This is a genomic window from Elusimicrobiota bacterium (genome assembly GCA_028718185.1).
In the GTDB taxonomy this organism is placed as follows: domain Bacteria; phylum Elusimicrobiota; class UBA8919; order UBA8919; family UBA8919; genus JAQUMH01.
In genome coordinates, this window is the sequence record JAQUMH010000001.1 from 173,014 (window position 1) to 634,386 (window position 461,373).

Consider the following 461,373-nt stretch of genomic DNA (forward strand, 5'->3'; position numbering starts at 1 on the left):
ACAAGCACCCTGCCGTCGTCTTTAAGCTTTTCTTCAACTGCTTTTATAGCGTCACTTAATTTTTTATTTTCTGCAATCGGGATTCTCTTTGTTACTTTTACATTTAAAAGGATTTGCGGATATTTTTTAACAATTTTTGATAGTTCCGAGAGCGTTTTTCCGCTTTTCTTAACTATAGATGCAATCTGGAGAGAAGTCAAAAGCCCGTCGCCCGAATTCATATAATTTTTGAAAATGACATGACCCGACTGCTCGCCCCCTAAAATAACATCATTCTTAACCATCTCGTCATAAACATATTTATCACCTACGGCGCTGCTATAAACTTTTACTCCGTCTCTTTCCATTGCTTTGTAAAAACCGAAGTTTGACATAACAGTTGCAACTACGGAATTATTTTTTAGTTTTGAATTTTTTCGCAGGTGGTCGGCGACAATAGCTACCTGATAATCGCCGTCCCTAACTTCACCTTTTTCATCGACAAATATGCACCTGTCACCGTCACCGTCATACGCAATTCCGAAATCCGCTTTATTATCAAGCACTGCTTTCTGAAGATTTCTTAAATGAAGGGAACCGCAATCCTTATTGATATTTTTGCCGTCAGGATTAGCAGAGATAGTGACTACACTTGCTTTCAAATCAGAAAACAATTCATCTGCAATCTTATAATTTGAACCATTGGCACAATCAATGATAATTCTCATTCCTTCAAAATCCGAAACATCATCTAACGTCGAACATAAGAATTTTAAATACGATTTTTCGGCAAGAGTGTCCCGGTGCAATATTTTACCTGTTTTATTCTCAGATACAACTATATCTTTATTCAAAAGCTTTTCTTCAATCTGCATCTCTATTTCATCGGCAATTTTGATACCTGAATTGGAGAAAAACTTTATTCCGTTAAACTCCGCGGAATTATGTGAAGCGGATATAACACAACCGGCAGATGAACCTCTTTTTGAGGTGAGATATGATATTGCAGGAGTTGAAATAACACCGCAATCAAAAACATTTACGCCGGCAGAATTTATGCCTTTTGAAATAATTTCCGATATCCACAAAGAAGACTCGCGGGTGTCCCTGCCTAGAACAAACTCATGTTTCTTAGAACCATTAAGGCTTAGCGCAGCGACATATCCTATTTTCTCAATAAAATCCGGTACAAGAGGATACTTACCTGCAATACCTCTTATCCCATCAGTGCCAAAAAGTTTTTTCATAAAAGACCACAGAACTGACACAGAACTAATACACGGAACTGACACAGAACTAAAACTTCTGAGTCACTTACTTGCTGAGCCTTTGCTTGACTATCCATAAAAGTATGGCTAGGATTATGGAGAGGATTTTTGCATCAAGATTTTTTTTAAACCACTTTATTTGCATTATCGGTTATCCTTCTTCTTAAAAAGTATTTTTCGGATTTTTTCCACCTGTCAATTAAAAGTTTGCCAAGGTCGTCAATACCTATACCGCTATCAAGTTTTCCGTTTTGCGAAATTGATATTATTCCTGTCTCTTCTGACACGATAATAACAAAAGCGTCGGAGACCTCAGTAATACCGATACCGGCACGGTGCCTCGTTCCCCAGAATTTTGAAATTGTAGGATTTTCAGATGAAGGTAAAATACACGCAGCGGCAATTATTTTTGAACCCGCAAGAACAACTGCCCCGTCATGTAAAGGTGTTCGGGGATTAAATATTGTAAGTAAAAGTTCTGACGTAATATCACCGTTGATTTTAACACCTTTTTCAATAATATCCCTTAATCCCGTCTCCTGTTCAACAACTACAAGCATTCCCATTTTTTTATTAGAACATTCCCTGACTGCAGCTATTAGTTCTTTTATTGCTGTTATTTCTTCCCTCATGAATAAACGTGTAATTTTTCCGCTCCCAAGCTGAGCCAGCGCAGAACGGATATCAGGCTGGAAAACTACAACAATTATTACAACTCCTGCAGCCCAGAAATTTTTCAAAAGCCATGCAGTTGTTTCAAGTTTCAGATAAATCGCTATTATAGTTATAACTCCAAGTACAACTATCCCCAATATAACCTGAACGGCACGTGTGCCCTTAACTAAAACTATCAGTCTGTAAAATATATAAGCAAGGACTACAATATCAACAATATTAGTTAAAATTTCTTTATACATTTTTTATCGCCTCAAAAACAGTGATTGCTCTTTTAATTTGTAAAACGTCGTGAACCCTTATATAATCCGCATCATTTATTAACGAAAAAATTGATGCGGCTATTGTGCCTTCTAAACGGTTAGAAGTATCCACGTTCAATAACCCGCTGATAAATGATTTCCTGGACGGACCTACCATAACCGGCAATTTTAATTTTTTGAATTCTGAAAGATTTTTTAATATCAAAAGATTGTGTTCAAGTGTCTTTCCAAATCCTATGCCAGGGTCCAATATCATTTTTTCTTTTTTAATTCCCTTCTTTTCTGCAAACTCTACCTGATTTTTAAAAAAATCATTAATATCCGCAATAACATCTTTATATTCCGGGTTCTTCTGCATAGTTTGCGGGGTTCCCTGCATGTGCATAATTATGACAGATACCTTTTTCTTAGATACTATATCCGCCATTTTCCCATTCTTCCACCTGAGACCGTAAATATCATTTACTATTTCTGCGCCTTCATCAATAGCATTTGATGCAACTACACTTTTATAGGTATCAATTGAAACAGGTATTTTACTGAATTTCTTTTTTATTTCCCTGATGACCGGTATGACTCTTTTTGTTTCTTCTTCTTCTGATACTAAAACACTTCCCGGCCTGGAAGACTCGCCGCCAACATCAATTATATCCGCACCGTCTGATATTAGTTTTTCCGCTTGTTTTAAAGCATCACTTATTGAAAAGAACTTTCCGCCGTCCGAAAATGAATCAGGTGTTACATTCAAAATACCGACTATTTTAACCATATTCAAGTTAATGCTACATAAAACATTGTAGTGGCAGAGCTTGCTCTGCCTGCATTTAATAATCTCCCATCAGGAGAGTTACTGCGGATTGCCAAGGGCAATCCACTACAACTAACTACAAGCCGAGCAAGCTCGGCAACTACAAATATAGCACAAAAAAAATCTTTAATCTTTGGGTGAGAATATTCACACCTTACTTATTTCAATATTTTGTCATTGCGAGGGTAAAACCCGAAGCAATCTATATTTTAATTACTGACGAGATTGCTTCACTTTGTTCGCAATGACTACACAAAAATATCTTTTGTTACTTCGTTATATTATTGTTTAATCTTTTATTAATGACATTGCTTCGGCTCTGGCTTTGGCGTCTTTTGAGAAAACCCCTCTTATTGCAGATGTCACTATTTTTGAACCGGGTTTCTTGACTCCGCGCATTGTCATGCAAAGATGTTCTGCCTCAATAACAACTATGACACCGTGAGGCGAGACTTTCTTCATAATAGTATCAGCAAGTTGTTTTGTTATACGTTCCTGTAACTGTAGCCGTTTGGAAAAAACATCTATAATCCGGGCAATTTTTGATATTCCCAATAGTTTATCTTTCTTTGGAATATACGCAATACTGACATTTCCAAAAAAAGGAAGAAGATGATGCTCGCATGTTGAATAAAAACTGACATTTTTAACAAGAACTATTTCCTCGTGCTTTTCCTCGGCATAATAAACCTCAAGTTCCTGTTCAGGATTTTTTTTCATTCCCGAAAGAATCTCTTCATACATTTTCGCAACACGATAAGGCGTCTTCAAAAGACCCTCGCGGTCGGGATTTTCACCCACAGCTATCAGGATATCACGAACTGCTTTTTCGATTTTTCCCTTATTCATGGTTATTTCCGTTCCATAGATATTAAATTCGTTCTAATGTTCTAATGTTCTTGTGTTCTTAAGTTTTTAAAAGATGATTTTTAAACCTTAGAACTTGAGAACTCAAGAACTTAAGAACGCCATTATGCTTTTGGTATATTTTCCACTTCGCCGTTCAGCAGCTTTGCGAGTTCGTCGCCTTCTAAAATTTCTTTTTCTACAAGTTTTTCTGCAAGATGATTTAATTTGTCAATGTTGTTTTTTATAAGTTCGGTTGCCCTGTTAAACGCATCATCTATTGTTTTCTTTGTTTCTTCATCTATTTGCTGGGCTGTCTTCTCCGAATAAAGTTTTTCCTGGGCAAAAATATCCCTTCCCATAAATATTTCTTCTTCTCTTTTTCTTAAAGAAACATTCCCTAATTTTTCAGACATACCATATATACAAATCATATTCTGCACCATGCTTGTAGCAACTTTCAAATCATTTTCTGCACCGGTTGTAATATCGTTAAAAATAATTGTTTCAGCAGCACGCCCTCCGAGCAGAACAGTAACCTTGCTCATTATTTCAGATTTTGATGTTAAATATTTATCTTCGGTAGGCAACTGAATTGTATACCCAAGCGCCATTCCTCTCGGAATTATAGATATTTTATGGACCGGCTCGGTATTAGGCAAAAGTTTCGCAACAAGAGCATGTCCGGATTCGTGGAATGCAATAATCTTTTTCTCTTTATCCGATATTTTCCTGGATTTACGTTCGGGTCCAGACATAACCCTGTCAATCGCTTCTTCAAGTTCAGGCATTTCAACAGATTCTTTATTGCGTCTGGCAGCAAGAAGAGCAGCTTCATTTATAAGATTTGCAAGGTCTGCACCGACAAAACCAGGCGTTCTCTTCGCTATTATCGACAAATCTGCCGTCTCTGACATCTTTATGCCTTTTGCATGTACCCGTAAAATTTCTTCCCGCCCTTTTATATCAGGAACAGGAACTACTATGTGTCTGTCAAACCTGCCGGAACGTAAAAGCGCCGAATCAAGAACATCCGGTCTATTAGTAGCAGCAAGAAGTATAACACCTTCTTTGGTGTCAAAACCATCCATCTCAACAAGGAGCTGGTTAAGTGTCTGTTCTCTTTCATCATGACCGCCGCCATAGCCGGCACCTCTATGCCTGCCGACAGCATCTATTTCATCTATAAATAAAACACAGGGCGCATTTTTTCTGCCCATATCAAATAAATCGCGAACACGGGAGGCACCAACTCCGACAAACATTTCAACGAACTCAGAACCACTGGATGAAAAAAACGGTACTCCTGCTTCGCCCGCCACTGCTTTTGCAAGAAGTGTTTTTCCGGTACCCGCGGGACCAACTAACAAGACACCTTTAGGAATTTTACCGCCTAATTTTTGGAACCTTGCAGGGTCTTTAAGAAATTGTATTATTTCCTTAAGTTCTTCTTTTGACTCTTCAACACCTGCGACGTCGGCAAATGTTATTTTATTTTTCTTGTCGGTCTGCTGAAGACGGGCTTTACTGCGTCCGAACGAAAAAATCTGCTTGCCGCCCATTGAGGCACCCCTGAAGAATAAAAAGTACCATAACCCTAAAAATAAAAGCCATGGTATTGCGGATAAAAGAAGTTCAACAAACCAGCCGCGATTCTTTTGTCCCTTATACTTTATCTGGGAATTTTCAAGGTCTTCGACAAGTTTAGTATCCGGAACGGGGACAGCTCTAAATTTATATGTTTTACCGTCTTTCTGAAGTGAACCAAATATTAAATCAGGTGAAATCACGACATCTGTAACTTTCTTTTCTTTGACCGCCTGTTTAAATTCGGAATAACCGATATCAATCTCTTTTGCTTTGTCATTTGCCATTAGCCAGAGATAAACAAATCCGACTATTATAAGCATCCAAAGCGCTAAACTTTTTGCCTGTTTATTCATTTTCAATTCACTCCTCTCTGCCTGCCGGCAGGCAAGTCTCTTTTTGCTGTTTATAAATCTTTTGCTTTAATACAGCTATATAAGGTAAATTTCTATAGGATTCATTAAAATCCATTCCATACCCGACAACAAATTTATCAGGGACATTAAAACCGGTATAATCGATATTAATGTTAACATCTTTTAGCCGTCTTGAGGGTTTATTAAGAAGGGTACAGATTTTAACCGATTTCGGATTTACGGTTTTTAATTTTTTTAAAACAAAATTTACTGTACGACCTGTATCAACTATATCTTCAACAATTAAAAAGTCCCTGCCTTCAGGTAAATCTTTTAAATCCATTGTAAGTTTAATAACTCCCTTTGACTCCGTATTTTTATAAGACGAAACCGTCATAAAACTAACATTCAAATGAATTGTAATATTTTTTATCAAATCGGCAAGGAAAACAGTCGCTCCTTTTAATATTGGCACGAGTGTTAGTTTTTTACCCTTGTAATCATTTGATATTTTTTTGGCAAGTTCTTTTACTCTTTTCTGTATCTGCTTTTCTGAAAAAACTATTTCCTCGATATCATTAAGCATCAACTGTCTCTTTCAATGGTCCTTTAATTCCATTTTTAGCACATTTTCCGTACTATCTGTTACTTTTGCGTCGTTTGACCTTTTTATACCGGCAACCCACAATATTTTATTATTACAAGAAACAACAGGTATTTCTTTTCTCATTTCCCTGGGAACCTTACTATCGGTGAAAATATCCTGAAGTTTTTTAGAACCCGTCATCCCGAAAGGCACCATCTTATCGCCTTCTTTCCACTTTCTTATTTTTATCTTTTTAATGCTTATTTTATCAGCATCAAAAAAAACCCGTTTTTCGGGGCTGGAATAAGCAACTTTTCTATTATAGTATTTTTCACCCGAAGTGTCAACATTGCTTTTCTTACTTAGTATGCCTGAAAGATTAAAAATGTGCGCTTTTATTTTGGGATTTAATTCTTCAAGAAGCGGAAGTATTTTTAAGCGGATTTTATTCCTGACAAATTTCGAAGTAAAATTTGTCCTGTCAGTGCAATATTTAATTCCGTTTTTTTTAAGATAACTCAATATCTCCTTTTTTGAAATACACAAAATCGGTCTTATAATTTTCCCCCTTCTTGGAGGAATTCCTTTAAGCCCTTTTAGACCGCATCCCCGTACCATCCACATAATAACTGTTTCGGCATTATCATCAAGAGTATGCCCTGTAGCTATTTTTGTGCATTTGTATTTTTTTGCGATTTCCTCAAATATTTTATACCTTAAATCTCTCGCTTTCTCCTCGGAAAATCTTTTTAATTTAATTTTTCTTACTACAACAGGGATATCTAATTTCTTGCAGAAATTTATCACAAAATCCGCATCTTTATAAGAATTTTTACGATATTGATGGTCAATATGGCAAGCACAAAGATTTGTTTTATAGATGCCTTTTAACTGTAAAAGAGCATGAATTAAAAAAACAGAGTCCGGACCTCCTGAAAGACCTACAAGGACTCTATCGTTTTTTCCTAATAACTCGTATTTATCAATAAATCGTTTAATTTTCTGAATCATTATGTATATGGTCGTAATCGTGAAGACGTTAAAAGATTTATAGCTATCACTTACTCCTGCCTGCCGACCGGGTTTTTAGTTGTTAACTGCGGATTGCCGAGGGCAATCCACTACAAATGACAACAAGCCGAGCAAGCCTGCCTAACGGTAGTCAGGCTCGGCAACTACAAAAACAGCACAAAGCAAATCTTTTTTTTTGGGTGAGCAGGCTCACACCTACGCAAACTTTAAACAAATTCACCGCTACTCGGTTATCCTCTCTGCCGTAGAGAGGATAAGCATTCTGTATCTTATTATATAAAAATACCTTAAAAACACAATAAAAAAATGAGCCCGGTGCGACTTGAACGCACGACCACTTGATTAAAAGTCAAGTGCTCTACCAACTGAGCTACGGGCCCACATTACTTTATTTTTTCTAACTCAACGAACACAAGCCGGCGAGAGGGATCGAACCTCCGGCCAGCGGTTTACAAAACCGCTGCTCTACCGCTGAGCTACGCCGGCACACAATAGGGTTCATAGGGTTCGTAGAGTTTGTAGAGTTCATAGAGTTAAAAGTCCAACCCTATAACCCTATAACTCTATAACTCTATAACCATCCAACCCTCTATAACTATTTTAATTCTGCCTCTATATCGTATGCGCCAACTTTATTAATTTTTATTGAAAAATTCTGGTTCTCTTCAAGACGTTTTGCAACTTCTGCTGCAGTCCCTTTTTTCATATCTAAATCAACAGATGCGATATTATTGGAATAATTCCTGACAAAACAATCACGGACTTCTATTAAAGCACGAACGGAACGGACAAAATCATTCAGCTTGTTTATATTATCCACATTGGATATAGTTAGACGGACAGTTGACCTTTCTCTTAAAAACTTGAGGACTACTGAAGGCAGATTCTGTCCAATTTTTCTCGCGCTGTTTAATGTGGCTGCTTTAGATGCTGCCGGCTTAGTAACATCAATACCACCGACTGTTTCTTCAGCTGTAGTCACGACATCACTTGAACCGGTCTTTATAACCTTAACGGAAACTGTTGCACGATAGGAAATCATTCCGCCTAAACCCTGGTCAGTATTGAAGTTTGAATCTGCTTTACCGTCTATGAGAATATCAGAAGTAACTGTTGATTCAGAAACAACAAACCCTGCTTCAATAAACTTGTTTTTCAATTCCGATTCTGCATATTTCAAATCTGACGATTGTCCATCCATGGTTTCTTTAAAAGAAAATACTACAACAGGATTCCCGAGTTTCTTCGGTTCAAGTTCAAGTGCTTTTAACTTTGCCGAAAGATCTTCTTTTCTTACAAGAGCCTTTATCCTTGTCTTGTAAAAATTACCTTCCTGCCATTCTTTTAGAACATCATACTTCTCAATATAACCTTCTGTCTGGGATGTGATATTATCTTCAATCAATATTGCTTTTGAAACAAGCGCTTCCTGCGAAACATATACGCCTATTACAAGTCCAAGAGCGTTTTTCATTGCTTCGTGAAGCGATGTTTTTTTCGCACCGTTTATATCATTATTAACAATAGGACCTATACCTTCCGCTTCAACAACTTCGGTATTAGGTGCTGTCGCTTTTATCTTATTACCTGTTGAAGCACAACCGATAAAGGCAGCACTCAGCACACAGCAAACAGAAAACAGCGACACAAGTGAAAAATTAAATCTTTTCATATATAAAAATCCCTCCTGCAATTATTGTATCTATCATTGCAGTTTTTAAATTAATTTATAACTATACTTGCCCGCCAAAGTTTCAGTGGCGGGAACTATGAACTACTCAGCAGCTAACTTCAAGCCCATGTCTTTAAGTGCTTTTTTGGAAAGCCGGAGAATAATAACGCAACCGTCATCAGCTGTCCATTCACTTCTCACAACTTGTGCACCTTTAATTGTAGCATTAATGCTTGTCGCTAATACTGAATCTGTTTCAATTGCTTTCTCTACAGTAATTCCGCCTTCTAAATTTACGCCTTTAATAACTGAAAGCATATTATACTGAGCGTTCACAATTGCAGAATTCCTCGATGTAGCCATTTTTTGTGTTTTGTTCTCAAGTTTCTGGTCAGCAGCACCCATACCGCGGGCAAAAATGAAATTCTTTGTAATTCCCTGCTCAACCCATTCCCTGTCAATTTCACCGTCTTTACCAACTGTCCCCTTATCAGGACTTGATGCACAACCATAAAGCAAAACTGCAGTTACTAAAACAACCAACAACTTTTTCATAAAACCTCCCCCACGATTTTCTAAACGGCGTTCATATGTTCATGTGTTCATTTGTTAATGCGTTATTATGTTTTTCAAACATTTCAACATTTGAACACGTGAACACGTGAACGCCTTTCTGATTCTATTTGAACGCCTTTCTGCATCTATTAAACTTGCCAGCGGAAGGAATCGAACCTTCGACCAATGCCTTATGAGAGCACTGCTCTGCCGCTGAGCTACGCTGGCGACGCGTAAACTAGATTAAAGATTTATTATAATAAAAAATTACAAAAAAGCAAGTTTTATTTTTTTAAAGCAGTAATGTCCTGGAAAATCATTCCGGTACCTTTTATAACACCGGCAACGCTTTTTATAACCAATGTTGAATAACCTATAATTTTATGTTTGTTCCCGATAGTTAATTGCATCTCTCTTCTGACGTGTGATTCTGTTTTGGATAGCGCTGTTTTAAAAAGCTCGACTATTTCCGGAAATCTCATAAAACCTGTCGTGAAATTTTCGCCGACAAGCTCTTTTGGAATATTTAATATTTCTGAAGCACGCGGATTAACTGTTGTTATTCTGCCATGGTTATCAACTGCCACAAATCCGCCCGGCATTGATTCAAAAATATCACTCATATATTCTTTTAAAGTATAAATCTCTTCATAAAGACGTGCATTCTCAATTGCAACTGCAGATTGTGCAGCAATAGCAGAAATAATTTCCGTGTCCGTTTCGGTAAAATTGCCTGATTTCTTGTTTATAAGTTCAATTGCACCAAGCACTCTTCCTTTAATAGTTATAGGAACAGCAAGCAGCGATTTAGTTGTAAAACCTGTCAGCCAATCTATGTCCTTTTTAAATCTTACATCATCAAGAACATTATTAACAACTACAATTCTACCGGTATGAACAGCCACACCGACAATACCTTCATCAAGTTTAAAATTCACGCTTAGTTCTTTTAGTATATTTGATTTTTCACCTTTTGCTACTTTGAATTCCAACTTTTGGGTTTCACTGCTTATCAATATAATAGAACCCGCTTCAACTCCTACTAACTTTATTGACTCATCCAATATGCTCTCCAAAACTTTGTCCAGGTGTAATGTTGAAGATATGCTTTGTGCAATTTCAATAAGAACTTTTTCCATAGTCGCTTTGCTCCTTATTCCCGTACCTGTTCCGCGTTCCTCATTTCCTTATTTTTGTTAAATCCTGGAAGGTAACCCCGCTTCCGAGAATATTATTCTCCCTGTCTTTTATTACTATAGTAGAATACCCGAAAAGCAGCGGTTCGCCGTCACGCTTCAGCAGTTTTATTTCCTGTCGTGACACCGTTTTCCTTTTCTGATTAGTATCCCATAAAATATCTGCCACCTCTTTATGATGCGGAAGCGCTTCATATAGGAATTTTCCCGTAACTACCGCTCTTTCAACTTCTAAAATTCTTGCAGCATTAGGATTAACTGTCGTAATTGTTCCAAATGCATCAATAGCTATAAATCCGCCCGGCATATTTTCCATAATGGAATCGGTGAAATTTTTTAATTTTAATATTTCGCTATAAAGCCGTGATGTTTCAACCACAAGCGAAATCTGACTTGTAGTTAATATAACCAATTCCAAATCATCTTCTGTAAATTTCCCTTTTTTATTCAAAAGCTCAACCGCACCAATTACCCTGCCTGTTGAAATCATAGGTACGCATAGAATATTTGTTGTTTTGAACCCTGTAATGGTATCAACTGTTGAATTGAAAGAATCGTCCTCGCTTGTATTATTAACAATTTTTGATTCCTGCGTCTGGACAACTTTCCCGCAAATTCCTATTCCAATTTTAAATGGAATGGAATGTATAACAGTATCGGCAGCACCTCTTGCAGCAACAAGCTTAAGTTCGTCTCTTTGATTGTCTGTCAAAAATATTGAACCCGCTTCACATTTAACCGTCTGGCAGATTTTCTCGAGAAAAACATTCAAAAGACGGTTTTTGTCATAAATATACCTGATGTCATTCACAACTTCGTAAATTACTTTTAACTGTTCAGCCTGTAACATTTTTTACCTCTCCAATTATCTTTTCTATCGAAACCTCTTTCTGTTCTTTTGTTTTCATATCACGCAGGACAACTATATTTTTTTTAATCTCATCATCACCAATAATTACAACAAATCGTGAATTCAAAGCGTCTGCGAGCCGCATTTGTGATTTTAAAGATTTTGTAAAATAGCCTCCATCTGAGAACAAACCGGTATTCCTTATTTTAGTCAAAATATCAAAACCACACTTAAGCGATTCTTCGCTGCCAATTGCTATAACAAAAATATCCGGATTAACGACTTCGATTTTGAGGCTTTCTGATTTGTTAATAATTTCGACTAAACGGTCAACACCAATTGCGAAACCTACCGCAGGCATAGAAGGACCTCCGAGTTCTTTTGTAAGATTATCGTATCTGCCTCCGGCACATACGGCGTTCTGGCTTCCTAAAACGTCAGAAGTTATTTCAAATACGGTTTTTGTATAATAGTCTAAACCTCTGACAAGTTTATTAGATATCGTAAAATCAACATTTGAATTTTTTAAACCGGTTTTTATTTTTTCTAATTCTATTTTGCAATTTTCACACAACGCCGGTTCAATATTGGAAAATTTTTCCCGGTCAATTTTACAATCAAGCGCACGAAGCGGGTTTTTCTCTGAACGTTTCTTACAATCATCGCATAACCCGTTGAATTCTTTCTTTAAAATATCTTTTACTGAATTTGCAAACGCCGGACGGCACTTTTCACATCCAAGCAAATTAATTTCTATTTTAATATTTTTAATCCCTATTTTTTCCAAAATTTCTTTTGCTATTAAAATTACTTCCATGTCGGCATAAACAGAGTCGTTCCCGAAATACTCACAACCTATTTGATAAAACTCCCTCAACCTGCCTGCCTGCGGTCTTTCCTGGCGAAACATCTGGCCTATATAAAAAAACTTTTGGGACGGACACTTTTGAGAAAGGTTGTTTTCTACATAAGCACGGACAACGCCTGCCGTTCCTTCCGGCCTAAGTGCGATTTTTCTGTCACCTTTGTCATTAAAAACATACATTTCTTTTTCAACTATATCCGTTGTCTCGCCTATCGAACGTAAAAAGAGTTCCGCCGATTCAACAGTAGGAACTCTTATTTCACGGTAATTATATTTTCCCAGAACGCTTTTTGCAGCATTTTCTATAAAAGTAAATGTTTTAGCATCTTCGCCAAAAATGTCCCTGAAACCTTTTAGTGATTGATATTTCATAATAAATAATTATCCAAAAATTTCTTTGTTTCCTGGTGTACTCCCGATAAAACTGCATTTGTATCGCAATATCCCGGCTTTTTCAGGACTTCAAGCATAAAAACACCTGAATAATTTGTACTTTTTAAGGTTTTCAAAAAAACTTCCCAGTCTATATTTCCTTTACCCATGGAAAAATGGTCATCCCAGGAACTATTGTTGTCAGATATATGAAGTGCTATAATTTTTTTCCTGAACATCGTAAGAAAATCTATACACGAGAACTCAGGATTAAAGTTGGCATGCGAAGTATCAAAACATATGCCGACAGGCAACTGGTCTGTTAATTGTTTTAATACTTCCTTTTGACCGCCTAATATATGCGGAAGAAGATTTTCAACAGCAACTCTCAAACCAAGTTTTGTTGTAGTTTTTAAAATTTCAGATAAACTTTTTTTTATCCGGGAAATCCTCTTTACTTTCTCTTCTTCGCTAATGCTATATATTTCTTTTACAGAAGGATGAATTATAAGTATGCTGCCATTTAACGTTTTTAACGACCTGGCTGCTTTTTTTATTTCTTTAACAGCAGTTCTGCGGTTCAGCTCATTTAAATCCGAAATATCAATAGTATCCGAAAAAGGCGCATGTAGTGATGAAACAGTTAAATTAAGTTCTCTTAAGGTTTTCTTTAAATTTTTAGTGTACGTGGAATTATTCCACTGTATCTGTGAAACTGCCCCAATTTCTATAAAATTAAATCCACAATTTTTCAGTATTGTTAAATTTTTGAGTAATTCTTGCAGCTTTTCAACAGGAGAACGCAAATCATCATTATAAAAAAAACCCGTTGAAATTCCGATATCTAGCATATCTGTAACTTCAATATATCCAACCTTTTATTTTTTTAAGATTGGTTATAATTATCTGTTTACCTTCAAATTTAATGCATTTCGTCTTTTTAAAAGTTGTTATTATTTTTGTAATAACTTCTCTTGCAGTTCCTGTCATTTCCGCTAAATCCTGATGTGTTAAATCCATATTAATCAAAATACCACCCCGTATTTTTGTACCGTGGTCTTCCGCTAAATCACATAGAACCATAGCGAAACGGCCGAGAGCATTCTGGAATGTTAATGAAGATATTTCTCTGTTTGCTTTCCTTAAACGCGAGGCAAGCAGTGAAATTATAACAAGGGATGACTGGGGATATTCTGAAAGCAGTTTTAAAAAATTGTTTCTTTCGCAGGCAAAAACTTCGACATTTGTTATTGCTCTTGCCGAAGCAGAACGGCCAGCATGGTCAAACAAAGCCATTTCACCAAAAAACTCATTTTTTTTCAGAATGGCTAACGTTTTTTTTGCAGAGCTGCTTTCAGATGACCTGAAAATTTTTACCAAGCCAGATAGAATTATATAAATGCTATCACCTTTCGTATTTTCCGAAAAAATGATTGAATCTGCGGAATATTTTTTAATTTTAAATATTTTACTGACTTTTTTTAATGCAGCAGCCGGAAAGTGAGAAAACAACGTAATTTCTTTAAAATGGTCTTTCATAAAATGGATTAAAATTTTTCCCAATGTATAACATCTTTTAAGTTTCTTTTTTGAATTTTCGGCTCTTCTTTGGAATAACCGACGGGTATTATAGAAATGAGTTTATATCCTGAAGGTACATTTAAATATTTTGCCACATTTTCAGCATAATCCTTTTTGTCACCTGCTACCCAACAGGCGGAAAGTCCATAAGAATTTATTGCCAGTAAAATATTTTCAGTTGCTGCACAGCCATCTTCTAAATAATATTTTACATCTTTTGAAAAAACAATTATGCAAAAAGAAGCATCTTTTATAAAAGGACCGTTAACAGCAATCTCGGAAAACTCCTTCAGCTTTTCTTTATTAGTAACAACTATGAATTCACATGGCTGAACATTAACTGCTGTCGGTGCAAGCCTACCACAGTCTACTATTTGTTCGATAATATTTTTTTTCACTTCCCCTGAAGAGAATTTCCTTTTACTTCTTCTTGTCTTTATACATTCAATAGTATCCATATCGACACCTTAAACTATTTTTTAAGCTATTTTATTATATAAAAATAATTAAAGAAATACAAGGCACTTGACAAAAATCAATATTTTTCATATCATTTAGTTATGGATGATATCTTGGATTTTCTAAAAAATCATATTTATTTTTCTTTTTTAACTGAAATAGAACAAAAAGAATTTGCAAATATACTTAGTATTGAAAACTTTAAAAAGGATGATATTATATTCAAACAAGGTGAATTAGGTGACCGTCTTTACCTTATTAAGGAAGGTCTGGTCAGAATATACATTACCGAAACAGACACAGAAGAAACAATTGCACTTATGAAACAAGGAGATATTTTTGGTGAACTTTCGTTATATGATACTCAACCGCGTTCTGCTTACGCATCAGCACTTGACTCCACAGTGCTTTTAGCAATTACCAAAGAAAAATTCGATGAGTTAAAAAAGAAAAATTCTGAAATGGCTTCCAAGATATTCCAAATAATGTTAAAAATCATTTCTAAACGGCTCCGACGAACAACAACAAGGCTTTACGGACAATTCTAAGGCAGTACCCCTAAGTAAATTTCCTTAAAAATAGCAGATGACCCAACACGGTTTTGCCTTCGGCAAAATTAGCCGTGTGGGTTATTCTTTTCTTTATTCCCGCCAAGTTTCACTTGACGGGATATTTGGTGAAGAACAACAAAACACTTGACATAATTTTAACTTTCTGTTATACTACATGCGCGGGGTAGAGCAGCCCGGTAGCTCGTCAGGCCCATAACCTGGAGGTCGTAGGTTCAAATCCTACCCCCGCAAATTAAAAGCTATGAATTATAATATTTCTATGCAATCGTCCGAAGGTAACAGTAAGGACTTGAAAGCACCGGCACCTATAAGAAGGATGGGTTCCGATTGTGCCTATTGTTTACTTGAAGAAGGCGTCAGTTGTATGTTGTATTTCTGTAAAAAAAAATCTTCCCTTAACAAAAAAAGGGAGATTTGTAATGACGGCTTCAGAGGTAGATGTCCTTACTACAAACCTTAATCTGTATCTTTTAACAACAGGAAATTGATTTGTTTTTTTGCTTGAAAAAAGCCGGCGGGATGTTACACCCCTGTAATTACAGGGGTTTTTTTATGCCGCTAATGGGATTTGAACCCATGATCTCCGCCTTGAGAGGGCGATGTCCTGAGCCAGTCTAGACGATAGCGGCTTTAAAAACAGAAGAAAGAAATAAGAAGTAAGAATCAAGATTCAAAAATTATGAACTAAGAATTCAGAACTCAGTTTTACAAAAGAACCACACCTATCGCGAACATTACTTCACTAAATTTTACAAAATTAATTAAAAATAATCAAATAGCAGGGACATCAAAAACTATGTGGGTTTTGTAGCCTGTTCTTGTTTTGCTTATTTTTATATCTTCATATCTAGCCGATTTTATGTCGTTAATAATAGAATGATGCCTGCCGATATTCTCACCGGTAAGTTTTGCATGGACTTTATTCTCCGTAAGCGACATAACCCTGAAACTGCATAATAATATTTTCCTTACGGAATAATAATGAAGCAACTCTTTTAAGAAGTTCATCAGCAGGTCTTCTGTATTGTTAGCAGTTGCTGTTATTTTCATCGGTTTCCTTATACTGTCAGCATCAGGTTTGGCAATAAGAGAACACAAGGTAAAGGCAGCATTTTCAAACAATTCTTTCATGTTCTTCCCGTAAACAACTACTTTCAAACATGATGCGTCATTTATAATTTTATGTTTATTTCCCATATTTATTAACTCTATCCCTGTTTTTCTAAACCTTGTTGCCTATTCTCTTCCTTTGCTTCAACATCAATTACATCATGATATTTATTTTTACGAAAATCAGCAGGTCTGTGAAAACCAAATTTTACTTTGCCATGGGAGGGGCTGATAAATATATTCAGAATTGCGCCAGTAATACTGAAAATCAGGGCGCCGATTACAGCATTCCAAAAATTTACGACATAAAATCCCTTAACAATTTTAGAAACTATATAGAACATAAAACCATTAATTACAAAAGTGAAAAGTCCTAAAGAAAGTATATTTAATGGGAGTGTGAATAAAAGAATGGACGGTTTCAGAAAAGCGTTTACAAAAGTAAGGACAATTCCGACAATAATGACTGTCTTCCAATTGTCTACCTGAATACCGGAAACTAATTTAACCACGAATGTAAAAGAAATTATATTAACAATTAACTTTATTAAAACATTTTTCATAATTATAAATTGAGGGTAAGAAATAAATCCCCATCAATGGTATTTTCAACCTGCCTGCTGACAGACATATTAGGCGGGTATCCGCCACTGAACCGTTGACGGATTACAAATTTTTACGGGAAAACGCCTCTCAATTTTGAGGCTGTTGCGACTCTGCTTACTGCAAGAATATATGATGCGAGACGCATATCACATTTTTCTCTTTCAGCGATTTTTATAACATCTTTAAAACTTTTTGTCATAATTCTTGCAAGTTCTTTGTTGATGCTTTCCAAATCCCAAAAATGCGATTGTAAACCCTGTACCCATTCAAAATATGAAATTGTTACTCCACCGGCATTAGCAAGAATATCAGGTAAAACAAATACACCTTTTTTCTGTAAAATCTCGTCTGCCTCAGGCGTAGTCGGACCATTTGCACCTTCTGCGATAATCTTTGCTTTTATATTCGGTGCATTTTCTTTTGTTATCTGATTTTCCAAGGCACATGGCGATAGGATATCAACATCCAGATTGAAAAGTTCCTCATTTGCTTTCTTACTATCTTTAATCATATCACCTTCACCAAATCCTTCTATTGTTTTTTTGGGATTATTTTTAACATATTCCAGTAATTTAGGAATATCTATTCCTTTTTTGTTAAATAATCCGCCGGAAACATCAGTAACACCGACAATTTTACAACCAATTTCATGCAAAAATTCTGCGGTAGCACTACCGACATTTCCAAAACCCTGAATCGCAACTGTACAATCTTTGGGTGACATTTTCAAATGTTTAAGCGTTTCTCTTACCACTATCATGACTCCCTGACCGGTTGCAGTAAGACGACCTTCGCTTCCGCCAATGTCAATTGGTTTGCCGGTAACAACACCCGGGGCAGAATAACCGACATTCATTGAATAGGTATCCATTATCCATGCCATGACTTGTGGATTCGTACCGACATCCGGAGCCGGAATATCCTTTTCCGGACCTATAATTATTGAAATTTCAGCCGTATATCTCCGAGTAAGTTTTTCGAGTTCATTAAGGGACATTTTAGTCGGGTCGCATATGATTCCACCTTTTGCACCGCCATACGGAATCCCGACAACAGCGCATTTCCAGGTCATCCACATGGCAAGCGCTTTCACTTCATCAAAAGTCACACCCGGATGATACCTAATACCGCCCTTGGCAGGACCTCTTACAAGATTATGCTGAACACGATAACCTTCAAAAACCTGTACTAAACCATTATCCATACGTATAGGAACGGAAACAATTAAAGAACGCTTGCATTGTCGAAGTTTTTCATGAACACTTTTATCAAGATTGATTCTTTTAGCTACAATGTCCAACTGCTGGCAAGCCATTTCCCACGGGTTATATTTAGCCATTTTAGTCCTCCAAACATCTCCTTTAAATACACCTTATAAACAAGCAAAGCTTCGCTTTGCAGCTACAAATTTATTATATTGTAACAACTAAGTTTATTCTATCAAAATAACATTAAAAATCAAGTAATACTTACTTTTTCTGATGACCCAGTAAATCCAATATTTCTTTTGAATTATTATTATTTACAAGAACCAGCAGGACATCTTCTGACTCAACTTTAGTTTGACCGCTTGGTACTATAAATTTCTCATTTCTTGCAATAAGAGTTATAAGACTGTCCTGCGGTAATCCTATTTCTGAAACAGGTTTATCTATCATCCATGAGTTATACGGAACTATAAAATCAATCATTCTCGTATCCAAGTCGTCAGTATATTCAAATTCCAACGGATATTTCTTTTTATTTTTAAAAGGAATATCTACTTTTAGTAATTTTGCCATAAAAGGAATAGAAGTTCCCTGTAAAAGTATTGAAGTCAGGACAATAAAGAAAACAATATTAAAAATCATATCTGCTTTTGCTATTCCTGCAATAAGTGAAAAAGTCGCCAGTATAATCGGTACTGAACCCCGCAAACCTACCCAGGAAATCAATATTTTTTCCCTGAAATTGAAGGATGTCGGCGCCATGGTAATAAACACGCTTATTGGTCGAGCGAGGAACATTAAAAACATTGAAACAATCAATCCTATGCCGGTTATTGATATTACTTTTGTCGGAAATACAAGAAGACCTAAGGTAAGAAACATAGTAATTTGCATAAGCCACGCTAAACCGTTATGAAAATGTATTAAGTTCCTTTTTTGTACTATATTACTGTTCCCCATAATTAAACCTACAATGTAAATGGCAAGGAATCCGCTTCCCTTCAATGCATTAACTACAGCATATGTCAGTAAAACCATTGCCATAGTTAAAACAGGATATAATCCGTCATATTCAAGTTTTATTTTATTAACAAAAAAAACAATCCCTTTTCCAAAAACATATCCCAAAAGCGTTCCCAACCCCATTTGTAAAACAAACATAAGGAACATATTGGTTATAGAATTATCTGTCTTTATAATAAAACCGATAAAACTTACAGTAAGAAAAACTGCCATGGGGTCGTTACTTCCTGATTCAAATTCTAATAACGGTCTTAATTTACCCGTAAGACTTATTTTTCTTGACCTTAATATGGAAAATATTGCAGCAGCATCTGTAGATGATACTATGGAACCAAGCAATAATCCTTCAAAAATAGAAAATTTGAGTACTAAAACCGTAAAACATGCCACCAATAAAGCTGTAATAAGAATTCCTATCGTAGAAAGTGCTAATCCTTCAAACAGTATTGTACGAACATTTTTCCATTCTGTTTCCAATCCGCCCAGGAATAGTATAAATATCAACGCCACTATTCCGATATATTGAGCAATCTGAGGATTACTGAAGTATCTACCGTCTATCCCCTCAGAACCCGCTAACATGCCAATAACTAAAAAAAACAGAAGCGAAGGTACACCAAGCCTGCTGGAAGCCTTGCTTGCTATAATACTGATAATGAGAAGACCTGAAATACCTATTAATATAATTTCTAATGATAACATAAAATCGTTCTTACGTTCACGTGTTCACATGTTCATTTGTTCATTAGGATTTAAGATTCAAGATTCAAGATTTAAGAATGAGGTCGGTAATTACATTTTTTAAATTACTATTCGCTAAATTATTTGGGACCTTCCCCAATAACTTTTTTTTCATGATGTTCGACAGAGAGAAGTTTATCTCCGAATTTTTCTAATTTTTTGGCTGTCTCATCAAACTTACCTGAAGTTTTCGCAATATGCCCGCCTAATACCTCAAAATCTTCCCTGAACTTCCCAAAATCGCCCGTCAATCGCGAGAGTGTTTCCATTATTTTTTTTGCTTTTTCTTCTATCTCCATCCCGCGAAGTCCTAAAACAATCGCCTGTAAATAAGCATAAAAAGAATTCGGCGATACCGGTATAACCTTTTTCTGAAGAGCATACGTGGAAATAGAATCTTGTTCACCGCTTTCATCTTTTATTATCATCTCGTAATAAACATTTTCAGCGGGTATATACATAAGTGCGAAATCAAAAGTACCCTCATCCGGCAAAATGTATTTTGACGAAATTGCATCAACATGTTTTTTCACATCACCGGCAAATTTTTTCCGTGCCTGGCTCTTTTCTTTTTCAGTAGATATTTCTATCATTTTTCTGAAATTTTCAAGAGGAAACTTAGAATCAACCGGTACAAGTTTTTGTCCGAGATGTATTATTGCATCCACTTTTTCGCCGGATTTAAACTGATGCTGCAGCGCATAATATTTTGGCGGAAGAATTTGTGACAGCAAATCACCAAGAAAAAATTCACCTATAATCCCCCTCAATTTGGGCGCCCTTAATATTTCCTGAAGCGAAGCTATATCCTGCCCGACTTCAAAAACCCGCTTTGTCGCTTCTGAAAGCTGCCCGATGCTTTTATTTACATCATTGACAACTTTTGTAGCGCTATCTATTCTCTCACCGACAGTTTTCTGTGAATTAAGCAGCTGGTTTGCAACAGATGAAAGCTGTTTGTTTACCTGCTCGGTTAGTGCTGCTATCTGCTGATTAATAAGTCCTGTATTACCGGTAAGGGTTTCTGATACTTGTTTTCTCAAAGCATCTATTTCCTGCTGAATAAGTAAGCTTGAATTAGTATCAGGTGAAGATGTTTTCTTTAAGTTAAAAAATATAAATACTGCAATTGCTGCAACAATAGCGATAACTACAATCATATTCATAATTGAATTATACCCAAATAAAATAATATTTCAATAATCCGGTAATATTATTTATTTCTCTTTCTTAATTCGTTCAGCAGTTCTTTTAGCAGTTTATTGGTTTCTTTCTCGGTTTCAACTGTCTCTTTTTTTATTTCAATATTTTTATTTAAAAGTTTTTCCGATTTAGAAAACATCCACAATACAAATATAAAAGCCGCTATGATAAATATTGCAACAAAGTACAATGAATATTTGGTTTCTTTATTTAACATCTAAGTTATCTCCGGTATGGTTTCTGCTAAGCTTTTTTACAAATTTATACACAAAACTGCGCAAAAATGTATTGCGCAAAAACAGCTGCATAAGATAAATGAAAACAAACATGAGAATTGCATATATTGACAACGTTGTAATTTCAAATCTTAATGTATTTAAACCCGATTGAAAAAGAATAGTTTTTTTCAGAATCACCTGCCCCATAACGAAGGGATTGAATTTTGCAATTTTAACAAAGTATTCAGGCATACTTTCAATAGGCAAAATAAGGTCAGAAACAAACAGGAATACACTGCCGATTGAAATAGCAGCAAGCGTACTGGTTTCCTCCGACGTAAACACATAACCGACAAGCATGCCGATCAATATAAATACGATGCTGACCAGAAGAATCACAGGTACAATATTAAATATATTTTCAATAATTTTTGCCTGGAAGAAATTAGACGAAATGACGAGAATGATAGATACTTGTATAATAATAACTATAAGCGATGAAAGGAAGGTCGCTAAAATAAATGTAAAATTATTGACCGGTACTATAAAATTCCTGAAATATGCAGGCGAGTGTTTCTCAAGCATTACAAGTATACAGGAAAGTAAAATACTAATGAACATAATAACAAGAACAATCAGGCTGGGTAAAAGATAGTTCAAATAAGTATCTTCCCGTGATACCGGTTTTATGACTGTAACTATCGGACTTGTAATATTTTCTGCGTCAGAAACATCGAACATTTTAAGTCCATTATTCACACTATCTAACGATATTTTAATATCACTTATTTGTTTTTTTGATTCATCCAATAAATCGATAATCCGGTCTGTTTTATTTCCTGCCGAAAATATTTTATCTCTTAACTCAGCAATTGATTTCCTCGCAGTTTTTATTAAATCAATTATATTCTTAGTCGCTTTCTTATTAATACCAGTCATTTTGGGTAAATTATTATTAAAACTTTTCATATCGGATTGTAACGTCTGGTCCAGGTTATTAAAATCTTGTACTAATTGATTTATGTTATCCTTTAACTCGACATATGTTTCGTCATCCTGCGTAGTTGTGCCAGGATTTTCCGATTCTTTATTTCTGATTCCTTCCTGCCGCTTGCTATCCAAATCCTTAAATTTATTTTCAAAATCCAGAATCTTTTGTTTAACATCAGATTGCGTTTTAATAATTTCATCAATTAATGGAAATGAATATTTAACAAAGCGGTTATTGGTATCCTGCACAAGAGTCGTATTCCATTCAATTTTCTTTGTTTTTAACGTATCTTCTGAAAACTTAGTATAAATGCGAGCTATTGATGTTTCCACATTATCTGCTGTCTCATGTTGAGCTGCATTAACCCTAAGAAGCCTGTCCAACGAAGAATCCTGCTTTAAAAGTTCTGTCCTTGATAACTCTATCTTTTTGAGAATTATACCTGTTATATCTTTACTAATAGCAACCGACGTAGTTTTTATCTGTGCTGAGATTACATCCAAAATCATATAAACGAGATTGATTTTCGAGTTGTCAACATAAAACGTTATTTCGCTTTTCTGTTTTATATCGGTAAAACTCATATTGGGCGGAAATATTATGCACGCATTTACCGCCCCATTTTTTATTTCATAGACACACATTTCCTCAGATTCTATTTTAATAATTTTAAATTTTTTATTGACTAATTCTTTTACAATTCCTTCTATATCGGTATTATACTGTTGTGCATATATTCCTATTTTAATGTTGGAAATATTTTTTGTGTTGAATGCAAGTCCTACAAATAAAATAATGAGCACAGGACCGGCAATAACAATTAACGCCGATGAACGGGAACGTATTAATAGTTTAAAATTCTTTATAATTAACCGGAATAAATTATTCATTTTCAGGCTCTTTTGTGTTCGGATATCTTTTTATTCAGGAATTTGAACAAGTCATTAAGATCTTGCCGTTTAATATCGATTTTTACCAGCTTTTCTTTAGTTATTTCAAGTGCGTGAAATAAAGTATGTAATACCTCTTCTGACTCTTCGGTAACTATGGTCAGGCAGTTACTGCGCTTGACAATTGATTCTATTGGAAGAACATGTTTTTTTAATTCATCTATAACGGCATCATAGTTTCCCGGATTTATTTCAATGATTATGGTCTCTTTATCTTTATAATGTTCTTTCAATTCTACAATTGCTCCGATTTCTTTAATCTGCTTATCATACAGGACATTGATTTTTGTACAATAATTTTCTATTTCCACTAAAAAATGTGAAGCAATCATGACCGTTGTTCCCTCTGATACTATCTTTTTAATCAAGTCCCATATCTGGTTCCTTAATATCGGGTCAAGGTCGGCTGTAGGCTCATCGAGAATAAGCAGCTTTGGGTTATGAACCAATGCACATGCTATTCCAAGGCGCTTCTGCATCCCCCCGGACATAAATTGCATCTGCCTGTTCGTTGCCTCTTCAAGATCGGTAAGTTCGAGAAGGTGCTTAATGTTATTTTTCCTTTTCTCCTTAGACAATCCGTATAATGCGCCATAGTGATTAAGATTTTCATATGCCGTTAACTTAGGATAGAAAGACGGAGTTTGTGGTGCAAAACCGGTAAACATTTTAATCTCTTTATGATGTTTGAAGATAGATTTAAACTGGTTTTTCCCATTATTACTTGTTTGAAATAATATATCACCCTCTTCAGGAAAATAGTATCCGATAATGGTATGCAGCAATGTCGTTTTCCCGGCACCTGACATTCCAATAATGCCAAAAATATCATTTTCATAAACTTCAAGACTCAAATTTTTCAATACATTTTTTTCCCCGAAGGATTTTGATATATTTTCAACTTTTAATATAGGTTCGTTTGACATGCTTTTTTCCTTTTTACTAATTCTTTCAAATAGAGATTCACAGAGTTTTAATCAGCCTGATTATACATTATTTTACATTTTTTACTATATTTTTAAATTATTTGTTTAAAATAAGTTTGTCCTTCTGGTCTTCTGTAAGTAGTCTGGCATAAAAAATATCCGAGTCCGGCTCATATCCCGAAGCTTTTACCGGATAATCATAAGTTTTATCCGGTCTATTAATGTTCAGATAAATCCATTTATTTTTTATGCCTTTACTTTTAATCAGATACTTACTCCATTTTTCAATTTGAATGACTTTTTCTATGTTCGCCAGTGAAAGGAAAATACTTTCATCTTTATATCCTGCCGCTTTTTTTTGCTGTATAGATACAAGAGCATCGATAAAATCATTTAATATTATATCTTCGCCTTTATTCCATTTTAACTTTATTCCATCTTTTTGTTTTTCAGCATAAAAATTACCATAATTTTTATTGTCAGATTTGTAATTTAATCCAGGTTTTGCCTGATTTAACGTTGTTTTATCAACTTTTAAGCCTGATTTTTCTACATGTTTTTTTATTTCCTTTTTTGGTGACAGCTTATCAATAATATCTTTTCTTGAAGCAAGAGAAACACCGCCATACAAAAAGAAATTTTGTCCCATAAGCATATAATTACGGGAACTTATCAACTCCAGACATTCGGTTTTCCGGTTATATTTATTCTTATCTATAAAAGGAATATTTGATTTGTTCTTTAAGTAATCGGTGTTTTTATACCAGGTTTCAAAATCTAAATTACGTGAAACCTGCACCTGGAACAAAAAATCCAATAAATGCGAATTCTTTACTTTTAATACCGTAAAAATACAACCCCATTTTTGTATTTGGTCAAGTTTATAGTATTGAGGTTCATAATCTGCTATAGCAGAATAGTGCAAATCCCACCAGCCCAAAAACTCACCGCTCTGAAAATTAGGTTTTGTCTCTTTTCCGGGAAAAAGCGGATTTGAGGAAGCGGCATAAACACGTGTTGCTGTCGGACTAAACAACAATTTATTACTGTATATTTCGAAATTTTCCTGTCTCAAACCAAACCATAATCGTGTCTGGGACATTTTCATAAAATCGCTCCAGTAAAGTTTCGGTACTTTTATGTCTATCATAGTTCTAAATCCTGTAACATTACTCTTTGAAACTGCATCATCATAATTAAGTGCCATTAATTTTGCCGTAAGGTCAGTGTAAAATAGTACCATTCCTGTTTGAGTACCCTGAAGCATACCGTCGTAACGGGCATGCTGGTACGAATTTCTCATTTCAATATGCTGGAGTAAGTCGTCAAAACGGCGTTCTACAGGATTACCAGACCCGTCTAATTTTCTACGCATAACCAAAAGCGGTTCTAACCCGGATTGCTCCTTTATTTTTTTGGCAATTGAAACAATATTATTTATATTAGAAGCAATATAAACATTAAATTCCGTATCTTGCGGATTAATTAGTTGCGAATTAATAAATTGACTGTCTTTTTGAGAAATTTTCAGCAAATCCTCTGACATGCCGATGTAATTAAACCCCGGATCAAGCGAAAAACCAATATTCGATTCTCCCTTTGACGGATCAGTGTATGGTATCCTTTTTCTAATTTCGCTCAATAACTGAGATTTCGTAAGTTTACCTGTTGTCAAATCTTTTCTTATTTTTTTATCGCTACTGATAATTTCATTATATTTTTGGTTTATAAAATATTCATATTCATTTTTATAATGTCTTTCTTTTTCGCTGCTTATCGGCATATTGTACGCCTGATACAAAGCTGCTATATGTTCAAGAAACAGGGCAGACATGTTGTTCTCGTTGCATTTCCTTCCGCCGAAGATAATGTATTTTTCTTCCCATTGTACTTTTGTAATATTATCTATTTTTTCAATAAAATCTTTAAAATCATCTATATTTTTCACTTCTTTCTCATAATAATTATAATCCTGAGAATATATCTGCCTACCCGGAACTGTTTGAATATAAAAAACGGTTAATACATTAGAAGAAAAATCAACAGAATATTCAAATATATGTACAAATTTAGGAATTGAATTTGTTTGAAAAGTATTTCTATCAATAATACTTCCTATTAGCGATTTGTCTTTTGCTTTGTCTTGCTGTACTATAACCACACAATCATTATCACTAACGAACTTTATTCTCCCGGGTGAAATATCATTTTTTGTTTTATTTTTAAGATATGAATACCGCATCGGTATACTATCCCGCAAAACATCTGCTGATTTATTCGATGAAATATAAAATTGTGAATCAAGCCCGTACATCGCCCAGTCCCGCAACTGTTCGGATTTTTCATCTACCGACAATGTTTCATAAAAAGGCATTAGTTCGGAAATATCTATATTTGTTTTTTTCTGATTTATTATTCGATTGAAAAGAGTATCAGGTTCGGCAGCACATTTATTTGCTGCGGGTAAAAATAACACAACAAATATTATTATTTTTTTCATAGCAATTTGTATAGATTTCGTATGGGGTTTTAAATGGTGATCTATATTTGAGCAGATGAACATATATTATTAAACGGGCAATAATTACATGATAAATACTGCGGATTAGCTTCAAAATTATTACTTCTTATACCATTTGCAGTTTTTTCAATAATTTCTTCTATCTTGCACATCATTTCTTCATCCGGGGTAACACTGCCCGTAACACCTGTATTTACAAAATGTAACTCTAATTTATAAGGCAATTCCTTCATTAACTCTTTCCATGCTAAAGCGTAAATAGCGAGCTGGGTGCTTTTCCCGGCACGATTATCTGCTTCTTCTTTATCGGATATTTCCGATGTTTTGAAATCAATAATAATTGTCCCTTTTTTTGTTAAATCCACCCTGTCAAACCTGCCGATAACAACATCTCTTTTAAAATTAAACCTGAATTTTTTTTCAATATATTTTGGAATTATCTTATGTTTTTGTTCTCTATAAAAAAACTTTCTTATTGCATCCCTGCCTTCTTCCAACCGCTGCATTTCGTGTTCTTGTGACAAAAAACCTGTTGATTCCCATTTTGATTCAAACTTATTTATAAGTTCATCCACTCTAACCAAATCATTTTCCATTTTCTTTTTATAATAGAACTGGATTGTTTCATGCATCGCATTGCCATAAACAATCGAATGGTTAGCCATTACAGGAATTTTCAATATATGAATATATTTGTATTTTAAAGGACAGGTAAGATAATCGTCAATCTGGTAATGACTTAATACAAGCTGCCTTTCTAAAGGCAACTGAAAATTATCGTCTGCTTTATCAGCAATATCATTTTTTTTAATTGCTTCAATCGGATGAAGTTTTTTAGCAGGAATTTTTGTTTGAGCCAAATTCAATGCTTCATATATAAATTGACTTATTTTTCTTTGACGGATACCGCCATAGTCACTTGCAGATGTAAGATGCAATTCATCTTTTGCCCTTGTCATACCGACATAAAAAAGCCGCCGTTCTTCCTGCTTATGAAAATCACCTAACGGTAAAATGTCTTTTATTAAAGCATCAGGGACTTCTATCAGTTCTTTCCTTTTATTGACCGGAAATTTTCCCTGGGCAAGTGAAACCATAAAAACAACAGAAAACTCAAGACCTTTTGCTTTGTGAATTGTCAATATATTCACCGCATCAGTATCGAAATCCGCTTCTGCTGTTGCAGGACTGCTCCCGGCTTCAATAAGAGCGGTAAGATGCGATACAAACAATTGAAGTTTATCATGTTTTGAAACTTCCGAAAAATTTTTTATAATATCGAAGAATATTGCGATATTTGAAACTTTCTCAACTGATTGAGCATCTTTGGCTTCAGTAAGTCTTTTAATCCACCCTGTTTCATTTATAAATTTATAAAGCACTTGTCCCGTAGAAAAATCGCGTGAAGCTTCCATGTATTTTTTAATATCATCTACTATATTTTTGATTATCTGTCTTCCTTCAGGACTTATATCATTTAAACCGGATGCACCAACAAACACCTTATATAACGAAATCTTCTTTTTTGAAGCTTCATTTATACAGATTGTTAAATCTGCCATAGGTATTTTATAAACTTCAGACGAAGCAAGATGAAAAAGTGAAATATTATCAGATAAATTTGAAACTGTTTTTAAAAAAGATATAAGTATTTTTACTTCTTCGCAGGCATAAAGCCCGCTCCCACCCGAAAAATGCCATGGGATGTTTTTCATATTCAATGATTTCATAAACATGTCGGCATCAGAATTTGCACGAACAAGAATTGCAAAATCACTATAACGTGTTCCTGACTTATTTTTAGCAGTCCCGGTCCTGACCATTTCAGCAATTTCCTCAGCAACAAAATCCGATTCCTGTGAAATAGTATCAAAATGATGATGAAAAACAGCAGACGTAATTTCTCCGGTAGTTTTGTCAGGATTATCTCGCACAGATATGAGTTTTTTACTTATTTTATTTTTTACTTCCAGGCGGTCGGGATTATTATATCTTATAAGAGCATATGCACAATCAAGGATATGTTGAATCGAACGATAATTTTTTGTAAGAACTACTTGTTTTGCAGCAGGATATGCTTTTTTAAAATTTAAAATATTTGAAATTGCAGCACCACGAAATTTATATATTGACTGGTCATCATCTCCGACAACTGTTATGTTTTTTTCGCTGTTCAACAAAATCTTTAATAACTGAAATTGCGAATAATTAGTATCCTGGAACTCATCTACAAGCATATATTTGAATTTTTTCCGGTATTTTTTCAATATAGAAGGGTATTTTCTGAAAAGCTTAAGAACTAACCATACCTGGTCACTGAAATCAATAAGACCATGTTGTATTTTTAAATCCTCGTACTTTTTGAAAATCTCAGATAATTCTTTTTGAATCAAAAATTCATCTTCTATTGATTTATCGTTCGGATTCTTTTTAACCACATTCTCTAAAAGTTGGACATAATTTGCATACTCTTCATGTGAAATATCCTCGTCTTTTAGACGAGAAAACAAAAAAAGAATCGCTTCTATGTGTTTTAAAGGATTGCCAAGCGGTCTGAGTATTTTCATCGGAAACTCAAAGAGATGTTCTCTGAAAAATACCAATTGATGGGGTTGTGCCATAACCTTAAAATCGCTTGTTAATCCTAAAAAAATCGCATTGTCTTCCAAAACCCTGTTCCCAAAAGAATGAAAAGTGGAAATCCATACATCTGCAAAATTATAAGGCACTAAAAGGTCTATTCTATCCTGCATTTCTGCAGCAGCTTTTTCTGTAAAAGTAAGTGCTAAAATTTCATTGGGTTTCGCTTTTTTCTGTGAAATAAGTTTTGCTATACGATGGGAAATAACAGTTGTTTTTCCTGTACCGGCGCCAGCTACAATCAAAAGCGGTCCTTTACCGTGAATAACCGCTTTTTGCTGCTCTATATTCAGAGTGGCAAATACATTATCAGAAAATAATCCTGTTTTAGACATTTTTAATCGTTATTAGCAGTAAATTCTTTGAGTTCTGTAATTCGTTTTTCACCAGAACCCGACGACTGAGTGGTAAGAATTTTCCCAACTTCCGGGGCATAATACTCAACTGACCAGGACGGTGTTCCAATAAGTTGTTTTTTTATTTTTATACAATCTGAAAATTTCCCGGCAGCAACTTCAACCTCTTCTTTTTTAGAAACTATCGTATTTTTTATATTCCCGACAACCCATTCTTTGTTGACCTCCAGAGGAAACAACAATATTGCTGTTAATATCTCACCATTTTTATCTGTTTCATATAAACCATTAGGCATTTTTTTAAAATATTTTCTAAAACTACTTACAAAATTATTACGCGTGTAAAGATTCCTTGTCATTTCATAAATATTATTCTGTTCTGCTACAATTTCATTTCTTGCCAGCATGTATTTACCTGATGTTTCGGAGTCAACTTCAACCCATTTTAAACCCTTCAAAAGCGGAAAATAATCAGCAATCTCCAGGAATAATTCTTTTGATTGCACTGCCCATTCTGTGGCAGAATATTCGTTAATTACTCTTTTATAATATATTTTTGCTTCGTCATTGTTTTCCAAATTCTGCTGGTAAATCTTCCCTATGTTATAAAATGCTTCAGGAACGCGGATGCTTTGAGGGTTTTTCTCAACTATTGACTCATATTTTTTGACTGCTTCCAAAAATTTACCATTGTCCTTTAACGTTTCCGCTCTTTTAAACTGATAGTCGACACTGCAACCAAGAAAAACAGTAAGTAGGCAGCTCACCACTAAACCTTTGGCGAGCAGGTAGGAAGTAGGCAGTAGGAAAAACTTTTTAATTCTTGATTTCATAATTTCCTTTTTTTATGTAAATATAAACAACTATAAGAATTCCTAAAGTATCAATTAATACGTCCCAGGGTGTACCACATCTGTTTTTGATAAATGTCTGGTGATATTCGTCGCTGCAAGCATATAGAAATGAAAATATCGAGGGCAATAAAACCATTAAAGGAAACGATATCCTAAATGACCTTCTGAAAGCCCTTATTAAAAGAAGTGTCAGAATAAAATACTCTGTAATGTGTGCACCTTTTCTCAAAAACAAATCCCACACCCCTAACCCTGTACCAAGTCCTGGAATATCCGAAAAAAAGTATATTATATAACACCAAACAATTATAGGTACCCATAATTTGAAATATTTCATATTATATTTTTTGATTTCATGCTGAGAAAATTATTTTTTGAAACAATTATGTGGTCCAGGATTTCTATTCCTAAAATTTCACCGGCAGAAATAAGCCGTTTTGTAAGTTTTATATCGTCTTCTGACGGGGTTATGTCGCCTGACGGGTGATTATGAACAAAAATCACACTTGCGGCAGAATGTTCAATTGCCGGCTTAAAAACTTCTCTCGGATGAACAAGCGAAGCGTTCAATGTACCTATAGAAACAAAATCCCGCTTCAATATTTCGTTCCTTGCATTCAGATAAAAAACAACAAAATGTTCCTTTTTCTTATCCCTTACATCCAGCGTATATGGAAGTATGTCTGTCGGCTTTTTTATGGAAATAGCGTTTTTTTCAAACCCTCTCTTAACAAGTTCAACAGCAGCAGCAATAAAAGACGCTTTTGCGGGTCCAATTCCCTTTATCTGCTTCAACTTTGAAAGTGAGATACGAATTAAGTCGTCAGCCGGATATTCTTTCAATATTTCTTTTGAGAGTTGTAAAACATTTTTCCCTTTATATCCTGTACCTAAGATTATCGCCAAGAGCTCCTCATCTTTCAGTGACGCAATTCCGGTTCTTGCCAATTTTTCCCTGGGTCTGTCCACTTTCTCTATATTAAATGACATTCAGCGAATCCTTTTTTTTTGCCATAAACTCATCTATCTCTTTCTTTTCTTTTTCAAATCCGCTTCTGCCCATAAGTCCGTATGTAAGTACTTTGCCTAATTCTACACCCGGCTGGTCAAATGCATTTATTTCAAAAAGTTCACCGATATACGCCGTTGCAAGTTCAAACATATAAAACAATTGCCCGATTGTATGCTCGTTAATTTCAGGTATAACTACAGTACAATTAGGTCTTGCTTGTTTGGTCAGCGCAACACGAGTTGCTTCTTCTTCGCATTTTATCAGCTCGTTAAGCGTATGTTTTTCAAGATAGTGTTTTTCTTTTGTCGGCGGGACAACAGCATTATTCCGGTATTTTTCAACTGATAAAAACGTAATAACCTTATCATACGGACCTTCTATATAAAGTTGAACTTGTGAATGCTGGTCGGTAACACCAAGCGCCTTTACCGGTGTCGGACCTACATTTACAACTTCGTTTCTGATATTCATCTTCTTACCCAGTGATTCAGCCCATAATTGCCTGAACCAGTCAGAAACATCTTTTAATGCTTGCGAGTATGGCATCATTACATTTATCTTTTTTCCTTTCTGGTATAAAAGATACTGTATTGCGGCATAAATAGCAGCAGGGTTTTTGGATATATCCTGCTGGCACCGTTCATCCATATCTCTTGCACCTGCCAAAAGTTCTTCTATTTTTATACCACAAAATGCTGCAGAAATAAGCCCTACCGGAGAAAGCACGGAAAATCTTCCGCCCACATTCGCAGGAATCACAAAAGAAGGAATATTTTCTTTATCGGCAAGTTCCCTGAGATAACCTTTTTTTTCATCGGTCGAAATAATAATATGCTTCTGCCAGTTTTTCATTCCTACTTTTTTTATTAAAGCATTTTTTAATATGAAAAAATTGGCGAGACATTCTGCGGTAGTTCCTGATTTTGATATTATATTAAATACAGTTCTTTTTAGATTTAAAACATCCAAAAGCGATTTCAAAAGTTCAGGGTCAACATTATCAGGAACAAAAAGCCGCGGATTATCTTTTCTCTGCTTTTTTGATAAGAGGTTCCAGTACGGATGTTTAAGCGCGGTCTGAAGCGCAATATTGCCCAGCGCGGAACCGCCAATACCAATCACAACAAAATCATCAAATTTAGACTTTTGCTTTTTTACGTAATCTTTTATTTTTATTGCTTCATCATTTTTATACGGCAGTTCCATAAATCCAAGACTGCCTTTTGACTTTTTCTGCTGTATTATATTATGTGCAGATGATAATCGCGGGTAAAGTGCCTGCAATTCGGACGAATTTATCCCTTGTTCTCCAACCAAATCCGACAAACAATTTGAAAAATCAAGCTTAATATTAACCATTGTTTTCCCCCTCAAATTCCTTTACGATTTCTTTCACTTCAACCTCTGTTTTTTTGAGCTTATTTCTTAATACTTTAATCAATTCAGTAGCTCTTTTCACCTTCTCAGCAAGTTTATCTATTTCAACATCTTCGCCCTCCAATTCCGCAAGAATCTTTTCCAACTCATCCAGAGACTTTGAATAAGATATTTTTTCTTCCATATCCTCCTCTCCCTGTAGTGTGCCTTTAAGGACGCACTACTTACTTCAATGCTTGTTTTGATATAATTTTGCTTTCTAAGTTACCATCACGCAATCTAATTTCAACATTGTTTCCGACAACAACATTTTCCACACTTTTCACTATCTTGCCCTCTGAATTATAGACAAGTCCGAAACCCATTTTCATTATATTAAGCGGATTTTTAGAATTATTGAATCGTTCATATTCTTCGAGCTGCTTAAAATTATTTTCAAAGATGTTCTTTAGAACCCATTTGATTTTTTCATTAATCTGAAAAATATTGTTTTCAACATTTTTGGTAAATATAAGCGTTGCAGATTTTAGACTTTTTGTAATATTTTTTAAGTTCTCTATGTGGTCAATAAGAATTTCTTTTTGTCTTTCTAAAATGCGATTTAAAACATCTTCGGTATCTGTTTCATAATTACGAACTTTTTCAACTATAAACTGCGCAGTCGCAGTTGGTGTCTTAAATGACTGGTTTGAAACTTCATCTGCAATGGTTTTGTCAATTTGATGCCCTATGCCTGTTAAAACCGGTTTTGAAGAATTTGCTATTGCAACAGCAACACCTTCTTTATCAAAACCCATGAGGTCCGAGGCACTACCGCCGCCCCTTACAATTGCTATTACATCAACAGCATGCCTGTTCAAAGTAAAAATCGCGCTGCGGACTTCTCTTTCCAAATCATTTCCCTGCATTTTTGCATCACATAAATAAACTGAAAAAGCATAACCTGATTTATTCAATTCATCTACAAAATCATTATAGGCGGCACTGCCGTTAGAAGTAATTAAACCTACATTTAACGGTACTTGCGGAATTTCTATTTTTTTATTTTTTTCTAAAAGTCCTACACGTTTAAGTTTTTCAAGGATAAGTTTTCTTTCCAGAGCCATTTTGCCGATAGTGTACTCCGGCTCAATATCTGTTACCCGAATTTGCACCTTACCTTGCGGCGGATAGAAATCTACTGAACATCTTGCTTTTATCTGAAGCCCGTCTTTAAGAGTTAATCCGGTAGCGAGTGCTGTCATTTTTTCATCAATTTTATTCCTGTCATCTCCCCACATTACAGCAGAAATTGTCGCTTTTCTTTCTTTTGTAACCGGGTCTTGTTCTACAAGTTCAAAATATACCTGCCGGTAAAAACGGGTATTTGCTTTTTGGACATCTAAATCATATCTGTAAATTTCCCCGCAAACCCAAACACCTGACCTAAAATAATCATTCAGTATTTGTTTTATCTGACCGTTCAGCTGGCTTACCGTGAGAACATTATCCGGCGGTTTTTCAATAGAGTCCCACCGGCTAAAATCAGCGGCACCTGCATCCCGAAACTGAGATGCCTGCGAAGTAACGTCTCCGGAGGACATCCGGCGGTTACTTTTTACGTGTTTATCCCCCGGTTTCGTCTGTGACAAGTGAGTAAAAAGTGTGTCTTCAGGCAAGAATTCTGAGGTTTTTTCCTGGTTCTTTTTTATCAAGCTAATAATTTCATCGCCATACTGAACCAGCTTTTTATTACCTACACCTTTAATTTTTGTTAAATCATTTATTGTTTTTGGATTAGAATCTGCAATATTTTTCAGGGTAGAATTTGGAAATATAAAATATTTCTTCCCGGCGGCAATATTTTCTTTTTTTGCCTTTTCATCACGCCAGGTTACTAAGTGGTTATATAAATCCTGGTTATTTTTGCCCATATTAAATTATGATTGGTTTTTTTGAGATGTATTTGGAATGACTATCTTTTGGCCGCGATATATTTTGTCAAAATCTGAAATTTTTTCTTTGTTGGTTTTCCAGATATTATACCAATTTGAACCCTTTTTATAGTATTTCTTAGAAATACCCCAAAGATTGTCTCCTTTCTTTACAACATAAACCGGTGGCAGAACGGTTAATGTTAGTGCATCTACAATATTAGATGATTCCCTGGCATATGCAATCGCATTTTCAAAATCAGAAAGGTCATATGCATTTTTAGCTTTTTTCAATACAACAACTGCCGGTGTTACATCAACACCTTGCTGCCTTTTTAGCCTGATTTTTTCTCCGCATACGGCAATCTGCTGTTTAGCGTTCTGTTCAATTTTTCTCAGCCGCTCTTTTTCAATGTCTTCTTTAGCTTCAACCGGCGACTGTTGTTCTACAATAACGTCTCTATTGCTGTTTGAGTCCTGCCATGAACGATAAAATTTCTTACAGATACCAAAAACAATAAAAAATACAATTATTAAATAGATTGCCTGCAATCGAGTAAGTCTATACGCCATATTTTCTCCGTAGCAAAATTATTACTCCACCTATAAATAAACGAATAACTCAAGGGTCTGCTTAAGTTTCCAATCTGGTCAAAAACCAAATGAACTATATATGCAACAAAGACACCGCACAGAACTTCACTTACAGGAGTGAACAAAATAACAAATGAAAATATCAGCAATAATTCCCAACTATGTAAAATTAAAAATGTCTTTTTGAAAGCGTAACCTTCAGCAACATAAAAAAATCTTTTCACATTTAAGTTAAATCCATATTCATTAAAATATTCAAAAAGATGGTCTATGTCAATAAATATTCCGAATAATAGTGACGACAATGCTACAATATATGAATGAAAAATCAGATATAAAATCGTGGAAACTGAAGTAGATATTATAATATGCGAAGCCAACTTCATCGAAAACACCTCCAACCTTAAACAATTTTATTTTACATATGTAAGCCAGTTGTATTTATCTTTGGTTTTTCCTTTTAAAACGTCAAAATATGCTTTTTGTAATTTCTTGGTGATTTCACCGCAAGCACCTTTCCCGATAGTTATATTATCTATCTTTGAAACAGGTGTAATTTCAGCAGCAGTACCTGACAAAAATACTTCATCAGCAATATATAACGATTCCCTGGGAATAGAATGCTGTTCTATCCTCATATTCATATCTCTTGCAAGTATAAAAATTGTATGTCTGGTAATACCGGCAAGTATTGAAGAACTCGTCGGCGGAGTATAAATTACTCCATTTTTTACCATAAAAATATTTTCGCCTGATGCTTCAGAAACATATCCATAGACATCTAAAGCAATCGCTTCATCATAGCCGCCCTGGATTGCTTCCATTTTTATAAGCTGTGAATTTATATAGTTTCCGCCGGCTTTGGCAAGAGACGGAAAAGTATCAGGAGCTGCACGCCGCCACGATGAAACATGCACAGACGCTCCTTTTTCCATCGCTTCTTTACCAAGATATGCCCCCCACTCCCATGCAGCGATTGCACAGTTAACAGGATTTTTCAACGGATTTACTCCCATCTCGCCATAACCGCGGAAAACAACGGGACGGACATAACATTCTTTAAATTTATTTATTTTTACTACATCAACAATGGCTTTAAAAAATTCTTTTTTTGTAAAAGGAATCTCCATCCTGTATATCTTCGCAGAATCATAAAGACGGTCAATGTGAGCGTCAATCCTGAAAAGAGCAGGTCCATTTTCTGTGTTATAACAACGCAGTGATTCAAAAATGCTTGAACCATAATGAACAACATGTGACAATACATGTATTTTGGCATCTTTCCAATCAACAAATTTTCCATCAAACCATATTTTCCCTTCTCCAAAACCCATAAAATCCTCCGAAACCCCGAAACAAACCTGCCTGATGACAGTCAGGTACGAGGTGACACTATCAATATTTTCAATAGTGTTATTTTATAATAATTTACATGGTTTGTCAATGAACTGCGATAATTAGTGATATAACGGATATTCCCACGGCTACGTATGGGAGATATTCTTTTAGCGATTTCTTTGGTGAGATGGTTGGTTTCCTTCCTGCTGTAATATCTTCTCTGAGACGATAAATATCATCTAAAATAACTTTTAGAGCATCTTCATTTGCTTTAATTTTATCTTTTATTTTTTCAGATTCTGTCACTTTTGTCGATTTTTCATTTTCTAAATTTAAAATCTGCTGGCGAACTACTGAAATCTCTTCCATTTTTGTATTCAGCTGTGCTATTTCCTGCTCAACTTTAATTAACTTTTCATTTAATTCATTTGAAACATTGCTTGATGTCTTAATGGTTTCTTTTATTTCTGCAATTGAATCTTTTATTTCAGAAACATTTTTTTTCAACTGCATTATGGAAATATCCATATCAGAAATACTTATTTCTTCAGAATAAACATGAAAACAACTAAAGATTAAAATAATAAAGCTAAGAATTATTATTTTCATTTTTTGAAACCGTTGAAAAATCATAAATGGTCTTGCTTATACAGATAACAGCACCACTGTCATTGCGGGCATAATACTCAAAAAATGTTGTTAAAAAACCTAAAAAATGACGATTTATAGACGAGCTTACAAGTAATATTAACTTCGTTTATTGAAACGGTTCAATAAACGAACAAATTTCATAAGTGTTAAAAATATAAGTCTCGTCGATAGTTTTCGATTTTCTAGAGTTTTAAGCTCTAAAAAACAACACAAAAAGACTATTATGCCCATTGCGAGAGCCAATTTATTGGCTCGTGGCAATCTCACGAGATTGCTTCGTCATTTCATTCCTCGCAATGACATTCCTGTGTAATCACAGATTTTTTGGTTTTTCAATCTCATTTTTTAAAACCTTTAATGCCGACTTAAAATCTTCCGGCAAAGGTGCCGAAAATTCGACTTTTTCCTTACTTTTCGGATGCGTAATTCTTATACTTGAAGCATGCAATAATTGCCTGGTTGCTAATCCTGATAGTTTACCATACTCAGCATCGTTTAGAACAGGATGCCCAATATAAGCAAGATGTACTCTTATTTGATGTGTTCTGCCTGTATAAGGTTTTACTTCAAGATAAGTTTTAAATTTAAACCGTTCTATTACTTTAAAAAATGTCTTTGACATTTTTTTTGAGTTAGGTCCTACAACAATTTTTTTTCTATCATCGCCCGACCTTCCCAGAGGAGCTTCAATAGTGCCTTCTGACTCTTTAATAATACCATCAACAATTGTGAGATACTTCTTCTCAACAAGCCGTCTTTGAAACTGGTTTGATAGAAATTCTTTTGATTTTTCGTTTTTAGCAACAACTATAATTCCCGAAGTATCTTTGTCAAGCCGGTGGACAAGAAACGGGAATAACTTTTGATGCCAATAAAACAGAAGTCCATTTACAAGTGTATCCATCTGGTGGTGTCCCGCTGGATGAACTACAAGATTAGGTTGTTTGTTAATTACTATTATATCATCGTCTTCATAAATAATTTCCAGCGGAATTTCAAACGGCAATATCTTTTGCTCTTTTTCGGCAAATTCTATTGTTACTGTATCTCCTGTGCGTATTCTATGGCCGGATTGCGAATGTAATCCGTTAATTTTTACAAATCCATTTTTTATAAGCCTCTGGAAGTATCCCCTCGAATAATCGGGATATTTTTCTTTCAGAAAATTATCTAAACGGATTCTTTCTTTGTCTGATATAATATTTTCCATAAAAATCGCTCGCAAGCAAATTTTCTTGAGTCGCTCGGCACCAACTCGCTCTGAGATTTGCTCTCGAAAGCATAGTCGCAAATCTAGGCTCTTTGAAAATTTCTTGCTTCACTCTCACTAATTAGGTTGTAAACAAATTTCTTCGACCTGCCTGCCGGCAGGCAGGGACGCTCTCTTGTGGTCGCTTTAACATTTGCTCCTGTGTGGTATAGGTCGCAAATTCAGGCTCTTCGGAAATTTCTCCCTCGCTTCGCAATAAAAAAAAGATAAATTTTCCGAATACACGCTCAAAAAAGCATAGTCGTATAAAGTTTTAGCTTAAATCCATACAACCCAATAACTCTATAACCCTATAACCCTACAACCCTATAACTCTATAACCCTATAACCCGATTGCTTTTCTTGATAGTTTATAGTAAAAAATTATACTTATAGTTAAAATTAAAATTGCGATAATCTGTGTCGGGGTAATTCCTAATATAATATTTCCCCGGAAGTCACCCCTTAAAAACTCTATAAAAAACCTTCCCATAGAAAAAAGAATTAAATATGTAAAAGATATCTGCCCGTCAAACTTTTTTCTTTTCCACAAAATTGTCAAGATTATAAAAAGAACAAAAAGCAATCCTGATGAGAAAAGCTGTGCGGGTACTAATTTTATGCCGGATGGTGCAAGGCAATTTTCCGGAAAAACAACCCCTATAAAAGAATCCGTAGGTTTCCCGTAGCAGCATCCCGCGAAAAAACAACCAATGCGACCGAAAGCATGTCCGATTGCTAACGCAGGTGCAAAAACATCTCCTGTTTTCCAGATGTATATTTTATTTTTTAACGAGATAATTATAACAGTAATTGTCCCACCTAAAAAACCACCCCAGAAAACAAGCCCGCCCTGCCATATTTTTAAAATATCCAGCGGATTAGCTTTAAATTCATCAAAAGAAATCAGAACATAAAAAAGTCGGGCACCTAAAAGTGAAAAAATAAAAACTAAAAAAGTAAGTTTTTCTATCAGCTCAGGTGAGAAAGATGATTTTTTTCCGTAAAACAAAAGTGTTTTGAACCCGACAAAAAATCCGATTGCAACAAAAACACCATAAGTGTGTATTTCAATAAAACCAATTTTTAATAAAGTTGGAAACATAAAAAAGAGTTATAGGGTTATAGGGTTCATAGAGTTATAGTGTTATGTACTGCAAATTAAGAGCTTTTTTTGGCAAATAGTGAATGGATAATTAAAATTGCTATTCCGATGCTAATTGAAGAATCGGCGACATTAAAAACAGGCCAAATACGAAAATCAAGGAAATCAACAATGGAACCACGGAATAAACGGTCTGTAAGGTTACCAAATGCACCACCCAAAATGACTGAGAACGCCATTAATCCGGTCTTAGGAATTCCCTTTTGTTTATAGATTGAAATTGTAATTATGATTATGGCGACAATTGCGAAAATAAGGAGTATATTCCCGTAATTTTGCAGTAAGCCAAAAGCAGTCCCTGTATTTGTAATATAGGTTATATGAAAAATATTATTAATGACTGGTAGCGATTCACCTAAATAGAAGTTCCTGACAATAAAATATTTAGTAAGTTGATCTACCAGCAAAATCGCTATAATAATTATTATAGATTTTTTATACATTTTGTACATATTTCCTGATGGGTTGAATCGGAACCGACTGTCTCAGACCACATCCAGCATCGGACACATTTTTTACCGTCAGCGTGTAATACTTTTATTTCTATGTTTTCGGTTTCATCTTTTGTGCCGCCGACAGGTTCATCTGATACTTCTAATTGAGAAACAAGAAATGTATGTAAAAGATTTTGCCGGTTCTCTTTCAAGAATTTTTTATTTTCTGCGTTTTCCGAATATAATATAACCTTTGCTCCCAATGAATTGCCTATTATCTCTTGTTGTCGTAAAGGTTCCAAAAGCTTTAAAACTAAATTCCTGATTCTAATAATTTTTTCAAACTTTTTCTCAATATCCTCATTTATAAACTTTTTATCAGCACTTGCCATATCCAACAAAAAAACACTTTCCATGTCGTTGGAACTTTGGACATCGGACATCGGACTCCGGACTAATACGTACTCTTTATATACCTCCTCAGCCGTAAAAGGAATGATGGGTGCTAAAATCGGAGTTAACTTTAAAAATATTTGTTCAATTACTGTTTGTGCAGAAAGTCGTTCTTTTGACTTTCTATTAAACGTATAAAGCCGGTCTTTTAAGATATCAAAATAAAACGAGGAAAGTTCTACAACACAGAAATTATATATTAACCGGAAAACTTTATGGAACTCATAATTATTATAACCATCTCTTACTTCAGCAATAAGCCGTTGAAGCTTTGAAAGCATCCATTTATCAATTTCCAAAAGTTCATTATATTCAATCCTATCAGTCGAGGTAAAATCACTGATGTTTCCAAGTATAAACCTTAAAGTATTCCTGATTTTCCGGTATGCATCTACCAAATGAGTCAAGATTTCATCCGATAATCTAATATCTTCCTGGTAATTTTCGGCAGCTACCCATAAACGCAGTATCTCTGCTCCATTTTTTTTCATTATATCCTGGGGAACAATTACATTACCAAGTGATTTAGACATCTTCTTACCTTCTCCATCAACAACAAAACCGTGAGTAAGGACTGTTTTATACGGTGCAACTTTTTCAAGTGCAACAGAAGGAATTAACGAGGTCTGGAACCACCCGCGATGCTGGTCACTTCCCTCCAGATATAAATCGGCAGGAAAACAAAGCGATTCATTTTTTTTCAAAACAGCGAAAGAAGAAACCCCTGAATCAAACCACACATCCAGAATATCATCAGATTTTTTAAAGTTATTAGCGTTGCATTTTTTACATTTAACATTTTTACCTAAAATTTCGCTAACCGGCATTTCAAGATACTTATTTGAACCATCTTTAGCTATTATTCCCTCTATTTTACTCAAAACGCTTTCTTCTAAAATCGGCTCATCACATTCGGCGCAATAAATAACCGGTAACGGCGTCCCCCAATATCTCTGTCTCGTCAGGCACCAGTCGGGACGAACTTCAACCATGCCATTTATCCGGTTTTCCCCATATGAAGGAACCCACTTGACTTTTTTTATAGCATCTAATAACTGCTGTCGAAGATTTTTATTTTCAACTGATAAAAACCACTGTTTTGTAGCACGGAAAATTACGGGTCTTTTACATCTCCAACAGTGCGGGTAAGAATGTGAAATATCCTGCCTGGCAAGTAAAAGATTTTTTTCTTCCAGGTATTTTATTATTTTTTCGTTGGCAGCAAAAACATTTTCCCCCTCGAACTCTTTTACATCACTCGTAAACTTACCCTTATCGTTAACAGGCGATATCACCGGCAAATTGTATTTAAGCCCTACAATATAATCTTCTTCACCGTGTCCGGGAGCAATATGTACGACACCTGTACCTTCTTCTGTAGATACAAAATCGGCGAGTATTCCGACAGATTCTGTACCCATAATGGGATTTTTACATTTTATACCTTCAAATTCTGAACCTTTATGTTTTGATAAAATCTTATAATCTGATATTTTTAAAATATTTTTAAGGTTTTCTAACCTTGCTTCTGCAAGAATATATCTATTACCGTCAGAAACCTCTATAATAACATAATCAATATTAGGCTGGAAGGCAACCGCCACATTTGCAGGAAGTGTCCATGGGGTTGTTGTCCAGATAAGAACATTTAAAGATTGAAGAATTGAAAGATTGAAAGATTGGGGAAGGCTGATAACAGGGAATTTTACAAAAACTGATGGGGAGGTGTGGTCGGCGTATTCTACTTCGGCATCTGCTAGTGCTGTTTCGCAAGAAGCACACCAATAAACCGGTCTTAATTTTCTGTAAATATAACCGTCTTTTAAAAGTTTTATAAAAACTGAAATAATTGTTCCTTCATATTCGTTCTTTAATGTCAGATAGGGATTTTCCCAGTCACCGAAACAACCCAGCCGGATAAATTCATCCCGCTGAATACCTACAAACTTCATTGCATAATCTGCTGCTTTTTTCCTAAACTCTATTTTATCGATAGTTGATTTATTCTTTCCTAAATCTTTCATCAGTTGATACTCGATTGGAAGACCGTGGCAGTCCCAGCCGGGAACATACGGCGAATCAAAGCCTGACATCAATTTGTATTTTATTATTATATCTTTCAGTATCTTATTGAGTGCAGTACCGAGATGAATATGACCGTTTGCATATGGCGGTCCATCATGCAAAATAAATTTCTCTTTACCTTTATTTTTCTCAACAAGTTTTTTGTAAATATCTATTTTCTTCCAAAAGTCTAAAAATTGCGGTTCTTTCTGTGCAAGATTCGCTTTCATAGAAAAATTAGTTTTTGGAAGATTTACCGTTTTACCGTAATCCATAAAATTTAATACTCCACTATTTTAAACATACGTTATTCTGTAATTCCGTACTTACAGGATTGTCATAACCTCATTTTATGCTTTTTTACCGAATATTGTAGTTGCAAAGCTTGCTTTGCATTCCCGAATATTACCATAATATAGCCGAGCAAGCTCGGCGAATGACACAATCTTTTGACATAGAATCTATTCTTTTATTTTAATAGATTCCCACTTCCGTGGGAATGACATAAGGGAATCCTACTAAGCCACAGTTAATTGCAAATTTAAATCCCTAATACATTTTTTATATTTTTATGCGAAGGTTTCTTTATTACACCCTTTTCAGTTATAATTGCTGTTATTAATTCATGTGGAGTAACATCAAAAGCAGGATGTAATGCTTTCATACCAACCGGAGTAATCCGTTTTTTATTTACAAAAATGACTTCATCTGAATTTCTTTGCTCTATTTTAATTTTCTTACCATTGCTTATGTTCATATCGAAAGTTGATACAGGTGCTGCGACATAAAACGGAATTTTATTATACTTACACAAAACTGCCAATGAATAAGTCCCTATTTTATTGGCAGTGTCACCATTAGATGCAATCCTGTCAGCGCCGACAATAACCGCATCAATGACACCTGTCGACATAAAATGTCCAGCCATATTGTCCGTAATCAGTACAGCGGATATTTTTTCCTGTAATAACTCCCATGCGGTAAGCCGTGCTCCCTGTAAATACGGTCTTGTTTCATCAACATAAACCATTTTCACTTTCCCTTGCTGATATGCGCTTCTTATAACCCCTAATGCAGTCCCCCAACCGGCAGTTGCAAGAGCACCGGCATTACAATGAGTTAGAATTGTTGAATTCCTCTTTAACAATTTTGCACCGTTACTACCGATTTTTTTATTAATTAAAATATCTTCTTCATAAATCTTTTTTGCTTCTTGTCCGATTCTAACCTTCAAATCATTGGTATTTGAACCTTTATAACTATTTACAATTTTATTTATTCTCTCTACCGCCCAAAAAAGATTAACGGCTGTAGGTCTTGATGAGACAAGATATTTGCCGATATTAGTTATACACTTTTTCATCTCCAAAATATTTTTGTAATTCTTTTCACAACAAGCGATATACATTCCATACCCGGCAGTAACACCGATTGCAGGCGCACCTCTTACAGCCATATCTTTAATACATTTATACACGTCTTCATGGTTTCTACAACTAATATAAAATACTTTGGACGGCAATAACCGCTGGTCAAGTACCTTCAATATATTATTTTCAAGATAAAGTGTTTTAACCATCATGATATTTTCTTTGATTTATTCATTGCAGAAAACATTGCTTTTTGAAATATATCGGCTAATTTTCTGCTTGTCAGTATTTTAAACGCTGCTTCTGTGGTACCACCTTTTGAAGTCACTCTTTGCCTTAAGATTTCCGGACCTTCATTAGAAGCAATCAACATTTTTGACGCTCCCAACAATGTCTGGTTAACCAGTTTTTTAGCAATATCTTTTGAAAGACCCATTTTAACAGCAGTTCTTTCCATAATTTCAGCAACATAAAAAACATACGCAGGACCGCTGCCTGAAACAGCAGTTACAGCATCCATATCTTTTTCCGTTATATTAACAACAATACCGGATGAACTCAGTAGTTTTTTTGCAATTTCCATATCACTTAATTTAGCACATTTGCCTTTAGCAATAGCAATTGCACCGGTCCCAAGCAACGCAGGAGTGTTTGGCATCACCCTTATAACCGGAATATTTTTCTTATATTTTTCTATTTTAGATATCTTTATTCCGGCAGCAATTGATATTAAAAGTTTTTTATTGTCTAAATTATTTTTGACTTCATTTAATACTTCTTCAACCTGATAAGGTTTAACTGCAAGAAATATTATATCTGAATTTTTTACAACGTCTGCATTACCGGATAATTTTTGAACCTCAAGCTTTTTAGAAATATAATCAAGCCGTTTTGAATTGATATCCGACACGTAAATGTTTTTTGGCGAAATCCCACCTCTTATAACACCGGATATTAACGCTTCCGCCATATTGCCTGCACCGATAAAACCAATTATTTTAGTTCTTTTGTATTTCATTATTAATTTGCATCTCATCCTGTCTTCTTATTATTTTTCTTCTTTCAGAGCCTCTTCTGTCAAGACTGAATGACAGATTAATCTCTTTTACATCATCTATTCTTCTAACATACAGTCTTCTTTCATCAACTCGCCTAACCCATAAACGCCTGTCATTCAGCATTCCTTCAATCATAATCGCTCTCCAAAAATTCCCGTTCCCACTCTAACCATATTAGAACCTTCCTCAATTGCTACTTCAAAATCATTTGTCATGCCCATTGATAAGAAGGGCAGGAAGTGGGAAGTAGAAAGTAGGGAGTAGTGTGAAAAGGCTTTTTTAAAATATGGTCTGGTTAATTCGGGATTATCAAAATACGGGGCAATTGCCATTAATCCTACAATATTCACACTTTTAAGTTCTTTTGCTTTCTCAAATATATCTTTTAGTTTGTCGGGCTGCAAACCATACTTTGTTTCTTCTTCCGAAATCTTTACTTCAACCATACATTCCTGAATCTTTTTAATCTCTACTGCTCGCTTATTTATTTCTTCCAACAAGTAAACCGTATCAACTGATTGAATAACATCAAAATTTTCGACTGCCTTTTTTACTTTATTAGTCTGCAAGTGACCGATAAGATGTCTTTTAATATTAACTTTTTCTGACGTTATATTTCCTTCTACAAAAAGTTCACTAAACTTTTTAACCGCTTCCTGAACCTTATTCTCACCAATATCAACTATTCCTGCACTAATCGCTTCCCTTACTTTATCCGCAGGAACCGTTTTAGTCACTGCCACAAGTTTTACTGTATCCTTTCGCCCAACCTTGTTCTTCGCTTTTTCAATCCGTTCTAAAATATTCTTAATATTATCGCTAATCATTAAGCAACAATTATATCAAAAAATCAAAAAATTACAACTAATTGCTTGATATTTTATATGTTATTCCTGTATTCTCCGATATATTTATACGATTATACTTGCAGTCGCTTTACATTTGAGAAGATAACATTCACTTTTTGTTTCCAATTCAATGTAAAAATTACTTGCGAAAGATGGAAAAGTCAACCATCCCAGTACTTTATTCTATCTTAACTGATAATATCTTAGATTTTCCTATAACCTTATTTTCTTTATTAACAAAGAGCAGAATATAATAGTAATTATCGGGTTGTAATGGAATAACTCCAGTCGGTGTCCTTGTCCCTATGTCTAAATAATTATGTAAAATGGTGCTTGTTTTAACAATATTTTGTTGATGTTGCCTAAACATGTGAAGGAATCGCATTAATTTAATATATACATTATTGCCCCTTAATAGTATAATACTACTAACATCGGGAAGATCATTCTTAGACCATTTTAAATTAACATTCTCTTTAATTATCTCATATTCAAAATTAACATCTATTTCTTCTACTTGAGACATATCCTGACTAAGCACATCACTAATCTTGAAACTAAAATCTCTCACACCTGTCGATGAAGTTCCCGGCTTTGCAATTGCTAGAATAAAATTATCTTCACTAAAGGCAAGAATAATATTTCCTGTTTGTACATCTATTATTTTGATATTAAGATTCGCAGATAATTTATTTTTTTCTAATGTCCGTGAAGAGATGGTTCCTGTAACAAAAGCATCAACTGATAATAAATTACCCATCTTTTTAGTATTTTCTTTATCAGTTAATCCTGACAAATTAAAAGATTGTTCTTTTAATATTTTTTCAACATAGATACTATCTACTACTTCCAATATCTCACAATCAATTATTTCTGTAGATAACTGCTTTGATAAGTTTGTGCCAAAGTTAGATTTGCTGACATCTAGATCTGTAAAATTTAGAACAGCAATTTTGTAAATATTTTTCTTTATAAGGTCTTTACTTATTTTTTTAGCTAATTTTTCAAGTTGTTGCAATATTAGTGGATTAATATAACTTTTTTTTGATTTATCATGAAATTCTTTCATTTTATAAGCCATTTTGCGGCTGTTGTAGGCTTCGGTATATTTTGGATATATTTGAATTGCTTTAGTATAATCTTCTATTGCCTTATTATATAATCTTTTCTTAATATATGCACTCGCACGGTTGTAATAAGCCTTTGCATGTTTTGGATTTATTTGTATTGCTTTTGTATAATCTTCTATTGCCTTATCATATTCACCCTTAGCATCATAAGCAAGCCCACGATTGCTGTAGGCTTCTGCATATTTTGAGTTTATCTGTAGTGCTTTTGTAAAGTCTTCTATTGCCTCATCATATAATCTTTTAATACCATAAACATTTCCGCGGTTGTTGTAGGCTTCTGCATGTTTTGGGTTTATCTGTACTACTTTTGTATAGTCTTCTATTGCCTTATCATATAATTCTTTCCTGATATATACACCTGCACGGTTGTTGTATGCAGCACCTTTTTCTTTAGTTACACACTGACCCGTGGGATCAAATTCTATTGCTTTATTGTAATCCTCGACTGCCGGGTCATATTCGCCTTTTTCATAATAAGCAATCCCACGGTTGTAATATGCACCTGCATATTCCGGGTCATATTCGATTGCTTTAGTATAATCTTCTATTGCCTTTTCATATAATCCCTTCTTGTCATAAACAAGCCCGCGGTTGTTGTAAACAGCACCTTTTTGTTTGAGCCCGCATTGACCCGTGGGATCAAGTTCTATTGCTTTATTGTAATCCTCTATCGCTCGGTCATATTCACCTTTATTGACATAAGTATATGCACGGCTGTTGTAGTTATCTGCATATTTTGGGTTTATCTGTATTGCTTTTGTATAATCTTTTATTGCCTCATCATACAATCCTTTCTTATCATAAGCAAGCCCACGGCTATAGTAGGCTCCTACAAATTTTGAATTTATTTTTATTGCTTTATTACAATCTTCTATTGCCTTATCATATTCACCCTTAGCACCATAAGCAATCCCACGGTTGTTGTAAGCAGCACCTTTTTCTTTGAGCCCGCATTGACCCGTGGAGTCAAGTTCTATTGCTTTATTATAGTCCTCTATTGCCCGGTCATATTCACATTTTTTATTATAAACATATCCACGCATATGATATACTTTTGCACTTTTTGGGTTTATTTCTAATATCTTTATGTAATCCTCTATTGCTTTATCATATAATCCTTTACTACAATAAACATCTCCACGTGCATTATATGCTTCTTCATATTTTGGGTTTAATTCTATCGCTTTTGTATAATCTTCTATCGCCTTTTCATCTTCTCCGTTATAACTATACGCAATCCCGCGAAAAAAATATGAACTTGCATCTTTTGAGTTTAGTTCGATTGCTTTACTATGGTCTTCTATTGCCTTATCAAATAATCCTTTATTAAAATAAGAAATTCCGCGGTTGTTGTAGGCTTCTGTAAATTTTGAGTTTATTTGTACTGCTTTTGTATAATCTTCTATTGCCTTATCATATAATCCTTTCATTCCATAAGCAGTTCCGCGAATATAATATGACTTCGCATCTTTCAAGTTTAGTTTTATATTTTTCGTATAATCTTTTATTACTTTGTCATATTCTTTCAAGGCAAGATTTGTTATGTATTTTTCGTGAAACTCTTCTATATCTTTTGGGTTTAATCCTATCGCTTTGTCAAAATCTCCTATTGTTCTAGCATTTTCGCTTTTTCCATCATAAGCAATTCCCCGGATGATAGATGGTAGTGTTATAAATATTAAAAACAAAACACATCTCGTTTTGTTTTTTCCCATATATATATAGTGTTGATTTCTGTTGGAATATGGCATAATCGGACAAATTTCAAAATGCAAGCTTTATTTTACTTTAAGTTTAATTATAGCAAATTGTAAATGTTTTAAACATCGTTTAATTAATTAGCAACTACAGCTGTACCCTTTATAAGTCATCAGACTTTTTTAAAATCTATGTATCCACGTTCTACGTCTGCTAATGTTAGCTGTACGCGAATCCTGTTGCCTACGTCTATGCCCTCAAAACCTTGGACCAGGCGGCCTTCTACGGGTATAGTCAACAGCCGGACCCACGTTCCTTTGTCTGAAGCGCCGGTGACTATGGCGTCGAACTGTTCACCGATTCTTGATTCAAGGAGAAGAGCAGCGGCGGATTTGCTGACCTGTCGTTCCACTTTATTAGCGGCATCTTCTTCTTCCGTGCAATGTTTTGCCAAAGCTACAATATCATCGTTGCTATATGGTAAGGAACTTTTTATTAATGCGGCTTTCAATAAGCGTTGTGTTATAAGATCAGTATACCTGCGATTAGGGGCTGTGGAATGGGTATAGTCTCTTACTGCAAGACCAAAGTGTCCCGGCGGAACAGTGTCTCCCGGAATTTCTGCGACGTATTCACCTGCCCCCATAAGTTTGATTACAGCAAGTGAGAGGTCAGGGAATCTTACCGGATCGGCTGCTTTCTCCTTAGTCAGAAACTCTTCCAACGCTTTTGAATCAGGTGTATCGGGAAGCTTAAACCCGTGTTCATTAGCAATCGCTACGATTCGTTCCCATCGTTTTGGAGTACGAACCACCCGTCGTATAGAAGGATATTTTTTTAATGAAAGATATCTGGCGGTTACACCGTTTGCCGCTATCATGAAATTTTCAATGATGTCTTTTGCCCGGTTCTTTTTTTCAACTTCAAGACCACGGATTTCATCACCGTCAAATACCGGCCTCGCTTCAACGGTTTCAAAACTAAGAGCACCCTGAACATGACGAAGATTCTTCATGCTTTGCGCCACTCTGTCCTGCAATCGCAGATTCTCTTCAAGTCCTTTTACCGAAGCTACGGCCTCAGGTATAATTCCATTTCCTTCAAGCCATGCGGCAACACTATTATAGGCAAGCTTTGCATGATTACGAACATACGCCCTGTAAATATCAGAGCTATTTAAAGATCCATCTACTGAAAGCACTATCTCAATGACGATTGCCAGTCGAACCTCATTAAAGTTCAGGGATGTCAAGTCAGTGGAGAGTTTTTCAGGAAGCATCGGAAACACTTCGGCAGCGGTATATACAGAGGTAGTATTGTGGCGAGCGTGCTCGTCAATTGCTGAACCATTCTTAACTGCCGAGTCCACATCAGCCACAGCAACAAGAATCTTTACTTTATCTGCCGGTATTGCCTCAGCAACAGTAAGCTGGTCCAGGTCACGGGAATCATCGTTATCGATAGAAACCCATAACAGATTCCTAAGGTCACGAACAGACTCATCATTTATCGTCGTAATTGCTTTGAACTTACCAAGTTCGGAAAGTACTTGAGCAGAAAAGTCAGGTAATAATCCTCTCGCAACCATAGCATTATGAGCGATTCTCTGTAAAATAGCCCGGTGCTGTTTATTATTAGTATTCATAAAGTATATCTTCTCCCATTTTCGAACATTAAGACGTTAATCCGGATGACTTGGCGTAATGCTTGCTATCTTTATTTTACCATCGGTAAAATATTTGTCTCCACCACCGTTGCGGCCGTCCATTTTCCAACCGACACCTTCAATTTCATAGACATTACCAAGTAAACCGGTTTTCCCAATATCACTAATAAGTTTATCACGTTCTGCATCAATATCCGGATCTATGTGATGCGTAAGCTGTCCTGTTAAGTGGCTAAATCCGATACTTGTATCAAATGTTGCGGCACCTAACCATAATATTCTACCGGAAATGTCAAGGTTAACCGAGCGCCAAAAACGGACATGATGACGGCGGCGAGGACTGTTATTTACAAGTTGCTCAAAAGTAATATCCTGTTTCCGGTCATAAAAATACAAATTACTGACCGGAGCATCCTTATAAGGTCTGTGTATCATTACACTTTCCACTTCATGGGTAAGTGATAATATATTTCTTTTATCGGCAGGATACCATCCTGCCATAAACAGAATATGCGCCACCTCAGCTGAAGTACCTATCAAACCTATGTTGATTGGATCGCCGGGTGTTCCTTGTTTAGTAACTGTCGTTTTAGAAACGTTTGAAAAAGATACCAAATGCTTATATCGATGATGCAACATACCAGGTAAGATTACATATGAAACAAACATATAGGCACCTAAAATAGAAGCTAATGGCATATGATATTATTATATTGGCGGGCTCAGCTTTCCTGTAAATATTTTTTGAGAACTTCTACTACAGATTCTGCCGCTCTTTCTCCGTTTTTAATAATTTCTTCAGCTCTATTAAACTCAAACCAGCCTACGGTCATATTATGATTGGGCTCAAGCAGAAAATCCGGTTTATTTGTCAGTAAATCCATCTGAATCAGATTATATTCAATAATATTCCTGGTTTGCATAGAGATATTAAGGATATTGGGAAGAATTTTGTTTTTACGATTATAATCTATATTAATAAAATGCTCTCCCCATTTTTCATTAGGTAGTGATTTCCAATTATTTATTTTGCCGAATATTTTTTTAAAGACCGGATTCTGGGGTTTTACTTTTTTGACATTTTTCCTATATTCCGGTGATGGAACAACATTAACCGATAAAACAACATCAGCACCCATATCACGTACTACGGACGTAGGCAAAGGAACGGACAAACCCCCGTCTATCAGAATTCTATCTCCTATAACTGCCGGTGTAAAAACAACCGGAACGGAACTGCTTGCTTTTATTGCATCCAGCAAACTACCTTTTTCAAAAATATATTTTGTGCCGGTGAGAAAATCCGTAGCAACAACCCTAAAAGGTATATTAAGTTCTGAAATATCAATGTCGGAAATTAAAGTTTTTAAATATTTAGTAATGTGCTCGCCGGAGATAAAACCTGAATGTGACAGCGAAGGTAAAAACAACTCCCAAGTACGTCCTTTTCTTAAATTAAGTGCTATTTCTTCCAGTTCAAAAGATGAAATGCCTGCAGCATAAAGTCCGCCTACTATCGCACCCATGCTTGTACCTGCAATGAAACTAACCGGAATCTGATTCATTTCCAGTACTTTTAAAATTCCTATATGCGCCAAACCGCGCACAGCACCGCCGCCAAGAGCTATCCCGATTTTTCTTTTATTCATATTTCATTAAGCAACTATAACGTTTATATATTTTCTTTAGTTAGGATTTAAAGAAATTATTATGAACTAATATTTTTCCTGTTTATTGCTTACAATACCATAAAGTTCTGAAACTGTAAGGAATTTTACGTTATATTTCTCTTTTATCGTAGTCAATACCAGTTTCATTGCATTCCAATATGCTTCATGGTTCCAGTTTGAAAAATGGTGACTTATGAAAAATGGGCGCCGTTCTCTAAAACATTTTTCTGCCTCTTCAAGATAAAGCATAACCATGTCACCTTCGGACTTCATCATGTTAATTTTGTGTATTTCATCAAAAATATAGAAATTATAATCCATCAGCATTATATTTTTATTATATTCATGGCCATAGGATATTGGAAATTGAATAATTGTATACAACTTTCCTTTATGTTTTATAGTAATTCGGTCAAATTCCTCATAACGATTCTCCACAACGGAAGTAATCGAATAAATATTGTTTTCTATCATTACAGGAAAAACCTTGTAGTTCATCGCCAATAACGGAAATCTTACATGATGAACCGGCTCCGGCAGAAATCTACATAGTTCATTAAATTCTTTAAACTCCCTCCCCCAATCATCTTCTACCCATTTACTACCGTTAAAATGGCCGTTAAGATGAGTCTCAACATCATGTTCTTCTTCTAATGCCTCTAATGTATATTCTGTTCTCTTTGCTACTTCCGTACTTACTCCACCAAAACCTATTTCAGAAATACCTGCTTTTAATGGATTAACAGGATCCACGTATTTTTTATTTTCGTTATCAGGAATAAAGTAAACTCCGCTAATAAAAAAAGTGAATTTGACTTTATTATCTTTTGCAAACTCAAGAATATTCTGCCATCGTTCAAGCGACTTGCCTCCATCAAAACTGGCAATAACTGTGAGTGTACCGCTATCAAGATATCTCGAATAAGAAACTTTTTGAACAGTATAGGAAAAATCCTCACCAACAACTCTACAATTTGACAGTATATTAAATTGAATGATTAAAACAAAAATAATCCTAAACGAAAATCTACCAAAACCTGATGAACTCACTGTTACCTCCAATCATATATTTCAAACGACAATTCTGGCAATTCCGAGAACGATACTTTAACTACCGAGGGATAGCTCCTCTACTAATGCTTTGGAGGACAATAATCCACTCACCACAAAACATCAGCCAACCACTGAACCGTTGTCGGGCAACTACAACACTACAACTCTATAACTCTATAACTCTATAACTCTATAACCCTATAACCCTACAACCCTACAACCCTATTTTTTAGCCTTAAACATCTTCACTACAATTGGAGGGACGAAACATTTTATGTCTCCGCCAAATAAAGCGATTTCTTTTACAAGAGTTGAAGAAAGATAAGTCCATTTTTCTGCAGGTGTCAAAAACATTGTTTCTATTTCCGGGTATAGTTTTCTATTGGTTAATGCCATTTGAAATTCGTACTCAAAATCACTTACTGCCCGAAGCCCTCTTATAATAACTCTTGCGTTCTTTTTTTTCATAAAATTAACCAGCAAACCGTCAAATGACTCAACAACAACATTCTTTTCCTTTACCGTATTTTTAAGAATTGACACCCGTTCCGGTGCCGTAAAAAATGACTTTTTGGAAGATGTGGAAACGACAGCTACAACAAGTTTGTCAAATATTTTTGCCGATCTGTTTATAATATCCAAATGTCCGTAAGTTGCAGGATCAAAAGTTCCCGGATAAACAGCAATTTTTTTCATAATATTCCCCTCCTCTAAACCTCTATAAAACTAAACTTTTCAAAATTAGGATTTGCTTTTTTTAAACTATCTAATAAAACCGGTTCATTCTGAATAATCTCAATTGCAAATTGTTTCGCTTCTTTTATTATAGCAAAATCACTTAATATATTTCCAATTTTAAAATCCGGTATGCCGGATTGCTCTGTCCCCATAAACTCACCCGGTCCGCGAATGCTTAAATCTTCTTCCGCAATTCTAAAACCATCGTTTGTCGTTGTCAAGATATCTAACCGTTTTTTAGCATCTCCGGTTTTGGCATCGCTCAAAAGAATACAAAATGACTCTTTACTGCTTCTCCCAACTCTGCCTCGTAATTGATGTAATGTTGAAAGTCCATATCTGTCTGCATGTTCTATCAGCATTACTGTTGCATTAGGTATATCAATTCCAACCTCAATTACTGTTGTTGAAATAAGTATATCATAAACCCTATTGGCGAAATCCGACATAACTTTGTCTTTTTCTTTAGATTTTAGCCTGCCGTGGATTAACCCAACAGAAAAACCCTTAAATTCTGTTTCCCTCAAATTCTCAGCTTCTTTAACTGCTGATTTAAGTTGTATTTTTTCGCTTTCATCCACAAGTGGATAAACAATAAATGCCTGTTCGCCTTGTTTTACTTTATCCTTTATAAAATTATATGCGTTTTTTTCCGGCATTTCAATAGTTTTAACAGGACAGCGGCCCGGAGGCAATTCATCAAGCACCGAAATATCTAAATCTCCATACGCAGTAAGTGCAAGTGTTCTTGGAATCGGAGTAGCAGTCATCATAAGCAGGTCTGCTTCTGAAAAAATTGATTTTCTTTTTATTTTCAACCGCTGTTCTACTCCGAATCTATGCTGCTCGTCAACTATGATTAATGTCAACTTTTTAAATTTTATATCTTCTTCCAATATCGCATGAGTTCCAATTATTATATTCGACGACCCGTCTGCAATATTTTTTTTTACATTTACCTTTTCTTTTTTCGGCATCCTACCTACAATAAGGTCAACTTTTACAGGCAACCCTTTAAGGAGTTTTTGAATAGTTGCAAAATGTTGCTCAGCAAGGATTTCCGTAGGAGCAAGCAGAATTGACTGAAAACCCGACTCGACTGCTAATAACATCGAAGAAAGCGCAACTACAGTTTTACCGCTTCCGACATCACCCTGCAAAAGCCTGTTCATCGGATGCTGAAAAAGCATATTTTGAAAAATCTCATTAATAACTTTTACCTGGGCATCCGTAAATTTAAACGGCAGGTTACTTTTAAACGATGTCAATAATCGTTTTGTAAGATTATATTTGTAATTTTTAATTATTCTTTTCCTTTTTTGCCTGAACAACTCAAGCATTAACTCTAAATTTAAAAATTCATCGAATGATAACCGTTTTCTTGCAATCTCTTTTGCTTTAAAGCTTTCCGGGAAATGAATATTTTTAATTGCATACTTAATTCCGCTTAAATCGTATTTTCTTAGATATTTTTCAGGAAATAACTCAGACACATCTTCTAAATATTTATCTAATGCCAATTTTATTATTGTTCTTAAAAATTTGCTGGTGAACTTTTCCGTGAGAGAATAGACGGGGACAATCCTGTTAGTATTAACCAGGTCATTAACTTCTTTACCGACAACTTCATAATCTGAAACATTTATACTATGACTCCAAAAATCACTTTCCACTAATCCTGTAACAAATATATCTGCGCCGATTACAATATCTTTTTTTAACGTTTTTAAGACATCATATTTCCTTGTGTAACGCCTGAACCATACTGCAACTATCGTAGCCGTTGAATCATTTATCTCTGCTTTAAATACTACTAAATACCTGCCGCGAAATTCCGTTGATGTTTTTACAACTTTGCCCCTGATTGTTATTTTTTCGGCAGGTTTAAGTTCTGATATCTTTCTTGGATTTGACCTATCCTCCCAATCCCTGGGAAAATAATATAATAAATCTTTTATATAACAGATTCCTAAGTACCGGTCCAGTTTCGCCGCAATTTTTTCTCCGACTCCTTTTAGGTACCTGACTGAAATATTCTCTATTGACATTTTTCTATTTTTTAATATAATTACACCAATACAAATCTCTTTTGGAGGAAATTATGGCATTTAAGTGTGTTATTTGTGGCAAAAAAACAACTTCCGGAAATTCTATTAGCCATTCTCATAAGGCAAGCAGAAGAAAATTCAAACCCAACCTTCAGAAAATAAGAATTCTTCTTGACGGAAGAAGAACTTCAGAATACGTTTGTACAAAATGTATAAAATCCGGCCGCATTGTAAAATAAGCGACTTCGTCCCAAGAAGACACAATACTATGAGATTGCTTCCCACCACTGAACCGTTGGCGGGCTAACGTCATTCCATTCCTCGCAATGACATTTCTATATAATCTACAGTTTAATCTGTGTAATCAGTGCCTGTTTGTGGTTTTTTAATCAGGCACTAAATAGGAATGTTTAGTGAAAAGATATAATCGGTTACTTTGTCTTTTGCGGCATTATCAAGTTTGTATATACCGGTAGCAAAATCCATAATCCAATCTTTTATTTCGTAGCCTACTCCATAGGTTTTCTTATAAGATTTTTCTGAAAACTTTTCGTTTATTATTCCCTCTCTTAAAAACAGGTGCTGTGTTACTGCCTGTTGCATTCCATAATGGCAATATTCTTTCTTTATTGAATCTATATTTTCATAATCCCCTGTTAATAAAAGCCATTTTACCGGATTTATGGAAATCCCGGTCCGTAGATGTATTTTTAATTTCTGATATTTATAATCACTCCACCAAATATAACCGGGGAAATTCTCAACATTTAAACCCAATTTCATATTATCAGATACTGTGTAAAGCAACCCGACATCAGCCGACGCGCCATTTCCATCTGAAATATTTGTAGATAACACTGCCCTGTCTATTACTCCCAATTGCGCGGAAATGTAGTTAAGATTTACTCCAACAACCAGATTTGGAGCATATTGTGAAGCTGATGAAAAGGAATACTTATTTGCACGTATTTCTATTTCCTTGCCATCAAAAACACCTTCGTAATCCGTGATTGGTTTAAAAGCAAATGCACCGTTCGGTCCTACAAATCCCATAAAAATCAAGTTCCTGTCCTTTAGAGAATCATTTGCAAAAAGTTCTTCATTACCTGCATCAGATTTGCGGGAAACATTTAAACATGTTGCAAAATATTTTTTTTCAATTTGTTTTAATCCTGCAGGATTCCAGTACATTGCCGACGGGTTATCACTTACAGCAACAAAAGCTTCTCCTAGACCTATTGCTTTTGCATCAATTGTTCTGCCATCATAAATAAATTTCGGCAAAGAAATTTCTTCTTTTGCTTCAGAAACTGTATAAATAAAATTAATAAAACAAGAAAGCAGCATAACTAACAAAGATATTTTTTTCACTCATGCCTCCAATCCACCATCCGCCAATGCTTTGTGGCGGAGCAGATTACCCTTCTTGCATTCACCTTGACTAAAGTCAGGGGGTGCGGGTAATAATTATTCAAGGTTTTGCAATTCGTAAAGAGATCTGTATAATGGTGATTTTTCAAATAGTTCAAAGTGATTACCTATAGCAGCAATTCTGCCTTTATCCACAACAACAATTTTATTAGCTGATTTAATGGTTGATAATCTATGCGCTATTACAATTGTTGTTTTATCTTTCATAAGTTTGTTTATAGCTTCCTGAACCAAATTCTCCGATTGAGAATCAAGCGCCGAAGTAGCTTCATCAAGTATGAGTATATGAGGATTTTTCAAGAAAACTCTTGCTATTACAAGCCGTTGTCTTTCACCGCCCGAAAGCGTAACTCCTCTTTCACCTATTATTGTATCATACTTATTGGGAAGTTTTATTATAAAATCGTGCGCATTTGCTAATTTTGCTGCATTTTCGACGTCATTGATATTCTTATCCGATATCCCATAACAAATATTATTTTTAACAGTATCATTGAATAAGATGGTCTCTTGTGTAACGATACCCATGTTCTGCCTGAGAGATTTTACAGTTAAATTTTTTATGTCTTCGTCATCAATTGTAATTTTGCCTGCTGTCGGGTCAAAAAATCTCGCCAAAAGGTTTATTATTGTTGTTTTACCGCTTCCCGATGGTCCGACAATCGCTAATATTTCACCTTTCTTTATTGTAAAATTCATATTCATTAATACTTTGGGCTTGTTTAAATCATATGAAAATGAAATATTTTCGTATATTATCTCTTTTCTGAAATCTGACATTTCCTTTGCATCTTTAATATCAAAAACAGTCGGTTTAGTATCGAGAATTTCAAAGATTCGCTCACTTGCGGCAAGTGCCGTTTGAATATCAGTATTAACTTCAGTTAGCGATTTTGCAGGCCTGTACATTGACATTGCAGTAGCTATAAACGCAATAAATGTCCCTTGTGTTATTGTTCCTCTTATCACTTCTAAACTTCCCCATAATATTACAATAGAAATACCAATCACACCAAGAAATTCAATTAGCGGTGCCTGCAAAATATCTGCTCTTGTCAAACGCATAAATATTTCAAAATATTTTTGATTTTGTCTTTTCATTTCATCCACTTCACCCTGCTCTGACGTTACAGACTTTATTAGTTTTATACCTGTAATCTTTTCCTGTAAAAGAGAATATATCCCTCCCGTAAATTCCTGAACTAGTTTTGACCTCTTTTTAATTTTCTTGCCTATTTTTAATATCACCAATGATATAATCGGAAATGCTATAAATATTGCTAATGTCCATTTAACATTTAGAGAAAACATAACCCCGATATAAAATATTATATATAGACCATCTCTTAATATATTTCTCGGAATCATAACAATAGCACGCTGAATTAAAGAAACGTCATATGTAAGACGGGAAATCAGCTGGCCGGTCGATGACTTTATATAATAATCAAGTGAAAGATTGAGAAGTTTCTCATACATTTTATTTCTTATATCTCTGACAACATTTTGTCCTATCCATGAAAGAAAGTAACTTTGAAAATACGAGAAAATGAATTTCAAAAATGAAGCGAGAATTATTGCCGCAATAAGCGGTACAACAAATTCCTTCTGTTTATTTGCAAATATCTTATCTATTGTCGGCTTAATCAGATACATAAGTGACGCCTGAAAAGCAGCAATAAATACCATACATATTACCGAGTAAATAAATCTGGTTTTGTAAGGTTTTAAATAATAAAATATCTGGCTAGATTTGTTCATTTAATAACCCCGTATAAAGTTTTTCGTGTTTTAAAATCATTGATTTAACTAAAAATTTTTCCATAACAAGTTCTCTTCCTTTCTCCCCCATTCTTTGTGCGTCACCAGGTTTCCCAATCAGGCTTACAATAGCGTTCGCAATTGCATTTGAATTTTTTGGTTCTATTAAAATGCCGGTTTCGTTATCTTTTACTATTTCCGGATTTCCACCAACCCTGGTTGCTATAACCGGAAGCCCGACAGCCATCGCTTCCCTGATTACACCGGCAAGACCTTCCTGGAGTGAAGGACAAACTAAAAAATCAGATGCTCTCATAATTTCAGGAATATCGGACCTAAAACCGAGAAAAATCACATTGTTTTCAATTTTTAAATTTTTTGATAGTTCTACGAGTTCTTTACTCACATTTCCAACAACTAAAAATTTAATATCCGGGAATTTTCTCAGCACTTCCGGAATTGCTTCCAAAAAAAAAGTATGTCCTTTATAATATGAATAATTTCCGATTAAACATCCTACAAAAGAAGTCAAGGGGATTTTAAACTCTTCGCGTATTTTAGATTCACCGTCAGGGCTAAATTTACCGATATCTGTCGCACTGTAAATCACCTCAACTCTTTTATCTTCTATTCCATAATCAACAAGATTCCTTTTAATAGCTTCCGAAACAGCTATATATTTATCAACTCTTTTAGTTTTATATTTAAACCGGCTAAAAATATTTTTTCTTAACTTGAATATTACTCTTCTTGTGGCAACAAATTTTATGTTTTTCAAACCGTAAGTTGCCAGAAGCCCTATTGAATGGGACTTTGAATGATGGCTGTGAAGAACTTCAATTTTTTCATCTTTCAAATATTTCCGAAGATTTAGCGCTGCAAAGATATCATAATCTTGCCGCATCTTCATAGTTTTTATATTAACTGAAGAACCTGTCAGTCGATTTTCTACATCACTTTTTGGAGGAATTATGAGTGTTATGTTATGACCGTTTTGCTTAAGTCCTTTAATAAGCAAAATCATCTGTTCGGTTCCGCCGGATGTACCGGTCGAGTTAGTTATATGTGCGATATTCATTAAATATATTTTTTACCTTTCTATCCAATCCAAACACCAGTCCGTATAAATTAACAATCATTTTGTTACTGCACAATGATACTCTATTTGAAAACCAATCAATATTTTCTTTTTCTATTTTGAACCTTTTTATTTCATACGGGTTTGTTTTTTCTGTGTTTGCCCCGACTCTTGTAGTTACACAACCTGTATACCCGTTATTCTTTGCGATATCCACCCAATTTTTCCTGTATTTACCCCAAGGCCAGCATATAAATCCACATTCTTTATTAAGATTTTTTTCTATAATATTTTTTGACACCTTAATCTCTTCTTCTATATTTTCATATTCATTGTATTTGTTGAAATTTTTGTGTGTATTTGTATGCGATTGTATATCTATCAAGCCGGATTTATACATAATTTTAAGTTCCTGCCAATTCAGAAAATATTTTTTATCTTTTTCGTTCTTCAAAGTATCAAGCTTTATTTCAGAATTGTCGTCGTAATTTTGCCTAACAAGACCATCATCAATGTAAGATGTAGTTACAAAAATGGTCGCTTTCATATTTAACTTCTTAAGTATCGGAAAAGCATAAATCCAATTATCGACAAAACCATCATCAAAAGTTATTACAACTGACTTTTTAACCTTTTTTGTAAAACAAGGCAGTTGATTAAGAAAAATCGTCTCATACCCTGTTTTCTTCAAAAATACAAGCTGCTGAAAAAACCCGTCCGGTGTAATTTCCCTGTCATATGAGATATGATGATAAAGTAAAATGGGAACTGAGTTCATATTTTAACTTCTCTTAAAAACTTTGCATCATTTTCCGGAAAAGACGAGTTAATAAACATACCGCTACCCAATTCAAATCCTGCTGTTTTTGTTAGACGCGGAACAATACTAATATACCAATGGAAAAAATCAAGATTATTTAAATCTGTCGGTGATGAACGTATGACGTAATTGAAATCAGGATTATCAAGTCCTTTGTAATATTTTTTTAGCGTTGTGTGCAGGTTAAAAGCTAAATCAAAAACTTCATCTTCAGTTATATCGCCAAAACTTGAATAATGCTTTTTTGGATAAATCCAGCAATGGAACGGAGACAGTGCCGCATATGGAATAAACGCAACAAAATGTTTGCTTTCAAGTACTATGCGTGAGCCGTCTTTCAATTCCTCCGCGAGAATTTTACAAAAAACACATTCAAAATTTTCATCAAAATATTTTTGCGCATCGTTAAATCTTTCCCTTACCTGTGCAGGAACAACCGGAGTTGCGACAATCTGCGAATGCGGATGAAGCAATGAAGTTCCGGCAGCTTCACCGTGATTTTTAAAAATTATTATCATCTCAACCCGCTTATCAGCAAGCATTTCATTGTACCGTATTTTGTATGACTTAATTATATCACAAACATCTTCATATTTTAAAAGTGCAGTGGTAGTATTATGTAACGGAGTTTCTATAACTACTTCATGAAGTCCTACACCAGTAAGTTTCCTTTTAATGCCATCCACAGTACGCACTCTATCACCTGTCTTGGACAATGCCGGAAATTTATTAGGAATTATCCTTACCTGCCATTTTCCGCCCCTGTTAATATGAAGTGTCTCATCGGGTGACATCTTTTCTTCATTACCAGGACAAAAAGGACAGTTTTGCTCATATTCCGGTAAAATTACTTTTAATTTTTCTTTCTTTTTAAAATCTTCAGGTCGTTTCGCCCTTTCTGTTGATATAATTACCCAATCTTTTGTAACAAGATTTTGCCTTATTTCCGGCATTTTGTCCTCCAACAAATATCACTAGATAGGATGTTTCAATGACACCACCCTAATTTTTCTCTACTTTTCAATTTTTTTTAATTGCTCAATGTTCTTTTGAGATTCTTCACCAGTACTGATAAGAATACGTGATGTAATATAAATGAGAACTTGATTGGTAATTTTAGTTTTTGTTTTCTTAGAGAATAGATACTTAATCAAAGGAATGCTTTTTAATACAGGAACACCTTTTATTGAATCCACTAAAGTTGTTTTTTCAATACCACCCATCACATAAGTTTGACCATTCTTTATGTCTATCGTACTTGCCGCTTGACGTGATGAAACCATTGGCTGTCCTTGCGGACTCCAACCTATCAAATCACTTATTTGTGCATTTATATTTAAATTAATTAAGTCATCAGATTTTACAAGTGGCGTTACATTTAAAGTTAGTCCGATTCTATTTGAATTTTCATATGAACTGTTCTGTTGCATATACATTATTGAATCACCAGTGTATATGGTTGCCGACTTATTGTTCAAAGTAATAATTTTCGGTGAGGAAAGTATCTTTGCGTTACCATCATTGACCAACATGTTAACAAAATCTCCTAAATTTGCATTCCTAAGATATACACTTGTATTAAAGTTATTGTTATTTTGTTTATTTTTAGAAACGTTATCCCAAGTATGGTTATTACTGGTATTTGGTGTATAATTACTAGTATCTGTTTGAGAAGTGCCATAGTTAATTTTGCTGTTAGAATAACTTAAATTACCTTCTAATATTCCTGTTAGAGCATTCCAATCAAGCCCAACTTTACTTATATAATCCTGGCTGATTTCAATTATCTTTGCCTCAATGACTATCTGTGGTACAGGAGTATCTAATTTGGCAATCAGGTTTCTGATGAAATCAATTTTACTTCCCACATCAGTGATTACCAGGGTATTATGATCACTATCTACCAGTATACTGCCATCTGGTGATAACTGTGACTGGACCAGAGGTTTAATCATGAATGCTTGTGTATATTTTAAAGAAATTGATTCTGTTTTTAAACGAAGAAATTCTTTTAATCCATTTATATCCAATTCTTGAACAAGTTTTGATAAGTCATTAACTTTTGGTTGTTTATCTGTAATTATAATCATATTTAAAGCATCGTTTACTTGAACCGTCCCATAACGGGAAAGACGACCCTTGATGAACATCTCAATTTCTGATGCTTTGATATTTTTCAAGGTTACAATTTTACTTACTGTATCTATACCCGCATCATCCTGAATATCTACATCAAACTTTATACGTCCTTGAGAAGTCGGCTCTGCACTATAAGAATTCACTCCCAGTAAAAAGATCACCCCAGCAAACAACATTACTTTTATACTAGTCTTGTAATTCATCTCGTCCCCCCCCCCTCACTTCACTTCTTATAATTTAAAATCAATTTTTTAACAACATCAATTTCTGTTAGAATTTGGAGTTATCAATCAAATTTTTCTTAATATTAAAATAGCTAAAATCATTCCTATACAGCCAAAAATTGCATTATACTCCCTATTCTTAAAAATAGCAAGTTTTACGTCGAATTCCCCATTTTCCAATCCATATGGTTTTATCCCGGGTAACCATCGCCTTACATTCTTTTTATAATCAAGATATTTTTCTCCGAAAATATTTTTAAGTTCCTTTTCTTCCGAATTTATTTGTAAAGTATAAATTACAATAAAAAGTACTACAATAAAAGCTAAAATGTAAAAATTCCAAATAAATAAACCAAAACCAATGCCTATTAAAAGTGAACCGACATAAAGCGGGTTCCGGACATATTTATACGGACCAACAATTGAAAGTATTTTATTTTTTCTAATATATCCGGCCGCCCAGACCCGTATAATTTCTCCAAAAAAAATAAAAATAATAGCCCAATAAAAAAGCATTTCGGTCTTCACTGCAAAATACAAAACTACGATAGCAAACAAAAAAGCAATAAACCTTCTTAAATTATTATACATTTTTCTTTTATCTATCCTTTAAAAATACAAGAGTTTTTAATTAATACATCCGTATTTGTCGTCATTGCGGACATATTTGTTACACTCAGTGCCTACGATGCCACGAAGCAATCTCGATTTTCCCTAAGAACGAGATTTAAGAAACAATATCATTCGTCGTAAAAAAAGCGAGATTGCCACGCCCGCCACTGAACCGTTGGCGGGCTCGCAATGACAGCCTGACTGCCAACAATTTTAACGAATACCTATGACATTTTTTTAAACTCATCAAGAACTATTTTTGCAACTCTTCTCGTGGTCCCGGAAACACCAAACTTCTGCTTGATTTCCCTAAACTCTATTTTGGTTTTTTCATAAATTGATTTATTTTTTAATATTTCAATACATTTCTCCGCAATCTTTTCAGATGTTGCTTCTTTTTGAATCAATTCAGGACTAACCATTTTACCGGCAAGTATATTCACCATTCCGATATGTTTAATATTAATTAAGGCTTTAGCAATAGTGTATGTCAAAAAAGACGTCTTATAAACAATCACCATCGGTACACCTAAAATCATATTTTCTACCGTAGAAGTACCCGAAGACGTAATACAAAAATCCATCTTTGCTCTTTTCTTATAATTATCATGCGGAATAAACTTTACTTTTTCAAAATTGAATTTAAAGTATTTCTTTATATATTCAGTAACCTTGTCTGAGAATACAGGAATAATACACTCTGCATTATTAAACTCTTCTGATATTTTTAAAAATGCTTTGTAAAACGGAGTAAAATGTTTATTAATTTCCTGTATTCTGGAACCCGGCATCAATCCTATATTTAAGCAGTTATTTGAGTGACCACCCGGAAAATCAGGGATAATATCTAAAAACGGATGTCCTACAAATTCACAATCGATACCTGCATTCCGATAAATTTCCTTTTCAAACGGAAAAATAACCAATGCTTTTTTAATATATTTTTTTAGAGTTTTTAGCCGCCCTATTCTTGTCGCCCATACTTGCGGACAAATGAAATAAATAACAGGAATTTTATGTTTACTTGCCGCTTTGGCTATATGAATGTTAAAACCGTAATAATCTATCAGAACAACCCCGGCAGGTTTTTCTTTAATAAAAAACTGTTCTGCAATTTTAAGATCCCTTTTGAGTCTAACCAGATTTTTTACCGGTTCCCAGAAACCGATAATCGAAGCGTCAGCTATCCTGTCAAAAATGTTTCCAACGGAAGCCATTTTACTTCCACCGAACCCGCATATTTCAACCTGAGGATTTTGAATTTTAAGTTCTTTTATTAAATTTGACCCGTGTAAATCTCCGGACGGATCCCCTGCAGATATAAAAATCTTCATATTTACAATTTCATCTTTTTCAGTATTTCAATAGCAACTTCCAATGCATTCCTTCCATGTTCCCCGGTTACTAAAGGCTTTTCACTGGTTTTTATACAATTAACAAAATGTTCGAGTTCTCTTTTTAACGGTTCTTCTTTTTTTAACCTGGGTTTTATAATCTTAATGTCCGACAACGAAGTTACAACATCTGACTTCTTCTTATAAATCTTCAAATTCTGGTCCATATAATCAAGTGAAATATAAGTATCATCCTGAAAAATCCGTATTTTTCTGAATTTATTAAGCGAAACACGTGATGCTGAGATATTAGCAACACATCCATTTTCGAATTTCAAACGAACATTAGCAATATCTTCATTTTGTGATAAAACTTTTGCCCCAATAACATCCATTTGAACTATTTTTGAATTAACAAGAGTTAAAATAATATCTATGTCATGAATCATTAAATCCATAACAACGCCTATATGCGCCATACGCGGATTATAGGGACCAAGCCGTTGTGCCTCGATAAATTTTGGCAATTTTATGTATTTTTGTGCTTCTATCACAGCGGTGTTAAATCTTTCTACATGCCCTATCTGAAGAATAACGTTCTTTTCATTAGCAATTTTAAGTAATTTCTCTGCATGTAAAATATTATCAGTAATGGGTTTTTCAACCAGGCAATGAATCCCTGCTTCCAGAAAATCTTTTGCTAATTGATAATGCAAGGGAGTCGGGACTACGATGCTTACAGCATCAATTTTCCCTAGAAAGTCTTTATAATCTGTAAAATATTGCGTATTATATTTTTTAGCAATTTTCTCGGATATTTTTTTATCCGTATCGCAAACACCGGCAAATTCTATATCACTAAGTTGCGAATATATTCTTGCATGATGCTGCCCTAATGAACCGACACCAACAACACCTATTCTCATAAAATTATCCTAAAGTAACACAAGATAAGCAAAGCTTCGCTTTGCAGTTACAAACCAATTGATAGTATAGCCGCACATTGAAATTCCTATACATTAAATTAGGGCGACCAAGGTCGCCCCTACGCGTAGGGGCAAGGTTTGCCTGCCCTATTTTTTATTATATTCCCAAACGATAAATTACCATTTTTTGAATATAAAAATAACTGCCAAAATTATAAAGCTGAAACCAACAAGGTAATTCCATTTAAAATCTTCTTTTAAGTAAATTATTGAAAATATTGAAAAAATCACAAGTGTTATTACTTCTTGAATCGTCTTTAACTGTGCAGCTGAAAACTGGGAATGTCCCCATCTGTTTGCCGGAACCTGAAAACAATATTCCACAAATGCAATAAGCCAACTTATCAAAATGACTTTTCCTAAAGGTGAACTTTTATATTTTAAATGTCCATACCATGCAATCGTCATAAATATATTTGATATGGTCAGTAAAACAACTGTTCTCATTTATTCATTTAATTGCTAATATGCAAATTTCATTTTCATTAGCGAATTTTATTACTTCATCCATTTCCAATATAAGAGTTTTGTCCGATTCAACAGCCATTACAGATGATTTGGCGTTTTTTAATGTTTCAATTGTTTTCAAACCTACAATAGGTATATCAAACCGCATATCCTGGTTAGGTCTGGCTGCTTTGATAACTACAAAATCCTTTGTAATTTCTCCCGCTCTTCTTATACATTCGTCGGTTCCTTCCATAGCTTCTACTGCCACAATAGATTTATCTTTTACACAGATGGTTTGACCTATATCAGAATGTGCAACTTCTCTTGCAATTTTATATCCAAATTCAATATCTTCTTTTTGTGTTTTGTCAGGTTTTCTTTTGGTAAGAAGTCCTGCTTTTGGGATAAAATCGGAAAGGTATGTGTTCGAAGGTATAAACTTAATACCTTCTCTTTCCAGTTCACTGCATACCGCAGAAAGAAGTGAGTCGGCTGTTTTTGATTTAAGTTTTGCAAGTAATGCGAGTGCTTTTAAATCAGGTTTTACAGAAAAGAGTTTGGTATGTTTTACCTGACCTGCCATTATACATTTTTCTATTTTTTCTTTTTTTAATATTTCAATAAGTTTTGAAAGCTGTCCTACATTTATCCAGTAAGTTTTATCTGCAATACTTTCAATTGTTTTATCTGTTTCATCAAAAAGAGCGATGGCAATAACTTTTTCTCCTCTCTTTTTTGCTTGTCTTGTGAAAATTAAAGGAAAGTTACCATTGCCTGCTATCAATCCAATCATAGTTTTTTTCTTTGTTTATTCAGAATCGTCTTCAGTAGGTCTTCCGGGTCTTGTAATCCCTCGTTTAGAATTCTTTATGAAATCTATAAATTCTTTAACTTCTTTGGAAGGATTTGAGGCATAGAGCTGGTCAATAGCTTCCGCAACAATAAGTCCTGATGTGAAAACAGTTTTGTATGTTGATTTTATATCACTTATGTGTTTTTCGGTAAAATTGTGCCTTTTTAAACCTACAATATTAAGTCCAACAAGTTTTGCTCTGTCACCCTGCGCCTGACAGAACGGAGGCACATCCAGAACCACCATTGCACCACCACCAAGCATAACATATCTTCCTATTTTTACAAACTGATGTACAGCAACCAACCCGCTTATCACAACATTGTCCCCTACTTCCACATGCCCGGCAAGTGTCGATGCATTTGACATTATCACATTATTACCTACTATGCAATCGTGCCCGACATGTGTATATGCCTGAAGCATACAATTGTTACCTATTTCAGTAACACCATGTGCAGATGTTCCGCGATTTAACGTAGCACATTCTCTTACTATACAATTATCGCCCAAAACGACTTTTGTTTTTTCATTTTTGTATTTTAAATCCTGCGGAGCAGTACCTATAAAAACCGAAGAAAATATCTTACAATCCTTACCTATTTCTGCATATTCAATTACCGAAAAAGCACCAACCGCAGTCCCGCTTTTTATTCTTACATCTTTTCCAATAATTGAATAAGGACCTATTTCAACGTCTTTATCAATTTCTGCCGATTTATCAATTATAGCAGTTGTGTGAATCATGTTACACCTCGCGAATTTTTTTAGGGTTTATCAACTAAAATGAATGTAAATTCAGCTTCTGTTACCGGCTTTCCTTCCACATATGCACAACCTCTTACTATACCTGTTGTTTGTTTTGCCCGCACCACTTCAATATCCAAATAAACTGTATCCCCGGGTAAAACCGGTTTTCTGAATTTAACATTATTTATTGACATAAAATATGCCAATTTCTTATTTTTTAAATCAGGTCTCGCCAGAAGTAATACGCATGAAGTTTGAGCAAGCGCTTCGACGATTAAAACACCGGGCATTATAGGTCTTTCGGGAAAATGCCCCTGAAAAAAAGGCTCACCTGCAGAAACATTTTTTATTCCGACAGCTCTTTTTAATTCTTCCACTAAAATCACTTTATCAACAAAAAGAAACGGAAATCTATGCGGTATAATTGATTTGACTTCATCTATATCAACCATTTTCCCTTCAGGTATCTGCCATGAGGATTTTTCTGATAAAGATGACTTACCTGTAATTTCTGAAGCAATTTTTTTGGCAAATTCTATATTATTTTTATGACCGCATTTTAAAGCCGAAATTTCCATTTTTAATGAATTAGCAAGCAATGAAATATCACCGATTAAATCAAGAATTTTATGACGTACGAACTCATCTTCAAATCTAAGTTTCGTATGGATTTTTTTAGCACCTATTACTATAGCGTTTTCTAAATTACCGCCTTTTGCAAGCCCTTTGCTTTTCAACGCCTCAATTTCATAATCAAAACAATATGTTCTTGCCGGTGCAATTTCCTTTTCAAATATTTCCGGTGTTATATCAATGCTAAAAAACTGGGTTTTCAATAAAGGATGATTATATACTACCGTGCATGAAATACTGAATTTATCAGAAGGGACCGCAGTTATTAAAACATCACCGTTTTTATAAACGACCGGTTTTGAAATGTTTAATATTTTCTTTTCACTTGTTAGTTCTGTTATACCTGCTTTCTTTATAAGTTCAACAAACGGCAATGCACTACCGTCTGCCACCGGAGGCTCATTGGAATTCATTTCAATAACTAAATTATCTACCCCAAAAACAAATAACGCCGCAAGTAGATGTTCTATGGTATGAATTGATGTTTTCTCATCTAAGCCGACAGTTGTACCCCGGACAGTTGTCAAGACATTAGAAATATCTGCTTTTATTTGCGGTTGCCCGGGCAAATCAGTCCGGACAAAGACTATCCCTGTATTTTCAGGAGCAGGTTTTAATTTAATTGAAACATTATTTCCGGTATGAAGCCCGATTCCTGAATATGAAACCTCTTTTGAAATTGTCTTTTGTTTTTCCATAAAACCTCGCTGATTTACGCAGATTTAATCGTCAATCTGCATAGTAATCGGTGATTATTAGCATTGTTTCTTAAGTTTTTTAAATTCTTCAAATAGCTCGGGTAATCTCTGGATTAAAGCATAAATCCTCATTGCTTGTTTATGTGGTCTTGCAGGATAACCAGATACTGTCTCTTTGGACTGAACATTACCAATAACACCGGCTTGAGCAGCAACTATAGCACCATCTCCAATTGTTATATGTCCGGCAAATCCTGCTTGCCCGCCTATAGTAACACCATTGCCTATTTTGGTGCTTCCTGAAATTCCCACTTGGGCAACTATTATAGAGTTTTCTCCGATTTGAACATTATGAGCAATCTGAACAAGGTTATCTATTTTTGTTCCTTTACCTATAAAAGTTTTTCCGGTTGTTGCCCTATCAACTGTCACATTAGCACCAATTTCAACATCATCTCCGATTTCAACGATTCCTATCTGAGGAATTTTCTTTAAAACACCGTTTTCCGGAACATAACCAAATCCATCAGAACCAATAACTGTCCCGGAATGAATAATAACATTATTGCCGATTATAATATTTTCCCTAATTGTCACGTTGGAATAAATAAGACAATTTTTACCAATTTTAACATTTCTTCCAATATAGCAATTCGGATAAACAATCGTACCTGTATTTATTTCCGCATTATCCCCGATTACCGTAAAATCAGATATAGCAACATTATCTTTGACTACTGCCGACTTAGATATCGAACATTTTTCGGATATTCCTGACGGATGTTTTTCTCTTTCTTTAGCAATATATATAAGTATTTTTGTATAAGATAAGTACGGATTTTTTGAAACTATCGCAGGAATTCTGACTTTAGATTTTTGGGCTTCTGATATTACTATTGCTGATGCTTTTGTCGTCTCTACAAATTGGATGTATTTGGGATTTGAAACAAATGTAATATCGCCTTCTTTTGCTTCTTCAATTCCCGCAATATTAGTAATAATCGTATTTTCGTTTCCAAAAACTTCATCACCTGTAATTCCAGCAATTTCTTTTAATGTTTTTTTCACGCTTATAGTCCCGCTGTGAATAGATTTTCAAATCCAAATGTCCAGTTGTCGTTATGATAGATCCCGAATCGAGTTCGGGATAGATTTCGTAATGACTTAATAGGACGAAATCTATTTTAATTTCTTTATTACTTTTTCTGTTATATCCTGTACTTCTTCTCCGTAAATAATAAGGCTGGAATCTATAACAACGGTTAAGCCTTCTTCATCAGATACTTCTCTTATAACATCGTATATTTTTCCAAAAAGATTTTTCTTAATTTTACTATTTATCGCTTTTTCTTCCTGTTTTGTTGATTCCAGATATTTCACGAGATCTTTTTTTTGTTTTTCAAGGTTACTTTTTTTTAATTTTATATCATCTGCTGTAAATGTCGGCGAAGATATTTCAGGTATCATATTTAGAACTCCAGTTGATGCAGTAATTGCCGTATTAGATGAACTACTGTTACCTACAGCAGCGCCTGACATTGCTACAGCCCCGCTAGATGAACTAATGTTGCCTACAGCACCGCCTAACAATGCAACAGCCCCACTAGATAAACTGATATTTCCTACAGCCCCACTTGACGTTTTAACCGGTTCACCGTATGAATATGCAGTTACCGGAGCCGCCACCGGTATCAGCATAGCTTCCTGTTTAGCTTTTTCATATTTTTTAAGCTGTTCTTCCATGTTTTCGATTTCATTTTCAACTGAATCAATCTGATTTTGAAAATTTTCTATATTAGTTTTACGGGTTTGTAAACTCGCGGAAAGGTCTTCTTTAATCTTTTTCGCTTCAGGATATACTTCTATTATACGATTTATATCGACAGAGCCAATCCGCTGACCGGAAATTGTAGCAGAATAAACACTGCCAAAAGTCATACAACCCACAGCAATAAATAAGATAAATATTTTATTTACGTTTTTTAGTCTAAGACTATATCCCATAATTTTCCTCACCCCGTTTGAGTACGGGCAGATAAAATATCTAAAATACTTGACCCATTGTGAAATAAAATTGTGATAATTGTTCTCCAGGTTTATGATTTAACCCATAACCCCAATCTATTCTTATTGGAAGAACAGGCATAGGTCTTAATCTTATACCAAACCCAACACCTGTTTTGAGTTGTCTTTCCTTAGAACCTATCTTAGTAGTTATTTCATCATTCTTTTCCCAGGAACCGCCCATATCAGCAAAAATTGCAGCAGACAATATAGAACGCCCCTTTTCCTGAATAATCGGGAACTTGTATTCAATATTTGATACTGAAATTATCTTCCCTTTTCCGGGAGGTCCCACTTCTCCGTAATCATAACCACGAATTGTATCCGCACCGCCTAAGAAAAATTTTTCATATATCGGAACATCATCGGAAGGAGGAAATTCTTTTACATATGAAATACGTGTATTTAACCCGATTACAAACTTCCAAAACGTAGGAATAAATTTAGATAATGTAAGGTTCGGTTTGTAAAAGTTAATATTTCCTCCAAAAGGACCACCTGCAACTTTTACAGCAAGAGAATATTTTGAACCTCTAACTGTATCGAAAACATTGTCTCTTGTATCACGAGTGATGGCAGAAGTAAGTGATGATGCAACATCCTCAGAAGTTGGAATGTCAGCCGCCAAATCACTATCTACATTAAAAACTTTTACTTCTTCGTAAGCATATGTAAAATTAAGTGAAAGTATGTCCGATATCGGTTTGCCTATCCGTATATCGCCGCCCCTTCTTCTTTCCTGATAGGCAGTTGAATCTGTTCCATAACTCCTGTAAACTGTTGTATTGAAAATATCAACACCAAATAGAAGTTTTTTTCTAAAAAGATACGGTTCCGTAAAACCAATTTCATAATTCTGCTTTCTTGAACCAATCTCATATGTTAAATTTATTTTCTGACCCCTTCCAAAAAGATTTATTTCTGAAACCTGAACCGTACCTACAACCTTATCAACCGTGGAATATCCTGCACCGAGCGAAACTAATCCTGTTTTATCTTCTTCTACTTCTATTGCCAAATTAGCTTTATCCGGTTCTTTTGTCTCTTCAATATCTATTTTTACATCCCTGAAGATACCAAGATTATAAAGCCGTTCCTGGCTTCTTCTTATTCTGCCTACAGCAAAAACATCGCCTTCCTGTACAAGAAGTTCCCGCTTTATTACATATTCTTTTGTCTTTGTGTTACCGTCTATAAAAATCCTGTCTATATATATAATGCCATTTTCAATTATATTAATCGAAACATCCACAACACCCGTATCATCGTTTTTGGTGGTAGTTGAATCTAATTTAGCCCGAATGTAACCTTTATCAGCGTATAAAGACTTGATATTTGATTCGCTTTCATCATATTTCGTCTGATTGAAAATTTCACCTGCTTTAAAATTAAAATTACTCAACAAATCTTTTTCTGTAAACACTGTATTACCGGTAAAACTAACTTTGCCATTTTTGTATCTTTTACCTTCGTCTATTATAACGCGTAAAAACATTTTTGTGCGGGTTTCATCGTATGTTATTCCCGGGTCAAGTACTTTTACATTAACAAATCCGTTATCTTTATAAAATGCTTCTACTTTCTTTACATCTTCCTCATAGGTCTCTTCTTTATAAACTTTTTTCTTCTTTGTATCAAATAGTTTTTTTATCTTCTTGGGCTTAAAACTCGTTACGCCTTCTATTTCAACCCCACCTATAAGAATTTTGTTGCCTTCGCTAATTGAAAAAGTGACAGTCGCAAAACCGGAGGTCTCATCAGTAGTTGAAAAATCATCTATCCTTACATCAGCATATCCCTTATCTTTGTAAAGTGTTGTTATCTTCCTTATATCATCCTGAATTTTCCTGGTGTCATACCCTTCTTTTTCTTTTGTTGATATCTCTTCTTTTAATTTCCTGTTTGAAAACTCCTTGTTTCCTTTGAAATCTATCTGTTTAACAATAAGCTTCTCCTGAACTATAAAGGTAACCTTAACCCCGTCTTTATAATCAGATACATCAACTGCTACATCAGAAAATAACCCCAGTTTATATATATTTGATATGTCCTCATCGGCAAGTTTCTTATCAAACTTATCGCCTTTGCTTATTTTTATTGCGTCCTTTATAACCCGTTCTTTTACATTTCTTAAACCGGAAAATTCTATCGCTCTTATTTTCTTTTGAACGACCTGCTCTTCGGCAAACAAGGAAATAGAAACACTAATTCCTAATAAAACTGCTAATAAAATATTTTTTTTCATTTGAATACAAACCCCCCTGAATTAATCCTTTAACTTAAATTCTTATGATATAAAATTATTGTCAATAAGTCAAGAAAAATTCCAAAAAATGCACCGGTTTTTATGAGTGAATCTACTTATAGCAAGAAAAGAACATAGAATATTGCTTTATTTTACAATTTCACCCGCACCGGCAGGATAATGGTTGCAACCTCCTCCCAGTGAAGATTACGTTGTATGGCAAAAGAAGTCTCATTATGTAACATTTTATGAAAAAACTTTTCCTGTTGAAATACCAATTGTCCGGTAAATACCGTGCATTTAGGAAATTCCTGCTTTATCTTTTTGCAAAGATTAGTTGCTGTCTCAATAACATCAGTAGATGTATCATAACGGAAATCAGCAACAACCCCCAATTTGCGGGCAAGTGTTACATATTTTTCAAGGGAACTTTTTATAGATTCCTCAAGAGTTTTCACTTCTTTTGAACCCCTGAAAGAACCCGAGTCAATTACAGCCACAGATGCAAAAATATAATTTTTATAAAGGTTCGGAAAATTTCTCACGACGGACAGAAAAATATGCACCCCGAACCCGTTATATCCGTTGACAAGCATAATTGCAGTCATCTCTTTAGGATTAACCGGTTCCATATTTGCCGCCTGATCAGTAGGAATATTTAGCAGATATTTATCCAATTTTCGAACCGATATTTTGACTTTTCTGTAATGTGTCCGTATAATATAACACAACACTATAAACGATGCAGTAATAAGCAGAGTCATCCAACCGCCTTCCCTGAATTTTTCAAAACTGGTTACAATAAGTATTGTTGAACAGAGTATAAAACCTGTTAGATGGACCGGAAGATGTTTTTTCCAATGTTTTTCCTTCCTGCGATTTTTTATAAAGTATTTTGACATTCCTATTTCAGAAATGGAAAACGTAAGAAATACATTAATTGAATACATAACAATCAGATTAGAAATAGAACCGCGGGTATATAATAATAGGAGAATGGAAGCGCCACCCATAAGAAGTACACCATTGTGCATTGTAAACCGTTCTGAAAGCGAAGAAAATCTGTGCGGGAACCAGGAATCAATAGCCATATTTGACATAACCCTCGGACCGTCAATAAATCCTGTTTGAGCAGCAACGAACAACAATGCACCTTCCGATAAAATGGTTATTAACGCCAGCCAGTAACCAAAAGACCAATTTCCAAAAAGATTATTCGCAAGAATAGCGTTAAGCGTTTTTCCCGGAGTTGGTACTACTTTCAGCAAAAGATAACATATAAAAAGCCCACCTGCAGTAACTGCCAGTGAAACTGACATATAAAGCATAGTCCGTTTTCCAGTCTGTACTTTAGGTTCTCTCATTATCTGAAGTCCGTTTGATACTGCCTCTATTCCTGTATATGTACCTCCCCCTAATGAATATGCACGTAAAAATATACCCAACATTCCCAACCACCCGAGAGTTGAAAGACCTGAACTAAAATTATTTTTTATTCCTGCCGTCACGGGACCAACTTCAGGCAAATGCGATATTATTCCGTAACTTATCAGAAAAATATGCGTCAAAACAAAAATTATAAATATCGGGGCAAGAATGATTACAGATTCTTTTACCCCCCGGATATTTAACACAATTAATGTAATTATCAAAAATAAATCAAAGAAAATTTTTAAACTTTGATACTCTATAGGCAGAAAACTAAAAATAGCAGCACCGCATGAAACAATGGAAACTGTTATGGTAAGCATATAATCTACCAGCAAGGCGCATCCCGAAAGAACTCCCGCCTTCTCGCCAAGCGTGTTAGTAGCTACAATGTAACCGCCGCCGCCATGAGGAAAATGTTCAATAATACGGGAATAAGCATACGATATAACAAATACTGTAATCGCAGTTGCTAATGCCAAAAAAACCGCCAGATAGGTGTGGCTTCCCAGTGCTTTAAATGCCTCCTCCGGACCATAAGAAGAAGAAGAAAGCCCGTCAGCACCTAATCCAATCCAGGCTAAAAGGGGAATTAACGATAATTTATGAAAAATAGAAGGGTCGTGAATGTCCCGGGGCGCACCTATTATCTTGTCTCGCACTTTTTCATAAAATGAATGATTTTCATCTGGATTATTTTTGTCCATATTTTTCTGCCTCCGAATTTGCCTGAATACACTAATAAAAAACCGCCGGAATGGCGGTTTAATTTGCCATTGCCCTTCCAAAGACCTACGAGGTTAGCTGACAGGCTCGAGCTCAGAAGTGCTCTATCCTTAATTAGGAATACGCCTCATTTTCCGGTTCCCCCGCATCCATAATTTAATGGATTTCGGCGACAATTCTATAGATTATTTTTCTAAATCATATTTTGATATTTTTTCTTTAGTAGGTACGGGATATTCTCCGGTAAAACATGCAGCACAGAAATTTGTCCCTTCTACAGGCATTGATTTAAGCATTCCTTCTAAACTCAAATAACACAAACTATCCACTCCAATAATTTTAGCTATTTTATTTACTGAGTTAGATGAAGCTATCAATTCTTCTTTGGTATGAAAATCAATGCCATAAAAACACGGATACCTTAGAGGAGGACAGCTTATCCGCATATGTATTTCTTTTACCCCGGCCTCCCGCAGCGTTTTCATTCTTATACGGCTGGTTGTTCCTCTGACAATAGAATCTTCAACTACGATTATTCTCTTGCCTTTTATAACTTCATTAATAGGGTTGAGTTTTAATTTCACTCCAAGATCTCTGCTGCGTTGAAACGGCTGGATGAAAGTCCTTCCTACATAATGATTCCTGATTATTCCCATTTCAAAAGGTATCTTTGATTCCTCTGAATAACCCAAAGCGGCATAATTACCCGAATCAGGAATGGATAAGACCATATCCGCTTCAACCGGCCATTCTTTCGCTAATTGTCTTCCAAGATTTTTTCGGGCTAAATATACATTCCCACCAAAAATATTACTGTCAGGTCTGGCAAAATATATATATTCAAAAATACAAAATGAGTGACTTGCTTTAGGAAAGGGTTTGATTGATTTAACACCGTCTTTCCCGATAACAACAATTTCTCCCGGTTCAATATCCCTGATATACTTCGCATTTGTAATGTCAAAAGCACAGGTTTCAGAAGCCACAACATATGAATCATTTATTTTCCCTAAACATAAAGGCTTAAATCCATGAGGGTCCCTTGCTGCTATTAATTTATTTTCTGATGTTAAAAATAACAATGAATATGAACCTTTTATCCGGCCTAATGCATCAATAACCCTGTCTTCAACCTTATTTTTTCTGGATCTTGCAATAAGATGGACAATTAATTCGCTATCCATTGTAGTCTGAAAAATCGCCCCGTCAGCCACTAATTTATTTTGTAACTTGCTCGTATTAACCAAGTTTCCATTATGCGCTATTGCGATACTACCCTGCTGATAATTTACTATAAACGGTTGTGCATTTTTTATCATTGAAGACCCGGTAGTAGAATAGCGGACATGTCCTATTGAAACACTACCCGGTAAAAAATTCAACTTTCCGGGACTAAAAACTTCGTTTACTAAACCCATGCCTTTTTGACATGTAATTTTTCCTTCATTTAATACGGCAATTCCCGCACTCTCCTGACCACGGTGCTGAAGCGAATATAACCCTAAATAGGTAAGTTCATACGCATTTTTATGCCCGAATATTCCAAAAATTCCACACGCTTCTTTAGGATAATGATTATTCATGATATTTTCAGGCTGGTTGAACTTTTTTTATCTCCAATATTGTTGAATCGGTTTAATATGAGGCTTTTTATGTCTGAGCGATTTAATTGCTTCTAATGAAACTGTCGCTGCAGCAATCGTTGTAATTATAGGTACATTATAAGAAATCGCAGTTGTTCTTATTATACGACCGTCAGACACTGCCATTTTCTTCCCGCTTGGTATATCTATAATAAGAGACATTTTTCCGCCTTTTATATAATTTACAATATTGGGACTCCCTTCACTTACTTTTTTTACATATTTCACTTTTATATTTTTAGATTCAAGATATTCTGCTGTTCCGGTTGTTGCTACAATATCAAAACCTAATTCCTCAAACCCTTTCGCAACATGTAAAATCTTTTCTTTTTCATTTCTCCTGACGCTTACAAAAACTGTACCTTCTTTCGGTAATGGTGTTCCTGCCGCTATCTGGGATTTTGCAAATGCTATTTCATATAAAAAATCTATCCCCATTACTTCTCCTGTTGAACGCATTTCAGGACCAAGAACAGTGTCAGTTCCGATAAACCTGTTAAAAGGTAAAACAGATTCTTTAATCGCAAAATAATCCATCTTCTTCAGTTTATTATGATAAATTGATAATTTCTTATTAATTATTGCTGAAACCGCCAATTTAACAAGTGAAACACCTGTTGCTTTGGATACAAATGGAACTGTCCTTGATGCTCTAGGGTTAACTTCAAGAATAAAAACTTTCCCATCTTTAATAGCAAACTGAATATTTAAAAGTCCTTTTACATTTAGTGCTTTTGCTGACTTTTTAGTATAATCTATAATTGTATTTATAATTTTTGGCTTTAATGTTCGCGGTGGGATTGCACAGGCGCTGTCACCGGAATGAATACCTGCCTGTTCAATATGTTCGAGGATTCCACCGATAAAAGTATCTTTTCCGTCACAAACTGCATCAACATCAACTTCAATGGCGTTCTGTAAAAATTTATCTATAAAAATAGGGTGCTCAGGTGAAACATCCGTCGCTATCTTAACATATTTCTCGAGAGATTGATTATCATATGCTACTTCCATCGCTCTTCCACCTAAAACATATGAGGGTCTTATAAGTACAGGATAACCGATTTTTTCTACAATTTTTATTGCTTCTTTAAGATTATTTGCACATCCCCATAACGGAACAGGTATATTTAACCTCTTCAATAACTTACCGAATTTTACCCTGTCTTCTGCTAAATCAATATTATCAGGAGAAGTACCAATAATATTCACACCGGCTTCTTTTAATCTAAGTGCTAAATTAAGAGGTGTCTGACCGCCAAACTGGATGATAACACCTTCTGGTTTTTCTCTTTCTACGATATTCATAACATCTTCGAAAGTTAACGGTTCAAAATAAAGTTTATCGGATATATCATAATCAGTTGAAACCGTCTCAGGATTACAATTAACCATTATAGTTTCAAACCCCAATTCTCTTAAAGCAAAAACAGAATGAACACAGCAGTAATCAAATTCTATCCCCTGCCCGATTCTATTCGGTCCCCCTCCTAAAATCATAATCTTCTTTTTTTTCTTGCTTCTTACTTCTTGCTTTTTTTCTCCTATATCATCATTTTCAGATTCATACGTTGAATAAAAATACGGCGTGGATGCCTCGAATTCACCGGCACAGGTATCTATCAGTTTATATTTCGGTGTAATCTTGAATTTTAATCTTAATTTTTTAATCTCATACTCGCTTCTATCTGTTAAATACCCGATTTGTCTATCGGAAAACCCATACTCCTTTGCTTTCCTTAAAAGAAAAGGGCTTAGATTTTCCTCCAAACCAATTTCCTCCCCTAAATCAACAATTTCTTTTATCTGGTAAATGAACCACTTGTCAATTTTTGAAAGTTTTGATATTTTATCAACGCTAAAACCCAGCTGCAGCGCATAACCTATGTTAAATATTCTATCACAATTCGGAACTTTCAGTTTGTCTGTAACCTGTTCAATATAATTTATTTTTTCTATAGATTTATCAGAATAATTACTCAGTTTATCTACTATCTGAACCTGACCTAAACCATCAGCATTCATTCCGTAACGGCCGATTTCAAGACCTCTAATTGCTTTCTGCAAAGCTTCTTTAAAGTTCCTCCCAATTGCCATTACTTCCCCGACCGATTTCATCGCCGTATTCAGGGTTTGGTCTGCTTCAAGAAACTTTTCAAATGTGAAACGAGGGATTTTAACAACAACATAATCAATCGCCGGTTCGAAAGAAGCAGGAGTTTTTTTAGTTATATCATTTTTTATTTCATCAAGAGTATACCCGACTGCAAGTTTTGCCGCAATCTTAGCAATCGGAAATCCCGTCGCTTTTGATGCAAGCGCAGACGACCGGGAAACCCGTGGATTCATTTCAATAACAACAAGTCTTCCGGTATCCGGATTAACAGCAAACTGAACATTACTCCCTCCGGTATCAACACCTATTGACCTCATAATCGTTATTGATGCATCACGAAGTTTTTGATATTCTTTATCCGTCAATGTCTGCGCCGGCGCTACGGTAATTGAATCGCCGGTATGTATGCCCATCGGGTCAAAATTTTCTATAGGACATACAATTACAACATTGTCGTTCTTGTCTCGCATCACTTCAAGCTCATATTCTTTCCATCCAATCAGCGATTCTTCAATTAAAATTTTATTTACGGGACTGGCAGCAAGCCCCCACTTAACTTTTTCTTTAAATTCACTTTCTTTATAACATATCGAACCACCGACACCGCCTAAAGTAAAAGACGGTCTTATAATGTTAGGATATCCCACTTTTTTCACAATTTTTAACGCTTCTTTTACACTCTTTGCATATCCTGATTTTGGGACTTCAAGACCTGCTTCTATCATTGTTTTTTTAAAAAGAAACCTGTCTTCTGCTTTTTTTATTGCTTCATATCTTGCACCTATTAGTTCCACACCATATTTTTTCAATATTCCTTTTTCGTAAAGTTCAACCGAAAGATTCAGAGCTGTTTGCCCGCCAAGTGTGGGAAGAAGCGCATCCGGTCTTTCTTTCCTAATTATCTCTTCCAAAAATTCTTTTGTCAGGGGTTCAATATAAGTTTTATCCGAAAATTCCGGGTCGGTCATAATTGTCGCGGGATTTGAGTTCACAAGGATAATTTTATATCCTTCTTCTTTTAACGCCCGGCAGCCCTGAGTCCCTGAATAATCAAATTCGCATGCCTGTCCTATTACAATCGGACCGGAACCTATAATAAGTATTTTTTTAATATCATTTCTTCTTGGCATATTTTTTTACCATACCGGCAAATTTTTCAAACAAATAACCGGTATCGTGCGGACCCGGTGACGCTTCAGGATGAAACTGAACAGAAAAAACAGGTAATTTTTTATGTTCCATACCTTCAAGTGTTCCGTCGTTTAAATTCATATACGTAGGAATAACATCATCAAGTGTTTTCAAATCCACGGCAAAATTGTGGTTTTCTGCAGATATTTCAATACGACTTGTCTTTAAATTTTTTATAGGCTGGTTTGAACCGTGATGCCCGAATTTTAATTTATATGTTTTTCCACCCATAGCAAGCCCAAGAATCTGGTGACCGAGGCAGATGCCGAATAAAGGAAGTCCGATGTCCGATGTCCGATGTCCGATGTCTGAAATTAACTTCTTTACTGTTTCTATTGCATATGTGACACCTTCGGGATCGCCGGGACCGTTTGAAAGAAGAATGCCTTTGGGTTTCAATGATAATATTTTTTCAAAAGATGTGTTTGCAGGGACGACTACCGGATTCAGATTAACATTACACAATGACCTCAAAATATTTGTTTTTACTCCGAAATCCATAACAACAACAGAAAGAAATTGAGAAACTGGGAAATTGGGAAATTGAGAAAACTTGTGAACCTTTTGACAGGTGACTTCTTTTACAAGGTCTCTGCCGACAATATCAGGAGCTGATTTTAACTTTCTTAACAACAGTTCTTTTTTATCATTAACTGTTGAAATAATACCTTTCATTGCCCCTTTTTCCCTTATGTGTTTTACGATACATCTCGTATCAACACCTTCTATTCCGATAATATGGTTTTCTTTAAAGTACTTATCTAATGATTTGTCTGCCCGCCAATTTGAGTATATTTTAGAATATTCTTTTACGATAAAACCTGATACATGAGGACTTTCACTCTCCATATCTTCACTATTTATACCATAATTACCGATATGAGGATAAGTCATAGTTACAATTTGACCTTTATAGGAAGGATCAGTTAAAATTTCCTGATAGCCGGTATGTGAAGTGTTAAATACTACTTCGCCAATAGTTTCGCCTTCATAACCAAACGAATTTCCGCTAAACATTAAACCATCTTCAAGTAAAACTATCGCTTTCATATTTTCTTCTAATTACCTATTCCTAAAAAAGCCTTCAATCCCACATCGTAATTGAAGACTTCGATTTCTAAAACTTATTAAAAACCAATTATTATTAGTTTATGGACTTCCTTGTCTTTTGTAGTTATTATACCCTATTTTATTACAGCTTGTCAAGAAAAAAGAACTCAAGATATGTCACTCATTAAATTTGGAAGAAGTAATCCTAACATTATTAGAATTAATTTTTATAGGTTGAGGTTTCACTGGACCAAACTGTCCCTGATTTATCTAAAAACCCTTTATAACTAGGATCGACTCTAATTGCCTTTACTATGTAGTGAGCAACTTTTTCTAACTCATTTATTCGCTTATAAACTACTATAAGATTATGATAAGGAACAATCCAATAGGGGTCAATACTCAATGCAGATTCATAGAAGACGATAGCTTTTGAAAATTCAGTTTTATAATAATAACAGTTACCAATTTCGTTATGAGCACCTTTGGCAAGAGAATTTAAAGATATACACTTGTTATAGTAAAATATTGCTTTATCCCATAATCCTTTACCTGCATAAGATTTACCAAAGTCATAGTAAAATACATCATAAGTTTGGGTTTGTTGGGGAAAATTTTTCAGTAAATCCGAGAAAACTTTTATTGCTTCGTCATATTGACCTATTTCGATGCGGAATTCCCCTAAAGAAAAATATGGATAGAAATTTGCCGGATACATTTCATGCGCTATTCTGATATGTTTTAAAGCTTCCGTATAATTCTTACGTTGTAAATATCTATAATTTGCAAAAAGATGCGCGTCCATTGATTGAGGGTATACCTTTAGATTTTTTTCAAATAGAACCAAATCATCTCTCCAGTCAATATTTCTTTTTAACGTTCTCACTAAATAAAAGCAGAAAATTAAACCAAGAAAAAGATATGCTATTTTTTTTATTTCTTTTTTAAACAAGAATCTATCAAATAAAATTGCGACTAACATACAATATCCTATCGAAGGAATATATAAGTAACGTTCAGCATAAATTATATTAAAAGGTATAATTTGAGATACAGGCAATAAAGTAATAAAAAAATAAAGGGTAGAGAAACTAATTTCCTTAAATTGATTTTTTATCATAAAGGCAAAAATAACAAAAGAAAATAAAAGAAAAAGACAAAGAACTTCTCCAGCTGTAGGAAAATTTCCCGGCAAATGACTGGGATACAATAAAACCAAATTGAGTGGAAAAAAGCATACCCATATATACCTCAAAATAGGTTTGCCCATAGAAGACAAAATTCTAAAATGTACCTTAGTACCAAGTTGACTTCCATAGTGTATACCGTAAAATACTTGACCTGAAGTTTCAAGCAATGAAGGTATCACTGTAACCCACAAAATAATTATGATGAAAAAAGGAATGCACAGTATAAGTCCTTTACGGACTTTTTCTCGTGATAAGAAAAAGTAATCATATAAAACTAGAACTATAGGTAAGGAAACAACCATCAATTTTGAGCACAACCCCAAAATGAACAAAACCAAAGAAACCGCATAGAATCCTTTTCTTATTTTCGTATTTTCCATAGCTTTCAAGTATGTATAAAAAGAAATTAGAAAGAACATACAAGCTAATAGTTCTGTTCTATAGACAATAACATTAACTGTTTCTGTATGTATGGGATGTACTGCAAATAGTATTGCTGTAATGAAAGATACAACATTATTCCTGAATATCCACCAGATAAGAAGATAGATTAAAATGCTGTTTATTATATGAAGTAAAATATTAAAAAGTCTCCAACCATAGACATCCAAATTAAACAATTTATAGTTCAGAAATAAGGTCAAAGTACCAAGTGGACGATAATTTGCTTCATTAAAATATAGCAAATATTTTGAACTGAAAATGTGCGGAATATTACTCAAATGTTTTATTTGTGAATTTTCCACAATACGTGACACGTCATCATAAACAAAAGGATTTCGCAAAGTATCTACAAAAGAAAAAAATGCAAGGATTCCTATTATGACTATAATTATTTTTTTATTATTTATGACTTTTAACATATTTTATTTTCCGCATTTGCCTGAAGTGTTTGCAAAATATATCGTGAAAATAATTCTACTTATTTACCAGTTGTCTGCAACTATAAGTGTAAAGATTTTTATCATTTTGTCAAGATTTTCTTTAGATTATCTATTAAGAATTAAAAGTGGATACTTTTTAAAGGATTTAGAATTCAACTAATACTGGTTTTTTATGTTTTATGTTTCTACTAAATGGTTTTGAATCTCAATATGTGTAGATTTTACCGTAGGGTCTGGTGTGGAGAGCTTTTAATTTTGTAAATTTCTGATTTGAGTATTTTCTGTAATCAAGCTTAAATTCACCGCAAAATTCGGCTAAATACTTCTTTATTATGGCTTCATCATTTTTATCATATTTTACAATATCAACTTCACGACCTAACTGGTTTTTTTTAATATTCCCTCTTACATAAATAGTACCGCCATGCATTCCTGTACCAACGAAATTTCCGGCTATTTCTTTACTTTTATCCAATCCAAGCAAAATTATAATACCACCCGCCATATACTCCGCAAAGAAATCGCAAACACAACCCCCAATAACAATCAAAGGAACCATTTCTTTATACGATTTCATATGTATACCCGCTCTATATCCTGCATTATCTCTTACAAAAACCTTACCGCCTCTCATTCCGTAACTTAAAATATCACCGACAGAACCATGAATTGCAATTTTTCCAGTATCCATCGTATTGGCAATACAATCCTGTGCATTACCATAAACGCTTATTTTAGGACCGCTCATAAAACTTCCCAAATCATTACCGGCAGTACCATAAATCTTAATCTCTACATCCGACTTAAGCCCGGATGCAATATATCTCTGACCATTGATATTTTTAAGCACAATTTTTTTTGTGCCCTTTTTAACATTTTCTCTTATTTTTTCATTTAATTGTCTATGAGTAAGATTTTTAGCATCAATAATCATTTTTTCACCCATCAATAAAACATAAAGGCGTTCACGTGTTCATATGTTCAAATGTTCATTAGGACCTTGTTTTTGCCAAACAACCTACCTCTAAAACACCAGAGAGCGAAGCAAGAAATTTTCGCAGAGCCTAGATTTGCGACTACGCTTTCAAGAGCAAATCTCAGAGCGAGTTGGTGCCGAGCGACTCAAGAAAATTTACTTGCGAGCGATTTTTATATTTCCGTAGGTACAACTTCTTTTGACCTGAACTCTTTTGGAACATATATATACCCGAAATTTTCTTTCAATAAATCATCTTTGAAATTCGAAACATCGACACTGTCCCTAATAAGCCCCGTAACTATACCGGCACGGCTGATTTCACCTACAAAAATTGCACCGACAATTTTATTATCGTTAATAATTATTTTTTTATACTTTTTTGTTTTTTCATCAACTGCCGTTATTTCCTCACCAATATTTTCATTACTCATACCAATTGTTATTATTGGAAGTCCGAATATATCCACAGAATTCATAACAAAACCACCTTCGTATTTGGTTTTAACTCCGGAAATATTATTACCCGCAACACTCCCTTGTCTATAGGCAATAGGCCAAATCGGCAACACCCTGTTTTCTCCTTTAAGGATATCAGCTGCTTCCACACAATCACCCACAGCATATATATTCTCTTTTGATGTCATCATAAATGAATCTACAACTATTCCCCTGTTTGTTTTAATACCGGATTTTTTGGCAATGTCAATATTAGGTACAACCCCAATTGCACAAATAACTAATTCAGCTGAAATCTTTTCACCGGATTTAAGAATACATTCATTATTCTTTATTTCCACAATACTGTTATTTAAGATAAGTTTCGCATTTTTCCTTATCTCATCGGCAACCATTTTACCCGACTTTTCATCCAATACCGAAGCAAACGGTCTATTCATAAGTTCAACTATTGTAATATTAAAACCTAACCCTTTTAAAAATTCAGCAGCTTTTATACCTATCATCCCACAACCTATTATCACAGCATTCTTCTTATTTTTTGCAAATTTTCTAATCTTATTTGCATCTTCAAAATTTGTTAGTGTAAAAACATTTTTTCCATTTATGCCTTTTATGTCGGGAATTATCGGTTTTCCTCCGATAGCTAGAATCAATTTTGAATATTTTACCGTCCTTTTACTTTTAAGAACAACTGAATTCTTCTTCAACAAAACTGCTTCATCGAAAATTAAGCTAACATTGTTCTTTTTATAAAAATTCTTATCTCTATAATAGAACTGGTTAGGAGTAATATTTAAATGTGAAATCAGAGGTTTTGAATATGAGATATTTTTTTCCTTAGTAATAACAGTTATTGACAATTCTTTATTATTGTCTCTTATTGATTCTATCGCAGAAATAGCAGCAACTGAACTGCCTATAATTACAATTTTTTCTTTCTTTTTCATATTCGCTTCACTCACCATCACTGCTTCGTTTCGTGAAAGGACAAAACAGCAGACCAAGGGTCTGCAACTACTTTCCACTCGCCTCTTTATATATCAGTGCTTCATTCGGACATGCTTCAACACAAGCGGGTGAACCAATATCTTTGCATAAATCACATTTTGTAGCGACTTTTTTTTCTTTAGCATCCATTAAAATAACACCAAATGGACAAGACATTATACACATCCAACAACCGACGCATTTCTCCGAATCGTGTGAAACCTCGTTTGTTTTTTTATTTTTTTTCATCGCACCGGTGATACAAGCAGATATACACGGCGCATCTTTACAGTGACGGCACTGGATAGCAAAAGATAGAGGACCTTTTTGTTCAATAACAAGCCGCGGTGTCAGTTTGGGAAATTCTTCTTTATATGCTTTGATTATTTTTTTGGACTTTGAATGGGCAACTAAACAAGCTATTTCACAAAGCCGGCATGCCATACAATGTTCTTCTTTAAAATATATTTTTTTCATCTTAACAACATAGAAGCGGATTTACGCAGATTACAACGCAGATAAACGCTGATGATTTCCGCGTGTATCAGCGTATTGTTCCGCGTTTATCTGCTTCTATTCCTTTTTATAGGGATTCTCCTGCTGGTTTTATATCTAATACTTTTAATTCATTTTCGTGTAAATCAAAACCTCTTAAGCGTAAACGATTGCCTCTCAGAGATTCAATTGCATTTATACCCATACCGCCCATAATTTCTTTTATTTCATGACTCCACGCTTTAATCATATTCACAAGACGGCGAGCTGCGATATCAGGATTCAATCTTTTAACTAAATACGGGTCTTGTGTCGCTATACCCCAGTTACATTTTCCGGTATAACATTTCTGACATAAATGACATCCCATAGCAACCAAAGCAGCAGTTCCTATATATACAGCATCAGCTCCAAGTGCAATTGCCTTAACAACATCTACGGAATTTCTAAATCCGCCGGCAGCAATAACTGACGCCCTATTTCGAATACCTTCTTCTCTTAAACGAGTATCAACAGACGCAATTGCAAGCTCAATCGGAATACCGACATTATCGCGAATCCTGGTAGGTGCAGCACCGGTACCGCCTCTTATGCCGTCAATAGCAACAATATCGGCGCCCGCTCTAACTATGCCTGATGCTATTGCGGCAATATTATGGACCGCGGCGACTTTAACGCTTATTGGTTTCTTATATTCTGTTGCTTCTTTTAACGCATAAATCAACTGGGAAAGGTCTTCTATTGAATAAATATCATGATGCGGCGCCGGTGAAAGCGCATCTGTACCGATTGGAATCATTCTCGTTTGAGAAACTTCCTCTGTTACTTTTTCACCGGGAAGATGACCGCCAATCCCCGGCTTGGCTCCTTGACCGACTTTTATTTCAACTGCCGATGCTATTTCTAAATAATCCGGATTTACGCCAAACCTTCCTGAAGCCACCTGAACTATTGTATTTTTGCCATATTTATATAGTTCTTTCAAAAGACCGCCTTCTCCTGTATTATAATAAATCCCGCATTCTTCTGCCGCATTTGCCAAGGCACGGCATACATTAGCAGATATAGCCCCGTAACTCATCGCAGAAAAAAGTATAGGAGTCTCTAATTTAAGCTGCGGTGGTAATACAGGTGCCTTATGCAACTTATCTTTATTTCTTACTTCTTGCCTCTTACTTCCTAACTCGATTCTATCAGGCTTACTGCCAAGATATGTCCGAAGCTCCATTGGTTCTCTCAACGGGTCAATAGAAGGATTTGTAACCTGTGCCGCATCGAGAAGAATATTGTCCCAGATAATTTTATAATTTTTATCTGTTCCCATACCGGTAAGTAAAATACCGCCGGTTTCAGATTGTTTATATAGTTCTTTTAATTGTTTTTCACTCCAGTTTTTATTTCTTCTAATATTTTGAGGATATTCAGAAACCCTGATTGCTCCGGTTGGACACATATTTGCACAACGCAAACATCCGACACATTTTGAAAAATCTGTTTCTACTTTATTAGAATCCTTATCAAATGAATGAGATTCAAAAGCACATTGCCGTACACATACCTCACATTGAATACATTTATCAAGGTCTCTATTAATTATAAAATCCGGAAATAAATAAGATTTTCTCATATCTCTCTTCTTTTATTTATTATTTGTTATCTCTTGCTTCTTGCCTCTTACTTCTTGCTTCTTTATTTTAATTTTCCTATAGCAGGTTCGCCTGATTTAAGAAAAAATACATTTTTCGGTACAGGACAAACTTCCCTGATTGCACATTCTTCTGATGCCAGATAAAATTTAGAACCTTTTCGTGCAGCCACTAATGGTCTCAACTTAACTCTATCAGTAAATCCAAACATCATTTTGCCGTCAGAAACGATTATTGCGGAAGGACCGTTTATAAGGGCACTACCGTAAATTATCCGTAAAGTTTCAAAAAGTTTTTTTTCCTTTTCAGGCATTAGTTCTATTTCAGACCACAATGGTGAACACAAAATTTTATGGGTAATTTCTATAGGTAAATTATGCCTTCTTAACAACAAATCAAAAAGATAGAGTATTGCTTCGGAATCAGTACGAAGCGTAAGGTTGTATCCAAATCCTTCAAGATACCTCTTATTTATTCCATATGAAGAAATCTCGCCATTATGAACTAACGAAAAATTAAGAAGCCCGAAAGGATGCGCCCCGCCCCACCAACCGGGAGTATTTGTAGGAAATCTATCGTGCGCAATCCAGCAATAACCGGAATATTCTTCAAGCCTGTAAAATTTCCCGATATCACTTGCAAACCCGACACCTTTAAAAATACCCATATTCTTACCGGAAGATACAATAAAAGCACCGGATAATCCACCATTAATTTTCATCACTGACCGCATTACAATATCTTCTTCTGTAAGTTCATAAAACTGTTTCTTAACTTCTTCTTTAACCTGAAGAAAATACCTCCATAAAAGCGGCCGGTTAATAATTTTTTTTATCGGTCTTATCGGCAGAGGTTCTGATTTAAGAATATTAAAATCGCTTTTCAAATAATCTTCTGTATCTTCTTTAATTTTTTCACTGTTATAAATTATATGAAAGCAAAAATCATCTTTATTCTCCGGATAAATCCCGTAGCCGGCAAACCCCCCGCCAAGACCGTTTGCTCTTAAATACATTTTTTGTATTGAACAAATTATCTCTTTGCCGTAAAATCTCTTCCCGCTTTCATCAATTATTCCTGCAATTGAGCATCCCATATTATCTCTCTAATGTTTTCTTATTATGTTTTACCAAATTTTCCAGATTGAAATATTCTACAAAAAACTTCTTCACATTGCAATACATTTGAAATTTAACCACAAAAAATAATGATAAAATTGTATATTTGAGAAGATAAGCTAGCAAAATCAGTTCAAAAACATAACAATCAAAATGTATTAAAGTTGTATTAACTTTCGTAGTCGCAACCTTTACGGTTGCGTGAATATATCATCAATAGAACGCAGGCATAAAGCCTGCGACTACCAAATTCATAATATTATAACTTTATCCAGACCTTGAATAATCAAACAATATTTCAAACTCAACAATGATTGCAATTAAGCAACATTGTGATTTTACTATTTTTTGATGGAAAATCAATACTTTAATCTGAAAATATTCTGCTATTTTCTTTTATTAAAATTTTTGTATAATGTAACCATATTGTTGGAAGTCAGGAGGTTTTTATATGGTGTTGAAAAGTTTTTATAAATTATCGGCATTTATGATTTTACTTTCACTGGTTGGGTGTATTAAAACCAAAGAAAAAAATGAGTTATATGGGTCCGGGACGCTTGAAACTAACGAAATAAATGTCAGTGCAAAAGTTATCGGAAAAATTTCATATTTAGCGATAAGTGAAGGCCAATCCGTTACAAAGGGACAAATAATCGCCAAACTTGACGACCTTGCAAAAGCGGAGAAAGATTATGTGCGGGCTCAGAAATTATTTTCAGAAAACATAATACCGGCAGAACAGATTGAGCAGGCACAGCAGCTTAAAGATAACTATGTCTTAACCTCACCTATAACCGGTATTGTTATATTACAAGAACTGTTCGAAGGTGAAACCGCTACCCCTGGAATGCCGATAGTTACTCTGGCTGACACAAAAACTCTCTGGGTTAAAATTTACATACCTGAAGATAAAATCGGCAAAGTAAAACTCGGCAGTAAAGCTAAAGTATATATTGATACTTTCCCGGATAAAAATTTTGGCGGAACGGTGATTAATATTTCAGATAAGGCTGAATTTATACCAAAAAACATTCAAACCAAGGAAGACAGAATTACACAGGTTTTCGCTGTGAAAGTTGCTGTGGAAAACCCTGAAAATCAATTGAAAATAGGTATGCCCGCTGACGTATATATTGAACAATAATTATGAACCAGGAAAATTATATAATTGAAACAAATAATCTGACTAAAGCATACGATACGCTTATTGCTGTAAATAATATTAATTTGAAAATAAAACGCGGGGAAATTTTTGGGTTTCTCGGACCAAACGGTGCCGGTAAAAGCACCACGATAAGAATGCTTTGCGGTATTCTCCCCCCTACAAGCGGCGATGCTTTTGTTAACGGTTTCAGTATTACGAAAGAACCTGAAAAAATCAAACGAAGCATAGGATATGTAACTCAAAAATTCGGACTTTATGAAGACCTCACCGTAGAAGAAAATCTTGAATTCTATGCATCACTTTTTAATATTCCGTCAAGCAGGGTCAATCTTAATATAGACAAGACACTTGAATTGCTTAAATTGAGTAACCGTAAAAATTCACTTGTAAGCGAGTTGTCCGGCGGACTAAAACAACGGTTAGCAATCGCCAGTTCAATGGTTCATGACCCGGAAATAATATTCCTTGACGAACCTACAGCAGGCGTGGACCCGGTACTACGCAAGGAGATTTGGGATGTTTTGAAAAACCTGTCTAAACAGGGAGTAACTCTTTTTTTAACTACACATTATTTAGAAGAAGCTGAAAGATGCAATACTATCGGTTATATTTTTAACGGTTTATTAACAGCAGTTAATACACCTGAGAATTTTAAATCAGGCGGAAAATCTCTGGAAGAAGTTTATATTTCCTTTATAAAACAATGAAATCACTAATTTATACTGTTTCAAGAAAAGAAATTCTGCATATTATACGGGATAAAAGGACTCTGTTTATGTTATTTTTTCTTCCGGTGTTTCAGTTAATAATTTTTGGTTATGCAGTATCGGTAGATTTAAAACATTTATCAACAGTGGTATTGAATCGTGATAATCATAATGCAAGCAGGGAATTAATAAGTGATTTTAAAAATTCTACTTATTTTGATATAAATTATTATGTTCTTGACCGTCACGAAGCAGAAAAAATCCTGGATTCAGGTAAAGCCAAAGTTATTCTTGAAATTCCGCCGGATTTTTCAAAAAATATTAAATTAAACAGGTCTGTACAGGTAAGCCTGACAGTTGACGGAACAGATCCCAATCCTGCAAACACTGCAATGAATACAGCATCCGCAATTACACAATCGTTCGGTGCAAAAATTTATTTTCAAAAAACAAATATGCAGCCAAGCGTTCCCGTTGATTTGAGAGCAAGAGTGTATTATAACCCGGATTTAAGGTCTGCAAATTTCATGATACCCGGAGTTATCGGATTTTTACTTCAGATTCTGATAATAATCCTGACTTCTAATACCATTGTGAAAGAAAAAGAAAAGGGAACTCTGGAAGTCCTCATAACGACGCCAATAAAACGATATGAACTTATAATAGGTAAATTAGTACCTTACATTTTTATAGCTTTTTTTGATGTTATTATGGTGTTAAGTTTAGGATTACTGCTTTTTAAAGTGGAAATTGCAGGAAGTTTAATTTTGCTTTTATCAATTTCTTTTTTATTTCTCTGCGGTTCGCTGGGGTTGGGATTATTTATTTCTTCAGTTGCCCAGAACCAATACCAGGCTTTTCAATTGCTGGTTCCTTTATTTCCGCTGTCAGTATTATTGTCGGGATTTATTTTTGCCAGAGATGGCATGCCAAAGATATTATATTACCTGGGATATATGGTACCTTTGACCTATTTTTTAAAAGTACTTAGAGGTATAATGCTTAAAGGAATCGGTATAGAATATTTACTTCCTGAAACATTAGCACTTACCGCTTATACGATTTTTTTTGTTGCTCTGAGTATTTTTAATTTCAAGAAGAAACTGGATTAGCTTTTACGCATTCAACACATAGCACGCCAAGGGCGTGCGACTACAAACACAACTAAAATACAACTGCAATTATAACTACGACTTAGTCTCTCTCTAAGCTGAAAACTCCATTAATCTCTAAGTATATGACTTATTTTTTCTCTCACTTTTTCCAGGTCAAATGGTTTGACAATATATCCAACAGCGCCAAGGCTAAGTCCTTTATCTATATCGCCAAGTGAACCTTCAGCAGTGCAAATAAGCTTTGGAATTTGGCTTGTTTTTTCATTTGACTGCAACATACTGCACAACTCAAAACCATTCATACGCGGCATTATCACATCAATAATGATTAAATCCGGTGTTTTACCGCGTAATGCTACTTCCAGTGCATCTACACCGTTAAGAGCATAAGAAACTTCGTAGCCGGCGTCTTCTAAGCTTGCTTTTAATAACTCGACAATAGCCATATCATCTTCTGCTATCAATATTCTTTTTTTCATATATTATATTTTACTATTTTTTAACAAACATTTCAATCATTCTTTTTTACAATCTTATAATTTTCCCCCTCAACTCTTTCTTCTCCCCATAGGGGAGAAGATGAAAGATGAGGGGTATAAACATCTGTGACTTAAAATAATAACTTTGCTATTCATTTTTCAGCCACCACAATGGATTAACAGGTATTGAATGTACATATATGCCCCAGTGTAAATTTGGTGCTGTTGAAAGACCGGAATCACCGACATTACCGATAATTTCACCTTTTTTAATATTATCCTCATTTTTCACTGTTATCTTATCCAAATGAATATATACGCTTGTTACTCCAAGCCCGTGGTCCAATATAACTGTTTTTCCATTAATATTAAAATCTTCAGAAGCAAGAATGACTTTTCCGTTCGCAGGCGCACTAATTGGAGTACCCTTAGCTGCGGAAATATCAATACCTTTATGCTGCCAAAGAAACCGTTTTTTGGTCCTTCTTTCAACTCCAAAAAAACCTTTTATCTTACCATTAACAGGTAATTTAAACTTACCGTCCCACATCTTTTGAGGAGTGTTCTCCTGAACTGCTTTTTTTATCAATTCTCTTTCCCGCTCATTTTCGGGAGCATCTATCTTTGAATATTTTTCCGGGGAAAATTTTAAGTATTGTACCGGAAATTTGGCTTTCTTTATTTTTATTTCAATTTTTCTTATTGTGTTATTTTCATTGTCCGTTCTATATTCACTAATATTAATCGTGTAACTTCCCGCTTTAATATCATAAGGTACACCTATATAGCATACTTGTTCCGGTAAAATTACTGCTCCTCCCGAAGAAATGCCAACAAAGGCATATTTTTCATCGTTAAAATACAAATCGTAAAAGTAATCTTTATTATAATCAGTTATTTCTGCTTTTATTGTATCTCCCTGAACAAAAACAAAAGATGATATTTTTATAGAATATGCACTAATTCTCCCATATAAGATAAATATTAAGACCAATAAAACAGATACAATATTATAACGTTTTTTCATTTAAGTTTTGATTGATTATGAATCTCCCTGTGGCAAGCCGCAGGGTATCAAGGTGTTACCCCGCACAGTTTTGTCTTCGACAAAACTAGACGTGGGGGTTCTCCTTTTCTTCATCCCCGTCATGTTTCACTTGACGGGGTATTGTGAAGGAGAACGCTAAAACGGAAAGAAACTACACCATAAGAAAGCAACCAGTAAAATAATAATACTGGGAGGCATAAGTATCTTATACACATCTTTCCAGTTAGCTTTGTAATATTCCTTAGTAAGTGACAAACAGTAATGCGTTGGTGAGATAAGCAAACCGAAATATCCCGAAGCAAACGTCCATACAAGGTAGCGTGGAAAATTCGTTAAATAGCCAAGAAGGATAGGAAAAGCGATCCCGACATAAGTTACGGTCGAGCCTGTAAGCATCCCGATTATAAAGGGCAACAAGAACAGAAGCAGCATTGGAGGAACACGCCACCTGATAAAATCTGCTGACAATTGCGTAATAACTCCTGTATTTCCCATAATACCTTTTAAGCACATTACGCCCAGCACTAAGCTAACATTTGCAAAATTAAATGTATCCATAAATATCTTCAACGCCCTCTTAATTTTAATTCTGTATAATACTAACATTAAAGTTATAATAAAAATTAAAGAAATTATCATATTTAATTTAAGAATTAGTACAAATATTATAATTGAAGCAAGCGGTAACACTGAAATGATAAGTGTTCTAACGTCGCCTTTCTCAGTCTTTAGTTCATTTTTAACAGGTTCATTTTTAACACCCTTCAACCCAAAATATAATCCGCATAATATTGCGGTAAGAGTCAGAGGAAAGTTTATAACAAATATTTTCCCGAACGATATTTTCATTAACGAAGATACAAGAATAATCGCCGGATATGTCGGCATAATATATTCCCATAAATGCCGGAACCAGTAATTAAGGAATGTTTTTTGGACAGGTGAAAGATTTTTTGCTGCTGACGAATCTTCAAGTAAAGGGGCGCTCATCATAGCCCCGCCTACTATAGGAATAAACCCAATAAGAGATGAAGGCAAAACAAGTGTCATTTTGGGATTTTTGAATGTTTTTTCTAAACTTTCTATTAGTTTTGTAATATACCCGGCATCTTTCCATATTCCCATGAAATAAAAAATCAATATAAGTGAAAATAAAAGATCGAGTGTTTCCCGCTCATAAAAATACTTGATTTCCAGAACAATAACACTGCCAATGTCCAGATAAAAAAGCCCGAGTATAGTACTGCTTATGAAAAGTCCTATACCTAAATCTTTTTTTTTATATACCCAGATTAACAAAAAAATACAGATTACAATTATTCTTAAAAGGGTCATTTATAAAAAAAATTATCAGAATCAACAGAATCTAATAAATCTCCCAACAAATTAAGCAAAGCTTTGCTTTGCAGCTACAAAACAGCTGATGTTGTAGCCGCAGAGCGTTAGCTCTGCTAAACATTGAAATTCCTATACATTAAGATAGATTGCTTCGTCGTCCCGATATATCGGGACTCCTCGCAATGACTAAAGAGAATGCGGTCATTGCGAACGAAAGGTGAAACAATCTCATGAATTTTAAAATTTCCGTATAATCAATTAATATGTCAATTTATTATTTTGAATTATTACCGTTATTGCTGATTTTTATTTCAAGATTACTTACAAAATCTGAAAGTTCACATATATATTTTTTCATATCTTCGTAATTATTGTTTTTAGCACCGGCTTCGAGTTCTCTCCCAATGTGTGATATTTCATCTAAGCTGTATAAACTTCCTGTTCCTTTAATTTTATGCGATATTTTCCTGATAGTTTCCAAATCATTTTTCAATAATGCATTTTCCATAACTATTATGTCTTTTTTTCTTCTTTCAATATAAACAGGAATTATTTCTGCAATTTCAGGACGTACATAAACAATGTTCTTTTCAGTTTTGTCTGTTTTATTCTGTTCCATATATTTATATCAATCAACCCTGCGAAAAGCAGCATTAACCTTGGCTATAAACAAATCCGGGTTAAACGGTTTAATAATATAATCATCCGCACCCAGATTTATCACATTTTCCTGGCTTTCTTCATCGGATAAAGCAGTAAGCACAATTATCGGAAGTTTAATCAAACCTAAACCCGAACGAATTCTCTGAATAACTCCAAAACCGTCCAAGCGCGGCATCATTAAATCCAAAAGCAACAAATCAGGTATTTTCTGGGCAATCATATCTATTACTTCCCTTCCATCGCTGGCTTCATCTACATCGTAACCATTTTTATTAAGATATATTTTAATAATATTTCTAACATCAGTATCATCATCAGCAATCAACACTCTCTTGTTTTTATTAGAAGGGACCGGCGCAGGTTCGTGAATTTTAGATACTGAGTATTCTTTTTTACTTGGTTTTATATCGGTCATTATGTTTAGATAAGGAAAAATTTCATCCAAAGAAGTATCGCCCTGTGATAAATGCCATAAAGCATCATAATTCATCGGCCATAGAAAACCCTTTTTCATAGCAGTTTCATGGATGTTATATTCTTTTTCTCCTGCACTTATAAGATTCTTTATTTCCCGGGTAACTTCAAGGAGCTCTAAAATAGCCAGACGACCTTTATAGCCGCTAAAATCACATTTTACACAACCTACAGGCTTAAAACATTTTGTTGATAAATTATTTTTTTTTAGCATCCCTTCAATAAAAACAGAATCGGTTTTTGTTAATGTAGCCGGTTCCTTACAATCAGGGCAAAGTCTGCGCACTAACCGCTGGGCTGTAATAGCAAGCATTGCAGGCGAAATCTTAAATCTTTCCACGCCCATATCTATTAACCTTGTAATACTTGATACAGTATCATTAGTGTGCAAGGTTGAAAATACCAGATGCCCGGTCATTGCTGTCTGGAAGGTAATATCCGCGGTTTCCCTGTCACGAATTTCTCCTACTAAAATCGTATCCGGATCCTGACGCAGAACAGACCTTAAAATAGTAGCAAAAGTTAATCCCTGTTTTTCATTTACCTGGACTTGATTGACCCCTTCCATACGATATTCAATAGGATCTTCTATGGTAATAATATTAGTATTTTCCTTCTTAATCATATTTAACATTGAATACAAAGATGTCGTCTTACCTGAACCGGTAGGTCCCGTTATAAGTATTATGCCTTGTTCTGCATTAAGTATATCTCTCAATCTATTTGCTATGTCTTGTTTAAAACCTAATTCTTCAAAAGGTACTCTTGCTGATTTTGGATTAAGCAAACGAAGCACTACTGTTTCTCCATACGAAGTAGGCAATGTGGAAACCCGCAATCCGATTTCAATATTATTGACTAATAATTTTGCCCGGCCATCCTGAGGTTTAAAATGTTCCGCCAAGTTTAAATCAGCCATAATCTTTATTCTGGAAACAAGCGGACCCGTAGCTAATTTTCTGGGTATTGTCATTATATTTTTAAGAAAACCATCTATGCGAAAACGCACAATGCTGCCGTAGTCTTCATGTTCAATATGGATATCAGATGCCCTCATTTTAACTGCTTTAGCGATAAGAGAGTTAACCAATTTTATTACAGGGGGCATAATTTTTTCAGGAGAAGTATAGTCTTTATCAACCTGGAAATCCTGTAATACTTCAACTTCATTTTTTTCATCCATCTTTCCCAGAAGGTCATATACCATTATTTCAGGATTAAACTGTTCTGCTATTAAAGCTTCAATCTTTGAAGGAATACAATAATAAGGTTTTGGGTTTCTGCCGGTAACAACCTGAACATCATTTCTTGCAATAAAATCTAAAGGGTTAATCATAAGCACGTCTATGATTTCATCTCTTAACCGGAATGGAATCAAACCGTGCCTTCGACAAATCTTTTCCGGGACAAAAGAAAGAGCTAATTTTTCAACAACTATTTTATCAGGATTGAAATATGGAATTTGATGAGTTTCAAATAATTCTCTCTCTAACATTTCAATGGTAATTTTCTGGGAATCAACCAAGGATTCGGATAAAAACGCACAGCGTTTATTCCTCAGGTCTTCAATCACATCCGCAGTTATGTTAGGTAGTTTTAAAACTACTTCCAATAACCATTCATCTTTAAAAATATGCTTGGTCCCCATATTTTTTTAACTCCTATTAAAAAACATTCTATTCTCTTTATTTCTGCATTTTACTTATTTTAAACAATTTTTCAAGAAGCAAATATTGCTCCATAACCACCAGTATGTATAAAAACGATATTATCCTTTTTCTTAAATTTTTCTGATTTAACATGTTTAAGCATTCCGGCAAATCCTTTAGCAGTATAAAACGGATCTAAATATATACCTTCTAATTTGGCTAACAACTTAGATGCTTCTCTTCCTGCCGACGATTCTATCCCATATCCGGGACCCATAATTTTATTATCGAGAATTATCCGTAATTTTTTTTGTTCTATATTCAACATTTTTTGTGTTTCTGTTATAAGCTTTCTTATATACCCTTCAAGCCCCGGCAACATCCCTTTTGCTACTGCCATTCCATATATAGATACAGGAATATCCACGATTTGTGACCCTATCAAAAATCCGGATTGTGTCCCTCCGGAAGAACTTGTGTGAAAAATGGCAGTCAGAGAAGGCAGTTGTTCCACTATTTCTTTAAAAGCTTCAATGTAACCAAGAACTGCAACAGGAACCGAACCTCCTACCGGGAACGAAAAAGGTTTCTTATTTTTATAAATGAGCTTTTTTTCAAAATCTTTCATAATTTTAATAATTTCATCCCAATCGTTCGTACCGCAAAAATACATATTCGCACCTACAATTTGATTAAGGATAAGATTGCCTTCATATTTTTTCGGTTTAGAACCTCCAAGAAAAAGATGTGAAGTCATTCCTAAACGGGAAGCCGCTAACGCTGTTTGATTAGCATGGTTAGACTGTATTCCGCCTGCCGTTAAAATATCAGTCGCACCTATTCTCACGGCTTCTGCCATAAGATATTGCAATTTTCTGCATTTATTTCCACCCAACCCTAAACCGTTTAAATCGTCTCTTTTAATATAAATAGACGGACCGCCAAGATATTTTGTTATTTTTTTAAGCTTATACAAAGGCGTCGGATAAATACCTAAACTCACTTTTTTAAATTTAGCAAGGATTTTTTCTATTTTTTGCATTTTGAATCTCTTTAAATAATTTGTTTCAAGTTAGGCTTGCCAAGGGTCTGGCGACAACTACAAAACTATAACTAAATTGTAGTTTCACGCCCTCGGCGTGATAACATTGAAATTCTTATACATCAAGTTAAGCCCGCCACTGAACCGTTGGCGGGCAGCTACAAAACTATTGATATTGTAACCACAGAACGTTAGCTCTGCTATACATTGAGTTAATTATAACTTAATTTTCAGAGTATTTCAATTGAAAATTTGGAAGATTTAACTTTACTTTATATAAATAAAATGCTATACTATATTTTCTATGCATGATAATCATGAAAGTTTTTACGGGCTCGGCATTGCGCCGGGTTTACTGGAAGTAATAACCAAATTGGGTTTCAAGGTACCAACCCCGATACAATATAAAGCAATACCTATTGTAATTGAAGGCAAGGATATTATCGGTATTGCCCAGACAGGCACCGGTAAAACTCTCGCATTCGGAATACCGATGATTCAGCGACTCGCCCAAAAGAAAGGCCGGGGACTGATACTTGTCCCTACACGCGAACTTGCTATCCAGGTAAATGATGCTCTCAAAAAACTTACGCAAGCATTCTCTATAGAAACGGTTGTAATTATAGGCGGCGAATCTATAGGAAAACAAATATCCTCGCTAAGAAGAAATCCGCGCATTATTATTGCAACACCGGGTCGCTTAAATGATCTTCTGGGTCAGAGACAGGTACGGCTCGATGATGTCAACATTCTTGTACTTGACGAAGCCGACCGTATGCTGGATATGGGTTTTGCACCGCAAATAGAGCGAATCATCAGACTTATACCTAAAGACCGGCAGACAATGCTTTTTTCTGCAACCATACCGTCAAAGATAGTCAGTATCGCATCACATCATATGAAACTTCCGGTTCAAACTGAGATAGCTCCTACAGGTACAGCAGCCGAAGGAATTTCCCAGGAAATATTCGTAGTTAACAGAGATTTAAAAGGCAAATTATTAGGACAGCTTCTTATACAATACACCGGTTCAGTTCTTTTATTCACAAGAACAAAACGCGGCGCTTCAAAAATAGCACGACTGTTACGCGGCATGGGACATAATGCGGCTGAAATTCACGCGGACAGGTCGCTAAGTCAAAGAAAGGAATCGCTAAGCGGATTTAAATCAGGAAAATACCGTGTTCTTGTTGCGACAGATATTGCCTCGCGGGGAATTGATGTAGTAGGAATAGAACTGGTTATCAATTACGACCTTCCCGATGACCCGGAAAATTATGTGCATAGAATAGGACGGACGGGCAGGGCAGGACAGGTCGGACATGCTATTTCACTTGCAACACCGGACCAGGGAAGCGATGTAATTAATATTGAAAAAATTATTAGAACAACAATACCGATATCAACTCATCCGGCAATTCCCACAGAAACATTTTACCGTTCTACTGTAGCCCCGAAAGTCAACCACAACATCCAGTATCACGGCCGGAGCAGCTTCCACAGCCGGAGAAGAAGAAGATAACATTAGTGTAATTGGATTTAAATTGGTGTGAAAGACGATTAGAGAGCGGCTTTTTTATACTCTTCGGATAAAATATTTATGAGTTCGTGTACGGGTATAATCTTATCAGCTCTGTAGGCATTTGCTCCTGCAAAAGCAAAACCATCCGCAAGATTTCCTTTTTTCGCATTACATAAAACAAGAGCGATACAATAAGGACTATTCACCACATCGCAGGTTATAATGCAGTGGTAGGGACACTTAAATGGTTTTTTATGTCCTTGTGATACATCTACGATAAACTGATTTTTTATAGCACGGCCCGGCATACCTACAGGACTTTTAATAATTACAATGTCTTCTTTCTTGGCGTTAATATACGCCTGTTTGAATTTCATGTCTGCATCGCACTCATCTGTCGTAACAAAACGAGTCGCCATCTGGACGGCTTTTGCACCCATTTTAATAAATTTATAAATATCTGCTCCGGTATAAATACCTCCGGCAGCAATTACCGGAATGGATTTATGATATTTGTCTTCGTAAGTTTTTACAATTTTTATAACCTCCGGAATTAACACTTCTAATCTATATTCAGGATCGTCTATATTCTCATACTTAAAACCCAGATGACCGCCGGCTAAAGGACCTTCCACGACAACAGCATCCGGCAAATAATTAAATTTTTCCTTCCACCTTTTACATATAATCCCTGCAGCGCGGGCTGAAGATATTATCGGGACAAGTTTAGTAGTATCCCCTTTCTTTAAATATTCCGGAAGGTTAAGCGGAAGCCCGGCACCAGAAAAAATAATATCCGCTTTTTCTTCTATTGATGTCCTTACCATATCGGCATAATTAGAAAGTGCAACCATTATATTGATTCCCAATATACCTTTGCTTAATTCTCTTGTCCGCCTGATTTCTTTTCTTAATGCTCTGATATTTGCTTCCAAAAAATCTTTTTCATAATTAGGCTCAAACAACCCTATACCCGGTGTGGCAATAACACCGACTCCGCCTTCATTGGCTACCGCAGCGGCTAAACTTGACAGAGAAACGCCTATTCCCATCCCGCCCTGTATAATCGGGATTTTTATCGATAAGTCGCCTATTTTAAAACTTGGCCAGATTTTATTTTCCATAAATTATTTTTTTAATCTTTTCGTTTCTTTCAATTAAATTACGGTAATTCCGGTCATTAATACTTTGAATATCTTTTTGAAGTTTTATTATACTTTTTCTTCAATTTTTGTCAACAATCAGATGTTAAAATTGTGTCTTTTCAAATTAAGTTTTAATTTCGTAAAGGACAAATCTGTTATCTTCTTTGTTAACCCGACAGTATTTTTTTATAAAATCATTCATTAAATTAAAGACGTAAGATTCATATTGCGAACAACCGATTCCTTTATTTTTCACAAGTATATGCGTTATTTTTAGTTTTGATAATTTAGCTCTTAATTCCTTTAAATCTCTTAATTCATAATAATTTATTATTCCCTGATTACCACAATCTCCCCAAAGATATTCCTTATCAATATAATATCCTCTGGTCTCATTAAAAAGCAATACTTTTGAGTTTTCAGGTAAATTTTCATTTATATATCTGGAAATAGGATAAATAGTTGAAGTAATATCTAAATATCGTTCTTTAGGACTTATTGCCGGATTAACTTGGGATTTTATGCCAAATGCATAAAATAACTCGATTGTTGATTTCATATTCACTGATGAGAATATACTGAAACATAAAAGTAAAACTGTTATTTTTTTACCTGATTTATAAAGTGCAATTATCATCCACGATAATATTAAACAAAGCAATGGATGAGCCGGAATTAACAATCTCCATATTTCAATCTGATTGAAAAACAAAACACAATTAATAAATATATATAGAATTAAACTTTTTATTATCAAGTCTACTTTTATTTTTTTAAAAATTATAAAAATTATAAAAACAAGCAGAAAGGAGATTACAAAGTATTGAGGTTCATATTTAAGATTATTATTTATTATGAAATATTTAAAAAAACTCTTGAAATCGTTAATTAAAAAACTTGTACCCGGTATAATACTCCTTAAAAAAAACTCTCTTCCTGCAACAGGGTTCCAGTCTTTCTCTCCGAAAATAAAAGGCCACACAGGATTACCCGTCATAATATAATTTCTTATATACCAGGGAGAGGCAACGACAATACTTATCAAACAAAACCTGAAAAGAATTTTCAATTTTTGAGATTTTATGAATATAACTATATATAAGCCAATAATCAAAATAATCAGCAAACCGTTATATTTACACCCTGCAGATAATGCTGCCATGACTGCACTTAATACAAGCCATGGTGTTTTATCTTCGTTTTTATAATTCCAAAAAGCATAAATTGCAGCCAAAGCAAACATACCAAGAGTAAAATCAGAACCCGCAACACCGCTGTTTATAACCACAATCCTCATTGTTAAAAATAAAAGAACACTTAGCCATGCAACTTGCTCGCAAAAATATTTTTTTGAAAATGAATATAATATGCCTGCCGTTATCAATACATTTGCAAAATTAAAAAGCTGAGGTAAAATATCAGAACCTAAACTCAAACCAAATAGAAACAACATTTCAGAATTATAAGGCCAGTTGGCTGTTAACCAAGGAACATAAAACATCCCTCCGTGCTTTATCCATAGTTTAGGTATTGCCAGATGATAGGCAAGAGAATCATGTTCCGTAGGAGGAGCAATGGCATTTAAAAAACCATACGATACTGCTAATAATACCAAAACACCCAATAATATAAAAACCGGTGAAATATTAATATTACCTATAGCAACTAATAAACTTTTAATTTTTTTTAAATATGGTAAGGATAAACTTATCAGTATTATTAAAATCAGAAACATTATGCTTTTATGAAGCACTCCGAACACTGATAGTAAGAATATAACATAAATTAAAACACCTACCCCGACAGCATAAGAAAAAACAAAACTTTCAAAATTATAAAATTTCAAAATCTTATTGCCGAGACTTACTAAACCTGAAATTATCGTTAAAAACAGTAAAGGAAAGAGAATAAAATTAGTTATTGTATGAAGAAGTGATTCTTTTGTAAAATTTGACGGGTGTAAAATAAGGAATTTGAAAAAATCAAAATTTATAAAAACAAAGGGGATTAGAAATACCGGTATTATCCAAAAAATTTTTACTTTTTTATCCATTTAAACTTTTAATTTTTTAGTACTGCGATTATTGCGTCCGGATTCAGAAAGTATCATCTTCCTAAGCCGTATGGATTTAGGAGTTACTTCTATCATTTCATCATCTTTTATGAATGTTATTGCCCGCTCAAGTGTCATTGGTTGAACCGGCGTAAGAAGAATATTGTCATCTCTTGTTGCTGCTCTCATATTTGAAAGTTTTTTTTCCTTGCAGGGATTAACATTCAAATCGCTGTCCCGGTTATTTACACCAACTATCATACCTTCATATACAGGTTCATTAGGAGAAACAAAAAGCGTTCCCCTCGGTTCCAGATGGAAAATAGCATAAGGGACAGCTTTCCCTGCTCTGTCAGAAACCAGTGAACCTGTTGTTCTCATAGAAAAATCGCCCCTGAATTCTTCATAACCCTGAATATACGAGCTCATTATTCCAGTACCCCTGGTATCCGTAAGAAATTCACTCCTGTAACCGATTAGTGCTCGTGACGGTACAGTAAACTCCAACCTTACTCTTCCTGTACCGTGATTTACCATATTAACCATTTTGCCTTTTCTGTTAGACAGTTTTTCAGTAATTATTCCGATATTGGATTCATCACAATCAATATAAAGATGCTCTATCGGTTCATAGGTTTTCCCTTCCTTTTTCTTGAATATAACCTGAGGCCTGCCGACATTGAGTTCAAAACCTTCCCGTCTCATCATTTCAATAAGTATTTCCATTTGAAACTCGCCTCTTCCTTTAACTATATAACTCTCTGAACCGGGAATTTCTTCCAATTGGATCGCGACATTCTGTAAAGTTTCTTTTCTTAGCCGTTCCAGAATCCTACGTGATTGAACAATATTCCCTTCCGTTCCTGAAAGCGGAGATGAGTTTATAGTGAACAACATTGATATTGTCGGTTCATCGACATGAATCCGTTCAAGTGCTTTCGGGTTGTCTTTATTGCAGATAGTATCACCGATAGAGACATCTTCAATACCTGCAAGAATAACAATATCTCCGGGCTCAGCTAATGATGTTTCCTTGATACTAATTCCGTCATAAAGCTGGAGTTTGGTTATTTTTAACGGGACCTGCTTGTCGCCTTCTTTAACACAGATAAGATTATCATTCTTGCTTACTTTGCCGTTAAACACCCTTCCAATTGCAAGCCGGCCTATATAATCCGAATAATCAAGGTCACATACAAGCATTTGAAACGGCTCATCAGGATTATACGAAGGAGCAGGTACTTCACTTATTATAGTATCAAACAATATTGTTAAATCCTTGCCTTTCTCTTCAAGTGTTTTTTGAGCTATTCCTTCCCTTCCGATAGAATAAATAACCGGAAAATCTATATGATGCGATTTTTCAGAAAGATCCATGAATAGTTCATAAACATCATCGAGTACCTCTTTAGGTCTGGCGTCCTTCCTGTCAATTTTGTTTATTAATACAATTATTTTCAGTTCAGATTCGAGCGCTTTCTGCAAAACAAATCTTGTCTGCGGTAAAGGTCCCTCGGCAGCATCAACAAGAAGTATTGCCCCGTCAACCATTTTAAGAGCACGCTCCACTTCTCCGCCAAAATCAGCGTGACCGGGAGTATCTAAAATATTTATCCGGACATCCTTCCACCAAATGGCGCAATTTTTCGCAGAGATTGTCACTCCACGTTCTTTTTCGAGGTCCATGCTATCCATCACCCGCTCGGTAACATCCTGATTTTCTCTGAAAGTACCGCTTTGGCGAAGCATATAATCTACAAGTGTAGTTTTGCCATGGTCAACGTGCGCTATTATGGCTATGTTCCGGACTTTATCATTTTTATTCATAGTTTTTTTATTTAACTAAATTGCTTGTGAATAAAATCACCCATATATTTGCTTGCAATTATAACTAATATCGCAATACCGATATGTTTAAATAATTCTAACGGTATGTTCTGCTTGTTTCTTTTGGCAATTATATAACTAATACAGGAAAGTATTGATAAACCCCAGATGGATGAAATGATCTGTGCAGAAGTAATTGGTAACAACAGAACTATAAATATAAAACTCAGGGAAATAAGAAACCGCGTAATGAAATTAAATATTGTCAAAACAAATGACTCCTTAACATCACAGAGTTCAGATTCTTTATAAATATGAATACCCAAAGAATCAGAAATATTATCGGCAATACCTATAATCAAAAGTCCGCCAATTATCCCGGATCTATGAACATTAGTTTCACCCAACCCGATAATTATGCTTATATTTGTAATAATTGCAGACGTGCCACCATAACTAAAATTAGCCAATTTATTTGCTTGTTCTTTTATAGACATTATTTCCTTCCCTAACTTTTTTTAATAAGCTTAACCCGCTAAATACCTTTATATAGTGTCCAATCTTTAAATATAATATTTTCAAATATTCTTATGATTATACTTTTTTTTGATAATTTATCAAGCAATAAATTATCTTTCGATATTTATCGTCGGTGAATTAAAAATAAGTAATAAATCCATTATAAAATAGTCAAGACTTATATAAAATATTGATTTATTATTAAATATCTGCTATATTATTCCGAATTGAAAAAGGATGATTATGAAAACATTTGATTTAGGAGAAAGATCAGGATTGAAAGTTCCTCGCGTTAACATTGGCGGAATGCGACTTCCGGCTGATTACGATGATGCTGTAGATTTAATAAGGCATGCCATAGACTCAGGTATGAGATATATAGACACTTCCCGGGGTTATGGAGAATCCGAATGGATTATCGGTCGTGCCCTTAAAAACGGGTACAGGAAAAAAGTCATCCTTTCAACTAAAAGCTCACCCTGGGTAAACAGAATCAGGAAGTCTGACAATACATCATCTGATTCGATACGGCGCAGGATTGATGAATCTTTAAAGCGGCTTGATACGGATTATCTTGATTATTACCAGGTCTGGAACATCAATAGCAGGGAATGTTATAATAATGCTGTCGCCAAAGGCGGTATGGTGGACGGCATAAAGAAAGCAATGAAAGAGGGATTGGTTAAGCGCACTGGCTTCACAACACATGATTCTGTAGAGAACCTCATGGATTACATAAAAGAAGTTGACTGGTGCGATATTATATTATTCTCTTATAACCTGCTCAACAGAAAATATGCACCGGTCATTGAAGCTGCACGCAAAGCCGGGATTGGTACGCTCGTCATGAACCCGGTCGGCGGAGGTAAGCTTGCAGAGTCAAGTTCCAAGCTTAAAAAACTGGCACGTGAAGTCGGCGCTACTTCTGAAACAGACCTCGCAATCAGATATGTGCTTTCTAATCCTAACGTGGACACCATACTCTGCGGTATGACAAAACTTTCAGATGTGGACAGCACCATCTCTTCAGCTGAAAAATCCCGGTTCGGCGAAAAAGAACTTAAAAAAATAGATGGATTCATAGATAACATAACAGAAGAAGGCCGTAAATTTTGTTCCCGTTGTAAATATTGTTTGCCATGCCCTAAAGGGATTGACATTCCTCAGATTATGAATATTATTTTTGATTACAGGTACTGGGGGTTCAAGAAACTCTCACAAAAACGTTACAAGGATATGAAAGGTTCCAAAGCAGGTGCATGTTCAAAGTGCGGAAAATGCGAAAAAGCCTGCACTCAAAAATTAAGTATTATGTCCGAGATGACGTTTGCAGCAAATAAATTTGGGGAATAAAAAACGCGGTCGGTTTGTAAATTTTTTAGTTTAACTTTTTATTTTTATTGTGTAATTTTATCCGAAGAATCTCGCCGGGTCGCCAAAGTCTCATTCTTGGACCCCATGTTCCGGTGCCCCTGCATACAATAACCGTCATACCATTTACCTCATACCTGCCGCCAAGCAATGGATATCTTGTCTTAACTAAATATCCGAACGGCCAAATCTGTCCGTCGTGTGTATGACCGCAGAGCATTAAACCTGCACCGGCACCTGCTGCTTTCTCTGTAAACCAAGGTGTATGTGAAAGCAATATTACGGCACCTTTAGGTTTTTTGTCAAGTGCTTTTGATATGTAATCTACTTTTTCATTCAAGCGACGCCCTGCTGTAAAATCATCTACACCAGCTAAAACAAGACCTGGCTTAATTTCCACCCATCTGTTATGGAGTACCTGTAATCCCGATTCTTTCATCCAGATATTTCCACTGTTTTCATTGCGGTGGGACTCATGATTACCTAAAACCGCCCATACACCGTAAGGAGCAGATAATTTATGCAATATCGGAGTAAATACATCTTGTGACCTGCCATGCCCTTCTGTAATATCACCAAGTAAAACAATCATATCAGGTTTTTCCGCTTCAACCTGTTTAATACGCTCATTTAACCAACTTTCGCCTAAAAGTGAGCCAAGGTGCAAATCGGACATTGCAACAATTACAGTACCATCCATTTTAGCGGGAAGCCCGGCCAAAGATACTTCATAATTTTGTACAATTGGAGGACGCATACCCTGAATAAATGCTATTAAAGAAAGTGCTATTCCTGCTAAGAGTGAAAAACCACGTATTGCAGGCGCTAAACCCGGTAAAATATAACCGAATACCGTAACAACATCAACTGCAAGAAGACACACGAATATAAGGAATATTGACGCCATCCAATCCATACCGGCGAATTCAAGAACGCGCGCAAAACTGCCACCGTTTCCGTGCCCGATTATATTGCCAACTACAAATATCACCCAAAGTGAAACCATTGTAAAAATAAATATTTTTCTTTGCACATGGCGTTTTAAAAACGGCACTGATAAAACCCGACAAAATACATAAATATGAATTATCGTGACTATAACAATAAGAATTGTTCCAAACATAGTTTTTATTATTAGTTAACTATTCTGTCTGATTTTATAGAAGTGTATAACTAAAAGGCAAAGAATTTTAAATTCTTCGCCTTTTATAATAAATCTAAAAATACAATAACCTACTTGCCTGGTGTTGCCGGTGCAGGTGTTGCTGCTGGTGCCGGTGTAACTGCAGGTGTTGCTGCCGGAGCCGGTACTGCTGGTGTCGTTACAGGTGCAGGCGCAACTGCTGATTTTGCTGGTGCTGCCGGAGTTACTATCGTTTTTGATGTTTTATTTGTCGCACAAGACACAAAAATAAACGATATCGCAAACATCACTAATATCATCTTTTTCATATTACTCATCACCCCCTAGTAATTTCATCAACCTTACTGAAATATTTTACATAATAATCTAAGAAAATCAATAAAATATCTTCTGTTGCAAAACACTACTTTCCGTAAAGTTCCTGTAATTGCTTGACAGTCGGCATCTCAGTATAAAATTCTCCTTGTGGTCCGAGGTAACCACCATCTTGCTTTTTCAATGTAACGGCATTATAGCCTTTAGTAGAGTTAGGAATGTTTATTGTAACTATTTCTCCGGGCGATGTCAGGGTCTGTGTACTGGCATACACTGATGAATCCGTATGTCTAATCGGGGGCGGCGTTACAACAGAATATCCGGAAGGGCAACTATTATAGTAGGTATCTTCACAATAATAATAAGGAACACCTTCATAAATTACAGTTCTATGTCCCGGAGGCAATACAGTGACCATTGCTCCAACAGGAGGATGAACAACAGTGAACCCAAACCCTAAAAAACCGGGTCTATAAAATCTACCTTCGTGATAATGATATCTTCTACCTTCCCTTTCAACAATTTCGTGGTGCGGTGGAAGAGATTTAACCCAGCCCAAAAGCGGAACAATATCAAAAATCATAATAATTATTAAACAACTAATCATAATCATTATAAATTTATCTGTGAAAGTTTTTTTCCTCATTTTTCCTCCTGACAATTCTGCATTCTGTTCTGAATTCAGAATTTGATTAACCCGGTATAAAACCGGAAATACCAAAAAACTTTATTGGGAACCATATCTTGCTTATATACCGGAACGAACATCGGAGATAGGCCATATCTTGACAAGAGCAATAAGAAGAGCAACCAGTACCGGTCCGATAAAAACACCCAATATACCGATTATCTTTATCCCGCCTAACACAGCAACAAGTCCAAGTAAAGGATGCATTGCTGTTCTCCCGTGAAGAATAAGAATTCGTACCATATGTTCAAGTGCACCTGTTATTAAACCTCCTATAATCATAAATATCATTTTAATCATTGAACCCTTTAGATAAAGATACACAATACCTATCAGCCAGACCGGCACCGCTCCCACGAAAGGAATCCAAGCGAGTATAAACGTAGTTCCCCCTGCTACAAAAACTCCGGGTACTTCCATAATAAAAAACATTAATGAAAGTAAAACAGCATCGCTGGTGGATGATGCAAGACTTGCCCATATAGATGAAACCGCAGTATCCTTAAATGACTTGACAAGATTATTCTGCACCTGCTTATCAAGAATACCCAGATTAAAAACAAACTTCAAAAACCGCTCACCATCAAGTAACGCGAAGAAGCAGGAAATCACAGACAGTACAATCTGCAGAAGAAATATCGGAATATTTTTAGCAAGCTTTAAAATACTTAATTCGACATACTCTAAAGCAGCCAGAATTCCACTATTAATCTTCGTGTTAGCAGATCCTGTTTCACAAATTGCAGTCTTGACCACCTGCCATCTATTAAGTGAATTAGTTATTATTGAAGGTGAAAAGTCTCTTAGACCGGATATATTGTGCATTATGGAAACCCCTTGCCTTATTGCCATAATTGAAAAACCGACAATTGGTCCGATAAACAGCACAAGTATAGAAATAGTTACTACTGCTGAGGCAAGATGAGGCTTCCATTTTTTTAAAATCAACCACTTATAAACCGGATAGAAAAGCATTGCCAGCATTCCGCCAAAAAATATACTAAGGAGAAAAGATCCTATCATCCATAAAACAAGTATAAGAAATATACAGAGTATCACCAAATAAGTTATGAAATGTACCCTATTAGTTTTCTCTTCCATATATAATAATTTCTTTAACCAGATTTAAACAAAAAGGCATAATAAAGAATCTATTGTTCTTTAAAATACATTTATTTTTTGCGGCGAAGTGAAGCCAGAAGAGCACCAGCAAGGACTCCGATACCGGTAGCTATCGCCAGAGCTCTTGCAGGATTTTCCTGAGCATAGCTGACAGCTTTTTTTTCTTCTTCTTTAACTTTTTTCTTCAGCTGGCCGATTTTCGCCATGATTTTTTTCTGATTTTTTTCGTCCTTTATCCAGCGTTCTGCTTGTACTATTTTCTTACGACCCTGTTCGATTTTCTTTTTAATCTCGCTCTTGAGTTTTGCCCCGCGTACTTTATCCTGAACCTTTTTTTTACTATTCATGTTTCCTCCCTTTATTTTTTCCAGATTGAATCACTAACATGGAAACCAACAAAACAAACAACCCCCCTGCAGTAAAAACAACTCCGCGGGGTATACCGGTAAAATCGACCATCATTAGAAAAATCCCAAGTATTATAAAAATTATACCGGCGAACATAGTGAAATAAATTACCATCAATACCAGCATCCGTCTCTGCATTTTTTCTACACGGTTTTCTAAAACATCAACTAAATATTCCAAGAGAGGACGGGTCCCGGTTAAGATTTTAATAATTTCTTTTAATAATGCTGCTAAAGTTGAAACAACAGTCCGTTGTTCCGCGTGCCCCGATTGAGTTTTATCCATTTTTCAGTTCCTCCATATGAAATATTTTCTGCTATTAGTATACACACCAATAATTAAAATAACGTTAATACGAGATTAAAATATTCTAATTTTCCACCTATATAATATTATCTAAAATAATACTATTTTCAGCTATTAAAAAATCAGGAATATTCTTTTTTCCTGTTTCGTTTTTGCTATATCTTACTTTTCTCAAGCATTTTTTTTAGCGGTTTCCAATAATAGTCAATCCATCCTTGCTTTATTTCGTTATATTCTTTAGACGGTATACCCTCATGAATAAAGTTAAGTTTTGTGCCTGTTTTTATTCTCGCTAATTTAAAAGTTATTTTGGAATAATACTCATCGTCATCCCAATCGCTTGCATGCCAGCTTTGTACAATCTTTTTATCCGGTACTAATTCAAGATTTACTCCGTTAATATAATCTCCGAAAGCAGTAAATCTTCCACCAACTTTCCGGCTAATCACGGCCGTATCACCAGTAAATGCCGAATGTTTCTTTGAATCCATAATTGCCTCGTAAATTTCATTAGGTGTTGCTTTGATTACTACAATCTGCTTAAGATTTTTTGTTTTCATATATAATCCTTACAACTTTACCTGCCTATCATCAAATACTGCCGCTGTTTTTAATTAAATGTTGTGTTCCTGTAATTTCGGACCGGTTTTGAACCGGTAAAATCACCTTTATAGTAGTACCCTTACCTATAATACTATTAACTTCTATTTCGGCTTTGTGTATATCAGCTATTCTTTTTGCTATCGCAAGCCCGAGCCCCGTACCGTTTTCATGTTTTTTTACGGCATTATTGGACCTGAAATATTCATTAAATATTTTTGGAATATTCTGTTCCGGTATCCCAATACCCATGTCGGTGATTGCAATCGAAATCCGGTCATCTTCTCTGTCTTCTATGGCAATATCAATCGTAGTATTTTCTGAAGAATAGATTATCGCATTGTCCAATATATTTGAAAGCATTATAACAATTTGTTCCTGGTTGCATACAATAATATCATCTTTTGCGGTATTCCGGCAATTGAGAGTTATTTTTTTCTTTTCGGCCATAGCGGAGAAAAATTCAATTACCCTTCGTGCAATTTTTCCAAGTGAAATCTTATGCATTTTTACATTCTCTTCCACGTAGGAATTCAGATTCGCAAGTTCGAGCATATTTTTTATCGCCTGCGAAAGCATCTGGCAGCGGGTTTTAATTTTGATTATTATCTCGGTTGTCTGTTCCGGAAGTTTTCCCGTAAATCCCTGAAGAATCACATCAACATAACTTTGTATAGCAGCAAAAGGCGCCTTCAGCTGGTGAGTGGCTTGCAAAAGATATTTTGTCTTCATGTCATTGATTTCCTGCAATTTTTCATTGAGTTCTTCTATTTCATTTACCCGATGCTGAAGTTCTTTGTTCGCCCATTCTATTTCTTCGGTCCTTTTGCGTATTTTTTCTTCGAGATTCATTTTATACTCTTCGAGCTCGTCTGTCACCTGTCGCTGAGTATCTATGAAATGGAATATGATTTTGCTTGATGCGGAGCTTATTATATTGACCGAAGTCAGCTTGTACATGTTAAGATACCTGAAGACTTTTTGCTGACCCGTTACTTCAAGAATCAAATCTAATTCAGGGTCGGAAAGGATAGTCATTACATCCGACCACAGACATGTTTTTATTCCATGTTCTTTAGAAAATATCATCCCTTCGGCATCAGGATTTGTGTCGCATACATATTTTACACTGATACCGGGTATCTTTATGAGGTCCTCTAGCAGGGCTTTGCCGCCTTTTCCCGCCCCGACAATTGCAATTCTTGCTATTGACACTAATCCTCCGTAATTATTTATTGCTTATTATTTTGGCTACTTTTTTCAGCAGTTCTTCCGGTTGAATCGGTTTTTCTACAAACTCATCCACAGGCAGGTATGATTCATCCTTGTCCCTGTTTGAAAAGGTGAAACCATACATTCCCTTCGCGTTTATTGCAGACAGCATTAGTATTGGAATATGTTTAGTCTGATTGTTATTTTTTAAAAGACGCGACATTTCGAAACCGGCATTATCATTTTCGGGAAATATCACATCAAGAATTATTAAATCCGGTTGAAATGATACTACATTTTCCACCAGATTTTCTTCGTCATTCTGAAATCCAACCTTATAACCTGCGCTCTTTAGAACTATAGACATGGAGTCAACAATATTCCGGTCGTCATCAACAATATAAATACTTTTCACAATTTAAACCCTCCCTGACCTGAGATTTAATGTTTAACAACATATTATAAAGTATTTTTACGGTTTTGTAAAGTATTTTTTTTAGATTGGCTTCAATAAAAAAACCAACACTATATAGTCGGTTGCTAATACAAATAAATTCCTTCACCTAAAGTTAGAATTTATTTCATTATTTCCTGCAATTTAATATCCGGGTGATGATATCTCGTCCTTTCAACTGTTCCTTCGCCGTACTGAATTGCTATTAAAGGGCACCATTGAATGCACGCCATACATTGCTCACATTTATGTTTCCAAAAAGGTTTTCCATTTTCGATTGAAATGTTTTCTACAGGACACACTTTCTGACAAATACCGCATGAATTGCACGAATCCTGTACCCAGAATTTTTTGTCCATTTCATGAATATGCGGCATTGATATGGAATACACTATACCCGATAACACCAGATTGGTAAATAAATTGTTTTTTTCTACTATCCCGCTTTCATTATTTTTTATTTTACTGATTATTTCAGCTATTTTTGTTTTTGCCTTCTCAAATAATTTAGCCTGTGCATCCAAAGGTTTAGCACCGTAAAGCGGCACATAATTTCCGGGCATCTTAACTGAAAATGCAGCACTTAAAATTCCGCCGGCTTGTTCCACTAACTTTTTTAGCTGTACATTTGTTGCTCCCGGACTTCCACCGCAAGTAACAACTGAAAAAATATATTTTCCTTTCAGATTTTGATTCTTTTTTACAAAGTCCACAACAATTGACGGTACACCCCACATATAAACCGGAAATACAAATCCAACCTTATCAGCATTAACGATTGTATTTTTCTTAATAGCGTCATGAATGGAAATTATTTCAGCGTCTCCAAGTCCTGAAGCAATTTCCTTTGCAACCTTAAGCGAATTTCCTGTCCCTGAAAAGTAATAAATCAATGTTTTCATAATAACTCCTGTGATTTTTTTATCTATAAAAAATCAAGCCGTTTGTTTTATTTTACCCGCTTACGCAGAATGCCCCCGACGAAGTCGGGGGATGAATGCGTAAAGGGTATCCGCCAACGCTTTGTGGCGGATGCTTCGGTGGATTTCGCCGAAGATGGAGCAGGTGCCACCGACTTTAGTCGGTGGGGCTCCACTATATTCAAATATATTTTTCAACCAATAGGAAGAATAAAAACAAATTTGCTCCCTTTTCCTTCTTCAGATTCTGCCCAAATTTTCCCCTTGTGGGCTTCTACTATACTTTTTACTATTGCCAAACCGAGACCACTACCTGTGCTTTTTTTTGACACTTCATCATCGCTGCGATAAAACTTTTCAAAAACTTTTTCAAGTTCTTCTTTTTTTATCCCGGGACCGGTATCCTGAATGCTAACAATAACGGAATCGTTTTCGCTCTCTCCTCTTATTGAAATATTCCCGCCCTTTGGAGTATATCTTATGGCATTTGCCAGAATATTTATAATCACCTGTTTAATTTTATTATCATCACCATAAATCATAGGAAAATCAGCGAAGAAATTTAACTCAATCTGTATTCCTTCCGGAACATTAGTGATATTTATTGCTTCTTTCACCAAATTGGGAATATTAACACGACTAATTTGCAATTTGAAATTGCCGACCTCGATTTTGGAAATATCAAGAAACTCGTCAACAAGAGTAGCAAGACGTTTGCCTTCCAAATTAATAATTTCCAAATATTGTCTTTGCTCGTCAACGTTTGACTTTAAACTCAACATCGTTTGAGCAAACCCGATAATATTGGTCAGGGGAGTTTTCAGTTCATGGGAAACCATAGAAACAAATTCAGATTTACGTTTATCCAGTTCGATTAAGTTTTTATTAGATTCTTCAAGTTTACTTTCTATTTCCAGATTAAAAATACTAATTATTCTAATTACTGACCACAATATTATTAAGGCTAATGTTGCACGGAATAGTTGAACAGGAATGTGTATTACCAAAATAAATGAATCCACATTAAGCCAATTTGAAGGGGAGAAATTACCTTTTGGAACTACCAATCCGCCTAAAATACTGTAGATTAATAAAGATATTGATGCAGTAAAAACATATTTTTTAACCCCAAACGGCTCTATTATTTCTTTTTCATGTTTGTAATAAGATAGGATTCCAAAACAGCTAAGCATACCGCTGGGAAGTCCCAAAAGATATCTTGTCCAAATATTTCCAATTTTCATAAAATCACCCGGAATAAAATTAAAAACATAAATTAAAAAGATAATAATCAGCAGCGTCCACCATCTTGCAAAATCGACAATTTTTTTTCGCCAGACAAAATGTGTAATATCTGATAAACAAAAAATTCTAATACCAAATTCAAGTAAACAAAAATATGACATGAAAAGAACAAATAATTTAATTACCTCCAAACTGCGGTTGTAGCCTTTTATTATTAACCACATATCTAAAAATTCGTTGGTTCCGTGTATTATGCCAAATAACGCTAAAAGCCATAGTATGTTTGCAAATTTAAACTGAGTTCCCTTTTTAGGTTGAATAAATATTGCAAAACCCATCATTACAAATGCAAATCCATAAATGAAATATATTATGTCTATATTATTTTTACAAAACTGATAAATTAAATCCATAAATACTCCATACGCACAACGATTATAAATTCCAGTGATACTTACAAATACCCATCCTGGGTGAAAATATACCACATTTATCATTAAAATGATGTTAAAATAAGATTAAAAAATACTAATTTTACAAACCGCAAGCATCATAAAATAAATAAAAAAACCGACATTTATTATCGGTGTTTAAGAAATTTGGTAGATGCTGTATCTATATTTACTTAATTCCTCTTTTTTTTATCTCATCCAACAATTGTTTCGTGATTGGTCTGCAAAAACAATTTTTAGAATGTTCAAGATGCCACTTTAGCCTCTGTTCAGTTTTTGGATTTTTTGGCATTTTGTTTTTCTGATGCCATTCTTTGTTAATTGTCATTTATATCACCCCGTTTAATCTCACAGTACCAGCAGGTTATAATATATAATTCAAAAGCAATGCAATTGAAAAAGCAGAGAAAAATGTTAAAGTAACAATTAAAATTGTAGTTCGAAAACCCATTTCTTTTTTGAGAGTAAAAAATGATGCCACACAAGGCAGATATAAAACCAAAAAAATGCTTGAAATTATAAATTGCTTTGAATCAAGATTGAATGGGGCAAGCATTGCAATAGAAACGTCTTTCCTTAAAAATCCAAGAATCATAACCGCAGCAATTTTTTCAGGAAGATTAAGGAATATCATAAGATGTTTACCTAATATTTTTGAGATAAAATCTATTATTCCGAGCAGATCAAAAATATTAATTATTATTATACCAAGTATAATCATCGGTATGGCTTCTTTTATAAAACCCTTAATCCTGATTTGTAATTTTTTTGACAGTGTAGCCAGCATTGGTATACGGTATGGGGGAATTTCTACAAACAATTCCGGCACTTCGCCTTTTAATATTCTATTTAATATAAAACTTGTTAATACAGCTACCATTAACAAAATAGAAAAAATCAGCAACACAGTTTTTATTCCATATTTTGTTCCAAGAGAGAATATCATAGCTGTCTGAGGCATGCACGGGGCACTCATCAGAATGAGTATAATAGTTATGATTTTTTCCCTTTTTGATTCAAGTATTCGTGTTGCAAGAAGTGCAGGAACCTTACATCCCAAACCAAGAAGAATAGGAACTGATGAATATCCATGCATCCCAAGTTTATGAAAGACTGTATCAAAAAGTACGGCAACACGCGGAAGATAACCAAAATCTTCCAGAATACTTAAAACAAAGTAAAATGAAAAAATATACGGGAGAACAACAACAAATGGAATATAAATACCTGTAGTAAGAAATCCAAACGATTCCATAACAACCGGTGTTTTCCCTATAAGCAGCATCCTTATAATGTCCAATGGTATATAACCCGCAATCTTTATTATAAGAGGATAATATATTCTGTTAAATAAAGGGTCTAATAAATAATTTATAAGCCCCTCACCGATAAACCTGACAACCATAAATGTAAGAAAAAGTATAATTAACGCAAATGGTATGCCAGTTAACGGTTTTATAGAAATATCACTTAATGTATCAAAAATTGTATGATGTTTATGTGTAAGTGTCTGGACAGCTTTAATTATTTCTCCAATTTTTTGCCATATTTCATTAGAATCATAAGAAAATTCGCTCACTTTCGCAGCATCCAATCTATCAACAGTGTTAGTTATACCTTCACCTGTTACCGCACATAAAGGTATAACAGGCACTCCGAGTATTTCCTCAAGTTTGTTATGGTCAATTGAAATGCCTTTGTGTTTTGTCTCATCCCAGAAATTCAATAGAATTATCATAGGGATTTTTTTCTTTAAAAGTTGGAGTGTCAGATTGAGATTTCTTTCAAGATTTGTTGAATCAATTATATTTACTATAATGTCACCACCGTCATCTAACATTTCAATAGCAACCTCTTCTGCTTTTGCTGTAGGTTCCAATGAATATGTTCCGGGAACATCAATAATTTCATAGTGTTCATCCTTATGCCTTAAATAACCTTTTATAAATTCAACAGTTGTCCCGGGATAATTTGAGGATATTACGTCTATTCCTGTCAATCTTGAAAATACGACGCTTTTACCTACATTAGGATTACCAATAAGCAGTATTTTTTTCATTTCACATTGTACTGATATTTTTTTTGCCATACTATAACCTATGGCAATATTCGTGCTTCCCGCTTGTACTAAAATAGGTCCTCTGAAAATCTGTGAACTTATTTTGGTAACTTCGATTCCTTTTCTTATTCCCAGTGCCTCTAATTTTCTGATTATATCCTGCCCACCTTCTACACCAACAATCCTACATTTTTCTTTTTCCTTTAATTGTGTTAAATTCATATAAAACCTCATTACTTTTTCCTTAGATAAATCTTGATTTTTGACATTAAATCACATTTCTTACTTTTTTGCCAGTTAGATTTTGTCTATAAATTCCGCTATCTTTTCAATGCAACCCAAGCATATCAGCCATAACATTTTATCATTTAACTATTTTAAATTATACTCCTTTTTCATTTTTTTTCAATCATTAAAAAAACCACCGAAACAAATCAGCGGTTTTTTTAAATATTTATTTCTACTTAACTATTGAGAAATTATTATTGTAAATAATTATCTACCGGAATCTATTATTTTTGGCAATTCAGTAACAAGAGAGTTTAATCGCTCTACGATTTTATTCATTTTTCCTATCAATGCTGAGCGTTTTGATTCATTGTTGATGTTTTCCGGCTTCAACAATTCCAATGCTATCTGAGATATAGATGTTAACGGATCGACAAGTTCGGTAGAAAAAGTGGTCAAAAGTAAATTTCTTATGCGCTCGTTTTCTATTTTATTTTCTGCAACAAAAGCAGCAGCAGCAAGTTGAGCACCTTCAACCGCTAGCGATGTCTGATGAACAAACATTTCAAGCATGTGAAATTGGTCGGGGTCGGCAAACTCTTTTTCTTCAACCGGAAAAATACCCATTACCCCTACTACTTTTTCCGAACCGATAAAAGGCAAATAAATCCCTTTTGAGCCGGGTAAAGTATCCGTACTATTACCTGCAGCTTTTTTGTTTTCATAAACCCATTGTGCAACTGCAAGTTCGTTTGAATTCAATTCTATTTTTTTATCATTACCGAAACGAAGAAAAAGCTTATTATTATTATCCGCAGTAAAAATGACCACTCTGCTTTTAAAAAACTCTTCAATGTGGTTTTGAGCAATTTTAAAAAGTTCATCAGGATAGGAACTCTTAGATAAGTCACGGCTCAAGGAATATAAAGTCTGAGTTCTATCTTCCCGCATTCGCATAGTAGAAGTTTGCCTTTTGAGCCGACCGGTCAAATGGGATATGGTCAAACCCACAATAAGCATAACTGCAAATGTAAAAATATACTCGGTATTTGCTACTGCAAACGTTAAATACGGTAAAATGAAAAAATAATCAAACAACAAAACACTGAGAAACGATGCAATAGCCGACAGGCGACGTCCATATTTGAAGGCAATCCATGTCACGCCGAGGAGATAAATCATTATCATATTTACAACTGCCAGTCGAGATGATAAAATCCAGTTAACAAAAGTGCAAAACATTACTATACAAACAGTCCAGCCGAGATTTTTCCATGAAAAAGGTGGCAATACTGTTTGTTTAAACTTAACCGGTTGTTCCTGAACATCTCCACTCAGCAAATACAGGTCTATCTCCCTGCATTTACGGGCCAGCCTGTCAATTACAGAACCAAAAATAATTTCACGGAATTTTGATTTACCGGGTTTTCCTACAATCATTTTTGTAATATTTTTTGAACGTGCATATGAAATTAAGGTTTCTGTGATATCCTGACCGCTGATTGTTGTAACTCGTGCTCCTAATTTTTCTGCAAAATTCAACATTTCAGTTATTCTGGTTTTGTCTTCAGAAGGTAATTCCGAAAGGGTCTCAACATATACCACAATCCATTCCACCCCCAAATCCGAGGCGATGCGTTTTCCTGCTCTGATTAAATGTATCGCTGAAGGACTCGGACTGATACATACTAAAATCCGATCCCTGACATTCCAAACTTTTGATATGGAATGTAATTTTTTATATGACATTAATTGGGAATCAACATTACGTTCTGTGTAACGCAGAGCTAACTGACGCAATGCCATAAGATTGCCGGGCTGAAAGAAATGCTGGGCAGCACGCTCGGCTTGTTCACCTAGATAAACTTTGCCTTCCTTGAGTCGCTTGAGAAGTTCTTCGGAAGGTAAATCCACAAGTTCTATTTCATCTGCTTTTTCAACAAACGTATCGGGTACTGTTTCCCGCACAATAATACCGGTAACCTGAGCAACTATGTCATTTACACTTTCGCAGTGCTGTACATTTAATGTTGTGTAGACGTCAATGCCTTTGCCGAGCAGTTCTTCAACATCCTGCCAGCGTTTCGGGTGACGGGAGCCAGGTGCATTTGTGTGTGCTAATTCGTCGACCAATATAATACGAGGTCTTCTTTTTAGTGCAGCGTCAACATCAAACTCAAGCAGTTCAACATTTTTATAAAGGAAATTTTTGGAAGGAATGCTTTCAAGACCTTCAAGAAGTGCTTCTGTTTCGCGACGCTTATGAGTCTCCACATAGCCTATAACAACATCGATACCTTCTTTTTTCCGTGCTCTTGCTGCTTCAAGCATTGAGTAGGTTTTACCGACACCCGCTACTGCCCCGAAAAAAATCTTGAGTTTGCCGCGATGGGATTCTTCGGCTTTAACTTTCGCTAGTAATTCATCCGGATTTGGTCGTTCCATAAATTTTATTATACCTCAAATTAAATTTATATGCCACTATTTTTTGTATTCGTCCAACGCTAAATTCAGTTCCAGTACGTTTACAGCCGGCTCTCCTATCAATCCTAAAAATCTGCCGGAAGTATATTCGCGAACAATAGTTTTGATTGTATCCTGCGGCAATCGCCTAACACGTGCTACTCTTGGAATCTGATAATTAACAGCAGCTATGCTGATGTGAGGATCTAAGCCGCTTGCAGATGAAGTAACAAGGTCAACCGGAATAGAATTTATATTGTTTGGGTCGGCTGATTTCAATGCTTTTATTCGTATTTTCACCATTTCTATCAACACAGGATTTGAAGGTCCCAAATTGGAGCCGGATGAAGATGCTGCATTGTCGGGAAAAGAAGAGGTAGCAGAAATGCGGTCCCAAAAATATTTTGGGTCATCAAATGTTTGTCCGATGAGCGATGAACCGACCGGTTTGCCATTTTTGTAAATCAAACTTCCGTTTGACTGCTTTAAAAAAAATACTTTTGCAATTCCGGTGATAAAAAGCGGATAAAGAATTCCAGTAATAATTGTCAAAATAATAAAAATCAAAATTGCCGGCTTTAACTGTTTTCGAAACATCTTATTCCTCCGCTATTTAACCAAACGCAGCGCAACCAAAATAATATCAATCAATTTAATCCCGATAAATGGCGATATTATTCCTCCAACACCGTAAATAAACAGGTTATCACGCAAAAGCCGGCTTGCCGGCTTCGGTTTATAAGGAATACCTCGCAAGGCAAGTGGAATCAGGGCTATAATAATGAGAGCGTTAAAAATAACAGCCGACAAAATGGCACTTGCCGGGGTGGCGAGATGCATAATGTTTAATGCGCCAAGTGCCGGATAAATTCCTACAAATGCAGCAGGAATAATCGCAAAATATTTTGAGACATCGTTAGCGATGCTGAACGTTGTCAGTGATCCCCGTGTCATAAGCAGCTGCTTTCCGATTTCGACTATTTCTATAAGTTTCGTAGGATTAGAGTCAAGGTCAATAAGATTCCCCGCTTCTTTTGCCGCCTGAGTTCCGGTATTCATAGCAACGGCAACATCCGCCTGTGCAAGTGCGGGAGCGTCATTTGTCCCGTCACCGGTCATTGCCACAAGCCGTCCACCAGCCTGCATCTCGCGGATATATTTTAATTTTGCTTCGGGAGTTGCCTGAGCCAAAAAATCATCCATACCCGCTTCTCCGGCAATTGCCGCTGCCGTTAATGGATTGTCACCCGTAATCATTACCGTCTTGATTCCCATCCGGCGCAACTCCGCAAACCGCTCTTTGATTCCACCTTTTACTATATCTTTCAACTGAACAACCCCGAGTACACGTTTATGTTCCGCTACGACAAGCGGGGTACCCCCGGTTTTGGATATGGACTGAATACTTGATTTCAAATCCTCGGGAAAAAAACCACCGAGCTGTTTTACGTATATTTCAATGGCATCAACAGCACCTTTTCTGATTTGTCTGCCGTCACCTAAGTCGACACCACTCATCCGTGTTTGTGCGGAAAAAGGAATAAATTTTGCGTTTAGTTCGTGGATCTGGCGTTCTCTTATTCCGTATTTTTGTTTAGCCAGCACGACAATACTCCTCCCTTCCGGTGTCTCATCGGATAAAGAAGCAAGTTGAGCCGCATCTGCTAACGATTCAACACTGATTCCGTCAGCCGGCACGAAACTAACCGCCTGCCTATTGCCAAGCGTTATTGTTCCCGTTTTATCCAGCAGTAAAACATCTACATCTCCTGCTGCTTCAACCGCACGACCTGAGGTAGCAATAACATTCGCCTGAATCATTCTGTCCATACCGGCGATACCGATAGCCGGTAATAAGCCACCAATTGTAGTAGGTATCAGGCACACAAGCAATGCGACTAAAACCGTAACCGGTATAGGTACTCCGTGACAAGATGTAGTTACGCTGTAAATCGAAAATGGCAAAAGCGTTACGCATGCCAAAAGAAAAATAATAGTAAATACCGCCAGCAAAATGCTAAGGGCTATTTCATTTGGAGTTTTTTGTCTTTTGGCCCCCTCAACCATTGAAATCATATGGTCTAAAAACGTTTCACCGGGATTTGAACATATTTTTACAACCAACCAATCAGAAAGTACGCGGGTACCACCTGTAACAGCGCTACGGTCTCCTCCGCTTTCTCTTATAACCGGCGCACTTTCTCCTGTAATTGTGCTTTCATCAACGGATGCTACACCTTCTATAACTTCACCATCCATCGGAATTGTATCTCCTGTTTCGACAAGCACGACATCCTCTTTTTTTAAAGTGGCAGCTGAAACCATTTCATATTTGGAACCATATTGAGAACTTGAAAGCTTTTTTGCGAAAGTATCTTTTCTGGCTTTCCTTAAACTTGCCGCCTGCGCCTTTCCCCGTCCTTCTGCCATCGCTTCGGAAAAATTGGCAAAAAGTAAAGTGACCCAGAGCCATAATGTTATTGCCAAAATAAAATTTGACGGAGCTTCACCTTTACCGAGCACTGCCTGTATCCATAATCCGGTTATCAATATGCTGACGACCAGCACCACAAACATTACAGGATTTTTTATTTGATGTCTCGGGTCTAATTTTTTAAATGAATTAATTATAGCCGGCCCCACAATTGACGGTTCAAACAATGATTTTGATTTATATGATTTTTCCATGAAATTTCTCTTATCTTAGTTTTTATGCTTTTTCCAACAAAAACTATTTTAGCATCAAATGTTCGACAATAGGACCCAAAGACATCGCCGGAAAAAACGTTAACGCCCCAACGATTAAAACAACCATTACTAAAAATAAAATAAAAAGTGGTGTGTGTGTCGGTAATGTCCCTTGGCTTACAGGCACAATTTTTTTATTGGAAAGTGAACCCGCTATAGCAAGCGTCGGTATTATGAGCAAGTAGCGTGCAAAAAACATTGCTAATCCCAAAGCGATATTGTAAAAAAAAGTGTTTGTGCCTATTCCGGCAAATGCGCTCCCATTATTATTACCCGCAGAAGTAAAAGCGTAAAGCACTTCACTGAAACCATGTACCCCCGGGTTAAATATAGCTGCTTTCGCCGAGGGCAGAACAACAGATATGGCTGTCCCGATTAAAACACACATATGCGGGATTAACAGTATAAGTGCAGCCATTTTCATTTCATAGGATTCTATTTTTTTACCAAGATATTCAGGAGTTCTGCCTATCATAAGACCGGATATAAAAACGGCAACAATTACAAATGCGAGCATGCCGTAAAGTCCGGAACCGACACCTCCGAAAATCACCTCTCCCAGTTGCATAAGCCACATCGGTATTAAGCCGCCGAGTGGCGTATAAGAATCATGCATTGAATTTACCGAACCGTTTGAAGCGGCAGTTGTGGCCGTTGCCCATATTGCAGAATTTACTATTCCGAAACGTGCTTCTTTTCCTTCCATATTGCCGCCAGACTGAAAAGCAGTTGCTTTTTGATCGATACCTAATCCATTAAATAATGGGTTGCCTTTTTGTTCGTAATGTATGCATGTAAAAAGACAGGGAATAAAAATAATCAGCATCGCAATTAATATCGCCCAACCCTGACGGGTGTCTTTGACCATATACCCGAAAGTGTAACAAAGCGCGGCTGATATTAAAAGTATAGACAAAACTTCTAAGAAATTTGATAGTGGTGTAGGATTTTCAAACGGATGAGAAGAATTGACATTAAAGAATCCGCCGCCATTTGTGCCCAATTGCTTTATGGCTATCTGCGACGCTGCGGGTCCGAAGGCGAGCACCTGCTCTGAGACAACTTTTCCGTTTGCATCTTTTGTTGTTTGGAGTAATGCGACTTTCTCGCTTGGTTTAAATGTTTGAACTACCCCTTGCGAAACTAAAACCACCGCTAAAATAATTGAGAGGGGCAGTAATATATAAAGAGTTGACCTGACTAAATCAACCCAGAAATTACCGATTGTTTTGATTTGCTTCTGGATAAATCCTCTTGTGAAAGCGACAAGTACTGCCATACCGGTTGCGGCTGAGACAAAGTTTTGCACGGTGAGCCCTAACATTTGGGTAAAATAACTTAAAGTGGTTTCGCCACCGTAACTCTGCCAGTTCGTATTTGTTGCAAAACTAATCGCAGTATTAAAAGATAAATCCGCAGGTACCGCCGGCAAAGCCATCGGATTCAAAAAAAGATGCGACTGAAGACGCTGAATTAAGTAAACAACAATTATACCCAGAATATTAAATAGCATCATTGCTACCGCATAGGTTTTCCATGTCATTCCAAATTCAGGATCAATTCCCGCAATCCTGTAAATCCATTTTTCGATTAATGCAAACCACACATTGATGCCGATTGGTTTACCTTCATAGATACGAGCCATGTAGATACCAAGCGGTTTAACTAACAGAATCAGTGCGACTAAAAATATTATAAACTGGATAAGATTATTCGGATTCACTAAAACGCCTCCGGTTTCAGAAGTGCAATAATCAGATAAATAAATAACAGAAACGCAACTATGCCGCCAATCCAGTAAATAGCTGTCATAACGCCCCCAAAAAATTAAATTTTATCACAAAGAACAATAAATCCAAAAGAAACAGCTGCTAGAAAAATAATTATTCCCACAAAAAGTATATCCATTTCTTGCCCCCAAAATAAACACCAGAGAACATATTCTCTGGTGTGTTCTCTCAATTAAGTTTACCAAATCAGATATTTTCATTTTTTATTATACTTCCACTCGACTAATCAAGTATTATAATAATTCCCAACACAATACATGCGCCGATGACTACCCAATAAGCTTTGTTTTTTATTGATATTAAAGGCAATATTTCCTCTCCCTGTTTTTGTATCAACTCATTTTTCAAATTAACCAGAAAAATAATTTCCTGTTTATTATTAGATTCAAGAACTTTGATATTTTCCGAATTCTGCTTATTCCGGGTTAATTCCTTTTTAAGATTATTTAGTAACATTATATTCTGTTTTTTGTTAGTTATAATTTTATCGATGACTTCCGTTGTATAATATTTTTCCGTATATATATTATCTTTTTCTTCTATATGCAGAGGATATGGCACAACAGCATAGATTCGGCTATGGTTTAAAAGTATATTCATTAACACCAGAAAACCAAACAATAAATATCCAAATCTCATATTATAAAATTGAGTATATATTTAATTACAAAAGCATACAAGTCAAAAAAGTGTCAAAAATGACAGGAAGTAAGAAAATTTAAATATTTTTTAGTCTATACCCTATGGCTGGTTCTGTAATAATAAATTCCGGTCTTGATGGGTCTATCTCAATTTTACTGCGTAAGTTACTTATTGTTACACGTAGGAGATGTTCCGTGCCTTCATATTCGTCCGGATTTTTATTCCAAACCTGTTTTATCAACTTTCGCTGTGTGATAACTTTTCCGGCATTCAGGATAAGTAGTTTAAGAATATCATATTCTGTAGGAGATAAATCAACTTCTTTACTGCCAACCTTTACGATTCTTTTAGCTAAGTCAACAACCAATTTTCCGGATTTAAAAACAGGTTCGTCTTCGATTCTTAAAGTCCTTCTAAGAACAGCTTTTAATCTGGAATATAACTCTTCAATTCCAAAAGGTTTTGTAAGATAATCATCTGCTCCTTTATCTAATGCTTTTATTTTATCTTCCTGACTGTCTCGCACGGATAAAATTATTATCGGCACCTGGTTCTGTTTTCGTACTTCTTCTATTACTTTGATACCATCAATATCAGGTAAACCAAGGTCAAGAACTACAACATCGGGTCTGAACAAAGATATCGCTTCGATGGCTTCTCTTCCGTTTATCGCTTCTGATATCAAGTATCCGCAGGATGCCAGCGATAAAGATAAAAATTTGCGGATTGATTTTTCATCATCCACAATCAACACTCTGATTCCGTTTTCTTTTTTATTTTCTATCATAATAAAGACAACGTTATAGTAATAACTGTACCTCCACCCTGAAAATTGTCTGCCCAGATTTTCCCTTTGTGTGCCTCAACTATACCCTTGCAGACAGACAAACCCAGTCCGGTTCCTTCATAATTCTTTGGTCTTTTTACCCTATAAAATTTATCAAAAACATGCTTTAAATCAGATGTTGGTATGCCTATTCCATAATCATAGATTTTTATTTCAATAAAACCTTCTTTTAATCTTACATCTATTTTAATTTCTTTGATAGATTGCGAATATTTAATCGCATTATCCAGAATATTTCTCAATACCTTAATTATGAGCGGAAAATCTACTGAAATTTCCGGCAAATTATCAGGTATTTCAACCGTTACCTTAAAATCTTTTAAAACTGCTTCCATCTGTTTTAATACCGTACCTATTAAATCCCTTATTTCCACAGGACTAACGCTTATTTTTAATGCACCGGCTTCAACCCTCGCCATATCCAATAAATCACCTACAAGCTGGTTCATTCTGCTGGATTCTTCATATGCTGTTTCAATTAAGGATTGTTTGCTTTTTGTGTCCATATCTATGCTATTTAAAATACTGCTTAATGAACCCAAAATTGATGACAAAGGGGTTTTTAAGTCGTGAGATACAGAATTCAAAAATGCAGTATGCAGTTTCTCTGCTTCTCGTAATGCATTTGCTTGTTGAGCTTCTTCAAAAAGTTTTTTAGCTACTTCGGCTTGTTCTTTTGACTTTAATACTAAATTACTTATTACCATACCGACAACAAATAATGTGATAAATACTATCAGATACTGCGTATCTGCAACCGTCATGGAAAAACGCGGAGACACAAAGAAAAAATCAAAAACAAGAACACACAGGATTGCAGAAAAAAAAGAAGGTCCTCGTCCCCATTTTAACGCTGTTATAACGACAACGAGAATATAAAGCATTACAAGGTTCGCTTGCACAATCGAATGTTGCAGCATACCGCCGAACAACGAAACAATAATTATCAGTAAAATACTCTTAAGGTAATTCATCAGTCCACTTGCTCCTTATTCTACCTTTCTACTATCGCTTTTAGTCATTTTTCGCCCCAACGTGTCAAAAAATTGCCCGGCAACCTTCATCAAAGGATTCAGGTTAACACCATAGTAATATGGTGATTTCAGCCAGCCTTTTTCCCTAAAATATTCAACATCTCTGGGAAATATATCCGAATAGCTTTTTGATGTAATCATCTACCGTCTGAACCTGAACATCATTAAATCCTTCAATGTCGGGACCGGAAATCCGGACTGCTTCCCAATCGATTCAAACCGGCTAACTGCATCGTTAATTTTCCTCCCGATTACATTCTTATCCTGTCCCATTGTTAAGCGTAATCCGGGAATTATGTTGAATCCCCAAAATCGCATTACGCTCGCCAGGTATTTCGCTACATCCTTGTCACCTCCGATGAATTGGGTCGAAAGCGACATGAACCACTTGCCGAAATAACTCGGCCGGTGCATGATATAAGAGGAACGTTCAATGAAATTTTTTACCAGTGCCGTGACCTGAAGTGAGTAGACAGGCGTAGTGACGATAGTGGCATCAGCGTCCCTAATCATAGAGTGAATCTCTTGCATCCTGTCCTTAGCAGGACACCTCTCCTCGCCATGCATGACACATATCCCGCATCCCTGACAGAGCGCCAATCGTTCCTGAAAAAGAATGACATCCTTTACGTCTATTTCCATCCGATTTCTGAGCCTGCTTAGGAATTCTGTGGTAACATCGTAAGTCTGTCCCTTATGCGGACTACCGTGTATTGTAAGAATTTTTAACATCACCAACTCCTGCCTTTCTTTGTGACTTCTTATCTTTATTTATTTTGGATTATTCCTAAAGGAATTTAAATAATACCTTCTTTTTATAGTCCTTGTATTGATTACCGAATTTTTCTTCCAGGTATTTTTCTTCTTTTTTTACAAATACTTTAAACGCAATAAATACGGAAATAATTGTAATCATTACAAACCATGAATTAAAAAACAAAAGAAGACCCGGTACTGTAACAAGAATCTGAAATGTGTACATCGGATTAAGAAAAATAGAATATAAACCACCTGTCGCTAATTGTTCTTTCCCATAAGCGTTTAACATACTAAACGCTGCAATAAGATTTAATATAAAACCAGTAATTATCATTGCAACTGCAACGGTAAATAGTTTGTTACTATTTTCAGTTATCCTAAACATAGGTTTAAATAAAAAACTTATCCCTGCAGTTACTGCCAGGGAAATGATAAGAACAACAGCGATTTTTCCTCCAACACCCATTACAGACATCTTCTTATTCATACATATGTAAATCCCCTTATTGCAATATTCCGGTTCAATTAAGTAGAACTACTAAGTTCCTCAAATTCATTCTTAATGAAAAGAAACAATGGTATTGCCACTAAAATACCCCAGATTCCAAACATTACTTCAGATATTAAAAGGGCAAGAAGTGTTACAGACATGGGTAATTTGGCAATCCTACCAACAATTCTACTATTGAGAAAATACTCAAGCTTATGAATACCAATAAGAAAAATTAAACATATAATACATGGTACTACACCTTGTGATATCAAAGCAGTTACTGATAAAATAGTATTAGAAATCAAGTTACCAATAATCGGAAATAAACCACAAACAAAAACCAGGCACACTAAAGTTATTTTATGGGGTAGATTTAGAATCATAACAATACCCAGAGTAATAATTGTATTTATGCAGGAAATAATAACCTGCCCTCCCATTATTTTTTTAAAAAACAAGTAAAAAATACCCACCTTCTCATTTAAAAAATTAAACAAATACGCCATTATGCTGCCTTTTTTTAAATTAAACATTTCGGATATTTTATTTTTCTCAATAAATAATAAAAAGTTCAGAACAATTGCAAAAATAAAATACGAAATCCCTACTGATATTCCTTTAAACAAAACAACAAATTGTTTTATAGACTGAACTTCATCGGAAAATAAGCTCTGCTTGAAATCATTATATTCAAATCCAATATCATAAGCATCAGAAATTAATTTAACTGACTTTGCAATCTCGTATTCTATAAGATTAAAATATTTTGGAAAATCACTTATAAATTTCGGTATAACCTTAAAAGATAAAATAAAAAATGCAGAAATCAACAGCAAATAGAAAAGATAAAAAAGAAATTTCACTGAAAGCGAAGGATATTTTTTATGTATATCATTTGTAAAAATATCTGTAAGTAAATAAAGAAACATAAGAAACACAAAAAAAATAATTAATCGACTTTTCATTATAATTACAGCAAAGGCAAAAAGAAAAATATATCCTAATAAATTATTTTTAAACTTTGAAAACATAAACATCCTCCTAACCCGCCCTCATTCCCTAGTTTGTTTCAAAAATCGTTAGTTCTATTTTACTATTTTAAAAGGTATTTTTCAACCAATAAAAAACCACCGATTATTTCAGTGGTTAATTTATGCTAGAATGTATTATCGGAGAGATAATATTCTACGTCAAAAACTTAAGGTGTCCCTAACCTTCGGTTCGGGATCATTTATTTTGGTCTCCGGTAGGGGACCAAAATAAATAGACTCTAGCGATGGGACGATTTCCTAACTTTGAACTGGTTTAAGGTATTTGCCTGCCCGGAAACTGCCAAATCTCAAATAAAAAATCTGTTAAATGGTTAGATAATTTCCCTATTTGAATTATGCTTATTATATATCCTGACTAATATAATGTATAAGCCCTTTAAGTCCGGTATGTATAACAGGAATACCATTAATATTTTTTGTTTTCGGCTGTGACAAATCATTGCTGACAAAAAAAGCTTTTGCATTTGGATATTGATGTAAAAATATTTTTAATCCTGCAAAATCAAAAGCATTACTTGACCACTTTGCTTCTATTGCAATAGGAGCTTCTCCCCTTCTTTCAATAATAAAATCAACCTCATGCCCCTGCTTATCTCTCCAATAACGGATATTTCTTGATTGCATCTGTGATTGAAGTTCATTAAGCACATAATGTTCCCACATTTGCCCAAACTCGGTTGATTTTAAATCGTGCAATCCTCGGTAATAGCAGACAAATCCTGTGTCAAACATATATACTTTTGGCGCAGCAACAATTTCAGTGCTCCTATAGGTACTAAATGGTCGCAAAACATGAACAACATACGTTTCTTCTAATACTCTTAAATAATTAGAAATAGTGGTATGACTTACTGCACACTGGTTTGAAAATCTACTGGCTTCAAAAATTCCTCCGCTTTGAATCATCAGTAATTCAAAAAACTTTTGAAATGAATTGCGACGCTCCAACCTGAAAAGTTCTTGAATATCCTTTGCCCAATAAGCATCAATCCATTCCTGAAAATACTTCTCAGGAAGTTTTTTACTAAGAAAAAATGGAGGTAACCCTCCGAAAAGAAACCTGTGTTTAATGTCGTACCTACCGAAATCTTTTAAATCATCAGAAATAAGTGGCGTTAGCCATAATTCCGCCTTTCTTCCGGCTAATGTATCTTTGAATTTTGTAGAAGCACTAAGTGATGAAGAACCGGTGGCAAGGATTTTTGTCTTGGGGTAGTGGTCTGCTGCAATTTTTAATAGTTCTGAAGGATTATCTAATCGATGAATCTCATCAAGAACAATACGTTTTCCTTTTCTTTCTTTTAAGAATTTTTCAGGATCAGCCATTAGACCGCGTATTCTCGGTAGTTCACAATCATAATAGTCAACATGCGGTAATGTTTGTGATAAAACTGTCTTGCCAGCCCTGCGAACTCCGGAAAGCCATAAAACAGATCGCTCCCGCCACAACAACTCAATCCTTCTAAGCCAGTGCTTTCTTTTTACCATAAGTGACATTATACTAAATGAAATTACTATATGCAAGTACTTTTGCATATAGTAATTTTTTATTTGTGAAGATTATTGCATCCAAAACAAAAGAACTGAACGGTTCGAAAATGCTTGAAAATGCCGATTTGGAGATTTTGAAATTCGAACCAGACAGTTCTCGACGGAAAATAGACCTTCATAACGACTTTTGTCTTATCGCACTCAGGCGGTAGGATTCGAACCTACAACCCTCCGGTTAACAGCCGGATGCTCCACCGTTGAGCTACGCCTGAATTAATGAGTCAGTAATTAGTAATTGGTAGTTAGTAATTAATTGAAATATTTTACTGCTGTTATTTGCAAAAATATTAAAAGTATTATACTAAATCTCTTTTCTGCCGTCAAGGGCATTTATTAGTGTTATTTCATCTGAATATTCTATGCTGCCGCCTGACGGGATACCTTTGGCTAGTCGGGTAATGTTTACATTATATGGTTTCAGAACCTGTGAAATGTACATTGCTGTTGCATCTCCCTCAACTGTCGGGTTTGTTGCAATCAGGACTTCTTTTATGCCATCAAGCCGTTTTGTTAAAAGTTTTATGCTTAAACTACTTTCGTAAACACCATCAAGCGGGGAAAGGACACCAAGAAGAACATGATAAAGTCCTTTGTACTTCCATGTTTTTTCTATTACCTGTAAATCCGTATAATTCTCAACCACACAAATTGTTTTCCTGTCCCTGGTATCATCTGAGCATATTTCACAAGGGCTTTTTTCACAAAGCGAACAACAAACTGAACAGGTCTTTATGCTTTTCTTTGCATTAATTAATGCTGTTGCAAGATTTTCAACCTCACTTTCCGGAGTTTTTAATATAAAAAAAGCAAACCGCTCAGCTTGCTTTTGTCCAACACTCGGTAGTTTCTTAAAAACATCAATTAACTGGTTAAGCGATTTTATCATTTTTTATAATTTTTTAGAAATGCCCCCTCATCTTTAATATTCTCCCCGTTGGGGAGAAGAAAGATTTAATGAACATATAATTTCTATTCTTCTACTATTTCTCCTCCGAATAAATCTACTATAGTTTTTGCTATTGGCTCTTTTTCGTAAATTTCTTTGGATGTTCCTTTTTTGGTAACTGCTGGTTTAGATGGTTGAGGTGCCGAATGGTTATTCTCCGGTTCAGTCTCTATGATTTCCGCAGTATCTTCATTAGATTCCACTTCTTCTAATTCTGTGTCTTTTTTAGATTTAACTTTGGTTTCAAAATTAAATTTTCCTCCAAGTTTTTTTTCTACGAACGGCAGCCAGATATTTCTATTTGACTCAATTGTTTCCAAATTAAATGAATTATCAGATTCTAAAGTAAATACTCCGTTGGATTCTTGTGATATATCACTACCCGAAATTGCCGCTGAAACCCTTGGTTTAATACTGCTATCCTTGGATAGTTCATTCCAGACCGATTTGACTTTTTCCAATGATACTTGGGAAGAAGCTGAACTTGCAACTACGTTTTTCTGTGGAATAGTTTTTTTATCAGAAATTGTTATTTCCCTATCCCCCGGTTCAGGTGTATTATAAGATGAAGATTCCATTGCTTCTAACCGGCTTACTATTTCGTCAAGTCCGACATATTTTTGCGTAAGTTTTACGCAATAAGACTCAAGAATTAGTATGGGCTGCTCGGCGTTTTTCATCCCATAAACGCATTCGGAAAGCATATCTATAAAACGTAATAATATATCAACCGAAAAGTTCTGTGAATATAATTTTAATTTTTCTTTATCCGAAACAGTAGAAACCAAATCCGGTGAAATTTTATAAAGCATAATATTTCTTATGTACTCCTGCAAATCAGTAACTATATTTAACGGGTCGTAACCGTTTAAGACGGTTTCACCAACAGTTTGCAAGAGTTTTTTAGTATCATTAGCTGAAATATCGGCAATCATTTCGGAAAGTATATCTTCTTTAACAATCCCGAGGATTGAAATAACATCCTGTGCAGTAATATCAGAACCGCAAAATGATATAACCTGGTCAAAAATACTTAATGCATCTCTTAGCGCTCCACCTGCTGAGCGGGATATAATAGCAATTGCTTTATCGTCAATTTTTATATTTTCCTTTCCGGCAACTTTCAATAATTGTTCGCTTATTTCCTTAATTGATAATGGTCTGAAATTGAATCTCTGGCATCTCGATAGAATTGTCGGCGGAATTTTCTGGGTGGAAGTTGTAGCAAATATAAAAATCGCATGTGCGGGAGGTTCTTCCAGCGTTTTCAGAAGTGCGTTAAAAGCCTCTGTGGTGAGCATGTGTACTTCATCAATAACATAAATTTTGTATTTTGAAGAAGAAGGAGCGTACTTAACATCCTCTCTTAGACTTCTTATCTCATCAATACCTCTATTTGAAGCACCGTCTATTTCTAAAACATCAAGTGAGTTGTCTTTTGTTATTTCCAGACAGGAAACACATTTATTGCATGGTTCTTCACTACTGTTATCTTTACAATTTAACGCTTTGGCAAAGATTCTCGCTGTTGACGTTTTACCAACCCCGCGTTGTCCCGAAAAAATATAACCGTGTGCAATCCTTTTTTCTTTTATTGCGTTTTTCAGAACACGTGCAATATGTTCCTGACCTACTATATCCTCAAACGTTTGAGGACGATATTTTCTTGCTAAAACTATATATGCCATAAAAGTTTTGATTTCTACAAAAACAATATCCTCTCCCTAACCACAAACTACGGAATACTTTCCTTTTTTGTGTGCGTGAGTACTTAGTAGTCAGGGAATTTTTTACTTTTAGTAAAACATTATGGAGGTGAAGGGATTTGAACCCACGACCTCCTCGTTGCGAACGAGGCGCTCTCCCAGCTGAGCTACACCCCCAAAAAATTTGTCACAGACAAATTTTTAGTGAATTAGTTATTAGTGATTAGAGATTAGTAAAATAAAGTTGAACAACAAAACTAACTGTTTTGTTCTACGAATTTTTTGATGTCTTCTATGTGTTCAAGCAAAAGTTTCGCTTTTGAAACACCAAAGGTAAATGGATATTTATCATCTTCAGTCCTCTTTAAAACAATAACCTTGTTCCCCTTAAATTCCGATATCTCAAACATTGCTCCTCCTTTACATCTTTTAGCAGCCCTTCACAAAATTTGTTAAGGGCTGCTGATTACACAGATTTTAAAACGATTACACAGATACTATCGTAAGGGTTCGAGGGGACTTGAACCCCTAACCTAATGGTTCGAAGCCATTCGCTCTATCCAATTGAGCTACGAACCCATAAAAATTTATTTAATAAAATAAATTTTTACCAACCGCTTATTACCCCACCTTTTACATCAGTATGGGTGCAATTAACAAACATTTTGCCGCTACTTGCAACATATCCCCAGTTTCCTAAATCAGTTAAAGCATCTCCATTGTTAAAATCGTTAATATCGTTTGTGTCTCCATGCGCCTGTACACCTAACTTTACAGATGACATCTTTGATAAATATTTTGTTTGTACGGGACCGCTTTCATTTGAAATAGCAGCAGCATTTTGTGGATATTGCATGCCTTCCATATCACCATAATAAAGTCCTATGGCACTTCTTAAATTACCCAAATCACCTTTAGTTTTTCCTTCTTTTGTTCTTCTCATCATTTCTGCAAATTTAGGTATAACTATTGAGGCAAGAATACCAATTAATGCCACAACAATCATCAATTCAATTAAAGTAAACCCTGCAGACTTCTTCTTAATAGTCAGAATTGTCCTGCCGGGTAAAATTTCATCAGGTGGATTAATTTTTTTCACAATACCCCCATTGTCATTTTTAATATCCATTTTATTGCCAACTTGTAATATTAGAATCCCGTTCTCATTTAAAAACGGAAGACATAATTTTTTTACTTTTTGTAATTTAGCTGTTGCTCTTGTCACTACTATATCATATTTTGCCGTTGATGATTTAATTGCATTTTCTGCCCTGTCACAAATAATTTTTGCTTCTATATCTAATTTCTTGCAAATATGCCTTAAAAATTCTGTCTTCTTTTTTGAAGAATCTAGTAGAGTCAATGATATTTCAGGTAACGCTATTTTAACCGGTATTCCTGGAAAACCTGCGCCACTACCAACATCTAACAAGCTATGCCGACCAAGGTCGGCAACTACATCATTCAAATTCCTATATGATAAATTAGGATTAGATAGTTTAATACCGGAACTTGTAAAAGCGGCAATAACACTTAGTGAATCCAAAAAATGTTTTTCAATTATTTCTTTATCTGTTGCCGGACCTATCAGGTTAATTTTTGAATTCCAATCTTTCAACTCCTGCAGATAAACTGAAAATTGCTCAATTTGCACGGGGTTAAGTTTTATATTTAATAATTCTAACCCGTGCAAAAATATTTTTGTAATTTCGGGATTCATTTTATTTTTTCTTCTGCTAAATTAAGATTCCTTCTGACGCCTTTATCTTCCGGTGCATATTTAAGCGACACCTTGAAATACTCGGCAGCTTTTTTGTAGTCGTTTTTAGCCCAGTATACTACCCCTAAATTATTATATGCCTGCGAAAGTGAAGGGTCGAAAACAATTGCCTTTTCAAAGAACAGTATACTTTTATTATATATTTTTTTTTCATTAAACACAAGCCCAAGATTATTATAACCCGCAGCATAATAACTTAATATTTGTTGAGTGAAAAATCTAACTTCTCCTGAAAACCGCGGTTCAACATAAAAATCAAACATCTGTTCTGAATTAGAAAAATCATTATTACCGTAAAGCAGCCCCTTGGGCAAAAACTTACCTTTTGCAGGAACTTTAATTATACTATCGGTGTAAAACGGAAATCTATCATAACTATATGACAGCAATACATTCTCAAGCTCAACACCGGATTTAATCTCATAATTTGGCAGAATTTCCGGGTACTTTTTCCGTAGTTGCTCATAACCCCATAAAGTTTTATAAAAAACTGCAAGCTTTATATCCTTTCTTTTAGCAAGGCATTCCTGCTGATATTTCAAAGTAAACGTAGTAGTGTCGTCAGGATTAAACAATATGGAATTATACGGCAAAGTTCTCATCAGATTCTTTGAATAATCATAAGCGATAAATTCATACCTTTTGTTTAACATTGAGATTTTAAAAGTTGTCAAAATGAAAATGCATGTAATAATCAGAAAAAAGACTATCTTCTCATTAACAAACTTAAATATATTAAAAAAAGCAATAAACCCGAAATTAATCCAAATAGTAAAAATAATTAAGGGTATTATCAAATATGGCTCAAATATAGGAAGTGATGTTTTATCTTTTAAAGATAAATTTGAAATTATAAAAAATACAGGACCTGAAAAAAACCAAAACAAAAATAATGCCAAAAAACTCTTTTTCTTTATTGAAAAATATATACCTAAAATTAAAACAGGAAGAATCCAGTAGCTAAACTGCCGGACTGAAACTACCAGAAATTGAATAAGGTTTTCAAGCATAGTTGTAAGATTCTGTTCAACCGGACTTCTTTCCGGGTGAAGACGAATACTGCCATAATCGGCCCGGGTTAAGACTCTGGTAAAATTCCTGATTGATTCTGAAGGTGTCCCCCAGTTAGTAACAGGGTTTTGAGCAGAACGAACTATTAAGAAAAGGTAAATTGATAAACCGGCAATTAAAACTATTAGTAAACTGATAAAAGGGAACCTGTTTGTCGGCTTTTTATCATTCCACTCTTTTAGTTTTAGAATAAGCAAATACACAATTCCGGGTATTAAAAGCACAAGTGTATGATGATTCCCAAGACCAAGACCAAAAAGGAATACAGCAAGTAACCAGTTTTGCTTGACAACCAGATAAATTATCAAAACAGCAAAAAAAGTATTTAATGAGTACATTTCAGAAACAATACTTAGCGACCACATAGACGAACAAAAACAAAAAAGGAATACGGCAAACAATGAAATACAAACCACCGGCAGATTCTTATCTTTAAAATATTCTTCGTTCAGCTTTTTAATCAATAAATATAATACTCCGCAACTTAATGCTCCAAAAAATGCGGACATTAAATTTATACGGTAGGCAATGTTCCCGAAAGGAATTATTGTGGTAAATATTTTCCCGAGAAGGACGTATAAAGGATATCCTGGCGGATGGGCAATGCCCAGCGAGGATGCTGAAACAATCATATCACCACTATCACGATACGGTGATATTGTCGGATACATTGAAAAAAGATAAATATAAAATATAAAATTAAAAATCAGAAAAAACATATAATTACTTTGATGCTACTTTTTCATATTTCTTTTTGTTAAGCCAAATCATTAATATACCTATATCAGCAGGTGTAATCCCTGAAATCCTGGACGCCTGACCGATAGAAAGAGGTTTAATCTGGTCCAATTTATATTTGCTTTCCGTAAGCAGCCCCGGTATCTTATGGTAATCAATTTTTTCCGGAATTTTTTTGTTTTCTATTTTTTTAAATTTTTCAACATCCGCAATCTGTCTTTTTATGTAACCGGAATATTTCTGTTCAATCTCACTTTCATATTTTACCATTTCTGTTGTCCAAGGTAAAATATTTTCATTAAATTCAATGTTTTTCTGCTTAACAAAAGTCTTATATTTTTGAAATCTTTTAAAAATCTCTTCATCAACCAGCCCATATTCATACCCGTAATCCATCAGCCGCAAATCTGCATTGTCGGAACGCAAAAGCAAACGGTATTCAGCTCGAGCTGTAAACATTCTATAGGGGTCCAAAATACCTTTCGTAACCAAATCATCTATCAAAACACCGATATACGCTTCTTCTCTACCGAGAATAAGAGGTTTATTTTTCTTAATTTTTGAAACAGCATTTATCCCTGCAATTAATCCTTGTCCTGCAGCTTCCTCATACCCCGAAGTTCCATTAATTTGCCCTGCAAAAAAAAGATTATCAACAAGCTTTGTTTCTAATGTCGGTTTTAATTGTGTCGGCTGGCAAAAATCATATTCAATCGCATACCCGGGTCTTATCATCTCACAATTTTCAAGTCCTGCAATCGTTCTCAACATTTTTACCTGAACATCGTAAGGCAAACTTGTGGAAAGCCCGTTACAGTAAACCTCTTCGGTGTCATATCCTTCCGGCTCGAGAAAAACCTGATGCCTGTTTTTATCCGTGAACCTTTTTACTTTATCTTCAATTGACGGGCAATACCGCGGACCGATACCTTTAATCTGTCCGGAAAAAAGCGGCGCCCGGTGGAAATTTTCCGCAATAATTTTATGTGTTTTTTCACTTGTATATGTAAGCCAACAGGGTAATTGCTTCTGTGTAATGTGCAATGTGTAATGTGAAAACGGAACAGGGGGCTCATCACCGGGCTGAGAAATACATTTTGAATAGTCAATTGTTCTCCCGTTTATCCTTGGCGGTGTCCCTGTTTTAAGCCGTCCGACCTCAAACCCAAGTTCTTTTAAAGAATCAGAAAGATGCATTGCTGCAAATTCACCGGAACGGCCGGAATTAAACGTCGTCTCACCGATATGAATCAGTCCCTTTAGAAAAGTACCTGTTGTAACAATTACAGTCTTTCCTAAAAACTTTATTGATGGTTTGGCGATAACACCGATTGCTTTATTATCATCTGTTAATATTTCCGTTACTTCAGCTTGTTTCAAAGAAAGATTTTCCTGTTTTTCAATTGTATGTTTCATTGTAAATTGATAAAGTTTTTTGTCACATTGCGCCCGTGGTGATTGGACGGCTGGACCTTTTGATTTATTTAAAATTCTATATTGTATTCCGGAAGCATCGGTGTTTTTTGCCATCTCACCGCCAAGAGCATCTATTTCACGGACAATCTGCCCTTTTGCTACACCGCCGATAGCAGTATTGCATGACATCTGGGCAATGGTGTCAGCATTAATAGTTAAAAGAAGTGTCTTTAACCCCATACGGGCTGAAGATAATGCCGCTTCACAACCTGCATGTCCCGCACCTACGACAATCACATCATATTTTTCCGGATATGTAAACATAATTTATTTATTATTCAGACTATAATATTTTTCTAAACCAGCACAAACTGCTTTTGAAACTTTTTGCAGATATTTTTTATTTTTTAATAATTTTTCATCTTCAACATTTGAAAGATAACCGTATTCAACTAAAATTGACGGTACTTTTGCAAATTCAAACCCTACAAGGTGCTGTTTTCTTATGCAATCAATAATAACTCCTGATTTTTTAATTTCTTCAAAAACAATTTCCGCCATTTTTTTTGAATCATCTTTATACCATAAAACAGAAACACCGCGCTTTTTTTTATTCGGCGCCCAATTGCAGTGGATACGCAAAAAAACATCCGCATTCCTGGAATTGGCAAATTGGGCACGGGACTGGTTATCGTCATCCTGACTTTTTGCAGTACGCCAGAAACTTTTTCTGTCGCGTGTAAAATAAACGGTTGCCTCTTCATTTAAAAACATATTCCCTATAACTTCCGAAATATCTATAACTACATCTATTTCTTTTGTATTATTAGAACTTTTACAGCCATAATTAACAATTTTACCTTCGGAATTCCTGGCTGCATGACCGGGGTCAACAACAATAATTTTGCCTGATAACTGGTCAGCATACAAGCAACAAGTGAACAGGCAAGTAAATAAAACAACTGTTGAAAAAATTGGGAAAAATAAATTCTTTATTCGTAACCAATTCGTGATTTTTGATTTCATTTGTGATAATTCGCGTTTAAAAAGGCAATGTATTTATGATTTTTAATACGCATCTGTATTCTGGTTCTTCTTTCATGATTTTCTCAATAACATATCTCCTGAAAAACCTTTCAAAACCATTTGTTACAATAGCAACTATAATATTTTGTTCTAATTCAGGGGTACTATTAGACCTTGTTTCCCTGCTATCTCCAATCCAAATAAATTTATTTTCTGAAGCGACAAAAACTCCTGCTTCAAGTTCAAATTTATAAGAATAACTCATACTCTTACGGGATTCGCCAAAATCACTTCTTTCAGTTGAACTGATATTTCTATAGACGACTTCCGTTTCCTGTTTTTTTATAACAGGTATTATCAAAGCTTCAACTTCTAATATTTGGGTAAGTTTGAGTAATTTATTCAGGCTATTTACCTTATTTAGCTCATCTATTTGTTTAAAATCACCAAGATTTATATTTTTGCTTTCCATAATATTTCTGACACTATCGGGATGAACAATACGATTTAATTTTTTTTTCTTTAGCAAAATATTGTAAAAATACTCAGCGGTAATCTGACTTATTTTTTCAGTTGTTGCTCTATCGCTAATTATTCTTTCTTCGCGGCGCCCCAGCCAGTCCCTTGACTTATCCTCTATGATAAATGGTGAATTAACAATCGGGATAAACTGTGTTGTCTGCTCTGTATCAAATCCGATAACAACCGGAAGTATAGCAACCGTTTTTACAGGTATATTCGACTTTTGTGAATAGATAACCTTGCACTTTTGCTGTTCACGATGAGATAAAGAGCAACCACCAAAAATAGAAATAAAAAGAAATATTGGTAAAACCAAGAAATTCATATGTTTTCTTGGGCGGGCAAGCCCGCCCCTACGCGTAAACCGATAAAGTTTATTTACCTACACAGAAATTAGAAAAAATATTATTCATTATTTCTTCTGTCGGGACTTCGCCTGTTATTTCACCTAAAAAATTAAGTGCAGCCCGTAAATCCAAAGCAATAAACTCCTCAGAAACACCGGATTTGCCGGCAAGCTTCGCTTCTTCAAGTGAATTAACAGCATTTTCTATCAGTGTTTTATGTCTTGTATTAGTCAAAAAAAACTCGCTTGTATTTATATTACCGGAAATAAACAAATCATAAATAGTTTTTTTAAGATTATCCATTCCTTCATTTTCTATAGCGGAAACGGGAACGACAGTCGCTGATATTTTAAGTTCCGGGAAGTTATCGATTTTTTCAGGTAAATCGGATTTATTCAGAACACAAATAACTTTCTTAGAAACAATCAGTTCGGCAATATGAAAATCTTCCGGAGACAATTCATTTGACGAATCCAGGACAAACAAAACCAAATCGGCATCTTTCAATATCCGGTGAGTTTTCTCAATCCCTATTTTTTCAATAATATCTTTACTATGCTTTCTAATCCCGGCCGTATCCATCAGAATCAGAGGAATTCCAAAAATATTTATTGTGTCTTCTACAACGTCTCTTGTGGTACCCGGTATTTCGGTAACTATCGCTTTATCGTGGCCGATTAAAACATTCAAAAGCGATGATTTCCCTACATTTGGTTTTCCGATAATTGCTGTTCTTACTCCTTCTTTAAAAATCTTTCCGGTTTGATATGTTAAAATAAGTTTCTCTAATGCTGCCTTTACTTTATTTATCTTGTTAATCAAATCTGTATTACTTAAACCGGGGATTTCATCTTCCGAATAATCAATAACAACTTCTATTACACTCAAAATGTCAATTATTTCTTCCTTTTGTTTATTTATTAAGCAAGTTAAAGAACCATTTAGCTGGCTTACTGCACAAGATAAAGCAACATCTGTTTTTGCTCTTATTATGTCGCATACCGCTTCCGCCTGAGATAAATCAATTCGTCCGTTTAAAAACGCCCGCTTTGTAAATTCTCCCGGGTCAGCGAGACGTGCGCCGTTCTTAAGGCAAAGTTCTAATGTTTTTTTAAGCGGAACTATACCGCCATGGCAGGAAATTTCAACAACATCTTCACGAGTATAAGATTTCGGCGCTTTCATTATTGTAAGAAGCACTTCATCTACAAATTTGCCGTTGCTTATTATTTTACCAAGATTGACGGAATGAGTCGGAAGTTTTTCTAAATTTTGTTTTGATTTCGGCTGGAAGATTTTTGAGGCAATATTTACTGCATCCGGACCACTGAGACGAACAATCCCTATGCCGGCTTCTCCAATAAGAGTTGAAATAGCAACAATTGTATCATCAGAACTTATTTTCACACTTTCTTTGGTCTTACAATGAGCCGACGGTTCTCTCCGTCACCTTCGGATATAGTTTCAACATACTGGCTATCACGAAGTGTCATGTGGATTATCTTTCGCTCGCTTGCAGGAAGTTTTAGTTCTACCGGTTCACCATTCATTTTTACTTCTTCTTCTAATTCTTTTGCCCTGCTGATTATTTTGCTATTTTTTTTATCAAGGTAACCGTCTATATTAAGAGAAACGCGAATACCGCGACTTTCTTGTTTACTTAAAATCAATTTTAAAATATACTCTAACGCCGCCATAGTTTGTCCCTGCCTGCCTATAAGAATGGCGCTATCTTCACAAGCTACATTCAAAATTAAATCAGATGCAGAAGGTGTTGCCGATACTGTGGCTGTAAAACCGGACAGTTCTAATATTTTCGAAAGATATTCCTCTGCTTTTTTAGAAACCTCCGGATAATTTATTACGGAAGTACCTTCACCGTCTTTTTCTGATGATTCTGCTGAACCGTCCTTTTGGGACATCTTTATTCTAGCAGGGGCAGAACCCATAAGACCAAATAGTCCTGATCTCCCTTCATCTAAAATTTTTATTTCTGCCTGAGTTTTTTCTATTTTAAGTTCTTCCAAACCTTTTGCTATTGCTTCATCCAGTGTTTTGCCGGTCACCTCAATTTCATTTTTCATTAATAAGCTCCTCTTAACTTTCACGTAAGCAAAGCTGTCGCTTTGCAGTTACAACTTTTCACACCTTTACTTTTCTGAATATAAACCATTGTTCAACAACTGTTATAATGCTGTTTGTAAACCAATAGATAACCAGCCCGGAAGGGAAATTCAAAAACATTATCGTAAAAATAACAGGCATCATTATCATCATTTGCTTTTGTGTCGGGTCAGAGGTTGAACCTGTCATCTTCTGCTGCAAATACATTCCGCCACCCATTAAAACCGGTAAAATATAATACGGGTCTTTTGCTGATAAATCAGTTATCCAAAATATAAAATGCGCTCCCCGAAGCTCATATGCATTTCTCAACATTGTAAAAAGTGCCCAAAAAATCGGTAATTGTACTAACATTGGCAAACATCCGCTGAAAGGATTTACACCTTTTGACTTATAAAGAGCCCACGTCTCAGTGTTCATTTTTTTGGGGTCATTTTTATATTTTGCCTGAAGAATTTTTATATCTCCCTGAATTGATTTCATTGCCTGTGCTGAAGTAAAAGATTTTTTGGAAAGTGGGAAAAATAAAATATTAAGGAAAACTGAAATTATTATAATCGCCAGACCGTAATTATTTGTAATTTTATAAAGATAATTAAGTGAGGAAAGCGCTATTTTACCTAAATCACCAAAAAATCCGAAATCAACTGCTTTTTCTAATTCTGAATTAAGATTATTAACTTTTATTCCTTTAAGATGAGTATAACCTTTAGGACCAAGGTAAGCAGTCATTGAAAAATTCTTTTTTTCATGAGGAAGAAAAGTAATTTTATCTGTAAATACTTTTATAACCGGTGTTTTCTGTACTTCTTCAACCGAAATATTCTTAAACTCATCATTTATCTTTAAAAATACTGAAAGAAAATATCTATTGTCTATACCCACCCATTTTAAAGGGAACTCATAATTTCCGGGTTTTAGTTTTTCAACTTTTTTCTGTGAATATGAAGATACTCTCGTTAATCGTTTATTTTCTTTTAGCTCTTTAGCGTCAGTACCAAGTCCCGGACCTATTGATAATGACAAACCGTTAAAATCTTTTGCTGATGAAGATTTACTTTTTACGGCATACTCTATATCAACAAGATATGAATTTTCATTAAAATAAAATGTCTTTTCAATATCAAATCCATCGTTTATCTTAATAAACCTTGCAACATACGGCTGATTTTTCTCTGCTAAATACTGCCAGGCGCCTGTATTTGAATCATTTAACAATTTACCATCTAAAACCAGGTCAACCGTTGTTTTACTCTTTAAAACGTCAGGCATTAGAAAACAATGTACTATAGATGCTTCATCTTCACTCAGAATATACTCTATATTTTTTGTTTTTATTTCTATTGTCTTCGCTAATCGTGAACGCGAACCTGAATTAAGTGTTGCAGTTTTTTCCGGAATAGAAGATATAGAAGATGTATCTGGATTTTTTGGAGATTCTTTAGTTGTTCCCGCTATACTGCCCGGTTGTTTAACCGGTGGTTTCGGAGCAAAAAACCACTGCCATACAACAAGTATTGCTATTGATAATATTATTGCCAAAAAAGATCTTTTTTCCATAATTTATTTTCCCTCTTTATGGTACCGGATCATAACCTCCGGGATGCCATGGACCGCATTTTAGAAGCCGCCTGACAGTGAAATAAAATCCTTTCCAGAAACCGAATTTTTCAATTACACCTATGGAATAATTCGAGCAACTCGGATAAAACCTGCAATTTGACGGAAAGAACCTAAACACTATCTGATATAATTTAATTAAAAATATCGCGCTTTTTTTTAACATTAAAACTATATAACTTTTAACTTTTTATAAACCTTCAGAAAAAGTTCTTCAACGTAAAAATAATCCAGTTGTTTTGTATCAAGTATCTTCTTTTGAGGTATTATAAGGATATCAAAAAAGCCGCTAAAATCTTTTATATGAATACGAAATACTTCCCTGATTAATCGTTTAACCCTGTTCCTCAAAACTGCATCTCCGAATTTACCTGAAATAATTACCGCTAAACGGGATACATTTTTATTGTTTTTATAAATATAAACAATTAATTCCGGGAAAAAATATTTTTTGCCATATTTCTTTATAGCAAAAAAATCATCATGACGGGTTAGACGATTCTCTGCAGGAAGTCCCATACTTTTAAGGAATTAGTGTCTTGCGGCCTTTCCTTCTGCGTCGACTCAAAACATTTCTTCCACCTGATGTTTTCATTCTTGCTCTGAAGCCGAGATGTTTCTTCCGTCTTCTTACGTTCGGTTTAAATGTTGGTTTCATAATCTTTAGATTTTACCTCATTTTTTGTCTTTTGTCAATAAATATTTACATTTTCACACAAATCACAAATATTTTCAACTCACCATTACTGTCATTAAGAAGCCCGTGTTTGCTGCCGGATTTAGTTAAAATTGCATCGCCTGATTTAACAGGGCACTTTTCGTTGTCTACCAGCATTGTGCCTTTACCTGAAACAACATAATATATTTCTTCATCACCCGAATGAGGGTGAAGTCCTATTGACGAACCTTCAGGCAACACCAGCTCCCTGATATATGATATTTTAGTGTCAAATATCCCTGTTTCCATAAGTGTTCTTACCGAATAAGGACCTTTACCGCCATGAGATTTTTCCGCAGAAGTTTCTTTTACATTATCGTGACCTTTAACTATCATAGCTTACTCCTCTTTCAAGTTAGGCACGCCAAGGCTTGCAACTACAAACATTGAAATTCCTATACATAATGTTAAGCAAAGCTTTGCTTTGCAGCTACGGACCAATTGATATTGTAGCCGCAGAGCAATAGCTCTGCTAAATATTAAAATTCCTAAACATTATGGTATAAATACTACTTTTATGGCGGCGCCTTCTCTGAATTTTTTAAATCCTGTTTCCCAGTCTTTCAGTGGAAGTATATCGGTAACCAGAGGTCGGACTTTTATTCTGTTTTGAGAAACAAACTCTATCGCTTTTTCCCATGCTAAATATTTCTGGCTGAATGAACCGGTAACTTTTAACTCTTTATAAACAATCTGGTCCAAATCAACAGTGACCTTAGAACCGAAAATACCAACCTGAGTATATTTACCTTGTTTTCGTAGAAGTTCAAGACCTAACTGTGCAGCAGCATTAGCCCCCGCACACTCTAAAAAAACGTCTACTCCTAAACCATTTGTCAACTTGGATACCAGAGATTTTATATCTTCTTCTTCTATACAAACAACATAATCAGCTCCTAATTCTTTGGCTAATTCAAGCCGTTTTTTATCTTTTTTAGTTCCGGATAATATAACAATACCGCCGCTCTGTTTTACATACTGCAAACAAAAAAGACCCATTGGACCCGGACCGGTAATTAATACAATATCCCCGCCGGTAATACCGGTTAAATCTTCAACAGCATGATATGCACACGCCGAAGGGTCTGAGAGCGCCCCTGAAATAAAATCCACATTATCAGGAAGAATATGTATTCTTTCCTCAGGTACAACACAAAATGAAGTAAAAGCACCGTCAAAAGCATAACCTGTAGCCAACCTCTCAGGACACAAATTATAATTTCCGGTAAGACAATAGCGGCAATGACCGCAAACATATCTTGAATTTTCAGCAGTTACCCTTGTTCCTACTTTGAACCGGCTATTTTTAGAACCAACCTCGGTAATTACACCTGTAAATTCATGTCCGAGTACAAAAGGCGGTCTTATGGGAATCTGTATATCTCCATTGTATATATGGAGGTCCGAACCGCATATTCCAGCTGCTTCTACTTTAATCTTTACCTCACCTTCTTTTGGAAAAGGTTCAGCTACATCCCTAATTTCCATGTTACCTTTGCCTAACGCATATTTAACTAATGCTTTCATTTGAATAACACCTCACCGAATAACCCTTTATTTTGTTTTCCATTATCTAACACGATACTGCCATTTACCAATACATATTTTATACCCACGGGAAAAGAACAGGGATTAGTGTATGTAGCTGTATCTGAAACTTTTTCAGCATCAAAAATTACCAAATCAGCATAATTATCTTTTTTTATTACACCACGGTCTTTTAACCCCATTCGTCTTGCCGGCAGAAAAGTCATTTTCCGGACTGCATCTTCCAAAGTCAGCAATTTTATTTCTCTTACATATCTCCCTAAAATACGGACAAAAGTCCCGTAACTCCTCGGATGTGTTTTGCCTTTAATACCTGCACTGTCCGAACCGATAATTGTTTCCGGGTAACGTAAAACTGTCTGTATATCCCCTTCAATCATACTGAACATTACCATTGTAACAACTGCTTCTTCTTTCACCAATATATCAAATAAAACATCAAAGCAGTCTTTATCTTCTTCTTTTGAAATAACATCTATCGTTTTACCTTCATATTTCTTATTTTTTTTACAATAACTAATCAAAATACTTTCCCATAAACCGTCAGCACTATGGAAAAGGTTTTCCGTATCAGATTGATTATCCGATAACATCAACAACATTTCTTTCTTAATCCGGCTCCTTATTTCTTTTCTCTTTAATTTCTTAATTAATTCTTTAACCCCTTTGCTATGAACCCAACCGGGCAGTAAAGCACTAAGAAAAGTATAACCTGCCGTGTAAGGATACTGGTCCAGCGTTATATCCAAACCATTTTTCCTTGCTCTTTCAATCATTTCTATCGTCTTTTCTACTTTACCCCAGTTTTCCCTTCCCGCGGCTTTATGGTGTGATATTTGTATCGGTATTTTAGTTTTTTTAGAAACATCTATCATTTCATTAACTGCTTCTATTAATTTATTACCCTCATTACGAAGATGTACAGTACATAGTCCTCCATATTTTACCACTTCTTTACAACTTTCCAATAATTCCTGTGTTTTAGTATATATACCGGGCGGGTAAACCAATCCAAAAGATATACCGAATACTCCCTGTTCCATAGATTCATTTATAAGTTTTTTTATTTTAGTTGATTCATTAACATTCGGCTTCCTGTCTTCAAAACCCATCACAGCAACACGAATTGTACCATGTCCTACTAAAGATACAACATTAACTGCGGTACCTTTCTTTTTTATTAGCGCTAAATATTCTTTTATGTTTTTCCAGTTCCACGGGAATTCGTAACCGCTTTGGAGAGGTGCAACATATCTTTTTAGCTGGTCTATTGTATTTAAATTGACCGGTGCCGGCGACATACCGCAATTACCTACAACAACGGTAGTTACCCCCTGTTGTATCAGATTATCTGCACTTGGATGCCCGGGCAGTGAAAAATCCGCATGGGAATGCATATCAATGAATCCCGGCGATACTGTTAACCCGATTGCATCTATAACCTTCTTGGCAGGTACATTTCCGAAATTACCTATATCAACAATTTTCCCATTTTCTATTGCAATATCTGCCTTAAATTGTTGTTTTCCTGTACCATCAACAATATTTCCGTTTTTAATCAATATATCAAACATAATTTATCCCAAAATGAAAAATTCAATAGAATTTTGTGAGGTAGCTTTAGTAGGAAGTTATATTAAATAAAAAGGATTTTGTCAAGAAAAAAAAGACGGTGAGTTAAAATAACTTGTGTTTTTCACATCTTATTTATTTTAAGTTTATTTTTCTATTGGTACGACAATTCCGCGCATGATTAGTTTTTGGGCGAAAACAAATATTGTAAAGGTTGGTATAGCGGCTATAATAAGAGCGGCAAATATTACCGATTGATGACTTTGCTGCTGTAGTTGATACAACCATACCATTAAAGTCCACATCTTCTCATCCTGACATACTATAAGTGCAAACATAAAAGCTCCGTATGCCGCATTAAATGCTCCCAGTGATATTACAGCCAATATCGGTTTTGATAAATACATTGTTATGTCCCAGAACATTACCCATTCACTTGCACCGTCTAACATCGCTGATTCATATAATTCTTTGGGTATACTATCGAAAAATCCTTTCAGTAAGAATATAGTATATCCATTTACCATACCGGGCAGGATTAACGCCCAAAATGTATTTAGTAATCCTAACTCTTTCAGCAGCAGGAAGTTAGGGATAGCTGTTACCATAGGCGGGAATGCCATTGTCGCTAATAAAAATAATAATATCTTGTATGTAGAAGCCAGATTAAATCTGCTCATTGAATATGCTGCTATGGGATTTACTATTAATGTTACCAGTATTGTCAGACCGCAGAATACAAATGTATTCCATATCCCTCGCCCGTGTAAAAGCAGATACTGGAATACATGAACGTAATTACGCGTTGCAAATTCCCACCGCAGCTGCCTGGAATGGGTTTTCATATCATTATAATCAATATCTTTTGTCGGCATTGATACTTTTTCAAATGATGTGTAATTTGATTCATGTGCCTGATTTAATGATTCCAGATTATTATATTTTGCTCTTAAAAAATCCTGCCACATGAATTCCGGTCCTGTTAAACTTATAAATTCCGGAGACACCTGTTTTACAAATAAATCCCAGTCAACCAGCCTGCTCCCGACATGCAGGACATCTTCCGGATATTGAATTTCTTCAAAACTTCTATAATCTGTTTTATAACTCTTATTCAGAAAAGTTATTTTTCCTTCATATTTTTTCTTTAAAAATTCTTCATATATGCCTTTTGCTTGCGGACTCACCTTTATAAATTGTAAGTTTAATTCCTCATGAACAAACTGCACCCAATCCTTTCTTTCACTTTCGTTTTTAGGAATCTTCCCGGTTAAAATAAATTCATCATAACTTATATATTTAGTTCCATGTAATTTATTATAATCCTCTATCTTCCTTCCATATTTATAATTTAAAAAATCCCTGGTATACTTGCCGTCCAGAGATATATAAAAATAATAACGTTTGGGTTGTTCTAACTTGAATTCAAATGCTGAATCAATGGCTTTTGAGTCTGTTAATTTGAATCCACGGTTGTAAAACGGTGTTAATCTTGGATAATTTACTGTCAGCCATGATGTATTAAAGGCATCGTATAAATTATTATATTTTTCCAGAGAATCATCGCTTTTCTTCTTTAGCCATCCCCTGTACTTTCTTCCCAACTCCGGCAACATCATATTGTTATATGACCAGACATGACCAAGTGCACTGTATGTATTAGGTAAGCTTACCTTTTCTATAAATTCTTGCCAGTCTTTTACTCTTCCCTTATGTACCTTTTCAGGTAAAGTTAGTGCCGCAAAACCGGAAATATCATCTCTGCTGTTTATATTATAATTTGTTAATAATTCGTTATATTTCGTCTCTATAAATTTACGATATAATGCCTCATCCGAGTAAAAATATTTCGGAATTGTGTCGTAGTCATATATATCCACTCCGCTCTTTAATGACCCTGATATCATGACAAGAAACGGGTATATCATTGTTATCCCGCCAATTATTAAAAAGGAATACATTATTATTAATATTATTTTAGTCTCTAAATCTTTTTTCCCTTTAGTTTGTAATAAACTCATGTGTTCCTTGTGATGTAAGGTTATAGGGTTTTAGGGTTTTAGGGTTTTAGGGTTTTAACTCTATGAACTCTATAACTCTATAAACTCCATGAACTCTATGAACTCTATAACTCTATAAACTCCATGAACTCTATGAACTCTATAACTCTACAAACTCTATAACTCTTTCTTCTATTCTGTTGTTCTAAATTGCATTTTGGTTAATCGTTTTAACTGGTATACGGTAAAGCCTAATAAAATAAATCCTAATAACCAGCCCATCGCTGTGGCTACTCCAAATTTCAGATATAAAAATGCATTGAAAAATATTTCTAATCCCAAAACCTGTGTTGCTCCTGCCGGTCCGCCTCCTGTCATAGCCAATATAAAATCTGCCGACTTAAAAGCTCCCACAAAAGCGCCTACAAAATTTATTATAATTAACGGTTTGATTGTCGGAATCGTCACATTCCAGAACTTATACCAGGTATTGGAACCATCTATAGATGCCGCTTCGTATAAGTCGTCGGGAATAGTTTTTAATGCAGCCAGATAAATAAGACATCCGGGACCCATTGACGCCCAGACAATAGGTATAACAACACATAACATTGCAAAGTTTGGATTTCCCAACCATTTTTGGGGAAGAATTTTGCCTGATGAAATCATTAATAAAAACTTGTTTAACAAACCGGAAGCAGACGGGTCATAGAAACTCCTCCATAAAAATATTATCACTAAACCACTTATTACATGAGGCAGATAAAACACTATTCTAAAAAATACCTTGCCTTTTGGAATTTCATGTAAAAATACTGCTAAAATTATAGGTGCGATGAATCCTAATCCAAGAATAAGAGTTGCAAAATACAAGCTGTGCCACAATGCATCCCAGAAAACCTTATCAAAAAGTACATTTGCAAAATTGTCTATACCAACAAACGTGCTTCCTCCCATTATCCTGTAATCCATAAAAGCAATAATAGCCCCGCGTATTGTCGGAACATACTGCCATAATGCCATATTAAACACAGCGGGAACCAGTATTAGATATGCAATCCAGTTTTTTTTGAATCCCCAGCCGGTTTTAGCTCCTTCCGGTGTAAATACTTTCATTATGTATCTGAACGCTAAAAAGAAAGTTAATACTATAACAGCAGCTAAAAATATAGCTACTTTCCTTCTTAACGCCATTTTCTTAGGTGGTATTTTCCCGACCATTTTCTCATTTACTTCAGATACAGCAGCATCCAGAATTTCTTTTATGCGTTTTTTTGCAACTTCCGGCGGTTTATTGCCAAGGTCTTCTACAATCGCGATGTCTAATGGCCTGCTCAAATATGAGTATATCAAATCACAATTTTTACCGTATGGTTCAGGTATGCCGTTAAGTACCGAATCAGTATATGTTTTTTCCCAACCTTTAGGAATATATTTTAAATATTCCGTATAACCGTATTTTCTAATTTTAACGGGATTAAGAACGTAAGCGAAACCATTTTCGATAAGTACACGGGTACGTATTCTATTTGCTTCATCACTACCCCAAAAATATATAAATTTCCATGCTGCATCACGAACCTCCGGGTCGGTTACTCCTGCAAATATACCCATAATAGGAGCATTGAGTACCGAAATCATCAAACCTGTGGGACCTTTTGGCATCGGAGCTATACCTACCAACTCGGGATTTATATTTAAATCAGTCATACTTAAATCGTCAAAATAAACCTGGTGCATAGCTAATTTTCCCTGTTCCCATTTCACAACTCCGGTATAAGTAAGTTCTGCGGTACCGGGAATAGTTTTTCCATTTTTTACGAACTTTTGTTGTGCTATCCTTGCATAAAAATACACCGCTTCTACTGCTTCCGGTGTATTAAATGCAGCCAGCCATTCCCCTTTTTTATTTTGCTCAACTGCCCTTGCTCCTGCAGATAAAAGGAAAGAGTAAAAAAATTGAGATGCGCCCGTCGCCGGCTGAAGATATACCCCACAAATACCTTTATCAGGGTTAGTAATTTTACGTGAGTAAGCAAGCATCTCTTCCCAGTTTTCAGGAGGTCTATCCGGATCAAGTCCTGCTTCACGGAATAAATCTTTGCGGTATTGTAAAACAATAAAACTGGTACCATACGGGAACCCCCACCAGCGTTTTTTTCCGTTTGGTCCTTCGCGGTAAACGACCGGTTTAACGGAAGTTGGAATTCGTTCTGCCAGTTCTTCTTTAGGCATTTGCTCGATAAATTCATCTAATGGATATAAAAAACCCTGCTGGATATAACTGTCTGATTTGCGGAAATTAGTATAAATAATATCAGGGGAAATTCCTCCGGCTATTGCCATAAGAGGACCTACATTCCATTGCCCCTCAACTGCTATACCTCCGGATTGTACAACTTCTATCCACGGATAATGTTTTTTAAATGCTTTTAAAACTTCCCTATCTCCTTGTGCCCGAGCACTTCCATCATCTTGCCTGGGAAGTTTGACTGAATTTGATATTGTTATTTTTACAGTTTTATGATTGGATTCTACGGCGTGGATTTTGACATAAAAAGCACTATATGTCCAAATAGAAATTAATAGAAAACAAAACTTTACCCGCAACCAAGAATTATTTCTTTTATTTTCCATTTTATTCTTCAGTAATTCTTTTAAAATCTTGTTTTAAGTATAATGAATCTCCCCGCAGCTGCGGGGTACCAAGGTGCCACCCCGCACAGTTTTGTCGTAGACAAAACTAGACGTGGGGGTTCTCCTTTTCTTTATCCCCGTCAAGTTTTACTTGTCGGGATATTTGGTGAAGGAGAATCAAACTAAGTTCCTATGTGCTAGGTTTATAACATTACATCTTATCTTGCTCATTTTTACTTATTCTCTTCTTTTTTTCCAGTTGTCCTGAATTCTAATTCCTGTTTGATAAATGCCATTGTATCCGGCGGTATATCACTATATACTACCATATTAGGTCCGGCAAAGCTATTTGGTCCGATTTTTTTCCCAGGCATAACCTTTACGCCGGGATTCAAAAAACAATTATCTCCTATAAACGGACTCAAACTAGTTAACCCGGAATCCACTAATTTACCGTCTATTTTAAGTTTCAAGGTAACATTATCATTTCTAAAACTGCACATACAACAATTAGCAGAAGCCCCGGAATTATCTCCCCAGACACCGACTATCGCACCCTGGTGCGAAAAACCGACTTTTCCTAAGGCAACACCGCCATACTGATTGTTATAACCTATTGTTGAACCGTCACCGACAATCGCTCCGACTTTACACTGAGGTCCGATTTTACAATCTTTACCTATAAGAGCACCTTTAACATAAGAACCGGCAAAAACTTTTGTCCTTTCACCTATCCAGGAATTTTCGATAAAACAACCGGGTTCTACTATTACATCATCTTCAATTATGTATTTACCTTCAAAAGTAACCCCGGAACCGATTTTGGCTTTATTGGAAATATAGGATTTTCTTTTTTCCATAAGATACTCAAGAGCTAAAAAGTTTGACCTGTGTATTTCCCACGGATAAGCCATATTTACAAACTCGTATTTACTGGTATGTACTTTTACATGGTCTTTAATAGAAAAAAATATTTCTTCCCACTCCAACTGTTTTTCTGTCTGGTTCGCACCGTGAGACTTAAATAAATCAAATATTTCCTTTTCTATAACAGCTATCCCTGCCACAATATTTTCAGTTTTAATTTGTTTTCCTTCAGTAATCTGAAATATTTCTTTTAACTGATTGTTTTCTCCGCTGCTTACTTTATAATGATAAAGCGGCCTTTCCATAATACCACCAGCAATAGTAGCCTTTGCTTTTAATTTTATATGCTGTTCTATCAGTTCCTTTATCATTACCGGCTGAAAAAATGAATTAGCACAAATTAATATTGTAGTTTCATTTATAAAATCTTTAGCACTCAAGATACCGTCAAGAGGTCCGTTTAAATTTTTTTGTTCAAAATATGTCAGATTTACTCCGGGATTTCCTCCGTTATTTAATACTTTCTTAACCTCTTCTCCCCGGTATCCTGTAACCACACCTATATCTTTTATACCTAATTCAGCTAAAAATTCTACTATATAAAGTATCAAAGGTCTATTCGCAAGAGGTAAAACAGATTTTGGTCGCAACATGGTAAATGGATGTAATCTTCTACCCTCACCCGCACTTAAAATAACTGCTTTCATAAAATTTAAACTCCTCTACCCGGTTTAATAATCCTTTTGTTCTTCTACAGTATTACTAATAATAACGCTCTACTCCTGTTTATACTTCTTTTAGATTAGAGTTAAGTTTTACTTTTGGGAATAAATACTATCCCGATATCGGTCGCTCTCTTTGGATGCCCGGTGAAGTTGAATTTGCCCTAAATATTGATTTATCTTTTTTTCTACCGATAGTTCGCCCAACATTTTTTCTACATCTGCGGATTTTATGGTTTTGTTAAGTGACTCCCTAACTTTTTGTTTTATTTTTTCTGTTTTTTGTTTTAGTATTCTTAGTTCAGAGATTGCTTTTTTTAATACATCTTCTTTTATTTTTTTATCTGATACTGTAAAACCGCGCCACAAACCTACATTTGCAAAATATGCTCTGTCCGTATTAATATATCGTATAATTTGTGTTTCTATTTTGTTAAGTATAACTGTAGCTTCGGTAAGAAATATTTTAAAATCTGCCGCCATTATAAAATACTCTATATTAAGTTTATTTTTTGTAAATTTTTCTTTTTTCAAAATGTCCGACAGTTTTTGGCATTTTTCTTTTATCTCTGATGCATTTTTTGATGTTATTTTTGTCCAGAGGTCGTAAATATAATCAACTAAAAAATATTTTGTAGACCCGTAGAACTGATAAATATATTTTCTGTCATATTCTTTTTTAGTGTTTTTGTCCGGTGACCAGCTATATTCAGCAGAACAAAGCATATTTATCCAGTGAAGTTCAAAGACATCGAAATTACCTATTCCGGAACCACTGGGCCAGTGAGTATTAAGTATTCCCAGTCCGTTGGTTTTAGCTATTTCTTTACAAAATGTGATAGTATTACGAACAGATCTTTTAGGTTCAAAATGGCAACAAGGACTGCCGAAAACCCGAAAACCTTTATCCTGAAAAAACTTTATATACGGATAACCGTTGTTTACTTCCGGAAAATTACCGCCATCCCAATATTTTTTATAAAGGCTTAATATTTCTTTCGGGACCCAGTCAACTATTTCTTCACCGAACAAAGCCCGTCCGCCCCAGCTTACAAAAGGTATTTTGTCACTCATCGTGCCATAGTTCCAGTAAACTATACAAATATCTTTATCCAAACTATCTATTGCTTCAGGGAAATCCCTGAGCATATCATGCCACATAACCGGTATTTTACCTTTACTTTTAATAAATTTGCTTACTTTGTTTATATAGTCAATATAAAGTTTTGATTTACCTTCTTTTTTAACGAATTCTTTACATTGTTCACATTCGCCTAAGAAATATGCCTCATCCGCACCGATATGAAAATATTTATAAGGATGCAGTTCAATAACTTCACCAGCCATGTCTTTGAATTGTTCTAAAGATCCCGGATGCAAGGGACAAAACTGGAAATCATTCCCGACCGGGCTCTTACTATGTACTATATTCTCTTTTCTTTCCCGTAAAAGAGCATATTCCTTATGTTTAAGAATGTATGAGACATGTGAAATTGACTGGACTAACGGTATAATCTGAATATAATATTTCCCGGCAAATGATATTATTTCTTTTATTTCCAATTCGGTTAAAGCTAAATTATGCTTTATAACCGGATGTTTTTTATACGGAAATTTATCCTCATACTCTAAAAGTATAGTATTTATCTTATAATGACCTGCTCTTTTGATAATATCTTTTAAGTAGTCAACTTTAGGCATCTGTGACCATAAATTCATATGAATTCCCCGGATTTTAAGTTCCGGATAATCTTCTATCTCCAAACATTTTATAAATAATTTATTGTTCTCTTCTTCTAAAAGTTGAATTATCGTCTGTATGCCGTAAAATAAACCGGAAGTATCAATCGCCACCAACAATATCTTGTCTTTATCAATATTGAGTGTATATCCTTCTTCTTTAATAAGTTTATTGAATTCTAACATGGACAAATCAGGTTTTTTATTTAAGTTATCATTTACTATAAGAATTGCAAATTTATTAGAAAAATTTATAGTGCCCGACCGGTACTTATCCGATAGATTAGCTTTTATTCCTTTATCTTTTAGGCTATCTGCTAAAAGCTGCAGAGAAAAAACTATTCCCGGATTAGATTTGTCAAAAACCATTTCTGTTTCTTTAGTAAATTCAAACTTAGCCGGTTTGATTCTTATCTTCCTCGGCTCCGGAATAAGTTTTGGTTTATATGTTTCTTTGTTCATTATCAAACCCTTTTGATTTTGTAGTACCTTGACTTTAGACTTTTTAGATGATAATACTATATATTTAGGCTTATTTCAACAACAATTTTTGACCATTAAACCCTAAATGACACTGTTGGTCAACCTTTTACGGTCTAAATCTCTAATTCTCTAATCAACTAATTAACTGGTACTCTACTTCTCTATTTCCTTCTTTACTTTCTTTACTTTCTTTCCTCCGGTCGGACTATTTGTTATCACCGCTGGCGAGGTTGAGCCGTTGTTAGATGAACTCCAGATATATTTCACTTTCTCACCTGCCGTGTCGCCCGGTGTGGTATCGTTCGGCCACATTGAGGCGGGACGAGCAAGCCTGGCATGCACAAATATTCGCACAGAATGACCGACAGAATTAGCCCATTTAATCTGGTCAAAAAATGCCTGATTCCAGCATGTAGGACTGTCCCAATCCGGATACTGGTCCTTGCAAGCTTTAACTAAAGACGACCAATTTAAATATGTACACGAAAACACTTCAAGATTTGGAAGCCTTTCCTTCCATGTCTTAATATTATCCTGATATTCCACAAGAGAAGTCCTGAGGTTTTGGATTTCAAATGCATTGAATAATTTATTGTCATTGATGTATTTAACATCCAATCCGATTCCCCAAACGTTGGATGCAGAATCACTGGCGGAATTAAACGACCACACAAATCTATCGGGCTGGTCGGTAGGTTTGTATTTGGAAACTATTTTTTTACACTTTGTGAAAAAACTATTGGTGAACGCACGCCATTCGGCACCACCGTCAGGCGGTATGCCTTTGTGGTAATGCGCCTCTTCCATTTCTATACCATCGAGAGTGGGATATTTTTGCAATACCCATTCCATGTCCGAAAGGAAATGCTCCTGTGCAGAAGCACTGTCTTTAAAGGCATCCCAATCACTATTGGTATACAAACCTATGCTCATAAAAAGATAAGTTTTTATACCTTTTTTACGCGCATAAATGATTCCGTCACCAATATAATCCGGCTCACCATTTTTAACACCGGCTATGTAGGACGGAATTATTCCGGGTGAAAATGAATCTACACCGTAGTATGCTGCCTTATCAATATCAGAGTTCAACTTAGACAAATCACCCCAATTATGTATTGCCCCCCTTTTAAAACTTAACGCTGCTGATAACGTCTTTGCTGTTATCATGCTTGTCAATGCCAATCCTGCTAACAATAAAAACCACTTAATGGCTTTATTCATTCTTTTACCTCCCGTATAATTTTCGTATTGTACCATAGATATGTGTAATGTGCTAATTATTTTAATGGATACTTATAACTTGCACGTTACTACATATATAACGTAAAACTCAAGGTAAGTCAAGTATCTACTTGTGAATAGATAAAACGAACTTGCGGTATAGCGAAGGGGTTGTATCGGTAAGACGCCTAAAATTACGATTAAAAGCAACTAGATTTGAAAAACCCACCTCGTATGCAATGGAAATTATCTTTTTACTATTGTCTGTCTCCAAAATACGTTTTGCCTCCAAAACTCTTCTATTAGCTATGGATTCCTTGAAGTTAAACCCGGTAAATTTCTTAAACAAATGACTTATATGATAGGGAGAATATCCCACATGCTTTGATAAACCAGAAAGAGTTACTCGTTCTTTATAGTGTTTGTCTATATAATCCAATACTTCATCGATTATATGATTATGTTCTTCAATAGAACTGATGTTTTTTTTCTTCTTAGACATAATTCTTATCAGTTGTATTAAAAATGTAGTAAGATTATTTATTATAACTTCCTGATAATGAACTTTCTTGTTTTTCCACTCTTTTTGAAGTGTATCTAAAGTTAACTCCAAACCAATTGCTTCTTTTTCGTTAAAAAATAGTTGATGCGGAAAGTTGTTATGACATGTAGTAATTTTTTTTACTATAGGTTGTATTAAAGAATATTTCTTGAATAAACTATTAGAGAAAAATAGGGTAACCTGATCTACATGTGTTTGGTTTTCCTTTCTTCTATAGGTGTGAATATCTTGCCCGTGGATAATTAATAATGATTTTTCTTTAATACTGTATCGCCGGTCTTTAATAAAATAGTAACCGTTGCCGGAACGAATATAATGAAACTCGACAGTAAAAGGATGAACATGATATGACCCTTTTAAATCAATAATATTATTTGTCGTTCTTATTCTAAAAGGAAAATCTTTTTCCGGAAAAGGATAGCGATATTTATCTATTTTCATTCTGATAATATTATATTTAAAACATAGATAAAATCAACATTATTTAGATTATATTAGTTCTATAGAGGTTTCTAGAATTCGATTTTTACACCGGCAGAAATGGTTCTTGGCGGCATTGGGACGAAGGGTATTTCAATATAATTTTTATCAAGCAGATTTTCTATTTTGATAAAATAATCTCCTGTGAGATTTTTCCCGGTTGTGCCCAAAGAAAACTCTCCTGAAAACTTTGCATCCAAGGAGGTTACTTTCCGATTACAGCTTACACTTGCTCCTCATAATGGCAACTTTTGGAATGTGAAATTATCAGATAAAATTTCAAATTCAACTTTTACCGTAATTAACTAGCTAATGTTTTTTTACTTTTTTTTACAGGATTTACAAGAAATAAAAAAAATCACATTCTACGGTGGTTTCGTAATATACACGAGAATTACATTGTTTCAAATCTTTATTAGTTTTAATAAATTTTATTATCTATAGTTATTAACGCAAATTGAACGCTATGTTTTGGATTATGTTAATGAATCGTTGCGGTAATATGCCTATTGTAATTGTAAAAAGGAGTGTGATTATCAGGACGGAAGTTACTATAGGCGAGGGCTTTACTATATTTTTTTGATTACTATTTTTGAAAAACATATAGTAAACAATCCTTAAATAGTAATACAATGAAATAACGCTGTTTAAAACACCGACTACTGCCAGCCATATATAATTTGTTTTTATTGCACTTGCGAATAAGTAAAATTTTCCTATAAAACCTGAAAAAGGTGGAATGCCTGTCAAAGACAACAGAAAAACCGCTAATACCAATGATAATCCTAATGAGTGCTGTGATATTCCTGAATAATCAGATATTTCATCCGACTTGATATTATCAGAAATGGTAATTACACAAGTCCATACACCTAAATTCATAAACAAATATGCCAGAGTATACATCATGACCGCTTCTATACCTAATTTATCTGCCACAGTAATACCGATAAACATATATCCTATCTGCGATATTGAAGAATATGCCAGAAGACGCTTGATATTCTTCTGCTGAATCGCAATCAGATTCCCTACTGTCATAGTTACTGCTGATAAAACAGCAAATATTAAACTCAGATTTATACTGCTATGCGGTATTGTGTAATTAAAAAAACGTATTATAGCAACCAGCCCGGCTATTTTAGGTGCTACAGATATAAACGCTGCAACAGGTGTTGGTGCACCCTCGAAAACATCCGGCGCCCAAGTATGAAACGGTACTAAAGAAACTTTGAAACCGAATCCTACAAGTATAAAAAATAATGCTAAAATAATAAACCTTGAATCAAAAACGGAATTCGGATATGTAATGAACCTCAGGATTTCATTGTAATTAAGTGTTCCTGTAATACCGAAAAGAAGCGAAATTCCATACACCATTATAGCGGATGAAAATGCTCCTATCAAAAAATATTTTATAGCACCTTCACTGGATTTTAAATCTTTGCGCAAATAGCCGGTCAGAATATAAAATGGAATACTTATTAGCTCCATTGATATGTATAACATCAGCAGATTATTTGATGAAACCAGAAACATCATACCGGAAACAGCAAATAACGAGAGAGCGATATATTCCCCGAAACCGACTGTAGATAATTTGTGCTCTTTTTCTTTCTTAAAATAATCATACGAAAGAAATATTATTAATATAGATGCAGCAAGAATTAGTATTTTAAAATATACTGAAAAAGTATCGCTTGTAAACATATCTATCTGCTGCAAACTGGGCAATGCAAATAAATATACAATAGTACCAACCACCGATATAGAAGATATAAACAGAATAATGTCATCTTTATTTCTTAAATTAAGCGTACTAAAGAACATTATTATCAATCCAGCTATACTTATTATCAATTCCGGTATAATTAGTTTTATAAGTTCCATATTATTTGTAGTATCGGATATAGGCAGAGCAAGCTCTGCCACTACAATGTTGATTTAGTTGCCGACCTTGATCGGCACTAACTTGTTATTTTGTTATTACATAAATTAAACTTGTTAGTGTTGTGTCCATAAGCTTCAATATCGGATTAGGATATACACCTATAACAATCATAAGTATTACTAAAGGTATAATAGCAATAAGTTCGCGAGCGGACATATCTTTCAGATTTTCCCATTTTGTATTCAACGGTCCAAGGAAAATCTTTCTTATCATTATAAGGAAAAAACCTGCAGTTATCACTACGCCTGTCACAGCTATTACAGCAATTATCTTATTGGACATAAACATACCCAAAAAACACATAAATTCACTTACAAATCCTGCCAAACCCGGTAGACCCAATGATGCCATGCTTGTAGTTATCATTATACCGGTATAAATCGGCAACTTTACTCCCAGTCCGCCAAACCCGTCTATGTCCCTTATATGTGTCCTATCGTACAGAACTCCTACAAGTAAAAATAAGCTACCGGTTATAATACCATGCGTTACCATCTGCAGCACAGCACCGTTAAAACCGATAATGTTAAGGGATGCCATACCAAGCATGCAATAACCCATATGACTAATTGAAGAATAAGCAATCATTTTTTTCAAATCTTTTTGCGCCATTGAAACCAGAGCGCCATAAACAACATTTATTACACCTATAACAGCAAACGGAATAATAAAATATTTTGCCGCATCAGGTAATATCGGGAAACTGGTACGCAATAAACCATAAATACCCATTTTAAGTAAAACACCGGCTAATATAACAGAAATAGCCGTCGGTGCTTCAACATGTGCATCAGGTAGCCATGTGTGGAAAGGAAAAGCTGGTATTTTTATGGCAAACCCTACATATAATGCAACAAAAATTATTGATTGACACTTAAAACTAAAATCCTTGTTCTGATTAATTAGTTCCATAATATTAAAAGTATGCGGAGTAGAATAAAAATATAGCCCAAGTATGGCAAGTAACATTATAACACTACCAAACAAAGTGTATAAGAAAAATTTTATGGCTGCGTATTCTTTTCTGGGTCCGCCCCATATTCCTATAAGAAAATACATAGGAACCAGCATTATTTCCCAGAAAATGTAAAACAAAAATAAATCCAATGATACAAAAACCCCTAACATTCCTGTCTCAAGAATAAGTAAAAAGAAAAAATATTCTTTTACACGGGTATTTATGTTGTAAGAATAAATGATGGAAAGCAAAGATAATAATCCCGTAAGCATAATCAACGGTAAAGACAGACCGTCTATACCCATAAAATACTTTATATTAAATGCCGGTATCCAGCTGAATTGCTCTACAAACTGCATCTGGTTAGTTTTCGTATTGAAATTTAATAACAACCAGATGCTTAGAAAAAGAACTATCGCAGAAAACAAAGTTGCAATAACGCGAATAAATATTTCTCTTTCTTTCGGTGTAAAGAGTATAATCATTGCGGCTAATAACGGTAAAAAAGTTATAAAACTAAGCATATTTGGAAATCCCCCATATCAATTTAGGCACGCCAAGGGCGTGCAACTACAAACATTGAAATTCCTATACATTAAAATAATTGTATTAATAATAAAATACCCAGTCCTAACGTTATAAAAAGCAGATAATTTTGTACTAATCCTGTCTGCAATTTACGTAATAATTTTCCGAATAAATTTACTGCGTTTGCGACAGAATTGACCAGAAAATCAATTACATATATATCAAACGTGTTTTTAATTTTACTTATTAAACGTGTCCCCGTGGCAAAACCGTTTACTGCGCCATCAATAACTTTTAAATCGAACGTTGATAGAATTTTAGTTAATGAAAACATAGGTTTAATTAACGCCAACTGATACATTTCATCAAAATAATATTTATTAATAAGTAATTTATGTATGCCTTTTAGCTCTTTTGCAAACTTCTCCACTTTGAGTATTTTTGAATAATACATTATATATGCAAGTCCTATTCCTAAAAATGCAACAATAGATGAAATAACCGGCACTAATAAAGATTTGTTTTGTTCATTATTATCACCTGCATAATTCAATAACCGTCCGAAAATATTATTTACAGTTAATATTTTGCCTAATATAACAGCAAATACGGATAAAACTATTAATGCAAATGACATATTAAAAGGCGATTCATGGCAATGCTTATATTTCTCCATATTCCGGGGTACGCCTGTAAAAGTAAGAAAGTATGCTCTGAACATATAAAATGCCGTTAAAAATGCCACTAACGTTGCAACTATATACAGACCCATATTACCGCTGTTATATATAGAAATTAGAATTTCATCTTTTGAAAAAAATCCTGCAAATGGCCATATACCTGATATGGATAAACTTCCAATAAGAAATGTAATTGAAGTAATTTTCATTTTACCGTGCAAACTGCCCATATCATTCATATCGTTTGTATGTACCGCGTGTATTACGCTACCGGCACATAAAAACAGAAGTGCCTTAAAAAATGCGTGTGTTATTAAATGAAACATTCCTGCAACAGGATTGCCGACACCGAGTGCCAACATCATATATCCTAACTGGGATATTGTTGAAAATGCTAAAACACGTTTTAAATCAATCGTTACTAAAGCCATTGTACCTGCTAAAAATGCTGTTATGATACCTATAACACAAACCACATTCAACGCTGTTGCTGATAACGAAAAAAGGAAATAACATCTGACAACCATATAAACACCTGCTGCAACCATAGTAGCTGCATGAATTAACGCTGAAACAGGTGTCGGTCCTTCCATGGCGTCAGGTAACCATACATGTAAAGGAAATTGGGCTGATTTACCTACAGCACCGCAAAAAAGAAATAGTGGTATAGCAGTCATTAAAAGGTTGGACATCGTATGGTGTTGAGACATCTGCTGAATTTGAAGAATGTTAAATGTGCCGAATGTAGCAAATAATAAAAATATTCCTATGTAGAACCCAAAATCCCCTATTTTAGTGGTTATGAATGCTTTATTGCCGGCTAATGCAGCTGATTTTTTCTCAAACCAGAACCCTATCAACAGATAAGAACATAACCCTACCAATTCCCAACAAATGAATAGTTGTATAAAGTTATTTGAGAGAACTAAACCTAACATTGAAGCAGTAAACAAAGAAAGATATGAAAAAAATCGCATGTATCTTAAATCATCTTCCATATATCCCATTGAATATATCTGGATAAGGAAACTTATAAATGTTACCATTGTTATCATAATTACTGATAGTCCATCAACAATAATACCTAACTCAAATTGATAATGTCCTACGGCAAACCATTTCAATGATAGTTCTTGAGTAACTGTTCCTGATGTTGTTACAATAAGAACTATAAGTGTTTTTAATGAAATTAAAAATGATATGAATATTCCTGTTATACCAATAAATACTCCTTTTTTAGGAAAATATTTCCCGAAGAAAAACATAATTATTGCACATACTAAAGGTATAACCGGCACAAGATATAAGTATTGTTGCATAAGAACACTAACCCTTCATAAGATTGATTTTTTCTATAAAAACTGTTTCAAAATTGCGATATACCGCCAACACCAATGTCAGTCCGACAGCAGCTTCTGCTACTGCCAAAGTAATAACAAATATTGCGAAAATATGACCTGTTAATTTATATGGTATAACATATTTGTTGAATGCAATTAAATTTATGTTTGCTGCATTGAACATAAGTTCTATAGACATAAGGATACCGATGATATTTCGGCGTGTAAGCACACCGAATATCCCTATAACAAAAAGTATCCCCGATAAAACTATATAATGTATTAATGTAATTTCCATATATTATTTTTTATTTTCCCTTGTGAAAACAACCGCACCTATTAATGCTGAAATTAAAACCAGTGATATTACTTCAAATGGTAAAACATATTCACCGAACAATAATTTTCCCAAAGATATTGTCGTCGCCGGCAAAGATTGTCCTGTATTTTGAATTAATGAATTTAACTTTAATATTTTAGCGAATGGAATTGCGAAAATTATAGTACACAAAATAAATCCACATATTACTATAGACTTGAACCATTGTTCATTAGTCTGCTTAAATTTTGTATTTGTAACTTTTTGCGTCAACATAATTGTAAATAACATCAGGACCATAATGCCGCCTACGTATACTAAAATCTGCGCTGCCGCAAAAAAATCCGCCCTTAATATAATGTAGATACCTGCAACACCAATCAAGCATAGAATGAGGAACAAAGCACTATGTAAAATATTACGCAATGTTACTACAAGTATTGCCGATATAATAATTATACCTGCCGTAAAATAAAAAATTATCCCTACCATTTTGTAGTCATCTCTTCCCGATTATAAAAAACAATTTCATAATTTTTAGTATGTTTTATAGCTTTAATTTTTAGCGGACAGATTTCCACACATAAACCGCAAAAATTACATCTGCCGTTGAATACCTCATAAGATTCCACAAATCTTTTTCCGGTTATTTCATCTTTTCTCGTTTGTAAAGTTATACATTGGGACGGACAAATGCGTGCACATAAACCACATCCGGTACATATAGATTTATCGTAACTCAGCACTCCGCGGAACCTATCCGGTAAAACCAATTTTTGTTCCGGATACCGGACAGTAACAGCATGTGTAAAAAGGTATTTTAATGTAATCCTAAATCCTTTTATTAAACTTATAAATCCGTTAAAAATAGTTAAAAGATAACTTTTCATAAGAACAGATTAACATACGTGATTCATTAGCGGAATATTCAACAAGTACCCCCCTAGTTTTGCTCTGCAAAACTGGCAGGGGGGTTCTCCTTTTCATATGAAAAGGAGAACAAAACCTGCTAAAAGTATATTCGCAAAACTTAACGGGATAAGAAATTTCCAGTTAAATTCCATCATTCTATCCACTCTTAAACGGGGAAGAGTCCATCTTACCCACATAAATATAAATACAATAAAATACGTCTTTAGCAAAAACCATATTGATGAAGGTAAAATGGGTCCGTTTCCACCACCTAAAAACAATGTAGTGGCAATGCAAGATGCTAAAAACATATATAAAAATTCTGCCAGGAAAAAAAACGCAAACTTCAATCCGGAATATTCCGTATTATACCCTGAAACAAGTTCTGATTCTGCTTCGGGTATATCAAACGGCACACGGTTTGTCTCTGCTATTGAAGAAGTTAAATAAATAAAAAAGGATATTATACCTACTACCGGATAAAAAATAAACCAGTGATAATTATGCTGGTGTTTTACAATCCTATTCATATTCAACGATTCAGCCGACATCAGTACTGGAACTATAGATAAAATACGCGGTATTTCATATGAAATCATCTGTGCTCCTGCCCTTAATCCTCCTATCAGACTATATTTGTTGCCGGAACTCCATCCTGCTATAATCACTCCTATTACTGTTATGCTTGAAATAGCAAATATATACAATATTCCTAAATCTATATCTGCTACAGAAAGATTTTCACCAAAAGGTATAACAGCATAACATAGAAATGCCGGTATAAAAACTATTACAGGTGCTAATAGATGTAACCATTTATCGGCGCACTCCGGAACGATATCTTCTTTTAAAAATAATTTTATAGCATCTGCAATCGTCTGTGCCCAACCATGCCAGCCACCGGTCCGCATAGGACCCAACCTAACTTGCATATGTGCGGATATTTTTCTTTCCCACCATACAAGAAAAAGAACCGTAACTATTAGAAATACAAGAACAATAATTACCTGAACAAATGTAATAAAAATATCATAAATAACCATAGAAATGTTATATTTAGTAGCTAAAACTTTTAATATTTCATCAATTCTGCTGAATAATTTATATATTTCCATTATACTTTTTTCAGAAAACTCTTATAAGTACAAAGTATTCCGCTTTGATTCCCCGGGTGTCATAACCCACGATTTTTGTCATTGCTAGAACCGATTTATTGGCTCATGGCAATCTCGCCTTTGACGAACTACGTTTTATGAGATTGCTTCGCTATCGCCTGCCTACCGCCAGGCAGGCTCGCAATAACAGTGCGACATAATCTCGTAACATATAGGGGAGCTATCGGTCTATCTCACCCAATACAATATCAATTGAGCCTAAAATAGCAACCATATCTGCTATTTTCCGTCCTACTAATAACTTCTTTAATATCTGCAAATTAGAAAATGAAGGTGTTCGCACTTTCAATCTATAAGGTCTTTCTGTTCCGTCACTGACTAAAAAAATCCCTAAATCGCCTTTTGGAGATTCTACGTGTACATATGTTTCTCCCGGACGTATGGTTTTAGGAGTTTTTGTAGTATAATCGCCGTACTGGGGTATGCTCTTTAATGCCTGTTCAATTATACGAACCGATTCCTCCATTTCCATCATACGCACATAATATCTGTCCCAGCAATCGCCATTCGTACCGGTCGGTATATCAAACTCAAATTTTTTATAAATAGAATAAGTATCATCTTTTCTTATATCGTACTTTACGCCTGATGCGCGCAGCATAGGACCACTCACACCAAAATCAATAAGATCTTCTTTTGAAACTGTACCTACGTTTTTTGTCCTGTCAAGAAATATAACATTATTAGTCAATAAATCATTGTATTCTTTGAATCTTGGTTTAATCCAATTTATGAATTTCCAGCAACTATCAATCCATCCTTCGGGTAAATCTTTTGCTACCCCGCCTATCCGTATATAATTATATGTAAGTCGGCTACCACATACAGATTCAAATAAATCAATTATCATTTCGCGTTCACGAAAGGCATAGAAAAACGGTGAAATTGCACCTATGTCTGCCCCATAGATACCAAAAAAAATCAAATGAGATGCCATTCTCTGTAATTCTAACATTATAACCCGCATATATTCTGCTTTTTCCGGAACCTGAATACTCATAAGTTTTTCAACTGCTAAACAGAATACCATATCATTAGTCATCGAAGATACATAGTCCAATCTATCCATCAAAACAATACATTGAAGATATGTCCTTGATTCAGCAAGTTTTTCTATACCGCGATGTAAATAACCAATATGTGCTTTAACATCAGTTAAAACTTCACCGTCAAGCGTAACAACAAGTCTCAACACGCCATGTGTGGATGGATGCTGAGGACCGACATTCAAAAACATTTCTTCTGTATGCAGCTTTTTAATCATATTTATCCTGAATGTGAATATAATCTTTACGCAACGGATATCCTTCCCAATCTTCCGGTAATAAAATCCTGGTTAAATCAGGGTGTCCATTAAATTTTATGCCAAATAAATCGTATATTTCACGTTCAAACCAATTTGCACCGGCAATAATAGGAATAATTGAATCAACTTCAGGCTTATCTCTTTCAACTTTAACCTTAATCACAATTTTATGCCCGTATGTGAATGAAAAAAGATAAAATACAAGTTCAAAATATTCTTTATAATCTACTGCCGTAATGAAAGACAGATAATCAAATAAAATAGATTTATCTTCTTTAAAATATTTACATATTTCTAATATTTTTTCTTTAGGAATATCAATGTGTAATATATCATCCTGATATACATTATCTTGTCTTTGAAATTCTTTTACATATTTAAACCTGACTTTTATTAAATTTAATAATTCTGATTTATTCATAATTTTTTGCAGAATGCGAAAAATGTATCCCCCTGTCAGTTTTGTCTACGACAAAACTAGGGGGATTGCTTTATAGATGCATTTTTTTAATTTTTTCCTGCAGTTTAATTACTGCATGCATTAATGCCTCAGGTCTTACCGGACAACCGGGTACATATATATCTACCGGAATTATTTTATCTACCCCTTTAACGACAGAATACGAATTGTAAAACGGTCCGCCGGTATTAGCACAACTTCCCATAGAAATAACAAATTTTGGTTCAGGCATCTGACGATATAACCTTATAATAGCAGGTGCCATTTTTTTCACAACAGTCCCGGCAACTATCATGCAATCAGCCTGCCTTGGAGTAGGACGCATAAATACACCAAATCTATCAAAATCAAATCTACTGGCATATGAAGACATCATTTCTATAGCACAGCATGCTAATCCAAAAGTAAGCGGCCAAACAGATGACATTCTTGACCAGTTAATAATAAATTCTGTTGAAGTAAGTAAAATTTTCCCGCCAAACGGTAACTTACGCGATATTACGGGAATTTTATCAAGAATTATACTATTTACCATTCTAATGCTCCTTTACGCCAGGCATATATTAATCCTAAAAAAAGTATCATTATAAATATCAACATCTCCAAAAAACTTGTTATTCCGAGTTGTTTGAACGTAACTGCCCAAGGATAAAGATATACCGCTTCTATATCAAATATTATAAATATCAATGCAAATACATAATAGCGAACATTAAACTGTATCCATGAAGAACCAAACGGTTCAATACCGCATTCATATGTGGTATTTTTAACTTCGTCATATTTAAATACACGAAGTAAATATGCAAGTGTCAATCCGATTACGACAAATCCTATTCCAATAATAATAAAAAATAAAACAGGTAAATATCCTTTGTTCATAGTTATTTTCTGAACTCTTTAATCAGAGAATTCCCCGCATCTTGATGCGGGTTTGCAACAACAGTATCATTCTGACCCGCCAACGGTTTAGTGACGGGGAAGAATCTCAAAAACGAGATGCTTCACTATCGTTCAGCATGACTACACTGTTTACTGAACTCTTACTAAGATGGTACCTTTTATGCTGTTACATCAGTGAATGGAGTATATCTCTCCGGCTGATAATACCTACAAGTTTGTCTCCATCAATAATCGGAACCCGTCTAAAATTGCTCTTTGTAAAACATGATGATATTTTATCAATATCAGTATCCGATGTGAAACTGACGACCTTTTTTGTCATTGCTTCTTCGACTTTCATGAAACGCAAATTGCTGCTAAATGTAAATGCAAAATTCAATATATCTTTTTCTGTTATTATTCCTATAACCTTTTCACCGGTATCAACCACAGGTATCCCTGTTATTCTCTTTGACTCCAATAATTCCATTACATCCATCAAAGTAGCATCTTTAGATATAGTAACTACTTTTTTTGTCATAACATCTTTTGCTTTTAACATAATCCCCCCGATATAATGTTCATTATATCTGATTAAACAGATTTTTGAGAACATCCTTCTCTTTATTGAATGTCTAAATATTAATCGATTTGTAAACGCATTTTCTCACGAAATGTATTCACTGTATTGAAAAATTCAGACATTATTCGTATCCAGAGATACATACCGTACTTTGTCAGACGAAACAATCGACCTTCGTTCCGTATTCCACCCATCATCCTTATAATAATGTATTCAGGAAACATCATAAACCAAAACTTCAACCCATATTTACGCATAATATATTCACGGTCAAGACTTAAACCAAAGAACTTGATTATGAAGTCATAACACATCCGCTGTTTTAATGTAAGAACTTTTTTCCTTGTAATACCGCTGAGACCACATTCTATGCGACTTATATACTGTTTAAGGGAAAAAGTCGTAGAATACATCACACCGTCAACATAACTGAATGCTCCACTACCTACGCCGATATAATCGTCACAATTGATAATATATTCATCAATCATTAAACTGTTCCGTGAAAAACACCAAGCTGAACTAGCCTTATATGCAGGCACCATATTATTAAGGATAATTTCATAATATTTTCTGAGCCGCACCTGATTCGTCACACCCATTGTACGCAATACTTTTGTCCTTACACTCTCCGGCACCATAAATGGATAAAACGATATCTGGTCAATCTTGAGATTCATGAGAATATCAATATCACGTTGCAAGGAATATTTTGTCTGATTCGGCTGATTTATTATCATATCTACATTAAGTGTCTGGAACTTACCCTGAACTGTCTTGAGACGAGCTATTGTTTTTTCACCACTACCATACTTTTCATAACGCCCCATTTGTTGTAACAAATCATCATCAAAACTTTGGACTCCTACCGACAATCTCACAACACCGGCATTCTTCAGTATATTAAGTATATCATCGTGCAAATCGTCCGGATTTGTTTCAACTGATATCTTACAGTCAGGAAATAATGAACGTAGAAGTATGAGCGTTTCGTGTAACTCTGATGGTGCAACCGTAGGTGTTCCACCACCAATATATACATCGGAAAACATATAACCATGTTTATGGTAATGTCTAATCTCTGCTCTCAACGCCTTGAAGTAGTGTTTTGCTTCATTTTCGTTAAAGCTTATGCGATGGAACGAACAGTATGGACATAGAACTTTACAAAATGGTATATGTACATAGAGATAACAAGGTTTATTCACAAATGGAATCTGTTGTGAAATAACATCACATCTATCAAAATTCATAATATTTTTTGTAATAATTTTATTAAATATTGTTTTCATCGGTAATTTTATACTTTTTTGTAGTTTAGTATTCAAGTACCAAACTCGTGACAATACCCCAATGTGTTTCCATCCGGGCACCTTTGTCTATTGGAAACACAAATCCGAGTCCTGGCCGTGGCAATACCTGTCCGATGTCTTTACAATTGAAGCGAAATCCCATATTTCCGATGAGATTGTTGTGTCCTGAGTCATCCTTGTTTAACTCGGTCTCTCCTTTCAATTCAAATATCGGTACGAATTGTTGTACTCCGGGCAAAGCCAGTTCATCTTTCGGAATCCGATATCCAAAAACAAAGCTGTATTCAAAGGTCTGTAAGCCGCCGTCATCACCGCCACCGAAAAGTTTTGAATAGCCAAATATGGACTGAAGAGTAAAATGATCACCAAGTTTTAAGTCGTTAAATATTTTGGGGACTAACTCGGTATTTTTGCTGATATCAGTGTTTATCGGAGTTCCTATTTCAATCGCTATGCCAAAAGTCGAATCTACAAATCCTTTATCAGAGATGAATTGATGAACGGGATATCTCGCACCTAAACTAGCATTACCGATGCCTTGCGAAGTTTGACCTTGTGATGTATCGCTCTCAAACGGAACTTCAAGTTCCACGGTCAGCAGACCGAAACCTTTCTCCACCTCCGCCTTAACAGTATCGCTTTGTTGATTATTTTTTTCAGTATGTAACCAATCAATGCGGTCTTCATTGACTTCCAAGTCTGAATCATCCACCAGAAAAGGCTCAGGAAATAGTCCCTGTCCATAGTCACTGCGATGGTCCAGCCAGTTGAATATACCGTATCGCTCACCCGACGATTGCGTTGCTATGGATAAAGCTGATGCAACCTGCTCATCTATTACTATTATTGTAAAAGTGCATATTCCTATAAACACGAACATATATGACAAGTCAAAAAACATTCTACTTTTATTCATTTACAACCTCTTTTTGCTGTTTTTTAAAGTTTGAGTTATTAAAAACTAATTTAGAAAGTAAGATACTTATCTCATAAAGAATCAATGTAGGAATAGCCATCATAAATTGTGAAAATATATCAGGTCCTGGAGTCAATATTCCGGACACAAGAAAAATTAACACAATTGCATACTTACGATTTTTGGATAACCACTTTGGAGTAATCACTCCTAATTTTACAAGGAATAGAATCACAAGCGGTAACTGAAAAATAACTCCAAAAGCCAGCAAAAAAATAGTTACAAAAGATAGGTATGAATCTACTGAAATCATAGGTTGAATATTTTCTGTACCCAAAGAAAGTAAATATTTCATTCCAGTAGGCAATACCGCATAAAAAGCAAAAAACATACCTGCAACAAACAGAAAATAAGAAGATAGGATAATCAAGTAACCATATCGCCGTTCTGTTTTTAAAAATCCAGGACTGACAAATTTCCATATCTGGTAAATAATAACTGGCAGAGATACAAAAACAGCACTATAAAATGCTAATTTTAATCTAACAAAAAACGCCTCAGTAAGTTTAAGGAAAACAAGATGTCCTATTTGCTTAGATAAGACCAATAAAATTTTATCACTGTAGTAAAAACAAAATACTCCACAGATAAAAATTGTCATTAAACAAACAATTATACGTTTCCTTAGTTCTGTCAGGTGTTCAACCAGAGTAAGATTTTGTTCCATAGGATATACTTCACTACGAGACCGTATCGCAATAACTGTTTTTTTGTTTTTGTCATTCCCAAATACATTAATCCCCGATAAAGACACTCGGGAACGAATCCAGTCTCTGAAGATAACACAACCTCATAGATTCCCGTTTTCGAGGCTGTGTCACAATGCCATTGCGAGCGTTAGTGAAGCAATCTCATAAAATATAGCTCGTAGAAGAAGGGATTGCCACGAGCCAATAAATTGGCTCTCGCAATGACAAATCATGGGTTGTGACACAGTAGCTACGCCCATGATGCTACAGCACTACGTGTCATTTATTTTCTTCTTTTTTTTCTTCACCAAGTTTCTTAATTTCTTCTTCTGATTCTTTAATCCCTCTCTTAAATGCACCTATACTCTTTCCAAGTGATTTGGCTATTTCTGGTATTTTTGCTGAACCAAAAATAAGCAACGCAATCACAAGAACTACTAAAAGTTCCGGCATGCCTAATCCAAACATAACTCACCCCCGTGCCGACCAAGGTCGGCAACTACATCTATTTATACTTATATTTTATAAATCTTTACACAACATTCTTTATGTAATGCCTGACCTGAAATAGGGCAGGAGGCAGTGGGTCTTAGTGAAGCATCACTTGTACCACGACCTTTCGCTATTTCGCCCAATGCCCAGTGACCGAATCCATACTGTAATCCGACAACTTCGGGATGCATTCCTTCAGTTGTTTTTGTTTTGGCTTTGACTTTACCGTAAAGAGATTCTATCCAAACAATATCTCCATCTCTTATTCCTAATTTTTTTGCTGTATCAATATTTATCCTAAGTGGATTTTCTGATTTTAATTCCGCAAGATAAGCATTATTTTGTGTCCTTGTATGTGTATGTGATGCTTCTCCCCAATTGATTAAATACAATGGATATTTTTCATCAGGTTGCCAAGCCCGGGGAATATATACAGATAATTGATAAAGTGATTTGCCGTTGGCATCTCTTTTATCTTTATGTTTCTCTGCATAAAAATGTATTTTTCCTGTTGGAGTTAAAAATCCTCTTGTTGGTATACCATCTTTTAAGAATCCAATCTGTCTGTCTTTTTTTCCATCCTTGACACTGTATATAATTAGTCCTTCAGTAATTGTATCCTTTAATTTATTTTCAGGAATGGGTTTTTTATATTTATCGTATTCGGTGCCTTTACTACTAACCCAAACTGCGCCGGGTAGTTTTTTTAATTCTTCTAAAGTAATTTTGGGCTCACCTTCTTTTAATTCCCTGGAAAGTGACTCTTCATACCATTTGGTTTTATTGGCAATTCGATTCCCTGACATTTTACCAACCCAGAAAAATTCCTTTCCGTCTTTTTCCTTAAGTCCTAACTGACGACCAAGTTCACAAACAAACTCATATTCTGTCGGCTGATTAAAAACCGGTTTTACTACGGGCTGTCTAAGTCCGACTGCGGGCCATGTTACCCAATGCGTATTTAAGTCGTATCTTTCAAAATATGTCGTTCCCGGAATAACAATATCGGCGAATTGAGCTGTTTCTGACAAAAGAATATCATTGACTACTACGAACTCAAGTTTAGATAATGCTTTAGAAACTGTCTCGGTTCCAGGAACTGACATCAATGGATTTTGAAAAATTATCATTGCTATTTTTGGTTGGTATGGACCTTTCCCTTCTGCAATATTTTTGAAGATTTCAGTGTATACACCTGATTTATGGAAATATGGATATTTATCTTTACCATAATCCATCCGCTTTTCCTTCAATGTTTTCTCTGAAGTATCATCAGGATAAGTTTCAATATGTTTATTCCCTTTCCTGTCGGGGATAATCAAAGTGCCCGGCTTTTCGATTTGTCCGACAAGTGCAGCCAATAATCCGATTGCCCATCCGCTATAAAACTGATTTGAGTGTTGTCCTATCCCGGACCATACATCAACTATTGCAGGTTTAGTAGTTGCAAACTCGATTGCAATCCGTTCAATTGTCTTTGCCGGAACGGAAGTTATTTTCTCAGCCCATTCAGGTGTTTTATTTTTAACATACTTAGCATATTCTTCGAAACCCGTTGTCCACTCTTTAACAAATTCTTCATCATAAAGTTTTTTACTGATTATCACATTGCCCATTGCCAAAGCCATAGCTCCGTCAGTAGATGGTCTTATCGGTATCCATTCCTGTGCTTTTGTTGCAGTCCCGCTTAAATTTGGATCAACAACAACAAGTTTCGCTCCTTTTTCTATTGCTCTTGGAATGATTCTACCTAAATGGGCCCAATTGAACGATGAAAGCGGATTCCAGCCAAAGAGCAGAATGTATTTTGAATTAATGAAATCACATAATGGTCTTTCATCTCCCATCATTACTTTGAAACTGGATTTTCTTGCAGTATCATACAGATTGGAATCCACTGAATAATTAGGTGTGCCATATAATTTACAAAAATCATCTTGAATATGTTTAAATGAATGGTTTTCAGAAAACCATAAAAGTTTATGTGCTTCACCATTATTCCGAAGTTTTTTTAGTCGTGATACTATCTCCTTATATGCTTCATCCCAGGAAATTTCTTTCCACTTTGGGTCAACTCCTATACCTTTATTGGGATTAGTTCTCTTCAACGGTGTTTTCACTCTGTCAGGGTCATACAAAGTAGCTATTCCGGCATTACCCTTAGGACAAATTAATCCGCCTTCTATTAGATGGTTCTTAAAAAAATCTTCGGAATTGTTAGAAAAATTAATTGGGTTATGCGGGTTTGGTTCAATTTTTACTACTTTGCCATCAATAGTTCTAACAAGAATACCGGATTGTCCGCCACACATATTGCAACAGGATGGTATCCATTCCTCTTTGCCAATTTGGTCCTGCTCAGCAGGTTCTTTTTCTTTTTTCAATGCGGAAACAAGTTTTTTACCAAAAACTAACGTTCCTGTTACTATTCCGGCAATACCTAAAAATTTTCTTCTTGTTAGTTTCACAGTTTTAACCTCCTAATTAGTGTCTGTTGAAAAAACCCTCAACAGCCACTGATTACATCCATCCCGACGTAACGTCGGGACAGGAATTTTGAAAACCTATTACACAGATACATCACTGACATTTAATTTGTGTAATCTCACTTTTAATCTATGTAATCATAGTTTTTGTGCTTTTTTTAACAAAAGCTATTTACTCCGCACTCTCAAAGGTATAATTTGAAAAGCGATGATAAATAAAAATATTCCTAAAGCATATGTACCGGCAATTAACGACCATTCTACCCATGTAGGAGAATAAGCAGCAAAATAAGGTAAAAAAGTATGGTAAAAACTCGGTAGAATTATGTTGGTTCTCTCAGCAAAAACACCCAAAAAGCACATTAAAGAAACTATTCCTACCCCAAATACCGCTTTACCTAAGGGAGATATTATCAAAATAAAAGGCAATACAATCCCGACTCCTATATCTAACCAGAAAATTTTGGCAAACTTTCCGGTAAGTAGTTCCTTAATAATAACTAAATGTTCCGGTACCTGAGCATATAAACCGGTTATAATCTCAGAAAAAAGAAAATAGAATAAAAGGGGTAAAAGAAATTTAAGATATTTTCCTAAACTGATAATTATATCATCCTCTATATTAAAACCTAAAATTGTACGGGAAAATATTAATGCCAGGACAATCAAACCCAAACCGGATACTAATGCCGAAATAATAAACAACGGAGCCAAAATAGTTGTATGCCAGCCCGGCTGCGATTTCATCAAACCAAAAATCCAGGCAGTAACAGAATGCACAAGTACAAATGTCGGAACGGAAATGTAAGCAAATATTTTGGTTAGTTTATGAAAACCAACAATGTCGGATATGAGAAGCGCCAAACAAAGTACAAGATAAATATTGATTACTGCTACATCCCAGGTCAACGGAGAAGTGATTTGAGGGTAAAGAATAACATTAAGTAACCGGTCAGCTCGCCCGAGATCAAGAACAATAGTAACAATAGCAAGGACTAAACTTATAATCGCTACTACTTCTGTAATTCGTCCGATAGGTTTGTATTTTTCCATACCGGCAAGATGACAAAGTGATGCTACGGCAATTCCTCCGGCACTAACACCAATAAAAAACACAAAATTAACTATGTATAATCCCCAGAAAACCGGTTTATTCATTCCGGTTACACCTAAACCATAAGTCAACTGGTGAATATAGGCAAATAACATCCACCCGATAGATATTAACATTAATACACTTACAATTTTTACTTTTGTTGATATTTTTTCCACAATATTTACCTCCCAAAAATAATTTTATGCTTCTTTAAGATAAAATACTTTTGGTTCATTACCCAGTTGTTCTTCCAAGCGATATGCACGACCGCTTCTCACCAATTTTGAAACTTTACTTTCAGGATCATTTAAATCACCAAAATATCTTGCTTTACTCATACAGGTCTGGGCACAAGCGGGAAGATGAACAAATTCTTCGTCCTTCGGATCGCGACGTTCTTTATCCGCCTGTTCAACAACCTTATTAATGCGATGAAGACAAAATGTACATTTTTCCACAATACCTGTATATCTCATTTCCACTTCCGGATTAAATGTACCTTCTCTTTCTTTAGGCCAGTGCGGTTTTGACCAATTAAAATATCTCGCCCCATAAGGACATGCAACGGCACAATAACGGCAACCTATACAAACCTCATGGTCAACGAGTACAATACCGTCTTCGTTCTTATAAGATGCCCCTGTAGGACAAACCTTTACACAAGTAGGGTGTTCACAGTGAAAACATGGTCTTGGCCAAAAATTTCTTTTAGTAAACGGATAATTCTTTTCTTCTTTAAATAATACTTCATTCCAGAAAATTTTTCTTCCTGTTTTACCTGAATAGTCGACCGGCGTATTGTTCTCTACCTTGCAAGCAACCGTGCAAGATTCACACCCTATACATCTTCGCAGGTCAATGACCATAGCATACTTTTTTGTCCCAAGTTCAGGCATAACATCTTCGGCATGAACTTTAACCAATAAACTTTCCAATGTTGCCAGAGCAATACCTGTACCTGCTATTTTAAGAAATTCCTTTTTAGAAAATTTCTTCTCAAATAGTTTTTCCATATATTTAAACCCCCTAATTCAGGGAAATATTTACTGTTATTTTTTTAGAATAACTTTCCCGTAAAGTAAAGTTACTTTCCTAACAGCAAAACATGTCGCTTCGGAAGATATTGTTGCTCCACTAATAGCCCGTATATCTTTTCCAATTATACAAGTGTCATTGCTATCCTTACCTACAAACTGATCTAAAAAACTATGACGGGCAATAGGACGACCTCTTTTTTCTGAATATGACATTACTGCCAAGTTTTTAACCTTTCCGTTAGACGGATCTAATGCTATAATATACTTCACAGGACCCCATTTTCCCGGTTGTTCTTCAATTATCGCCACTCCTGTTTTTTGTCCTTTCTTAATACAATAATAAAAATCATATTCTGTTTTCTCTTTTACGCTTCCTCCAATACTATGTCCTTTTGAAGAATGGACTAACTCACCGCCCAAACTTTTCTTGATACTGCTTATTTCATCAGAAGTTAATACATGGTTTTCGGTTTCTATTTTGTCCGCACCCGGAAACATTTCTTTTAACGCCTGCTCCTGATTAAGAAGTTCCAATGAAAAACAATTTTTAGAAATTGCAACAATGCTAAAAAACAATATTGTTATTACTATTATTTTAATCTTCATTTTAAATTTCCTCCTTATTTTTTTATAATCTTAAGATTTTCTTTCAGACCGGATGAATACAGAATTTTATTCTCCGTGGTCACCATTATTGCTTCTGCTATAGATGTTTTTTCCACAATATCCATTCCTTTTTCACCTATTACAAAAAGCGCTGTTGACCATGCATCCGCTAATGTCGGATTAGGAGAAATTACAGTAACACTCATTAATCCTCTTGCAGGATAACCGGTTTTAGGGTCAAGTATGTGGTGATATCTTACACCGTCTTTTTCAAAGAACCTTTCATAATCACCGGAGGTAGCCATAGATAACTCCGACACTTCAAGAATACCCATAACACCTTCGCCCCTAGGGTTCCTAACTCCTACTTTCCACGGCTTATCTTTCAATTTACCTATCGCATAAATATCACCTCCTGCATCTATTAACGCCGATTTTACCCCTGCATTTTTAAGCACTTTAAGTGCTTCCTCCACTGCATAACCTTTTGCAATTGCTCCAAGATCAATTTTAATATATTTTTTAATTTTTATTAACTTACCATCTTTTATTAAAAGATTTTTATACCCTATTTTCTTTAAACATTCGGCAATATCTTTTGCTGCAGGTACATGCATATCTTTATCGTAAAAACCCCATAACTTTACCAGAGGATATACCGTAATATCAAAACTACCATTGCTTTGTTCGCTAACCTGCTGGCATATCTTTATTAAACCAACTATTTCGGGGTCTGAAATAGGAACATCGTTATTATTAAATTCATAAATAGGACTTTTAGGATTTAACGCATTAAATTTCCTGTCAATTTCTTCTATCCTATCAAGTGCCTTATCAATAATTTTAAGTACCTCCGTATTTCCCGGAACCTGTATAGCACAGTAAGTATCCATCAGAAAACGTGTTTGTTTTTGTATCTTTTCTTTATTAAAAAAATTCTTCCAAAGAAAAACTAACGCAAAAAACACAATAAATGTACCTAAAATACCATATGTTAATCTTTTGATTTTCATTTAGATATCTCCGCACTACAAATCTGTGTAAGGCGGGAACTAAATCCCCGCCTTACACAATTTTATTTTCTAATATTAAATTAGAAAGTTGTCCTCCAACCAAGAACTACACGGCTATACTTAAGTTTCGCAGAATCATCATCTCTTTTGTTGTTAGTAAAGTTTGTCTGAAGAAATACAATTGACTCCGGAGAAGCGTAAAAATTAAGTATCGGCGATATGTTACTATATGTTTCACCTACCTTGGTCTGTTTAGAAGAAGTTGTTCCTGCTATTGTTTTGTCAGCACTGGTAAAATTATAATCATATTGTGCATAACTCAACAATATCCGCACCCATGGATAAATTCTATACGCAACTTTTGCATAGTAACCCCACGGCTTAAGGTCACCGTATCCTTTTGAAAGGTCGGTTTTAACAGTGTTATCATAAAGTTCTTTATTTTCCCAGATGCCTCCCATATATTCACTTCTAAACATAAACTTTCCTTTTTCAAAACCAAGTCCGCCTGACCATCTGTTCACATCATATTTATCAGCCGCATCCCATTTATAAGTAAAAAAAGAACCCATAATTTTGAAGTTACCTATTTCAGGAGCAACATGAACCATTATTCCTTTGTTATTGTTATTATCACCATATGTAGCGCCACCATTAACAATATAAAGATAAGCGGGAAGAGAAACCGCTCCTAACCCGAAATCTTTTAATTCAAAGTTCTTATAAAGTTCAATTCCACCTTCATCAGATGAACCTAAATAACCGTTAGCACTTGCATAGTTGGCATGGTATTCTTCTCCATAAAATAATTGCGCACCGTAATCCTCGGTAAATATGGGCCTTAAAATACCAGCTGTTAGTTCTACTTGATAAGGTAACTTCGCAGTTATCTGTGCTCTGACAAAACCAATACTTGGTGTAATACCGGCAGTCGGATCTTTCAATTGTGAACCTATCGCTGTTCCCAATTTAGGCGTAGCACTGGTAGATGCACTTATTTTCGGCTCTATATCAAGCGAGAGTTTATCCGTCAATTCCCGGCTGATAAAAATATATAAACTACTGAACCCGAATTGAGAAATCTGGTTTCTCTTAACATCATTGCTTTTCCCGGAAGATACATCATAAAGATAAAACTTTAGATCCCCGCCGATTTTTCCTTCGCCTGCTTGGAGCGAAGGAACTAAACCAACCATCAAACAGCAAATCGCTGTTAAAAACAAAAATTTTCTTGACATCTTTCCCCTCCTTTTATTTTTTTTCACTTGTATTATTTTGATACAAGCTTTTTTACTACACTAAACTTCTTTCACCTCCTTTGTTTTATTTTCTTATTCTCTTCATTTGTCTTAGAAACTCATTCCGGCACTCATCTGAATTCTTGAAAGATTCTCAATTTTATCACCATATGTGGCTACATTAGTAGAAGTAGCGTTATATCCTGAAAGCGGGGTGTATTGATACTCAATTTTATATTTTAATGACAGATCCGGCATAAAAGTTATAGCTGTTGCTATACGAGACATTTTATCGAAGGTATGCATATCATCAACTTTTGTCCTTGCGCCTTCAAGCACACTGTACATAGCTGCAAACTCAAATTTCTTTGCCGCCTCCGACTCTTTGAATATCAAATCAAACGGGAAGTCAAATTGGGTATACCAACCTTTTTTTGTATATTTCTTTTTGGTTCCGAGTGTATAAAAATCTTCCGGGCTTGTCATTCCAGGAACACTATCAATCCACTCAATAGGATTTTGAGCATACTCAAACCGCAGGTTAGCTTTACTCAATGGAACATAAAGGTCCGCTCCGGAGACTGTATTGGATAATTGGCTTTTTTCATCATATTTACCGGTAAAGTAAGAAGCCCCAACAGTAAAAATATCAGCCATAGAGTAGGTAATTCTTGTCCCAACCTGTTTATTCTTACTAAGATCGTCATGTGGAGGTACCTCGGTTTCCCACTCCACGTTTAGTCTACTCATCTCAGGGGCATCAAAATGATCCTCTTCGTAATGCATTCCATTTACCATATATACTCCGTACCATAGTTGATCTTTCTCTCTCAAAGATTTAATTCCAAAAAGCAATATTCCGGTATCAAAGTATGGTGTCATAAAAATCGGTTGCGGACCACCATTAAGTTGCATATCTTCCTGATCGTGGTCAACATACATCAAAGGACGGGAAATAGTCTTAAGGTCAACCGGATTGGCATAATTTTCATTGAAATACCCAAATGGCACAAAAAATCTTCCGATGCGAATAGTGACCGGATTATCATCTGATTTTTTCGACAGATATGGGGTATAATCAACAAAAGCGTTCCAAACCGTGGCTGGATGAGCTTCAACAATGCATATCATAGATTCTGCCTTTACTTTATCCGAAATATCCGCACTAATTATCGGATGAAAGTGTGTGAGCATAAAATCTCTATCATCAAGCTCATGTACCCAGATACTACTGAAACCCTCTTGAGGCTCACCACCAGATAGTGTCACTGGATAATTTATATCCAACGTTCCACCAATATTCGCAACAGCCCCGGCATGATTAATTCCTAAACCCACCATCAACCCAACTGACAATAACATTAAGTTCAATCTTTTCATTATTTTGATTCCTCCTTTCTAGTACAACCTAATTTCCAACGTTTCACCACCTCCTTTTTTTTCCATCAAATTAGTTCTTCATCACTTTGCTGATATAAAACAACAATTAAACCGACTATTGTCGGGAAAAAATCCTTAAACGTTTTCTTGTTAAATTTCTGTTCTTTTATAAAAGAGCGCGATTTTTCCATTAAAACAGGGATAGATACCAATGATAATGTTATTATTTCTGCCATTCTATCTCCTGAAATACCTATTATTCTTAACGGACTTAATATCTTTTTTAAATCATTAGTTAATTCGTTAGGTGAAGTTGTCTTAATCAATAAAAAAGCACTTGTCATCATAAGTATAAGTCTAAAAACAAACATGCTTCCCATAAATAACCCTTCTTTCGTAATATTAAACATACCTAAACTTAACAGTATTTCACCGTTTTTGTTAAATAAAACCGGAACTAATAAAGATATAATAATAAGTGAATATATTTTTTTAATATCAGATAATAAGTTGAAAAAAGATATTTTTGATATATGAAGCACACCTAATAATAAAATTAATATTGCAACATAAACCAGAAAATTATTTAAAATTAAAATAACTAAAGCTAAAACAAACACTGTTATAATCTTTATGTACGGTGCCACATGATGAACAGGTGAATCTATACTTACATAACGCCCTATACTAAAACTATTTTCTACTGATGGAACGTTCTTACTGATATTCTTACTTGAAGTGTTTTGCGGTAAATTAACTTTAATTGCTGATATTTCTAATTTTTTACATACACCGGATGCAATAAATCCTGTTACCCACCCTGTTATAACTGCACTGATTCCAAGCCAGGGTAAAAGTAAAAACACACCTTTATGTCTTATTAGCAATAAATAAACCATACTTATCTGAACCATATTATTTGTAATTGCACCAACTAAACTTATACCGATAAGACTCAGATATAGTTTAGAGTTGAGAGTCGAGAGTTTATAGAATAGTCCCATAACTAAAGTGCTTATTAATGCAGATGAGAAGCTTAAAAGAAATGTAGGGGAAAGAAAAGTCCCTAAAATGAAAGAACTGATAATAGTTCGTAATATAGCTATTTCTACTGCAACACCGAATCCAAGATTAACTAACGTTACTAATGTAATCATATTTGCCAGACCTAATTTTACTCCAGGTAAGGGTTGAGGAAAAAGATATTCAACCATCTGCAAAACAGAGGCGCAGGAAACTAAAAATGCTATTTTTCTAATTTTATTGTATTCTTCCATCACTCGCTCCGCTCACTTAATCACGAATAGAGACCCCAAATAAAGACACACATCGCGAACACGACACGAATAACGGCAATGATTTATCCGTGATAATTCGTGATAAAATTCGTGATGTGTTATTCGCGAATCTTAATAACTTACGGCATTACATTCCGTATCCGTATCTTTGTTACTGCCTGCTATCTCTATCAATATTTTATTTGGCACACAGACTATTGTCTGAGCAGGACTTGTTATCCAGCCGGAGTGTTTACATATTTGATGCGGACAATCCGACTCCAATATTCTGATACGCCCATCTCTAACTTCTATTTCCATTTTGCCAATATTTATTACTTTTTTTTGAGATAGATTAATTCTTTCAATCAATTTACCATTTTTATAGATAATAGCTTCTTTATCAGCAATGTTAATATTTTTTAACGACATAAGTGAGCCGGAAGAAAATACCAATATCGCTATTGCAACAATGAAATCATATTTAGACACTTGATAAAATTTTTGTTTGTTCATGTTTTCCTTGTATTGAGATTGTTGGAAAAACCAACAATCCCTGATTACACCTATTAAAAACAAGATTACACAGATTAAGGAACTACGGTAGTATCTGTGTAATCATTTTTCAAAATCTGCGTAATCAAGACCGTTGATGACCTTTTCGACGGGCTTATTACATATTCAGCTAAATTTTTAAGACCATCTTTATATTCGGAATTGTCCAATATTTCTAAATATTTTATAGCCCTTACGGCATATTCTCTTGCTGTCTCAAGCATATTTATTTTGGAAGTAATTGTAGCATCACCATCCATATAGTCATCCATCAACTGGTAACTAATCCCAAAATTTAGACCATATTCTTTAAGTGCTAATGTAACTTCTTCGTTATGTTCATCTATCATTGCTCCACACTGACAACAAACAGCCATAAAACATGCAGTTTTATTTTTTATTATCTCCAAGTATTCTTCTAAAGAAGATATTTTATTTCTCAATTCATTTATCTCACCATAACACATTTTTTCTACACAATGAGATAATATTGTCAGCATTTTTTTATCAAATTTATCAGACAAAAGTGAGAAAGCACGGATATATAACATATCACCTGCCAATACAGCTATTTGATTACCAAACTGTTTATTCATGCTTGGTTGCTCTCTTCGGAAAGAATCATCATCAACTATATCATCATGTATAAGAGACGCGCTATGGATAAGCTCAACAGCAGTAGCCAATGGAATTAGTTGATTAGTTGATTGGTTAATTAGTTGATTAGGAGAAACTGCTCTTGATGATAGTAAAACCAGTGCGGGTCGGAGACGTTTGCCTGGAACTTTAAAAAAATGGTTAACGATTTGTTGAGAATCTTCTGTCCCGGTAAGTCGGGACACTACACTTATTAATTCTTTCTCAACCTGAAATAATTCTTTAGATATTGGTTTATAGATTTCCTTTAAGGTCATAAAATATTTTTTCTCCCTCCAATATTTATCTTTTCTTTTGATAGTTTTAGAAGTTTTTCTACGCGATTCAACAAATCATACGGTTGAACAGGTTTTTCCACGAAATCGTCAACGGGAAGAAATTCTCCATCTGTCTCCGGGGAAAACGGAAATCCTGTTTTTTGAGTTATAGATGTAATCATCAAAATAGGAATGTACTTTGTCCGTTCGTTTCTTCGCAGATTTTGGGTTACGTCAAATCCTTCAGTTTCATGGCGCATTATCACATCCAAAATAATTAAATTCGGTTTTTCGGATTCTGCTTTCTCAAAACCTTCTTTTCCATCATTAGCATAAATAACCTGATATTTTTTTGATTCTAAAACTACTTTCATTGCCTCAATTATATCAAGGTCATCTTCAATAATAAGAACTTTTGCTCGTTCTATCATTTTACCTTCCCAATTTTAGGTAGTGTAAAGGAAAATTTACTACCTTTACCTACTTCACTTTCTACCCAAATATCTCCACTATGAGAATTTATAATTTGTTTTACAATTGATAATCCAAGTCCTGTGCCATCTTTTTCCATCTGCTCAGCATTTTTTGCTCTATAGAAATCTTCGAAAATATGTGATAAATCTTCTTGTGGAATACCAATACCTGTATCTTCAATAGAAACTTGTACAGAATTATTTAATGTTGAATGTGTAATGCGTAACGCAACTTTACCACCCCAGGGAGTATATTTAATGGCGTTTAGTGTCAAATTAATCAGCAGTTGTTCCATAGCATCAGGATTAGCAGAAATCAAAGTGTTCCCAGCAAAATTTCCTACTGATATGGTTAATCCTTTTTCTTCTGCTTTCAGTTTTAGTTGTTCAACTACTTTTATTACTATTTCGGATAAAGATACAGGTTTTTTCTCTATTTCTTTATCCACTCTCATTTTAGAAAGGTCTAAAAGATCTTTTACAAAATGTAATAAATGTTGACTGCGTTGTTCAGAACGAGCAATCATTTCTCTTGACTTTTCAGAAATTGCCCCTGTTAAATCACTTAAAACAACTTTGAGACAACTTTGAATTGCTGAAAGTGATGACTGTAAATCATGAGATACCGTTAGAACATATTGTGACTTTAATTTATCTTGTTCTTCAAGCTTCTTATTAACTACTGCAAGTTCTGTTTCTTCCGCTCTTAACCTGTTAACAATAGTTGTTGCAAAATAGATAGTTATATATAACGTGGAAATGAAAGTAGAAAATATACCTAACAAATAACGAGGATTTAAATATAATTCTGACCCAACAGACAAAACCGGAAAAAATCCTTCTAAGTGATAATGAGGTAAAACTCTTAAATATTCTCCTGCAATAATTACTCCTAAAAGAACAACAGCCAGCGTAGCTTGAAAATAAGCTGCCTTATTTGATAAAAGTATACTTGCAATAACCATATGAAAGATAAAATAAAATATAAAAGGATTTTCCACACCTCCGGAAAAATGAATCAAATAAGCAAGCGCAACTAAATCCATTAATATCTGAAGTTTAGCAAAGTAGTTAGCTTTCTTAAAATATTGGGTAACTGTACCTTTCTGAAATTCTAATTTGCGGTTATAAATGAAAAATAAAATATTATAAGAAAACAATACGATATTACCCGTGTAAAGAGGAATTAATGGTAATTTTATTTCTAATACATATCGTGTAAACGTAATGACAATAAAAACAACAACAACAGCAATCCATCTCAAATTAATAAGCCATCTCAAATCGATGGATTGGTTTATCTTTTCTTCGATTTTATTTTCTTTATTCATATAATTTCTTTCAATCTTAAAAAAGTTTCTTTTTGCCGTATTACAGCTTTATAGTTCCAAACTATGAAAACAGAAGCCAAAAATAAAATAGGTAATAAATATAAATTTCTTAATGACAACCAAAGATATGAAATTATGGAGATAACTGATACTATATTGAAACACAAAATTGTAAATCCATTTCCAATAGCCATATCGGATGAATTTGAATGAAATTTTTTAGCATATATTACCGATTGAATTGCAAATGGCAGGGAAATTAATCCAAATAATATAATCTTTGGCAAATATCCGGCAATAACTCCTGCTACAAGAACTACATAACTACTTATCATTATATATCCAAAAATATTAGCAGATTTTTCTTTACCCAAACGCACTACTTGTGTATTTTTACTTACTTTTTTGTCAGCGGTATAATCAGGAAATTCATTTATCAACAGAATTGCAGTTACCAGAATTCCAAGCGGTAAAGATGCCCAGAATACTTCCCATGAAAATGTTCCGGTCTGAACATAGTAACTTCCCAATGAAACTAAAACACCAAAATTTAATCCAACTAATAATTCTCCTATACCCTTACTCGCCCAATTGAATAAAGGTGCAGTATAGAAAAATCCTGAAATAACACCTATTAATCCCAAAAGAAGCACTGACAACCCACATTTATAAACAAGGTATAACCCTATGCCACTTCCAACAATAAAGAACATTAATGCTCCAGTTAAAACCTCAAGAGGAGTCAGTAAACCCATTTGTATCATTCTTGAACCTCCGGAAAAAGGTCGTACAAATTCGTTATTTATTTCATCATTACCCGATTTATGGTCAAAATAATCATTTATGATATTTGTTCCAAGGTGAAGAGAAACTGTACCAAGAAGGGCAAGAACGAAATATATAGGATTAAAAATACTTTTTTTCACGAATGCAATTGTCGTTCCAAGAAGTACCGGCAAAACGGTAACTGAAAGAAAAGGATATCTTGTTTCCGTTATCCATGCATTAATTTTTTTCTTAAACCTATCCCAATCAGAAATGGATGTTTGGTTTTGCTCAAATCCAATAACTGTTGGAGATATACCTTGTAAGATATCTTTTACATGGCGAAATTTTATCTGTAAAGGTATAATTTTAATAAAAGCAAGCATGTCAAGTTTGTTATATTGTGAAAGTTGTGAAACGACGGGCGAACGTTTAATTAAAAGTTGAACTGCACACTCTTTATTCTCTTCTCTCACCATTTGTGCATACCCAGTAAGTTCTATTTCTTTATCATCAGGGAATGTATTTCCGGGAATATAAATAAGCATTGAAACTTCAGACCGTAAGAGTATTTGTTTGGTTTTGGGATCCGTTTTCATAGAAGATAAATAAAAATTAAAGTCGGGTGAAACAGCAAAATGCATCATCCTATTTTTAATCTTGATTCCTGAATAGGTAGATACACAACAAATACTTGCCTTATTAATTTCATTCAAAATTTCTTCTTTAGAATTTGTCATAAAATATTTTTCCAATGTTCATACCTTTCTTTGTAAGCACTCGTATAGACGCATCTATCATGGGAGTAGGTCCGCACAAATAAGCTTCAGAATTACTTGCATCTTCGATACATTTCTCCATCACATATGTAATCATCCCGGTTTCACCATCCCATTTATCTGAAGCTTTTGGTTCTGAAAGTGCCGGAATATACTTAAAATTAGGATATTTATTTTCTATCTCACGCAGTTCCTCAGTGAAAAATAAATCTTTTTTAGACCTTGCACCAAAAAAGTAAACAGCTTTTCTAACCACACCTTTTTCAATTAATGCTGAAAGTATTGATTTTATGGGAGCCATTCCACATCCGCCCCCAACAAAAATAATATCTCTTTCCGAATCCTCCTGAAGATAAAATTCTCCAAAGGGACCATTTATGTCCAGATAATTTCCTGTATTAAGAACTTCATGCACATAACCGGAACATAGTCCACCAGGTACATGCCTTATTATTAACTCTATCTTATCCGTCTGCTTAGGAGAAGAACTTATTGAATATGCCCGGTATTCGTCAATTCCCGGCACTTTAATCTGAATATATTGACCGGGTTTAAATTCCACTTTTTGCTTGGGGTCAAGAGATAAAGTTATCTGCTTGATATCATGAGTTAACTGCTTTATTTCCTCAACTCTCGTATGATATTCTTTTGTACTAAGAAGATATTTTGGAAACCATATTTCGATATCATTCTTTACTTTTACCTGACATGCAAGTCTTATTCCTTCCGCTTTCTCATTTTTATTAATGAATACCTCTTCCGTAGGTAAAAGATTTCCCGCACCACTTAAAACCTTTACCTTGCAAAATCCGCACGTAGCCTTGCCACCGCATGCCGAAGGAATGAATATTCTACTGGAAATCAGATACGAAATCAGGGTATACCCGCCTTTTACATTGAAAACTTTTTCTTTGTTAATTACTATTTTACAGTCACCATAATTAACCAATAGCATCTGAGCTGATGCGAGAATAACAGATACTACTAACAATATTAACATGATTACAAGAAGCGGAACAAAATTCAAGTTAATCCTCACTTCGTTTGGAAACACGAATTATCACGAATTTTATAAAACCTCACGAATTTATTACAAATATTCGTACTTTCTTAACCTATTCCAAAGATACCTGAAAAACCCATAAAAGCGAGCGCCATTATACCGGCTATTATTAATGTAATACCCCCACCTTTTATACCGTCAGGTATGTCACCGATCAATAGTAATCTTGCTCTTATAGAAGCTATTGATACAATTGCAAGCATCCATCCGACTGCAGAACCAAAAGAAAAAACTATCGTTTTAATATATGAATAGTTCCTTAACACCATGAATATTGAAATCACCAGCACAATAGAGTTCGCCGCTATAAGCGGAAGAAATACTCCAAACAATGATTGCAGAGTAGGAAAATATTTTTCCATCACCATTTCAAGTAACTGAACAGTCGCTGCGATTATTATGATAAAAACAAGAAAAGAAAAATATTCACTGTGCGTAGGTACAAGTATTAATTTATAAATAGGCCAGTTTATCGCAGATGTAAGTGTCATTACTATCATCACACAGATACCCATACCGAAAGATGTCTTAAGACTCTGCGATAACGAAATAACCGGGCACATGCCCAAAAGGTACGTAAGGGCTATATTGTGCGTGAATATCGCCGCCAGCAATATTGTTAATAGTTCAGCCATGTAATACTCCTATTTTACCAGGGTCTACTTTTGCAAGAGTCCTGACAATCCATAAATATATGCTTAATACGAAAAATGCTCCCGGCGCCATCCCGATAACAAGACAATTTGTCCAGTTTTCCGGAGTTACCTTAATGTCCAATATTGTGCCAAATCCAAGAAATTCTCTGATGACGGCCAATATTATAAGTGTATATGCAAATCCTATACCGGATGCAAAAGCATCAAGCATTGAAAAGTACACCGGATTTTTTATAGAAAATTCTTCGAGCCGTCCGACAAGTATGCAACTGGTTATTATTAACCCTATATATGGACCCAATGTTTCACTTACTGAAGGATAAAATGCCATCAGGAAACGGTCCACAACAATTACAAATGATGATATTATTACCATATATATTATTACACGCGCATTTCTTGGAATATAATTCCTTAGCATGGATATTATGGCTGCTGTTACCACAAGCACAAAAGTAAATCCCAACCCTATTGCTAACGCATTTGAAACCTTATTGCTTACCCCAAGAGTAAGACACATTCCTAACAATTTGCACGAAACAGGATGGTCTCTCCATAAACCATTCAGCAGAATCCGGTAAGTCTTTGTATAATATAGCCTCTTTAATTTCATTGTAATTTTAGTTCCCTCTATAAACTGACAGCTTTTCACTTATCTGGGTGTTAAGTATCTTCTCAAACGCCTTGCACGTCATAGTAGCCCCCGTAATCCCATCCACTTCATTGTCTTTTTCTGCCTTAACTCTGTTCACAATATTTATCCGAGGTAAAACAGTTTTATTATGGAACTTTTGAAGATATTTTTCGTTGGCTAATTCCCCGCCTAATCCGGGCGTTTCTTCCTGATGAATTATCCGGATTTTCTTTATTGTCTTTAGATCGCTGAATAACGAAATTACAGCCTTTATAGGACCCCATAACCCGGAACCTGACAATTCAAAAGCTATATCCTTATTTTTTAGGACATAGAAATTTACAGATCCTTTTTTTATTACCTTTATATTATCCGAAAATATTTTTTCCACTTCGTTTTTTTGGAAAACCATATTCTGGGCTTCCAGCACGGTCTTTTGTATCATCAGATTATTGTTCTTGATTATAAGCGGTTCAGTAAAGTGATTAACGGTAACAATCACCGTGGAAAGAACTCCACCCAACACCAGAATGAATAGTATCATAAAAATAGTATTTTTCATCTTCTTAAATTTCTGTACTTGAACCCAATTATCGTACTGTCTATTAACGGAGTAAATGTATTCATTAATATAATGCTGAACATTACTCCTTCTACGTAGCCGGAAAAACTCCTTATTATTACTGTCAGTAATCCACATAATAGTCCGAAAATGTATTTACCTTCCTTAGTGAAAGGAGAAGTTACAGGGTCCGTCGCCATAAATAATGCTCCAAACAACAGTCCACCGGATAATAACTGAAACAGCGGCGGAGCAATCTTCTCCGGAATAAAATGACTGCCTATTAAAGACATTATCAAAACTGACGCCAGATATGAAAAAGGAATCCGCCAATTGCTTATTTTTGTTAAAATCAAAAATATACCGCCAAATATCAATCCGATACGGAAAGTCTCTCCTATACTTCCCGCTGTTTTACCCAACAGTAAATCTGAGTAATTCGCAATTATGTGGGAGGACTTATAGAGTATTAGAGGTGTTGCAGATGCAATCGCATTTATGCCCGGATCCTGAAAATGCAGGCTGGTCAGCGAAGGAAAGGATATCGTTATAAACAACCTGCCGACAAGTGCCGGATTGAATATGTTCCTTCCTGTACCACCAAATACTTCTTTTCCGAAAAATGTTCCAAAAAATATACCCACAGCAACCACCCAGAGTGGTACGGTGGACGGAAGCGTCAACGCAAAGATAAGACCGGTAACCAAAAACCCCTCTTCTATCTCTCTTTTCCTTATTATTGCAAATAGCACTTCAACTAAACCTCCGGCAAGATATGACACGGCTATTATCAGTACCGCTTTTAAACCGTAATAATATACACCCGCCAGTGCCGCCGGCATAAGAGCAATAACTACCACACTCATGAATCTCTTGATATCAATACCATCTGCAATATGCGGCGCACCTATCGTAACATCGCCAGTTCCATAAATGGATGCATCTAAAGCAACCAGAATAGGCTTCAATGCAGACGCAGCCTTGTTTTTCTCAGTAAATCTAAATCCTATATCCATAATCTTTCTAATCATGCTATTTTATCCCTTTATATTCTTTAAGACCTTTTAAATCGAAAAATGGCATTATACACTGCGAACTGTCGCATCCCATTAGAATAAGTTTCTCCTGACCATCTTTAATAGATTTTGCCAGTTGTATCTTTGATGGACATACAAAGCTGCAAAGATTGCATTCTATGCATTTAAATATTCCATAATTCATTAACCGCTCATCAATAAGATTGTTTACTATGTGATTGTATAGAAAATGCGGGACAATTTTTACCGGACAAACCTCTTCGCAAAAACTACAGGCTATGCAATGTCTTTTCTCACCACGAATATTAGTGTCCAGGGTCTTATTAAATATTGGAAATAGAGATGAAGCAAAAGTTCCTGAATACGAATGCTCTTTAAATCCGGGTCTTATAAAAGACAGCATCTTGCGGACTTTATTTTCCGGAACTGCGATTAGATGTGAAAATGTCCTGTTTATAGGTAACGAAAAATCATTTAACACTACCCCTGTTAACAGACTATTCAATATTATCCTGTATTCCCTGTCCTTTTTCAAATATTCCGCAATTATATATTTAAGCGGTGTTCCGACACGGACTTTTATATGAGTATTCTCTTTCCAGCCCGAACCACAGAGTGCAATCGTACGTTCTATTAGCGGGTATCCTTCCGCAACAGCATGATATGCTTGCAGGACCGCCTGAATGTTTAAAACCACAACACCTATACTCGCCGCTGAATAACCGTATGGGAATTTCTTTCTGAGAATAGTCGGGATAAGCACCTCATCATATCCCTGCGGGTATTTCGGTTCCAGAAGATGGATTTCTATCCAATCGTAACTTGCTGTAAGTTTCATTATCTCTTCTATAAGTTTCTTTTTATATCTGCTTAAAGCAACATGAACCTTTGCCTTTGGCATAATTGTTTTTAGTATCCTTAATCCTTCCACAAAATGCAGTATCTCCTTGCCTCCAAGCAATACTGTAAGTGAAAGGTTGTGCGGCTCTGAACCGACACCGTGAACAATTATGCTTTCTACTTCTTCCGAAGAAATTATCGAACTTTTGTACATTGTCGGCATACCTTCCCTGTCAAGAGATGATACACCGGAAAAATAAAGTAATTCCTCTATTTTGGATTTTTCGAGTTTTGACCAGTCAGAATTATATCCATCTAAACGTTCTATGCCGTCTGTCCTATCGGATATTATTCTTACAAATGTAACTTCCCGTTTAAAATAATTTTGTTTCTTTATTTCTTCTACTACCCCGTTAACAGATGAGTGGATGGGACTTGATACCGTGTTGTTATCTATCCCTATAATCTGTCCTGCTTTAACTAATTCTCCAATTTTTACTAATGGAATCACTTCATTGCCAAAACCCTGCTGTAGTGGAATAAGAACTTCGGGCGGAACTATAAATTTTTCCGCCATGCCTTCAGGCTGACCTTCGTATTTCACGAATTTATAACCACCTGGAAATGTTTTATTTTTTATCATTATCTTTTTATATTATTTCAGCAATAATAGATATACTTCTTACTTATTAAGTAATGCAAAATACCTGCCAAAAGCATAATTATTAGCAAAAAAAACATTACCGACGAAAGATAATGTTTTTTACTAAATAAATAACTTTTTTTCTTAATTAAGTTTTGTTGTTAAAAAGTAACTGCAAGAGGATTTAAATAAAGATAATCGCCTAGTCTATGACGACAAGATTCAAATGTTACTTAAAAGTAACGTTTTATGGAAAAGTAACGCTATTTAATACCGTATTCCTTAATTTTCTGCCAAAGAGTTTTCCGATTTATACCTAATATATCAGCTGCTTTTTCTTTCTGCCAGCCAGTGAACTCTAAAACCTTAACAATATGTTCTTTTTCTGTTTCTTGTAAGGCTTTCTGCAATGTAGTTGCTGTCCATTTTTTCTTTTCATTAAAAACAGGTGGTAAATCTGCAGGCAAAATTTCATCTTTTATGAAAATAGTGATTAATCGTTCTATTAAATGTTGCAACTCTCGAATATTTCCCGGCCACTCATAATGCAACATTAGTTGCAATGCATTAGGCGAAATCTTAATGTTTTTATCTGTTTCACGATTGTATCTATCAAGAAAATGTTTTACCAGGAGAGGAATATCTTCTTTTCGTTCTCTTAAAGGAGGAAGAAAAACAGGAATAACATTCAACCGATAATAGAGGTCTTCACGAAATGTTCCTTTTGATATCGTTTCCTGCAGATTGGGTCTACTGGCAGCAATAATACGCACATCAACTTTAATGGTTTTGGTTCCACCTACTCTTTCAAATTCCTTTTCCTGAAGAATACGAAGAAGTTTTATCTGAATTGCAGGATTCATATTATCAATATCATCCAGGAATAATGTTCCTTCGTGTGCTAATTCAAAACGACCTATTCTTTTATTTATAGCATCGGTGAAAGCTCCTTTTTCATGACCAAATAACTCACTCTCTAAAAGAGTTTCCGGTAAAGCAGCACAATTAACTTTTATTAACGGTTTATCCTTCCGTTGGCTTAGATGATGAATTGCTTCTGCCACCAATTCTTTACCTGTTCCGCTTTCACCTTGGATCAGAACTGTAGCATTACTGGGAGCAACCGTTTCAATTAAATCATAAATTTTCTGCATTGATTTACTTTTACCGATAATGCTACATAATTGGTAACGATGATTTAACTCTTTATGAAGAAGTACATTTTCCTGTTTAATACTTTGAAATTCGAGGGCTTTATTTATAAGTAAAACTAATTCTTCAGAAAGAAAAGGTTTTGTAATATAATCATATGCACCAACCTTCATTGCCTCTACTGCTGTCTCAACTGTTCCGTAACCGGTCATTATAATCGCCATTGTTTCAGATGAAAATTCTTTTATTTTTTTTAATAAGGTAATCCCATCCATTTTTGGTAGTTTTATATCTAATAATACCAAGTCAAAACTTGATTTCTGAAATTCTTCGTAACCACTAAATCCATCAGTAGCAACTGAAACTTCATAACCTTCTTTAACTAACAAATCTCTAATCATACCCAACATTAAATCATCATCTTCAATAATTAAAATCTTTTTCTTAATCATCGGTTTTTATAGGAAAAGCAATAGTAACTGTTGTTCCTTTTCCTTCCTCACTTTTTATTTTTATTGTTCCTCCGTGAATTTGAATGATATTGTAACTAACAAAAAGCCCCAGACCAGTACCTTTACCAACTTCCTTATCCGTATAAAATGGATCAAATATCTTATCCAATTTTTCCTCTTTAATCCCTTTCCCATTATCAATAAATTTTATTTCTGTTTCTTTTCCATTAGAATCTGTTTCTATTTTCAAAATTCCATCAATATGAAGAGCATCAATTGCATTGTTTATTATATTAATAAATACCTGTTGTAACTGATGTGAATCAGCTAAAATGTCCGGTAATGTGTTGTTTAAATTTAATACGAGCTCGATTTTTTGGTCTAATAATTTATGTTGCACAAAAGGTATCGTATCTTTAATCACTTGGTTAATATTAACAGACCCAAGTTCGCATTTTTGATGTCCCGAATAATTCAGAATCTGTTTAACAATGTTTTCAATTCTAAATAATCCTTTTAATGTTAATTCTATATATCCTTTATTTTGTCCTTTGATTTCCGGATTTGCTAATGTGGCACGAACATAATTTATAATAGCACCTAATGGATTATTAATTTCATGGGCGATACCAGCAGAGAACTGTCCTATACTCGCCATCTTAGCAGATTGAATCAGTTGTGTCTGCATACTGCGGATTTCATGGGTCCTCTCATCCACTTTCTTTTCTAAATCACTTTTTGCTTCCTCTATATAATTTTTAGACAACATCAATTCTTCACTTTTTTTATCTAATTCTTTTAACATATATACACTGGTAAGTTTAAACTCTGTCATTCGCTTATTTGTTTCCTCAAGTTGTTCTGTTCTTTCAAGTACTTTTTGTTTATATTCTTTAAATTGGATTCCTATCAGAGAAAGCGTTTCTATTGAATCTTTCTCTTGGAAATTTGTTATGAATACCTTGCATTTGATACAAGCTTCCATTTTTTCTAACCAAGTCTCTTGAATTTCGTTGTGACAATGCGTCCCACATTGTAACCAACAACGCAAGTCACTTGATTGGTAAGCTGAACATTCTTTCTTACTACATTTATAATATTCCCAGCATTTCAAAAGATTTTTTATTTGTTGCATTTTTTCCTTATATAATAAGTTTGTTGATGACTTTTTCAACGGTCTTATAATTCTAAAACCGTAGGAGATATTCCTTTCAAAGCTTCACCATAAAGTCTGAATCTGACAATTTTAGGAATAAGTTTTATTAAATCAAATTGTCCGGTAATACCTGACTCTGAAGCTACATCAGCGAATGGATTACGCTCTTTTAGCCGTTCTATAGCATGATTTATTTCTTCTGTTTGTCTCAGAAGTGCAGCCTCCCCATCAATTTCAACTTCCCATGAATTATCATATGGGTCTTCTAACCCAAATACAAGAAATGATACATTTGAAGAAGATAGAATCTGTTCTATCTTTGGGCTATCTTTCATGGACATAAGATAACAATTAAACTTGCTATCCACCCCATAATACATAACTCTTAATCTTACATATTTTGAATCTTTATCCAATGTCCCAAGAATACCCACAGTTTTTTTCTCCAAACGAAAAAGGATTTCCCCTACTCCATGTTTTTCATTCATATTAAACCTCCTTATGTATTTTGAATCATCAAAAAAGCAATAATTTACTTAATGTTTTTTATTACATCAAACATTTTATCTAGAATAATAGTCATTTCATATCTTTTTATAGATAATGGTAAATAAAGATATATAACGTTACCAAGAGGACGCAAAATAATTCCTTTTTTAATTCCTTCTTTATAAATTTTCATTCCTATTCTCTCTTCAAAAGCAAACGGTATTTTTGTCTTCTTATCTTTAACTAATTCTATCGCGCCAATCATACCGATATATCGCACATCTCCGACAAAAGCAAGCAGCCTGAATTCTTCCATTCTTCTATGGAAAATCGGAATTAGATTTTTAATTCTGAATAACGTATTTTCTTCTTCAAATATTTCAAGGGATGCCAAAGCTGTGGCACAAGATATTGGATTTGCTGTGTATGTATGTCCATGATAAAATGTTTTCTTTTTCTCATAATAATCATAAAATCCAGAATATATTTCATCGGTCGTAATTGTAACTCCAAGCGGTAAATATCCGGAAGTTATACCTTTTGAAATACACAGAAAATCAGGTTTTATCTCCGTATATTGGTAAGCAAACATCTTTCCTGTCCTACCAAATCCAGTTGCAACTTCATCAAGAATAAGATGAATTTTATATTTTTTACATAATTTATATGCCTTTATAATATATTCCTTCGGATAAATAATCATACCGCCGGCTGCCTGTACTAATGGCTCAATAATAAAAGCAGAAATCTCATTATGCTTATCTTTTAATAATTTCTCTAATTGCACTATGCAGTCGATTTTACATTCATTTATTCCCTTTTTCACATGACACCTGTAACAATATGGCGAAGGAACTTTATATGAATCAAACATAATATCCGAGAAATTTTCATTGAACAACGAAACATCACTTACACTCATAGCACCAACAGTATCTCCATGATAACTATTCCCAAGATGAACAAATTTCTTCTTTTGTTTTTGTCCGGTATTTTTCCAGTACTGTAGCGACATCTTCAATGCTACCTCAACTGAAGTAGAACCATTATCTGAGTAAAATACTTTCCTAAGGTCTGTATCGGAAACAAGAGAAATAAGTTTTTCCGACAGCAATATTGCCGGTTTATGTGTAAACCCTGCGAACAAAACATGGTCAAGTTTATCAATCTGTTTTTTAATAGCAGCTTTGATTTTTGGGTGATTGTGTCCATGGATATTGCACCACCATGAAGAAATAGTATCATAATACATTTTCCCGTTTGTCCCATATAATTTAATTCCTTTCGCTCTTTCAATAACAATAGGAGGATTTACATCATGGTCCTTCATCTGAGTATACGGATGCCATATATATTTTTTATCTTTTTCCAATAATTTATCCATGTAATATTTTCTTCCCTATTTTCCTAAAATTATTTATTAATTTATTTTTTGATCTTTCTTTCTTCATTATTCCGAGAACTTTAATTCCGGAGATTTTTTCTATAATATCAGGATTATCTTTTAAAATGGTTTTTTTCTGTTTTTGAAAAATATTATTAAAAATAAGTCCGATAATTCTTATGTTCCTTCTCTTTAATGAATCAATTGTTAAAAGTGTGTGATTTATGCAGCCCAGTTTATTCCCTACAACAATTATTACCGATAAATTAAGTTTCTTAACCAAATCAATACTTAAATACTTTCCATTAAACGGAACCATTATCCCACCGGTCCCCTCAACAATTAAAAAATCATATTTTCTGCATAATTTATTAAAACTTTCAATTATTTTTTTTATATTTATTCTTCTGCCTTCAAGTTTTGCCGCTAAATGTGGTGAACCTGGGAATCTAAAACAATATGGAAGTGAATATGAATGGAAATTAACATCAGTAGAGTGAAAATAGTGATGCGCAACATCGCTTTCAAGGAGAGTTTTTGTACCTGTCTGAACCCATTTTTGTGTTATTACACTATACCCTTTTTTTGTAATGTACTGATACAGTAAACCGGTAATCATTGTTTTACCTACACCAGTATCTGTTCCGGTAACAAAAATCACGCTCATTTTATTCCATTACAAAAATATATTTGATATGTAGCGATAATTTGCCCAAAGATTGATCTATATTTCTGTTCTATTTTCTTTAAAACTTCCTGTGTTAATCTGAACTCACCATTTATACCATTCCCTCGTGTTCCCGTATATCTTATTTTATTCAGAAAATCCATTAGTGAATGATATTTTTCTATTATTATAACTTCTTTAATACTAACTTTCATAAAATATCTTTTTAAAATTGCCTCTATTTTTTCTTTTTCCAAAAAGTTCTTAGAATTGATTTGAATATCATTACTTAATGTTTCTCTTATGGACATATTCAATTCCTTAAAAGTCAAAGGACCGAAAATAGAAAACGAAATGACACCTCGTTCCGCAAGCGAATTACTATATTTTACTATCGTATCTTCTATATTTTCAAACCATTGAAAAGCTGCATTTGAAGTAATAATATTGAATTTATGATTATTTAGGTCTATAGTTTCTGCATCATCAACAATAAAACCTATTTCGCTATCCTTCAATTTCTGTCTTGCGACTTCAATCATCTTCTCTGATATATCTATTGCTTTTATGTTCGCATTCTTATATTCTTGTTTTAAAATAGTTGTGTAATTGCCAGTACCACAACCCACTTCCAGAATATATTCTGCTCTTCCCTTCTCCGACAACAATTCTTTTATAAGTATACCTGCTGCCATCTGCTGAACATTAGCATATTCGTCGTAAACGGTTGCATATCTTGAGAAATTCTCTATTATTTTATTTTTGTTCATTTTAATAGATTACAGCTTTCGTTATAATGACATGCAGGGGTGGGAATGACATCTAATATCCATGGAAGATGCCCCGCACATTCTATAATTTCATATTCGGCATCAGGCAAACTATTTTTAATTTTCAATACTTCCTCCACAGGTACAATTCTGTCCTCGTTACCATGAATGAATTTTATTTTCAGATCCTTTAATGTTTCATAATCTATTCTTGCAACTAACAGGTAATCAAGTCCTTCAAGCAATAAATTCAGCTCCATGTTTTCATAATAACTTTTTAAAAGATTCTTCCTGAACCAATCAAACATCTTTTCTTCTTTCTTTGAAAAACATTCTATGTAAAATTTATAAAGATATCCGTTTTTGTTTTTTTTAATATAATTCTTTATTCTTGCTATGCTTTCTTTTTCATATCTTTCTTTTGCACTTACAAAGATAATTTCCTGAACTTTCTCAGGATACTTTGATGCAAAACCTGCTGCGATAAAAGCACCCATTGACCAACCGAAGATAGATACCCTACTCAATTTATTGCTAATTAAAAAATCTGAGATATCATCTATAAAACCATAAGGTGAAAACTTTACAGGAACGATATAATTGAAATCCAGGTTCAGGGAATTGAAAATCCTGTAATCGAAAGCCCAACCGGGTATCAAGACAATGCTTTCTTTATAACCCCTATCAATTAATCTGAATTCTGATTTCTGTAATATCATTTGTCAATTTTTGTAAAACTTCTTTGTTATGATAAAAAGTTAATGAAAATCTTAAACGGGATTCTCCGGTTGGAACAGTTGGCGGTCTTATCGGTAAAACCCAGTAACCTTTTTTCTGGAGACGTTTTGCAAATTCCACTGTTTTTGTATTGTCGCCAATAATTACAGGAACAATATGGGAATTTCCTCTTATTTCAAATTTTTTACTTTTCAATTCATTATAAAAATATTTTGCATTTTCCAAGAGTTCTTCTCTGCGAAAAGGTTCTCCTTTTATTAAGTCAATACTTGCTAAATTACAAGCAATAATTTGAGGAGGTAACGCCGTGGAATAAATAAAACTTCTGCAGGTGTTTATCAAATACTCAACTGTCTTCTTTGAAGTAGCTATGTATGCACCGAAACTCCCAAGTGCTTTGCTAAACGTTCCCATTACAATATCTATTTTATCAGATAACTCTTCTTCTTCCGCTATACCTGAACCGTTTTTGCCGTATATTCCCGTTGCATGAGCTTCATCCACCATAATCTGACAATTGTATCTATTTTTCAATTCAACAAGTCCTTTTAAATCAGGTTTATCCCCATCCATACTGAATATTGTTTCAGTTACAATTAAAGCTTTATTATATTTTTGTCTTTCTTTTGTTAAAAGATGCTCCAGATGATTTAAGTCATTGTGTTGAAAACGGAAGAACTTAGCCCCGGATAGAAGTATACCATCTACAATACTTGCATGATTTAATCTATCCGAAAAAATAACATCGCCTTTTACGAAAAGAGAGCTTATTATCCCGATATTTGCCTGATACCCGGAATTAAAAATTAGTGCGGCCTCTTTATTTTTAAATTTTGCCACTTTATCTTCCAATATATGATATATTTCCATATCCCCACTTAGAAGTCGTGAAGCGGAAGACCCTGTTCCATATTTATCTAAAGCTTCTTTAGATTTATTTATAAGATTCGGATGTCCTGCTAAACCAAGATAGTCATTTGAAGAAAAATCAATGTATTCTTCTGTGTTAAACCATATATGGCCATTTTTTTTACGGGTTATGGGATGAAGTTCTCTCAACAACCCTTGTTCTTTTCTCTTTTCTAAAAAGTCTTCTATTTCATTCATATTTTTAATTTCTAATTTTATTCACACCACACTTTTTTTATTTCCTCAACCAACTGCCGGTCGTCTTTAACATTTCTGCCCTTTATCGTTAAATATCCTCCGATAAGCATACCGTTTGCCCCAGCCATAAAAGCCATTGCCTGAAAATCTTTTAAAACCGACTCTCTGCCTGCAGCTATTTTTATTATTTTGTCTTGCAAAACAATCCTGAAAATTGCTATAGTTTTTATTGCATCTACACAAGAAAGCGACTTCTGCGATTCCATATTTGTTCCTTTTATCGGAACAAGTACATTTATCGGCACCGAATCCACATTTAACTCTTTTAATGTAAGGACCATATCAATTCTATCTGACCATGTTTCTCCTATCCCAATTATTCCTCCGCTACAGACCTGAAGCCCGACTTTTTTTGCTGTCTTAATAGTATCAATTCTATCCTGAAAACTATGCGTTGAAACAATATTTGGAAAATAGTTTCGCGAGGTTTCAATATTGTGGTGATATCTGGAAAGACCTGCATTTTTTAATAATAATAAATTTTCTTCGTTCAATTTTCCCAAAGAAGCACACATATCTATACCAATTTTTTTCCTTATTTCTACAATTGCTTCTGCAATAATACTTACTTCATCATTAGATAAAGTATTCCCGCTTGAAACAATATCAAATCTTCCCGCCCCAATATCTTTCGCCTGTTGCGCTGCTACAAGCATTTCTTTTTTATTTTTCAGGGGATAAACTGATATATCTGTTGAGTGATGAGCGGATTGAGCGCAGAATTTACAATCCTCACTGCAAAGTCCCGACTTAGCATTCATTATACTGCATAATTCCAGATTATTACCTACCCCTCTCTTCCGCACTTCATTAGCGCGAGAAATCAGTTCCGGTAACGGCAAGTCCAGCAGTAAATTTATTTCAGATTTGTTAATTTTTTTCATTGTATTATTACATTCTATAATATTAGCTGATTTTTTTCAACAGCAGCCACAAAGATTTTTTTTGATAGAGCGGATTAGATTTTTTAGTTGAACCAAGTGAGGTAGATTAAACTTTAATTATTATTGACATTTCACATTCAGGAATGATAAACCGGTAATAGTAAAAAATTAAAAAAACCTTCTACTGCTTTATCGTTTTAATTACTACAAAAAGACCATCTCCGCTACCTTTTCTGAATTTTTGGATTCTATTACAATCGGCTTCAAAAATTGTCTGAATTATTTTGGATATTTTTAATTCTGTTTCTTCTAACATTCTGAGTATTTGAGATACTGAATAAAATCTTGCATGCCTCTGAAATCTGTTGTTTTTCTTTTCTTGTAGGTATTTCTTGCCTAATGTCGAATTTTTGTCAATCATACCTATAATTATAGAACCATTTTTATGCAACACTCTATTTGCTTCTTTTATTGCTTTTCGTGGGTCATTAACAAAACATAGTGTTGTTACAAATAAAACGTAGTTGAATGTTTTATCCGGGAACGGCAATTCTTCGGCAACCCCTTTATAAACTCTTATCCCTCTTTTTTCTGCAAACTCTAACATTTTCTCTGACGGTTCAACCCCATATTTTATTCCAAGTGGTGCAGCGAACCTTCCCGTACCAACGCCAATCTCAATGCCTTTCCCTTTTTTAGGCAAAACTTTCCTTATCGCTTCAATCTCCGATAAATATTCAAATTTATGTTTGTCATACCAGTCATCATATTCTTTCCGGTATTTGTCAAAAATGTTGCTCATAAATCTAAATCCCCATACCAGCCATCATAGAATTTTTCCAGATGTTCACATAATTCCTTATCCACAGTATTTTTCTTTATATCTTTTTCTTTAAACGAATACCTGTAACTTGCGCAGTAACTAAAAATAACATCCTTTGCATGGCTTATCTTTTTAAACATTTCTTCACAACGTTTTTTATCTTTCTCTTTACATCTGTCGGGATGGTATTTTAAACTTAAACTACGGAATGCTCCTTTGATTTCTTCCATACTTGCTTCTTCATCCAGCCTTAATAATTTTCTTGCCCCATCAATTTGTTTAAAATCTTCCATTTTTATCTCTCAGTAATAACGGAATCCCATATACCAGCGACAGAATTAATAAGATGAATTGCCAATTCACTTCCGTTGTGTTCGCCTTTTTCAAAATCCTTTGTCTTTTTTCCCATCTGATTTGTAACATACGCAAAACAGATAAGAGGTTTCTTCTTGACTTTTGAGAAAGCATATAATGCAGCTGCTTCCATTTCCACTGCAAGAATTTTTTGTAATTTAAATTGTTTAATACATGACGCCGTTTCCCGAAAGGGAGCGTCAGTTGTCCATGTAACGCCTCTTTTCAAGGGAATAGTTTTGTCTTTAATAATGCCGGAGAATAATTTGAGTAATGTTTTATCCATATATGCAAATTTTGAAGGCGGAAGATAATGATAGCTCGTCCCTTCGTCTCTTATTGCCTTTTCTATGAGAACAAAATAAGGCGGCGGCATTACAGGATATATCTGACCAGCGGAAGTTATGCTGATAAGCAATTTACAACCCATGCTAAACAGTTCTTCGGCTACAAGTACTGCAAACGAAGATCCGACAGCCCCGGGTACAATTCCTATTTCTCTGTCTTTGTTTTTGAAAACATACATATCCGTATGATAACACGGCCAAAAGATATTTTTTTTTGCCTGACCTTTTCTTAATAAATACTCCGCTATATCCCCGTCCGGGTCAAGTACACAGACCGCCGGAACTTTTTTTGGAATTAACGACTTCTGCCGTATGGATTGTTTGAGAAGGTTATCGGGTAAAAAGACAGAAGGTTCTTTATAGTATTTATTTTCTATTATAGGTTTTTCTTGTTTCATAATATAACTGATAACTTTTGAGCTTTCAAATGCCAATCGGACTGACACTACCATCTGTTCTAATGTCTTAAATTTTAAAGTATATCCTTCTTTTTTTCCTCATATTCCGTTTTGCTAATTTCTCCTTTAGCATATCTTTTTTTGAGGATTTCTAATGCCGAATCGCCCTCTGATTTTCCTTTTCCCCGATCAATCGACCACTTCGAAATAAAAATTATCCCAACTATAACTAAAATCCAAAATACAATCATAACCAGTGAACCCCCTTGATACCAACATGTCCCCATCATGATTACACCTCCTGACCGCACTCAATTAATGTATCTCATCAGAACTTTTTACTCGATTAGAAAACAGTTTGTCGAACAATTTTATTCTTCCCGCTGTTCCTTATTTCCTTAATAACTTTGATTATCTTTTTTACCGTATAGTTTATTTCTTCTTCAGTTGTAAATAATCCGAGGCTGAACCGTACAGCGGAAAATGCATCTTTATCAGTCACACCCATTGCTGTAAGTATGTTTGAAGGGATTTTTGAATTTGAGTGGCATGCAGAACCGGTGGACACGGCTATCTCTGGCATTTTTTCAAGAAGTATTTGGTTTTCTATACCGGCGAAACTCAAATTCAAAATATTCGGCAGTCTTTTTTCCGGATGTCCGTTAAGTTTCATTTTGATGCCGTTCATTTTCAGGTCGTTATAAAGTTTATTTCTTAACACTTGTATTCTTTTTGAATTGACCGGCATTTTATGCGACGATAATTCACATGCTTTTCCCAGTCCTACAATTTCAATAACATTTTCAGTTCCCGCTCTTCTTCCACTTTCGTGGCCGGCACCGAGAATCAGGGGTTGAATCTGGATACCTCGTCTTATGTATATAGCCCCCACTCCTTTCGGAGCATATAGTTTATGTCCTGCAATAGTAAGAAAGTCAACCCCTAATTCATTTACTTTCGCAGGTATCTTTCCTACGCTTTGCGCGGCATCTGTGTGAACCAGAATTTTTTTGCTTCGTGCAATACGAGAAATCTCTTTTATCGGTTGAATCGTTCCAGTCTCGTTATTTGCGTGCATTATGGTAATAAGAATCGTTGAAGATCTGATTGCTTTTTTTAGATCATAAGGATTAACCATTCCATATCGGTCTACCGGTAGATATGTTATTTCATATCCTTTCTTTTCCAGATACTGACAGGGCTTTATTATCGCCGGATGTTCTATCGCACTTGTGATGATGTGATTTCCTTTATTTCTGAACGTCTCCGCAACGCCGCGGATTACATAATTATTTGATTCCGTTCCTCCGCTTGTAAAAACAATCTCTTCAGGCTTGCATCCAAGTAAAACAGAAACTCGGCGCCTTGCTTTTTCAACTCCCTCATGGGCTTTTCTGCCATACCAATGCCCGCTTGAAGGGTTGCCAAAATATTCATATATATATTTCTGCATTTCTCCGGCAACCGATGGATGCACTGGTGTTGTGGCATTATAATCCAGATATATTCTTTTCATACTTAGTTTTGTTAGGCAAACCATGTTGTCAATAGTTTTTCTAACTCCTCCTTTGCTTTATGTCCTTCCTTGGATGGTGATTCAATCAGAATTCTCGGTTCCGGATAAGCATAAAATTCCCCTGAACCGGTTGATGCCATGCCATCGCCAGTTTCTATATAACAAATTCCTTTCCCATCAAAAACCTTATTTGATTCTTCACCACGTATCAGTGCAGCAATATTACCTGCTATTGCAGAAGCCTGTTCCTCAGCAAAAACTCCGGCTTTTGGTAACAGCATAGAATTGAGAAGAGTTATGGCAGCTATGTCGCCAAGCACATATATACCGGGAAGTTTTGTTTCAAGGGTTTCAACATTGGAAAGCACACGCATAGTTTGAGGATGGGTCGGTATATAACCCGTAGAATCCGTGAGTCCTGCTTCCACAACAACCCGAGGAGCACGATGCGGCGGAACTCCTATCAGCAGGTCATATTTTGCATCAATCCCGTCCTGGAAAAACATCTTCCGCAATGTTCCGTCAATACGAATAACTTTATGTTCCGGATGATATATAATACCACGGTTTTCAATCATCTGTCTCAGCATTGCTCCGATTTTTGGTCCTCCCACCGGCATAGGTTGTTTTTCGGGTGTATAGATATGGACTTCAATTTTGTCTTTGAGACCGCGATTTCGAAACAATGATTCTATCAGCAGAGCGGCTTCATAAGGAGCAGGCGGGCAACGAAACGGAGTAGATGAACAAAAAACAATAATTTTGCCTCCGGTGAACTGCTGTATCGCTTCATGAAGTCGCACAACACTGGATAAATCATAGAGATTATATGCATTTTCGGAAAAACCAGGAACCTCTTCTGTATATAATTCAGAACCCAGCGATATCACAAGATAATCACCGCTTATTATCCCCTTTGAAGTATGCACTTTTTTATTCTCCGTTTCTATACCAGTCACTTCTGCATGCAACCATTCTATATCTTTACGCAATAATCTCGACATAGAGCGTTCTACATCCCCGGGATATTGCCGGTCCCCAGTCATAACCCAAAGGTTTGACGGACCCAGGGAAAATTTGTCATTTTTCTCAATTATAACAACACGATGTTCCTGGCCGAGATAACCACGCAAACGGTGAGCCACAGATAATCCGCCCCAGCCGCCGCCTAATATGAGTATTGTTTTTCCCATAAATGAATACCTCCATTCAAAATGAAACTATTTTATCCGAATCCCTAATAATATTATAAAGGTCTTTCATTGTTGATATTGGGCACAACTGGCTGCCATCTTTCTGTCTTTGTTTTAGACAAGTACCGCAGGCAAGTATTTTACCGTTATTATTTATAAAATCCTGCGCCAGTTTCAGGATATTATACTTCTCATTGGAAAGGGATTCGTATTCAACTCCCTTTGCCAAAAGAAATATACTGACTTTATCTTTTTGTTCAACAGCCAGATTAGCAAATCTGAAAGCATTCCAGACCAGTTCCGAATCATTTGAATACAATATAATTCCCATTTTCATAAATCCCTCCATTATTTTATTTTCTTAAGAATATTTTTATTTTGCTCAAGATACTTAATAAGTACATTTCTCATAATATCACAAGCTTTAATAATTTCCGTATCCCTTAGTTGATAGAATACCTTTTTACCGGCTCTCTCCGAAATCACAACTCCTTTCTGAACAAGTATCGTCATGTGTTGAGAAAGACTCACTTTGTTGATGTTGAGCTTTTTTATCAAATCGCCTGCTGATAGTTTTTTGTCTCTTAAAGTATTTATTATTTTTAGCCTTACAGGACTGGCTAATGTTTTACATATTTCCGCATGAAGATTATAAATATCGATCATTTTATTGAACCTCCCTTTAGTGTTATAGTATGCATGTTAATGAATATATTAACTATACAAAATATAAAATAATTGTCAAGAAGATTTTTATAATTTCTAATTTTTTGTTTTTATACAATCGGCTTTCCGAGTATGTGTTTCTTATCTAAGAATATTTTTTCATATTTAATATAAAATTATAGATGATTATTTATATTTTCTTATGCTGCAAAGAGTTTTCCGGAGAATTATTGGATTGTGCTTAATTGAAATAAAATTTGTTTCCCCCTGCGAAGGAGACAAATATATTCCTTCTTTAAGCAAATTATTATAGAATCCGGCAAATTTTATTGTATCACACTTTTTAAGGTCACTATAATTATTTATATTTCCTTTAGAAAAAAATACTGAAAACATAGAACCTATTGCATTGATATTAAGTCCCATCTTTCTCACTTCTTTTGTAAAATCATCTGCAATGCTATTTAATCTCTCATAAAATCCTTTTTTCGATATTTCTTTTAAAACAGCGATACCTGCACTCATAGCCAATGGATTCCCGGAAAGCGTCCCTGCCTGATATACTGGTCCATCCGGTGCTAAAAGATCCATAATATCGATTCTTCCGCCAAAAGCACCAACAGGCAGTCCTCCGCCAATGATTTTACCAAGACAAGTAATATCCGGAATTACACCAAAATATCCCTGAGCTCCATCTATTTTTAAACGAAAACCTGTAATAACTTCATCAAATATTAAAAGTGTATCATTTGCTTTGGTTATCTTTCTCAGAAATTGTAAAAAGTTATCGTTCGGTAATATGACTCCCATATTAGCAGGCACCGGCTCAACTATGACTGCCGCTATTTTACCTTTATATTTATTAAAAACACTTTCAACTAACGGTTGGTTATTAAAAGGTATGCTTATCGTCTGTTTAATAAAGTCTTGAGGAACGCCTGCGGAAGAACTTTTCTTTAACTCACTCAAACCGGACCCACCGGAAACAAGCAGATAATCAGCATGACCGTGATAACAACCGTCAAACTTGACAATAATATTTCTTTTGGTGAAAGCCCGTGCCAGACGTACGGCACTCATTACAGCTTCTGTCCCGGAATTTACAAAACGCATTTTTTTAATTGATGGAATTGCCCCAATAATTCTCTCTGCAAGTTCAGTTTCAAGCAAAGTAGGGGCTCCGTAAGAGGTCCCATTTTTTAAGACATTTCTTACTGCTTTATTAATCTGTTCACTTTTGTGACCCAAAATGTGAACACCCCAAGATAAGCAATAATCAATATATGTATTATCATCTATATCGGTTATTAGTGCTCCTGACGCCCGCTTTATAAATAATGGATTCCGTCCAATATTACGGAAAGCCCTGACAGGACTATTTACTCCACCGGGAATATATTTACTTGCTTTTTGATAAGCAATTTTTGATTTTAAATCTTTCATTTTTTCAATCTCTTTAAAATATACGGCGTAAAATATGAAATAATTCTATCAGCCCCTGCACGCTTCATAGAAACTAATGTTTCTTCTATAATATCAGAATTACAACATTTACTAGCTACTGCACACTTAATCATTTGATATTCTCCGGAAACATTATAAGCCACAATAGGTATTGCAAACAAATTGCTTGCTTTCGAAATAACATCAAGGTAACCTAAAGCCGGTTTAATTATTATTTGGTCTGCACCCTCTTCTATATCTGCCCTTATTTCATCCATTGCTTCATTGACATTCGCAGTATCCATTTGATAGCTTTTCCTGTCACCAATTTTAGGAGCACAATCTGCAGCTGAACGGAAAGGACCATAAAAATTTGATGCATATTTGGCGGAATATGACATTATTTTAACATCAGATAAATTATTTATTTTCAATGCTTTCTTAATAAAATAAACTCTTCCATCCATCATATCAGAAGGTGCAACAATATCTGCACCTGCTTTTGAATGGCTTAATGCGATTTTTGCAAGTATTTCACAGGTCTCATCATTATCACCGATATGACAATGACCATTAGCAGTATACGAACACAAACACACATCGGTGACTATTTCAAGTTTAGGAAATGCTCTTTTTATAATGGGAATTGCCGACTGAACTATTCCATCTTGCGCATATGACTGTTCAACACCTTTCTTTTCAGGAACCCCAAATAGTAAAACCGACTTTAAACCTTCATCAACAAGAATCTTCAAAACTTCAACCAGTTTATCAGTTGAATATCTGAATACTTCATTCATTGTCGGTATCTCTTGTATAATATTTTTTCCTCTAACAAGAAAAACCGGCCAGATAAAATCTGACGGATAAAGAAAAGTTTCACGATATTTAATGCGTGTCTTTTCATTTATTCTTCTATGACGAAATCGTTTGAACATTTTTATCAGTATACTTTTGATTTTGAGTTATGTTTGAATATATTCATTGCTTCTTTTATTCTACCTTGTATATCTTGAGCACCTATTATTTCAGTTACCATAGATACACATTTTGCGCCATGATGCAGAACATAAGGAAGGTTATGCAACTTAATACCTCCGATAGCAACAAAAGGTATATTTATATTATTCACAACAAAATCCAAATATTCTAAACCAACGGCATCGCATGCATCTTTTTTTGTCTTGGTGGAATAAATTGGGCCAACACCTATATAATCTGCTCCACGCATTACTGCATCGCGTGCTTGTACCGATGAGTGCGTAGAAACCCCTATAATAAAATTCCCTGGTGCCAATCGACGTGCAACTTCAATCGGAATATCATCTTGTCCAATATGAACTCCGTCCGCTTCTACGGCAAGAGCAATATCCACGTTATCATTAACGATAAAAGTCGTACCGCTTCTATTTGTCAAATCTCTAATCTTTTTACAATCAATATACTTATCTTTATTACATTTGTATTTTTCCCGGTACTGTATTATTTTAACCCCTGCTTCAATTAATTCTTCGGTGACCTGAATGACATTTCTTCCTAAAGAACATTCTTCAGTTATTATACAATATAATCCATGATTAAAATTTCCCAATGGTTTCATTTTAAATATCTTAAATCTCTAATATTCTTATCAAATATTATTCCAATCTTTCATAATGGGCTGGTAACCTTTTAAACAAATCATATCTTTTACTTCTTTAACACTGCTTCTATCCACAACATCGAACTGTCGTTCGCTTTCCCGATTCTGTGAGTAACCGCCGACAGCAGTGTTTGATCCGGCTGACATTTTAGTAATACCGAGTCCGATAAGATTATTTCTTAACATTTTAGATTCCCTTGTAGAAATATTTATACCAACTCGCGGTAAAAACAATCTTACAGCAATAATAAACTGGACAAGTTCTCTGTCAGAAATAGTATATGCAGGTACGAAATCACCTGTTTGGGGACGTATTCTTGGAAATGAAACACTTATTTCAGTGTCGGGATAATTATTTTGCAGATAAACAGCATGAAGTCCGGTAAAAAACATTTCTTTCCTGAACTCAGAAAGACCTAAAAGTGCACCAATATTTACCGTACGGAATCTTGCATCACATGCACGCTCTGGTGTAGACAATCTATAAAGATAATCTGTTTTTTTACCTCTTAAATGATAGCTTTTATATAGTGATTCATCGTAAGTCTCTTGATAAATGGTAATTCCGTCAACACCTGTAGAAACAAGTTCTTTGTACTCATTTGTTTCCAAAGGATATACTTCAACAGAAATTGAGCTAAAATATTTTGATAAAATCAATACACATTCTTTTAAATAAGAAACCGGTGTTTTTTTTCTCGATTCACCGGTAAGTATAAGTATATGGCGTATTCCTGTCCCAAAAATTATTTTTGCTTCTTTTTCTAATTCTTCAAATGAAAGCATTTTCCTGTTTATATTATTAGTATGTTTAAAACCACAATATACACATTCATTGTCACAAAAATTACTTAGATAAAGCGGCGTATAAAGCTGTATAACTTTCCCAAAATATTTTAAAGTAATTTCATTGGCTTTCTTAGCCATTGTTTCTATAAAATTGTATGCTATGGGCGACAATAACGAAATGAAATCAGTTATATCCAGTTTTTGTTTATCCAATATTTTAAATATTTCATTCTCGTTAATACGGGAAAATAAATTATCAAAATTATAATCTCTATATTCTGAATATATTTCGTAAAAATTCATCTTAAAAATCCTGTTAAAGGAGAAGATGCTGATGCTTCATCTTTGACTGCACCCTGCCCGGCAAGATATGCCTGTCTTCCTGCTTGCACGGCAAGAGAAAATGCTCTTGCCATCATTACTGGATTATCAGCAACAGCAACGGCAGTATTTACCAAAACCGCATCAGCCCCGAACTCCATAGCTTCTGCGACATGAGAAGGTTTTCCAAGACCTGCGTCAACGATAATAGGTAAATCAATTTCATCAATAAGTATTTTTATCATCTCCATTGTCCTTAAGCCCTTATTCGTTCCAATAGGTGCGCCGAGAGGCATAACAGATGCGGCACCGGCATTTACTAAACGCCTTGCATCCGATAGATTTGGGTTCATGTATGGCATAACTATGAAACCTTCCTTTACCAAAATTTCTGTTGCTTTTATTGTCTCTGCATTATCCGGCAAGAGATATTTATTATCCGAAATAACTTCAATCTTTATCCATTTGCCGCATCCTACTGTTTTAGCAAGACGAGCTATACGAATTGCCTCTTCCGCATTTCTGGCACCTGATGTATTTGTCATAATAATGCAATTTTTGGGTATATAATCTACTATGTTTTCATCTTTTGAATTCATATCGACTCTTCTTAAAGCAACAGTTATTATGTGTGCTTCTGAACTTTCCACAGCTTCTTTCATTATTGAATATGACGAGAACTTACCGGTGCCAAGCAAAAATCTGTTATTGATAGTATGTCCGGCTATTTTAAAAATATCATCCACAATTATCCTCCACCCATAAATGTCAAAATCTCAACACAATCGTTTTGATTTAAAGTTATTCTATCCCAATCTTCATACTTTAAGATATGCCGATTGACTTCAATTACGATAGTTTCCGGATCTACATTTATGCCAGCAATAAGACTCTTAAGCAAAATCGCATCTTTAACATCGGTTTCTTTTCCATTTAATTTTATTATCATCTCTTTTTCTTTTAAAAGTATATCTATTTAGAATATATTTTTTTACAATATTTTGTTAATTCAGTGGAGCCCACCGACTAAAGTCGGTGGCACCTGCTCCTCCTTCGGCGAAATCTGCCGAAGCATCCGCCACAAAACGTTGGCGGATACACTTTACGCATTCATCCCCCAACTTCGTGAGGGCATTCTGCGTAGGCGGGTAAAATCGTTTGGACATTTGCAATATATCCTTTCTCTTTTAATCTCTTTTTAGTATGTTTGCCAAATACTGAAACAACTATATGCGAAGGTATATTACCGTAAATATTAAAGAAACTATCTACTGTAGACGGACTAGTGAAAACTATACCCGAAAACATTTTAAGATTTACTTTAACCTGACTTACTGCTATTGTCTTATAAATAACTTTTTTTTCTACTGAAGGCAGTTTGTGAATTTTGTTATCGGACAAATTTGAACATGGATATAATATTTTTTTTAGATTCGTATTTTTTATCAATTCTGCCAAAACATCGGAATCCGGGAATCCGGCTTCACTATTAATCTTATATCCATATTTTTTCAATTCTTTGGATGTTTGCGGACCTATACTCAATATCTTCATGTTTTGTGGGATAATATATCTTTCACAGAAAAAATGAACACTCTGCCCGCTGGTAAAAACTATACCTTCATATTTAGTTATGTCTACATCAAATTTAATAGGATGGATTTTTATAAGCGGATAATAAATTAAATGTCCGGGAACTAAACAATTATAAGGATTAATTCCGGTAAACAATATTTTTTTACGTTGCCTAAACAAACCCGCTGTTTTTCCTACAATGACAATTAAAGGTGATTTTTGCAGTTTTACATTCATATTGCTTATATTAGTTAATAGTACCCTTTCATCCCAAAAACCTGCTTTGTTTATAAGAACAACCGGAGTTTCAATATCATGTTTTTGTTTTATTAAATAACTTTTTATCTCTTTTAATTTTGATGCACCCATATAATATACAAGGGTCTCGCCTTCTGTTTTAAAATTTTCTTCCGCGTTGTGTCCGCTTAGTAAACTCAATTTATTGCTTAAACCCCGCATTGTAAGAGGTAACTCTGCAGAAGCACTTGCTGTCTGTGCTGCCGTTATCCCTGGTACGATTTCTACATCAATATATCGCTCCCTGAGATAAACCAACTCTTCCCCTCCACGTCCGAATACGAACGGATCTCCGCCTTTAAGACGTACTACAACCTGTTTCTTTTTTGCGGCTTCATATAAATTATGGTTTATTTCATTCTGTGATAAACTGTATTTCCCTTTTCTTTTTCCTACATATACTTTATGGAATAGATAGTTATTTAGCAATGTTTTATCTATAAGGTCATCATAAAATATTATATCTGCATTCTGAAGTATAGTTTCTGCTTTAATTGTCAGCAAATCGCGTATTCCCGGACCGGCTCCGATTAGATATACTTTGCCATAAGACATACGCACATCTATTTTACTAAAAAGTACTTTCAAATCTGATCTTGATTGTTTTGCAACAATCGCAAGACTACCTTGTAAAGGGTGAGTTTCAAAAGGTAGTATTTCTGTTATTTTTGACGTAAGTCCCATCCGTTTAATCGCACAGGTTGCAACTACAAGAGCATCAATTTTTCCACTTTCAACAAGAGCCAATCTTTCATTGATAATTCCACGGACAGGAACAATTTCTAAATCCGGTCTTATATCGAGTAATTGTTTTTTTCTTGAGATTGAACTCGTCCCGATTTTTGAACCCCTGTTAAGTTTTTTCAATGGAAGGTTATCCCGGGAAACAAGACAATCAGTAGAATCCTCTGCTTTAGTAAGAGCTATAACTTCTAATCCTTCCATAAGCGGAACTGGCAGATCCTTCGCAGAATGCACTGCTATATCAGCCTTTCCGGAGATGACTGCATTATCCAACTCTCTTGTAAAAAAATCCGGCGGAACATCCGACATCAGAGAAAGATGTTTATTTTTATCCCCATAACTTTCAACTGTGATGATTTTAAAGTTAATATCTGAAATTGAGTTAATAATCTCTTCTGTTTGTATTACTGCAAGAGGACTCTTCCTTGTGACAATCTTTATTTTATTTTTTATCATGAAACACTCTTATTTCTTCTTCAATGATTTCTTCAACCCTCTTAATTTCATTTATTCGTTTATTTTTATTAATGTTAATTTTTTTTTCTACATCCTCAATATTATACAGTGTAACATTAGGTAATATTCCAATTTCAGGATCAATATCTCTCGGTACTGCAAGATCAAATATAAGCATCTGTTTATCTGTTATGAAATCAGATTTTTTTACTATAAGATGCGGCGATGAAGTAGCAGAAATGATAATGTCGGCAGAATTTATCTCTTCATTCAGCTTATTAAATCTTACTGTCTTACAACAATACTTAATGCTTAAGTCAAAAGCTTTTTTATAAGTACGGTTTGCAACAAATACAGTTTTGTTTCCTTTTTCTGTTATATATTTTACAACCGATTCATTAAAATTATTTACTCCGATTATAAGTATCTTTGAAACTGACATATCAACTCTGTCCCGTTTCAACACCTCTATCACAACTCTACCATGAGTCATAGCACCCTTTGATATATCCGTCTCACTTCTTGCTCTTTTACCTACACGCAAAGCATGCTGAAAAAGCTTATGCAATTGAGGTGATAAATAAGAATCATCACGTGCTTTTTCATATGCACTTTTTACCTGCCCTTGTATGGCTGTTTCACCCAGCAACGCTGATTCAATACCACACACGACACGGAATAGATGACGGACAATATATTCAGGCACATCGCCATTACCTTGATATGCTTCTGTACGATTACAGGTATGCAAAAGAATATAATTATTTTTCATCTTTTCAAGACTATAAAAATATTTTTCTCTTTCATTCAGAGCATATTTAAGATCCATGCTTTGCAAAGTAATCATTTTTCAAAAATATCCTTTATTTTATTTCTCCATATGATTGATTTTTTGACATCCCTGCCGTCAGAAGAAACTGCTATGGTCATATATCCTTTTTTATATATTGCAGGAGAAATGAAATCGCAGTTTTGTGGACTATCAACAACATTTATTAATACACACTTTTTTTGTGCATCAATTCTAATTTTGGTATTAAGATTTTTATTATTGGTACAAGCATAGACAATAAAAACACCGTTCAGGTCTTTTGATTCGTAGTTTTTTTCTTTACAATCACAGTCGCACTTTTTAATTTCATCATTAATATAAGGTGCAACAACTGTAATAGATTTTGAAAACTGCTTAAGCGTTTTTATCTTCTGATAAGCGATTTTTCCGCCACCAATTATTAATATTTTTTTATCGGCGATATTAAGGGATATGGGAAGGTATCTCATATCGAATAGTCGAGGATAATATCCCTGAACTTAAGTAATTCAAACACTTTTTTTACAGCTTGTTCAACACTTTCATTTGCCGGTATCTGGAGGTCGACTGAATAATGACTGAAATTATTTTCCCCTACATTTATAACAAGTATTTCATTCGGTTCATTTAGAAGTTTCAATGTCTCAATATCATAGTCGTCTGCATCATCAATGGTAGTTATGAATATAAGACCGGCATCTGTCATTATTCTGGCAAGTTCACCAAGTCTTCGCATGCGTTCTTCAGGATTGCCTGAAATATCAGAATCGAGACCTTTCTCAATATTAGCTATTCCAAGATAGTATGTATTATATTCATAACTGAATAATTCTTTTTCAAGGGCTTTGGCAATAGCCCTTTTCCCGGTACCTATTGTACCTGTGAATGCAATAAATTTTGCTTTGTGCTTATGGTGTTCAAACCGCTGGGCTGAAGTAATTAACCCTTTTTCCCAGATACTTTCACGTTCGCGTATATGCTGTTTCAAAGTAGAATCCTGCGTTGAATAATTTTCAACAATAATTCCGCCTCCTGCAATCTCATAATTATCAACAACCACAAATCTTCCGGTACCTTCATTATCATCAACAATATCAAAAGCAATCGGCTTCATAGTTTCAAGAATACATTCCGCGACATCATGGCGGTCGAGCTGCTGCTTATTGGAAACGGTGCTGAGATCCACTGCATCAATAGCCTGTTTTATTTCTATAAGCTTAACATATGCCTGTGAAGATGCATGCTTTAATTTATAAAATTTATCTTTTATCATTGGCGCCATACCCACCCAAAATATATTTGCTTTAAACCGGCTCCCTACTTTAGGTAGAATATCATTTGCTTTTGCCATGATTTCACCGGGACGTATATATATCTGCGTTGTAAGGGTGAATCCGGTTGCTTCTCCTGTCTGCACTGCTGATTTAACCGGTGTATTAAATGATTCTATAGACTTAATAGCGGATTTTTTATTTGAAGGAAGAAAGATAACTTCATCTCCGACATCTACCGAACCTGAATCTACTGTACCTGCAACAATTCTTCTATCATCATTATCCTGAGTAAATTTGTAAATATCTTGCACTGGAAAACGAAATGGTTTTTGGTCAAGATTTTTAGCTTGATTAAATTTATCGAGTTGTTCAAGCACTGTCTGTCCATTATACCACTCCATTTTATTTGAATGAACCGTTATATTTTCTCCTTCCAGAGCACTGATAGGAATAAAACTCAACGGGACAATATTGATTTGATTTAGAAAATCCGAATATGTTTTCTTTATGCCGTCAAAAACTTCCTGCCTGTATCCAACAATATCCATTTTGTTAACCAAAACTGTTATCTGTTTTACACCCAGCATCGAAACCATATGTCCGTGGCGTTTTGAGTTCTCTTTTATACCCTCATGGGCGTCAATTACAAGTAAAGCTGCTTCAGCTCTTGCGGCACCGGTTATCATATTTTTAAGAAATTCAATATGTCCCGGAGCATCTATTATAATGTAATCTCTTTTCTTTGTTTTAAAAAAACTTCTTGCCGTATCTATAGTAATACCCTGTGACTGTTCATCCTTGAGTGCATCTAACAAAAAAGCATATTCAAATGGTTTGGAATTACGAAGACACATTTCTTTAACCTGCTGTAGCTTCCCTTTAGGAAGAGAATCTGTATCTACAAGCAGTCTTCCGATAACAGTACTCTTACCATGGTCAACATGACCAACTATAACTATATTTATAGATTCTCTTATATTATGAACCATCTTATCCCCTACATATATCCGTCCCGTCTAAGTTTTTCAAGTCCGCCGCCGTCTTCTTTATCCTGCTCCCTGCCGGATCTTTCTGCTATATTGGCAAATTTTCCGCTGCGCAGTTCTTTTATAATTTCTTTTACCGTTTTGGCATCGGAATCAACCGGTTTGGTGCAAGGATAACATCCCAATGAACGGTAACGTTTTCCTTTTCCCTGATTAAAATACAGAGAAACCATCGGTATGTTTTCCCTGTCAATATACTCCCAAATATTTAATTCTGTCCAATCCAATAACGGATGTACACGCACATGTGTTCCCGGAGCAAAATCTGTCTTGAACTGGTTCCAAAATTCCGGCGGCTGATCACCCACATCCCACTCGTTGTTTTTATCTCTTGGTGAAAAATATCTTTCTTTTGAACGACTGCCTTCTTCATCAGCTCTCACACCGACAATAACACCTGTATACGGTTCTTTATTTGTATCAATCACATATTTCTTCTGATTGTGGTCCATTCTATAACGCGGCCACTCACCTGAAAGCGTACGTTTCAATGCTTCACTCTTCAAGTTTTTACAACATGCAATACGATCAACTTTTCCGTCAGGAAATGTCTGCTTGTTTTCCAGAGCTTCTTTATTCTCGCCATAAATCATATTTAGATTCCATTCCAGTGCCAGGCGGTTGCGATATTCAATCATTTCAGGAATTTTATAATGCGTATCTATATGAACCAACGGAACAGGTACATGCCCAAAAAATGCTTTGCGTGTTAACCATAATAATACTGTACTGTCTTTCCCAATAGACCAGAGCATGCAAAGATTTTTAAATTCACGATATGCTTCACGAATAATATAAACACTCTGCGCTTCAAGTTTTTCAAGATGTTCCATTATATCTTCCTTTTTGATGCAGTTTTAATATTTTTTACATGCAAACCGCATTCTTTCTGTTCCGAAGTTTCCCACCACCATCGCCCTGCCCGAACATCCTCGCCATGCCTGACGGCCCTTGTACAAGGAGCACAACCTATGCTTGGATATCCTTTATCATGCAGTTTATTATAAGGCACATTATTATCTTTTATATATTTCCACACCTTATCTTCCGTCCAGTCCGCCAGAGGATTAATCTTAAACAAACCAAACGCTTCATCCCATTCAATTTTTTGAACATCAGATCTAGTAATAGACTGTTCTTTACGAAGCCCGCATATCCATGCTTTTAGTGTCACAAGTTTTTTTTTAAGAGGTTCTATTTTACGCACACGGCAGCAAAGTTTTCTTTTTTCAATGCTTTCATAAAAAAGACTGGCACCATGCTCCTTAATCATATTCTCTACAGCCGCTGTTTCGGGCTTAAGAATTTCGACGGCAATATTGTAACGATGTTCGGTTTCTACAATCAAATCTCTTGTTTCCTTAGGTAATAAACCGGTATCCAATGTAAACATTGATACATTTGGATTAATTTTTATCAACATATCCGTAATAACCTGATCTTCCGCACCGAAACTTGAGGCAAAAGCAACATCTTTTACCCCATACTTGCCGATAGACCACTTGATAGTATCTAATGCCGATAAATTCTTTAATTCTTCTTGTAATCGGGTGATAATCAAATTATTCATTTTTTTTAAATATTGTAATCTATTTCTTTACTTTGAACACGTCCATAATTTATTTTATTCCAAAATCTTTCATGTAAATAATATAATGCTATCTTGGTAAAAACCTCAACCCCGCCTATTGAAAGTGCAAAGGAAAGTTTTCCTGTAATTATAAACGATATAATCATAGTATCTATTGTTCCTGTCACCCTCCAGGAAAAAGCTTTTAAAAAACTACGCTTTGATTTTTCAATCATATATCACTCTTCCTTATTATTATTTTAAAAAATGTATCAATATTTTCCACATTAACTATCTTATGCCCTTCTTCTTTTACGCTTCGAGGGACATTTAACATAGCATCTCCTTCATCAAGTACAACCTCAAGTAATTCGTTCGCTTTAATTTCTGTAAGAGCCGCTTTTGTCTTAACAAAATTCATCGGGCAGGAAACCCCGCGTAAATCTATACTTTTTTTTATATCAAACCCCATTAAGTATTTCCTCCTTGACTTTCTCAACACCAATGCGGTCAATCATATGACCGAAACGTTCACGTTTGCGTCCATTTTTTTGATAATACAACAATGCTTTTTTTACAATAGTATATAATTCACCGTCATCGGTAATAAGTTTTTTTAGTAATGTTCCAAACCGGGGTATTTTACCCATAGTACCGCCTATACTAATATTATATCCTTTTATAGCCGGAACCCAAGAATTTACCGGGCATGAAGATGTACAAATACTGCAGTAAATACACTTTTCTTCATCTAATTTATAAAACCGCTTAAGTTTACCTTCAACCATATGTTCTTCGCGTTCAATCGCTTTGGTGGGACATACATTAATACACAAATGACAGTCTGTACATATTTCATCACTCCACTTAGGCAATATTGCTCCCATAATACCAACATCATTTTCCGTTGCTTTTGCGCAGTTGTGCGGACATCCGGTAACCGACATTTTAAACTTATGCGGTGTATCCTGCCGGAAATATTTAGCATCGAGTTCATTAGCAATATTTTTAGTTTCTATAATTCCCCAGCGGCAGGTAACATTACCTGGGCAGGCAACTATAACACGCACCCTTGGACCGCAGGCTCCCATACGAACATCAACAGTTTCAAGTTCTTGGCGCGCTTTCTCAAGATTAGTATAATGAACATTGTGTATCTCTACTCCTTGGCGTGTAGAAAGATGTACCGCACCTTTTCCGTATCTCTCAGCAACCTCGGCAATCTTACCAAGTTGTTTTGCTGATAAATCGCCGCCAACAGCATGAAGACGCATAACAAAATATTCTTTCTGTATCTGCTGTATCATTCCTATTTTTTTTAAAGCCGCCAAATCAAATTCTTTCTCTGCCATAAAATTCACTCCTCAATAATCAGAAACTCTTCCGTTACCTGTCCTTTGATAATACGAAATGCCTTAATATCTTTACTTTCCGGAATCAGTGAACAGATAACATATATAATAGCAGGATCATAAGCAAGCCGAATATCTTCTGCTGACGGGCGTGCAGGAGTAGATGGATGAGTATGATATACAGCCAATATATCAAAACCTTCTTCTCTTGCCTGCCGAATACAGTTGAATTGTTCCTTGGGATCTAAAGAAAAATGCTCACTGCTCAAATCACTATTGCGCATAGGATAATGTTTGAAAATCTGAGCTTTCTTACCTGCAAGATAACCGCAAGATTCTATAGGCGATTCCTTTTCTCCTTGCGCAAAAATAAAACCGATTATTTTCTTTGGAATTTTCATATTCTATTTCTTTTTCAAATCGCATGTGGTTTGTTCATAATCTTCTAATTTTATTATTGAAGGATTTGTACCGCAAACCGGGCATTTGCTATTTCTATTAATCTTCACTGTACGGAAATCCATATTAAAAGCATTGAATATCAACAATCTATCTGTAAGCAATCGTCCTTTTCCTATAAGATATTTTAAAACTTCTGTTGCTTGAATCGTTCCCAATATACCCGCTACTGAACCAAGTATTCCTGCTTGCGAGCAAGTAGGTACAGCATTTTTTGGAGGTGGATTCTGAAACACACATCTATAACAAGTATGGCCCGGAACATATGTCATTGTCTGTCCGTCAAACCGCAGAATACCTCCATGTGAGAATGGTTTTTTTGCCATCACACAGGCATCATTGATAAGAAATTTTGCGGAAAAATTATCTGTACCGTCAACAATAAAATCATAATCGCGTATAATATCAAGAATATTATTTGCAAAGACCCTCTCTTGGTATGTCTTTACCTTAATATCAGGATTAATCTGCAATATTTTTTCTTTTGCAGAAATTACTTTAGGTTTATTTATGTCAGGTGTAAAATGAATTATTTGCCGCTGTAAATTTGTGCGGTCAACTAAATCACCGTCAGCTATACCCAATGTTCCTACTCCTGCTGCCGCAAGATATAAGGCAGCTGGTGCGCCCAACCCGCCGGCACCTATAATAAGGACTTTCCCTTGCAGTATTTTTTCCTGACCCTCTATACCCACATCTTTCAGGATTATATGCCTACTGAACCGCTCAAGTTGCTCATCTGTTAATGACACTTATTCCTCCAACGCCTGTTTAATATCATCTATTATGTCTTCGACATCTTCAATACCGACAGCAATTCTTATAAGCGTATCTGGAACACCCATTTCAAGTTTCAATTGAGGTGAATATTCACAAAATATAGTTGAAGCAGGATGCAATGCAAGCGTTTTATTATCTTGAATATTTGTCGCTCTCCTGACAAGTTTTAACTTATTAAGAAACGAAAAACATTTTTCTCTTGATTCGAGCTCAAATGTAAGCAATGCACCGAATTTACCGCTGAACTGTTTATCTGAAATTAAATGATATGGCGAACTTTCAAGTCCGGGATAGTTAACCTTTACAACTCGTTTACTTTTTCCAAGACTCTTTGCTATTGTCAGTGCATTTGAACATGACTTATCCGCTCTTAACGCAAGGGTTTCAAGCCCGATACTCTGCAAATATGCATTATGAGGGGACAGACATGATCCGAGATTTCTATATACTTCTCTTTTTAACTTAGTAATAAAAGCAAATGGTCCGAATTTTTTTGCATCATTTTCAAGTTTAGCAATCTTCGACCAGTCATATATTCCATTATCTATTATAATACCTCCGACAGAAGTTGCTCCTCCTGATATGTATTTTGTGCTTGAAATTACTTCAATATCTATTCCTAAATCTTTACTGTTAAAAAAGTATATTGGGGTAAGAGTCGTATCACTTATTAATAGTATTGAGTACTTTCGTGCTATAGATGATAATATTTTTATATCGACAACTTCAAGCTGAGGATTTGTAATGGTTTCAAAAAATATTGCCTTTGTATTTTTGTTTATTAGTTTTTCAATAGTTTCCGGTTTTGAGAAATCGGCATACCTTGTTTCAAGTCCCCAGGGAGCAAGTGTTTTTTCAAAAAGCGAATATGTATTTCCGAAAACATATTTTGTAGTTATTATGTTATCACCTTTTTGAGCAATATTCATCACTGTATTGGCTATTGCAGCCATGCCGGATGATACAGCAACAACTGCCAATGCTCCGGAAACATTTTTAATCTTTTGTTCAAGATGCTCTACGGTCGGATTTGTAATTCTTGAGTACGCATGACGCGGTTTTTGACCCATGAATGCTGCTTCTATTTCTTCAGCACTTTCAAATTCAAATGTCACAGAATCATAAACAGGCATCTGTAACGACCCATGAACATCTTTTTTAAGATACGGCGTATGTATTGCCTTTGTAGTAAATCCTGCCATTATCGCCCTCCTCCCATAAAATACAAGAAGTCAATCTCATCATTTTCTTTTATAATCACATCAGCAAAATTCTCACGTTTAACAAACTCTCCGTTTAACTGTACGCTTACCATATCCGGCATTTCTACTTTATTAAGTACAAGTAGTTCGGCAATCGTAAATTTTTTTTCAATTTCTTGTAATTTTCCGTTAACTTTTATCTGCATAATATCATATCCTCCTTCTATTCCTTTTACTTTATGATTTAGGGCTTAAGAGATACGAATGGGCATTTTAACTAATTCTATAAAATCTTCTGTTTCTTTTATTATCCTAATAACAGTGACTACTAAAAGTAAGTTCATAGTTAATAGTTCATAGTTCATAGTTTTTATTTATGAACTCCAAACCGCTAAATACGAACTCCTTATATTCCTAATCTTCAAGATTTACTTGACATCTATTTTGAAATAAGAAATATTCCGTTCAATGCAAACAAATTAGGAAGTATTTTTACCACTTTACTTTTTCCGATGAATACTGAATCTTCAATTTTAACGTCACCTTTCCGGCAATATTCAACAAAATCCGAAATACTTAAAAAATGCAGATTTGGCGTATCATACCAGTGAAAAGGCAGTGAGGGTGTAACCGGGACCTTTCCATTAAGAAAAATCTGTAACCGTGCTTTATAATATACAAAATTTGGAAATCCGACAATAACTTTTTTCCCTACCCTTAATGCTTCACTTAAGACAACTGACAGTTTTTTAACTTCCTGAAGACTTTGGTATAATATCACATAATCAAATGACTTATCAGCATAACCTTTTAAGCAGTTATCAATATCTTCATGAAAAACACTGATACCCCGCGCAACACATTTATATATTGCTTGTTCATCAAGTTCTATACCCTGAGCTTTTACATTTTTTTGCTCTATAAGAACAGACAAAAGATCTCCATCTCCACAACCTAGATCTAAAACAGAGGAATTTTTTTCAATCCAATTTTCAATCAAATTATGTTCTAATTTAATAGTATCATTTTTCATTTTAACCTATCTCCTGAAAATATTCGCTCCAAAAAATGTTTAATAAGATGGGTCTCCTGCTCAACTTCTAAAAGAAAAGCATCATGCCCATATGTTGAATTAATTTCACAGTAAGTAGCATCAATTCCTGCAAGTTTACATGCTTTTACAATTTCCTTTGACTGAGATGAAGGATAAAGCCAATCCGACTTAAATGCCAAAATAAGCAATTTCGCTTTTATACCCTTAAATGCTTCATACAATTCTTTGCCGCCTGTAAGGTCAAAATAATCCAGAGCTTTTGTTATATAAAGATACGAATTAGCATCAAATCTCTTAACAAATTTATCTCCCCTGTAACGAAGATATCCCTCAACTTCAAAATCCGGTTCAAATTTTAGAACCGGTTTTTTTTCTTTTGAACGCCTGCCAAACTTTTCAGCCATTGACATACCACTCATATAAGTTATATGCCCTATCATCCTGGCTACAGACAGCCCTCTTGCAGGAATAGAAACTCCATAATAGTTGCCATCTTTCCAGTCAGGGTCAGCCATAATTGCCTGCCTGCCTACTTCGCTAAAAGCAATCTGCTGCGGAGAATGTTTTACAGATGTTGCAAGTGGTATTGCTGAAAATATTCTATCGGGATAAGAAACCAGCCATTGTAAAACCTGCATTCCACCCATAGAACCACCGCTTACTGATAAAAGTTTATTTATACCCAGATAATCAACCAAGTGTTTCTGTGCATTTACCATATCTTTGATAGTTATAATGGGGAAGTCTAATCCATAGTGTTTCTGAGTTTTCGGATTTATAGACGACGGACCTGTTGAACCCTTGCAGCCTCCTATGACATTTGAGCAAATAACAAAGTATTTGTCTGTGTCAAATGCTTTACCCGGGCCAATCATACTATCCCACCAACCAAGCTCTTTATCATCCTCATGCAAACCTGCTGCATGTGCATCTCCCGACAAGGCATGTTCTACTAAAATAGCATTACTTTTATCCTCATTAAGTTTACCATACGTCTCATAAGCAAGCGTAATCGGACCCAGTTTTTCTCCTGAATCTAACACCAACTCATTTGGCGGTTCAGCAAAAGTAAAATATTCTGTACGGGTATAACAGACACTACCTTTTAAAACTGAATCTTTGTTCTGAAATTTAGTTGTTTTTTTATCCATATTATTTTAAATCCTAAATTCTAAACTCTAAATACTAAATGTGTTCACGTGTTCATGTGTTGATATGTTCATATATAAGACATAACACGAAACGGATATTTTATTTTCCTTTCATCGCGAAGCGAGGAAGAAATTTCTGAAGAGCCTGAATTTGCGACCTATACCCAACAGGAGCAAATGTTAGAGCGACCTCAAGGGAGCGTCTCAAAAAAATTTACTCCCGAGCGCATTTTATGACTGAAACAGCCAAGTTGAAAGATATCTCTCTCCAGTATCCGGTAAAACCGCTACAATTGTTTTACCTTCGTTTTCTTTTCTACTGGCAATTTGTAAAGCAGCCCACAATGCAGCACCGCTTGATATTCCAACCAATATGCCTTCCTGCTTTGCTATCTGTCTGGCAGTTGAACCGGCATCTTCATTGGAAACTAAAATAATTTCGTCAATGATATCCCTATTCAAAATGTTAGGAATGAATCCGGCACCTATTCCTTGAATTTTATGTGGACCAGCTTTCCCTGTAGAAAGAACCGGCGAGTCCTTCGGTTCAACCGCTATAATTTTTACTGACGGCTTCTTTTTCTTCAATACTTCTCCGACACCGGTTATCGTTCCACCCGTACCTATTCCTGCAACAAAAATATCAACTTTGCCTTCTGTATCGTTCCAAATCTCCTGAGCAGTTGTCTTACGATGGATTTCAGCATTTGCCGGATTGTTGAATTGTTGAGGAATAAAACTTTTTGGTGTATTTTTTGCTAATTCCTCAGCTTTTTCAACAGCACCTTTCATACCTTTTGCTCCTTCTGTAAGAACAAGTTCTGCACCAAATATTTTCAATAGTTGTCTTCGTTCTACGCTCATCGTATCAGGCATTGTTAAAATTAACCTATAGCCTCTTTCAGCACAGACAAATGCCAAAGCAACCCCAGTGTTACCACTGGTTGGTTCTATAATAACAGAGTCCTTTTTCAGAATTCCGCCTTTCTCTGCGGCTTCAATCATAGCAACTCCAATCCTATCTTTTACACTTGATAAAGGGTTAAATGATTCAAGTTTTACCAAAACTGTTGCCTTTATCCCTCCCGTTAACTTATTAATCTTTACCAAAGGAGTATTCCCAATTGTTTTGGTAATATCCTCAAATATCTTCGCCATAAAATTACCTCCAGAATAGAGTCATAGGGTCGTAGGGTCATAGGGTCTTAACTCCTGCCTTTTGACTCCGGACATCGGACATTGGACTTCGAACGCCCTTAATCTCTACTTGTTTATTAAACACATTCTATATCTTTTTTAACGCTTGTTCAATATCTGCGATGATATCATCAGTATGTTCTAACCCTACAGAAAGCCGTATGAAATCAGGTGTTACACCGGTTGCACGCTGTTCGTCTTCTGAAAGTTGCTGATGTGTTGTAGTTGCCGGATGTATTGCAAGCGTTTTGGCGTCACCTATATTGGCAAGATGTGATACTAAATTAAGTGAATCAATGAACTTTTTACCCGCGGCAAGTCCACCTTTTATGCCAAATCCGATAATCGCACCGGCACCTTTAGGAAGATATTTTTTAGCTCTCGGGTACTCCGGACTTGATTCCAAACCTGGGTAATTAACCCATACAACATTAGAATGTTTCTTTAAATATTTCGCTACTGTCAATGCATTTTCTGAATGCCTTGGAATCCGCAAATGTAACGTCTCCAAACCCTGAAGAAAAAGAAAAGAATTAAATGGTGACAATGCAGGACCTAAATCCCTAAGAAGATTTACCCTTGCTTTAATAATATATGCAATGTTACCAAGCGGCTTAAGTGCCTCTACGAAATTAAGACCATGATAACTCGGATCTGGGTCGGCAATAAGCGGAAATTTTCCGTTCGTCCAGTCAAACTTTCCAGAATCTACAATTACACCACCGATAGAAGTTCCATGACCGCCTATGAATTTAGTCGCCGAATAAACGATAATATCTACTCCAAAATCTATCGGTTTTAGTAAATATGGTGAGACCGTATTATCAAGAATAAATGGTATACCGTTTTTATGAGCTACTTTGGAAATTCCTTCCAAATCTGCTACATCCAATTTCGGATTGCCTATTGATTCTGCATAAACAGCTTTAGTTTTTGGCGTTATCGCTTTTGCGATTGCATCCAAATCATTTGATTTGACAAATTTAACTTTAATCCCTAATCGGGCTAGAGTATAATGAAAAAGATTATATGTTCCCCCGTAAAGATTATCAGCTGAAACTATTTCGTCACCTGCCTGTGCGATGTTTAGAATCGCCAATGTTTCAGCTGCCTGTCCGCTTGCTACCGCTAAAGCGCCGACTCCACCATCAAGCAATGCCATTCTTTTTTCAAAAACATCCGTTGTCGGGTTCATTAACCTCGTGTAAATGTTCCCGAATTCCTTCAGTGCAAAAAGATTTGCCGCATGATCACTATCTCTGAACTGATATGAACTCGTCTGATAAATCGGCACTGCCCTTGCCCCCGTCGTCTTATCTGCCTCTTGCCCGCCATGAAGTGTGAGCGTTTCCACGTGTAAAGATGCATCATTCTTGCTCATTTTCTTTACCTCCCTTTTGAAATTGTGTAATGTGAAATGTGTTATGTGTCATGTAAAAAATACAAAATTCTAAACACTAAATACTAAACAAATTCTAATCTCTAATTCACTAATTCTCTAATCAACTATTATTATTTTGTCTATCATTGTAATGGACAATTGTCTGAAAAAAAATTAAATTGAATAATCCGGCACTTTATCAGACAAATTTACAGATTCGTCAACTATATCAGCAAAAGATGTTTTATCTACAATATTATTTATAAAATCTCTTATTTCCAGAAATTTAGGTCTAAAAGGACACTTTGAAATATAATCACATTTTGACGTATCTGTCTTACTAACACAAGTTATCGGCGCTGTAGTTCCATCCATTAAACGAATAATCTCTCCTAACTTTATTTTTTCAGGTGACTTAGCAAGATGGACACCACCAACAGGACCCCTCTTACTCCTTATATAGCCGGCACCCTTCAATATCAAAATAATTTGTTCAAGATATTTAATAGGAATATCCTGCCTCTTTGATATCTCCTTTATTTGAATAAGCCCCTTATCGTAATTCAGAGACAAATCCAACAAAATCTTTAAAGCATAATCGCCCTTGTAAGTTATTTTCATATGTAAAAGTGTCGTTGGGTCGTAGGGTCATTGGGTCTTTAACCCTAAGACTCTATGACTCTACGAACTCTATGACCGTTTTATGACTTTGTCTATCATCTTACTATACTATAACACAATGTTGCAGTTTTGTCAAGTACTTTTTTTATTTTTAAAATATTTTTTATTTGAGGTGCAGGGTTAGGGTAGATTTTACCGTCAAAAAACTGAAAAAGATTAAAATAAAACAATATTATTTTTGCATCTGAGTTTGTTTTGCTTTAAGCATTTCAATTAAGGCTCTTTTTAATTCAGCAACTAATTCCACCTGCTCACCAACATAACTTCCTTTATTTACTATCTGTATTAATAGTGATAACTGCTCCGTAGTTAATTCTGCTTTTGGTTCATTCATAGTAAAATCTCCTTAAAAATATGTCTTCAATCCAAGCATTATGCTGTTTCCACCAATGTTGAGTGATTCCTGCGCCTGCACATAATCCTTATTTACAGGAATATTTGCATAGGTGTCCTGTAATACTACGCCAAATCTTTCTGATATTTTATATTCACCACCCAAAGAAAAAACTGGTGCAACATTAAAACCAGAGTTTCCAACACGAGAATATGATGTACCACCTAATTTTCTTACTTCATCGTATGAAAACCTATTATCAAACCAATAGGAACCATAACCTACCCCAACGAATGTTTTTATCTTATTATTAAGGTTGAAAATTATCTTTGGTATAACTTTTAAATATATTACCTTTACTTCTAAAATATTTTTTTTCAAAAATTCATCACCACTAATAATATATGGTTGTTCACTATTAGATAAATACCAATTATGCTCTATACTCCCCCTATAATTACCTAATCCCCAACTTAATTCAAAATCAAATTTATTGAATAATTGTTGTTTAACATTGCTGAATTCTATTTCATAACTTAAACCCGGTAAATTTTTAGTACCACTTAATGAACGAATCTTAAAATATTCATCGTAGTAATCAAAATAATCACTATCTGGAAATACATGATAACCAGCACTAATTATTATAGACTTTTTTTCGTTTTCTGCTTTAAGATAACCATGAAACATTAATAAAACAAACAATATAATAATTAAAATTTGCTTTTTCATAATTTATTTCCTCCCTTAGAAAAATAATTTTACTAAATTATACATAAAAAACTATAACGTATAATACAGCGCCTGACACAAAACTACTACCAAAATATAAGGTAATAATATCAGCATTGTCATTTAAGTCAGCAGAAATCCAATAACGAGCGGTACCATAATCCTGAGTATATGCTACAAAATGATATTGGCCATCAGAATTACCACCACATAGCATTCCTCTCACATTTTCATTTTCAATTGTAACATTAGAAATTTCACAATATTTATTTGTAACCTCGTTTGATGTTAACGTATGTGAATACACTTTCCATTTTAACCCTTCGTTTCCCGCGGCAACTGCACCACTTGCCTTTATATTCCCATTTACTTCTAATTTTTCTGCCGGACTTGTTGTTCCGATACCGACTTTTCCACCCCCTGACTGCAAAATAAGATCACTCCATGCAGACCAACCAGTATTCAATGCACCAAGCTCAGTATAGGTATTGCCCGTTGAAGCACCGAATAGCACATGAAACAAGGAGCCGGTGTTAGTACCACTATTAAAATCGCTGGTTGTTAGCTCAAGGGGCGTTGCAGTACTACTCCCTTGCACCCGCAATGTGCCATAAGGACTTGTTGTACCTATGCCTACACTACCTCCTCCTGATTGCAAAATAAGATTACTCCATTGAGACCAGCCATTATTAACTGCAGCAAGTTTGGTATAGGTATTACCGGTTGCAGCACCAAATTCAACATGAAACAAGGAACCGACATTGGTACCACTATTGAAATCACTCGTTGTTAATTCAAGGGGTGTCGCTTCGCTACCACTTTGTACTCGCAATCTACCATATGGACTTGCTGTCCCTATTCCTACTTTACCATCTTCCTGAATCCTCACCAACTCAGTACCGCTGTCATGTGTGAACTTTATTACATTGGAACTACTGCTTGCATCGTTATCACAATCAATCTGTACATCACCATTTGATAATACCGGATTATATTGGTCACTCATTTCCATTGCCTCCTGTTTTTAATTTTTCATCCTTTACTATAATTATACTACCAAAAAAAAAAACGTCAAGTACTTTTTTTATTTTGAAAATTTTTTTTCTTTGAGGTTAGGGTATGTAGCATAATTATTTATGCGGTTTTAGATAATAAACTATAATTATTTTACATATAACACGCCAAGGGCGTGTAACTACAATTATAATATAGCCCGTAACCCCCACAACGACAATACATTACAATGCCTACTAATTAGGTTTAATTCCGGAAACTTTTATGCTGGCTGCTGAATCTGAAAGTGTTTTTATTTCTTCTTTTGAAAGATTTAGATTTTTAATAATCGTTTGCACATTAGGGTCGTTAAGCATAAATTCTATAGGAAAAGTAGTTTCATCCATTATTTTAACTTTTTGAAAACCGACCGATTCTATTGTATTTATATAATCCGGCTTGAGCATCGCACCTGCCAGACAGCCGATATGTGCTTCAACGGATTCTTTTACAAGTTCAGGAAGCTCTTTTAATAAAACAATATCTGAAACCATAATTCTGCCGCCCGGCTTCAGAACTCTGAATGCCTCTTTGAAAACCTTATCTTTATCCGGAGAAAGATTAATAACACAGTTTGACATGATTATATCTACTGAAATATCATCAACAGGCAGATTTTCAATTTCACCTAACCTAAAATCTACATTTTGATAATTGCCTTTTTTAGCATTTTCTTTTGCTTTTTTAATCATTTCGGGCGTCATATCAATTCCAATGACTTTTCCTTTTTTACCTACTTTTTGAGCAGCTAAAAAACAGTCAAAGCCGGGACCGGAACCCAAATCAACAACAGTCTCCCCTTCTTTTAATGAAGCAAGTGACGTGGGATTACCGCAACCTAAACCCAAATTAGCTCCTTCAGGTACAGAAATCAGCTCTTCTTCAGTATAACCTATCCTTTTACTGATACTTTCTGCATTCACAGCACTTCCACAGCAAGAACATTCAGAAGAACAGCAGGAACTGCTTTGTTTTGCAACTTTTGCATAACCTTCTCTGACTGCTTTTTTTATTTCTTTACTTTTCATATTTTCCTCCAATGTTATTTCGACTTTAACTTAAGCAAAGCTATCGCTTTGCCGCTACATTAAAAATCTAATACGTAAATATTATATCAGGTAAATTTTCAACAAGCGACTTAAACAATAACTTACCTTTTACACTTGCATATCTTTTCATACTATTTTGACAATAACCTATTTTTGCGTAGCAACCATCTCTTTCATCATTGGACCTAGCAGGTCTTTTACCATTCCTGCGAAATCATCAGATTTAATTAGAGAAATACAGGATATCTTTTCCCCCTTCCCCCATGTTACGACAGCCATTTTGTCACCTGCTTTAATACCTGCCTTCTTTCTTAATTCTTTAGGAAGCACCATTTGCCCCCGTTCATCAATACTTATCAGTGATTCTACCTTACAGCAGCCCAAATTACCGCCAATAGTCTGACAGCATTCCATTATCTTTTTACCTTTTACCATAATTATCACCTCCTTGTTAAAATCGTTTAATGTGTGATGTGAAAAACTAATTCTTAATTTTAGTTTATAAAATTACTGATTTTGCTTATATTTCAGTATTTTCAGTATCTACTGATATTATAGTAAAAAAAATAATACTGTCAAGTATTTTCTTTGTTTTTAAAATATTTTTTGTTGATGATAAGAATTTCAATGCCCCCTCATCTTTCATCTTCTCCCTACGGAATATTGCTAAAAAACCCTCTTTATTAGTCATTGCGAGCGACCAATGGGAGCGTGGCAATCTCTTTTTCCTACGAGATTGCTTCGTCGTCCCGCTTACAGCGTGACTCCTCGCAATGACATCCGAGAACTTTTTCAGTAATTTCCCAGCGAGGAGAAGAAAAAGATTAAAGGGAGATAAAATTTATCAGGATAGTTTGTTACAGAATTTTGACATTACTTTATTTCCCATAAATGTACATATGATGATTCAGACCAACCATGACTTATTATCGCTTTACGGCCGGGTGCTATTTCAAAAACTTTTGTCCCGTCGTGATGTTCAAATCTATCATCAAGAACATAACGCTTCCAACTCAAACCTTCAGGGTCAGATTTTTTATAAACAAGTAATCTGCATCTTGTTCTGTATGACGGCTCAAACGGGTCATGTTCCCCGCATATTATTTCCGGTTCACCATCACCGTCCAAATCTGCTACCGCAATGGAATGAGCACACCGCACCTTATCTATTACATGCATTTTCCAATTTTCATAACCCTTATCAGGACGCTCAAACCAGACAAGACGGGAAAAAGGAGTTTCTTTATGTTTAAAATCAAGAACTTCTTCACCTGCGACTAAATCAGGTTTGTTTTTATTTCTTATATTGGCAATACAAATACGGCTAACCTTAAAGTTCTTTACAATTTCATGCGTTTTAAATTTACCTTTACCTTTATTTTCTAACAGAAATTGTCCGGCTATTATATCAAGCCTGCCGTTCCCACATACATCATATGCAACAAACTCTTCCCCATATTTTATTTTTGCTAAAACTCTTTTTTTCCAATTTTCTTTTTTAGGATTATCAGGAATCATAAATATTTCAGGATAATTTCCTGTTCCTTCTTCCGTATTGTGATAACCAACAACTAAAGCCAGTTTTCCCTTTTCGAACAGAGGGGCAATAACACTCCCGTGCGGCCAGTCGCCCTTTCCAATACCGATATTGTGTTCTTCCCACTTTCCATTTTCAGGATCAACCGGTTTCAACCAGCATAAATTGCTGGATAATTTTCCATACCATCCCCTATTTTTTTTATCAGTACCGGGTTTTATCCCTATAAATTCATCCTTACCATCTCCATCAATATCATAAACATTTATAATCTGATAAACATTTGGTATATCAAATCTTTCCCATGTCGGGTTTTTATACCACCATGCCCCGCATACAATATCTTTTAATCCATCACCATTGACATCTGAAGCAAATATATCTGTACCAGTGTAGGGCTTATCTCTATCTATAAAACTATGGCTATATTCAAGTATCGGCGATTTTTTTTCAGTCTTTTTCCAAATTTGAACTTTTGCAAGCCCGTATCTCAACCCCCACTCCTTCCCGATAACTTCATCTATTTTATCATTATCAATATCATGCATTATTGCCTGATGGGTACCTGCACCTGTATAAAGTATATCTTTTTCCCATTTTCCGCCACAAGCGTGTGAGTCACAAGCGTGTGAACCGCTTTGTGACCCGCTGCCAACTTCCGAAGAATACTCAATAAGTCTGGCATCCCAGTTAACAGGTTGTCCCCATCCTCCGGCTGCCATCTCAGCAACAAAAATATTTATTTTGTTGGTATCTTTGTTCTTTTTTATATTCAAAGAATGCGCAAAAACCAATCCCTTGTCTAATTTATGCTCAACCCATGGTTTTTTAGGATTTTCAAGCGTCCTATTTTCAAACCACGATAAATTTCCATCAACATATTCAGATTCTAATAAAATAATATCCGGTCTCCCGTTACCGCTTATGTCTGCAATTCCAGTTCTACACATTTCACGAAAACTAGGCGCGTAGATACTTTTATTCCACTTGCCTTTTAATATATTATTACCGGCAGGTGAATACATATGGGGACCAAGAACAATTTCTATTTTACCATCATTATTAAAATCCCCGGCAATTAGACCCTCAGCAGAATATCCTGTCTGTACAGTATATTTTTCCCATAATTCTGTTATATTTTTTGCCGGTTTATAAATAAAAAGCCCGGGAGTATCGCTATACATAGAATTTGCTATTATTTCTTTTTTACCATCACCATCAACATCAATAGATATTATATCATGAGCATGTCCCAGGCATTCATTATCTATTATATGAATATCCCATTCTTCTTTTCTATTTTTTTTTGGTTTAAACCAGCATAACGTTGTTTTTTTAGTTTTAATATCATCCATTCCTGTTACAATCTCTAATATACCGTCATTATCTATATCTTCTAAAACCATTCCTACATTAAAATTTCCTTTAAAAACTATTCCTTTTTCACGGGTTTTAGGTCTATACCAGTAAAGTGCGGTATCACCCCCGGTGAAAATTTCATTACAACCATCCTTATCAAAATCACCTACTGCTAAAGAATTTAATACCCCGGCTTTGGGATCTGCATCTAAAATCTCAAATTCCCAATTTTCTTTATACTGATTACCGAAAAAATTGTGCATGTTATTTTCCTTCATGAAGCTCCCTATTTAACCCCCCTAGTTTTGTCTATGACAAAACTGGCAGGGGGGTGTTTTTTCGCATTTCTGCGAAAAAACACAAGCTACTTTTTCTCCCACTTTAATAGCTCTGCGACTTTTGATAAACTAGACCCGTCTTTAATTTCTTTTCTTAAACGGTTTTCCTTTTCCAGAACATCCATTGCACGATTTGTGAATTCAACAGCAACATCTTTAGGAATGACCATAACCCCATCATCATCTCCTACTATCCAGTCACCAGGACAAACTTTAACTCCGGCAATTGTTATAGGAACGTTCATTTCGCCAAAACCTTTCGGTTCTCCTGCCTGTGGAGTACTTAAAGTTGCAAAAGCAGGGAACTTTAACTTTCTTATATCTTGCGTATCCCGAATCCCTCCAAAAATAACGACTCCGGATATTTTCTTATTTATAGCGGAATTAGTGGCAAGTTCCCCCCAAACAGCAGGCGGAACACCACCGGCATCAACAACAATTACATCTCCTTTTTTTGCAATGTCAATTGCTTCAACCGGTTTTGCCCAGTCGCCGGGATATGTTCTTACCGTTACTGCAGGACCAATCATTTTTACAGACTGTCCGATGGGATAAATATCCCGCAAAGGTAATCCCCTATGAAGTGCATCAGAAATATTTGCAGTAGAAACCATATTAAGTATCTTTCTTATGTTATCTTCTGAAACCCTTTCAAAATATTTTGTTTTGATTTTAATTTTTTCTGTAATTGCTTTTTTAATTTTTTGTGTCTCCAATTTTGCATTTTTTGATTTTGTGACTGCTCCGCCGACAATAATTATTGAAGCTCCTGCTTTTACGGCATCTGCCGCATTCTCTGAATTTATTCCTCCTGCAATTGCAATAGGAGTTTTAACGGCTGCTGAAATCTTTTTCACCATATCAAAAGATATTTTTCCTTTCATTTGCTCATCAATAGGAATATGTATGTCAATATAATCCACGCCAAGTTTTTCAACTTCTTTCGCCCGCTTTACAACATCGGCAACACCAAGCAAATCAACCATAATCTCAGCACCATAATTTTTACCGGCAGAAACAGCTTCTTTTATTGTTTCATCGTCAGAATAACCAAGTACCGAAACAATATTTGCACCTGCTTTAGCTGCAATTTCCACCTCAGCCCTGCCGACATCGGCTGTTTTCATATCAGCAACCAATTTCATGTTTGGAAATTTTTTTCTCAGTTCACGAATACAACTGAGACCTTCACTCTTAATAAGCGGAGTCCCTGCTTCAAGCCAATCGCAACCGCCGGCAACCGCTTCATCGGCAAGTTTTAACGCCCTTTTTAAATCCACAAAATCCAGTGCCACTTGTAAAATCGCTTTCATATATATTTTACCTCTCTAATCGCAAAGTGAAGGAGAAATTTCTGAAGAGCCTAAATTTGCGACTTATTTGTTCCAGGAGCAAATGATAGAGCGAGTTCTAACGAGCGTCTCGAAGAAATTTACTTCTGAACATTATCTACTTTAGAATTTCCCCTGTTTCATACGACCACATTGCAAGGTCTAATTCATCAATGTTTATCCTTATTTTTTTTGAATAATTTTTTAATTTCTTTTCTATTTCAACATAATCCCTATCTTTATTATTTATGACTTTCAAATCTCTCAGGCAATTCAAAATATGTTTATCTAAAATTGCATAACCGGAATAACCGATATTTCTTAAAAAATGACTTGCTTCTTTGTAGCCGATTCCTTTTATGTCTTTAGTTTCCGCAAAGAATTGCCTGCGATCATATGAAGTATTAAATGAATCTAATAATTTTCTCATATTCAGATTGTAATTTCTTTTCAAATACTCCCTAGTATGAATAATATAACTGGCACGTGTATTATAAAACCTGTGATTTTTATGTAAAAGTTTCTGTATTTCCTTTTCGTTACCTGTTAATATTTTACTTTTGATTGCAGCAATAGACCTAAGTCCCATTTTTGCCGATGCGTTAGCTGTTAAAATACAAAAACAAAGTTCTTCAAAAATCTCTTTGTTAGATTTAGGACTTTTGAACTCAGACAATCGTTTTTTGATTTCCTGTTTCTTAAAGACATGCCAATATTTTAGTTGTTTTACGTTCATTTTTTAAAATTGCCTAATATCAAAATTAGTATAATTTTGATATTATACTAAAAAATATTTAATGTAGCAATTTATTTTTATTGACAAACAATTAATAAATCGTATAATGCTTGGAAAAATTAAGGAGATATCATGGGCACTCCATTAGAAAAATGGGTTGAAAAACAAGCAGAATTAACTAAGCCAAAAAATATTTACTGGTGTAATGGAAGCGATGAAGAAGCAAAAAAGCTTATTAAGATAGGTCTCTCGGAAGAGCGGATTGGCGACAGCTACGTATTCCGGGAATTAAACCAAAAAACCTACAAAAACTGTTTTTACCACAAGAGCCATCCGACAGATGTTGCAAGAACTGAACATCTGACATATGTCTGCCATCCTGATAAAAACTTAATTGGACCAAATAATAACTGGATGGAACCGGCCGAGGCAAAGAAAAAACTCACGGCGATTTCAGACGGGTGCATGCGCGGCAGAACTATGTATGTCCTTCCGTATATGATGGGAAACCCGGATTCCCCATACTCAAAAGCATGTGTCCAACTTACAGATACCGCATATGTTGCAGTAAGCATGCGCATAATGACCCGCCTGGGAAAAAATGTAATTGAAAAAATCGGTAATTCTGAGAATTTTGTAAAAGGTCTTCATTCTATCGGTGACCTTGATCCTAATAAAAGATTTATAATGCATTTCCCGGAAGAAAACTTTGTATGGAGTATTGGTTCCGGTTATGGCGGTAACGCTCTTTTGGGAAAAAAATGCTTTTCATTAAGAATTGCATCATACCAGGGTAAAAAAGAAGGCTGGTTGGCAGAACATATGATTATCATAGGTGTTGAAGACCCGTCCGGTAAAATTACATATATTGCAGCAGCTCTGCCTTCAGCATGCGGTAAAACTAATCTAGCATTGATGAGCCCATCGCTTCCTGGATACAAAATCTGGGTTTTGGGTGACGATATAGCGTGGTTACATGTTGGTGAAGACGGCAAATTGTGGGCTATTAACCCGGAAACAGGATTTTTTGGAGTGGCTCCCGGTACTTCAATGAAGACAAATCCTAATATGTTGAAAACACTAAAAGCAGGCACTTTTTACCCGACACTTTTTACTAATACTGCACTCAATACTGATACAAATGAACCGTGGTGGGAAGGACTTGACGGTGAGACACCTAACAACTTAATTGACTGGCAAGGTAAAAAATGGGAAAAATCATCAGGAACTAAAGCAGCACACCCAAATTCAAGATTTACTGTTTCTATAACACAATCACCTACGCTCTCCAAAGAATTTAATAATCCAAAAGGAGTTCCGATTTCAGCAATAATATTCGGTGGAAAACGGTCCACTACTGTTCCGCTAATTTTTGAAAGTTTTAACTGGCAACATGGCGTTTTCGTTGGTGCCGGGATGGGGTCGGAAACCACTGCAGCAGCAAGCGGGCAAGTGGGAGTTCTAAGACGTGACCCGATGGCAATGCTTCCTTTTTGCGGTTACAATATGGCGGATTATTTTAAGCATTGGCTAAACATAGGGAAAAAGATAAAAAATTCGCCAAAAATATTTTTTATTAACTGGTTTAGAACTGATGAGAAAGGTAATTTTATGTGGCCCGGTTTCGGAGAAAATATCCGTGTTTTAAAATGGATAATTGACCGGGTAAGCAGTAAAATTTCAGCAAAAGAAACATCAATTGGATTTGTACCAAACTTGGACGACATGGAACTTGCCGGATTAAATATACCTAAAGAAAATCTGAAAAAACTTTTTGAAGTTGACCCGCAACAATGGCTGGATGAAACAGGAGATATTAAAAAATTCTTAGAACAGTTTGGCGATAGAATTCCCCGGGAAATCCTGGATGAGTTAGAACTGCTAAAAAAACGACTTAGTCCTCAAAAATAACTTTCTTAAACTTCATCGTATCTGAAAATTTTATTTTGGAAAATTTTATACCATAGTTGAAAAGGTTGTCTTTTTCATCAATCCTGACAATTTCACATAATACTTCCATTGGTACATTCAACCGCATAAAAAATGGCTTTTTTTTCTCAAGTTTTACATTTGTCTCAATCGCAATACCGGTTTTAGATAAATTAATTATACAACCTTTACCTTTTATTTCAAAACTATCGCCATCATAAATATCTGCTATTATTGTCGTAGGAAGCCGTCGATGTTTCCTTTTTTCTTTTGACATCTTGCCCTCCGTTCAAACTTAAATTTTTATTACAAAACTTCCTTTAGTTCTCGTAGGATCTTTTTTTGCTTTAGATTTTAACTCGGCTATTTTCTCATTTAACATTTCAAGTGACGGAAACGGATTTTTTTCATTAGTGAGAATGCCTATTGAAACCGACATAAGCGGAAACTTTTTTAATTTGTCTTCCCTGTCTCTCGATACAATAAAACCTCTTTTTGCGTCCTCTTCATCGTAATATTGGACAACCATCTTATCATACCTTCTTACTATATATTCACAAATAGCATCAATCTTATCAACAGTTGTCACGAATATGAAATCATCACCGCCGATATGCCCGATAAAATCATCTGTATTCCCTGCTTCACTTATTGCTTTTTTTAAAACATCTGCAGTAAATAATATTGCATCATCACCTTTCTTAAATCCGTATAAATCGTTATATGCCTTGAAATTATCAATATCTAAATAGCAGAATGCAATCAAACCTTTTTTTACAATACGGTTTTTAAATTCTTTTTCAATGAACATATTTCCGGGAAGATTTGTTAATGGATTGTATCCTATATCGTCAGCGCGCCTTTTTAAGTGACGTTCCAGTCTTGCTTTTAATTCCGGGAGATTAAAAGGTTTTTCAAGAAAATCATCTGCACCGAGTTCCAATCCCTTTGCCTTTTCATCAGGTCCCATCCTGTATCCTGTATAAATAATTATCGTAATACCTGAAATCTTCGGATTAGACCGTAAACGCCGGCATACTTCATACCCGGACATTTTCGGCATCATTAAGTCGGTAAGCACAATGTCAGGCGGTGTAGTTTCAATTTTTTTTAATGCTTCTTCACCTGATGTAGCACCATCTACTTCATAACCATATACAGTTAACGAGAATTTAAGAAAAGCAATTATCGATAAATCATCATCTATAACAAGAATCCGTTTCTTTTCCATAAAAACACTAAATAAACATTACAAAAACTCTTATATTCAACTTTATCTCACTATCCGAATTATACAAAAAAATACTGAAATTGCAACAAAAAAAACATCTTAAAATTAGAATATGCTTCTCTTTTCCCTTCACTATTCGAATCCACTAATTCACTAATCAACTAATTAACTAGCACCATAAGATGGTGCAACTACATCGGATATTTGACTTTGGACTAAGGACTACGCACTCATTTGACTAACCCTATCTTGCCGGTCTTCTTGTTACCAGCACCATCTTCTATCTTGTAAATATATACTCCTCTGCCTACTTTGTCACCATCGTCATTCTTACCATTCCACTCTATCCAACCAAAATTACCATAATCCATCTCTTTCAATTCTCGTACCAATTCTCCAGCTACACTATACAACTTCATTATGCTGTTTACTGGTATGTTTATTACTTTTAACTTACCCTGTACCGCTGTATTTGGATTATACGGGTTAGGATAAACTTTTATATTACTCATATCTGCAAATACATAACTACCCAATATTCGGTATGTTGAGAAGTGTTTAACTGTTGCCGTTACTGTATTGTTTGCTTTATCTACTATCTGTCCACCTGCAACCAAATCCCAATCTGTCCCGGTCCAGTAATATATCCTAAGTCCATCCTCGTTTAATGTTCCTATATCCGCTGCTGTGTATGGTATCGTTATGTTCACTGCCCTTGTGAACGTCTGGTTTTGCAGTGTTGGAGCACTTTCACCAAATGTTAACTCGCCAAAATCATAACATATTGGATTAACTGTATTTACATATCTCATTGTGTTTCCTACTGCCGAAGGTACACTTGTTGGTATTGCTGCAAGATACTTGTTCGCAGACAGGACTCCTGCCGGTATCAATATCTTTAGCCCGTTGGCACCCCGTATTGTTCCACCTTGATAACCAACTAACTTTGAAATATACATATCACTAAACCTTATCACTACCGGCGCTGTCGTATCACCACTTAACTCTACCGTATCTAGATCACTACGGAATGGAATTGAAACATCCTTCTCACCTGCATCTGCCTCAATTAACGTTTCATCAACAGTATTCAATTCAATACCCTTGCTGTTCTTTGTTTTAAGAGTTAGGGTTCCTGTGTAATCCTTTGCTATGATATTATCACCTTCATCCAAATTATATACCTGCAACCAGAACTTCAAACTTGCAGGTGTTGTTAAATCATCGTAGTAATATTTATATATTCTGTGTTTTATGTTGTTGTTATATGTCTTAAAACTGTATTGTGCTGAGGTTGCAAGGTTACCGAATGAATCACGGCTATAAACCCTGTAATAATAGGTCGTTCCTTTCTTTAACTCACTAAGGCTTACATTGTGGATATTTACAAGTATTGTATTCAATGTAGTTGTGCTATCCATTGTCGTTGTAAGTCCATATTCTACCTGCGAATCTGAGTTCTCATCAGTATTCCAGGTTATTACAGCAGTATTTGTTGATACCCCAGCTGTTATATTGCTAATTATCGGCGGATTAGAGTCATTTGCAATCGTCGTAAAAGTATAATCATCAGTCGTTGTTGGGTTATCACTTATATCCGCTGTTACAATCCTGTAATGATAGACTGTCTTTTCAGTAAGGCTACTTAGTATAACACTGTGGTTGGTTACACCACCCGTATCTGCTAATGTCGTAGTACTACCATATGGTAGGATTGTTCCGTAATGCACCTTACTGTTGGCTAACTCATTAGTTGTCCATGTTATTACTGCTCCACTGCCGGTTATGTTGGTTGGTGTTACTCCACTTACTATTGGTGGTGTTGTATCGGTAGCGCTGGTCTTTATTATATTTATATAGTTGAAATTACCACAGGAATCTGCTGTTCCACTTTCCATCACCAATTTCATAACCTGTGTGCCGCTGGTAAGCATTACTCCGGTGGATGTGAACGTTGTCCATGTTTGCCATCCGCCTGTATTATATACGGTGGTTGACTTTGTGACATAGGTTGGTGTGCCATTATGTGAGCCAAATTCAAGATGAACAGGTCCATAGACAGCTGAGCCACCTGCTACTCTTAATACTACTTTATATTCTCCGCCTTGCTGGACGTTTATGCTGTATTCAAGCCACTCGCCAGGGTATGTCCATCCTATATCGTATCCTCCTCCAATGTCTGTTGTCGCTTCTACATCTACTCCTTCCGTTGTCCTGTATACCCCGCCTCCTTGATTAGCGGATTCCGTATCATAGTATGCTTCGCCTTGACCTAATACTCCATCAGTCATCATGTCAAAATTCTCTAGTTGTATTGTTGTTGTTCCTGAACTTATATTCCACGCTACCCCAGCAGGATATGCCTGCTGAGTATGTGTATGAGCGATTGGACTATTGGACACTAATGACCAGTTATTTTTTTCATCTGCCGCTTTTATAGCAAAATAATAAGTTGTGTTGGAACTTAAGCCTGTTATGGTATAGGTCTGGTTTGTATTATATATTTGCGGTATAGGTTCACCTGTCACCAATGTTGCTGTATTCCAACTGCTTTCCGTGATTGCTAAATTCGTATACCTTATATCATATGTTGTTGCTGTGCCTACTGTTCCATTATCACCAGGCGCGCACCAATTTAATATTACACTGTTACTGCCTATACTGCTTACTGCTAAAGTGGTTATTACTGAAGGTGATATTGTGTCTTGTAAATAAGTTACATCGGGTGCATCTATCGGTGTTGTAGGACCTCCGATAGCTGATGCATTATAAATATCCTTAGCCTCAAAATAATATGTATAATCTGTTCCGGCCGAAAGCATTGTTGAAAAACTGTATATTGCTCCTGAAATACAGGTGCCTGTTTCATAAGTCATTGTAAACGGAGAATCTGAAATTTCTTCTCCGTCTTTCTTGATGTGTAATTTTGGAGTTCCTTGTTTTGGAATGTCCCAATCTGCATCTGTATACTTTACTCTAAAAGTGAAAATTGTCTCTGTTGTACCTGTTTCTTGACTTAATCCATCAGAAATATAATTAGAAGTCTCTCCTGTCCAGGAAAGAGTAGGGACAGTATTACTAGTTGGCTTGTAATAAGGCGCACATAAAGGATCTCCTATTATTACTGCTTTCCAATTGACATATGGACATGCCATATAAAAACTTTCCGCTAAATTGTATCCGGAAGTATATCTACCAAGTAATACCTCGGATTCAGTTACAGCATCAGCATACGGCTCACTTACAAATCCACAAACCCCTGTAATCCCTTTAATTATCAAATCTGCTATTAAAGATTGGCCCGTATAATTAGGCCAACCAGCCGGTAAATTAAAAGTTCTGCCGCTTGATGAAACAAAACTGTCCCCTAAAGAACCCGGACGGAATGAATTATTCTGATATTTTGATAATGAAAAATCCGCCCCTTCATTGCTACCCCAACTATAATATCCCATTAAATTAGAATATCCTGTTAAAAAAGTACTGGTATTATCATAAACTGTCTGATATCCATTGGCTACTAAATAATTTGACCCTGCTTCCATCATATTCACTGCTGATGGATAATTGGGATTTCCATCAAAAAGAAACGTACCTGTAGAACTACTGGCATTAACTGAATTATCTATTAAAGTTTTTACTTGTTCTACTGTGTAACCATCTAAACGGGTTACAAGATATAAATTATAACCATTATATGCTGTCTGGTGAGAAAATGATTCTTCTCTTGCTGTGCCTGTATTATACCACCAGTTTCTCGTATCATATGGATTAGTTTGTCTATCTGCAACTGTTGTAGTTGTAAGATTAACACTATTATCTATACAAACAAGTTCGTTACAAACAGAAAAATTGGAACAAGTTAATGGTGTTCCTTTGGTAAGTACAATGAAGTCGATTTTGCTGTGCAGATTATTATTTGTTATCCAATTTTTTATGGCTGTAGCTAAATTCGTATATTCTGTCTCATCAACCGCTTCATTTGTACTGCCTGTATAGTGCATTATATTTATATCCGGGATGTTCCTTTTAATTTTGTAATAAGCTGCTATATCTTTTGAATACTGACTATTATCATTTACTACCACAAGTACTCTGTCGGGGCTGGGTCTTGTAGGTAATATTGTCGTCCATCCATATAGGAAATTACTGTAAGTTATAAAAATAAATAACAAAAATATTTTATCTAATTTAATTTTAAAATTAACAACTGACATATCTTGCACCATATCAACTTTTTGCCTTTGACAATTTGAATCCAACTATCCTTTATATTTACAATTTATTGATTGCTTTTTGTGAGACTGTTACCCAAGTCAAATTAAGTTTATTGTTGGTGTCATTGCGAATGAAATGAAGTAATCTCGTAATTTTTACATAAAGATTGCCACGGGCTTTGCCCCCGCAATGACGTTTTGCGACTTTTGCAACTGATTCTTGTCAAATTTAAAGAGAATTGTAGTTATACTAATATTAGAATTGGTAGCCCAATCCTTTTTTTTCTATTTTCTGCATATTTTTTAAGACAGAAATACCGGTATTTATATGTAAATCAGTATATTTTTCAAACACGACTCTTGCACTCTCGTTAGTTTTTATACCTTCTTTTTTTAAAGGAATATCCGATATAAGCATAAGCGCACCTATCGGTACTAATTTGGCAAATCCAACAGTAAATAAGGTTGCACATTCCATATCAATTGCCTGTACTCTTTCACTTAATAGATTTTTCTTAAAATCTTCGTTAAATTCCCAGAAACGGACATTAGTTGTATGAATGACACCGGTATGATAGGTTAAACTTCGCCGTTCTAATTCTTCACATATAACACGTTGTATAACAAAAGAACTCAGCGCAGGACATTGTGAAGGCAAATATTCGTTAGAAGTTCCCTCGCCTCTTATCGCCGCAACAGGATTAAAAAAATCACCTACCTCATACTCTTCCCTTAAACCCCCGCACATTCCTAGCATAACTACTGCTTTTGGTTTTATAAAAGATAGTAATTCTACAATCAAAGCAGCAACAGGAGAACCGACACTATAATCAATAATTGATATTTTTTCTTTTTTGTTATGACAGGCCCTCATAACCGAACCATGCATAAGCGGTTGTTTGGACATTTCACTGAATATGTCTACGTAAAGTTTAAAATTTGTAAGAAGAATATACGGCTGAAATTCACTTTTTGAACTACCGGTGTATCGTTCGAGTGTACTAATACCGACTCTATCCCGTGAGTATTGGTCTATTTGTTCCAATGCTTCTTTTGTTAAATTTGATTTTGAATCACCCACATTTACCTCCGCTCGTTTGTTTTTAAAATTGAAATAATTATAGAAAAAGAAAGGATTGCCGTTACTACACCCAAAGCAATCCCAATGGGAATTTTATAAAAATCAGATACCAACATCTTTACTCCTATGAATATAAGGATAGCTGAAAGTCCATAGCTAAGAAAGTAAAACATTTTCATAATTCCGGCAAGTGCGAAAAACAATGCCCTCAACCCCAAAACAGCAAAGATGTTTGATGTATAAACAATAAACGGATTGTTTGTAATTCCTAAAACGGCAGGTATAGAATCAACTGCAAAAACAATATCGGTGGTTTCAATAACAATTACAACTATCAGTAAAGGAGTAGCAATATACTTTCCTGCTCTTTTTATAAAAAACTTATCTTCTTCGTAATTTTCAGTAGTGTTAAATAATTTACGGAATACTTTCAGAATTATATTTTTCTCAGGATGCATCTCTTTTTTCTCTTTAGAAAACATTTTAATTCCGGTATAAATTAAAAAAACACCGAATAAATATATCGCCCAGCTAAATCTTTGAATTATTGCTATACCTGCAAATATAAAAATACCTCTTATAATTAGCGCTCCTATAATACCATAAAAAAGAACTTTATGCTGATATTTAGAAGGTACTTTGAAATATGAAAATATTATCAAAAAAACAAAAAGGTTATCTACACTCAAAGATCTTTCTATAAGATATCCTGCAAAAAACTTTAATGCTGTTTCCATACCAAGTAAAAAATAAATCCCAATATTAAAGAGAAGTGCCACTAAAACCCAAAAAACACTTAATTTCAATGATTCTTTAAGACTTATCTCATGTGCTTTTTTTGTAAAAACACCCAAATCCAAAAGAAGCATTTCAACGATTACTACCGCAAAAATAATCCATAATAATGTCTGGTTAACCATTGAATTTCCTTAATGAATTAAATTACACCTAACAGTATCAAAACGCCAATAACAACAAAAAAACAACCTGACGCAATCTGAATGTAGTGTTGAGGAACCAACTTATAGATTACTTCACCAAAAACAATAGCAAGAATCGTTGCAAGAGCATAACCTAAAACAGATGCACAAAATACAAGATACGGCATTTTTGACTTTGAAACAAGGGAAAGATTAGCAAGCTGCGTTTTATCGCCCATTTCTGTTAAAAATATCATTCCAAAACTAGTAAAAAATATTTTCCAATCCATAAACACCTCGCTGATATACGCAGAAACTTCAACATCAATCCTTTAATTCTCTTTCCTATTAAAAACATTCATTGCTTTTTGTATGCCTGACTCAATAAAAATAGGGATCGCATCCGTTGCTCTTAAAATTACTGCATCCAATTTTTCCAATTCTTCTTTTAAAAAGTCTGAAAGAACAAAATTTACAGGATCTGATGTTTCAGGCGGACGACCTATCCCTATTCTTAGCCGCATAAATTCATTTGTACCAAGAGCTTCAATAATTGATTGAATACCATTATGACCACCGGAAGAACCGCCTTTTTTTAATTGAACACGCCCAAATTCGATATCCATATCATCATGTATAACAAAGATATCTTCACAGTTAAAATTATATTTTTTTATTAGAGGTATTATGGCAGGACCACTTTGGTTCATGAAAAGACATGGTTTTGCAATTAAAAAACCACTACTTAAAGATATAATAGCAATATCTTTATATTTTTTCCATTTCAGTGATTCTCTCTCTGCAAAATTATCCAAAACAACAAAACCAATATTGTGACGTGTTTTTAAATATTTTTTACCAGGATTGCCCAACCCGACAATTAACTTCATATGTTAAAAAGACGTTCACGTGTTAACGTGCTGATATGTTCATGTGTTAACATGTAAACATGTGAACTTATGAACATTTGAACGCCCTTATTTTTTCTCTGGTTTCTTTTCTTCTTTAGGTTTTTCTTCCTTCTTAGCAGGGGCAGCTTCTTTCTTAGCTGCTTCGGCCGGTTTAGCTGCCGGTTTCCCTTCCGCTTCCTCTTCACCTTCCTCAAGTTCTTTCTTGCCCTTGCCAATGACTTCCGGTTCAGCAAGTGCCTCGGCAGGACCAGGGACAACCTCTTCCAGAATAGTCGGAGAAACAACATTAACGATTATCTGGTCGGGTTGATTAAGAACTTCTATGTTTTTGGGTAAAACCAAATCTTTCACACTTACAGAATTTCCGATCTGTAGATTACCGATTTCAATAGTTATTTTTTCGGGAATATCAGTAGGAAGACATTTTACTTTCAATTCCCTTAGTATAAGTGTAATAACTCCTCCTTCCTTAACACCGGGTGCCTCACCACTTAGAACGACAGGAACAGATACTTCTGTCTTTTTCTTCATACTAACCTGATAAAAATCAATATGAATCATATTTCTTGTGATAACATGTTTCTGAATGTCTTTTATCAAAACTGTTTTTGTTGTTTTATCAGAAAAAATCAAATCAATTATAGCATTATGTCCTGCTTTAGAAAGTATAAAACCGAATTTACCTCCATCTACAGTCAAACTTAAATTTTCTTTTTCCCCGTAGATAACCGCAGGAATTTTTCCTGACCCTCTTAATTTTCTCATCTCACCTTTTGTAATCCCGGACCTACTCTCAACATCTAATGTAAACTTCTCCATAATAATCCTTCTCCTTTATTTTAAACAAATAATTTGGAAACTGACCGACCTTCGTGTATTCTCAAAATAGCATCTGCTAAAAGTTTTCCAGCTGACAAAACCTTTATTTTTTCCGATTGAATATTATTACATATTGAATTGGTAACAACGACTTCTTTAACCTGAGACTTATCAATTTTTTCATATGCTTCGCCGGCAAAAATTCCATGAGCTGCTGTTGCATAAATATCTTTGGCCCCGCCTTTTCTAATCGCTTCAACCGCTTTTACAAGTGTACCTGCTGTATCAATCATATCATCAACAATTATTATATTTTTACCTTTTATATCGCCTATGATATGCATTACTGCCGCCTCATCAGGAGAAATTCTCCTTTTATCAATAATCGCAAGCCCGACTTCCATGCGCTTGGCAAAAGAACGGGCACGCTCAACACCTCCGGCGTCAGGCGAAACAACAATAAGATTCTGAAGTTTTTTCTTTTTAAAATAATCAACAAGAACAGGTCTTACAAATAAATGATCAACCGGAATATCAAAAAAACCCTGGATTTGACCTGCATGTAAATCAAGAGTAAGAACTCTGTCAGTACCTGCAACTGTAATAAGATTCGCTACTAATTTAGCAGTTATAGGAACCCGAGGTTCAACTTTTCTGTCCTGCCTTGAATAACCATAATACGGTATAACCGCTGTGATTCTTTCTGCTGAAGCTCTCTTAAGTGCGTCGATAATTACTAAAAGCTCCATTAAATTCTCATTAGCGGGAGATGATGTCGGTTGAACAACAAAAGTATCACAACCGCGGACATTTTCACTTATTTTTATTTCAATCTCTTTGTCCGGAAACCTGCCAACCTCAATAGCTCCGGGAACTATCTTTAGAAAATTACAGATTTCCTTTGACAAGCCCCTGTTCGCGGTACCACTAAATATTTTTAATTTGTTTCGTGCCACTATTTCCTCCTTCTTTTTATAATTTGTCTTTCACGTGCAATTGCCAGCATCTTATCCGGAACATCCTCGGTAATAGTTGATCCTGCGGCAACCAAAACACCTTTACCTATTTTAACCGGTGCGACAAAATTAGTATTACTCCCTATAAATGAACCATCTCCAATTTCAGTTTTATGTTTTAATTTGCCGTCGTAATTACAAGTAATTGTTCCCGCCCCGATATTTATATCTTTACCAAGCTGCGAATCTCCTATATATGAAAGATGAGAGACCTTTGTATTTTCGCCGATACTTGACTTCTTAATCTCCGAAAAATTACCTATGCGGGCTTTTGGACCAATTTTCGATTCAGGTCTTATATGTGAAAACGGACCAATTTTTACATCTTTTGAAATTTCCGCACCATAAACAAAAGATGCTTTTATTTCAACATTCCTGCCGACAAGAGAATTTTCAATATAACTGAAAGGGCCTATTACACAACCACTCTCTATCTTTGTTTTACCTTTTATAATTGTTGATGGAAGTATTGTTGCATCTTTCTCTATAACAACCGTTTCATCAATATATGTCGTCTCCGGGTCACTAATTGATACGCCTGAAAACATCAAGTTCTTTAAAATATTTTTTCTTAAAATATTTTCTGCTTTACTAAGTTCATATCTGTTATTTATACCGATAATCTCTTCAGCAGAATTTGTTTTACAGGCAACTATTTTTTTATTTTGACTGCTAAAAACTAAAACAACGTCGGTTAAGTAATATTCTCCTTTTGCATTATCCGATTTTATTTTTTTTAGTGCCTTAAAAAGCTCCTGTGCCGAAAAAACATATATCCCTGTATTTATTTCTTTAATTTTTTTAATTTCAGCATTAGCATCTTTTTCTTCAATTATTGATTTTACAATTCCGCCATTTCTTACTATTCTACCATAATTTTCAGGATTTTCAAATTCACAAGTCAGTACCGTGCATACTGCCTTTTCTTTTTCATGAATGTCTAATAATTTCCCAATAGTCTCTTTTTTAAGAAGCGGTATATCCCCGGAAATCACAATAACATTACCATTGAAATTCTTTAACTTTTTTTCTGCCTGCTTTACAGCATCACCTGAACCAAGCTGTCTTTTTTGTTCAACAAAAACTATGTTTTTATATTTTCCACTTTCTGTTATCGCTTTTTTTACCTCTGCCGACCTATATCCTACCACAACAATTGTTTCGCCAAAATCATTAATTACCGTATCAATAACTCTTTCAACAATTGTTTTCCCTGATATTTTATGTAAAACCTTAGGCGTATCAGACTTAAATCTGGTACCCTCACCCGCAGCCAAAATAATTACATTCGTATCTTTCATAAAAACATTTTCTTGTGTTGGTACATTAACTGCGTTCACATGTTCACTTGTTGATATGTTCACATGAGTCGTAAATATATTATCTTGCCTTCATCGCGTAGCGAGGAAGAAATTTCTGAAGAGCCTGAATTTGCGACCTATACCCAACAGGAGCAAATGTTAGAGCGACCTCAAGGGAGCGTCTCGAAGAAATTTACTTCCGAGCGTTATTCTGGGGAGGATGGATTCGAACCATCGAAATGACGGCTCCAAAGGCCGTTGCCTTACCGCTTGGCTACTCCCCAAACATGCGTTTAATCCCATCTCCCGCAAAACAACAAAGTAATTATATTAAAAAAATCTCACTTGTCAAGTGATTTTAGTCGACAGATATGTAAAGTATTTTGTTTATGCTGCAGAAAATTACGGAATGCTATTTTTTTAAATCGTTAATAAGTATTATTACCCCAGCGATTTCTTTCATTGATTGTCTCTTGTTGATTGCTTGTTCCTATAATATATCTATATTTTTACTTTATAAAGTCAGGAATTTTTGTGCATTTTGAAAAAAAATCTTGTTTTTTAAATCAGGCGAAATCTCCAAATTCTTCAGCATTTCTACTTCTTCTTTTTGATTTGACCAAGGTGTATCGGTACCAAACATAATTCTATCAGCTGAATGTTTTATTAATATATCTAAAAATACTTTTTTATCTTTAATGTATTTTAGCGTCATTGATGTTTCAAACCAGATATTCAGTCCGGTGAGTTCTTTCAGTACTTCATCCCACATTCGCCAGCCGCCGGTATGCGATGCAACAATTCTTAACTCAGGAAACCTTTTTATAACTTTCTTAAGCAACCCGATTGCCGCTCTTTTATCTTCGCCAAAAGCAATATCAAATCCAGTATGCAAAATAAGTATGAGATTATTCCTGGCAATTTCCTCGTAGATAAAAAACATCTTATCGCTATCTATAGAAAAATTCTGATACATTGGATGAAGTTTTACCCCAAGTAATTGTTCACCCTTTATTCTTTTTAATAAATCTTTAAATCCTTTGTTTTCGGGATGAATACTGGCAAAAGGAATAATCCTGTTGCTTTTGATTTTGACGCACCATTTTATAATATTTTCAACTTGTTCCGGTTTTGTCGCAATGTTTAATATAACCGATTTTTCAATTCCGGAATCATCCATAGATTTCAGAAGCCCTGATACTGTTCCGTCAAAGGACGGTTTTATTTTAGCACTGTAGGCTATTTTTTCCAGCGCACCGGCAGCTATATTATCCGGGAAAGCATGAGTATGAAAATCTATAATCATTGCTTATTGTATCCTTAATTTATTATTTTCAAAATATCCAACGGTTTCTTAATGTAAAAATCCGGCTTGTGCTTTCTTAATTCTTCGGTTGGTCTGTATCCGTAAAGGGCTGCACAGGAGTATACTTTTGAATTCTTTGCTGCAAGTATATCTGTTTTACTGTCACCGATAATCAATGCATTTTCAGGCTTTATCTTTTCCTTTGAAAGTATCTTTTTTATATAATACGGCGATGGTTTTAGCCGCTCTTTTTCTTCACTGTTAATCCCTATTATCCCGCTAAAATACTTTCCTATTTTAATATCTTTCAATAATTTCCTGGTAAAAATATGCGCTTTATTTGAAACAACATATAAAATTATATTTCTTTTTCTTAGTTCTTTTAAGATACTTAATATTCCAGGGTATAATTTAGATTTTTTTACCAGATTTTTACTATAGTGTCTGGTAAATTGTAATTTTGCTTTTTTAATATCTATTGTATTATTTGTAAGTTTGGAAAATAAATTAACCGCTCCCCTTCCTATAGCACTTTGCACCTGTTCCTTTGACGCCTTTGCTATCCCGAAATCCTCTAAGACTTTATTTACCGAATAGGTTAAATCATCAAGCGTATCAACAAGAGTTCCGTCAAGGTCAAAAATTATCAAATCAAATCTATTTTTATTTAACATGTTTATCATTATATAACTTAATAAACCTCATTTCAATAGGAATATAACAAACCTCTTTCTTTTTTTTTAAAATAAAATATAATAATGCTGTCATTTGACGAATACATTATGAAAAAATATATTGTAATTATTTTTATCTCAAGTATATTGCTATTCCCGGTTGCATTTGCCGGTGTAATTTCCGAACGATTGCTTCTTAAAGACGATTGGAAAATCTATCCTGATTTACAATTAAAAACCGGCGGAGATAAAATTTCCTCTGTTAAATTTAAGACTGACGGCTGGTATAATACCGCTGTTCCATCTACAGTACTTGCCGCACTGGTTGAAAATAAAGTTTATTCTGACCCGTATTTTGGAGTGAATTTAAGGTCAATACCTGAAGACCAGTTTAAATATCCGTGGTGGTTCCGGACAACATTTGAACTACCTAGCGATTATAAAGATAAAAATATGTTTTTGCATCTTGACGGTATCATATATCGGGCAGATGTATGGATAAACGGTAAATTGATAGCAGGCAAGGAAAAGGTTGAAGGGGTTTATACCCTGTTTGAATTTAATGTTACCCCTTACATTGTTAATAACAAACCGAACTGCCTGGCAATAAAGATATATCCTCCCCAAGAAAACAATCTTTCAGTAAATTTTGTTGACTGGAACCCTAAACCTCCGGATAGAAATATGGGACTTTGGAAAGATGTCTATATTACAAAAAGCGGACATGTAACGCTAAAACATCCTTATGTTGTTACTGATTTAGATTTATCTTCTCTTGAAAAAGCGCATATTACTGTTTCTGCCGAAGTTACTAATATAACTGAAAATATTGTTACCGGTATTTTAGAAGGAAAAATCGCAGATATCTCATTTTTACAGGAAGTAACCCTGAAACCAAATGAAACGAAAATAATAACTTTTTCGCCAAAAAAATATTTACAACTTAATATTACAAATCCTAAATTGTGGTGGCCCAACTTAACAGGTCCCCAAAACCTATATAATCTTTCTTTGGAATTCAAAATAAACGGGATTATTTCTGATAGTCAAAATGTCAATTTCGGTATCAGGGAAGTTTCTTCATTTTTTAATGAACGAGGGTACAGAGGATTCACAATTAATGGCAAGAAAATCCTGGTTAGAGGCGGCGGTTGGACAGACGATATGCTGTTAAGGCATTCATCAAAAGTTGATGAAGCAAAAGTAAAATATACCAAACAAATTAATTTTAACGCCATCCGCGTAGAAGGAATATGGGGAACGGATGAAATGTATGATTTATGCGATAAATACGGGATAATGGTTTTAACAGGCTGGACCTGCCAGTGGGAGTGGTTGAAATATGATACCCAGCATCAGTTGGATATTGCCGCTTCTTCATGGAAAGAACAGATATTGCGTTTAAGAAATCATCCAAGCATACTTGTCTGGTTATACGGAAGCGATAATCCCCCCATACCTAAAGTTGAACAAATATATGTAGATATTTTAAATAGTTTTGATAAATCAAGACCGTTTTTATCGTCTGCTTCGGAAAAACCAACAAAAATCAGCGGAAATACAGGTGTAAAAATGCGTGGACCTTACGACTATGTTATACCGGGTTACTATTATAAAAATAAGCGTGACGGTGGCGCTTTCGGATTCGCCACTGAAGAAGGACCCGGTGCAGTAATCCCTCAAATTGAAAGCATAATTAAGATGTTCCCGAAAGAGAACTTGTGGCCTATTAATGACGCATGGTATTATCATTCCAGCACACGCGGACATTATCAAAAGGATTTGAATGCAAATACTCATGGTATAGATACACAATATGGAGCAGCTACAAGCGCAGAAGATTATTGTAAAAAATCACAGCTGATGAACTATGATGCTAACCGTGCATTGTTTGAATCGTGGGGAAAAAATAAATTTTTATCTACAGGTATTATATCATGGATGTATAACAGTGCGTGGCCATCCGTTTGCTGGCAAATGTTTGATTATTTCCTGTTACCTGGCGGCGCTTTTTATGGTGCCAGGAAAGCGTGCGAACCTCTGCATATACAATACTCGTATGATGACGACACTATATATATCATTAATGGATACTACCGAAACTTTAAAAATCTTAAAGTTACTGCAAAAACATATAATATCAATATGAAAGAAAAATATTCTGCTGCAACCACCATAGATGTCCCAGAAAACAGCAATATAAAAGCACTTACCATTAAAAGACCGGACAGCCTAACCGGGACATATTTTGTCCATCTTGAATTAAAGGATGACACTAATAAATTAATTTCGTCTAATTTTTATTGTCTCTCTTCGCAATCCCCGCCAAATTTTTCAATGCTTAGTGAATTACCGGTTATAAAATTAATCTCATCTTATAAAGTTGAAAAAGTCGATACAGATACTGTTTTCAGAGTATCACTAGAAAATCCGACAAAACATCTTGCATTTTTTGTTAATCTTACAATAACAAAAGGGAAAAACGAAGATACCGTAACTCCCATATACTGGGACGATAATTATTTTAGTTTGCTGCCGAAAGAGAAAAAAGAAATTACTGCAACTTTTCCTACCGAAGAATTGTCCGCATCAGAACCTTTTCTGAAGATTGACGGCTGGAATATAGAAAAGTAAACGCTGTTAAAAATTCTGTTCTCTACCAATCTGTTGCGATAATGGTTTAAACTTACCGCCAAATTAAATAATCTAGTTAATAACTTCTATTTTTATTTTTAATTTATTCTCTTTAACTTTCATTAAATCTATTACTAAAGGAATTGCTTCGAAACCAGGAACGAGATTAAAAACTCTTTGAGTAGTGAAATTTTCAAATCCTGCCGGCGAATCTGTAGTAATTCTTAAACATCCCTCAGGTTTTAATATTTCAATACAACCGCTACCATTTCTTTTTATCTTCTCACTACCTAATGAAACTACCGGAAAAATGTAATTTATTTTGTCGTAATTAAAATTAGAATTTATTTCTATTATAATTTCAATATAATTTTTTAAAAACAAATAGCTGAATCCATATTGTATCGGACTTTTTTTGGGATTAAACTGGTCTTTATCTACCAATTTACCGGTCACACTAATTTCCATCTTGTCCCTTTTTTGCTTGTATTGAACTTTAGCACTAAAATCATTCAAATTCCTAAAATAATTACCATCTTGTTCTAATTCTATCCTTGGAGTAAGAGCCATAGTGAAATTATCTATATGTTTTTGCATATTAGTTGTTTCAACCAACCTATACTCTGTCATACTTGCTGTTACAATAGGTCCAACGTCTTTATGCCACAGCATAGATAATGCTCCGCCACTTGGATGTCCAGATCTATATGAATTACTAACCCAGTCATATGCTGTTATTGTCCCCCTCCATTTTCCTATTGCTACAAGCAATGTATCAATCTCTGAATATTTTTTAATACCAAAAGCAGTTTCTCTACATAACTTTCTTTTTTTACCATATTGTATTTTCCCATTGGTATAATCAAGAACTGTTGCCAGTGCTTTAGCATGACAGAACGTATGATGAATGCACGGTTTATACCCGCGATGGTAGCAGTGAGGACCGCCATAGAGAATTCCTTTATGTGTACATTTTTCATAAAGATTTAGATTTCTTAATGCTGCTTCTGCAAACATGGGATTACGATTAGCGAGTAAAGCAAACGCCGGCTGGCATCCATCAGAAGTACGACTTCCCCAATATGTCCATTTATATATTCTTGTTCCCCAACTATTGTCCCATGCCCCGTCAGGAAGCATAAATTCCAGATGTGATTTAATTGATTTTTCAACAACATCCAAAATTTTCTTATCTTTCATTATCAATCCGTATATCACCAGTGCGGGCAGAGATTCTTCAACATTATAGCCTAAATCCACAGGGCTGCATCCTTTCGGACTATAATCAAAATGAGGACTGCCTTCTCCAAAAATAAGATTATTCTCTTTTGATATATATCTTAACGCTTCGTTAGCAAATTCCTTTGCCTTTTTCTTAAATCTTGGTTCACCATAAATTTCCGATGCAATTGCCATAGTCGCAGAATAAGTAATAGGATAGTTGATATTTGACATTTCCCAATTTATAAATTCATATAGAAAATTGCAGGCACGATATAGACGTTCTTTCCATCTTTTATGAATATCCCCTGGAAGAATTTTTCCATGATACCTGAGTGCTTCACCGAGAGCAATTGCACCGAACACTGTAATGCCTTTCCAGTTACTTAACCCCGGGTCATTTATCCAGCTTCCATCAGGCTGATTCGCATTATCTGACCACGCCTGAAGTTTTATTGCTGAATCAAGATATTTCTTTTTACCAGTTACATCCGCCATATACATGAGCGGGTATACAGCGTCACCGCACCTTCCATGAATCATTGAACAGGCAGGGCACATAATCCCGCCGTGTTTATCAGGTGATTTCACATCATTAATCTGGAGCTCAACCAACGAATCACACCATTTTTTAAGAAGATTGAAATATATTTGTTTCATACTATATTTTATTTTCTTTTCATAATCCCTGTAGAGTACTCACACATGTCATATTTAACAATTTTTTAAATAGATTGTAAAAAACTTAAATAATTTAGATTAGATTTAGTTTTCACTATTCAATATTTTTTCCAAATCCTCATCAACGGTTGAAATTGGCTGGATGTTAAATTTTTCAACCAATATTTTTAATACATTCGGAGAAATGAAAGCAGGTAGCGAAGGACCTAGTTTTATATTTTTTATACCCAAAGACAGAAGAGTTAGTAATATACATACTGCTTTTTGTTCGTACCATGAAAGTATAAATGAAAGAGGCAAATCATTTACACTGCATTTAAAATGTTCAGCTAATACTGAAGCAATTTTTATTGCAGAATATGAATCGTTACATTGACCGCAATCTAATAATCTGGGAATTCCACCTATATCGCCAAACTCTAACTTATTAAACCTGAATTTCCCACAGGCGAGAGTAATAATAACACAATCTTTTGGAACTTTTTGAGCAAATTCCGTATAATAGTTTCTCCCCGGTTTTGCACCGTCACAACCACCGATAAGAAAAAAGTGTCTGATAGTTTTATTTTTAATTGCATATATGATTTTATCAGCAACGGATAACACTGCATTATGGGCAAAACCTACAACTATTCTATTATTATCTTTATCCTGATTAAAACCACCAAGTTGTAATGCTTTTTTAATTACTTCACTAAAATCCTTTTTGCCATTTATTGAATAGATATGCTTGACTCCGGAATAAGACACTAAACCAGTTGAGAAAATTCTATCATTATAAGAACTTTTTGGCTTTTGGATACAATTAGTAGTCATTAAAATTGCTACAGGAAACTCATCAAATTCTTTTTGCTGGTTTTGCCACGCATTACCGAAGTGTCCTATAAGATGTTTATATTTTTTAAGAACCGGATAGCCGTGTGCAGGAAGCATTTCACCGTGTGTATAAATATTTACTCCTTTGTTTTCGGTCTGTTTCAGCAACTCTTCTAAATCCGGTAAGTCATGTCCTGAAACAACAATCGCGGGACCTTTTTTCATTCCCAAAAACACTTCTGTCGGAATTGGATTACCAAAATATTCGGTATGTGCCTTATCCAACATCTCAAGACAAGAAAGATTGACTTTTCCAAACTCCATAATCAGCTCGATTAAATCATTACTTGACAGAGAATCGTCTACCAACGCCGCTAATCCCTTATGAAAAAAGATATTGATAGCTTTATTGCTGCTTCCCAAAATAATCGCATGGTCGGCATATGCAGCCATTCCCTTTAAACCATATAGGAGAATCTCTCTTAAACTCCTTATATCTTCATTTAAACCAGGATTAGATAAGACTCCTACTTTTTTCCCTTGTTCAACCAGCCCATTAATAGAATTTTCCGGCGACCATTCAGCTGCTTCCGGTAACCTACCGCTGAAAGTCTTTTTATATTTTTTCTTATAAGCACCTAAAAATAATTTTTTTATTTTTTCTTTAATATCATATGATTTAAGTATAATTTTTTGCAACTGTTCCGGATTGAAATTCACGTTTGTTACAGTTGTAAACAATCCCTCAACAATAAATTTGTCAACTTCCGCATCTTCTGCTTTCAACTCATCTGCCATTTTTCCATACACTCCAATACCTTTTAAACTATGTAGCAAAAGGTCCTGAAGAATTGCAGTGTCCGATGTTTTACCGCAAACCCCTTGAATAGTACAACCCTTACCACCGGCGGTTTGTTCGCATTGTCTGCAAAACATATTCATAAGCAAATATCTCCCTTATTTTTTTATTATTTGTCCTTTGATAGAAACGACGTATTCTTTTACAGCTATTTTCTTACCGGAATTTCCCAACGCTTCTTCTATAATCCGGCTGATACCAAAACAACACGGAACTTCCATATGCACTATTGTAATTGATTTAATGTTGTTAATCTTAAAAATCTCTGTAAGTTTTTCTATATATTCCTGTAATGTTTTATCTAGCTTCGGACAAAATATTATTAACACTTTGTCTTTAAGAAACTTGCTGTGAAAATTGGCATATGAAAAAGGCACACAATCTGCAGTTATTAAAAGATTGGCATTTTTAAGATAAGGTGCATTTGGATTCAACAGTTGAAGCTGTACTGGCCAGTTTTTTAGTTCAGAATCTAAAGAAATATTTTTATTGTTCTTTCCGGTTTTCTTTATGTTTGTATCTTTTCTAAAATCCACTGATTTTGAACCGGGACAACTGCACTCTGGTTTATCCATATTATCACTATTTATATCCGGTATTTTAATGTTTTTTTCTTTAAGGATATTTTCTGCTTCAGCTAAATACTTAATTTGCGAATGTTCCTTAAGATGTTTTAAATGTGCTTTTATAAGATTATCGCCTCCTTTGATTATATTTTCCATAACCTTCTTCTCGTTATAATTTTCCGTTTCCCGCTCTTCTATAGTAATGGCTTCTTGGGGACAATTACCAATACAAGCACCTAAACCGTCACACAATAAGTCGCCAACCAACTTTGCTTTACCATCAACAATTTGTATTGCGCCCTCAGGACAACCGGTAACACATAGTCCACACCCGTTACACCTCTTTTCATCTATACAAATAATTTTTCTTATGGCCATAATCTTTACTCTAATTTATAATGGGATCCCTTTTAGCAGGTCATTGCGAGCCTGCCTGACGGTAGGCAGGTGACAGCGAAGTCGAAGATCCCATTCATGGGGCAATCTCATAAAATGAGCCAGCCAAAACCGGGATTGCCACGAGCCGACGAATCGGCTCTCGCAACGACACGACATAAAAGGTTTTTCAACAATATTATAATACTACTTTTCTATTCTATAATCGCCGTTATGTCTATCCCTTAATTCGCCGAGTTTACTTTTATTCCAGTTTTCTATTCTTGAAAAATACCCGACTATCCTGGTAATATGTTCAACATTCTTACCTTGAGTAACTTGCTTATCAAGCATTGCCCATTCATTACTCTCTATTGCTTTCTGAGTGAAATGTGCAACAGTATCCAGCCATTGGCATCCGACAAAATACCCGGGTTTTCCTTCATGTTCCCCTTCAGACCAGTCATAACCTTTCTCAACACAAGTGTTAATAAAATTTACTATCTCCATATTTTATCACCTCCCCCCTTAAAAACATAAAGAATGTGTAATGAAATAATTAAATATTTTATTCAATGCCTTCTTGTCTATTTTTTAACAACACATCCTTAAGCAATTTATCAATTGTGATATTATTGAATTCTGCTAAAACTTTATTTTCCACATCTTTTATTCTCTTTCTTATGACGCAAATTGAACGATTAGGACATATGTTATTCTTAAACATGCATTCAGAAAGTTCAATTTTGCCTTGAAACATCTTAATAAGGTCTGAAATACGAATGTCCTTTACATCAGTTTGTAGTTTAACCCCGCCACTTATTCCCTCTTTGGAAAGAATAAGGCCTTTTTTTGTCAAAGTTTGTAAAATACCCCTCATAAAATAAAGCGGAACATTTTCTTCCTTTGAAATTTCATTTGAAGACACAAACCTGTCTCTATTTTGGGCGAGATTCATAACAGCCCTTACCGCATAGTCAGTATTTTTCTTAAAAAACTTCATATTATCCCTTATCTAAGACTATTATAGTATTAGTTTAGATTCTTGTCAATAAGTTTATTTATTTTCATAATTTTTTTTCTTGAGGTGAGCCCTTAAAGATTAGAGTACTGGGTAAGAATTAATTTTCACAAAAACACTTTTCGTAAAAGAACCTGCCGGTAAATTCTAAATAAACTGCGAAGTTAGAATATTAAGATATTATGCTTTAGAAGAGAAAGTGTGGCAAAATCATTTTGAGTTTTTAATGTAAACTTCTGTTTAAAACTGAAGAAATCATACTTACAACACCAGAAATGTCCTTATTTTATAAGTTACTTTATTTGTAAACTGACATTCCAATCGCCGGCATAAGCATAACCATAAACATTCCAATAGTTAATAATATTATTACAATCAATAGAAAAATATTCAACAGTTTAACGATTTTAGTGTTTTTCCCTATAACTATATAACAATAAATTGCAATTATCGATAATAAAACTATAAACCAGATTCTAGACAGAAAAAATATTATCCTGATTGGCTTAGGAAGTAACACCACCCCAAAATCATTAAATATTTCTCTAACTTGAGGAATAATAAAAATTAAAATAAAAAAAGTTATTTCTATAAGCAATAGTAATAATAGTTTATAAATATTATTTTTAATAAATGTAAATATTTTTTTCATATATTTATTATTTTGATTTCTGCTTATATATGGAATAATCAGAGCGAATTTAAAATGCAAGATTAATTGCAATTAAGTGACATTGTGATTTTACTGTTTTGCCGTTGGAAAACCAAGGAAATGCCTTAAGATATCAAATCTGAAACTTTTATGGATACCTAATCGCCAACCTAATTTGAGAATATAGACCAATGATCTGCCTTTACGATTAAACAGATACAGTAAAAACAAGAACCTTCACCTTCGGTTCAGGATGACGACAAAGACAATTACAGTCCCACCATTACTGTGTTTCTATATTTCCTATTTTTTCTTTTATTTTTTCAAAAGACTTTTGAGATATTTTTTTCTCTGTTATAATTTCAATCAGGTTTTCTTTCGCTTTTTCCTTTCTACCTGCATTTCTTTCTGTAAAATATATATCAAGCCAAATATCTACAGCGTCATCATATCTCCCATATTTATTATAAATATTACCCAATATCAACTTAATTTCAAACGGACAATCCGGATATTTCGCAGCTATTTCGAGGTTCTTAATAACATTTTCAAATTTACCTTCTTTTGAAAAAACAATGGCAGCTGCATATAAATGATAAGGATAATATTGCGGATTATGTTCAATACCCTCATTTAGAAGTTCCAGTGCTTCATCATAACGGGTAAGATTCCATGCAAGTGAAGCGCCGCCAAAACCGTATACATACTTAAAATATGGGTCTATCCTGACACAACGCCGGCACATATCCAAAAAATATCTGTATCTTCCATATTCACCTTTTTTTTTAGTGTCTTTTTCATATTTACTATAATCTTCTTCACTAACCTTGTCTTGCCAACCGCTACCGCCATAATATTGAAGTGTCTGAATCCAAACCACATCGGCAAATAATCTCCTCATACCAAACAGCAACCCCGCAAAATCAAGCGATTGTGTCTTCTCAGTGACTATATTCAAAGGTGCAGGATACGGATAATTAAAATTTCTGTTCGCCCACCAGCCGGCCAGAACAAGAACTAATAAAAGTCCAAAGATAGTAACATTCTTCATAAAATATTTGATTTTAATAAAATACTCTCTATATCATTTTTGATTTCGGCATTATCAATATCAAAAATATTCTTTTTATTTTCAAAATCATTAAAAAAATCTTCGTTATAATTTATATTCCCTATTGTTTCTAAACCATCAACCTTATTAGTATTTTTGTCTTTAAATTTATTAACAATTAAATACTTCTTGTGGATTTTTATAGGCAGGCTTTCGGCTGTTTTTTTAACATTTTTGGCTGCAAGAAAACTTATATTAGTGGGTTCTGTAACTATAAACAACGTATCTACTTCATCATTAGTCAGCCGTGAAAGATGTTCCATTCCCGCTTCATTATCTACGATAATAAACGGATATTGTTTATTTAGCTTTTTCAAGAAAGTTCTCAAGATATTATTTACCGCACAATAACACCCCGGTCCTTCAGGTCTTCCCATAACGAGCAAATCAAACCCCTTGTCCGTTTCAGTAATACACTCCTGCATTTTCATATCAAGCCATTCAATTTTAGAAATTCCTGAAGGGTTTTTTTTAAATTCTTCTTCCCTTAAATCTGAAACAGTCATTTTATAATCAACGCCTAAATAATATCCCAGATTTGCATTAGGGTCAGCATCAACAGCAAGAACAGGTTTTTTCCCCCTCTCTATTAGATGCTTAACAATTAAAGATGAAACGGTTGACTTTCCAACCCCGCCTTTTCCTGCAACTGCTATTATCATAGTTTAATTATATTTTCCGCCAGGTTTTTTGTAAAAATAATAATTTTTTTTGCTAGTTCTTCAGGAAGGGAACCTACCCCGCATGAGGGCGTAATAAGATACTGGCTCCTGACTGCTTTTTCATTAATTCCTTTTTTAACAAGATATTCCATTTTATTTGTAAAATTTGAAGTTACTGAACTTATCGTTTCGGTATTTATTGCATCTGAACTTGGCACTATCCCCCACGCTAAAATACCACCTCTTTGCAAAAACATATTCAATTTATCCGGATAAAGCGTTAAACCGTCGAAACAACTATAGGCATCAAAAGATATTATGTCAATATTAGTATCCATCAAAATAGACCAATCGGTATTACCGCAGCAATGAACACCAGATAACGCATTCTCTGAATGTATCCCGTCGCTTACCTCACTAAGATATTTTATGACATCTTCGCGGGACACCTGGGTAAAGGCACTGCCAAATGACGATAGATACGGTTCATCTATAAACATAATAACGCTGAGTGCTGAGTCTACCTGTCCGCCAATCTGTGTGGCGGAAGTTCTAAGCTTTCTTATCTGCCACCGTGCTTTCATTGTCAGTGCTTTCACTACTACATCGCTGAACTGTTCATTGTAAAATATTGAACGGTTATCCTGGTCGGTAACTTTCAGACCAAATGTAATGGGACCGGTTATTTGACCCTTAACGGCAGGAAGTGGGAAGTGGGAAGTAGAAAGTAGGGAAATAAATTCATATAATCCTGCTGCATACTCTGAAGATATCTTAAAATATTCCAAATCGTCAGCAATAATTTTCTCATAAAACTTTTCTAAACCCGGCAAGGTGTTGTCTTTTATATTAAAATATATTTTTTGGTTTTTTTCATCAACCACCAGACAAGGAAAACCTTCGGAATACTGAACATACATATTTTCCTTGAAATTTCTTTTTGGTAGCTGCGGCCATACGGGAATACCAAGGTTTTCTGACATAATCTTAGTTGCTATTTTCTCGTTACTATACGGCATACTTCCGATTGCTGTTGATAATTTAAGCATTTTTTAATAACTCCGAAACTACCTTTAGATTTCTATCGGTCGCCCCACGCTGGCTTATGACAATTTCCCTTGCCCGTTTTCCCATTTCAGTCCTCATATTACGATCATTCAACAGCTTAAAAACACTGTCAAATAATTCATTATCATCATTTATTTGAAAAACTGCATTACCTGAAATTAAAGATTTTGCAGATTCTTTAAAATTCTTAACATATTTTCCAAATATAACTGTTTTGCCAAGTTCTGCCGGTTCAAGCATATTATGCCCGCCAGCACCATCGAAAAGACTACCACCGACAAAAATAACCGTTCCGATAGAATAAACATCCGTAAGCTCACCCATGGTGTCAAGTAAAAGACAGTTGAAAGCAGGAAGTGGGAAGTTGGCAGTGGGAAGTTGGGAACGGCGTGTAAATATTAGATTTTCTTTTTGAAGAAGCTTTTCTATTTCATTGCATCTTTCCGGGTAACGAGGTGCAATTATTAATTTAAGATTTTTAAAATCCGAAATAAGTCTTTTATAAACGTTTATTACTATTTCTTCTTCTTTCTCCCTGGTGCTCCCGGCGACAAAAATTAAGTCATCCTCCACAAACCCAAAATCCTTTTTTTTGACTTCGGACTTCGGACTTCGAACTTCGGACTTTATATCATATTTCATGTTACCGGTTTTAACTACATTTACAGAATTATATCCCAAGGTGATAAACTTCTTCTTATCCGATTCTTCTCTGGCACAAATAAAATCAATTTTTTTTAAAATCTCACGCATAAATTCTCTTATAAATAGATATCTTTTAAAACTCTTATCAGACATTCTCCCATTTATTAAAATAATCTTTGCACCTTTTCTTTTCGCTGAAAATATTAAATTGGGCCACAGCTCGCTTTCGACAAGTATAAGCATTTCAGGTATTACATTGAAGAATAGTTTTTCCACACAGAACGGGATATCGATAGGCGCAAATATGACATTATCGGCAATATTTTTTTCAAAAATATATTTATATCCATATGGTGTCATTGTTAATACTAAAATTTTCTTTTCAGGAAACATCTGTTTCAATTTTACAATAAACATTGTAACTGTTCTTAATTCCCCGACAGAAGAAGCGTGGAGTAATATATATTTACCTTTTTCTATATCATAAAACCCAAGCCGCTGCAGGCTCCCGACCGATACCTTATTAAAAAGGCCAAGCTTATATTTCCATAAAAAAAATGGAATAATAAAAACAAAGCTAAAACCAACCAGTATATTATAAACTAGCAGCACAGTGTAAAAAAACCTCCTCGACAGAAATGTTTTTCATGCATTTAAAATCAGCGACAGAACATATATTTGAACCCTTTGTTGAACATGGTTTACAAGAAAGATTTTTTGAAAAAACATAAGATGTTTTAATATCGGGATAAAACCCGAATTCTTTAACAGTTGGTCCAAAAAAAGCAGCGACCGGAACTTTTAGCGCTTCAGCTACATGCATAAGTCCTGTATCATTTGTAAATAAATATTTACATTTTCTAAGTAACAAGGCTGATTCCTGAAAAGAAAGCCCGCAAAGATTTTTTGCCTTATTTCCGATTTTATTTTTTATATTTTCACAATATTGAAAATCATTTTTACCGCCGAATAACATTATTTCATGATTGTAAGTTTCTAATATTTTTCCGGCAAGCTTAACAAAATATTCTTCAGACCATCTTTTTGTCTTCCAGACAGAAACCGGACAAAATCCTATACAATTCCCTGATATATTAGTCTTGTTATTCACTTTTTCGTCAATAAAAAAATCTAATCCTTTATTATCATCCAAAACACCAAGCGGCCGGACAGTATCTAAATATCTTCTTGAAACCGGTATATTCTCCTTGTAAAGATTTATTCCAAATTCTACTAAAAAGAATCGCTTTAATGCAAAATTCTTATATTTTAAGACTTTAGTGCCGGCAAAGAGCAATAGTAAAAAACTTCTGAAATTCCGGTGTATATCAATGATAACATCATATTTTTCCGATTTTAACCTTTTAGAAAACTCAAATACCCTTCCATCATATAAGATCAGATTTGAAATGTACGGGTTTCGGGAAAGCAATTCAGAATATTCTTTTTTAAGGATAAAATCAATTTGAGCATCAGGAAACTTATTCCGCAGACATCTAATTAAAGGTGTAGATAGGATGATATCACCAATGGAACTTAACCTTACTATTAAAATTTTCACGATTAAGTTATTATACACAGGAAAACACAAAAATCAAGGGGATTTAGACTTTTTCAGGAATGTTATAATAGAATTTATTCTCTAATTTAGGATTTAACAGGTTTCAATTTTAGCTCTTCGGGATTAACCTGTTCCCCACACTTTGGACAATGATATTTAACTTCAGTTTTGATAAGTTCTTTGTCATGGTGTGGACATTTACCAGGTTTTGCTTTTTGATAATCGCAATCTTTTTCTGGACAAGCATACGTCAATAACACCTGTTTCATTTCAAGATTCATACCGCATTTAGGACATTTTCCAGATTTTTCACTCTGCACTTCCGGATGCATAGGACAGACATAAACACTGGAATAGAAAGATTCTTTTGCTTCAATCTTTCTTTCTGATTCTTCTTTCTCTGGCTTTTTTCCATCTTTATGTTCACTGTGTTCGTCACCGTCACTGCCGTGACATGCCATAGCAAATACCGGAGAACTACCAAGCAAATAACCCAATAGCATTGTTACTATAAACATATTAAATATTTTCATTTTTTCTAAAACTCCTTATTTACGGATTTTTATTCTTCTACAATCAACTTTCCTTTCATTTTAGAATGTCCCATGCCACAATATACCGAACATAAAATATCAAATTTTCCGCTTTTATCGGCAAAGAACTCTATTTTTTTGTATTCGCCTTTTTTTACATCTACCTTGATTCCATAATTTTTTATATAAACTCCGTGAGGAACATCCCGAGAAGTAACTGTGAGTTTTACTATGTCACCCTTTTTGACAACAATTGGGTCCGGTGAAAAACCATATTGATACGCCTCTAAACTGATATCTTTAATTTTGGAAATGTATTTTTCCGGGTCACTTTTAAATTTTCCCAAGCAGTCTGGGCAACAAAAATAATATGTCTTATTTTTATAAATGTATGAATTTTTCTCAGATGCCTTTTCATTCGGCATTACCGGACAAACACCTACATTCTTTTCTGGTGATTTCTTTGCTGATTTTTTCTCATGTTTATGTTGTTCTACACTTCCATCGTGCTGATGTATCTCTGCCATTATAATGTTACTGACTAAAAGATAACCTAATAACACAATAAAAACAATACTATATTTCTTCATTTTCTAAACCTCCTTTTTCTACCATCCGAACAAGTCGCAGAGAGCCATAAAACTGTGTGCTATATTCCCGTTCTCCAATTTCACAGCAGCGGCAAAGTGAGAAGCTCCGAAACATCATCCCCACCCACAAGTTGTACCTTGATTATACTGAAAGCCACCATATCAGGAAAATCCCAACAGCCCAATCATAGAATGTGCAACTGACAATATACCATTCAGGTACCTTGGTTTTAACTATTCTTAATTTCTCATGGTGAATAGCATCCCATATGCCATGCCAGAAATAACCTGCGATAAGAAAATATGGCGTTACTATTATACTGAGAAGTAGCAACGCGATATACATAACAACATTAGACACTTCAATAAAAACGTCTTTTTTGCTTGTGGAACCAGAAAAAGCAAATCCAAAATAAGCTCCGGCAATACCCATAAGCAGTATTGTAAAGAAATTCAATACATTTTGTTTTGGAAGCAAAAAAGCAATTCCAACTGTTATCGGCACTGTAATTAGTGCAACAAGGAGACCAATATATTTTTCTTTCATTTTATTTTCTCCACTAAATCATTCATTCATCCTGATTGAATGTCGGGGTTATTATTTATTTTTTCATTGTTTTACCACGATATTCATACTTATACTTATTTCCCTTAGAACAACAACTATTCTGAATTGAACTTTTATATTTTAAATCCCTTATTACTCATCTCCAATTCTTATCTTTAATTAAATAAATTACATCTTCAATCTTCGCAGTCTAAGTGCATTACTAATTACGGATACCGAACTAAAACTCATAGCGAGTCCTGCAATCATGGGGTTAAGAAGTAACCCAAAAAAAGGATATAAAATTCCTGCAGCAATAGGTATCCCGAGTGTATTATAAACAAAAGCAAAAAAAAGATTTTGCCTAATATTCTTCATTACTGCCTTGCTTAAACGAATTGCTTTTACTATTCCTCTTAGATCGCCTTTAACTAATGTTATGCCTGCACTTTCAATAGCTACATCGGTTCCTGTACCCATAGCAATGCCAACTTCTGCTTCCGCTAATGCAGGTGCATCATTTATACCGTCACCTGCTACCATAACAATAGTGCCTTCTTCTTTAAACTTTTTAACAATTTCTTGTTTATCTTTGGGCTTCAATTCAGCCCTTATATCATCAATATCTAATTCTTTGGCAATTGCTTCAGCAGTTTTATGATTATCACCTGTAAGCATAATAATTTTCAACCCCATATTGTGCAATTCAGATATAGCACTCTGCGTAGTTTCTTTTATAGGGTCAGAGATGCCAAGAATACCTATTACCTTTTTTTCAACTGCCACCCAAACAACAGTCTGAGCTTTTTGATAAAGCACGGAAGCCTTGCTTAGCAACTCATCTGAAGGTCTAATATCAAAACTTTCTATAAACTTCTGATTCCCAAGTAATGATGCTTTTCCATTATATGTTCCCTTAATACCGCCTCCTGTTACTGACTGAAAATCACTAACAGGTTTAAAATTCACATTTTTTTCTTTAGCATAATCAATAATAGCTTTGGCTAATGGATGCTCACTACTCTGTTCAAGTGAAGCCGATATATTTATTAATGATTTTTCTTCTCCATAATTTGCACTTATACAGGACGTTACTTGCGGTTTCCCTGCTGTCAAAGTCCCTGTCTTATCAACAAGAATATGCGTAATTTTTCCTGTTTTTTCTATTGCTTCGGCATTCTTAATCAAAATACCAACTTGTGCCCCCTTTCCAACACCAACCATCACTGACATTGGCGTAGCCAGTCCAAGCGCACACGGACATGCTATAATTAAAACAGAAATTGCACTTACTAATGCATATGCCAAAGAAGGCTCTGGTCCCCAAATATACCAGGCAATAAAAGCGCCAACAGCGCATACAACAACCGCAGGAACAAAATAACCGGAAACCTGATCTGCAAGTTTTTGTACAGGAGCGCGACTACGTTGAGCTTCAGCCACCATATGAACAATCTGTGAAAGCAACGTTTCGGAACCCACCCTCTCAGTTCGCATGGTAAAACTGCCTGTTTGATTAACAGTAGCACCAATAACACGATCGCCAACGTTCTTAACTACCGGTATGGGTTCTCCTGAAATCATTGATTCATCAACAGTGCTTTTGCCATCAACAATAACACCATCGATTGGTATTTTTTCACCAGGTTTTACACGCAAGATATCGCCTTTTTGAATCTTATCTATAACAACACTCTCTTCTTTGCCATTTATAATACGATGAGCATCCTTAGCAGCAAGACCAAGCAATGATTTAATAGCATAACCTGTTCTTCTTCGGGCTTTTGCTTCTAATAATTGGCCTAAAATCACTAATACAGTGATTACCTATGCTGCTTCAAAATAAAGACTTATCGCTCCTTTGTCTTTGAGTGATTCCGGAAATATGCCGGGAAACACAACTGCTATAGCACTAAATCCATATGCAGTACCTACCCCCATTGCTATAAGAGTGAACATGTTTGGGCTTTTATTTAAAATAGAATACCACGCCCTTGTGAAAAACATTCCACCTGCCCAAAAAATAACAGGTGTTGATATTATTAACTGAGCCCATCGCGAAATAGAAGAAGATAACAGTGCCGAAAAATTAAAACCGGGGAACATGTCTCCTAATGCCAAAATAAAAACAGGGACTGTCAAAAATAATCCAAGCCAGAATTTTATGGATAAAGAACGTTCCTCATTATTGTTTTCTGAGTCAATAATATCTCTCAACTCAAGGGACATTCCGCATTTTGGGCAATTCCCTGGTTTGTTCTGTTTGATCTCGGGATGCATAGGACAGGTGTAAATAGTATTTTGCCGGTTTGGATCCAGGTCAGCAGGTTGGTCGAATTTTTTTTCATTTTCAATAAATTTATTTTTGCAATACTCACTACAGAAAAAATAGGTTTTACCGTATTCTTCTAATTTTATTGCTTTTTGTTCATCTACTTCCATTCCGCACACTAAATCTTTTACCATTTTTAACACCCTACAAATTATCGCAAATCTAACACAAATATTCGTGAATAATTCGCGTTACTTTAGTATGTATTAGCGTTTTTTATTACAACTATTTCACAGGTTTTAGTTTCAAATCTTCGGGATTGACCTGTTCACCACACTTTGGACAATGATACTTAACTTCAGTTTTGATAAGTTCTTTATCATGGTGAGGACATTTACCCGGTTTTGCTTTTTGATAATCACAATCTTTTTCCGGACAAGCATACGTCAACAACAATTGTTTCTTCTCAAGGTTCATACCGCATTTCGGACATTTTCCGGATTTTTCACTTTGGACTTCCGGATGCATCGGACATACGTAAATCGATGAATAAAATCGTTCTTTAGTTTCAATTGGTTTCGTTGATTCTTTTTTCTCTAATATTTTTCCATCTGTATGTTGGCTGTGTTCATCCTCTCCACCTTCATGACACGACATAGCAAAAATAGGAGAACTGCTTAGCAAATAACCTAATAATACTGTACCTATAAAAACATTGATTTTACGCATAATTTCATCCCTCCTGCTTTATCTGTTTTTATAATAACAGATTTTAAAATATTTTTCTTGTAAAGATAACTACACATGCTAACTAAAACCATTAACACCTGTTATTTTAACTAAACATTATTTAAGTTATACCACACATTAGACTATGGTCGGCGATTGATATCCTGATAAACATATTGGCATATCAGTCTAAATATTATTCTATTAATTACAATATAATTAATAATTTTCAAGAAGCTACTTTATGATGTTCGGACATAAATTTCTTCATCTCATCATCATTACAAAAATATAATGTTTTACCATCATAATCCATCTTTACCATTGCTGATGCTTTCATCTCCATTCCATCTGATGCACACTTAGCCATTTCTTCTGATGGTTTTTTAGCACAAGCAGAAAAAACAAAAATAAAAAGAATAAACACATAATATTTAACCATATTTTACCTCCCCTCTTATTCTTCTACAATCAGTTTACTCTTCATCTTAGAATGTCCTTCACCACAATATACTGAGCATATAATATCAAATTTTCCGCTTTTATCGGCAAAAAACTCTATTTTTTTGTATTCGCCTTTTTTTACAACTACCTTGATTCCATAATTTTTTATACAAACTCCATGAGGAACATCCCGGGATGTAACTGTAAGTTTTACTATGTCACCCTTTTTGACAACAATTATGTCCGGTGAAAAACCATATTGATATGCCTCTAAATTAATATCTTTAATTTTCGAAATGTATTTTTCCGGGTCACTTTTAAATTTCCCCAAGCAGTCCGGGCAACAAAAATAATATGTCTTATTCTTATAAATGTATGAATTTTTCTCAGATGCTTTTTCATTCGGCATTACCGGACAAACACCTACATTCTTTTCTGGTGATTTCTTTGCTGATTTTTTCTCCTGTTTATTTTTTTGTTCTCCACTTCCTTCGTGATGATGCATCTCTGCAATCACACGATTACTGGTTAAAAAACAACTCAACAAAATAATAACGATAATACCAAATTTCTTCATTTTTTCTCCTTTAGCAGATATTTACCCCAAACATGTAAACTGCTTGGGGTTTGCCGACCAAAGTCGGCAACTACTGTTATGATACTGTTCCCTGTCAGTGAAGTATAGTTTATTATTATTTGAATTATTAAGTTGTAAGTTTTGAAATATCAACTGTGCCTTTTTTCATTTCGAAATTCCATTTCCAGATTTCATAAATTACAGGGTATATTAAAAGTTCCATAATGAAACTCGTAAAAGTGCCGCCTACCATAGGTGCCGCTATTCTTTTCATCAGGTCAGCGCCGGTTCCCGCTGACCACATTATCGGGATCAATCCTATAAATATCGCGCTAACAGTCATCATTTTAGGTCTTATCCTTTTCACCGCCCCATGTATAATTGCTTCTTTTAAATCAGATAGTGTTTTCATTTTGCCCTTTTTAACTGCATCACTGTAAGACAAATCAAGGAACAAAAGCATAAACACACCTGTTTCAGCGTCAAGCCCCATCAAAGCAATCATTCCGACCCAGACACCTATAGAAACGTTATAACCAAGTAAATACATAAACCATACTGCTCCGACCAAAGAGAAAGGAACTGCAAGAAGAACCGTCAAAGTTTTCACTACTGATTTTGTATTCATGTATAGTAAAAGAAAAATTATGAAAATTGTTACCGGAATGATTACTTTAAGCCGTTCTCTTACTCTCATCATATTTTCATATTGTCCGCTCCATAAAAGCGAATAACCGGTTGGCAGTGTCAATTTTTCTTTAACAATTTTTTTTGCTTCACTAACATAACTCCCTACATCTCTTCCAGCCACATCAACATAAACATAGCCGGTAAGAAGTCCATTTTCATTTCTTATCATTGAAGGTCCTAATGAAAGATGAATGTCCGCAAGCTCACCCAACGGAATTTGTGCGCCTGACATTGTCGGGACCAGCACCCTTCTCAGTTTTGGTAAAGTATCTCTTAATTCACGGGCATACCTGACATTTATTGTATATCTTTCACGACCTTCAATTGTTGTTGTAATAGGTTCCCCGCCGATTGCAGACATAATAACCATCTCTGCTTCTTTTATACTCAGTCCATACCGTGCAAGTTGTTCTCTTTTTAAATCAAAGTCTACAAAATAACCGCCTGCAACCCTTTCAGCATAAATACTTCTTGTTCCTTTAGTATCTTTTAAAATCACTTCTATGTTAGTCCCGATTTTTTCTATTTCCTTTAAGTCACCACCGGAGATTTTTATTCCAACCGGAGTTCTAACACCCGTAGTCAACATATCAATTCTCGCCTTAATCGGCATTGTCCATGCATTTGAGACACCGGGGAATTGCATTTTTGAGTCCATCTCATTTATTATATCTTCCCATGTAATTCTATCCCGCCAGACAAGTCTGAATGGTTCCTTAAAAATTTCCGGCATCCATGAGTACCACCTTTTAACTTCACGCCACTCTTTTTCCGGTTTCAGTATAACTGTAGTCTCCATCATTGAAAACGGTGCCGGGTCAGTGGATGTATCAGCCCTGCCTGCTTTTCCAAACACTCTTTCTACTTCCGGAACGCTTTTTAGTACTTGGTCCATAGTCTGAAGTAATTTTTGGGCTTCTGTTACGGAAATACCGGGAAGAGTTGTCGGCATGTATAAAATAGAACCCTCATTTAAGGGCGGCATAAACTCCGAACCTAATTTAAAATAAACAGGTATCGTTGAGATAATTAAAATAATTGCGGTAATAATTACTGTCTTTTTATATTTCAGCACAAGGTTACATACCGGCTCATATATCTTAAAAAGAATTTTACTTATCGGGTGGTTCTCTTCTTTATAATATTTCCCTACAGTAATCGTATTATATAGTGAAGATAGCCATCTTGGTTTGAAATGTGAATAATCCATTTTTACGAAAAGAAGCCGTATGGCAGGGTCTAATGTAACCGCTAAGACAGCTGCAAAAGCCATTGCTAAATTCTTACTAAATGCTAATGGCCTGAAAAGTCGGCCTTCCTGGTCGACAAGAGTAAAAACAGGCATAAAAGCAACAGCAATAACCAGGAGAGAGAAAAATATGGAAGGAGCAACTTCCTGTAATGCTTGTATGCGGATTTCGTGAAAATCTCCTTTTTTTCCGCCTTCTATCCACATCTCAAGTTTTTTGTATGCATTTTCAACTTCAACAATAGCACCGTCACATAATACTCCTATTGAAATAGCTATTCCGGATAAAGACATAATATTTGCAGTAAGTCCCATAAGATACATCGGTATAAATGCCAGTACTACGGATAGAGGAATGGTTATTATCGGCACTATCGCGGACGGAAAATGCCATAAGAAAAAAAGAATTATCAAACAAACAACAATCAATTCTTCTTTAAGCTGGTGTATTAATGTAGATATTGCTTTAAGTATAAGCTCTGAACGGTCATATGTAGTTACAATTTCTGCTCCTTTCGGGAGAGACGGTTCTATTTCTTTTATTTTTGCTTTTACACGGTTTATAACATTTAATGCATTTTCCCCCTGTCTCATTATAACAATTCCGCCTACTGTATCTCCTTCTCCGTCTAAATCTGCAATACCTCTTTTGATTTCAGGACCGAGTTCTACTTTTGCAATATTTTTTATCAATACCGGAGTACCGCTCATATCTTTTCCGACAACAATATTTTCAATGTCTATTTTTGATTTAACATAACCCCTTCCGCGAACCATGTACTCGGCACCGGAAAACTCCACTAATCTTCCGCCTACATCATCATTGCCGTCTCTGATTGCTTCAATCACTTTCATTAAAGGAATATTATATGATACGAGTGCATTTGGATTTATACTTACCTGATATTGTTTTTGAAATCCGCCGATTGATGCAACTTCCGCCACTCCCGGAACTGATTGAATATAGTATCGGAGATACCAATCCTGATAACTTCTTAAGTCCGCTAAACTATTGTTTCCCGTTTTATCTACAAGGGCATATTGATATACCCAGCCGACACCGGTTGCATCAGGACCTAATTCTGTTTTAACGCCTTCTGGAAGACGCGGGAGTATTTTACTTAAATACTCCAGTGTCCTGCTTCTCGCCCAATATATATCAGTTCCATCCTGGAAAATTACATATACATATGAGAAACCAAAATCTGAAAATCCTCTAATCGCTTTAATTTTAGGTGCACCTAACATTGCAGTAACAATCGGATAAGTAACCTGGTCTTCTATAACATCGGGGCTTCTATCCCAGCGAGAATATATTATAACCTGGGTATCGGATAAATCCGGTATAGCATCTAAAGGGATATTTTTTATGCAATAAATAGCTACTGCAACAGCAACAGCAGTAAAAATTATAACCAAAAACTTGTTCTTTGCAGAAAACCCAACGATTTTCTCAAGAAACCCTAAATTATGCCGACCAAGGTCGGCAACTACATTATTATCTTTTAAATTTTTATCGTCCATGTTTAATTCTCCTGACGTTGTTTGCTTAGCTCTGCTCACATATTTGGCACGCCAAGGGCGTGCAACTACAATTGTGTTTCGTTCATCCCCCCATCAAACGCCGTAGTCTATTTTTCTATCGCTGATTTTAAGCTTGACTCTGAATCAATTAAAAAGTTTGCTGAAGTTACAACTTCTTCTCCAACTGAAAGTCCTGAAATAATTTCGTAATATCCTTCTGCACTATGTCCGACTTTAATCTCCCTGGGCTCATAAACTCCCTGCCTATCGGCAGGCAGGCCTGCCCCTTTTTTTACAAAAACAACCTGTCTTGTCCCTGTATCAATGACTGCTTCTTCCGGAACAGCAATCTTTTCGCCGAAATCAACATGAATAACAGCATCCACATACATATCAGGTTTAAGTAATCCTTCAGGATTAGACACTTCCGCCCTTGCCCGTAATGTCCTGGATTCACTCTCTAAATACGTATCAACTGCCTTTATCACCCCGGAAAATGTCTTTCCGGGTAAAGCTACGGATGTGACATCCATAATTTGTCCCGGTTTAACCAAATCAACTTCAGACATATAAATCTGAGCATATATCCAGACAGTTCCGCCAGGCTTCCCTACTAAAATAAGATTAGTAAATGTTTCAGAACTCTTTGATAATTCCGTAATCTGGTCATCGGATAACCCCAAGTGTTTTAGTTTTAGTGCTGAGGAATCTAAAAGTGAGTCTGCCTGTTGAATCCCTATTTGGGATTCCTGCTCGTTTTCATTAGTATTTAAGGCATTTTCAGCAACAAGTTCCTTCCGCCTATCAAGTGTCTGTTTGTATTCAACAATAGCATTGTAAAGTTCAGGGTCATGAGCTACTCTGCCTGAAGCACGGATATCAAAAATAATTTTCCGTTTTTTTACTATTCCGGTTTTTACACCTATTAGCTGCTGTTTTTCTTCCGATATTGTAACCTTAGACAGACCTTCTACTTTGGATGTCCCTGCCGGACTATTTTCATCAACTTCATATGGCACCATTTCCATACCCATAGAATCCTTGCCCGGTTTGCCGGAAATTTCGCCTGGATTCATTGAAGAGCGGTACATGATTTTCTTTTTCATAGGTTGAGGAACGGATTTTTCTTTCATCGGCACCAATTTCATTCCGCAAATAGGACAATTACCGGGCTTATCTGATATATAAGTAGGATGCATAGGACACTGATATTTTTGGGATATTTGCTTGTTAACTCCCTGACTTGATATTTCTTTTTTTGAACAAGAAACGAAAAAAACAGGAAGCAGTATGTAATAAACAAATAACAGAAGCAAACACTTCCACAACCACTTCCCACTTCCCACTTCCCACTTTCTGTTAATTATCATTTTAATCCTCCAATTTAGAACCAATAATTTTCTCAAGGACAGCAAGATTCTGATAATATTCCGCAATATATTTGTAATATTCAAGCCGGAAATCCAACAAAGTCCGGACACTATCAAGCAAATTCAAAAAATCATCCTTGTCTGAACGATAGGAAGACTCGGTTATTCTTAATAATTGCTCAGCTTGAGGTAATACACTGGAACGATAAAGTTCTATCAACCGTTCAGCGGTTTTTAATTTTACATAAAAATCTTTTGCCTGATATACAGTCATTAGTTCCGTACCTTTCTTTTCCGAATCTGCCATTTTCAATTCATCTGACATCTCTTTAACACCGAGTGCAGGCTTCCAAAACCATAACGGTACCGTAAATCCAACCATAAAATCCTGATTTTTTTCTCCGGTCATCATCTTTCTGTTACGATACGTTAAGTCAAAGTCAGGTAAGAACTCAGCCATTGACATTTTCTTTGCCCACTTGCTTTTTGAAACTGATGCATTTTGCTGTTTGATTTCGATATTATTTTCAATTACTAATTTTTTTATTTCATCCCAGCTGTTTTTTACCTGCGGACTTGGCATCAAATCTTCGGGTTCGCCTAACTCACTGCTTACATCTTTACCTATGATAGAATTTATTTCTGCTTTAATAGTTTCTTTTTCCTTTTCCATTGTTATAATCATGTTAAACATTTTAGATGTCTCAACCTGCGCTCGCAAAACATCACCCTGAGTCGCTTTACCGACAACGTATTTTGATTCGGCAACCTTACTGAAACCGTCCATAATTTTAGCAGTTTGTTTGTATGTTTCAATTGATTTGCTAACATAAAAATACATTGCATAGCTTATTTTCAATTCCGACAAAACCTTTAATTCAGTTCCTTTATATTCCCATTCACTTTTTTCTGCTTCATATTTTGCAATTTTTCCTTTTATTGAAAGTTTACCGGGAAAAGGAACCATTTGGGTTACCCCGACCATTTTTTCTTCTGCATCGTTTATGTTAAAATTATTTTTAGGCATTCTTTCCCAATCAAAAAATAACTGCGGATTTTCATAACTTCTATCCTGCCAGATTCTTGATTTAGATGCGTTCCAACTTTCCTTTGCAGCAATAATTTCAGGATTATTCTGTCTTGCTTCATTCACTAGAGAATCTAATGTTATAACATTTTGAGGTTCTGAAAATAGAACAATAAAAAAACCGTGGGATAGCAATCCCACCGCTACAAAAAATCTAATAAATGAACCTGTTATTATTCGCATTTTCCGCAAAAACATTTTTCATCCCCCATTCTCTTACATTTGCTGCATAATTCTTCACTAACAACTGAAAAAAATATTTTTTGCTGGTCGGGATCTAATATTTTTTTTATATTCAACATATATTGAACAGTCACTCTCTGTTGTTTAGATTGATTTACATTTATTCTATTAAGACAATTTAAAATTGTTTTATTATTTAAATCCTTAGAAGTTTGAATAAGTATATTTAGTTGTTCTCGCTCTCCTTGTAATTCGTTACAAAGTAATTTTATATCCGCATTATATTGCATTTCCAACAGATTGAATTCTTTAAGTTGTTCTTGAGAAAGATTTAGTTTTTTTGTCAATGATTGAATTTCTGTAGCATGGCAAACTTTTCTTGCAATATAAAGACCTGCAGTAAAAACCACTGCTATTATGATGATAGATAAAATCACTTTTCCTATTTTCATTGTTTAATCCCCTTAAAAATAAAATCACTAAATGAATCTATACCTTTTATCGAAAATATTTTTGTTTGTTCGTCCGATGGATGGTATAGTTTCCCCTTCGCTGTAAAAACACCGATAATTAAGCCAATGATAAAAATTGACGGAACGAACTTCAATAATGCATAATAAGAAAATCTTTTCTCTCTTTTATCAACCGCTTTCCAGAAATTTCTTCTGAAATTTTCTGATGGTTCAATTTCTTTGATATTTTTAAGTAAAACATCTATTCTATCCATGTTACACCTCCACTAATATAAACACTTGAACCCTGAAAAACTTGCGGGCAATAAGTTAGATTGCTTCGTTGCCCCGCTAAACGGGGTTCCTCGCAATGACTATACTCCCTTTGTCATTGCGAACCAAAGGTGAAGCAATCTCATAAATTTTAGAATTATTATATAACGGTTTGATTATACAAATAATTGATTAAAATAAGGTTAAATTAAAATTAGAGGTTTTTAATCTTTTTACGAAGGTTGCTCTTTGCTCTGAAAATGAGGGATTCCACAGAAGGTATGCTTTTTTGAAGTATTTCAGATATTTCCTGGTATGACTTATTCTCATAAAAAGAAAGTATAACCGCAGATTTTTGTAAAGATGGTAATTGAGAAAGTGCAATTCTTACTTTTTTTGTAGTTTCTTCTTCTTCAAGTATTTGCTGCGAGTCCTTTTGTTTTAAATCAGGGAACTGTACAGGAAAATCGTCTTCTTCGGTATGCTGTAGCCAGTCCAGTGAAAAAAATTTAATAATTTTCCTTCTTCTTTGTAAATTTAAAGCAAAGTTTGTAGCTATTCTGTAAAGGTAAGTGGAAAATTTTGCAGTGGGTTCATATTTATCAATTGCTTGATAAACTCTTAGGAATGTTTCTTGTGCTGCATCTTCAGCATCCTGGCGGGAACCAAGAAATTTATAAAGGTAGTTAATTAATGGTTTTTCATATTTATTAAGAACATCATTAAATACAAATTTATCATCTCTTTTATTCATTAAGTAGGGAAAAATTCCTATTATCCAAGCCCCAATAATTTTTTTGCGTTTTCTTTTGCTACTTTCTGAAACACTGTTTCGCTTATTTTCTTTTCACTTCTAAGTTTAAGTAAGAAATCAACCAGTTTAGTGTGTGTAAGCGGTGTACAGATATCTGTTCCGAAATAAAGCCTGTCCTGGAATTCATTTAGAAATTTTACAGCATAATCAGGGTCTCGCGATAAAGCGTTATAGCCACTACCAGCAGAAAGATCTCCTAACATGTTAGGATAACGCCGCATCAATTTTGGAACCACCCCTTCTTCTTTGACCGGATAGTTCGGGTACCCGAACCTGTCTCCGGGTGTTTCTAAAAATGCTATCTCCGACCAGAAAGCTGCAGAATGTCCAAGAAATTTAAGTTTTGGAAATAATTGTAAACTCTGTTCTAACAGCGGTAAACCCGGATCATCATATAAACCATAAGTATTGCCTATTTGATGTGCAATATGAAATGTCAAAGGAAAACCAACTTGTTCAACATGTTTAAAAAGATTTTGAACTAACGGGTTATTGAACGGTAAATTAGCTAAAACTTCACCTATGCCCTTACAACCTTTGTCTTTATAAAACCTAAGTATGTCTCCTAAGGGGGCATCAGCTGAATTAGTCATCGCTCTCGGGTCAATATTGCAGAATGGAATAAACCTGCCGGGATATTGTTTGCTTATTTCAATGACTTCCTCATTGGACTGAGGCACAATTTCGCATTCGGGACTGACATTCGGAAGCATTACTGCACTTTCAATACCAATCTTATCATAACGCTCAATTAACTGTTCCGGAGTATTATAAGATTGTACTTTCCCACTAGGAAATCCCAGGATTTTACGAACATGAACATGAATATCAATAAACATGATTTTTTTCCTTTATAAATCAAATAATTTTATTGCATTGTTTTTGGTTATTTTATCAAATGCTATTTTTGATATTTTGCTTTCCTTCTTAATATTTTTGAAATAATCCAGTATCGGTATTTTTTGTCCCACGTTGGCTATATCCGTTCCAAATAATAATTTATTCTGAAATTCTTCAAGGAACTTGTATCCGTATTCTTTATCACGTGATATAGCATTATACCCGGAACCCGCAGAGAGATCTCCATATAAATTAGGATATTTTTTAAGTAAATACTGTAATCTACCGGGAGATTTTATAGCATTTTTTGGATAATCGCCACGGGTTTTTTCATCTATATCTGCACTTATTTCCGACCAAAAAGCCATCGCATGTCCTAAAAATATCGTTTCAGGAAACTCCTTTAGTGCTTTTTCAAGCCTTGGCAAGTTGATATCATCTACTAATCCATAAGTGCCGCCAAACTCATTATATAGATGAAATGTTATAGGAAGCTTGAATTTTCCGCAATAATGATATAAATTCATACACAACGGGTCGTCAAAATACAGGTTACTGGTAAGTTCTCCCAACCCTTTAAATCCTTCACTTTTATACTTGTTCAGTATCCAGGTAAAATCTGTTTTAGGTGAGTTATATCCCTGCCTCGGATCTAAATTACAGAAAGGTATTATCCTGTCAGGATGACGGTGGTATGCTTCCAATACATCTTCAGGACCAAAATAAAAATATGGTGTTTCAGGACTTGGTCCAACCGGCAAAACTGCAAATTTTTCCATCTCCAACTCGTCCATTTTTTTTAAAAGTTTCTCTTCTGTTAACGGCTCCGCATCCCAGGCGGTTATTATGTGCGTGTGTATATCGATCATGCTACAAACCCCCTTATTATAAAACTGTGCTATGTGCGATGTGTAATGAAATGAGAAATAATCAATATTTTTTTTAAGAAATCTGTTTCAAGGTTTTCTTAAAGAAACTTATACTCTTCTTTACTCCTTCTACTACATCAATTGTTTCATCTTCGAACTCTAGCGACAAGTAACCTTTGTAATTATTGTCTTTAAGTATCTGGAAACATTCCTTTATTTTTATAAATCCTTCGCCTGCAACACATGGTATAGTACGGTGGTCTTTATCGTATTTAATATCCTTTGCATGTACATGAACAACATACTCTAAAATATTTTTTGTGGCTGACACTGAATCTTCAATTTTAGTCATGTTATCAAACATAAAATTAGCTATATCCAAAGTACATTTTAAATATTTTGACTTAAACTCTTTGATTATATCTAATATTTCACTGCTTAAACCGGGTAAATCACCGTGATTCTCTAATGCAAGTATTACCTTGTTCTTCTCGGCGTATGGCAGGCACTTCTCTAAACCAATCCTCACTTTTTTTAGTGATTCTTCTCTGCTTAGTTCCTCGTGGGTTCCGCCAAATATTCTTACTTTATCTGTATTAAGTCGCAGGGCAGTATCTATTCCCCTTTTGACATAATCTATTTGCTTGTTCATTTCTTCCTCGGAAGAAGTAGTAAATTTATTTCCAATAGCAAACACTGCTAATGATATTTTATTTTCTTTTAGCCATGCCGGTATCTTTTTTATTTCCGCTTCCCTGTCTTTCCAATAATAATCGGTTATATCTACTCCATCAACACCAAGTCCGGCACAGAACTTTATAAAACCCTCTACATCCATTTTACCCTTGTTCCAATAATCTGCTACACTAACCATAGTTACCGATGTCTTCATTCTTTTCTCCTTTACGTATAAGTTATAGAGTTATAGGGTTTTAGGGTTTTTAACTCTATAACTCTACGAACTCTATAACGCTTTTTTCTTACTTTTTATGTTTTTTATGGCTCCAACCGCCAAGTCCTACAGGGTTACCTTTATCTCCGGGTAATAACTCTTTATAATTTTCTGCTGCTTTACGAAACGCCATTGCATATTCTTTTATTATCTGCGGTTTATAATGTTTAAACCACGGTATAGTTAGTACTTGTTCATTAATTTTTTCAGAAACAGGCAAAGAACCGATCGGCTGCCTTATATCAACCGGTGAATTAGCTATCCTGGTAGGCTTGCCGTCATTGTAGACATCTATTTCATTAAAAAGTGGATGAGTATGTAAAGGTCTGTTACAGCCAGCCCAAACATCATTTATTCCTTCTGCTCTTACTGCTTCAGTAAATCTACTGACAGACAATCCACCTAACTCATTACTATTATAAAAAGCTACTGGTGCATACCAACCGCCTTTTGTACTATTGGATTCTTTAGCCAAATGCAGTTTAATACCGGGAACACCTTTTAATAACTCATTAAAATATTTCATTGCTTTATCAATTTCTTTAATTTGTTTCGGATAGTTTTTTAACTGAACTACACCTACTGCCGAGCTAAGTTGATGCATACGGTATTTATAACCACCCCAGGGAATATCAGCACCGCTCTTCAAATCTTCTAATTGTAAACCGGCATGGCGTTCATAATGACCAAACAACACTGCCCTTTCATAAATACGCTGGTCATTGGTCAGCATAATTCCTGCTTCACCTATTGCAAATGATTTCCCGCTCATTAACGAATATGCAGATACATCACCGAAAGTTCCCGTAATTTTTCTTTTGTATAATGCACCTTGTGAATGGGAACAATCTTCAATAACTTTAAGATTATGTTTCCTGGCTATTTTCATTATAGCATCCATATCTGCTGGTACTGCACAATAATGAACTACCAGTATCGCTTTTGTTCTTTCTGTAATATGTCGCTCAATATCATTAGGATCAATGCATAAAGTTTCAGGATGTATATCCGCAAAAACGACAGTCCCGCCAAGCGAAAATACCGGTAAACATGACGCCCAGTAGGTAACGGATGGACAGATTATTTCGTCACCTTTCCCGATACCTAAACCGAACATAGCACCATGCAGTGCTGCTGTACCATTGTTATGGCCTAATGCATATTTCACTCCATGCCATTTGGCAAATCCTTCTTCAAATTTCTTGGTTACGTCTATATCCGACATCCTACCGTCCCTGAGAACTTCGAGAACTTTCTTCTCTGTTTCTTTAGTGACTATCGGCCATTTAAACATATCTCCGACTTTACCCTGAACCGCTTTCTTTCCTCCCAAAATTGCAAGTTTACTCACGTAATCCTCCTTTTATGTTCTTTATACTTAACTCATAGATGCATTTAAATCTTCATGCTAATGAAGTTATACATCCTAACCCGGATTTTTCTAAAAAAAATCAAGAAAATATCAAATTTCTAATTTTTTATTTGTATTATGAAGTATCAGTTAGAAAGGTAAATTAAAATTTCGCACCAAACGAAATACGATGGGTATCTCCTAACTCACCAAACGGAACAAACGCATAGTCAAGTCCGAATCCCCATACCCGAAATCCTGCTCCTACCCCTAACCCTACTATTTCACCTAATGTTGCTGTGTCATAACCAAATCTGTATCCACTTCTTAATGCTAACACATCCTTTATCCAATATTCTGCTCCTATTGATGCGTATAACTTATTATCTATAACATATTCATCCAAATCACATGCTACTGTCAAATCTTTTACTAATTTATATGCAGCCCCTACTTTTATATCCAACGGGAGCGGGTCAACCTCATCTATAAACTTTACCCCATAACTGATATTTTGAATATTCATCGTAAGTGACAACTTATCATCTGCCGGATAATATGCTGACAAATCTAATGCTATTGTAAACGCTTTTTCATCGCTTAATTTCTGACTTATTATTTTTAATCCGCCACCTACTGCCAAATCCTGTAATATGCTATTTGCTATATCTTTTCTTGCATAGTTTAAAAACACTGCCATATCTGATGCTGAAAAATCCCCGAGCCTTGTTTCTGTTAAATCCCGTTTTTCTATATCACTTACTTGTAAGTAAGTAACTCCAACACCGATATAATGCTTTTCTGCTACCAAACCTGTATAACCTATAAACCCGGCATTTACATCTTCAAAATATTTTAAATATGTCGCTGATACTTCCTGCTTATTTATCCGCGTCAACGATGCGGGACTATAATATATGCTATTTACATCATCTGCTACTGACCCAAAAGCACCTGCCATCGCTAACGGCCGCGCTCCCATTCCTATCTTTAAAAACTGACAACCGGTCGTGCCTAATCCTTTGCCGTAAAAGCAGGAAGTAGAAAGTAGGAAGTAGGAAGTAAATAAAAGAATTAAACTTAAAATCTTTTTCATATAAACCTCCGATAAGCAGACCAAGGGTCTGCAACTACAACTCTATAACTCTAAAACTCTATAACCCTAAAACCCTAAAACTCTATAACTCTATAACCCTATTTTATTATCGCTAACTTTAACGGTTTATGTTTGTTTAATGACTTGTTACCATTTTTTGCTATTAAGAAATATACACCTGACGCACACTTATCATTACGGTCGTTCCTGCCATCCCAGTCAACATAATAGATATAACCGCCATCACGGATACCGTCATCTATTTCTCTTACCAACTCTCCTGCTAAGTTGTAAATATAAAATTTTATATTGACTGAAGCACCCAGCGACGGTGGCAGACAATACTTGATTATCGTACCTTTTGTTGTCAGATTAGTCCCTAACGCTCCCCCGTCTGTCAAAGTAACTATCTTCTCTGTTAAATTAAACGGATTAGGGAAGTTGAACATTTGAAAACCTTCTGTCCAATTGACATTTGTAGACGGCTGACTTTTAAAAACAGCAAAAACACCGCTCTGTGAAGAAGAAGCAGCGCGATTAACAACAAACCTGCCATTTTGTATGATTGAATGACCGGCCAGACGAACGGTAGAAGTTGATTTTGAAGCATCCGCTATCGATTCTACATCAAGCGAGACTGTTCCTGAAATAGGATCAATTGTCTTTACACCCGGTACTAACTCCCATAGTCTTTTATCCGGATTATATTGGTAAATTTTCAGTTTATCCAAATCTGTTTCAGTTACTTTTTCCTTGTCATAATTCAAAGATAGCGTTACGGATTTATTCATCTGTGAATTTGCCAAATCAACCTGATAAACATCGCTAGCTACTGCAGCTGCATCTACGCTTAAAAGTTGGGAAGCAATCGAATTATCGGTACCTTGCAATTTAAATGACGGAATGTTTGAAGAGAATCCGCCAATTACAAAAGCAGGTGCACCCATAGCCGGCGATGCGGAAACCGTAACAGATGAAGCCGTCAGACAGCCGGCATCAAGTTCTATCTGAGTGTTGTCGTCACCGAGTTCATCAATTGCCACACTGTCACCTTCGGCAATTCCTTCCGCTACATCTTTTTTAGTCTGACGTTTTACATTACCCCCGAACTTTATATCGTCCGTATTGTTTTTCCCGGAACCATCATCAGATATTACCCGAAGATTATAATTATGGTTTATATTAGTTTCCAGAAGATTTACATACAAAGAATATGTATTGTTAGGACCTGATAAAGGAAGCGCCTGTATAGCCTTGCTCTCGTCATAACTATCTCCGGAATTGTACCAGCAGACAGGTGCAGCAACAAGTTTTTTAGGTGAGGTGAACAGGAACAGATATTTTCTGGGATTGTCAGTCTTTTTAACAATAATTTTTAATTTTGGCGGTAGTGACTTTAGTTCAAAATCCTGAACATTATCACCAACAACCGGAGTCACTTCAACATACTCAACAATTTTTCCTGACGACATTACATAAACTTTATATATATGCCCTGAAATCAAACCTGAAATGTAGTAATTACCGCTTTTGTCCGTCATTGTTTTATTAACCGGCAGATATTTTGAAATATTTTGCGTATTGTATGTCTCATCATAACAGGCAATCTTTGCATTTGCAAGTGTTTTGGCAAAAGGTATTTTCTGGGAGTAAACAGTACCGGCAATTGCAGCATCTGCTGTTGTCAGTTGAAAATTTTCGGCAGTAATACTGTTACCTATGCTAATTTTGTCCCCTGCCAAAGCACAACCGTTTCCCGATACCTGAATCCTAAATATACCCTTAGGAAGCCCGGTAATTGAATATTCACCGCTAGAATTACAAACTGTATATTTTTGAACTGACTTGTGATTTGCAACAACCTCGGCACCTTCAAGCGGTACACCCGTAGTTGATGTAACCACACCGGATATCGTGAGACCGTTACCGGATAAAGCATCAAAATCCAAATCAAGTGTGGTTGTTGCCGTTGAATAAACCACAATATCCTTCATAAACGGCGGATAATTTGGCGTTTCCGCTACCATTATATACTTTCCAGGCGGCAGCATATCTACATAATAATATGGCGGCGAATCTTTAAGCGTTTTTTGTTTGTTTATTTCATTGGGATTCATAAAAAACACTTCCCATGGTATCAGACTTTCCTTATCATTTTTAGGCCTTGCACCGGAAAACCCACGCCAGGTACCGTTTATATCGTAAAGCATAACAGTCGGTATGTTTTTTAACATTGCATCTTGACCTTCTTTTTTGCCTTTTTCATAATCAGCGGATGTCCATATATTGTTTCCTGTAATTTTTCCTGTAATTTTTCCTTTTCCGGTAACCGCACCTTCGAAAGGAATATATGTAGTAACATTCGGCTGTAGCGGGTCATATTTAATTTCAGTGTTTTTTGCCTGGGAAATTACGGTTATTGTCTGGTGCTCGGTACGCATAGGACCGTTAGTATAAATTTTATCATCTGCACCACCGAACATCTCAAATTTTATAAGATACAGGCTGTATCTTCCGGGAGCGGCAATGGTCGGCTGCCAACCAATTGATTTTATTTGTCCCCCCGATCCTCCTTGCGTGTAAGTTGAAAGCGAATATTCAAAACTCATCGGGGTATTGGAATCACTGTCCATAAGAGTATCTATTTGATGACCATTTAAAACATCATCGGAATTAAAACCTACAATATAATAATATCCGGTTGTCCCCGCAGGAAGAGACGGCATCGGCGACGGTGCTTGTGCTTCGCATTTCACTCCGTTTGTAAGCGGTATTTCAACATATGTTTCTTTTCCCGGTGAAACCATTACATCACTTATTGTGATAGTTCTTGGCCAGGTATACCCGTTACCACTACCATATATTGAGACATTATAAAGTCCGGGAACAAGACCCGTTATTTCAAAAATACCTGAATCAGGAACATTAATATCACCATTACTTATTCGTGAATTTGCTCTTATACTAATTTCTCTGCCGTTATTGTTATCATGAACCGGCTTAAAAATCGTGCCATCAGGTAACCGAACTACGCCTTTAATTTTTCCTGCAGAAGCCATTGCAAAATCAAAAACCACTTCGCCGGAGACAACATTTGAAAAATCAACCTGTGTATCAAACCTATTGACGATTCCCCAGTATTCTGCTTTTACATCAACCCAGTATTGTGCTCCGGAAGAAACTGGTATCTCGTAATCTCTTGTCTCACCTTTAGCAATAACTCCTGAAATTGTTCTGAATATTGACTTGGATTTGTGGGTAGACCAATCACCTTGAAATTCTTCTCTTGCCATTATTACAATAGGATTTTCAGCTGGAATGTTTGCTGCTTCAAGAAATTTTATTGTTCCTTTGATTTTACAAGTCGCAGTGCCTTCTGTTTTAATATCTATAACAACAGGGTTTGGACTTGAATGCACCGGATCTGAACTCCCATCAGCAGAATACACAATCCATTCCGCAGGCAATTTATCATTTGCCACGACTTCTGTGGAAATACTAACACGAACATCGTCATTTAAACGAAGACCGGTATTGGGATCCATATTTTTATCATTCCAGTCACCTTTATAATTATAAATGAAATTTATTCCTATGAGGTCTGACCATACACTTAAGGTAACATTACCGACCGACAAACCGGTTATGTCAAATTTTCCATCAGCTCCGGTTCTTATGCGGCCATTGGAAGGCGAAGCTTTCCCCCATTCAATTCCGGAAGAACTGTACATATCATATCCTTGCCACCTGTCACCGTCACCCCATATTTGAATATTAGCGAAAGGAAGCGGAACACCTCCGACTTTAACTTCACCTTTGAGCCGTCCGTTAACCGTACGAAGAATATATTGGTTATGAGGAATTGGCATTAATGCGTAGCAGTACTCAGTAGTATAAGTAGTTGGAATAGGATTAGAAGGAACCACAATTTTATTTTTACCATCATATGTATAACCATTAATTCTATCATTACCATTAGTCATGCTAACACCACGCGGACCATCATTGACACCTTCATATCCCAGTCCATTTATATTAATGTTATAATTAGTGTCAGCTGGAACATTATAAAATGTAAACCTACCGTTCGAATCAGTCATAGTAAAAGTTTGCCATTTCGGCTGAAAAGAGTTTTGCTGTTGGGAGTACAACTGAACATTCATATCGGCAATACCGGCACCGTTGGTAGTTACAACAACTCCTTCGAAAGCAAGATCACCTTCCGGCGCAACACCAGTATCCTGTGTCTGCGCCGCCATTGCATCGCGTGCCGCAAAATCAAAGTATATGGGAGTCGCTGGATTCACAGGTGGATAAGCATCTGCTATTACCGGTAATGCCAGCGGTTTATTTAATGCTTTATTGTCCTTGGGAGAAAATATATTAATTACATATGTGTTTTCCGGTGCAGCGGGAATATTTGGAACGAAAATATATCCTGTGGAAGCAGGGTCCAATCTCTGAATTGGGTTCATATTTCCATCAACAGCAAAAGGTATATCCGAAAGAAAAGCAACTTGCTCATTGGTAATTACATTCCTGATATCACCCATCATTGCAACACCTGTAGAGATGTTTACTACACCTATCCTTATTCTTCCGACATTAGTCAAATCCTCATTTAAAAACAGAGAAAGCGTCTTATCAATTGGCGTATTTACCTGAAGTGCTTTCCTCTCCATTACCTGGTCCCTGACAGTAGGTCCCTTTCCATGCCGTGTGGCGAAAACTGTATATTGGGTATTGGGCAATATATTAAGAACTACTCTGCCTTGCGCATCCGTAATTCCACTTGCAGTAACATCCTGGGGATTGCCCATAGTGTCAAAAGTCATAGCTGATACTCCGGCACCCTGTACGCCTGTTTCAATAGTTAGCTGAATAGCAGAAAGACCGCTGATTACCGCTGAAAAAAACAATGCGCTAATTACCGCTGATAATTTATTTTTCATAATATACCTCCAAAATCGCTGATTAAGACAGATTTATTATTAATTCAACGCTGATTGCCGCTGATTTTCATCTGCGGTCATCTACGCATTTCTATCTACGAATATCTGCATTTCTAATATTCCCAGTTTAGTCCTGCAAAATAATTTTCTGTATTGTAATTATATCTATAATTAGCTTCGTATTTATTGTTTGAAGATGAGTCCCTGTAGTTACCTGCCACTTTTACTGAAAGTGCTTTATATACAGGAACAATCAGTGAAATCCCTGTTGAGTTTGTTGTTTGAGTAATTTTTGATGTTTTGTAATTACCTTCTACATCCTGAGCCGGCCGTTCATTATACTTTCTATATGCAATATCCCACCAAAAATTTAACTTTGCATCTTTTACAAGTGAAAATGTTAAAGACGGAGTAATATTATTTTGAAAAAAATCATAGTAATTTGGATTGTATTGAGTCCTGTTAGCATCATATGAATTCTGCTTAGAATTGTAGTACTGAACTGAATCATATAGTCCTATTGAAACACTCTTTAATTTCTGAGAAATACCGAATGTAATCAAATGTACTAAATCACTTCTTTTTGTAGAAGAAAAACTTCCACTTTTCTCGACAATTGTCTGGTCTTTAAATATTTTGTAAGCGACATCATACGTTATTTTACCTGTAAGTGTTTCTGAAAACATGTGAAGCGTCTCAATAAACAACTCGTGTGTTGAATAATCTAAAACATCTTTCCCGGCATTAGCTGAAACCTCAGTATACGTTGCAGTGTCTATTGAAGTCTGATATGTTGTAATAAGCGATGCGTAGTTCGGATAAGCCATAATGTAGAAGTCGTAACCGGTCCTCAAATTCCAACTCTCATATTTTTTTTCAACTTCTAATCCGCCTATTATCCTATTATAGTCAAAAAGACCTTTGTTGAACTTCTCGTCTTTTGTTTCTTTTAGATATTCTATCTTATAACCGGCTTTTACTTTACCCTTTAAAGTATCAGAAAACTTGTGAGTAAGTTTTAAGGTAAGTGAATTGTCCAATAATGCTCTTGTAAGAGTTCCACCGCCTACCAATTCCCTAACATCTTTTGTGCCGGAATAAAGTCCCTGGTAAATAGGAAGAAGTGCAGTCTTTTCAGAAAAATTTATAACCGGCGAAAAGAAAATATCGGCATTGCCGGCAAAAGAATCTGATTCACCTTCCAGAAAATATTGTCCGCCAAGAAGTGAAACATTGGCAACGGGAGTGACCTTGACTTCAGGAAGTAGGAAGTAGGAAGTAGGAAGTAAGATGAAAAATAACAAAAATGAAAAACGGTATTTAGACATGAAAAACCTCCAAAAGTTTGTTCTAACTTTCTTATGAACCATAGAACTTGAGAACATATGAACGCCTTTCTATTCTATTTTTGGTGACTGACTTAAAGAACTTGGTAATGATAATATACCGGAATCAGACAAAAGTTTTGATGAGAATATTAAATCGATTTTCTGGTCATATTTTGCAGAAAAGAGCGACGATGTATAAACATTTTCAAAATTAAGTGTTAAAATTTTTTCTTTTATTTTATCGGCTGAAATATTGGCTGTATCTACTATGTCTGTAAATGTCTGAACCTTTCCATTATCATCTATAATGTAGTTATGCTTCTCAATCCAAGTACCATCACCATATACATCCCTATATGCAAAATGAAATGCCGTATTACCATCGGGCATCATCTTAAACGTTGAAACAGCAGGGTCGGTATGACTCTCATATGCAGTGCCAGGCAAAAACGTGAATTCGTCTGCTTGAGATTTATTGTCTCCATTATCCACAAATTGCCACATTAGCTTACCTTTCCCTGAATTCTCCGTAGAATCGGCATTGCCTATATAAAATTTATAATTCGGAAGAAACAGGTTCCATTCAGTCGCTGATAGCGAATCATCCGGAATCATTTTACCACCCGATGCTTCTTCCAATATTTTATCATATGTATTTGACATTACAGAATCAAGATTTGTAATATACCATTCCGGTGCAGTTGAACCCTCGCTATGGAACATATTCTTTGTTACATCATTTAAATTTGCCGGTAACTCCTTATTAAAGGTAAAAAGAATTTTACCAAAATCAAAACGATTTTCTCTCTCGTTTAGAACAACATACTTGAACTGATTCTTATTTTCTGCCGGGCGATAAACATATTCCTCAAGACGAACCCGGTTACCGGAAACATCAACTAACGCCTTGCCATTTTGATATTCCGCTAATTTTATTTCTTCGGCGGCTCGCCCCATAACCGATTCACGGGATATTTCCATAAATATTTCCCGCTGTGCTTCCGATTTTATATCATCTTTCTGCTCTTCCGATTTCTCACCTGTTTTCCCGTTATCCATTTTTTCAGGCTCTTTTGGTGCTTCACCTTTTTGTATCGTTGTAAATTCACCGGGGTTTACAAAAACCTCACTGCCGGTTGTTTCTTCTTTTACAGCAACAACACCCTCATAGACTTCAAGCCGTGTTTTCGAATCATCCGCAACGTCAACAGCAAAATCAGTTCCTCTTACAGCGCAAATAGCAGTCGGTGTTTTTACTTCAAATTTCTGCCTTACTTGAAGTTTTTTAACCAGTGCCCGAATCTTACCGACTAACACGACAAACACTGACGTATTATCGGTGATTTCCAGAAGCTTTCCCTGTGTTTTTTCTGAAATAGAAACCTTATGACCATTAATTAAAACCACAGCTGATGATTTAGTCGATGTCTTTACTATATCATTGGGATTGAGTTGTTGCCCGGGAACTGCAGAAACACCGTTAATGGTTACACCGCCGTTTACAGTATTAATTTTAGCAGAAGCAAAACTTAAAGATGATAAAGAAAACACACACAGTGCACATAAAAATATTTTTTTCATAAAACACCTCCACAAACATAGTTAATAGTTGATAGTTCATAGTTATTTTAATTTTAACATTATGATGTCAGACAGGAATTTTTAAAGTAAAATAATCATAAAACATCTATAAAATATATAACACAATTGAAATATATTGTCAAGCAGTTTTTTATCGCGAGAACCATTAAAACAATATGTCCTTATATTTTATCGTCAATAAAATTTTTTTTGGATATTATTTTGTGATTTTTTACACAATAAGCGGTTTACACGCTTTTGGCTATTTTTTCAGTTCTTTTATTTCAGTTGGAACAAGTTTTGAAAAATCAGCAATCTGTATAAATTGATTATAAATAGCAGAAAGAAGCAATAACCGGTTATTTTTAACTTCTTCGTCTTTATCCATAATAAGAATCTTTTCAAAAAAACTATCCACCGGTTTTCTTAATGAAACTAGATATTGAAGTACGGTTTTATAATCATTTATTCCAATTGCTTTATCAATTTCCGATTTAATATCTAAAAATACTTTATAAAGTGTTTTTTCTTCATTTTCTTTTAGCAACTCTTCTCTGACCTCTGATTTTTCATATCCTTTTTCTGATATTCTCGCTTGTTTCAGTATATTCCCTATCCGCTTAAATGAAGTGGCAATGGGTTCAAAATCAGGGAGAGTCCTTATTGAATGAACAGCAACAACACGGTTATATGAATCGTAAATATCATCAAATTTAACTGATAAAACAGCATCTATTTCATCATTTTTAATATCTTTATTAGAAAAATATGTTGAAAGTCTTTGTTTTAAAAAATCCTTAACTTGTAATATAATTTTTTCATTATTTTCAAACTTCAAAGGTTTATCATCTATTAACATATTTTCAATTGCCTGACTGGTTATTTCACTTAATGAAAAAGATAACTCTTTTTCAATTGCAATTCTTATAATGCCGACTGCTGTCCGCCTTAAACCATGCGGGTCAGCAGAACCTGTAGGAATTATTCCTATTGCAATATTACTTACAAGAGTGTCAATTTTATCAGCGACAGAAACAATTGATGCCTCACTCGAAACAGGTATTTTCCCGTCATATAGTATCGGCCACCAGTGTTGTTCAATTCCTTCAGCAACAAGTTCATCTTCCTTGTCCTGAATTGCACAAATTGACCCAAAAATACCCTGAAGTTCCGGAAATTCCGATACTGTTTCTGTAGCTAAATCTGCCTTGCATAAAAGGCAAAGGCGTTCAAGTGTTGATGTGTTAACATGTTGATGTGTTGAGGTGTTATTATTTAACCACATTGATAATTTTTTAATGCGCTGGGTTTTATCGTAAATTGTGCCTAATTTTTCCTGAAAAATAATTCCTTTTAACTTTTCAACTTTTTCTTCTAATTTTGTCTTTGTATCATTTTTGAAATAGAACTCAGCATCTTCAAGACGGGCAGTGACCACCTTTTCATAACCCTCACGAATTGTTTCAACGTTTGTTGAAATACCGTCTTTAACTCCTATAAAAAATGAAATAATGTTTTTTGTTTTGTTATTATCAACAACAACAAAATTCTTTTGTCTTTTTAAGGTATTAGCTATTATTTCTTTTGGCAATTTTAAAAACTGCTCATCGAATTTACAAAGAATAGCAGATGGGAATTCAATGAGATTGTTAACTGTTCCTAAAATTTCATTACTTTCCAAAATTTCACCTTTGTTTTTTACTTGCGAAAATACCGCTTTTTTAAGCATCTCTAACCGCAAATTCTGTTCTACTATAACGCTTTTGTTCCTTAAAATATCAACATACTTTTTAGGTTCAGTGATTTTTACTTTTTTATAGTAACGGATATATGTAATATTAGATGATTTTACATCTGCTATCTGGAATTTTATTACCTTTTTTCCATAAAGAGCCAAAACCCATCTAACAGGACGAACAAACCTGAACCCGGATGATTCCCACTTCATTGTTTTAGGAAAAGTTAAAGAAGAAATTATTTTTTTTAAAATTGCAGGAAGGACTTCCTCGGTTTTTAACGCTAACTCATTTTTTATTGCACAAACCTTACCATTTTTCACTACCAGATTTGATACTTCAACACCGTATTTTTTCGCAAATCCTATTGCTGCAGGAGTAGGTTTACCTTCAGAAAATGCTGCGCTTTCAGAAGGTCCGGAAATTTCAGTTTTCAATATCTTCTGCTGTTCTGAAATATCTTCAACATATAAAACCAAACGACGCAACGTTGCACAGACATTTATTTCCCTGAACTCCAACCGTGCAGTTTTTAATTCCTGTTCTGAAACTGCTTTTATCTGTTCAATAGCAGCCGGTAAATACCCTGCCGGTATTTCTTCACAACCAATTTCCAATAGAATATCCCTGCTCATTTATCTAACTCTTCCCAGTTTGGTTTTTCGACATCAGTATTATTATCAATATACTTGCGGATTTCATCCAATACTTTTTCATTACGAATAATGTGTTCATAATAGTTCAATTGCCAGAACCTTTTTCCGACAAAATTATTTTTCTTTATCTCTAATGTTGTCTTTGATTTGAAATCCTGAATGTAGCGGCAAAGCGATAGCTTTGCTTCTTCTAAAACTAAAATAAAATGTAAATGATTAGGTGTTATTTTAAAATAATCTAATTTTACATTTTCATGATTTTCTAAATTTTTCAGGTGTTTCTCAATTATCTCTCTATATTCAGAGCAGAGCTTCGCTCTGCAGCTACAACATATAGTGACAAAATAATATCCATTTATTGAATAATCATAATCTTTTAACCTGATGTGTTTCCTAAATATCACTTTTGGTTTTCCAGATACTTTTTTGCAACCCCTACTGCTAAATTTCTTACTCTTGTAATATAGGAAACTCTCTGACTTACTGAAATTGCACGACGGGCATCCAGCAAATTAAACGTATGGGATGTCTTCAAAACAAAATCATATGCAGGAAGAACCAGTCCCCTGTCAAGCAAATGTCTGCATTCCTTCTCATATTTATCAAAAAGTTCTCTTAAAAGTTCCACATCAGCTTCTTCAAAATTATATTTTGAAAATTGTTTTTCATCTTCAAGATGAATTTCACCATATTTTAATTCATCATTCCATAAAATATCATAAACCGACTTTTTTTTCTGAATATACATAGACAGCCGTTCAAGCCCGTATGTAATTTCTACGGTAATAGGATTTAATTCTATCCCTGCCATTTGCTGAAAATATGTAAACTGAGTTATTTCCATCCCGTCACACCATACTTCCCAGCCAAGACCGGAAGCACCGAGCGTTGGACTTTCCCAGTCGTCTTCAACAAATCTAATATCATGTTTTTCAGGATTTAGTTCTATCGCCTTTAAAGAAGAAAGGTATAATCTTTGTATATTTTTAGGAGCAGGTTTAATAACAACTTGATACTGGTAATACCGTTGAAGACGATTAGGATTTTCGCCATATCTCCCGTCAGCAGGTCTTCGGCATGGCTCCACATATGCAGCTGCCCATGGTTTCTCTCCAAGACATCTTAAAAAAGTAGCAGGATTGAATGTACCGGCACCTTTTTCCATGTCATAGGGTTGAGTTATTATGCAGCCTTGCTTTGACCAAAATTTTTCCAACCGGAAAATAATTTCCTGAAAGTTCATAAAAATAGTGCGATAGTCCTTTAGTGCGATGGTGCGATGGAGCGAATCATTCCACTAACTAACTTTCCAACAATATCTATTTGCTTAATTATTGAATCGACCTCAATCTGAATAACCATATTTAAATCCAAAGTAGCATAAAAATGACTTTTTAATTCTGCCAGTGAACTTCTTGATATCGTATAAAATTGTTTTCTATCTTTATATCCATAACGGGCAAAACCTTCAGCAATATTTGCCATTACCGATATAGATGCTCTCCGGATTTGCCTTACCAAATCCTTGTCTCTACCAATAAATTTATTTGCATTTTCATAAATAATTTTATTTAATTTTCTATCTTCTTGCCAAGCAATCAAATCCTCAAACTTTTTTATTCTCATTCTCTATCTATCCCGCTATCGCACTATCCCACCATCCCACTATCCCACCACCATCCTGCTATCTCGCTGTTTTTAACGGATATGCCAAATGTTCCTGCAAAATGTTTTCTAAAGGTACGTCCTCTTTTATTCCAAAACCCGTAAGATGCAAAAGCTTTTCGACAAAATCATCTTTCTTATTTGAGGTATCTTTATTATTAAAAGCACTCTTACTGATTATAGAAAGACTTTCTTTTAATAAAAGAAACTTTTCGGTATTAGGTTGTCTAGCCGGCGTTAATGCATCCATAACCTCACAAATGTATGACGCTTCGTAAAATTTTTTTATATTATATCTTATTAAAGAATTAGAATCTACAATAACACCACCGACAATTTTACCAAAATCAGCAGTTTCTCTTAAAAAAACACGAAATTCACAAACCACAAAAAGCTCAGTCAGGGAAGTAAGTTTTGCTTTTGACTTTCTTACACTTTTTGCAACTACTTTTATTTTACCGAAATCACTCGTGTATAGCGTCAAAACACGGTCGTAATCTCTAAAATCATTCTTTTTTATTACAATTCCTACAGTATTATGAATCATAAAATCACCAAGTTAGGCACACCAAGGATCTACGACAACTACAAACCTATAATTAAATTGTAGTTTCACGCCCTCGGCGTGATAACATTCAAATTCCTATACTTACCTCATTTTACTCATTTCTTCTCTTCTAAACAACTCAGTTATATCAAACTCATCTAAAATTTCGCCAAAAACCTCTTCAACAATATCTTCAATGGTAATTAAGCCTACAATTTTACTCTGGCTATTTTTTACTATTGCAAGATGTGACTCGCCTTTTTTGAACTGTCTCATAAGTTCATTAACTTTTCTTTCTTCTTCAATAAACATAATAGGTCTCAGCAAATCATCAATTGTAAACACCGTACCGCTTCGCCACATATCCATAAGATCCCACGCATAAATTACACCTATTATATTATCGGCGTTTCCCTGATAAATTGGAACACGTGAATGACCGCTTTCGACAACTAAATCAATAAATGTTTCCTTGTCCAAGTCTATATTTACAATAGTCATCTTTTCACGCGGGGTCATTATTGATTTAGCAGTAATCTGAGAAAAATTCAAAACGGAATGCATCATCTGTTTGGTTTCAATCCCGAAAACACCCATTTCATGACCGACACTTATAGTTGTTTTAATATCATCGTAAGTTAAAATAGGAATTTCTTTTTTACCGGATTTACCTGTTACCAAACTTGCGAACCACATAAATAGTTTAGATACCGGGGAAATAAACTTATCAAAGCGATATAGCGAATTTATAAAGAAAAGTGTGATTTTTTCCGAGTTGCGCACTCCTAAAACTTTTGGGACTATCTCACCAAGAACTAAAAAAACCGCCCAAACGATAATTGCAGTCACTGCAACCAGAAATGCTTCACTTATATGATATTTTCTGCTTATCGCTGTTGCAAGTGATGTGGCAACTGCAGTCCCTATAATTGTTACCGCGTCATTTCCTAAAAGAAGGGTAGTTAGATATTTATTCGGATTTTCAAGCCATACCTTAAAACCATTTGCTTTTTTTGGATATTCCACAAGATATTTTTTTATTTTTACTCTTGATAGTGTTACGAGAGCTGCTTCTAACATAGAAAAAAAAGCAGCTATCAAAAAAAGTACAACCATTAATAATATTTCAGCTAACGCAAACATTTAAGAATATTCTCCTGTTTTTTCCACATACGTTTTTTTGTTTTTTCAGAATAATCGGTAAAATCCAGAGAATGCAAAATACCATGGATAATTAACCGCATAATTTCAGTAGAAAATCTCTCTTTGTAAAATATTGAATTACTCTTTGCTGTTTCAACAGATATAAAAACATCTGCGGTCTTTTGAGAGTACTTGAACGACAAAACATCTGTCGGGTAATCTGTTTTATGATATTTTTTATTAAGTTCCCTTATATTTTTATCATCCAGAAAAATTATATTATATACGGCATTTCCTGATAATTGTAACTTTTTTATAATCTGTGGTAAACTATCACTAATCTTCCGGATATCCAATTTAATTTTATTTTGCCTATCAAAAACTTTTATCGACATTTATTTCTCAGCACCCCAAGAATTCACACTGGTATTTTCTGCGTTAATCAGCGTTAATATCCGCGTTTATCCGCTTCTACTTCTTCTCTACTTCTTCAGGATATTTTATTCTCGAGTGATAGATTCCCATAAGAACACTAACAAATTTTTCAGCAATTTTATGTAAATCAGCAAGTTTAAGTTCTGTTTCGTCAAACTGACCGTCTGTAAATTTATTGTTTATTATTTTATAAACCATTTCCTGCAAATGGGAAAAACTCGGTTCTTCTAATGTACGAGATGCTGCTTCAACGGAATCCGCAAGCATTATTATTGCCGACTCTTTTGTTCTTGGACGGGGTCCGGAATATCTATACACTGATTTTTCGGCGTCTGCTGTCCCATTTTGAAGCGCTTTCATGTAGAAATAATAAACTAAAGAGGTCCCGTGGTGCTGCTGAATAATATCAACGACAACTTTATCAATACCATATTCATTTGCTAACCTGACACCTTCTTTTACATGTGATATAACTATAAAAGATGACATCCGTGATTGTAAATCCTCATGTTTTGATATAACAGCTGACTGGTTTTCTATAAAATACTCCGGAGTTGCAATCTTCCCGATATCGTGGTAATAGGCACCTACCCTGCAAAGAAGCGGATTAGCATCAACGACAGCAGCTGCAGTTTCTGCAAGTGATGCTACCATAAGTGAATGATGATAACTTCCCGGCGCCTCAAGCATTAACCGCTTCAGAAGCGGTTGATTAAAATCTCCGAGTTCAAGAAGCCGTATTGAGGTCGTCTTATAAAAAAATCTCTCCAGATAAGGTAAAAAAGCCGATACAATCATAACAGAAAAAACACCGTTACCGGCTCCCCATAATATAGATGATAAGAATATATTTGCCTTCCATCCCTCAAGCAGACCTATGGAAACAATAACAATTACATTTGTAAAAATTATATAATATCCGACCTTTACAAGGTCTTGCCTGTTTTTAACCTTAATCGCAGAAAATATCCCGACAATACTTCCAAAAAAAGAGACAGAAAATGCTGAAATTGAAAAATAAAATAAAATTGCCAGGAAAATACTTACCACGAGACCGACAACACTGGCAACCGAAGGTGAGATAAGAAGTGTTATTAAAACTGATGCAGCCGCAGTAGGTATAAACCACACCGGAACATCATATGTTTTTAAAGCTCCTGAAAGGAAAATCATGAAAATTGCAACAATACCTGTTAACATTACCGCTTCATCATCAAAAATAAAATCAAAAGTAATATTCTTTAAGTAAATAATGGCAAGTACCATGACTACAGCGAGAAAAATAGTAATCCCGAAAATATTGGACAAAGATAATTTAAGTTCAAAGGAAACTGTTAAAATTAAACTAATGTAAATGAAAATAGCTATTACAAAGGTAGGTATATGAACGTTTTTATTAAGGACTTCCGGTGTAAATTTTACCCTGGTAGAAGTAGTTGTTTTTTCAGTCCACTGCAAAATCCTTTTAACCGGTTTTTTAATGGTTTTTTTAATTAAATTAATCATAATGAACTAAACTCTATTTTTTATTCCACTTTTCAAATGCCCTTACGATTTTCTTTACAATACCATGCCTAAGAACGTCTTCTTCAGTAAAATTTACAAATTTTATCTGGTCAATAGAAGACAATATTTCGGAAATCAATACTAACCCTGACAACCTTTTATTTTCAAAATCAATTTGTGTTACATCTCCCGTAATTACCGCTTTTGAACCGCTTCCCAAACGTGTTAAAAACATCTTCATCTGTTCAAGCGACGTATTTTGTGCCTCATCTAAAATTATAAACGCATCTTCCAGTGTCCGTCCTCGCATGTAAGCAAGCGGGACAATATCTATAACACCCTCACTTTTATATCTTGTAAAATGGTGAGGTCCTAAAATAGTGTAAAATGCATCAAAAAGCGGGGTAAGATACGGATTAACTTTTTCGTAAAAATCACCCGGTAAAAAACCTAATTTTTCACCTGCTTCAACAATCGGTCTTGAAAGTACTATCCTGGAAATTTTATTTTCTTTAAATAATCTTATTGCCTCGGCAACAGCAAGGAATGTTTTGCCGGTACCGGCAGGACCTATCGCAAAAACCATATCATATTTACCCATTGCTTTAATATATTTTTCCTGATTACTTGTCCTGGGTCTTATAGGTTTTCCCCTGTCAGTAACCACAATTGTATCCGAAGGAGACGCAATAATTGATTGCATATCCGTAACTCCGTTCTTAAGTTTACAAATAATATTATTCACTGCATTTTCAGTATTTTCAACATTTTTCCTGCGACCTTTTATTGTAATTTCATCCCCCCGTGCAAATATCTCTACTTTAAATCTTTTCTCTAAAAGTTTAAGATTAGAATCGTACTCGCCAAAAACAGAAACTGCATCTTTTGAATCAGCGATACATATTTTTTTAGTAAACATATTTTTTATTGTTAAAATAAGAGACTTTATCGCAGATTACACAGATTTTTAAAAGAGATTCCGCAGATAAAAAACTGTGTTTTTATTCAACTTTATTCAATGTGGTGAACTTATCGAACCATAATCTGCGTAATCTGCTGTTTATTCTGCGTAATCAGTGTCTGTTGAGACTTTTCCAACAGATACCATATTAGGGTATTATAAGTTCCTGCTTTGGATATATTTTTCCGGGGTCTTGTATTTTATCTTTATTTGCTTCATAAATAATCTTCCATTTTCTGCCGTCTCCATAAAACTTTTCAGCTATTTTCCAAAGACAATCCCCGTTCTCCTGCCAAACCCAAACACGGTATGTTTTAGGTTCCTGCTGAGTTATAACCGTCGTGGAACTCCCGGCGACATCTGCCCCGTCTTCTGCAAACACCTCGCCAAAAAATGCTGATACATATTCATTCCACCAATGGACACCGACGGGAGACATTTTGCCTGTTTCATGGTAAGACATACGTAGGCGGGTAAAAAAAAGAGTAATCAGGAAAATGAAAATAATAAATATTTTTCTTATGTTCATTTAGACACTTTTATATTATCTATTTTTATTTTTAATTCTTTTAATTGTTTTTCTGATACTTCTGACGGTGCGTTACTCAAAAGACAACTGCCTGACTGCGTTTTCGGGAATGCAATAACATCTCTTATGGATTCGGAATTTGTGAGCATTGCCAAAATCCTGTCAACTCCCAAAGCAAGCCCACCGTGCGGGGGAGCGCCGTATTCCAATGCTTCAAGTAAAAACCCGAATTTTTTCTGTGCATCTTCTTTTGTAATTTTTAATATTTCAAAAATCTTTTCTTGTACACTTTCCTTATGAATTCTTATTGAACCGCCGCCAAGTTCAACACCGTTTAAGACAATGTCATAAGCACGTGACTTTAAAGCAGGAAGTTGGGAGTCGGAAGTAGGAAGTTGTAAAATATCATCAACAGGAGAAGTAAACGGGTGATGGACTGCGTTCCATTTTTTATCTTCTTCGCTATACTCAAAAAGCGGGAAATCTACAACCCATAAAAAATTGAACTTATCTTGCGGGATAATCTTCAATTCTTCCGCCATATGTATACGCAAATTACCCAGTATATTACATACCAGCTTCTCTTTTCCCGCTGCAAAAAAGACTATATCGCCGGGTTTTGGGGCAAAACAAGTTCTTATGTTCTCAAGTTCTGATGTTCCGAAAAATTTTACTATATTTGATTCAAAACCGTTTGCAGTCATCTTCATCCATGCAAGCCCTCTGGCACCATATTTTTTTGCAAATTCAATAGTATTATCAATTTGCTGCCTGGAAAAACTTTCACCGGCAGGAACACAAATCCCCCTTACAACCCCGCCGTCTTTTATTACTTCACTAAAAACCTTAAATTTTGTTTCTTTAAGGATTTCCGTTAAATCGGATATTTCCAGCCCGAATCTCGTGTCCGGACGGTCAACCCCGTATTTTAACATTGCGATTTCATAAGGTATTCTGACAATAGGAATTTTAACATCTATACCCGCTTTTTTGAATACCTCGCAAATAAGTTTCTCTGTTACATCAATAATGTCATTTTCATCTATAAAAGACATTTCTATGTCAATTTGCGAGAATTCCGGCTGGCGGTCTGCCCGCAAATCCTCATCCCTGAAACATTTAGCAATTTGAAAATACCTGTCAAAACCCGAAACCATCAAAATTTGCTTGAAAAGCTGGGGTGATTGCGGAAGTGCAAAAAACTTACCGGGTTCATACCTGGACGGGACAAGAAAATCGCGTGCTCCCTCCGGAGTAGATTTAGTAAGCAACGGTGTTTCTATTTCAACAAAATTATTTTCACTTAAATAATTTCTTACTGCAAGATTTATTTCATGCCTTAAAAGAAGATTTTTTTTCATCCTTTCACGGCGTAAATCAATATACCTGTATTTAAGACGGATTTCTTCGGACGGAAGGTTTTCAGAGTCAATTTCAAACGGAGGCGTCTTAGATGTATTAAGTACTTCCAATTTTTCAGTAACAACTTCTATTTCACCTGTCGGGAGAGCCGGATTAACTGTTCCTTCAGGTCTCTTCCTGACTGTTCCGGTAACGGTCAGGACATATTCGGGTTTTAATCCCTTTGCCTGTTCCAATATTTCACCACTATCAAAAACAATTTGTGTAAGCCCGTACCTGTCCCGTAAATCAACAAAAATAATACCGCCATGGTCACGGCGTGAATGTACCCACCCGCAAAGTACTATTTTTTTCGATATCTCGGAACTTCGCAGCTGCCCGCAATTATGTGTTCTAATCATTTATTGAATATATTATAAAAAAAAGACCGGAAAGTCAATAAAAATTGATTGGAAAATTGATTGGAAGGATTATATTGTTATGTTGTTTTCTCAGAAAACGGTCGTTTTTTGAAAACTTATAAATTTATTTTTCACTGAACTGAGAAGCCATTTTTATTGCCATATTTGTTATTGCAATAGATAAATCTCTGGGACTCCCACATTCTGCTTTGTCGGCATAAATAATTTTTCCTGTTTCCACATCTGTCATACTAATATTCACATAATAAACACCGATTAACTTGGATAAAGTTCCCGTCACTACTTTTTGAACATTTAAGATTTTTCCTATTTGAACTGCACATTCGGAAGTTGTGCAACCAGTTTGTTGGAATGCTGCTTCGGCGAGTATCTTTTCCATATTTCCCCTGTCCACAACATTAAAAACTTCAGTTTTCACTAAATCCGTCCGTAAAAAATCTGAAACGATATCAGCATCAGCGGAGGACATATTTTTCCCTTCAAAACTTGTAATTGCAAGATTGGTTTTTTCTTTTGGCGGCTTAATTTGATATTGTATTGGTTCGCTTTGTGATACTGGTTGTGTTGGACTTGTTTCAAGCGATTGTGAAGGAGAAACACCAGTCGTACCTCCTTTTGGATGTTTCCTATTCCATTCTTGCAAAAGTTCAGCAAATAGAGTCGCAGATTCACGCCCTTTGATTAATTGCTGTTCCTCTTTTTGTTGTTTTTGTTGTTCATCTTTATATTCCCCTTTTGTTCCATTTATTCTTTCTTCTGTCTGAACATAATCCGATTCCCTTTTTGTTTCATTTATTCTTTTTTCTGCCTGAGCATAATCCGGCTCCCCTTTGTCTATTTTTGACCAATAAGATATTGCACGGTTATACATACCTTTATCATAATATTTTTCGGCTATATCATATAATTCCACAGAACCAAATTTCATAGAAAATGAAACTTTATGAGTTGTCTCTCCAAGCATTGGCACATAACTATAATCAAGTTGTCCTTTTAGCATATTTAATCCAAGTCCAAAAGTAATACTATCAGAAATTTTATACCCAACCCGTAATGCTAAAAGTTGAGAGAACCAATATTCAGAACCTAAATTGAATTTTACATCCTCACTTTTATTTTTTACAGTATCAAATGCTAAAAGCAACGAATGTCTTTTCAAATCAACTACTTTATAGGCAATACCAGAGCGTATGGTCATAGGTAGTGATTCACTCACTTTGTTATATTTTAATTCACCGACTAAATTCAAAAAAGATACTCCTATTGAAAGTCTGTCATCCACAGGTCTAAATATTACACCCAAATCCCCAGTAATAGTTGAGGCAGAATATTTCTCACCAAGTTCACTACTGATAAATTTTCCATTGAAACCAAAGAAAAATTCTTCGCTTAAATTAGAACCTGCCCCCAGTATAAAAGTGGAATCGCTTTCTGCCTTAACTTTTTCGGATGTGCCATCAAGATGATTTATTTCAATATTCCCACCATCATATCTGAGATAACTAAATCCAAGCGTGCAGTTTTGTAGCGGTAAAACAGCACCTAAAAAACCATAATAAGTATCAATTATACTTTTATTATACATAGTTGCAATTTCAGGACTGGTAATATAATTCAAACCGGCAGGATTGACAAAAATAAGATTAGTATCATCGGCGACAGCAGAAAAAGCAGATCCCATTCCAGACATTCTTGCCCCGATATCTTCTTTAAGAAATGCAGCGGTATTAGTTCCCACACCTGCATAGAGAGGATGGAATATAAAAGTGAAATACACTACTGTCATTGCGAGGGCTTTAGCCCGTGGCAATCTCATAATTATAATCCTTATTTAATCACCAATATTTTTTTTCTATCTTTGAAACTTCCCGCTTGAATATAAACGATATACAACCCGCTTGCAACAACTTCATTATCAATATTTAAGCCGTTCCATTCTGCTATGTAAAATCCTGCTGATTTTCTTTCATCAACAATTTTTTTTATTTCTGCGCCAGTTACATCGCAAATAGTTATTTTTACATTTGATTCCTCTTGTAAATTATATGTTATCAATGCTTTTTCGTTTTTGTTTGGGTCAAAAAGATTGTTATAAAGTTTGAACTGTTGAGAAATCTCAACAACAGGGACATCAGGTGCATCTATTGCTGTTGTTGGTATTCCTGTTGCAGAACTGTTCCAAACATCATATGCTTCAAAATAATATGTATAGTCGGTTCCAGTAGAGAGAGTTGTTGAATAGGTATAGAGTTTGCCATCGGTATATGTCGTATCGCCGGTGTCAACCTCTGACATCGCAAATGGACTACTACTTATATTTATTCCACTTTTTTTAATATGAATCTTTGGATAACCACTTTTAGGGACATCATTATCTGCATCTGTGTAATTTACACGATAAATAAATGTTGTTGAAATATTACCTACTTCGGGGTGGAGCCCATCTGAAATATAATTTCCTTCCCCAATCCATGACAAAGTTGGAGCAGTATTAGCAGGTATCACAGGTACTGAGACATCAGGTGCATCAACCGTAGTTATTGGTGTCCCGGTTGCAGAAGCACTCCATACATCATACCCTTCAAAATAGTAAGTATAATCTGTCCCAGCTGCCAATGTCATTGATGAAAAATAAAGTTTGCCATCTGTATATGTGGTATCAGCAGGGTCAAGTGCTGTCATAGTGAATGGGCTACCAGTTATATTTGTTCCGCCTTTCTTAACATACAATTTTGGATAACCACTTGCAGGTGCATCATTATCAGCATCGGTATATTTTATACGATAAGTATATGTTGTTGTTGAATATCCTGTTTCAGGGTCAAGACCATCAGAAGTATAATTTGTCTCACCTATCCATGATAATGTTGGTGCACTATTAGCAGGAATACTAGGTACTGAAACATCAGGTGCATCAATTGAATTTGTCGGTGATCCAATGGCAGAAGCACCCCAAACATCATATGCCTCAAAATAATAAGTATAATCCGTTCCAGCTGCCAATGTCATTGATGAAAAATAAACTTTGCCATCAGTATATGTCGTATCTGTTAAGTCAACACCTATCATCACAAACGGACTGCCCGTAATATTCGTTCCACCCTTTTTGACATATAATTTTGGATACCCACTTGCAGGAGCATTATTATCTAAATCTGTATATTTTATTCTATAAGTAAAGGTCGTTGTTGAAGTTCCCGTTCCTAGGTCAAGCCCATCAGTAGTATAATTTGTTTCACCCGTCCAAGATAATATGGAATTCGTTATATCAGGTGCATTTATTGATAATGTTGGAGTTCCAGTGGCAGGTGCGTTATTAACATCATATGCTTCAAAATAATAGGTAAAATCTATGCCAGTGGAAAGCGTTATTGAATAAGAGAAAATAACACCTACATCCCAGTAACTCCCTGAAACATAATTCATTGTAAATGGACTACCATTTATTTCTACCCCGTTTTTTTTAATATGTACCTTAGGATAATTAGATTTTGGGGCTTCTGTATCTGCATCTGCATATTTTACTCTATAAGTAAATGTCATCGTTGAAGTCCCAATTTCTGGATTAAGACCATCATTATTATAATTCGTTTCAGCCGTCCAAAAAAGTGTAGGGTACTGTGTTACAATTGGTGCAGCAATTAAGTTTGTAGGTATTCCCGTCGCAGAGGCATTCCATCCATCGTAAGATTCAAAGTTATATGTATAATTATTTCCGATAGAAAGCGTTTTTGAATAAGTATAAAGTTTGCCATCGGTATACGTCGTGTCTGCAGGGTCAACTGCAGTCATTGGAAAAGGGCTTCCAGATATTTCAGTCCCACCTTTTTTAATGTGAACTTTAGGAAACCCACTTCTTGGTGCATCATTATCTGCATCTGAATATTTTACACGATAAACAAATGTTGTTGAAGTATTACCCATCTCAGGGTCAAGTCCATCAGAAGTATAACTTGTCTCGTCTGTCCAAGATAATACAGGATTATTAAGATTATTTCCAGCAACAAGATCGACATCATCAATATATGCACCTTCATAAGCAACACTGCTATTACTATAAAATCTAAATCTAATCTTAAAAGAATTTGTAGAAATATTTACAGACACCTGTTGCCAAGATTGATGACTTCCTTCTTGTGTCCATACTGTTGTTGTGCCGACGGAAGTAACATATTGAACTGTAACAAAATCGAAACCTGGTTCAGTAACTTGCCAAACACTAAATGTCATAGATGAAGCTGAATAACCAGTTAAATTCACTGCTTTTTCTATATAGACATCAACATTGTTACCATATGTTGAATTTGGTGTACATTTCGCACTATAAGAAGCACTATTGTAATTTGCTGATGATTTTGTCCAATAATTACTTGCCGTACCCGAAAGCGTCCATCCAGTTGGGAAATTTGACATATCATCGCTGAAAATTGTAATAGCAGATACAATTTTAAGAAAAGAAATAACTATAAGAGAAATTATAAATATTTTTCTAATTATTTTCATTTTCTAATAAAGGCGTTCTTTAAATATTTTTTCTACCTCTTTTTTATATTTGTCATATTCATCAATGTTTTTAATTTTATTAGCAGATGGATTTCTTCCGCTCGGATGGAATAAAGGGAAAAATATAACTTTTTTATTAAATATTTTAATTTTATAATCGTTCTTTTTTTCTTTGATCATCCTATTTATAACGTCGGTTATATTTTTTGCTTTTTCTTGTTCTTGTGTCTTGATAATTTCATTGTAAACATACAGTCCTGATTTACCAAAAGCAATCACATATTTCAATTCTTTTTCAGCAAAATATTCGATTTCTTTATTCAAATGTTTTTTTGCGCAGTATCCATCTAATTTTGCCCTTGGACACTTAACAAAATGAGTCCAATAAATAAGTCCTACTTCTAAACCGTTAAAAAATCTTTTATTTAGAAGTTTATTAATCCTCCATGGTGATGAATTTTTCTTTTCCCATCTCCTAATACAACAATTGCTCTTTATTTTTTCCTCACATTTTTCATAATCATTTCTTTCTTTTCTATTACAATATTTTTCCCACTCTTTATAGCATTTGTTCAAATCTTCCAACATAAAATGAGCATTTGGTTGTTCAGTAATAATCATAATTTTTGCTTTTTTAGTAGCATTAGTAAAAAGCAACACTGGTTTACAACAACAGTCATTACAAACACTAATCAATTTTTTAATTTCTTGCATAAAATCGAAATCGGGGAAATCGGGGGACAATACCTATTTCCCTTTCTTCTTGCAACCCACCTTTTTCTTTTTAAAGTTTTATCTTAAAAATAGATCCAGTACATTAAACAATAACTCTTGTTATCATGCCACAAACACATTTAGTAATTTCTCTTTTCTCTATCGGGATAATCAGTATTGTATCCCCTGATTTATAATTTTTATATGCTTCCCAGACTCCACTTTATTTCTCGCCCATTACAAATTGCTTCACCACACCACATTTTTTGACTATTATTATATTTTGCTTTATTAATGATTTTTACTTTAGAAAAACGGTTTTTTAAAACAATTCTTGCTTTTCTTTTTATACTATCTGAACAATAATATGGAAGATGATCTTTGTTAACACTTACTTCTTCTCTCGTTTTCATTTTTATATTACCAATACTAAAAATTACACCATTGTTTTTCATGTCATTTACCTCCCGCTAGTTTCAAAATCATCTTTTGATTTAAAATATTTACTTTCACATTTGTGATTCATATCCGCCGTAACTTTTTCTCCTTTCATTTCCGGATGTTCACAAACTTCATCTGCTCTATTGAAAAAACGACAGTCAGCACAAAGTTGGTTTGGTCGTGCTTGTTTTATAAAACCCATATATCATCCGTTTTTCTAAAAACAAAAAAGCAGACGTAGTTTTAATACGCTCCACTTGTATGACAAACTTATTTACTGTGGTCAAAACAACAGCGAGATATTTCGCTATGCTCAATATGACTGCAATGTAACGGGATTGCTTCGGTAAACCTGCAATAACAAAATTGAATATATCGATAATTCCTCCCACAACTTCCCGTACTAAGACTTTTATAAAATCAAAAAACCAGCTTTCTTTCATTATTATAATTATAAAGCATATTATCCTGTTTGTCAAGTCTTATTTTTGACTTATAGATTGTTCATTTTTGGCAAGGATTTATGTATTATCTCTCAGGGGTTTTTATGGAAAACATACATAAATTTGTTGGGAAAAGAATAAGGGAAGAACGACTAAAACGAGAATTAACTCAGCAGGAAGTCGCTGATTTATCAGGTATTACTAATAATTTCCTTTCTTATATTGAAAGTGGTAAGAAACAGGCAAGTTTAGATACTATTCACAAAATAGCGGATGCTTTACATATTTCACTTTCTGAACTTTTCTTAGAGATAGCTATTAGAAAAAACGATTATTCGCTTAATGAGCAAATACTACCTCTCCTAAAAGACAAACCTAAAAAAGACAGAGAATTCATTTTGGATTTGGTAAGGTTGGTTTCAAAAAAGATGAAAAAGAAATGAACTTATGTCTCTTTATTTGTTCACTGCTGTTAAAACTTTAAGATTATACTTTCTTATTATTTCTTCCGCTTTGCTCTGTGTCTCATACATTCTTTCTTTTGCAGATAATTCCTTTGTGCTTGAATAATGCCTTGCTCTAATTTTATGTATTTCTTCCATCACTTTTGGTTCTTTATTTTTCATGGATGTCCCCTGATTTTTGACAACTGATATACAAGCAGAGCTAACGCTTTCGCCTCAGGCGAACCTACTCGGCTGCAGCTACAAAGGATATGGGGGATTAATATCCTTTTGTTCTTATTTCCGATTCATTGAATCCGAAGTAATGGGCAAGTTCATGAATTACTGTCTTGCTGATCTGTTTTTTCATTTCGGTTTCGTTATCAATATTTTTATCAAAACTTTCTTTATATATTTCTATGCGGGTCGGTTCGTTTTGAATAGAAAATACACGGCCTTTTCCAAAGGGGAAACCGACAAAAATACCAAAAACATCCTTATTAGGGAATCGTTCTTTAACTGCTGCCGGTACCTGTTCACGCACCAGAACGTTTATTCCTTCTTTTTGGATAATTCGTTTAAATTTCTTGGGGATATTCTTTAGAGAATCCTCAACTATCATTTCAAATTGTTCAAGGGTCATAAGTAAAATATAAACATGACGATTTAAGAATTAAGAATAAAGATTCAAGATTTAAGATTGAGGAATAAGCAGAGTTGACAAGACTGTGTCGCAATACTATTTTTCGGTTTTGTCATTCCCGAATGCCTAAATCGGGAATCCAATCTCTGACGATAACACAACCTTATAGATTCCCGTTTTCACGGGAATGACAAATTTTTTAACAATTGTGAAACAAGCAGAGCTTTCGCTCTGCGGCTACAATTACTGCTTAACTACACACCGCCGATTGTGATTTTGGGGATTCTTAAGGTTGGTTGGCCGTCAAGAACGGGGACGCCCTGGCCGTCTTTACCGCAGGTGCCGGGTTGCCAGCCAATGTCAGTCCCTACCATGTCAATTGAATTTAATATTTCAGGACCGTTGCCGATAAGCGATGCGTTCCTCAGCATTTTACCGATTTTACCATCATTAAGTTCATACCCTTCTTCCACTTCAAATATAAAATCACCGTTCGCGGTATTTACCTGCCCGCCACCCATTTTCTTTACAAAAATACCTTTCTTTATACTTTTTATAATATCATCGGGGTTGTCTTTGCCGGGTGCTATGTAAGTATTAGACATTCTCGGTATCGGTTTATTATTGTACGATTCCCGCCTGCCGTTACCTGTTGATTTTGCATTGTCTTTTTTTGCAGTAAATAAATCATATAAATAATTTTTAAGAACCCCGTTTTCAACAAGTGTTGTTTTTTGTGCAGGCGTACCTTCATCGTCATATTGGTAAGTACCTCGCGCACCTTCTATTGTGGCGTTATCAAAAACTGTTATTTTTTCTGACGCGACTTTTTTACCAATTTTACCAAGATAAACCGGTGAAATCCCTTTTTGAACCAAATCCGCCTCAAGCGAATGTCCTATTGCCTCATGTATCATAGTACCGCCTGCAGAAGATGAAATAACAATCGGCATCTCGCCGGCAGGCGAAGGAGAAGCCATATTCAATAAATCAGCCGCTCTTTGATACGCAATTTCGGATACTTTCATAATATCTTCAAGTTTTATTTTTTGAAGCGTATTTGTTGCAATAACTTCGTGAGATGTCTGGGTTATTTTACCGTCTGAAACAATAATCGATATAATAAAAATGGCTGATTGTCTCTTGTTTAACGCTTTTATCTTATTAGAGTTTGCAACATAAAAATCTTTTCTACCTGCTGAAACACGAAATGAAATTTGTTTTACCTGTGATGTTTTCCGGTGAAGCAATTTGTCGGCATTTTCAACAATTTCCAGATAAGATTCCAAATCCTTTGTTAGTTTGGCAACTGACGGCGATTCTATTTTTATTGATTCCGTTTGTCTATTTAATACTCCACCGGTCCCGGCAAGTTTTTCAGAAAGAGAGATAATTGTAGCAATTGACGGATTGGATTGTGAAGCAAAATATGTTTCTTCTTTCTTAATAAGCCGTAACCCACAGCCGCTGACTGTTCCCGAAGACGCTGTTTCAACTTTACCGTCAATAAAGCTAAAACCGGCAGTATCGCTTTCTTCAAAATATATTTCAGCAAAATTCCCGCCGTTTGATAACATTTTGTTAATTATTAAATCAATATCTTCCTGATTGATAATATCCATATTTACAAAACTCCTTTTAAACTTAGCTTCTTATCTTTACAGAAGTCATTGCGAGGTGAAACCGAAGCAATCTTATTTTAGTGACGGGACTGCCGCGCCCTGCGGGCTCGCAGTGACAACAAAACCATGTCGGGTAATTATACAAATATCAATAAATAGATTATACTTGGTTCATGATTTTGGAAACGTTATTGTAAATTTAGAACCAATACCTAATTTTGAAATGACATTTATACTGCCGCCGTGAGACTCAATAATTCGCATGGCAAGAGCAAGTCCGAGACCGGCACCTTCAACTTGACCCGTGAACGATTCTTCTATCTGATAAAATTTCTCAAATATTTTCTCTTTTTCAGAAAGTGAAATTCCGACACCATTGTCTTCTATATTTATCATTACCATATTATCCTTTAACTCGCCGGAAATATTTATAATCTTTTCGGGACTCTTGTTAAACTTAACAGCGTTCTCTAAAATGCAGCCAATGGCTTCTTTCACTTTTTCTTTATCCACAATGATATTTCCGAGTTTTGTTAAATCCGCAACATTTACTGTTGCTTTCTTATCGCTAAATTTCATTTTCATTGATTCTACCGCTTCGGAAATTATTTTATCAACTACATTTTCTCTTTTTTCAAGCTTAAGAACCTCTGATTCAACCTCCGTAAACCTGAGCAAATCCTCAACCAAATCAGCTAACCTATCAGTCTGTTTTTTCATCGATTCAATCGCTTTTTTAAATGTAGAATTAGCATTTTCTGCCATCAAAATAGGAATATAACCGGTAATAGTTACAAGTGGTGTTTTTAGTTTATGCGAAACCAAGGATAGAAACGTCCTTTTTAAAAGCTCTTCTTTTTTTTCTTCTGTTATATCTCTAATTACAAAAATATATCCGGTTATTTCATTAATTTCATTGGTTATCTTGGTAACCATGCAGCTAAGAAACACTTGTTTTTCAGACTTTCTCGTAAGTTCAAAAACTTTTGCTTGCCCTTCATACTGAAGAAAACTTTCCGAGAAATTAAAACCGATATCATTCATTATTTTATAAAAAAAACTGCCGTTAATATCCTCAGAATTTATCAAGTTACAGGCATATTTATTTGACTGAATTATTATTCCGTCTTTATCAGTTACGAAAACAGCTTCTGTCATACCGTTAAATGCAGCAGATATTTTTTCTTTTTCCTGAATTAACCTGGTAAAAAGCCTTGCATTTTCCAATGCAATTGCAGACTGGTTGGCAAATGCTTCAAAAAAAGGCAGGTCATCTTCATTAAAAGATTTTTTATCTATTGAATTTATGCCTTCAATAACTCCAAGAACTTTCCCTTTATATCTCATTGGAGCACAAATTATTGATTTTGTCTTAAAACCGGAAGCATCATCGGACCGGCTGGTCCACCTTGAATCTTGAGCGACGTCTTCAATTACCAGAGACCTATTATAAGCTGCACACCATCCGGCAATCCCCTCACCTGATTTGAGACGCACCCTTTTTACTTCATCTGCTTTTTCACCTATGGCAACATCAAAATAAAGTTCACCGGTGTTTTCATCAATTAATAGAAGTGATGATGCATCTGCATTTACAACTTTACGGGCAAGTTCCATTATAATAGAAAGAAGCTTACTTATATCAAGCGTAGAAGTTAAAATATTATTGGCATCTAATAAAAGCTGGAATTTATCGTTCATTTTGGTTAGCTTGGTTAGCAGGCAGAAGAATTACAAAAAACTCTGCTAATAAGTATTATATAACTAAATTTAGTCACTGTCAAGAAAAAAAGCCCCGAAATGAAATTCGGAGCTTTTTATTCTGAAAAATTTGTCTTTGTCTTATTATTTTTTAGGTTGTTCAACTGGTTTAGCAACTATCGCCATAATAGATTTTGCAATCTTCTTGCCATCAACTATTTCATAGCGAACTGATACTTTCTCGCCTGCAGCTATTTCTGCCAATGTAATTTTCTTACCGGCTTTAGATATGGTTGCATTAGCATCAATAGCAAATGTCTCGTCGACATTTTTCTTATCTTTTTTTGATAATATTGATACAACAATCTGGTTATTAGCAGCATCTACGGATACCACCAAACCAGTTGCTTTCATCATTGCGACTTTCTTTGCCACCGGTGCCTTTGGTTTCGCGGGTGCTGTTGCAGGTGCTTCACAAAACGCTGATACTGACAATCCCAAAACAAACAAAACAGCTATAATTTTTTTCATTTTTTTCTCCCATTTTAGTCTTAATTCAGCCCATTCCTCTAAATATCTAATTTTTAAATTAAATGATTGAAATGAATTAAAGAAGAAGAGGAAACAAATGAGAATTGTTACTAAAAAAGGTACGGTACTGCTTATTTTCTATATAGTACATATTATCAAAAATATTAATATCTTTAACATCATTGCTTATTCCTATTGATATCAATTTTACAATTTTAGATTTTAAACTCCTATCCTTAATAAAGTAATCGGTATCAAAATATGCAACTAAATATAATATATCAGTATTTAAATTGGATAATGATTTTTGTGAAATGGAAGTAATATTATTATCCAAATCCTCAGAATAAATAATATAATGACAAAATACAGTAACAACAACTAATATGATTATTACAATTAGAAAATGTTTTTTCACAGGTATTATTATATAAATAAAATTTATAAATGTCAAGATAAAAAGCCCTGAACTTATTTCAGGGCTTTTTACTTTCATATCAGATAGCTTTAAATATTTTATTATTTAACTTGTTGTGGTGCAGGAACAGTAATATTATCAGACTTATCCGGTTGCTGAACTGCAGGTGCCGGTTGTACTATTGTTGGCTGTACCGTTTTGCTGGCTGTACCGTTGTTGGTTGTTCCTTTATTGGTTGTACTGTTCCCGGTTGTACCGTTATTGGTTGTACTGTTTCCGGTAGTACCCTTGTTGGTTGTACTGTTTCCGGTTGTACCGTTGTCGGCTGTACAGTTGCCGGTTGTACCGTTGTCGGCTGTATTGTTGCTGGTTGTACCGTTGTTGGTTGTATTGTTTGTTTATCAGTTTGGACTTGCTGTGAATCCACCGGTTCCGTTTTCTTCATCGGCAACTGCTGGGGTTGCTGCTGTTGTATATTATCAGGGACATTATTCCTTCTTAATCCCTGCCTTTTCATTTTCAACTGCTTCATTTGTTCAGAACGCCTTTCTTTCATCTTTTGAAATCTACCCATTGCAAGTTGTCTCATTTTTGTCCGTCTTTCAGGTGATTCTTTCTTCAGGCGTTCCCTAAGTATCTCCAACCTTCCCTTAAGCACCTTATTGCGTTCTTTATATCTCTCCATTACTTCTGTTAACTTATACGGTCGTGAGGGATTTTGATCTTTTAAAACAGTAGTTTGTTCATCCGGTTTTACGCTTACTTCTTCCTTAATTGAATCATTCCCGCTTTTTACTGCAACTTCACCTTCAAATACGCCAACATCTGTTTTATCTGCAGCAGCTTCCACTGCAAACTCTGTACCTCTTACAGCGACAACAGAAGTAAGAGAGTGAACTTCCATTTTAGTATTTTTTAGCTTAGCTATATTTGCTATGATTTTACCTAACCACAAAGATATTTTTGAATTGTGTTTTTCTTTACCAATCTCAAGCGCATCAACTGATGCCTCAGTATTTTCGCCTATATATATAAGTGAACCGTCATCCAACTCCAAATTACAGGATGAATTCTTTGCAGTTTTTATCCTGTCTTTTAACTGTACAGGCATTTCTTCAACTGCAGGTATGTATTCAGTTTCACCATTCTTAAGTATCTCCACTACACCCTTTACTTCTCCCACTTCTCCCGGATAATTCTGTTTATCTTCAGCATATGCATAAATTGAAGCCATAAAAACTATTCCTAAAATACAGCCAAACAAACGTTTTAAACTTTTTCCCATATTCACCTCCGAATACATTTTGCTTCTTTTACTCGTAATTATACTACTAAATTTGTTTTATTCTGTCAAGAAAAAAGGTGACTCGATGCCGAGCATTGGGATTTGTCACTAACCTGTCAAGCTAACACACCCTAATGTGCACTCCCAAACCTATAGCCAATTGATATTCTTTGATTTGGATTAAGCGTATCAACCAAACCAATCCCATAATCAACCTTCAGTCCTTGCATTTGAAAACCTGCACCAAGAGTTATCTTATCAATATCATAACCCACTTTGTAGCCAACTCGCAAAGATATAATCCTTTTAAAACAATACTCAATACCTATGTTTTCTCTGATGTTACTTTCATTTGATTTAATTGTGTCAATGGCGATTAAAAAATTGTGGTTTTGCAATATCGCCTTTTTGTATGCTATTCCTAATCTTATGTTCATAGGGAGTGCGTCTGCTTCTTCTATATATTTAAGTTTTGTCCCTATATTTTGAATAGAAAGTCCGGTTGAAAACCCATCAACACCAGTTTTGTATAAAACACCAAAGTCCCCTGCATATGCTGTACCCTTATATGTTTCTACAAGTTTGGATGAAAGATATTTTGCATTTATCCCCAGTGAAAAATTATTAAATATTTCCCTGCCATAACCAATTGTTCCAACTATATCTTGCTGTGCCTTAACATTTCTTGAAGTACCATCCAGATTATTCCATTCAAAATTACCACCATCATAATAAAGAAAACTTGCTCCAAAACTGCCTATTCTTACTGACGGTGTCCCTACCCACCCGATTAAGCCATAATTTTCATCTACCCTGCCTCTCAAATACATACTCGATATTTCATTGTTTTCTATATTCACCAAACCTGCAGGGTTATAATAAAGTGCATTTGCATCATCACATACAGCGACAAATGCCTCGCCCATACCTGCAACCCTGGCACTTATTGTCTGATTCAGAATCCTTGCGCCGGATGTTCCAGCAGCAGCGGAAAAACAGGAAGTAGGGATTAGAAAGTAGAAAGTAATAAAGATAAAAACTAAAAAGTGAAATTGCTTCTTATATCCTATAAATAATAATTTTTTTATCATAATGTTTATTTAACAATGCAAATCTTTTTTGTCTGTTTGAATCCTGGTCCTTCTATATGAACATAATAAATTCCCGAAGCAACAACATCTTCGCCACTGTTTTTACCATACCAATCTACTGAATATGTTCCTGCAACCACATCATTATCAACAAGGCTTTTTATGAATATTCCGTCTATTGTATAAAGTTTTATTGTTATATGTCCCGGTATAGTAGTATTGTAATACACCCTGCATATATCACCTTTTGTTGGATTAATTACATTATTTACCGGTAATATATGGTCCTGTTCCAATCTCGTCTTAAATGCAGAACTTATTGTTGCAAAACATATATCTCTTCCATGCAAGTAAAATACCCGTTTCCCATCATAAGAAAACTTTGGACTTCCATACCCATAAACATAACTGGCTGGTGCAAGCTGCTTCCTTTCTGTGCCATCAGGATTTGACATAACTATTGCATATATATTCCGCCCTTGATACAAATCCTCATTATAAACTATTTTTAAACCATACCAGTCTATATCAGTAAAAGTATTTAATCCGTTTACGGAACCACTTACAATATCAACGATTTTATAACTTGTATCATCCGAATCCCGGCATATTATTTTTGTTCCGTCTTCAGACCATGATTTTAGAGAATACAAATCACCTGCCGTGGTTACCTGCTGGTTTAATCCATTTTCATATACCCATAAGTTTCTTCCGTTTATATACGCTAATCTTTGCCCAACCGGTGAATAAAGCGGGGTAGAACCTGAAGCAATCCTTTGCTTATTTGTACCGTCCGGGTTCATTATATATAATCCAGAAACGCCATTTATAGTTCCATTGAACACAACTTTTGTTCCATCCGCTGAAAACGCCGATATACCGGAAAGAATATCCGGACTCAGAACAAGTTCGACAAGTGTAGAAAAATCGCTCAAATAAAGTTCGGTACCTGAATTAAAAACAATCCCCTTACTTTCATGTGACCATGATATATTAGTAGTAGAACTAGAACTGCTATTGCTCCACATTGCAGAGCCATAAATATCTTTCACTTTAACCCGATATTGACCGTCGTATAAATATGAATATGCTATTTTTGTACCGTCCGGAGAAAGTTTTGTAATCGTATAATTAGTTGTTGTCATTTCAATAAGAGTATCATTTTTACTGTTCTGGTCAATTGTTCTTAATTCCTTTTTACCTTCAAAATCAGCTATATAAACAACTTTTTCACTAATATCAACCAATTCAAAACCATATGGCAGAATATTATTCGTAAGATTTTTATTGCCGGTCCCATCTGTTTTTAGCGTGTATATATTCTGAACTGAAGCATAACCTATTTGATCACTTTCAGGTGAAAAACCAAAAAAATTAAAAGTATTATATTCACTATAATCTAATATATTAGTATCGCCTGTACCATCAGCATTGATTTCATAAATGCCATTGCTGTCCGTTTTATAATATATTTTTAAACCGTCAGGCGACCATTTCGGCCCGGAATAACTTTTAGGTTCCAGCGTTAATTTTGAATTACCTGTACCATCAGGATTTATAGTATATAAATAATAATCCGGCGAAGAATTGTCCCTGTAAACAATCTTATTATTAGATGACCAGTCAGGATATATACCATCACATAAATAAATTGAGGCACCGCCTGTTGATGTTATAATTCGTATTTCACTGGTTGAGGAACCAGTATCATAATATACAATACTATTGCTGTCAGGTGCCCATGATAAATAATTTTCTAAAGATTCTGCAAGATAGATATGACCTGTTCCATCAGCATTTATTACTGAAAGTATCCCGGTATTTTCAACAATAGCTATTTTAGAACCATCAGGGGATACTTTAATAGAATTTATTGTTAATGTAGATGTATATATAACAGTTTTTCCTGAACCACCCAAGCCCATAATACAAATAGATGAATTTGCATCTGTATCTGTTTTTCTAATATAGGCAATTTTATTTTGTCCGGGAACAAATTTCGCTCCTGAATTAATATATTCATCATTCGTAAGCCTCTTTTTACTTGTACCGTCCGAATTCATAATATACAAATCCCTTTTACTTTCTGTATCGGAAAGATAAATAATACCGGAATTAGACCAATCTAAACCGGTATATGCCAAACGATTTGTAATTAGTTCTGTTGTCCAGCCGGCACTTCCTTTTGGTGCGTCTTCTATTGGAATGCTTATATAATTCTGGTTTGTTTGGTTTGAGGAAAGATTCCCGTATGCTCTATTTGACGGAGTGAAGTTATAGTTACTTTTTGCAGGCATTATCGTGTAATCTCCGCCTTCTAAAACATTTTTAAATTCATAATAGCCGTTTATATCCGTTGTGGATGCTGATATTTGAGTTGTAGATTCCGTCAACCCTGCCAAGACATCGTTGGCCGGTGTTCCATTTGAATCCTTTATATAACCACTGATTGTAATTAGTTGAGGCGCTAAAACATCAGGCGCTTCAACAGATATTGTCGCACCGGTTGCAAGAGTACCCCATCTATCATATGCTACAAAATAATATTTATATCCTGTTCCCGAAGACAAACGGGTGGAATATGTATAAAGTTTTCCATCACTGTATGTTATATCATTTATATCAACTTCGTTCATTAGATACGAATTCCATGCTCCTCCTGTCGCTGTCGTTATATAAACTCTCGGATACGGATTCCGTGGAGCATCGTTGTTGGTATCTGAATATTTTACCCTGTATATAAATATTGTTGAAGGACCGCCTGTTTCAGGATTTAAACCATCTGAAGCATAATCTGTCTCTTCAGTCCATGAAATAACAGGTGCGGTATTGGTAGAACGATAATTAAGATATCCCGTCCAACTGATATTTGAAGGTTTAAGTTTCAAATAATATGTCTGTGATAATGCTGCAGTGTATTTAAACGGATTCCCGGATAACTTGAATGTTACTAGATTTGTCCCGGTAGAATCGCTATATAAATAAGCATTACAATTATTTAAATAGTTAGTAAAAGAAAAATAATATGCTGTACCTGATGTCATTGATATTTTAAACCAATCTGTTGTATCTGTAGCAGCTAAATCATGAGGTCCGTGTGATTGGGTTTCAGAAGTGGGTGTTATAACTGTTCCATTTTCTGCGCTGTCATCTGTAGAATCCCACGCATCTGCGCAAAGGCAGGTAAGCAATAAAACCTGAAATAAAAAAATAAATATTACAAATATGAAACTGCGAAACCTTGAGTGAATGTTCATTGTTTTATTAAATGTTACTGTTTCCAAATACTTCAATTAAAAACTTATAGTCCTTCAGGTTCTATTGTTATGAAAGAATTTTGACAATAGAACCCGAAGAAGCCATAAAAATATTTTTTATTTTCCACCACGCTGGTTGCGTTCTGCCCGATTCTGTATTCTTTCCCCGCGGTTGTCCATCCTTTCTCCGCGCTTTTGCATTTTTTCCCCGCGGTTTTGCATCTTTTCGCCTTTATTCTGGAGAGCTTCTCCTTTTTTTTCAAAACCTTTTTTTTCAAGAACATCGCCTTTTTTTTCTACTTTTTCACCTTTATTTTCAAGTTTTTCACCGCGTTTCTCTAAACCTTCTCCTCTCTTTTCAATTCGTTCACCAATTCTTTCTGCTGCATACGGGTGATCTTTTATAAATTTTTCTCTTTCTGCGGGCTTCATATCTAACCACTTTTTATGCCCTCTTTCTAAATCTTTTGCCCATTCAGGGTGCTGTGTAACCCATTTAACATAATTCGAATTTTTGAAAAAATAATTAGCAGCTTGCGGATGTCGGATAATTTCCTTTACTAATATAGGATGTTCGTTAACCCACTTTACGAAGTTAGGATGTTTTACAAACCATGCAGCCTCATCTTCTGAGAATCCTTTTCCCTCATTGACTTCTTTTTTTCTTGCTAACTTTGTTTCATCCTTTGAAATCTTACCATCTTTATTGATATCTGCTTTTTTAAACGCTTTTTTATCTGCAAACCTTTCAAAACCTTTTTCTTTATTAGCTACCTCATCCTTTTCAAGTACGCCATTGCCGTTTTTATCGGCATCTTTAAACCTTTCATCATCATATTCGTTGAGAATTTTTTCCTTTGTTTCCTTTTCTTTTTTATCAGATGATACCGAATTGTCTGACGGTGTTGCCGGTGTCGCAGGAGTCGCCGGTGAAACCCCCGGTTCTGCCGGAGTTGCGGGTGTAGCAGGATTGGCTGCATTATCTGATTTTGCAAAAACACTAACTCCTATAAACAACATTACTACTAACAAAATAACTTTTTTCATTTTTTATTCCTCCTTTTTGTATTTAGGATGGTCAAACCATACCCTGTTTTATGAAACCTGCATTACCTACTGCTTAATCAAATCCACAAACTCACCCCCCTTTTTTAATTTTTCATTAGTGATTCCCGTTCTCCACTTAGTTAAACCCTGTTTCACGAAAAAAGTTCCGCTTGTTTAATGGTTAATCTTTTAAAACTAACATCGGAATCTTTTATTTTATGGTTTGCTCTGCCGGTTAAAATCCCGAATAACTTCTTCCTTGTTACGAAGATTTCCCTTGCGATTACGAATATTCTTCTGCATTTCCTGCCTTTCTTTCCTGCGGTTGCGAATATATTCTTTTTGGTCAAAGTCACTTTCTTTTGAATCATCAGGTTTCCTGTCCCTTGGAACAAAATTTTTATCTTCGAGCGGACGATCTTTGCCCGGCTTAAGATAGGAATCCTTTTTATTTAACTGCTGACCTTCTTTTTTTTCTATGGATTCTTCTCGCTTTTTTAAATCTTCTTCTGAATCACCCAAAAATATTTTTCTTTTTTTTAAAAATGCCCGCCGCAATTCTTCTCTTTTTTCCGGTGAAAGTTTCTCAAATCTTAAATATTTCTGTTTTAATATTTCTTTTTTTTCCGGAAGAAACTTTTCGTATCTTTGATAATTATCTTTTATTTTATTTTGCTCTTTTTTAGGCATACTTTTAAATTTTATTGATTCCTTTTTAAGTTCCTTTATTTGTTCCGGGCTTATTCTTTTTGCTCTTTCCCTTATTATTTGGCGTTCCTTTTCAGAAAGATTTTGCCAGCGCCTGAGATTTTCTTTATAAGTATCATTGGAATCCTCTTTCGTTTTAACGGCGACTATTTCAACTTTTGAATTTTCCTGAGCATAAATCACCGAACTGAATAGAAAAACAACAACCAGCTGAAAAACAATAATATTAATCCTTATATTTATTCTCATTTCTTTATCCATTTTAAAACTTGTTATCTAAACTTTCGACGACTTCAAGTTCGCTTACTAATTTGTAATTTTTCAGTAATTCAGTGTTTTCGTATAAATCCAGATTCCTAATAATATCTTCATCCGTAATTGTAGTTACCGCTTGTTGTGCAGCATTATTATTTATTTTATCTAATTGCTCTTTGCTTATCCGTCTTTTCCAAATTATAGAAAAAGTAAATACCATAATTATAAACGAAGCTAAAGCCGGAACTAAACGCCAAAAAATAAATTTAGGCGTTTTATAACTAACCTTTACTATCTTTGTCCGCTCTGAATGAATTTTTTGCATCAATGAGGCAGTAAAACCATCGTTTAACTTTGGCGTAACATAACTATCTAATATCTGCCATGATTTAGAAATTAACTCTCTCTCTTTTTTGCAATAAATACACGCATTAATATGTACCTCAACCTTTTCTTTACATTTTCCGGAAAGGTCACCTTCCAAAAGAGGAACCATTAATTTCTTTACTTTCTTACAATTCATTTTCTACCCCTCCACTTAATATAACACAAGTAACACAAAAAAGTTTCGCATAAATCGATCATTTATTAAAATACTCTGTTAAGTTTTCTTTTAAATTTATCTTTGCCCTGTGTAAAAGTGATTTTACAGCTTTAACCGAGCAATCCATTATTTTTGCTATATCTTCATACGGCAGTTGATCATACCGGCATAATATTACGGTCATTTTTTGATTAGGCGGTAAAGAATCAATTGCTTTTTTAACAATCATAACTTGTTCATTATTTAGCATAGAATCTAAAGGAGTGGGAGTTTTCGAATCGTTGATCTGATTAGTAACAGTATCATTCTTTAATTCCGTATCACTGTCTATTGATACTGTTTTCAGTCTCTTTTTACGCAATTTATTAAGGCAAGTATTCTTACATATAGTGTAAAACCATGTGGTAAACTTTGCTTTTGATTTATATGTATCTTTTGCATTATAAATCTTTATAAATATTTCCTGTGCTGTATCTTCTGCTTCCTGGTAATTTCCTAAAAACCTGTAAGCAATATTAAAAACCCGGGTTTTGTGGCGTTCTACCAGTTTTTCAAAACACGATTCTTCGCCATTTTGAAAACGCACCATCAACTGAATATCTTCGTCAAAAATGTCCATTTTATTATAAATAACAATCTTTTGGCTTGCCTCAAGACAGGCAGAAAACCCCCAATACATGTTCCAATAAAATCAAAACGATGCGGGGGTTTTCATTAATATAATAATATTTCAACAAATTGTCAAGTTGTGAATTTATTTAATATGCTACTCTTTTTTATTATTAGTTTCGGATCCTTTTTTCATCATTTTTTCTTTTCTTTCCCCTTTTAACTGCAAGAGTTTCTCCTGTTGTTCTTTAGTTAAAACATTATAACCTTTCTCCATTGCATCTATCATCGCAATTTTTGAATCTAACTGAAGCGAGGAAACCTGCTTAATCTTTGAACGGGCAGCAGAAAAATCCGGTTTATCCTGCCTGACAATTTCACGCAAATCCAAACCGGCAAGTTTTATATCCGCATTTCTTTTAATAGTTTCTTTTGTGTAATCTAAAACAATTTTTTCCAGTGCTTTTACCTGTTCATCCGTGAGATTCAGTTTCTGCTTGATACTTAAATATCTCTTTATATTGCCTATTTCTTCATTATTGTTCTCTTTTCTTTGTTGCCTTAACTCCCTATTCGGCATCCCCTGTTCATTACCCTGAGGCGCCTCTGCAAAACCATACTCCACCCCCAACATCAAACAAGCACAAACAACTGCCAAGCCAAAAAACCTTTTCATAAAACCTCCCATATATACCCCGCTGTTGCGAGGCTATAAATTTACCACCAATCAAAGATGTAATTTACTGATACAATTCCGGAATGCTGAAATCCGTTAAATAAGAAACTAGTTTTTCATCGTCATTTTCATAAGAAATATTAACTTTCTGATAATTTTTTAATTGATAATATTTGTATCCTAAAATAAAAAAGAAAAAACTTAAGGCAACCACAATAGCGGGTTTCAAAAAATTAAATTGCCGTTTAGCATGGATTTTCCCCAATACTTTTTCGCTGAAGTAATACCAGTTTTTTTGCGGGACAGTATGCTCAACTTTATCGACAACTTTAAGTGTTCCTGAGAATTCTTTAAGTAGTTTTTGGCAGGCAGGACAATCGGAAATATGTTTTTCTATTTCTGATTTTAACGGTAATTCAACTTCACCTTTTATATAAAAGTATAAATCTTTTTTTAACTCACTGCACTTTATCAATTTCATTGAAATCCTCCAGATATTTTTTAAGGTTATTAATTGCTTTAAAAATGTTTGATTTTACGCTGCCTTCAGCAATTGAAAGAACCTGTGAAATTTCAGAAATACTCATTCTATTTATATGTTTCATAACAAATACTTCTTTTTGGCGTTCCGGAAGCTTTTTAATAGCCTTACTTACCACTTTTGCTATTATATTATCCTCAATAGTCTTTTCAGTATTTTGTGCAGCATCCCTAATCTCACTTATTTCATCACCATTTCCAAAAACATAAAAAAGTGATAAAAATTTTCTCTTACGAAAATGAATCCTTACATTATTGACAGCAATCTTTATGAGCCAGGTGTCTATTAAAGATTTTTCTTTGAAATAATTAATGTTCTTAAACGCGTTAACGAATGTTTTCTGAACAATTTCATCCGTGTCTGCTTCGTTCCCTACAAGAGAAAAAACTATTCTATATATTTTTTGCTGATATTTTTTTATGATTTCTTCAAAATTAGTTTCCACTTGCATAAGTATAGATGCACAACATTAAAAAAGGTTTACCTTTACATAAGTGTTTTTAACAATTATTGCTTTTATTTTCTGTTTTTTTTGTTTTTATTGTGTTCTTCAAAATACTTTGAGAATTTGTGAGTACCTGACCCGTCCGCTATAAAAAACATGTCGTCGCTATTAGCAGGATAGAGTGCGGCTTTTATGGAGGCAAGTCCCGGATTGCTGATAGGTGAAGGCGGCAATCCCGGGTGAATATATGTATTGTAGATTGAATCAACTTTTATATCTTTATATGTTAAAAAATCCTTGTGTTTTCCCAAAGCATATAAAACCGTAACACACGATTCTAAATTCCAACCCTTCTTTAAACGATTATGAAACACGGCGGATATTAAAGGTCTCTCTTCATTTTTTTTTGCCTCTTTTTCAATTATCGAAGCAAGAATAACAATATTTTCATCTGTCATTTTTAATTCTTTTGCTCTTTTCGAAAACTCACCGGTAAAAATCTTCTTATACTGATTATAAAACATTTGAGCGATTTTTCCCGCATCGGAACCTGGTTCAAAAAAATATGTTTCCGGAAAAAGATAGCCTTCCAGTTTTTTATTCTTTACAATTTCCAGAAATTTTTTACTGTCGCATATACCTTTTTTCTCCAAAAGCTCCCCTATTTCTTTTGCCGTAAAACCTTCCGGTATTGTAATTTTTATTTTATAAGTATTACCTTTCACGATATTGTTAATAATTCCCAAATCCAACGAGTGACTATTTAATTTGTAGGTTCCCGGCTTAAATTTTTTTTCTGTTCTTAAAAGCCAGACATAAGTTAAAAAAACATTTTCACTTCTTATTATTCCGTCGTTCTTTAACATCTTCGCAATTTGCTTTGGCGTAGAACCTTCAGGAATTTTTATAAATACCTCTTTATACGGCAATGTCAAAAAAGCAATCACGACAACAACAATTGTCACAATAATAATTATATTCCGCCGTAGTTTGTTTTCAGCACTCATTTTTTTTCCTTAAATAACTTTCCAGGATTAAGCAGGCAGCAGCACTGTCAATTTTCTTTTTTCTTTTTTGCCAGCTTTTTTCAAATATTGCCAGTTTTTCTTCAGCTTCCCTTGATGTGAGCCGTTCATCAACCAGAGAAACCTTTAATCCAAATTTTCTTTCAAGTTTAACAGCAAAACATCTTACCTCTTTTGTCATTTCACTTTCTGTACCATCCATGTTCAGGGGAAGTCCAAGTACTATTTCAGAAACCTCATATTCAATTATTATTTTAGAAATACTTATTAACAAGTTTTCTGAATTAACTACTAAAACCGGTTTAAGCGGGGTAGAAATAAATGTCGAAGAGACTGCTACACCTATTCGTTTTTTACCGTAATCAATCGCGAGGATAGACAATGTGTTTTCCTTTGTTTTTTGAAAGTAATTCCGAAAGCGTTGTAAACGTAAATCCCCTGGCTTTCAATTTCTCTATAATTTTCGGAAGTGCATCTATTGTATCCGGAGGACCGTTATGCAAAAGCACTACGCTGCCATCCTGTGAGTCAGAAACTACTTTTTCATAAATTACAGGCGACGGGTTTCTATGATCTTCCGGGAAAACAGACCAAAGCGCCATTTTATAACCGCATGAATTAGCATCGCTTATCACTTTTGCATTGTAATGCCCGCCCGGAGGGGTAAAAAGATAGGTATTTACACCTGTAATTTCTTTTATTAAAAGCCGGGTTCTTGAAAGTTCAGAAATTACCTCAATAGTTGAAAGCGTGTTAAGATTTTTATGATCATATGTATGATTGGCTATTTGATGACCCCTTTTATATATTTCTTTTACTAACCCGGGATATTTTTCCGCCATTTTACCGACAACAAAAAATGTCGCTTTGACATTTGCATCATCAAGAATTTTCAGCAATTGAGGCGTAGATTTCGGATTTGGACCATCGTGAAAAGTAAGCGATATTATTTTTTCAGAAGAATGACAGTCCGAAGTCCAAGGTCCGAAGTCCAAGGTCAATAACATGGCAAATAAAATAAAAACAAACAATTTGTTTTTAAAAAAGACATTGGACACAGGACATCGGACATTCTTTTTTCTCACTTCTACCTCAATTGAAACTCTTCTATTATATTATAAACAGGACCGTTTGCCGTTAGGGTACTTCTGATTAAAAATACCGACTCGACAATATCCTCATATTTTTCAACAGAAACTTTCTTAATTATATCTTTTAACTTTTCCTTATTCTTGCCGCTTCTAAATCTTCCAATAGTGAGATGTACTGAAAATAGCTTTTTTTCTTTTTCAAACCCTATTTCTTCCAGTGATGTTTCAATATTTTGTGAAAGGTTTTTTAATTCAGTTTCACCTTTTTCCACACCTATCCATAAAACACGCGGGAATTCTATATTAGGGAAAACACCTGTCCGGCAAAAATCTATTTCGAACTTTTTTATACCGGAAACAAGCTGTTTTATTTTTTCCTTAAGCGGATTTACCTTTTCTTCTGCAATCTCACCTAAAAACTTTAATGTCAAATGCAGATTTTCGCTTTCAACCCATTTTATATCAAAAAAACTTTCTTTGAATGTTGACTGTATCTTTAAAACTTCTTTTTTATTTTCTTCTTTGATATTAACAGCAATAAATAATCGCATTATATGAGATTGTTAAATATCCTTCGGACAACAATCTCATTATATCAGTTTTCTTCTCAAAATGTCAAGCGCAGCAGCAGCAACTCTGTCTTTTATCTCCACTCTTGAGCCAAAAAAATTAAATTGTTTAACAATAGTTCCTTCATCGGAGGCAAAACCAATATAAACAAGACCGGCAGGTTTACCAGTTGATGACGGCTTAGAACCCACGATTCCAGTTGTTGAAAGCCCGAAATCCACTTTTGCAGTTGTTCTTATCCCTTCAGCCATTTCTTTTGCCACTTCTTCCGATACTGCACCATATTTATTTAACGTTTCATCTTTAACACCCAATATCCGTTTTTTACTTATGTCGGAATATGTAACAACTCCTTCCTTAAAATATAGCGAACTTCCATCCACGTTAGTAATTATATTGGCAATTAATCCGCCTGTACACGATTCCGCAATAGCAAGGGTTTTCCTTTTCTTAGCAAGTAATTCACCGACAACACCTTCCAGTGTTTGGTTATCTTCACCATAAATGGTCTCTTTAAGTACCTCATAAAATTCAGTTTTTATGTTTTTTATTGTTTTATCGATAATCATTTCGTCCGTTCCGGAAACCATTATCCGCATATCAACCCCTGTATGTTTTGCCAGGATTGTAAACGTTACTTCTCCTCCTTCCAATTCTCTTTCCACATCAATAATATTTTTTATTTTCTCATTAACAGCAGATTCTCCAAGACCCGTTATATGAAGAATTTTTGCTCTTAAAATGCCTTTTTCAAATAGTTTCTTCAGGTACGGAAGAACCGTATTTTCGAACATCGGTTTGATTTCTTTCGGGGGACCCGGTAGAAGAATTATAATTTTTTCATTTAACTCCAAAATTTGACCCGGTGCTGTTCCGAAGTTATTAGGAATAATTTGCGCTCCGTCAAGAATATATGCCTGTTTTTCATTTTCCTTCGGCATTTTTGAATTTCTTTTAAAAAAACGTTCAGCAACAATTTTCATTACATCTTTATCAAAAATAAGTTTCTTTTTTGTAACTTTTGAAACAACTTCACGGGTAATGTCGTCAAACGTCGGACCTAATCCGCCTGTAACAATAATAATATTGGAACGATTTATTGATTCCGAAAAGATATTTTCCAGTTCCTGTGAATCATCGCCTGCAGTAATCTCTCTGCTGACCTTTAAACCGATAGCTGCAAGTTTCTCTGAAATATAAACATTGTCCGTATTAACAGAATCGAATAACAGCTCTGATCCGATACAAATTATTTCTATTCGCATATTACCTCTTTTTATAATCAGTTCTGACTGTTGTTTTTAAACCGCCCCGTATGTTAAAAATCGCCTCTATGAACATTTTTCTCGGTTTGGCAAGTTTTACTAAATCGGAAAGGACCCTATTAACAACACTTTCATGTACAATCCCGACATTCCTGTAACTTTGTAAATAAAGTTTAAGCGATTTAAGTTCTATACAAAGTTTGTCGGGTATATAAGATATTTTAAGATGGGCAAAATCCGGAAGACCGGACCACGGACACAGGCAAGTAAATTCGTCGGTCTCAACCACAACTTCAATTTCTTTACCAGCATATTCATAATCCATTGATACTAAAAGTTTTGAATCAATTTTATTCATATTATAAATCATTCGCAGATTACGCAAAATAAACATAGATTACACAGAAAGAAGAGACTTTTCTGCGTTTTCTGAATTTTTTCTGCGTCCTCTGCAATTCCTACTTAATTCCTAATTTCTTATGCATTTGCGGAATTATTGAAACATTTTCCAACTTTTCCTCAGCGAGTTTCTTGAGCGCCCGAATCATATCAAATGGCATTGATTTTACGTTTCCAATAGGAGTTACCGGTTGAAGCACAAGTGGAATTGATTTATCAATTCCTTCGATCAGGTCGACTGCTTTTTTAAATTCTTCATAATTTGATTTTGCAGTTAATACAATTTTTATAAAAATATTTTTATGTGTTGTTTTTAAAAATTCCTTGTGCTCTTTCCAATACTCCTTACCACAAGCAGAAGGAAGTTTAATATCCATAGCAACATAATCCATTGTTCTTGCTAATTTTGAAAATTTTTCATGAAGCACTCCATTTGTATCAAGATACATTTTTATATTTTTGTTTTTAAATAAAGAAATAACATCTGAAATTATTTCATCTTGCAAAAGCGGCTCACCGCCGGTAAAAGAAATTATTGAAATGTTTTTTACTTTTTTTATTTCTTCGTCAATTTTGCCCGCAATTTCTTTTACAGTTAATATTTTTATTTTTTTATCTACAACAGAACGGCTTTCCGGAGTATCACAATAATCACATTGCAAGTTACAACCGGCAAATCTTACAAAAACCATAGGCGTCCCGGCATAAATCCCTTCACCTTGAATTGATGAAAATATCTCTGATACTTTTCCAGTCATCATAATAACGGGTCTTCCATATTTGCTTCTGAAAAACCTTTAGCCCTTAAAACGCAGGCATCGCACTTGCCGCATGGTTTCTTTTCTCCTGAATAACATGACCATGTCAGCTCAAGAGGAACTGCATATTTCAACCCTAACTTTACAATATCTTTTTTTGTTTTATATATAATGGGTGTTTCAATCTTTATGTTCCTGTCCCTTGTTCCTACTGAAAGCATTTTATTAAAGTATTTGTAATATTCAGGGCGGCAATCCGGATAACCTGAATAATCCACAGCATTTACTCCTATTAAAATCTTTTTTGCACCTATTGTTTCTGCAAAAGAAAGTGCATAACTTAAAAAAACCGTATTTCTACCGGGAACGTATGTCGAAGGAATAGACTTGCCGATTCCCGATGAATCATTATACGGAATTTTTTTACTTTTATCAATAAGCGGGCTTCCTTTCCAGGGAAAAGATATTCTTACAATCTTATAATCACAGCCTGCAATTGCAGCAATTTTTTCTGCACTTTTAATTTCCCTATTATGCCGTTGCCCATAATCATACCCGAGACAATGGCACTCGTATTTTTCCTTATTAGTAAATAGCACAACAGAGGAATCTAACCCTCCTGACAAAAGCACAATAGCTTTATCTCGTTTCATTTTCATAATACGTTGCACAATTTTTTTCTGTTTCCCAGACAGAAACCTTATTTAAGCTGTACTCTGCTCGATTAGTATTATTTCTTAATTTTTCGTAAATATATTTTGCAATATTTTCAGCAGAAGGGTTGATTTTATCAAACGGCTTAATTTCATTCAAATATTTATGATCCAGCTTCAGAATGGTTCTTCTTAATTGTTTCTTTAGAATAGTAAAATCAAAAAGTATGCCGGTTTTATCCAGTTTTTCTCCGGAAACATAAACCCTTACCATATAATTGTGCCCGTGAAGATGCTCGCATTTCCCGTGATAATTTCTCAACTTGTGTGCTGCCGAAAAAACATCTTCAATAAAAATCTCAAACATATCTCTCCTCAACATTTACTTTCGACACTACCAATATTTTTCTTCTAAGAAATATCCTGCCAAGTTTTTTAAACTTCGCAGGCGCATCTGAAACAAAAAATTTTCTATATCCAAACCGTTTCCGGTTATTAAGCAACTTCTTATTTTCCAGAATCTTTTTTACATTTCTCGCTACTTCTACCCCGGAATCTACCAGTTTTATTTTTTTACCTAATATTTTGCCAATAACATTTTTTAAAAGCGGGTAATGAGTGCATCCTAATATTACCGTGTCGACACCGGATTTTTTCATAAATTTTAAATATTCGCCGGCTACAATTTTGTTTACTTTTTTATCAACCCATCCCTCTTCAACAAGCGGTACAAAAAGCGGGCAGGCACGATTAATAACTTTACAATTTCCGGCTGCTTTTCTTATAGCTTTTTCATAAGCACCGCTTCTTATCGTGGCCTCTGTTCCTATCACACCGATTTTTTTCCTGCTGCTCGAAGAAAGAGCTGCTGTGACGCCGGATTCAATAACACCCACAACCGGTATTTTTACTTCTTTGCGAAGTATATTTAACGCAACTGCGGATGCAGTATTACATGCTACAAGTATTAACTTTACATTTTTTTCGGTCAGAAAACCAACAATTTCCTTTGAAAATCTTACAACTGAATCTTTAGATTTCGTGCCGTATGGTACCCTTGCCGTGTCGCCAAAATAAATTATATCTTCATTTGGTAAAACTTTTATTAATTCTTTTATAACTGTTAGCCCTCCGACACCGGAATCAAAAACACCGATTGGATTGGCGTTGCTATTTATAAAAGTCCTGGATTTACTTTGTTGTTTGTTTTTCATATAATTCTATCCCGTTAAAAATTGATTGTACCATCTTTTTCTGAAATTTCTTTTGATTTAAAAGTTTTTCTTCTTTTACATTTGATAGAAAGGCAATTTCGACAAGAATTGCCGGCATTGTAGCTCCTCTTAAAACATAAAAGTTTGCCTGTTTTATGCCAAGACTGCATAAATTTTCAAAGTTTGTACAAACCTCTTTATTTATAACCCCGCATAAAGAAGAAGATTCGTTCATAAATTCATTTACTGCCATTGAACGGAGCAATTTCCCTATGTCTCCTTTAACGACAGCATTGTGTTTCTCCATGGCAATAACCGAATTCTCCATATTTGCAACTGCTTCAGCAGCACTATCACTTGCTTTTTCAGATAAAAAATATATTTCAAATCCTGATGTATTATTGGATATAGATGCATTACAGTGAATGCTTATAAAAAGATCAGCCATAACCTTATTGGCAAATTTTGTTCTGTCAGAAAGCGGGATGAAAGTATCATCTTCTCTTGTCATATAAACTTCATAACCGTTTTCTTTTAAAACTTCCGCTAACCTCTTAGCGACTGAAAGATTTATATCTTTTTCTTTAGTATCCCTTGGTCCTATTGCACCCGGGTCTTCACCGCCATGCCCGGCATCAATAACTATCTTTTTTGCCTTATGCGATAAGACAGGTGAAGATACTGCCGGAACTATTTTTTCTTTTTCTTCCTGTGATGATATAACTTCGGGAGCAGCACTTGCTTCCGAAAAACCTGTAACAGAAGGAGCAAGTCCCAAAACATAACCTGGAAGAACTGATTCTGTTTCAACTGTCCTTTCAATGTCAACTATAAGACGAAAAGGAGACGATAATGTAAAAGTTTCACATTTACCGGAATACGTACCAAGTTCTATATTAAACAAAACATCCCGCTCTAAGTTGGTTGCAGTAATATTATTAACTACTCCGTCATTTATAGTAATTGAAGATTTTTCAGCGTCAATTTTACTCTTATAAGTCTTTATTAAAATATTTTTTTCTTTCGAAAAGTCCAGCTGCATTTCTTTTTTTTCTGCCGCCTGAATCACAATCCGTGTTTTGTCCCGGTAAGAATAATGTCTGGGTGGAAATATATCGGGCATCACAATTATTCTAAAACTTAAACGCCTGTAATCCCACTCGTTGAAAAAACCTGAAATCTGTGAAAAGCCCTTAGTAAGCAAAAACTCCAGCGGAATCAAAAGCTTTCCTTTCTCTAATCTCGCAGGCTTCTTCATCAACCGTTCAGTATTATCAATAATTACTTTCTGGGAACCAATTTTGAAAATCACTTCTTTGCTATTAAGGGTAAGTATTACTTTCTTTGAGGTTGGATACCAGTTTATTTTAGCATTATAGATATTGGCGATATCATCAGTTGATACATACCCCATCCCATCTATTAAAAAAAGATCTAATGTGCATGCCGGTTTATCTTCTTTTATAACATTAACTTTTTTTATTTCTGTTGAAGCAAAAACGCAATTATTAAAAATATGAAAACCTAAATAGAAAAAAACAAGAAAAAATCGGCGCATAATTTACGGAAAATGTAGTAAGAAATCAATACTATTAAAAAATGGAAATTTCCAACAAAATTTATTTGTCCTTTATCATTCTAACGTAATTTGAATAATTAAGCTTTGTTTCTTCAATTGAGTCACCGCCGAATTTTTCACTAAAAGCTTTTGCAATTTCAACAGATACAACGGCTTCCCCTATGACACCGGCAGAAGGAACTGCACAAACGTCAGAACGAACAATCTGAGCATTTACTTCCACTTTAGTTTTAATATCAACAGAATGCAGAGGCTTTCCTAAAGAGGGAATAGGTTTCATAGCAGCACTTATAACTATCTGTTCACCATTGGAAATACCGCCTTCAATTCCGCCTGCGTTATTTGATTTTCTCAAATAACCGGTACTTTCATTATAAAATATTTCATCATGGACCCGGGAACCCGGCCTTTTAGCGATCTCAAAACCCAGTCCTATTTCCACTCCTTTTATCGCCTGAATCGACATGACAGCATATGCTAGCCTGGCATCTAATTTTAAATCCCACTGAGTATGACTGCCAAGACCTACCGGAATACCGTCTACTATAACCGTAAATATCCCGCCTACCGTATCACCGTTTTTTTTAGCTTTTTCAATTACTTTCATCATCAATTTTTCTGATTTTCCGTTAAGACATCTGACAGGTGAATCTTCGGCCAACTTTATAATATCTTCAATTCCAAGTTTAACAGCAGGCGCACAAATACCGCCAATTTCTTTTGTAAAGGAAACAATCTTTATATTGAACTCATTTAAATATTTTTTACAAACAGCACCAACCGCAACACGGGCAGCAGTTTCTCTTGCAGAAGCCCTTTCCAGAATATTACGTATGTCATCACTATTATATTTAATAACCCCTGCTAAATCAGCATGACCGGGACGGGGACGGCTTAATCTGAATTTTTCGTCATAATCATTAATATCAAGCGACATTATGGTCTTCCAGTTCTCCCAGTCCTTGTTTAAAATAGTCATAGCAATCGGAGAACCTATTGTTTTACCATGACGGATACCTGAGGTAACCAGAATCTTGTCTTTTTCAATAGACTGCATTCTTTTGCCTCTTCCAAAACCTTTTTGCCTGCGGAAAAGTTCGCTATTTATAAAATCTTCAGTTAATTCAAGCCCGGATGGAATCCCTTCCAAAATAGCAGTTAAAGATTTACCATGGGATTCACCGGCAGTTACATATCTAATCATTCAACGCCTCCTTCAAGATATCTCTCATTAAATCAACCGGCGGCTTTTTGCCGGTCCATAATTCAAGTGATTTAGCACCCTGGTAAACAAGCATGTTTAAACCGCTTATAAAATTTGCACCGATTTTTCCGGCATCTTTTAATAGTTGTGTTTCTCTGTTATAAACAACATCATAAACAAACATTTCTTTTCTAAGTAATTTTTTATTTATAGGAGATGGGTCGTTTTCCCTCATCCCTACCGGAGTGGCGTTTATAAAAATATCCGACTTTTCTATTAAACACGGACTTTCTTCTGTTTTTACAAATTCAATTTTTGAAACCGCCCACCTGCAGCTTAAAAGTTCTTTAACTTTTTTAATGTCAATGTCCGATACAACGAGTTTTTTAATTTTAGAGTTAACCAGTGCAAGCGCGATTGCTTTTGAAACTCCTCCACAACCAAGCATAAAAACGTTTTTATTTTTTAAAGAGATTTTTTCTTCAATTGAATGGGTAAATCCGTAATAATCGGTATTATATCCGGACAAAACACCGTCTTTATTGATAATAGTATTTACCGCACCTATTTTCGCCGCTTCACCGGATATTTTATCCAGATATTTCATTACATTTTGTTTGTGCGGTATTGTAACGTTGACACCACTGATGCCAAGGGCACGGATTGAATCAACAGCATTTTCAAGGGCTTGCGGTTTTACTTCAAAAGGAACATAGACATAATCCAATCCCATTTTTTTTATCGCTGCGTTTTGCATCAACGGCGAAAGAGAATGCCCTATTGGATAAGCAAACAATCCTAAAATTTTTGTTTTTGATGAAATCATCCAGACCGCCATTTCCCCCTCATCCCTGCCTGCCGGCAGACAGGTTTCATTTTCTCCCCCGAGGGGAGAAAAAAGTGGGGGTGTTTATTCTCCTGCGACTGCTACCTTGCTTATTAACAAGGATGGGCTCCCAACACTTCCATAAAACCTCAAATCACTGCCCGCCTCGACAATATTACTGAATAAATCTAAAATATTACCGGCAATTGTTATTCCGTGAACAGGAAATTTTATATCGCCGTTTTCTATAAAAAAACCGTTTACCCCTACTGAAAACTCACCTGAAATCGAATCGGCATTATGCATGCCCATCGTTTCTGTAATATAAATCCCTGTATTCATATTTTTTTTTAAATTTTCAAAAGTTGTTAAGCCGTGTTGAATGTAAATATTACTTACATCGGGAACCGGATTACCTGAATAACCTCTCGATGCATTACCGGTAGATTTTGTATTATCTTTATTTGCAGTATATATATCATATATGTAGTTTTTCAAAATTCCATTTTCTATAATTATTGTTTTTTGTGTCGGTGTCCCCTCGTCATCATAAGAAGAAGTCGCAATGCCGTCTTTCAGAGTCCCGTCATCAATAATATTAACCTTCGCTGAACATACTTTTTGATTTAGTTTCCCTTTTAAAAGTGAAATATTTTTCTGAACAGCAAATGCAGAAAAAGAAGATTCAAGCAGCCCCAAAAACTCACAACCGACGTTTTGGTTAAAAATCACGGGATAGTTTCCGGTTTTTATTCTTTTTGCTCCTAAAAGGTCAACAGAATTCTTTACGGCTTCACTTGTTGTCTTTTCAAAATTCAACTGGTTATAAATTCTTTTTACTGTCGATTCGCCGCCAACCTGCGTTTCGCCTTTATCATAAGCAACACAGGAAATACCATACGAAAAGACAGTTCCTGCAGAAGAAATTTCGAGCCCGTTACTATTAATAATAAAAACCTCTCCTAATGATTCTGAATAACCTATTTTTATTACACTTTTTATTTTCTTGTTTGAAAGTGCCGACTGTTCCATATTTTTAAGTATGGATATCTTTTGTTCGGTTTTTCCTTTACCAAAATATTCATCTTTAACATCCAGTTCAGGATTTCCTTTTGAAGAACGGGCAAGAGAAACATATTTGTCAGCAGGCAGGAATTCCGAGTTCTTTTCCGCAGAAGAGATTAAATCGTTAATTGCATACTCGTTAAAATTATTGGAATAAGAAAATCCCACTTTACCGTCTTTTATAATCCTGAGTCCTATACCCTGCAGCTCTGAAATATAAAAATCTTCCAGTTTGCCCTCTGACCACGTAATTGTCGTATCATTCGTTTTACCGGCGTAAATCTCTATACCGGCAGACGAACCCGCCGCTTTTTGCACTTTCATGAAAATATTTTTAAAAATATTTATATTGTTCATCGCATTAAGCTTGCCCATGCCATATAAAAAGCAATAAGGGAAAGCACTATAAAAAATATTCCAATCTTTTTCCTGCGCAAAAGCACATATGTATCATTGAACAAAAACTCTTTTGCATAATAATTTATCCTCATAACTAATTTTGGCTTATATAAATAAATAATACCCAGAAACAAAAGAATTATCCCGCAAACCAGTTTAAAATTGTTCATAAACTTATCTCCTTAGAACTTACACATATTCTGACTGTAAACACTTTATATTCTACTAAATTTATTTCTTTTGTCAATGTCAAGAATTTTTGGCGGGTTTTCTAATAAGGAAAGTTCCTATTCTTGCTTAAGCCGGTTAGATTTTTGGTGAAAATACTTATTACAGCTTCTGCTAACTATAAATATATTTATTCAACATAGTACACATATTTCGATTCACTTTCATCGCCTACTATAAGATATTCTTTTTTAGTTTGAGTATCAACATATTTTGAAATCTCTCTAATTCCTTCCAACAATTCGTAATAAATAAGTTTACCGGAAGGCTCAATAATACACAAATAAGTGCACTGCAACGGCAATTTGAAAATAACTATCATTGCATAATAATTTCTCTCATCTTCCCCTAATTTTATTTCGCATTCCTTTATATCATTTATAAACGATATTTCACCAAAATTGCGTTTAAATATTACCCTGTTTACAATATTGTTATATCTTGACAGATAAACATTCTTTTTCTTATCTCGATTAAATTCCAGTATAATACTATTCTCTATCAAATAAATATTGCTTTTTTTATCATACCCGAACATTAACCTTTTTTCATTCCAGAAAGTCTCTTTTAAAAATTTAACTGTGGTAAGATTATCTACATAATAATGGCTTTGATGGTCATTATTTGGTATTTCTATTTCATAATTTTTATATTTTTCATTTGTTAAAATACCATTATTAATATTCAGATATGTAGTTCCAGCCCCGATATTATTGAACATGTATTTTACCATATTATAATCCCTTTTTATTATTGAACTATTTGAAATAAATACTTTTGATTTAATGTTACTGTTATATTTTTTTGCAGAAAATAAACCATATATTCTGCCACCTATTATAGAAAACGTTAAAAAAACAATACTAATATAAAGTGCTTTCCAAAACCTTATTCCCTTTGTTTTAAATATCAGTTTATAAAAATATCCCGGAACTAATCCAATCGTGCCGAAAAGAACGCTATAAAGGATATTTATAATAGGTGCTTTTGGTAGGGTTAAAGTTGAATGTATATTATAGAAATAAATAAAAACAAATGAACTCACAAAAAATATTAAGCATGATAAGATATAAATATTTATTTCCTTATCAATCCATCTTAATAAATGTTTATTATTTGTCTGAGTGTCTACTTCCTTTAAATGCCAACCGCAATTTTCACAATAAACTGCGTCGCTGGTATTTTCGGTTCCGCATTTTCGGCAAATCATGTTAATTTTTTCAGAATCCATATAAAATTTACAATAAGGTGCACCAAAAACTCTTTCTTAGCAGAGCTACCGCTCTGCGGCTACTTATTTCAGGACTACAGCAAAGCTTATTCAAGGTGACCATAAAGAAAGTTTTATTATACATAAATTTATGGTAAAAATACAAAAAAATTGCTACAATAAGACCATTATGAAAGAAACAACATTAAGAGAGAAGCAAATCTATAGCGGAAAGATACTTAATCTTTTTGTTGATGATATAATTCTTCCTAACGGCAAGAAAGCGACACGGGAATATATCCGGCAGCCGGATGCAGTCGCAATTATACCGTTTGTTGATAAGAAAAACATTGTTCTTGTAAGACAATACCGCTATCCTGTTCAAAAAATAACTTATGAAATTCCTGCCGGGAAAATATCGGAAAACGAAAACCAGATTGACTGTGTGAAAAGAGAACTTGGAGAAGAAACCGGTTTTACTTCAAATAATATTAAAAAACTTGTTTCCTTTTATCCGTCAACTGCATTTTCTACGGAAATACTCCACATATTCGTTGCTAAAAATCTTAAGAAAACCAAATTGTCACCGGATGAAGACGAATTTATAGAACCGGAAATTGTTGATTATTATAAAGCGTTAGATTGGATAAAAAAAGGTAAAATCAAAGACGCGAAAACTCTTGTAGGATTACTCTACTACTTCATGAAAGTTCTTTCATAACAGGTACTTCATTGCAATCCGGGAAAAGATGACACTTAATGCATTCAAACCATATCTTTTGAGGTAGAACTTCTTTTGATACAACCTTGAATCCAAGTTTCTGAAAAAATCCCGGTTTAAAGGTTAGCGCAAAGACCTTTTTTATGCCTAGCTGTTTGGCAGTTGATATGCATTTTTTTGTGAGCATTTTTCCGTAGCCCTTCCCTTTATAATTTGGTGAAACCGCAAGTGCCTTTATTTCCGCCAAATCTTCCCATGTTATAAAAAGTTCGCAGCAACCGATAACTTTTTTATTAACTGCAAAAACGTAAAAATTCTGTAATTCTTCATAAATCTGACTTATTGATCTCGGAAGCATCTCGCCGTTTTTAGCATAAAAATTAATAAGTTTTTGAATTTCCTTTGCATCTGAAATAATAGCTTTTCTCATCATAATTCTAATCCTCTCATAAACGCAGCTAAGTTAATATCCATCAATTTTTTTCTGTCTTTAAAAATTTCCTTTATGACAGCCGTAATTGTATTTGACGGGAACATTTTTGTTTTTGAAATAAATTTACCCAGCATAACCATATTTGCCGTACGAATGTCCCCTGCTTTAGACGCTATTTCAGTAGCAGGAACTGCAATAACACCTGACGGGACTACCTCCAAACAAGATGAATTAACAAAAAAAAGTCCGCCTTTTTTAATTTTTGACGAAAACTTTTTCATAGACGGTTCATTCATAATAATCATAATTGAAGGGCTGCTGATAACCGGTGAACCGATTTCGTCATCAGATATTACAACAGAACAATTAGCTGTGCCGCCCCTTATTTCAGCACCGTATGCAGGGAAAAAAGTCGTATATTTATCCTGCGATACCGCAGCATTACATATCAGGTTACCTAAAAACATTATACCCTGACCACCGGAACCAGCAATGATTATTTCTTCGTACATCTATTCGCTCCGAGAACACGAATAACACATCACGAATGCTATCGCGAATGTTCACGAATAATGCCAATTAAATTTGATTATTACAAATTCGTGATTTTTTCGTGATTTTTGCCTCTATTCGTGTTCCTTTATTTGTGATTTAACTACTCCAAGTGGAAATGTTTTTGAAAGGACTTCATCCACCCACTTTACCGATTCTACAGGTGTCATCTGCCAATCGGTAGGACATTGAGATAAAACTTCAACAAGCGAAAACCCGCGATTGTTTAGCTGGTTTTCAAATGCTTTTTTGATTGCTTTTTTTGCTTTTAAAACATTTTTTGGATTTGAAACTGAAACCCGTTCAAGATAACAGGCACCGTCTAATGAAGATAAAAGTTCACAAACCCTTATCGGATGCCCCTCTCTTTTTGCATCTCTGCCGAAAGGTGTCGTTGCTGTCTTCTGCCCCAGAATAGTAGTCGGTGCCATTTGACCGCCTGTCATACCGTATGTAGCGTTATTTACGAAAATTGTCGTAATATTTTCACCGCGGTTGGCGGCATGAATAATTTCTGCTGTTCCAATTGCCGCAAGATCGCCGTCACCCTGGTATGTAAAAACAACCTTGTCAGGAAGACATCTTTTTATACCGGTAGCAACTGCGGGCGGACGGCCGTGAGAAGCTTCAGTTACATCAAAGTTCCAATAGTAATAAGCAAAAACAGCACAACCTACCGGTGCGATACCGATAGTTTTTTCCCTTATATCAAGTTCGTCAATAACTTCTGCAACCAAACGGTGAATTATACCATGCCCGCAACCGGGGCAATAACTGTGCTTTATTTCTTTTAAACTATAACATCTACCAAAAATCTTATTCATAATCAAACTTATCCGATAGAAACTTTATAATTTTCCCCTCATCTTTCATCTTCTCCCCTATGGGGAGAAGAAAGAGTTGAGGGGTTCATAATATATCTTTTACTTTTTGGATTATTTCTTCTTCGTTAAATATGCCGCCACCCGGTTTCCCCAAAAACTCAACCGGACAGGCGCCATTGACCGATAATCTTACATCCTCAACCATCTGCCCGAGATTCATCTCAACAACAAGAAACTTTTTTACTTTTTTGGAAATATCCGAAATTATCTTTTCCGGAAAAGGCCAAAGTGTTACAGGTCTTACTAACCCCACTTTAACGTTCTGCTGCCTTAACTTTTTCACAGCTGATTTACAAATTCTTGCCGAAATACCGAACGCAACAATAGCTATCTCTGCATCATCCACAAGTTCAGTTTCGCACCTGGTTTCGTTTTTCTTTATTTCATCATATTTTTCTTTCAGGTGCCAATTGTGTTTTTCAAGCCCGCCTTCTTCCATAATGAGCGAGCGGATTAATCTCGGTTCCCTTCCTTTGCACCCGCCAAGAGCCCAATCCTTCTTAATCTCTAATCTCTTATCTCTAATATCTGTATTTATTTCCACCGGTTCCATCATTTGCCCTACAATACCATCGCTGAGTATCAACGCCGGATTTCTATATTTATCCGCTAAATCAAACGCCAAATATGTTAAATCGTACATCTCCTTAACCGAATACGGGGCGAGTACTATAAGCCGGTAATCACCATGACCGCCGCCTTTTGTTGATTGGAAATAATCCCCCTGGCTACCGGAAATATTACCTAACCCGGGACCGCCCCTTTGGACATTTACAATTACACAGGGTAGCTCAGCTCCGCAAAGATATGAAATGCCCTCCTGTTTCAGTGAAATCCCCGGCGAAGAAGAAGATGTCATTGCCCGTTTCCCGCAAGCAGCTGCACCAAAAACCATATTTATTGCCGCTAATTCCGATTCTGACTGTATAAAAACCCGCTTTAATTCCACCATCTTCTTTGACATATAAGCAGGTATCTCGTTCTGCGGAGTTATCGGGTACCCGAAATAGGCATCACAACCGGCAGCAATTGCACCTTCACATACAGCAATATTTCCTTTCATTAAAATTTTATTGGATTTCACTTAAATACCTCAATTGCCACGTCAGGACATACTAAAAAACAAAATCCGCATGACTTGCATTTATCATTGTCAGTAAATTCAACACATTTCTGACCGGATTTATTTATCTTTCCGGAAGACTTTATGCATTTACCCGGGCATACCGAAATACATAACTGACAGCCCTTACATTTTTCAATATCAATATTAACCTTTTGCATTGTATTAATTATACAAAATACATTTTTTTTGTCAAATACTCAAAAGAAAATCAGAAATAAAATAAAAAGTGCTGCCAAAAAACAGGTATTTATAATTCCGAACATCGGTATCAAAATTAAACTTGCTGAAACTGAACCAAACATTGAACCAAGTAGATCTAATCCATAAAATTTTCCGACCTTTTCTCCGTGCATATCTGCCTGACCGACAGGTAGATTACTATCATTATTAACCACAATTGAAAAAATTAATCCCGTAAATAAACCGGCCGACAAAATTAAAACATAAAATATCGGCTCCACAAACTGCTTGTGATATAACATTTTGAATAAAAATGGAAGCATCAGAGAAAAAAACAGCATTGAAAAAAGGATTATTCTGACAATTGAAAACTTCTCTCTTTTTGTTAAAAACTTATTTGATAAATAACTGCCTGTTCCTATTCCCAGAAGACATAGCGATAGAAGAATTCCTATTTTATAATAAACATACCCGTAAATTGATTGAAAAGCAAAAATAATTAAAAGTTCTAAAACCATTGAAAAACAGCTAACAATAGTAATAACCGTTTCAAAATAATATTTTTTCAACTTAACAAAAAATATCAAAAAAACAACATAAATTAAAGAAACGCAAAAGTATATGAACCCAAAAGGAGGAGTAAATAATTTCCCAGGCAGCTTTTTACCAAAATACGAAATCCAGTAATTTAAACCGTAAAAATAACAAATCGGATAAAAATCGTAATTGCACAGAACATCGTTCCGTTTTTCATTTATCCAATTAACTACCCTGTCAGTTCTATCATCCCTTAAAATATAACGGACATAATACGGATACAGGTATTTAGTTTTAATTTTCCCCCTTTCTAATTTTTTTATAAAAGTAACCGGGTTTATATCCCGCTTGCGGGACGAACAAATAAAATAGTTATAAGATGCCGGCATAACATAACAATATGGGAAAACACTGTTTATTGTTTTATAAACTGAAGCGTTTAAATATTTTAACTCATCCGACATATAATTTTCTGATGACAAAAACGATATTATTACAATCCCGTCTTCTGAAAGAATATTTTTAATTTCACTGAAAAACTCAACTGTAAAATACCTGTTTGAAAGTCCGGTTACCGGAGGCGGAACATCCAGAATAATACAATCGTATTTCTCTTTTGTTCTTTTAATAAAAAACCTGCCGTCTTCACGGACACTCACTATACGGGAATCATTTAAAACATCTCTTATTGTTTTGCCAGAATACTTTTTTGATAATTCATAAAAAACAGGGTTTGGTTCTACATAAACAACTTTTTTGACATTATGTTTTAATATCTCAGGCAGCTTATTCATACTGCCGCCGATAACTAATACATTTTCAGGTTTATTTAGTAAAAGTAGCGGAATATGGACGATTTCCTCATTTTTAGAAAGTGGTTCAGTTGAAGTAATTTTATTAGAGTTCTCATAAAAGTCGTATTCTTCATCATTTTTTAAAACTGTTACTTTCCCGTAAAATGAGTCCTTAGATTCAACCACGTTAAAGGGCCGCCATTGATATGATGTTGAATATTTTTCAATTGCCTGGGACTTAAACAGGCATAATAGAAATAACAACAAGAAAATAAAATATTTTTTTGAAGAAAAAACAACGAGAAATAAAAAACATAAAAATGATAAAAACAAACTTACTTGTATAGAATTTACTTTATTAAAAAAATACTTGTGGCTAAACCGCCGACAACTGAACCGGTTGTTTCATATGTATAAGATTTACCCGCTGTATTATAGTATTTTTCTTTTTTTGAATAAATCTCCGTTGCCAGGACAAACCAGCATCCGAACAATAACCCGATAACAAAAACAGCTATAAATGAAAAAGCAAACGTCGGAATTATGCCGATCATTTCAACAAGTGTCCTTTGGAAAAAATATCCTGCAAACCTGATAGAAAAAATCTCTAAGGGCATAATAATACCTGTTAAAAGAATTAAAATATCTGAAAAACACGGTAGATTCTTGATTCGATAACTAAATCTTCCTGCAATATAGGAACCAAAGGCAACAACCAGCATCCAGCTGGCAAGAAAAATCCCTATCGTAAGTTCGTTTTCAGAAAACAGTACTAATACTTCTCTTACAAGTATAATTTGAAAACCGAGAGAAACAAACCCTAATAAAAATATACATATAATAATCATAAGAGTAATTTTATTCCTAAATAAACAAGGATAACATTTGCAATAATTTTAAAAATTAAAGATATTTTCTGTGATTTAACAAGAACTTTATTAAGCAAACCCGCAAATAATCCTAAAAATATAAGCGGCGAAAAAAAAGTCCCTATTCCGAATACAAAACCATAAAAGGAACCATAAAATATATTTTTCGATTTGCAGACAATATATGTAAGAATACCGATAAGCGGGGCACAAGGCGAAAGCCCGACCAGAAGCCCGACAGCAAAAACACTTATGTTTGTTTTACTATCACTGATTCTGCTTAAAATATTGCAGAATTTAAAATTATCTTTCCCAAGATTATAAACAGGCAAAATAAGAAGTATTAATATACCTGCTACACGCTTAAAAATATTTCCCTGAATACCAAGCGTATTTATAAAATATACCGACACCAGTCCCAAAATACTGTAAGCAATTATACGGCCCAGTGAGAAAATAACAGTAACCCTTAGTCCTTCCTTCTGATTAAAACCATTTGCAAAAATATATGATGATATTATCGGGGCACAAAATAAAAAACAGGGACCGAAACCCAATCCAATCCCTGCAACAAATAACTCGAAAATAACAGTTTTATCTATTCCCATACGCCGTTTATTTTCTGACCGCAAAACCTGCACTTGCCCTTAGAAACGTTGTTTTCAACAACTTCAAATCCCAGCCGTTTAATAAGAAGTTTTTTACAATTCGGGCAATAAGTATTTTCCCCTTCATTTCCGGGCGGGACATTACCTACATAAACATACTTCAACCCTTCGCTCATAGCTATTTTTCTTAAATTTTCTACGGTAGAAACAGGCGTGGAAGGATAATTCATCATTTTATAATCAGGATGGAATCTTGTGAAGTGAAGCGGGACTTCCGTACCGACATTCTGTACAAGCCACTTACTCATATTTTTGACTTCTTCCGGGTTATCGTTCAGTGTAGGAACAACAAGATAAACAATCTCCAAATGCACACCGGATTTTTTTATTGTTTTTATGGTTTCCAAAACCGGCCCTAATTTAGCTCCGACAACATCTTCATAATATTTTTCATTGAACGATTTTAAGTCAATTTTATAGGCATCAACATACTTTAAAAGTTTCTTTAATGGTTCGGGATTAATAAAACCGCATGATACAACAACATTTTTCAGTCCTTCTTTTTTTGCAATCGAGGATATTTCAATCATATACTCGTAAAAAATGGTCGGTTCCACGTATGTATATGCAATAACTTTTGCTTTTGATTTTTTGGCAGCTTTTACAATATCTTCCGGCGGAATATAAAACGCATCACTTTCTTCCGGTGTAATTTTGGAAATTTGCCAGTTCTGGCAGAATTTACAGCCAACGTTACAACCGGCAGTAGCAATTGAAAACGCCTGCTCACCGGGCAGGAAATGAAAGAACGGTTTTTTCTCTATGGGGTCGATATTGATTGAACAGGGACGGGCGTATGTACGCGTGTATAACTTACCGTCTATATTTTCTCTTGTCCTGCAAAAACCTCTTTGATTCGGCGATATCATACATCGCCAGGGACATAAGCCGCATCTTACAAAATCGTTTGGAAGTTTCTCCCAAAATTGCGCTTCTTTTGGCGGGACATTAACATCTTTGTACTTTTTAAATAAATCATCAGCATTCAAAAATGATAAAAATATTAAAATAATTATAAAAATACTAAATTTTAATTTCATTTTATGTTCGGGTGGGCAAGCCCGCCCCTACGCGGACAAGGCAAGGGTGGGTATAATACCTAAGACATACCACCTTTGTGCATCTTCTCATTTTGAAATAGTACGGTTTTAGAAAATCAAGTTTTTGAACGATTTAGAAACATTTAGGCTAATAAACCGTTAAAAAATTTCAATGTTTGAACGAACGTAGTGAGTGAGTTTTGAAATTTTAGGTTTATAAGCCGTTAATAATGTTTCGTTTAGTGAAAAAACTCGATTTTCAGAATAACTAGCTTACTTGACATTTTAGCTTTTTTGTGTATAATTTTCAACATCGCCGGAGTGGCGAAACTGGCAGACGCAGCAGACTCAAAATCTGCCGACTCTAAGGAGTCGTGTGGGTTCAACTCCCTCCTCCGGCATATAAGTTAAGCAAAGCTTCGCTTTGCAGCTACAAACCAATTGATATTGTAGCCACAGAGCGTTAGCTCTGCTAAACATTGAAATTCCTATACATCAAGTCAGGCATGCCGAGGGTCTAGCGACAACTACAAAAACTGAAATTACTATACAATAAAATAAATTTACTTACTGATTCCTAAAATTACTCTCAAGGGCACTATTTTGTAGCCCTTTTTCTTTATCCCTTCTATTATTTCAGGTAGCGCTTCTGCGGTAAGTTTCTTATCGTGGAACAAGAAGATAGCACCCGATTCCACACTTCTCAAGTATTTTTTCACCAAATCATCTTTAGTATTTTGCTGCCAATCACAGCCAAATGTCCAGTTGACAACTATATAATTTTTATCTTTTGCAACTTTTTTTACCATTGGTGAAATAAACCCGTTTGGCATTCTCATGAAAAGCGGTCTTACACCTGTTGCGTTTTTTATCAGCACTTCATTATCATCTAATTCCTGCCTGAGTATTTTTTCTATCTCGTCAAGCCCCATCTTCTCTTTTAACTGATAATAATTCCGGTGCGAGTATGTATGGTTGCCTATTTCATGTCCCAACTCTATATATTTTTTCATATATTCCGGGTGTAGTTTTACGTTCATACCTACAACAAAAAAAGTCGCTTTAACATCCTCCTTTTTAAGTGTTTCAAATATTTTGTCCAGCGCTTCGGGTCTTGGTCCGTCATCAAATGTCAAGGCAACCCATTTCTCACTTCTTATCCCGTCAGCATAAAATCTTCCGTAATCAAGCTTATCCTCAACTTTTTTACTACCACAACCCGTAAAAAGCAAAATCAAAACCATCAATATTCTAAACATCAAGTACCTCCAGGTTTCTCTTTCCGAAATACATCGGAAGAAAAACAGCAATTAAATTAAGTATGAACAAAGATATTATTACAATAACAACTGTTCCCGAATACGCAATATTTTTATTATGAAGCCTTGCTAAAAACCAAAGCCGTACCGGGATTGCTTCAAGGGAAATTACTAAAGCTATATAAAAAAGCGAAAATATCATATATATCATCCCGCCCGAGGAACTTTCAATTTGAGAAATACTTTCAACTTTTAATTTCGGGAACATCGCCCCGAAACCGACTGCCATACCGGTCAAAGAAATCGAAATAAAAATAATTGTTATGAAAGAAAGATAATTCATAAACCTTCCGCCTGCAAGCAGATAATTAGATATGCCAATGAGCAACCCGCCCAAGAAAACAAGCGGGATAAACGCCATAAGTACTTTTTCCCATAAAAAATCCCATATTTTTATCGGTGCCGATTTAATTATCCAAAAACTTTCGCCTTCAAGCGAAACCAGAGGAAAGATAAACCTTAAAGAAACAGACGCAAGTACGAAACCGGCGAAACATATATTCAAAAATGAAATGAGCGATTTAAGAAAAAATGTATCCAACGGAAGCTTATAGATGTTGAAAAGATAAACAACGATTAAGGTAAAAAGCAGTAGTAACTGGGACCATTGACCCGTATCCCTGAAAAATATTTTTATATCTTTTACAAAAACTGAAAAAATTCCTTTGTTCTTTATATTTAACTTCGGCAAAAACCTGTAGCTTGACGATTCCTGGGTGGTACTCCAGGCAGAATAATATGAATTTTTAGACAAGTAAATTGCTAAAAATACTAAAGCAGAAGATACGCTTAGAAGCAAAAAAACATATAACGAAAAATTACCCCATTGCTTTGAAATATACATGAACATTGCCGAAGTAAACCACCACGAAGGTAAATATTTAGCAGTCGGCACCTGTATAACCGTTATATACTGGACAACTTCATTCAGCTTATCTGCTTTTAAAAAATCTTCAGGCTGTATAAATCTTGCAAATAGATAGGCAGCGCCGATAAATACAACTCCCAAAATTATAAAAATATCTCTTATCTTCTGTGAAGGAAACAACCGTATAAAAACCGTGCTTACTACTGTCCCGATTGCCGAGGCGATAAGAAAAAACGGAATCAGTAGCGGTAAAACCACAATGTAAAAACTATTATCCACAAATTTTATTCTTCCATACGCAAATATAAACGGCAAAAAAACTAAAAGAACCATCCATGACGAATAAAAAGTAGTTTTAATAAACTTGTAAGTAAATATTTGTCTTGAAGAAACCGGCAATGACATAAGAAAATTCAAATCATTTGAAAAAAATATAGTTGAAAAAGAGATTATCAGATTTGAAAAAATAAGCATTGCGAAAAAGGTGAGCATCATCATAGACATGAGTTTTATAATAAGCAACCCGCCTATAAACTCTATAGTGTTCAAGTATATAAGTACCCTGAAAAACCCCTGGTACAAAAGCCACAGGAATATAAAACCTATAATTAAAAGAAATGAGGTTTTAAATGAATCAGCCCAGGAAACAAATTTTATCCTGTTAGAGAAAATTCTTTTTTCAAGTTTAAATAAATTTTTAACCATTTTCAGTAAGTTTGAAAAAAACATCTTCTAAATTTGATTCTGAAACTGCATGTTTTTTCAATTCTTCAAGTGTTCCGAGAGCTATGATATTGCCTTTATCAATTATAGCAAGACGTGTGCAAAGTTTTTCGGCAATCTCAAGTATATGCGTTGACAGAAATACGGTAGTTCCTTTTTTTGATTCTTCCAGATAAATGTTCTTTACGAGACGCGCTGACTTCGGGTCTAGTCCCACTAGCGGTTCATCAAGTAAAATTACTTTCGGCGACCTTATAAGAATACTCGCCAAAACTAATTTCTGCTGCATACCATGCGAATAAGATTCGATAATTTCATCGGAATGGTTTTTAAGGTCAAATAATCCCAGCAACTCGTCAATCCTGTCACAACCGACGTTATAAATCCCGCATATAAATTCAAGAAATTCTCGGCCCGTTAGTTTCTGGTAAATGAAAGGCGTGTCAGGCAGAAGACCTGTAATCTTTTTTGATTCAATAGGATTTTTCTGGACATCGTAATCACCGACAATTATACTACCCGATGTAGGTCTAAGAAGCCCCGCTATCAGTTTTATGGTTGTAGTTTTACCCGCCCCGTTTGGTCCCAAAACACCGAATATTTCCCCGGGTTTTATTTCCAAACTGATATTATTAATAGCTATTTTATCTTTGAATTTTTTGGTAAGATTAGTTATTTTTATCACGGCAAAATTATACTACTTTAGAAAAGGAATGTCAAACCCAATCAATAAAAGGGTTATATAGTAAATATATTTCTCTGAATATATTTTTCTTGATTTTTTTGTTGCATTTTGTTATTATTTTATAAAATTGTACTTTTTAAGGAGGTTGTAATGATTGCGTTTGTTGTGATTGGGTCTGCACTTATACTGCTGGCAGGTTATATTTTTTATGGAAAATTCTTAATGAAAAGATTTATGTTAGATGCTTCTTGCAAAACTCCTGCTTGCGAGATAAACGACGGCGTTGACTATGTTCCGGCAAAACCTGTTTTGCTTCTGGGACAGCATTTTTCCGCTATCGCTGCTGCGGGTCCGATTGTCGGTCCTATTCTTGCTGCAATATTGTTCGGCTGGCTGCCGACATTACTATGGATATTATTAGGGTCAATATTTATCGGCGGTGTCCATGATTTTTCCAGTTTAGTCGCCTCATTAAGACATAAAGCTTCGTCTATAGGTGAGATAATTAAAGAAAATATGTCGGAAACTTCCCGTTTATTATTCTTAATTTTTGTCTGGTTCTGTCTTGTTTACGTAATAATCGCTTTTACCGATATTACAGCCCAGACATTCAAAACAGTTTCGGCAGGAGAAGCATACGGACCCGGAGTTGCCGCATCATCCATATTATATATATTTATAGGTATGCTGATGGGTATCTGTTTATATAAATTTAATCTTAAGGTCGGTTTAGCAACAATGATATTCCTGCCGATAGTTTTATTCATAATCTGGCTAGGTCCAAGACTGCCGCAGTCAATTCTTTATTACTTTACAGATGTACCTACCAAAAAATGGGACGTGTTTCTCCTTATATACTGTTTTATCGCTTCTATAATCCCCATGTGGTTACTGCTTCAGCCAAGAGGATATCTCGGAGGATGGTTATTATATCTTGTTATCGCTATAGGTTTAATCGGTGCTTTGTTTGGAGGTTTTCAAGTTCAATATCCTGCTATAAATACTTTGGGTTTGAAAAGTATTATTAACGGAAAATTAATTTTCCCTTTTCTTTTCATTACGGTAGCCTGCGGTGCATGTTCTGGTTTTCACGGGATTGTCAGTTCCGGTACTACATCAAAACAAATATCCAGTGAAACAGATGCAAAAATTGTCGGTTACGGAGCAATGCTTCTTGAGGCGCTGGTAGCAGTTCTGGCACTGGCAACAGTAATGATGTTACCTAAAGGTTCGGAAATGCTTAAAATGGACCCTAATCTGATATATGCTAACGGAATCGCCAACTATTTAGGTTTGGTCGGAGTAGGGTTCAGCGTAGCTTTCCCGTTTGCCCTGCTTGCATTTTCAACATTTGTTTATGACACGCTTGACGTCTGCACAAGGTTAGCAAGATATATTTTCCAGGAAATTTTTGGAATAACAAGTATTTTCGGTGGCATTGTAGCAACATTGCTTACTCTTACTGTTCCAATGATTTTCCTTCTACTGACACAAGAAAAAGGTTATCTTGTTGCATGGCCTATTTTCGGGACGAGCAACCAATTGCTGGCAAGTTTAATACTGCTTGCAATATCTGTCTGGATGATAAAAAACGGTAAGAAAGCCGTATTTGTAATAATACCGATGTTCTTTATGTTGATAACAGCACTGTTTGCTTTAATATTGCAGATTTTACCGTTTATAAACATTGTTTTGGGACGGACTGACTCTAAAACAGCAACACCCGATACTATAATATCAGGTGTTTGCGGGATAATACTGCTTATTCTGAGCCTGTGGCTGATTGTTGAATCTGTCAATGTTTTGTTCTTAAAGAAAAAAATTAGGGAAGTACATATATAGCACGCCAAGGGCGTGCAACTACAATTATATAAATTTGGCTATAAATTGTTTAGATAGTACAGCTGTCCGCTAAAAATCTTATAATCTCCTACTCTTCCGTAACTTTATAAATTCCTGCAATTGTTGTATTTCTTTTACTCTAAAAATAAAGCAGAAAATACCGTATGATAATATTCCCACAGAAATTACCAGAAACAAATTAAATGACTTGAAAAAATAAATCACAGCACCCATACAAATACTTGCTAAAAGAATATGCAGGAAAGATGAATTTATTTCTTTAGTATCAAACGGGTGGATTTTCTTTTTGAGTCTCGAGAACAGCACAAGAAAACTGATAATACCCGATACAGATGTAGCTAACGCTATTCCTCTCAGCTTCATCGGGTAAATGAGCAGAGAATTTAAAATTATATTCAGGATTAAAGTCAAAATAGCGTTTTTTGTAGGAGTTACCGTATCTTTCAAAGCAAAAAAACACGCCTGTAATATTCTTGACGCTCCGTAAGCGAACAAACCGATACTATAATAAAATAAAATATCTGCGGTCATATTAGAGGCATAGGCATCGAACTTCCCGCCTCTAAATATAGTGGTAATTATACGGTTAGCCAAAACCATAAAACCAACTGATGCCGGCAACATAACAAAATATGTCGCACGGATACCGAAAGAGAGCGTATGTTTCAGGTTATCATGATTATCCTCCAAGACCTGAGTGGAAAACGTCGGCAGTATAGCCTGCGACAGCGCGGTACTGAAAATACCCAGCGGGAAAAGAATCAGCCTGTAAGCAAAATATAATCCTGCAACCCCGCCCTCCCCTACTATGAAGAACAAAGACCCGAATATGGAATCTATAAAATTATTTAACTGGTAAACAGAAGAACTCAAAATCCTTGGCAACATCAGTTTACCTATTATATTTGCCGCCGGATGTTTAAAACTCCTGAACAAATGAAGCCGGAATCCTTTTTTATAAAGAATAGGTATTTGGATTAGAAGTTGAAGAATCCCTCCTACGAGAACTCCAAGCGATAAACCTTTAATACCTTCCCCAAAGATAAGAGCGAATATAATTATTGAAATATTCAAAAAACATGGACCAAAAGCCGGAATAGTAAAATGTTTCAGCGAATTAAGAATTGCCATGGCATATGCGGCAAGACCTATTAAAATAATATACGGAAATATTATCCGGTTTAATGTTATTGTGGTTTGCAGTTTAAAGGGGTCAGCGGTAAAACCCGGTGCAACTAACCGAACAATTATCGGGGAAAATATTATACCAAGAACCGTAATTGCTGTCAGAACCACAAGAAGCAGGTTCAAAACAACATTTGCCAATTCCCAGAACTCTTCTTTGGTATGTTTTGTGGTATACTCGCTAAACACGGGAACAATTGCAGCATTTGCCGCTCCCTCGCCGATAAAATCCCGGAACAGATTGGGTATTTTAAATGCAATAACAAAAGCCTGGGCATAAACATAAACCCCGAATAAACGCGCTATAATAATATCACGGATAAATCCCAGAATACGCGAAATCAATGTTGCAATACTTATAATTCCGGCTGATTTGGTAACAGTTTTGTTTGTTGACATATATATTTTGTTGACTTATGTCCTTTATCTTTTTTTTACACTTTTTTAGAAAATTTTCAAGTTATCTACTTTCGGGGTTCAATATGCGGGTTTTTGTCATAAATGATTTTTATGGTTTCACCATCGCCTAATATTGACATTCTGGCTGCTTCGACAACCAATTCATTTATATAACTGTTTGCAGGTGTGGCAATTATTCCTTTCTTATCAATTTCTTTAATTATCTCTTTTCTTTTATTCATTGCTTTATCTTCAGTCAAAGACGTAACTTCATTTTCAATTCTATTAATTGTATTTAACGTTGCTGCGACAGAATCAAAACCGTATCCTACCGGCTTATATCCGATACCTTCCCACGGAACCAATTTATAAAAATCAGGACTGACAAAATTGAAATGCGAACCCGCACAGCCTATACCTTCAAGATAACAATGGCTTACTCCCCTAAACTGGTCGTCATGCTTGACCAGACCGCTCTTTCCATTACCTTCAAAAAACATAGACAAGCATTGTTCGTTGCTGCCGGCAGCTTCATCCGGATAACCTAACCCGTCAGTTACAGACAATAAAGCGCCGTTCTCATACTTTACCCGCCCGTTAGCCCACATATAGCCTTCATTACCGTTAGGAAATTTACCTTTGATGCCGGATACTGAAACTTCAACCGGTTTAAGTCCTGTAATAAAATAGACAAGGTCTACATAATGACATCCTACATAAACAAAAGGGTCGGTGTTTTTTGTTGTAAACCAGTTTTGGAAATTAGAAGACCTGTAATAATATGGTTCTATCATTTTAGCTTCACCCATGACAAATTCTCCGAAATGACCTAATTCATAACTGCGTTTTGCCATAAGCGACCTGCGGTCGAACCGTTTATGATATTCTACACCTACAAATAGTCCTTTACTCAAAGCAAGTTTCTCTATTTCTAATGTTTGTTCGTATTTTAATACTAAAGGTTTAACGCAAAGTACATGCTGGTTGTTACGCAATGCTTCCATAACTACTTCATAGTGAAGCTGGTCGGGCATTGCAACTATAACTGCCTGATAAGGCATCATTTTAGATATCACTTCTTTGTATAAATCAGGCAAATTTTTAGCCGGTGATTCGGATAGTGACGGATTAGCGGTAAAATCCTGTCCTGGGAAAGCTTCTTTGATTTCTTTATTTTCTTTAAGTGCTTTAAGGGGTCCGTTATTCAAAGCACAAATGTTTATATCCCCAACTATCCCGGTCCTTTGTAAATGATAAACTGAAGGCAATATTAAATCGTTGGTAATCATACCCCCGCCAACTATAGTCACATCAACAGCTTTAAATGAATTAGAATTTTTCATAATTTTATTTCCCTAAAACCTCATCACACGCTTCTTCAAGAACTTTTATGCCTTCTATCAGCGCTTCTCTGTTTATTATAAGAGGCGGACATATTTTTATACATTCACCGTTTACTCCTACAGGTGAAAACATTAAAAGTCCTTTTTGAAAACATTTTTCATTGATTTTTGTAGCAGTATCGGGGTCCGGTTCTTTGGTACCTTTCTTAACTACCTGGATACCTCCGACAAGCCCTTTACCCTGAACACAACCAAGAACATGCGGATATTTTTCTCTTATCCTTCTAAGCTCAGGTATAAGTATTTCACCGAGTTTTTTTGATTTCTCAGCAAGTTTCTCTTTTTTAAGTATTTTAAGGTTTGCCAAAGACGCAGCAACCGGCAGCGGACTTGCTGAATGTGTTGAAGTCATAGACCCGGGTGAATAAAGTCCCAATATGTCTTTTCTGCCGATAACGGCAGAAATCGGTAATGAAGACGATATGCCCTTACCACAAACGATTAGGTCCGGTTTTATGTCATAATGTTCGAAAGTAAACATTTTGCCTGTCCTGCAAAACCCGGCCTGGACTTCATCACAAATCAACACGATATCATTGTCTTTACAAAACTTTGCTAAACGTTGCGCGTATTCATACGGCAGAAAATCCGGACCTACGCCCTGATACGATTCTACAAGAACACCGGCTATTTCGTCAGGTTTCACATTTTTTTCAATTAAAGTTTTTACAAAAAGCTCAAAAGAGATATCTTCATTTTTATAGCCGTCAGGAAACGGTACTTGTATAAAAGTTTTATCGCCGTCCACTATCCATTTTTTTGATTTTTCCATCCCGCCTGCAAGTTGCGAACCGAGCGTCCTGCCGTGAAAAGCGTTTTTAAATGACACTAGATATTTTCTTTTCGGCCCATATTTTTCAACAGCATACGTCTTCGCAAGTTTAATGGCGTTTTCAACAGCTTCGCTGCCGGTAGTCAATAAAAACACATGGTAATTTGAAGGATCCGGTGAAAGTTCCTGGAGCGCTTTAACTAATTCGGCTCTTTGTTCATGTACAAATACGTAAGTTGCAAGAAGTTTTTGATCTAAAATCTTCCGCACTGCTTTTATAATTTCTTTTCTTCCATGACCGGCATTGGTTATAAGCACACCCGAAGACCAGTCAATCCATTTATTTCCCCATTTGTCGTATACCTGAAATCCTTCGGCTTTATGCCATATCACAGGCGGCTGACCCATCATGGATTTAGGCTCGGACTCCATCAGGGATTTAAATATTTTCAGGGATTGCGGGACAGGAAGTTTGGTTTTTATACACCTGTATTTTGTTTTAATTTTAGGTACATCAACGGGTTCTAAATTATACTTTGCCATTTAAATCATCAACTCCTTTATGATATATTTTAACTTTTTAAACTGTGCGACTGTGTGCACTCTGTGCACCCCGTGAGCTGCGTACACGCAGCTCATATTTTACCTAACCAGAAATATTTGTCAAGAAAAATTGAGACTGTTCTCCTTACTATTCATCCCCGCAGGTATTATGGCAAAGGAGAATATTTTAATTGAAAAATAGTAAAAAATATATAAAATGTAAGTATAGGAGCATTTATGAAAATAGGTTTTACCGGTATTGATGTACCAGAAGGCAAAATAAAATACAATGACGAAATCTTAATCGCACTTGAGAAAAAATGTGAACCAAAAAAAGTATCTCCGTTTTTCGCCGAATTTATCCGTGATGAGTTCATACAAGTAGAAGCAATTGTCTTGCCCCGTGCTAAAATACTTGATTTGCTTATCCACGATATTGAGAAATTTGAATCGCGTTTACAAAACACTAATGATACCGCTGAAAAAGAATTCATCGGGAAATGCATATCTTATCTTGAAAAAGAAGTACCTTTATGCGAAGTAGAATTTAATGAAACTGAACAAAAATTTATTAATATGATGTCGCCGTTCAGCATGAAACCGGTAGTAGTCCTCGAAAACGAAACAGAAACTAATGAAATAATTAAAAAAACTCTTGAAAAATCAAATTTTATATTTTTCTATACTGCCGGTAAACAGGAAGTCCATGCCTGGCAGGTAAAAAAGGGTTCGGATATTGTTACCTGTGCCGGTAAAATTCACACTGACCTCGCACGAGGATTCATAAAAGCGGATATTGTAAGTTTTGAGGATTTCATGAAATGTCATAATATTAATGATGCAAGAAGCAAAGGATTGGTCAAATTAGTAGACAGGGATTATATTATAAAGGAAGCCGACATAATAGAAATAAGATTTAATGTGTGATTATTAAAAACCAACAATCTCTATACAAATTAGGCTTGCCAAGGGTCTGGCGACAACTACAAAACTATAATTAAATTGTAGTTTCACGCCCTCGGCGTGATAACATTGAAATTCTTATACATCAAGTTAATGCCGACTCCGCCACAAAACGTTGGCGGACAAGCAAGGTCGGCAACTACATCAACATTGTAGTGGCAGAGCTTGCTCTGCCTACATCTTTCAAATTCTTATACTATAAAATAGTTTAAAGGAGCAGTTATGTATAAACTTAGAATTTATTACGAAGATACGGATGCAGGTGAGGTTGTATATTATGCAAATTATTTAAAATATTTTGAAAGAGCGCGCACGGAATTATTCAGAGAAAACGGTATTGAACTACTGGAACTGATTAAACGCGGGGTTCATTTTGTGGTCAGTGAGGTGGAAGCAAAGTTTATTGTTTCGGCTGTACTCGGCGATATGCTTTCAATAGAAACAAAAATAAAAGAGATTGGCAAAGTATCGTTAACTATAGAATACATTATAAAGAGAGACTCGACTGTTCTTGTAACCGGTAAGACAAAGATGGGCTGTATAAACGATAATTTTAAATTAACTAAAATCCCGCCGGATGTTTTAGAAAAACTAAAAACAACAATGAATCACCCTTGATGACGATTTATTATTTCTTCGGATAACCTACCGTTTGTGAAAGTGTTACTTTCTGGTCTTTTCTCAATTTCATTGCTTTTTCAAGCGCAGGTTTATCTACAAAAGCCCGCACCACTGTAGTCAGACCTTCTGAAGCACAGTACAAATAAACATTCTGACTGATGAACGCCGTGTCTGCACCTGAATAAAAATCAATATCTGCAGGTCCGATTTTACTCATCTTAGCGCGGTCTGCAACATAAATAAGATTGAGAGGCGGCTTCCTTAACAAACGGTTGTTTCCCCGTTAAAGCACGAATATCTTCTGTTAAAACACTTTGTAATAAATTTTGTTTCGCATTATACAGATAAAGTCCTTCCGGTATCGCGACATAGACATCTATTTCCTGCATATTAATTGCAGACGGCGCAGTACGGCCGTTTGAATCCGGTCTATTTATACCAAATGCTGCCCAAAGCAGATTTGAAATTGTTTGTAATGATAATTTTTCGTTACTAAATTCCCTTCCGGATTGCCTCTTTTTTAACACCTGCATTAGAGGTTTCCCGATTTCCATCTGAGGCTTAGGAAGTTTTATTTCTTTCTCCGCCTGCCCGAAAACACAAACAGACATTAAAAACACAACGACTAACAAACCAAAAATCTTTTTCATGATTCCCCTGATATAATTAAAATTATATCTGTGTAATCTGCCGTTTAATCAGTGTAATCAGACATCCTTCTTTTTATAGGATGTCTATATCCAACCTAATATTTTATATGCTAATATACCGTAGTATTCATGTAATACTGTGGTGTTTATTACAAGCGCCCCCGAATCAGGTAAACACGTGTAGATTTTTAATTGAAAATCCTTGTCTGCATAATAATCAGTCGGCGCCGGGTAAACAGTGAATCCCTGTTTTTCAAATATAAGCACTGACCGTGGCATGTGATACGCGCTGGTAACAAGAATAATGGTTGGTTTAAGTTTGTATTTCTCCAATAGTTCCTTTACATTAACAGCATTGTCGTGTGTATTCTTGGATTTAGTATCCATCAATATTTTTGCTGAATTTATTCCAAAAAGTTCAGTCAGAAGAGAACAACTTATTTCCGCTTCTGAACCTGGAAATTCTTTTATAAATGTTATCTGCCCTCCTGTCGTAATGAGATATGGTGCGTAACCTTTTTTAAACAGTCGGGCGGCATGCATTATTCTATCTGCATTTTGGTTAGTTTCATAGTAAATACGCGGAGGCAGTTTTGGCATTTCAGAACCGCCTAAAAGTACAACTGCAGAAACTTTAGGGTAGGTATATGCCGGTGAATATTGACTTTCCAAACTCCGCATGAGTTTATGCGCTACTATAGGAGACGAAAAAAAGATAAAACCAAATATTGATAAAAAAAATGCTATATACCCCATTTTTCTTTTATTAAAAGCAAGCAGTATTAAAGCAAGCAGCCCGAATGTTGCTATAAACCCTGCCGGGTATAATGGAATAACAAAAAATTTTGAAATAATATGAATCATAAAATATGAAGCACTAACTGCAGGAGCAATAGATCTGAGCTCCTAGCATTAATCTGCGAATAGATTATAGTGGCAGCCTAATTTGTTTTTTTTCTTTTGCTGACTTATATATTGCAAGCACCAATTCCACAGCTTTTCTTCCCTCATAGCCGTCAACCATAGGGGTTTTATTGTTATTTATTGCGTCCACCATATCTTGTATCTGAATCATATGCCCCTCAGAGGTTATTGATTTTACCGGATCGGAAGCACCGCTTGAAGTTTTCTTTTTAGCTGCTTTAATTTGCTCGTCTTCTTCTATTTTATCTATAAATTCCCAAGCTTCAACATTAGTACCTACCAGCACGACACTACCTTTTTCCCCGTAAATTTCCAGCCTGTTATCAAAACCGGGGTAGACAGCAGTAGTTCCTTCTATAACCCCGAAAGCGTTATTTTTAAATTTAAGCAGTGCTACCGCTGTATCTTCAACTTTTATTTTTCTCAGCAGCGTACCTGCATAAGCCGTAACCTCATCAACAGGTCCCATCATCCATTGAAGAATATCAATTGTATGGATTGACTGGTTCATAAGCGCACCGCCGCCATCCATTTCCCATGTGCCGCGCCATTTTCCGGTATCATAATATTCCTGGGAACGGTACCACTTTATATAAGCATCTCCAATTACAATTTTCCCAAACCTGTCTTTTTCAATCGCTTCCTTAAGTTTCCTGACGCCGAAACTAAACCTGGACGGGAAAATAACACATAGTTTAACCTTATTATCATTTGCAGCTTTTATTATTTTATCGCATTTTTCCAAAGTAATTTCAAGTGGTTTTTCAACTATCAGATGCTTGCCGGCTTTTGCTGCAGCCAAAGCGGATTCTATATGTAATCCGCTGGGTGTACAGATATTAACCACATCAATATCTTTTCTTTCAAGCATCTTATTATAATCCAGATATCCTTCAACATTATATTTTTTTGCCAGCTCTTTGACTCTTGGTTCAACAACATCTGAAATAGCTACAAGTTTTGCTCCTTTTATTTGTGTTATTGCATCCATATGGAATGGACCTATATTCCCGCAGCCGATTACCCCGAACCCAAGAACTTTGCTCATTTTCAACAACCTCCATAAAAAATAGAATTAAGAATTAAGATTTAAGAACTAAGAACTTTGAACTATGAACTACTAACTATTCATTAGAATTAATCCCACTTTGATTTTAAAACAGTTTTAAAATATTCAATATCTCTTCTTGCAGCTGAGAAATGGTCCCCTAAAGCAGGGAATTCCAGACAATAAACACCCTTATATCCTATTTTTTTTAATAAATTCACAAACTGGAAATTATCAATCATACCCTCAGCAAGAGTAGTACAGTAAAGATCGTTTGCTACCACAATAACATTTTTCATGTGAGCATAAAAAATCCTGTCTTTTAATTTTTCGATGGCATTTTCGAGTGAACCCCCGTATTTATGTACCATAATATTCCCGTAATCTATATTTACCCCGACATTATCTGTTTTCATCATCCCGAAGAGTTTATTGATAGAATCAGGTAAATCATGTATGAAACAGTTATGACTTTCCAATGCTAATTTTATACCTTTGCTTTTTACTGCCATTCCGACAGCATCAAGATGAGTCGCAGCCCATTTATAATGGTTCTCTGTCGCCATTGCAGAACCGTTAACTTCAAATTTCCGGTATTCCGCGCAAGTTAATGTACCTGTCATGGCATTAAACGTCTTCGTGCCGAATTCTTTTTCCGCCCAGAGAAAAAAAGCTATCGCTTGCTCCTCCTCGCTTTTCCTTACAGATTCATTTTCGTTCATAAACTCCATGGGACAGCCGAAAGTTATTTCTATTTTTGGGTATTTATCCCTTAACCTGCAGACTTCTTCTTTGTATGCTTCATCTGCCAACCCGGCAGATTTGCCATACCTTCTTAATTCAACCCCGTTATAACCGTTCATCTTTGCAAGTTTAAAAAGATTTTCCAGTTCACCATTTCTTTCCCAATAGTTAATATGTAAATAAATTTTTTCCTTCATTATAATTTTCTTCCTTATAAATTTTATGATATGCTATTTAAAGTTATAGAGTTATTGGGTTATAGGTTCATAGGGTTTTAACTCTAAAACCCTATGAACTCTACGAACTCTATAACTCTTCCTTTTCGACTTCGAATACCTTTCTTAATCTTTTAATCTTTCAATCTATGTTTCCAGTCAAATATCTTCAAAACACATTCTATTTTTTAACAGGCTGTTGGAGTTCTTTTTTTACAGACATGTCTTTCTTCATCATCGGGCGGACTTTATTCATATCTTTTCCCGGTATGCAGCTACTTTCTTTTTCAATGCCGGCGGCATTATCGCAAGGCATCATTGGACAACGATTCTTACAACAAACAAATATTCCGGCCGATATGCATATCGCGACTGCAATCCATAATAATACCGCGATTATCCTGCCGTACATTTTTAATCCTTTGCTTTCTGTTTTTCCTACAGCAAACAAAACAAAAAAACTTGCCACCAGCATCATCACTGACGGAACAATACACAAAAATCCTGCAAACCTGGAAAAACCCATGATACCCTCCCATTTAAATATTGTGGTTCGACAAGCTCACTATTAGATTATACAGATCTTCTTGACGGCAGGTAGATTAGAATCCAAAATTTTATCTATGTAATCTATTTCAAAATCTGTGTAACCAGTGCCTGTTGAGTACTTTCTCAACAGGCACATTATACAAATTTTTCCAACTATTTCAAGGTATTTGCACTGACACTTTATGACAACTTTTTGCCTTCTTAAAATAAGTATTTACCAAGTCAATTAATTCCTTAATTTCAAACGGTTTTTCAATCCAAGCAACAAATTTAGCTGACTTGGTTTTATCAAATAACTTTTTTGTATCAGACCGGCCAGTAATAACGATAACCGGAATTTTAGCAGTTTCTTCCTCATCGTTGAGTTCTAAATCTAATGTATACCCGTCAATTTTGGGCATCATTACATCAAGGATAAGCAAGTCCGGTTTCTCCTCATTAATTTTCCTAAGCGCTACCTCACCGTTATTACAAGTGATAACTTCATAATCTGCCGCTGTTAAATTGGTTCTTACCAACTCGAGAATATTCGGGTCGTCATCAGCAACCAATATCTTTTTTTTAATCATGGCTAATCCCTCCTTTTTAATTTTTTATTTTTGAACAACTCTTCTATTCTATTTATGAGTATTTCTATTTCTATCGGCTTGGGAAGAAACGCGTCAATACACAATAACTTCGCTCTTTCTTTTGTATTCCGCTGGTCGGATGCAGATACAATAACTATAATAATGTCTTTATAAGTATCGTCTCCTTTAATTTTTTCACATATCTCCCAGCCGCTTATCTTTGGCAATCTTAAATCAACTATTATGAGATCGGGTTTGAATGAATTGATTTTTCTCAGTCCTTCTTCACCGTCAATAGCATTATCCACATTATACCCGCAAGCGACAAGGTTGACTTTTAGCAACATGGTAATATTTGGTTCATCTTCAATTATTAATATTTTTTCTTGCATAAATTTAATCCTTTATGGGCAAAGTAAATATAAAACAACTTCCGGAAAAACCGGGATTATCTTCAACCCATATTTTCCCGCCATGCATTTCAACAATTGACTTTGCAATTGACAATCCAAGCCCCGTGCCCCGCTCCTTTCTCGATACGTCGTCATCCACACGATAAAATTTCTCAAATATAATTTTCTTTTTATCATCAGCTATTCCAGGTCCGTGGTCTATTATAGCTATCCTGACTTCATTGGAAGACTTACCGGCAGTAAGTTTTATAACTGAATCCCTGGGTGAATATTTTAATGCATTCCCGATTATATTTTGAAAAACTTGTCTAATCCTGTCACTATCTAAATATATTTCCGGCAGATCCTTTTCAATTTCCACATCAATACCAACTCCATAAGTTTTAGTGTCAATTGACCTTACGGTTCTCCTGATAACCCCTTCTATGCTTATTTTTTTTAAATTTAACTCTAATCTACCTTCTTCAATCTTCGATATATCGAGAAAATCAGAAATCAACCTGCCAAGCCGGCGAGCTTCTATTCCTATAATATTAACATATTCGTCTTTATCTTTTTCAGAGAGTTTCAGATTTTTATTCAAAACAGTATCAGCAAAACCCAAAATTGAAGTAAGCGGCGTCCTCAGATCGTGGGAAACAATTTCAACAAATTCGGATTTTTTTTCATTTATCTCCTTTAACCGGGTATTTGCTTCCACTAAGCCGATAGTTGCTTCTTTGACTTTTCTCTCAAGGTCTTCATAAAAACTTTCCAATTCGCCCGCCATAACGTTGAACTGTAAAGATATTTTACCGATTTCATCTTCATTTCTAACCGGTATTCTGCAGCAAAATTCCTTGTTTGCAATACGTACCGAACCTTCATAGAGTAACTTTATCGGTTTAAGAAAATAATTTAAACTTACAAAATTTAAAATAATTATTATTATACCTGCAGTCACCCACACAATAATACCTATCATCAGATTTTTATGTACTGCATTTTTTAAACTCTGCACCGGAAAACCTATAATAACAGAACCTATTTTCCTGCCGTCATCTCCTTTTATTTCTTTATATACATCATAAACATTATCAACCATATTAAAAATATTCTCTGTTTCAAATTTAATCTTATTTTTATTAAAATTACCTGCTGTTGCAATAAGCTTATCCTGATTACTAAAGAAAGCTACATACTCTATTTCAGGCTCTTTTACAATTAAATCCCTATATCTCTCTACTCTTACCAGATGATCTAATTTTATTTCATCAGAAATACTATCAGCAATAACATTAGCAATTATCTGGGTTCTAAAAGCCATGCTTTCTTTAAAAGTTGTTTCAAAATGTTTTGACCTTAAATATAAACTACAAGATATAACAACGACATTAATTATACAAGTAACTAAAATCAATTTAGACTTAAATGACATTTTATTAAAAATAGACATCTTAAATTCTCCTCTTACTTTACGCTAACAACAAACTCCTTCTTTACCTGCATATCGGCAGGCACTACTTATTATGCTTTTTCAACAGCCTGATTATTATATACGGTCAATTTCTCTATTTTTCCTAATAAATCTTTGATTTCAAACGGCTTAGTTACATATTCGTCAGCTTTAAGAAAAACTGTTCCGATATATTTATCCCTGTATTCTTTTTTAGCCGTAAGCATTATAACCGGAATATTGGCAGTAACCGGATTTCTCTTTAACATGGAACAGACTTCATATCCTGTTTTTTTAGGCATAACTAAATCCAATATCACAAGGTCAGGTCTTTCTAATTCTATCATTTCCAAACCTTCCTCTCCATTTGAGGCATACGTAGCTTTGTATTTTTCCAAAGGTAAATTCGCTTTGATTATTTTTTCAACATTAGGGTCATCATCTATTATCATAATTTTTTTCTGTTCGATTATTGCCTTACCACTCAACAATTCAGTAACTTTATCAACTAAATATCTCACATCAAACGGCTTAGTAATATATGCGTCAACGCCGATTTTATCAGAAATACCCCTGTCTAATTTTTTGTCCCTACCTGTAAGCACAATAATCTTAGGTGCCGGAAAAGTATAAAGCCCGTCTTCAAATATCACATCCCAGCAAAAATGATAACCGTCCATCCCGGGCATTACTATATCAACAATAAGCAAATCGGGTTTTATTGCCTCGAATTTTTGCAACCCCTCATTACCATTAGATGCAACATATACTTCATAACCGGATTTTTCAAGGTTAACTTTTAACAGTCTTTGTATATTCTCATCATCATCAACAACCAAAATCTTTCTGCTCATAAAACAAATCCTCCTTCCCCTGCCTGCACAACCTAATTAAAAGCACTTAACCTTTTCTTTCTACTATAAGTATAACATCGCAGTGCAACTTTGGCAAGTATTTGATTGCAACTTTTATGCAACATAAAAAAGTTGATAAATTAGATAAAATATTGTAAAATCTTTTTGTTATGTATAGACCGAAAATACTATTGATTGAGGACGACAAGAATATAAAAACCCTATTAGAAATAAATCTGGAAGGCAGGAAATATAACGTTCATACTGCTGAAAGTTTAGCAAAAGCCAGGGAAGAGCTTAACGGATTTACACCTGATATAATGATTCTTGACAGAAAGCTGCCTGACGGCGACGGCATAGATTTCTGCAGGGAAATCCGTTCATACGAAAAAACAAAACACATTCCCATACTTTTCCTTACAGCTATGTCCAAGATGTCTGACAAGCTTTTAGGACTTAGAATCGGCGGCGACGATTATTTAACAAAACCTTTTGATATTGAAGAACTAGTCGCCCGAGTAGAAGCAATATTCCGCAGGTTAAGAAAAACAGAAGAAACATTACCCAAGATACTTAAAACCAAAGGAATCGAGCTTAATCTTAACAGCCACGAATGTTTTGTTAAAAATACTAAAATAAAACTCTGGCCGAAAGAATTTGAAACATTAAAAATATTTCTTGAAAAGAAAAATAAACTTATGACTAAAGATTATTTATCTGAAAACATATGGGGCTGGGAACATTCAACTTATTCCAGAAATATTGATATTACTATACAGAGGTTACGGAAAAAACTCGGCAAACAGGGTAGTGTTATAGAGACTGTCAAAGGTTACGGTTATATATTAAGGGAAGATTAATCTGTTTTTTATTTGAATGACTCACATAAATATTTTTTGAATGTATCTATCTGAGTCAAGTTTATATTAGTTAAAAATTCCCCGTGAGACCGGTTACTGCGGTAATCCGGTTGTTTTTTAGGCTGTTTAAGATATTTTGATATTAAACTGAGGTTGAAATTGTAAAGCAGTGTCCCGTGATGCAAAAAATAATTCCGTTTCCTGATTTGTGCATTTCCCGATATTTTCCTGTCACCAAGCGTTATATCTGAAATCCCCTTTATATCAACATCATTTTTAGTAAGCGTTTTCAAAACATTGCATACTTTTGTAAGAATATAATTGTAAGATTTTCTAACATCAAACAATTCACTGTTACAAGCAAGTATTATAGAATAATTTAAACATCCCGGACCCAAAAGAACCGTCCCGCCGCCTGAATTTCTTTTTACAACAGGGATATTATCCCCCTTACAACTTTCTTCATAAATACTGTCTAGACCGGAATCACGTCCCAGTGAAACAAAAAAAGATTTTGGTTCCCAAAATCTCACAGCTTCTTCCTTATTATTTTGTGAAAGTTTTAAAAGTTCTTCGTCGTATTCAATATTTTTTACAGGATTGTTAAATGTTATATCTATTATATGCACAGTTTAAGTTCTTTCACCGCTTTTACTTCATCCAACCTTCCTACCGGGGTCTTTTGGGGAGCGTCGTGCAGTTCTTTGGGGTTTTCTTCCGCTAACTTTGCTATTTCAATCATCGCTTCTATAAAAGCGTCTATCGTTTCTTTTGATTCGGTTTCTGTCGGTTCTATCATTATCGCTTCTTTAACATTCAAAGGGAAATATATAGTCGGCGGGTGAAAACCTCTGTCTATTAAAGATTTGGCGATGTCCACCGCACTAACCCCTTTTTCCGCCTGTTTTTTTGCCGAAAACACACATTCATGCATGCATGGTTTATCATACGGCAGGTGATAATATTTTTTAAGTTTTTCTTTTATATAATTTGCATTCAAAACAGCGTTTTCGGATACCCTTATCAACCCTTCCTTTCCTAATGTAAGTATGTATGAATATGCTTTTAGTATTACTCCAAAATTACCATAGAACGGCGCAATATATCCTATTGAAGACGGTTTGTCATATTCTAATGAAAATGTGCTGTCGCTCCTTTTAACCACTGCCGATATAGGTAAAAATTTCTTTAGTTTCTCAACTACACCGACAGGACCGGCACCGGGACCGCCGCCGCCGTGCGGGGTTGCGAACGTCTTATGCAGGTTGATGTGAACGATATCAAATCCCACATCTCCGGACCTGCATTTACCAAGTATTGCGTTCAAGTTAGCACCGTCATAATACATAAGCCCGTCTATCTCATGCACTTTGTCCGCAACCTTCTTAATATCTGTTTCAAAAATACCCAAAGTGTTCGGGCAGGTCATCATAACACCTGCCACTTCGTTGTCCAGCTGTTTTTCAAATTCTGTAAAATCTATAGTCCCCTGTTCATTGGTCGGGATTGATACTATTTTATATCCGCCTATAGCGGCGCTTGCCGGATTAGTCCCGTGACTGGAATTCGGCACTATTATTTTTGTCTTTTTATTCCCTTTTGATTTGTGGTACGCCGCTATTATCATTATCCCTGTTAATTCACCATGCGCACCTGCAAACGGCTGCATTGTAAATTCCGCCATACCTGTAATCTCGGAAAGCAGCCTTTCCGTCTCATATATTACCTGTAAAGCTCCCTGGGTCAGCAACCCGCCTCTCCTTAACTGCGGCAATAGCGGGTGTATATCGGAAAATCCCCTGTAAGATGCAACTTCCTCACCCAGTTTCGGATTATATTTCATAGTGCAGGAACCTAACGGGTAGAAATTAGTATCAACGCCGAAATTGTTTCTCGATGCATCAGTAAAATGTCTTACACAATCCAATTCTGAAACTTCGGACAGGTTAGCATCGTTTTTCCTGCATAATTTTTTAGGAATAGCAACATCGGTAGGAACATCCGGCTTGTTAAACCTGATTGCCCTCCTGCCCTTTTTGCTTTTCTCAAAAATTGTTTCGTTATTCATATTAATCCCACTTTTTGTATTTTAGAGATATAAATCTTGCGTAATATTTCAGTATTTCTTAAAATAAGTTTTGAACGATTTAGATGTTTTTAGCTTAAAAAATCGTTAAAAAATTGCTATGTCTGACGAGCAAAGCGAGGAGTTTAGCAATTTTAGATTTTTTAAGCGTTAAAAAAACATCGTCAAGTGAAAAACTAATTTTAATGAATGCCAGTATAACCTATATACTTGCTTCTAACGCTTCCGCAAAACATCCTATTTCTTCTTTTGTCCGCTTTTCAGTAAGCGCTACCAACAGGCACTTTTCCATACCTTTATAATACCTGCCGAGCGGGAACCCTGCAGCAAAACCTTTTTCTATCAGCGTGCTTATTAAATCTGCCGCGTCTTTCGGTAATTCAATCACAAACTCGTTGAAGGTCGGGGTGCTAAATTTTATTTTTAAATTTTTAATCTGCATCAGCCTGTTTTTTGTATATTCTGATTTTGCGAGACATAAATTTGCAGCTTCTTTTATACCCTCTTTGCCTATTAGCGTACAATAAACCAGCGCGCGGATAGCACAAAGCGTTTCATTTGAACATATATTGGATGTAGCTCTTTCTCTCCTTATATGCTGCTCCCTGGTCTGCAAAGTCAGCACGTAACCGCGCCTGCCTTTATTATCAACGGTACTGCCGACAATCCTGCCCGGCATTTCCCTTACATATTTTAATTTTGTCGCTATAACGCCTAAATAAGGACCGCCGAAAGAAAGCGGGATTCCCAGACTCTGCCCTTCAGCTACCGCTATATCCGCACCCATTTCGCCGGGCGTCTTTAATATACCTAGCGATAACGGGTAAAACGACAATATCCCGATACCTTTAAATTTGTGTACCTGCTCAAATATATCGGTATAATCGTCTATACCGCCGAAAAAATTCGGGTTTTGTAAAACAACTGCCGAAACGCTGTCGTTAATTTCAGACAGAATTTTCTTCCTGTCTACAACACCGTCTAAAGCAGGTATTTCTACTAATTCCAAAGAAAGATTGCTTGTATAAGTCCTCAGCATTTTCCTGTATATCGGGTTAACACCCTCATCAACTATAATTTTTTTCCTGCCTGTTATACGGGTTGACATCATCGCAGCTTCGTATAATGCCGTGCCCCCGTCATATAAAGAAGAGTTCGAAACATCCATCTCCGTCAACCGGCATACAGCCGACTGGTATTCAAATATAGAACGCAAAACACCCTGTGACGCCTCCGGCTGATACGGCGTATATGATGTGTAAAACTCGCTCCTGCCGGTTATCGCGTCAACCGCAACAGGTATATAATGGTCATAAAACCCGCCGCCCAAAAAGGATATCAAATGCGTGGAATTTTTCCCAGACAATTCATAGAGATATTTTCTTACTTCAAATTCGGATTTACCTTCCGGGATATTGAAAGATTTCGGTTTTAATTCTTTTGGAATGCATGAAAACAGCTCTTTAATATCTTTTATATTGATAACTTTTAACATCTCTTTCTGGTCGTCTATTGTATTAGAAATATAATCCATATATTATCCTAACGTCTTTAAAAATTCCTCGTATTCTTTTGAACTTAAAAGCTTGTCAAATTCCGCTTGTTTTATATCCTGCAATTTGTAAATCCAGCCTTCACTATAAGCTGACTTATTAATCTTTTCCGGCGCGGATTCAAGCGTTTTATTTATATCACTTACTTTTCCACTCAAAGGACTATATATATTGCTTACTGATTTTATTGATTCCAAGCAACCTACTTCCTGAAACTGAGTGATACTATCCCCTAAATTAGGCAATTTGATAAACGTTATATCGCCAAGCGCATCCTGTGCAAAATCCGTAATGCCTACCGTAGCCTTGTTCCCCTCTAATTTAACCCATTCATGTTCTTTAGTATACTTCAATTCAGCCGGTACCATAAAATCTCCTTTCTAAGACAGTGATGAAGTTGTAGGGTTGTAGGGTTATAGGGTTTTAGGGTTTTAGGGTTTAAACTCTATGAACTCTACGAACTCTATAACTCTACAAACTCTATAACTCTATGAACTCTATGAACTCTACAAACTCTACAAACTCTACAAACTCTATAACTCTACAAACTCTATAACTCTATAACCCTTTTAAATCAGTTTATGCAGCTTTTCTATTATTATATCAAATTCTTTGCCGGAAAAACAGAAATTCACATTAACAAAATTTTTTCTAAACTCTTTAACTTTATCTTTGACCGGTTTACCGCCTACTGTAACATCATATATAAGCTGTGCCACCGTTTTAAAATCTTCTTCTTTCATACCAAACCTTGTCATTTCCGAAACACCTAATCTAATGGAACCTGCAGCAGTAAAACCTTCTTCTTCCAAAGTCGCCTGGTAATTTACTATTATATTATTCTCTTCCAGTTTCTTTGCAAACTCCACGCCTTTTGCATAACCGACATTTATAATAACCTGGTGTGTTTCGGTAAAACTGACTTTCGGGTCACCGATTACGTTCATACCGCAATCCTTAAGCGCCCTGGCAAACGCTTTTGCATTTGACAAAACCTTCTTCTGATATTCGTCTTTAAAATAATTCATTTCGTAAGCCGACATCAGCAACCCCAAAAGCGTCCCGAGATGATGATTACTCACGCTTCCCGGAAACGTCCTCTTTTTTATTGTCTCCCAAAACTCGTAAAGCATATCCTGTTTTTTATAATTTGCACCTATAATCCCTCTTTGTGTACCAAAAAAAGTTTTATGCGTAGAACCGGTAACAATATCAGCGCCTTCTTTAAACGGTTCCTGGAAATGAGGTCCGACAAGTCCCAGCACATGTGCCATATCGTACATAATAATACAATTTAATGAAAGGTCTTTGACAAATTCCCGTATTTCTTTAACCGGCTCCGGGTGAAGAACCATACTTTTACCGAAAATAATAAGTTCAGGTTTATTTTCAGCAATAAGTTCCCTGCATGCAGGAACATCTATCTTATACGGGTTCTCTGCAAGTACCGGAAAATTTACAACTGCCGGTTTTTCCGTCCTCGGATCGCTTGCAACAAAATCATGTAACCCGCCCATCGGCTGAGCGCTAAGATGGCCACCTTTAATAATATGGTTGTTCAGGACACTACGCATTCTTCGCTGTTCCGAACCACGGTCCAGCCTGTTAATATAGTCAACCACAGCACTGAACACTACAACATTTGACATCTGTCCGCTGACAGGACGTGTTTCCACCTCGCTACATCCCAAAAAACTGCACATTTCTTTTTGAAGAAGATTCTCTACTTTGCTGATAAAATCCGTGCCCTGGTAATAAAATATTTCTACATCGTAGAAAGCCTTGACAGGTTTATATTCCGCATACCGGAATGCCGGGTCCATAACTGAAAGCAAACGCGTCATCCGGGACTGTGTCTGTTCGGACGGGATAAGATTTATACATTCTTTCTGTCTCCAGATAGTATTTTCTACTGTTTCATCAAGAAGACTTTTCACTTTATCTATATATTTCGTTTTATCAGTTACCGATTTATCTTTTTTCAAAACATAGTCAAATAAAACAGGCCTGGCATACGGCGGTGTCTCTGATTTTAAATGGTACGGCACAATAACTGCTTTTTTCTTTTCACCCCTGATTTCTACATCAAGATTATTACCTTCCTGAAGATTGCTGTCAATTAAAGCAAGACAAATTGAACGCATATCGTTTTCATTTGTAATCTTACTTAAAAGTCCTTCACCTTCAAATTTCCAGTAAGGCACTGTCGTCCCACTGGTTATATACCCGACATGTTTCTCTCCGGAAAAAACTTTACAGCCCGCTCTGGCGACACCTCTTTCAGTAAGTGCTACCGGCATAATTAATCTCGGCAAATCCTTTATTAGCGAGTAATCCCTGTTGATGATTTTCTTTAATGCTTCAAATTGTTTAAGTAAAGCGCTCTTCCCGGTAAAATCACCTTTTAAAGGAGAAAAACTTACCGCAAACCTTGATAATGAACATGCAAAAATAGGTATCTCTTTACCTTCAGAATCAAGCCCCAGCTCGTGACCGTATAGAGGAAGCCCGGCTTCAAGACGCAATGTATCCCTGGCACCTAATCCTACAGAAGTCGCCCCGTTAGCTATTAAAAAATCCCAGATTTTAACAACACTATTTTTATCTATGAAAAGTTCAAAACAAAGCGGCTCGCCGGTATATCCTGTCCTGGCAATCAGCACCTTGACATTATCTATCAAAACAACGCTTAACCGGTTCCTGAACGGTTCCGGAAGTGTACCATAACTTATCACATCATTAAGTATTTTTTTTGATAACGGACCTTGCAGTGAAATCATAGCCAGGTTTTCGGAATCGTCAACCATTTCCACATCGTTAAAATTTTTAATCGCTTCTTTGAAATAGTCCCAGTCTTTCTGCTTGTTACCTGCATTTACGACAAGAATATATTCCTCTTTAAAAAACCGGTAGAGATATGCGTCGTCAATAGCCCCGCCGTTAGAATTAGGTATAATCGTATATTGTGATTGGCCTATATCAAGAGCAGCTGCATTATTGGTAAGTACATGCTGGAGGAACGGAACCGCGTTTTTGCCTTTAAACACAAACCTGCCCATATGCGAAACATCAAAAAGACCGGCTGACTTTCTTGTCGCCAGATGCTCGTCTTTGATGCCTGCATACTGGATAGGCATATTCCAGCCGGCAAATTCCATAAATTTCGCACCCAACTTCTTGTGAACTTCCTTAAGAATAGTTTCTTTCATAAATATTTATCCCTGTTTGAAATGTAGTCGCAACCCCTTGGGTTGCTGCCTCTGTTACAACAACATGCGGCATACCAGGCAGACCAAGGGTCTGCCACTACAACTGATTATCCAACAACTTTTCAGCGTTATATGAACTTCTCACAAATGGACCTGATGCAACTGAATGAAACCCTAATTTATATGCAACCTTTTCGTATTCTTTATATTCTTCAGGAGTAACGTATCTATCTACAGGAACACAATTTTTATCAGGTTTAAGATACTGCCCTATTGTTAGTAAATCACAATTGACTTTCCTGAGGTTTTTCATCACATCAATAACATCTTCGTATTTTTCTCCCAAACCCAGCATTAGTCCCGATTTGGTATAAATGTTTTTGTCCATATTTTTTATTATTTCTAATACATGCAGCGAACGTTCGTACACTGCCTGCGGCCTGATTCTATTATAAAGTGACGGCACCATTTCCACATTATGCCCGATAACTGCCGGCTTTGAATCCACTACTTTTTTTATTGATTTTTCATTCCCCTGGAAATCAGGTATCAGGACTTCTACTTTTATTTTAGGATTTATACTATATATTGCCTCTACAGTATCTGCAAAAAATTGTGCCCCGCCGTCTTCAAGGTCATCACGGGTAACCGAAGTTATTACCGCATACAATAAACCTAATTCCTTAACAGCTTCAGCAATCCGTTCAGGCTCTGCCGGGTCCGTTAATTCAGGTTTCCCTTTTTTTACAGCACAAAACATACAGCTGCGGGTACAGACGTCGCCTAATATCATAAAAGTAGCAGTTCCGCGATTAAAACACTCGTTGATATTCGGGCACACGGCAGACTGGCAAACAGTATTAATTTTTTTCCCTGCAAGACTTTTGCTGACTCTACTGGTTTTATTTTCAGCAGAAACTCTTTTTTTCAGCCAAGAGGGAACAACAGCAACCATATCTTTTCTCCAAATAAGTCACCGACCAAGGTCGGCAACTACATCAACCCTGTAGGTGTCATTCTGGACATCAAAGGATTTTCAACATCTAACATATTTCCTTTGTAGTGGCAGAGCTTGCTCTGCCTGCATTTTCCAAATCAAATACGTTTAAAAAAGAATTTATAATATCAGATTTAACTTTTTTTACATCAATTTTCTTACCTAATAATTTTTCCAAAGAAACCATTTCAACGCCGTTAATACCGCAGGGAACAATTGTATTAAAATAAGACAAATCGGGATTTACATTAAAAGCAAACCCGTGGTAAGTAATCCAATGTTTTACCCCGACACCTAAAGATACTATTTTTTTATTTTCTCCGACCCAAACACCGGTGTAACCTTTACGGCGACCGGCATCTATATCATACTTTTTCAATAATTGAATGAATACTTCTTCCAAATCCCTCAAGTATTTATGTATATCTTTGCCCCGTTCTTTTAAATCAAATATCGGATAACCTACAATCTGGCCCGGACAATGGCAGGTAACGTCTCCTCCGCGGTCTGTTTCTATTATCTCTATTTTTTCACTAAATTCAAGTATATTTTTTTTGGTTCCAAGCTTACCTATTGTGACTACCGGCGGGTGTTCCAAAATAACCAGCGTGTCCGGTATTAGTTTTTTATCTCTTTTCTCAACCAGTTCTTTTTGAATCTTATATGCTTCCTTATATTCAATTAAACCCAAATCCAGTATTTTCATTATAGTATCACTTCTCGAGCAAATCCACTGGCCTCATTAGATTCGATGAATAGGCGCGGGCGTTATTGCGGACGTAATTATCGTCAGACACAACAACTACTGTCCCTTTGTTTGACACTCTCCTGATTGTTTCTATAATTTTCCTGTCACCCTCGCCTGAATCTGAAAATATATGCTCTTTCCTGCGAGGTATATCTAAATCTTTATATTGATTTTGCCCGTCAAAAACAACATATACTTCCGATATACCCCCGTCTCTCTTTTTATATTCGTTTGCAAGCTCAGTAACTGCGTCCCGGGCGTCTTTTAAATCCCTGTCCGCAATTTCCGCCAAATATTCAATCCTATTAATCACATTATAGCCGTCAACAACAAGTATTTTCATAATGTCAAATATCAAGATTTGACCCCAATTTTTCAATTTAGTTCTTTTTTGGCAAATCTATCGCTTGTTTATGTACATCGTGAACTGCTTCAAGTATTGTTTCGCTTAGCGAAGGGTGACCGAAACAAATTCTTTCGAATTCTTTTGTCGTGGATTCCAGTTTAATCGCCATGGCAGGTAAATGGATAAGCTCTGTCGCCTCGTTTCCTATTATATGCACGCCAAGTATCTTATCTGTTTTTTCATCTACAATTACTTTCACTAACCCTTTTGTCTCATTCAATATAACCGCCCTGCCGCTCGCCATTAAAGGAAACTTGCCAACCTTAACTAAATATCCTCTCTTTTTAGCTTCCGCTTCCGTAAGCCCGACACTGCCTATTTCCGGTGAAGAAAAAATACAACTTGGTATGACCCTGTAATCTATCTCTGATTCTTTACCCGTAGCATTTTCAGCAGCGACAATGCCTTCTGCAGACGCCGTGTATGCCAAAAGATATTTTCCTGCAGCATCACCTACCGCATAAACATTTTTAGCACTTGTTTCCATCCTGCTATTAACTTTAATAAATCCCTTCTCAACTTCTATATTAATTTTTTCCAATCCTAACCCGGCGGTATTGGGCTTCCTGCCGATGCAAAGCAAGACCTTGTCAGCATTTATTTCCGATTTTACTCCCGCACTTTCTATTTCCAATTTATTCCCTTCAACTTTCAATACTTTAGAATTTGTTTTAATTTCCACACCTTTACCCGCAAGTATTCTCGTCATCGTTGTTGAAATTTCTTCATCTTCATTTATCAATATTCTCGGCAACATCTCTACTATAGTTACCTTCACACCCAGGCTGTTAAAAAGCGACGCGAATTCAATACCTATAACCCCGCCGCCTATTATAACCAGCGACTGAGGTATTTCCCTGTTAATTAAAATATCTGTACTTGTAAGTATTGTTTTGCCGTCAGGCACAAGACCGGGCAGGACCATAGGTGACGAACCTGTTGCTATTATTATTTTGGACGACTCTATAGTTTTGCCGTTGACTTCCACTTTATTTTGCCCGGTGATTTTAGCTTCACCTTTGATAAATTCAATCTTGTGACTGCGGAACAGTGAGGAAATTCCACCCTGCAATTTCTTTATTATTTTTTCTTTCCTATCTATAACAGCAGGAAAATCTACTTTTGGATTTTCAATATTTATCCCGAATTCTTTCGAGTTTTTTATTTTGCTGAAAAGTTCGGCAGTCGCTATCAGTGTTTTAGTAGGAATACACCCGCAGTTAAGGCAGACACCGCCTACCTCGCCCTTATCCACCACCGCGACTTTTGCACCTAACTGCGCAGCCCGGATTGCCGCCACATACCCCCCGGGACCGGAACCTATAACAATAATATCGTAATCCATATTAATACCACCTTCTAATTAAACTTATGCCGACCAAGGTCGGCAACTACATCAACTTTGTATGTGTCATTCTGACATCAAGAGATTTTAAACTACTAACTTATTACCTTTGTAGTGGCTTTGTAGTGGCAGAGCTTGCTCTGCCTGCTTTTTTAAATTTCTATATGTTAATTTAGGGCGACTCCACCACCAATGCTTCGCATGCCCGTAGTGGTGGGGCGGACATGCAAGGTCGCCCCTACACGGACAACGCAGATATCAAACTATATCTTTTCGTTTTTTGTTTTGGTTATATACGCTATTGTTTTATTTATCGCTATTTTTTTTTCAGTGTTTACCGGGAAAAGTATCTTTCTTAAATAACCGGTTGCGGTCGATTCAACTTCAAACGCCGCCTTGTCTGTGGTGATTTCAAAAAGCGGTTCTCCTTTTTTCACTTTTTCACCTTCTTTTTTCAGCCAGCCGGTTATTATCCCTTCTTCCATTGTCTCGCTAAGTTTCGGCATCAATATTTTTGTAATCATTTTAAAATCCTATAATCGCCCCTCATCTTTCATCTTCTCCCCACAGGGGAGAAGAAATATCACTTTTCATCCTCTACCTGTATGGGAGAGGAAATACCTCTTTTCATCCTCTCCCCTGCGGGGAGAGGAAAGAGGTGAGGGGTAAAGCAGTGTTATAATACACCGTTTTCGCCGATTGATTTATCTTCAAACAAATTATCGTTCGGCTGACATGGTTTTGAAACTTCAAGAAGCAAAGCATTCCCGATACCGGTAAACGAATGGTCAACACCGGGAGGCATTACAACTATCCCGCCTTGTTTTTTCGTAGTTTTTTTGCCGTTTACTTTCATACTGACAGACCCTTTGAGTATAAAAAACGTCTCGTGTTTGAAATCGTGGTGATGATAAGGACAAGTCTGCCCACCAAACACAAAAAGAAATTTACCGCAATATCCTTCCTTATCCTCATTAGCTACCCAGTATTCAATTAAACCTGTTTTATAAAATTTCCCAGACCCGAAATCCAACAACTGCGGTTTTACAGCAGGCATAGTCAACCCGAATTTTTTCATAGCCAATTTAAATTTTTTTAACGCCTCGTTCCTCTGCTTACCCCAAATCTGGTAATTCTTCCTCTCTAATTCCGCCATTTGTTTAACCTCCGAAATTATGAAACATATAATGTGTTAATGTAAAGTTATAGAGTTATTGGGTTTTAGGGTTATAGGGTTTTAACTCTACAAACTCTATAACTCCACGAACTCTATAACTCTTTCTTATTGACATCGGACATCGGACGCCCTTTTATCCTCCCTTCCCATCGTTCGTCCCTGTCCATATACTATCTCTTTTTTCCCATTCTTTATTAAGCTTTCCTTTTCTTATAGGATTAACTTTAGTGTTTTTATTTCTAACCATTTTTTGAATGTCGCTCCAGCTTCCAATCCCGCTAAGAGTGTCATATGCCCGCAGGTTTTGGGCGCCGGCTGCATTCGCGCATTTTATTGTTTCTTCTATAGTTTTATTTTCCAGAAACCCCATTAAAAATCCTGCTATGGACGCGTCACCCGAACCGGTTGCACTTGCTATTTTATCCACAACATAACTTGACATCAATAATTCCCGGTCAGACCAATTATCCATGTCAGCAGGTTTCGCTTTACCTGTCTTATTTAGTATTTCTCTCATACATGTCCTGACATAAAGCCCCTCGTTCGAACATTTTAAAACTATTACTTTCCCGCCATATTTTAAAAGAATTGAAGACAGTTTCTGCAAATCTTCTATTGTAGAAAAATCCACGATACTGCTTTTAGTAGCCCGTTTTTTTAATACGCTGTACCTGGGACGGTCTAACATAAAGAGTATTTCTTCAAAACTCGGTAAGAAAATATCCACATACGGCATAATTTTCCTGATAATATTTTTCCAGTCAACCTTACCCGATTCGCTGTTAGGGTCAGGTAATGCCATATCAAGAGAAGTTGTAACTCCCAGAGATTTTACTTTTTTAAATATTTTCACTAACTCGCTCCCGTTATTGCAATACAATCTTTTCATTAACGGCGGGTATCCAAGATGAAATAGTTTTGCTTTTTTTACAATCCCAAAATCTATGTCATTGTACCCGAATGTATCATTTGTCCCGGGGTTATGTAAAAAAATACGGTCTATACCGGCAACGGATATAACAACAGTATACGAACTGCTCCCTTCATTAACTTTTTTTATACCCCGGACATCGACATCATATTTTTCTAAAATATCTATAATACCTTTCCCGAATAAATCAGTACCGACCTTGCTTACCAGTGATACTTTCGCACCTAATTTAGATAAAACCAATCCTGTATTTGAAACTGCGCCCCCTGTTGAAGTCACTGCTTTACCGACATTTATAAGCTGACCGGGAACTAAAATTTCACCGATACTTTTACCCGTCAGTTTCTCGCTGAATACCGGTGTTATATCAATACAAATATGACCAGCAACAACAACATTCATTTTATCTCCGATTTACCATCTAATTCCCCCTCATCTTTCATCTTCTCCCCTATGGGGAGAAGAAACTTCACTTTTCTTCCTCTTCCTATATGGGAGAAGAAATACCTCTTTTCATCCTCTCCCCTGTGGGGAGAGGAAAGAGGTGAGGGGTAATTATTCATTTTCCAAAACTAAACCGGCGGCACCCAGCAAAGCTGCTTTTTCTTTTAGTTTTGTTTTTATTATTTTAAGATGTGCTCTGGGCATAGAATATATCTTACCGCGAACTGTCCTTTCTAACTCTTCAGAAAATAAATCATATTGATTACTCAACGAACCGCCTATTACTATCACGTCAGGGTCAAGAACATCAATCACATAAATCAGCGCCATACCAAGATGTCTTCCAAACTCTTCCCAGCTGCTTTTAGCTTCCGAATCACCCCGCCTTGCTGAATCTGCTATCATAACAGGTTCCAACTCTTTTCCTGTTCTATCCTTGTACATCCTCTTTAATCCCCGTCCCGAAACATAATCTTCCATTATCCCTTCTTTATAAGGGAAACCCCATATTTCTGTTGCTGTACCTGTTGCTCCGTTATAAATTTTCTTATTTATTACTAACCCGCTGCCTAACCCCGTGCCTAATGTTACCCCGAATACTATGTTGTATTTTGCTCCTGCCCCGAAAAAACTTTCACCTAACACATATACGTTAGCGTCATTATTTAAATAAACAGGCAGCTTGAATTCTTTCTCTATCGCTTTTTTTAAATTAAAACCGTGTAAAGAAGGTAAATTGCGCGGGGTTAATATGATTCCTTTTTTTATATCCAGCGGTCCCGGAGAACCTATTCCAATACCCAATATTTTATTATTGCTGACACCTGCCGATTTTATCGCACTACTTATCGCTCTTACAATATTTTCTAATATTATTTTACTTGGTTTCTCTGATTCGGTAGGTAATTTTATTATATCACTTTTTATCTTGCCATCTGTAGTAACTATACCCGCACATATCTTAGTCCCGCCTAAATCAACTGAAACAATATAATTCTTCATTTTTTTATCAGTTCTGTCAAAACTAATATATTGAAAATAATGTTTTTAACGATATAGATGTTTTTAGCTTAAAAAATCGTTAAGTCCGCCATTGATTCAGTGGCGGATAGATTTTTTAAGCGTTAAGAAAACATCGTTTAGTAAAAACATTATTTTCTATAATATTTAAAATATCTTTTTATTTACCAAACAAACCTTTTAAAAGTTTTGCGCCTTCTTTCATTAATATCTCTTTACCCTGGTTTTGAATAGCCGTCTTCGCTATGCTATTCCAATCAAGCGTAACCTTCGGGTCATCAAACGTCCCTTTAACAGTAAAAGGAACCGTTACTCTCCCTTCCACATCTGCAGTATATTTTGCCATATCACCGCGGGAATATTCTTTTGTAAATTTTACTTTCCCACCAATATCCTGTCTTAAAGCTACCAAATTTACATTTCCGGATAAATAAGCATCCAGCTTATCACCGCCATCTGTTTTTGTATTAGTAATTTCAATTATCCCGCTTTTTATATTAAACCCGCCTGTTGCCGATTTAAAACTCGTCTCTTTTACCTGCGGCATTTGAGAAACAGCTGCAAGCTGGTCAAGTATTTTAGAATTGTTAACTTTTACATTTTTTATAACAAGCGACCCGTTACCGTTCAAACCTGTCATATTGCTACCGGTCCCTGAAATCTTAACTTTCCCTTCCGCAACACCCCAGAACTGAGCTTTTATCTGCACCCCGCTTTCCAATACCAACTCGTGAAGGTCATAATTACTGACATCAGTTGCAAAATTAAATTTTAGCCGTGTCGGTTCTAAATCCGATAAATCAGCATAAATACTCCCCGAAATACTTCCCTTACACATAGCCATATAAAACGGCCTTATATTCAGCTCGGCATTTAATAAGGACACCTTTGCCGAACAATCAGTAATTTGGAAATTCTGGAATATAAATTTCTTGAGCTTTAAGTCGCCGGTTATGGAAATATCCTTCGGAACACCGACTTTCGCTGAAGCGACAGATTGAGACTGCCCGCCACTGGAAGGCTGATTTGTAGCCGCAGAGCGAAGCTCTGCTGGTTGTGACGTCCCTTGTCCCTGGTCCTTGGTCACAGAAGAAGAAGGTTGTGACTTAGCTCCCTTCCCGCTTTGTGCGGCAGCTTGTTTCGGTTGTTCAGGCATTTTTATATCTATTGTATCACCTGAAAGTGTAAAAGATATATCTTTCTTTAAATTGGAAATCCTTGCAGAAAAATCCAAATTACCTTTACTCACTTTAGCAGTCAAATCTTTTTTTATTGACTGGATATCCTGTATATTTACTTTTCCTGAAATTGACAGTATTTTCAAATCGCCTGATACTAAGACATTCCCGTCAACCAATCCTGAAACCCCAAAATCTTTCATCATAGGAATAATCTGCACCAAAGTTTTTAAATCAAATTTTTCCAGTAAAACATTTAAGTCCATTGCAATTTGATTTTTTTTAAACCCGGTAACCTTTCCGGAAAGCGAATTTTTTACCGCGCCAAGGGCAACAGATACATTATTTATCTTCAAAACATCCATATTCTCAAAAACAATGTCAGTCATTAAAGACATTTCCGCATCTTTCGGCTTAGAAAACATATCACCGAAAGCTATGCTGACCTTTTTCATATCTATTCCGCCTTTAACCTGTATCTTGTTCATATTACCTGATACATCAACGTTTATATTAGGTTCGCCTGTTATAGAAAGCTCTTTAGGCAGCGGCGCTATTTTTGTTATTTTCTCAAGTGCAAATTTTTCACCTTTTACATTTACTGCAAATGTTAATTTATCCGGGTCCATAAACTTATCAACATTCCCGGAAACCTTTATACCGGCATCGTTAATTTTAACAACCGCTTGCTTTATCTTTAAGTTCTGCTGCTTCATATTTACAACCCCGCTGAAATTAAACGAAAGCGAAGCATTGACTTTCTTCTGTAAAACATCAACCGACATATCAACCAAAAACGGCGAAACAAGCGAAATCCCGCTCAAAGACAGATTTATATTCTTTAATTCAACAGACATATCCTGCGCCGACCTGTCCGTAAATTTCACCGTCCCGTTAGACAGTGATAACTTGGATACAATAAAAGCAATAGGCAACTCCGCAGTCGCCGATTTTTTCTCAACCTTAGTTTCTTTAACCTTGTGGACCTCGCCCTCCACTGAACCGTTGGCGGGCAGGGACCTCGTACTATTTACATCCGTTGTCTTAGTCATTAAATCACTGAAATTGAAACTATTATCCTTATTCCGGATAATATTTATTTTAGGTTCATCAAGTATTATTTTACTGATTGATATTTTCCCCTGAAGAAGCGCAAATAAATCAGGCCTGATGATGAACTTACCCGCCTCCACAAAAACACCCTGTTTAAATGCCGGTTTTTCAGAAATCCTGAACCCCTCGACATCCAGCCCGCCAAACCCGATAGACACATCTTTTATTTCAACTTCACGATGCAGGAATTCCGACATCTTAGTTATCAATATCCCTTTCACCTTAGCAGGCGGATAAGCAATCCTGAGAGCAATCACCCCACCCACTAAAACAACAATCACGCAAACCACAAAAATCAGCAAAAACTTCTTAAACTTTTTCATACATAACCTCTCTCAACTATTATAAAAACAACGGAGGCAGAAGGATTCGAACCCTCGATACCGGAAACCGATATACTGGTTTTCAAGACCAGCGCCATCAACCACTCGGCCATGCCTCCCCGCTCATATACTATCTTATTTTATATCTTCGAACTTGTATTTCTTTAATCTTTCCATTTTCCCATACTACTAACGGTATTTTCCTTATTGCATGCTCTTCAATAACCTTTCTAACAGCATCTTTTAGTGCTTTTTCCGCTTTTTTCCCAAAAGCAGATAATTTACCGTTTTTTTTACTTTTCATAATTGTTTTCAACTGTTTTATTATAACAAGGTTAGGTGAAAAAATCAAGGAATTTTTGGCAAGTAAAATGATAAAATGAAGGTTTGACCTTTTTAGAACTGAGAGGCATCCACAATTATTTAAAAAAATTAAATTTTAATTCTAACTGCGGATTTTGAGATTTTACTTCTTCCAATATACTTTTAACTAAAGATATTGCATCGTTAAAAGCACTCCGCGATTCAGATAAAGACACTAATGCTCCTGCCTCATATGTAATTTCGTTTCTTTTCCTGCGCATTGTCTCAAAATGTTCAGTTAAATTTTTATATTTATCGCCCAAAATTGAACTTGTTATTTCCACAACTGTTTTATGTTGAGCACCATTATCCGGAACATATCCTTTTAATAATAACAATGCCCTTCCTGCTTTCAACATTGCCATGTATGCTAAAACATAAGTTGCCCTTTCTGCAATATCCACTATTTTCTTTGCCTCTTCCAAATCAAGTATCGCCTGTTTAAGTAATGCTTCAACCTGAACAATACCGGCCCTTTGCTGTCTTAACTTTCCTTCGGTTTTAAGCTTTTTTATAAGAGTGTTAATATCTATCATTTAAAATGCCCTTTAAAACTATTATTTTATCATCAAGAACTAAATTAAGGAACCCACCTTTTTTACTTTTTTCTTTATTAAACTCTTCTTTTGTATAAACGTTGAAATTTATTTCTCTATTTAGTTTTGTTTCCAAGTCACGGATCTTTCTTGTAAAATCACTCTTAGATAAATCACCAACCAGTATTAAATCAACATCCGATGTCTTCCTTTCTTTATCCTTTGCATATGACCCGAAAATAAAAGCCAATTCAATATTTTTAAATTCACTAACAATCTCCTTTATAGAACCTTCTACCCCTTCAGTTTTAAACACTATTTGTTTTATTTCTTTATATAAAGAATATTTTTTGTTTAATGAATATATCTTTAATTTGCCTCTTATATAAGATTTGTAAATTCCTTCTTCTGCTAACTTTCTTAATTCCCTGGAAAGATTTCCGACATCTTCATTAATAAGTAATGCTAATTCTCTTACATAATAATTTTCATCGGGATGAGTAAATGAATATGTAAGCAGTTTTTTTACCAATTTTGTCTTGAATGTTAACATTGACATAGCGCATACCTTCCTTGTTGTTATATTTACATCATTTGTTGTAAATTATACAACAATAGTATTTATTTGTCAAGAGAATTGATTTTACAAATATATGCTTTCTACTGCAAGTGAACAAGTGAAATGTTAAAATGCAAAACCTGACCCTTTTATTTTTTTAACCAATTCCGGACATTGTAGAAACAAATATCAGAATTAAATTTACCGTGTTCTCCGCTGTTTACTACGATTCCGCTATTTGTTGATTTGTTATAATTGCTGATAAAACTTTTCAACCCGGATATCCAGTTCGATTTAAATGTCTGTGATAATTTAATTTCCATAGGTGTAAGACGTCCTTTATTATCATATATTAAATCAACTTCAGTATTGTTTACAGTACGCCAATACCAAAAATTACCGCTGTTTATTTCTGTTTCATCAGACTTCATCAATTCAAGCAAAATCCAGTTCTCAAATATATTCCCCAGATACGGGCTTCGGCTCAGTTCGTCAACAGAACGGATACCAAGCAGGGAACAAAGCAATCCGGTATCCCCAAAGTACAGTTTCGGTGATTTAATTACCCTTTTTCCGAGATTGTTATAATATGGTTCCATCAATAAAACTTGATATCCGGCACATAAGGATGAAACCCACTCTTTTGCGGTTGAAACGGCTATACCGATATCTCTTGCCAGGTCACTGTACGATAACAACTGCCCGGCACGAATAGCAAGGACACGCATAAACCTTTCAAAATCACGTAGATTTCCCACCTTCAGATAAACCCTGAGGTCACGCTCTAAATAAGTAGAAATATAGCTTGCAAACCAATTGTTCAAATCAACGGATGCATTTCCCAGTATTTCCGGATAACCGCCCGTAAGCATTGACTTATAGATTTCCTTAATCGGAACACCCTTGTTTTTTTTGCAAGCAACCTCAATTAGTTTGTCAATGCCTATTTTGTTATATTTCATCCATTCCCTTGTCGAAAATGGCCTTAAGTTAAGTATACCGACACGACCTGCTAAAGATTCCGATAACCCTTTAAGAAGAGTATATTGCTGAGAGCCCGTTAATATATACATACCCGGCTTTCGCCGATTGTCAACATTCATTTTTATATATATCATAAGTTCCGGGACATACTGAATTTCATCAAGTATTACCGGAGTAGATACTGCTTCAAGAAAGCCTTTCGGGTCTTCCAAAGCGCGGATACGCTCGGTTGGACTGTCAAACGAAATATAACGTATTTTCGGGAAAGTATGCTTTAAAATGGATGTCTTTCCTGTCTGGCGAGCACCCCCGATATAAACCACGGGGCGCGTCTTTACAAGTTTAATTAGTTTTTTTTCAAGCCATCTTTTCCTGTACATGTGTTCACCTCATATAAGTATATTTTACGATTACTTCGTAAATTATCATACTTAATAATTTGCCTTTTGTCAACTCCAAAAAGAAAAAGATATAATAAAAAAACCACTTGTTGTTATTAGTGGTTTTTAAGTCCAAATCCGGGGACACAATACCTATTTCTATTTTTTCTGCGACCTGCTTTTTTATTTTTAAGTTTTATATTTAACGCTATACTCTTTGCTATCCTTTCATAAATATATTTTAGTAACTCTACATTTTTCGTCAAAACAATCAGTATTGTGCCTGCCCGCCAAAGTTTTAGTGGAGGGTCCCCCGATTCCCTATCGCACAATCCCACAATCCCACTCCTATTCCTTATTATATTTTGTAAGTAACGGGTCACTCCGGTCAAGTACATTGTTTAAGTCATTCTTTCCTGCAACGTATTTCTCTAAAAAGGCAATTGAATATCTACGGATAACTTCAAACTGTTTCTCAGTACCACTCAACAGTTTCGCCCTGCGATTGTCCGAGAAGCAATTGTTGAACGAAAAATGGCTTGCACCCTTAACCACAAGAAAATACTTCGGTGACGATACATTTTTATATATTCTGTCTGAAAGATTGGACATCTTTTCGGAACCGCGCACCTGGTTTTCTTCCCGTTCTCCAATGAACAACATTGATGGAACCCGCACAGCAGCAAGCTCGTCATCCCTGAACAGATAGCTACCTGCACCTGTTGAAAATAACAATACTGCTTTTATCCGAGAATCCTGTCGCTCCTTGATAGTCCCGCTTAACCCCAATGCCGTGAACCCTCCAAAAGAATGTCCCCCAACAGCGACACGGTCTTTGTCAATCAGTTTCCCGAACACACCGGAAGTCAGCATACCGTCCAGGACGAGTTTCATCTCGTCTAACCGGTATAGATACTTATCGCGGTCACCGGGACCCGAAACCGTTATCTCCTTGGCATTTTGCAAAAAACCAAGACGGTCAAAATCCTTATCCTGTCCGGTTCGTATGCGAACAGCCGAATCCGTGTCATGGTGGTCCGGACATGCTACAACCCAACCCTGGGCGGCGAGAGCTTCAGTAAGAAACACCGAGCTGATACCGCTACCGCCATACCCGTGTGAAAAGACCAGCAAAGGATAAAGTCCGCCTTCAGCAAGAGGTAATGCATTGAAAGCAACATTGCCGGTTGTCGGTCCCCCATACTTGTATGGTTTCGGCTTCACCGCAGTCGGATACCAAACAGCCACAGTAAGCGTTTGCTCCTGCCCTTCCTTTTGGTACTTCAAATCAATAACCTGATAACCGACATTAAATCCGTGTCCGGCTACTTCAACTTTTGTGTCCAACCCAACTACCGGGGAACAAGTCAGAATACAAAAAATAAGGAGTGTCCTAAACAACCACCCCATCAGCAAACAAACTATTTTAAATTTCAAGATTTTCCCCATTTAAATTCCACGAACTTACCAAGTCAACCAAGACAACTCCGTCCCCTTGGATTTATGTTTTACCTTTACTTGGATCTAGCCACAAAATTAAGTCTGAAGGTATATATTCACTTCCCATTTCAGGATTTTGTAATTGCACCTGCATGCACTTTAAAAATATTTTTGGTATATTCGGTGAAAGGGGCATAAAAATCTTAAATGGTAACTTATCCTTAGAACCATAATCAAAGACATGATGACAAGAATCCATAAAAGGTTCATCTTTCGTCGCTTTAATAATCTGATGTAGATGAGATACAACTATTACGCTATCAATACTTGGAAATTGCAAGATTTTACCTCGCTCATCTTTAGCAAAAGAATTTTCTGTAATAAGTCCACTACCAGGAGCAAGTAATGCTGATATAGGTTCTTGTATAGCTGCACCCCAAACTATTACAAGGATACCTATAAATTCTGGATATTCATTCTTAAATGGCTGAAATTTCTCATTTGCGCTGATAAGAAAATCCTTTACTGGATTATCACGAGGTAAGATTATTTTTTTATCTAATGCTTCTGTTACATTCAAAGGAAGTGACCGCGATAGTATTTGCGTTGAATTGCCACATAAGTTCTCGTAGTGTTGTAATAGCGAAGGTGCTTTGACTTCTACCCCAACAATTTTTCCATCCAAATCAATTGTTAGTTCAGGGTTTTTCTTGCTGAACTTTGTAGTAGGCTCGCATTTAAACTTTGGTTTATTGGGCCAATCAAATGTGAGTATCTGTTTGATAATATGAAGCTCTGCCAAACGTTGAATTAATTGTTCATAATGCTGTGTATCTTTTACTTTTCCAGATATAGAAGCAATATTATTTACCATACCAATTGCAAAATCTGGAATAATTTTTTCGCAAGCTAAACATGCTTCTATAAAAGAATCGGCAAAAGGTTGAGGTTCCCCTTTCAAGGTATGGAGAAAGTGCCAATAGAACCAGTGCCAAGACTTAAAAATATTTGAATCAAAGATATAAGGAAGCAATTCCTCTTTAGTCATAATTGTAGATTATTTGCAATAATTCTGTAAGGTCATAGGGGACATAACACCGCTTCCCAATTCAACAAGTTAAAGACCGTCCCTGAAGTATATTTTAGTAACTCTACATTTTTCTGTCAAAACAATTAGTATTGTGTCCCTTGATTTTAAAATATTTCCCTTATTTAAAGTTCAAAACATCCCCGTTTTCACTAAGTCAACCAAGTCAACTCCGTCCCCTTGGATGTAATAATATTTTTCAAGTTTTCACATTAGAAAATATAAAGCGTCCCGGTTTTCTATACTTATCAAAAAGGAATTGGTTTACAATAGTCTTTAATTTCTTGCATTTCTTTGGCAGCTGGGTTATTCTGGTTATCTTTTAAATATTTAATCCAATCATCAATTCTTTTAATCATTTTATCTTGAACATTTTCTTTCATATTTGAATATTCAGTTGTTAAACATTTTTTAGCAGTATCTTTTAAATTTTCTATTTCAGTATATACAAAAATCACTGATAAAGAATCAACAAAATTAGATATTTCGTTTATTTCTAGATACTCACCTATGCCTTTTATGGATGATAAAAGTGATAAGTCTGCATATTTTTCTTTTTCTTCTTTTTCTAATCGTGAAAGAATATGTTCTTTCGCAATCTTTTTTTCTGACTTAGAAAAATATTTGAAGTATTCTATTCTAAATAATTTATTTTCATAAGTAAATACTATCCCTTCACTTTCCTCTTTAAGAATAGCAATATACTTCCGTGCGACTTTTTTTCTAATATCTTTAGAAGCTGATTTAAATGCCGAATGAAAACAATTTCCAAGAGATGCCAATACTATTTCTGAAGGACAGTCTGAATTCGTTAATGATATATATCTCTCTGGAATTACTCGTAATAAAAGATTTTCTAATTCGTATTTATTTATATCTTTTATTATATGTCCTATAATTGATATCGCAGATGGATCTGATTCTATTTTTGATATAATCTGTTCGGCTGTATACCCATAATTTTTCATTCTTGTAGTAGAAATTTCTTTTATAATAATATCAACCAACGCGCTGGCTACAATTGCACCATTTTTATCAACATTTTCTGAAAGTCTTATCTTTCTTCCAGGATGAATTAAATTTCTATATGATTTTATAGCACTTGATAATTGCTCTGATTTATCTGATAAAACACATTCTTTTTTACACGCTGAAATAGCCTGGGCTAAATCTAATTTTAAAGGATCAACTGAAGCCTTTTTATGATAATCAATTGATACAAGATAATCTGTAAGTATTGCTTCAATAATACTACCAGCCAACACATAAACTGATTTCCACGCACCAGCATCCATACATAATGATAATTCATGGTAGTCTGCTTCCAATGATTTACGAAATTCATCTCCACTGAGAAAGTTAAACTTTTCCATTTATCATCCTCCAATTTAATTTTTTCAAAAATATGAAGAGGCCCCATTTTTTTTATTTTAATTAGGGTTAGGGGACGGTGTTTAAATGGTCAACTTGTCGTTCCCAAATATTTAAATCTGCATATCGAATTCTTCTCTGTTTATTGATCTTTCGCTTAAGCTGTTCAAATTACTTTTTGAACTTCTAATTAATACTAGTTTACGAACAAGATAACTGCCGGATGCCAATAGTTATATCAACCATTTAAACACCATCCCCTAACCTTGTATAGAAAAACCAGCTGGTTTTTCTTTAATTTTCCTTCCGTTACCCTTTTTTATTTCATTTATTCTCAACTCTCTTAAAGCAATATTACTCAATTTAGAACCATGAATATCAAATATTCTTTTATCCCTTACTTCATAATAAGGCGCACGGACAGAAGATCCCCCATAAAATCCAGTATTTAAAACGATTACGTGTGAAAACATTTCATAATTTGAAGATTCTGCAAGATTATCAAACGTATGAACATCCCTATTAAAACTAGGTACGATTAATAAATCTGAATTATTTTTTAATAAAGTTTTTAATTCTACTGAAGTAAAATCATAGCACAGCACTCCACAAATTGTAACATCATTTTTAATTCCTTTAATGTTAATCTTGTAAATAGTTTTAGGATTTGCTTCTTTAATCTTTAAAGACTTTTTTTCAAAAGAAGTGGGATATAACTTATTTTGTTTTATATACATAGAATCCCTATCATCTTTTTTAAATATATTTGGTTCTGGAAAAATCCATAGTAACTCATTTTTATAGTCTTTATTTCTATTAAGAGTTTTTATTTCAGAATACCATAATCCCCCAACTATGATTAAATTATATATTTTAGAATATTTCTTTAGATCACTTATAGCCTCATGCGGTATAAATATTTCTGGGAATACTAAGATATTTGTAAAAGATTTATTTTTGTTTATCATACTAGAATTTAAATAAACCTTATCATTCTCTTGCCATATTTTTAAAAATCTTCTTAATAATATTCTTGTTTTCATTATTATTTGTTTATCAGTTAGAATTTTATTATAATTATCTTCAAACTTTTCTACATCAAAGATTGGCTCAATTTGACATAAACCAACTCTTATTTCATTATCGGCAGATCCTCTTTGTTCGTCTCTTATTTCACTAATGTCAATTGTAGACAATCCCATTTCTGAATTTGATAGTTTACTAATTATCGCTTCTTCTTTTTCTAATTCCTTAATAGCTTTTTTTATATCTGTAATATCAATATCGCCTGCTACTCGAGATTCAAGAGTACCTGTAAGTTGGCATAATCTTGAAACCCATCTAACCAACTTATAATTCAAACAAGCACCTTCATGATACAACATTTCAGGTTTTGTATTGATAAAAAGTCTCTCTGAATCGGGTAATCCTTTTATATATTTTATTTTTCCTGTCATTGCACATAATAGTATTTTACCAACTTTATAAGCCCAATTACCAGATCCATGTTTTCTTAAATACTTAATATCATGTTTAAAACTAATCTGAAATTTATCATCAGCAAATAACTTAAGATATGATGGCAAGTTACGATTAGCATCTAAATTTTTTAATATGTTTAATGCAAGTTTAACAAATTCTGTATTTGAGCGATATTTGCCTTTTAAAACATCGGTCTGAAAAGAACTGAACTGTTTTATTTTAGCATTATATCCTAAAACCAATACTTTATCTTTTATCTTTTCATCAATTGCATCGTCATAATATATTTTTTCATAAAAAATAATATTCTCTTCTCTACTTACTTTTTTTTTATTTAATATCTTTTCATACAAATATGACAATATTTTGTTTTTATCGTGATATAAATTTACATAAAAATTGTAGTAATTATTAATATCATTTATATCAGTAAACAATTCACCATAAGCGACTGAATTGACAAAATAGTTACCTTCATATATTTCAAGCCATATTTTAAATATAGTTTCTTTTTGTCTATAATATGTTGGTATATTTTGAGTATTAATTTTATCTTTAAAATAATTATAGATTGTTTTTACTTTATTGATATAATGATCTTTGATTGTTTTTTGTACCCAATAATTAAAAGAACAACACGAATCCATCAAAAAGGCAATATTATAAAAGAACCAATCCCATTGATTATCATTTATCAATTCTTCTAATCCATTATTTATATCATCTACAACAAGAGTATCTCTCTGCAAAATTAATCCTATCATTAATTGTATTTGTTGATTTTGCTCTAACATCCAGTGTTTAATTAGTTCTTTACCAAAACTATCAATGTTATCTCCAGTACCAAAATTATCATCTATATTCAATTGGTCATTCCAAATATATAACCATTTATGAGCACAAAATCTTTTCTTAGAATCTTCTCTAACCCCTGGTCCATCTAATATATGTTCTTCATTATCATAAATAGTTTTATTTACTTTTGTTACGGTAGGTAATGGAATCTTTGTTGAATATAACATTTCGATATCTTTTTGCAATTCTCTTGCATCTTCTGGAATTAATGGTAAATATGCCCTCTTTCTTATAGTTTCCATTCTTTCAGCAACTCTGCCTTGAACGAGTTTTGTCGTCGGACATTTCACATCAATTATTGTTGATTTTCCCGGGTTGATTTTTAAACTTAATTCACTTAAATATTTTTTGGCTTTATTGAAAACAAAATGTTTCTCTAAAACAATTGCACCACTTCTACTATTATCATGCTTAATTATAACTCTGAAATCATCAACGTACCTAGAATAAAAGACAAGACCTTCCATATTTGATATATTTTCATCGAATTTATTTAAATAAATGTTTGATAGGAAACCTGCAGAAATTAATCCTTGAGGTATTCCAAGTTTTTTTTTATTATTTTGTAACCAATTGTGTTTAATATTGTTGTTTTCTATTTCAAAATTATCCAGCAATAAATTTCTAAGCAATTTAATATAACCTTCTGAACCGGAGTATACACTCAAGGAATCGTTTATTATTTTAAACAGAGTTTCTCTATTTATTGTTGGGTAAAAGTTAGAAATGTCAGATGAAAGTAAACAAATATTGTGATTACTATTTTGACAGTTTTCATTGAACATTTTTTCTGTTTCTATAATGAAGTTATTATAGTCTTCGTAATAATCTCTATATATATTTCTATTTCCGGGAACCATAACTGGTTCTTCATTTCCCAATAATTTTGAATATTCCCAACACAATGACAATCGATTGCCATATATTTTAGATTTAATACTGTTAATATCTGAATTGGGATCACCGTATTTACTATCAAAAATATCTCCAATACACGTTAGTAATGCTGCCCAAATAACCTGTTCCCTGAATTGGATATTCGTTAAATATCTCACTGTATAATCTTGTTTTTTCTTCTTAGATATTGTTTTTCTTTTAGGTATGATAAGGGGAGTATATTGTAATTTATTTATATTGAAATCCTTAAGTTCATCTGCCAATTCCTTGCAACTATTGGAAAGATTACCCATAAATGATGCAACTTCTGCTCTATCACAAAACCAATAATGTTTTTTTACATAGGTCTCTGCTTTCCTTGCACACAACATAATAAATGTATAATTACACATTATTTCGTATTCAAAATTTAATTTATTTGGCATGTTAATCTCCCGGGACGTGATAGGGGACGGTGTTTAAATGGTCAACTTGCCGTTCCCAAATATTTAAATCTGAATATCGAATTCTTCTCTGTTTATTAATCTTTCGCTTGATCTGTTCAAATTACTTATTTAACTTCTAATTAATGCTAGTTTACGAACAAGATAACTGCCGGATGCACATAGTTATATCAACCATTTAAACACTGTCCTCTAACTTCGCCAGTAATTTCCTCTTTTTATTTGCTAGGTTCTTAAAGATAATCAGTTATATTTTTTAAATAGAATCTATACTATTAAGTTTAAAGTATTTTTAGTATTTTGTCAAGTACTTTTTGCATATAATAATGTGCAACCGAATAATGCGAATTTTAAAGCTATCTTTTTAAATAAAAATCCGCTAATCTATTTTTACATAATATTAGCGGATTTTCAAAAATTTGTAAATTATATTTGCCTCTTAATTACTACAGAGTGGGTAGTAAGAGTCAGTCCCTCCATTTTAACATCATTCATTTCAGTTTATTTACCACCTTTTGTTTATTATCTTATTTCTAATTCTTATATAGTTTTTTCAAATTATAATCGTAGATTTCTTGTATAGTAACGGCAGAGAATTTTGTTTCATTCTGAATTTTGTGCCGTGATTATGTCCGGTGCGGGCATCGAAATCTACAAGTATTTTTGCACTCTCAATTGCTTTCAAAAATCCTTCAAAAGTGAATTTCTGTAACATCATTACTTTTGAATATTTATAATATTCTTTCTTTCGTTCGATTTTGACTTCGGCTTGCACATAAAAACAATTTAAAAGTTTTGTCCCTGCTTTATGCTCCAAATCATCAAAACCCCAGTAGGGTTGTGGGTCTAATTCTTTTAATCCTATTCGTTCTTTTACTGTTTTTAGCCAGTCGGAATGCCTAATGTCAACTGCTTTTGCATCAAAAGAAATTAAAACTTTTTTTTCTTTTCTGTCAATTACTACCATAAAACCGCGATCGCTTCTTGATATACCGTGAATTGTTTGTCTAAAACTCATTTCACCGGTGGCATACTTCTTACCAGATTCTTCATGAGCCCAGCCGTATTTTGTTAAAAATATTTGCGGCACAAAACGAACTGCACGAGGAGATGGCTCAGTATGAAATAAAGTTGTTAGAGCAGTGGAATTTAGACGTTGCGTTTTTAATTCCCATTCTGCTGCATTCGGTATTGGTAAATTATTTTCTTTAATTCCGAGCAAATCCTCTAAAGTATTACCTACACCGCCCTGATTTCCTTTGCGGGCATTAGGAATCCATCCCAATGCGGCAATTTCTTTTAATTTATCAATCAATGTTTGTTTTGTATAAATTATCGGTTTTGTCATATCTATAAAAGTACGGTTTGCATAGAATGTTTTTTAATTCTCTCTTCTGCCATCTTACAATAATCCGGAGAAGTATCAATTCCAATATAATTTCGCTTGTAATTAATTGCTGCAATTGCCGTAGTACCCGAACCCATAAAAGGATCTAAAATAATTTTTGCACTCGTTGAAGATATAATCCTATTGATTAAACTAACCGGAAATGCAGCGGGGTGTTCATTATTCATTTCTTGTGTAAATTCCCAAACGTCACCATATGCATTAGCTCTTGGCTCAAGTTTAAATTTTGGTTTGGCTATCAAATAAATAACTTCATAGGTCGGCAAAAAATAGCCTGGATTAAAGTTCAATCCACCTTTCCTTTTCCAAATAATAATTTGTCTGATAGGAAATCCATTAATAATGTCCTGCCTATCTTGTAAAAGCCCTGCTTGAACGCGCCATTTATGGTTGTAAAAAATCGCACCATCTTCAGGAATTATTCTCATCATTTCTTTTAAACAATCTCTTTGCCACTTTACATATTCATCGTGAGGCATACAATCATTATGATGACTGTATCCGTTTTGCAGGGCAGCATTTGCCCACTTACCAGTCCGGCTACCTTTCATTCCGTTGCCGGTAGAATTTTTTAAGTTATACGGAGGTGAAGTAACAATTAAATCAACAGACCCATCAGGGATCTGTTTCATTATTTTTATACTGTCTCCACAAATTATTTTATTTATAAAATTATCGATATTTCTTACAGATTTTTCTGTACTGTAAGTAGCAATATTTTCTTTTATGTGTAGTTTTCTTTTTTTCTTTTTTTTATACATTTTTACCTCATTTATTATAACAAAATTGAGGGACACAATACTTATTTATTTTGGTAATTATTTTTACTCGTAGTTAGGATTCAATTGCTTGATTGTTATTCCAACAGTCTAAACATTGTACTGAAATATTCTACTTAACATGCCTTTTTTCTTATTTTCCTTTTGAGGAATATATGCGAGCATGAGACTTTTCAAGTAGTGTAAGTTGAGCGTGCATATTCTTAGAATCGTATTTCCTCAAATTCAATTTATATTTTTGGTCTATTTGTCCTTTGTCTAATCTGTCAATTATCATTTTATGATATTTTTCATCAAGTTCGGCAGACACATAATACCGCTTAAGATTTTTACATACTTCTATTTCCGAACCACTGCCGCCAAAAAGAATTAAAACAATATCTTCCGGTTGAGTACAAGATTTAACCAACATTTCTGAAAGTTTCTGTGGTATTTGACAAGCATGAAAAGTTTTTTCTTTGCTCACATTTTTTACTAAATCAAAATAAAACCAGTTGTATGGCATCCTTCCTTTTGAACCGTTTGCTAAATTTTGCATAATTCTTTTATCCGTAGGATTTTTATAAGGAACAGCCACATTTTCTTTATAAAATTTATTGTTTTTTGTCTTCCTGCAATGTAAAATACTTCTATGGGCAGTCGTAAAGCGATTCGGTGACTGACCTACGTTCGTATTATAAATCCAGACATAATCTGAAACCTCGTAACACACCTTATCCAAATATTTTACCCGCAAATACGCATTTTGCTTTGGATAATTTATCAAAAACATATTACCTGAATCTTTCAAAACCCTGAATGATTCTCTTATCAATCTAACGTACCATTCAATATATTCGTCAAAACTTGTAGTATACGACTTATCACCATATTTTATTCCAACGTTATAATCCGGATCTCCGTAAATCATATCAATACTTTTATCAGGCAGTTGTTTCAAGATTTTAAAAACATCTTCGTTGAATACTTTGTTTCTGAAATTATTTATTTCCTCAATACTCATACGATTTAACCTCTTAAATATGGAATTAAATCTTTTAACAATTCTTTATTTGAAAGCACACAAATACCTCTTGATTTTACAAGCATTTGAATTGTAGATGTAATTAACTTCACATCTATTATTCCTTTATTTTCTGTTTTATGAATGATGTCCAAAATGAAATTACTAATCATTAACGGTGTGCTAATCACACTAAGTATCGTATTTACTCTGCCAACTTTATTGTTGTATTTTATGAAATCAGGTTTCCCCTCGACAATATGATATTTTACATCTTCATTCCATCCAAGTAAATCCATAAAATGCAAATACTCCAGTAATCCAATTTCTGTGGTTTTGAATTTATCCATAAATCCGTCTTTTAAACCAAACTCAATTTTATCAATATATTCTAATAAATCATTAGAAGGTAAATATCGGAATTTTCCTTCTTCAATTTCTTGATGGTCTATTAGAAAACAATTCCGATAAAGTATTACTAAAATTTTCTTGAAAATAATTTGATTGATAATTGAAATCTTTATGAGATATTCCAAAATTTTTTCAAACGACCACTTTTCAGTTTCACTTACTCCGTTTGTGCCAACGTTGGGTGCCATATCATATAAATTTGGGATTTTTCTTAAAGTCTCTTTCCCAGGTTTAAAAAAGTATGTTTCTTTTCCGTTAGGCAAAGCAGATATTAAATGCTTTATAGGTTTTTCTATTGTTCCACCTTTAAAAGCAATAGCTTCCTCAATCCTTTTTGTTCTTTTAGCAATAAACTCTTTATTGCTCTTAAAGATTTTTGTCGTTATTATATCATGTTCTGTCATATTAATTACACTCTTTACACTCGATTTTTAACACTTTTAGGGGGTGTTGTTTAAATGGTTGAATTACTTCTTTTATAAGTCCACCTATGTTCAACAAGTTAAACTTTGTTCTATTGCTATTAATATTTAAAGATTCCGTTTTCGTAGACAGTTACTATTTTACCGGTTTTCAGTTTGGCGGTTACTTTTTTGGCTTCGGTGTTGACTAAATCCCAGTGAATCGCTGAACTGTTGAAACCGAGTTTTTCTTTCTTTTTATTATCTAATTTTGATACATCGCCTGAATATGTTTCGGAGTAAGAGTCGCCTACTGCTATGTGGCAGTTGCCGTATTTCCCGCCATGGTTTTCATCAAAAAGCGTGTCTGCCATAAATCTATCTATTTTTGAAAATCTTTTATCTGTTAAGGAAAACTCACCGATTTTATTCGCGCCTTTATCCGTATTTAATATTTTCCTGGTAAACTCTTCGCCTGTTTTGGCAGATACTTTGCTCGCTTTGCCGTCTTTAAATTCGAGTTTTACACACTCGATATAATTCCCGCTTCTGTAGGATGGTAAGTTAGAATAATAAACTCCTTTTGTGTACCTGCAATCCGGTGATGTGAATATTTCAAAACTCGGTATATTGTGACCGCTGACTCCGAGAAATCTTCTTGTGTCGCCGAGTTTTATCTGCAAATCCATTGTATCGCTCTCAATTCTAAATGTATCTATGGATAGTGAATTGAGCCATTTTTTTATTTCAAGGGTATTTTTATAGATTTCCTGCCATTTTTTTACGGGGTTTTTTTCGTCAAGAAAACATGCGTTTGCTATTTGTTTGGAATATTCGGCAAGTGAAAGTTTTGATTGTTCGGCAAGCCGCTGGGTCGGGTATGTGCAAAGTGTCCAGCCAAACTGACCATGTTCCTCCCGCTTTGTCATTATGTCCCTTAAGAATTTTCTTGAAATGGCGACTTCGCTGATTCTTTTCGGGTCGATATCCTTTAAATGGGTAAGTGAAGTAGGTGCATTAATATAAATGTTACCGTTTAAATTTTCATACAGTTCTCTTTCGCCGGCTGCGACATATTTTCTTTGATTTTCGTCCGAAAACTTATAAAAGTCCTTTTCGAGTGTCGGGGTGGCGAGTATTCTAAAAATTACGTTGTATTTTTGTTCAACCAGCTTCTTATATAGAATTTCACCAAGGTCAAGACCGGCTAAATCGCATCTGATTAGAATTGAATCGTATTTTTTGAAGCTGGCTCTTACGGTTCTAAGACCCCAAATTAAAACTTCTGCATATTTATCTATTTGATTTTTATTAAGTGTTTTCATTTTAGTCCAGAAGTCTTTAGTTTATTTTATTTCCAATCCCCGTTTTCACGAGGACAAGCTTTGGTAATTAGTTACTGCAACTTCTTATGTTTTTATTATAACAAGGTAAGGCAAAAAAATCAAGAGATTATTTGGCAGATTAAACAAATAATATCTAAACCGCTACAATTTTCATTTAAATATTTATATTTTCACCTTGACTACAACTTTCTTTACCGGTTGCGGAGTATCATGAACAATGGCGGGCATGTGGGCGTCTTGAGGCATTAAAATTGCGAAATGGTCTTGGTTGAGTGTAAGAAAATCGCCGTTGCCTTCCAAAACCAGTAAATCATCTTTTTCGCTGTATTCCTTTAGTGTTTTCATACAGGAAATATCAGCATAACCTATGCTTTCAATTCCTGAAATCATATATTGAATATCAATATATTTTCTATGTGATTCCCAGAAACCTTTATCTTTTTGTTTAGTCTGATATGACTGCACAATTGCAAATATATCTGTACCTTCAATTTCATATTTGCCCGGTTCCATTACGGATAAATCTTTTCTTGTTAGAAAAGAAAATGCGGATTTTAATCTGGCGTTTAGATTATAATATAATGAAGCATTTTTAATATTATCGATAATCATTGTGAAACCTTAAATAACTTTTTAGTAAAAAATGCTTGCCGAGGGCAAGCGACTACAAATTAAAAGACTATGTCGCGATGTCATTGCGAGCGTTAGCGAAGCAATCTCATAAAATGTAGTCCGTCAGGGACGAGATTGCCACGAGCCAATAAATTGGCTCTCGCAATGACAAATCGTGGGTTATGACACGGTCCCAAGGGCAAGAGACTGCAACTTAAGGGACTTTTAACTAAATAGTGGGTGTCTCTGATAACTCACTATTAGGGGTTTTTGTTGTTGCTCAACTTGCATGAGAGTATCAGGTTGTTAAGGTGATGTTCTGTAAGCCCGCTGCCAGGAATACCGTCCAGGCGTTTGACTGCTTTGCCGTTTTCAAAATATATTACTGTCGGGACTACTTCTATGGAATATTTCTCTTCTAATTCAGGTGTTCTATCAACTACTACGCGGCAAAATTTATGTTCTGCTTTTTTGGAATGTTTTTCAAAAACAGGAAGAAATTCTTGACAGTAAGGACACCATGAAGCATAAAAAAGAACAAATATGGAAGAACATTCGCTCAATGTCTTATCGAAATCCGGTTCGTTTTCAACAATTTTACTCATAATAACTATCTCCTCTTTATATCAATTCCGGGTCAAAGACATATTTTCCGGAATGGCCGGACTTGCATCTTGCCAGGAAATCTAGTATGCATGGGTCCATAAGTATGTCGGATTGTTTTACCGGTTTTTTCAGGAGTATTCCTTCAAGCGAAGTGCACCTGCTTAAAGCGACGTACATCTGACCGTGAGCGAAGATTCCTCTGCCTGTGTCTATAATGACTCTGTCAAATGTTTTACCCTGGCTCTTGTGTATGGTGACCGCCCAGGCGAGCCGTAAGGGTAATTGAGTGAAAGTGCCGATAACTTCTGTTTCAATTGCACGAAGCGGTTCATTGTATTTGAAATGGAATATTTCCCATGTATGGGGCATAACAGATTTAATCTGACCATCGGCAAATCGGACTACAACACCGCAAGGTCTGTCTTCACTATCCATTTCTATGTCAATTACTTCACCCAGTGTACCGTTTATCCATTGTCCTTCGGCATCGTTGTTTAACAGCATAACCTGTGAACCTTTACCGATATAAAGTTCGCTATCGGTAGGAAATGCCCGTTCATTAAAATTGCCGGTTACTTCAGCTTCAAACCTGAAATATTCGCTTTCTGTTCTTTCGAGATATTCGTTGTTGATTCTTGTCGCCATATCATTTGTTGTGGTTAGATATATTGTAAAACCTTCTCTGCTGTTTTCCTGCGGAAAACAATTGCCGACCCGTTCGTTCAATAAAGACAACTCTTCTTCGTTTATTGTATTATTGCGAATTCCATTGAGCAGACCTATGAATATTTTTTCTTTTTGTCTGTATATTTTATCAAGCTCAACAAATTCCAGTGAAATAGTGTCAAACGCATCTGCATAAAAGAAATAACTGCCTTTATAATAATCCTCAAAGATACGTCTTTCATCATTAGTTACAACAGGCGAAAGCTGGTAAAGGTCGCCGATAAATACCATTTGGACGCCTCCGAAAGGTTCGCTTCCGTTTCTGCCGTTAATGCGCAGGAAATGGTCAATACAATCCAGCAAGTCCGCTCTCAGCATTGAAACTTCATCTATTACAATTGTGTCAATATTTTTGTATATTTTTGTCCTTTTCTCCGAGAATTTATGGATTTTCTGAAGTGTAATGTCCGGTTTGAATCCGAAAAAAGAATGGATGGTTTCTCCTTTAACGTTCAGGGCGGCAACACCGGTGGGAGCAAGGACGGCAATTTTTTTATATGTTTTGGAACGGAAATAGTTTAATAGGGTGGATTTACCGGTGCCTGCTTTACCGGTAATAAATATATGTCTTTGGGAGTTTTCCATCAAGGAAAGAGCTTCTTTGAATTTTTCGTTTATTTCTATTTTGATTTCGTCTAAACAGGCTGATTTTTCGTTCATAATGTGATTGTTGTACTAAAGATGTCCAACAATCCCCGATTAAACAGATTAGGCAAAGATGACGCTTAAAAAAAATAAAAAAGGAAGCAGAGCAAGCTCTGCGACTACAAAAACTACAAACGGATATACAAAAAATACTAACTTCTTTGGCGGGCAAGATTAATCTAAATTTGAATATTTAAGAGTTTTTTTATAAGAATACCTATAATAAACGATAGAACTGCTACACCCAAACTAATTAGCGACATCTCAAAAAATCTTTCTTTGAAAGAAATGTCTTTGGCTACAGAAATATAAAAAGTACATATGTAAATCATTAAAATAGCATCAAAAACCATCAAACCAACACTTAAATACATGCTTGAGAAAATCAAATAAGGAAAAACCAAAATCAGCATGGTAAAAATATAAACAGAACCGGTATAGATTGCTGCTTTTAAAGGATTTTTATTCCCTTCTTCTGATTTAGTAGAAAGGTATTCCGAGGCAGCCATTGATAACGCTCCGGCCATTCCGGTAATTAATCCTACCATTGCAATCAGGCGGGTATTTTTAAATGCGAAAGTTAATCCGGCGAGTACACCCATAAGTTCTATAAGCGCATCATTTAAACCCAGTACCATAGACCTGATATACTTAAGCCGTTCCTCATCTATTAAACCTATAAGTTCTTTTTCGTGTCCATTTTCATCTTTTACAATATCTTTGAAAATAGGTAAAAACTGGGATAGATTTCCGTAGTTAATTCCTGCATTCTTCTCGCCTTTCTCTAATAGTTTTATTCCGAATGTTAACCCTAATACTCTTGAAATAAACCAATATTTCAGTATTTTTAGCTTATCCGGTTTTACATCTTTATTTGTATATTCCTTAAATATGTTATAATGTTTTAATTCTTCACTTGCTATACGCCTTAAAATATCTTTATTCTTAGAATCTTTTATTACTTCTGAAAGTTTAGAATAAATAATATTTTCAGTGATTTCATTCTTCTGGGCGGTCAATAGTGAGTTAATAATGTTTTTATCTAACATAAATTTAAGTTAATTTATATTACTATTTTTCCGTTGGAAAAGCAAGGGGGGATAGAGAATAGTTAATAGTTCGGAGTTCATAGTTGCCGTTGCTGGGGCGTTGGTGGGCACCGCGAGGCGGTGCGGCTACAAATGGAGCGTTATTATAAGACGAAAAAGTAAGCAGAGCAAGCTCTGCAACTACAAAAAAACGTTGATGGATGAACTGGCTCAATATTGCAAAATGTTAAAATGCAAGCCCTGCCCGCCAACACTTTGTTGGTGGGGAGGGACTTGAACCCTTAATTTTTACTTTTTTGAACGGGCTTCATTTACTGTGAGCGGTTTACCTTTCAATTCCTTACCATTCATACCGGCAATTGCCGCCTTACCTGCTTCATCAGCCATCTCGACGAAACCAAATCCTCTCGATGCCCCTGTTCCCTTATCCTTAATAACATTTACACTCGTTACTTCACCAAAAGCTTGGAAAGCCGCTTTCAATTCCTCGTCTGTCACTTCAACAGCCATACCACCAACATAAATCTTCACTCTTCCTCCCCACCCTTTCGGGCATTTTAACAAACCATTACGGTTTGCTTTTCGCTAACTTATATACCATTTTAACCCTTTTTATCTGTTAAGTCAATTAGTATTGTGTACCTTGATTCGATTCAGGAACGATCCCGGAAAAGAGAACTCACAAGGAGGAGCAGGAACCCCAGGAACGACAAAACTATCCCAACGCTTCCAATTCCCAACTTGCCTTCGTCCAACGCCATTTTTATGTCAATCGTGCCGTTACCGGACACAGCCTTGACAATTAAGACAATTCCAGCCAAGAAAATGAGGATACCAAAGTAGGTTATAATGCTTCGTACAAAACCAGCGTGGCTCTCACCAAAAACACGTGTAAAAAAACCATTTTCATTCATACTTTCCTCCTCCTGATACAATGCTCATTGTATCTGATTACACACACTTTCAACCATTCTTTCATTCTTTTCTATAATTTACAAAATAATAGATTAAAATAACGTTAAACTTAAATTAAAATATTCTAATTTGTTTTCACTTTGTCTTCCCAGAGATCGAATTTGTTGCCTTCCGTATCCTGTATTTGTGCCCGCCATCCGCTCACACCGGTTTCTTTTTTACCGGATAGGATTTTGCCTCCGGATTTTTTCACTTTTTCCAAATAATCCGATATTGAAGACACGGGGACCACAAGTAATGGTTTTTCATCTTTTATTTCTTTGTTAACCGCCTCTTCGCTTACCGGTCCATTTTGGATTGGCTCCATATTTTTTTTGTTTTTACAGACCTGACATAAAAATATTTTTCAGCCCAACCGTCCACTTTCCAGCTGAATACTTTTTTTAGAAAATTCTTTGCTCTCTCCATATTAATAACTGGTATTTTGAAACCGGTTAATTTGCTCATAAGATTCTCCCTCGTTTTTGCTTTGTTAGTCAATAGCTCTCACGGGACCGGACTATACCGGACCTCAAGTCTATTTTTTATTTAAAAAATCTGCAGCTATCATTACATCGACCAAAATTTAACCTAGTGATTGATATTATATGGAGATTTCAGGAATCGGTCAATTATACTTGAGTATAATATCAGGATTTTACGATTTCGTGTAGAAGATATTGTCGAAGTAAACTAAGTGAGGGGTCGGGTCGTCACTCTTAATCATCAATTGGATATTTTTGCGTGCAATTTGCGTGCAATCATTTTAAATTAAAGCCGGGATTGCCGCACTCCCTTATGGTCGTTCGCAATGACAAATATAAGGATAGAAATTCAGCACCGCGAGGCGGTGCGGCTACATGAAACAAAGACTATGTGGATAAAACTTCTTCGTCTTCGGGGCGCCAGGCGGGGTCTACTATGCAGAGGAATTTGAGGTCGGTTTTGCCGGTGTTTTTGATGTATTGTTTTGTGTTTGGGGGAATGTATATTGCTTGAGAAGGAAAAACATCTTTTGACTCGTTGCCGATGTGCATTTTGCCTTTGCCTTCCAGAATGTAGTAAACTTCGGAGGTTTTCAGTTTGTGGGGTTGTGAGGTTTTACCGGGTTTAAGAACTGCGTGGGCTAAACTGTACCGGAGATTTAAGTCGGCTTTGTCAGGGTGTAAGAGTTCACGCAGGATAGTGTTATCACCGGCTATGAATGAGGGACAAGATTTTAAGTGTTTTATTAGCATTGGGTTAGCTCATAGTTCATAGTGAGTGCTAAACGCTATAGCACGCCCCACCACTAAACCGTTGGCGGGCGAGCGAGGGCGTGCGACTACAAATAAGACTTGGTTACTGCTGAATTATATTGGCAATAGGCGTAATATTTGGGGGAAAAATCTTAGGGCTAATAGTGCTAAAATAACCAGGACTAAAATAAAGCTGATAAACTGCCATATTTTTTTTTGACTTTGTTCGTGGATTAAATCTTTAAGAATTCTATTTTTTTCTTCGTCATATTTTTTCTGTAACTCTTTAAGTTCCCATTTGTGGCGTTCTTTGATTATATTGGCATCTTTTGTTTCTTCACTTATCTTGTTTAAAGGCTGGTTTCTGTATTCGAAGAATTTCTTTTCCAATGCAGCATTCTCTGCCTGGAGGGATTTTACTTTCTCCTGCCAACGAACGTCATTAGAAGACATCTTTTCATTTATATTTTGGACTTCTTCTGATTTAACGTCGATTTTATTTTTTAGTTCTTCGTATTCGTGATTTTTGTTTCTCAACTGTTCTTTGTTTAGACTATTCTCTTTTTCAAGATTCTCCAACAAGACAGAAAGTTCGTGTTTTTCGCTTTCTTTTTTTTCTAATTCCTTTTTAAAAGAGTCTTCCAGTTTATTTTTTTCTTCTGCTGTTTTAATATTCAATTCCAATAGTTCCTGTTCTTTTTTAGACAAGCTGTCCTGTAAATCTACCTCTCTTTTTTTTAGTTCGGCTTCTATTTTAGCCCACCTGTCTTTTAAATCGTCCATTTTAACAGCCATTAAAAACTCCTGTTATTCAACAATCCACATTTCCTTGGATTTGATTTCAAAAATATATTTTCTTATTTTTTCCGTTAAATTATTCGGAAATACCTGTTCGGTATTTTTCAATATTTCTATAAAACACTTGATTATTTCCTTTTTAAGTCCGGCATCTTCAGTGTTTTTTACAAAATCATACAATATTTCAATCGCCTCGGGAGATGACAGTTCACCTAACGTTTTTACCGCGCTGCTTCTTACTGAAGCATTGGGACTGTTCAGGAATACACTAAGTATGCCAAGTGCTTTTATTTTATCGTGAGTAAATAAAATCTCGGCAGCGGCTATTTTTACAAACTCATTATTGCAGTCCAGATACGGCTGTAAAGCGTCTTCGATAGCTTTTGAATCGGACACTCCGTTTAAATCCCTTTTTATTATTTCAAGTTCATCAATCATTCTTTGATTTGGCTCTTCTTCCTGTTTATAAGGCAAACTTACGGATACATCCGAAATAATCCGGCCGTTAACTTCCCTCCTGTTGTATATCTCCATATATTTACTCGACTTCTTCCTGAAGAACCACGCTGCCAGGAAAAATATAAAAAATGCAACACACATTGTAGCGAAAGTTACGAGTCCAACGGTATAAACAATATTCTTTTTCTTTACATTTACCGTGTTCTCAATATCTTTTAAAAATTTTTCTTTATCTATTTTTGCATCTTTGGCATCTTTGCGAATTTCCATGGCAAGACGGTCGTTATAACTTTTCAGTACCTCTTCCTGCCTTTGCAGCCTGGATTCCATTAATTCAAATAATCTTTCTATACGTTTAGTTTCCTGGCGGGACTCAACCCCGGGAAGAGCTTCCACGCCTTTAATTACATGTTTCTTGGCGATATCATACATTTCTTTGTAATCTTTGTCTTCCGGGTATAATTTAATCAGTTTTTCCAGATAAACTATTGATTTCTGATAATCCTTTTGCCCGACATAAAGTTTTTGTATAATTTCGCTCAGGCACAATCCCATAATGTTTTTTGCTGATTCGGAGTTTTGCAGTTTTAAACCGCTTTCAAAATCATCAATAGCGCCGTAGAGATCGTCTTTGTTATATTTATCGCCTGCACGTTTAAAATAAGCTTCTGCAACATTTTTCTTTATTTTCGCTAAATCTGTTTCACTTTTCCCGGATTTAGCCGCTTTAGCAATATCTTTAGACGCACCTGATAAATCTTGTTTGTTGTATTTTTCAGTTGCGGTTTTTAGATAGTTATTTACATCAGTTTTGGAGTGTACTGCTGAATTGTTAAAAATTAGAATGGATGCTGCACAAATTATTATTTTTTGAGCAGTTTTTCTATTATTGACCATATTTCGTCCACTTTATACGGCTTCTCTATGAATCCGGCTATAGCAGTTTTATCGGATGCATTAAAAACCCTGTGAATGTCTTTGTGGGACGTACTTACTACTACGGGTATATTTTTTGTTTTTTCGTTTTGTTTCAATTTGGAATTTAAAGTAAATCCGTCCATTTGAGGCATCATTAAATCCGTTAAAATCAGGTTTGGAAGATGTTCTTCTACTTTCTGTAAAGCTTCAACTCCGTTTTTAGCTTCAAGCACTTCATAACCGGCTATTTCTAAAACTTCTCTTAGAAGTTTTCTTGTTTCCTCAACATCATCAACAATTAAAATTTTAACAGCCATATTTTTTTACCAAATTATTGAATGTTCCGGCAAATTAAAAAATCTTCAAATATTTTGCTTTTTCACTTTACGGTAATTAAAACGCTGTTTTTCAAATGGTTCCCAATTTATAATTTAATTATATTAATATTACGCAAAAAATCAAGAAAATTCATACTCGTTCGGTGCTGTAGCTCCGAACTCCGTGTGTTAATCCCTGAAATTCTACAGATTTACTATATACGTTTTTAAAAATTTTTCAATTGCTTTTATAGTTTCATCTTTAAGTTTTGACGGGCTTTGGGCAATCCAGATGGTAAAATTATAAAGTTCCTGAGTATTTACTTCCAACCATTTCATGTTTTTATGAAAAAACACAAACATTGTTGTCATTGCAATTCTTTTATTACCATTTTGGAACGGGTGATTCTTAACCATAAGATAAAAAAGTATGCTTGCTTTTTCAATAAGAGAAGGATAAAGAGATTTGCCGGAAAAACTTTGAAACGGTGTCGCAATGCAACTTTCTAATTTATTTGGAAAACGAGTGGAGAAACTGGGTATCGGCTCATTAAAAGACATTATTTCTTTCGCCAACCGGAACGAAAGATATTCCACTTCTTTTATTGTGATTTGTTTCATTATTCTCTACCCAGGAGTTTAAGCACTTCCCCATATTCCTTTACTGTTTTCCGGACGGCAGTATCAATTTCTATTTTGTCCTGTGAATTTAATTCTTTACCAAAGATATTATCAATTAACTTTCTATTTATAGCGTAATTCCTACCAATTTTTATTGCTTTAATTTCTCCTTTTTTAACTTTTTTATAAACCGCAATACGCGAAATGCCCATAATCTGGGCAAGTTTTGGTATAGTAATATATTTATCTTCCATTGTAATCCTCCCTTGTTAACTCCATTTACCATATTAACCTATGTTAACCTACTATAGACAGATTAACATAAAAATTAAGAAATGTCAAGTTTTTTATTATAATACCGGATCCACACCTGTTATGCATAATAATTACGTATCTTGTCCTTTACTTTAACCCGGCAATCGCTAAATGAAATCTCCAGTTTTTTCTTACTTTCTTAAATTTGCTCCTGTTGTTTTCATTTAGATATTTATTTCCAATTTCTTCGTCATTCATATCTTTTTCGATTTTGAATCCCCTGTTTTCAAACCAACCTGGGAGTTCTTCCGGCTGCCATCCGAATTTAAACGGTTCTTGTTTTTGTACACCGATTTTACTAATCAGACGGCTAATTGGATTTTCTTTTTTTATACTTTCTTTTTGAAAATATTCAAACACCAGAAGAGAATCCTTACTCATTAAATTTGATAATACCTGCAAGGTATTACTAACGGCTTGTTCTGTAAGGTACATTATGACACCTTCCCAAATAATCAATGTTTTCTTATTTTTATCAAAACCTGAATTTTTAAGAACATTCCCTAAAAGGCTGATTTCGTTTCTTTCAAAATCCCACTGGATATACCTGACATTAGAACTGCTCATTCCTAATTCTTTCAAAAAGCGTCTCTTGCTATTCTGAGTAGCAGGGTGGTCGACTTCAAATACGGGAATATCTTTCAGCTTGTTTTTTAATGTCTCTGCCCGGAAATCATATCCGGCGCCTAAAATTATTAATTGTTCGCCTTTTTCTTCAACAAATTTCAATAATATATCATCGATGACTCTTGTCCGCAGTTTTATCCAAAAGACACTTAATATTGCCGGGCTGAACAAACCAAATATTTTCCAAAATATATTAGGGTATTTTTGAATCAGGTTAATAATTTTTTTTGCTTTGCCATGGACTAATTGTATTCCAACCGGGTTATTGCAAATTGTTTCATCCCCGACCGGAATATTAGCTATACTGCGGCAAACAGCTACCCAAATTGCAGTTTTACTGGATTTATTGTCTTTCATAATAATAAGTTTAAAGACGTCCGAAGTCCGAGGTCCGAGGTCCAATGTCATGATACCTGATGAAAAAGACATGAAGCAAGAGACAGAGACAAAGACGTCCGAAGTCCGAGGTCCGAGGTCCGAGGTCATGACACCTGATGAAAAAGACATGAAGCAAGATTTAAGATTTAAAATAACTTTTCGAGGGCCAACCTACTGTCTGTGCAAAGAGCACAATCTGCTCTGTCCGCAAATTTAACATTGCTACAAGACTCGCCTTTTGGCAATTATGGAACCAGGCTGCCAAACCTTGTGAGGCAGCGAATAAAGCAACGTTACCTGCAATGAGACCTGTATCGACATAATAATAAGATTTCTGTATCTCGGGATTATACAAGCCCGGCTCCTGAAACCCTGCCTTACTGAATTTATCAAGGTCCACGACATAAATAATACGTACCGGAGCGTTTGCACCGGCATTACCCTGTCCAGAGTTGATAGCCATCTTACGGAAATCTCCTGCTCTAACGGGAACGAGCCGGTGAGGAACCGCTTCGTAAAGATAGAGTCCTTCCTGCATAGCGACATAAATATCTATTTCCTGTGAATTACTGGCTGATGCGGCTGTTCTTCCACGAGTCCCGAATGGTCCTTTCTTACGGTTTACTCCGAATGCCGCCCAGAGAAGATTGGACAGTAACTGTACAGGAAGTTTTCTGTCGCTAATAGTGCGGACGGTACTTCTTTTTTTAAGCGCCTCCATTACAGTTTTACCGCCGGTATGTTTAGGATTGGGGAGCTTGATGGGGTTTAATTCGTGTACTATTTTACTTTTCATTTTGATTCTCCTTCCGGTGATTTGAGGCAGGGTTGTATTTTCTTTACTGTTATTCGTTTTCTTCTTCAGGCATGAGTTGTTTACATCTTTTTATTTTATCAATTGACTGTTTATGGTTAGGAAGAAACATTAAAACTTTTTTAAATTCAGCCATTGCACCTTCATAATCCTTATTTCCCATAAGCTGATTACCTTTATCGTAATATCCCTGTACCTTAATTTTAGTTTTAGCGTCCAGCATTTCTGACCCTTCTACATATTTATTAGGGTTTTTCTGCTGTGCTTTCTCTTCTTTTGCCTGTGATTCAGGAATCAGCTCAGAATGTATCGAGTAGTCTTCCTCAGCTGTATTTTCAGCGCCAAATTTGAAACAAAACCCGATATTATGAGTGAGCCCCAATTCACCCATTAAAGACAGGGCGTAATCAACAGAAATATTATTTTGAGCAACCCCGATTCCAAACGACAACGTGTCCTCGTCATAGCCAATTTTATAACCGGTCCTTAAAAAATATGTATCTTTAAATGAAAACTCACAGCCAACATTTTCTTTGAGCTTAGTATCGTTTTGTTTCGATATGTCAAAATCAGCGACCATATTATAATTCGGTTTTTCAATCAGCCAGTAGGAAACACCTGCTTTTACAGTTAGCGGCAAAGAAAAACTTTTATCCTGATATTTTAATTTTGTCCCTGCATTCAACAGCGATAGTCCGACCCCGAATCCCTCCCCGTTATACAGCAAGCCTGTGTCAAATCCCAATGCGGTGGAATTGAATTCCTGAACCAGCGTGGATTTAAGAAATTTAAAATTTAGCCCTAATGAGATTTTGTTTATTGTGCGGGCATAAGATAAAGTGCCGAGATAATCACTTTGCGCATTTACCGTTTCCGAATTTTCGTTCAGGTCAATTAACTCAATATTCCCGGCAGAATAATACAGTATGCTGCAGGCAAGAACTCCTGCTTTTGTAACAGCACCGTAAGCAATTGAACTAAAATTATCTTCTGCAATTCCCCGCCTGTAAAATAACGATAATTGGTTGTTTTTCATTGACGCGATACCTGCAGGGTTGTAATGGACAGATGATAAATCGCCGTCACAAGCAGTGTAAGCCTCAGCCATACCGGACGCTTTCACGCTGGCAGGTAAAGAAAAAACAACACCCCCGGATGTACCCGATCCTGACGGGTAAATACCTGCAGGGGACAGAATACAAAGTAAACAAAGTAAAAAGAATAATTTTTTCATTATCGTACGATTGCGGTTTTTTTCTTTACATCAACACCGGAACCTTTTACATGAACAAGGTAGATGCCGGGAGCAACTTTATCATCGCCTGAATTTTCACATGCCCAGCTGACTATATTTTCAACTCCCGATACGGCGTCTACAGTTTCTTCCCAGACTAAATCACCTTTAAGCGTATATATTTTTATTTTCACCGTACCATTTGAGGCAGGCAGGAACCTTATTTTAGCTTCTTCACCCTTATCGGGTTGGATATAACCTTTTACACCGCCGAAAACCTTGGCATCACCGGGTAAAATAATTATATGAACGTCAGGTGCATCAACCGGGGTTGTTGGTGTGCCTGTCGCCGGAATACCGTATTTATTTTGCGCTTCGAGATAATAAGTATAGTTGTTACCGCTTGCTAATGAACTTGCTGAATATGTATATTTTCTTCCTGCTGAATATGTATTTGTATCTGCTGCTGTCATTGTGAAAGGTGAACCAAAAATCTCAACACTATTTTTTTTAATGTGAAGTTTGGGATATGTAGTTTCAGGTGCGATGTTATTTGGATCGGTATATTTTACTCTGAACACAAATGTTGTCGATGTGTTACCCATGTCGGGATACAAACCGCCGGCGGTGTAATTTGGTTCGCCGGTAAATGATAATACGGGTGCAGAATTAAGAAGTTTGACGGAATTATATGCATTTATCCTGCCGCCGGTAACCAGCTTGTCGGCAAGTCCCGATTTAAAATCTACACCGTCCAGTATTAACGCCCTCAGCTGTGCGACTGTCAGGTTAGATTTCCCGGACAACAGCAAACCTGCCAAACCCGATACATGGGGTGCAGCCATAGATGTACCTTGCTCATATGTATAATCATAAGAGGCAATTGACATCTGTTCCCGGGTAACCGTAAGATTATCGATGTAGACACCGTCAGCAACATTAACTGAATCAGAAAAAAATCCGAAACCAAAATACCAGCCTAACTCTACTACGGCGGTAATTGTTGATGCAACGACAGAACCCCCGCCGTTTGAACCGGTCCATGAATCAGTACCTAAAGCCTGCCAATCTGTTTTATCAGGTGATAGAACTGTAAACAGATAATCGGCATCCTGCTCAAGATTATATTTAATGAAGAAATTAAGCATATATCGGCTATCTTTTGTTTTTGGAATAAGCGAATCATACCCTACCCATGATGCTGTATTATTTGAGTAATTTCCGGCAGGACTATCTGTTAAACTATTCGGCGCAGTTGCAGAAAAAGAATTAGTTACCGCCCAGCTGCTAAGTACACCGCCTCTTGACCAGCCTGAAGGTACTTGCCCGACAGTATCAGTATCAAAATTTTTAGAGTATATGGTGAGAGGTGCACCGAAACTAAATGTCGGTATAGTGCTGTAAATATTTACACCGGGTGCTGCTACATCTACTTTTGTTAAACCGTAATTTGAAAAAACCGCTAAATTATCATTCTGGTCCGTTGCTGCAACTGAAATAATATTGTCAAGTGAATAATTTGCCGGGTAAACTGAATTTGAATCATTGTTAGTACCGTCATTTCCTGCTGCTGCTACAAATAAAACCCCTGCATTACCGGCCGATGATATTGAATCACGAAGTAAATCACCCGGTGCGTCGGTTCCTTCGAGACTAGCCCAACTGGCATTTATCACCTTGGCGCCTTTAGCAACGGCATAATTTATAGCGGGGATAGCTTTATCTGTAGTCATCATCCCGGAAACTCCCATGATTTTTAATGCCATAATTTTCACATTCAAGCATATACCGGTTATGCCGGTACTATTATTACTAATTGCTGCTATAGTGCCTGCAACATGAGTGCCATGTATGTTAAAATCAGTGGGGTCATTATCATTATCGGAAAAATCCCAGCCGTTAACATCATCTATATAACCGTTGTTATCGTCGTCGATTCCGTTACCTGCGATTTCTCTCGGGTTAATCCAGATGTTTGCTGCCAGATCAGGATGCTGAAGTGCAACACCGGAATCTATAACTGCAATAGTAATAACGCTTGTACCGGCGGCTATATCCCAAGCTTCGGGCGCATGTATGTCGGCACCCGCCGTACCGGCAACACCATTAACAGTCTGACCTGTATTATGAAGTCCCCACAGTTTTGTAAAATCAGTATCGTTAGGAGTAGAACAAAAATGATATAAATAATTCGGCTGGACATATTCCACGTCCGGGTTCAGGCGGTAACCGGCAACAGCATCCTCTACTGATTGCCCGGCTGCGATTTTTATACGATAGACTAATTCTTTTTTTTCGTGCGTTGCAAAGAAAGTACTGATTCCTGAAAAACCCTTAACAGCATGAAGTGCCTTAACCTGAGAACTGCTAAATCCTTTTCTATACTTTACAAGTATTTCACCAGGAACATAATCCTGAAAACTTATGCCCTTTGACTTCAGCGGTGATTTCTGCTGTGCGTTAATTATCCGGTACCCGCCGGAAACTGAAACAGCTATCAACAGAAATAATAATAATATAATTGCTTTTATGGGTTTTTTCATATTAAAAATTGGCAATATTCTCCTATTATTCATAATTAAGCATTGTAACTCAAGAATTTGGTTTTAAAGGTATGCAGAAATTTATTTGGAATCATTTTTTGGGATTTGTTCGTATCTTTTTGTTTCCATAAACATTCTAATAATACGGTTCTGCTCTTTCAACTGTTCAATAACAAATTTCCCAAGTTTATTTCTGGTAGGATTGTCAATTTGCGTGAGTTTGATTCCATATTCATTATTCTTTATCATATGGACAACTTTTCCGAAAAACTCACAGTCAACTCCGGGAGAAAGCAATAGACTAAATTTGAGGTTTTCACCTATCGAGATTTGCTCGCTAGTTTCAAGAGAAATTCCGACTAGAGATAAATCCACAATTCTTCCTTCCATATTTTTGTCCAATTTGCTTTGTAACGAAAAATTGCACGGGAGGTCCAGCATTACCCTGACAAATCTTCTCTGTTCTTCACATTTATGCATGTTTTTATTATATAAACTTTTCCAAAAAAATCAATAGAAAAAGGTGTCCGAGGTCCGTGTGTTAATCCAATAGGTAACTCCAAGTGATTATCCCTCGCTTACGCTCGGGATCATTTTTTTGGTCTCCGGTAGGGGACTCTAAGATGATTATCCCTCGTCTACGCTCGGGATCATTTTTTTGATCTCCGGTAGGGGACTCAAAAAAATAGATTTTTATTGCTTTTTTAGGGTTTCTTAATATAATTATTACGGCAACTATATTTAAACGAAATAAGCGGGAGGGATGTATGACTAAACAGTTTGTTGCGGTTCTTTTGTCTGTTATGATCAGTTCTACTCTTTTTGCAGCAGATATCATCCATTTGAAAAATGGTGATATACTGAAAGGCAAAATCATAGGAGAAGGCGGAGACACGTTTAAAATAGAAATGGAAAACCAGTCTAAGGAAATACAAAGAAAAGATATAGAAAAAATTGAATGGGAAAGCAAAAAAGAAAATACGGTAAAGGAAACTAAAAAAAACAAAAGTAAAACAGTTAATACCGTAAAAATCGCGCTGGATTTTGCCGGAACTAATCATGTTACAACTGTAAGCGGCAGCACCGGCAAAACTCATGTAAGACCGGGTGTTACACTGGCAGGTGAAACGTTATTGTCCGTACATAATAATATCAGATTAGGCATGGGACTGGCTATCGAATTCCCTCGTGTACAAACCGGTGCCGGGAAAGATAATTTTATGTTTTTGCCGTGGTACGGGATAGTACAAGTAAGCGATTTTAAAAAGAACGGGATAGCCCCCTATCTTACCATGCACCTTGGTCTTGCGGCATTTTTCGGGAGTGATGTTTATAAAGATTCAAACGAACAGAGGTTCCCGGGTTTCTACTTCGCAACAGGGATAGGAGCAGTTTCTAAAAAGAAGAATTTACAGGCAGAGTTATTATACGCAATGCATTCTTATACAACCTATAACACATTAAGATTATCTGCCGGTTACAATTTCTAAGAATGATTTGAGGACATCTACAAACCTAAATCTGAGCTTATTTTCTGCATGGCTGTGAGGCAGATTTCCGCAAACTGATCAACAGTAAAACCTATCTTTTCACATTCCCTTATTATGTCCCTGTCTACTGATGCTGCAAAAGATTTTTCTTTCATCCTTTTTACTATTGACTTGGGCTTAACGGAAGCTATTTTCTTGTCAGGATAGACAAGCGTTGTCGCAATTATTATACCTGTTATTGTCTCGCCGGCGGCAAGCGCATGGTGAAATTTTGTCTCTCTTTTCAACCCGTGCGCCTTTTCGTTGTGTCGCTTTATCGTATCGATTATAACATCATCTACATTATTTGATTTTAATATTTTTTCCGTCTCCAAAGTATGCGTATTCAAATCCGCATTGACAATTTCCACATCGAGGTCGTGAAGCAGTCCGGTAAGCGACCATAATTCCTTGTCTTCGCCAAGTTTTTCCGCAAGGTCCGACATGACAATTTCTGTCGCTAAACAATGTTTTATCATATTCGGATTTTTAATATGCTGGTTTAGTAATTCAAGTGATTTTTCCCTGCTAATACCGTATTTTGACATTTGGACCTCCGGAAAAAAATATTAAAAGATTGAAAGATTAAAAGATTAAGGATTATCCGCCCCGCCACTATTGCTTTGGCGGGCAAGCACTATTACTTTGGCGAGATTAGACTTTTCGCATTCTGCGTAAAGTCTAAGGTTTTGAAAACCATTCACCGGTAGTTTTTGCAACCGACAATTTCATTCCAAGATTTTGTCTTCTGGCTGGAATCATATCAACTATATCAAGACAACAGGTATTCAGGATTCTTTCCATAAGGAATACACACAACGGCGCACCTCCGCCACCGCCTCCGGCAACACATATACCCAATACCTGCTTGCCGCTAATGCCTTTCTTGCCGAAATCATGCCTGCATGTACGGCGAAAACGGTCAAGGAATGTTTTAAGACTTTCACTCAAATCAGAAAAATAAACAGGTGTAGCAATAACAACTTTATCGGCATTTTTTAAACTATCTACAATTGCTTTGAAGTCATCATCAATTATGCACTTGCCTTCAGTTTTACATATACCCCAACCGGTGTCTTCACACTGGCGGCAATGTTCAATTTTTTTCTTTGTCAAAAATATCTTTTCGCATACAGCATTATTCTTACCCGCGCCTTCTAAGAAAGCGTTGACAAGCGATGCTGTCTGCCCGATTTCGTTTCTACTCCCGATTAATACGACAATTTTCATACTTAGAACTCTACTGTTTTCCGGATTGAGGACCGTCCCCAATTACTATATTTTTTCTGAACCTTCTAATATTTCTCTTTTAATTTTCAATACTCCATCCTTTTCATTCTTAACACTCCATTTCACTAAAGTGATTTCTCCGTTCTCTATTTCCAAACCGGTTATGCAGCGAGGATGGACACAGCTGCCGGAATTAAAATATTGAACTTTATCTTTGTGCGGAAACCTTGGTCTATGCGTGTGTCCCGTAATAATTGTCTGGTTATTATCTTTGGACCATTTTATCAGACTTTTTTCTACTCTCAGACATTTTCTAAATACTTTCGCGGGACTCGTAGGGTCCTTAAAACCAAACAATTGAAGGTTCCGCCAAATATACCTGACAAAAAACCTACCTACCTTCCACAAATAATCGTTAATCAAGTCACCTTGATGGCCATGAACAAGAAACAATTTTTTTCCTGTTTTAGAATGCTGTAAAACCAGCATTTCACGGACAATAATACCGTCAAATAATGGCTTATATGATTCCTCGCGTTTGTCAAAATATCCAAAAAGCGTTTTTTCGGTTTTTGAGGGGCACTGCCGTTCCTTGTCGTGATTGCCGAATATAAGGTAAAGCCTTTTTTGTTCGTGAAAATTTTTCATCAGCCAAAATATATGGCTGTATGCCTGTCTTATATCGGCAAATTTTTTATTTTCAAAAAGTTCGTCACCATCGCCAAGTTCTATATATGTAAAACCATTTGAATAATAATGGTCCAGTGCATGAAAAAACGTGTTTTGGTTGTCCGCAAAGTTATCAGTCCAACCGCCGTCGCCGCGGTGACAGTCGCTGAATATAATAAACTTTGAAGAATCATCAAACATTACCGGTTCAGCAGAAGCCGCCCTGAACAGATTTGTCAGACATTTTTGCATAAACATAATTAACCTACCACTTCCTTTGCTCTTTCATAACCATGCTGTATACCATCCAGAATGGCTTTATGTTCAAACTGGAGTTCATCAATAAAATGTCTTGACGGGTCAATAATTTTACATTCTATATGGCGGTACTTATTTTTATAATAGTCGCTTTTTCCCCGCAATTCGTTTTTGAACTTTAATACATTGACGTCGTTTAACATCGTTTCATTTTTCATTATGTCGTCTATTGCTCTTAATATCACTGAAGTTATACTTTTGTATTTTTTGTTTTCAGCAGTTAAATTCAGGGGCATGCAGGGCACGACATAAATGGTGTCGGCACCTTCCTGGATAGCTTTTTTCAAAGGAACAATATCACGGACACCGCCATCTACCAATTGATACTCACCGGATTTTATAGGAGGAAATATTATCGGAATAGTGCAGGAAGCGAGTATCTTGTCGATATCTATAGTGTTTCTATCCCAATATTCCAATTTAGCTGTTTGCATATTTACCGTACCGACAAAAATGCTTGTTGTAGAGTTTTTTATTTTCTCTTTATCAAAATATTTCTCAAGAATTTTTCTAAGACCTTTAAGTTCCAGTAACCCGTTGGAATAACCAAACACCAACCCTAATATCCTGTAAATACTGGTAGAACAAATATCGCTTCTTTTCGTTACAGATTTCCACAAATCGTTCAATACCTCAAGGTCATGCTGGGCAACACAAAACGATTGCAGACTTCCGGTAGAAATACCGAAAACCATATCCGGAATTATTTTTTTTTCACCCATTAAATAATTCAATACGCCGACCTGAAACGAACCTTTAGCCGCACCGCCACTCAATACAAAAGCTACCTTACCCACAATTAACGCCCCCTTTATTACTTTATACTTTTACAACATATGCTTTTACCGGCTTATTTTTCCCTTTTATTTTAAAATGTGTTTCCGATTCTATAATATCTTTAATCGCTTCACAATACGTGTGTTCACCTATTATAATCGGTTTGTTTATTTCTCTTGTCATTCTTTCCAGACGTGATGCTATATTTACTACATCTCCCAACGCTGTATATTCCATTCTTTTTTGAGTTCCGATATTTCCAAGCACAACCTCGCCGGAGTTTATACCTATTCCCAACTCCATCTTCCAGTTAAAACCAATATCTTCTACCGGATTTTTGAAACCGGATACAGATTTGCACAATTCTATTGCACACCTTACTGCATTTTCCCTGTGTTTTTTATCGGCAATCGGGGCACCGAACTCTACCATTATCGCGTCACCGATAAATTTATCTATAATCCCGTTATACGAACTGATTTTTTCTATTGCAAGAGAGAAAAAACTGTTTAATACCGTTATCAGTATTTTCGGGTCAGTTTTTTCAGCCATATCTGTAAAATTTTTAATATCAACAAACATTATAGTGGCAGTTCTTTTCTCGCCGTCAACAGGTATTTTTTTCTGCAATATTTTATCCACAATCTCATCCGAAACATATCTTCCGAAAGTATCCTTTATGTATTCCTTTTCCTTTCTATCCATCAACCCTTTAATAAAAAGTTTATCAAAGTTTTTAGCTATCGCGTAACCGAGATAACCGCAAAGCACCAGCATCGCCACTTTTATCATTTCATTTACTATATCGTTACTAGTACCATAACCTGCCGGTAAAATCCCGTTATTATAAAAATTGTTTCCGGTAAACATAATAATTACTATGACAAAATATTCAAACCCGGCTAGTAAACCCGTATATATTGCATTTACAGGATCGTGCCTCCTTATTGAATAAAGTATTATAGGCATGTATACCGCAAACGAACTGCTAATCATAATAGACATGATTGAATTATGAGGGTCATACCTGCTGAAGTAAACTGATAAGGAAACGAGGGTTATGTCAACGGTGGAAGATATATAACCGGCAAACCTGACATGTTTTTCAATCCCGAACAGGACCAGGAGAACAACAGAATAAACTGCAGCTACCAAAGTAATAAAAAGATTTACTTTGTCGGATAAATTAAATGATTTATTCGCTATCCCCATTAGCAGCACAAGAACAGCAATTAAAATGGAAAGGATAAGCCTGAAATACGCTATATCTTTTTCACCTTTAATAATGTTCGGGTAGATTAGGTTATAGAGTTCTGAATCTTTCTGGTAAGACAGGTTATCTAACATTTAAATTTGTTGCCATCTACGATTTCATATGGTTTTACGGTCTTATTTGTTTAAAAAGTCTGAGGAACTCGATTGTTGGTGTAAGTTTAGGATTTAGTTCTGTCGCCTTTGCAAAATCCTCCATCGCATTTTGATGCTCACGCAAGTCGACATATGCGTTCCCGCGGTTATAATACGCCACCGCATATTTAGAATCTAATTCTATAGCCTTAGTGTAATCTTTTATTGCATTCCGGTAGTCATGCAAACCGGAATAAACAATCCCGCGATAATAATATGCAAGCATATATTTAGAATCTAAATCTATAACCTTGTTAAAATCTTCTATCGCATTCTGGTTGTTATTCAAACCGGCATAAGCAATCCCGCGGTTATAATACGCCGGTATATATTTTAGATTTAGTTCTGCCACCCTGTTAAAATCACTTATTGCATTCTGGTAGTCCTGCAGGACGGCATAAGCAAGCCCGCGATTATAATACGCCATCAGGTTCTTTTGGTCTAATTCTATTGCCTTGGTAAAATTTTTTATAGCATTTTTGTACTCGCTCAAATATATATACGCAAGCCCGCGGTCAATATGCGTGTTTGCATCCCCGGTATCTAATTTAGTGGTACAACTTGTGCAAAGACATAATGTCAAGATTAATAAAACGCTTTTGAATAATAAATACCTTTTGGTTTTATTCATAACTTCTCCCATTACAATAATATATCCGCCGTCTTCTACTGCTACATTTTAAATATTCTTGAGGTCAATGTCAAGTATTCAGTAAATAGCTATTGACAAAAATAAGATTGTATGATATATTATATTCAACAAGGTGATATACATTATGCAACATATTAAAGGCAGTGATTATTCTGAAGATGTCGGTTATCTTCTAAAAAAGCAGAGAACAAAAAATAATTTAAGTATCCGGAGTTTAGCCGTGAAAGCAGGTGTTTCTCCTGCAATTATATCCCGTATTGAACAGGGACACACGTCGCCGTCATTTATCACTTTAAAAAAAATACTGGACCCGCTTAAATTAAACTTCGCCGCTTTTTTCTCAATGGAGAAATCTGAAACAGATAACCCGGTCATAAAAAAGAAAAATATGAAAAAAATCCATGGAATCGGCAAAAACATGGAAATGGTTTTAATAAGCAGCGAAAAACCGGGTAAAATCCAGATGTTTATTGAAAAATATTACCCCGGCGGAAACTCCGGCGACGAAATGCTGATTCATGATTCGACAGAAACAGGAATATGCATTAAAGGTAAACTTAAACTCGAGCTTGCCGGAAAAACTTACTTTATATCAGAAGGCGACGGCTGGCTGTTTGATTCGAAATTGCCCCATAAATTTTCTAACCCGGGAAATAAAAAAGCGATATTAATTTCGTCAAACACACCGCCGGTATTTTAATATAATAAAGGAGGCACTATCAATGAAAAAAAATATAAAAGTAGAATTTTTATATTTGAACAGGGAAGACGTTCTTAGTCTCGGTTTGTCAATGAAAGAAGTTATAACTGAAGTAGAAAAGGGGCTCGTTGAGCATGGAAAGAAAAAGGTAGAAATGCCCCCCAAGCCGGGAATTCATACTTTTCCCGACGCTTTTATCCACGCAATGCCTATTTATATTCCAAAATATAAAGCTGCAGGGATGAAATGGGTCAGCGGTTATCCCCAGGCAAGAAAATATGGATTGCCGTATATAATGGGAATACTTGTCCTTAATGACGCGGGAACGGGTGCGCCATACGCTATTATGGAATGCGGTTTTGAAACAGCGATGAGGACAGGAGCAGTTACAGGCATAGCGGCAAAATACCTGGCAAAAAAGAATTCACAGGTTGTCGGCATTTGCGGGCTGGGAGAACAAGCCATATACCAACTTTTAGCGTTAAAAGAAACTGTTAATTTTAAAATAATTAAAGCATATGACATATTTGACTCAGCCAAAAATAAGTTCGTTGAAAAGATGAGTAAAAATTATAATTTAAATATTGTAGCCGCTAAAACGGCAGAAGACGCGGTCGCGGGCTCGGATATTGTTATTACAGCATGTTCTGAAAACGTTAAACCATTTGTTAAAAAGGAATGGCTTAAGGAAGGAGTTTTAGGACTGCCCATAGAGTTGAATCTCGCCTGGACAGACGAGGCGATATTCTCTGTAGACAAAATTATTCTTGACGATTGGAAACAATTTTCTGAACATGTAAAAAGAACCGGGAGAAAAATACCCGGCATGTATTCAGAATTAGGGGAAATTATTGCAGGAATTAAACCAGGAAGAAAAAATGACAAAGAGAAAATATGGAATTCAAATTACGGATTATCCGTACACGACGCAATGGTAGGAAAATTAATTTATAAAAAAGCCATAAATAAAGGTATAGGAAAAAAACTCAGGTTATTGTGAGGGATAAAATATGATAAAACCAATTAATAGTCTACCGCAATTTTCTCTGTTGTCAGAAGACGAAATTAAAAAACTTCATTTAGCTGCACTTGAAGTTTTACAACGGGTAGGAGTTGTGTTCCAGCATGAAAAAGCGCTTGATATTCTCAGTTCAATCGGCTGCAAAATTGAAAAGAAGAACATCGTAAAGATTCCCGCGCATCTTGTAGAAGAATCTATAAGAAACAGCCCCCCTTCCGTTCATATTTATGACAGGAAAGGACTGTTAAAGATGAAACTTGAAGATAAAAATGTATATTTTGGAGCAGGTCTTACATGTCCAAATTTAATTGAAATAGACGGTACCCGTAAACCTTATACTTCTATAGAATGTGAAAAAAACTCAAGAATAGCAGATGCTCTTGAAAATATTGATTTTACTATGGCAATGGCTCATATCAGCGATGTCCCGAATGAAGTCAGAGATGTACATGAAATATATTGCGTTCTAAAAAACTCAGTTAAACCAATTATCATCACTTCACATGACCACAAAAGTTTAGAAACAATTGTTGATATTTGTAGTATAATATCGTCTTCAAAAGAAAATTTTCTAACCAAACCTTATTTAATATATTACACGGAACCGGTCTCTCCTTTACAACATACTACCCATTCATTGGAAAAACTTTTCAAAGCAGTTGATTATGGTTTACCCATACTTAATACTCCTGCTCCAATGGCCGGCGGAACTGCTCCTATAACTTTAACCGGTACTTTATTAAGCGGTCTTGCAGAGTTACTTAGCGGACTTGTATTAATTCAAAATTACAAGAAAGGTACACCTGTTATTTTTGGAGGCGTGTTCACTACTTTAGATATGCGTGACATGATTTTCACTTATGGTTCTCCCGAATTACAATTAATGAATACCGCAATTGCACAAATTGCCAGACATTACCGGATACCGTCTTTTGGAACTGCCGGTGTTACTGATGCTCATGAAGTTGATGAACAGGCATCTTTTGAATGCGCGTCATCAATAATTTTTAACATTCTTTCGGGTTCAAACCTTGTCCATGATGTCGGATGGATAAGTTCCGCTTCAGGCACTTCAAATGAATTGCTTGTTTTCTGTAACGAGATTATAGATTATGCCAGACATTACATGTCAGGTATAAATACTAACAATTTGGAAAAAAGTATTAATGAACTTATGGAAGTAGGTCCCGGGGGTAAGTTTATAGACAGAGAATTAACATTTGAACTTTTTAAAAGCGAAATATGGTACCCAAAGCTAATGTCAAGAAATCCATACGAAAAGTGGAAAAGTACCGGTAAAACTTCTTTTAAAACGCGGTTAAAAAATGAAACAAATAAGATTATTCAGGAACATCAACCAATTGTAATAGAAAACGATAAAAAACTCGAGATTGAAAATCTTATTAAATTATACGACAACCAACGCATGAAACAATAAAATACGTTTCTATACCTTTTCAAGCGACCAGATAAAGAAATTTAACGGGAATATACTGTCTAAAATCATTTTATCACCGCTAATCTGAAAATTGTCCGACGGCTTTGACATGCCGAACAATAACCTGACCATATCTATTTCAGAAAGCACCAATCTATCTGAAGATTCTTTATCTATTACTTTCACGCTTTCACCAACCTGTAACGTTGCAGATTGGTTATTTTCTGAAATTACCAGGGTTATATTTTTCTTATTTTTATAACCGGTACTTTTTAATCTTTTTGTCATCTGGTTAGTAAACTTTTTCAATAATGATTCCAAATTGATTATTTTTATCATTCCGCTGGAAACGATTTCCCAACTTGAAGAACATTCAAATAAAACTTCTCTATATTTACTGAAAAATACCGGCGCATTAACGGTTAAAAATTCTAATTTAAATTTTTCAACGATATATTTAATTAAAAATTTTAATCCTTCTATATCACCACCATATTCACGTACTTTTGTATTTTTAACATTTGCTTTAAACTTTTGTATTGTTATATACGACAGGACTTTATTATTCTTAACCGCCAGGTATGTTTCCTTTTTTAATCCGCCGAATAAAACTTTATATTCTTCACCGTTTCTTTTTAACCCGAATTTTTCTTTTACGTGCATATCCCTGATTTGTTTCAAATATCTGTTTTCGCCTTTATAAAATTTAACCTTAAAATCCCTGCTATTAATATTTTTCAAAATATTAATATTCTTTACCGTTCTATCTGTTATATAAAACCTGTAAACCATACCGGCATTTTCCCAGCCAAAACTATTGTATCTTTTCCTGTCGCCGGCTAACCAGGAAATATCATATTCCTGCTCTTTCATAATTCTGATTGTCTGATTAAGGAGCAGATTCATTAATCCCTGTCCGCGATAATCTGTATGTGTGGCTACTTGCCCGATCCCGCCGACTTTTATAATCGAACCGTCTACCATCAAGTTCATCGGAAGAAGCCCGACGTGGCTTATAACTTTACTTTTATCTTTTATAATTAAATGCTTTTTGAAATTCTTTTCTAATCTATCACATGCGTGAGGCCAAGTTCTGTCAAAAGGACCCTCACCGGGAAATGCATTATCCAACAATTTAAAAAAACTATCAAGCGACGATTTGTCAAGAAAACTTATTTTTTTATCCATATTTGATTTTATCTTCATTTTATTTCTTCAAGCTGATATTTTGATTCACAATCATAGTGTTTTTCCATATATTTTATCATCAGGTAAGGGTCCCTTGCGTGAATTTTCTCAAACAAGTGGTTACCCTTATCCAGTAATTTCCGGTTTTTAGGTAAACCACCCGGCAGAAAATTTTCCGTTTTAATCATATCCAAAGATGCCGTTTCTATCGACGCTATATCTTCCGAGCATAAAATTCCGATATCAGGGACCAGTGAAGCAGTACTGAAACCCCAGCAATCACAAAAGATTGTAATGTTGGTAAGGAAATTTATAAAAAGTAAGTTTTCAGGTTTAAATTTCTTCAAAAATTTAGAGGCAACTATCGCCAGCCCTTCGGCGAAAGCTTCAAATTTACTGCCTTCCATTTTTATAGCCTTTTCAGGACATATTAAAGAACAATGCTGGCAATATGTGCAATTATGGAAGAAAAAACTTATTTCTTTTTTAGCTTTATCGGTTGATATTGCACCATTGGGGCAGGAATCGAAACATTTAAGACAGAAAACACATTTGCTTCTATCAATACTCAGCCCGCCTTCAAGCCCGTGTAATTTTCTTCTGCTTTGCCCGGGAATAATTCCCATAGCTATATTTTTAATGGCTCCACCGAAACCGCAATCACCGTGCCCTTTAACATGTGATAAATCCAGAAAGAAATCCGAATCAAGGGCTTCACCGGCAAATAAAACATCGTCAAGACTTCTGAAACCTATCTTTTCTTTTAATAAATGTTTCCCGTCTTTCCCGAAACACGAAACAACGGGACAGCCGATTACTTCCTGAGTATAACCGCGGGCGACAGCACCTTCTATTGAACCATCCATTACTTTTACCGATTTTGCACCTGCTTCTACCAGCATCTGTACGAGCATCCTGACAAAAAACGGGTGTATTGTAGTATAACCTAAATTCCCGCCCAAATGCATTTTAACAACAACTTTTTTATCCTTAACCTTTTTTGAAAGATTAAGATTATTAATCATCCTCTTGAATTTTGCAGGTAAGGTTGATTCCGCTTCGAGACTGTCTACTTCAATGTTAGCAAAAAATACTTTTGGCATACTTTTTCCTGTCATATATTTTTATTTTCGACCCGCTTAAAATCTTATTATATTCCTCTCATCCCTGCCTGCCGATAGGCAGGTTTCATCTTCTCACAAGGTGAGAAGAAAGAAAGGAAATAAATATCTACTGTTATCTATAATTTACGAACTGGAGCGGTATCGGGTAATCTTTGGATTTAATAAAACTAATTACAGTCTGGAGGTCGTCTTTAGCCCTGCTAGTAACCCTTATTTGCTCGTCCTGTATGGCAGACTGGACTTTCAGGTTAAGTGTTTTTATATCCTTTACAATATTTTTGGCAAGTTCTTTTTCTATACCGCTGACAACATTATTTGTTTCTCTTACAGCGCCGCTTAAATTGGTTTCAGTATTTTTAACTGTTAGCGATTTATTACTTACTCCTCTTTTTGCCATTTTTGACAATAAAACAGCTTTTATCTGTTTAAGATGAAAATCTGAACCTGCAGACAAAATAACTGTTTTTTCAGTACGGTTAAATTCAATTTTGGAATTTGTCCCTTTTAAATCATATCTGTTGATTATTTCTTTCATTGCAATGTTAACAGCATCATCTATCGCTTGTAAATCAATCTGTGAAACTATATCAAAACTAAAATCACTAGGCATAATTTACCTCCCTTTCGGCTTGCCAAGGGCAAGCCACTACAATATACGGAAAAATTACATCAAGACAATTATAAAATCTAAAAACCAAAGCCTAAACCGAAAAGAATCTGGTTCATTGATATTGATATAGTGTCAACTTCACTTTTTATACCTCTGTCAATACTACACGTATTGAAAGCATAACGATATTCGCCGAATATAGAAGTTTTCTCACCTATCATGATTCGCATACCTATCGGAATCCTGAACAAAAATCCTGGTGTTACCTGGCTAAGCGGTTTTTCATATACAGAACCGTGATATTGATATATCCACGGTGACGTGACTTTGTTCAGAGTCAACCCCAGGCCCATACCAAGATACGGCTGGATGACCTTGTCGCTTAAACGCATTAAAAGATCGCCTGATAACAAGGTAAGTATGCCCACATTTATATAACCATCGTTATAAAATTGAAAACTGGAAGTTTTTGCGTCATTAAGAGTCATGATTGTGTCCTGTTTTTTTAACTGTCGCGATACATATGATATTTCAAAATCAGCCCCGAAGGTTTTGCCGAATCCCCCAAACCGGATTCCGATAGGCCTGCTTGCACTGTTTGTTTCAAGTTTTTCAAAACTTATTTTTCTAAAAGTGTAAGTGTTCTCTAAAAACCCTGAACCGTTTACATCAAATGACAGGTCTACTTCATCTATAGGATATACAGTGTTTTCAAACGATAAATTCATCAATCCGCCGCTTGAACCTATAAACATATCTACAAAACCGCCGCCTGGCTTTCTATAAGAAGCTGAAGGCTGCTGATAAGCGGGCTGCGAATATGCCGGCTGCTGGTATACAGGCTGACCTTGTTGAATTTGAGGCTGTGTTGTCGAGACATCGGACCATATTTTTTTTATCTCAGCAACTGCCGTAGCAATAACTTCCGCAGTTTCTGTTTTTATCATCCTGGCGTTAATTTCAACCTGACCATCTTCGACATCTAAAAGAGTACCGGTGATTATTGCATCAACACCTAATACTTTCCCAAGCTGTTTTGTGGTTTCAACATCCGCTATTCCTGAAGACTCCAAGTGTAATTCCTGTACAACTTTTTCGAGCAGTTCTCTTTCAATGACCTGTAGTTTCTTTAACTTGACAATACGGGTTGTCAGCCGTTCTGCAATAATTATTCCACCGTCTGATTTTCTTTTATCTGTATAAGCGAAAGGCATAATAGCAACTTTATGCTGGGTTAAAAGATTTGATGCGTCAGAAAGTTCTCTGGCTATTGTATCATACGGGTCTTCTTTGGCAAATAAATTAACCGCAGATAAACTTGCAAAAACAGCAAAGACCAGCATGCAAAATATTTTCTTGCTCATTTTGTTCATGGTTCCTCCTCTAACACAATGTTCTAATGTTCCAGTGTTCTTATGCTCTTTAATTTTCAATTATTTTGACAGTACACAAACATCTTCTATCTTTTAAATTTTAAATTTATCCAGCCTTCCGACATATGAAAACCAAAATCAATATTCTTTATAAAAGGTGAACAGGAACTCAATTCTACCCCGTTTGGAAGATATACAGAATAATCATAACGGGACAAGTGAAATTTCCATTCATCCCCATTATCCGGTATTTTACCATTTAAGGTTTCCAGACTTTTAAACGGTATTGCAACTTCTAATTGCCAATATTCATCAACATCATGCCAGTTATTAAGCGTACCTTTGATAAATACGGCACGTTTAATACCGGGACAGTCCCACCTGTTCCACCTGTGATTAAATTCACCGCCTGCATACATTTTTGGACTAAAAGCGTCATAAATTGTTCCTAAAGGATTAATTTCAAAATTATAGTAAGGTTCATTTTTTGGATTTGTTTTAATAAACAGTTCTAAAACGTCTTCCTGACAGGTCGGGTCATTGCGTTTTTTAAAATAACCCCAAATATCCTTATCGTATGCTTTATAACCTATATAAAGATATTTTTTATCCCAGAGTAGCCTGCCTTCAGTTTTACTTATAGGTTTCTTGCGGGTATTTATTTCAAAAAAATTTAATACTTTTGCCTTCTTCCACGCAGGTTCGTTTAGAAGACCGTCAATCTTTATTGGAGTATTAATATAATTACACTCGTAAACAATTTTTTTCATTTATACATCTTCCTTTAAATTATCCAACCGTTATGAGCAATACCACACTTTGTCTTTTTCCTCAAAACACTAAACGCAAACTTCCTTAATACATATCTTTATTTTCGATGGATAGAATTACTTCTTTTGCTCCTTTTTTATAATTTTTTTGGTTTCTTTAAAGGTAATCGTTTTGTCATTTTGTTTAGAATATGCTCCTATGAATTTAAAAGTAGGTATCATTTGGTCGTAAATTTTCTGAAAAGAATCATTATGTGAATCATTAAATAACCTTAACTGATAGATAACATTTCCTCTCTTGTCCTTCCAAACACCCTTTTCATCTAATTTTTTACCTAGAAAAAATTCTGGTTTGAAAGCAAATAGTAAAATTGGAGCAAGAGTAGAGGACATATGTTTACCGTTGTCTGGGCACTTGCAACCACCGTTCGTATCACCAAGTTCTGGTGGACAAAATTCCATATTTGGTTCACCTCGTAAAATATTTTCACCACAATTCCAATTGGGAGGATATTTTATTTCAATCCTATACTCTGTATTACGATAAGTTTTCCAACCAGCAGTTTTATCTTTTGACGATACTTCTTTAACTATTTTGTCTGCTGATATTACTAATTGTTGCCAAGTTAAAATGCATACAATCCATGACAAAATAATGTTTTTTTGCATAAAAAACTATCCTATCGCCAACCAAGGTTGGCAACCACACAAACATCCATAAAAAATTAAAGCTCGTTACAAAACTTTATTGTTTTGGAGCTTCTGCTTTTTGTATCTTGAACGTTGCTGATTTAATAACATTTCCGGCTGCGTCCACAATGTCAACTTTCCAGTCACCAATCTGTTCCGGAAGAATTGTTTTATATGACCAGAGGCGATAGCGCGGATATTTTACTGCAATTGAAATTTCTGCAACTTTTACGCTGTTAAAATACCAAACATGTTTTACTTCTGTCGGCTCAGTTGCTCCGGTAATAGTCGCCCATAAATAAACTTTGCCTACTTCAGGTGCAAAAACCTCTGCTTTATCAACCGGCTGGCGGGTTTCTACGCTCTTACAAAAAGCAAAATCCGTTACACTCAAAGTTGCAGCAGCAGGAGCAGCGGTAACAGCAGGTGTTTTTACAGCAGCCTCTTCCGCTCTGACAAAACTGCCGCCAACCAAACCAACAAACAACAACACAACAACAAACCCTTTCTTCATACGAACCCCCCTTAAAACCAATTAAAAGATTATAAGACATTAAAAAAATTAGAAAGTATTCAATCTTTTAATCTTCTTTCAGTTTACTTCATTAGACAATTCTTCACTTCACCGATGTACATTCTGTGATAATCTTTATTGGGATAATTTTTATAAATTTCCGGGTCAAGGAAACCGTTAGGATTAATATCCTGGCAATATATCTTTTTACATTCTATGACAAGCCTTGCTTCTGAAAAATATACACCCAATTTACCTTTTACAGGAGTTATACCCGTTTTAGCTATCTTGTCTACTTTTTTACCCGACGTAGAACCGCATAAATCTAAAACACTTCTATATTTTTCTTCAAAAAAAGAAAGCGTGAATGAATCGGATTTTTCAATAAAACTATAAGTATGCCGTATAGGCCTGATAAAACAAAAACAAACCTTTTTAAACCACAGAACACCGAACCCTCCCCAATTTGCTGTCATTGTGTTAAAAGATTCCATAGTACCTGCCGTTATTAACATCCAATCGGCACCTATCAGCTTAAACGTATTGTCTTCTATTTGTTCAACCTCTATTTTTTTGAATTTGTTTAACATAGTTAAAAATGTTTTATAAAACATCTCCTCCTTTTATGTTGTCTTGCGTCAAAATATCTCCAATGTGCCTGAACTTTGGTGTTTTCTTCTAATTCAGGATTGGTTTCTGCGGATATTATGGATTTTTTAATTGCTGACCTTGTAAGCTCTGTCATCACCAAAGCGTTTACGCCTTTACCCTGCAAAGAAGGATGGACTGCTACAAGATATAAATCTATATACTTGGGTTTTTTCAAAGCATACAAAAGATGTAAGAAACCAAACGGTAAAAGTTTACCCCTGGCTTTTTGAAGTGCTACTGATAATGAAGGCATCGCTATTACAAACGCTATTACTTCGTCTTTTGAATCAACAACAATCTTAATGAAATTAGGGTTAACAAATCCCAAATACTGTTTTATATACAAGTTAATCTGCTTATCCGTAAGGTGAACAACGCCATAGAGATCTTTATATGCTGAATTTATCAGTTCAAAAATACCTTTTGCATATTTCAGAACATCTTTGGATTTTTTTATATCAACTATGCGGAGGTTTAATTTTTTCAACATTATCTGTGATATTCTTTCCGCTTTTTCAGGTAATTCTGAAGGTACTTTTACATTATATTCCACCCAGTCAACATCTTTCTTGTATCCGCATTTTTCCATGTGAACCTGATAATACGGGTAATTGTAATTAGTTGCCATTGTTCCAAGCTCATTAAAACCTTCAATAAGCATACCTTCACGGTCTAAATCAGTAAAACCTAACGGACCATGAACGGCTACTAAATTCTGCTCTTTTGCCCATTTTTCTACTGTATCAAGAAGCGCACGGGAAACTTCCTCGTCATCGATAAAATCAAACCAGCCAAACCGTACATACTTGTTTTTCCATATTTCGATATATTTTTTATTAACGATACCGGCAATCCTGCCTACTACCTTGCCGTCTTTAAGTGCAATCCAATACTTAACTATACAATGTTCAAAAGCGGAATTCTTATCCCACCTTAAAGTATTCATCTCGTCAAATCGCAGCGGCGGAACAAAATAATTATTGTTTTTATAAAGTTCATATGGAAAATCAATAAATCTTTTTAAATCTTTGACTGTTTTTACTTCTTCAATTTTAATCGTAATAGTAACCCTCCTTTTGTTAAACTACTTCTCGTTTATTATGTTATACTTAGCTAAAATTACTTTATAATCAGCGGGATAAAATATAAGCTAAAGCGGATATTGCCGCTGAACATGGTATCGTCAATACCCAAGCCCATACAATCTGCCTTGCAACTCCCCAGCGGACTGCACTTAACCGTTTAAGAGAACCTATACCCATAATAGCACCCGTAATCGTATGCGTGGTGCTTACAGGAATACCAAATGCTGATGATATAAATAATGTTATCGCTGCACCGGACTCTGCACAAAATCCGTCTACCGGCTTCAGCTTGGCAACTTTTTGCCCCATAGTCTTAACGATACGCCACCCACCGAACATTGTTCCCAGTGCGATAGCAGAATGACATGAAAGCACTACCCATAAAGGAATATAAAATTTACTGCCTAATAACCCTACGCTGAAAAGAAGACTTGCAATGATACCCATGGTTTTCTGAGCGTCATTCCCACCGTGTCCCAAACTGTAAAAGGCGGCAGATAATAATTGTCCTTTCCTGAAAATGTGGTCAACCTTTAAAGGAGCACTTTTTCTAAATATCCAGTAAACAACAATACCAAACCCTAATCCTAATACAAGACCCAGTACCGGTGAAACAAACAGGAATATGACCGTTTTCAGAATACCGGACCATACGAGCGACCTGGTACCTGTTTTAATCAGAGCCGAACCTATCATGCCGCCGATGAGTGCATGAGAAGAACTGGTAGGTAATCCAAAATACCAGGTAATAATATTCCAGCCGCAGGCACCCATTAGTGTTCCAAAAATAATTCCATTGTCTATAATGGTTATATCTATAATACCTTTACCTATAGTATTAGCGACATGCAGTCCAAAAAAAAGAAATGCAACGAAATTAAAAAACGCCGCCCAGATTACAGCGATACGGGGAGAAAGCACCCGCGTCGAAACAATTGTAGCAATAGAATTAGCAGAATCGTGAAAACCATTTAAAAAATCAAAGGTAAGCGCAAGCAAAATTAAAAAAAATATACTTAATGTCATTATATTAAACCTGTTTTACAAGAATAGATTCCACTACATTAACAACATCTTCACAGATATCAAGAACTGTTTCTGCATCCTGGTATATTTCTTTCCACTTAATTACAACAATAGGATTTTTTTCATTTTCAAACAAATCTATAAGTACTTTATCCCTCATTGAATCGCCGACATTTTCAAGACGGTTAACTTCCACACAATATTCCTTAACGGCTTTAAAGTTTTTCATGTTACGCAAGCCCTTTACAGCACCGGCTACATTAACAACAGATTCTTCAATTACATTAGCAAATTCAACTAGATTCTTATCTGTGCCGGTAAGATTATATATTACTAACCGGCCCACAATTGTGTTAAGCATATCTATAATATCGTCTATTTCTTTCGCCAGGGCATGAATATCTTCGCGGTCAAACGGTGTAATAAAGGTTTTGTTTAACTGTTCAATAATAGCATGTGTAGCTTCATCCCCCTGATGTTCTATATCATGTATCGTTTTACGTGTTTCTGCATTAACAGTACCATTTGACACTATCTTTTTGAAATATTTTGCAGCATCAACAGCATAACCGACCTGCTTATCAAATAAATCAAAAATGTTAAACTCTTTGGGAAGAAACTTAAAAAACATAAATTATCTCCTGTTGAGCCCCAACGATTAAAATCGGTGGAACCTACTCCCCACCACTGATACTTTGGCGGGCAGGCATCTTAGGCAAACACCTCGCCGAAGCATCCGCCACAAGACGCTGGCGGATTACCCTTTACACACTCATCCCCCGACTTCGTCGAAGATATTCTTCGCAGGCGGGTAAAACAGTCTAAATTTTCCTTAAATCCCGCGGTAAATCACTAGGTGGAATTTTTACGCTTTTCAATTCTATCGCACCAGAAATCAATGCACCTACAAAATATATCACCCACAAATAAGTATAATATCTACCGACCAGCGCAGCTATACCTGCAACTATCATAGATAAAACAAATATTTCCAGCCCTATTTCAAGATATTTCCATTTAAGAGGCATTAAATTATAAATACTGTCTTTAGAATAGTTATGCCTGCGGCTACGAACAATGGAAATCGCTAATATAAAGAAACCTACCGGTGAAATCAACTGGACGAAAAGGTGAATTAACATAAGTTCAATTTTTTTTGGTCCCGATGAAAACCATACTGCATCATATAAGTTAAACCCACCATACGACGATATTATTTTTGAACCGTCTATTGCAACACTATTTACAAGAATAAATATTATAGCCATAAGAAATCCGACTGAATATGATGCAATTCTTGCTGACCTTGGTATATCACCTCCGTCATAATCCCAGTAGAATATTCCGACAAGGATTGCCGGCGAAATAATGCTCATTAAAAAAAACTGTCTTATACAATTTAGTATCATAGGCCAGGGATGCGGACCTGCTATATTCTGCAATGGACGGGTTATAAAATATATGCCAAATAAAATAAACGCATTAAAAATCTTTTTGTAACCTATCTCACCAAAAATAAGCTGCCTTATTTTGCCTACTTTTTTAACTTCCAGCGCCATTACAAAATAAATAATTCCCGTAAGTATAGGAACAATAATATTAACTAAAAATTCAATAAGCATCTTTTCCTTGTTTTACCAACAGTTACCGTTAGATTTTATAAAAATAAGACCACATTGTCAATAATTTAACGAAACACCCAGCGAAAAAGCCCACCTGTCGCCGGAATCATTTGTCCTCTTGGCATAATCAACAGTTATAGGTAAAAGATAACCCGCTAAAAATGTATATAACCGGACCCCCCCGCCGACACTATTCCCGATCTTACCGGTAGTCAAATTTTCAAAATCTTCTTCTGAATTAAACCCGAACCCGTTATCTGTATAACAAAAACAATTAATCGATTTTAAAATGAAATCCGACAGAGGCCATACTTGTTCAAGCGTTAATACCGGAAAACGATATTCAACTGTTGAAGCGAAAAGACGATTATAAATATACTTGTCATCGGAACGTGAAAAACCTCTTAACGGAAGTCTAAAATATCTCTTATTTAGACCTTCACTTGATACAGCGAGAGTTCCTAATACAATAGCACTTTCCGAAAATACCGGAAAATATTTTTCATACCTTCCTACATATTCTTTGTATTTTATATCACCACCATATTCCTTAAACGCCTCCCTATAAAGCAATCTGAAATCTGAACCGAATCTGGCATAAAGATATTTTCCTGCAATTGTATTTCTGTCATATGCTACATAATACAGGTTGGTCCTCTCATCTATAATAATATCATCAAGTGTCCTGTTTTTTGCGGAATATTTTTCCGTTTCTGCCGACGTCTCAATACTATTAAATCTGTCAAGCGGGTAAATCATTGTAACCGCCTGAGTATGATCTTTTTCTTTTATTATCTCTTCATCGGGAGTTAAATATTCCGTATTATTGCCGTTAAAGGAAAATACAAACTGGGGCCTCCATTTTTTATAAGAATACGCGAATGAATATTGTAATTCACCGGTACCGGACGCATAAAGAAGTTGATTGCTTATCTCGTGATTTCCTAAAAGTTCGGATGCCTGCCAATAGGTTGCCAGAAAAAGCCCGTATTCAGAATGATACAGCAAAAAAGGCACCAGTATATCAAGTGAAGGTTTGAAATGATATGGAAAGACAGGCGATACCAGTTGTTTGTTTATTCCTGTTGTTGAAGACGATACTGAAAAATTTTCGTTATTATTTTTAGAAACAATATCTTCAAAAGAAAATTTATCTGTTAAATAAATATCTCTCCTGAAGTTTCTGTAATATGAAAACATCACATCTTTGCCGTCCGGTGAAAATACAGGCGTATATGCGCCTGTCAATAAATTTGTATATTTTTTAATTTTATGTTCATCAACGGATACGCTATAAATGTTTATCGGAGAACCGGTTTTTTCATCTGAAGTAAATATTATTTCTTTGCCATCGGGCGAAAATGAAGGGCTGCTGTCGGTACCCGGGAAATCAGTAAGCTTATCTTTTATGCCGGTTTTAAGGTTGAGTAAGAAGATATTACATTGCAAAGTATCCGCATCTTCCTGCGAAAAAGCAATTAAACTGTCGTCAGGACTATAAGACGGGCTTCCCTTATTTGCCTGATCATCCGTTATTTTTTTTAATGAGTTATCTCCGAAATTAAATTCATAAATGTTATTGAAAACAGTCTGCATACCGATAAAAACTATTTTTTTACCGTCAGAAGAAAATGAGGGCGATTTTACGGAAAATATATCAAGCGGCAGTTTTGATACTTTTTCAGTTTTAAAGTTGTAAATATATATGTAATCTTTTTGCGTTTTTTCACCTGAAAACGCTAACAAGTTACCATCCGGAGAAAACGAAATCTTTTCATTATGAATAACATCGATTTCAGATGAATTGCTTTCGACGAGAATTTTTCTTTTTTTATTATTTAAAGCTGCAATAACAATTTTATTTACGCCGTCATCATCAGTAATGTAAGCGATTGATTTACCGTCCGGATAAAACGCCGGGTTGGTATTAAAATCCGGAATATTATCACCATTATCGGCAGTTAATTTTACACCATAGTCCGATGCTTCCCTAAAACCATTTATCTTATCTTCATATTCTTCGTAAATCCATTCTTCCCATCTTTTCATAAATAACGCAGGAGAAACATTAAGAACATCCATGAATGCGGAAGTAGTATCTAACTTGTCACGAAGTACTTTAAGCATTTCCTGCGGTTTATCAGGACCATATTCATCAACTAAGAAATGATAAGCAGATTCAGCAAGTTTGTATGCAGGTGTTATTTGATGCGGTTTTAAGTGATTAAAAGTACTTAAATTCTCTAAAGACAGAACATGCTTACTCGCAACCATATCCTTGATAACCATTTCTCTCGTTGTTGCATCTAAGTCACCGGTATTATATTCAGCCATACCCTCCATCATCCACAAGGGTATGAAAATACCGCGGGCTAAACGCATCGCTTTAACAATTGCAGATTCTTCGTAGAGAACGGTAAATTCTATAACATGCGTGAATTCATGTGAAATTACATTTTTTAGCCACCTGACTGAACCATCGTTGTAAACAAGAAATCTATTTTTAAACGCTTCGGTAACACCGCCGGTCCCTTCACCGACATCAACAATATTTGTTTGTTCAAATTCATTATGATTTCCATAAATAAAGAAAGGTGTTCTTTTTGAAGGACTGTATTCATAAAACCGGGTTGTTGTATTAAACATCTCTTCCAGAATATCAGAAACTATCGGTAATATTTCCCGCTCTTCCGGATAGTGATATACCTTAAAGTGTCCCGTTTCAATATATTGCCATTTCTTTACATCAATGATAACCTTGTTATCGGCATAAAGGCGGTTAAAAAAAATAATGATGAGAATAACCGGTAAAATATTTTTTTTCATTTATTTAGAAAGGTATTTTTTTGCTTTTATATTACCCGCATCTACTAAAATAACTTTTTGAAAACATTTCTTAGCTTCTTCTTTTTGATTTAATCCCAAGTAAGTTTCTCCCAATTCCAATAAAGCTGCGGCTGAATCCGGTTTTTTTTCAAGTACTTTTTTATAGTATATCCCGGCATTAGTAAAATCTTTTTTTACAAAATATAATTCTGCAATTTTCATTAATATTTCAGGTGATAAAGGTGCCTTTAATGATGAAGCTAATTTGAATTTTTCAATAGATTCGTCATACATGTCTCTTGCCTTATAAGTCAAAGCGAGATTTATTATTGCTATTTGATTCTTAGGTTCCAAGGCGGCTGCAATCTCATATTGTTCCGACGCTGAATCATATCTATTCAAACGAAAGTAAAGATTCCCGTAACGCATGCGTATATAAACATCTTTAGACCTGTTTCTTAAAAATTTTTCATAACAACTAAACGCTTTATCTGTTAAGCTTAATTCATCATACATTATACCTAAATAAAATGGAACCCTTATGTCTACCGCACCTAATTTCTGTGCTTTTTGAAGTTGATTGATTGCTTCAGAGTAGAACTCCTTTCCCTTCTGGTAATTGGCAATTCCATTTTCAATATAAGAAAATATATCTTCGGGATTTTCTTCGATTTTAGTGCGGGTAGTTAAAATTATCTTGTTGAGTTTTTCAGCAGGTAAATATTGTGCAGTACTTTTTATAAATTCGTCATTTCTATTAGAGTAAACACGGGACAGATAAACAGCCAAAATTAGAATAATTAAAACATATAAAAAATATGAAAGGACTTTTTTCATTTTCATTCATTGTCTTCTATTAAATCTGCAAATTTTATTTTTGTTTCCTGTGAATTGAGAAAACCTTTTATTCCTTCTTCCTCCTGTTCCTGGTCATATTGCTTAATTGATATTTCAATCCTTTTTTTCAACTTATCATTTTTTACTACTTTGCCGGTGACATCTTCACCGACTGCAAGGACATCTGACGGTTTATCTATTCTTGTTTTAGAAATTTCGGAAACATGGACAAAACCATGAACCCCGGTTTTCCCGCATGCAGGATTATCCTGAACTTCCAGCTCTATCTGAACAATACAGCCAAAATCCATTAATTTTATTACATGCCCGGAAACCACATCACCAACCTTAAATTTATCATAAGGGTTTTCGAAAACAGATTTATAACTTAATGATATTTTTTTCTTCTGTGCATTAGAATCTAAAACAATCGCTTCTATTTCCTGTCCTTCTTCAAAAACATCTTTTGGGTGAGCTATCCGTTCCGTCCATGAAATGTCAGATACGTGAATTAAACCGTCAACACCGTCCTCCAACATTACAAAAGCGCCGAAAGGTGTAAGAGTCATTATTTTTCCTTTAACTTTCAATCCCGGCTTATATTTCTTTTCCACATCGTCCCACGGATTTTTTTGAAGTTGTTTCAATCCAAGTGCAATTTTATTTTCTTTCGGCTCAAATTTTAAAACTTTTACTTCCAGCATATCTCCAACCTTATAAATATTTGCGAGATTTTCCACCCGTTTATAAGAAACATCATTTATATGAACCAGCCCGTCAATGCCGCCTATATCCACAAAAATACCAAAATCAGCAATAGTTGTAATTTTACCCTTTATAATATCCCCTTCTTTTAAAGTAGAAAATATTTCCTGCTTCTTAATTTCATTTTTTTCTTTTTCAACTATCCTGTTTGATACAACAACATTTCTCTGTTTTTTGTCGAATTCAACTATTTTTACTTCTATAACATCACCATCGGTTTTTTTAGAATATTTCTTAGCTATCTGCGAACTCGGCATAAAAACAGGTACACCTATATTAATTTCGAAACCGCCTTTAATTTTTTTAGTTATTTTGCCTTCCATCACTTTGCCGGATTTAAAATTTTCCTCAAGTTCTTTCCACACCAAGATTTCTTTTGCTTTAGTATACGAGATGACCGGGGACCCGTCGCGTGCATCTAACCTGCTTATATAAACATCGATATCAGAACCGACAGAAGGTATTGTCTGAAAATCACTTGCTTCTATAAAACCGTCGTTTTTTAACCCCAAATTGACAACTACTTTACCGTCATAAACGGCAATTACCTTTGATTTAATAATCTGGCCCGGTTTCAATTCCTGAAATTCAGGCATTTTGTCCATCGCTAATTCTTCCATACAATCCCCCTAAAAAAATATCAATAAATAGAATATTTTTTTCTTTTATTTTTAACTGCGTCAATAAATTCTTTAATTATCCAGTCCGGAGTCGACGCACCCGCAACGACACCAACAATATTTGCTTTTCTCAACCAGCTGTCTCTTAGCTCGCCCGTTGTTTCTATATGATACGTATCCGGTTGAATCTTTTTTGAAATTGCAAATAAGCGTTTTGTATTTGCAGAATTTTTACCGCCGATAACTATCATTACGTCTGATTTTCCGGCAAGTTTTACCGTCTCATTCTGCCTGTTAATCGCATCAGGACATATCGTGTTAAATATTTTGAACTCATCCGAATATTTCAAAAGTCCTGATGTAATTTCAACAAAATTTTCTAATGATTGCGTTGTTTGAGTTATGATACCAAGTTTTTTGAAATATTTCATTTTCCTGACATCACTTATTGTTTTCAAGATAACACTGTCTTTTGGAGCATACGAAACAATGTATTTTATTTCCGGATGATACGGATTCCCTATAATAACGATGCGATATCCTTCTTTTGCAAGTTCTTCAATATGTTTTTTTGACCTCTTAACATACGGACACGTCGCATCCAGAATTCCTACTTTTTTTCTTTTTAGCTCTTCCAGTGTTTTTCTTGGAATTCCATGGGCACGAATAATAATATTGCTTCCTTTTTTAATTTCTTTTAAATTTCTAATTACCCCTATCCCGCTTTCCTCAAGTTTTTTTACAACCTGAGAATTATGAATTATAGGACCTAATGTATATACATCGCCGGTTTTTTTTGAAAAATTAGAAGCAAGCTCTATCGCACGCCGAACACCAAAACAAAACCCTGAATTTTTAGCAACTATTATCTTCATAAACACCACGCTGATTGGAGTTTATCCCGATGAATATCGGGACAGATACTTCAGCGTCTATCTGCGTTATTCTGCTTCTATTTCTTTTAATTTCTCTATTTCTGACATAATTCTTTCTGTAATTGAACTATAAGCTTCGGATGAATCAAATCTCATTGGAATTCCAAATTTTACTTTTAATTTACTGAAACTTGGAAGCTTGTCGGAATTCATTACAGCAACCGGAATAACCGGTGAATTTGAAGCAACAGCTAACATGGCTGCGCCATTTTTTAATTTTCTTATTTTCCCAGGCTTATATCTCGTCCCTTCCGGGAAAACCAGGAGCGAATCCCCGTTGCCCAATATTTTAAGCGCATTCTTTAACGCCCCTATATCAGTATTACCCCTGTCAACCGGAAAGGCATTCATTTTTTTGATACACCAGCCAAAAACTGGAATATTAAAAAGTTCTTTTTTTGCAATGTAGTGTATAGGTTTCCTGATACAACTACCGACAAGCGGGGGATCAGCGTAACTCTGGTGGTTTGCAGCCAAAATATACGAACCCGACCCAGGCAAATTTTCCAACCCGGTTACTTCCCTTAGATAAATTATTTCAAAAATTACCTTTGAAATAAACCAACCCAACCAATATATCATTAGCGTCTTTGCATCGCAGAAAATCGTCCATGTGTTCACGTGTTGATGTGTTCATTGAAAACCCAGAAAAACGTTCATGTGTTCATGTGTTGATGTGTTGAAATGTTTATCAAAATCACACCACCGCGAACAAATGAACACGTGAACATGTGAACGCCGTTCATCTCCCGTGAACGCTCTTCATCAATTTTAATCGCAAACGAGGGAGAAATTTTTGAAGAGCCTGAATTTGCGACTTTTATTATTCTTTTTAATCCAGAGCGAAGCAAGAAATTTTCGCAGAGCCTAGATTTGCGACTACGCTCTCAGGAGCAAATCTCAGAGCGAGTTGGTGCCGAGCGACTCAAGAAAATTTACTTGCGAGTTTTATTTCATTTAGTATTTTTTCAGCAACTTGCTGAGCCATCATATTTGACGAATCAATTACTATTGCGTCTTTTGCTTTTCTTAAAGGGTTTATTTCCCTGTGTTCATCATTATAATCTCTTTTTTTAATCGCTTCATATATGCTTTTCAAAGAAACCTTTTTACCGCTTGTCCTTAGTTCTCTCCATCTTCTTAACGCGCGTTCGCCGGGTTTTGCATCAAGATAAAACTTTTTCTCTGCCTCGGGAAAAACATCCGTTCCTATATCCCTGCCTTCCATAACAACTCCGCCTTTTTTACCTAATTCTCTTTGTTTTCTTCTTAAAACCTCTCTTACGCCCTGGATTGCCGCTATAGTATTTACATTTTTTGTAACATTTGTCGTTCTAATTTTTCCAGTTACATCTTTATCATCAACCGTTACTCTCAACTTTTCACCCGATTGAATAAGCTTAATATTCATTTTTTTAGCAAGTTGAACTATTTTTTCGTTATCATTTAAATTAATTTTACAATTAAGTACTTTCCACGTAACAGCACGATACATAGCGCCACTGTCAATATAAAGAAAATTTAATTCCCCGGCAATAATCCTTGCTATTGTCGATTTCCCGGCCCCTGCAGGACCATCTATTGTTACAATTGGTTTTTTTTTCACTTTGTAATATTTTTTAAAATGTTCCAAAACTCCGGGAATGAAATATTCACACACTCTTTATCTTTTATTTCCGTGTCACCATCGGCAACAAGCGAAGCAATTGCCAGTGACATAGCAATCCTGTGGTCTTTGTATGAATCAACTTTTGCACCTTTCAATTTTGTAGGACCTTTTATTACCAAACCGTCTTCGTATTCCTCTATATCCGCACCCATTTTTTTTAGTTCTGATGACATCGCTTTTAAACGATCAGTTTCTTTTACCCGCAATTCCCTTGCATCCGTAATTCTTGTGGTCCCTTCCGACTGTGTTGCGGCAACTGCAATAATCGGTATCTCGTCAATTAATAAGGGTATCTCTTCTCTTCCTATTTCCGTCGATTTCAGATCTGTCGATTTTATAACTATATCAGCAACCGGTTCACCGGCAATTTTTCTTTTATTTTCAATTGAAATCTTTGCACCCATCCTCTTTAGAACATCGATAACGCCTGTCCTGGTCGGGTTCACTCCTACATTTTTTATTCTTAATTTCGAATTCTTAATTATTGCCGCTGCCGCTATAAAAAATGCCGCTGAAGAAATATCACCGGGAACATAAATATCGGATGAACAAAGTTTTGCGGGACCCTTTACTGAAACGGTATTATTTTTTACAATAACTTTTGCTCCGAAATTTTTCAGCATTCTTTCAGTATGGTCACGGGATTTCTCCGGTTCGGTAAAACTTGTAATTCCATCAGCATAAAGTCCAGCCAGTAAAACACAAGATTTCACTTGCGCCGATGAAAGTCTTGATTCATATTCTACCGGGTTCAGGCTCGTACCTTCAATCTCTATCGGTAAGCAGCCGTCGCTTGATTTTATTTTTGCACCCATTTTTTCAAGCGGCTCAATGATTCTTCTCATAGGTCTTTTAGAAAGCGACTCATCCCCGGTAATTTTAGTTGTAAAACTTTGACCTGCAAGTATTCCCGAAAGGAGCCGTACTGTCGTTCCTGAATTACCTGCATCTAAAATCTTCAACGGTTTATCCAGCTTCAAACCGCTTCCTTTTACAATAATTTCGTCGTTCTCTTCCGAAATAGATACCCCAAGTTTTTTCAAGCAGTTCATTGTCGAAATACAGTCTTCTGCTTTGAGAAAGTTCTTTATACGGGTTTCCCCTTTTGAAACAGCAGAAATCATTAACGCTCTGTGGGATATAGATTTATCGGAAGCAACTTCTATTTCTCCGGCTATTTTTACCATACTTTATCTCTTTTAACTTTTGCCTTTTTGAAAATATCGTAAAGCTCCTTTTTTGACTTTGCATTTTCAATTTTTGATAATTCATTTACATATTTTTTTACCGCTTTTATAACATTTGACCGGTTATTGAAAATTATATCAGCCCAGATTCCGGGATCAGAAGATGCAATTCTTGTAGTATCCTTCAAACCACCGCCCGTAAATCTAAAATCATCAATTATATTTATTAATGAAAACGCCAAAACGTGCGGCAGGTGACTTGTCAAAGAGCTTATTTCGTCATGTCGCTCAGCTGATATAATCTCTACTTTTGCTTTCATCGCTTTCCATATTCCTTTTATAATATTTAATGCCTTCTTATTAGACTTTTTAGTAGAAGTCAGAACAACAACAGCATTTTTAAAAAGTTTATTAGAAGCATATTTGACGGATGTTTTTTCAGAACCTGCTATTGGATGACCGCCGATAAAGACGGGAGCGGAATTGTGGGATAGCGGGATAGCGGGATAGCGGGATTGAGATAAAAATTTCTCAACTTCTTCTACTATCGGGGCTTTTACACTGCCTACGTCTGTGATTATTGCGCCTTTTTTGCAGAAAGGTATAATTTTTATGACTGTATCTGCAATAAGTCTGACTGGAAGACAAATAAATATTATATCGGCATTTTTAACACCGTTCTTTATATCGGTTGTAACTTCGTCAACTGCTCCGAGTTTTTTAGCAAGTTTTAACCTGTCAATATTCCTGCCAATACCAATAATATTTTCAATCTTTAATTTTGAATTTTTAACCGCCAACCCTATGGAACCGCCTATAAGCCCGACACCGATTATCGCTATTGTCATATCACCATTAAACTTTCATTGAGTTATTGGGTTATAGGGTTATAGCGTTTTAGGGTTTTAGGGTTTTTAACTCTATAACTCTATGAACTCTATGAACTCTATAACTCTATAACTCTATAAACTTCTTCCTACTGCTTCGGCAACTAATTTTAATTCATCCATCATTTTATCAAACTGATGGGGCAACAGGGATTGTGGACCGTCTGAAAATGCGTTTTCTGGATGATTATGAACTTCTAACAACAGACCATCTGCACCACAGGCAACTGCTGCTTTACACATAGCAGGAACATACTCGCGTACTCCTACACCGTGCGACGGGTCAACAAAAACAGGCAAATGTGAAAGTTTCTTTATTACCGGAACAGCATTCAAATCGAGCGTAAATCTTGTTGCTGTTTCGAAAGTTCTTATTCCTCTCTCACATAAAATAACATTATAATTGCCCTGTGCTAAAATATATTCTGCCGACATTAAAAACTCTTCTATGGTTGCAGAAAATCCTCGTTTGAGTAAAACCGGTCTTTTACTTTTACCCACTTCTTTTAACAAATCATAATTTTGCATGTTTCTTGCACCAATCTGCATAATATCTACATACTTGGCAACAAGAGCAACCTGATTTATATTCATTACTTCGGTAATCGCGGGAAGTCCTGTTGCTTTTTTAACTTCTGCAAGATACTTCAAGCCTTTTTCTCCAAGTCCCTGGAATGCATATGGAGATGTTCTCGGCTTAAAAGCACCGCCCCTTACCATTTTTGCCCCGGAATTTTTAACCGCTTCCGCAATTTCGTCAAGTGATGCTTTTGATTCCACAGAACAGGGACCGGCAGCGACAAATATCTTCTGTCCCCCGATTTTTAACCCGCATATTTCAATAACCGTGTTATCTTTTTTGAACTCGCGACTAACCAATTTATACGGTTTTGAAATCGGGGTAATAAAAGCAACCACGTCCATTGCCTCAAAAATATCTCTTTTCAGGATAGCATTCTGACCTATAACGCCTATAACTGTCAATTCTTTGCCCTGAGAAAGGTGAGGCGCAAATCCTAATTCTTTAATCTTTTTGCAAATTAAATCAACATCTTTTTTTGCTGCTTTAGGTTTTAGCGTTAAAATCATTTTATTTTTATAATCTCCTTAATAAATTTTTTATTTTCATACGGAGTGCCAATTGTAACTCTTATGAAATTTTTAAAGCCATATTCCCCCATAGCCCTTACAATAATTCCCTTGCTTAAAAGTTTATTAAAAACAGATTGCCCGTCGTTTTCCATGTTTATAAGAATAAAATTACCCGCTGAAGGGATATATTCCAGTCCTATTTCATCTAATTCTTTATACAAATATTTCTTTTGTTCAAGAACCATTTTTTTCGATTTCTTCAGGTGTTGTTTATCTTCCAATGCCGCAACAGCACCGGCTTGAGCGACTGATGAAACGTTAAACGGCGGCCTTATTCTTTCCATATATGATATTATTTCAGGAGATGAAATCCCGTAACCGACTCTTAAGCCCGCAAGCCCGTATATTTTTGAAAATGTCCTTGAAAAAATAACATTCAATCCTTTTTTCAAATATTCAATCCCCAGCGGGTAATCAGTCTCACCAACATATTCCGCATAAGCCTCGTCTATAAAAGTAAGCGGGGAGCAGGGAGTAGGAAGTAGTTTAAAATAATTATCAAATTCATTTTTTGTATTGTATGTTCCGGTCGGATTGTTCGGGTTTGCAATAAATACAATTTTTGTCTTTTCTGTAACCGCACCGGCCATTGCTTCCAAATCATGCTTGTAATTCTTCATCGGGACTTCAATAACTCTACATTCCATTAAATCTCCGGCCATTTTATACCTTATAAAAGCGTGTTCGGAAGCCACTATTTCATCACCGGGATTTAAGAACGTTTTGCCTACGAGCTCAATTATTTCGTCAGTGCCATTCCCGAAAATAACCTGATTTTCACCGACGTTATAAATCCCTGCTATTTTTTTTCTTAAACTAAAACAATTCCCGTCCGGGTAAATATTAATTCCGTTTAACATTTTTTTTATAGCAGAAACTGCCTTCCGTGAAGGACCCAGCGGGTTTTCATTAGACGCTATTTTAATAACTTCCTTAAGATTAAATTCCCGCTTAACATCCTCAATAGGTTTCCCCGGTATATAAGCCTGGAAATTCATCACATTTTTCCTAACAAAATTTTTATCCATTTTTTCCTTACTAATATCCTATAAGTTTTATACTAATTTAATTTCGAGCAAAGCTAGAAATTTCATCCTACCTTAATCGCAAACGAGAGAAAAATTTACCCTATCCTAATCGTAAGCGAGGGAGAAATTTCTGAAGAGCCTGAATTTGCGACTTATTCTTTCCAGGAGCAAATGTTAGAGCGAGTTCCAACGAGCGTCTCGAAGAAATTTGCTCCCGAGCGCTATTCGCCAGTAGGATACGACCCCAGCACCTTCAGCATAGTACAGTTACTTTCAAGTTCCGATAAAGCTTTTTTAACATTTTTATCTTCAATATGACCCATGAAATCAATAAAAAAAATGTATTCCCACGCTTTTTTCTTAGTCGGTCGTGATTCTATTTTAGTAAGATTAAGTTTGTGCTTTTTAAAAGGAATCAGCATATCATGAAGTACGCCAATCCGGTCTTTTGCAGAAAACATAATTGATGTCTTATCGCTTCCGGAAATAGACGGACTCTTCTTACCTATTACAAGAAATCTTGTGAAATTATTTTTAAAATCCTCTATGTTCCTGGCTATAACGTTGAGTCCATATACTTCACTGGCAACAATTGAGGATATAGCAGCAGTGTTTTTTTCTTTTTTAGCGAGCTTAGCAGCTTCAGAAGTAGACGCTACTTCCACAACGCTGACGCCTCTTAGATTTTTTTCTATCCAATTTCTTGTCTGTGCTATCGGTTGCGGATGAGAATAGACTTTTTTTATTTTCCCAAGAGACGTCTCAGTAGACAATAAACAATGGGAAATCTCAAGAAATATTTCCGAAGTAATCTGTAAATCTGATTCAATGAACATATCAAGCGTATGATTGACAATGCCTTCCGTAGAATTCTCAATGGGAACGACCCCATAATCAGCACGGTTTTTTTCTATTTCCGTAAAAACATCTTTTATCGAACCGACAGGGATATAATCAACATATTTACCGAATATTCTTATAGCGGCAAGATGAGTGAATGTCGCTTCAGGTCCAAAATATGAAACTTTTATTTTTTTCTGTATTGAACGGGAAACATTTAATATCTCTTTAAAAATATCCGATAAACATTCGTTAGGAATAGGACCTTTATTTAATTTAATTATATTTGAAATAATCTCTTTTTCTCTTACCGGGACGAAAACCTCTTCTTTCTTACTCGATTTAATCTTACCTATTTTAATAGCCAGTTCTATTCTATCGTTTAAAAGTTTTAAAATATTTTTATCTATAACATCAATTTTTTTCCTTATTTCCCCAATCATCTTCCCCCCTGAACGCTGATTTTTTAATCTGCGGACATCAGCGTTTCCCTCAAGCATCATAACAGATATCATTCTTTCTTCTGTTTTGTTTTTTCTATATGAAAAAAAATCTTTATTGTGAGTACAAACATCTGAAAAGCTGATTTTGCTAACGCCTGCCGTATTTATTTGTTTCTTAGCAACTTTATCTAAATCAGTATCGTAACAACATTTTTTTATATGCGGTCCGACCGCAACAAAAACATTTCCGGGGTCCGAATGAAACACCTTTTCCATTGTGCCGATTGCCCTACTAATAATCTTTTTTTCAAGACCGACACGACCCGCATGAACCAATCCGATTATTTTTTTCACTTTATCGTAAATAAATACCGGCAGGCAATCAGCAGTAAAAACGGCTAGCGGAACATTATTTTTATTAGTTATAAACCCGTCTGTTGAATAAAATATTTTATTAATATCTTTTTTAGTAACAATCTTTATATTATCGCTGTGTGTCTGTTTGCCGAAAACAACTTTTTTTATTCCAAAATATTTTTTCAGGTAATACCGGCGATTTTTTTCGTTCTTCATATCGCCGTATAAAACAGTAGTAGTAAAACCAATTACACCGTATTTTTTAAGTTGATTTTCAAAATATAAACCGTTTTTTAATTTCCACATTAAACTAAGCAGTTGTTCCGCTCTCAGAAGTTATACCACGGATATTCATCATCAGCTCTTCCGGATTAGTCGCAGCTGCCAATGCGTCCTCAAGTGAAATATTACCAGAATTATAAAGACTTAAAAGCGACTGGTTGAACGCCTGCATACCATAATATCCGCCTTGTTTTATTGCCTGTGCTATTTCACCCATAGTATTTTGTTCAATATATTTTTTTACTAACGCCGTGACAACAAGAATTTCACAGGCGGGAATTCTTCCACCTTTTAAATTTGGAAGGAGCCGCAGGGAAATAACACCCTTTAAGGTATCTGCTAACTGAAGCCGAATCTGATTTTGATGATACGGCGGAAACATATCGACAATTCTGGTTACTGTTTCTATTGCATCAATAGTATGAACTGTAGAAAAAACAAGATGGCCTGTTTGTGCTGCGGTCAGCGCTGCTGCCATAGTATCCCTATCACGCATTTCTCCGATTAAAATAACATTCGGGTCCTGCCTGACAATATTTTTCAAAGCCTCAATGTAAGAAGTCGTATCAATTCCGAGTTCTCTCTGGGAAATTATGGAAACTTTATCTTTATGCAGAAACTCTATCGGGTCTTCTATTGTTACAATATGAGCACTGCGATTTGAATTTATATGATCAATCATTGCTGCAAGAGTGGTAGATTTACCGCAACCTGTGGTACCAGTAACCAGCACAAGACCCCTGTGATTATCCGCTATCTTTTTTATTACCGGAGGAAGATTAAGCGAATCAAACGGGGGTATTTCAATCGGAACATACCTCATTGCGATATTAATGCTTCCTCTTTGACGATAAATATTACCCCTGAATCTCCCAACACCCGCAATCGGATAAGACAAATCATACTCGCCTTTTTGATTAAACACTTCACGCTGTTTTATATTCATTATTGACTCTACAATCTTTTCCATATCCGTCGCTGAAAATGTTTTTCCTTCAAGAGATTCTAATCTTCCGTCAATTCTCAAAACGGCATTAGTATTTGCCCTCAAATGTAAATCAGACGCTTTTTTAAAAACCATAAGTTCAAGAAGCTCATTTAGTTCTTCCATAAAACATATGCTCCTATTTTAATTTTCTCACTTTTATTCTTTTATATGCCGGTATATCCAGGTTTTCTTTGTTTAAAACATCCTCTTTCTTTCTCTCTTCATTAAAAATAATTTTTTTTTGCTTTGATAATTTTCTTTCACCGGAAAATCCGGTAGCAATAACCGTAATTTTTAAATTATCGTTTAATTCATCATCAAACGCCTGACCATAAATAAGATGTGCGTCGGGTGATGCTGCACTATGAATTATTGACATTGCAGTGTCTATCTCCGACATTTTCAAGTCTTTACTGTTTCCTGTAATATTAACCAAAACACCTTTTGCACCGTCAATACTTACATCTTCTAATAACGGACTAGAAATAGCCATCTTTGTAGCAACTGTTGCACGGTCATCACCGGAAGCCTCACCAAAACCAAGCATAGCATCACCTGCACTTAGCATAATTGTCTTAACATCCTGAAAATCAACATTTATCATACCATGAGAGGTTATGATGTCGGATATGGATTGAACAGCTTTCTTAAGAACTTCGTTAGCTTTTTCAAAAGTTTGTGTAGCGAGAGTATCATCGTCTATTATTGAAAACAAACGCTGATTAGGAATTTCAATTAAAGCATCAGTATATGCTTTTAATTCTTTTATTCCTTCTTCGGCTATTGCCATTTTAACTTTACCTTCCCACATAAACGGTTTCGTTACTACTCCGACAGTAAGAATGTTTGCTGATTTCGCTATCTTTGCTATAACAGGAGCTCCGCCGGTTCCGGTACCGCCTCCCATACCTGCAGTAATAAAAAGCATATCGGTGCCCTCTAATATTTGCGCTATTGAAGAAATACTTTCTTCAGTTGCCTGTTTTCCTATTTCGGGTCTTGCACCGGATCCCTGGCCCTTTGTTAATTTAGGACCAAGCTGAATTTTGTGTTCTGCAAGTGACTTCTTAAGCGCATCGGCATCAGTATTTGCTGAAATAAATTGGACACCTTTTAAATTTGAAATAACCATCAGATTAACTGCATTTCCACCGCCGCCGCCCACACCAATTACCTTAATATTTGCAGGGGAAGTCTGTGGATCATCAATAATTTTCATTTTCATAATTTTAGTGCCTCGACAGCCGCTATACCATATCCTCAAACATCTTTTTTATTTTTGATACAACACCTGACTTTTTAGATATATATCTGTTTGATCTTTTAAACTCAGATAAGTAAGAATATTTCACAAGACCTATACCACAGGCAAGAGACGGGTCGGCTATTCCATTTACAGAACCTCTTATATACTGCGGAATACCAATTCTGGACGGCATCTGTAACATTTCTTCACACGCTTCTTTCATGCCTAAAAGCTGGCAACCGCCGCCTGTAATAACCGAACCGGCAGAAAGCATGTCACGATATTGCGTTTTTATTATTTCCTCATTAACAAATGATAATATTTCTTCAACTCTCGACTTTATGATATCACAAAGTATCTTACGGGATACTTTTTTTTGAGTTCTACCGTCAATAGAAATATAAGTTACTTCCTCCTTGGAGTCTATTAGAGATGAAACCGTTGAACCGTATTGTTCCTTCAGATTCTGTGCAACGTTATAAGATGTGACTAACCCGCGGGCGATATCCATTGTTATACTATCGCTCCCAAGAGCTACTTCTTTAATGCATCTGCTTGAACCGTCAAGATAAACCGCGATATCGGTAGTCTGGGCGCCCATGTCAATCAATACACACCCTATTTTTTTCTCTTCCACGGAGACGGTAACTTCTCCTGTTGCAAGAATACTTGAAACAAAATTTTTACAAACAAAACCGGCGTTACTGACACATTTTGCCAAATTATTTATAGCTGATGTTAACCCAATAATTATATGAACATCTACTGATAAATGCGAGCCTTCCAAACCTACCGGATCTGTAATTCCCCTATGTCCATCTACAATGAATTCCTGAGGTATAATATGTATTATTTCCTTGTCATAGTTAAGCCGTATCATTTTGGCTGAAGATATCACTTGCGCAACATCATCACTGGTAATCTCCTTGTCAGTCCGGGTAACATTTATGGCTGTAGAATGATTCAGTGACTCTATGTTCTGTCCTTTTATGCTTACAACAACTTCATCATCATCTATTTTTGTATCAGCCATTTCTTCTGCCTGGTCTACTGCTGCGGTAATTGCAGCTTCCGTCTCCTTCATACCGACAACAGTTCCATGTCTAAGCCCTTTACAGGGAGCTATACCTATACCTATTACTTCAGGTAAATCTGATTCTTCTTTTTTTGCAATTACACAAGCAACTTTTGAAGACCCGATATCAAGACCTGCAATAACTTTTTCCCTTGCCATTTAACATCAGTGAGTGGTAAGTAGTACTTGCCTCGCCAAGATATAACGGCGGGCTTGCCCCGCCAATATTTAGCGGCGGGCTTGCCCGCCAAAGATTCAGTGGCGGGCTTCCTACTTTCTACTTCCTGCCTCCTGCTTTGTCCTTAAAACGACCTCTTTATGTTCTTTTGAAAAATCACGCATATTTATATATTCTGCTTTTTTCCCTTTCATTTCCAAATCAGAAAGAACTTTTTCAAGATAAGTTACTTTATAAGCGATATCTTCAGGTAAACCCATACAAACTTTACAATTATCTTCGAAAAAAAATATTAAATCGTCAGGTGCGAGCGCAGTCACGCCTGTAATACTCTTATATATAGGCAAACCGGAAACTTCTTTTAAAAATTTAATACATGCCGTTTTGTTTTCTATAGTCATGTTTTCAGAGAGTTTCGGCAGAACCCTGTAATCTACGGGTAATATAAACGCTTTTAAATACTCATCAATACCGATTCTTTTATCTGAAACCTTAACTTCAGCAAGGGGAATTCTCTCGCTAATTTTCACCACGATCCTGCCCGGCAAGTATCTACCTATAGAAACATCTCTTACATTTGAAAACTTTTCCTTTAACTGGGACTCAGCCTTTTTTAGTTTAAGCCGGAAAATGTTTTTTCCGTTAAAATCCAAATAATCAAGAACTGCCGCTTTTTCAACTATATTATTACCTTTTATCTCAGTAGATTTTACATTAAAAACCTGAGATGTCAATAAAAATTTTGCTGTCAGGTTGACGGCAAAACCAACGACAAACAATATTGCACATATTACCGTTATTGCAATTAAAGCTTTTCTTCGTTTTTTATTGTTTTCTAATTTAGTTTTGAGTCGAACCGCAACTTTATGCTTTTTCATCTAAGGAAAACATCATAATTTTCTTCAACATTTCATTAAAAGATATCCCGTCATATTTTGAGGCATCCGGGAAAAGTGAGGTACTTGTCATTCCGGGTATAGTATTAACTTCGAGCACGTAAATATCACTCTTTTTATCTACTATCATATCTACCCGTGACATCACCCTGCAGCCAAGCGCTTTGTGCGATAAAAGTCCTAACTCTCTTGCTTTATTTATAATATTTTTAGGAAGACGGGCGGGTATTATGTGTTGTGAACCGCCTGATGCATATTTTGAATAAAAATCATAAAACTCATTTTTAGGAACAATTTCTATCGGAGTAAGCGGATTTTCACCTAAGATAGCAACTGTTATTTCCTTTCCTTCAATATATTCTTCAATAATCGCTTCCGTATCATATTTCAGGGCATTTTTAATTGCTTTTACAATCTGAGATTTTTCTTTGACAATAGTAACACCGATTGCGGAACCTTGTTTAGAAGGCTTGACAACAAAAGGCAGTCCGAGGTCCGAGGTCCGAGGTCCGAGGTCTGAAGTAACAACACACCACTTTGGGGTGTTTATGTTGGCTGATTCAAAAATTCTTTTTGAGTATATTTTATTCATTGACAGTGCGGATGCTAAAACACCGCAACCGCTATACGGAACACCTGCAATTTCCAAAAGTCCCTGCATAGTACCGTCTTCGCCTCCCGGTCCATGCAAAGCAATAAAAGCAAAATCAATTTTTTCCGATAAAAGTTTCTTTATAAAATCTTTCTTGCCGGAATCTATAAGCACAATATTATACTTCTCTTTTTTTAAGGCACTTGCAATAGCAGAACCTGTTTTTAGCGAGATTTCCCGCTCACTTGATTTCCCGCCATAAATAACCCCGATTTTCCTTATTTTCATAATTACTTCAAGATATATTTCCCCTATAACCCTATAACTCTATAACTTATTTTCCTATTATCTTTATTTCCAATCCTAATTTTTTTGAAAATTTATCTTTAACTTTTTTCTGGACTATTTTTATCAATTTAAGGATATCTGAAGCCGTCGCATTGCCTGTATTATTTATGTAATTTGCATGTAAACCAGAAACAACTGCATCACCAACCGATACGCCTTTAAGCCCTGCCTTATCTATAAGGCGAGAAGCATAATCATTGTCCGGGTTCTTAAAAACACAGCCGGCATTAAAATATCCTATCGGCTGTGTTTTTGCACGGCGAAGTAATAATTCATTCAGCTTTTTTATTATATCACTTTTATCTTTCTTTTTCAATACGAATTCAGCAGAAATAACTATGTTTTTTTCCGGTATATCTGAACTCCTGTAAGAAAACTTTAAAGATTTTTTATCTATCTTTTTTATACCGCCTTTCTCATCCATTATTGTTACCGATTTAACGATTGAACCGATATTTCCATCTTTCGTTCCGGCGTTCATAATAACGGCACCGCCAATAGTACCCGGAATACCTACAAGAAATTCCATTCCGCCAAGACCGTTATCGGCACATTTTTTCACGAGAAGCTGCAGGGCGCAACCACCGCCGGCTATTACATTGTTTTTATCCAAATTAAAATCTAAATTGAAAAAATCTCCGGTTAGCCTGATAACAATTCCCCTAAACCCTTTATCTTTTATCAAAATATTTGAACCAAAACCGACCACTAAATAATCAACTTTTTTTTCACGAATATATTGTAAAAGCTGTTTTAGTTCGCCGGTCGTTTTCACTTCAACATAAAAATCGCAGGGACCGCCGACACGAAATGTAGTACGCCTGCTCATCGGTTCAGACTCAAGAACTCTTCCGCTAGTGATTTTTGAAATTTCAGAATGGTTTAGTTTCATTTAATATTTTTAATATCTCTGCTGATTTTTTCCAGACATCTCCGGCACCGAGAGTAATAACCACATCTCCGTTCTTTATTTCCTTAGCAAGATTTTCTACGCTAACTAATTTTGTAACATCTTTTTTTGATTCTTTTTTAATCGAATCAATAATAGTCTGCGAGGAAATCCCCGGAATAGGTTCTTCACTTGCTGCATAAATATCAAGGACTCTTACCATATCGGCATCAACAAAAGCGGTGCCAAACTGGTCTTTAAGGAATTTTGTTCTTGTATACCGGTGCGGTTGAAACAGAACAAGCACTCTACTGTCAGGGTTAACCGACCTGACTGCAGAAAGCGTAGCTTTTATCTCTGTCGGATGATGTCCATAATCATCAATGAAAACAACATTTTTATAATTACCTTTCTTTTCCAGACGACGGCCAACACCATTAAAATCAAATAGCGCCTTTGCAATTTTAGAAAATTCTATTTCCAATTCATACCCGCATACTAAACTTGCAGTCGCATTTAATATGTTATGCCGACCCGGGATTTTTAATTCTATTTTTCCCATATTTTTATTATGATAAGAAACATCAAATTTAGTGCTCGCAGGCGTTACATTAACGTTTTCTATCTTAAAATCAGCAGAATCATTAAAACCATACGTATAATATTTTCTCGTAATTTTAGGAATTATGCTTTTCAGGTTTTCATCATCACTACACAAAATTGCACAACCGTAAAACGGAATTTTATTTATAAATTCTATAAATGCCGATTTTATATTATCAAGAGTGCCATAGTGATCAAGGTGGTCGTTGTCTATATTGGTAACGACCGCGAATGTCGGAAATAGTTTCAAAAAAGAACCGTCAGATTCATCTGCTTCAGCAACAAGATATTCGCCGTGACCTAATTTGGCACCTGTACCGAAATTATTAAATCTTCCTCCTATAACAACAGTAGGGTCAAACCCTGCGTTAGCTAAAATCAAAGATGCCATTGAAGTTGTGGTTGTTTTACCGTGACAACCTGCGATTGCTATTGAATATTTTAACCGCATCAGTTCGGCAAGCATTTCAGCACGGGGAATCACCGGAATTTTATGCAAACGCGCAGCGACAACTTCAGGATTATCTTTTGTAACAGCAGTTGATGTTACAACGACATCTACTACTGAATTTTCTATATTTTCTTTCCTGTGCCCTATTTCGATCCTGGCACCAAGTTTTTTAAGCCGTTTTGTAACATCGGATTCTCTTAAATCAGAACCGGTAATATTAAAACCGAGATTTAAAAGCACTTCTGCAATACCCGACATTCCGCTTCCGCCAATTCCTACAAAATGAATATTTTTGAATTTTTTTCTAAACATATATTATTTGTGCGCTCCGCTCTCCCGACCTTTAGTCGGGCTAAATTATGAATTGAATTTATTTTATAAAGCACCCCTGAGGGTGCTCTATCACCATTATTATGTTAATTCCTTTTTTATTTCTTTCAGAATCTCGCTGACCCATTTACTTTGATGGATTTTTCTTAACGGCTTACCTTTTTTGAAAAGCAAACCAAAACCTTTACCACCCGCTATCCCTATATCTGCACCTTTTGCCTCACCAGGACCATTGACAACACAACCCATAACGGCAACTTTAAAAGAAAATCGGGAAGTGGGAAGTTGGAAGTGGGAAGTAGCCAACTGTTTTTCTAATTGGTGGGCTATTTTTATTAAGTCTATCTCGCATCTGCCGCAGGTGGGACAGGAAATCACTTCAATCCCGCCTTTTCTAAGTCCCAACGTTTTTAATATCTCCCAACCGGCTTTAACTTCTTTCTCGGGTGAAGCAGTTAAAGATACCCTAATGGTATTCCCAATTTTTTGGTTTAGTAAAATACCGAATGCTGCTGTTGACTTTATAATACCTGAAAATTCTGTTCCTGCTTCAGTAACCCCTAAATGAACGGGATAATCTCTCATTATAGAAAAAAGCTGATTTGCTAAAACTGTTGTCCGGACATCATTTGCTTTAAGCGAAACAACTATATCCGTAAAATCCATCTTCTCAATAATTTTTATGTTCTCCATTAACTCTTTAACCATCTGTTCTGCTATTTGTAAATAAGACATCTTAAGCCAGCCATTAGATTCTTTGAAAATTTTCAATGAACCCGCATTTACACCTACCCGGATAGCAATTTTCCTTTTTTTAGCGGCATCAACCACTTTTTCAATATTCTCTTTGGAACCGATATTGCCGGGATTTATTCTAATCTTATCAACACCCTGATTTATCGCCTCAACTGCAAGTCTCCAGTCAAAATGAATATCTGCAACAAGCGGGATTTCGATATTTTTTTTAATCTTTGAAATAACTTTTGCCGACTCCATATCCGGAACAGCTACACGGATAATTTCACAACCGGCACCTTGCAGTTTTTTTATCTGGTTAACAGTAGCCCGCCAATCCCCGGTTTCAGTTTTAGTCATTGACTGAACCCGGACCGGCTCGCCACCGCCGATAAATATGTCACCAACTCTTACTTTCTTTGTTTTATGCATATAAATTGGGTTATAGGGTTATAGGGTTTTTACTCTACTATCCCACAATCCCACTATCCCACGATTCCTTATACGATTCTAATTTTCTGTTTATTATTCCATTTAGTATAAATAATTGTTTCAGCCAGCATTGCCATAATAAGTATTATTATGCCTGGGAAAAAACTATATTTAACAGATATAAATTCAGCAAGAATGTATCCTAATAATCCTGCCATAACACCCCCCAGCCCGACTAGCGCTTCGTTAATATTTATATACGCATCTTTCTTACCTTCAAAAATGAGAGAATAAAAAGAAGAAGAGAAAAAGGTAAAAGCGAGAAGAAATCCAAAAACCACTGCTCCTGCAAAATACAGAATAACGCTTTTTGTAAAAACAAAAAAGAAAATTGCTACCAGTGAGAGTATTTGGAATAATATCAGATACCTGAATGAAAACAGCCAGAACGTATATTTTCTCATAAAAAGAACTAAAACAATTAAAGAAAAATACATAATAGAATTAATATTTCCGATTGTTAAAGAACTCAAGTTCTCACTTTTACCCATTTCAGTAAAAATGAAGCGGATCAACCCGCATACAAACAATGAACAAAAAATTGATATCCACATTATATAAAGAAACAGCCTGCATTTCTCCTGTGACACTTCCTGTATAAAAGCTTTAGGTATTTCATTTATTGAAACAGGTAATAATATTTGTTTATATTTATCAAAAATAAAAGAAATACCTACCAATAACGAAACAATTGCAGAACCTAAAAATATTACATTGAGCCTGGCATTCAGATTATTCAGCCCTAAAATATCTGATACTAAAATATATCCTCCTATTGAAGGACCTACTAAGAAACCAAGCACCCATGCAACCGAATAACCGCCCATAGTTTTAATCAGCTGCGGTTTATCCATACCTTCCGTAATCCACGTTTGTAAAGTAGGGTAAAAAAACGCATTCCCCATACCCAGGAGAAATGACGTGGTAATAAGAGTACCTATGTTTTTAACACCTACTGCAAGGAAACATGCGGCTGCAATTAAAAACATTCCTATAGCAAGATTACTTCGTTGATTTTTTATTATCCGGATACGGGAAGCAAACAGGCACGTTACAGTGTATAATGCCGTATTTACAATATTTGCAATAGTACCCATGTTACCTGCACCAATATGTAATGCAAAGTAGGGCATTGCCAATATAATAGCGCCGTTTAACGCATCAATCAATCCTGCTGTAAAATACCCGTGTTGTACCCGTGTCATATTATATTACTTTGTCTGTTCTACCTGCTTCCAAAAACCGCTCTTTGTCCTTAAAATATCCCTATATGTTGCATAAAGTGCAAGAGTAATAAGCAAAGCAAATCCAACTGAATTTGCAAACTGCATAATTTTTTTATTCAGTGATTTCCTTGAAATACCTTCGAACAAATAAAACATAATATGTCCTCCGTCTACTATTGGAATTGGAAGCAGATTAAACATACCGAGTGCAACTGATACTATCGCTATAAAATTAAGAAATGTTTTTATTCCGAGTTTTGCTGCAAAATAAGCTGCTTGCATAATTCCAATCGGACCGGATACCTCAGCAGGTGCTTCAAAAAGAACAAGTTTCATATAAAGATACTTTAAAGGTAATACTGTCCAAAAGACAATATTTTTAAACGATTCTTTAACTGCTTTTAAAAATCCGACTTTTACAACAATTGGTTCGGTTGCCATATCATAAACAATTCCTATCCTTGTCATTTTTAGCTTGTCGTCATACTTAGGTGTAACTTTTATCTCTATATCTTTATTGTCTCTTTTAACCATGAAAAGCAATTCTTTCCCTGCGGACGACTTGACTATTTTCGAAACCAATTGTGCATCTTCAAGTTTTTCATTATTTATTCCTATAACTTCATCCCCTGGTTTTAAACCCGACATAAAAGCAGGTGAATTTTTTTCCACCAATTTTACAACGGGACGCTGATATTGAATCCCCCAAACCGCAATCACGAATAAAAAAAGAAAAAAAGCGGAAATATAATTCATTATGGCACCGGCTGAAACTATACCGATACGTTCATACCATTTCTTCGAAAAATACTCGTCAACATCACCTTTATATTCCTCAATCTCTTCTCCTGCCATTTTAACAAATCCGCCGAAAGGAATAGGTCTTACAGAGTATCTTGTCTCATTTTTAGTCCAGCCAAAAAGTTCAGGACCA

442 protein-coding genes, 11 tRNA genes, 2 pseudogenes and 1 riboswitch (2 of these 456 cut by a window edge) are annotated in these 461,373 nt (G+C 35.2%); of the genes and pseudogenes, 21 read left to right on the top strand and 434 right to left on the bottom strand.

The genetic code is table 11. The annotated features are described in order from the left end of the window. The 18 genes from glmM to PHE88_00970 all read right to left on the bottom strand — a co-directional run. Positions 1–1,226, bottom strand: partial view of a phosphoglucosamine mutase gene (glmM, locus tag PHE88_00885; protein MDD5686375.1) — the 5' portion only. Its footprint begins 106 nt before the window's first position; the window shows 1,226 of its 1,332 coding nt (coding positions 1–1,226); it begins with the start codon at positions 1,224–1,226; its stop codon lies off the left edge, out of view. Between the two features lie 146 nt (positions 1,227–1,372). After that, entirely contained in the window at positions 1,373–2,164 is a 792-nt protein-coding gene (gene cdaA / locus PHE88_00890; protein MDD5686376.1) for a diadenylate cyclase CdaA, read from the bottom strand. Continuing rightward, positions 2,157–2,954 (bottom strand): dihydropteroate synthase, encoded by a 798-nt coding sequence (folP, locus tag PHE88_00895; protein MDD5686377.1) that lies wholly within the window; start codon positions 2,952–2,954, stop codon positions 2,157–2,159. The genes cdaA and folP overlap by 8 nt, the downstream gene beginning before the upstream one ends. A 327-nt stretch (positions 2,955–3,281) precedes the next feature. Continuing rightward, positions 3,282–3,842 (bottom strand): GTP cyclohydrolase I FolE, encoded by a 561-nt coding sequence (folE, locus tag PHE88_00900; protein ID MDD5686378.1) that lies wholly within the window; start codon positions 3,840–3,842, stop codon positions 3,282–3,284. Between the two features lie 122 nt (positions 3,843–3,964). Then, entirely contained in the window at positions 3,965–5,782 is a 1,818-nt protein-coding gene (ftsH, locus tag PHE88_00905) for an ATP-dependent zinc metalloprotease FtsH (GenBank protein MDD5686379.1), read from the bottom strand. A 7-nt stretch (positions 5,783–5,789) separates the two neighbouring features. After that, a complete protein-coding gene (hpt, locus tag PHE88_00910) occupies positions 5,790–6,368 on the bottom strand; it encodes a hypoxanthine phosphoribosyltransferase (protein ID MDD5686380.1) in 579 nt (192 codons plus the stop codon). 12 nt (positions 6,369–6,380) lie between these two features. Beyond that, the gene (tilS, locus tag PHE88_00915) at positions 6,381–7,379 is read right to left on the bottom strand and encodes a tRNA lysidine(34) synthetase TilS (protein ID MDD5686381.1); all 999 of its coding nucleotides are present in this window, start codon (positions 7,377–7,379) and stop codon (positions 6,381–6,383) included. 328 nt (positions 7,380–7,707) lie between these two features. Continuing rightward, positions 7,708–7,780: transfer RNA gene (locus tag PHE88_00920), tRNA-Lys, on the bottom strand. Positions 7,781–7,814: 34 nt separating this feature from the next. Beyond that, positions 7,815–7,886: transfer RNA gene (locus tag PHE88_00925), tRNA-Thr, on the bottom strand. Positions 7,887–7,995: 109 nt separating this feature from the next. Beyond that, on the bottom strand, positions 7,996–9,072 hold the full coding sequence (locus PHE88_00930) for a hypothetical protein (protein ID MDD5686382.1): 1,077 nt from the start codon (positions 9,070–9,072) through the stop codon (positions 7,996–7,998). A gap of 102 nt (positions 9,073–9,174) precedes the next feature. After that, a complete protein-coding gene (locus PHE88_00935; protein ID MDD5686383.1) occupies positions 9,175–9,627 on the bottom strand; it encodes a hypothetical protein in 453 nt (150 codons plus the stop codon). A gap of 156 nt (positions 9,628–9,783) precedes the next feature. Beyond that, a tRNA-Met gene (locus tag PHE88_00940) sits at positions 9,784–9,855 on the bottom strand. A 56-nt stretch (positions 9,856–9,911) separates the two neighbouring features. Next, positions 9,912–10,766: a GAF domain-containing protein gene (locus PHE88_00945; GenBank protein ID MDD5686384.1), complete on the bottom strand. Its 855-nt coding sequence runs from the start codon at positions 10,764–10,766 to the stop codon at positions 9,912–9,914. A gap of 40 nt (positions 10,767–10,806) precedes the next feature. Further along, positions 10,807–11,673, bottom strand: coding sequence for a GAF domain-containing protein (locus PHE88_00950; protein ID MDD5686385.1), 867 nt, complete (start codon positions 11,671–11,673; stop codon positions 10,807–10,809). Further along, positions 11,660–12,910 (bottom strand): histidine--tRNA ligase, encoded by a 1,251-nt coding sequence (gene hisS / locus PHE88_00955; GenBank protein MDD5686386.1) that lies wholly within the window; start codon positions 12,908–12,910, stop codon positions 11,660–11,662. The genes PHE88_00950 and hisS overlap by 14 nt, the downstream gene beginning before the upstream one ends. Next, a complete protein-coding gene (locus PHE88_00960) occupies positions 12,907–13,761 on the bottom strand; it encodes a sugar phosphate isomerase/epimerase (GenBank protein ID MDD5686387.1) in 855 nt (284 codons plus the stop codon). Before PHE88_00960 ends, hisS begins: the two co-directional genes overlap by 4 nt. Before the next feature lie 10 nt (positions 13,762–13,771). Next, positions 13,772–14,449, bottom strand: coding sequence for a Crp/Fnr family transcriptional regulator (locus PHE88_00965; protein MDD5686388.1), 678 nt, complete (start codon positions 14,447–14,449; stop codon positions 13,772–13,774). Between the two features lie 8 nt (positions 14,450–14,457). Next, positions 14,458–14,949 (bottom strand): nitroreductase family protein, encoded by a 492-nt coding sequence (locus tag PHE88_00970; protein ID MDD5686389.1) that lies wholly within the window; start codon positions 14,947–14,949, stop codon positions 14,458–14,460. A 102-nt stretch (positions 14,950–15,051) separates the two neighbouring features. Between PHE88_00970 and PHE88_00975 the strand changes: the two genes are divergently transcribed. Together PHE88_00975 and PHE88_00980 are read left to right on the top strand one after the other, a co-directional pair. Further along, the gene (locus tag PHE88_00975; protein ID MDD5686390.1) at positions 15,052–15,498 is read left to right on the top strand and encodes a cyclic nucleotide-binding domain-containing protein; all 447 of its coding nucleotides are present in this window, start codon (positions 15,052–15,054) and stop codon (positions 15,496–15,498) included. 181 nt (positions 15,499–15,679) lie between these two features. Then, positions 15,680–15,753 (top strand) — tRNA-Met (locus tag PHE88_00980). Between the two features lie 322 nt (positions 15,754–16,075). Here the strand turns inward: PHE88_00980 and PHE88_00985 are convergent. From PHE88_00985 to recG, 36 genes are all read right to left on the bottom strand, one after another. Beyond that, positions 16,076–16,151: transfer RNA gene (locus PHE88_00985), tRNA-Glu, on the bottom strand. A 142-nt stretch (positions 16,152–16,293) separates the two neighbouring features. Further along, the gene (locus PHE88_00990) at positions 16,294–16,719 is read right to left on the bottom strand and encodes an archease (protein MDD5686391.1); all 426 of its coding nucleotides are present in this window, start codon (positions 16,717–16,719) and stop codon (positions 16,294–16,296) included. 11 nt (positions 16,720–16,730) lie between these two features. Beyond that, positions 16,731–17,195, bottom strand: coding sequence for a phage holin family protein (locus tag PHE88_00995; GenBank protein MDD5686392.1), 465 nt, complete (start codon positions 17,193–17,195; stop codon positions 16,731–16,733). A 113-nt stretch (positions 17,196–17,308) separates the two neighbouring features. Continuing rightward, the gene (locus PHE88_01000) at positions 17,309–18,577 is read right to left on the bottom strand and encodes a Glu/Leu/Phe/Val dehydrogenase (protein ID MDD5686393.1); all 1,269 of its coding nucleotides are present in this window, start codon (positions 18,575–18,577) and stop codon (positions 17,309–17,311) included. A gap of 130 nt (positions 18,578–18,707) precedes the next feature. Continuing rightward, complete coding sequence (locus PHE88_01005) at positions 18,708–20,171, bottom strand: potassium/proton antiporter (protein ID MDD5686394.1); 1,464 nt, start codon at positions 20,169–20,171, stop codon at positions 18,708–18,710. A gap of 119 nt (positions 20,172–20,290) precedes the next feature. Further along, positions 20,291–21,376 (bottom strand): DNA recombination protein RmuC, encoded by a 1,086-nt coding sequence (locus PHE88_01010; protein ID MDD5686395.1) that lies wholly within the window; start codon positions 21,374–21,376, stop codon positions 20,291–20,293. A gap of 47 nt (positions 21,377–21,423) precedes the next feature. Then, on the bottom strand, positions 21,424–21,630 hold the full coding sequence (locus tag PHE88_01015) for a hypothetical protein (protein MDD5686396.1): 207 nt from the start codon (positions 21,628–21,630) through the stop codon (positions 21,424–21,426). Continuing rightward, entirely contained in the window at positions 21,620–23,512 is a 1,893-nt protein-coding gene (locus PHE88_01020) for an ABC transporter permease (protein MDD5686397.1), read from the bottom strand. The genes PHE88_01015 and PHE88_01020 overlap by 11 nt, the downstream gene beginning before the upstream one ends. Positions 23,513–23,514: 2 nt before the next feature. Next, entirely contained in the window at positions 23,515–24,498 is a 984-nt protein-coding gene (locus tag PHE88_01025) for an ABC transporter ATP-binding protein (protein ID MDD5686398.1), read from the bottom strand. 97 nt (positions 24,499–24,595) lie between these two features. After that, the gene (locus tag PHE88_01030; GenBank protein MDD5686399.1) at positions 24,596–26,998 is read right to left on the bottom strand and encodes a hypothetical protein; all 2,403 of its coding nucleotides are present in this window, start codon (positions 26,996–26,998) and stop codon (positions 24,596–24,598) included. Between the two features lie 41 nt (positions 26,999–27,039). Beyond that, positions 27,040–29,994: an ATP-dependent DNA helicase gene (locus PHE88_01035; GenBank protein ID MDD5686400.1), complete on the bottom strand. Its 2,955-nt coding sequence runs from the start codon at positions 29,992–29,994 to the stop codon at positions 27,040–27,042. A 2-nt stretch (positions 29,995–29,996) separates the two neighbouring features. Continuing rightward, positions 29,997–30,848, bottom strand: a complete 852-nt coding sequence (locus PHE88_01040) for a tetratricopeptide repeat protein (protein ID MDD5686401.1) — start codon at positions 30,846–30,848, stop codon at positions 29,997–29,999. Further along, a complete protein-coding gene (locus PHE88_01045) occupies positions 30,832–31,206 on the bottom strand; it encodes a VanZ family protein (protein ID MDD5686402.1) in 375 nt (124 codons plus the stop codon). The genes PHE88_01040 and PHE88_01045 overlap by 17 nt, the downstream gene beginning before the upstream one ends. Then, on the bottom strand, positions 31,203–31,859 hold the full coding sequence (gene radC / locus PHE88_01050; GenBank protein MDD5686403.1) for a DNA repair protein RadC: 657 nt from the start codon (positions 31,857–31,859) through the stop codon (positions 31,203–31,205). The genes PHE88_01045 and radC overlap by 4 nt, the downstream gene beginning before the upstream one ends. Then, positions 31,849–33,240, bottom strand: coding sequence for a glucose-6-phosphate isomerase (locus PHE88_01055; GenBank protein MDD5686404.1), 1,392 nt, complete (start codon positions 33,238–33,240; stop codon positions 31,849–31,851). The genes radC and PHE88_01055 overlap by 11 nt, the downstream gene beginning before the upstream one ends. Further along, positions 33,233–33,442 carry an exodeoxyribonuclease VII small subunit gene (gene xseB, locus PHE88_01060; GenBank protein MDD5686405.1) on the bottom strand — a complete coding sequence of 70 codons (210 nt, stop codon included), beginning with the start codon at positions 33,440–33,442 and terminating at the stop codon, positions 33,233–33,235. Before xseB ends, PHE88_01055 begins: the two co-directional genes overlap by 8 nt. 40 nt (positions 33,443–33,482) lie before the next feature. After that, on the bottom strand, positions 33,483–35,171 hold the full coding sequence (gene xseA, locus PHE88_01065; protein MDD5686406.1) for an exodeoxyribonuclease VII large subunit: 1,689 nt from the start codon (positions 35,169–35,171) through the stop codon (positions 33,483–33,485). A 6-nt stretch (positions 35,172–35,177) separates the two neighbouring features. Beyond that, positions 35,178–35,744, bottom strand: coding sequence for a LysM peptidoglycan-binding domain-containing protein (locus PHE88_01070; protein ID MDD5686407.1), 567 nt, complete (start codon positions 35,742–35,744; stop codon positions 35,178–35,180). Continuing rightward, the gene (locus PHE88_01075; protein MDD5686408.1) at positions 35,705–36,151 is read right to left on the bottom strand and encodes a hypothetical protein; all 447 of its coding nucleotides are present in this window, start codon (positions 36,149–36,151) and stop codon (positions 35,705–35,707) included. Before PHE88_01075 ends, PHE88_01070 begins: the two co-directional genes overlap by 40 nt. A gap of 27 nt (positions 36,152–36,178) precedes the next feature. Continuing rightward, complete coding sequence (locus PHE88_01080) at positions 36,179–37,099, bottom strand: branched-chain amino acid transaminase (protein MDD5686409.1); 921 nt, start codon at positions 37,097–37,099, stop codon at positions 36,179–36,181. A 106-nt stretch (positions 37,100–37,205) separates the two neighbouring features. Further along, positions 37,206–37,712 (bottom strand): hypothetical protein, encoded by a 507-nt coding sequence (locus tag PHE88_01085; GenBank protein MDD5686410.1) that lies wholly within the window; start codon positions 37,710–37,712, stop codon positions 37,206–37,208. A 355-nt stretch (positions 37,713–38,067) separates the two neighbouring features. After that, positions 38,068–38,964, bottom strand: coding sequence for an RluA family pseudouridine synthase (locus PHE88_01090; protein ID MDD5686411.1), 897 nt, complete (start codon positions 38,962–38,964; stop codon positions 38,068–38,070). Between the two features lie 382 nt (positions 38,965–39,346). Next, positions 39,347–40,108 (bottom strand): prolipoprotein diacylglyceryl transferase, encoded by a 762-nt coding sequence (gene lgt / locus PHE88_01095; GenBank protein MDD5686412.1) that lies wholly within the window; start codon positions 40,106–40,108, stop codon positions 39,347–39,349. 56 nt (positions 40,109–40,164) lie between these two features. After that, positions 40,165–40,611 (bottom strand): signal peptidase II, encoded by a 447-nt coding sequence (gene lspA, locus PHE88_01100; protein MDD5686413.1) that lies wholly within the window; start codon positions 40,609–40,611, stop codon positions 40,165–40,167. Then, positions 40,593–43,394, bottom strand: coding sequence for an isoleucine--tRNA ligase (ileS, locus tag PHE88_01105; GenBank protein ID MDD5686414.1), 2,802 nt, complete (start codon positions 43,392–43,394; stop codon positions 40,593–40,595). Before ileS ends, lspA begins: the two co-directional genes overlap by 19 nt. Positions 43,395–43,660: 266 nt before the next feature. Then, complete coding sequence (gene mtnA / locus PHE88_01110) at positions 43,661–44,701, bottom strand: S-methyl-5-thioribose-1-phosphate isomerase (GenBank protein MDD5686415.1); 1,041 nt, start codon at positions 44,699–44,701, stop codon at positions 43,661–43,663. After that, positions 44,698–45,507, bottom strand: coding sequence for a pyrroline-5-carboxylate reductase (gene proC, locus PHE88_01115; GenBank protein MDD5686416.1), 810 nt, complete (start codon positions 45,505–45,507; stop codon positions 44,698–44,700). The genes mtnA and proC overlap by 4 nt, the downstream gene beginning before the upstream one ends. Continuing rightward, positions 45,488–45,682, bottom strand: a complete 195-nt coding sequence (locus PHE88_01120; GenBank protein ID MDD5686417.1) for a hypothetical protein — start codon at positions 45,680–45,682, stop codon at positions 45,488–45,490. The genes proC and PHE88_01120 overlap by 20 nt, the downstream gene beginning before the upstream one ends. After that, complete coding sequence (locus PHE88_01125) at positions 45,679–46,374, bottom strand: YggS family pyridoxal phosphate-dependent enzyme (protein MDD5686418.1); 696 nt, start codon at positions 46,372–46,374, stop codon at positions 45,679–45,681. Before PHE88_01125 ends, PHE88_01120 begins: the two co-directional genes overlap by 4 nt. Before the next feature lie 199 nt (positions 46,375–46,573). Further along, the gene (locus tag PHE88_01130) at positions 46,574–49,240 is read right to left on the bottom strand and encodes a tetratricopeptide repeat protein (protein MDD5686419.1); all 2,667 of its coding nucleotides are present in this window, start codon (positions 49,238–49,240) and stop codon (positions 46,574–46,576) included. 155 nt (positions 49,241–49,395) lie between these two features. Continuing rightward, positions 49,396–50,868: an RNB domain-containing ribonuclease gene (locus tag PHE88_01135; protein ID MDD5686420.1), complete on the bottom strand. Its 1,473-nt coding sequence runs from the start codon at positions 50,866–50,868 to the stop codon at positions 49,396–49,398. Between the two features lie 36 nt (positions 50,869–50,904). After that, positions 50,905–51,558 (bottom strand): LssY C-terminal domain-containing protein, encoded by a 654-nt coding sequence (locus PHE88_01140; protein MDD5686421.1) that lies wholly within the window; start codon positions 51,556–51,558, stop codon positions 50,905–50,907. A 53-nt stretch (positions 51,559–51,611) separates the two neighbouring features. Next, positions 51,612–52,538: a patatin-like phospholipase family protein gene (locus PHE88_01145; GenBank protein MDD5686422.1), complete on the bottom strand. Its 927-nt coding sequence runs from the start codon at positions 52,536–52,538 to the stop codon at positions 51,612–51,614. A 66-nt stretch (positions 52,539–52,604) separates the two neighbouring features. Next, positions 52,605–53,609: a hypothetical protein gene (locus PHE88_01150; protein ID MDD5686423.1), complete on the bottom strand. Its 1,005-nt coding sequence runs from the start codon at positions 53,607–53,609 to the stop codon at positions 52,605–52,607. 225 nt (positions 53,610–53,834) lie between these two features. Next, positions 53,835–54,308 (bottom strand): pantetheine-phosphate adenylyltransferase, encoded by a 474-nt coding sequence (gene coaD, locus PHE88_01155; protein ID MDD5686424.1) that lies wholly within the window; start codon positions 54,306–54,308, stop codon positions 53,835–53,837. Between the two features lie 14 nt (positions 54,309–54,322). After that, positions 54,323–56,398, bottom strand: a complete 2,076-nt coding sequence (recG, locus tag PHE88_01160; GenBank protein ID MDD5686425.1) for an ATP-dependent DNA helicase RecG — start codon at positions 56,396–56,398, stop codon at positions 54,323–54,325. A 53-nt stretch (positions 56,399–56,451) separates the two neighbouring features. Between recG and rpmB the strand changes: the two genes are divergently transcribed. Continuing rightward, positions 56,452–56,637, top strand: coding sequence for a 50S ribosomal protein L28 (gene rpmB / locus PHE88_01165; GenBank protein MDD5686426.1), 186 nt, complete (start codon positions 56,452–56,454; stop codon positions 56,635–56,637). A 157-nt stretch (positions 56,638–56,794) separates the two neighbouring features. On the opposite strand, the gene PHE88_01170 is transcribed toward rpmB, so the two are convergent. From PHE88_01170 to PHE88_01295, 26 genes are all read right to left on the bottom strand, one after another. Continuing rightward, the gene (locus PHE88_01170) at positions 56,795–57,769 is read right to left on the bottom strand and encodes a hypothetical protein (GenBank protein ID MDD5686427.1); all 975 of its coding nucleotides are present in this window, start codon (positions 57,767–57,769) and stop codon (positions 56,795–56,797) included. A 96-nt stretch (positions 57,770–57,865) separates the two neighbouring features. Next, the gene (locus PHE88_01175; GenBank protein MDD5686428.1) at positions 57,866–59,590 is read right to left on the bottom strand and encodes an ABC transporter ATP-binding protein; all 1,725 of its coding nucleotides are present in this window, start codon (positions 59,588–59,590) and stop codon (positions 57,866–57,868) included. Beyond that, a complete protein-coding gene (locus tag PHE88_01180) occupies positions 59,577–60,668 on the bottom strand; it encodes a glycosyltransferase family 4 protein (GenBank protein MDD5686429.1) in 1,092 nt (363 codons plus the stop codon). Before PHE88_01180 ends, PHE88_01175 begins: the two co-directional genes overlap by 14 nt. After that, positions 60,646–61,446 (bottom strand): polysaccharide deacetylase family protein, encoded by an 801-nt coding sequence (locus PHE88_01185; protein MDD5686430.1) that lies wholly within the window; start codon positions 61,444–61,446, stop codon positions 60,646–60,648. The genes PHE88_01180 and PHE88_01185 overlap by 23 nt, the downstream gene beginning before the upstream one ends. Then, on the bottom strand, positions 61,443–62,441 hold the full coding sequence (gene galT, locus PHE88_01190) for a galactose-1-phosphate uridylyltransferase (GenBank protein ID MDD5686431.1): 999 nt from the start codon (positions 62,439–62,441) through the stop codon (positions 61,443–61,445). Before galT ends, PHE88_01185 begins: the two co-directional genes overlap by 4 nt. Positions 62,442–62,501: 60 nt before the next feature. Next, positions 62,502–63,830, bottom strand: coding sequence for a secretin N-terminal domain-containing protein (locus PHE88_01195; protein MDD5686432.1), 1,329 nt, complete (start codon positions 63,828–63,830; stop codon positions 62,502–62,504). Positions 63,831–63,917: 87 nt separating this feature from the next. Next, positions 63,918–64,442, bottom strand: a complete 525-nt coding sequence (locus PHE88_01200; protein ID MDD5686433.1) for an isoprenylcysteine carboxylmethyltransferase family protein — start codon at positions 64,440–64,442, stop codon at positions 63,918–63,920. A 245-nt stretch (positions 64,443–64,687) separates the two neighbouring features. Further along, positions 64,688–65,797, bottom strand: coding sequence for a lipid-A-disaccharide synthase (gene lpxB, locus PHE88_01205; GenBank protein MDD5686434.1), 1,110 nt, complete (start codon positions 65,795–65,797; stop codon positions 64,688–64,690). Between the two features lie 2 nt (positions 65,798–65,799). Further along, positions 65,800–66,723 carry a Gfo/Idh/MocA family oxidoreductase gene (locus PHE88_01210; protein ID MDD5686435.1) on the bottom strand — a complete coding sequence of 308 codons (924 nt, stop codon included), beginning with the start codon at positions 66,721–66,723 and terminating at the stop codon, positions 65,800–65,802. A gap of 177 nt (positions 66,724–66,900) precedes the next feature. Then, complete coding sequence (locus PHE88_01215; GenBank protein MDD5686436.1) at positions 66,901–67,230, bottom strand: DMT family protein; 330 nt, start codon at positions 67,228–67,230, stop codon at positions 66,901–66,903. Between the two features lie 4 nt (positions 67,231–67,234). After that, complete coding sequence (gene lpxI / locus PHE88_01220) at positions 67,235–68,026, bottom strand: UDP-2,3-diacylglucosamine diphosphatase LpxI (protein MDD5686437.1); 792 nt, start codon at positions 68,024–68,026, stop codon at positions 67,235–67,237. Positions 68,027–68,041: 15 nt separating this feature from the next. Further along, on the bottom strand, positions 68,042–68,833 hold the full coding sequence (gene lpxA / locus PHE88_01225; protein MDD5686438.1) for an acyl-ACP--UDP-N-acetylglucosamine O-acyltransferase: 792 nt from the start codon (positions 68,831–68,833) through the stop codon (positions 68,042–68,044). Positions 68,834–68,853: 20 nt separating this feature from the next. Beyond that, positions 68,854–70,167, bottom strand: coding sequence for a UDP-3-O-acyl-N-acetylglucosamine deacetylase (lpxC, locus tag PHE88_01230; protein ID MDD5686439.1), 1,314 nt, complete (start codon positions 70,165–70,167; stop codon positions 68,854–68,856). 57 nt (positions 70,168–70,224) lie between these two features. Further along, a complete protein-coding gene (lpxD, locus tag PHE88_01235; protein ID MDD5686440.1) occupies positions 70,225–71,235 on the bottom strand; it encodes a UDP-3-O-(3-hydroxymyristoyl)glucosamine N-acyltransferase in 1,011 nt (336 codons plus the stop codon). A 111-nt stretch (positions 71,236–71,346) separates the two neighbouring features. Then, positions 71,347–72,171 (bottom strand): OmpH family outer membrane protein, encoded by an 825-nt coding sequence (locus tag PHE88_01240; protein ID MDD5686441.1) that lies wholly within the window; start codon positions 72,169–72,171, stop codon positions 71,347–71,349. Positions 72,172–72,211: 40 nt separating this feature from the next. Further along, positions 72,212–74,476 carry an outer membrane protein assembly factor BamA gene (gene bamA, locus PHE88_01245; GenBank protein MDD5686442.1) on the bottom strand — a complete coding sequence of 755 codons (2,265 nt, stop codon included), beginning with the start codon at positions 74,474–74,476 and terminating at the stop codon, positions 72,212–72,214. A gap of 152 nt (positions 74,477–74,628) precedes the next feature. Next, positions 74,629–76,611 (bottom strand): APC family permease, encoded by a 1,983-nt coding sequence (locus PHE88_01250; GenBank protein MDD5686443.1) that lies wholly within the window; start codon positions 76,609–76,611, stop codon positions 74,629–74,631. A gap of 67 nt (positions 76,612–76,678) precedes the next feature. After that, positions 76,679–76,812: riboswitch (cyclic di-AMP (ydaO/yuaA leader) on the bottom strand. A 3-nt stretch (positions 76,813–76,815) separates the two neighbouring features. Then, a complete protein-coding gene (gene purF / locus PHE88_01255; protein ID MDD5686444.1) occupies positions 76,816–78,213 on the bottom strand; it encodes an amidophosphoribosyltransferase in 1,398 nt (465 codons plus the stop codon). A 27-nt stretch (positions 78,214–78,240) separates the two neighbouring features. Further along, positions 78,241–81,519: a carbamoyl-phosphate synthase large subunit gene (gene carB / locus PHE88_01260; GenBank protein ID MDD5686445.1), complete on the bottom strand. Its 3,279-nt coding sequence runs from the start codon at positions 81,517–81,519 to the stop codon at positions 78,241–78,243. Next, positions 81,503–82,630 carry a glutamine-hydrolyzing carbamoyl-phosphate synthase small subunit gene (gene carA, locus PHE88_01265; GenBank protein ID MDD5686446.1) on the bottom strand — a complete coding sequence of 376 codons (1,128 nt, stop codon included), beginning with the start codon at positions 82,628–82,630 and terminating at the stop codon, positions 81,503–81,505. Before carA ends, carB begins: the two co-directional genes overlap by 17 nt. A 220-nt stretch (positions 82,631–82,850) precedes the next feature. Continuing rightward, the gene (locus PHE88_01270; protein MDD5686447.1) at positions 82,851–84,683 is read right to left on the bottom strand and encodes a tetratricopeptide repeat protein; all 1,833 of its coding nucleotides are present in this window, start codon (positions 84,681–84,683) and stop codon (positions 82,851–82,853) included. A gap of 226 nt (positions 84,684–84,909) precedes the next feature. After that, the gene (locus PHE88_01275; protein ID MDD5686448.1) at positions 84,910–85,638 is read right to left on the bottom strand and encodes a hypothetical protein; all 729 of its coding nucleotides are present in this window, start codon (positions 85,636–85,638) and stop codon (positions 84,910–84,912) included. Between the two features lie 215 nt (positions 85,639–85,853). Further along, the gene (locus tag PHE88_01280; GenBank protein MDD5686449.1) at positions 85,854–87,089 is read right to left on the bottom strand and encodes an FAD-dependent oxidoreductase; all 1,236 of its coding nucleotides are present in this window, start codon (positions 87,087–87,089) and stop codon (positions 85,854–85,856) included. 67 nt (positions 87,090–87,156) lie between these two features. After that, positions 87,157–87,606, bottom strand: coding sequence for a 4Fe-4S dicluster domain-containing protein (locus tag PHE88_01285; GenBank protein MDD5686450.1), 450 nt, complete (start codon positions 87,604–87,606; stop codon positions 87,157–87,159). 106 nt (positions 87,607–87,712) lie between these two features. Then, on the bottom strand, positions 87,713–89,251 hold the full coding sequence (locus PHE88_01290) for a glutamate synthase-related protein (GenBank protein MDD5686451.1): 1,539 nt from the start codon (positions 89,249–89,251) through the stop codon (positions 87,713–87,715). Positions 89,252–89,313: 62 nt separating this feature from the next. After that, complete coding sequence (locus tag PHE88_01295) at positions 89,314–90,366, bottom strand: glutamine amidotransferase family protein (GenBank protein ID MDD5686452.1); 1,053 nt, start codon at positions 90,364–90,366, stop codon at positions 89,314–89,316. A 473-nt stretch (positions 90,367–90,839) separates the two neighbouring features. Between PHE88_01295 and PHE88_01300 the strand changes: the two genes are divergently transcribed. From PHE88_01300 to PHE88_01310, 3 genes are read left to right on the top strand one after another with little or no spacing between them, the layout of a single operon-like run. After that, positions 90,840–91,532, top strand: coding sequence for an efflux RND transporter periplasmic adaptor subunit (locus PHE88_01300; protein ID MDD5686453.1), 693 nt, complete (start codon positions 90,840–90,842; stop codon positions 91,530–91,532). 2 nt (positions 91,533–91,534) lie between these two features. Continuing rightward, positions 91,535–92,260 carry an ABC transporter ATP-binding protein gene (locus PHE88_01305; GenBank protein ID MDD5686454.1) on the top strand — a complete coding sequence of 242 codons (726 nt, stop codon included), beginning with the start codon at positions 91,535–91,537 and terminating at the stop codon, positions 92,258–92,260. Further along, entirely contained in the window at positions 92,257–93,372 is a 1,116-nt protein-coding gene (locus PHE88_01310; protein ID MDD5686455.1) for an ABC transporter permease, read from the top strand. Before PHE88_01305 ends, PHE88_01310 begins: the two co-directional genes overlap by 4 nt. A 110-nt stretch (positions 93,373–93,482) precedes the next feature. Here PHE88_01310 and PHE88_01315 read toward each other — a convergent pair whose 3' ends face one another. From PHE88_01315 to PHE88_01340, 6 genes are all read right to left on the bottom strand, one after another. Further along, positions 93,483–93,854, bottom strand: coding sequence for a response regulator (locus PHE88_01315; protein ID MDD5686456.1), 372 nt, complete (start codon positions 93,852–93,854; stop codon positions 93,483–93,485). 148 nt (positions 93,855–94,002) lie between these two features. Next, complete coding sequence (locus PHE88_01320; protein ID MDD5686457.1) at positions 94,003–94,881, bottom strand: M23 family metallopeptidase; 879 nt, start codon at positions 94,879–94,881, stop codon at positions 94,003–94,005. A gap of 156 nt (positions 94,882–95,037) precedes the next feature. After that, a complete protein-coding gene (locus PHE88_01325; GenBank protein MDD5686458.1) occupies positions 95,038–96,237 on the bottom strand; it encodes a DUF401 family protein in 1,200 nt (399 codons plus the stop codon). Between the two features lie 277 nt (positions 96,238–96,514). Next, on the bottom strand, positions 96,515–96,859 hold the full coding sequence (locus tag PHE88_01330) for an Hpt domain-containing protein (GenBank protein MDD5686459.1): 345 nt from the start codon (positions 96,857–96,859) through the stop codon (positions 96,515–96,517). Between the two features lie 9 nt (positions 96,860–96,868). Then, the gene (locus PHE88_01335) at positions 96,869–99,025 is read right to left on the bottom strand and encodes an ATPase, T2SS/T4P/T4SS family (GenBank protein MDD5686460.1); all 2,157 of its coding nucleotides are present in this window, start codon (positions 99,023–99,025) and stop codon (positions 96,869–96,871) included. 71 nt (positions 99,026–99,096) lie between these two features. Then, complete coding sequence (locus PHE88_01340; protein ID MDD5686461.1) at positions 99,097–100,068, bottom strand: pyridoxal-phosphate dependent enzyme; 972 nt, start codon at positions 100,066–100,068, stop codon at positions 99,097–99,099. 304 nt (positions 100,069–100,372) lie between these two features. Between PHE88_01340 and PHE88_01345 the strand changes: the two genes are divergently transcribed. After that, positions 100,373–101,590, top strand: coding sequence for a DEAD/DEAH box helicase (locus PHE88_01345; GenBank protein MDD5686462.1), 1,218 nt, complete (start codon positions 100,373–100,375; stop codon positions 101,588–101,590). A gap of 38 nt (positions 101,591–101,628) precedes the next feature. Here PHE88_01345 and PHE88_01350 read toward each other — a convergent pair whose 3' ends face one another. The 4 genes from PHE88_01350 to PHE88_01365 all read right to left on the bottom strand — a co-directional run bounded on the left by PHE88_01350 (position 101,629) and on the right by PHE88_01365 (position 107,112). Beyond that, a complete protein-coding gene (locus PHE88_01350; protein ID MDD5686463.1) occupies positions 101,629–102,714 on the bottom strand; it encodes a nitronate monooxygenase family protein in 1,086 nt (361 codons plus the stop codon). 145 nt (positions 102,715–102,859) lie between these two features. Further along, positions 102,860–104,788, bottom strand: coding sequence for a glycosyltransferase family 39 protein (locus PHE88_01355; GenBank protein MDD5686464.1), 1,929 nt, complete (start codon positions 104,786–104,788; stop codon positions 102,860–102,862). Further along, positions 104,789–106,615 carry a translational GTPase TypA gene (gene typA, locus PHE88_01360; GenBank protein MDD5686465.1) on the bottom strand — a complete coding sequence of 609 codons (1,827 nt, stop codon included), beginning with the start codon at positions 106,613–106,615 and terminating at the stop codon, positions 104,789–104,791. Positions 106,616–106,626: 11 nt separating this feature from the next. Then, positions 106,627–107,112: a hypothetical protein gene (locus PHE88_01365; protein MDD5686466.1), complete on the bottom strand. Its 486-nt coding sequence runs from the start codon at positions 107,110–107,112 to the stop codon at positions 106,627–106,629. Between the two features lie 265 nt (positions 107,113–107,377). Here PHE88_01365 and PHE88_01370 point away from each other — a divergent pair, with 265 nt between their 5' ends. Beyond that, positions 107,378–108,487, top strand: coding sequence for an aldo/keto reductase (locus PHE88_01370; protein ID MDD5686467.1), 1,110 nt, complete (start codon positions 107,378–107,380; stop codon positions 108,485–108,487). Positions 108,488–108,512: 25 nt separating this feature from the next. Here PHE88_01370 and PHE88_01375 read toward each other — a convergent pair whose 3' ends face one another. The 137 genes from PHE88_01375 to PHE88_02055 all read right to left on the bottom strand — a co-directional run bounded on the left by PHE88_01375 (position 108,513) and on the right by PHE88_02055 (position 239,685). Next, the gene (locus PHE88_01375; GenBank protein ID MDD5686468.1) at positions 108,513–109,559 is read right to left on the bottom strand and encodes a metallophosphoesterase; all 1,047 of its coding nucleotides are present in this window, start codon (positions 109,557–109,559) and stop codon (positions 108,513–108,515) included. 179 nt (positions 109,560–109,738) lie between these two features. Then, positions 109,739–109,957 (bottom strand): hypothetical protein, encoded by a 219-nt coding sequence (locus PHE88_01380; protein ID MDD5686469.1) that lies wholly within the window; start codon positions 109,955–109,957, stop codon positions 109,739–109,741. 95 nt (positions 109,958–110,052) lie between these two features. Continuing rightward, on the bottom strand, positions 110,053–110,610 hold the full coding sequence (locus PHE88_01385; GenBank protein MDD5686470.1) for a DUF6515 family protein: 558 nt from the start codon (positions 110,608–110,610) through the stop codon (positions 110,053–110,055). Positions 110,611–110,712: 102 nt separating this feature from the next. After that, positions 110,713–111,753 (bottom strand): AI-2E family transporter, encoded by a 1,041-nt coding sequence (locus tag PHE88_01390; protein MDD5686471.1) that lies wholly within the window; start codon positions 111,751–111,753, stop codon positions 110,713–110,715. Positions 111,754–111,824: 71 nt separating this feature from the next. Next, complete coding sequence (locus tag PHE88_01395) at positions 111,825–112,121, bottom strand: DUF883 C-terminal domain-containing protein (GenBank protein ID MDD5686472.1); 297 nt, start codon at positions 112,119–112,121, stop codon at positions 111,825–111,827. Next, positions 112,114–112,467: a hypothetical protein gene (locus PHE88_01400; protein MDD5686473.1), complete on the bottom strand. Its 354-nt coding sequence runs from the start codon at positions 112,465–112,467 to the stop codon at positions 112,114–112,116. Before PHE88_01400 ends, PHE88_01395 begins: the two co-directional genes overlap by 8 nt. 176 nt (positions 112,468–112,643) lie before the next feature. Next, complete coding sequence (locus tag PHE88_01405; GenBank protein ID MDD5686474.1) at positions 112,644–113,048, bottom strand: SRPBCC domain-containing protein; 405 nt, start codon at positions 113,046–113,048, stop codon at positions 112,644–112,646. A 31-nt stretch (positions 113,049–113,079) separates the two neighbouring features. Beyond that, positions 113,080–114,303, bottom strand: a complete 1,224-nt coding sequence (locus PHE88_01410; protein MDD5686475.1) for an ATP-binding protein — start codon at positions 114,301–114,303, stop codon at positions 113,080–113,082. Positions 114,304–114,316: 13 nt separating this feature from the next. Next, positions 114,317–114,715: a response regulator gene (locus tag PHE88_01415; GenBank protein ID MDD5686476.1), complete on the bottom strand. Its 399-nt coding sequence runs from the start codon at positions 114,713–114,715 to the stop codon at positions 114,317–114,319. 161 nt (positions 114,716–114,876) lie between these two features. Further along, entirely contained in the window at positions 114,877–115,656 is a 780-nt protein-coding gene (locus PHE88_01420) for an EFR1 family ferrodoxin (protein MDD5686477.1), read from the bottom strand. 212 nt (positions 115,657–115,868) lie between these two features. After that, positions 115,869–117,332: a HAMP domain-containing sensor histidine kinase gene (locus PHE88_01425; protein MDD5686478.1), complete on the bottom strand. Its 1,464-nt coding sequence runs from the start codon at positions 117,330–117,332 to the stop codon at positions 115,869–115,871. 208 nt (positions 117,333–117,540) lie between these two features. Further along, the gene (locus PHE88_01430; protein MDD5686479.1) at positions 117,541–117,699 is read right to left on the bottom strand and encodes a hypothetical protein; all 159 of its coding nucleotides are present in this window, start codon (positions 117,697–117,699) and stop codon (positions 117,541–117,543) included. 36 nt (positions 117,700–117,735) lie between these two features. After that, on the bottom strand, positions 117,736–119,652 hold the full coding sequence (locus PHE88_01435; protein MDD5686480.1) for a fused ferrous iron transport protein A/B: 1,917 nt from the start codon (positions 119,650–119,652) through the stop codon (positions 117,736–117,738). A 273-nt stretch (positions 119,653–119,925) separates the two neighbouring features. Beyond that, complete coding sequence (locus tag PHE88_01440) at positions 119,926–122,103, bottom strand: sensor histidine kinase KdpD (GenBank protein MDD5686481.1); 2,178 nt, start codon at positions 122,101–122,103, stop codon at positions 119,926–119,928. Between the two features lie 36 nt (positions 122,104–122,139). After that, positions 122,140–122,718 (bottom strand): potassium-transporting ATPase subunit KdpC, encoded by a 579-nt coding sequence (gene kdpC, locus PHE88_01445; protein MDD5686482.1) that lies wholly within the window; start codon positions 122,716–122,718, stop codon positions 122,140–122,142. A gap of 12 nt (positions 122,719–122,730) precedes the next feature. Further along, positions 122,731–124,809 carry a potassium-transporting ATPase subunit KdpB gene (gene kdpB, locus PHE88_01450; protein MDD5686483.1) on the bottom strand — a complete coding sequence of 693 codons (2,079 nt, stop codon included), beginning with the start codon at positions 124,807–124,809 and terminating at the stop codon, positions 122,731–122,733. 43 nt (positions 124,810–124,852) lie between these two features. Then, positions 124,853–126,592 (bottom strand): potassium-transporting ATPase subunit KdpA, encoded by a 1,740-nt coding sequence (kdpA, locus tag PHE88_01455; GenBank protein MDD5686484.1) that lies wholly within the window; start codon positions 126,590–126,592, stop codon positions 124,853–124,855. Between the two features lie 289 nt (positions 126,593–126,881). Then, positions 126,882–127,259 (bottom strand): hypothetical protein, encoded by a 378-nt coding sequence (locus PHE88_01460; GenBank protein ID MDD5686485.1) that lies wholly within the window; start codon positions 127,257–127,259, stop codon positions 126,882–126,884. 118 nt (positions 127,260–127,377) lie between these two features. Continuing rightward, a complete protein-coding gene (locus PHE88_01465; GenBank protein ID MDD5686486.1) occupies positions 127,378–128,088 on the bottom strand; it encodes a response regulator transcription factor in 711 nt (236 codons plus the stop codon). Continuing rightward, positions 128,085–129,122 (bottom strand): DUF4118 domain-containing protein, encoded by a 1,038-nt coding sequence (locus PHE88_01470; protein MDD5686487.1) that lies wholly within the window; start codon positions 129,120–129,122, stop codon positions 128,085–128,087. Before PHE88_01470 ends, PHE88_01465 begins: the two co-directional genes overlap by 4 nt. Positions 129,123–129,137: 15 nt before the next feature. Beyond that, positions 129,138–129,323, bottom strand: coding sequence for a hypothetical protein (locus PHE88_01475; protein ID MDD5686488.1), 186 nt, complete (start codon positions 129,321–129,323; stop codon positions 129,138–129,140). Continuing rightward, on the bottom strand, positions 129,324–129,914 hold the full coding sequence (locus PHE88_01480; protein ID MDD5686489.1) for an NAD(P)H-dependent oxidoreductase: 591 nt from the start codon (positions 129,912–129,914) through the stop codon (positions 129,324–129,326). Positions 129,915–129,969: 55 nt separating this feature from the next. Next, positions 129,970–130,428: a methyltransferase gene (locus tag PHE88_01485; GenBank protein ID MDD5686490.1), complete on the bottom strand. Its 459-nt coding sequence runs from the start codon at positions 130,426–130,428 to the stop codon at positions 129,970–129,972. A gap of 38 nt (positions 130,429–130,466) precedes the next feature. Beyond that, complete coding sequence (locus tag PHE88_01490; GenBank protein MDD5686491.1) at positions 130,467–131,465, bottom strand: AI-2E family transporter; 999 nt, start codon at positions 131,463–131,465, stop codon at positions 130,467–130,469. Between the two features lie 363 nt (positions 131,466–131,828). Continuing rightward, complete coding sequence (locus tag PHE88_01495) at positions 131,829–132,974, bottom strand: ATP-binding protein (protein ID MDD5686492.1); 1,146 nt, start codon at positions 132,972–132,974, stop codon at positions 131,829–131,831. A 203-nt stretch (positions 132,975–133,177) separates the two neighbouring features. After that, a tRNA-Asn gene (locus PHE88_01500) sits at positions 133,178–133,249 on the bottom strand. Positions 133,250–133,338: 89 nt separating this feature from the next. Further along, positions 133,339–133,923, bottom strand: a complete 585-nt coding sequence (recR, locus tag PHE88_01505) for a recombination mediator RecR (GenBank protein ID MDD5686493.1) — start codon at positions 133,921–133,923, stop codon at positions 133,339–133,341. 83 nt (positions 133,924–134,006) lie between these two features. Next, the gene (gene dnaX, locus PHE88_01510; GenBank protein MDD5686494.1) at positions 134,007–135,671 is read right to left on the bottom strand and encodes a DNA polymerase III subunit gamma/tau; all 1,665 of its coding nucleotides are present in this window, start codon (positions 135,669–135,671) and stop codon (positions 134,007–134,009) included. Between the two features lie 122 nt (positions 135,672–135,793). Continuing rightward, positions 135,794–135,866 (bottom strand) — tRNA-Ala (locus tag PHE88_01515). An 80-nt stretch (positions 135,867–135,946) separates the two neighbouring features. Next, positions 135,947–136,099, bottom strand: a complete 153-nt coding sequence (locus PHE88_01520; GenBank protein MDD5686495.1) for a hypothetical protein — start codon at positions 136,097–136,099, stop codon at positions 135,947–135,949. A 95-nt stretch (positions 136,100–136,194) separates the two neighbouring features. Next, positions 136,195–136,268 (bottom strand) — tRNA-Arg (locus tag PHE88_01525). A gap of 28 nt (positions 136,269–136,296) precedes the next feature. Further along, positions 136,297–137,409, bottom strand: a complete 1,113-nt coding sequence (rsmG, locus tag PHE88_01530; protein MDD5686496.1) for a 16S rRNA (guanine(527)-N(7))-methyltransferase RsmG — start codon at positions 137,407–137,409, stop codon at positions 136,297–136,299. Continuing rightward, positions 137,406–139,259: a DUF2723 domain-containing protein gene (locus PHE88_01535; protein MDD5686497.1), complete on the bottom strand. Its 1,854-nt coding sequence runs from the start codon at positions 139,257–139,259 to the stop codon at positions 137,406–137,408. The genes rsmG and PHE88_01535 overlap by 4 nt, the downstream gene beginning before the upstream one ends. A 4-nt stretch (positions 139,260–139,263) precedes the next feature. Beyond that, complete coding sequence (gene mnmG / locus PHE88_01540; GenBank protein ID MDD5686498.1) at positions 139,264–141,018, bottom strand: tRNA uridine-5-carboxymethylaminomethyl(34) synthesis enzyme MnmG; 1,755 nt, start codon at positions 141,016–141,018, stop codon at positions 139,264–139,266. Between the two features lie 3 nt (positions 141,019–141,021). Further along, entirely contained in the window at positions 141,022–141,720 is a 699-nt protein-coding gene (locus PHE88_01545; protein MDD5686499.1) for an N-acetylmuramoyl-L-alanine amidase, read from the bottom strand. A 16-nt stretch (positions 141,721–141,736) separates the two neighbouring features. Next, complete coding sequence (locus PHE88_01550; GenBank protein MDD5686500.1) at positions 141,737–142,567, bottom strand: hypothetical protein; 831 nt, start codon at positions 142,565–142,567, stop codon at positions 141,737–141,739. Positions 142,568–142,616: 49 nt separating this feature from the next. Continuing rightward, the gene (gene mnmE, locus PHE88_01555; GenBank protein MDD5686501.1) at positions 142,617–143,996 is read right to left on the bottom strand and encodes a tRNA uridine-5-carboxymethylaminomethyl(34) synthesis GTPase MnmE; all 1,380 of its coding nucleotides are present in this window, start codon (positions 143,994–143,996) and stop codon (positions 142,617–142,619) included. Then, positions 143,993–144,673: a protein jag gene (locus tag PHE88_01560; protein ID MDD5686502.1), complete on the bottom strand. Its 681-nt coding sequence runs from the start codon at positions 144,671–144,673 to the stop codon at positions 143,993–143,995. The genes mnmE and PHE88_01560 overlap by 4 nt, the downstream gene beginning before the upstream one ends. A gap of 58 nt (positions 144,674–144,731) precedes the next feature. Continuing rightward, a complete protein-coding gene (gene yidC / locus PHE88_01565) occupies positions 144,732–146,273 on the bottom strand; it encodes a membrane protein insertase YidC (protein ID MDD5686503.1) in 1,542 nt (513 codons plus the stop codon). Between the two features lie 16 nt (positions 146,274–146,289). Further along, positions 146,290–146,499 carry a membrane protein insertion efficiency factor YidD gene (gene yidD, locus PHE88_01570; protein MDD5686504.1) on the bottom strand — a complete coding sequence of 70 codons (210 nt, stop codon included), beginning with the start codon at positions 146,497–146,499 and terminating at the stop codon, positions 146,290–146,292. A 5-nt stretch (positions 146,500–146,504) separates the two neighbouring features. After that, complete coding sequence (gene rnpA / locus PHE88_01575) at positions 146,505–146,852, bottom strand: ribonuclease P protein component (protein ID MDD5686505.1); 348 nt, start codon at positions 146,850–146,852, stop codon at positions 146,505–146,507. Between the two features lie 4 nt (positions 146,853–146,856). Then, positions 146,857–146,994 carry a 50S ribosomal protein L34 gene (gene rpmH, locus PHE88_01580; protein MDD5686506.1) on the bottom strand — a complete coding sequence of 46 codons (138 nt, stop codon included), beginning with the start codon at positions 146,992–146,994 and terminating at the stop codon, positions 146,857–146,859. Between the two features lie 42 nt (positions 146,995–147,036). Further along, positions 147,037–147,387: a cupin domain-containing protein gene (locus tag PHE88_01585; protein ID MDD5686507.1), complete on the bottom strand. Its 351-nt coding sequence runs from the start codon at positions 147,385–147,387 to the stop codon at positions 147,037–147,039. A gap of 159 nt (positions 147,388–147,546) precedes the next feature. Then, positions 147,547–148,578, bottom strand: a complete 1,032-nt coding sequence (locus tag PHE88_01590) for a zinc-binding dehydrogenase (GenBank protein ID MDD5686508.1) — start codon at positions 148,576–148,578, stop codon at positions 147,547–147,549. Further along, on the bottom strand, positions 148,575–150,173 hold the full coding sequence (locus tag PHE88_01595) for a D-aminoacylase (protein MDD5686509.1): 1,599 nt from the start codon (positions 150,171–150,173) through the stop codon (positions 148,575–148,577). Before PHE88_01595 ends, PHE88_01590 begins: the two co-directional genes overlap by 4 nt. Before the next feature lie 144 nt (positions 150,174–150,317). After that, complete coding sequence (locus PHE88_01600) at positions 150,318–152,192, bottom strand: ABC transporter permease subunit (protein ID MDD5686510.1); 1,875 nt, start codon at positions 152,190–152,192, stop codon at positions 150,318–150,320. Between the two features lie 171 nt (positions 152,193–152,363). Continuing rightward, positions 152,364–154,808, bottom strand: a complete 2,445-nt coding sequence (locus PHE88_01605; protein ID MDD5686511.1) for an extracellular solute-binding protein — start codon at positions 154,806–154,808, stop codon at positions 152,364–152,366. Between the two features lie 233 nt (positions 154,809–155,041). Then, positions 155,042–156,382 (bottom strand): sugar phosphate nucleotidyltransferase, encoded by a 1,341-nt coding sequence (locus tag PHE88_01610; protein MDD5686512.1) that lies wholly within the window; start codon positions 156,380–156,382, stop codon positions 155,042–155,044. A gap of 108 nt (positions 156,383–156,490) precedes the next feature. Next, on the bottom strand, positions 156,491–158,599 hold the full coding sequence (locus PHE88_01615) for a beta-N-acetylhexosaminidase (GenBank protein MDD5686513.1): 2,109 nt from the start codon (positions 158,597–158,599) through the stop codon (positions 156,491–156,493). Between the two features lie 174 nt (positions 158,600–158,773). Next, positions 158,774–159,844 carry a hypothetical protein gene (locus PHE88_01620; protein MDD5686514.1) on the bottom strand — a complete coding sequence of 357 codons (1,071 nt, stop codon included), beginning with the start codon at positions 159,842–159,844 and terminating at the stop codon, positions 158,774–158,776. 127 nt (positions 159,845–159,971) lie between these two features. Beyond that, positions 159,972–160,847: an AraC family transcriptional regulator gene (locus tag PHE88_01625; protein ID MDD5686515.1), complete on the bottom strand. Its 876-nt coding sequence runs from the start codon at positions 160,845–160,847 to the stop codon at positions 159,972–159,974. Positions 160,848–160,918: 71 nt separating this feature from the next. After that, positions 160,919–161,086 (bottom strand): hypothetical protein, encoded by a 168-nt coding sequence (locus PHE88_01630; GenBank protein ID MDD5686516.1) that lies wholly within the window; start codon positions 161,084–161,086, stop codon positions 160,919–160,921. A 247-nt stretch (positions 161,087–161,333) separates the two neighbouring features. Next, positions 161,334–162,818, bottom strand: coding sequence for an NADH-quinone oxidoreductase subunit N (locus tag PHE88_01635; protein MDD5686517.1), 1,485 nt, complete (start codon positions 162,816–162,818; stop codon positions 161,334–161,336). Positions 162,819–162,861: 43 nt separating this feature from the next. Continuing rightward, positions 162,862–164,319, bottom strand: a complete 1,458-nt coding sequence (locus PHE88_01640; GenBank protein ID MDD5686518.1) for an NADH-quinone oxidoreductase subunit M — start codon at positions 164,317–164,319, stop codon at positions 162,862–162,864. 71 nt (positions 164,320–164,390) lie between these two features. Beyond that, the gene (gene nuoL / locus PHE88_01645) at positions 164,391–166,322 is read right to left on the bottom strand and encodes an NADH-quinone oxidoreductase subunit L (protein MDD5686519.1); all 1,932 of its coding nucleotides are present in this window, start codon (positions 166,320–166,322) and stop codon (positions 164,391–164,393) included. Positions 166,323–166,329: 7 nt separating this feature from the next. Next, a complete protein-coding gene (nuoK, locus tag PHE88_01650; GenBank protein ID MDD5686520.1) occupies positions 166,330–166,641 on the bottom strand; it encodes an NADH-quinone oxidoreductase subunit NuoK in 312 nt (103 codons plus the stop codon). Positions 166,642–166,644: 3 nt separating this feature from the next. After that, entirely contained in the window at positions 166,645–167,154 is a 510-nt protein-coding gene (locus PHE88_01655; GenBank protein ID MDD5686521.1) for an NADH-quinone oxidoreductase subunit J, read from the bottom strand. Continuing rightward, positions 167,148–167,552, bottom strand: a complete 405-nt coding sequence (locus PHE88_01660) for an NADH-quinone oxidoreductase subunit I (GenBank protein ID MDD5686522.1) — start codon at positions 167,550–167,552, stop codon at positions 167,148–167,150. The genes PHE88_01655 and PHE88_01660 overlap by 7 nt, the downstream gene beginning before the upstream one ends. A gap of 93 nt (positions 167,553–167,645) precedes the next feature. Next, complete coding sequence (nuoH, locus tag PHE88_01665; GenBank protein MDD5686523.1) at positions 167,646–168,617, bottom strand: NADH-quinone oxidoreductase subunit NuoH; 972 nt, start codon at positions 168,615–168,617, stop codon at positions 167,646–167,648. Between the two features lie 292 nt (positions 168,618–168,909). Then, complete coding sequence (locus PHE88_01670; protein ID MDD5686524.1) at positions 168,910–170,013, bottom strand: NADH-quinone oxidoreductase subunit D; 1,104 nt, start codon at positions 170,011–170,013, stop codon at positions 168,910–168,912. Beyond that, positions 170,006–170,476 carry an NADH-quinone oxidoreductase subunit C gene (locus tag PHE88_01675; GenBank protein MDD5686525.1) on the bottom strand — a complete coding sequence of 157 codons (471 nt, stop codon included), beginning with the start codon at positions 170,474–170,476 and terminating at the stop codon, positions 170,006–170,008. Before PHE88_01675 ends, PHE88_01670 begins: the two co-directional genes overlap by 8 nt. A 70-nt stretch (positions 170,477–170,546) precedes the next feature. Continuing rightward, positions 170,547–171,050: an NADH-quinone oxidoreductase subunit B gene (locus PHE88_01680; GenBank protein MDD5686526.1), complete on the bottom strand. Its 504-nt coding sequence runs from the start codon at positions 171,048–171,050 to the stop codon at positions 170,547–170,549. Continuing rightward, the gene (ndhC, locus tag PHE88_01685) at positions 171,044–171,397 is read right to left on the bottom strand and encodes an NADH-quinone oxidoreductase subunit A (GenBank protein MDD5686527.1); all 354 of its coding nucleotides are present in this window, start codon (positions 171,395–171,397) and stop codon (positions 171,044–171,046) included. Before ndhC ends, PHE88_01680 begins: the two co-directional genes overlap by 7 nt. A gap of 187 nt (positions 171,398–171,584) precedes the next feature. Continuing rightward, a complete protein-coding gene (locus PHE88_01690) occupies positions 171,585–171,959 on the bottom strand; it encodes a CBS domain-containing protein (protein ID MDD5686528.1) in 375 nt (124 codons plus the stop codon). An 80-nt stretch (positions 171,960–172,039) separates the two neighbouring features. After that, complete coding sequence (locus PHE88_01695) at positions 172,040–173,272, bottom strand: coproporphyrinogen III oxidase family protein (GenBank protein MDD5686529.1); 1,233 nt, start codon at positions 173,270–173,272, stop codon at positions 172,040–172,042. Positions 173,273–173,297: 25 nt separating this feature from the next. Beyond that, complete coding sequence (locus tag PHE88_01700) at positions 173,298–174,209, bottom strand: hypothetical protein (protein MDD5686530.1); 912 nt, start codon at positions 174,207–174,209, stop codon at positions 173,298–173,300. Continuing rightward, positions 174,202–174,936, bottom strand: coding sequence for a twin-arginine translocase subunit TatC (gene tatC / locus PHE88_01705; protein MDD5686531.1), 735 nt, complete (start codon positions 174,934–174,936; stop codon positions 174,202–174,204). Before tatC ends, PHE88_01700 begins: the two co-directional genes overlap by 8 nt. A 301-nt stretch (positions 174,937–175,237) precedes the next feature. After that, the gene (gene tatA / locus PHE88_01710) at positions 175,238–175,426 is read right to left on the bottom strand and encodes a twin-arginine translocase TatA/TatE family subunit (protein ID MDD5686532.1); all 189 of its coding nucleotides are present in this window, start codon (positions 175,424–175,426) and stop codon (positions 175,238–175,240) included. Positions 175,427–175,473: 47 nt separating this feature from the next. Next, a complete protein-coding gene (locus PHE88_01715; protein ID MDD5686533.1) occupies positions 175,474–177,918 on the bottom strand; it encodes a molybdopterin-dependent oxidoreductase in 2,445 nt (814 codons plus the stop codon). A gap of 186 nt (positions 177,919–178,104) precedes the next feature. Continuing rightward, complete coding sequence (gene nrfD / locus PHE88_01720) at positions 178,105–179,208, bottom strand: polysulfide reductase NrfD (GenBank protein ID MDD5686534.1); 1,104 nt, start codon at positions 179,206–179,208, stop codon at positions 178,105–178,107. 24 nt (positions 179,209–179,232) lie between these two features. Beyond that, positions 179,233–180,045 (bottom strand): 4Fe-4S dicluster domain-containing protein, encoded by an 813-nt coding sequence (locus PHE88_01725; GenBank protein ID MDD5686535.1) that lies wholly within the window; start codon positions 180,043–180,045, stop codon positions 179,233–179,235. A gap of 36 nt (positions 180,046–180,081) precedes the next feature. Next, complete coding sequence (locus PHE88_01730; protein ID MDD5686536.1) at positions 180,082–180,675, bottom strand: FMN-binding protein; 594 nt, start codon at positions 180,673–180,675, stop codon at positions 180,082–180,084. A gap of 14 nt (positions 180,676–180,689) precedes the next feature. Beyond that, positions 180,690–181,688 carry an FAD:protein FMN transferase gene (locus PHE88_01735; GenBank protein MDD5686537.1) on the bottom strand — a complete coding sequence of 333 codons (999 nt, stop codon included), beginning with the start codon at positions 181,686–181,688 and terminating at the stop codon, positions 180,690–180,692. A gap of 80 nt (positions 181,689–181,768) precedes the next feature. Then, positions 181,769–182,926, bottom strand: coding sequence for a hypothetical protein (locus PHE88_01740; GenBank protein MDD5686538.1), 1,158 nt, complete (start codon positions 182,924–182,926; stop codon positions 181,769–181,771). Between the two features lie 111 nt (positions 182,927–183,037). Beyond that, positions 183,038–184,306 carry a hypothetical protein gene (locus tag PHE88_01745; GenBank protein ID MDD5686539.1) on the bottom strand — a complete coding sequence of 423 codons (1,269 nt, stop codon included), beginning with the start codon at positions 184,304–184,306 and terminating at the stop codon, positions 183,038–183,040. 65 nt (positions 184,307–184,371) lie between these two features. Next, positions 184,372–185,583: a Gx transporter family protein gene (locus PHE88_01750; protein MDD5686540.1), complete on the bottom strand. Its 1,212-nt coding sequence runs from the start codon at positions 185,581–185,583 to the stop codon at positions 184,372–184,374. A 132-nt stretch (positions 185,584–185,715) separates the two neighbouring features. Next, complete coding sequence (locus PHE88_01755; protein ID MDD5686541.1) at positions 185,716–186,099, bottom strand: NusG domain II-containing protein; 384 nt, start codon at positions 186,097–186,099, stop codon at positions 185,716–185,718. Between the two features lie 74 nt (positions 186,100–186,173). Then, the gene (locus tag PHE88_01760) at positions 186,174–187,052 is read right to left on the bottom strand and encodes a polyprenyl synthetase family protein (protein ID MDD5686542.1); all 879 of its coding nucleotides are present in this window, start codon (positions 187,050–187,052) and stop codon (positions 186,174–186,176) included. Continuing rightward, the gene (locus PHE88_01765) at positions 187,049–187,483 is read right to left on the bottom strand and encodes a response regulator (protein ID MDD5686543.1); all 435 of its coding nucleotides are present in this window, start codon (positions 187,481–187,483) and stop codon (positions 187,049–187,051) included. The genes PHE88_01760 and PHE88_01765 overlap by 4 nt, the downstream gene beginning before the upstream one ends. Continuing rightward, complete coding sequence (locus PHE88_01770) at positions 187,480–188,856, bottom strand: HAMP domain-containing sensor histidine kinase (protein MDD5686544.1); 1,377 nt, start codon at positions 188,854–188,856, stop codon at positions 187,480–187,482. Before PHE88_01770 ends, PHE88_01765 begins: the two co-directional genes overlap by 4 nt. Next, complete coding sequence (gene menA / locus PHE88_01775) at positions 188,853–190,361, bottom strand: 1,4-dihydroxy-2-naphthoate octaprenyltransferase (GenBank protein MDD5686545.1); 1,509 nt, start codon at positions 190,359–190,361, stop codon at positions 188,853–188,855. The genes PHE88_01770 and menA overlap by 4 nt, the downstream gene beginning before the upstream one ends. Then, positions 190,348–191,400, bottom strand: coding sequence for a 2Fe-2S iron-sulfur cluster binding domain-containing protein (locus tag PHE88_01780; GenBank protein MDD5686546.1), 1,053 nt, complete (start codon positions 191,398–191,400; stop codon positions 190,348–190,350). The genes menA and PHE88_01780 overlap by 14 nt, the downstream gene beginning before the upstream one ends. Positions 191,401–191,510: 110 nt before the next feature. Further along, on the bottom strand, positions 191,511–192,098 hold the full coding sequence (locus PHE88_01785) for an Rnf-Nqr domain containing protein (protein ID MDD5686547.1): 588 nt from the start codon (positions 192,096–192,098) through the stop codon (positions 191,511–191,513). Then, positions 192,091–192,732 carry an Rnf-Nqr domain containing protein gene (locus PHE88_01790; GenBank protein MDD5686548.1) on the bottom strand — a complete coding sequence of 214 codons (642 nt, stop codon included), beginning with the start codon at positions 192,730–192,732 and terminating at the stop codon, positions 192,091–192,093. The genes PHE88_01785 and PHE88_01790 overlap by 8 nt, the downstream gene beginning before the upstream one ends. Positions 192,733–192,739: 7 nt before the next feature. Then, a complete protein-coding gene (locus PHE88_01795; protein MDD5686549.1) occupies positions 192,740–193,315 on the bottom strand; it encodes an FMN-binding protein in 576 nt (191 codons plus the stop codon). Beyond that, positions 193,312–194,346, bottom strand: a complete 1,035-nt coding sequence (locus PHE88_01800) for an RnfABCDGE type electron transport complex subunit D (protein ID MDD5686550.1) — start codon at positions 194,344–194,346, stop codon at positions 193,312–193,314. The genes PHE88_01795 and PHE88_01800 overlap by 4 nt, the downstream gene beginning before the upstream one ends. 1 nt (position 194,347) lies before the next feature. Beyond that, complete coding sequence (locus tag PHE88_01805; GenBank protein MDD5686551.1) at positions 194,348–195,835, bottom strand: 4Fe-4S dicluster domain-containing protein; 1,488 nt, start codon at positions 195,833–195,835, stop codon at positions 194,348–194,350. A 263-nt stretch (positions 195,836–196,098) separates the two neighbouring features. After that, on the bottom strand, positions 196,099–197,439 hold the full coding sequence (locus PHE88_01810) for a sigma-54 dependent transcriptional regulator (protein MDD5686552.1): 1,341 nt from the start codon (positions 197,437–197,439) through the stop codon (positions 196,099–196,101). Next, positions 197,432–198,574, bottom strand: coding sequence for an ATP-binding protein (locus PHE88_01815; GenBank protein MDD5686553.1), 1,143 nt, complete (start codon positions 198,572–198,574; stop codon positions 197,432–197,434). The genes PHE88_01810 and PHE88_01815 overlap by 8 nt, the downstream gene beginning before the upstream one ends. Positions 198,575–198,618: 44 nt before the next feature. After that, on the bottom strand, positions 198,619–199,083 hold the full coding sequence (locus PHE88_01820) for a pyridoxamine 5'-phosphate oxidase family protein (GenBank protein ID MDD5686554.1): 465 nt from the start codon (positions 199,081–199,083) through the stop codon (positions 198,619–198,621). A gap of 44 nt (positions 199,084–199,127) precedes the next feature. Continuing rightward, a complete protein-coding gene (gene bioA, locus PHE88_01825) occupies positions 199,128–200,468 on the bottom strand; it encodes an adenosylmethionine--8-amino-7-oxononanoate transaminase (protein ID MDD5686555.1) in 1,341 nt (446 codons plus the stop codon). Further along, a complete protein-coding gene (bioD, locus tag PHE88_01830; GenBank protein MDD5686556.1) occupies positions 200,461–201,135 on the bottom strand; it encodes a dethiobiotin synthase in 675 nt (224 codons plus the stop codon). The genes bioA and bioD overlap by 8 nt, the downstream gene beginning before the upstream one ends. Then, entirely contained in the window at positions 201,132–201,905 is a 774-nt protein-coding gene (locus PHE88_01835) for a methyltransferase domain-containing protein (GenBank protein ID MDD5686557.1), read from the bottom strand. Before PHE88_01835 ends, bioD begins: the two co-directional genes overlap by 4 nt. Then, positions 201,902–202,624, bottom strand: coding sequence for an alpha/beta hydrolase (locus tag PHE88_01840; GenBank protein MDD5686558.1), 723 nt, complete (start codon positions 202,622–202,624; stop codon positions 201,902–201,904). The genes PHE88_01835 and PHE88_01840 overlap by 4 nt, the downstream gene beginning before the upstream one ends. Further along, positions 202,590–203,750: an 8-amino-7-oxononanoate synthase gene (bioF, locus tag PHE88_01845; GenBank protein MDD5686559.1), complete on the bottom strand. Its 1,161-nt coding sequence runs from the start codon at positions 203,748–203,750 to the stop codon at positions 202,590–202,592. The genes PHE88_01840 and bioF overlap by 35 nt, the downstream gene beginning before the upstream one ends. 17 nt (positions 203,751–203,767) lie before the next feature. Next, positions 203,768–204,694 carry a biotin synthase BioB gene (gene bioB / locus PHE88_01850; protein MDD5686560.1) on the bottom strand — a complete coding sequence of 309 codons (927 nt, stop codon included), beginning with the start codon at positions 204,692–204,694 and terminating at the stop codon, positions 203,768–203,770. A gap of 181 nt (positions 204,695–204,875) precedes the next feature. After that, positions 204,876–205,496 carry a class I SAM-dependent methyltransferase gene (locus PHE88_01855; GenBank protein ID MDD5686561.1) on the bottom strand — a complete coding sequence of 207 codons (621 nt, stop codon included), beginning with the start codon at positions 205,494–205,496 and terminating at the stop codon, positions 204,876–204,878. After that, positions 205,493–205,810: a DnaJ domain-containing protein gene (locus PHE88_01860; protein MDD5686562.1), complete on the bottom strand. Its 318-nt coding sequence runs from the start codon at positions 205,808–205,810 to the stop codon at positions 205,493–205,495. The genes PHE88_01855 and PHE88_01860 overlap by 4 nt, the downstream gene beginning before the upstream one ends. Before the next feature lie 2 nt (positions 205,811–205,812). Beyond that, on the bottom strand, positions 205,813–206,616 hold the full coding sequence (locus PHE88_01865; protein ID MDD5686563.1) for a nucleoside phosphorylase: 804 nt from the start codon (positions 206,614–206,616) through the stop codon (positions 205,813–205,815). Positions 206,617–206,690: 74 nt separating this feature from the next. Continuing rightward, positions 206,691–206,867 (bottom strand): SHOCT domain-containing protein, encoded by a 177-nt coding sequence (locus PHE88_01870; protein MDD5686564.1) that lies wholly within the window; start codon positions 206,865–206,867, stop codon positions 206,691–206,693. A gap of 95 nt (positions 206,868–206,962) precedes the next feature. Next, positions 206,963–208,132, bottom strand: coding sequence for a cysteine desulfurase family protein (locus PHE88_01875; GenBank protein ID MDD5686565.1), 1,170 nt, complete (start codon positions 208,130–208,132; stop codon positions 206,963–206,965). Positions 208,133–208,143: 11 nt separating this feature from the next. Then, entirely contained in the window at positions 208,144–209,325 is a 1,182-nt protein-coding gene (locus PHE88_01880; GenBank protein MDD5686566.1) for an FAD/NAD(P)-binding oxidoreductase, read from the bottom strand. Between the two features lie 16 nt (positions 209,326–209,341). Further along, on the bottom strand, positions 209,342–209,662 hold the full coding sequence (locus tag PHE88_01885; protein MDD5686567.1) for a DsrE family protein: 321 nt from the start codon (positions 209,660–209,662) through the stop codon (positions 209,342–209,344). A gap of 11 nt (positions 209,663–209,673) precedes the next feature. Further along, positions 209,674–209,991, bottom strand: a complete 318-nt coding sequence (locus tag PHE88_01890; GenBank protein MDD5686568.1) for a metalloregulator ArsR/SmtB family transcription factor — start codon at positions 209,989–209,991, stop codon at positions 209,674–209,676. Positions 209,992–210,177: 186 nt separating this feature from the next. Beyond that, positions 210,178–211,434, bottom strand: coding sequence for a glutamate-1-semialdehyde 2,1-aminomutase (hemL, locus tag PHE88_01895; GenBank protein ID MDD5686569.1), 1,257 nt, complete (start codon positions 211,432–211,434; stop codon positions 210,178–210,180). After that, positions 211,431–212,372 carry a porphobilinogen synthase gene (hemB, locus tag PHE88_01900; GenBank protein MDD5686570.1) on the bottom strand — a complete coding sequence of 314 codons (942 nt, stop codon included), beginning with the start codon at positions 212,370–212,372 and terminating at the stop codon, positions 211,431–211,433. Before hemB ends, hemL begins: the two co-directional genes overlap by 4 nt. A gap of 5 nt (positions 212,373–212,377) precedes the next feature. Next, complete coding sequence (gene thiE, locus PHE88_01905) at positions 212,378–213,034, bottom strand: thiamine phosphate synthase (GenBank protein ID MDD5686571.1); 657 nt, start codon at positions 213,032–213,034, stop codon at positions 212,378–212,380. Positions 213,035–213,064: 30 nt separating this feature from the next. After that, positions 213,065–214,168, bottom strand: coding sequence for a 2-iminoacetate synthase ThiH (gene thiH / locus PHE88_01910; protein MDD5686572.1), 1,104 nt, complete (start codon positions 214,166–214,168; stop codon positions 213,065–213,067). Beyond that, positions 214,165–214,932, bottom strand: coding sequence for a thiazole synthase (locus tag PHE88_01915; protein MDD5686573.1), 768 nt, complete (start codon positions 214,930–214,932; stop codon positions 214,165–214,167). Before PHE88_01915 ends, thiH begins: the two co-directional genes overlap by 4 nt. A gap of 2 nt (positions 214,933–214,934) precedes the next feature. After that, a complete protein-coding gene (gene thiS, locus PHE88_01920) occupies positions 214,935–215,135 on the bottom strand; it encodes a sulfur carrier protein ThiS (GenBank protein MDD5686574.1) in 201 nt (66 codons plus the stop codon). 161 nt (positions 215,136–215,296) lie between these two features. After that, positions 215,297–217,258 carry a uroporphyrinogen-III C-methyltransferase gene (gene cobA, locus PHE88_01925; GenBank protein MDD5686575.1) on the bottom strand — a complete coding sequence of 654 codons (1,962 nt, stop codon included), beginning with the start codon at positions 217,256–217,258 and terminating at the stop codon, positions 215,297–215,299. Continuing rightward, complete coding sequence (gene hemA / locus PHE88_01930) at positions 217,245–218,105, bottom strand: glutamyl-tRNA reductase (protein ID MDD5686576.1); 861 nt, start codon at positions 218,103–218,105, stop codon at positions 217,245–217,247. Before hemA ends, cobA begins: the two co-directional genes overlap by 14 nt. Further along, on the bottom strand, positions 218,102–218,539 hold the full coding sequence (locus tag PHE88_01935) for a bifunctional precorrin-2 dehydrogenase/sirohydrochlorin ferrochelatase (GenBank protein ID MDD5686577.1): 438 nt from the start codon (positions 218,537–218,539) through the stop codon (positions 218,102–218,104). The genes hemA and PHE88_01935 overlap by 4 nt, the downstream gene beginning before the upstream one ends. Continuing rightward, positions 218,536–220,332, bottom strand: coding sequence for a GTP-binding protein (locus PHE88_01940; GenBank protein MDD5686578.1), 1,797 nt, complete (start codon positions 220,330–220,332; stop codon positions 218,536–218,538). The genes PHE88_01935 and PHE88_01940 overlap by 4 nt, the downstream gene beginning before the upstream one ends. A gap of 8 nt (positions 220,333–220,340) precedes the next feature. Then, positions 220,341–221,222 (bottom strand): sulfate adenylyltransferase subunit 2, encoded by an 882-nt coding sequence (locus tag PHE88_01945; GenBank protein ID MDD5686579.1) that lies wholly within the window; start codon positions 221,220–221,222, stop codon positions 220,341–220,343. Next, positions 221,222–221,959 carry a phosphoadenylyl-sulfate reductase gene (locus tag PHE88_01950; GenBank protein MDD5686580.1) on the bottom strand — a complete coding sequence of 246 codons (738 nt, stop codon included), beginning with the start codon at positions 221,957–221,959 and terminating at the stop codon, positions 221,222–221,224. The genes PHE88_01945 and PHE88_01950 overlap by 1 nt, the downstream gene beginning before the upstream one ends. Positions 221,960–221,964: 5 nt before the next feature. Continuing rightward, the gene (locus PHE88_01955; GenBank protein ID MDD5686581.1) at positions 221,965–222,195 is read right to left on the bottom strand and encodes a DUF2061 domain-containing protein; all 231 of its coding nucleotides are present in this window, start codon (positions 222,193–222,195) and stop codon (positions 221,965–221,967) included. Beyond that, entirely contained in the window at positions 222,192–222,431 is a 240-nt protein-coding gene (locus PHE88_01960; protein MDD5686582.1) for a sulfurtransferase TusA family protein, read from the bottom strand. The genes PHE88_01955 and PHE88_01960 overlap by 4 nt, the downstream gene beginning before the upstream one ends. Beyond that, positions 222,421–223,311 (bottom strand): 4Fe-4S binding protein, encoded by an 891-nt coding sequence (locus PHE88_01965; protein ID MDD5686583.1) that lies wholly within the window; start codon positions 223,309–223,311, stop codon positions 222,421–222,423. The genes PHE88_01960 and PHE88_01965 overlap by 11 nt, the downstream gene beginning before the upstream one ends. A 5-nt stretch (positions 223,312–223,316) precedes the next feature. Further along, on the bottom strand, positions 223,317–223,712 hold the full coding sequence (locus PHE88_01970) for a M67 family metallopeptidase (protein MDD5686584.1): 396 nt from the start codon (positions 223,710–223,712) through the stop codon (positions 223,317–223,319). 3 nt (positions 223,713–223,715) lie between these two features. Further along, entirely contained in the window at positions 223,716–224,522 is an 807-nt protein-coding gene (gene moeB, locus PHE88_01975) for a molybdopterin-synthase adenylyltransferase MoeB (GenBank protein ID MDD5686585.1), read from the bottom strand. Beyond that, positions 224,523–225,752 carry an aminotransferase class I/II-fold pyridoxal phosphate-dependent enzyme gene (locus tag PHE88_01980; GenBank protein ID MDD5686586.1) on the bottom strand — a complete coding sequence of 410 codons (1,230 nt, stop codon included), beginning with the start codon at positions 225,750–225,752 and terminating at the stop codon, positions 224,523–224,525. Then, on the bottom strand, positions 225,752–225,958 hold the full coding sequence (gene thiS / locus PHE88_01985) for a sulfur carrier protein ThiS (protein MDD5686587.1): 207 nt from the start codon (positions 225,956–225,958) through the stop codon (positions 225,752–225,754). Before thiS (PHE88_01985) ends, PHE88_01980 begins: the two co-directional genes overlap by 1 nt. Positions 225,959–226,191: 233 nt before the next feature. Then, positions 226,192–226,785: a methionine biosynthesis protein MetW gene (metW, locus tag PHE88_01990; GenBank protein MDD5686588.1), complete on the bottom strand. Its 594-nt coding sequence runs from the start codon at positions 226,783–226,785 to the stop codon at positions 226,192–226,194. Continuing rightward, positions 226,782–227,957, bottom strand: a complete 1,176-nt coding sequence (locus PHE88_01995; GenBank protein MDD5686589.1) for a homoserine O-acetyltransferase — start codon at positions 227,955–227,957, stop codon at positions 226,782–226,784. The genes metW and PHE88_01995 overlap by 4 nt, the downstream gene beginning before the upstream one ends. Before the next feature lie 231 nt (positions 227,958–228,188). Continuing rightward, positions 228,189–229,115 carry a cysteine synthase A gene (cysK, locus tag PHE88_02000; protein ID MDD5686590.1) on the bottom strand — a complete coding sequence of 309 codons (927 nt, stop codon included), beginning with the start codon at positions 229,113–229,115 and terminating at the stop codon, positions 228,189–228,191. Positions 229,116–229,242: 127 nt separating this feature from the next. Then, entirely contained in the window at positions 229,243–230,535 is a 1,293-nt protein-coding gene (locus PHE88_02005) for a homocysteine synthase (GenBank protein MDD5686591.1), read from the bottom strand. Positions 230,536–230,709: 174 nt separating this feature from the next. Beyond that, positions 230,710–231,156, bottom strand: a complete 447-nt coding sequence (locus PHE88_02010; GenBank protein ID MDD5686592.1) for an Rrf2 family transcriptional regulator — start codon at positions 231,154–231,156, stop codon at positions 230,710–230,712. A gap of 232 nt (positions 231,157–231,388) precedes the next feature. Beyond that, a complete protein-coding gene (locus PHE88_02015; protein MDD5686593.1) occupies positions 231,389–231,550 on the bottom strand; it encodes a hypothetical protein in 162 nt (53 codons plus the stop codon). Between the two features lie 12 nt (positions 231,551–231,562). Continuing rightward, entirely contained in the window at positions 231,563–232,282 is a 720-nt protein-coding gene (locus PHE88_02020) for a hypothetical protein (protein MDD5686594.1), read from the bottom strand. 37 nt (positions 232,283–232,319) lie between these two features. After that, entirely contained in the window at positions 232,320–233,288 is a 969-nt protein-coding gene (locus PHE88_02025) for a hypothetical protein (protein MDD5686595.1), read from the bottom strand. Between the two features lie 244 nt (positions 233,289–233,532). After that, positions 233,533–234,363 carry an arsenite methyltransferase gene (arsM, locus tag PHE88_02030; GenBank protein ID MDD5686596.1) on the bottom strand — a complete coding sequence of 277 codons (831 nt, stop codon included), beginning with the start codon at positions 234,361–234,363 and terminating at the stop codon, positions 233,533–233,535. Positions 234,364–234,531: 168 nt separating this feature from the next. Next, on the bottom strand, positions 234,532–234,819 hold the full coding sequence (locus PHE88_02035) for an HgcAB-associated protein (GenBank protein ID MDD5686597.1): 288 nt from the start codon (positions 234,817–234,819) through the stop codon (positions 234,532–234,534). Positions 234,820–234,904: 85 nt separating this feature from the next. Further along, positions 234,905–235,075 carry a hypothetical protein gene (locus PHE88_02040; GenBank protein ID MDD5686598.1) on the bottom strand — a complete coding sequence of 57 codons (171 nt, stop codon included), beginning with the start codon at positions 235,073–235,075 and terminating at the stop codon, positions 234,905–234,907. 182 nt (positions 235,076–235,257) lie between these two features. Further along, positions 235,258–237,558: a VCBS repeat-containing protein gene (locus tag PHE88_02045; GenBank protein MDD5686599.1), complete on the bottom strand. Its 2,301-nt coding sequence runs from the start codon at positions 237,556–237,558 to the stop codon at positions 235,258–235,260. A gap of 86 nt (positions 237,559–237,644) precedes the next feature. Beyond that, positions 237,645–238,931 (bottom strand): orotidine 5'-phosphate decarboxylase, encoded by a 1,287-nt coding sequence (locus PHE88_02050; GenBank protein ID MDD5686600.1) that lies wholly within the window; start codon positions 238,929–238,931, stop codon positions 237,645–237,647. Positions 238,932–239,067: 136 nt separating this feature from the next. Next, positions 239,068–239,685: an N-glycosylase/DNA lyase gene (locus tag PHE88_02055; GenBank protein ID MDD5686601.1), complete on the bottom strand. Its 618-nt coding sequence runs from the start codon at positions 239,683–239,685 to the stop codon at positions 239,068–239,070. 132 nt (positions 239,686–239,817) lie between these two features. On the opposite strand from PHE88_02055, the gene PHE88_02060 reads away from it, so the two are divergent. Beyond that, positions 239,818–241,596, top strand: a complete 1,779-nt coding sequence (locus tag PHE88_02060) for a phosphoenolpyruvate carboxykinase (GTP) (GenBank protein MDD5686602.1) — start codon at positions 239,818–239,820, stop codon at positions 241,594–241,596. On the opposite strand, the gene PHE88_02065 is transcribed toward PHE88_02060, so the two are convergent. The 13 genes from PHE88_02065 to PHE88_02125 all read right to left on the bottom strand — a co-directional run bounded on the left by PHE88_02065 (position 241,580) and on the right by PHE88_02125 (position 255,099). Further along, positions 241,580–241,891, bottom strand: a complete 312-nt coding sequence (locus PHE88_02065) for a PilZ domain-containing protein (protein MDD5686603.1) — start codon at positions 241,889–241,891, stop codon at positions 241,580–241,582. The genes PHE88_02060 and PHE88_02065 overlap by 17 nt on opposite strands. Before the next feature lie 18 nt (positions 241,892–241,909). Next, positions 241,910–242,845 carry a response regulator gene (locus PHE88_02070; GenBank protein MDD5686604.1) on the bottom strand — a complete coding sequence of 312 codons (936 nt, stop codon included), beginning with the start codon at positions 242,843–242,845 and terminating at the stop codon, positions 241,910–241,912. A 230-nt stretch (positions 242,846–243,075) separates the two neighbouring features. Then, positions 243,076–247,062, bottom strand: coding sequence for a TIGR03790 family protein (locus PHE88_02075; protein ID MDD5686605.1), 3,987 nt, complete (start codon positions 247,060–247,062; stop codon positions 243,076–243,078). A 256-nt stretch (positions 247,063–247,318) separates the two neighbouring features. Further along, the gene (locus PHE88_02080; GenBank protein MDD5686606.1) at positions 247,319–248,143 is read right to left on the bottom strand and encodes an AMP nucleosidase; all 825 of its coding nucleotides are present in this window, start codon (positions 248,141–248,143) and stop codon (positions 247,319–247,321) included. 2 nt (positions 248,144–248,145) lie between these two features. After that, on the bottom strand, positions 248,146–249,063 hold the full coding sequence (locus PHE88_02085; GenBank protein MDD5686607.1) for a TerC family protein: 918 nt from the start codon (positions 249,061–249,063) through the stop codon (positions 248,146–248,148). A 17-nt stretch (positions 249,064–249,080) separates the two neighbouring features. Continuing rightward, a complete protein-coding gene (locus tag PHE88_02090; protein ID MDD5686608.1) occupies positions 249,081–249,353 on the bottom strand; it encodes a TMEM165/GDT1 family protein in 273 nt (90 codons plus the stop codon). Positions 249,354–249,395: 42 nt separating this feature from the next. After that, the gene (gene pth, locus PHE88_02095; protein MDD5686609.1) at positions 249,396–249,953 is read right to left on the bottom strand and encodes an aminoacyl-tRNA hydrolase; all 558 of its coding nucleotides are present in this window, start codon (positions 249,951–249,953) and stop codon (positions 249,396–249,398) included. A gap of 87 nt (positions 249,954–250,040) precedes the next feature. Then, entirely contained in the window at positions 250,041–250,793 is a 753-nt protein-coding gene (locus PHE88_02100) for a 50S ribosomal protein L25 (GenBank protein MDD5686610.1), read from the bottom strand. A gap of 20 nt (positions 250,794–250,813) precedes the next feature. After that, positions 250,814–251,749 carry a ribose-phosphate pyrophosphokinase gene (locus PHE88_02105; protein ID MDD5686611.1) on the bottom strand — a complete coding sequence of 312 codons (936 nt, stop codon included), beginning with the start codon at positions 251,747–251,749 and terminating at the stop codon, positions 250,814–250,816. After that, a complete protein-coding gene (gene glmU, locus PHE88_02110) occupies positions 251,749–253,110 on the bottom strand; it encodes a bifunctional UDP-N-acetylglucosamine diphosphorylase/glucosamine-1-phosphate N-acetyltransferase GlmU (protein ID MDD5686612.1) in 1,362 nt (453 codons plus the stop codon). The genes PHE88_02105 and glmU overlap by 1 nt, the downstream gene beginning before the upstream one ends. A 211-nt stretch (positions 253,111–253,321) precedes the next feature. Further along, a tRNA-Gln gene (locus PHE88_02115) sits at positions 253,322–253,394 on the bottom strand. 230 nt (positions 253,395–253,624) lie between these two features. Next, a complete protein-coding gene (locus PHE88_02120; protein MDD5686613.1) occupies positions 253,625–254,416 on the bottom strand; it encodes an amidohydrolase family protein in 792 nt (263 codons plus the stop codon). 14 nt (positions 254,417–254,430) lie between these two features. Beyond that, positions 254,431–255,099, bottom strand: a complete 669-nt coding sequence (locus PHE88_02125) for an HAD-IA family hydrolase (protein ID MDD5686614.1) — start codon at positions 255,097–255,099, stop codon at positions 254,431–254,433. A 99-nt stretch (positions 255,100–255,198) separates the two neighbouring features. Here PHE88_02125 and PHE88_02130 point away from each other — a divergent pair, with 99 nt between their 5' ends. Then, the gene (locus PHE88_02130) at positions 255,199–257,724 is read left to right on the top strand and encodes a glycoside hydrolase family 2 TIM barrel-domain containing protein (protein ID MDD5686615.1); all 2,526 of its coding nucleotides are present in this window, start codon (positions 255,199–255,201) and stop codon (positions 257,722–257,724) included. 72 nt (positions 257,725–257,796) lie between these two features. Here PHE88_02130 and PHE88_02135 read toward each other — a convergent pair whose 3' ends face one another. The 48 genes and pseudogenes from PHE88_02135 to PHE88_02370 all read right to left on the bottom strand — a co-directional run bounded on the left by PHE88_02135 (position 257,797) and on the right by PHE88_02370 (position 312,087). After that, positions 257,797–259,605, bottom strand: coding sequence for a hypothetical protein (locus PHE88_02135; GenBank protein ID MDD5686616.1), 1,809 nt, complete (start codon positions 259,603–259,605; stop codon positions 257,797–257,799). A 105-nt stretch (positions 259,606–259,710) separates the two neighbouring features. Then, positions 259,711–261,384 carry a hydroxylamine reductase gene (gene hcp / locus PHE88_02140; protein ID MDD5686617.1) on the bottom strand — a complete coding sequence of 558 codons (1,674 nt, stop codon included), beginning with the start codon at positions 261,382–261,384 and terminating at the stop codon, positions 259,711–259,713. Between the two features lie 15 nt (positions 261,385–261,399). After that, a complete protein-coding gene (locus tag PHE88_02145; protein ID MDD5686618.1) occupies positions 261,400–262,245 on the bottom strand; it encodes a 4Fe-4S binding protein in 846 nt (281 codons plus the stop codon). A 204-nt stretch (positions 262,246–262,449) separates the two neighbouring features. Continuing rightward, positions 262,450–262,752, bottom strand: a complete 303-nt coding sequence (locus tag PHE88_02150; protein MDD5686619.1) for an anaerobic ribonucleoside-triphosphate reductase — start codon at positions 262,750–262,752, stop codon at positions 262,450–262,452. Positions 262,753–262,810: 58 nt separating this feature from the next. Beyond that, positions 262,811–263,245: an Rrf2 family transcriptional regulator gene (locus PHE88_02155; GenBank protein MDD5686620.1), complete on the bottom strand. Its 435-nt coding sequence runs from the start codon at positions 263,243–263,245 to the stop codon at positions 262,811–262,813. Between the two features lie 316 nt (positions 263,246–263,561). After that, a complete protein-coding gene (locus PHE88_02160; protein MDD5686621.1) occupies positions 263,562–263,915 on the bottom strand; it encodes a hypothetical protein in 354 nt (117 codons plus the stop codon). A 283-nt stretch (positions 263,916–264,198) separates the two neighbouring features. Next, the gene (locus PHE88_02165; protein MDD5686622.1) at positions 264,199–264,966 is read right to left on the bottom strand and encodes a hypothetical protein; all 768 of its coding nucleotides are present in this window, start codon (positions 264,964–264,966) and stop codon (positions 264,199–264,201) included. After that, positions 264,963–265,688, bottom strand: a complete 726-nt coding sequence (locus PHE88_02170) for an AAA family ATPase (protein MDD5686623.1) — start codon at positions 265,686–265,688, stop codon at positions 264,963–264,965. The genes PHE88_02165 and PHE88_02170 overlap by 4 nt, the downstream gene beginning before the upstream one ends. After that, positions 265,685–266,737, bottom strand: a complete 1,053-nt coding sequence (locus tag PHE88_02175) for a methionine synthase (GenBank protein ID MDD5686624.1) — start codon at positions 266,735–266,737, stop codon at positions 265,685–265,687. The genes PHE88_02170 and PHE88_02175 overlap by 4 nt, the downstream gene beginning before the upstream one ends. Then, the gene (locus PHE88_02180) at positions 266,730–268,013 is read right to left on the bottom strand and encodes a 3-deoxy-D-manno-octulosonic acid transferase (protein ID MDD5686625.1); all 1,284 of its coding nucleotides are present in this window, start codon (positions 268,011–268,013) and stop codon (positions 266,730–266,732) included. The genes PHE88_02175 and PHE88_02180 overlap by 8 nt, the downstream gene beginning before the upstream one ends. Further along, complete coding sequence (locus tag PHE88_02185; GenBank protein MDD5686626.1) at positions 267,997–268,962, bottom strand: glycosyltransferase family 9 protein; 966 nt, start codon at positions 268,960–268,962, stop codon at positions 267,997–267,999. Before PHE88_02185 ends, PHE88_02180 begins: the two co-directional genes overlap by 17 nt. A gap of 86 nt (positions 268,963–269,048) precedes the next feature. Continuing rightward, the gene (locus PHE88_02190; protein ID MDD5686627.1) at positions 269,049–269,495 is read right to left on the bottom strand and encodes a heavy metal-binding domain-containing protein; all 447 of its coding nucleotides are present in this window, start codon (positions 269,493–269,495) and stop codon (positions 269,049–269,051) included. 29 nt (positions 269,496–269,524) lie between these two features. Then, positions 269,525–270,085 (bottom strand): cupredoxin domain-containing protein, encoded by a 561-nt coding sequence (locus tag PHE88_02195; GenBank protein MDD5686628.1) that lies wholly within the window; start codon positions 270,083–270,085, stop codon positions 269,525–269,527. Positions 270,086–270,227: 142 nt separating this feature from the next. Beyond that, on the bottom strand, positions 270,228–270,632 hold the full coding sequence (locus tag PHE88_02200) for a hypothetical protein (protein MDD5686629.1): 405 nt from the start codon (positions 270,630–270,632) through the stop codon (positions 270,228–270,230). 189 nt (positions 270,633–270,821) lie between these two features. Next, positions 270,822–273,098, bottom strand: a pseudogene (locus tag PHE88_02205) (heavy metal translocating P-type ATPase). 91 nt (positions 273,099–273,189) lie between these two features. Further along, complete coding sequence (locus tag PHE88_02210; GenBank protein ID MDD5686630.1) at positions 273,190–273,633, bottom strand: heavy metal-binding domain-containing protein; 444 nt, start codon at positions 273,631–273,633, stop codon at positions 273,190–273,192. 229 nt (positions 273,634–273,862) lie between these two features. Beyond that, positions 273,863–274,075 carry a hypothetical protein gene (locus PHE88_02215; GenBank protein MDD5686631.1) on the bottom strand — a complete coding sequence of 71 codons (213 nt, stop codon included), beginning with the start codon at positions 274,073–274,075 and terminating at the stop codon, positions 273,863–273,865. A gap of 15 nt (positions 274,076–274,090) precedes the next feature. Next, positions 274,091–274,654 carry a cupredoxin domain-containing protein gene (locus PHE88_02220; protein ID MDD5686632.1) on the bottom strand — a complete coding sequence of 188 codons (564 nt, stop codon included), beginning with the start codon at positions 274,652–274,654 and terminating at the stop codon, positions 274,091–274,093. A gap of 127 nt (positions 274,655–274,781) precedes the next feature. After that, positions 274,782–278,117: a CusA/CzcA family heavy metal efflux RND transporter gene (locus PHE88_02225; protein MDD5686633.1), complete on the bottom strand. Its 3,336-nt coding sequence runs from the start codon at positions 278,115–278,117 to the stop codon at positions 274,782–274,784. 107 nt (positions 278,118–278,224) lie between these two features. After that, positions 278,225–279,487, bottom strand: a complete 1,263-nt coding sequence (locus PHE88_02230) for an efflux RND transporter periplasmic adaptor subunit (protein ID MDD5686634.1) — start codon at positions 279,485–279,487, stop codon at positions 278,225–278,227. Position 279,488: 1 nt separating this feature from the next. Further along, positions 279,489–280,772 (bottom strand): TolC family protein, encoded by a 1,284-nt coding sequence (locus PHE88_02235; protein MDD5686635.1) that lies wholly within the window; start codon positions 280,770–280,772, stop codon positions 279,489–279,491. Next, positions 280,748–281,209 (bottom strand): hypothetical protein, encoded by a 462-nt coding sequence (locus PHE88_02240; GenBank protein MDD5686636.1) that lies wholly within the window; start codon positions 281,207–281,209, stop codon positions 280,748–280,750. Before PHE88_02240 ends, PHE88_02235 begins: the two co-directional genes overlap by 25 nt. Beyond that, positions 281,206–281,484 (bottom strand): hypothetical protein, encoded by a 279-nt coding sequence (locus tag PHE88_02245; protein ID MDD5686637.1) that lies wholly within the window; start codon positions 281,482–281,484, stop codon positions 281,206–281,208. The genes PHE88_02240 and PHE88_02245 overlap by 4 nt, the downstream gene beginning before the upstream one ends. 212 nt (positions 281,485–281,696) lie before the next feature. Then, positions 281,697–282,236, bottom strand: a complete 540-nt coding sequence (locus tag PHE88_02250; GenBank protein ID MDD5686638.1) for an RNA polymerase sigma factor — start codon at positions 282,234–282,236, stop codon at positions 281,697–281,699. 20 nt (positions 282,237–282,256) lie between these two features. Beyond that, positions 282,257–283,135 carry an amidohydrolase family protein gene (locus PHE88_02255; GenBank protein MDD5686639.1) on the bottom strand — a complete coding sequence of 293 codons (879 nt, stop codon included), beginning with the start codon at positions 283,133–283,135 and terminating at the stop codon, positions 282,257–282,259. A gap of 12 nt (positions 283,136–283,147) precedes the next feature. Beyond that, positions 283,148–284,005 (bottom strand): amidohydrolase family protein, encoded by an 858-nt coding sequence (locus PHE88_02260; protein MDD5686640.1) that lies wholly within the window; start codon positions 284,003–284,005, stop codon positions 283,148–283,150. Positions 284,006–284,078: 73 nt separating this feature from the next. Next, the gene (locus tag PHE88_02265; GenBank protein MDD5686641.1) at positions 284,079–284,897 is read right to left on the bottom strand and encodes a sugar phosphate isomerase/epimerase; all 819 of its coding nucleotides are present in this window, start codon (positions 284,895–284,897) and stop codon (positions 284,079–284,081) included. Between the two features lie 88 nt (positions 284,898–284,985). Further along, positions 284,986–286,308 (bottom strand): DegT/DnrJ/EryC1/StrS family aminotransferase, encoded by a 1,323-nt coding sequence (locus PHE88_02270; protein MDD5686642.1) that lies wholly within the window; start codon positions 286,306–286,308, stop codon positions 284,986–284,988. A 163-nt stretch (positions 286,309–286,471) separates the two neighbouring features. Next, on the bottom strand, positions 286,472–287,404 hold the full coding sequence (locus PHE88_02275) for a PorV/PorQ family protein (protein MDD5686643.1): 933 nt from the start codon (positions 287,402–287,404) through the stop codon (positions 286,472–286,474). Between the two features lie 98 nt (positions 287,405–287,502). Next, entirely contained in the window at positions 287,503–292,356 is a 4,854-nt protein-coding gene (locus PHE88_02280) for a carboxypeptidase regulatory-like domain-containing protein (protein ID MDD5686644.1), read from the bottom strand. A gap of 113 nt (positions 292,357–292,469) precedes the next feature. Beyond that, a complete protein-coding gene (locus tag PHE88_02285) occupies positions 292,470–293,684 on the bottom strand; it encodes a hypothetical protein (GenBank protein ID MDD5686645.1) in 1,215 nt (404 codons plus the stop codon). A gap of 69 nt (positions 293,685–293,753) precedes the next feature. Beyond that, positions 293,754–295,265 (bottom strand): FecR family protein, encoded by a 1,512-nt coding sequence (locus PHE88_02290; GenBank protein MDD5686646.1) that lies wholly within the window; start codon positions 295,263–295,265, stop codon positions 293,754–293,756. 262 nt (positions 295,266–295,527) lie between these two features. Next, positions 295,528–297,636, bottom strand: a complete 2,109-nt coding sequence (gene glyS, locus PHE88_02295) for a glycine--tRNA ligase subunit beta (protein ID MDD5686647.1) — start codon at positions 297,634–297,636, stop codon at positions 295,528–295,530. Further along, positions 297,633–298,061, bottom strand: coding sequence for a transposase (locus PHE88_02300; GenBank protein MDD5686648.1), 429 nt, complete (start codon positions 298,059–298,061; stop codon positions 297,633–297,635). The genes glyS and PHE88_02300 overlap by 4 nt, the downstream gene beginning before the upstream one ends. Beyond that, positions 298,058–298,900 carry a glycine--tRNA ligase subunit alpha gene (locus PHE88_02305; GenBank protein ID MDD5686649.1) on the bottom strand — a complete coding sequence of 281 codons (843 nt, stop codon included), beginning with the start codon at positions 298,898–298,900 and terminating at the stop codon, positions 298,058–298,060. The genes PHE88_02300 and PHE88_02305 overlap by 4 nt, the downstream gene beginning before the upstream one ends. 20 nt (positions 298,901–298,920) lie before the next feature. Continuing rightward, on the bottom strand, positions 298,921–299,283 hold the full coding sequence (locus tag PHE88_02310; protein MDD5686650.1) for a four helix bundle protein: 363 nt from the start codon (positions 299,281–299,283) through the stop codon (positions 298,921–298,923). Between the two features lie 58 nt (positions 299,284–299,341). After that, on the bottom strand, positions 299,342–299,869 hold the full coding sequence (gene recO, locus PHE88_02315; GenBank protein ID MDD5686651.1) for a DNA repair protein RecO: 528 nt from the start codon (positions 299,867–299,869) through the stop codon (positions 299,342–299,344). 102 nt (positions 299,870–299,971) lie between these two features. After that, entirely contained in the window at positions 299,972–301,012 is a 1,041-nt protein-coding gene (locus PHE88_02320; protein ID MDD5686652.1) for a hemolysin family protein, read from the bottom strand. Continuing rightward, positions 301,000–301,407, bottom strand: coding sequence for an rRNA maturation RNase YbeY (gene ybeY / locus PHE88_02325; GenBank protein MDD5686653.1), 408 nt, complete (start codon positions 301,405–301,407; stop codon positions 301,000–301,002). Before ybeY ends, PHE88_02320 begins: the two co-directional genes overlap by 13 nt. A 76-nt stretch (positions 301,408–301,483) precedes the next feature. Next, positions 301,484–302,953 (bottom strand): HDIG domain-containing protein, encoded by a 1,470-nt coding sequence (locus tag PHE88_02330; protein MDD5686654.1) that lies wholly within the window; start codon positions 302,951–302,953, stop codon positions 301,484–301,486. A gap of 13 nt (positions 302,954–302,966) precedes the next feature. Beyond that, positions 302,967–303,872, bottom strand: a complete 906-nt coding sequence (locus PHE88_02335) for a PhoH family protein (GenBank protein ID MDD5686655.1) — start codon at positions 303,870–303,872, stop codon at positions 302,967–302,969. A 190-nt stretch (positions 303,873–304,062) separates the two neighbouring features. Then, positions 304,063–304,443 (bottom strand): LysM peptidoglycan-binding domain-containing protein, encoded by a 381-nt coding sequence (locus tag PHE88_02340; GenBank protein ID MDD5686656.1) that lies wholly within the window; start codon positions 304,441–304,443, stop codon positions 304,063–304,065. Beyond that, positions 304,440–306,206: an aspartate--tRNA ligase gene (aspS, locus tag PHE88_02345; GenBank protein MDD5686657.1), complete on the bottom strand. Its 1,767-nt coding sequence runs from the start codon at positions 306,204–306,206 to the stop codon at positions 304,440–304,442. Before aspS ends, PHE88_02340 begins: the two co-directional genes overlap by 4 nt. A gap of 124 nt (positions 306,207–306,330) precedes the next feature. Continuing rightward, complete coding sequence (locus PHE88_02350) at positions 306,331–308,043, bottom strand: PorV/PorQ family protein (protein ID MDD5686658.1); 1,713 nt, start codon at positions 308,041–308,043, stop codon at positions 306,331–306,333. Positions 308,044–308,054: 11 nt separating this feature from the next. Next, a complete protein-coding gene (locus PHE88_02355; protein ID MDD5686659.1) occupies positions 308,055–310,730 on the bottom strand; it encodes a T9SS type A sorting domain-containing protein in 2,676 nt (891 codons plus the stop codon). Between the two features lie 3 nt (positions 310,731–310,733). Beyond that, the gene (locus PHE88_02360) at positions 310,734–311,444 is read right to left on the bottom strand and encodes a hypothetical protein (protein MDD5686660.1); all 711 of its coding nucleotides are present in this window, start codon (positions 311,442–311,444) and stop codon (positions 310,734–310,736) included. A 200-nt stretch (positions 311,445–311,644) separates the two neighbouring features. Continuing rightward, positions 311,645–311,899 (bottom strand): hypothetical protein, encoded by a 255-nt coding sequence (locus PHE88_02365; GenBank protein MDD5686661.1) that lies wholly within the window; start codon positions 311,897–311,899, stop codon positions 311,645–311,647. A 5-nt stretch (positions 311,900–311,904) separates the two neighbouring features. Then, positions 311,905–312,087, bottom strand: a complete 183-nt coding sequence (locus PHE88_02370) for a hypothetical protein (GenBank protein MDD5686662.1) — start codon at positions 312,085–312,087, stop codon at positions 311,905–311,907. A 345-nt stretch (positions 312,088–312,432) separates the two neighbouring features. Between PHE88_02370 and PHE88_02375 the strand changes: the two genes are divergently transcribed. Beyond that, on the top strand, positions 312,433–312,771 hold the full coding sequence (locus PHE88_02375; GenBank protein ID MDD5686663.1) for a helix-turn-helix transcriptional regulator: 339 nt from the start codon (positions 312,433–312,435) through the stop codon (positions 312,769–312,771). Between the two features lie 12 nt (positions 312,772–312,783). On the opposite strand, the gene PHE88_02380 is transcribed toward PHE88_02375, so the two are convergent. From PHE88_02380 to PHE88_02535, 32 genes are all read right to left on the bottom strand, one after another. Next, positions 312,784–312,954 carry a hypothetical protein gene (locus PHE88_02380; protein MDD5686664.1) on the bottom strand — a complete coding sequence of 57 codons (171 nt, stop codon included), beginning with the start codon at positions 312,952–312,954 and terminating at the stop codon, positions 312,784–312,786. 97 nt (positions 312,955–313,051) lie between these two features. Then, positions 313,052–313,414 (bottom strand): metallopeptidase family protein, encoded by a 363-nt coding sequence (locus tag PHE88_02385; protein ID MDD5686665.1) that lies wholly within the window; start codon positions 313,412–313,414, stop codon positions 313,052–313,054. A 254-nt stretch (positions 313,415–313,668) separates the two neighbouring features. Continuing rightward, positions 313,669–315,036 carry a TldD/PmbA family protein gene (locus tag PHE88_02390; GenBank protein MDD5686666.1) on the bottom strand — a complete coding sequence of 456 codons (1,368 nt, stop codon included), beginning with the start codon at positions 315,034–315,036 and terminating at the stop codon, positions 313,669–313,671. Between the two features lie 171 nt (positions 315,037–315,207). Beyond that, positions 315,208–316,737: a GAF domain-containing sensor histidine kinase gene (locus PHE88_02395; GenBank protein MDD5686667.1), complete on the bottom strand. Its 1,530-nt coding sequence runs from the start codon at positions 316,735–316,737 to the stop codon at positions 315,208–315,210. A 144-nt stretch (positions 316,738–316,881) separates the two neighbouring features. Beyond that, the gene (locus PHE88_02400) at positions 316,882–317,268 is read right to left on the bottom strand and encodes a hypothetical protein (protein ID MDD5686668.1); all 387 of its coding nucleotides are present in this window, start codon (positions 317,266–317,268) and stop codon (positions 316,882–316,884) included. A 76-nt stretch (positions 317,269–317,344) separates the two neighbouring features. Further along, positions 317,345–317,764 (bottom strand): hypothetical protein, encoded by a 420-nt coding sequence (locus PHE88_02405; protein MDD5686669.1) that lies wholly within the window; start codon positions 317,762–317,764, stop codon positions 317,345–317,347. Between the two features lie 100 nt (positions 317,765–317,864). Then, the gene (locus PHE88_02410; protein MDD5686670.1) at positions 317,865–318,971 is read right to left on the bottom strand and encodes a FecR domain-containing protein; all 1,107 of its coding nucleotides are present in this window, start codon (positions 318,969–318,971) and stop codon (positions 317,865–317,867) included. A 131-nt stretch (positions 318,972–319,102) separates the two neighbouring features. Beyond that, positions 319,103–320,062 carry a PorV/PorQ family protein gene (locus tag PHE88_02415; GenBank protein MDD5686671.1) on the bottom strand — a complete coding sequence of 320 codons (960 nt, stop codon included), beginning with the start codon at positions 320,060–320,062 and terminating at the stop codon, positions 319,103–319,105. Between the two features lie 5 nt (positions 320,063–320,067). Continuing rightward, positions 320,068–323,355 carry a hypothetical protein gene (locus PHE88_02420; GenBank protein ID MDD5686672.1) on the bottom strand — a complete coding sequence of 1,096 codons (3,288 nt, stop codon included), beginning with the start codon at positions 323,353–323,355 and terminating at the stop codon, positions 320,068–320,070. Positions 323,356–323,436: 81 nt separating this feature from the next. Further along, complete coding sequence (locus PHE88_02425) at positions 323,437–324,366, bottom strand: hypothetical protein (GenBank protein ID MDD5686673.1); 930 nt, start codon at positions 324,364–324,366, stop codon at positions 323,437–323,439. A 216-nt stretch (positions 324,367–324,582) separates the two neighbouring features. Further along, complete coding sequence (locus PHE88_02430) at positions 324,583–325,335, bottom strand: DUF3106 domain-containing protein (GenBank protein ID MDD5686674.1); 753 nt, start codon at positions 325,333–325,335, stop codon at positions 324,583–324,585. 1 nt (position 325,336) lies between these two features. Then, positions 325,337–325,852, bottom strand: a complete 516-nt coding sequence (locus PHE88_02435) for a hypothetical protein (GenBank protein MDD5686675.1) — start codon at positions 325,850–325,852, stop codon at positions 325,337–325,339. A 58-nt stretch (positions 325,853–325,910) separates the two neighbouring features. After that, positions 325,911–326,552, bottom strand: a complete 642-nt coding sequence (locus tag PHE88_02440; protein MDD5686676.1) for an RNA polymerase sigma factor — start codon at positions 326,550–326,552, stop codon at positions 325,911–325,913. An 87-nt stretch (positions 326,553–326,639) separates the two neighbouring features. Beyond that, positions 326,640–327,158 carry a Spy/CpxP family protein refolding chaperone gene (locus PHE88_02445; protein MDD5686677.1) on the bottom strand — a complete coding sequence of 173 codons (519 nt, stop codon included), beginning with the start codon at positions 327,156–327,158 and terminating at the stop codon, positions 326,640–326,642. A gap of 64 nt (positions 327,159–327,222) precedes the next feature. Next, positions 327,223–327,639 carry a zf-HC2 domain-containing protein gene (locus tag PHE88_02450; protein MDD5686678.1) on the bottom strand — a complete coding sequence of 139 codons (417 nt, stop codon included), beginning with the start codon at positions 327,637–327,639 and terminating at the stop codon, positions 327,223–327,225. Further along, positions 327,617–328,150, bottom strand: a complete 534-nt coding sequence (locus PHE88_02455) for a sigma-70 family RNA polymerase sigma factor (protein MDD5686679.1) — start codon at positions 328,148–328,150, stop codon at positions 327,617–327,619. The genes PHE88_02450 and PHE88_02455 overlap by 23 nt, the downstream gene beginning before the upstream one ends. 65 nt (positions 328,151–328,215) lie before the next feature. Continuing rightward, positions 328,216–329,151 carry an endolytic transglycosylase MltG gene (gene mltG, locus PHE88_02460; GenBank protein ID MDD5686680.1) on the bottom strand — a complete coding sequence of 312 codons (936 nt, stop codon included), beginning with the start codon at positions 329,149–329,151 and terminating at the stop codon, positions 328,216–328,218. Continuing rightward, positions 329,141–329,551: a Holliday junction resolvase RuvX gene (gene ruvX, locus PHE88_02465; GenBank protein MDD5686681.1), complete on the bottom strand. Its 411-nt coding sequence runs from the start codon at positions 329,549–329,551 to the stop codon at positions 329,141–329,143. The genes mltG and ruvX overlap by 11 nt, the downstream gene beginning before the upstream one ends. Continuing rightward, positions 329,532–330,254, bottom strand: a complete 723-nt coding sequence (locus tag PHE88_02470) for a polysaccharide deacetylase family protein (protein MDD5686682.1) — start codon at positions 330,252–330,254, stop codon at positions 329,532–329,534. Before PHE88_02470 ends, ruvX begins: the two co-directional genes overlap by 20 nt. Positions 330,255–330,256: 2 nt before the next feature. Then, positions 330,257–330,811, bottom strand: coding sequence for an RNA 2',3'-cyclic phosphodiesterase (thpR, locus tag PHE88_02475; GenBank protein ID MDD5686683.1), 555 nt, complete (start codon positions 330,809–330,811; stop codon positions 330,257–330,259). A 39-nt stretch (positions 330,812–330,850) separates the two neighbouring features. Further along, the gene (locus PHE88_02480) at positions 330,851–332,095 is read right to left on the bottom strand and encodes a competence/damage-inducible protein A (GenBank protein ID MDD5686684.1); all 1,245 of its coding nucleotides are present in this window, start codon (positions 332,093–332,095) and stop codon (positions 330,851–330,853) included. 1 nt (position 332,096) lies between these two features. Continuing rightward, complete coding sequence (queF, locus tag PHE88_02485; GenBank protein MDD5686685.1) at positions 332,097–332,453, bottom strand: preQ(1) synthase; 357 nt, start codon at positions 332,451–332,453, stop codon at positions 332,097–332,099. Between the two features lie 100 nt (positions 332,454–332,553). After that, on the bottom strand, positions 332,554–333,255 hold the full coding sequence (locus PHE88_02490) for a 7-carboxy-7-deazaguanine synthase QueE (GenBank protein MDD5686686.1): 702 nt from the start codon (positions 333,253–333,255) through the stop codon (positions 332,554–332,556). Beyond that, positions 333,252–333,911: a 7-cyano-7-deazaguanine synthase QueC gene (queC, locus tag PHE88_02495; protein MDD5686687.1), complete on the bottom strand. Its 660-nt coding sequence runs from the start codon at positions 333,909–333,911 to the stop codon at positions 333,252–333,254. The genes PHE88_02490 and queC overlap by 4 nt, the downstream gene beginning before the upstream one ends. Next, positions 333,892–334,272 (bottom strand): 6-carboxytetrahydropterin synthase QueD, encoded by a 381-nt coding sequence (gene queD / locus PHE88_02500; GenBank protein MDD5686688.1) that lies wholly within the window; start codon positions 334,270–334,272, stop codon positions 333,892–333,894. Before queD ends, queC begins: the two co-directional genes overlap by 20 nt. After that, positions 334,265–335,119, bottom strand: coding sequence for a glutamate racemase (gene murI, locus PHE88_02505; GenBank protein MDD5686689.1), 855 nt, complete (start codon positions 335,117–335,119; stop codon positions 334,265–334,267). The genes queD and murI overlap by 8 nt, the downstream gene beginning before the upstream one ends. Beyond that, positions 335,097–336,677 carry an N-acetylmuramoyl-L-alanine amidase gene (locus tag PHE88_02510; protein ID MDD5686690.1) on the bottom strand — a complete coding sequence of 527 codons (1,581 nt, stop codon included), beginning with the start codon at positions 336,675–336,677 and terminating at the stop codon, positions 335,097–335,099. Before PHE88_02510 ends, murI begins: the two co-directional genes overlap by 23 nt. A 61-nt stretch (positions 336,678–336,738) precedes the next feature. Next, the gene (aroC, locus tag PHE88_02515) at positions 336,739–337,902 is read right to left on the bottom strand and encodes a chorismate synthase (GenBank protein MDD5686691.1); all 1,164 of its coding nucleotides are present in this window, start codon (positions 337,900–337,902) and stop codon (positions 336,739–336,741) included. Then, complete coding sequence (locus PHE88_02520) at positions 337,895–338,740, bottom strand: shikimate dehydrogenase (protein ID MDD5686692.1); 846 nt, start codon at positions 338,738–338,740, stop codon at positions 337,895–337,897. The genes aroC and PHE88_02520 overlap by 8 nt, the downstream gene beginning before the upstream one ends. Positions 338,741–338,812: 72 nt before the next feature. Further along, on the bottom strand, positions 338,813–340,150 hold the full coding sequence (locus PHE88_02525; GenBank protein ID MDD5686693.1) for a TldD/PmbA family protein: 1,338 nt from the start codon (positions 340,148–340,150) through the stop codon (positions 338,813–338,815). Next, positions 340,147–340,362 (bottom strand): hypothetical protein, encoded by a 216-nt coding sequence (locus PHE88_02530; GenBank protein ID MDD5686694.1) that lies wholly within the window; start codon positions 340,360–340,362, stop codon positions 340,147–340,149. Before PHE88_02530 ends, PHE88_02525 begins: the two co-directional genes overlap by 4 nt. 188 nt (positions 340,363–340,550) lie before the next feature. Continuing rightward, a complete protein-coding gene (locus PHE88_02535; protein MDD5686695.1) occupies positions 340,551–341,651 on the bottom strand; it encodes a zinc ribbon domain-containing protein in 1,101 nt (366 codons plus the stop codon). Between the two features lie 169 nt (positions 341,652–341,820). Here PHE88_02535 and PHE88_02540 point away from each other — a divergent pair, with 169 nt between their 5' ends. After that, on the top strand, positions 341,821–342,351 hold the full coding sequence (locus PHE88_02540) for an NUDIX hydrolase (GenBank protein ID MDD5686696.1): 531 nt from the start codon (positions 341,821–341,823) through the stop codon (positions 342,349–342,351). Here PHE88_02540 and PHE88_02545 read toward each other — a convergent pair. The 9 genes from PHE88_02545 to amrS all read right to left on the bottom strand — a co-directional run bounded on the left by PHE88_02545 (position 342,332) and on the right by amrS (position 349,434). Then, positions 342,332–342,784, bottom strand: coding sequence for an N-acetyltransferase (locus PHE88_02545; protein ID MDD5686697.1), 453 nt, complete (start codon positions 342,782–342,784; stop codon positions 342,332–342,334). The two genes, PHE88_02540 and PHE88_02545, sit on opposite strands and share 20 nt — an antisense overlap. Further along, on the bottom strand, positions 342,781–343,296 hold the full coding sequence (locus PHE88_02550) for a 2-oxoacid:acceptor oxidoreductase family protein (protein ID MDD5686698.1): 516 nt from the start codon (positions 343,294–343,296) through the stop codon (positions 342,781–342,783). Before PHE88_02550 ends, PHE88_02545 begins: the two co-directional genes overlap by 4 nt. 114 nt (positions 343,297–343,410) lie before the next feature. Then, the gene (locus PHE88_02555) at positions 343,411–344,160 is read right to left on the bottom strand and encodes a thiamine pyrophosphate-dependent enzyme (GenBank protein MDD5686699.1); all 750 of its coding nucleotides are present in this window, start codon (positions 344,158–344,160) and stop codon (positions 343,411–343,413) included. 85 nt (positions 344,161–344,245) lie between these two features. Beyond that, positions 344,246–345,304, bottom strand: a complete 1,059-nt coding sequence (locus tag PHE88_02560; GenBank protein ID MDD5686700.1) for a 3-methyl-2-oxobutanoate dehydrogenase subunit VorB — start codon at positions 345,302–345,304, stop codon at positions 344,246–344,248. After that, positions 345,301–345,504: a 4Fe-4S binding protein gene (locus PHE88_02565; GenBank protein ID MDD5686701.1), complete on the bottom strand. Its 204-nt coding sequence runs from the start codon at positions 345,502–345,504 to the stop codon at positions 345,301–345,303. The genes PHE88_02560 and PHE88_02565 overlap by 4 nt, the downstream gene beginning before the upstream one ends. A gap of 39 nt (positions 345,505–345,543) precedes the next feature. Next, complete coding sequence (locus PHE88_02570) at positions 345,544–347,043, bottom strand: hypothetical protein (protein ID MDD5686702.1); 1,500 nt, start codon at positions 347,041–347,043, stop codon at positions 345,544–345,546. 164 nt (positions 347,044–347,207) lie between these two features. Then, the gene (locus tag PHE88_02575; GenBank protein MDD5686703.1) at positions 347,208–347,705 is read right to left on the bottom strand and encodes a hypothetical protein; all 498 of its coding nucleotides are present in this window, start codon (positions 347,703–347,705) and stop codon (positions 347,208–347,210) included. Beyond that, a complete protein-coding gene (locus PHE88_02580; GenBank protein MDD5686704.1) occupies positions 347,702–348,334 on the bottom strand; it encodes a sulfite exporter TauE/SafE family protein in 633 nt (210 codons plus the stop codon). Before PHE88_02580 ends, PHE88_02575 begins: the two co-directional genes overlap by 4 nt. Further along, positions 348,325–349,434, bottom strand: a complete 1,110-nt coding sequence (amrS, locus tag PHE88_02585; protein MDD5686705.1) for an AmmeMemoRadiSam system radical SAM enzyme — start codon at positions 349,432–349,434, stop codon at positions 348,325–348,327. The genes PHE88_02580 and amrS overlap by 10 nt, the downstream gene beginning before the upstream one ends. Positions 349,435–349,749: 315 nt before the next feature. On the opposite strand from amrS, the gene PHE88_02590 reads away from it, so the two are divergent. After that, a tRNA-Leu gene (locus PHE88_02590) sits at positions 349,750–349,835 on the top strand. Positions 349,836–349,997: 162 nt separating this feature from the next. Here the strand turns inward: PHE88_02590 and PHE88_02595 are convergent. The 3 genes from PHE88_02595 to PHE88_02605 are packed head-to-tail and all read right to left on the bottom strand — an operon-like array spanning position 349,998 to position 353,029. After that, a complete protein-coding gene (locus tag PHE88_02595) occupies positions 349,998–350,693 on the bottom strand; it encodes a polysaccharide deacetylase family protein (GenBank protein MDD5686706.1) in 696 nt (231 codons plus the stop codon). After that, positions 350,686–352,326 (bottom strand): hypothetical protein, encoded by a 1,641-nt coding sequence (locus PHE88_02600; protein ID MDD5686707.1) that lies wholly within the window; start codon positions 352,324–352,326, stop codon positions 350,686–350,688. The genes PHE88_02595 and PHE88_02600 overlap by 8 nt, the downstream gene beginning before the upstream one ends. After that, complete coding sequence (locus tag PHE88_02605; protein MDD5686708.1) at positions 352,319–353,029, bottom strand: ABC transporter ATP-binding protein; 711 nt, start codon at positions 353,027–353,029, stop codon at positions 352,319–352,321. Before PHE88_02605 ends, PHE88_02600 begins: the two co-directional genes overlap by 8 nt. Before the next feature lie 150 nt (positions 353,030–353,179). On the opposite strand from PHE88_02605, the gene PHE88_02610 reads away from it, so the two are divergent. After that, complete coding sequence (locus tag PHE88_02610; protein ID MDD5686709.1) at positions 353,180–354,871, top strand: carbon starvation CstA family protein; 1,692 nt, start codon at positions 353,180–353,182, stop codon at positions 354,869–354,871. A 78-nt stretch (positions 354,872–354,949) separates the two neighbouring features. On the opposite strand, the gene murJ is transcribed toward PHE88_02610, so the two are convergent. The 3 genes from murJ to PHE88_02625 all read right to left on the bottom strand — a co-directional run bounded on the left by murJ (position 354,950) and on the right by PHE88_02625 (position 359,194). Continuing rightward, on the bottom strand, positions 354,950–356,476 hold the full coding sequence (gene murJ / locus PHE88_02615; GenBank protein ID MDD5686710.1) for a murein biosynthesis integral membrane protein MurJ: 1,527 nt from the start codon (positions 356,474–356,476) through the stop codon (positions 354,950–354,952). A 65-nt stretch (positions 356,477–356,541) separates the two neighbouring features. Then, positions 356,542–357,819 (bottom strand): Gfo/Idh/MocA family oxidoreductase, encoded by a 1,278-nt coding sequence (locus tag PHE88_02620; protein MDD5686711.1) that lies wholly within the window; start codon positions 357,817–357,819, stop codon positions 356,542–356,544. A 4-nt stretch (positions 357,820–357,823) separates the two neighbouring features. Continuing rightward, complete coding sequence (locus PHE88_02625; GenBank protein ID MDD5686712.1) at positions 357,824–359,194, bottom strand: aspartate aminotransferase family protein; 1,371 nt, start codon at positions 359,192–359,194, stop codon at positions 357,824–357,826. Between the two features lie 237 nt (positions 359,195–359,431). Between PHE88_02625 and PHE88_02630 the strand changes: the two genes are divergently transcribed. After that, a complete protein-coding gene (locus PHE88_02630) occupies positions 359,432–360,121 on the top strand; it encodes a DUF933 domain-containing protein (GenBank protein MDD5686713.1) in 690 nt (229 codons plus the stop codon). 258 nt (positions 360,122–360,379) lie between these two features. Next, positions 360,380–360,775, top strand: a complete 396-nt coding sequence (locus tag PHE88_02635; protein MDD5686714.1) for a YbgC/FadM family acyl-CoA thioesterase — start codon at positions 360,380–360,382, stop codon at positions 360,773–360,775. Positions 360,776–360,785: 10 nt separating this feature from the next. Here PHE88_02635 and PHE88_02640 read toward each other — a convergent pair whose 3' ends face one another. The 10 genes from PHE88_02640 to PHE88_02685 all read right to left on the bottom strand — a co-directional run bounded on the left by PHE88_02640 (position 360,786) and on the right by PHE88_02685 (position 368,179). Then, the gene (locus tag PHE88_02640; protein ID MDD5686715.1) at positions 360,786–360,995 is read right to left on the bottom strand and encodes a nitroreductase family protein; all 210 of its coding nucleotides are present in this window, start codon (positions 360,993–360,995) and stop codon (positions 360,786–360,788) included. A gap of 1 nt (position 360,996) precedes the next feature. Continuing rightward, entirely contained in the window at positions 360,997–361,428 is a 432-nt protein-coding gene (locus PHE88_02645) for a nitroreductase family protein (protein MDD5686716.1), read from the bottom strand. 84 nt (positions 361,429–361,512) lie between these two features. Next, positions 361,513–362,292: a YdcF family protein gene (locus PHE88_02650; GenBank protein ID MDD5686717.1), complete on the bottom strand. Its 780-nt coding sequence runs from the start codon at positions 362,290–362,292 to the stop codon at positions 361,513–361,515. A 64-nt stretch (positions 362,293–362,356) separates the two neighbouring features. Then, positions 362,357–363,400, bottom strand: coding sequence for a Gfo/Idh/MocA family oxidoreductase (locus PHE88_02655; GenBank protein MDD5686718.1), 1,044 nt, complete (start codon positions 363,398–363,400; stop codon positions 362,357–362,359). Between the two features lie 89 nt (positions 363,401–363,489). Then, positions 363,490–364,341 carry a sugar phosphate isomerase/epimerase gene (locus tag PHE88_02660; protein ID MDD5686719.1) on the bottom strand — a complete coding sequence of 284 codons (852 nt, stop codon included), beginning with the start codon at positions 364,339–364,341 and terminating at the stop codon, positions 363,490–363,492. Between the two features lie 199 nt (positions 364,342–364,540). Further along, positions 364,541–364,885: a hypothetical protein gene (locus PHE88_02665; GenBank protein ID MDD5686720.1), complete on the bottom strand. Its 345-nt coding sequence runs from the start codon at positions 364,883–364,885 to the stop codon at positions 364,541–364,543. A gap of 181 nt (positions 364,886–365,066) precedes the next feature. Next, entirely contained in the window at positions 365,067–365,477 is a 411-nt protein-coding gene (locus PHE88_02670; protein ID MDD5686721.1) for a response regulator, read from the bottom strand. Positions 365,478–365,479: 2 nt separating this feature from the next. Beyond that, the gene (locus PHE88_02675; protein ID MDD5686722.1) at positions 365,480–365,869 is read right to left on the bottom strand and encodes a response regulator; all 390 of its coding nucleotides are present in this window, start codon (positions 365,867–365,869) and stop codon (positions 365,480–365,482) included. Positions 365,870–365,873: 4 nt separating this feature from the next. Then, entirely contained in the window at positions 365,874–367,325 is a 1,452-nt protein-coding gene (locus tag PHE88_02680; protein ID MDD5686723.1) for an ATP-binding protein, read from the bottom strand. 71 nt (positions 367,326–367,396) lie between these two features. Further along, complete coding sequence (locus PHE88_02685; protein MDD5686724.1) at positions 367,397–368,179, bottom strand: response regulator; 783 nt, start codon at positions 368,177–368,179, stop codon at positions 367,397–367,399. 170 nt (positions 368,180–368,349) lie between these two features. Here PHE88_02685 and PHE88_02690 point away from each other — a divergent pair, with 170 nt between their 5' ends. After that, positions 368,350–369,039 (top strand): response regulator transcription factor, encoded by a 690-nt coding sequence (locus PHE88_02690; GenBank protein ID MDD5686725.1) that lies wholly within the window; start codon positions 368,350–368,352, stop codon positions 369,037–369,039. Between the two features lie 8 nt (positions 369,040–369,047). Here PHE88_02690 and PHE88_02695 read toward each other — a convergent pair whose 3' ends face one another. The 49 genes from PHE88_02695 to PHE88_02935 form a co-directional block, all read right to left on the bottom strand. After that, the gene (locus PHE88_02695) at positions 369,048–369,668 is read right to left on the bottom strand and encodes a lipoate--protein ligase family protein (protein ID MDD5686726.1); all 621 of its coding nucleotides are present in this window, start codon (positions 369,666–369,668) and stop codon (positions 369,048–369,050) included. Next, entirely contained in the window at positions 369,659–371,107 is a 1,449-nt protein-coding gene (gene gcvPB, locus PHE88_02700) for an aminomethyl-transferring glycine dehydrogenase subunit GcvPB (GenBank protein ID MDD5686727.1), read from the bottom strand. Before gcvPB ends, PHE88_02695 begins: the two co-directional genes overlap by 10 nt. Positions 371,108–371,327: 220 nt before the next feature. Continuing rightward, positions 371,328–372,659 carry an aminomethyl-transferring glycine dehydrogenase subunit GcvPA gene (gcvPA, locus tag PHE88_02705; protein ID MDD5686728.1) on the bottom strand — a complete coding sequence of 444 codons (1,332 nt, stop codon included), beginning with the start codon at positions 372,657–372,659 and terminating at the stop codon, positions 371,328–371,330. Between the two features lie 3 nt (positions 372,660–372,662). Beyond that, positions 372,663–373,046 (bottom strand): glycine cleavage system protein GcvH, encoded by a 384-nt coding sequence (gene gcvH, locus PHE88_02710; protein ID MDD5686729.1) that lies wholly within the window; start codon positions 373,044–373,046, stop codon positions 372,663–372,665. Positions 373,047–373,247: 201 nt separating this feature from the next. Continuing rightward, positions 373,248–375,887, bottom strand: coding sequence for a glycine cleavage system aminomethyltransferase GcvT (gcvT, locus tag PHE88_02715; GenBank protein MDD5686730.1), 2,640 nt, complete (start codon positions 375,885–375,887; stop codon positions 373,248–373,250). A 97-nt stretch (positions 375,888–375,984) separates the two neighbouring features. Beyond that, positions 375,985–376,842 (bottom strand): lipoyl synthase, encoded by an 858-nt coding sequence (gene lipA, locus PHE88_02720; protein ID MDD5686731.1) that lies wholly within the window; start codon positions 376,840–376,842, stop codon positions 375,985–375,987. Between the two features lie 88 nt (positions 376,843–376,930). After that, a complete protein-coding gene (gene lipB / locus PHE88_02725) occupies positions 376,931–377,590 on the bottom strand; it encodes a lipoyl(octanoyl) transferase LipB (GenBank protein MDD5686732.1) in 660 nt (219 codons plus the stop codon). A 7-nt stretch (positions 377,591–377,597) separates the two neighbouring features. Next, the gene (locus tag PHE88_02730) at positions 377,598–377,975 is read right to left on the bottom strand and encodes an NYN domain-containing protein (GenBank protein MDD5686733.1); all 378 of its coding nucleotides are present in this window, start codon (positions 377,973–377,975) and stop codon (positions 377,598–377,600) included. Positions 377,976–378,012: 37 nt separating this feature from the next. After that, on the bottom strand, positions 378,013–379,383 hold the full coding sequence (gene lpdA / locus PHE88_02735) for a dihydrolipoyl dehydrogenase (protein ID MDD5686734.1): 1,371 nt from the start codon (positions 379,381–379,383) through the stop codon (positions 378,013–378,015). 263 nt (positions 379,384–379,646) lie between these two features. After that, on the bottom strand, positions 379,647–379,907 hold the full coding sequence (locus PHE88_02740; GenBank protein ID MDD5686735.1) for a biotin attachment protein: 261 nt from the start codon (positions 379,905–379,907) through the stop codon (positions 379,647–379,649). Positions 379,908–380,059: 152 nt separating this feature from the next. Next, positions 380,060–380,539, bottom strand: coding sequence for a cupin domain-containing protein (locus PHE88_02745; protein ID MDD5686736.1), 480 nt, complete (start codon positions 380,537–380,539; stop codon positions 380,060–380,062). Positions 380,540–380,693: 154 nt separating this feature from the next. Continuing rightward, the gene (locus tag PHE88_02750; GenBank protein ID MDD5686737.1) at positions 380,694–381,893 is read right to left on the bottom strand and encodes a carbohydrate kinase family protein; all 1,200 of its coding nucleotides are present in this window, start codon (positions 381,891–381,893) and stop codon (positions 380,694–380,696) included. Continuing rightward, entirely contained in the window at positions 381,890–382,054 is a 165-nt protein-coding gene (locus tag PHE88_02755) for a hypothetical protein (protein MDD5686738.1), read from the bottom strand. Before PHE88_02755 ends, PHE88_02750 begins: the two co-directional genes overlap by 4 nt. Beyond that, positions 382,047–382,937, bottom strand: coding sequence for an ROK family protein (locus PHE88_02760; GenBank protein MDD5686739.1), 891 nt, complete (start codon positions 382,935–382,937; stop codon positions 382,047–382,049). The genes PHE88_02755 and PHE88_02760 overlap by 8 nt, the downstream gene beginning before the upstream one ends. Positions 382,938–383,115: 178 nt before the next feature. Continuing rightward, the gene (locus PHE88_02765; GenBank protein ID MDD5686740.1) at positions 383,116–385,569 is read right to left on the bottom strand and encodes an AsmA family protein; all 2,454 of its coding nucleotides are present in this window, start codon (positions 385,567–385,569) and stop codon (positions 383,116–383,118) included. Positions 385,570–385,600: 31 nt separating this feature from the next. After that, a tRNA-Ser gene (locus tag PHE88_02770) sits at positions 385,601–385,688 on the bottom strand. Between the two features lie 11 nt (positions 385,689–385,699). Then, the gene (locus PHE88_02775; GenBank protein ID MDD5686741.1) at positions 385,700–385,873 is read right to left on the bottom strand and encodes a hypothetical protein; all 174 of its coding nucleotides are present in this window, start codon (positions 385,871–385,873) and stop codon (positions 385,700–385,702) included. Between the two features lie 115 nt (positions 385,874–385,988). Continuing rightward, positions 385,989–386,468 carry a HEPN domain-containing protein gene (locus PHE88_02780; GenBank protein ID MDD5686742.1) on the bottom strand — a complete coding sequence of 160 codons (480 nt, stop codon included), beginning with the start codon at positions 386,466–386,468 and terminating at the stop codon, positions 385,989–385,991. Next, the gene (locus PHE88_02785) at positions 386,455–387,027 is read right to left on the bottom strand and encodes a nucleotidyltransferase domain-containing protein (protein MDD5686743.1); all 573 of its coding nucleotides are present in this window, start codon (positions 387,025–387,027) and stop codon (positions 386,455–386,457) included. The genes PHE88_02780 and PHE88_02785 overlap by 14 nt, the downstream gene beginning before the upstream one ends. A gap of 149 nt (positions 387,028–387,176) precedes the next feature. Continuing rightward, complete coding sequence (locus PHE88_02790; GenBank protein MDD5686744.1) at positions 387,177–388,391, bottom strand: ATP-binding protein; 1,215 nt, start codon at positions 388,389–388,391, stop codon at positions 387,177–387,179. A gap of 116 nt (positions 388,392–388,507) precedes the next feature. After that, complete coding sequence (locus PHE88_02795; GenBank protein MDD5686745.1) at positions 388,508–388,729, bottom strand: hypothetical protein; 222 nt, start codon at positions 388,727–388,729, stop codon at positions 388,508–388,510. Between the two features lie 10 nt (positions 388,730–388,739). Then, entirely contained in the window at positions 388,740–389,738 is a 999-nt protein-coding gene (locus tag PHE88_02800; protein MDD5686746.1) for a hypothetical protein, read from the bottom strand. A gap of 154 nt (positions 389,739–389,892) precedes the next feature. Next, positions 389,893–390,879 carry a hypothetical protein gene (locus tag PHE88_02805; GenBank protein MDD5686747.1) on the bottom strand — a complete coding sequence of 329 codons (987 nt, stop codon included), beginning with the start codon at positions 390,877–390,879 and terminating at the stop codon, positions 389,893–389,895. A 287-nt stretch (positions 390,880–391,166) separates the two neighbouring features. Continuing rightward, on the bottom strand, positions 391,167–392,291 hold the full coding sequence (locus PHE88_02810) for a hypothetical protein (GenBank protein MDD5686748.1): 1,125 nt from the start codon (positions 392,289–392,291) through the stop codon (positions 391,167–391,169). Between the two features lie 258 nt (positions 392,292–392,549). Beyond that, positions 392,550–395,948: an RNA-directed DNA polymerase gene (locus PHE88_02815; protein ID MDD5686749.1), complete on the bottom strand. Its 3,399-nt coding sequence runs from the start codon at positions 395,946–395,948 to the stop codon at positions 392,550–392,552. Positions 395,949–396,519: 571 nt separating this feature from the next. After that, positions 396,520–397,314: an MvaI/BcnI family restriction endonuclease gene (locus PHE88_02820; protein MDD5686750.1), complete on the bottom strand. Its 795-nt coding sequence runs from the start codon at positions 397,312–397,314 to the stop codon at positions 396,520–396,522. Between the two features lie 2 nt (positions 397,315–397,316). Then, positions 397,317–398,006 (bottom strand): site-specific DNA-methyltransferase, encoded by a 690-nt coding sequence (locus PHE88_02825; protein ID MDD5686751.1) that lies wholly within the window; start codon positions 398,004–398,006, stop codon positions 397,317–397,319. Positions 398,007–398,286: 280 nt separating this feature from the next. Further along, positions 398,287–399,156 (bottom strand): site-specific DNA-methyltransferase, encoded by an 870-nt coding sequence (locus PHE88_02830; protein MDD5686752.1) that lies wholly within the window; start codon positions 399,154–399,156, stop codon positions 398,287–398,289. A 5-nt stretch (positions 399,157–399,161) separates the two neighbouring features. Further along, positions 399,162–399,971 carry a hypothetical protein gene (locus PHE88_02835; GenBank protein MDD5686753.1) on the bottom strand — a complete coding sequence of 270 codons (810 nt, stop codon included), beginning with the start codon at positions 399,969–399,971 and terminating at the stop codon, positions 399,162–399,164. Positions 399,972–400,090: 119 nt separating this feature from the next. Further along, on the bottom strand, positions 400,091–401,293 hold the full coding sequence (locus tag PHE88_02840; GenBank protein MDD5686754.1) for an aminopeptidase: 1,203 nt from the start codon (positions 401,291–401,293) through the stop codon (positions 400,091–400,093). 183 nt (positions 401,294–401,476) lie between these two features. After that, positions 401,477–401,926 (bottom strand): YhcH/YjgK/YiaL family protein, encoded by a 450-nt coding sequence (locus PHE88_02845; protein MDD5686755.1) that lies wholly within the window; start codon positions 401,924–401,926, stop codon positions 401,477–401,479. 260 nt (positions 401,927–402,186) lie between these two features. After that, a complete protein-coding gene (locus PHE88_02850) occupies positions 402,187–402,531 on the bottom strand; it encodes a thioredoxin family protein (protein MDD5686756.1) in 345 nt (114 codons plus the stop codon). A 16-nt stretch (positions 402,532–402,547) separates the two neighbouring features. Next, on the bottom strand, positions 402,548–403,918 hold the full coding sequence (locus PHE88_02855; protein MDD5686757.1) for a DEAD/DEAH box helicase: 1,371 nt from the start codon (positions 403,916–403,918) through the stop codon (positions 402,548–402,550). Between the two features lie 164 nt (positions 403,919–404,082). Further along, the gene (locus PHE88_02860; GenBank protein ID MDD5686758.1) at positions 404,083–404,952 is read right to left on the bottom strand and encodes a VIT1/CCC1 transporter family protein; all 870 of its coding nucleotides are present in this window, start codon (positions 404,950–404,952) and stop codon (positions 404,083–404,085) included. 288 nt (positions 404,953–405,240) lie between these two features. Then, the gene (locus PHE88_02865) at positions 405,241–405,483 is read right to left on the bottom strand and encodes an RNA-binding protein (GenBank protein MDD5686759.1); all 243 of its coding nucleotides are present in this window, start codon (positions 405,481–405,483) and stop codon (positions 405,241–405,243) included. A 122-nt stretch (positions 405,484–405,605) separates the two neighbouring features. Continuing rightward, complete coding sequence (locus tag PHE88_02870) at positions 405,606–405,866, bottom strand: hypothetical protein (protein ID MDD5686760.1); 261 nt, start codon at positions 405,864–405,866, stop codon at positions 405,606–405,608. A gap of 125 nt (positions 405,867–405,991) precedes the next feature. Continuing rightward, positions 405,992–406,234, bottom strand: a complete 243-nt coding sequence (locus tag PHE88_02875; protein MDD5686761.1) for a hypothetical protein — start codon at positions 406,232–406,234, stop codon at positions 405,992–405,994. Further along, positions 406,207–406,374: a hypothetical protein gene (locus PHE88_02880; GenBank protein MDD5686762.1), complete on the bottom strand. Its 168-nt coding sequence runs from the start codon at positions 406,372–406,374 to the stop codon at positions 406,207–406,209. Before PHE88_02880 ends, PHE88_02875 begins: the two co-directional genes overlap by 28 nt. A gap of 404 nt (positions 406,375–406,778) precedes the next feature. Continuing rightward, positions 406,779–407,144, bottom strand: coding sequence for a cupin domain-containing protein (locus PHE88_02885; GenBank protein ID MDD5686763.1), 366 nt, complete (start codon positions 407,142–407,144; stop codon positions 406,779–406,781). A gap of 114 nt (positions 407,145–407,258) precedes the next feature. After that, entirely contained in the window at positions 407,259–407,939 is a 681-nt protein-coding gene (locus tag PHE88_02890) for a hypothetical protein (protein ID MDD5686764.1), read from the bottom strand. 12 nt (positions 407,940–407,951) lie between these two features. Then, positions 407,952–409,298: a HEAT repeat domain-containing protein gene (locus PHE88_02895; GenBank protein MDD5686765.1), complete on the bottom strand. Its 1,347-nt coding sequence runs from the start codon at positions 409,296–409,298 to the stop codon at positions 407,952–407,954. Continuing rightward, a complete protein-coding gene (locus PHE88_02900) occupies positions 409,265–409,636 on the bottom strand; it encodes a response regulator (protein ID MDD5686766.1) in 372 nt (123 codons plus the stop codon). Before PHE88_02900 ends, PHE88_02895 begins: the two co-directional genes overlap by 34 nt. A 204-nt stretch (positions 409,637–409,840) precedes the next feature. Further along, positions 409,841–410,257: a type II toxin-antitoxin system death-on-curing family toxin gene (locus tag PHE88_02905; GenBank protein ID MDD5686767.1), complete on the bottom strand. Its 417-nt coding sequence runs from the start codon at positions 410,255–410,257 to the stop codon at positions 409,841–409,843. Beyond that, the gene (locus PHE88_02910; protein MDD5686768.1) at positions 410,257–410,511 is read right to left on the bottom strand and encodes a helix-turn-helix domain-containing protein; all 255 of its coding nucleotides are present in this window, start codon (positions 410,509–410,511) and stop codon (positions 410,257–410,259) included. Before PHE88_02910 ends, PHE88_02905 begins: the two co-directional genes overlap by 1 nt. Before the next feature lie 148 nt (positions 410,512–410,659). Further along, entirely contained in the window at positions 410,660–411,556 is an 897-nt protein-coding gene (locus tag PHE88_02915) for an SAM-dependent methyltransferase (protein MDD5686769.1), read from the bottom strand. A gap of 160 nt (positions 411,557–411,716) precedes the next feature. Continuing rightward, entirely contained in the window at positions 411,717–412,373 is a 657-nt protein-coding gene (locus PHE88_02920) for a nitroreductase family protein (GenBank protein MDD5686770.1), read from the bottom strand. A gap of 49 nt (positions 412,374–412,422) precedes the next feature. Continuing rightward, a complete protein-coding gene (locus PHE88_02925; GenBank protein ID MDD5686771.1) occupies positions 412,423–413,625 on the bottom strand; it encodes a PorV/PorQ family protein in 1,203 nt (400 codons plus the stop codon). Then, positions 413,625–416,168, bottom strand: coding sequence for a S8 family serine peptidase (locus tag PHE88_02930; protein ID MDD5686772.1), 2,544 nt, complete (start codon positions 416,166–416,168; stop codon positions 413,625–413,627). Before PHE88_02930 ends, PHE88_02925 begins: the two co-directional genes overlap by 1 nt. 81 nt (positions 416,169–416,249) lie before the next feature. Next, entirely contained in the window at positions 416,250–416,648 is a 399-nt protein-coding gene (locus PHE88_02935) for a PilZ domain-containing protein (GenBank protein MDD5686773.1), read from the bottom strand. Between the two features lie 287 nt (positions 416,649–416,935). On the opposite strand from PHE88_02935, the gene PHE88_02940 reads away from it, so the two are divergent. Further along, positions 416,936–417,658 (top strand): hypothetical protein, encoded by a 723-nt coding sequence (locus PHE88_02940; GenBank protein ID MDD5686774.1) that lies wholly within the window; start codon positions 416,936–416,938, stop codon positions 417,656–417,658. A gap of 17 nt (positions 417,659–417,675) precedes the next feature. Here the strand turns inward: PHE88_02940 and PHE88_02945 are convergent, their stop codons facing one another. From PHE88_02945 to PHE88_02970, 6 genes are all read right to left on the bottom strand, one after another. Continuing rightward, positions 417,676–418,245 carry an HDIG domain-containing protein gene (locus PHE88_02945; GenBank protein ID MDD5686775.1) on the bottom strand — a complete coding sequence of 190 codons (570 nt, stop codon included), beginning with the start codon at positions 418,243–418,245 and terminating at the stop codon, positions 417,676–417,678. A gap of 133 nt (positions 418,246–418,378) precedes the next feature. Beyond that, positions 418,379–418,927 (bottom strand): flavodoxin family protein, encoded by a 549-nt coding sequence (locus PHE88_02950; protein ID MDD5686776.1) that lies wholly within the window; start codon positions 418,925–418,927, stop codon positions 418,379–418,381. 45 nt (positions 418,928–418,972) lie between these two features. Beyond that, entirely contained in the window at positions 418,973–419,854 is an 882-nt protein-coding gene (locus PHE88_02955; GenBank protein ID MDD5686777.1) for a metallophosphoesterase family protein, read from the bottom strand. 2 nt (positions 419,855–419,856) lie between these two features. After that, the gene (locus PHE88_02960) at positions 419,857–420,711 is read right to left on the bottom strand and encodes a patatin-like phospholipase family protein (protein MDD5686778.1); all 855 of its coding nucleotides are present in this window, start codon (positions 420,709–420,711) and stop codon (positions 419,857–419,859) included. A gap of 22 nt (positions 420,712–420,733) precedes the next feature. Further along, complete coding sequence (locus PHE88_02965; protein ID MDD5686779.1) at positions 420,734–422,038, bottom strand: adenylate/guanylate cyclase domain-containing protein; 1,305 nt, start codon at positions 422,036–422,038, stop codon at positions 420,734–420,736. A gap of 34 nt (positions 422,039–422,072) precedes the next feature. After that, entirely contained in the window at positions 422,073–422,729 is a 657-nt protein-coding gene (locus tag PHE88_02970) for a tetratricopeptide repeat protein (protein ID MDD5686780.1), read from the bottom strand. Positions 422,730–422,874: 145 nt separating this feature from the next. Here PHE88_02970 and PHE88_02975 point away from each other — a divergent pair, with 145 nt between their 5' ends. The 3 genes from PHE88_02975 to PHE88_02985 are packed head-to-tail and all read left to right on the top strand — an operon-like array spanning position 422,875 to position 425,909. Next, positions 422,875–423,450: a cupin domain-containing protein gene (locus PHE88_02975; GenBank protein MDD5686781.1), complete on the top strand. Its 576-nt coding sequence runs from the start codon at positions 422,875–422,877 to the stop codon at positions 423,448–423,450. A 22-nt stretch (positions 423,451–423,472) separates the two neighbouring features. Then, on the top strand, positions 423,473–424,450 hold the full coding sequence (locus tag PHE88_02980) for an ornithine cyclodeaminase family protein (GenBank protein ID MDD5686782.1): 978 nt from the start codon (positions 423,473–423,475) through the stop codon (positions 424,448–424,450). Positions 424,451–424,460: 10 nt separating this feature from the next. Further along, a complete protein-coding gene (locus tag PHE88_02985) occupies positions 424,461–425,909 on the top strand; it encodes a trimethylamine methyltransferase family protein (GenBank protein ID MDD5686783.1) in 1,449 nt (482 codons plus the stop codon). Between the two features lie 9 nt (positions 425,910–425,918). On the opposite strand, the gene PHE88_02990 is transcribed toward PHE88_02985, so the two are convergent. From PHE88_02990 to rseP, 34 genes and pseudogenes are all read right to left on the bottom strand, one after another. Further along, a complete protein-coding gene (locus PHE88_02990) occupies positions 425,919–427,115 on the bottom strand; it encodes a GNAT family N-acetyltransferase (protein MDD5686784.1) in 1,197 nt (398 codons plus the stop codon). Then, positions 427,112–428,200 carry a DUF362 domain-containing protein gene (locus PHE88_02995; protein MDD5686785.1) on the bottom strand — a complete coding sequence of 363 codons (1,089 nt, stop codon included), beginning with the start codon at positions 428,198–428,200 and terminating at the stop codon, positions 427,112–427,114. The genes PHE88_02990 and PHE88_02995 overlap by 4 nt, the downstream gene beginning before the upstream one ends. 133 nt (positions 428,201–428,333) lie before the next feature. Next, positions 428,334–428,831, bottom strand: a complete 498-nt coding sequence (locus PHE88_03000; GenBank protein MDD5686786.1) for a YajQ family cyclic di-GMP-binding protein — start codon at positions 428,829–428,831, stop codon at positions 428,334–428,336. Between the two features lie 77 nt (positions 428,832–428,908). Then, positions 428,909–430,195, bottom strand: a complete 1,287-nt coding sequence (locus tag PHE88_03005) for a FlgO family outer membrane protein (GenBank protein MDD5686787.1) — start codon at positions 430,193–430,195, stop codon at positions 428,909–428,911. 95 nt (positions 430,196–430,290) lie between these two features. After that, entirely contained in the window at positions 430,291–430,974 is a 684-nt protein-coding gene (locus PHE88_03010) for a carbohydrate-binding family 9-like protein (GenBank protein MDD5686788.1), read from the bottom strand. 117 nt (positions 430,975–431,091) lie between these two features. Then, a complete protein-coding gene (locus tag PHE88_03015; protein MDD5686789.1) occupies positions 431,092–431,643 on the bottom strand; it encodes a hypothetical protein in 552 nt (183 codons plus the stop codon). A 76-nt stretch (positions 431,644–431,719) separates the two neighbouring features. After that, entirely contained in the window at positions 431,720–432,178 is a 459-nt protein-coding gene (locus PHE88_03020) for a DUF2914 domain-containing protein (protein MDD5686790.1), read from the bottom strand. Between the two features lie 83 nt (positions 432,179–432,261). Beyond that, positions 432,262–432,768 carry a flavin reductase gene (locus PHE88_03025; protein MDD5686791.1) on the bottom strand — a complete coding sequence of 169 codons (507 nt, stop codon included), beginning with the start codon at positions 432,766–432,768 and terminating at the stop codon, positions 432,262–432,264. A 2-nt stretch (positions 432,769–432,770) separates the two neighbouring features. Beyond that, entirely contained in the window at positions 432,771–433,892 is a 1,122-nt protein-coding gene (locus PHE88_03030) for a hypothetical protein (GenBank protein MDD5686792.1), read from the bottom strand. 67 nt (positions 433,893–433,959) lie between these two features. Then, entirely contained in the window at positions 433,960–434,940 is a 981-nt protein-coding gene (locus PHE88_03035; GenBank protein ID MDD5686793.1) for an inorganic phosphate transporter, read from the bottom strand. A 4-nt stretch (positions 434,941–434,944) separates the two neighbouring features. Further along, positions 434,945–435,571, bottom strand: coding sequence for a DUF47 family protein (locus PHE88_03040; GenBank protein MDD5686794.1), 627 nt, complete (start codon positions 435,569–435,571; stop codon positions 434,945–434,947). A 190-nt stretch (positions 435,572–435,761) separates the two neighbouring features. Then, positions 435,762–436,562, bottom strand: coding sequence for a hypothetical protein (locus PHE88_03045; GenBank protein MDD5686795.1), 801 nt, complete (start codon positions 436,560–436,562; stop codon positions 435,762–435,764). 57 nt (positions 436,563–436,619) lie between these two features. Then, complete coding sequence (locus PHE88_03050; protein ID MDD5686796.1) at positions 436,620–439,388, bottom strand: hypothetical protein; 2,769 nt, start codon at positions 439,386–439,388, stop codon at positions 436,620–436,622. Then, positions 439,389–440,231 carry a tetratricopeptide repeat protein gene (locus tag PHE88_03055; protein ID MDD5686797.1) on the bottom strand — a complete coding sequence of 281 codons (843 nt, stop codon included), beginning with the start codon at positions 440,229–440,231 and terminating at the stop codon, positions 439,389–439,391. It lies immediately after the preceding gene. After that, positions 440,228–441,610 (bottom strand): S1 RNA-binding domain-containing protein, encoded by a 1,383-nt coding sequence (locus tag PHE88_03060; protein ID MDD5686798.1) that lies wholly within the window; start codon positions 441,608–441,610, stop codon positions 440,228–440,230. The genes PHE88_03055 and PHE88_03060 overlap by 4 nt, the downstream gene beginning before the upstream one ends. A 20-nt stretch (positions 441,611–441,630) precedes the next feature. Further along, positions 441,631–442,485, bottom strand: coding sequence for a 4-hydroxy-3-methylbut-2-enyl diphosphate reductase (locus tag PHE88_03065; protein ID MDD5686799.1), 855 nt, complete (start codon positions 442,483–442,485; stop codon positions 441,631–441,633). 66 nt (positions 442,486–442,551) lie between these two features. After that, positions 442,552–443,127 (bottom strand): lysophospholipid acyltransferase family protein, encoded by a 576-nt coding sequence (locus PHE88_03070; protein ID MDD5686800.1) that lies wholly within the window; start codon positions 443,125–443,127, stop codon positions 442,552–442,554. Between the two features lie 343 nt (positions 443,128–443,470). Then, positions 443,471–444,151, bottom strand: coding sequence for a (d)CMP kinase (gene cmk, locus PHE88_03075; protein MDD5686801.1), 681 nt, complete (start codon positions 444,149–444,151; stop codon positions 443,471–443,473). Then, a complete protein-coding gene (gene aroA / locus PHE88_03080; protein ID MDD5686802.1) occupies positions 444,148–445,401 on the bottom strand; it encodes a 3-phosphoshikimate 1-carboxyvinyltransferase in 1,254 nt (417 codons plus the stop codon). The genes cmk and aroA overlap by 4 nt, the downstream gene beginning before the upstream one ends. Further along, on the bottom strand, positions 445,395–446,249 hold the full coding sequence (locus tag PHE88_03085; GenBank protein MDD5686803.1) for a prephenate dehydrogenase: 855 nt from the start codon (positions 446,247–446,249) through the stop codon (positions 445,395–445,397). Before PHE88_03085 ends, aroA begins: the two co-directional genes overlap by 7 nt. A gap of 114 nt (positions 446,250–446,363) precedes the next feature. Beyond that, positions 446,364–447,377: a 3-deoxy-7-phosphoheptulonate synthase gene (gene aroF / locus PHE88_03090; GenBank protein ID MDD5686804.1), complete on the bottom strand. Its 1,014-nt coding sequence runs from the start codon at positions 447,375–447,377 to the stop codon at positions 446,364–446,366. After that, positions 447,374–448,468, bottom strand: coding sequence for a histidinol-phosphate transaminase (gene hisC / locus PHE88_03095; protein MDD5686805.1), 1,095 nt, complete (start codon positions 448,466–448,468; stop codon positions 447,374–447,376). The genes aroF and hisC overlap by 4 nt, the downstream gene beginning before the upstream one ends. A 221-nt stretch (positions 448,469–448,689) precedes the next feature. Then, positions 448,690–449,751, bottom strand: a complete 1,062-nt coding sequence (gene pheA / locus PHE88_03100; GenBank protein MDD5686806.1) for a prephenate dehydratase — start codon at positions 449,749–449,751, stop codon at positions 448,690–448,692. 69 nt (positions 449,752–449,820) lie between these two features. After that, positions 449,821–450,324: pseudogene (locus tag PHE88_03105) on the bottom strand (polyphenol oxidase family protein). Positions 450,325–450,418: 94 nt separating this feature from the next. Beyond that, a complete protein-coding gene (locus tag PHE88_03110; GenBank protein ID MDD5686807.1) occupies positions 450,419–451,501 on the bottom strand; it encodes a PilT/PilU family type 4a pilus ATPase in 1,083 nt (360 codons plus the stop codon). Positions 451,502–451,514: 13 nt separating this feature from the next. Next, entirely contained in the window at positions 451,515–452,603 is a 1,089-nt protein-coding gene (gene ftsZ / locus PHE88_03115; GenBank protein MDD5686808.1) for a cell division protein FtsZ, read from the bottom strand. A 22-nt stretch (positions 452,604–452,625) separates the two neighbouring features. Continuing rightward, positions 452,626–453,858, bottom strand: coding sequence for a cell division protein FtsA (gene ftsA / locus PHE88_03120; protein ID MDD5686809.1), 1,233 nt, complete (start codon positions 453,856–453,858; stop codon positions 452,626–452,628). A gap of 111 nt (positions 453,859–453,969) precedes the next feature. Beyond that, a complete protein-coding gene (locus PHE88_03125; protein MDD5686810.1) occupies positions 453,970–454,755 on the bottom strand; it encodes an FtsQ-type POTRA domain-containing protein in 786 nt (261 codons plus the stop codon). Next, a complete protein-coding gene (locus tag PHE88_03130; GenBank protein MDD5686811.1) occupies positions 454,742–455,653 on the bottom strand; it encodes a D-alanine--D-alanine ligase in 912 nt (303 codons plus the stop codon). Before PHE88_03130 ends, PHE88_03125 begins: the two co-directional genes overlap by 14 nt. 46 nt (positions 455,654–455,699) lie before the next feature. Next, entirely contained in the window at positions 455,700–456,605 is a 906-nt protein-coding gene (gene murB, locus PHE88_03135) for a UDP-N-acetylmuramate dehydrogenase (protein MDD5686812.1), read from the bottom strand. Continuing rightward, the gene (gene murC, locus PHE88_03140) at positions 456,586–457,968 is read right to left on the bottom strand and encodes a UDP-N-acetylmuramate--L-alanine ligase (protein MDD5686813.1); all 1,383 of its coding nucleotides are present in this window, start codon (positions 457,966–457,968) and stop codon (positions 456,586–456,588) included. The genes murB and murC overlap by 20 nt, the downstream gene beginning before the upstream one ends. A gap of 99 nt (positions 457,969–458,067) precedes the next feature. Beyond that, the gene (gene ispG, locus PHE88_03145; GenBank protein MDD5686814.1) at positions 458,068–459,153 is read right to left on the bottom strand and encodes a flavodoxin-dependent (E)-4-hydroxy-3-methylbut-2-enyl-diphosphate synthase; all 1,086 of its coding nucleotides are present in this window, start codon (positions 459,151–459,153) and stop codon (positions 458,068–458,070) included. Between the two features lie 68 nt (positions 459,154–459,221). Then, the gene (locus tag PHE88_03150; protein ID MDD5686815.1) at positions 459,222–460,418 is read right to left on the bottom strand and encodes an MFS transporter; all 1,197 of its coding nucleotides are present in this window, start codon (positions 460,416–460,418) and stop codon (positions 459,222–459,224) included. Positions 460,419–460,424: 6 nt separating this feature from the next. Next, positions 460,425–461,373: the 3' portion of an RIP metalloprotease RseP gene (rseP, locus tag PHE88_03155; protein MDD5686816.1), read on the bottom strand. It continues 125 nt past the right edge of the window; the window shows 949 of its 1,074 coding nt (coding positions 126–1,074); the start codon falls outside the window, past its right edge — the gene reads right to left on this strand; the stop codon is at positions 460,425–460,427.

What these genes read in the sequence shown, in the direction of transcription:
- PHE88_02395 (MDD5686667.1), bottom strand. Translation starts at nt 316,737, where the DNA reads ATGAACGATAAATTCCAGCTTTTATTAGATGCCAATAATATTTTAACT.
- PHE88_01370 (MDD5686467.1), top strand. Translation starts at nt 107,378, where the DNA reads ATGAAAACATTTGATTTAGGAGAAAGATCAGGATTGAAAGTTCCTCGC.
- PHE88_02055 (MDD5686601.1), bottom strand. Translation starts at nt 239,685, where the DNA reads ATGAACGTAAAACAACTAAAATATTGGCATGTCTTTAAGAAACAGGAA.
- PHE88_01030 (MDD5686399.1), bottom strand. Translation starts at nt 26,998, where the DNA reads ATGAAAAAAATAATAATATTTGTTGTGTTATTTTTACCCGCAGCAAAT.
- radC (MDD5686403.1), bottom strand. Translation starts at nt 31,859, where the DNA reads ATGTCATTTAATATAGAGAAAGTGGACAGACCCAGGGAAAAATTGGCA.
- PHE88_00990 (MDD5686391.1), bottom strand. Translation starts at nt 16,719, where the DNA reads ATGGGAAATAAACATAAAATTATAAATGACGCATCATGTTTGAAAGTA.
- PHE88_01860 (MDD5686562.1), bottom strand. Translation starts at nt 205,810, where the DNA reads ATGGAAGATTTTAAACAAATTGATGGGGCAAGAAAATTATTAAGGCTG.
- bioF (MDD5686559.1), bottom strand. Translation starts at nt 203,750, where the DNA reads ATGAATGAAATAGAAGACTTTTTAGAAAAGAGAAAAGAACAAGGGTTG.
- PHE88_01855 (MDD5686561.1), bottom strand. Translation starts at nt 205,496, where the DNA reads ATGAGCAACATTTTTGACAAATACCGGAAAGAATATGATGACTGGTAT.
- PHE88_02160 (MDD5686621.1), bottom strand. Translation starts at nt 263,915, where the DNA reads ATGAAAAAAATATTTACATTTATTAAAAATAATATTTATAAACTATTA.
- PHE88_02120 (MDD5686613.1), bottom strand. Translation starts at nt 254,416, where the DNA reads ATGATTATAGATTTTCATACTCATGCTTTCCCGGATAATATAGCTGCC.
- PHE88_02935 (MDD5686773.1), bottom strand. Translation starts at nt 416,648, where the DNA reads ATGCATAAATGTGAAGAACAGAGAAGATTTGTCAGGGTAATGCTGGAC.
- PHE88_01275 (MDD5686448.1), bottom strand. Translation starts at nt 85,638, where the DNA reads ATGATTATTGATGCTAAAAATCTTACTCATAGACAATTAAATGAAAAA.
- PHE88_01675 (MDD5686525.1), bottom strand. Translation starts at nt 170,476, where the DNA reads ATGAATAAATCAGAATTATTAAATTTAATAAAAGTCAGGTTTAAATAT.
- PHE88_01125 (MDD5686418.1), bottom strand. Translation starts at nt 46,374, where the DNA reads ATGATTAGCGATAATATTAAGAATATTTTAGAACGGATTGAAAAAGCG.
- PHE88_02930 (MDD5686772.1), bottom strand. Translation starts at nt 416,168, where the DNA reads ATGAAAAAACCCATAAAAGCAATTATATTATTATTATTTCTGTTGATA.
- PHE88_02950 (MDD5686776.1), bottom strand. Translation starts at nt 418,927, where the DNA reads ATGAAAATTGTCGTATTAATCGGGAGTAGAAACGAAATCGGGCAGACA.
- PHE88_01485 (MDD5686490.1), bottom strand. Translation starts at nt 130,428, where the DNA reads ATGAATAAGAAGATGTCTGTAATGGGTGTTGGAGGAAAAATCGCTGTT.
- dnaX (MDD5686494.1), bottom strand. Translation starts at nt 135,671, where the DNA reads ATGGCATATATAGTTTTAGCAAGAAAATATCGTCCTCAAACGTTTGAG.
- PHE88_01690 (MDD5686528.1), bottom strand. Translation starts at nt 171,959, where the DNA reads ATGTTAAAAGCAAAAGATGTTATGACAAAAAAAGTAGTTACTATATCT.
- PHE88_01185 (MDD5686430.1), bottom strand. Translation starts at nt 61,446, where the DNA reads ATGAACTCAGTTCCCATTTTACTTTATCATCATATCTCATATGACAGG.
- PHE88_01795 (MDD5686549.1), bottom strand. Translation starts at nt 193,315, where the DNA reads ATGAAAAATACTATTTTTATGATACTATTCATTCTGGTGTTGGGTGGA.
- PHE88_02990 (MDD5686784.1), bottom strand. Translation starts at nt 427,115, where the DNA reads ATGAAGATAAAATCAAATATGGATAAAAAAATAAGTTTTCTTGACAAA.
- PHE88_01070 (MDD5686407.1), bottom strand. Translation starts at nt 35,744, where the DNA reads ATGGCGTATAGACTTACTCGATTGCAGGCAATCTATTTAATAATTGTA.
- gcvPA (MDD5686728.1), bottom strand. Translation starts at nt 372,659, where the DNA reads ATGGATTATATTTCTAATACAATAGACGACCAGAAAGAGATGTTAAAA.
- PHE88_02575 (MDD5686703.1), bottom strand. Translation starts at nt 347,705, where the DNA reads ATGATTATTATATGTATATTTTTATTAGGGTTTGTTTCTCTCGGTTTT.
- PHE88_02650 (MDD5686717.1), bottom strand. Translation starts at nt 362,292, where the DNA reads ATGATTCATATTATTTCAAAATTTTTTGTTATTCCATTATACCCGGCA.
- PHE88_02845 (MDD5686755.1), bottom strand. Translation starts at nt 401,926, where the DNA reads ATGATTATCGATAATATTAAAAATGCTTCATTATATTATAATCTAAAC.
- PHE88_02565 (MDD5686701.1), bottom strand. Translation starts at nt 345,504, where the DNA reads ATGCAAAAGGTTAATATTGATATTGAAAAATGTAAGGGCTGTCAGTTA.
- PHE88_02225 (MDD5686633.1), bottom strand. Translation starts at nt 278,117, where the DNA reads ATGGACGATAAAAATTTAAAAGATAATAATGTAGTTGCCGACCTTGGT.
- folP (MDD5686377.1), bottom strand. Translation starts at nt 2,954, where the DNA reads ATGGTTAAAATAGTCGGTATTTTGAATGTAACACCTGATTCATTTTCG.
- PHE88_02610 (MDD5686709.1), top strand. Translation starts at nt 353,180, where the DNA reads ATGATTGCGTTTGTTGTGATTGGGTCTGCACTTATACTGCTGGCAGGT.
- PHE88_02250 (MDD5686638.1), bottom strand. Translation starts at nt 282,236, where the DNA reads ATGAATAAAAGAGATGATAAATTTGTATTTAATGATGTTCTTAATAAA.
- PHE88_02070 (MDD5686604.1), bottom strand. Translation starts at nt 242,845, where the DNA reads ATGGAAAAGAAACGGATTCTTGTTATAGATGATGATTTATCGATAATT.
- PHE88_01780 (MDD5686546.1), bottom strand. Translation starts at nt 191,400, where the DNA reads ATGTTAATATTGTTAGTAGTATCTGTTATTCTCGCATCAGCTCAGATG.
- PHE88_03150 (MDD5686815.1), bottom strand. Translation starts at nt 460,418, where the DNA reads ATGACACGGGTACAACACGGGTATTTTACAGCAGGATTGATTGATGCG.
- PHE88_02895 (MDD5686765.1), bottom strand. Translation starts at nt 409,298, where the DNA reads ATGGTCAATAATAGAAAAACTGCTCAAAAAATAATAATTTGTGCAGCA.
- PHE88_01585 (MDD5686507.1), bottom strand. Translation starts at nt 147,387, where the DNA reads ATGATAGTTAAAGGTCACGATAATGTAAAAGAAACTTCTGCGGAAAAA.
- PHE88_02920 (MDD5686770.1), bottom strand. Translation starts at nt 412,373, where the DNA reads ATGAAAAGTAAAATAGTACACGAATTAAACCCCATCAAGCTCCCCAAT.
- PHE88_02595 (MDD5686706.1), bottom strand. Translation starts at nt 350,693, where the DNA reads ATGTTTAGAATATTGATGGTTTTGATTTTGCTTTTTACGGGTTGTGGT.
- pth (MDD5686609.1), bottom strand. Translation starts at nt 249,953, where the DNA reads ATGAAGTTAATTGTCGGGTTGGGCAATCCTGGTAAAAAATATTTAAAA.
- PHE88_02255 (MDD5686639.1), bottom strand. Translation starts at nt 283,135, where the DNA reads ATGTTTATTGATATTCATGTTCATGTTCGTAAAATCCTGGGATTTCCT.
- PHE88_02830 (MDD5686752.1), bottom strand. Translation starts at nt 399,156, where the DNA reads ATGAGTATTGAGGAAATAAATAATTTCAGAAACAAAGTATTCAACGAA.
- PHE88_02765 (MDD5686740.1), bottom strand. Translation starts at nt 385,569, where the DNA reads ATGAAAAAGTTTAAGAAGTTTTTGCTGATTTTTGTGGTTTGCGTGATT.
- PHE88_01310 (MDD5686455.1), top strand. Translation starts at nt 92,257, where the DNA reads ATGAAATCACTAATTTATACTGTTTCAAGAAAAGAAATTCTGCATATT.
- PHE88_01680 (MDD5686526.1), bottom strand. Translation starts at nt 171,050, where the DNA reads ATGGTAAATAGTATAATTCTTGATAAAATTCCCGTAATATCGCGTAAG.
- PHE88_02365 (MDD5686661.1), bottom strand. Translation starts at nt 311,899, where the DNA reads ATGAAAAACAATGGTGTAATTTTTAGTATTGGTAATATAAAAATGAAA.
- typA (MDD5686465.1), bottom strand. Translation starts at nt 106,615, where the DNA reads ATGAATAAAAATGATAAAGTCCGGAACATAGCCATAATAGCGCACGTT.
- PHE88_02790 (MDD5686744.1), bottom strand. Translation starts at nt 388,391, where the DNA reads ATGTACAGGAAAAGATGGCTTGAAAAAAAACTAATTAAACTTGTAAAG.
- PHE88_01755 (MDD5686541.1), bottom strand. Translation starts at nt 186,099, where the DNA reads ATGAACAAACAAAAATTTTATCAAGTGTCTAAATATGATTTCATTGTT.
- PHE88_01240 (MDD5686441.1), bottom strand. Translation starts at nt 72,171, where the DNA reads ATGGGATATAGTCTTAGACTAAAAAACGTAAATAAAATATTTATCTTA.
- PHE88_00930 (MDD5686382.1), bottom strand. Translation starts at nt 9,072, where the DNA reads ATGAAAAGATTTAATTTTTCACTTGTGTCGCTGTTTTCTGTTTGCTGT.
- thiS (MDD5686574.1), bottom strand. Translation starts at nt 215,135, where the DNA reads ATGATAATAAAATTAAATGGAAAAGAAACCGATGTTAAAGATGCGATT.
- PHE88_01345 (MDD5686462.1), top strand. Translation starts at nt 100,373, where the DNA reads ATGCATGATAATCATGAAAGTTTTTACGGGCTCGGCATTGCGCCGGGT.
- ispG (MDD5686814.1), bottom strand. Translation starts at nt 459,153, where the DNA reads ATGCATAAAACAAAGAAAGTAAGAGTTGGTGACATATTTATCGGCGGT.
- PHE88_02535 (MDD5686695.1), bottom strand. Translation starts at nt 341,651, where the DNA reads ATGGATTCTGAAAAAATTAACATGATTTGCCGAAAATGCGGAACCGAA.
- murI (MDD5686689.1), bottom strand. Translation starts at nt 335,119, where the DNA reads ATGAAAAACAAACAACAAAGTAAATCCAGGACTTTTATAAATAGCAAC.
- proC (MDD5686416.1), bottom strand. Translation starts at nt 45,507, where the DNA reads ATGAAATACAAAAGAACTAAAATAATTGGTTTTATCGGTGCAGGCAAT.
- PHE88_03010 (MDD5686788.1), bottom strand. Translation starts at nt 430,974, where the DNA reads ATGAAAAAAATTGTTTACGAGTGTAATTATATTAATACTCCAATAAAG.
- lpxC (MDD5686439.1), bottom strand. Translation starts at nt 70,167, where the DNA reads ATGGAAAAACAAAAGACAATTTCAAAAGAGGTTTCATATTCAGGAATC.
- PHE88_01320 (MDD5686457.1), bottom strand. Translation starts at nt 94,881, where the DNA reads ATGAAAAAACGTTATAATATTGTATCTGTTTTATTGGTCTTAATATTT.
- PHE88_01640 (MDD5686518.1), bottom strand. Translation starts at nt 164,319, where the DNA reads ATGCTTAGTTTTATAACTTTTTTACCGTTATTAGCCGCAATGATTATA.
- PHE88_01670 (MDD5686524.1), bottom strand. Translation starts at nt 170,013, where the DNA reads ATGATTAAAAAGCTGCATACAGAAGAAATGTTTTTGAATGTCGGTCCT.
- PHE88_02390 (MDD5686666.1), bottom strand. Translation starts at nt 315,036, where the DNA reads ATGGATATTATCAATCAGGAAGATATTGATTTAATAATTAACAAAATG.
- menA (MDD5686545.1), bottom strand. Translation starts at nt 190,361, where the DNA reads ATGACAAATTCTAAAGAAGAAATTTTGAATGAAATTAATAAGGCAAGT.
- PHE88_02025 (MDD5686595.1), bottom strand. Translation starts at nt 233,288, where the DNA reads ATGAGTGACCAATATAATCCGGTATTATCAAATGGTGATGTACAGATT.
- PHE88_00965 (MDD5686388.1), bottom strand. Translation starts at nt 14,449, where the DNA reads ATGAAAGACCATTTTAAAGAAATTACGTTGTTTTCTCACTTTCCGGCT.
- PHE88_01295 (MDD5686452.1), bottom strand. Translation starts at nt 90,366, where the DNA reads ATGGGATGCTCAATTGCAGGAATAATTGATGAAAGCGGGAAGAGATTT.
- PHE88_02305 (MDD5686649.1), bottom strand. Translation starts at nt 298,900, where the DNA reads ATGAACTTTCAGGAAATTATTTTCCGGTTGGAAAAATTTTGGTCAAAG.
- PHE88_02330 (MDD5686654.1), bottom strand. Translation starts at nt 302,953, where the DNA reads ATGATTAATTTAATTAAAAAAACCATTAAAAAACCGGTTAAAAGGATT.
- lipB (MDD5686732.1), bottom strand. Translation starts at nt 377,590, where the DNA reads ATGAAAATACTGGATTTGGGTTTAATTGAATATAAGGAAGCATATAAG.
- PHE88_01250 (MDD5686443.1), bottom strand. Translation starts at nt 76,611, where the DNA reads ATGGACAAAAATAATCCAGATGAAAATCATTCATTTTATGAAAAAGTG.
- xseB (MDD5686405.1), bottom strand. Translation starts at nt 33,442, where the DNA reads ATGGAAGAAAAAATATCTTATTCAAAGTCTCTGGATGAGTTGGAAAAG.
- PHE88_02940 (MDD5686774.1), top strand. Translation starts at nt 416,936, where the DNA reads ATGACTAAACAGTTTGTTGCGGTTCTTTTGTCTGTTATGATCAGTTCT.
- PHE88_01090 (MDD5686411.1), bottom strand. Translation starts at nt 38,964, where the DNA reads ATGGAAAATATTATATCAGACAAAGAAAGAATCCGTTTAGATAATTTT.
- thiE (MDD5686571.1), bottom strand. Translation starts at nt 213,034, where the DNA reads ATGAAACCATTGGGAAATTTTAATCATGGATTATATTGTATAATAACT.
- recG (MDD5686425.1), bottom strand. Translation starts at nt 56,398, where the DNA reads ATGTCAATAGAGAATATTTCAGTCAGGTACCTAAAAGGAGTCGGAGAA.
- PHE88_01045 (MDD5686402.1), bottom strand. Translation starts at nt 31,206, where the DNA reads ATGAAATATTTCAAATTATGGGTACCTATAATTGTTTGGTGTTATATA.
- PHE88_01880 (MDD5686566.1), bottom strand. Translation starts at nt 209,325, where the DNA reads ATGGGAAAAACAATACTCATATTAGGCGGCGGCTGGGGCGGATTATCT.
- PHE88_02035 (MDD5686597.1), bottom strand. Translation starts at nt 234,819, where the DNA reads ATGGTAAAAGGTAAAAAGATAATGGAATGCTGTCAGACTATTGGCGGT.
- PHE88_01085 (MDD5686410.1), bottom strand. Translation starts at nt 37,712, where the DNA reads ATGAAAATAATAATTCTTAGCTTTATTATTTTAATCTTTAGTTGTTTT.
- PHE88_02410 (MDD5686670.1), bottom strand. Translation starts at nt 318,971, where the DNA reads ATGGGAAAAAGTTTAAAACGTTTGTTTGGCTGTATTTTAGGAATAGTT.
- PHE88_02970 (MDD5686780.1), bottom strand. Translation starts at nt 422,729, where the DNA reads ATGAATAAAACCAAAAGGTATTTATTATTCAAAAGCGTTTTATTAATC.
- mnmG (MDD5686498.1), bottom strand. Translation starts at nt 141,018, where the DNA reads ATGTTTACATATCCGGAAAAATATGATGTGATTGTCGTAGGTGCGGGA.
- lpxA (MDD5686438.1), bottom strand. Translation starts at nt 68,833, where the DNA reads ATGATTCACACAACTGCTATAATTGATAAATCGGCAGAAATTGATAAA.
- PHE88_02945 (MDD5686775.1), bottom strand. Translation starts at nt 418,245, where the DNA reads ATGTCAAAATACGGTATTAGCAGGGAAAAATCACTTGAATTACTAAAC.
- PHE88_02340 (MDD5686656.1), bottom strand. Translation starts at nt 304,443, where the DNA reads ATGAACATAAGAAAAATATTTATTATTTTCATTTTCCTGATTACTCTT.
- hcp (MDD5686617.1), bottom strand. Translation starts at nt 261,384, where the DNA reads ATGAATATGTTTTGCAGACAATGCGAACAAACCGCCGGTGGTAAGGGT.
- PHE88_02645 (MDD5686716.1), bottom strand. Translation starts at nt 361,428, where the DNA reads ATGAAAAAGATTTTTGGTTTGTTAGTCGTTGTGTTTTTAATGTCTGTT.
- PHE88_02455 (MDD5686679.1), bottom strand. Translation starts at nt 328,150, where the DNA reads ATGCAAGTGGAAACTAATTTTGAAGAAATCATAAAAAAATATCAGCAA.
- PHE88_01340 (MDD5686461.1), bottom strand. Translation starts at nt 100,068, where the DNA reads ATGCAAAAAATAGAAAAAATCCTTGCTAAATTTAAAAAAGTGAGTTTA.
- PHE88_01040 (MDD5686401.1), bottom strand. Translation starts at nt 30,848, where the DNA reads ATGAAATCAAGAATTAAAAAGTTTTTCCTACTGCCTACTTCCTACCTG.
- PHE88_02925 (MDD5686771.1), bottom strand. Translation starts at nt 413,625, where the DNA reads ATGAAAAAATTATTCTTTTTACTTTGTTTACTTTGTATTCTGTCCCCT.
- PHE88_01175 (MDD5686428.1), bottom strand. Translation starts at nt 59,590, where the DNA reads ATGAACAAATCTAGCCAGATATTTTATTATTTAAAACCTTACAAAACC.
- PHE88_01120 (MDD5686417.1), bottom strand. Translation starts at nt 45,682, where the DNA reads ATGATTGAAGGAATGCTGAATGACAGGCGTTTATGGGTTAGGCGAGTT.
- queF (MDD5686685.1), bottom strand. Translation starts at nt 332,453, where the DNA reads ATGAATAAAATTGATTCAAAACTTTTAGTATCAATGGATTATGAATAT.
- PHE88_02040 (MDD5686598.1), bottom strand. Translation starts at nt 235,075, where the DNA reads ATGACTAATAAAGAGGGTTTTTTAGCAATATTCCGTAGGGAGAAGATG.
- glmU (MDD5686612.1), bottom strand. Translation starts at nt 253,110, where the DNA reads ATGAAAGATACGAATGTAATTATTTTGGCTGCGGGTGAGGGTACCAGA.
- PHE88_01730 (MDD5686536.1), bottom strand. Translation starts at nt 180,675, where the DNA reads ATGAAGATTAAAATAATAGTAATAACAATATTGTTTTTTAGCATTGTT.
- PHE88_02370 (MDD5686662.1), bottom strand. Translation starts at nt 312,087, where the DNA reads ATGGGTTTTATAAAACAAGCACGACCAAACCAACTTTGTGCTGACTGT.
- PHE88_01355 (MDD5686464.1), bottom strand. Translation starts at nt 104,788, where the DNA reads ATGGATAAAAAAGTAAAAATTTTTTGGATAATACCGGTATTTCTAATC.
- gcvPB (MDD5686727.1), bottom strand. Translation starts at nt 371,107, where the DNA reads ATGAATAACGAAACAATTTTTGAGAAAAGCAAAAAGGGCAGGAGGGCA.
- tilS (MDD5686381.1), bottom strand. Translation starts at nt 7,379, where the DNA reads ATGATTCAGAAAATTAAACGATTTATTGATAAATACGAGTTATTAGGA.
- ileS (MDD5686414.1), bottom strand. Translation starts at nt 43,394, where the DNA reads ATGGATTACGGTAAAACGGTAAATCTTCCAAAAACTAATTTTTCTATG.
- PHE88_01435 (MDD5686480.1), bottom strand. Translation starts at nt 119,652, where the DNA reads ATGAATTTAACACAATTAAAGGAAAAAGAAAAATGTAGGATTGTTGGT.
- PHE88_02915 (MDD5686769.1), bottom strand. Translation starts at nt 411,556, where the DNA reads ATGAAAGACAATAAATCCAGTAAAACTGCAATTTGGGTAGCTGTTTGC.
- PHE88_01140 (MDD5686421.1), bottom strand. Translation starts at nt 51,558, where the DNA reads ATGTTTGTTTCATATGTAATCTTACCTGGTATGTTGCATCATCGATAT.
- PHE88_02870 (MDD5686760.1), bottom strand. Translation starts at nt 405,866, where the DNA reads ATGAATGAAAATGGTTTTTTTACACGTGTTTTTGGTGAGAGCCACGCT.
- PHE88_01940 (MDD5686578.1), bottom strand. Translation starts at nt 220,332, where the DNA reads ATGGTTCATAATATAAGAGAATCTATAAATATAGTTATAGTTGGTCAT.
- PHE88_01470 (MDD5686487.1), bottom strand. Translation starts at nt 129,122, where the DNA reads ATGAATTACCTTAAGAGTATTTTACTGATAATTATTGTTTCGTTGTTC.
- folE (MDD5686378.1), bottom strand. Translation starts at nt 3,842, where the DNA reads ATGAATAAGGGAAAAATCGAAAAAGCAGTTCGTGATATCCTGATAGCT.
- PHE88_02210 (MDD5686630.1), bottom strand. Translation starts at nt 273,633, where the DNA reads ATGCGTAAAATCAATGTTTTTATAGGTACAGTATTATTAGGTTATTTG.
- PHE88_02145 (MDD5686618.1), bottom strand. Translation starts at nt 262,245, where the DNA reads ATGGCCATAAGAAAAATTATTTGTATAGATGAAAAGAGGTGTAACGGG.
- PHE88_02825 (MDD5686751.1), bottom strand. Translation starts at nt 398,006, where the DNA reads ATGAAACAGATCCCTGATGGGTCTGTTGATTTAATTGTTACTTCACCT.
- PHE88_00945 (MDD5686384.1), bottom strand. Translation starts at nt 10,766, where the DNA reads ATGGAAAAAGTTCTTATTGAAATTGCACAAAGCATATCTTCAACATTA.
- PHE88_03125 (MDD5686810.1), bottom strand. Translation starts at nt 454,755, where the DNA reads ATGAAAAAGCATAAAGTTGCGGTTCGACTCAAAACTAAATTAGAAAAC.
- PHE88_01425 (MDD5686478.1), bottom strand. Translation starts at nt 117,332, where the DNA reads ATGGATTTAATTTATCAGTTTTGTAAAAATAATATAGACATAATATAT.
- bioA (MDD5686555.1), bottom strand. Translation starts at nt 200,468, where the DNA reads ATGGATAAATTATTGGAAAAAGATAAAAAATATATATGGCATCCGTAT.
- PHE88_01420 (MDD5686477.1), bottom strand. Translation starts at nt 115,656, where the DNA reads ATGAAAACATTGATTTATTACTTTTCAGGGACAGGAAATTCGCTTAAG.
- PHE88_01970 (MDD5686584.1), bottom strand. Translation starts at nt 223,712, where the DNA reads ATGAAAATTCCAAAGAAAATAATCGGTTTTATTTTTGCGCAAGGAGAA.
- ybeY (MDD5686653.1), bottom strand. Translation starts at nt 301,407, where the DNA reads ATGTCGATAAAAGTTTTTGATAGGCAAAATAAAATTAAATTGGATATC.
- PHE88_03065 (MDD5686799.1), bottom strand. Translation starts at nt 442,485, where the DNA reads ATGAAGATAATAGTTGCTAAAAATTCAGGGTTTTGTTTTGGTGTTCGG.
- PHE88_00960 (MDD5686387.1), bottom strand. Translation starts at nt 13,761, where the DNA reads ATGCTAGATATCGGAATTTCAACGGGTTTTTTTTATAATGATGATTTG.
- glyS (MDD5686647.1), bottom strand. Translation starts at nt 297,636, where the DNA reads ATGAGCAGGGATATTCTATTGGAAATTGGTTGTGAAGAAATACCGGCA.
- PHE88_02545 (MDD5686697.1), bottom strand. Translation starts at nt 342,784, where the DNA reads ATGATGAGAAAAGCTATTATTTCAGATGCAAAGGAAATTCAAAAACTT.
- PHE88_01335 (MDD5686460.1), bottom strand. Translation starts at nt 99,025, where the DNA reads ATGGGGACCAAGCATATTTTTAAAGATGAATGGTTATTGGAAGTAGTT.
- PHE88_02985 (MDD5686783.1), top strand. Translation starts at nt 424,461, where the DNA reads ATGATAAAACCAATTAATAGTCTACCGCAATTTTCTCTGTTGTCAGAA.
- PHE88_01215 (MDD5686436.1), bottom strand. Translation starts at nt 67,230, where the DNA reads ATGAGAACAGTTGTTTTACTGACCATATCAAATATATTTATGACGATT.
- PHE88_03085 (MDD5686803.1), bottom strand. Translation starts at nt 446,249, where the DNA reads ATGACAATAGCGATAATCGGTGTCGGGCTTATAGGCGGTTCCATAGGG.
- PHE88_01080 (MDD5686409.1), bottom strand. Translation starts at nt 37,099, where the DNA reads ATGGGTTTTGGAGAAGGGAAAATATGGTTTGATGGAAAATTTGTTGAT.
- bioD (MDD5686556.1), bottom strand. Translation starts at nt 201,135, where the DNA reads ATGAGCGTGATTTTTGTTACCGGAACAGATACTGGTGTAGGTAAAACA.
- PHE88_02835 (MDD5686753.1), bottom strand. Translation starts at nt 399,971, where the DNA reads ATGACAGAACATGATATAATAACGACAAAAATCTTTAAGAGCAATAAA.
- PHE88_02135 (MDD5686616.1), bottom strand. Translation starts at nt 259,605, where the DNA reads ATGAAACAAATATATTTCAATCTTCTTAAAAAATGGTGTGATTCGTTG.
- PHE88_01935 (MDD5686577.1), bottom strand. Translation starts at nt 218,539, where the DNA reads ATGAGATACCTTCCCATATCCCTTAATATCGCCGATAAAAAAATATTA.
- murJ (MDD5686710.1), bottom strand. Translation starts at nt 356,476, where the DNA reads ATGTCAACAAACAAAACTGTTACCAAATCAGCCGGAATTATAAGTATT.
- carB (MDD5686445.1), bottom strand. Translation starts at nt 81,519, where the DNA reads ATGCCAAGAAGAAATGATATTAAAAAAATACTTATTATAGGTTCCGGT.
- lspA (MDD5686413.1), bottom strand. Translation starts at nt 40,611, where the DNA reads ATGTATAAAAAATCTATAATAATTATTATAGCGATTTTGCTGGTAGAT.
- PHE88_02050 (MDD5686600.1), bottom strand. Translation starts at nt 238,931, where the DNA reads ATGAAAGCGATTTTACAAGTGGCACTGGATTTTGTGGATTTAAAAAGG.
- PHE88_01480 (MDD5686489.1), bottom strand. Translation starts at nt 129,914, where the DNA reads ATGTTAAAAATTCTTACAATACACGGTAGTCCGCATAAGGGACAGACT.
- PHE88_01535 (MDD5686497.1), bottom strand. Translation starts at nt 139,259, where the DNA reads ATGTTTTTTCTGATTTTTAATTTTATATTTTATATTTATCTTTTTTCA.
- PHE88_01615 (MDD5686513.1), bottom strand. Translation starts at nt 158,599, where the DNA reads ATGAACAAAGAAACATATAAACCAAAACTTATTCCGGAGCCGAGGAAG.
- PHE88_02245 (MDD5686637.1), bottom strand. Translation starts at nt 281,484, where the DNA reads ATGGATAGAATAGATGTTTTACTTAAAAATATCAAAGAAATTGAACCA.
- PHE88_01695 (MDD5686529.1), bottom strand. Translation starts at nt 173,272, where the DNA reads ATGAAAACAATATTTAATAAAATTATTACAAAAAATATTATGAATTTT.
- PHE88_02285 (MDD5686645.1), bottom strand. Translation starts at nt 293,684, where the DNA reads ATGTCTAAATACCGTTTTTCATTTTTGTTATTTTTCATCTTACTTCCT.
- PHE88_02265 (MDD5686641.1), bottom strand. Translation starts at nt 284,897, where the DNA reads ATGAAGACATCGGTAACTATGGTTAGTGTAGCAGATTATTGGAACAAG.
- PHE88_01300 (MDD5686453.1), top strand. Translation starts at nt 90,840, where the DNA reads ATGGTGTTGAAAAGTTTTTATAAATTATCGGCATTTATGATTTTACTT.
- PHE88_01350 (MDD5686463.1), bottom strand. Translation starts at nt 102,714, where the DNA reads ATGGAAAATAAAATCTGGCCAAGTTTTAAAATAGGCGACTTATCGATA.
- ndhC (MDD5686527.1), bottom strand. Translation starts at nt 171,397, where the DNA reads ATGAACAAAGGATATTTACCTGTTTTATTTTTTATTATTATTGGAATA.
- PHE88_01325 (MDD5686458.1), bottom strand. Translation starts at nt 96,237, where the DNA reads ATGACCCTTTTAAGAATAATTGTAATCTGTATTTTTTTGTTAATCTGG.
- PHE88_02890 (MDD5686764.1), bottom strand. Translation starts at nt 407,939, where the DNA reads ATGGCTGTTAAAATGGACGATTTAAAAGACAGGTGGGCTAAAATAGAA.
- tatC (MDD5686531.1), bottom strand. Translation starts at nt 174,936, where the DNA reads ATGGAACAAAATCTTACTCTGGTTGAACACCTGACAGAACTAAGGAAA.
- PHE88_02980 (MDD5686782.1), top strand. Translation starts at nt 423,473, where the DNA reads ATGAAAAAAAATATAAAAGTAGAATTTTTATATTTGAACAGGGAAGAC.
- PHE88_02965 (MDD5686779.1), bottom strand. Translation starts at nt 422,038, where the DNA reads ATGTTAGATAACCTGTCTTACCAGAAAGATTCAGAACTCTATAACCTA.
- PHE88_02385 (MDD5686665.1), bottom strand. Translation starts at nt 313,414, where the DNA reads ATGACCCTTGAACAATTTGAAATGATAGTTGAGGATTCTCTAAAGAAT.
- gcvT (MDD5686730.1), bottom strand. Translation starts at nt 375,887, where the DNA reads ATGAAAGAAACTATTCTTAAGGAAGTTCACAAGAAGTTGGGTGCGAAA.
- PHE88_01765 (MDD5686543.1), bottom strand. Translation starts at nt 187,483, where the DNA reads ATGATAGAACGAGCAAAAGTTCTTATTATTGAAGATGACCTTGATATA.
- PHE88_01835 (MDD5686557.1), bottom strand. Translation starts at nt 201,905, where the DNA reads ATGAACAAAAATAAAATAATAGAGAATTTCTCAAGATATGCAACCGTT.
- PHE88_01200 (MDD5686433.1), bottom strand. Translation starts at nt 64,442, where the DNA reads ATGTATAATAATTTAAGAAGGTTTATTGCTTTTTTGTTTGCTATCGTA.
- PHE88_02750 (MDD5686737.1), bottom strand. Translation starts at nt 381,893, where the DNA reads ATGAATGTTGTTGTTGCTGGTCATATTTGTATTGATATAACACCGGTA.
- PHE88_02450 (MDD5686678.1), bottom strand. Translation starts at nt 327,639, where the DNA reads ATGAAATTGATAAAGTGCAGTGAGTTAAAAAAAGATTTATACTTTTAT.
- hisS (MDD5686386.1), bottom strand. Translation starts at nt 12,910, where the DNA reads ATGAAATATCAATCACTAAAAGGTTTCAGGGACATTTTTGGCGAAGAT.
- PHE88_02130 (MDD5686615.1), top strand. Translation starts at nt 255,199, where the DNA reads ATGAAAAAATATATTGTAATTATTTTTATCTCAAGTATATTGCTATTC.
- PHE88_02100 (MDD5686610.1), bottom strand. Translation starts at nt 250,793, where the DNA reads ATGGAGAAGTTTACATTAGATGTTGAGAGTAGGTCCGGGATTACAAAA.
- PHE88_02840 (MDD5686754.1), bottom strand. Translation starts at nt 401,293, where the DNA reads ATGAAAACACTTAATAAAAATCAAATAGATAAATATGCAGAAGTTTTA.
- PHE88_02740 (MDD5686735.1), bottom strand. Translation starts at nt 379,907, where the DNA reads ATGATTACAAAAATATTGATGCCGAAACTTAGCGAGACAATGGAAGAA.
- PHE88_02775 (MDD5686741.1), bottom strand. Translation starts at nt 385,873, where the DNA reads ATGAAAAGTAAAAAAAACGGTAAATTATCTGCTTTTGGGAAAAAAGCG.
- PHE88_01660 (MDD5686522.1), bottom strand. Translation starts at nt 167,552, where the DNA reads ATGAAAAGTTATCTTTTAACTATTTTTAACGGATTTATAAGTTTAATA.
- queC (MDD5686687.1), bottom strand. Translation starts at nt 333,911, where the DNA reads ATGAAAATGAAACGAGATAAAGCTATTGTGCTTTTGTCAGGAGGGTTA.
- PHE88_03040 (MDD5686794.1), bottom strand. Translation starts at nt 435,571, where the DNA reads ATGTTTTTTAAGTTTCTTCCCAAAGAGTTTAACATTTTTGATTTATTT.
- thpR (MDD5686683.1), bottom strand. Translation starts at nt 330,811, where the DNA reads ATGCGATTATTTATTGCTGTTAATATCAAAGAAGAAAATAAAAAAGAA.
- PHE88_03110 (MDD5686807.1), bottom strand. Translation starts at nt 451,501, where the DNA reads ATGGAAGAACTAAATGAGCTTCTTGAACTTATGGTTTTTAAAAAAGCG.
- bamA (MDD5686442.1), bottom strand. Translation starts at nt 74,476, where the DNA reads ATGAAAAAAAATATTTTATTAGCAGTTTTATTAGGAATTAGTGTTTCT.
- PHE88_02730 (MDD5686733.1), bottom strand. Translation starts at nt 377,975, where the DNA reads ATGAAAATACTTGTTGTTGACGGCTATAATGTGATTAATAGGATTGAA.
- PHE88_01550 (MDD5686500.1), bottom strand. Translation starts at nt 142,567, where the DNA reads ATGAATTTCTTGGTTTTACCAATATTTCTTTTTATTTCTATTTTTGGT.
- PHE88_01075 (MDD5686408.1), bottom strand. Translation starts at nt 36,151, where the DNA reads ATGAAGTTGGCTTCGCATATTATAATATCTACTTCAGTTTCCACGATT.
- PHE88_03035 (MDD5686793.1), bottom strand. Translation starts at nt 434,940, where the DNA reads ATGACATTAAGTATATTTTTTTTAATTTTGCTTGCGCTTACCTTTGAT.
- PHE88_02805 (MDD5686747.1), bottom strand. Translation starts at nt 390,879, where the DNA reads ATGACTAAAGAGGAATTGCTTCCTTATATCTTTGATTCAAATATTTTT.
- hisC (MDD5686805.1), bottom strand. Translation starts at nt 448,468, where the DNA reads ATGGATAAAAATTTTGTTAGGAAAAATGTGATGAATTTCCAGGCTTAT.
- PHE88_02550 (MDD5686698.1), bottom strand. Translation starts at nt 343,296, where the DNA reads ATGTACGAAGAAATAATCATTGCTGGTTCCGGTGGTCAGGGTATAATG.
- mltG (MDD5686680.1), bottom strand. Translation starts at nt 329,151, where the DNA reads ATGAGTGCTGAAAACAAACTACGGCGGAATATAATTATTATTGTGACA.
- PHE88_01790 (MDD5686548.1), bottom strand. Translation starts at nt 192,732, where the DNA reads ATGAAATTAAAGAGGCTATATTATACAAAGACTTACCGGATTCTGCTG.
- PHE88_01055 (MDD5686404.1), bottom strand. Translation starts at nt 33,240, where the DNA reads ATGGTTAATATTAAGCTTGATTTTTCAAATTGTTTGTCGGATTTGGTT.
- nuoL (MDD5686519.1), bottom strand. Translation starts at nt 166,322, where the DNA reads ATGCAACAATACTTATATCTTGTGCCGGTTATACCTTTAGTATGTGCA.
- PHE88_02635 (MDD5686714.1), top strand. Translation starts at nt 360,380, where the DNA reads ATGTATAAACTTAGAATTTATTACGAAGATACGGATGCAGGTGAGGTT.
- lgt (MDD5686412.1), bottom strand. Translation starts at nt 40,108, where the DNA reads ATGTTTCCAACTTTATTAAAAATTGGTTTTATTGAAATACACACTTAT.
- PHE88_02195 (MDD5686628.1), bottom strand. Translation starts at nt 270,085, where the DNA reads ATGAAGAAATATAGTATTGTTTTTATTGTGTTATTAGGTTATCTTTTA.
- aroF (MDD5686804.1), bottom strand. Translation starts at nt 447,377, where the DNA reads ATGATTTTAACGCTAAAACCTAAAGCAGCAAAAAAAGATGTTGATTTA.
- PHE88_02625 (MDD5686712.1), bottom strand. Translation starts at nt 359,194, where the DNA reads ATGGCAAAGTATAATTTAGAACCCGTTGATGTACCTAAAATTAAAACA.
- PHE88_02900 (MDD5686766.1), bottom strand. Translation starts at nt 409,636, where the DNA reads ATGGCTGTTAAAATTTTAATTGTTGATGATGTTGAGGAAACAAGAAAA.
- aroC (MDD5686691.1), bottom strand. Translation starts at nt 337,902, where the DNA reads ATGATTAGATATGTAACTGCCGGTGAATCCCATGGTAAATCTTTAACT.
- PHE88_02275 (MDD5686643.1), bottom strand. Translation starts at nt 287,404, where the DNA reads ATGAAAAAGATTTTAAGTTTAATTCTTTTATTTACTTCCTACTTCCTA.
- PHE88_01870 (MDD5686564.1), bottom strand. Translation starts at nt 206,867, where the DNA reads ATGATTGTATTTTGGATTTTAGTTATAGTTGGGATAATTTTTATTTCG.
- PHE88_02280 (MDD5686644.1), bottom strand. Translation starts at nt 292,356, where the DNA reads ATGAAAAATAAATTATCAGCGGTAATTAGCGCATTGTTTTTTTCAGCG.
- PHE88_01760 (MDD5686542.1), bottom strand. Translation starts at nt 187,052, where the DNA reads ATGACCTTAAAGGAAATCTATAAACCAATATCTAAAGAATTATTTCAG.
- PHE88_02675 (MDD5686722.1), bottom strand. Translation starts at nt 365,869, where the DNA reads ATGCAAGAAAAAATATTAATAATTGAAGATGAACCAAATATTACCATG.
- PHE88_02260 (MDD5686640.1), bottom strand. Translation starts at nt 284,005, where the DNA reads ATGATCGATATACACACGCACATAATAACCGCCTGGGATGCGGAGCCG.
- rpmB (MDD5686426.1), top strand. Translation starts at nt 56,452, where the DNA reads ATGGCATTTAAGTGTGTTATTTGTGGCAAAAAAACAACTTCCGGAAAT.
- PHE88_01770 (MDD5686544.1), bottom strand. Translation starts at nt 188,856, where the DNA reads ATGAATAAAGAAAATAAAATCGAAGAAAAGATAAACCAATCCATCGAT.
- PHE88_02125 (MDD5686614.1), bottom strand. Translation starts at nt 255,099, where the DNA reads ATGATAAACATGTTAAATAAAAATAGATTTGATTTGATAATTTTTGAC.
- yidD (MDD5686504.1), bottom strand. Translation starts at nt 146,499, where the DNA reads ATGTTAAAAAAAAGCGCGATATTTTTAATTAAATTATATCAGATAGTG.
- PHE88_01840 (MDD5686558.1), bottom strand. Translation starts at nt 202,624, where the DNA reads ATGATATTACAGAAATCAGAATTCAGATTAATTGATAGGGGTTATAAA.
- aspS (MDD5686657.1), bottom strand. Translation starts at nt 306,206, where the DNA reads ATGATTAGAACACATAATTGCGGGCAGCTGCGAAGTTCCGAGATATCG.
- kdpC (MDD5686482.1), bottom strand. Translation starts at nt 122,718, where the DNA reads ATGTTTCGAAAACAGTTAAAGCCGGCAATTTTGATTTTTATTATTTTG.
- PHE88_01700 (MDD5686530.1), bottom strand. Translation starts at nt 174,209, where the DNA reads ATGAATAAAAGTAGAATGTTTTTTGACTTGTCATATATGTTCGTGTTT.
- PHE88_02875 (MDD5686761.1), bottom strand. Translation starts at nt 406,234, where the DNA reads ATGGAGCCAATCCAAAATGGACCGGTAAGCGAAGAGGCGGTTAACAAA.
- PHE88_02360 (MDD5686660.1), bottom strand. Translation starts at nt 311,444, where the DNA reads ATGCAAGAAATTAAAAAATTGATTAGTGTTTGTAATGACTGTTGTTGT.
- PHE88_01330 (MDD5686459.1), bottom strand. Translation starts at nt 96,859, where the DNA reads ATGGAACAGAATAAAACAGACAAAACTGAAAAGAACATTGTTTATGTA.
- PHE88_01460 (MDD5686485.1), bottom strand. Translation starts at nt 127,259, where the DNA reads ATGAATATACTTTTAAACCATAGCCGAATCTATGCTGTTGTGCCATAT.
- PHE88_01955 (MDD5686581.1), bottom strand. Translation starts at nt 222,195, where the DNA reads ATGATTGAAAAATCAAAGCGTAGTTTTTTAAAAGCTTTTTCCTGGAGG.
- PHE88_01965 (MDD5686583.1), bottom strand. Translation starts at nt 223,311, where the DNA reads ATGGCAGAGAAAGAATTTGATTTGGCGGCTTTAAAAAAAATAGGAATG.
- PHE88_02905 (MDD5686767.1), bottom strand. Translation starts at nt 410,257, where the DNA reads ATGAAACAAATCACAATAAAAGAAGTGGAATATCTTTCGTTCCGGTTG.
- ftsZ (MDD5686808.1), bottom strand. Translation starts at nt 452,603, where the DNA reads ATGAAAATGAAAATTATTGATGATCCACAGACTTCCCCTGCAAATATT.
- PHE88_02165 (MDD5686622.1), bottom strand. Translation starts at nt 264,966, where the DNA reads ATGAAGAATGTTACTATCTTTGGACTTTTATTAGTTCTTGTTCTGGCC.
- PHE88_02955 (MDD5686777.1), bottom strand. Translation starts at nt 419,854, where the DNA reads ATGTTTATGCAAAAATGTCTGACAAATCTGTTCAGGGCGGCTTCTGCT.
- PHE88_01305 (MDD5686454.1), top strand. Translation starts at nt 91,535, where the DNA reads ATGAACCAGGAAAATTATATAATTGAAACAAATAATCTGACTAAAGCA.
- PHE88_02510 (MDD5686690.1), bottom strand. Translation starts at nt 336,677, where the DNA reads ATGCGCCGATTTTTTCTTGTTTTTTTCTATTTAGGTTTTCATATTTTT.
- PHE88_01520 (MDD5686495.1), bottom strand. Translation starts at nt 136,099, where the DNA reads ATGTTTGAGATATCGGAATTTAAGGGGAACAAGGTTATTGTTTTAAAG.
- lipA (MDD5686731.1), bottom strand. Translation starts at nt 376,842, where the DNA reads ATGGTTGCTGTTGTTCCCTCTTGGCTGAAAAAAAGAGTTTCTGCTGAA.
- PHE88_01805 (MDD5686551.1), bottom strand. Translation starts at nt 195,835, where the DNA reads ATGATAAAAAATAAAACATTTCCAGGTGGTTATAAATTCGTGAAATAC.
- PHE88_01395 (MDD5686472.1), bottom strand. Translation starts at nt 112,121, where the DNA reads ATGAATAGTAAAAAAAAGGTTCAGGATAAAGTACGCGGGGCAAAACTC.
- PHE88_02215 (MDD5686631.1), bottom strand. Translation starts at nt 274,075, where the DNA reads ATGGTTAAATATTATGTGTTTATTCTTTTTATTTTTGTTTTTTCTGCT.
- PHE88_00975 (MDD5686390.1), top strand. Translation starts at nt 15,052, where the DNA reads ATGGATGATATCTTGGATTTTCTAAAAAATCATATTTATTTTTCTTTT.
- PHE88_02850 (MDD5686756.1), bottom strand. Translation starts at nt 402,531, where the DNA reads ATGAGTAAAATTGTTGAAAACGAACCGGATTTCGATAAGACATTGAGC.
- xseA (MDD5686406.1), bottom strand. Translation starts at nt 35,171, where the DNA reads ATGGGCAAAAATAACCAGGATTTATATAACCACTTAGTAACCTGGCGT.
- PHE88_03070 (MDD5686800.1), bottom strand. Translation starts at nt 443,127, where the DNA reads ATGATATATTGGTTGGGTTGGTTTATTTCAAAGGTAATTTTTGAAATA.
- PHE88_01595 (MDD5686509.1), bottom strand. Translation starts at nt 150,173, where the DNA reads ATGTTTGATATATTGATTAAAAACGGAAATATTGTTGATGGTACAGGA.
- PHE88_01890 (MDD5686568.1), bottom strand. Translation starts at nt 209,991, where the DNA reads ATGATCGATATTTATAATCTTCATGCGGAAATATGTAAAACATTAGCC.
- PHE88_01400 (MDD5686473.1), bottom strand. Translation starts at nt 112,467, where the DNA reads ATGGATAAAACTCAATCGGGGCACGCGGAACAACGGACTGTTGTTTCA.
- PHE88_01625 (MDD5686515.1), bottom strand. Translation starts at nt 160,847, where the DNA reads ATGAAAATAGATAAATATCGCTATCCTTTTCCGGAAAAAGATTTTCCT.
- PHE88_01475 (MDD5686488.1), bottom strand. Translation starts at nt 129,323, where the DNA reads ATGATTACATCAAAAAGCTATTCGGATATATTTCCCAGAGATGTTGAA.
- metW (MDD5686588.1), bottom strand. Translation starts at nt 226,785, where the DNA reads ATGAAAAATGATACTATTAAATTAGAACATAATTTGATTGAAAATTGG.
- yidC (MDD5686503.1), bottom strand. Translation starts at nt 146,273, where the DNA reads ATGGAAAAAAGATCTTTTTTGGCAATAATATTATCAATAGCAATACTT.
- PHE88_02480 (MDD5686684.1), bottom strand. Translation starts at nt 332,095, where the DNA reads ATGCGAATAGAAATAATTTGTATCGGATCAGAGCTGTTATTCGATTCT.
- PHE88_02060 (MDD5686602.1), top strand. Translation starts at nt 239,818, where the DNA reads ATGGGCACTCCATTAGAAAAATGGGTTGAAAAACAAGCAGAATTAACT.
- PHE88_01820 (MDD5686554.1), bottom strand. Translation starts at nt 199,083, where the DNA reads ATGAATGAAAAACATGGAGTAGGGGAAATCCTTTTTCGTTTGGAGAAA.
- PHE88_01600 (MDD5686510.1), bottom strand. Translation starts at nt 152,192, where the DNA reads ATGAGTTTATTACAAACTAAAGGGAAAAAAGATTTAGAGACTAAAATA.
- PHE88_02880 (MDD5686762.1), bottom strand. Translation starts at nt 406,374, where the DNA reads ATGAGCAAATTAACCGGTTTCAAAATACCAGTTATTAATATGGAGAGA.
- PHE88_02630 (MDD5686713.1), top strand. Translation starts at nt 359,432, where the DNA reads ATGAAAATAGGTTTTACCGGTATTGATGTACCAGAAGGCAAAATAAAA.
- PHE88_02230 (MDD5686634.1), bottom strand. Translation starts at nt 279,487, where the DNA reads ATGATAATTAACAGAAAGTGGGAAGTGGGAAGTGGGAAGTGGTTGTGG.
- PHE88_02170 (MDD5686623.1), bottom strand. Translation starts at nt 265,688, where the DNA reads ATGATAATAGCAGTTGCAGGAAAAGGCGGGGTTGGAAAGTCAACCGTT.
- PHE88_01015 (MDD5686396.1), bottom strand. Translation starts at nt 21,630, where the DNA reads ATGTTAAATAAAGAAACCAAATATTCATTGTACTTTGTTGCAATATTT.
- PHE88_00995 (MDD5686392.1), bottom strand. Translation starts at nt 17,195, where the DNA reads ATGAAAAATGTTTTAATAAAGTTAATTGTTAATATAATTTCTTTTACA.
- PHE88_01815 (MDD5686553.1), bottom strand. Translation starts at nt 198,574, where the DNA reads ATGCAACAAATAAAAAATCTTTTGAAATGCTGGGAATATTATAAATGT.
- ftsA (MDD5686809.1), bottom strand. Translation starts at nt 453,858, where the DNA reads ATGGCAAGGGAAAAAGTTATTGCAGGTCTTGATATCGGGTCTTCAAAA.
- PHE88_02855 (MDD5686757.1), bottom strand. Translation starts at nt 403,918, where the DNA reads ATGAACGAAAAATCAGCCTGTTTAGACGAAATCAAAATAGAAATAAAC.
- amrS (MDD5686705.1), bottom strand. Translation starts at nt 349,434, where the DNA reads ATGAAATTAAAATTTAGTATTTTTATAATTATTTTAATATTTTTATCA.
- PHE88_01440 (MDD5686481.1), bottom strand. Translation starts at nt 122,103, where the DNA reads ATGGAACGACCAAATCCGGATGAATTACTAGCGAAAGTTAAAGCCGAA.
- PHE88_02375 (MDD5686663.1), top strand. Translation starts at nt 312,433, where the DNA reads ATGGAAAACATACATAAATTTGTTGGGAAAAGAATAAGGGAAGAACGA.
- PHE88_01875 (MDD5686565.1), bottom strand. Translation starts at nt 208,132, where the DNA reads ATGAAAAGAATATATCTGGATTATAATGCCACAACACCAGTGCATCCA.
- PHE88_02785 (MDD5686743.1), bottom strand. Translation starts at nt 387,027, where the DNA reads ATGTCAATGTTAACATTCAAGACAAAATTGGTAAAAAAACTGCTTACA.
- PHE88_02405 (MDD5686669.1), bottom strand. Translation starts at nt 317,764, where the DNA reads ATGAAAGTAAAAAGCCCTGAAATAAGTTCAGGGCTTTTTATCTTGACA.
- PHE88_02335 (MDD5686655.1), bottom strand. Translation starts at nt 303,872, where the DNA reads ATGTTTACTAAAAAAATATGTATCGCTGATTCAAAAGATGCAGTTTCT.
- PHE88_01280 (MDD5686449.1), bottom strand. Translation starts at nt 87,089, where the DNA reads ATGAAAAAGAAAGAAAAAATTGTAATTATAGGCAGTTCAGTTGCTGCT.
- PHE88_02975 (MDD5686781.1), top strand. Translation starts at nt 422,875, where the DNA reads ATGCAACATATTAAAGGCAGTGATTATTCTGAAGATGTCGGTTATCTT.
- coaD (MDD5686424.1), bottom strand. Translation starts at nt 54,308, where the DNA reads ATGAAAAAAATTGCTGTTTATCCGGGAACTTTTGATCCTGCAACTTAC.
- PHE88_02520 (MDD5686692.1), bottom strand. Translation starts at nt 338,740, where the DNA reads ATGGCGGTCTGGATGATTTCATCAAAAACAAAAATTTTAGGATTGTTT.
- PHE88_02430 (MDD5686674.1), bottom strand. Translation starts at nt 325,335, where the DNA reads ATGGATAAAGAAATGAGAATAAATATAAGGATTAATATTATTGTTTTT.
- PHE88_01005 (MDD5686394.1), bottom strand. Translation starts at nt 20,171, where the DNA reads ATGTTATCATTAGAAATTATATTAATAGGTATTTCAGGTCTTCTCATT.
- PHE88_02075 (MDD5686605.1), bottom strand. Translation starts at nt 247,062, where the DNA reads ATGTCAGTTGTTAATTTTAAAATTAAATTAGATAAAATATTTTTGTTA.
- PHE88_01035 (MDD5686400.1), bottom strand. Translation starts at nt 29,994, where the DNA reads ATGTCTAAAACAGGATTATTTTCTGATAATGTATTTGCCACTCTGAAT.
- PHE88_01800 (MDD5686550.1), bottom strand. Translation starts at nt 194,346, where the DNA reads ATGATTAGAAAGATTATGGATATAGGATTTAGATTTACTGAGAAAAAC.
- PHE88_02885 (MDD5686763.1), bottom strand. Translation starts at nt 407,144, where the DNA reads ATGCTAATAAAACACTTAAAATCTTGTCCCTCATTCATAGCCGGTGAT.
- PHE88_01740 (MDD5686538.1), bottom strand. Translation starts at nt 182,926, where the DNA reads ATGTCAAGAAAATTTTTGTTTTTAACAGCGATTTGCTGTTTGATGGTT.
- PHE88_01180 (MDD5686429.1), bottom strand. Translation starts at nt 60,668, where the DNA reads ATGAATATCGCACATATAACTAACTCGACCGGTACATCCGGCGGAACC.
- PHE88_02290 (MDD5686646.1), bottom strand. Translation starts at nt 295,265, where the DNA reads ATGAAAAAAATATTTTTATGTGCACTGTGTGTGTTTTCTTTATCATCT.
- PHE88_02555 (MDD5686699.1), bottom strand. Translation starts at nt 344,160, where the DNA reads ATGAATAAGATTTTTGGTAGATGTTATAGTTTAAAAGAAATAAAGCAC.
- PHE88_01490 (MDD5686491.1), bottom strand. Translation starts at nt 131,465, where the DNA reads ATGTTTTCAAAGTTTAAAAATAATTTATTAGGATATATTTTTCTTTTT.
- PHE88_01560 (MDD5686502.1), bottom strand. Translation starts at nt 144,673, where the DNA reads ATGAAAAATGAAATTGAGGTGACCGGCAAAACACTGGATGAAGCAATA.
- PHE88_01605 (MDD5686511.1), bottom strand. Translation starts at nt 154,808, where the DNA reads ATGGAAAATAAAAGAAATAATTCTTGGTTGCGGGTAAAGTTTTGTTTT.
- PHE88_01430 (MDD5686479.1), bottom strand. Translation starts at nt 117,699, where the DNA reads ATGACAATTAACAAAGAATGGCATCAGAAAAACAAAATGCCAAAAAAT.
- PHE88_02660 (MDD5686719.1), bottom strand. Translation starts at nt 364,341, where the DNA reads ATGAAGGAAAAAATTTATTTACATATTAACTATTGGGAAAGAAATGGT.
- PHE88_02010 (MDD5686592.1), bottom strand. Translation starts at nt 231,156, where the DNA reads ATGAAAATAACTTACAAGGGCGATTATGCTTTAAAGATTTTGTTGGAT.
- PHE88_01980 (MDD5686586.1), bottom strand. Translation starts at nt 225,752, where the DNA reads ATGGCAGGATTTACTACAAAGGCAATACATACGCCGTATCTTAAAAAA.
- PHE88_01145 (MDD5686422.1), bottom strand. Translation starts at nt 52,538, where the DNA reads ATGAATAAAAGAAAAATCGGGATAGCTCTTGGCGGCGGTGCTGTGCGC.
- PHE88_02310 (MDD5686650.1), bottom strand. Translation starts at nt 299,283, where the DNA reads ATGAGAATAAAAAAGTTTGAGGATTTGATTGCTTGGCAAGAAGATAGA.
- PHE88_03020 (MDD5686790.1), bottom strand. Translation starts at nt 432,178, where the DNA reads ATGAAGAAAGGGTTTGTTGTTGTGTTGTTGTTTGTTGGTTTGGTTGGC.
- kdpB (MDD5686483.1), bottom strand. Translation starts at nt 124,809, where the DNA reads ATGGAAAAATCATATAAATCAAAATCATTGTTTGAACCGTCAATTGTG.
- PHE88_01865 (MDD5686563.1), bottom strand. Translation starts at nt 206,616, where the DNA reads ATGAAACAAGAAAAACCTATAATAGAAAATAAATACTATAAAGAACCT.
- PHE88_02530 (MDD5686694.1), bottom strand. Translation starts at nt 340,362, where the DNA reads ATGAACAATTTTAAACTGGTTTGCGGGATAATTCTTTTGTTTCTGGGT.
- PHE88_01750 (MDD5686540.1), bottom strand. Translation starts at nt 185,583, where the DNA reads ATGGAAGAATACAATAAAATTAGAAAAATAGCATTTTTAGTTTCCTGC.
- pheA (MDD5686806.1), bottom strand. Translation starts at nt 449,751, where the DNA reads ATGATTGGGGAAATAAGGAAAAAAATTGATGTTATAGATAAAAATATT.
- recO (MDD5686651.1), bottom strand. Translation starts at nt 299,869, where the DNA reads ATGATTCATAATACTGTAGGAATTGTAATAAAAAAGAATGATTTTAGA.
- PHE88_01010 (MDD5686395.1), bottom strand. Translation starts at nt 21,376, where the DNA reads ATGAATATGATTGTAGTTATCGCTATTGTTGCAGCAATTGCAGTATTT.
- ftsH (MDD5686379.1), bottom strand. Translation starts at nt 5,782, where the DNA reads ATGAATAAACAGGCAAAAAGTTTAGCGCTTTGGATGCTTATAATAGTC.
- PHE88_01620 (MDD5686514.1), bottom strand. Translation starts at nt 159,844, where the DNA reads ATGAATAAAGCCATTAAGTGGTTTTTATTGTTAGCAGGATTGGCATTG.
- PHE88_01020 (MDD5686397.1), bottom strand. Translation starts at nt 23,512, where the DNA reads ATGAATAATTTATTCCGGTTAATTATAAAGAATTTTAAACTATTAATA.
- PHE88_02780 (MDD5686742.1), bottom strand. Translation starts at nt 386,468, where the DNA reads ATGATAGATATTAACACTCTTATAAAAAAGCTTAAAACCGAAGGAAAG.
- PHE88_02235 (MDD5686635.1), bottom strand. Translation starts at nt 280,772, where the DNA reads ATGTTTTTGCGGAAAATGCGAATAATAACAGGTTCATTTATTAGATTT.
- PHE88_02190 (MDD5686627.1), bottom strand. Translation starts at nt 269,495, where the DNA reads ATGAAAATATTTAATATGTTTATAGTAACAATGCTATTGGGTTATTTG.
- murB (MDD5686812.1), bottom strand. Translation starts at nt 456,605, where the DNA reads ATGAAACTAAACCATTCTGAAATTTCAAAAATCACTAGCGGAAGAGTT.
- thiH (MDD5686572.1), bottom strand. Translation starts at nt 214,168, where the DNA reads ATGAATTTTTACGAAATATATTCAGAATATAGAGATTATAATTTTGAT.
- tatA (MDD5686532.1), bottom strand. Translation starts at nt 175,426, where the DNA reads ATGTTTGGATTAGGCATGCCGGAACTTTTAGTAGTTCTTGTGATTGCG.
- cobA (MDD5686575.1), bottom strand. Translation starts at nt 217,258, where the DNA reads ATGATAAAAAATAAAATAAAGATTGTCACAAGGAAGAGTCCTCTTGCA.
- PHE88_01025 (MDD5686398.1), bottom strand. Translation starts at nt 24,498, where the DNA reads ATGTCAAACGAACCTATATTAAAAGTTGAAAATATATCAAAATCCTTC.
- PHE88_01365 (MDD5686466.1), bottom strand. Translation starts at nt 107,112, where the DNA reads ATGTCTATAAAAGAACAAGCAAATAAATTGGCTAATTTTAGTTATGGT.
- PHE88_03045 (MDD5686795.1), bottom strand. Translation starts at nt 436,562, where the DNA reads ATGCTTATTGAATTTTTAGTTAATATTATTGTTCCTATACTTACGGGA.
- purF (MDD5686444.1), bottom strand. Translation starts at nt 78,213, where the DNA reads ATGAATAATCATTATCCTAAAGAAGCGTGTGGAATTTTTGGAATATTC.
- PHE88_02400 (MDD5686668.1), bottom strand. Translation starts at nt 317,268, where the DNA reads ATGAAAAAAATTATAGCTGTTTTGTTTGTTTTGGGATTGTCAGTATCA.
- PHE88_01210 (MDD5686435.1), bottom strand. Translation starts at nt 66,723, where the DNA reads ATGAGAATAGGTGTTGTTGGTGTCGGTTCATTAGGGCAGCATCATGCA.
- PHE88_03050 (MDD5686796.1), bottom strand. Translation starts at nt 439,388, where the DNA reads ATGAAAAAAAATATTTTACCGGTTATTCTCATCATTATTTTTTTTAAC.
- PHE88_01270 (MDD5686447.1), bottom strand. Translation starts at nt 84,683, where the DNA reads ATGTTAAAAGTCATAAATAATAAAAAAATAATTATAGTCATAATAGGA.
- PHE88_02860 (MDD5686758.1), bottom strand. Translation starts at nt 404,952, where the DNA reads ATGTTAGATAAAAACATTATTAACTCACTATTGACCGCCCAGAAGAAT.
- PHE88_01960 (MDD5686582.1), bottom strand. Translation starts at nt 222,431, where the DNA reads ATGGGGTTTGATATAAAAAAAAGTATAGATTTACGCGGGGTTTCCTGC.
- PHE88_01385 (MDD5686470.1), bottom strand. Translation starts at nt 110,610, where the DNA reads ATGAGGAAAAAAACTTTCACAGATAAATTTATAATGATTATGATTAGT.
- PHE88_02745 (MDD5686736.1), bottom strand. Translation starts at nt 380,539, where the DNA reads ATGGCGGAATTAGAGAGGAAGAATTACCAGATTTGGGGTAAGCAGAGG.
- PHE88_01195 (MDD5686432.1), bottom strand. Translation starts at nt 63,830, where the DNA reads ATGAATTACAAGACTAGTATAAAAGTAATGTTGTTTGCTGGGGTGATC.
- lpxB (MDD5686434.1), bottom strand. Translation starts at nt 65,797, where the DNA reads ATGAAGATTTTTATATCTGCAGGGGATCCGTCCGGAGATTTACACGGG.
- PHE88_02685 (MDD5686724.1), bottom strand. Translation starts at nt 368,179, where the DNA reads ATGAGCAGAAAGATTTTGGTTGTTGATGATGATGAGAATATACAAAGA.
- carA (MDD5686446.1), bottom strand. Translation starts at nt 82,630, where the DNA reads ATGAAAGCGATAGTTTTACTTGAAGATGGTTTAATGTTTAGCGGAAAT.
- PHE88_01495 (MDD5686492.1), bottom strand. Translation starts at nt 132,974, where the DNA reads ATGGTAAAAAGAAAGCACTGGCTTAGAAGGATTGAGTTGTTGTGGCGG.
- PHE88_01405 (MDD5686474.1), bottom strand. Translation starts at nt 113,048, where the DNA reads ATGAAAACAAAAAATCTTAAGCAGATTGTAGTAATCAAAGCAACACCT.
- PHE88_01655 (MDD5686521.1), bottom strand. Translation starts at nt 167,154, where the DNA reads ATGGTAGGGATAATTTTTTATTTTACGGCAGGTATAATTATTATATCG.
- PHE88_02620 (MDD5686711.1), bottom strand. Translation starts at nt 357,819, where the DNA reads ATGAAAAATTCTAATTCATTTAAAGCTGTTGATGTGACTATAGTTGGC.
- PHE88_02995 (MDD5686785.1), bottom strand. Translation starts at nt 428,200, where the DNA reads ATGCCAAAAGTATTTTTTGCTAACATTGAAGTAGACAGTCTCGAAGCG.
- cdaA (MDD5686376.1), bottom strand. Translation starts at nt 2,164, where the DNA reads ATGTATAAAGAAATTTTAACTAATATTGTTGATATTGTAGTCCTTGCT.
- PHE88_03025 (MDD5686791.1), bottom strand. Translation starts at nt 432,768, where the DNA reads ATGTTAAACAAATTCAAAAAAATAGAGGTTGAACAAATAGAAGACAAT.
- nuoH (MDD5686523.1), bottom strand. Translation starts at nt 168,617, where the DNA reads ATGGTTATTTATGATATTTTTATTACATTTGTTCAGGTAATTATTGTT.
- PHE88_03130 (MDD5686811.1), bottom strand. Translation starts at nt 455,653, where the DNA reads ATGAAAATAAGGAAAATCGGGGTTATTTATGGCGGGAAATCAAGTGAG.
- PHE88_02670 (MDD5686721.1), bottom strand. Translation starts at nt 365,477, where the DNA reads ATGATTAAAAAAAAGATATTGGTTGCTGATGACGACCCGAATATTCTC.
- lpdA (MDD5686734.1), bottom strand. Translation starts at nt 379,383, where the DNA reads ATGGATTACGATATTATTGTTATAGGTTCCGGTCCCGGGGGGTATGTG.
- PHE88_02665 (MDD5686720.1), bottom strand. Translation starts at nt 364,885, where the DNA reads ATGGGTTTTTCCAGGTTTGCAGGATTTTTGTGTATTGTTCCGTCAGTG.
- PHE88_02085 (MDD5686607.1), bottom strand. Translation starts at nt 249,063, where the DNA reads ATGGTTAACCAGACATTATTATGGATTATTTTTGCGGTAGTAATCGTT.
- PHE88_01610 (MDD5686512.1), bottom strand. Translation starts at nt 156,382, where the DNA reads ATGAAAGCAGTTATTTTAAGTGCGGGTGAGGGTAGAAGATTACATCCA.
- PHE88_01465 (MDD5686486.1), bottom strand. Translation starts at nt 128,088, where the DNA reads ATGATAGAAAATAAAAAAGAAAACGGAATCAGAGTGTTGATTGTGGAT.
- PHE88_01130 (MDD5686419.1), bottom strand. Translation starts at nt 49,240, where the DNA reads ATGGGAAAAAACAAAACGAGATGTGTTTTGTTTTTAATATTTATAACA.
- PHE88_01390 (MDD5686471.1), bottom strand. Translation starts at nt 111,753, where the DNA reads ATGGAAGAGAAAACTAATAGGGTACATTTCATAACTTATTTGGTGATA.
- PHE88_01285 (MDD5686450.1), bottom strand. Translation starts at nt 87,606, where the DNA reads ATGAAAAAAATATATTTTAAAGAAGAACATTGTATGGCATGCCGGCTT.
- recR (MDD5686493.1), bottom strand. Translation starts at nt 133,923, where the DNA reads ATGATAAAATCGCTTAACCAGTTAATTGATGTTTTTAAGAAACTACCG.
- PHE88_02045 (MDD5686599.1), bottom strand. Translation starts at nt 237,558, where the DNA reads ATGAAGGAAAATAACATGCACAATTTTTTCGGTAATCAGTATAAAGAA.
- PHE88_02580 (MDD5686704.1), bottom strand. Translation starts at nt 348,334, where the DNA reads ATGGGAATAGATAAAACTGTTATTTTCGAGTTATTTGTTGCAGGGATT.
- PHE88_02435 (MDD5686675.1), bottom strand. Translation starts at nt 325,852, where the DNA reads ATGAATTGTAAGAAAGTAAAGAAATTAATGGTTCCTCTTTTGGAAGGT.
- PHE88_02200 (MDD5686629.1), bottom strand. Translation starts at nt 270,632, where the DNA reads ATGAAAGAAAAATATATTGGTCTCCTTGTTGCACTAATTACAGTGCCG.
- PHE88_01590 (MDD5686508.1), bottom strand. Translation starts at nt 148,578, where the DNA reads ATGAAAGCATTAGTTAAATATGCGTTAGGCAAAGGTAACATGGAAATT.
- PHE88_02525 (MDD5686693.1), bottom strand. Translation starts at nt 340,150, where the DNA reads ATGAACAATATAAATATTTTTAAAAATATTTTCATGAAAGTGCAAAAA.
- PHE88_03060 (MDD5686798.1), bottom strand. Translation starts at nt 441,610, where the DNA reads ATGGAAGAATTAGCGATGGACAAAATGCCTGAATTTCAGGAATTGAAA.
- PHE88_02760 (MDD5686739.1), bottom strand. Translation starts at nt 382,937, where the DNA reads ATGAAGAATTATATTGTTTCAGTTGATTTAGGCGGGACTAAGATATGT.
- bioB (MDD5686560.1), bottom strand. Translation starts at nt 204,694, where the DNA reads ATGAAAAAAATTAACAAATCTGAAATAAATTTACTGCTGGACTTGCCG.
- PHE88_02175 (MDD5686624.1), bottom strand. Translation starts at nt 266,737, where the DNA reads ATGCTTAAATTATCAACAGCAATCGGAAGTATGCCGTATAGTAACGAG.
- PHE88_01135 (MDD5686420.1), bottom strand. Translation starts at nt 50,868, where the DNA reads ATGAATACTAATAATAAACAGCACCGGGCTATTTTACAGAGAATCGCT.
- gcvH (MDD5686729.1), bottom strand. Translation starts at nt 373,046, where the DNA reads ATGGTACCGGCTGAATTGAAGTATACTAAAGAACATGAATGGGTTAAA.
- PHE88_02445 (MDD5686677.1), bottom strand. Translation starts at nt 327,158, where the DNA reads ATGAAAAGGTTTTTTGGCTTGGCAGTTGTTTGTGCTTGTTTGATGTTG.
- PHE88_02380 (MDD5686664.1), bottom strand. Translation starts at nt 312,954, where the DNA reads ATGAAAAATAAAGAACCAAAAGTGATGGAAGAAATACATAAAATTAGA.
- galT (MDD5686431.1), bottom strand. Translation starts at nt 62,441, where the DNA reads ATGCCGGAAATAAGGCAAAATCTTGTTACAAAAGATTGGGTAATTATA.
- PHE88_02680 (MDD5686723.1), bottom strand. Translation starts at nt 367,325, where the DNA reads ATGTCTATTTTTAATAAAATGTCATTTAAGTCTAAATTGATTTTAGTT.
- PHE88_02020 (MDD5686594.1), bottom strand. Translation starts at nt 232,282, where the DNA reads ATGAAAAAGCAAATTTTAATTATTATATTGTTTGTTTTATTAATGTTT.
- rnpA (MDD5686505.1), bottom strand. Translation starts at nt 146,852, where the DNA reads ATGGGACTTCCTGCAGAGAATCGTCTAACCCGTCATGATGATTTTTTT.
- PHE88_02355 (MDD5686659.1), bottom strand. Translation starts at nt 310,730, where the DNA reads ATGAAAATAATTAGAAAAATATTTATAATTTCTCTTATAGTTATTTCT.
- PHE88_01315 (MDD5686456.1), bottom strand. Translation starts at nt 93,854, where the DNA reads ATGAAAAAAAGAATATTGATAGCAGAAGATGATATGGCTATTGTCGAG.
- PHE88_01950 (MDD5686580.1), bottom strand. Translation starts at nt 221,959, where the DNA reads ATGAATAATTTGATTATCACCCGATTACAAGAAGAATTAAAGAATTTA.
- PHE88_02755 (MDD5686738.1), bottom strand. Translation starts at nt 382,054, where the DNA reads ATGAATAATTACCCCTCACCTCTTTCCTCTCCCCACAGGGGAGAGGAT.
- murC (MDD5686813.1), bottom strand. Translation starts at nt 457,968, where the DNA reads ATGTTTAGAAAAAAATTCAAAAATATTCATTTTGTAGGAATTGGCGGA.
- PHE88_02440 (MDD5686676.1), bottom strand. Translation starts at nt 326,552, where the DNA reads ATGTATTGGGGGTTTTCTGCCTGTCTTGAGGCAAGCCAAAAGATTGTT.
- PHE88_01290 (MDD5686451.1), bottom strand. Translation starts at nt 89,251, where the DNA reads ATGAGAAAATCTTATTTATTTCCGGATTTTATAATTAATAGAGACCTT.
- queD (MDD5686688.1), bottom strand. Translation starts at nt 334,272, where the DNA reads ATGTTTGAGATTTTTATTGAAGATGTTTTTTCGGCAGCACACAAGTTG.
- PHE88_01725 (MDD5686535.1), bottom strand. Translation starts at nt 180,045, where the DNA reads ATGGAAAAACTATTTGAGAAGAAATTTTCTAAAAAGGAATTTCTTAAA.
- PHE88_00970 (MDD5686389.1), bottom strand. Translation starts at nt 14,949, where the DNA reads ATGGATACTATTGAATGTATAAAGACAAGAAGAAGTAAAAGGAAATTC.
- PHE88_01735 (MDD5686537.1), bottom strand. Translation starts at nt 181,688, where the DNA reads ATGAAAATCAAAAGATTAACATATGGTATTTTAGGTACATTTATTGTG.
- hemB (MDD5686570.1), bottom strand. Translation starts at nt 212,372, where the DNA reads ATGTTCAAACGATTTCGTCATAGAAGAATAAATGAAAAGACACGCATT.
- PHE88_01810 (MDD5686552.1), bottom strand. Translation starts at nt 197,439, where the DNA reads ATGATTAAGAAAAAGATTTTAATTATTGAAGATGATGATTTAATGTTG.
- PHE88_03015 (MDD5686789.1), bottom strand. Translation starts at nt 431,643, where the DNA reads ATGCAAAAAAACATTATTTTGTCATGGATTGTATGCATTTTAACTTGG.
- PHE88_02090 (MDD5686608.1), bottom strand. Translation starts at nt 249,353, where the DNA reads ATGGATTGGAAAATATTTTTTACTAGTTTTGGAATGATATTTTTAACA.
- PHE88_02005 (MDD5686591.1), bottom strand. Translation starts at nt 230,535, where the DNA reads ATGAGCAAGAATGATGCATCTTTACACGTGGAAACGCTCACACTTCAT.
- PHE88_02240 (MDD5686636.1), bottom strand. Translation starts at nt 281,209, where the DNA reads ATGAAAATAGGAAAAGTGATTTTATCTATCATCATAATAGCAGTGGTT.
- PHE88_02600 (MDD5686707.1), bottom strand. Translation starts at nt 352,326, where the DNA reads ATGGTTAAAAATTTATTTAAACTTGAAAAAAGAATTTTCTCTAACAGG.
- hemA (MDD5686576.1), bottom strand. Translation starts at nt 218,105, where the DNA reads ATGATTACTTTGCAAAGCATGGATCTTAAATATGCTCTGAATGAAAGA.
- PHE88_00935 (MDD5686383.1), bottom strand. Translation starts at nt 9,627, where the DNA reads ATGAAAAAGTTGTTGGTTGTTTTAGTAACTGCAGTTTTGCTTTATGGT.
- PHE88_01545 (MDD5686499.1), bottom strand. Translation starts at nt 141,720, where the DNA reads ATGAAATCAAAAATCACGAATTGGTTACGAATAAAGAATTTATTTTTC.
- PHE88_02415 (MDD5686671.1), bottom strand. Translation starts at nt 320,062, where the DNA reads ATGATAAAAAAATTATTATTTATAGGATATAAGAAGCAATTTCACTTT.
- PHE88_02655 (MDD5686718.1), bottom strand. Translation starts at nt 363,400, where the DNA reads ATGAGCAAAGTTCTTGGGTTCGGGGTAATCGGCTGCGGGAATATAGGT.
- PHE88_02155 (MDD5686620.1), bottom strand. Translation starts at nt 263,245, where the DNA reads ATGAAGTTTTTTAAGAAAAATACTGACTATGCGGTAAGGGCTGTTATG.
- PHE88_02350 (MDD5686658.1), bottom strand. Translation starts at nt 308,043, where the DNA reads ATGAGATTGCCACGGGCTAAAGCCCTCGCAATGACAGTAGTGTATTTC.
- PHE88_01000 (MDD5686393.1), bottom strand. Translation starts at nt 18,577, where the DNA reads ATGGCTAAATATAACCCGTGGGAAATGGCTTGCCAGCAGTTGGACATT.
- PHE88_02540 (MDD5686696.1), top strand. Translation starts at nt 341,821, where the DNA reads ATGAAAGAAACAACATTAAGAGAGAAGCAAATCTATAGCGGAAAGATA.
- PHE88_02640 (MDD5686715.1), bottom strand. Translation starts at nt 360,995, where the DNA reads ATGAGTAAAATCGGACCTGCAGATATTGATTTTTATTCAGGTGCAGAC.
- PHE88_01885 (MDD5686567.1), bottom strand. Translation starts at nt 209,662, where the DNA reads ATGAAAATGGGAATTATATTGTATTCAAATGATTCGGAACTGGTCTGG.
- PHE88_01995 (MDD5686589.1), bottom strand. Translation starts at nt 227,957, where the DNA reads ATGGATAAAAAAACAACTAAATTTCAGAACAAAGATTCAGTTTTAAAA.
- PHE88_00950 (MDD5686385.1), bottom strand. Translation starts at nt 11,673, where the DNA reads ATGTTACAGGCTGAACAGTTAAAAGTAATTTACGAAGTTGTGAATGAC.
- aroA (MDD5686802.1), bottom strand. Translation starts at nt 445,401, where the DNA reads ATGGTAAAAATAGCCGGAGAAATAGAAGTTGCTTCCGATAAATCTATA.
- PHE88_02320 (MDD5686652.1), bottom strand. Translation starts at nt 301,012, where the DNA reads ATGTTTGCGTTAGCTGAAATATTATTAATGGTTGTACTTTTTTTGATA.
- PHE88_03005 (MDD5686787.1), bottom strand. Translation starts at nt 430,195, where the DNA reads ATGAGCAAGAAAATATTTTGCATGCTGGTCTTTGCTGTTTTTGCAAGT.
- PHE88_02815 (MDD5686749.1), bottom strand. Translation starts at nt 395,948, where the DNA reads ATGCCAAATAAATTAAATTTTGAATACGAAATAATGTGTAATTATACA.
- thiS (MDD5686587.1), bottom strand. Translation starts at nt 225,958, where the DNA reads ATGCAGATAAAAGTTAACGGAAAATTACAAGAAATTGAAAAAAAATTT.
- hpt (MDD5686380.1), bottom strand. Translation starts at nt 6,368, where the DNA reads ATGCTTAATGATATCGAGGAAATAGTTTTTTCAGAAAAGCAGATACAG.
- PHE88_01745 (MDD5686539.1), bottom strand. Translation starts at nt 184,306, where the DNA reads ATGAAAAGATTGAACTTAATGTTATTGTCAGTTGGGTTGATGGTGGGT.
- PHE88_01785 (MDD5686547.1), bottom strand. Translation starts at nt 192,098, where the DNA reads ATGGCTGAACTATTAACAATATTGCTGGCGGCGATATTCACGCACAAT.
- PHE88_02910 (MDD5686768.1), bottom strand. Translation starts at nt 410,511, where the DNA reads ATGGAAGATAAATATATTACTATACCAAAACTTGCCCAGATTATGGGC.
- hemL (MDD5686569.1), bottom strand. Translation starts at nt 211,434, where the DNA reads ATGAAAGATTTAAAATCAAAAATTGCTTATCAAAAAGCAAGTAAATAT.
- PHE88_01380 (MDD5686469.1), bottom strand. Translation starts at nt 109,957, where the DNA reads ATGAAAAAGATGATATTAGTGATGTTTGCGATATCGTTTATTTTTGTG.
- cysK (MDD5686590.1), bottom strand. Translation starts at nt 229,115, where the DNA reads ATGGCGAAGATATTTGAGGATATTACCAAAACAATTGGGAATACTCCT.
- rsmG (MDD5686496.1), bottom strand. Translation starts at nt 137,409, where the DNA reads ATGAATCCCGAAATTACAAAAATATTTTTGCACGGGTTAGAATTATTA.
- PHE88_02220 (MDD5686632.1), bottom strand. Translation starts at nt 274,654, where the DNA reads ATGAAGAAATTTGGTATTATCGTTATTATTTTGTTGAGTTGTTTTTTA.
- nuoK (MDD5686520.1), bottom strand. Translation starts at nt 166,641, where the DNA reads ATGGAAATTACATTAATACATTATATAGTTTTATCGGGGATACTTTTT.
- mtnA (MDD5686415.1), bottom strand. Translation starts at nt 44,701, where the DNA reads ATGATGGTTAAAACACTTTATCTTGAAAATAATATATTGAAGGTACTT.
- PHE88_01945 (MDD5686579.1), bottom strand. Translation starts at nt 221,222, where the DNA reads ATGGAACATCTTGAAAAACTTGAAGCGCAGAGTGTTTATATTATTCGT.
- PHE88_02425 (MDD5686673.1), bottom strand. Translation starts at nt 324,366, where the DNA reads ATGAAAAAAGTTATTTTGTTAGTAGTAATGTTGTTTATAGGAGTTAGT.
- lpxI (MDD5686437.1), bottom strand. Translation starts at nt 68,026, where the DNA reads ATGATTGGATTGATAGCAGGCAATGGTAACTTTCCTTTAATTTTCACA.
- PHE88_03000 (MDD5686786.1), bottom strand. Translation starts at nt 428,831, where the DNA reads ATGCCTAGTGATTTTAGTTTTGATATAGTTTCACAGATTGATTTACAA.
- PHE88_02015 (MDD5686593.1), bottom strand. Translation starts at nt 231,550, where the DNA reads ATGAATGAACCAAAAGCAGAATTAACTACGGAGCAGTTATCACTATTA.
- PHE88_02820 (MDD5686750.1), bottom strand. Translation starts at nt 397,314, where the DNA reads ATGACAAAACCGATAATTTATACAAAACAAACATTGATTGATAAATTA.
- PHE88_02810 (MDD5686748.1), bottom strand. Translation starts at nt 392,291, where the DNA reads ATGGAAAAGTTTAACTTTCTCAGTGGAGATGAATTTCGTAAATCATTG.
- PHE88_02690 (MDD5686725.1), top strand. Translation starts at nt 368,350, where the DNA reads ATGTATAGACCGAAAATACTATTGATTGAGGACGACAAGAATATAAAA.
- PHE88_02490 (MDD5686686.1), bottom strand. Translation starts at nt 333,255, where the DNA reads ATGATGACTGGAAAAGTATCAGAGATATTTTCATCAATTCAAGGTGAA.
- PHE88_02150 (MDD5686619.1), bottom strand. Translation starts at nt 262,752, where the DNA reads ATGGAGATAGTAAATTTTATTAACACTTGTGTTGAGAAAGGTTATGAC.
- PHE88_02065 (MDD5686603.1), bottom strand. Translation starts at nt 241,891, where the DNA reads ATGTCAAAAGAAAAAAGGAAACATCGACGGCTTCCTACGACAATAATA.
- arsM (MDD5686596.1), bottom strand. Translation starts at nt 234,363, where the DNA reads ATGAAAAGTAAAGAAATAAAAAAAGCAGTCAGAGAAGGTTATGCAAAA.
- PHE88_03055 (MDD5686797.1), bottom strand. Translation starts at nt 440,231, where the DNA reads ATGAAAATGAAAAAAGTCCTTTCATATTTTTTATATGTTTTAATTATT.